Below are 461,373 nucleotides of genomic sequence, written 5' to 3' on the forward strand. Positions count from 1 at the left end.
TTCTCTACCTGTTCGCGGTGTCCTCGCTCGGTGTTTACGGCATTATCATGGGCGGCTGGGCGTCGAATTCGAAATATCCGTTCCTGGGATCGTTGCGCTCTGCCGCGCAGATGGTGTCCTATGAGGTCTCCATCGGCTTCATCATCATTACGGTGATCCTGCTGGTCGGGTCGATGAACCTGTCTGAAATCGTCGACAATCAGTCCGGCGGTTTCTGGACCTGGCATGTGTTCAGCTTCAACCACATCCTGCTCTTCCCGGTCATGGTGGTGATGTTTGTGATGTTCTTCGTATCGGCGCTCGCCGAAACGAACCGTCCGCCTTTCGATCTTCCGGAAGCAGAATCCGAGCTCGTGGCCGGTTATCAGGTCGAATATTCCTCGACGCCATATCTGCTCTTCATGATCGGTGAGTACCTCAACATCGTGCTGATGTGTTCGATGATGGTGATCCTGTTCATGGGCGGCTGGCATGGACCGATCGCGTTTGGAGAGGATTTTATTGCGAACTTCCCGCAATGGTTGGTCAATCTTGGTCATCTCGCCTGGTTCATGGCAAAAGTCGTCTTCTGCTTCTTCCTGTTTGCGCTCGTGAAGGCCGTTGTGCCGCGCTATCGCTATGACCAGCTGATGCGCCTTGGCTGGAAGATTTTCCTGCCGACCTCGCTCGTCGCTGTCTTCATCGTCGCCGGATATGTCGTTTACATGGGAGTTCAGTCATGAGCCTCGTCCAGACCCTACGCGGCGCCCTGCTAACTGACTTCTTCAGTGCATTCGGCCTCGGCTTGCGCGAATTCTTCCGTCGCAAGGCGACGAATAATTATCCATTCGAGAAGAACCCGCTCAGCCCGCGTTTTCGCGGCGAGCATGCGCTTCGCAGATACCCAAACGGTGAAGAGCGCTGCATCGCCTGTAAGCTGTGCGAAGCGATCTGCCCGGCGCAGGCCATCACGATCGAGGCAGAGCCTCGCGAGGACGGTTCACGTCGCACCACGCGCTATGACATTGATATGGTGAAGTGCATCTATTGCGGCTTCTGCCAGGAGGCTTGCCCGGTGGACGCCATTGTCGAAGGACCGAACTTCGAATTCGCGACGGAAACCCGCGAGGAACTGTATTACGACAAGGAGAGACTGCTTGCGAACGGAGATCGCTGGGAACGGCTGATCGCACGCAATCTCGAACTCGACGCGCCGTACCGCTAGGGCGGCGTTGGATTTAGGAATTGGCGGCGAGGGCCGTCGCAAGAATTGGGGCTGACCCGGTGGAACTGATTGCCTTTTACATATTGGCGGCCATCGTCACGATTTCCGCCGTGTCGGTGATTGCGGCCAAGAACCCGGTGCACTCTGTGCTGTGGCTGATCCTGGCGTTCTTTACGTCGGCAGGACTGCTCGTGCTGATCGGCGCGGAATTTCTCGCCATGCTTCTGGTCGTGGTCTATGTCGGCGCGGTCGCAGTGCTCTTCCTTTTCGTCGTCATGATGCTGGACGTCGATTTCGTTGAGTTGAAGCAAGGGTTTCTCAGCTATTTGCCCTTCGGCGCGCTCATGGGCATCGCCTTTATTGCCGAGATTGCGCTCGCGACGTTTGCCCGCGGTGACACGGCCGACAATTTCAACCCCTATCCGGGCGCTGAAACCAATGCCGAGGCGATCGGTCAGGTCATGTACACTGACTATCTTCTGCTGTTCCAGCTTTCGGGCCTGATCCTACTGGTCGCCATGATCGGCGCGATCGTGCTGACGCTTCGTCATCGCCCGCATGTCAAACGCCAGAACATCGCGAAGCAGACGGCTCGCCGCCGCAAGGATGCGACCCGTCAGCTCGACGTCAAATCAGGTGAGGGGCTGTAGCCATGGACATTACCGTCAATCACTTCCTGGCCGTTTCGGCCGTGCTGTTTACGACAGGTGTCGTGGGCATTTTCGTGAACCGCAAGAATATCATCGTCATCCTGATGGCGATCGAACTGATCCTGCTGTCGGTCAATCTGAACCTTGTCGCGTTTTCGGTCTTTTCCGGAACAATCACGGGGCAGATCTTCGCCATGCTGGTTCTGACCGTTGCCGCTGCTGAAGCGGCGGTAGGGCTTGCGATCCTGGTGGTCTACTTCCGCAATCGCGGCGATATCGCCGTCGAGAGCGTGGATCTGATGAAGGGCTGACCCAGACATGCTTTCCGATTCCCTTCTTCTCTTTATCGTCCTCGGACCGGGCCTTGCGGCGATCATCGCGGGCCTGTTCCAGAAGCTCGTCACGGATCGTGGCGCGATGATCATCACGACAGGCACGGTCGGCCTCGCCGGCATCCTGTCGATCATCCAGCTTTTCATGTTCGCTTTCGGAGGTCATGGCGCGGTCGAGGCGGTGCACACGGCAGCCCCTGCAGATGGTGGTCATGGCGCAGTTGCTGTTGAAGCCTTCCAGCATGTCATCAAGCTGATGACCTGGATGGATGTGGGCCTGTTCGAAGCCGACTGGGCCATCCGGGTTGATGCGCTCTCCATCGTGATGATGGCTGTGATTACGGGCGTCTCCGGCCTCGTGCATCTCTATTCATGGGGATACATGGCTGAAGACCCGCACCGCGCGCGCTTTTTCTCTTACCTGTCGCTCTTTACCTTCATGATGTTGATGCTGGTGACGGCAGACAATTTCATCCAGCTCTTCTTTGGCTGGGAAGGCGTTGGTCTCGCTTCCTATCTGCTGATCGGCTTCTGGTACCAGAACAAGGCGCCGAACGATGCTGCCATCAAGGCCTTCGTGACCAACCGGGTTGGTGACTTCGGTCTCGCGCTTGGCATCATGGCCGTCTTCCTTGTTTTTGGATCTGTCGAATTCGGGCCGGTGCTTGAGGCTATCAAGTCCAATGCGACGGTGACGCCGCTTGCGCTCGCGTCCGCTGCGCCGGTTCAGGAGCTCGTCATTCCATTCCTCAACTGGGACCTGCCAGCCCTGGAAGTAATTGGTGTCCTGCTGTTCATCGGCGCGATGGGCAAGTCGGCCCAATTCTTCCTTCATGTCTGGCTGCCGGACGCGATGGAAGGCCCGACGCCAGTGTCCGCACTGATTCATGCGGCGACCATGGTGACCGCGGGTGTCTATCTCGTCTGTCTTGTGTCCCCGATCTACGAATACGCACCTGTCGCCGCCGGAATGGTGACAATTATCGGTGCTGTCACCGCACTCTATGCGGCGACGGTCGGCCTTGCGCAGAACGACATCAAGCGTGTCATTGCGTATTCGACCTGTTCGCAGCTCGGCTACATGTTCTTTGCGGCAGGTATTGGTGCCTATCAGGCTGCCATGTTCCACCTGTTCACACACGCCTTCTTCAAGGCACTCCTTTTCCTTGGTGCGGGGTCCGTCATTCACGGCATGCACCATGAGCAGGACATGCGCCGGATGGGCGGGGTCGCGAAGTATATGCCACTGACCTATGCGGCGATGATGATCGGCACCATCGCGATCATCGGCCTCGGCCTTCCGCATTCGCAGTTCGGTTTTGCCGGCTTCTTTTCGAAGGATGCCATTCTTGAAACAGCTTTTGCGGCGAGCGAGAATGGTGTCACCTTCGCGCAGGTCGCTTTCTGGTTCGGTATCCTGGCGGCGCTTCTGACCAGCTTCTATTCATGGCGACTCATCTACATGACGTTTCATGGGCCGCGTGAGGATTCGATGCCTGCGGATGCGCATGAAGCCGACAGCCATGCCGACGACCATCTCGCAACGGATGACCACGCCCATGATGATCACGCTCACGGGCATCACGGTGATCCGCACGAATCGCCAATGGTCATGCTCATACCGCTCGGACTGCTCTCGCTGGGGGCGATCTTTGCTGGTCTGATCTTCTACGGATCGTTTGTCGGCCACCATCAGGCCGACTTCTGGGCCGGAGCAATCTACACGACCCCGTCAAACCATCTGCTGGAAGAGAAGTATGAGGTTCCGGAGTGGGTGTTCTGGGCACCGCTCATCGTGACGGTGACGGGCTTCCTGATTGCGACCTTCACCTATCTGTTCAATCGTGGCTTCGGTGCGAAGATCGCAGCATCCGGCGGTCCCCTGCACAGCCTGTTTGCGAACAAATGGTATTTTGACGAGATCTATAATGCGACGCTCATTCGCGGCTCGCGCATTCTCGGAAACTTCTTCTGGAAAACGGGCGACAAGCAGATCATCGACGGCTTCGGCCCAGATGGTGTGACGTCACTGGTCCGCTGGGGCTCGCGCAGACTGTCTGCGATGCACACCGGCTATCTCTATCACTATGCATTCGTGATCATCGGCGCAGCGCTCGTCTTTGGCGCGGTGATCTTCTGGCGCGTCGGAGGCGCGGGCTGATGGGCAATTTCCCGATTCTGACCGCGGTAACGTTCCTGCCGCTTGCTGGCGCTGTGCTGATCATGCTCGTGCGGGCAATGACGGGTGGGCAGGACAGCGATGCGACGGGCGGCGAAAAATCGCTTGTGGCTGGACTGATCTTCTCGCTCGCGACCTTCCTGGCATCGCTCGTCATGCTGATGAGCTTCGACATGTCCGCACCGGGTTATCAGCTCGTTGAGGAAGTCAGCTGGTTTGCAAACATCCAGTACAAGATGGGCGTCGATGGGATGTCGCTGCTGCTCATCCTGCTCACGACATTCCTGACGCCCATTAGCCTGATTGCGTCCATGGGGTCGGTGAAGGAGCGCCTGACCGAATACACGATCGCATTCCTCGTGCTCGAGACGTTCATGATCGGCGTGTTCTGCGCGCTCGACCTCGTTGTCTTCTACGTTTTCTTTGAAGCTGGCCTGATCCCGATGTTCATCATTATCGGTGTCTGGGGCGGCGTTGACCGCATCTACGCATCGTTCAAATTCTTCCTGTACACGCTTCTTGGCTCTCTTTTCATGCTGGCCGCTGTTGTGTTCATGTATCTGCAGGCCGGAACATCTGACATTGCAGTCCTTGAGACGTTCGCATTCGCGCCCGAAGTCCAGACCTGGCTATGGCTTGCCTTCTTCGCTTCCTTTGCGGTGAAGCTGCCGATGTGGCCGGTTCATACCTGGTTGCCGGACGCGCACGTGCAGGCGCCGACGGCCGGTTCCGTCATCCTGGCGGGGATCCTGCTGAAGATGGGTGGTTATGGCTTCATCCGGTTCTCCCTGCCGATGTTTCCGGATGCGAGTGAACTCTTCCAGCCGATGATGTTTGCTCTGTCGGTCATCGCGATTGTGTACGCTTCGCTCGTCGCGTGGCGCCAGACGGATATGAAAAAGCTGATTGCCTATTCGTCCGTCGCACATATGGGTTTTGTCACGCTTGGCATCTTCTCTTTTACCGAAGTCGGCATGCAGGGTGCGATCTTCCAGATGATCTCCCACGGCCTGATATCAGGTGCACTCTTCCTCATCGTTGGCGTGGTCTATGACCGGATGCACACGCGCGAGATCGCGGCGTATGGCGGGCTGGTCCACAAGATGCCGGTCTATGCGACCATTTTCATGCTGTTCTCCATGGCCAATGTCGGCCTGCCAGGGACAAGCGGGTTCGTCGGTGAAATCCTGACCATGGCAGGCGCCTTCCAGGCGTCGACCTGGGCGGCTGCCGGGGCAGCGCTCGGCGTGATCTTCTCGGCTGTCTACATGCTGACGCTCTATCGTCGAACGGTGTTCGGGCAGATCACTAATCCGGCCCTTGAATCCATCAAGGACGTCAACACCAAGGAGCTGATCTGCCTCGTGCCGCTCGTGATTGGCACGATCCTGCTGGGTGTGGCTCCAAATCTCATTTTCACGATCACGCGCGAGACGAGCCTTCGCGCGCTGCAGATGATCACCGGAGGTTAGTCGCCCATGTTTGATTTCGAGGCGATGATAGCGGCAATCGGGCCGGAATTCTTTCTCGCAGCCGCGGGCCTGACAGGCGTCCTGCTAGGGGCTGTCATGGGGGACCGCTTCAACAGCGTGTCCTTCAAGTTCGGCGCGCTTTCCCTTCTGGTGGCTGCAGCCTTTGTGCTGATGAGCTGGGAAGGCGGAGAAGCGTTTGGCGGCCTCGTTACGACGGGCCCGTTCGTGAATTTCGCAAAGCTGGTCAGCTTTGGCGCCGGCGCCGCGACCTTGCTCATGGGCGAGAACTTCCTGAAGCGGCACGGGACGATCCGTTATGAATATGCGTTGCTGATCATCTTCGCATCGCTTGGCATGGGCATCATCCTGTCCGCGTCGAACCTGATGACACTCTACATGGGCATTGAGACGCTCAGCCTGTCCTCCTACGTGCTGGCATCCTTCCATCGTGATTCGATGCGTTCGGCGGAAGCGGGCCTCAAGTATTTCGTGCTGGGTGCGCTGGCGTCCGGCCTGCTGCTCTACGGCATCTCTCTGGTCTATGGCTTTGCCGGAACAACGAGCTATGAGGGCATTGCAGAAGCCGAGGGCGGCATTGGCCTTCTCTTCGGCATGGTGCTGATGATTTCCGGCCTGGCGTTCAAGGTGTCGGCCGCGCCGATGCATGTGTGGACGCCGGACGTCTATGAGGGGGCTCCGAGCCCGGTTGTCGCCTTCTTCGCGACGGCACCGAAAATGGCCAGCATGGTCGTCTTCGCGAACCTGATGTTCACGGCGTTCCCGACCGTCTTTGAAGACTGGCAGATGATCATCGCCATCATCGCGGCACTGTCCATGCTGATCGGGGCCTTTGGTGCGCTCATCCAGACCAACCTCAAACGCCTGTTGGGCTATTCTTCGATTGCAAACATGGGATATGCGCTGGTCGCGATCGCTGCAGGTGCCCAGTATGGCGCGGCGGCGCTCCTCGTCTTCATGACGAGCTATGTCATCGCTTCGATTGGTCTTTTCGGCGGCGTGCTGGCCATGCGCCGCGAAGGCGGCATGGTAGAAAGCATCGATGAGCTTGCGGGCCTTGTCCGGCGACGTGCCGGTCTTGCCATTGCGCTGACGGTGCTGGTGATCTCGGTGGCGGGTTTCCCGCTGGCCGTCGGCTTTCTTGGCAAGCTGTTGATCTTTGAAGCCGGCTGGAATGCAGGGCTTCTGCCGCTGCTGATCATCCTGGTGATCAGCTCGGTCATTGCATTCGGTTATTATCTCCGGATCATTCTGATCATGTGGGTGAGAGAACCTGCCGAGAAGTTCCAGCCCATCGACACCACGGTCACTCTGTCGATCTATGCTGCAGCGGCGGCGTGTATCGCGCTCTTCATCTTCATCGCGCCCTTTACCGACTGGGCGACTGCGGTGACAGCCGGGTTCGCTCAGTGAGGCCAGATACGCCGGTTCAGTGGCACGCTTCTATCGACAGCACCAATGAAGAGGCGCGCCGTCTTGCGCAGGCTGGCCATTACGGACCGCTGTGGATCGCAGCGCGGGAACAGACAGCCGGTCGTGGCCGTCTGGGGCGTCAGTGGGCCTCGCCAACAGGAAACCTTTATTGTACCGCGCTTTTCCTGGAGCCAGGCGGCATAGGCGTCGCGACGCGGCTTCCGTTTGCCGCAGGGCTGGCTATCGCAGACGTCTGTGCGGTTGTTGCGCCGAAAGCGCCGGTAAGGTTGAAATGGCCGAATGACGTTCGCGTCGATGGCGCGAAGCTTTGCGGAATCCTCATTGAGGCTGGTGCCGGCCCGGGCGGTACATCCTGGATAGCTGCGGGAATGGGCACGAATGTCCAGACGGCTCCTGAAAGCGTCGGCCAGCTCGCAACCTGTCTTCAAAACCTCGCACCCGGAACACCTGTCGATGCCGACATGGTGATGGAAGCTATTCGCCCGGCCTTTGCGAAACGCGTTGCGCAAGCGCGCGACGATTTTCCAGGATTGCTGAGGCAGTGGGAAGCGCGGGCAGAAGGACTAGGCGAGACCGTCCGCATCGGGAAGGAAGAGCCTGCGCTCACCGGACGATTTGTTGGCCTGGAGCCAGATGGTGGATTGCGACTGGAATTGCCCAATGGTTCTGTTCGGATAATCAGGGCAGGCGATGTGGAACTCGTCAGAGAGGTGAGCTGAGATGCTGTTGGCAATCGATATCGGCAATACCAATACGGTGTTTGCCCTCCATGATGGCAAGGAATGGGTCGCCATGTGGCGCAGCGCAACCGACCCTCGCAAGACGGCGGACGACTATGTGGTGTGGCTCGGCCCCCTCATGGATATGCGCAAGGTGTCCCTCTACGACATTGATGCGTGCGTGATTTCGTGCGTGGTGCCGCAAGCCCTGTTCAACTTCCGAAACCTCGCTCGCCGGTATTTTGGTGTGGAGCCGCTGGTCGTTGGCGAGGCGGGTGTGGAATTGGGTGTTCCGATCCGCATTGCGCGGCCTGAACAGGTCGGAGCCGACCGCCTGGTCGCAGCAATCGGAGCCCATGTCGCCTATCCTGGCGCCTTGATCGTGATCGATAGCGGAACGGCGACAACGCTGGACATTGTCGGGCCTGATGGCGGGTTTGAGGGGGGGATCATCAGCCCGGGCATCAACCTTTCAATGCGTGCATTGCATGACGCCGCGGCCCAGCTGCCGCGGATTGCGATCCAGCGACCTGAGAAAGTCATTGGCGATTCCACCGTAGCTGCGATGCAGTCTGGTGTCTTCTGGGGGTATATTGATCTCATTGACGGGCTTGTGCGCCGGGTCAAGGACGAGTACGGCCAGCCGATGACGGTGATCGCAACGGGCGGCGTCGCGTCCCTGTTCGAGGGGGCGAGCGCCACGATTGACCACTATGACCAGACGCTGATGGAATCGGGGCTTCTGGAAATCTTCAGACGCAACCAAAAAGGCTGACATGCCCAATCTCGACACGCCCGAACTCGTTTTCCTGCCGCTTGGCGGTTGCGGCGAGATCGGGATGAATTTGAACGCATATGGCTACGGGCCTGCTGACGACCGGAGATGGATACTCGTCGATCTGGGAGTGACCTTTGGTGACGATACGACGCCGGGTATTGATCTCATCTGCGCCGATCCTGAATTCATTACAGAATATGCAGACCAGATCGAAGCTATCTTCCTGACGCATGCGCATGAGGACCATATCGGAGCAGTGGGCCTGCTTTGGCCACGACTGCGCGCGCCGCTGTATGCGACGCCTTTCACTGCCCACCTCGTTGCCGGAAGGCTGGCGGAGCGCGGTCTGTCGCACGTCGATGTGAATGTCGTTCCGCTTGAAGGCAGTGTCGAGGCTGGTCCGTTTGAAGTGACCTATGTGACGCTGACGCACTCGATACCCGAGCCGAATGCGCTGGCTATCAAGACGCCGGCGGGCACCATACTTCATACAGGCGACTGGAAGATCGACCCTGACCCGCTGATTGGCGAAGGGGTCGACGTCGATGCGCTCAAGCGCCTTGGGGATGAAGGCGTCCTCGCAATGGTGTGCGACAGCACCAACGTTTTCGTTGAAGGTGAAAGTGGGTCTGAAGCGACGGTCCGTCGTAATCTCATCAAGTTGATAGGCTCCCTTTCGGGGCGCGTTGCCGTGGCGACGTTTGCGTCGAATGTAGCGCGTGTGGCGACCGTTATCGAGGCGGCTCGCCTCTCAGGCCGCAGCGTATGCCTTGCTGGCAGAAGCATGCACAAGATCGTGGACGCGGCCGTGTCGACACGCGTCCTCACCGAATTGCCAGACCTTGTAGATGAGGCTGATGCCGGAAGCTTTCCGCCGGACAAGATTCTCTATCTTTGCACGGGCAGCCAGGGCGAAGAACGCGCGGCGCTCGGCAGGATTGCCAGTGACACGCACCGCCACATCAGCCTTGGTGCGGGCGATACCGTGATATTTTCGTCGCGCGTCATACCTGGCAATGAGAAGGGGATCTTCGAGCTTCAGAACACGCTGGCGGAAAAGGGCGTGCGGATCATCACTGACAAGATGAGCAAGGAGCCGATCCATGTGTCCGGTCACCCTGCACGTGACGAGCTGGAGCGCATGTATCAGTGGGTCAGGCCGCGCGTGTCCGTTCCGGTTCATGGCGAGCGACGTCACATCATGGAGCACGCGACCTTTGCGAAATCATTGCAGGTTGCGGATGCGGTGACCCCGCGCAATGGCGATCTGATCCGCCTGGCACCGGGCAAGGTTGAAGTGATTGATGTCGTTCCAAACGGGCGGCTGCATCTCGATGGCAACAGGCTTGTTCCAGCCGGGTCCGAAGGATTGAGAGAACGCGTCGCCATCTCTAAATATGGATATGTCACGGCCAGCGTATCGATTGACGAAGATGGCAGTATTGCAGATGGCCCCTACGTGTCCGCACGCGGTCTGTCTGAGGAAGATGGCAGCCTTGCTGACGAGTCGCTCGATGCGGTGGAAGCGGCTTGCGACGAGGCGCTGGACGGTTTGTCACGTCGCAAACGCCTTGACGACGAGGTGGTTGAGACCCTTCTGGTAAGGGCAATTCGTCGGACCTGTGAACGCGTGTTCGGAAGAAAGCCGCTGGTCGACGTCACGATAATGAGAGTGTGAGGAACCCCATGTCGAAACCATTTACAATTGGCCCGCTGAACCATGTCGGTGTGGCTGTGCCGTCACTGCCGGATGCGATCGAGACCTATCGCGCGCTCTATGGCGCAACAGACATCACCGAGCCGTTCGACATGCCGGCGCAGGGGGTGAAAGTCTGCTTCGTCAATCTTCCGAACAGCCAGATCGAATTGATCGAGCCGCTCAGCGAAGAGAGCCCGATCTGGAACTTTGTGCAGAAGAACCCGAAAGGTGGCCAGCACCATGTCTGTTTCGAGGTCGACGATATCCATGACGCGGTGTCGGTCATGAAGGAACGGGGTGCAACGGTGCTAGGTGAGCCGCGCATCGGTGCCCATGGCACGCCTATCATTTTTGTGCATCCGAAGAATTCGAACGGTGTCCTGATCGAGCTTATGGAAACGCCCAAAGGGGATCACTGATGAACCTTGTCGGCGGCGTCGTCATTTTCATCATCTCCTGGTGGATGTGCTTGTTTGCCGTCCTGCCGATCGGCGTGAGGGGACAGTTTGAGGATGGCGAAGTTGTCGAGGGGACCGAAGAAGGCGCTCCAACGCATCACATGATGCCGAAGAAGCTCGTCTGGGCGACAATTGGGGCTGCCATCTGTACGGTGGTTGCGGGACTGATCATCACCCCGCTCCTGCAGGCTTATGGTGGCTAAAAGGGAGGGCGGAGAGACGCCTATTTGCATCAAGCCACTAGCCAATAAGTTCACACCCAAATAACAAGGCCGCGTAACGAAATCTGATTGATTGCGACCATTATGCGCCTGTCCCGCTACTTCCTTCCCGTATCCAAAGATGTTCCCGCTGATGCAGCGATTGTTTCCCACCAGCTGATGCTGCGGACCGGCATGGTTCGTCAGAATGGTGCGGGCATCTACACTTGGCTGCCGCTGGGGTTCAAAGTCCTGCAGAAGATTGAGCAGATTGTTCGCGAGGAAATGGACCGTGCCGGTGCCATCGAATTGCTGATGCCGACCATCCAGCAGGCTGAACTCTGGGAGGAGAGTGGGCGCTATGACGATTATGGCAAAGAGATGCTGCGCATCACCGACCGCCATGATCGTGAAATGTTGTTCGGGCCGACGAATGAAGAACTGATCACCGACGTATTCCGGGCTTATGTGAAAAGTTACAAGGCATTGCCGCTGAACCTCTACCACACGCAATGGAAGTTCCGTGACGAGATCCGTCCACGTTTTGGCGTGATGCGGGGCCGCGAGTTCCTGATGAAGGATGCGTATTCGTTTGACCTGACCGAAGAAGCGGCGCGGGCGAGCTATAACCGCATGTTCTGCGCCTATCTCAACGCGTTTGACCGGATGGGGCTGAAAGCGGTTCCGATGCAGGCCGATACCGGGCCGATTGGAGGTGACCTCAGCCACGAATTCATCGTGCTTGCCGATACGGGTGAGAGCGCTGTTTTCTGCGACCGGGACCTGCTCGACATGGGTGCGCCGGGTCTTGATCTGGATTTCGAAGCTGACCTCACTGGCGAAGTGGAAAAGCGGACCAGCCTCTACGCAGCGACGGAAGAAATGCATGACGAAGCCGCATTTGCTGCCGTGCCGAGTGACCGCCAGGTTTCCGCGAGAGGCATCGAAGTTGGTCATATTTTCTTCTTCGGCACCAAGTATTCCAAGCCTATGAACGCAATGGTGCAGACGGCTGATGGTACCAATGTGCCTGTCCAGATGGGCAGCTATGGCATCGGCGTGTCACGTCTTGTTGGCGGAATTATCGAGGCCTGCCATGACGAAAATGGCATTGTCTGGCCGAAAGCGGTTTCGCCGTTCGATGTTGGCCTGATTTCCATGCGCCCGAAAGACGAGGCGGTGTCGACGGCAGCTGATGACGCCTATGCGGCGCTCACCCATGCCGGCCTGGACGTGCTTTACGATGAAACAGATGAGCGCCCAGGGTCCAAATTTAACCGCATGGACCTGATCGGTCTGCCCTGGCAGATTGTTATCGGGCCCCGCGGTGTTGAAGCCGGTCAGGTCGAGCTCAAGCATCGCAAGAGCGGTGAAAAATTCGATGTGACGCTGGAAGATGCCATTGCGAAAGTGAAGGCCGACTAATGGCGAAGTCAGCCCCATTTGGCGAGGTTGAGCGCGCGCTTGCCTGGCGCTACTTGCGCGCCAAACGCCAGAATGGCGGCGTTTCGCTGATCTCGATCATCTCCTTCTTCGGAATCATGCTGGCGGTGACGGCGCTGATCGTGATCATGTCCGTCATGGCCGGGTTTCGTTCGACGCTGCTGAACGCCTTGCTGGGCGGGCAGGGGCACGTGTTCGTGACGGTCGATGGCTACCCGGAAGACAATGTGCTGGACCTGACGCAGCAGGTCCTGGAAGTGCCCGGCATCAAGAGTGCATCGCCCATTATCGAGCAGCAGGTACTTGCGACGAGTGAGTATGCCCGCACGGGCGCTGTCGTGCGCGGCGTCCGCTCTGAGGATCTCGACAATCTGCCATATCTGAAAGCTGGTCGCTCCACGGCAGATGCGGCTGGTTTCGGGGAAGGGCGCAATGGCGGCGATATTGTGCTGATCGGCGCATTCCTCGCATCGGACCTTGGTATTCGGCCGGGTGACCAGATCAAGCTGATTGCGCCTGAAGGCGTGTCCGGACCATTCGGCGTCACCCCGCGCAGCAAGTCCTATACCGTTGGCGACGTTTTCACGACGGGGAGTGTCGAACTCGACAAGCTCTACGTATTGATGCCGATGCAGCAGGCGCAGCTCTTCTTTAACAAGCGCGGCGAGTATCAGCTTCTTGATGTCCGTCTCGATGATCCGATGAAGGCGGATCAGGCAAAGCGGGACATCACGGCTAAAATCGGCCAGAACTTCTATTTGCAGGACTGGAAACAGCAGCGGGCCGGTTATCTCAATGCCCTGAATGTCGAGCGTGGCATGATGCGGATGATCATGCTCATCCTGATCACCATTACGGCGCTCAATATCGTGACCGGCGTTGTCATGCTCGTGAAGAACAAGACCGGTGACATTGCCATCCTGCGGACGATTGGCGCGACGCGCGGCGCGATCATGCGGACTTTCATCATGATCGGCGCGATCCTTGGCCTCACAGGCGCGCTGATTGGCCTGATCCTTGGCATTACCATTGTCCTCAATATCGGGGCGGTCGAAGCACTGCTTAACTTCCTCATTCCAGGGCAAGGCGAGATCTTCGATGCCGAAACCTATGGCCTGCAGGGATTGCCGGCAGAACTTGATTGGGGGGAAGCATTGTTCACAACCCTCTGGGCGATGAGCATGTCTGTCCTGGTGACCATCTGGCCCGCCTGGTCGGCTGCACGCCTCGACCCTGTAGAAGCGCTGAGGTTCGAATAGTGGAAACGCCTGTTCTGGAACTTCGGGGGATCGTGCGGGAGTACAAGAGCGGCCCCACCGTTCTGAAAGTGCTCGACGGCACGGATCTGACGCTAAACCGGGGCGAGCTGGTGGGGCTCGTCGGGCCGTCCGGCTCCGGCAAGTCGACGCTGTTGCATACGGCAGGCCTGCTCGAACGGGCCGAAGGCGGCGAGGTTCTACTCGATGGCGAAGAAGTGCTGAAGCTTTCGGATTCGGTGCGCACGCGTCTTCGCCGCGAGAAGCTTGGCTTCGTGTACCAGTTCCATCACCTGCTGCCGGAGTTCAATGCGCTCGATAATGTGGCGATGCCGCTGATGGTAAACGGGGTAAAGCGCAAAGCGGCGAGAGAGAAAGCGCGCTCCATGCTGGCCGAAATGGGGCTCGCGGAACGCGCCACTCATCAGCCCGGACAACTGTCTGGAGGCGAACAGCAGCGCGTTGCGATTTCGCGGGCGCTTGCGAATGATCCGAAGCTTGTCATTGCTGATGAGCCGACAGGTAATCTCGACCCGGCGACGACGGACCGGGTGTTCGCCAGCCTGATCAAGATTGCGCGGAGCGAAGGCGCAGCTGTTCTTGTCGCGACGCACAATATGGCGCTGACACGCCATATGGACAGGGTGCTGACACTGCAGGACGGGAAACTCACAACCTTTACCGGCTGACGCCTTCGGTTCTGGTGCGAGACGCGTCATGATAGATTGAGCGTCTGGAGCTGCCCCTTGTCTGATTCGTTGTTTATCCATCTTGCCGTTCGCACGAGCTATTCCCTGCTCGAAAGCATGCTGACGCCGAAAGCGCTTCAGAAATGGGCGGAAGAAAATTTTATTCCGGCCGTGGCGGTGACGGACAGGAACAATTTGTTCGGCGCGCTGGAGATTTCCGAAACCCTGTCTGGCGCAGGCGTGCAGCCCATCATGGCGTGCTGTTTCGATGTGACGGACGGCGCGCACCAGGAGTGGATCACGCAGGTCTCGCTCTACGCGCAGAATGAGGCGGGCTTCCAGCGGCTGATGGAGCTGTCTTCGCTGGCATACCTCGAAGCCGAAGATGGTGTTGCGCGCCTGAAACGCGAGCACCTGTTTGAAAAGACCGATGGCCTTATCCTGCTGACGGGTGGATCGAAAGGTGAGGCAGCGCAGTACATCCTCAAGGGCAAGCAAAGCGAGGCGGAAGCGACTCTGGCGGACTTTGCAAAGGCCTATCCGGGGCGTTGCTATGTCGAGCTGACCCGCCATGGCGAAGCGGATGAGGCGAATAGCGAGCCCGGCCTTATTGAGGCAGCTTACAAGCTGGGCCTGCCGCTCGTGGCAACGCATGATGTGCGTTTCATGAAGCCGGGCGATGCCAAGGCGCACGATGCGCTGATGTGTATCTCAAATGGCGAGTATCTGGGACAGGATGATCGAAAGCGCGTCTCGCCTGAGCAGTACCTCAAGACCTCTGCGCAGATGGTCGAACTGTTCAGCGACCTGCCGGAGGCGATTGCCTCAACTGTCGAGATCGCCCAGCGCTGTGGTGTACGCGCGACGAAGCGTAGCCCGATCCTGCCGAATTTCGGCGATGGCACGCGCTCCGAGATTGATGAACTTAAATTGCAGGCGCGTGAAGGTCTCGACAAACGCCTGTCCGAAGCACCCAAATTGTATGCTGAGCGCAGTGTGTACGAAGAACGGCTCGAATATGAGCTGGGCATTATCGAGAAGATGGGCTTTCCCGGCTACTTCCTGATCGTTGCCGACTTTATCAAATGGGCGAAGGACAATGACATCCCGGTCGGGCCGGGCCGTGGTTCCGGTGCGGGTTCGGTTGTTGCCTGGGTTCTGACGATTACGGACCTTGATCCGCTTCGGTTTGACCTTCTCTTTGAGCGCTTCCTGAACCCGGAACGGGTCTCGATGCCCGACTTCGATATCGACTTCTGTCAGGAGCGGCGCGGCGAGGTCATCCGCTATGTGCGCGACAAGTACGGCGCCGATAGTGTGGCTGCGATCATTACCTTCGGTACATTGCAGGCAAAGGCTGTGGTGCGGGATGTGGGCCGCGTCATGCAGATGCCGTATGGCCAGGTCGACCGTCTGGCAAAGCTCATCCCTTTCAATCCGGCCAATCCGCCGAAACTGCAGGAAGCGATCGACGAGGAACCGAAGTTCCAGGACGAGATCGCACAGGACCCGCGGGTGGGCGAATTGCTGGAAACAGCGTTGGCGCTTGAGGGGCTCTATCGGAACGCGGGTACGCACGCGGCGGGTGTCGTGATTGGTGACCGGCCCCTGACAGAGCTCGTGCCGCTTTACAATGACCCGCGGTCCGACCTTCCGGCGACGCAGTTCAACATGAAATGGGCCGAGTCTGCAGGTCTCGTGAAGTTCGACTTCCTGGGGCTGAAGACGCTGACCGTCATTGATCGCGCGCTGAAATTCATTCGCCGCGATGGGCGTGATGTCGGCCCGGAATGGGACTCGCTCGATGATCAGGCCACTTATGACCTGATGGCCAGCGGCGATACGCTGGGTGTCTTCCAGCTGGAAGGCCAGGGTATGCGCGACACGCTGCGCAAGGTGCGTCCGGGCAATCTTGAAGACGTGATTGCGATTATCTCGCTCTACCGGCCGGGTCCAATGGATAACATTCCGACCTATGTCGCCGGTAAGGAGGATCCCAAGAACGTTCGCTACCAGCACCCGGACCTGGAACCTATTCTGGAAGCCACGTACGGCGTGCCGGTCTATCAGGAGCAAGTGATGCGGATGGCGCAGGAGATCGCCGGCTATTCGCTGGGCGAGGCTGACCTTCTGCGGCGGGCCATGGGCAAGAAAAAGGTCGAGGAAATGGTCGCGCAGCGGGCGCGGTTCCTTAAAGGTGCGAAAGAGCTGAAAGGCATAGAGGCACCGCTTGCCAATGAAATCTTCGATACGATGGAGAAGTTTGCGGGCTATGGTTTCAACAAGTCCCACGCTGCAGCGTATGCGCTGATTGGCTACCAGACCGCCTATCTCAAATGCCACTTTCCCGTCGAGTTTCTTGCCGCATCCATGAGCCTTGACCTGCACAATACCGACAAGCTCGCGGCCTTCGTGCAGGAGGCGCGCCGCCTGAACGTTCCGGTCATCCAGCCGGACGTCAACCGGTCCACCGCTGACTTCGATGTCGAGGAGGGGGCTCTGGTTTATGCGCTCGGTGCGTTGAAAGGGGTGGGTCTTGAGGCGATGCGTCATGTCGAGGCTGAACGGGAAGCATCCGGTCCATTCAGGTCGCTCCACGATTTTGCCGAACGCGTCGATCCGAAATCTGTGAACAAGAAGTGTTTCGAACAGCTTTCGCGGGCTGGCGGGTTTGATTCACTGGAGCCGAACCGGGCAAGTGCGCTGGCCGCTGCGCCGTTGCTGGCTGCAACCGCTGTTTCAGCCGCTGAAGACCGCGCAGGCGGGCAGGGGGGGCTGTTTGGTGATGCTGAACCCGCCATTCGAGCGACACTGCCACAGACCCCTGCCTGGAACGGCCAGCAAAAGCTCGATGAGGAATTTGCCGCCGTCGGATTTTATCTCAGCGGGCACCCGCTCGACGATGTGCTTGAGAGCCTTGAGGAGGGGCGGATCACACTGTCCGCCAATATCGCCGACGTGGCGATGGACGGACGCCCGCTGGAACTGATTGGTGTCGTCCGGCGGCGGGTCGAGAAACTGTCCCGCTCGGGCGGCAAGTTTGCCTTCCTGACGCTCTCCGACCCGACTGGCGAAGTCGAACTCATGGTGATGCCGGAAGTTCTGGAGACTTACCGGGATATGCTGTCGCCCGGAAGCAGTGTGTGCATGACCGTCAATGTGAGGCGACAGGAGGAAGAAATTCGCCTGTCTGCCAAGACCGTCAAGCCAATTGAGAAAGCGCGCATCGGCAAGAAAGCCAAGGCGCTGCTTGTGCGCCTGTCGCGCGGGGCGAACTATCATGAGCTTGCCGCGGTGGCCAAAAGGCTCGAGACGGCGCCCGGTGCAGACCGCGGTGACATCTTCTTCGAAATCCCGCTGGAAGACGGCAGGCTTGTGATGATGAAACTGCCGGAAACCTATGCGACGGGCCTGGAGGCGCTTCGGGCGCTCAAGATGGCGTCGGGCGTCACGAGAGTGGACACCAGAGCAGCCTGAACAAGCACGGTTGCCAAGTGTGCTGAACTTTGTATAAGCCAGCCGCACAACCCCCGATGCGCGGACTATCCGGTGTTGGTCTCTATGGTTTGAGACCGATAGTGTCCGTGCCGGTCAACCGGAAAAGGAAAATTAGACATGGCTCTTCCCGAGTTCACGATGCGTCAGCTGCTTGAGGCTGGCGTCCACTTCGGTCACCAAACCCACCGCTGGAACCCGAAGATGAAGCAATTCATCTATGGCGACCGTGCCGGCATCCACATCATGGACCTGTCCAAGACGGTCCCGCTGCTGCACCAGGCACTCGTCCAGGTTCGCGACACGGTTGCAAAGGGTGGCCGCGTTCTCTTCGTTGGCACCAAGCGTCAGGCTGCACAGCCGATCGCCGAGGCTTCCCAGCGTTGCGCACAATATTACATGAACCATCGCTGGCTTGGCGGCACGCTGACCAACTGGGCGACGGTTTCCAAGTCGATCAAGCGCCTGCGCGAACTCGATGAACTTCTCTCTGACCGTGATGCATCCGGCCTCACCAAGAAAGAGCTGCTCAATATCGAGCGCGAGCGCGACAAGCTTCAACGTGCCCTCGGTGGTATCGCCAATATGGGCGGCCTTCCGAGCCTCATGTTCGTCATCGACACCAACAAGGAGTCGATCGCGATCAAGGAAGCCAAGAAGCTTGGTATCCCTGTCGTCGCCGTTATCGACACCAATTGCGACCCCGACGATGTCGACTTCCCGTTCCCGGGCAATGATGATGCTGCGCGTTCGATCGCGCTTTACTGTAACCTCGTTGCTGATGCCGTGATCGATGGCCTGGCCGAATCTTCTGCTGGCCTCGGCATTGACCTGGGCGAATCCGAAGATGTCGACCTGCTCGCTGAAGCTGACGTGGCCGTCGCAGACGAAGCTGCGGCAGACGCCGGTGAAGAAGAAGCCAAAGCTGAAAGCTAAACTCAAACACTTCTAGAAGGAATCTTCGAGATGGCACAGATTACCGCCGCTCTGGTCAAGGACCTGCGCGACCGCACAGGCGCGGGCATGATGGACGCAAAGAAGGCGCTCGTCGAAAATGATGGCGACATGGAAGCGGCTGTCGACTGGCTCCGCGCCAAAGGCCTCTCCAAAGCTGCCAAGAAATCGGGCCGGGCTGCGGCTGACGGTCTCGTCGCGGCTGTCGTTTCCGATGACGGAAAGTCCGGTGTTCTGGTCGAGCTGAACGCTGAAACGGACTTCGTTGCCCGCAACGAGAAGTTCCAGACCGCGCTGAAGCAGATTGCCGGCGTCGCGATGTCGACCGACGGTTCGGTGGAAGCGGTTGCGAACGCGCCTTCACCAGCCGGTGACGGCACGGTTGGCGACATGATTACCGCCCTGGTCGCGACCATTGGCGAGAACATGACGTTGCGCCGTACCGCCAAGATCGACGCGCCGAATGGCCAGGTTGCTGCTTATGTGCACAGCGCTGAAGCTGAAAACATGGGCAAGATTGGCGTGCTCGTCGCTCTTGAAGGCGCCGATGCTGCCAAGACCGCCGAAGCAGGCCGCAAGGTTGCGATGCACGTCGCAGCGACCAGCCCGGCATCTGCTACGGTTGCAGACCTCGATCCGGAACTCGTCGAACGCGAGCGTCAGGTTCTCACGGACCAGGCCCGTGAAAGCGGCAAGCCGGACAATGTCATCGAGAAGATGATCGAAGGCCGTCTGCAAAAGTTCTACAAGGAAGTTGTTCTGGTGGAGCAGCCCTTCGTGATGAACCCTGACCAGACCGTTGGCAAATATATCGAGGAGCAAGGCTCGAAACTGATTGGGTTTGTTATCTTCAAGCTCGGCGAAGGTGTCGAAAAGGCTGAAGACAACTTCGCTGCAGAAGTGGCCTCCATGACATCGGGCTCCTAAGCCTCCGAATTTGCACCCAAAAAGAGCCCGGCTGCCCATGACAGGCAGCCGGGAATCCTTTACCAGCAAACCGGCTCAGGAGAATGAAATGGCCTCTAATAGTGAACCCGCAGACGATCTCGTTTATAAACGCGTTCTCCTGAAACTGTCGGGTGAGGCTTTGATGGGGCCGTCCGAGTTCGGTATCGACATGCCGACCTGCCTTGGTTTCGCTGAAGAAATAGCCACAGCGCTCCAAGCGACGGGCGTCGAGCTCTGTCTCGTCATCGGTGGCGGAAACATCTTTCGCGGGTTGGCGGGCGCTGCGAACGGCATGGAGCGCGCCCAGGCTGATTCGATGGGAATGCTGGCGACGGTCATGAATGCGCTCGCCATGCAAAGCGCCCTCGAACAGATCGGCGTCCCGACCCGGGTTCAGTCAGCCATCCCTATGAACACTGTGTGTGAACCCTATATTCGCAGACGCGCCATTCGCCATATGGAAAAGGGCAGGGTCGTTATTTTTGCGGCAGGCACTGGCAACCCATATTTCACGACCGACACCGGCGCAGCGCTGCGAGCCGCCGAGATGAATTGCGACGCGATGTTCAAGGGCACGCAGGTCGATGGCGTCTATTCGGCAGACCCGAAGAAGGATGCCAATGCAGAACGTTACGACCAGCTTGGCTATCAGGAAGTGCTGGCGAGGGACCTGCGCGTCATGGATGCGTCGGCCGTGAGCCTCATGCGTGACACAAATATTCCGATTGTTGTGTTTTCGCTCCATAATAAGGGCGCGCTTCAGGATGTGTTGACCGGCAAAGGAACATCGACGGTCATTTCGTAACATGCGAGAGTAAAGACATGAGTTTGAACAAAAAAGATCTGGAGCGCCGCATGGACGGCGCCATTACATCGCTTCAATCTGACCTTGCGGGCCTTCGAACCGGTCGTGCATCGGTCAATCTCCTCGATTCTGTCACTGTATCGGCCTACGGCTCGGAAGTGCCGCTGAACCAGGTTGGCTCAGTCTCGGTATTGGATGCGCGGACCATAGCAGTGAATATCTGGGATAAATCGGTCGTGGGTGCGGCGGACAAGGCGATCCGTGAATCCGGTCTTGGTCTGAACCCGGTCACCGATGGCACGAATCTGAGAATTCCAATTCCGGTTCTGAATGAAGAGCGCCGGATTGAATTGACCAAGGTCGCCGGCAAGTATGCCGAGCAGGCCCGTGTTGCGATCCGGAATGTGCGCCGGGATGGCATGGATGAGATCAAGAAGTCCGAAAAGGACGGTGAAATCAGTGAAGATGCTGCGCGCGGTCTGTCTGAGGACGTTCAGAAGCTCACCGATGCCCATATCGCGCGCGTCGATGAGGTGTTGAAAAACAAAGAAGCGGAGATCATGCAGGTTTGACGACAGGTTCGGCCTCATCTCACGGGCTTGCAAGCCAGCCATCAGGACCGTCGGACCTGCCCCGTCATATCGGTATTATCATGGATGGGAACGGTCGCTGGGCGACCGGCCATGGTATGCCGCGCGCGATCGGTCATGAGCGCGGCGTCGAAGCCCTTCGGCGCACTGTCAAAGCCGCGCAGAAGCTCGGGCTGGAATTCCTGACCGTCTATTCCTTTTCGACTGAGAACTGGCGTCGGCCTGTATCTGAGGTGAGTGCGCTCTTTGCGCTCTTGAAAACGTTCGTAAAGCAGGACCTTGAACGTCTGAAACGTGAAGGTGTGCGCATATCGGTTTTCGGGACGCGCGAGGGATTGCCGGAGGATATTCTCGCGCTGCTGGACAAGGCCGTGAGCGAAACAGCTCACAACTCAGCGTTCAACCTCGGCATTGCTTTCAATTATGGTGGCCGCGAAGAGATTGCTCGTGCTGCGCGACGGTTGGCATTGGATGTTGCCGACGGCAAGCTGCAGGCAGACGACATTGACGAAGCGACCATCGGGCGCGCGCTCGATACACACGCGTTTCCCGATCCGGATGTAATCATCCGCACGGGCGAGGAACACAGGCTGAGCAATTTCCTGATCTGGCAGGCCGCCTATTCGGAACTTATCTTCCTGAATGTGCTGTGGCCGGATTTCGGTGAGCTCGACCTCATCCGTGCGATACAAACGTTCGCTTCTCGCGAGCGACGGTTTGGTGGTCTTAAATCAGGAGCAGCTTGACATGGTTGCGTCCGCGCCAGCGAGCCATAAGAGCCGGGAGCTGGTCCTTCGGCTGATATCAGCGGCTGTGCTCATTCCGTTCGCCTTGCTTGTCGTTTCCCAGGGCGGGCCGATTCTGGGCTGGGCGTGCGCGGTGTTTGCTGCGGTTATGGGGTATGAATGGGCCCGCATGACGGCTTCGCCGATCATGCCGCTGCATGCCGTGTTTTCCGCGCTTCCACTCATTGCCGCAATCTTTTTCAAGATTGAGGTCGCGCTGCTGACTTTGGGGCTGTGCGCGGTTATTGTCGGCGCCTTCCATCCATCAGGGCCTCGAGAAAAACTCATCAGCGGATTTGGGCTGATCTACGCGTCCGGCCTGCCGCTCGGCCTGTTTCTGTTGCGTTCCGGTGACTGGGACGGACAGGCCGCCGCGCTCATCCTTATGGGCACGGTGTGGGCTTCTGACTCGGGCGCGTATTTCGCTGGTCGAGGGTTTGGGGGCCCACCGCTCTCGCCGAAGGATTCGCCTTCCAAAACATGGAGCGGAGCGTTTGGCGCCCTGTTGTGCAGTGCGCTGTGTGGCCTTATTGCCGCAGGCCTTCTCGACGCATCCCGTCTTCCCTGGCTGTTCGCCGGCATCGCGATCTCAATTGCGGCGCAGTGGGGCGACCTTTTTGAATCCTCTCTGAAGCGCCGATTTGGCGTAAAGGACACAAGCGGCTTCGTACCCGGTCATGGCGGCGTCATGGACCGGGTGGACGGTCTTGGAATGGCCTGCATCGCCGCCGTCCTCGTATTGACGTTTGCTTCCGGCGCGCCGGAACTTCTTGGACTGAAGGCCTGATATGGCCAAGCGGTTGACCATCATGGGGGCGACAGGTTCGGTCGGGCGTTCTGCTCTTTCCGTCGTCGCGCACGCAAATGCCAGCGAAGATGAGCCGGCATTCGTAGTCGAGGCGTTGAGCGCGAACACTGATGCAGACGGTCTGGCGAATCTTGCCATCAAGCACGGCGCGCGCTGCGCTGCGATTGCCGACCCCGCAAAATATGCTGAGCTGAAAGAACGGCTGGCTGGAACGGGCATTGCAGCAATGGCAGGGTCCGATGCTCTGATTGAGTTAGCGCAGACGCCGGTTGATCGCGTGGTCGCTGCCATCGTCGGCATTGCCGGCCTGCAGTCGACTTATTCTGCCGTTGCTGCTGGAAATAGCGTGGCGCTTGCGAACAAGGAGAGCATGGTTTGCGCCGGTCCGCTTCTGAAACAGCTCTCGCGGAAGACGGGAGCAGCCATCGTCCCGACCGATTCTGAGCACAATGCGATGTTCCAGGTTCTGGAGCGCCCTGAAGATGTCGAGCGCCTGATCCTGACGGCGTCCGGTGGCCCGTTTCTCGATACGCCGCTTTCCAAGCTCGCCCATGTCACGCCGGACGAAGCCTGCGCGCATCCAAACTGGTCAATGGGGCGCAAGATATCGGTCGACAGCGCGACCTTCATGAACAAGGCGCTGGAACTGATCGAAGCGGCCTACCTTTTTGAGTTTCCGGAAGACCGCATCGATGTGCTGGTGCATCCACAGTCCATCATTCATTCGCTTGTCGCATATCGAGACGGCTCAACGCTGGCCCAGCTAGGGACGCCGGATATGCAAACGCCGATTGCGCATGCATTGAGCTGGCCGGACCGCCGCACGCAAACCAGTGTCAAACGCCTGAACCTGCTGGATTTCCAGCAGCTAAGCTTCCTTCCGGTTGACCATGAGCGCTTCCCGGCCATTGGGCTTGCCCGCCAGGCCCTGGCGGAGGGACCTTCCGCCAGCGTCATCATGAACTGTGCGAATGAAGTAGCGGTTGCTGCTTTTCTTGCGGGCCAATGCCGGTTCAGCGACATAAGCTTGATCGTCGAAAAGGCACTTGGTCTGGATATTGCGCAGGCCTCGCGAGCAGGCGAAGAGCTCAGCCTGTCCGATGTCATTGCGCTGGACCAGGAAGGCCGGCATCGGTGTGTTGAATTGATCGCGGGACTGGGCGCCCGTTCAAGGAGCGAAGCGCAATGATGGAAGTGTTAAGTCAGGGCCCGATTTTCCTGATCAGCCTGATTTTCATGATGGGCATTGTTGTTGTCGTTCATGAATACGGGCACTATCTGGCCGGCCGTTTCTATGGCGCTGCAGCAGAATCCTTTTCGGTCGGCTTCGGCAAGCCGATCTTCGAGCGCAAGGACAAGCGCGGGACGCGCTGGCGCATAAACTGGATCCCGCTTGGCGGATTTGTGAAATTTGTGGGCGAGAGCCAGCTGCCCGGTGATGTCGGCAAGCTCGAGCAGGGCCCGGTTGGGAAACCGTTTCACGAAGTCGGCGTCTGGGGCCGTACGGTCATTGCCGCTGCCGGGCCTGTTGCGAACTTTCTTCTGGCATCGCTGATCTTTGCGCTCTTCTTCTGGTTCAACGGTACCTATGAGACACGCGTTGGTGTGGGAAACGTCGTTGAGGGCGGGGCCGCCTCTGAGGCCGGAATCGAGGCTGGCGATATCTTTGTGTCTCTCGACGGCAAGGAGATCACCGGTCCCGGGCAGTTGCAGATGATTGTGTCGATGTCGAGCGGCACCGCGCTTGACGCCATTGTGGAGCGAGGGGGCGAGACGGTGGAACTTACTGTGACGCCTCAGCGCCAGTTGCGTGAGAACAGTGTCGGCCAGATGCAGCAGCTCGGTACAATCGGAGTCTCCCTGCATCAGGTCTCCGACGAAGCCCACCATATTACCTACAATCCTGTCGAAGCGATTGGCAAAGGCGGCGAGCAGACCTGGTCGACGCTGGTGATGACCACCGACATGATTGGCAGGATGATCACGGGCAAGGAGGCGCTGAGCTCCTTGAGCGGTCCGGTCGCCATCGGCGATGTCAGCCGCAGGATCGTCAACCAGACCATGGCAAATGAGAGAATCCCCTTCTGGCAACGGGTGGAGTCGCTGTTCTGGAGCATGATGACGATCTGCGCGGCGGTCTCTGTAGGAATCGGTTTCTTTAATTTACTTCCATTTCCTGTTCTCGATGGTGGCCACATCGTTTTCAATTGCTATGAAGCCATAGTCGGAAAACCTCTTCCGGCGCGTATCCAGGAGGGTGCTCTGATGGCAGGAATGGTCTTATTGCTGGGAATGTTCGTGTTTATCACGTGGGGCGATGTACTGGAAACAGGACTGTTCAACCCCGCCCAAGGCTGATAGCCGATCTTCAAAGTAAATCGAGAGTTCCCCAATGCGATCAGTTTTCGCCGTGTCCATGATGAGTCTCGCTGCTGCCCTTGGTACGACCATGGCACCGGGCTCAGCACCAACCGCAAACGCACAGGATGTACAGCCCGGCGAAACCATTCGGTCCATCCTGGTCGAGGGTAATCAGCGTATCGAGGACCGCACGGTTCAGTCCTACCTCCTCGTCGAGCCGGGCGATCCGTTTGATTCCGAGCGCATTGATCTGTCGCTCAAAACTCTGTTTGCGACGGGACTGTTTGCCGATGCGTCCTTCGAAAAGTCCGGGCCGGACCTGATCGTCCGCGTTGTGGAAAACCCGATCATCAACCGGGTGATCTTCGAAGGAAACAGGGCGCTGGACGACGACAAGCTGCGCGAGGAAATCCAGGTCGCGCCGCGCGGGATCTTTACCGCAGCGCGCGTGCAGGCGGACGTTCAGCGCATTCTGGAGCTTTATCGTCAGTCTGGCCGGTTCGCCGTGACGGTCGAGCCACAATACAAGCCGCTTGAACAGAACCGTGTTGACCTCGTTTTCGTCATGAATGAGGGGCCGGTCACCGGCGTGCGGGCCATTAACTTCATCGGCAATGAAGAGTATTCGGATCGCCGTCTGCGCAGCGAGATCGTCACCCGCCAGTCACGCTGGTGGCGTTTCTTCAGCTCAAACGACAATTATGATCCGGGCCGTCTGGAATATGACCGCGAATTGTTGCGCCAGTTTTACCAGAACAACGGTTATTACGACTTTCGTGTTGTTTCGGCCGTAGCTGACCTGACGCCGGACCAGGAAGATTTCTACATCACCTATACGGTTGAAGAAGGCGATCAGTACAATCTCGGTGAGATCAAGGTCGAGACGGAACTCGACAAGCTAAACGCCGATGCCCTGCGCGGGGCGCTGTCGATGCAGACGGGCGACCTTTTTCGTGGTGACCGGATTGAGAACGCGATTGATACGCTGACCTACGCCGCAGGTATTGCAGGTTACGCGTTTGTCGACATTACACCGGACCTGCGACCCGATCCCGAAACCAACACCGTCGATGTGACGTTCGCCATTGATGAAGGGCCGCGGGTCTATATCGAACGGATCAATATTGTCGGCAATACCCGCACGCTAGACCGGGTTATCCGCCGAGAGCTGCGTGTCTCTGAGGGCGACGCCTTCAACCGGGTCCTTCTCGATCGCTCGCGTAACCGCGTGCGTGCGCTTGGCTACTTCAAGAACGTAGAGATCACAGAGAATCCGGGGTCTAAGTCGGACCGGACGGTCGTGGACATTGCTGTCGAGGAGCAGCCGACAGGTGAGCTGTCATTTGCGGCCGGCTATTCTTCGGTCGACGCCTTCCTTTTCGATGTCAGCGTTTCGGAACGTAACCTGCGTGGGCGTGGCCAGTCGGTCGTGGCGCGCGTATCGGCGTCACAACGCCAGCAATATGTCGACCTGCGCTTCCGCGAACCGCGCTTCCTTGACCGGAACCTTGCAGCCGGCATCGACCTTTTCTCATCGCGCTCGGACTTTGGCGATATCGGTCTCGGCGGCTTTACGTCGGACACGATCGGTGCCGGCGTGAACCTTGGCTTCCCCCTGACCGAAAACACAAATCTCGGCCTGCGTTACCGCCTGCAGTCTGACAAGCTTGACCTTAATCTGGGAGAGGTCGTGATCAATCCGGATGGCACTCGGACGTTGGTTACGATCACGGATGATAACAACACACCAGATGACCCGACTGACGACTTCACCTATCAGCGCGTCGCCTTTCCAAGCGATACTGATCTTCCTGCCGACGCTATGGTTGTCGAGTCCTGTTCGCCGCTCTACGTGGGCCGTGACTTCGCAGCGTGTCGCCAGGAACGGTCTGAAATTTCTTCAATTCTCGGCTACACATTCAACTGGGATCGCCGAAACGACCCGATCGAGCCAACAGGTGGGTTTGACATGTCGTTTAGCCAGGACGTGGCGGGCCTCGGCGGGGACGTCCAGTATCTTCGTACAGAGGCGTCAGCTGCGACCTATAAGGGCATCTTCAAGGGCGTGCGCGCCAGTGTCCGCTTGTCAGGTGGATACATCATGCCTTTTGAAGAAGAGGATGGCATCCGCATCAACAATCGCTTCTTCCGCGGCGGCAGCTCGTTCAGGGGCTTTGACGTTGCTGGTCTCGGGCCGCGCGAAATTTACAGGACCGTCGATTCCGAAGGCAATACGGTGCGCCTCAGAAGGGGCAGGTCGCTGGGGGGCAAGGCCTATTACCAAGGTACAGCGGAACTGACTTTGCCGAATTTCCTGCCCGAGGAATATGGTATTGATACCGCACTGTTTGTGGAGGCAGGTTCAGTCGGCATGCTTGATGATATTGACGTCAGAACACCGACAGCGACGTACAACCCCAGCGATGGAACCGCTACCTCGCAATTGTACAAATATGGCATGGGGCTTCGTGCCTCAGCAGGTCTTTCAGTGGGCTGGGACTCACCGTTCGGACCCATCCGGTTCGACTTCTCTCACATTCTCCGCAAGGAGGAATACGACAGAACTGAAACCTTCCGGTTCAGCACGTCGACACGATTCTAAAGTTCTCAGGAGGAACGAATGAAACTCTTCAAAGCCGCTCTGGCTTCACTAGCGATGCTCATTTCGGGTGCCACGGTGGCAGCGCCGCTTGCAGCCGCACAAGGCTCGACCGTGGTCGTCATCGATCAGGCACGCATCATGCGGGACAGTGCCGGTGGCAAGGATATCATCACAAAGGTCAATGGTATCGAAACCACCATGCAGAATGAACTGAAGCCAACCGCTGACAGCCTCGCAACCGAAGGCCAGGCTCTTGAAGCCAAGACGGCGAACATGACCATGGAAGCGATCAGCGCCGATGCCGCGCTGCGTGCAGAGGTCGAGGCCTATGCCCGCAAGGCACAGGACTTCAACCGCAAGCGCCAGATTGCCTCTGCGGAACTCCAGGCAACCGAGCGTAAGGCATGGAGTGATTTCTTCACGGCCATGCAGCCAGTCCTGCAGGAAGTGGTTGCTGAGAAAGGTGCTGACATCATGCTTGACCGTTCCGACGCCGTCTGGGCCGGTAGCGCTGTCGATGCGACTGATCTCGTCATCTCGAAAATGAATGCGAAGCTGCCGACTGTAAACGTTGTTCGCCAGAAGCTGCCGACCCAACCGCAACAGCAGTAGTCGGAAATGGCGGTTGATAGCCGGTTTTACGAGCATCTCGGTCCGGTCTCGCTCAGCGAGATCGTTACACTTACCGGCGCAAGCTATTCAGGAAACGGCGTTGTCCAGATCATGGATGTCGCCGCTTCTCGTTCGGCGGGCCGAGGCGAAGTCTGCTATTATGAGGGCACAAAGCCGCCAGCACCGGGGGATATAAACCCGGAGGCGTCGGCTTGTTTCGTCACACAGAAATTTGCTGATGCGTTGCCAGAGAGCGTCGCGGCCCTCATCGTCGCGTTGCCAAGGTATGCGCACTATATCGCGTCGAGAAGCCTCGTGCGGTATCGCAACTGGTCAGAGCAGGCCGGACAGACGGAACCGACCAATGTCCACGAGTCAGCGAAGGTTTCGCCGGGCGCTGTGATTGGCGCAGGGGCGGCGATTGGTGACCGGACTATCATTGGTCCGAACGCTGTGATTGGCCCCGGTGTCCAGATTGGCCGCGACTGCGAGATTGGAGCGAATGCCAGTATCCAGAGTGCACTGATCGGGAATTATGTGAAGGTCTATTCGGGTGCCCGGATTGGCGAGAGCGGCTTTGGCGTGATGCCCGGACCGGATGGCGCGACCGACGCGCCGCAATTTGGCCGCGTCATTCTTCAGGACCATGTGACGGTAGGGTCCAATTCCTGTGTCGACAGGGGAGCATTTGACGACACCATCATTGGTGAGCACACCAAGATCGATAATCTGTGCCAGATTGCGCACAATGTCGTTGTTGGGCGCAATGTTCTCATGGCTTCGTTTGCGGGCATTTCCGGGACCGTCACCATTGGTGATGGCGTCATGCTCGGTGGCCGGGTGGGTATCGCCGATCATGTCCAAGTTGGCGACGGCGCACAGATTGCGGCCTCAGCGGGCGTATTTCGCGAGATTCCAGCAGGTGAAACCTGGGGCGGTACGCCTGCCAAGCCGTTGCGCCAGTGGATGAAGGAAATTGCCTGGATCAACAGGCAGGTAGAGTCAGGTAAGAAGAAGTGACGAGTGTAAACATTCATCCGACCGCTATCGTTGAGGACGGCGCCGAGCTGGGCGAAGGCGTCAGCATTGGCGCGTTTGCATATGTCGGAAGCGAGGTGAAGCTTGGTGATGGAAGCAAGATCCATCAGCGGGCCACTGTCATTGGCCGGTCGGAACTGGGAGCGAAGGTCGAAGTGTATCCGGGCGCCTCTATCGGGTGTGCGCCGCAGATACTCGGCTTCAAGGATGATGGAACGTCCAGGCTAACCATCGGATCGGGGACCATCTTGCGAGAAAACGTCACCATTCACGGCGGCTCTCCGACGCATGGTGGCCTGACTTCCGTCGGCGACGACTGCCTGCTCATGGTGGGCGCGCATGTGGCGCATGATTGCCATGTCGGCAATAAATGCGTCTTCGCCAATGGGGTTCAGATCGGTGGCCATATTATCGTTGGTGACCAGGTCTGGATGGGCGGGCTCGCCGCAGTGCATCAGTTCTGCCGGATCGGTCGCCACGCATTTGTTGGCGGTGGTGCCATCGTTGTTGCAGATATCATTCCCTACGGCTCTGTAATCGGGAACCACGCTCATCTGGCCGGGCTCAACATTGTCGGCATGAAACGCCGGGGGTTCAGCCGCAAGTCCATTCACGACCTGCGGGCGGCCTATCGCATGCTGTTCGCGAAGGAAGGCACCTTCAGCGAACGTGTGGCGGATGCTGAGGAAACCTATGGGGACTGTCCGGAGCTGGTCGAGATCATCGAGTTCATAAAAGCCGGCAAGAGCCGGGCGCTGTGTCTGCCGGAGTAGTCTGAAGCATGCCCAAACTTGGTATTATTGCCGGGCTGGGAGACTTGCCGGTCAGCATTGCTGAAGCGCGGACGGCCGGTGGTGATGAGGTCTATGTCGCTAGACTGGCAGGTTTTGAAGAGAAGCAGCTCGAATCCTATGCCGGAACAACTGTCGGGATTGGTCAGATCGGCAGGCTTATCAAGACATTCAAGGCGGAACGCTGCGAAGAAGTGGTGTTCGCCGGGATCGTCAAACGCCCGAACTTTTCGGATATCAAGCTGGACCTTCGCGGCGCAAAATTGTTGCCTCGTGTGCTCAAGGCTGCGCGCAATGGTGATGATGCTTTGCTGCGTGTCATCGTTGAAGAACTGGAGTCCGAAGGGTTCAAAGTTATCGCTGCCGAAGACGCCGCTTCCGACCTCAAGGCCGGCGCGGGTGTTCTGTTCGGTCCGGCGCCGTCCGAAGAGGCGATAGCGGACATGAAGAAGGCGGCGAAGATTGCAGGTGAGATCGGCCGCCTGGACATCGGGCAGGGCGCTGTCGTGTGCGATGGCCTCATCCTGGCCGTCGAGGCTCAGGAAGGTACCGACAGGATGCTGGAGCGGGTTGCCGGTCTTGAGCCAGAAATTAGGGGTAGGAGAGGCAAGGCCAAGGGTGTTCTGGTCAAACGTCCAAAACCAATCCAGGAGCGGCGCATAGATCTGCCGACAATCGGTCCGGACACTGTTCGCCGCGCCGCTGATGCGGGTCTTTCAGGCATCGGAGTCGAAGCCGGAGGGGCGCTGCTTCTAAATCGTACTGACATCGGGAAACTTTGTCAGGAGACCGGCATCTTCGTGTACGGCTTCCCGGTCGAGTGGGAATGATCGCGCGATGACGAAGGTTTTCATCGTAGCGGCAGAAGCGTCCGGTGATCTCCTCGCTGGCGAAATCATCGATGCCGTCCGGAGCGCGGAACCGAATTGCGAGATTGCCGGCGTCGGGAAAGAAGAGATGGCCGCCCGCGGTGTACGCTCAGATATTGATGTTTCTGAATTGTCGGTGATCGGCCTGATCGAAGGCTTGAAGGTCTACAAGCGGGTCGTCGAGATTGCCGACGCGGCCGCCGATGAAATCATTGCTTTCGCGCCTGATGTTGTAGCGTTGGTTGATTCATGGGGCTTCACGCTGCGGGTCGCCCAGCGCATTCGCGAGCGTGCACCGCAGATCAGGCTGGTGAAAGTGGTCGGGCCGCAGGTCTGGGCCACTCGCCCGGGGCGAGCCAAGACCCTGGCTACCACAGTCGATCACCTGGTTTGCATTCACGCCATGGAAGTACCGTTTTATGAGCCGTTTGGCCTGCCTGTTACCGTAATGGGAAATCCTGCATTATCGAGAGGCTACAAGGGCTCTCGGGAGCGGGGCAGGGCGCAGGTTGGCGTATCCGAACAGTCCGACATGTTGCTGGTCCTGCCGGGAAGCCGACCGAGCGAAATCAGAAATGTGGCACCTGTCCTTGTCGAAGCGGCATATCGGGTGAAGACTGCCCGCCCCGAAACGCAAATTGTCTTCCAGCCTGCAGCGTCCGTCCGAGCGAACTTCGTTGATGCTTTTCGCAGTCTATCGGACTGGGCGACGCTGACACGCCCGGATGCAGACCGTTTCGACGTTATGGCTAGCGCCGATTATGCGCTGGCTTGTTCAGGCACGGTGACCAGCGAGCTTGCAATGCAGTCGGTGCCGTTTCTCGTGGGTTATAAGACGGGCTGGATCACCTGGGGACTGGCCCGCGGTTTTCTCTTCAAGCCACAACATATCACGCTGCTGAACGTCGCTGCCGATGACACCGAAGTTGTGCCTGAATTCGTTCAAACGAAATTCAGCGCGCAGCGCATGGCGTTGAAGGCGATTGAGATGCTCGATAGTCCTGCCGCACGCTCAGAGCAGGTTTCTGCGCAAAACAAAGCCCTCTCCCGAATGGGAGAGGGCCAGGAAAATTCAGCCGAGATTGCTGCGGCTGCAATACTTTCAATGGTCTGATCAGCTGCGTTGCGACACCGGAACGAAATCACGCATCGCTTCGCCGGTGTAGATCTGGCGTGGACGGCCAATACGCTGCGTTGGGTCGTCGAGCATCTCGTTCAGCTGTGACACCCAGCCAACGGTACGGGCCAGGGCAAACAGGACGGTGAACATTTCGGTCGGGAAGCCCATCGCATCAAGGATGATGCCAGAATAGAAGTCGACATTCGGGTAGAGCTTCTTCTCGATGAAGTACTCGTCATTAAGCGCGATCTTTTCAAGCTCCATCGCCACTTTGAGGATTGGCGTGTCGCGAACGCCGAGTTCGTCGAGAACTTCATGAGCGGTCTGCTGCATGACCTTGGCGCGGGGGTCGTAATTCTTGTAGACGCGGTGTCCGAAGCCCATGAGGCGGAACGGGTCACTCTTGTCTTTCGCCCGTGCAATGAATTCGGGAATCCGGTCAACCGATCCGATTTCACGCAGCATGTTGAGGCAGGCTTCATTCGCGCCGCCATGGCTCGGCCCCCACAGGCAGGCAACACCTGCGGCAACGGCCGCATATGGGTGAGCGCCTGACGATCCGGCAAGGCGGACGGTGGAGGTCGACGCATTCTGCTCGTGATCGGCATGGAGGATGAAGAAGCGGTCCATCGCCTTGGAGAGTGTCGGACTGATCTTGTAGTCCTCTGCAGGCACCGAGAAGCACATACGCAGGAAGTTCTCTGCATAAGAGAGCTCATTGCGCGGGTTCACGAAGGGCTGACCAATGGAATACTTGTAGATGCGAGCAGCCAGTGTTGGCATCTTGGCAATCAGTCTGATGGAGGCGAGGCGCCGTTCTTCGGGATCAGCACTGTCCATTGAGCTGGGATAGAATGCGGAAAGAGCGCCTACATTGCCGGTGAGCATCGCCATCGGGTGGCTGTCGCGCCGGAAGCCATCAAAGAAGCGGTCCATCTGCGTGTGAAGCATTGTGTGCTGCGTGATTTCCCGGGCGAAGGTCTTGAATTCGGTCTGGTTGGGGAGTTTGCCATTGAGCAGCAGGTAGCAGACCTCGAGATATCCAGACTGGTCAGCAAGTTGATCAATTGGATAACCGCGATGAAGAAGAATGCCTTCATCGCCATCGATGAATGTAATCTGTGACTCGCAGCTAGCGGTTGAGGTGAAGCCCGGATCGAGCGTGAAGACACCTGCCTGCTTGTACAGGGCAGCGACATCAATAACGTTCGGGCCGTGAGTGCCGCTCAGTACCGGTAGTTCGTATCCTTTGCCATTCAGCTCAAGCTTGGCCGTGCCAGCTGGTTTCGTCTTGTTTTCCATATCAGCCCTCTATTCTTGCTTTACTTGTCCTGCGCTTCGGTGGAAGCGAGGTGAAAATCCAGTCGCCTGAGCGTCTCGTCCTTGCCCAGCCATGCCATGACGGGAGCGAGGTCTGGCGCAGGCAAACCCCCTGTCAGCGCCGCGCGGATGGGGGGGCCGATCTGTCCAAATGACAGTTCGTTCTGCTCGCAATAAGACGTCAGCAATTGCTGCAATGCGGTATCGCTCCATTCCGTAACATTGGCAATGGCTAGCCGCAATTTCGACAGACGAGCGAGCCCGTCTCCTGACAAGGCCTTCCTGGCCTTTTTGTTCAGGTTATCAGTGTTGGCGGTCCAGAAGAATCTGAACGCCTCAGCCAGCTCAGGCAGGGTCGCGCCTCTGTCGCTCATCGAGGGAAGTGCGGTCTCGATCTTCGCGAGTATGTCAGATGACAGGGGAGCTTCCGCCGCTTTCTCGAGCCATGGCTTGAGCAGGGTCATCAAGCGCTCAGGATCGCAAGTGCGGATGAAATGGGCGTTCACGTCATTCAGTTTCGCGAGGTCCAGGCGCGCAGGAGATTTGTTGATGGCTTCCAGGGAAAATACTTCGGAGGCCTCGTCCAGAGTAAAGAGTTCCTGGTCCCCATGGCTCCAGCCGAGGCGGAGCAGGTAGGCATTCAATGCCTCTGGCAGATAGCCCATGTCGCGATAGGCTGTCGTGCTGAGAGCACCGTGGCGCTTGGACAGTTTGGCACCGTCGTCGCCATGGATCATCGGGACGTGCGCAAAGACCGGAATGTCCCAACCCATGGCCTCGTAAATCGGTACCTGACGGAATGTATTGCGAAGGTGGTCATCGCCGCGGATCACGTGGGTAACGCCCATATCATGATCATCCACGACTACGGCGAGCATGTAGGTCGGCGAACCATCCGCACGCAGCAGGATCAGATCGTCAATCTCGTCTGCCTTGATGCGGATATCGCCCTGTACCTTGTCGGCAACGGATATCTCTCCGGAATCAGGCGCGCGAAGTCGTACCGTGTAGGGCGCATCAGTATCAGCTGGCGTGCGGCCATCGCGATATGGAGAACGGAATGGAGCCAGTAATTCGCTCGCTTGCGCAAGGAGCGCCTTTTTTTCGGTTTCGCTGATGCCGTCCTGCTTCGCGCTCGCTCTTGCTGCTTCGCCTCTTTCGCGTCGATCCTGCAGCTCTTCCGGGGTCACATAGCAACGAAAGGCTTTGCCGGAGGCAATCATTTGCTCAGCGCACTCGACGTGGCGGTCCGCGCGCGCAGCCTGGAAAATCGGCACTTCGCCTGACTCAAGTCCAAGCCAGCTCATTCCGTCCAGAATGGCATCCACGGCTTCCTGAGTTGATCGCGCCTTGTCAGTGTCTTCAATGCGAAGCAGGAACTTTCCCTGATTGCGGCGAGCAAACAAGTAGTTGAAAAGGGCAGTCCGGGCACCGCCAATGTGCAACATACCGGTCGGGGAGGGGGCAAAACGGGTAATCGTCGTCATACGTCAGACATTGGGTCGAAAGTTCACGGTTCCAATCAGTTTGATCGCCATGAACACGCTCACACGGCTTCAGGCAAGAGGTGGGCTGAATTCAGCAGCGATACCAGCCCGGAAAGGGCTGTCTCGCGCCGGATTCTGAAAGCGCCGGTTTATTTCGCGCTTGGAATGTGTGCCGGTGCAGCGACCTACTTTTCACTTCCCTTCGAACCCGCGGTCGTGCAAGTCGCCATGGTCTGCGTTTTCGTTTTCGCCGCCGTGAGAGCTGTGCGGCATATAGATCTTCCTGTTTTGCTGCGGCTTATCTGCATTGTGGCCGCCGGCACAACGGCAGGTGCGCTGGCCGGAAAGGCCCATACGGAATTGCGGGCGTCTCCCATGCTCACTCGTACGTTGGGCCCAACCATGATTGAGGGCTGGATCACAAATATCGAACCAGGGGAGAAAGGGCCGCGCCTTCGCATTGACGTCACTGCGATTGGCGGGGAGCCGAGCACGGCGCTGCCGCCTGAAGTCCGGATGACGCATACCTTGTCCCTGAATGTGGAGCCAGGCCGCTTTGTGCGGTGCTGGGGCGTTCTGCGACCTCCGCCTCAGCCTGCAGTCGCAGGCGACTATAACTTCAGCAGGCAAGCCTATTTCGACGGTCTTGGCGCTGTCGGATATGTACAGGGGCGATGCAGGGGAGGTGCGCTTAGCGGAGAACGGCCGGGCCTGGACGGCGTCAAAACGAGAATTGCGCAGTGGAGGCGCGCGCTGGCCATACATGTAGCAGACAAGGCTGGACCAGAGGCTGGAGGATTTGCGGCGGCCCTGACCTCGGGCGACCGAAGTTTCATGAACCAAGACAATGTGGAGGCGCTGCGAAACTCCGGTCTGGCGCATCTTCTCGCCATATCCGGCCTTCATCTCGGACTTGTAGGCGGGCTGGTCTACTTTGCTGTTCGACGAGGACTGGCGCTCTGGGAATGGCTGGCGCTTCGCTATCCAGTGCAAAAGGTCGCTGCACTCGCCGCAATTGTAGCCACTGCTGCATATATGACCCTGTCGGGAGCGAGTATATCGACGCAGCGGGCTTTCATAATGGCAGCGGTGTTCTTCGGGGCCATCGTTCTCGACAGGTCGCCGTTGAGCCTCCGGTCTTTCGCGATCGCAATGATCCTTGTCGTCATCCTTGAGCCTCAAAGCGTCATGTCGCCCGGCTTCCAGATGTCATTTGCAGCGACCGGTGGCCTGATTGCGAGTTTTGAGGCCTGGACGCGGCATCGCAGGCTCCGGGGCATCTATGGCGGGGGTATCGGCATGGTGTTGAAGTCATTGGTTCTGACGTCGGTCGTCGGGGCCGCAGCTACGGCACCTTTTGCGCTCTATCATTTCGACCGTCTCGCACCTTGGGGGCTCGCAGCGAATCTTCTCGCCATGCCCATCTTCACCTTTATCAGTGCGCCGTGCGCTGGGCTCGCCCTGGTGACCTGGCCACTGGGCCTGTCCAACGTGTTCCTTGGCATTTTTGGCATGTCTCTGGAGCGTATTCAGGACATAGCCGCATGGGCTTCGAACGGAGGCGGTGAGGGGTTTCGACTTGGCCGCGCCATGCCGGATCTCACTTTCGTGTGCCTGATTGTAGCCCTTGCCGTCGCCTGTCTCGTCGACGGTATCTGGAAAAGAGCCAGCCTTGTGGGTGCGATTGCAGGTTCTGCCGCTGGGGCCTTCGTTCTGTCACCCGTGCAGGTCGTTCACGTATCGGCGTCGGGAGACGCATTCATCACCGTTCCGGAAGGTTTGGTCGAGCGTTATGTCTATGGCGACGGCGACGGTCTTTCGCCCTTGCGGTTCTCGGATATCAGCACTGCGAGAGACTGTCGTGAGGTTGTGTGCCGTGTCCCTACTAGGAATGGAATCGTAGTCATCGGAGCGTCAGGAGGCGAAACCACGTCTTGTGGTGACACTCTAGCGCTCATATCGAGCCGTGAGCCCGCAACTGAATGCGCAGACGCGCCTGTCTGGTCCTTCACCGCGGCAGATGCTCCTGTCTCCCTCTATGCGACCGTGACAGGCAGCGTGAAGGTATCGCGGCCGCGATGCGGGCACCGGCCATGGACGCCCTGCCAAGAAGGCGAGGGCTCACCCTAGTCGTAGCGGCGAACCAGTGCGACAAGCTTACCCTGAATGCGCACGCGATCCGGTCCGAAGATCCGGGTTTCATAAGCGGCATTGGCAGCCTCGAGCGCAATGGACGCGCCCTTCTTGCGCAGACGCTTCAGTGTCGCTTCTTCCTCATCGATGAGCGCCACGACGATATCGCCGCTATGAGCGTCATCCGTGCGTTTCAGTATCACCAGGTCACCATCATGAATGCCGGCATCGATCATTGAATCGCCCTTTACCTCGAGTGCGAAATGATCGTCGCCCTCCGGCAGATCGTCTGGCGGACGGATACGGGCGGTCTCATGCTGTATCGCCTCAATAGGCACGCCTGCGGCAATACGGCCGAGGACAGGAATGGTGTGATCGGAGAGGCGTGGAGGGGCACTGCCGACAACACTGGGCCGGAAGACCTGTCGCCCACGGGGCGGCGCGGATGGCGTCGCCGAGTCCGGCAACTTCAACACTTCCAGAGCGCGCGCGCGGTTTGCGAGCCGTTTGATGAAGCCACGCTCCTCAAGCGCTGTAATGAGACGATGAATGCCGGATTTCGATGCGAGGTTCAGGGCCTCCTTCATCTCGTCGAATGAGGGCGACACTCCATCCTGCTTGATTCTCTCATGAATGAAGAGAAGCAGCTCTTTCTGTTTACTTGTCAGCACGATGGCTCTCCGAATCAACTAGATTTGTTCACACATGTTCTACATGCGTTCTCGTTTCAGGTCAATATCAGGTCGCGTTGCACAAAGCTTTGCACGCCTGGATGCGATCGGTGGACTTCATTAGGCTCTCGCCGATGAGAAATCTGCGAGCACCAGCCTTGCGGAGCCGCTGGATGTGTTCGGGGGTAGATATCCCACTTTCGGAAATCAGTGTCTTGCCTGCTGCCAGTTGTGGCGCCAGTCGTTCAGTCGCGGAAAGGTCCGTGACCATCCGCTTCAGGTCGCGATTGTTTACGCCAATGAGTGTGGTTGGTAGGCGATTGGCCCGTTCAAGTTCGGCCTCATCATGGACCTCGACGATGACATCCATGTCAAGATCATTTGCGGTGGAAATGAGATCGCTAGCAAGGGCATCGTCGACCGCCGACAGGATGACGAGGATGGCATCCGCTGAATGGGCGCGGGCTTCCATGACCTGCAGCGTGTCGATCATGAATTCCTTGCGCAGGATGGGGAGCGAAACCGAATTGTGTACCGCAGCAAGGTCGTCCAGTGAGCCTCCGAAACTTGGCATGTCAGTTAGGACGGACAGACAGGCCGCGCCGCCCTGTTCGTACTGCTGAGCCACGCTAATAGGGTCTGCTCCGGCTTCGATCATGCCGGCGGAGGGGGATTTGCGTTTCAGTTCGCAGATGAGTGCGTTCGCGCCTTCGCTCACTGTTTGCGACAAGGCGGCCTCGAAACCGCGAGGGGGCGCGGCAGTCCTGGCGGTGCGCAGAAGATCGCTTGCCGAGTGCCGTCGCTTCAGGGCTGCAACTTCATCTCGCTTGTACTCAATGATGCGGTCGAGCGCCGTGATCATGCTGACGTGGCTCCATGACTGATGGCTGCGAGCGTCGCGAGCGTGTGCAGGGCTGCTCCGCCGTCGATAGCGCGGGCCGCAAGGTCGGCTCCCGCGCGCAAATCATCCGCAAGTCCTAGAATGTGAAGGCCGGCAGCCGCATTCAGGACCACCATGTCGCGGAACGGTCCATGGCGGCCTTCGAGGAGATCACGTATGGCGGCTGAGTTCTGCTCGGCTGTGCCACCTTCGAGTGCGGAGAGCGGACTGGTGTCCAGCCCGGCATCGGCCGGTGAGATGGAAAACGACTTCAGGCCTTCCGATGTCACTTCGACGATGTCCGAATTTCCGGAGATCGACAATTCGTCCACCCCGTCGACACCGTGCACGACCCAGGCCTTCTGTACGCCGAGCTTCTGCAGTGTCTCGGCCATCGGCATGAGCCAGCGAGGCTCGTACACGCCAAGGATCTGGTGCGTGGCCCTGGCCGGGTTCGAGAGTGGACCGAGCAGGTTGAAAATTGTGCGGATGCCGAGCGTAGATCTGATCGGTGCGACATGGCGCATCGCCGAGTGATGGCTGCGCGCATACAGAAAACCGACGCCTGCTTGCTCAATTGAGCGAACAAAGCGGGAGGCTGGTATATCGAGCTCGACACCGAGCGCTTCAAGCACGTCTGCCGATCCGGTCTTCGGCGGTACTGAGCGATTGCCATGTTTTGCGACCCTGCCGCCAGCAGCGGCAATAACGAGGGCACTCGCTGTCGACGTGTTGAGCGAGGTCCAGGGAAGTCCGCCAGTGCCGCACGTATCCAGAAGCGGACCAGCAATATCCACTGTGCGAGCGTGCTGCCGCATGACTCGGGCACCCGCATAAAGTTCAGTGGACGTTTCGCCGCGGACTGCGAGGCCCATAAGGAACGCTCCGACCTGTTCTGGCTGGGCGCCACCTGAAAGTAGTGTGTCAAACGCGGCCTCGAGTGTCTCGGTGGCGAGTTCTTCACAGCGCGCGAGCGCCTTGATGGAGTCAGAGAGGGCAGAATTTGGCATTTGAACAATCGGTCAGGTGGCAAGCAAGTGAGATATTCTGGACAGTATTCCAAGGTCCAATGCAAGGTCGCGGTGACCGAGGTCATCATCTTCAATCAACTGTGTATTTGGAAGCGCGCTGGCGAGGTCCCGTATGGGCGGGAGCGGGCAATCTTCGTCCGTTTCTGATCCAACCAGAATGATGCGTCCGTTGAATGCCTCGAGCGTGCCGCGGAAATTCTGTCCTTCAATGTCGGCACCGCTATGGGCCCTGAAAAGGTCCTGAGCCTTGTGAATGACTGCCTCCTCGATTCCCTCACTGCGCATTCGGCGCGCCCAGCCGCGATCCGGGGTGCGAAGCGGAGGGGCAATGAGTACGAGATTTTGTACCTCGGCGTCGGTTTCGACTGCGCGGACAGCGGCTTCGCATCCGAAGGAATGGGCAATGATCGTTTCGATCGGTCCTTCTGCGTCGCACACACTACGAACGGCCGCGCCAGCATAGGGCCATAAACAATGTTCGGCTTTCGACGCTCCGTGCCCCGGAAGGTCCATAAGCAGGACGGGACGCCCCGTTTGCAGATACCTCATCGCAAAGCTTCGCCATACGCGATGACTATCGTCCCAGCCATGAACGAACAGGGTTGTGTCGGGACCGTTACCAGCGCGCCAGACAGGGGTGGATGCAAAGTCTCCGTCAATGTCGCGGCGCGTTTCTGGGGGCAGGAGATTCTGACCCGGCGCGGCGCTGGGTGCGAACGGACGCATTTCGTTCAGTAATTTCCGGGCCCTGACCGTAATGTCATCCGTCATGTCAGCTTCAGGAAGTTCTGGATAAGTTCGTGGCCGTATTGGGTCTTGATGGATTCCGGATGGAATTGGACGCCGAAAACGGGCCGGGTCTTGTGGTGCACGGCCATGATCTCCCCATCCGCAGTCCAGGCGTCAGCGACCAAGGTCTCCGGAAGCCTGGCCGCCGGAATGGCAAGCGAATGGTAGCGAACGACATCGTATTCATTCGGCAGGCCTTCGAACAGGCCGGTGCCGTCATGTCTGATGCGGGAAATCTTGCCGTGCAGAATGGCCTGAGCATGGACAACAGGCTCGCCCATCGCGTGACCAATCGACTGGTGACCGAGACAGACACCGAGGATTGGCAGATCGTCGGGGGCCGAATTCACGAGATCGACGCAGATGCCGGCCTCCAGTGGGGTGCAGGGTCCTGGTGAAAGCACCACTCCGGCAGGCGCGAGCGCCAGAGCTTCGTTCGCCGACATTTCATCATTGCGGATAACTCTGGTTCGTCCTCCGGCCTGTTCGACATAATGGACCAGGTTCCAGGTGAAGCTGTCATAATTGTCGACGACGAGGATCATTGATCGAACTCGTAAATGGCTGAGAGCTCAGCAGCTCGCTTCAGGGCGCCAGCTTTATGGACCGTTTCGTCGTACTCGTATTGCGGCTTGCTATCCAGCACGACGCCGCCGCCAGCCTGAACATGGATCTGGCCGTCCTTTAGAACTGCTGTGCGCAAGGCGATGCAGGTATCCATGTCTCCATTCCAGCCAAAATATCCGACGGCGCCGCCATAAATGCCACGCCGCGATGTTTCGAGTTCGTCGATGATCTGCATGGCGCGGATTTTCGGTGCTCCGGAAACGGTGCCCGCCGGAAGGCCCGCCAGTAGCGCATCGACACTGTCGAGGCCTTCGCGCAAGTCGCCTTCCACATGGCTGACAATATGCATGACGTGGCTGTAGCGCTCCACGATAAACTGTTCGCTGACTTCCACACTGCCGTAGGCGGCGACACGCCCGACATCATTGCGTCCGAGATCGAGCAGCATAAGATGTTCGGCGCATTCCTTTTCATCGGCGAGCAGGTCAGCAGCGCGCTTCGCATCCTCCACCGGGTCGCCTGAACGCGGGCGGGTGCCTGCAATCGGGCGGATTGCAACGCGGCCATCCCTGACGCGGACCAGGATTTCAGGGCTGGACCCCACAAGCCGGACCCTATCCAGGTTCATATGAAACATGAATGCGGAAGGGTTTAGCCTGCGTAGCGCCCGATACAGGCTGATCGACCGGCGGCTGAACGGCGCAGAGAAACGCTGGCTGGGCACAATCTGGAACGTGTCGCCGGCCCTTGCATAATCGATCGCGGCCTCGACCATCTCGAAATAGCGCTCTTTGCTCGTATTCGATTTGAAATCGAGGGCATCCGCCGTGTTTTCGCGGGGTGAGAGCGGAGGCACTTTCTCAAGCGCGTCCTCGATCTCATCCAGCAATCGTTGGGCTGAGGATTCGTCGCCGGCATTGTGCCGGGCCACGAGGATGAGTTCCTGATAAAGGTGATCAAAGACAAGGACCGCTCCGGGTATGACCAGCAGAGCATCTGGCACCTGCAAGTGGTCCGGGGCTGAAATTGTCACCGGTTCGACATACTGGATCATGTCATAGCCGATATAGCCGAATGTGCCTGATGCCATCGGCGGCAGGTCCGCCTCGCCAGTTTCGGCACGACCGGCTTCGGCAAAGTGACGCAGGGCCTCCACCGGCGTCATGTCGAGACGTTCCGCATGGGCAAATTCCGGATTGTCGGCCACTTCAGAAATGCCGTCATGGATGCGAAACCACTTTATCGGCTGAACTCCGAGGAAGGAGTATCGCCCGAGCCGCTCGCCGCCGTGGATCGATTCAAAAAGGAAAGATCCAGCCCGTTCGGGATCCAGCTTGAGCATGGCAGATACCGGCGTCTCGATATCCCCGATCCGCCGTCTCACAATCAGGTGGTCGCGGGTCATGAGTCTGGATTCACGCGTGCTTTGTAGCTTTCGAGCGAGCTCTGATTGATTTCCAGTTGCACATCCTTCTGGATTTCGGTTGCAAAGGCCTCGAACAGGTCATTCGTAAGCTGCTGCTGGATCTGCTGTCCGGATATTGCAGACAGTGCGTCCAGTTCGTCTGGGGAAGCGCGATCGATCGATACGAGTTGAACGATGGCGACTTCATCGCGGTTCTGGGTCGGTGCAATATAGACATCACCCTCAGCCTGCATCGCAAAAGCGGCAGCGACATATTGGGCTGGCACGACCGTAGAGTTCGAGGACCGTCGTGTGAAGGCGATGTCGGGGGATATGATCTCGCTTTCAAACTCTGCGGCTGCAGCCTCAAAGGTCGTGGCGCCAGACTCAATGTCGGACTTGACCTTCTGTGCACTGCTGCCAAGTAGTTCATTGTTTCGCTGGGCTTGCAGCATGGCGCGAAGATCATCGCGGATCTCTGCAAACTCCGGCGTGCGGGCTTCGGTCACGGAATCGACGCGGAGCATGTAGGCCGTCTCGTCCTGTCCAAACCTGGCGGTCTTTGCCCCCTCAGTCAGGTCAAAGGCCCGCGTGAGAATTTCAGGGTCGGCGCGAAGCACGCTCGGGGCAAGACCAAGCTCCGTCACGCCAGTTCGGTCGACAGCAATGAAGCTCAGAACCGGTGTGCCCATTTCGCTGGCGATTTCTTCGAGTCCGGCACCGGTGCCAATCAGATTGTCTAACAGGCTGAGTGAGTCGTAATATAGGCCAATGGCTTGCTCTCGTGACAATGCATCGAAGATGTCTTCGCGGACGGCTTCAAACGGTTCGACTTCACCCGCTTCGATCGCTTCAAGCCGGGCGACGGTATAGTAATTGCCGGTCTGCACCGGTCCGAAGATGCCACCCTGTTGAGCCGACGGGCCGAAGACACGCTCGGCAAGTGCAGCGCTTGCCATTGTCGATTGGGGACCGCGACGCTGCGTAGAATTGGCTAGTCCGGCAATGGAGTCAGCATTGGCACCGCCCGCGATCCGCCCGAGTGCCTGACGGGCTTCGGCTTCGCTGTTGAACATGAATTCAGTCCAGGTGCGCGTGTCGGGCCCGGCATAACGCTGGAATTTCACCGCTTCATAATATGCGCGAAGGTCTTCTTCAGTCAGGTTGGCCTGATTGAGGAAATCGTCCAGCTTGAGCTGTATGAGGCTGATAGAGCGACGCTGGGGCTGGGCGAAAGCCTGCTTCTGCTGATCATAATATGTCTGCAGGTCCTCATCCGTCACATCTTCGGCTGGTGGCAATGCGGAACGTGGCAGGATGAACCATGCCGCCTTGCGAAGCTCTCCATTGTAGGAAGCCTGCAACGCCGTAATGGGACGCGGTGGTCGCAGGGCCGTCTGGGACACCCCCGTAAGACGCGAGATCGTCATGTCACGCTTCAGAAACGTCTCAAAGAGCGGTACGGAAAATCCGTTGGCCTGCAGCAGTTGCTGAAACCGAACCGCGTCGAACGTGCCTGTATCGCTAGCGAAGGATGGATCCTCGCGAATGACGTTGAGGACAGCATTGTCCGTTGCGACCGCGCCCAGGCGATCCGCATATGCCATCATGGTGGTCCGGAAGAGTTCCTGCTGGTAAATCTGGTCGATGAGGCCCTGTTCGACAGCCTGCGCCTTGCTGATGGCGCGACCGCGATCATCCGTTGCCGTTCGCAATCTTCGCTCGACCTCCTGGTCAAGCTGGGCTTCGGTGAGCTTTGTATTGCCTGCGACGGCAAGGTTGCTGCCGATCCCGCCGGAAAAGACGTCGGTTACACCCCATGCGCCCATGGCAATAATCAAAAGAAGGAAAAGAAGGCCCGCAAGCTTTGTGCGGAGCATATTCCTGAACAGGGTCAGCATACGCGGATGACCTCACCGTTTGTCTTGTCTCGTACAGATGAGCTTGCTAGGCGAGGCCGCTGGTAGTTGCAAGATGGGGAACGCCGTATGGTCAGGCCACTAATCGCCGGGAACTGGAAGATGAACGGTCTTCTTGGGTCGATTGAAGTCACTCAAAAGATAGAGAAGGGACTGGCGGCGTTCGAAGACAAAGCCGATTGCCTGATTTGCCCGCCGGCTACGCTTCTCGCATCAATGACATCCTCGGCTGCGACAGAAAGGCTGAAGTTCGGCGCTCAGGATTGTCACGCCGTTCAGTCTGGCGCCCACACGGGTGATGTATCAGCGGAAATGATCGCAGATGCCGGCGGCACATACGTGATCCTCGGGCATTCAGAGCGCCGCGCCGACCATCGCGAATCCAATGACGGTATCGCGGAAAAAGTGAAGGCTGCCTTTCGCGGCGGCCTCGTTCCGATCATTTGTGTCGGGGAGACGTTGCAGGAGCGGGAGGCAGGCCGCACCCTTGATGTCGTGGGTAATCAACTGGTCGGGTCAATCCCCGATAAAGCTGCCGGTGCCGATTTTGTCGTGGCTTACGAACCCGTTTGGGCCATCGGCACCGGCAAAGTCGCGACGGTCGAGCAGGTCGCGGAAGTGCACGATGCCATTCGCTCGGCCCTTGAAAGCCGTTTCGGCGCGCAAGGCACTGAAACACCCATTCTATATGGCGGCTCCATGAAGCCAGGCAATGCCGGCGACCTCCTGGCCGTATCCAATGTCAATGGTGGCCTGATTGGTGGCGCCAGCTTGAAAGCCGATGATTTCCTCGCCATTTACGCCGCGTGTATAAGCCAATTGTGAGATAGGGGGCTTGGCGCGGCGGGCTTAACGGCTTATCCGGCGCCTCAAGCGTTCCAAAGAGACTTCAATGACTGTCATCCTCGTCGTCCATATTCTAGTGAGCCTTGTGCTTGTCGTCGTTGTGCTGATGCAGCGCTCCGAGGGCGGTGCGCTTGGAATTGGTGGGGGCGGTGGCGGCGGCGGACTGATGTCCGGGCGCGGCGCTGCGGGCGCGCTTGTGCGCACCACTATTATTTTTGGCGGCATCTTCTTCGTTACCAGTCTGGTGCTAACGACGATTGCGACCCGTCATATGGGCGATACCCGCACAGCGATTGAGCGGCAGCTGGATGAGGAATCGGGCGGCGGCCTCGGCACTGATCCACTCGACGTGCTGAACGATCCAACCGCACCGCTCCTGGATGATGGACCGTCTGAACCTCTTTCGACGCAGCCGGAAGCGACTGATCCTCTTGCAACGGATACCCAGGTCGATGATCCACTGGCGACTGACGTTCCCGAAAGTGACGTTGCACCCAATACCGACGAAGAAGCTGTGGAAGAAGAGCAGCCTCAGTAACAACTAGTGCTCGTCTTGATGGCGGCGCGCAGCGAATCGGGCAAACTGATATCCCATGATCCGCTATATTTTCATTACGGGCGGCGTGGTTTCCTCGCTGGGAAAAGGCATTGCATCTGCCGCGATGGGGGCTCTCCTCCAAGCGCGCGGCTACAAGGTGCGCCTGCGCAAGCTTGATCCGTATCTCAATGTCGACCCCGGTACGATGTCGCCGCGCCAGCATGGCGAGGTCTTCGTCACGGACGATGGCGCCGAGACGGACCTCGATCTTGGCCACTATGAGCGTTTTACCGGCGTTTCGGCCCGACAGTCCGACAACATCACCACCGGTCGCATTTATCAGTCGATCATCGAGAAGGAGCGACGCGGCGATTTCCTCGGTGCGACAATCCAGGTGATTCCGCACGTCACCGATGCGATCAAGGAGTTCGTCCTGTCCGATCCGGGCGAAGGCGTCGACTTTGTGCTCTGCGAAATCGGCGGCACGGTGGGAGACATTGAAGGCCTGCCTTTCTTCGAAGCGATCCGTCAGCTTGGCCAGGAGCTCGGGCCGGAGCGTGCCTGCTTTATCCACCTGACGCTATTGCCATACATTCCGGCAGCCGGTGAGATGAAGACCAAGCCGACACAGCACTCCGTCAAGGAGCTTCGTTCGATTGGCATTCAGCCGCAGATCCTCCTGTGCCGCTGCGACCGTCCGATCCCGGAAACCGAAAAGGGCAAGATTGCCAGTTTTTGTAATGTCCGCCCGTCGAGCGTGATTGAAGCGCGCGATGTCGGCCACATTTACGACGTTCCGGCTGCCTATCATGCTGAGGGACTGGACACGGAGGTGCTGTGGCATTTCCGGATGTCGGATGCGCCGAAGCCAGACCTGACACGCTGGAACGAAATCGCCAGGACGATCCACAACCCTGATGGCGAGGTGTGTATTGGGCTTGTGGGAAAATACACCGATGTGCCGGATGCCTATAAGTCCGTGTCAGAAGCGCTGGTGCATGGCGGACTTGCGAACAAGGTGCGGGTGAAGGTCCGCATGATTGATTCTGAGCAGTTCGATGATGAGCATCATCCGCTCGACATTCTGGAAGGCGTTCATGGAGTCCTTCTACCGGGCGGCTTTGGCGAACGCGGCGCTCACGGCAAGATGCGGGCGGCAAGGTTCGCCCGTGAGCGCAATATTCCATGTTTCGGTATCTGCTATGGTATGCAGCTGTCCGTTATTGAAGCGGCGCGCCATATGGCCGGCTTTGAAAAAGCATCGACAACGGAATTTGGCGCGACCGATGAGCCTGTAGTTGGCCTCATTGAGGAGTGGACCAAAGGCAATGAGAAAATCCAGCGCGATGAGAACACCGACAAGGGGGGCACCATGCGCCTCGGCGCCTATCCTGCCTTGCTCAAGAAAGGCAGCAAGATCGCCGAGATCTACGGAACGACCGAAATTTCGGAGCGCCATCGCCACCGTTATGAAGTGAACCGCGGCTATGTCGACGCAATGGAAAAGGCCGGCGTTAGCTTTGCAGGTATGTCGCCGGACGGCTTGCTACCGGAAACGATCGAACTCAAGGATCATCCGTGGTTTATCGGCGTGCAGTTTCACCCGGAACTCAAATCTCGTCCTTTCGAACCGCACCCTCTGTTCGCCAGTTTCATCGAAGCTGCGAAAGTGCAGTCCCGCCTCGTCTGACGGGTTGCATTCGGCGGGACGCGCAAGTATACGCGCGGTTTGAATTCACGCGAGCCATCGGCTTGCAAACTTCTGGAACACGACCATGGCAGTCCCAAAGCGAAAAACAACGCCGTCCAAGCGTGGCATGCGCCGTGCGCACGACAAGCTGAACAACAACACCTACATCGAAGACGCAGATTCCGGTGAGCTGCGTCGTCCGCACCATATCGACCTCAAAACGGGCGTATACCGCGGTCGCCAGGTCCTGGAGCCAAAAGAAGACTACTAAGTCCGGCTTGAAGGCTTGCGCCTTCCAGCAACACGAATTACCGACAAGGCGCCCTCGGATGAAGTCCGGGGGCGTACTTACATTTGCCGAACTATACAGGAATGCGCCATGAGCGAGATCGTCGATATTTTTGCCCGTCAGATTCTGGATAGCCGGGGCAACCCGACTGTCGAAGTTGACGTGACACTCGAGGATGGCTCGACGGGGCGGGCCGCTGTTCCTTCCGGTGCCTCGACCGGTGCCTATGAAGCGCATGAGGTTCGCGACGGCGAAGACGCTTATGGCGGCAAGGGCGTTCACAAGGCGGTCGATGCGGTGAATGGCGAGATCAATGACGAACTTGTCGGCATCGATGCCACCGAACAGCGCCTGATTGACGGTCTCATGATTGAACTCGACGGCACAGACAACAAGAAGCGTCTGGGAGCGAATGCGATTCTCGGTGTTTCGATGGCGGTTGCCAAGGCGGCAGCTGAGAGCTGCGGCATGCCGCTCTACCGCTATGTCGGTGGTACAAATGCCCGTATCCTGCCGACGCCAATGATGAACATCATCAATGGCGGCGCGCACGCAGACAATCCGATCGACATTCAGGAATTCATGATCATGCCGGTGGCAGCCGAGAGCTGCGCCGACAGTGTCCGGATTGGCGCAGAAGTGTTTCATTCTCTGAAAAAGCTCCTGCACGATGCCAACCACAACACAGCCGTTGGTGATGAGGGTGGTTTTGCGCCCAACCTCGCATCGACTGACGAGGCGGTCGGCTTCATCATGAAAGCAATCGAAAAGGCTGGGTATGCTCCGGGGGACGAAGTTGCGCTGGCGCTCGATGCCGCTTCGACGGAATTCTACAAGGATGGCAAATACGTCCTTGCGGGCGAGAACAAGACGCTCGACGCCGAAGGCATGGCAAAGTACCTTGAAGACTTGGTCAGCCGCTATCCGATCATCTCTATCGAAGATGGCATGGCGGAAGATGACTGGGATGGGTGGAATGTGCTCACCGAACTCGTTGGCGACCGCTGCCAGCTTGTTGGCGATGACCTGTTCGTGACCAATCCCGAGCGCCTTGCCATGGGTCTTGAGCGCGGGGCAGCGAATTCCATCCTGATCAAGGTCAACCAGATCGGCACGCTGTCGGAAACGCTTGATGCTGTCGAACTGGCTCACCGTCATGCCTACACCTCTGTCATGTCTCACCGTTCGGGCGAAACCGAAGACGCAACGATTGCCGACCTGGCTGTCGCTGTGAATTGCGGGCAAATCAAAACTGGGTCGCTGTCGCGCTCTGACCGTCTGGCCAAGTACAACCAGCTGATTCGTATTGAAGAAGAGCTTGGCGCTGCAGCACTCTATGCTGGCCGCGCCCTGATCAATGCCTAGCGTAAGGTTTTATTAACCCCGATCGATTCCACTGCCGATTCGTTTTCGGCATGGGGTAGATCATGGCGCCTAAATACGTTGCCGCTTCGCTAAGCGCACTGGCGGCTTACTTTGCCTATCACGCCTTTGCGGGAGAGCAGGGGCTTGGTCACTGGAGCGACATGCAGGCCAGCCTGGAAGAAAAGCAGGCTGAGCTTGGTGCAATTCAAAAGGCCAACGACGCGCTGCGCGCGGACATTGCGCGCCTGACACCCGGGACGGTGGATGCCGATCTTGTGGAACTTCTGGCGCGCGAGGACCTTGGGTTTGTATATCCAGATGAATTCGTCCTCATGACTGATACGAAGTCACCTGCATTTTGACATAGGTGCTAAAACTGGACGAACCCCACCTTCTGGATACATAAGCGAAGTATCAAATCAGGAGGTCACATGGCGAAGGCGCCTAGCAAGAGCAAGAGCTCGACCAGGAAGAACAAGCTGAACCGGGAAGAAGCGCTAAAATTCTATCGTGACATGTTGCTGATCAGGCGTTTTGAGGAGCGCGCTGGGCAGCTTTATGGAATGGGGAAGATCGCAGGCTTCTGTCACCTTTATATCGGTCAGGAAGCCGTCGTGACAGGCATGCAGGCCTGCCTCAAGGAAGGCGATCAGGTCATTACCGGATATCGCGATCATGGACACATGCTTGCATGCGACATGGACCCCAAGGGTGTCATGGCGGAACTGACCGGGCGGGCCGATGGTTATTCCAAAGGCAAGGGCGGATCGATGCACATGTTCTCGAAAGAGAAGAACTTCTATGGCGGTCATGGCATTGTCGGTGCGCAGGTGCCAATCGGCACCGGGCTCGCGTTTTCGAATAAGTATCGCGGCACGGACAATGTTTGTCTCGCTTACTTTGGTGATGGCGCAGCGAACCAGGGCCAGGTGTATGAATCGTTCAATATGGCGTCACTCTGGGATCTTCCCGTCGTATACGTCATCGAGAACAATCAGTATGCGATGGGCACCAGCGTGGCGCGCGCCTCTGCGGAAATCGAGCTCTTCAAGCGCGGCATCTCTTTTGAGATCGAAGGAGAAGAAGTGGACGGCATGGATGTCTACGCGGTGAAAGAGGCCGGTGAGAAGGCCGTAAAATATGCGCGGTCAGGCAAGGGCCCATACATCCTGGAAATGAAGACATATCGCTATCGCGGACACTCCATGTCCGACCCGGCGAAGTATCGCAAGCGTGAAGAGGTCGACGATATCCGCACCCACCATGATCCGATTGATGGCCTGAAGGCGCGGCTGCTCAAGGAAGAGCTGGCAACTGAAGACGATCTCAAGGCGCTCGACAAGGAGATCAAGGATATCGTGAAGGCGGCGGCCGACTTTTCTCTCGACAGCCCGGAACCCGACCCGAGCGAGCTCTGGACAGATGTATTGCGTGAGGTGGAGTCGGTATAATGGCTATTGATATTCTCATGCCCGCTCTTTCTCCGACCATGGAAGAAGGTACGCTTTCCAAATGGCTCAAGAAAGAAGGCGACACGATATCCTCAGGCGATGTCATTGCCGAGATTGAGACAGACAAGGCGACCATGGAGGTCGAGGCTGTCGACGAAGGCGTCCTCGCCAAGATCCTCGTGGATGAAGGCACTGAAGGCGTAAAGGTCAATTCAGTCATCGCGCGTCTCGCCGAGGACGGCGAGTCGGCCTCAGATGTCGAAGCAGCAGCGCCCGGTGCAGCAGAGGAAAAGGCTGATGCTGTGCCAGCGGAGCAGAGCAGCGACCAGTCCGACAAGGACGCGCAGGTCTCAGACAAAGCCGGTCCGCCGACCCCTGCTGTTTCCACGCTCAAGGACCCTACCGTTCCGGAAGGGACGAGCTTTGTGGACACGACTGTTCGCGACGCGCTTCGAGACGCCATGGCAGAAGAGATGCGCCGGGACGACGCCGTGTTTGTCATGGGTGAAGAGGTCGCGGAATATCAGGGTGCGTATAAAGTAACCCGAGAGTTGCTTCAGGAATTTGGAGCAAAGCGCGTCGTAGATACTCCGATCACGGAGCATGGCTTTGCTGGTCTTGGTGTGGGTGCGGCCTTCGGTGGGCTGAAGCCGATCGTAGAGTTCATGACGTTCAATTTCGCCATGCAGGCGATTGACCAGATTATCAATTCAGCTGCCAAAACGCTCTACATGTCAGGCGGCCAGATGGGGTGCCCGATCGTGTTCCGCGGTCCAAATGGAGCAGCATCCCGCGTTGGCGCTCAGCACAGCCATGACTATAGCGCCTGGTACTCAAATGTGCCTGGTCTGAAAGTCGTTGCGCCTTATGACGCCGCCGACGCCAAGGGCTTGCTAAAGGCGGCAATCCGTGACCCGAACCCGGTTGTCTTTCTTGAGCACGAACTCCTGTATGGTGAGAGCTTTCCAGTTCCTGAGGTCGAAGATTACGTTCTACCGATTGGCAAGGCGCGGGTGCGCCGGTCAGGCACCGATGTGACGCTAGTTGCCCATTCTCGCATGGTTGGTTTCGCCCTTCAGGCTGCCGAGAAGCTCGCCGAAGACGGCATAGATGCGGAAGTGATCGACCTGAGAACGCTTCGCCCCCTCGACACCGACACCGTTATCGAGAGCGTCAAGAAGACGAACCGGATTGTGACCTGCGAAGAAGGGTGGCGTTATATGGGGGTTGGCGCAGAGATCTGCGCGACTGTGGTGAATGAGGCCTTCGACTATCTCGATGCACCACCGACGCGGGTCCACCAGAAGGACGTGCCGTTGCCATATGCGGCAAACCTGGAGGCGATGAGCCTGCCAGGGACCGCGGATATCATCGAAGCGGCAAAGAAGGTGTGTCATGTCTGATAAACACAAGGCGCTCTCAAAACCTGATTCCATTCGCGATGAAGCAGACGCGCAGGAATTTGTTCGCTTCTGGGTGTCAGAGAACAATGATCATGTGAGCCTGCTTGTCGGTCAGGCGGGCGATCCGAAAGCAGAGCCAGCCATGTGGGGATTCATCCTCGCGGATATCGCCAAACATGTGATAAAAATCATGCGCGAGGCGAACCCGGACGGTCCGTCACCGAACGAAATCATGCAACAGATCCTCGGTGGCATTTCCGAGCGGTTGCGTCATGCGCCAATTCTTTCTGGAACGACAACGAAGGTCGAGACCTGATGGCCATCAATATTACAATGCCGGCACTGAGCCCGACCATGGAAGAGGGCACACTTGCCAAGTGGCTGGTGAAGCCGGGCGACACTGTGTCTTCAGGTGATGTCATCGCCGAGATCGAAACCGACAAGGCGACGATGGAAGTCGAAGCCGTTGACGAAGGCACAGTTGCGAAAATCCTCGTCGAGGCAGGCACTGAAGGCGTAAAGGTCAACTCCGTCATCGCGCTGCTCGCTGAAGAGGGTGAGGACGCCGATAATCTGGAGGCGCCAGCGTCTGCACCTCCGGCTGAAAGCAAGTCCGCCGAGCCTGAGGCTGAAGAAGCCGATACTGCTCCCGAAAAGGCAACGGACGTCAAAGACACGAAGGGAGCTCCTCCGCCCGAGCCTGATGCAAAGAACGGCACCGGAGGCAGCTTTGGTGGAAGCCACGTGGCGACCGAACTCGCGTCGACGCCAATGAAACTGGCACCTGTCGGTTCCGGTAGCGATCGGATCAAGGCGAGTCCGCTGGCACGCCGGATTGCTGCGATACGTGGAATTGAACTCTCGACGATCAAAGGCTCGGGGCCGCACGGACGGATCGTCAGGAAGGACGTCGAGGGTGCAAAGCCCGGCCAGGCGAAAGCGGCCACAGGCGCGCCAGTGGCGCCAGACGGCCTCATCCTGCCGCAGGTGTTGGACGACCGAGTTTACGCCCCGGACAGCTATGAGCTGAAGCCCCTGGATGGCATGCGCAAGACGGTCGCCAAGCGCCTCACGACGAGCTTCATGCAGGTGCCGCACTTCCCGCTGAACGTGGATATCAAGCTGGACAAGCTACTCGCTGCACGTTCCGGAATAAATGAGGCGGCGCCGGAAGGTGTGAAGATTTCCGTCAATGATATGCTCATCAAGGCGTCAGCCATGGCGTTGATGGCGGAACCGGAGTGCAATGCGAGTTATACCGACAACGGCATTGCCTATCACAAGTCGGCGCATGTCTCGGTGGCGGTCGCCATCGAAGGTGGGCTGATCACGCCCGTCATCTTTGACGCCCAGTCAAAGGGTCTCGCCACAATCTCCGAGGAAATGAAGGATCTCGCGACCCGCGCCCGGGACCGCAAACTCAAGCCGCAGGAATACACTGGCGGCACCTTCTCGATCTCAAACCTCGGCATGTTTGGCATCAAATCATTTGCGTCGATCATCAACCAGCCAGAGGGCATGATCTTGTCTGTCGGCGCAGGTGAGAAGAGGGCGGTCGTGAACGCAAAGGGCGACATCGTTGCGGCCACGGTCATGACGGTAACATTGACCTGCGATCACCGGGTGATCGGTGGAGCAGAAGGCGCGCGCTGGCTGCAGGCCTTCAAGCGCTACGTCGAGAGCCCAGAGAGCATGCTGCTTTAGAACTGGAGGCCAAGATGGCTGACTATGACCTGATCGTTATTGGCTCAGGCCCCGGCGGATACGTCGCTGCTATTCGTGCGGCGCAGCTCGGCATGAAGACTGCGATTGTCGAACGCGACAGTCTTGGCGGTATATGCCTGAACTGGGGGTGTATCCCGACAAAGGCGCTCCTGCGGTCTGCGGAGGTCCTTCACCTCGCAAAAAATGCCAAGGATTTCGGTCTGAAGATCGACAAGATTGACTTTGATCTGGACGCGGTAGTGAAGCGGTCGCGTAATGTCGCGAAACAGCTTTCCACGGGCGTGACCCATCTGATGAAGAAGAACAAGATCGACGTCATCATGGGCGAAGCGAGCCTGAAGAAGGGCAAGCCAGCGCCGACTGTTGTCGTGAAAGACAAGGATGGCAAGTCAAAGGACTATCAGGCGAAACACGTCATGCTGGCCACCGGCGCTCGTGCACGCTCGATCCCGCAGGCGGGTCTCGAGCCGGACGGCAAGCTGATCTGGACTTATCGGGAGGCGATGGTGCCAGACGTGACGCCCAAGAAGCTGCTCGTCATCGGTTCCGGCGCGATCGGGATCGAGTTTGCCAGTTTCTATAATGAGCTTGGAAGCGATGTGACGGTCGTTGAGGCGCTCGACCGCATCCTGCCTGTGGAAGACGAAGAAATTTCCACGATGGCTCGCAAGCAATTCGAGAAACAGGGCCTGAAATTCCATACGGGAGCGCAAGTCAAGTCTCTCAAGAAGGCCAAGGATAGCGTCACGGCCGAAGTGTCTGTCGGCGGCAAAACAGAGTCGATCGAAGCTGATCGCGTAATCCTTGCGATTGGCATTGTTGGCAATGTGGAGAACCTCGGCCTGGAAGAGCTCGGTGTGAAAATTGAGAAGACCCATGTCGTCGTCGACGGATTTGGCCGCACGGGTGTCCCGGGCCTCTATGCCATCGGTGACCTGACTGGTCCGCCCTGGCTGGCGCACAAGGCGAGTCACGAGGGCGTGATCTGCGTTGAGGGCATCGCAGGGGCTAATACGGCTCATCCATTCGATGCGTCTAACGTGCCCGGCTGCACCTACTCTCATCCGCAGGTGGCGAGTGTCGGATTGACCGAGGCTAAGGCCAAGCAAGCCGGACATAAGGTCAAGGTCGGCAAGTTTCCGTTCATCGGCAATGGCAAGGCCATCGCGCTCGGTGCTGGAGATGGGATGATCAAGACCATTTTCGACGAGAAAACCGGTGAGCTTCTTGGGGCGCACATGATCGGCGCCGAAGTAACGGAGCTGATCCAGGGGTACGTCATCGCCCGCGAGGGTGAACTGACGGAAGCTGAACTCATGCACACCATATTCCCGCATCCAACCCTGTCGGAGATGATGCATGAGTCGGTCCTGGCGGCGTATGGCAAGGTTCTGCACATGTAGCGTTTGCGCGGCTTGACCGGATGGGCGATGGCATTCACCTTCCGGCCATGTCGCAAGCTGTCTCTCGACTTCAGGAAGAAACGTTCATCTGGATTGCAGGTGAAATGTTTGTCCCGACTTGCGAGGGCGCGCTGTGGTGGCCTGCGCAGAAGACGCTGATCGTGTCTGATCTGCATTTGGAAAAGGGGTCTAGCTACGCGCAGGGGGGGCAGCTTCTGCCGCCTTACGATACAGCCTCGACCCTGCAGATGGTCGAGGCACTTGCGGCGAGATTCGTCCCCGTCCGGATCATTTCGTTGGGTGACAGCTTCCACGACCGTGCTTCTGAAGAGCGTTTGTCCAATAAGGATTGTGTGCGCATTCGTGCGCTGACGGCCAAGTATGACTGGCATTGGGTGGAGGGCAATCATGACCCGGATCCCCCGGCACATCTAGGCGGCAGGGGCACGCATGCCCTGAGTATCGGATCGTGTGTCTTCAGACACGAACCGACGGGCGCTGTCGGAGAAATAGCGGGTCACCTGCACCCTGTTGTGAAAATAGGTGGAAGAGGGCGGTCGGTCCGTCGCAAATGCTTTGTCACGGACGGTGATAGCCTGGTTATGCCGTCTCTGGGAACACTGACGGGTGGGCTTAATGCCCTTGATCCTGTCGTCGCCGCTTGCTTTTCCAGTCGCCCGATGCATTTCGCTTCGAGTGGCCCGGGAGTCCGGTTTGTCGATCGCGCGACCTTGCTTCCGGACAGGCGCGGGTATGCCGGCGGATCAGGCTGGCGCTTGTAGCGCCGAGAGACCAAACACGAACACGTAGTAGGACTTCACTTTATGGAACAGCTTGAAAACATAGATTACGCCGCCCTCTGGGCAGAATACTGGCCGGTCGTCATGTCCGGCGCCCTCAAGGTTTTCGGCGCGCTCTTTGTTCTGATCGTTGGGCTTCGCATCGCCGGCTGGCTCGCCAATTCGGTGCGCAAGCACACAACCAGGCGGCCAGGCGTGGATGCTACGCTCGGCAACTTCTTCGGTTCTGTGGTCCGCTGGTTCGCGACAGCTGCCGTCTTCATCGCATCGCTGCAGGTCTTTGGCGTCCAGGCCACGAGTTTTGTGGCCATTCTGGGTGCGCTAACACTGGCCATCGGTCTTTCGCTCCAGGGCGCGCTCGGCAACATTGCTTCGGGCGTGATGATCATGCTGTTCCGGCCCTACAAGATGGGGGACTTCGTCGAAATCTCCGGTCAGTCAGGCACGGTGAAGGATATCAATCTCTTCCAGACCATCCTGTCGACGGTTGACAATGTGAAGATTATCATTCCGAACACGGAAGCCATTGACGGCATCATCAAGAATTATTCCGGCTTTGATACCCGTCGTTGCGACATCACGTTCGGCATCGATTATGATGACGATATGGACAAGGCGATCGGCATTATTCGCTCACTGGCTGAGGCGGACGAACGTGTATTGAGGGATCCGGAGCCGTTCGTCAAAGTGGTCAATCTGGGCGACAGTTCTGTGGATATCCAGGCACGCCTATGGTGCAAGGCCACCGATCTGTGGGACCTTAAATTTGCAATGACGAAGGATGTTAAAGCAGAATTCGATCGTCAGGGCATTTCTATCCCGTTCCCACATCGTACAATTGTCCAGAAGCAGGTTAGCTAAGGACCAAACGACCGTCGAAGGAGCATCAGGGTGAACCGATCAACCGCAGAAGACCCGGTTGTGACGCCCGTCGATGCGCCTTCGGCACAGTCTGCAAAGCCTGCGCGACCGAAAAAGCGACCGGTGCTGCTGCGCTTGTTCGGCATTTCGGTCTGGGGAGGCACCAAGCTCGCCGTGGTTTGCATCTTGGTTGGTTTCTTTCTGCTCGCCCTGGAGTTTGATCCGGCAGCCAAGGATGTAAACGTCCTCGGAGCGCTTACCGATCTTGTAAAGAACCTCGCAGGTGCGGCTGTCTGGGCTATCAAGAACTTCTGGAAGCCGCTGCTTGCCGGCGCCAGCATCGTGTTGCCACTATGGGTCTTGTGGCGTCTGGCAAGTCTTCCCTTTCGAAAATAGGGGCACACGCGTACGGTGGCCCAAAAGGGAGGCAACATTGGATACTTCAAAACTCATGTTCAAACCCGGTTTGCTGGATGGAGAGCGCATTCTAGTGACAGGCGGGGGTACAGGCCTCGGGAAGGAAATGGCCGAGGGTTTTCTGAAGCTTGGCGCCGAGGTTCATATTTGCGGACGTCGAGGCAAGGTCTGTGAGGACACTGCAAGCGAACTGATGGAGCGGCACGGCGGGACAGTTGTCCCGCATACATGCGATATCCGTGCGGCCGAAGCGATCACCGACATGAATGACACGATCTGGTCTGCCCATGGCCCCCTGACGGGTCTGATCAACAACGCCGCCGGCAATTTCATATCAAGGACCGAAGACCTCTCCATTCGCGGTTTTGATGCGATCTCCAACATTGTGTTTCGTGGCAGCTTTTATATGACCCACGACATCGGAAAGCGCTGGATTGCGGAGAAGCGCAAAGGCAGCGTGACCTCCATCCTTACAACGTGGGTGTGGAATGGCGGGCCTTTCGTGGTGCCGTCAGCCATGTCGAAGGCGGCGGTGAATACGATGACGCAAAGTCTCGCCGTGGAGTGGGGCCGTTACGGCTTGCGGTTCAATGCGATTGCACCCGGTCCGTTCCCGACTGAAGGCATGTCAAAGCGGCTGGCGCCGGATGCAGAAGGTGCGAAGCGTATGGATTCAGGGGCATCGAATCCTATGGGGCGCGTCGGCGAAATGCACGAGCTGGTCAATCTGGCCGTGTTCCTGATGGGACCAGGTGCTGAATATGTGAATGGTCAGACCATCGCGATCGATGGCGCTGCTTACAATGCGACCGGAGGCAATTTCGCCGCTCTTACAGCATGGGGAGACGCTGAATGGAAAGCGGCGCGCGACGCTATCGAGGCGACGAATGCCAAGGATAAGGCGCAGCGCACAGTCTAAACTTCGTCGCCCGGTGCTATAAAGCGGTCCAGCGGCTCGCCGCGCCAGTTCGCCTTGCAGATTTCTATGCGTTCATGCACGTCTTCCGGAACAGAAGGCAGCTTGTGTACGGGCATCAGAAGGGGACGTAGGCCGCGCAGGTTCGCCGTCTGGATCGCAATGCCTGGCCGCGCATTGAGCTCGAGCAGCGTCGGGCCCTTGTGTTCGCATATGACGATGTCCACGCCCACATATCCAAGACCAATATGGTGGCCGAGGCGGGACGCCAGTTCCAAGATTTCGGGCCAGGCAGGAACCTGGAAATCACGTACGGGCGTTTCGAAATCTGGATGCAGATCGACCGAATCATTGTGCTGGACGCCGCGCGTCGTGATTCCGGTGACCAGATCAATGCCAGCGCCCACGCCCCCCTGGTGCAGGTTCGCCTTGCCATCGGACTCAGCCGTTGGCAGGCGCAGCATTGCCATGACGGGGATGCCTCGGAAAACGATCACGCGTACATCCGGAACGCCGCCAAACGCGAGCTTTGAGAAAGCAGAATGAGGCACGAGCCTCTCTTCGATCAGAACTGAGTCCGAGCCATCTCCCATCGAAAACATGCCCGATAGCATGTTGCTTATATGGTATTTGACGTCGGCCCAGGGTGTGATCTGGCCGTTCATGCGTCGAAGGCCGGTTTTCGCAAGACCATTAAACACCATGATGCCGCCGCCGCCGGAGCCGCGAGATGGCTTCACGACGAAGCTGGCGCGTTTCTTGGCAATCCGCTCGATGATGTTGATCTCGCCGCCATACCGGATCACGCCAAATTGCTCGGGCACTGTCACGCCGGCCTCTATGGCCAGCTTCTTTGTGATGATCTTGTCGTCGACGAGCGGGTAATAACGCCGTGGATTGTAAGCCGCTATGAAATCGAGATTGCGGCTGTTCATGCCCAGGACACCGGCTTTTGCGAGACGCGTAAACGGCTTCATCACCGATCTCCGACTTTTTCGGCCTCGTTGGCCAATACCTTGAAGCGGAAGAATTCCGTGACCTTGTAGCCGGTGTAGCGACCGAGCATCAGCACGATTGCGAGAACGATGAGCAGCAGTTCCGGGAATACGATCGCGACGTGCTCAATGTACTCATTGGTCAGGACGTAATAGCCCGCCACGGCACCAGCGAGTGATCCTGCAGCCTTCTTCAGAGCGTCCTTCGCGCCGTCTTCTTCCCAGGTCAACGACATCCGTTCGATGGTCATTGTGATGATCACGAGCGGGAAGAGTGAGATGGAGAGGCCGGTCTGAATGCCGGTGGCCTCACCAATTAGAGCAATCGTCATCATCAGGAATGTCACGATGATCAGGACAGCAGCAAGGCGCGGCACGAGCAGGAGTTGCAGCTGGTTGAAATAAGCGCGCAATAACAAGCCAATAGCGACAATTCCAACAAACAGGATCATGCCTGTCAGAAGAGACGTTTCCCGGAAGGCAAGCGCAATCAGGATGGGCATGAAGGTGCCGAATGCTGGCATGCCGATGATCTGTTTTAATAGCACAATGATGAGCGCGCCCAGCGGGATCAGAAGCAGTACGCGAAAGACGAGCTGCAGGTCGATCGGGAGGGTGAGGAGGGACGTCGCATTGACCCACGGGGCATACTCTTCGCCGCGTTCCATGGCGCGAACGAGCTGGCTTTCGAAGTTCCGGGCAACCGACCAGGATACGCCGAGGCGGCGGAATCCATCGCCGTCAACGATGGGTGCTCGGTCGTAGACGATCGGAAGGGCGCGAGTGTGGTCGAGCGGCTCAGCTGTGCGGCCACTGGCGCTGACCCATTGCTCATTGAGCCAGTACTCTACCCAACTTTCGAGTGGCGCCTGCCGCGTATCGGTATTCAGCATGATGCCCTGGACAAGACGGGCGGGCGTGCCGGCCGCGTTCAGCAGAAAGACGAGCCGGTCGGAGGCATTGCGAATTTCCGGCGGGCCACCTTCAATGATGGTGGTGATCCGGTCATCGTCCTCATCGGCGCTCAGGCGCGCGAGCTGGGCGATAAAGCTGCGTTCGCCAGCGGACTTTTCAAGCGCCTCCGACAGCACGGAATCGAGCGCCACGAGAAGCGGCGTTGCGTTCTCCTGGATTGCGCGGCGCCGTTCGGAGCGACGATAGTCGGAAATCGCCTCGGGCGTCGGCTGAGTGCTGCTGTTGCCGAGGCGGCGGTCCACGGAGATGAGTTTAGCACGGTAAAACAGAACGGCATTTCCGTCCTGGGCCCTTCGTTCAAAGACGGCGCGGCGTCCGGTCTCATCGGTTGTCGTCTCAATTCCGAAACCTGACGCGATGAACGCTTCATCCACGACGGAAAACTGTCCTTCGGACTCGGGCAGAGCCAGTCTCAATGTGACGGGCTCGCCTTCACCACGGAATGAAACTTTTGCTTCGAGTGTCCAAGTGTCGGAATCAAGGTCCGGGATAACGGGAAAGCCGAGCTGAGTGACCTTGTAGGAAAAAATGCCAAGCGCCGACGCGATCAGAACGCCAACAATTATCAGCAGTTGAGTGCGTTTCACGCGACGACCCCTTCAGACCTCAAAGACGCGTGCAGCTGGAATCAGCTGCAGCGTGCCTTTTTGGTATAAATCTCACTTGAGTCGACAATTATACCTGCTTTTTTCAACATGTTTCTGCCAATGAGGGTTTCGTAGTTGAAGTGTGCCCGATCTGCGAGAGTCACTTCGTCTTCAATCAGTCTCCCCCCGAGGCAGAATTCAAGATCGACAACGGGACGATAGATTACGCCTGCCTTTTTCGTCTTGATTGCGGCCCATCGGATGACTTTGGTTTCGATGATGCGTTCGTCGCCATCTTCATTGATTACCTTGAATACGATGTCCCGACTGATGGTTTCGTCTTCGAAATCCTTCCTCTTGGGCTTTGACATGATTTCGGCGTGGATGGATGAGGTTGTGGCACCGGTATCGAGTTTCGCGTCGAGTTCGATGTCGAGATCTGCAATGCGAACGTGTTCCAGCCAGCCAAGTACATGCTTGTCGTCGCTATCGGAATCGGCGATGGCAGGTGAGGCAGCGATACACATCGCGAGGATCGCGGCGACATGGCTCTTGAGTATCATGAGTGATTCCTTTGGGGTCTTTCTTGCGGGCGTCCTTCAACACTCAAATTGTGATCAAGAGATGGCAGATGCTGCGATCATAGTGTTGCTCAGACTTCCGCGTAGTCGAGGACCATCCTGTTCACCGCACCGTAGTCGATCTTTCCGGTTCCCAGAACGGGTATCTCGTCAACGTGATAGACTTTCTTCGGAACAGAAAGTTCCGACACGCCATGCGATTGTGACCAGGCAAGAATCGCGCTGCGGTCTGCATCCGCAGCCGTGGTGAAAAGGATGATCTGTTCTCCCTTGCGAGCGTCCGGGATTGCCGCCGCCGCATGCATGTCGTCAGGCCAGATGGCGCTGGCGCAATTCTCAACGACCGACAGCGACACCATTTCGCCGCCGATTTTCGCGAACCTTTTGACCCTGCCGCGAATCCAGATGCAGCCATCTTCATCGATTGCAACAATGTCACCGGTATCGTGCCAGCCATTGTCGGTTGGCTCGATCACTCCGGGATTGTCAGGACGCATGTAGCCGAGCATGATATTTGGTCCGCGAATTCGAAGCTTTCCGCCTTCCTCAATTCCTTCGACGGGAACGAGTTCGCATTCCATGCCTGACATGAGTTGTCCGACAGTGCCTGCCTTGTTCATCTCAGGCCTGTTGGCAGCAACCACTGGAGAGGCTTCGGTGGCGCCATATCCTTCCAGTATCTCGATATCGAACTTTCGACGGACAAGTTGACGAGTCTCATCCTTTACACGCTCTGCGCCGCATACTGCCAGGCGCACGGAGGTCATGTCGCCGTCGTCGCCAGCGCGTGTGTATTGGGAAATAAACGTATCGGTTGCCAGCAGGATGGTTGCCCCGGTCTGGCGGATACGTTTGGCGATCTCCCGGGGCTGTAGAGGTGTCGGATGGAATATGGCCTTTACACCTGCAATCAGTGGCAGGAGGGCGCCAACAGTCAGGCCGAAACAATGGAAGGTTGGCAGCGGGTTGAAGACCGAGTCGGTGTCGGGATTCAGGCCAATATGAGCGCGCACCTGCTCGACGTTCGAAACAACGTTCTCGTGGCTGAGCACAACGCCCTTCGGTTCGCCTTCAGTGCCCGACGTGAACAGAATGACTCCGGTCTTTTTCGCAGACTGCCCGGGATGAAAAAGCCGGGGAATGACTGGACCAAGCGCACCGGCAATCTTGTTTCCCAGGCCTAGATTTTCTCGTACGTCCTCCAGATAAATGATGTCCGCGTGTTCCTGCAGAGCTTCGATGAGGGGCTCAAGCCCTCCGAGCTCCACGAACTTTCTTGCGGTTACGATTCTGAAGACCCGGGCTGCTCTCATGGACGAGATGAGGTTCGCGGACCCTGCGGTAAAATTCAGCATTGCTGGCGTCCGGCCGGCCGCGAGTACGCTTAGAAACGCAATGACGGCACCCGCGCCGGTCGGCAGCATGATGCCGAGTGACTCATTCTTGCGGCTCAATCCCTTAATGGCTGAGCCGAGTGCGAAGGAGGCGCGCACGATTTCGGTGTAGGTGAGTTCGCGTTCATCACCATCGACGATTGCGACCTTGGAACCGCCGAATTCCTTCTTTGCTCTGAGAACGGCCGAAAATATATCAATCCGGGTTCGTTTCGGCTGAAAAGGTATCGGTTGCGGTATGTTGGGCATATGCGGCCTCACCTTTGGAAATTATCGTTATTTGGTGAAAGAGATTGTCATATTCCGGCACCAAATCAAACGGATAGTAACACCCGTAGAAGGCCAGCCATGTGGATATGCAGCTTGATGCTTTCGCCGCGCCGGTCCATTTAGGGGCCATGGTTACTCTCATCGACGGCAAGCCCAAGTTCCGGCACCCAGAAAAGCGCAACCGGCCCGATACGCCGGTCCTGCGCAAGCCGGACTGGATTCGCGTCAAGGCGCCGACCAGTAAAGGGTTTGCTGAAACGCAGGAAATCGTTCGGTCCAAGGGGCTCGTGACGGTGTGTCAGGAAGCTGGCTGTCCGAATATCGGCGAGTGTTGGACCAAGAAACACGCAACCATGATGATCCTGGGTGAAGTTTGTACTCGCGCCTGTTCATTCTGCAACGTGTCCACTGGGAAACCGTCGCCCGTCGACCATGACGAGCCCCGCCGTGTGGCTGAGGCGGTGGCTGAGATGGGGCTTGAACACGTTGTTATCACCTCGGTCGACCGCGACGACCTTGAAGATGGCGGGGCGCTGCATTTCGTAACGGTGATTGAAGCGATACGTCAGGCCTCTCCAGGCACGACTATCGAAATCCTGACGCCGGACTTTCTGCGCAAGGATGGGTGGGAGAACCGCGTCATTGATGCGAAGCCGGACGTCTTCAATCACAATCTGGAAACAGTGCCGCGTCTTTACCTGTCGATCCGGCCTGGCGCACGCTATTACCATTCGCTGCGCCTGCTGGAACGCGTAAAGCTGCGGGATCCGAACCAGTTCACGAAATCTGGCATCATGGTCGGCTTGGGCGAAACGAAGGAAGAGGTCATGCAGGTCATGGATGACATGCGATCGGCCGGCATCGATTTCCTGACGATCGGGCAGTACCTTCAGCCCACCAGAAAGCACGCCGCCGTGGATCGCTTTGTTGATCCGGATGAGTTCAGAGCGTACGAAGAAATTGCGCGGTCCAAAGGGTTCCTAATGGTCTCTGCTTCGCCCCTGACACGGTCCAGTTATCACGCCGGTGAGGATTTCGAGCAGATGAGAGCCGCCCGGCTGAAGGCCAACGCGTAGCTTTTTTGTGCCGTCCCTTTCGAAGCAAATATCGATCCCATATGCGCCCGAGCAGATTTTCGATCTGGTGTCGGATGTTGCGCGCTATCCGGAGTTCATAAAGTGGATACGGGACATGAAAGTCTCAGGTCTTCGTGAAGAGCAGGGCATCCGATATTTTCGCGGTGAAGCGAGTGTCGGTTTCAAGGGTTTTTCCGAGCGGTTCTCCACCGACGTCGCCGCCGACCCGGAGAAGCATACAATTGACGTAAGTCTCGTGCGAGGGCCCTTTCGTCGCCTCAAGAACCGATGGGCGCTTGGGAAGGCATCAGATGGAACGACGCTGGTCGATTTCTTTATCGACTATGAGTTCCGCAATCCTGTGCTTTCGCTGCTGGCGCGCGCCAACACGGATCTTGCAGTCTCGAAGATCATGACGGCTTTCAGGCAGGAAGCTGACCGGCGATACGGCTGAAACGATCAGGGAATCTGTTTGCGGATCATTTCGAGGGCCGTTTCAATCGAGGCGAGGCGGATCTCGGCGCGTCCGATGTCTCCGAAATAGCAGACTTCGTGCATCACGGCCTTGTTTTCGCGGGCGCAGGCGATGTGGACCGTGCCGACGGGCTTCATGGGAGTGCCGCCGCCAGGGCCCGCAATCCCGGTGATTGAGAGCGAAAGGTTTGCTCGGCTGTTCTCCAGCGCGCCTTCGGCCATCAAACGTGCAACAGCCTCTGAAACGGCACCATAATCGGCGATCATATCTCCCGGCACGCCGAGCATTTCTTCCTTGGACCGATTGGAATACGTGACAAAGCCACGTTCGAAGACGTCGGACGAGCCGGAAAATTCGGTAAAGAGAGCGGCGAGCATTCCGCCGGTGCAGGACTCCGCCGTCACGATTTTTACTCTACGCTCTCTCGCCTCGTCGGAGACGAGTAGACAGAGATTTCTCAGCCGGTCTGGAAACATTTATAGTCCTCTCAGGGCCGCTTCTGACATAGCGTGGCAATTGCTTGAGCCGCAATGCCTTCTTTGCGTCCTGCGAAGCCAAGTCCCTCTGTTGTTGTCGCCTTGATACTTATCTGGTCAATCGATAGCCCGGTCAGCTCCGCTGTTCTCTTCCGCATGGCATCGCGGTGAGGTTTGACCTTGGGCGCTTCGCAGATAATCGTGATATCACAGCTGTCGAGGGCCCATCCTTTGTCGCTGGCGAGTTGGAGAGAGTGGGTCAGGAAGATGCCCGAATCGGCGCCTTTCCATTTCGGATCGCTCGGAGGAAAATGGTCGCCGAGGTCACCCAGCGCGAGCGCACCAAAAATTGCGTCAGTCAGAGCGTGCCATCCAACATCCGCGTCTGAATGGCCCTGCAGTGACTGGTCATGCGGAATCTTCAGCCCGCAAATTGTCACATGATCTCCTGGAGCAAAGCGATGAACGTCATATCCGCTTCCTACCCTGACTGGAGCCGAAACAAGATCGAGTAGCTGTGCCATCGATTTGAAATCCTTTTCGTAGGTGATCTTGTCGAGGCGGATATCCCCATCAATGAGCTTGACTGTGACGCCCAGTTCTTCAACAGCGGCGAGGTCATCGACATAGTCGGCATCCGGACGATTGAGTGCAGCAATAATGAAAGACGCCCGAAAGGCTTGCGGCGTCTGCATCCTGTAAAGTCCATTTCGTTCGACGGTTTCCAGGAGAGTGCCTGTCTGACGCTTGAGCGCGTCGGAAACTGGAAGGGCAGGGGCGGCCGCGTCAGCCTGATCCAAAGCTGCGAGCAAATCGTCAATGTGAGATGCCGCGAGGCCGGGGCGGGCTGCGTCGTGAATCAGGATGATATCATCGTCTCGAGCGCCGATCGCGGCCAGTCCATTGCGAACCGACTGGGAGCGGTTCTCCCCGCCTGATGTGGCAATAAGTTTGGAATCGGTGATTGCAGGCCGCACGGACGCAGGCTTCGGCAGGACAAGACACACAGAGTCAATCGCGTCGTGGCGTAGAAATGTCTTCAGCGACCACTCATAGACCTTCCGGCCTCCAAGCATTCGAAACTGTTTGGGAATGTCTCCCGCGACCCGCGTTCCAAGGCCGGCTGCAACGATAATGGCGTGCACTTTCATCACCCTAGCCAATAGTCGGGTTGATGCAGGATGGCCACAGGGACGACGCTAAATGCTGTGCGGGATAGTGCTTCCCTATTGTGCAATGCAGCAAGATGAGTGAGAAAACGGTAATGGGTACAGTGCACAATAATTTGGCAGAGGTCGTGTGGCTTGCTCCAATGTCGGGCTCGACGGATGCGGCGTTTCGTCGTCAGGCCGTCCGGTTCGGCGCTGACGCTGTTGTATCTGAAATGGTGGCCGGAGAAACGCTCGCAGCAGCTCGGCCGGATATGGTTCGGCGCACGTGCCGACATGAGGGAAAAGGCCGCTGGATCGTTCAACTCGCGGCCCGCAAGCCGGAAGACATGCGTGCCGGCGCCGCTCTCGTGGCGAAAGCCGGTGTCGACCAGGTCGATATCAATATGGGCTGTCCGGCAAGACAGGTGACGGGCGGGCAGTCAGGGTCAGCCCTGATGCGAGAACCAGATCTTGCGCGGTCGATCATTGACGCGGCGCTTGAGGGGGCGGCTGGTCGCCCGGTGTCGCTAAAGATGCGACTGGGGTGGGACGATGGATTGCTTAATGCGCCCGAAATCGCGCGCTATGCAGAGAGTGTCGGCTTGCGAATGATTACGGTGCACGGTCGCACGAGATGTCAGTTTTACAAGGGAACTGCAAACTGGGCAGCGATCCGTGATACGGTGGATGCAGTTACGGTTCCTGTCGTCGCGAACGGGGACATCGATGGACCGGATAGCGCTCGTGCAGCGCTGCGATTGTCCGGGGCAGATGGCGTGATGGTCGGCCGTGCGGCGATGGGGCGGCCCTGGGTGCTTGGCGAAATTGCAGCGGACCTGCGTGGCCAGAGCTTCATGGAGCCCAATAGAGAGACGAAGCTCGATAGTCTCGTCGAACAGATTGAGGACAGCTTATCGCTTTATGGCGTTCAACTGGGAGCGAAGATCGTGCGAAAACACATTTCGGCTTCGATTGACCACCTCGACACAAGCTGGAGCGAAAAGGAGCGCCGCGAGACGCGGTCTACCGTATGCCAAATAGAAGATCCGGTGACGCTGATCGGCGCGCTACGTGACATATATCTGGAAGAGCGGAGCCTTGCCGCATGATGGCCACACTGAACCTCTCGGACCTTGCCCCATTTGCGCTGCTGCAACTGGATGCCCGCCGACGTATCGAGGCCGCAAATACTGAAGCGCAGATGGTGCTGGGCCATTCGGAATCGACCCTCAGAGGCAAAGCCCTCAGCGAATTCGTGTTTCACGATTCTCCGCTCTTTGAATTACTCGACCGCGTGTACGACCAGGAAGGCGATGTCAGTGCCCACGGCGTTGCCGTGTCTGGGCCGGCGATCGCGGGCAATCGGCTGTACGATGTGAAACTACGGCCTATTTCTCCGAATGGAGCAATCCTTGTCATATCGGAATCCCCCGCAAGAGATCCTGCCGGCGGAGCGGTCGGTATTTCCGGGTTTGGCCGCATACTTGGGCATGAGGTCAAAAACCCGCTCGCTGGTATTTCGGGTGCTGCGCAACTCTTGCTGCGAAGTGCAAATGAAGAGCAGGCGCCACTCCTCGATATCATTCGCAGCGAAGCCCACCGCATCGAGCGGCTCGTCAGTCGTCTCTCAGCGTTCGAGCTCTTCTCGTCTCCCCGTCGGGACCGGTTCAATATCCATGAATTGCTGGACAAGGTGCTGATTGCGGAAGAAGCTGCCCACGGCGGTGCCATCCGGCTCAGGCGGGCCTATGACCCATCCTTGCCGGAAATACTGGGAGATGAAGATCATCTTCATGAGGCCTTCCAGAACATCGTCCGGAATGCGGCGGAGGCCGCCTCGGAAAGTGATGGTGGCGGTCAGGTCACACTGCAGACGGCCTTCGAAACTGGTTTCGCGTTTTCCAAGACACGGAACGCAAAGCGTCTGCAGCGCGCCATCCGCGTGACAATCGAAGACAATGGCAAAGGCATTCCACCGCGCCAGAGAGAACAGATGTTCGACATGTTTTCATCGACAAAAGCCGGGGGCAGGGGGCTTGGTCTCAGCGTCGTCTCCGAGGTCGTCGCGGCCCATGAGGGCCGTATAAAAGTTGAGAGCCGGCCAGGACAGACACGCTTTTCGGTCTTCCTGCCCATGAAACAGGATCAACGCCCATGAGCCAGAAAACCATCCTGCTTGCCGAAGACGATGCCAGCATCCGGCTTGTCGTCAACCAGACGCTCGTCACTGAAGGATACCAGGTAAGAGCCACCAGTTCGGCCGACGCGCTAGAACGCTGGATACGCAATGGGGAGGGCGATGTCGTCGTCACGGACGTGTATCTCGGTGACACAGCGATCTTCGAATTGCTTCCATCAATCAAGCTGGCGCGCCCAGAGCTCCCCGTCATCGTAATGAGCGGTCAGAATACCATCCTGACCGCGGCATCCGCTGCGCGTCATGGCGTGTTTGATTACCTGCCGAAACCATTCGACATTGACCAGTTGTCGAGCCTGGTTGGCCGGGCGCTGAAGGGGCCGGTGAAGAAGGATGCAGCATCGGCATCGTCGGACGTCGAAGGTAATCTTCCGCTCATCGGTCGGTCTGATCCCATGCAGGAGGTCTATCGGATCATTTCGAGGGTGATGAACACTGACCTGACTGTGCTTATCGAAGGCGAGTCAGGAACCGGCAAGGAGCTTGCCGCACAGGCGATACACCAGCTTGGCAGTGGCAAGAATGGAAAGTTCAAGGCTCTCGATCTGGCTGCCATGCCGACCGATCAGATCAGCCGCGACCTGTTTGGTACCGAAACCGAGCCGGGCCTTGCCTTCGACAAGGAAGCGACGCTGTATCTTGATGAAATTGGTGACCTGCCAGCCGAAGCCCAGACACAGCTTGTGAAACTCATGCGAGAAGCCGGGGGCGCGCGCATCATTGCCTCCACCCGTCAGCCGCTCGCAAAGCTGGTCGATGAAGGGCGCTTTCGTGAAGACCTTTTCTACCGGATCAATGTGGTTCGGATCTTCATGCCGCCCCTGCGCCAGAGGAAGGAAGACATTCCGGAACTTGTGCGCGCCTTCCTGATGAGGGCCCACCGCAAAGGCCTGTCGTCCAAGCAGATTGAGCCGGCCGCAATGGACCTGATGATGGCCTATGACTGGCCGGGCAATGTGCGTGAACTCGAAAACCTCATCATGCGTCTGGCTGCGCTCAGCCCTGACGCCGTCATTTCGCAGAGGGAGATCGAGAGGGAATTGCGTGCCGAGGCGCTCAAGGACATTTCATCGAATTCCAGCTTTGAAAAGGAAGTGGAAGCCTTGTTGCACCGCTTCGTGATGGCCGACCTTCTGCAAGCCTCACCTGATGAAAGCAAAATCCACCAGGAGGTCATGGAGCAGGTGGAGCGTCCGCTGATAAAGCTCGCTCTTTCAGTCACTTCGGGCAACAAGCTCCGGACCGCCGCCCTGCTCGGCGTCAATCGTAACACACTTCGAGCGCGGATTAACTCTCTTGGGATCGCAGACGAATAATTGACCTTTCGGCGTTCTGTTGCTCTAAATCCTCAGTGTTGCGGATTGAGCACAGCCGCACGTGTGAGGTTCGAGTTTGGTCGGGTTCCTGAAGTCCAACAATTCGCAATCAGGCTGGACGCTCTTCCAGTGGCTTTTTCTGGTTGCAGCATTCCTGGCGGCAACTGTCACCTTTGTGGCGGTTTCGGACATGGATCCCATCGATCCGGTCAACCGCGATGTTCAGGTATTGCTTGTCGCAAACGCCCTGATCATCGGAATTCTGGCGCTGATCATTGTCCAGCGCTACGTGGCGACCCGAACCGCGAAACGCGGTGAAGAAGGCGAACGGCTTGCGCGCCGTTTTCTTCTCCTTTTCGGGCTGTCGGCCGCCATTCCGGCGCTTGTTGTCTCCGTCTTTCTCTGGGCCGCCATTTCTCGTGGTTTCGACACCTGGTTTGGCGAACGGATCGTCACGCTTGTCGAGGAAACGGCAACCGTCGCACGTCAGAATGTCGAAGAGTACAGCGATGTCCTGGAAGAAGACACGCGTCTAATGGCAACGGACGTGAACAACGCGCTTGAGGGGCTGACCGAAGACCCTGAACGTTTTGCATCCTATCTAGGGATCCAGGCCTATGTCCGGAACATGCCGGCGGCGTACATTATTGACGATGGTGGACTGCCACTGGCCATCGGCGAAAATACTAGCGGTAGCGGATATTTCAGACGGCCCACCGCCTCCGCATACGAAGAAGCCGAGCGCGGGGAAGTGGTGTTGTCCCTTCAGGAGGCGGATGGCTTCGCGACGTCATTGATCGCGCTAGATGGCATGGAGAACACATATCTGTATCTCGCCAAGCCGCTGGATCGGGAAGCATTTGCCCGCTTAAGGCGCGCCGAGCAGGCGCTGGAGGACTACCGCGCCGCAGGAGAAGTCAGTGCGCGGTCGCAAGCGCTCTTCGTGATTGCATATGGACAAATTGTGGTGCTCGTCCTGCTGTTGGCTGTTCGGCTCGCGCTGGAAGCCGCTGGACGCATTACCGGGCCGATCGGACGTCTTGCCATTGCTGCCCAGTCGGTGCGGGACGGGAACCTCGATATTCGGGTGCCGTTGCCAGGCAGCAAGGATGAGGTGCGCGCGCTGACACGGTCATTCAACGTCATGACGGAGCAACTTGGCGCACAACGTTCTGCGTTGGTGACGGCAAGAGAAGAGGCGGAAGATCGCCGACTGTTTCTTGAAACATTGCTAGCCGAAGTCAGTGCTGGCGTGATCCGGGTGGACGACCTGCTCTGCATCACGCTTGCAAACCCTTCAGCGGCACAGCTGCTCGGTACGGAAACGGAACTTGAAGGGGCGAATCTCATCGACATTGCCCCCGCTTTCAAGCGCTATTCCGAGGAAGTGCTCGCCAACGGTCAACCAATTGACGCCTCGCTGGATGTCTCTGACCCCAATGGCAACCGGCATTTCAGACTTAAGGTGACAAAGGATACGTCAGGTGGATTGGTACTGACTTTCGATGATGCTACCAGGCTGGTGAATGCCCAGCGTCAACTCGCATGGCGCGATGTTGCCCGCAGGATTGCGCATGAAATACGAAATCCGCTGACGCCAATCCAGCTATCGGCAGAGCGGCTTCGGCGACGTTACACGAAATACATCCCTGAAGATGACTTCGTCTTTGAAAAGTGCACGGACACTATCATGCGGCAAGTATCGGACATTGGGCGCATGGTTGAGGAGTTTTCCGGCTTTGCGCGGATGCCAAAGCCGACCCTTGAGAGCTTCGACCTAGCGAGTTTGATTGAAGAGACGGGGTTTGCCCAGAATGTGGTCAGTCCTGACATTCAAGTGGAGATCAACCATGGCTCCCGGCCCCTCGTCATTACAGGCGACGAGCGCCTGCTGAGCCAAGCCATTGGCAATATCGTGAAGAACGCTGCGGAAGCGATCGACCGCCTTCCTGAGGAAGTGGAAATTGCGGGTCTCATCGAGGTCAAAACGATTGATCATGACGACACGATCGAAGTGGTCATCGAAGACAATGGTCCGGGATTTCCTGAAGCGGCAAGGGAGCGGCTGCTGGAACCGTATGTGACAACGCGGGAGAAGGGGACCGGCCTTGGGCTTGCCATTGTGAACCGGATTATCATGGACCATGGCGGGTCTATCTCACTGCAGGAGCGGGCTGAGGGAAAACGCGGAGCGCTGGTCAGGATAATCCTGCCCAAAAATGCAGATAATATCGCAAGCGCCGAACCAGAATTTGCGGAGGCAAACAAATGAGTACCGACATCCTGATCGTGGACGATGAGCCGGATATCCGAGAGCTCATCGCCGGCGTCCTGGAGGACGAGAACTATGCGGTGCGCAGTGCAGCAACCGCCGAAAAGGCTTTGGAAGAAGTTCGAATGCGGGCACCGGGCCTGGTCATCCTGGACGTGTGGTTGCAGGGTAGCGACATGGACGGGCTATCACTGCTCAAGTTCCTGAAATCGATTGACCCGCTGATCCCCGTCATCGTCATTTCCGGACATGGCAATATCGAGACGGCCGTGGCGGCGATCCGGCGAGGCGCTTATGACTTCATTGAGAAGCCGTTCAAGGCCGACAGACTGCTTCACCTGGTCGCCCGCGCCCTGGAATCGACCGCGCTGAAGCGTGAGAATGCTTCACTGCGCAACATGGTCGGCAGCAGCGATGACTGGATTGGCGACAGCCATGCGGCAACCAATTTGCGATCGTCGATCGGAAAGGTAGGCCCGACAAATTCCAGGGTCATGATTGTTGGCCCCGCTGGCGCTGGCAAGGAGCTCGCCGCCCGGCTCATCCACCTGCATTCCAACCGAAGGGAAGGACCGTTCGTTGTAGTGAATGCCGCTAATATCGCGCCGGACCGGATGGAACAGGAACTGTTTGGCGAAGAAGATAGCGAAGGGCGCCCGACTCGCATTGGCCTGTTCGAAAAAGCGCATGATGGCACGCTGCTTCTCGATGAAGTCGCTGACATGCCTCTGGGGACACAGAATAAAATTCTGCGGGTCCTGACGGAGCAGCGTTTCCAGCGGGTTGGCGGAAAGTCGGATGTGAGGGTGGATGTGCGCGTTATGTCCGCCTCCACAAAGGACCTCAAAGAAGAGATAGAGGCGAAGCGGTTCCGCGAAGACCTGTTCTACCGTTTAAGTGTGGTGCCGATCAAAGTTCCTCCCTTGTCGGAGAGGCGGGACGATATTCCTGACCTCATTGCGCATTTTGCCGCGCGGATCGCCGACAGCACAGGACTTAATCCGCGGAGTTTCTCTCCTGAGGCGATTGCTGTCCTGCAGTCCATGGACTGGCCTGGCAATGTGCGCCAGCTGCGAAACCTCGTGGAGCGTATTCTGATCCTGTCGCCCAATGACGCGAAGCGCCCGGTTTCTGTAGATGAGCTGCCACAGGAACGCCCAGTGGCCGATGGCCGGTCTGGACCTTCGGCGTCGGCTGAACTGGTTGGTCTTTCGCTACGAGATGCTCGAGAACAGTTCGAACGCGAATACCTCACGCTTCAGATCACCCGGTTCGATGGCAATATTTCCCGTACGGCCGAATTCATCGGCATGGAGCGTTCAGCCCTTCATAGAAAATTGAAAGCTCTTGGTGTAAACGCGTCTGCGAACCGTACGGAAGCTTGAACTATGCGGGTTATAATTTGTGGCGCTGGCCGTGTCGGCCAGGGCATTGCCCGTCGTCTCGCAAGAGAAGGCCACGAGATTGTTATGATCGATCAGGATGCTCGCCTGGTCGATCAAGTGCAGGCCGAGATAGATGTTCGCGGAATTCAGGGACATGCCGGACATCCAGACGTGCTGCGGAATGCTGGTGCCGAAGGGTGCGAGATGATCATCGCGGTCACCTATTTTGATGAGATCAATATGGTGATCTGCCAGGTTGCAGATACGCTCTTTTCCATCCCCACAAAGATCGCTCGCGTCAGGGCTCAACAATACCTTGAGCCGGCATGGCGTTCGCTCTTCTCAAGAGAGGGGTTGGGGATTGACCTGGTTATCTCACCAGAAATCGAGGTGGGCGATGCGATCCTGCAACGCTTCAAAACCCCCGGTGCCCTGATGAGCGTGAATTTCGGGCGAGGTGATGTTCAGTTGATCGGTATTGAAGTGCTGCCGGACAGCCCTGTACTGGATACGGCTCTGGATCAGATACAGGGACTGTTCCCTAGTCTAAACGCACGCATCGTTGGTATCAGCCGGGCGGGACACGCATTCGCGCCCCGCGGCAATGACCATCTGAAGGTCGGTGACACCGCCTATGTTGCTGTGCTGAAATCCCAGTCAAACCGCTTGAACAGCATTTTCAATCGCCCGGATACTGACATGCGAAAGGTTGTGGTGGTCGGTGGAGGAAATGTTGGCCTGTACGTGGCGCGAGGGCTCGAAAAGCAGTCGGATGTGCGTGTGAGGGTCATCGAAGCCGACATGCAGCAGGCTGAAAGGGCAGTATCGGAGCTGAATCGGACAATTGTGATTCATGGAGATGGGCTGACCCGCAATATCCTTGAAGAGTCCGACGCAACGACAGCTGATCTTGTGATCGCGACCACCCATGACGACAAGACGAATATCCTGATCGCGAAACTCGCAAAGCAGATGGGTGCGAAGCGAACGCTTGCGCTTGTGAACGCGCCCGAACTGGCGCAACTCGCCCGGGAAATGAAGGTCGATGCTGTGCTTGACCCGAAAGCCCTCACCGTGTCGCGAATTCTTATGAAAATGCGCCGGGGACGAATTCTCGCCCTGCAGTCGCTCGAAGATGGCGCGGTAGAAATTGCAGAAGGTGTAACCCTCGAAACCTCTCCGCTTATCGGGAAGTCTCTCGGATATGACGATATGCCCAAGGGCATTACGGCCGCTGCGGTTCTTCGTGATGGTGAAGTCGTTTTCGCCGGCTCAGACGTTACGCCCCGGGCCAATGACCACGTGCTGTTGTTCTATGAGCAGGCCATGACGAGCAAAGTCGAACAATTCTTCCGCGTCAGCGCGGATTTCTTCTGATCGCCCGCATCATGGTAGATTTTGGCTGTGCCTCATGAACTATGCCGCAATCTTTCGAATGCTTGCTTTCAGTGGGCTGGTCTATTCCAGTGCCATGATCCTCTGCGCGGTGGTCGCGCTCATTTCCGGTGAGACGCCGCAGGTCAAATCTTTTCTGGCGACGTCTGTCATCATGTCGACCGTGTCGGTATCCACCCTGGTGCTGACCGGTTCACCCAGGCGTCGGGCTCTGCCCTCTGACGGCCTCGCTTTCATGGTTGCGTTCTGGTTCGTTTCAGCTGCGGTCTGTGCGCCTCCATTTCTTGTTGGCTTGCCTAATCAGAGCATCGTCACTGCACTTCATGAATCGGTGTCATGTCTGACGACGACGGGTCACAGTGCCTTCGAATTTGGTACGCTACCGTCTTCGATACTGTTGTGGCGGGCCATCCTTCATCTTGCGGGAGCCATTGCAACGATTACCTTCGCTGCAACGGTCCTGGCCGCGTTGAACCTCGACGGGCCGGGGATTCACCGTAATCACCTGTTCAGCCTGTCGGATTTGAGCTTCTTTGACTCGATCCCGCGCGTGTTGCGGACTGTCGTCGTCGTCGCGATTGTGTGCGTGATTCTCGTATTCTCGATCGAAGTTATCGGCGGCATTCCAGCTGGAACGGCGTTTTTCGACGCGGTCAGTGCTTTTACTACAGGCCTTGTGGACCCGAGCGGAAGTTCATCTGACGTGACGAGGGAAGCGCGTGCCATTGGTCTCAGCATTGGACTGCTGCTCGGAACGCTCGGACTCTTCATAATTGTTCAGGCGACGTCCGGACATTTTCGCAGGATGCTGGTTGATGCTGAAGTGCTGACATTTCTTGCAGCATTGACGGTCTTTGCCGCATTGGCATTCACTCAGGGCCTGAAGCTCTTTAACGCATTTGGCTGGTCATTATCAGCGATTTCCACCAGCGGGATCGCATTGGTTTCCCCGGTCTCGACACAATCGCTCCCGCTCGCCCTGCAATTGGCGCCGCCCATGATCGGTGGCGCAGCGCTTTCGGCCGCCGGCGGGATCAAGCTTGCAAGACTCTATGTCCTGAGCCGGCGAGTAGGGCAGGAATTCCTGCGCATGGGATTTCGCCAATCTCTCATGAAATTCAGTTTTCGAAGACGGGTTCAGTCTGATCGCACCATCATGGGAATCTGGGTGTATCTTGTTGCCTACATCATGGCGTCGGTTTGTGGACTGCTGCTTTTCTCGTTCACAGGCTCCGGTTTTGAGGAATCCATTGCTGATACGATTGGCAGTCTCACCAATGCCGGTAACCTGATCGCACTGGAGGGGCTCGGCTCCAACGAACTGAGGCAACTTTGGCTCATGCTCGGCATGATATTGGGCAGACTGGAGGTTCTTGCCTTCGTACCGCTCCTAACTGCTTCATTTTGGAGACGTTGAACAAGGCAGGCCTTGCCAATATCATGCAATGCAGTTAGCGCCTGCAAAAAAGCATAACGAACAGGCTCAAGATCATGTCGTCAGATAAAAAACAGAACTTGCAAGATACCTTCCTTAACGCAGTCCGGAAATCACGCACACCGCTCACTATCTTCCTCGTCAATGGTGTGAAATTGCAGGGCGTAGTGACCTGGTTTGACAATTTCTGCGTCTTGCTGAGGGGCGATGGTCGCCCACCACAGCTTGTCTACAAGCATGCCATCTCGACAATTGCACCTGGTGCTCCAGTCCAGTTGTTCGATGAGGAAACTGCATCGGACGACGGTTGAGCTCAGAACTAATTGACCGCACACCGGCTGAAGACCGGGCCGGGGTCGTCATCCCATGGACGCAACTTAACGATCGCCCGGACAGGGAACGGCTCAACGAAACGGCTGGTCTTGTTGAAGCTCTGGGTTGCAACCTTGCTTTCCTGCGGGCCGAGCACGTCCGCAGACCCAGCGCGTCTCACCTGCTATCGGGCGGTATCCTGGAGCGACTGAAAAGCGACATTACTGACGTCGGCTGTACGCTCTGCGTCGTGGATGCCTCCCTGTCACCCGTTCAGCAACGCAATCTCGAGACGGTCCTCAATACGAAGGTCATCGACCGCACAGGTCTCATTCTGGAGATTTTCGGTCTGCGCGCCCGCACCAATGAAGGCAAGCTGCAGGTTGAACTGGCGCGCCTTTCCTATGAGCGTTCACGTCTTGTCAGGACTTGGACACACCTGGAGCGCCAGAGGGGTGGCGGCGGCTTTCTCAGTGGCCCGGGTGAAACGCAGCTTGAAGCTGACCGCCGCATGCTTGACCGGCAACTCGCCTCTCTAAAAGCCGAGTTGGAGGACGTGAAGCGGACCCGGTCCCTGCAACGCGACGGACGCCGCCAGGCCGGTTTTCCCGTCATTGCGCTCGTTGGGTATACCAATGCTGGGAAATCCACTCTTTTCAATCGGATGACCGGCGCAAATGTCTTTGCCCGCGACATGCCGTTTGCGACATTGGATCCGACAATTCGTCGGATCGAACTGCCCCAGATGGGGGATGGCGCCCTGGTCGACACGGTTGGGTTTATTACCGATCTTCCTACGCATCTGATCGACAGTTTTGGGGCAACGCTTGAGGAAACGCTTGATGCGGACCTTCTGATCCATGTTCGCGACCGGTCCAGCCCGTTCGATGAAGAGCGAAAGCAGGACGTTCTGAAGGTGCTCGAGCGGCTGCAGGACGAGTCCGGCAAGGACTTGCCGCCGATGATTGAGGCTTGGAACAAGGTTGACCTGCTGCCGCAGGACATTCAGGAATCGATAATGCTGTCGGCACGTTCAGATCTTCATGAACCGCCGGCCGTCGTAACATCTGCGCTTACCGGCCAGGGCGTTGACGCTCTCATCGCTCTTATTGTCCAATCCATCCAGGAAGACCTGCAGGCCTTCGAGATTACCTTGCATCCTGAGCATGGTGCCGCGCGTGCCTGGCTCTACGAACATGGCTCGGTAAATGAAGAACGCGTGCAGCCCGATGGCCGCGTGCTCATTGACGTTGCACTCAGCGAGAAACACCGGGGCCGGTTTGCGACCGAATTTCCTGCCCTCAAGGCAGCCTTGCAGAAGGTCTGATCAGACTGGCTTGATGAGGGCGTGTCGTTTTTTGCCCGCTGACAGCTTGATGACGCCATCATTCGAAATGTCCGCCCCTGTAAGCACAGCATTCTGGTCCGAAACAGTCGCGTCATTCACTTTGGCCGCCCCTTGTTTGATCAGTCTGCGGGCGTCACCGTTCGATTGCGTCAAGCCAGCCGCCGTAAACGCCGCTGCCGTCAGCAGCCCTGCCTGAATATCAGCCAGGGGGACGTCAGTTGTCGGCAGTGCCTCGTCCACGCTGCCGCCGCCGAAGACGGCAGATGCAGCGCGTTCGGCTTCCTTCGCCGCCCGCTCACCATGCAGCAGGGTGGTCGTGGCGTTGGCCAAGGCGATCTTTGCAGTGTTGATCTCAGCACCTTCCAACGCTTCAAGTGCTTCGATCTCTGATAGCGACAGGTCGGTGAAGAGACGCAGGAAGCGGCCGACATCGGCATCTTCGGTGTTGCGCCAGAACTGCCAGTATTCGTACGGGCTTTTCCGGTCTGCGTTGAGCCAGACGGCGCCGTCCATCGTCTTGCCCATCTTGGCACCGGATGCGGTGGTGATCAGGTGCGCCGTCAGGCCGAATGCCTCGCCCCCCTCGGCCTTGTGGATCAGGTCCACTCCGCCAACGATATTGCCCCACTGGTCAGATCCTCCAAGCTGCAGTCGGCAGCCTTCGCGCCGGAAAAGCTCAAGAAAATCATACGACTGCATGATGAGATAGTTGAATTCGAGAAAGGTGTAGGGCTGCTCGTTCGTCAGCCGCCGCGCCACTGTTTCCTGTTTCACCATGGTGTTGACGGTAAAGTGGACTCCGATCTCCCGGAGAAGGTTGAGATAGCCAACCTGGCCGAGCCAGTCGTCATTGTTACGCATGATTGCATCGTTCGGCCCGTCACCGAACGTCAGGAAAGGCTCGAAGGCTTTCTTGATTCCAGCCATGTTCGCCGCAATCTGTGCGTCAGTCAGGACCGGACGCTGTTTCTCCTTGTCGGTCGGGTCTCCGACCTTGGTCGTTCCGCCGCCGATCAGGACGATCGGCTTGCCGCCCGCTTTTTGCAGGTGTCGCAGCATCATGATCTGCACGAGATGGCCGACATGGAGGCTGTCGGCGGTTGCGTCATAGCCGATATAGCCGACCGGCACGGACGTTTTGCAGTACTCGTCCAATGCGCCCGGGTGTGTAATCTGCTTGATGAAACCACGTTCCTCGAGCGTGCGGAGAAACTCAGATTTGTACTGGCTCATACGGCGAACTCCATTATCGAGAGCGCTGCTAGCACGGGTAAGGTGAAAAGTGGAACAGCAGACTGATGAATTTGAGCCTGTGTGGGCTGCAGGTTTCATGTCGGGCACATCGATCGATGCCGTCGATGGCGCTCTTATTTTGACCGATGGTGAACAGATCTTTGAATTCGGCCCCGTCGCCGAACGAAAATATACTGCTGAGGAGCGTCGGGTCTTGCAGAAGGCAACGGATGCGGCCCGAGCATGGAACTGGGCCGGAGCGCGCCCTGAAACTGAGTTCAGCGCTGCACGCTCGGTTGTTACTCGCACGCATGGAGAAGCGTGGGATTCGCTGATCAGTGAGGCGATGTACCGACCGGCCATTGCAGGTGTGCATGGCCAGACCGTGCTCCATCGCCCGCCCATGCGCGGGCGGACAGGAGATACACTTCAGCTCATCAATGCGGAGGCTGTACGCGCGCGTCTGGGCGTGCCACTCGCATACGACTTTCGAAGCGCAGATGTCGCGTCAGGCGGGCAGGGCGCTCCGCTGGCGCCAGCTTACCATGCGGCTCTCTTGCGCATGGGAGGCGCTGGTCGGAGCGCTGCCGTGCTTAATCTGGGAGGCGTGGCCAACATTACCTGCATGAGGCCCGACGGAGAGCTGCTCGCTTTCGACACCGGTCCGGCAAACGGCCCGATAGACGAGTGGGTCGAGAGCCATAATGCTGGAACCCACGATGCAGGCGGCACCTTTGCTGCCTCAGGCACGGTGCACGAAGACCTCGTGAACCAATGGGTGTCTCACCCATGGTTCGCAATTTCGCCGCCGAAAAGCCTCGACCGGTTTGACTTCAATGCAGGCCTCGCCAGCGGTCTTTCGCTAGAGGACGGTGCAGCCACGTTGACGGCGTTCTCAGCGCAAGCAGTGACTGAGGCCGTAAAGCGCCTGGAGTCGCCTCCTCAACGGCTGATCGTCTGCGGCGGTGGGCGGCATAATCCGATTATGATGGCAGAGCTGCAAAGGCGTATTCCATGCCCTGTGGAGACTGCCGAACAGGCAGGATGGCTCGGTGATTCCATCGAAGCGCAGGCATTTGCGTTTCTGGCTGTCAGGGCGCTGCGCGGGCTACCGATCAGCTGGCCGGGTACGACGGGCGTCGCTCACCCCATGACAGGCGGCAAGGTTTTGCCCTAGTCCTCGTCGTCGATGTCGCCATCGTCGCCGTCGAGTTCGCCATCGTCCTCATCGGCCTTGTTGGTGATTGCGGCCTGTCCACGTATTTTTTTCGTGTCCACTTCAGCGCGCATCTTCTGCTCGTCTTCGATCAGGCGGCGGTCGACATAGGTTTCGCAAAGGGCCAGAAGCTCGTCCTGCTTGCCCTGGAAGAAATGATTCGCACCAGCAACAGAGTCGCGTTCAATGACCTCACCCTTCTGGACGCGAACCTTGGTGAGGGCGCGCTCGACGTCTTTGGGGCCGGAGATCTTGTCGCTTTCGCCTGAGATAATGAGACCGGAGGCCGGACAAGGAGCGAGAAATGAGAGGTCATAATGGTTACACGGCGGCGCGATGGCTAGAAAGCCGTCGATTTCCGGGCGACGCATCAGAAGCTGAAGCGTGATCCAGGCTCCGAAGGAATAACCGGCGCACCAGACGAAGCGCGGGCTTTCGGTGAGGTTTTCCATGTAGTCGAGAACATAGGCGGCATCTTCGAGCTCGCCGACGCCTTGATCATAAACGCCCTGCGAGCGACCGACACCGCGCGTGTTGAAGCGCAGCACGCCGAAGCCGCGCTTCTCGAACATCTGATACAGGCGGATCGTGATCGGGTCCTGCATGGTGCCACCAGCGCGCGGGTGCGGATGCAGGATGAGTGCGATCGGCGCGCCTTCCTGCGGCGGCTCGGTGTAACGAGCTTCAATTCGACCTGCGGGACCGGGAATGATGAGTTCTGCCATGTACGGCGCCTCTCTGACTAGCGCTTAGAAGATCTGGAAGGAGGCGCTTTACGTGAAACGCGCAAGGAAATGCAAGTTTTTGTGTAAGCCGTGCGCGTGTTATCATATGGGTGAGCCATGATTTACGCAGACTACAACGCCACTGCTCCGCTGCGGCCTGAAGCGCACACTGCAATGATGGCTGCGCTGGACATCGGTGCCAACCCTTCGAGCGTCCACGGCCCGGGGCGAGCGGCACGCAAGGTATTGGAAACCGCCCGGTCCCAGGTGGCAGCAGCCATTGGCGGAATTGCGCAGGACGTGATTTTCACCTCTGGCGGAACAGAAGCGATTGCCCTTGCCATCCACGGTTCTGTGAGGAAGCTGGACGGTGATTGTACCTTGCTGGTCTCGGCGATCGAACATGAAGCTTCCGCAAAGAATGCCGGCTTCGCGAATGCGCCAGTCGAGACCGCCTATGTCAACACGAACGGTCAACTTGATCTTGATCAGCTTCAGCAAAGGCTAAGAAATTGGGACCTCACAGCTTCGGGTACGCCCATCCTCGTATTGATGATGGCGAACAATGAGACCGGCGTGATCCAGCCCGTTGCGGAAGCTGCGGCCATAGTTCATGAAGCGGGCGGCCTGGTGATTTGCGACGCTGTTCAGGCGCTCGGAAAAATCCAGGTGAACGTTTCTCTATTAGGCGCTGATTACGTTGCTTTATCTGCGCATAAAACTGGCGGGCCGCAGGGGGCAGGGGCTCTTTGGCTGCGCGCCGGGGCGCCGCTTATGGCCGGCCTATTGGGAGGCGGGCAGGAACGGTCGCTTCGTTCAGGGACAGAAAACCTGTCAGGCATTGCTGGCTTTGGAGCTGCTGCAGAGGCCGCTAACCGTAACTATATGTTTATGGACAAACTTGCGGAATGGCGTGACGCGATGGAAGCTGAACTCAAGTCAGTGGCAGGCGTGACGATCTTTGGTGAATCCGTTGCACGCTTGCCCAACACGTCAAATTTCGCCGCGGAAGGTTTCCGCGCTGAAACACAAGTCATGGCCATGGACCTGGCTGGCGTAGCAGTTTCATCAGGGTCGGCCTGCTCGAGTGGAAAGGTCAAACGGTCTCTGGTGCTGGCTGCAATGGGAGTACCAGACTCACTTGCGGAGTGTGCAATCCGCACCAGTTATGGTTGGAAGAGTTCTGAAGAAGATTTTCGCAGAACCGCGGCAGCCTGGTTGGAGGTCGCTGACCGGCGCAGAATGAAGGAGACAGCCTGACATGGCTGACGATATCAGGGTTAAGGATGGCATCGATGCCGATACCGTTGCAGCCGCAAAAGCGCTGCAATCGGAGAATTATTCGGCCGGGTTTGCCACGGACATCGAGACTGAATACGCGCCGAAAGGGCTCAACAGGGATGTTATTCGGTTCATCTCTGAAAAGAAAGGCGAGCCAGCATGGATGCTGGAGTGGCGCCTGAAAGCCTATGAGCGCTGGCTGACCATGGAAGAGCCGAACTGGGCAATGGTCGAGTATGAGAAGATCGACTACCAGGACATTTATTACTACGCAGCGCCCAAGACTGGCGCGAAATACGAGTCCATCGACGATGTTCCAAAGGAAATCCTCGAGACTTACGAAAAGCTTGGTATCCCTCTGCGGGAAGCGGAAGTCCTGCTTGGGGTTGAAGGTTCCGCTGATACGGCTGCGGATGCCCGCGGCACGACGCAGCCCGCCGGAACGCGAGTTGCTGTGGATGCCGTGTTCGATTCGGTTTCGGTGGCGACAACGTTCCGGAAGGAGCTTCAGAAGGCCGGCGTCATCTTCATGTCGATTTCCGAGGCGCTTCGCGAACATCCGGAATTGGTCCGTAAGTATCTCGGCACGGTGGTGCCGCAGTCGGACAACTTCTTTGCGACGCTGAACAGTGCGGTCTTTTCCGATGGCACATTTGTTTATGTGCCAGAAGGCGTGCGTTGCCCTATGGAGCTCAGCACCTATTTCCGGATGAATGCTGAGAATACAGGACAATTCGAGCGCACACTCATCATCGCCGACAAGGGCGCCTATGTTTCCTACCTGGAAGGGTGTACGGCCCCAATGCGGGACGAAAACCAGCTACATGCCGCAGTTGTTGAACTCGTTGCGCTCGAGGATGCCGAGATCAAGTATTCAACGGTCCAGAACTGGTGGCCCGGCGACGAGAATGGCAAAGGCGGAATTTACAATTTCGTAACCAAGCGCGGCGATTGCAGAGGTCCCCGCTCCAAGATCAGCTGGACGCAGGTTGAGACTGGCTCTGCGGTGACCTGGAAATATCCGTCCTGTATCCTGCGCGGAGACGACAGCGTCGGAGAGTTTTACTCGATTGCAGTGACGAACGGACGTCAGATGGCGGACACCGGCACAAAGATGATCCATCTCGGAAAGAACACTCGATCCCGAATCATCTCGAAGGGGATTTCCGCCGGACGGTCCGACAACACTTATCGCGGGCTTGTTTCTGTGCATCAAAAGGCTTCCAAGGCACGGAATTTCACGCAATGCGATTCCTTGCTGATCGGCGGAGACTGCGGCGCCCACACGGTTCCATATGTCGAGAATCGATGCGCCAATGCGCAGCTGGAGCATGAGGCGACGACGACCAAGCTGTCTGAAGACCAGCTATTCTATGCACGTCAGAGAGGTCTCGGCGAAGAGCAGGCGGTTGCGCTTCTGGTCAATGGGTTTGTGCGTGACGTGATGCAGCACTTGCCAATGGAGTTTGCGGTCGAAGCCCAGAAGCTGCTCGAAGTCAGTCTCGAAGGTAGTGTTGGCTGATGGAAGCAGCTGCATTCGCGTCCTGGCTCGACAAGCTGAAAACAGCGCTTGATGAGATGGATGGGCTCGCCTTCGCAGCGCTTTTCTCAAACAATGCGGTTTTTTATGAAGCGCCCTTCAATGCTCCACGAAAGGGGCGCGCCGCCATTCGTTCCGCGATTGATGAAATGGCGAACCTGCGACGAGAGAGCCGATTTTCAGCGCAAGTCATCGGTATCGAACCGAATGTTGGATGGGCGATTTGGGAAAATGCGTTCACCAGGGCCGGGACTGATGACCCTGTACGGCTTGAAGGAATATTGAAGGCCCGCTTCAATGCCAAAGGGCTTTGCACGGAATTCCAGCAGTGGTGGCACAAGCTGGAACCCGGACAAGACGATCTCATGCGAGATTTCGACGCTTAAGGTCTGGCGGCACATTCATTGCTGATTACACTGGGCAATTAGTTTTTATCGAATTGAATGGAGCACCATGACGCGTTGGTGTCTCATATTGGGAGTGTTTCTGGGAGCCTGTTCGACGCAGGCTAAACCGGAGCCATACTGGATCCCCTACAATGGATACGGCCAGACATTGCCGATTGGCGCTCAAGCCACTGTCTCGGTGTTTGGAGCTACTGCGGGCCAAACGGTTGCTTCCTCATCGGATGTCGCCGTGTCTGATATCGGTCCATCCCTCGACGCATTTCTTGCACCTTCAGGAGACGAGCTAATTCTCCTACCGAACCGGCTCGACAAGCGTCACCTAGACTTCTCTCTTGAGAGCCTGAAAATCATGGACCGATGGCTGAATGACATTCATACCATCAATAAACTGCAGGCCGATCAGGGGCGTGCGGGTGAGTCGTTGGTCAGCGATGGGCGCGGCGATAATTCGGTGATGTTCGCCGGCCTGTACCTTGGCGAAGTCATCCGGGCAAATTCCTCGCTCAATTGGAACTGGCAGCGCTTTGACAGTTTTCTGAGCGCCAATCCGTACTTTGTCGAACACTATGGCGTCGAGCCTGGTCTCGACAGTTTCGTCCTCGTCGGCCCCCAAGGTGTAGCGACGCCGATCAATACGGCGCTGAAGCGTGTGCTTATGGGTAAGGAGGAGAGCCTGCATTTCATCGGCACCTTGCTGGTAGAACCCGTTGATCTTGAGACTGCCGTTTCTGGCCAGAACTTCTATGGTCTCAGCAATATTCGCTGAAGGTCGTGCCGATTCGCCGCATAAACAGGCTTTGAATTCGGCACGTATGTCTCTACATGCGCAGCATGTTGAATCTTCAGAATCTGCACGCAACCGTAGGCGAGGGCGACGAGGCAAAGCCGATCATCAATGGCCTGTCTCTCGAGGTACCTGCAGGTGAAATACATGCCATCATGGGGCCCAACGGTGCCGGCAAGTCCACACTCTCATATGTTCTGACCGGTCGGGAAGGCTATGAGGTTACCGAAGGCTCCGCGACGCTCGAGGGAGAGGATCTTTTGTCCATGGAGCCAGAAGAACGCGCCGCTAAAGGCCTGTTCTTGTCGTTCCAGTACCCGATCGAGATTCCCGGTGTTCCCGTCATGACGTTCGTGAGAACAGCTATGAACGCGCAGCGAAAGCTCCGGGGGGAAGATGAGATTTCCGCGCCGGAGTTCATCAAAAAGGCGAGGGAAGTCGGCGCCGCGTTGAACATCGATGCAGAGATGCTGAAGCGGCCGCTTAATGTCGGATTTTCCGGCGGTGAGAAGAAGCGGCTTGAGATTTTCCAGATGATGATGCTCGAGCCTCGTTTCGCTATCCTGGATGAGACAGACTCAGGCCTGGACATCGATGCATTGAAAACAGTAGCGGACGGGGTAAATGTCCTTCGGCGTTCTGACCGGGGCATGCTTGTCATTACCCACTATCAACGTCTTCTCGACTACATCAGACCAGATCGTGTCCACGTGCTCGCAAAAGGCCGGATCGTGGCCTCAGGTGGGCCAGACCTGGCTCTTCGCCTTGAAAAGGAAGGCTATGACGGAGTTCTGGGAGAGCCAGCTTGACCATAGCCGACGCCTCCAATCCGCTCTCAAACCCGACTATTGCTGAGAAGAAGCTTTTTGATCGCTGTCGCGCGATGAGAGCTACTAATAGCCGGACATCTGCTTTTGGTCTTTTTGCCGAAACAGGTCTTCCGCACCGCCGGATGGAGCAGTGGAAGTGGACGGATATTCGTGCCGCTCTGACGAATCTGGAGACGCCGTCCATCGACCTTGCAAAGCAGACTGTGGAGGTGCCTGAGGGCGCGTGTGTCCTGATATTTGATGGAGTGGCATGGAAACTTCCAGAGACCCTGCCCGAAGGTGTCTCAGCGCATCGACAGTCGGACGCTACACCTTTGAAGACCATCGAAGGCCTGCCACTTGGACAGCTCACTGCATCAATGACAGGACAGGATTCCTCATCCGATTTTGTTTCGATCGAAATTTCAGGGAAGGTGGACCAACCCATCTTCCTCGACTTTGCGAGCGCTCCGGCGGAAACGGCTTTCGCGCGCCTGGCATTTAATATCCTGCCTGACTGTTCGGTGAGATTGATCGAGGCGCACTCGGGCAATGCCGCGTTTTCGTCGACACTGATTGAGTTTCGGCTCCAGAGTGGCGCGTCTGTCGACCGCACCTTTGTCCAGCGTGCGTCGACGGCGCAATCTGTGGGTATTACCGCGACGGCTGTGCTTGGGGAGAAGGCGTCGTTTGTTCAGACTGCGCTTGGTTTTGGCGCGAAAGTGTGCCGTGTTGAGACCCATGTTAGATTTGAGGGCGCTGAAGCCCATGCGGAGCTGAATTCGGCATATCTGGCGGGTGATGACCATCACATAGATTTTACCAGTCATGTGACGCATGCGGCCCCCTCGTGCACGACGCGGCAACTGACCAAGGGCGCAGTGAGCAAAGGCGGGCGCGGCGTGTTTCAGGGCAAGTTTCTGGTCCCGCGCAGCATCGGACAGTTCACCGATGCCGATATGCAGCATCAGGCATTGCTGCTTGAGGACGGTGCAGAAGTGTTCGCGAAACCGGAACTTGAAATATATGCAGACGATGTCGAATGCGCCCACGGAAACACGTCCGGCCAGCTTGATGAGGCTGCTCTCTTTTACATGCGGCAGCGAGGCATACCGGCAGTCGAGGCACGGGCCTTGCTGACCGAAGCGTTTATTGTGGAAGCTTTGCAGACGGCGCATGAAGCCGTACGCGACCAGATGATCGATGAGGCCCGCAATTTCTTGCGTGCAGAGGGATAAGGCGGCGTCATGCCTCTAGATATCGAAGCGATCCGTTCCCAGTTTCCAATCCTTCGGCGCGAAGTGAATGGACGCCCTCTGGCCTATCTGGACAACGCCGCAAGTGCGCAGAAACCCGACCGCGTTCTGGACAAGATGAGCGAGCAGGCCCGGACAGCATACGCGAATGTGCATCGCGGTCTTCATACATTGGCGAATGAGACCACCGAGGCCTATGAGGGGGCGCGCTCGAAAGTCCAGCACTTCATCAATGCACCATCGCCCGAAACGATTATATTCACCAAAGGTGGCACGGAAGCCATCAATCTGGTGGCGGCTGGTCTTGCTGCGGACATATCGCCCGGCGATGAAATTATCCTGTCCGTATATGAGCACCATTCGAATATTGTTCCCTGGCACTTCCTGCGAGAACGTCACGGCGCCGTTCTAAAATGGGCGCCGCTGCTGGAGGATGGCAGCATCGATATGGATGCTTTCCGCGAAATGCTGGGCCCCCGCACACGCATGGTTGCGATCGGACATATGTCGAATGTACTCGGCACTGTTTCAGACGCAAAAGAGATTACAGCTCTTGCCCATGAAGCCGGTGCACAGGTGCTGTTCGATGGGTGCCAGGCAGGCGTCCATCTCGACATTGATGTGCAGGACATTGATTGCGATTTCTATGTACTGACGGCTCACAAGATATATGGCCCGACCGGTATCGGTGCGCTCTACGGCAAGCCCGAAGCCCTGAAGCGTCTTCGCCCGTATCAGGGTGGTGGGGAAATGATCGAAATCGTCGAAACAGACCGCGTCACCTACAATGAAGCGCCTCACAAATTCGAAGCTGGTACGCCGCCAATTCTTCAGGCCATTGGGTTTGGGGAAGCCATTGACTGGCTTTCCCAGTTCGACAAGCAGGCCATACGCGACCATGAGCATGCGCTATACGCGCGTGCATCCAGCGAATTGGCAAAAGTGAACGGCCTGACCGAATTTGGTCATGCGCCGGGCAAGGGTCCGATATTGTCCTTCAGCATTGAGGGCATTCATCCCCATGACATAGCACAGCTTCTGGACCGATATGGCGTCGCTGTACGTGCAGGACACCATTGCGCTCAGCCTCTCATGACCCATCTAGGTACTACAGCGACCGCACGCGCAAGTTTCGCCGTCTACAACAACGATGCCGATGTGGACGCTTTCATCGAAGCTCTCCACAAGGCGCGTGGAATGCTGCTATAAGGTGCCCACATGGCAGATGATATGAGAATGAGCGAAACTGCAAAGGCCGCTGCAGAAGCGAGCGCCGCAGAAGATGTGTCTGCGATTCCGCAGGATGAGTTGAACCGTATGACTGACGCTCTCATTGCAGCCTTCAAGACGGTCTTCGATCCTGAAATTCCGGTCGACATCTACGAACTTGGGCTCATCTACAAGGTCGATATCGATGACAATCGTAAGGTCGATATCGACATGACACTGACGGCGCCGGGCTGCCCCGTGGCGGGCGACATGCCTGGCTGGGTTGAAAACGCCGCCCGCACAGTCGAAGGCGTTGAAGATGTTGAAGTGCGCCTCACCTTCGATCCACCATGGGACCCCTCCCGGATGTCGGACGAAGCGCGACTTGCCCTGAACATGCTCTGATTGAAATTTTCCAAGCCGGACCTCATCTAACGCTCATGGCCAGAAGACCTCGACCACAACTCGTTACACTTTCCGATGCCGCCGCTGATCGCGTGAAGCAGATCATGTCGGAAAAAGGCGCCGGCTATCTGCGTGTTGGCGTAAAAAATGGTGGGTGCGCCGGCATGGAATACGTCATGGACTATGTCAGTGCCCCGGACGCTATGGATGAAATCGTCGAAGATAAAGGCGTGCAGATCGTCGTTGATGCGAAAGCGGTCCTGTTCCTGCTGGGATCGGTCGTCGATTTCGAGACGACGGCTCTGCATGAGAAATTTGTGTTCTCGAACCCTAACCAGACAGATGCCTGCGGCTGCGGTGAAAGCGTGACAATTGTTCCTGCAGTGGCAGGCTAAAATGCGGGCAACGCTCAATTAGGATCGGGCAGCAGGACTGATGTGCTGGCCTCGCCGCGGCTGGCCTCAGCAAACAGCTCGGACACGCGGGTTTCGATCCTGTCTGTGAGAGTTTCCAGAAACTCGGCTTTTTGAAGGCCCGGCATGATAGGTGGCAGGAATTCCACCACAGCCCGACCCGGACGTTTTTTCAGTTTCTGCTGCTGCCAGTACTGGCCCAGATTGGTTGCGACCGGAATCACGGGCACGTTCATCGCCTTCTGCATATGCCACACACCGGCCTTGTATCGATAATGTGTGCCAGGAGCCGCAAGATGGCCTTCCGGATATACCAGAATACGAATGCCTTGCTCCCGGGCTTTTTCCATGCCTTCAGCAAGCGATCTGGCTTTCCGGTCACCTCCACCACAAGTGTCGATGATGATGGCGCCCAGCTTCCTCAGGATTCGGCCTACCAGGGGAAATCGCTCCAGATGGTCACCCGTCACAAAGGACAGATTGGCCACCTCAGGATAAATGAGAAATCCATCGCCCCAGCTCTGATGTTTCGCTGCCAGGATGAAAGGCCCCTCCGGCAAGTGCTGCTTTCCGCGGACATCGGTGGAAATGCCGGCCGTCAGGCAGAGAGCGATCCGGACCGCGCGCGTATAGGAGCGGATGACGAATTGCGTTGCCTTGCGACCGGGCAGCGCAAGCGTCGCCATTGCCACAAGAATGTAGATGACGGACAGAATATAGTACACGCCTGTGAAAAGGATGCCGCGAATCATGTCGGTCTATTTCTGCATCAGCACAGCAAGGACGCCTTTTGACAGGATGTCGACATGGTCGGACATCGGTCCGCTGATCCTGTTGTAGATCTTCGAGAGTCCTGTCTGCATTACCACGCCAAGACACATTGAAACCACGACTGCAGGGTCGCTCTTTGGCACATCACCTGCTTCCATCATGGCTGCGACAATCTTTTCGAGGATGCTGACTGGGTCGTCATCTCGTCGCGTATCGTTCGGCAGGTATCGGTTCAGAGATACGAGGTGAAAGGAGAAAAGTAGCCAGTCTTCATCTGCTAGCTGGCAATAGGCCTCAACAGCGCGATAAATCCTTTGCTCAATCGTGCCTTCTGATGCGAGCGCATCTCTCAGCATTACGCCGAGACGGTTGTGGATTGTCATGAAGAGCGACAGGGCAAGCTCGTCCTTGCCCTTGTAGTGACGATAGAGGGCACCCTCAGATACCCCAGCTTCATTTGCAATTTCCCGCGTTGTCGCAGCGTCGAATCCGTCGTGCACGAAAAGTTTGAGCGCGGCCCGTTCGATTCTTGGCTTGGCCGATCGTCGACGTTTATTGGGGAGAGTGGAATCGGGCATGTCGTATTCCTCTATTCGCTGGGTATCTATGCCCGCTTGAGGAAAAACGCAAGTAAGCGCTTACTAATTTTTCCCGGAATGATGCTTCCGAGCGGCCATAGGCGGAGGCATCCGACGAGTTGACGGCCGCATAGCTGCGGGCAGCGAAGCAAATTTCCCGAGGAACTGCGCTGATTGCTTGAACGGACTTGTTTGCAAAGTATGCCCTTCACAGATATAGGCACGAGCCTGAATTTCCGGGGAGAGATACCATGATCAAGAGATTGGCCGCGATGGGCCTGATGTCGCTCACTTTTGCGCCTGTTGCGCTTGCGCAGGAGCAGGGAGCCGGCGGCGGTGGCCTTCTGGCGCAGCTCATCTTCTTTGTGCCGCTAATCCTGATCTTCTACTTTCTGCTGATCCGGCCGGCCAATCAGCGCCAGAAGAAACACCGCGCGATGATCGAAGCGGTCGTGAAAGGCGATACAGTGATCACGTCCGGCGGCCTTATTGGTAAAGTTGCCAAGGTAACGGACCAGGAAGTCAGCGTTGATATCGCAGAGGGCGTTCGCGTGCGTATCGTCAAGGGAATGATTGCTGACGTTCGTGGCAAGAATGAACCGGTTGCTGCCAACGATTCCAAAGCTTCCTAGTCCACCAGACGAGGGATACCGAATATGCTGAATTTTCCGGCCTGGAAAGTCGCTCTCATTTGTCTGGTCCTGCTCTGGGGTGGACTGCTGGCGCTGCCAAATGCGTTTACGGACGGATTTCTCGGTATTGAACCGCGCGATACGGGCGCTACTGACCCTCAGTCGATTGCGGAGTATCAGCAGCAGATGGAAGAGGCGGAAGCCTCTTGGTGGCCGGGCGTGCTGCCAACCAGCAAGGTCAATCTCGGGCTCGATTTGCAGGGCGGTGTGTATCTCCTGACCGAGATCGATCCTGACGAAGTCGCAGCCAACCGACTTGAAACCCTGCAGGCCGATATTCGTGACGTCCTGAACAGTGCCCCCCTCATCACACGCGATGTGCCCGAGCAGCAAGGCAGCACCCTGCCGATCCGCCTGCGCAATCCGGAGCAGATGGACGATGCGCTGAGACGCCTTCGGCGCATCAATCCAACCATTGGTGCCACAGGCGGCGAAAAGATCATGAGCATCGAGGCCCAGGGCAACGACCTCATCATGATTTCGGTGTCCCAGGCGGCCCGGCAGGCGCTGGCCGCTGATGCTCAGGACAAGATGATCGAGATCATCCGCCGCAGGCTCGATCCTGATGGCGTGAGTGAAGTTTCCATTACGCCGCAAGGTGACACGCGTATCGTTATTGAAGCACCGGGTGAGGCTGATCCTCGCCGCATCAAGGACATTCTCAGCCGCGCGGGCCGCATGACGTTCAACATGGCAGATAGCAGCCCGTCTTCCATTGCAGCGGCCGAGTCGGGTCTGCCGCGCCCAGGTTGGGAATTGGTGCAGGACGAGAACGGCATTTCCTATCTGATCAATCGTACGCCGGTTGTGTCCGGCAGCGACATCGCGACTGCCAACCAGGGCTATGACCCGGACGATAACTCGCCGGCCGTTGATTTCCGGCTTACGGGCAGCGGTGCTGAACGATTTGGTCGCACGACAGCGAATAATCGTGGTGAGCTATTTGCCATTGTTCTGGACGGCAAGGTGATGTCTGCGCCCCGCATCAACGAACCGATCTGGGGTGGCAACGTCCAGATCACCGGCAATTTTACGATGCAGGAGGCTCAGGACCTCGCAGCCATCATTGAAGCGGGCGAGTTACCAGGCAAGCTTGGCTTTATCGAGGAGCGGACAGTTGGCCCCGGTCTCGGCGCGGACTCCATTCGCGCCGGAACGCGCGCCAGCCTGATCGGTCTCGTGCTCGTCGCAATCTTCATGATCATTGCCTACGGCCTGATCGGCAGTTTCGCCGTTGGGTCGCTGCTTGCCAACATCATTCTCATACTTGGTGCGCTTTCGGGACTTGGCGCGACGCTTACGCTGCCCGGTATTGCCGGTATCATTCTGACAATCGGTATGGCCGTGGACGCTAATGTGATCGTGTTTGAGCGGATCCGGGAGGAGCAGAGGGCAGGGCGATCTCCGAACACAGCCGTCATCGCCGGTTATGAACGCGCGCTGTCGACCATTCTCGACGCCAACATCACAACCTTCATCGCGGCCGCTATTCTGTACATGCTGGGTTCTGGTCCGGTGAAGGGTTTTGCCGTCACGCTGGCGATTGGCATCGTGACCTCGGTCTTTACCGCCTTTGTAGTGACGCGATGGTTCACGGCCATGTGGCTGCGCCTCGCCAAACCGCGCAAATTGTCGATTTAAGGGGAGGCTGACCGAATGCTTCTGCAATACTGGCCCCAGAAAACAGATGTGAGATTCATGACGCTGCGTCTGCCAGCGCTCCTGTTCTCAGTGATCCTTATTGCGGCCTCATTCGGCCTGATCTTCACCAAGGGGCTCAATTTCGGGATCGACTTTGCGGGCGGTTCAGTGATCGAGATCGAAAAGCCTGCAAACGTGAATGAAGAGGATGTTCGCGGCATTTTGGGCGGTCTTGGCCTGGGTGAAGTGCAGGTCAATGCAGCCCGCGGCACTGGCGTGGAAGGCATTGAGGTCATCGTCATCCGCTTCGCAACCCAGGACGCGGATGGGGGCGACCAGGAAGCGGCGCAGCAGACAGCCAATAATAGTGTTCGAGCGGCGCTCGAAGACGCCTTTCCAGGGGTGAATATCCGTAGCAGCGCGGCCGTCGGTCCGAAAGTGTCTGGGGAACTGCTACGCAGCGGTCTTATTGCGCTCGGCGTCGCTCTCGCACTGATGATGCTCTACATCTCAGTCCGGTTTCAGTGGCAATATGCACTCGGTGCAGTGGCCGCGCTTTTCCATGACGTCATCATCACGATGGGAATGTTCGCGCTCACACAGTTTGAGTTTAATCTTTCGACCATTGCCGCGCTCCTGACGATTGTCGGTTACTCGATGAATGACACCGTGATTGTGTTTGACCGCGTCCGCGAGGAGGCGCGCAAATACAAGAAGCTGGAACTCGGCAAGGTGATCGATCTTGCCATCAATCAGACCCTGTCGCGCACCTTGCTGACCTCAGGCACCACGCTGCTGGCCTTGTTCAGCATCTACATTTTCGGTGGCACCGTATTGAGCGGCATGAGCTTCGCACTCATTTTCGGTGTGATTATCGGGACGTATTCGTCAATCTTCGTGGCATCTGCGCTGGTTCTGCAGCTGGGCATTGATCGCGGAGACAAGCCGAAACGCGAGGTCGTCGGCTTCCAGGGCGTCTGATTAGAACGAGAATTGTTCGCGCAGAATGCGCTCATCTAGCGCATGCCCAGGATCGAACAGCATGGTCAAAGGCTTGCTGCGGTCTTCGGTCACTGTGATGTGAGCAATGTCGCGCACTTCCTGATTGTCAGCCCCGGCAGCAACTGGTCGTCGATCCGGTTCGACAATGTCGAAGTCAACTTTTGCGTCGTGTCTCAGCAGGGCGCCCCGCCAGCGGCGCGGTCGAAACGCGCTGACAGGGGTGAGGGCGAGCAGATTGGCACCAATCGGCAAGATCGGGCCATGTGCAGACAGGTTGTATGCTGTTGAACCTGCTGGCGTCGCAACCATGATGCCGTCGCAGGTCAGCTCACTCATCCGTTCGCGTCCATCGACGCGGATGCGGAGCTTTGCGCTTTGTGCTGTCTGGCGAAAGAGTGACACCTCGTTGATCGCAAGGCGTTCGTGCGGCTCGCCATGAATATCGGTGGCGACCATTCTCAGCGGCATCACAGTGGCTTTCTCGGCCTTGTTGATGCGCTGATAAAGATCATCCTCTTCGAAATCGTTCATCAGGAAGCCGACCGTGCCGCGATTCATGCCGTAAACCGGTTTGCGGTCTCCAAAACGTCGACGCATGGCATCCAGCATGGCGCCGTCGCCTCCGAGTGCGACGATTACTTCAGCGTCCTCTTCTGCGACCTGTCCGTATTTGTGTGTGAGGCGTTGCAAGGCTTCCTGGGCCTCAGGCCGGCGTGACGCGCTGAATGAAATACTGATTTTCATGGCGACCATGTCGGACGGCATTCGCCTTTGGTCAAGCGCCATCCGTAACGGCACCTAGTGTTGACGGCGCATTTTGCTATATGATCGAGAAAACGAACGGAGGAAGACATGCCAGACGATATGAAGCCGATCAGTGTGAAAGGATCTGTCAGCGCCGAAGAATGGAAGGCGCGCGTAGACCTGGCCATGCTCTACCGGCTGACAGCGCTGCACGGGTGGGACGACATGATCTTCACCCACATCTCTCATCGTGTGCCGGGACCCGATCATCACTTCCTCATCAATCCATACGGAATGTTGTTCGATGAGATCACTGCGTCCTCGCTCGTCAAGGTCGATCTCGATGGCAACGTCGTGATGGAATCACCTTATTTTATCAACCCGGCGGGTTTCACCATCCATTCAGCGGTGCATATGAACCGTGAGGACGCAAACGTCGTCATGCACCTTCACACTGATCAGGGCGTTGCCGTGTCGTCCCAGAAGGAAGGGCTTTTACCCATATCCCAGACAGCGATGGCCATTCGTGCCGACATTGCCTATCACGATTATGAGGGCATTGCGCTGGACTTGGATGAGCGCGAGCGCATCGTCGCTGACCTCGGTCCAGACAAGCATTCCATGCTGCTTCGAAATCACGGAACGCTGACCTGTGGTGCAACCGCCTCGATGGCGTTCACCCGGATGTTCTTCCTGGAGCGTGCATGCAAGATGCAGATCATGGCTCTTTCGGCGGGTCGAGATGGCGTGCTGGAATGCGATGAAGGACTGCAGCAGAAGGTGGCCGGGCAGGGCGGGATGACCGGTGAGCGATCCGGTATGCACACGCTGACAGAGCAACTCATCTGGCCCGCCATGAAGCGGAAGCTCGACCGCGAATCGCCGGGTTACGACGCCTGAGTCGGGGTGTGACAAATACACATAGGTAGAATTACGGTCTGGAATGACCGTGGCTGCTTTGCCATATAGACCGCTGATGACATGCCCCGAGGGGGACAAGGTATTATGAGACACCTGAAAGCATTTGAAGATGCGCTGAATTCTATTCGCGATGAGGGGCGGTATCGCGTATTCGTTGATTTGCAGCGGCATCGCGGCGCTTTCCCGAAGGCCACAGCGCGTTTTGAAGATGGTGAACGCGAGATCACTGTGTGGTGTTCAAACGATTATCTGGGCATGGGGCAGGATGATGACGTCCTTGAAGCCATGCACAGCGCAATCGACAACTTCGGTGCTGGTTCGGGTGGCACGCGCAATATTTCTGGGACGACCCGGTATCATGTCGATCTCGAACGCGAGCTCGCTGACCTTCACGGCAAGACCGGGGCGCTTCTGTTTACGTCAGGCTATGTCGCAAATGATGCGACGCTGTCGACGCTCGGCAAGATCCTGCCAGGTCTCATCATCTATTCCGATGCACTGAACCATGCATCCATGATCGAGGGCATTCGGCGTTCAGGTGTGGACCGCCGTATCTTCCGCCACAATGATATCGGCCACTTGCGGGCGCTGCTCGAGAATGACGATCCTGACCGTCCCAAGCTGATTGCGTTCGAAAGCGTCTATTCGATGGATGGCGATGTCGGCCCGATCAAGGAAATCTGCGACCTGGCGGATGAATTCGACGCGCTCACCTATCTTGATGAAGTGCATGCTGTCGGCATGTATGGCGCCGAGGGGGCCGGCGTTGCCCAGCGCGAAGGCATCATGGACCGCGTCGACATCATTGAAGGCACGCTCGGCAAGGCCTATGGCGTGATGGGTGGCTATATCGCTGCCCACGCGACCATCGTGGACGCGATCCGCTCAATGGCTTCCGGATTCATCTTCACGACATCGACATGTCCCGTCATGGCGGCAGGCGCCTTGCGCAGCGTGAGCAAGCTTCGCTCCGAGGAAGGCGTAAAACTTCGCGAAAAGCATCAGGCAAGCGCGCAGCTGTTGAAGGACAAGTTCCGCGATGCCGGGCTGCCCGTCATGGACAGTGTGACGCATATTGTGCCCCTATTGGTTGGCGATCCTGAAAAGTGCAAGGCTCTGTCCGATACATTGCTGTTTGATTTCGGCATCTACGTGCAGCCGATCAACTATCCGACGGTTCCTAGAGGCACCGAACGCCTGCGCTTCACGCCGGGCCCTGTGCACGATGAAGCGATGATGGATGAGCTTGTCGCGGCGATTCTCGCCGTATGGAAGCAGCTTGGTCTCGAGGAAGCTGCTTAAGCATTCCTCACGACGCCGCTGACATTCCCTGTCTTGCTGACCGGGGCGATGACGCTTAAACGAAAGCGAATTCAGCCAAAGGAGTCAGCCGATGCCCGATTCAGCCCCGTCGACCAATTTCGATGCGTCTCGTTTTTTTACGGCTGGCGTTGCAGATACCGACCCAGCGCTCGCCGAAGCCATTGCCAAGGAACAGTATCGCCAACAGCATGAAATTGAGCTGATCGCGTCGGAAAACATCGTCTCGCGGGCCGTTCTTGAGGCGCAGGGCTCTGTCCTGACGAACAAGTACGCAGAAGGCTACCCTGGCAAGCGCTATTATGGCGGGTGCCAGTATGTAGATATTGCGGAAAACCTTGCCATCGACCGTGCCAAGGCGCTTTTTGATTGCGACTTCGCCAACGTCCAGCCGAATTCTGGTAGCCAAGCGAACCAGGCGGTCTTCCAGGCACTGATCAAGCCCGGCGATACCATTCTCGGAATGAGTCTCGACGCAGGCGGGCACCTTACCCATGGCGCAAAACCCAATCAGTCTGGCAAATGGTTCAACGCCATCCAGTATGGCGTTCGTGAAAACAACCATCTTGTCGATTTCGACCAGGTCCGTGATCTTGCCCGCGAACATCAACCCAAACTGATCATTGCGGGCGGCTCGGCCTATCCGCGGCAGATCGATTTTGCGACGTTCCGGTCAATAGCGGATGAAGTCGGCGCCTATTTCATGGTGGACATGGCGCATTTCGCAGGGCTCGTGGCTGGCGACGCCCATCCAAACCCGCTCGACTATTGCGATGTCGCGACGACGACGACCCACAAGACGCTGCGAGGCCCCCGCGGGGGCATGGTTCTCACGAATGATGAGGCGATTGCCAAGAAAGTGAATTCCGCGGTGTTCCCGGGTATCCAGGGCGGCCCGCTCATGCATGTTATCGCAGCAAAGGCTGTAGCCTTCGGCGAAGCGTTGACGCCGGCCTTCAAGAAGTATGCACATGACGTTGTCGCGAATGCGCGGGCGATGGCCGAGGCGGCCAAGGCGTCCGGGCTTGATCTCGTCTCTAACGGCACCGATACCCATGTGGCGCTGGTCGACCTTCGCCCGAAGAATGTTACCGGCAGGGATGCTGAAGAGGCGCTCGGCCGGGCGTTCATCACCTGCAACAAGAATGGCGTTCCATTTGATCCTCAGAAGCCGATGATTACGAGCGGCATTCGCGTAGGATCTCCAGCCGGAACGACACGAGGCTTCGGCGAGGCAGAGTTCCGTCAGATCGGTGAATGGATTGGTCAAGTGGTCGATGCGGTCGCGCAAGGCCAGTCGGAAGGCGTCGAACAGCGGGTGCGTGAGGAAGTGAAGGAGCTGACCGCGCGCTATCCCATCTACAACGGCCTGGGAGTCTGACTTGAAGTGTCCGTTCTGCACAGCCGAGAACACGGCGGTCAAGGATTCCCGTCCGGCTGAAGACAACACGGCAGTCCGGCGCAGGCGTGCATGTGAAGTCTGTGGAGGGCGCTTTACAACTTTCGAACGGGTGCAACTGCGCGACATTATTGTCGTCAAACGTGATGGCAAGCGCGCGATCTTTGATCGTGAAAAGGTCGCAAAATCGGTAACGATAGCACTTCGGAAGCGAGCCGTTGGGGACGAGAGTGTTGAGCAGCTCGTTTCCGGCATTGTTCGAAAACTTGAAAGCAGTGGTGAAACTGAAGTGAGCTCCGAAGATATTGGAGAGCTCGTCATGGATGCCCTGAAGACTGTCGATCCTGTCGGCTATGTGCGCTATGCCAGTGTCTACAAGAACTTCAAGGATCCGAGCGACTTTGCGAGGTTCATTGAGTCGTCAGCACTGGAAGATGGCGGCGAAGACACGTGAGCGCGCGCGCATCGGTCACTCTCAAGATTGCAACTTCGCTTGATTCCAGGATCGCGCTGTCAAACGGGACGAGTCAGTGGATCACAAACAGCAAATCCAGGGCACGAACCCATCAGATGCGGGCCGAGCATGATGCCGTGCTCGTCGGTATTGGTACTGTGCTCGCCGATGACCCACTGCTGACGGCGCGCACTGTTCCGCTTCCAAGTCGACAACCGGTTCGCATTGTTGCGGACAGTCGACTGCGGACACCCGCCGATTCAAGGCTCATTCAGACAGCGTCTGCCGGCCGGGTGGTACTGGCCCATGCGCGTACAGATGAACCTGCGCATCTTAATCGGGATGAAATCGATCTCTGGCATGTTGGCAATGAGGAAGGAAAGGTCTCACCTCCTGAACTCTGCCGCCGCGCTCGCGCTGAAGGGGTTGATGCGATCTTTCTCGAGGGCGGCGGCACGCTGGCCGCCTCCTTCATTCAACACGGGCTCGTGGACCGAATATTCTGGTTTCGAGCGCCGATCATTATTGGGGGTGATGGTGTTCCCGCGATTGGGTCTCTTGGCATGGAAATGATGGAGCAGACGTCGCGCTGGACGCTTGTCGATCGCGAGTTGATAGACGGCGACAGTCTTGAAATCTGGGAACCTTTCGAAGATTGACCTGACGTGAGTGATTGGCCCCGTGCCAGTCGCCTCATATATGGGCACCGAGGAGAGCTGTAATGTTTACCGGACTGGTTACCGACACCGGCACGATTGAGCGTGTAGAAGACCGAAATGGCCTTCGGCGACTGCGCGTCCAATCTTCCTATCCGGTAGAGCAAATCAGTATGGGCGCATCGATCATGCACTCAGGCGTGTGCCTCACCGTGGTCGCGCTTGGCGAACGAGGCGAGGGAAGCTGGTTCGACGTCGAAGCCGTTCCAGAAACACTCGCCAAGACAAATTTGGGCCGTGTTGATGTTGGCGGGAAACTCAATCTGGAACTGTCGCTGAAACTCGGAGATGAGCTGGGAGGCCATTTTGTCTTCGGGCATGTAGATGGAGTTGGAGAGGTCACTGCCATTCAGCCGGAAGGACAAAGCCAGCGCGTGACAGTACGTCCACCCGTTGACCTGATGAAGTATTTTGCGACCAAAGGGTCGGTCGCCATTGATGGAGTTTCACTGACGGTCGCACGTGCGAATGAGGATGGAACTTTCGAAGTCGCTATCATTCCCCACACATGGCAGGTCACAACGCTCGGAAATTTACAGGTTGGCAACATGGTCAATCTTGAGATCGACATGCTGGCACGTTACGTGGCGCGAATGATCGGGGCTGATGCTCCGGAAAATGGGTAAACTATGAGCGACGAATTTCACGCAGCGATCTCTTCAATCGACGAAATCATTGAGGATGCCCGCAATGGGCGCATGTTCATTCTCGTTGACGCCGAAGACCGCGAAAATGAGGGTGACCTTGTCATCCCGGCAAGTTTCGCCACGCCAGAAGCCATCAATTTCATGGCCCGCTTCGGACGTGGCCTGATTTGTCTCTCCATGACATTGGAGCGCGCCAAGACGCTGAACCTCGACATGATGGCCCGCGATAACCGCGAAAGCATGCAGACAGCCTTCACGGTCTCGATCGAGGCGAAGGAAGGTGTGACGACTGGCATCTCTGCAGCCGACCGCGCCCGGACCATCGCTGTCGCCATCGATCCAACAAAGGATCATCACGACATCGTATCTCCCGGCCACGTCTTTCCCCTGATTGCCCGTGAAGGTGGCACGCTGGTGCGTGCAGGACATACGGAAGCTGCGGTCGACATCTCGCGTATGGCCGGCCTGTTCCCAGCGGGCGTCATCTGCGAAATCATGAATGATGATGGTACAATGGCGCGGCTGCCGGAGCTTGTCTCATTTGCACAGCTTCACGGACTCAAGATTGGCACGATTGCAGACCTCATCGCGTGGCGCCGGAAAAATGACCGCTACCTTGAACGCCGTGTCGAAGCGCCATTGCACAGCGAGTATGGCGAAGGCTTCAAGACCGTCGTGTTCCGAAATGCGATTGACAATATTGAACACATCGCGGTGGTGCATGGCGAGATCAGAGCCGACGAGGAAGTTCTGGTGCGCGTTCACCGCACGGACGTTCTCACGGATATTCTGGGCCAAAAGGGACCGAGGTCAAATCTTGTGGAGCGGGCCATGAAGATTATCGCCCAATCTGAAAAGGCAGGCGTGGTTGTGTTCGTCAACACGATGCGTCCCAATTCAATTGCTGCTCGCCTCGGTCTTAAAGCGGGCGACAGCGATGACAAGACCTTGCCGTTAAGAGAATATGGTGTCGGCGCTCAGATTCTCCGCGAGCTCGGCGTCCGGAAAATGGTATTCCTTTCCGATACCAAGCCGACGCGCGTTGCCGCTCTGGAAGGCTATGGCCTCAGCATTGCAGGCTGGCAAACCCTGAACGAAAGCAAGGACTGATATGCCCCACCGCATTCTGATCGCGACATCGCGCTATTACGAACACATCACCCGCGAGCTGGAGGCTGGAGTAGCCGAAACGCTTGAAGGCGAAGATGTGACCGCAGAAATCATCGAAGTCCCGGGCGCATTTGAAGTGCCTGGGATTATTGCCATGGCTGCAGATAGTGGGCGCTATGATGGCTATATCGCTTTGGGTTGCGTTATTCGCGGTGAGACAAGCCATTACGACTATGTGTGTGGAGAGAGCGCCCGCGGCCTTATGCATCTCGCTGTCGAACGCCGCCTCGCGATCGGATATGGCATTCTGACCGTGGAAAATGAGCAGCAGGCGCTTGTGCGCGCAGATCGCAAGCAGAAGAATAAGGGGCGTGATGCTGCGATTGCCTGCCTTGAGATGATCAAGCTTAGAAAGAAATTTGTCGGATGATCGACACAAGCAAAGTTCCATTTGAAGTAATCCGCGCAAGGCGGGCTGGCGCGAGGCTTGCCGCTGTACAGGCGCTTTACCAGATGGAGCAGACGAGTGAGGGGTCCAGGGCTGTCATTCGTGAATTTATGGAAGATCGATTGGGGTTCGGACCAGACGAGGAACCCGTCGAAGAAGCAGACCCCGACCTGTTCAAGTCCATCGTCAACGGTGTGATCGAACTACAGGGAAAAATCGATCCAGCAATCTTGGCCAGACTGAACAAGGGATGGAAGCTTTCGCGTCTGGACGCAACGAGCCGCGCCATTTTGCGGGCGGCCACGGCTGAACTGTTGAAGCACGGCGAACTCTCCAAGGCGGTGATTCTCGATGAATATGTGTCTCTTGCGCACGATTTTTTTGACAAGACCGAGGCGAACTTCGTGAACGCAGTTCTGGACAATATCGCCCGGGACCTTCGACCAGAAGAATAGCGACCGTATCCAGCATGGACGAATTCGACTGGATTGCACGTTACCTGAAACCCATCGCCCCTTCGCCCGAAGCTATGGGGCTGTCGAATGATGTCGGAAAGCTGCTGAGCCACAGTGGTTCGGTCAGGATCGCGACGATGGATACGCTGGCGGCGGGCACTCACTTCCTAAAGACTGACCCGCTGGACCTGGTTGGGCGCAAGCTCGTCCGGGTGAACGTGTCGGATATTATTTCCAAAGGCGGACTACCCGAGCAGGTTTTGTTGTCCATCGCTTTGCCTGATGGCTTTTCGGAGCAGGAATTTGAAACGCTCTGCCATGGTATAGGAGGCGAACTCCAGCAGCGCGGAATATCGCTCATCGGCGGCGACACAATCAGATTTTCGGGTCCCCTGACGCTGACCATGATGATGACAGGCCGCTGCGAACTGAAGGGGCCGACGCACCGCAATGGAGCAAAGCCTGGCGATGTGTTAATCGTCACCGGAGTAGTAGGGGCAGGGTATCTGGGCCTTCAGGTCGCGAGAACCGGTAACACTGGCGTATACCTAGATCACTATCGTTGTCCTGAAATCACCGAGGAGCAGTGGGCTGGAGTCATTTCGGACTTCGCAACGTCATCCCTCGATATTTCGGATGGATTGCTTGCTGATGCGTCTCATCTGGCCGACGCGAGCCGACTGGCCTTTTCCATTGACCTAGATCAGGTGCCCTGGGCGGCGGAGCCGAGTGACCTGGAAGAAATGCTCGCACTTGCCACCGGGGGCGATGACTATCAGGCCCTGTTCACAGTTTCGGCGGATCGATTCGAGAAATTCGAAACCTTAGCTTCTGAGAGGGGGCTGTTCTTCCAACAGGTCGGGTCTGTGTCGGAAGGTTCTGGGGTGAAAATCCATCGTTCCGGCGTCGCCATACCTTTACCATCTGTAAAAGGTTACACCCACTAGCTCTTGCGTAGTGAAATCACCGATTGTGCGAAGAAGCTTGCTTAACTGAATGCACTTTGGCAGTGACGAGTCACTAACAATAAGGCCAAATGGTCGCAGTCTCTGGCTGGGCCAAAGGCAAAAAGGGAGGAAGGGCAAAAATGACCCTATGGTTTTACGTGGCACTCGCCGCCGGTCTGGCTGCTGTGCTTTATGGCTGGTTGCAGTCACGATCGATCATGGCTGCGGATGCTGGCACAGATCGAATGAAGGAAATCGCATCGGCGATCCAGGAAGGCGCGAATGCCTATCTGAAGCGCCAGTACACCACCATTGCCATGGTTGGCGTTGTCGTTGTGGTGCTCCTGGTGATTGCGTTTCGCAATTGGGAAGTTCCCCTTGGCTTCGTCATTGGTGCTGTACTGTCCGGTGCAGCCGGCTTCATCGGCATGAAAGTGTCCGTGCAGGCAAACGTCCGCACGACGCAGGCAGCAAGCAAGAGTCTTGCTGGCGGTCTCGCCATGGCATTCAAGTCCGGGGCTGTTACAGGCTTGCTTGTTGTCGGTCTCGCCCTGATTGGCGTCGTTGTCTATTACGGCTTGCTGACGGGTGCCGTCGGATATGAGCCGAGCGACCGCGCGGTTGTTGATGGTCTCGTTGCACTCGGCTTCGGTGCGTCACTGATTTCGATCTTTGCACGTCTCGGCGGCGGTATCTTTACCAAAGGTGCTGATGTTGGCGGCGATATGGTCGGCAAGGTCGAAGCCGGTATCCCGGAAGATGATCCGCGCAACGCCGCGACAATCGCGGACAATGTGGGTGACAATGTCGGCGATTGTGCCGGCATGGCAGCTGACCTGTTCGAGACTTATGCTGTGACAATTGTCGCGACCATGGTTCTTGGCGCGATCTATTTCAGTGGCCTTGGCTATCTGGGTTCCATCATGCTCCTGCCGCTCGCGATCTGCGCGGTGTGTATCCTCGCCTCGATTGCAGGGACCTGGTTCGTGAAGCTCGGCAAGGGCTCCACGAACATTATGGGCGCTCTTTACAAGGGCCTTATCGCAACGGGCATATTCTCGTTGATCGGTCTCGCTGTTGCTATCAACTGGGGCCTTCCGAACGGTTTTGGTGTCCTTGATGGCGCAGGTGCCGCACTCGGTCTTGCAACGACAGTGACAGGTATGGACCTGTTTCTCTGCGGCGTCGCAGGACTCGGCGTGACAGCACTGATCGTGGTGATCACGGAATACTATACCGGCACCGGATATCGTCCGGTTAAATCCGTGGCTAAATCGTCAGAGTCCGGTCACGGCACGAATGTGATTCAGGGGCTCGCCGTGTCGCTGGAATCCACCGCTCTGCCAGCAATTACCATCATTGCAGGCATCATCCTGACCTTCAATCTGGCTGGACTTTACGGCATCGCCATCGCAACGACGACGATGCTTGCTCTTGCCGGCATGATCGTGGCGTTGGACGCATTTGGCCCGGTGACGGACAATGCTGGCGGCATCGCTGAAATGTCCGACCTTCCAGGCTCGGTACGCGACACAACGGATGCGCTCGACGCGGTTGGCAACACCACCAAGGCCGTGACGAAAGGTTACGCAATCGGATCTGCCGGTCTTGGTGCGCTCGTGCTGTTTGCGGCCTATTCGGAGGATTTGAAGTATTTTGCGGTCAATGCCGCAGAGGGCAGCGTTCTTCAGGGTGTTGCAGTCAATTTCTCCATCGCGAACCCATACGTGGTTGTCGGCCTTCTATTCGGCGGTCTTCTGCCATTCCTGTTCGGCGGCATGTCCATGATGGCTGTCGGCCGTGCGGCGCAGTCAGTCGTGGAAGAAGTTCGTCGGCAATTCCGCGAGATGCCAGGTATCATGAAGGGAGAGGTAAAGCCGGACTATAGTCGTGCGGTCGACATCCTCACCCGTGCAGCCATCAAGGAAATGGTCGTTCCATCCATGCTGCCTGTACTCTCGCCAATTGTGCTCCTTCTGGTTATCTGGTGGATCGCTGGAATTTCCTCAGCGCTCGCCGCTGTCGGCGCCATGCTGCTCGGTGTGATCGTGACCGGTCTTTTCGTGGCCATCTCGATGACGTCCGGCGGCGGTGCGTGGGACAATGCCAAGAAGTACATTGAGGACGGCAATCACGGCGGCAAGGGGTCAGAAGCCCACAAGGCTGCTGTGACAGGTGACACGGTTGGTGACCCTTATAAGGACACCGCAGGACCAGCTGTGAACCCGATGATCAAGATTACGAACATCGTAGCGCTTCTGATGCTCGCAGTGCTGGCGCATTGATTGTTGAGTGCCAGTAAAACAAGAAGCCCCGGCCAGATCGGCCGGGGCTTTTTTTATCATGCTTGCTGTCTGACTCGACTAGTTGCGTCGTCCGGTGGGGTTCCCAGGCGTCGCTTCGTTTGTGGCGGGTAGCACAGCGCGGCCGACATTGCCGAAGATCTGTTCCCAAAGCCCCAACTCGCGGCCGAGTGTTGGTGTTTCACGCGAGGCGTAGTTGATGACGCGTCCATCGTCCTGGTCGTATTCCAGCACTTCCTCCACAACATCTTCATCACTGAAGCGGATGGCGGTTACCGTCCGGGTCGAAATCTGGGGGCGATAAAATGCGAAACGCTCCTGGATCGTGCTAATGTACACCCAGGTGTTGTCGTCAAAGATGCTCTCGGTTGAAGGTGAGCCAAGTTGGGCGAGCACGCTTGAGCGTGTGTCAATTCCTGGAGTAATCGCATTCGGTGCTACTTCGTCGGGCGCATAGCCGTGATAGGCTTTTACGGGTGAGATGCAGCCGGTTGCGAGGCAGGCGACGGCCAGGCTGGCGATGAATGAGCGTTTGACCATTCGGGTTTCCTTCTACTTCCTTACCGATTACAGGGCCGGGGAGCCTATTGGCAAGTTACGGAGCGCACAATTGAGCTGGTTGATGGACAGATTGTTTCCGAAAAAGGCGGCGATAGAAGGCGCTGCGGATCGCCTGTACGAAGGCCTGGTTCATGCCGCTCGTTCGACGTGGCTGTTCACGGAGGGCGGATTCGAGGACAGCTTTAGTGGGCGCTTCAATGCCATAGCGTTGCATGGCGGATTGCTTTTGCCGGAACTTGAGCGAAGGGGAGGGCGAGGTCCGGTCTTGTCGCGCGCTGTGTACACGCGCATCTTTGATGGACTCGACGCAGGTTTACGCGAAACCGGGGTCGGTGATGCGTCAATCGCCAGAAAAGTTCGAAAGTTCGGAGAATCATTCTTCGGCTTGGGCAATGCCATTAGAGACGCCCTGGCTGCATCAGACAGCAGGACTGGTATTGCTGCTGTGCTGGAACGCAATGAAGTGGCCGCCGCAGATGAAGCGGACAAGCTTGCCGACTATGTCATTGACTTTGCACAACATCTTTCGAGCCTGTCGGATGAAACGCTCTTCGACGGAGATGCAGGACTAGTCTTCATGGGAAAAAGGGCAGACTGAGCGGTAGCCGTCGCTTGCTTCGGAAAAGCAGGGTGCTAGTGTCCGCGCGAGTCACGGGCCCATCAGATAATTATGAAACCGATTTCTCTTTCTGTTGATGCCATGGGCGGCGACGCCGCACCGGACGTGGTAATCGATGGTCTCGACCTTTTTTTCGCGACCCGCTCGGACGCACATGTCATCCTTCACGGAAATGCCGATCTGTTGACGACTTCGGTTCAATCGCGGTCATGGTCCGACGCCTGTACAATTGTGGACCAACCCGATGTGGTCGCCATGGATGCCAAGCCGTCATCGGCATTGCGCAGAGCGAAGGGCACCAGCATGTGGGGCATGATCGAAACTGTGAAGCAGGGCGAAGCCCATGCTGGTGTGTCAGCCGGCAATACGGGTGCCCTGATGGCGATGTCGATGCTTGCGCTCCGCAAGATGCCTGGTGTGCACCGGCCTGGAATGACTGCGGTCTGGCCGACGCTCAAAGGGCGGTCCGTCGTTCTGGATGTCGGTGCCAATCTGGATGCCGACGCCGAACAGCTTGTTGAGTTTGCGGTCATGGGTGAATCCTATGCCCGCGCAGTGTTCGGCAAGGAAAAGCCAACGGTTGGTCTGCTGAATATCGGCTCGGAAGAAGAGAAGGGTCGCGACGCCATCAAGCTTGCCGCTGAGCTCCTTCGAAACCGTGACCTGGGTATCGACTTCAGGGGGTTCATCGAGGGCAATGATATATCGACCGGTTTGGTCGATGTCGTGGTGACGGACGGATTCACCGGCAACGTGGCACTGAAGACGGCGGAAGGCACGGCCCGGCTTGTCTCGACCTATGTGCGCGCGGCCCTGTCCTCAAGCCTGCTGTCCAAGGCAGGCGCAGCGCTGGCCGCTTCCGGCCTCCGCGAACTGAAATCAAAGCTCAATCCTTCAAGCGTCAATGGTGGGGTCTTGCTCGGATTGAACGGGGTCATCGTCAAGAGCCATGGCGGTACCGACGCGGAAGGGTTCTCCACCGCTGTAAAATTGGCTGCGGACCTCGCCCAGAGCAGCTATATGGATGAGGTGGCTGCAGGTCTGAACCGGGTGTCGAGGCTCGGGACTTCTCCGGAAACAGTTGAATAATGACACAAAGAACAAGCTTTATCCGAGGCTCTGGTGCCTATCTTCCATCCCGCATTCTCACAAATGACGACCTGTCCCGCATGGTCGACACGTCGGATGAATGGATCCGGGAACGAACCGGTATCCATCAGAGGCACATTGCGGCAGACGATGAGGTCACGTCGGATCTTGCAACCGCCTCCGCGCGCGATGCATTGGACAATGCCGGGATTGATACAGGTGACGTGGACCTGATCGTTGTTGCGACAACGACTCCGGATCAGACTTTTCCCGCGACAGCAACCTCTGTCCAGGCAAAGCTCGGCATTCATGGCGGCGCAGCATTCGACGTTCAGGCGGTTTGCTCAGGGTTCCTTTTTGCGCTGGCCACTGCCGATTCCATGCTTCGCCAGGGACTGTTCAATACGGCGCTGGTTATTGGCGCCGAAACTTTCACGCGCATCCTGGACTGGTCCGACCGAGGCACCTGTGTCCTGTTTGGAGATGGAAGCGGCGCGGTCGTCCTGCAGGCCGCGCAGGGCAACAGCGATGAAGGGATCATTGCTCATCACATCCGCACTGACGGCACCAAGAAGGACCTTCTTTACGTTGACGGCGGCGTGTCATCGACCGGAACGATCGGTCACGTCCGCATGCAGGGCAACCAGGTGTTCAAGCATGCGGTAACCAATATCTCGAGTGCAATTCAGCAGGTCCTCGACGATACAGATCACTCCGTTGAAGATATCGACTGGTTCGTTCCGCATCAGGCCAATCAGCGTATCCTGAATGGCGTTGCCCGCAAAATGGGGCTCGACGAAGAAAAAGTCGTCTCGACAGTTGCCAAGCACGGAAATACATCAGCTGCATCCATTCCCCTCGCCTTGCACACAGCGATTAGCGACGGCAGGATCAAATCTGGAGATCTTGTGCTAAGTGAAGCCATGGGTGGCGGCTTTTCATGGGGTGCCTCTCTCTTCAGGCTGTAATTCTTTCATTAAGAAATCAGCCTTATCTGTTAACCAGAGGAGCTGATCAGTGAGCAGTAAGACCGTTACACGAGTAGAACTGGCCGACGCGATTGTTCGCGAGGTAGGGCTGACGCGTCAGGAGTCGGGAGACTTGCTGGACCGTATGCTCGAAATGATTGGCAAAAGCCTCGAGCATGAGAACGAAGTGAAGCTTTCACGCTTCGGGAATTTCGTTGTCCGGAAGAAAGCTGCCCGGTCCGGGCGGAATCCGAAGACGGGCGTAGAAGCCAAGATCTCCGCCCGCCGTGTTGTGACGTTCAAACCTTCTCCCATGCTCAAGTCCAAGGTCGAAGAAGCAAATTGAGAGAGATAGCACATGCCTGCAGCCGCCAAACGTGTAGAGAAATCAGCCGATGCCTATCGTTCGATTGGAGAAGCTGCTGACGAGCTTGGGCTGCAACCCCATGTGCTGCGCTATTGGGAAGGAAAATTTACGCGCCATCTGAAGCCTCTCAAGCGGCCCGACGGCCGACGCATGTTTCGGCCCGAAGACATGACGGCTCTGAAGGCGATTCAGCTGCTGGTACACGATCGTGGACTCACTCTCAAAGGCGCAGAACAACTCCTCAACGAGCAAGGCGTCGAAAAGGTGTTGGCAGGGCAGGCGATCCTGACCGTTGCGGGCGACGACGCCTCCATGGACAGTCCAGCGAGAAAACTGCAGGAAACCGTGCAGGCAGCGTTCGCAGCAAGTCAGAATACGGCAGAGACGTCGGTTGCCGCCCCGGCCGGGGCGGCGCGCGATCGTCTCGAAGCCATGCTCTCCGATCTTGAAGACATCAAGCAACGGCTTGATTCGGTCAGGCTGGCTCGCGCGGCTTGACGCAGCATGAGTGATTGCATTCCAAAATGACCGCGATTAAGCAGGCGCTAGTCGGAGCGTAGCGCAGCCCGGTAGCGCACTTGTCTGGGGGACAAGGGGTCGTGGGTTCGAATCCCGCCGCTCCGACCATTTTTCCTCACCGGTCCAGGCTGGCGCGGTACAATGTTGATTTTACCGCCTTGTCCCAGCCGGAAATATACTGATTACGGATCCTGCTGTTCATCGTCGGCGTGAAACTGCGTTCTGCCTGCCAGAGGTCTTCGAGTTTTTCGACACTGCTGAATACGCCCGCATTGAGACCGGCGAGAAAAGCTGCACCGCGTGCGGTGCTTTCGATTATTTCTGGGCGATCGACATCAACGTCGAGAATGTCTGAAAGAAACTGCACGAACCAGTTATTTCCAACCATACCACCATCGACGCGAAGCCGGTTTAGTTTCACACCATCTGCCTCAAGGGCTTTTGCAAGGTCGAGCGTTTGGTAGGCGACCGATTCCAACGCAGCCCGGACCAATTCGGCCTGACTGGTAGACCTCGTCAGTCCATAAATAGCCCCCCGGGCATCCGCGTCCCAGTGGGGCGCTCCCAGACCCGTGAACGCCGGAACCATGTAAAGCCCCGCATTGGATTCGACGGAACTCGCAAGAGCCTCTGTGTCGGAAGCAGACTTTATGAGCTGCATTTCATCGCGCAGCCATTGGCTGACGGCACCGGCGATGAAGATTGAGCCCTCAATCGCATATTGCGGTTCGGTACCGGTTCGGCATGCCACGGTCGACAGCAAGCGGTTGGACGACTGAACCAGTTCGCCTCCTGTGTTTGCCAGCAGAAAGCAACCTGTCCCGTAGGTGCTCTTGACCATTCCAGGATGCCAGCATGCCTGTCCGAACGCCGCAGCCTGCTGATCGCCGGCGACACCCATAATTGGAATGGAGCGACCAAAGAGATCGGGCTTCGTGTCACCGAACCAAGCTGAGCTGGGCCTTACTTCCGGGAGTTGAATTTCCCCGATGCCCAGCCATCCCATAATTTCACGATCCCAGCCCCCATTCTGAATGTTGTAGATGAGCGTGCGGCTGGCATTCGTTTCATCTGTGAGGTGCATCTGCCCACCCGTTAGACGATGGATCAGAAAGCTGTCGACCGTACCGAAGGCGAGTCGGCCGTCCGAAGACAGGCGGGCTGCCCGATCCCAATTGCGCAGCATCCAGGCAAGCTTGGTGCCTGAAAAATATGGATCAATCGTGAGACCGGTGCGCTCACTGATTGCAGCCTCGCGTCCGTCTGCTCTCAACTGTGTGCAAATGTCCGCAGTTCTTCGGTCCTGCCAGACGATAGCGCGGCCAATAACGTCGCCGGAAACGGCATCCCATGTGACGGTGGTTTCGCGCTGGTTGGTGATGCCAATGGACACAATCTCGGCGTCGCCACCGCGTTCCGCCTCTGCCATGGCGCTCTGCGCCGTTCGGAGCGTCGATAGCCAGATATCTTCGGCATCATGCTCCACCCAGCCGGATCGTGGAAAGTGCTGAGGGAACTCTTCCTGTGCAAGCGCAACGATGCGTCCATGCGTGTTAAATACGAGCGCACGGCTGGAGGTGGTGCCCTGATCGAGACATAGAATGAGTGGACGTTTAATCATTTTCGAACCGTAAACTGAGACGTCGATTTCGGCCAGATAGATCAAATTTGACGGATTAGCCTACTCTGATCTTCACGCTTTATCGGTAACTTTCACGCTGCCGAGCAAATGCAAGCAGGAGTCGGGGATGAAGGACCAGCAGCCGCAGGCGGACGCTGAAAATGGCTTGATGGCAAGCCTCATCAAATCAGTCGAAATCCCTGAAGATCAGCAACCGGTGATCCGCGCGAAGCAGCTGGAAACCGTTGGCCGCCTTACACCGACAATCGCCCTCGCCAATCTGGTGAACGCGTCAGTCGTGGTCATGTCTTTCTGGAACACTCCGGGCAACCGGCTGATCGGCATTTGGTGCTCTACATTCGTCATTGCGACCGCAATCATGGTCATTGGCCATCTTCGGTCAAAGGCCCGGAAAGGCCAAGAAGACACCGACCGCTATTCTGTGGAGGGTACACAGGCTGGCATTGAACGATATGCGCGATTCGCGTCTTTTCTTGGTCTGCTGTGGGGCATTCTCCCGCTGCTTATCATGCCATTTACGGACCCGACCAGCCAGCTGGCCGTCAGTGTGATTATTGCCGGGATCATGTTCGGCGGTGTGCTCCTGGTAGGCCGAATTCCGGAAGCGGCCGTATCATTCCTGCTTCCGACAACGATCGGCTATATTGTCGGGCTTCAGCTGGGGCAGGATCCGCGCAACGGCTTTCTATCCGTTCTTGCCGTGTTTTATGCCGCCGTGCTGTGGACTTCGACCCGCTGGTCTTATCGTCAGTTCGTTGAACAGCATCTCAGTGCTCTTGCAGTGCAACAACAGGCGCAGCTGATTGGATTGCTGTTGCGTGACTTCGAAGAGAGCACGTCCGATTGGCTCTGGCAAACAAACGAATTCGCTGAGATCATCGAAATTCCGATGCCGACTCTCGGTGATACAACAAAATTCGACGCGATGGCGCCCGGTCAGGACCTCCACGCCCTCTTCAAGAAATCGGACGCTCAACGCGTGCTCCAGAAATCGCTGGAACGTCGGCAAGGTTTCCGCGACCTCATGCTTGAGGTCGAGGGTGAAGAGGGGGGCTGGTGGTCGCTGACCGGCAAGCCGATATTTGACAGCAACAACAAGTTTATCGGCTTTCGGGGCGTCGCGAGTGATATCACCCAGTCTAAAGCCATCGAGGATCGCATCGCTTACATGGCTCATTATGATCCGCTGACGGGTCTGCCTAACCGGGCCTGCCTTCATGAACGTCTCGAAAAGGCTGCGTTGCGGCCAATCGAAAACGGTCGCATGCGGGCACTTCTGTGGCTCGACCTCGATAACTTCAAATGGGTCAACGATACGATGGGGCACCCGGCCGGCGACGAACTGCTGTGTCAGGTCGCCAAACGGTTGAATAGCGCTGCTCAGGATGCGGATGTTGTCGCGCGACTCGGTGGTGATGAGTTTGCAGTGTTACTGGAAGTGGAAGACCAGGATGCACTTGAAGATCTAGTGCGATCAATGAGTGAATCGCTCAATGCACCCTATGAAATTTGGGGTTCGATCGTGCATTGCGGCGCCAGTATCGGCGTGCGTCCGGTCGAGCAGCACAATATGGATATCCAGACGCTGCTCAAGCATGCAGACCTGGCACTATATCAGGCGAAAGAATCGGGCAAACGGACCTGGTGTGTCTTCTCGTCAGAACTTGCAGATCGCGCTGAAGCACGTCGTTCAGTCGAGATGGACTTGCACCGTGCGGTCGAGAATTCCGAGCTTCAGCTCTATTTCCAGCCGCAGGTCTCTACAAAGACGGGTGAAATAGTAGGCTGCGAAACGCTGATCCGCTGGAATCACCCAACACGCGGTCTCATCGGGCCGGGAAGCTTCATTCAGCATGCTGAGGATAGTGGAATTATTACGCGGCTCGGCAATTGGGCACTTCGTGAAGCCTTGTCACAAGCGCGACGTCTGCCAAAGCATATGCACATTGCCGTGAACATTTCGCCGCTTCAGATCCACAGCGCGAGCCTGGTTTCGACGATTATAAATGCTCTGGCCACAAATGGTATTGATCCGGGTCGCCTTGAGCTGGAGATAACAGAATCAGTCCTTATGACGGATACTGAGTTTACGCTCGACAGGCTGAATCAGCTCAAGCAGATCGGCCTGAAAATATCCCTGGATGACTTTGGTACCGGCTTTTCGTCACTCAGCTATCTGCGTCGCTTCCCGTTCGACCGGCTGAAGATCGACAAGAGCTTTGTGGAAGATATTGATCATGATGAAGACAGCCGTGCGATTACGAAGGCGACGCTGACCCTCGCCAAGGCGCTTAACATGAAGTGTACGGCCGAGGGTGTGGAAACGGAGTGCCAGAAGCAGTTTCTCACCGATATTGGTTGTGATGAACTGCAGGGCTATCTGATCAGCCGTCCGCAGCCCCTCGAAAAGCTGAAACACCTGATCAATCTTGCGCCTGAGCCAGAGAGTATGCCTCAAAACGAGGCCACGATTGTTGGCGAAGATTATTTCACCGCGTCCAAAGAAGGCTCCGACAACCCCGTTCGGCTTGAAAAGAAGGCAGCAGTGTAGGGCTCAGTTCGGTCCGAAGATGCTGCCCAGAGCGTTCTGGATGATCCGTTCGCGGGGGTCTTCGTTTGCAGGTACTTTTTCTTCGCCTTCATCTTCTTCGTCCGGAATGGTTTCATCTGGTGCACCACCGGCATCCACGGGGCTTGATTGGGCCGTAGGCGGCTCTCCGAGTGCTCCAGCGATGATGTTTCCCAACTCGCCATTCAACTGGCCGGCTATGGCGCCCGCTGCGCGGTCTCGAACGGTTTGCTGCAAGGCCGTCTGAACACCCGAAAAGTCTGGTGAAAACTTTGGCGCAACCCAGCTTCCAGATACGCGAATGGGAATCGGTATGCCGTTCAGTTGTACAGCGGATGCGTTTCCGCGGCCCGTCCGGTCGACGGCCGGGGTCAGCTTCACATCCATGGACCGACCGCCGAGATTGATCTGGCCAGTGCCCGACACATTCAGCACATTGTTCGTGAGCTGCAGGGAGCGAATGTCCGCTACCCCTTCAGAGATCGTCAGCTGCGTTGTGAAGTTGGTGAAATCTGTCTCTGCTTTCGGAGACACGACCTGACCAAGGCTAGCAAGGGTGAGATTCCCGCTGGTCAACTGCTCCTGCAGCGACCCGGCACTACGTACAAGCTGGCCAAGATTGATCCCTTTCAGCGCTCCATCGGCAATATTGAGCGAGGCCGTACCGTTCATCTTGCTGACGACCTGATCGAGGGTCGATCCGCTGGTCGTGACATTGATCGCAAAACCGCCATCACCGCTGAGGCGGTCAAATCCGGTGAGTGTGCCTAGCAGGCTTTGAGCCGAAACGCTATTTGCATCCAGATCAAAACCAAACTGGGGAACCGAAGGCGAAGCATCAACTCGCACAAGCCCAGTCCAAGCGCCCCCGAAAACAGAAAATTGCTCAAACCTTGTTGAAAGGGCACCATTGGTCAGCGTCGATTTCAAGACATTGTCGGTCAGGCTGATTGGGCCAATCCTGATCGTTTCGGCTTGCAGGTTGATGTCCGCATTGAGCAGTTTGAGAGCCTGAAGGTCCAGAGGTGCGTCGCTCCAGCCAGAGTTTTGTTGTGTCGAGCTCGTCTTTGAGTCGCCCAGAAATGGGTCAAGAGATAGATCATTGGTCTTCAGGTTTGCCCGAATTACGGGAATAGCGCCGCCCAGATCAGCGCCGAGCGAGCCGGTGGTTCGGATGTCGTCCAGCTGGTAAACACCCTTGTCTAAGTTCAGGTTCTGGAAAGTACCCTCGGCGCGGCTATTCACCTTCAACACTTTCATCGTCCGGCCTTCGGGCACTGCGACGCCAAATTGCGCCAACACTGTCCGGAGCTGAGACGTCTCGATCTTCAGGTCTCCATCGATCCGACCTGCACCTGCAAATGCGAGATCACCTGAAAAGGACGACTGAAGATTGGGACTGGTCGTGCGAATGTCTGCGCCGGTCAGGGAGGGGGTCAAAGCGCGACCGCTTAGATTAGACGAGAACGTAACCTGTTGGATCGAGGCCATTTGCGGAAGGTCGAACCCCAGCCTTGCGGCCAGATTGGCCGCATCTCGGATCGTTATGGAAGATTTTCCGTCCAGGAGGATGTCGTCGTCGAGATTGATCAAGCCGCTATAGTCTGCATTGAATCCGTCTCCGGCCAATGAAAGCTTGCTGAAATTGAATTGCAGGCCACTTACTGGTCCGGTGACGCGACCGTCTACTTTCAGCGTCCCCAACGGAGCAGGGTTTATGGGAAGGTCTAAGTCCAGAAACCCAGCCACGTCGTTCAATCGGGGCAGGGAGGCAGAAAAGGTTCCATCCAGCGCCATATCATCGCCCGCCTGCACGTTGCCGACATAGCTTACGAAACCAAGGTCAGAACTGAACTCGAAGGCCACGCTCGCCTGTGATGTTTCCTGAAACGTTTGCGGAGTGGACAGTGTGAGATCGGTCGTGAATACCTGGGACTGAAACTTTCCTTTGGCCTTCAGCACGAGAGGATCGGACGGAGAGGTGAAGGCAGTGCCGGCGTCGAGTTCTGTGAGCTCATAACGCGTGCCCGCCGACAAGTCTTCATAGAGAAGCGATGCATTCTGCAAGCTGATCCTGTCGATTCGCGCCGACACATCAGTCCCCTCATCGGGCGCGGAGTTGGCCTCTTTGTCAGTATTGCCAGCACCCAACACCCAGTTAACGCGGCCATCTTCGAGCCGGGTCAGCTGCACAGCCGCATCGACGAATTCAATCTTGCGAATTTCCACGCGTTTTGAGAATAGCGGCATCAGGCGGACAGAGCCACGCAGGGCGCCAGCGGTGACCATGTTGCGCTGAGGGAAGCCCTCTGGGTTGGCGACAGAGACGTCCTCAACAGAAGCAGTAATCCCCGGAAAAACGGAAATCGAAACGTCGCCTGCGACAGTCACATCCCGCCCGAATGCCGACGACGCCGCCTTTTCGATTTGCGACTTGTACACGGAGCTTGGGATCAGGAAGGGCAAGATCAGCAGAGCGACAATGAGGGCACCAATCACTCCACCGCCGATGATGAGAATTCGCTTCATGAGATCTGACCATTACTGTTCGTGCCAATTTGGGGACGCTAGCTGCAAGTCATGGCAAACTGATGGCAGTTGGTGCTTGACCAGTGCAACGCGCTTGTCTAATCAGGCGCCTCACCGCCAAGTGTGGTGTCCGATCTGGGCGGGTGTAGCTCAGTTGGTTAGAGTGCCGGCCTGTCACGCCGGAGGTCGCGGGTTCGAGCCCCGTCACTCGCGCCATTTCTCCGGAAATGGCACCGCCAGATCGCTAACAATCGCAATACAACTCCAATGGATCTTAGCAGGTGCCCTCTCGAGGCAGCTGGAGGGTTCCTGCAAACGACCTTTTCGGGAGTTTAGCTCAGTTGGTCTGCATGCTGTGCAAAATCAGCGATAACAGAGGTCAGTGCACGGAGTTGGTCTGGTTTGATCACAAAGGCTGGCGTCAGGTAAACAACGCGGCCAAGCGGGCGAATGAATGCGCCGCGGTCGATAAACCAGCGGCGAGCTTTCTCGACATTAAAATCTGTTGAGAGTTCAACCGCGGCAACAGCACCACAGACCTGCACGCGGTTGACGAGAGGCAGCTCCTTTACTGGCATCAGCTCCTTACTCAGTTGTTGCTCGATTGACCGGACCTGCGACAGGCGAGGTTCCCTCTCAAAAAGGTCAAGGCCGGCGTTGGCGACCGCGCAGCCAACTGCATGCCCAGTAAATGTTGGGCCGTGCATGAGCGCATTTTCGGAGGAGTCGGTATGAAATGCCTCATATACCTTCCTGCTGGCGATAGTCGCTGCGAGCGGCGTTATGCCGCCCGTTAAAGCCTTGCCAACGCACATGATGTCGGGCGGAACCGTTGCCCTTGTTGCGGCGAACATTTCACCGGTTCGGCCGAATCCTGTGAAGATCTCGTCGAATATCAGGAGAACGCCATGGCGGTCGCACGCCGCGCGCATGAACCGTAATGTATCCTCCGAATGCATTCGCATCCCGCCGGCGCCTTGAATGAGCGGCTCAACAAGCACAGCCGCAATATCCTTCTGCTGGGATAAGAGGCGATCAAAAGCTTCCTGCTGCTCGGGATTGATTGGGAGGTCAGTGACATATTGTTCCGGAACGACTCCTGCGAAGAGGCTATGCATGCCTTCGTCAGGATCGCAGACGGACATGGTTGCGAACGTGTCTCCGTGGTAGCCGCCCTTGAAGCTGAGGAACCGTGTGCGTCGCTCACCGGTCAGGTTCATGTAATACTGGACGGCGATTTTCATGGCGACTTCCACGGCGACTGAGCCAGATTCCGTGAAGAACGTCTTGTCAAGGTCGCCCGGCGTGATGTCGGATAAGCGCGTCGCAAGTTTGTAGGCCTGTTCGTGCGCGAGTCCGCCCAGCATAACATGCGGCATGGTCTCCAATTGTGCGCGTGCTGCATCCAGAAGAGTCGGGTGATTGTAACCATGCACACTTGTCCACCAGCTCCCGACGCCGTCTATCAGCTGACGTCCGTCAGCCAATTCGAGAAGGGCACCCTGCGTCCGACTGACCGGAGCGGGATCGGGAATTGTCTTCATCTGCGCATAGGGCAGCCAGATGTGGTGAAGCCCGCTCCTGAACCAGTTATTCGGATTTGCCATGTTTAGTCCTTCTGATCAGATGGGTCAGTTGCGGGTCAATTTGAGCTCAGTAGGACATGGCCTCGACGAGTTCGAGAAAGCCTGACTGCATGAGTTCATTAGAGCGACTGAAACGACACGCAGATGCCCGTCTGCAACGTATACACGCCGCTGGGCAACACCGCGTGGTGAAGCCCACTCATCGCAAATCGGATGCGCAAGCCGAGAGAGATGGGCAGCAACTCATTTCGTTTTGCGACAATGACTATCTTTCGCTTGCATGTGAACCACGAGTGATCCGTGCTGCGTGTGACGCCGCAGAGCAGTATGGCGTTGGTGCGGGTGCGTCACGGCTCATTACCGGTGATTGCCCATTGAATTCCGTTCTTGAGCGCCGCCTGGCCGCCATGAAGGGGACTGAAGCGTGCCTCGTCTTCGGGTCTGGTTACCTCGCAAATGTCGGAACGATCCCGGCGCTTGTTGGACAGGCTGACACTATTCTGCTGGACGAACTTTCTCATGCGTGCATGTATGCAGGTGCGCGTTTGTCCGGTGCAGAAATTCATATCTTCCGTCACAATGACGTGGAGCATGCCAGAGAACTGATCGAGCGCGCTCAGGGACAAGTGCTTGTGCTGACCGAAACGGTCTTTTCAATGGATGGTGACCGGGCGCCGCTTTTGGAACTCAATGCACTTTGCGAACACTCCGGTGCATGGCTGATGACCGATGACGCGCACGGTCTTGGTATTCTGGATGCACCGAACCCGGCCCCTATTCAGATGGGGACTCTGTCCAAGGCTGCGGGCGCTTATGGCGGTTATGTTTGTGGTCCCGCTGAAGTCATCGACATGTTGGTCAGTCGGGCAAGAAGTTTCGTCTACACGACAGGATTACCCGCTCCTGTTCTGGCAGCTGCAATTCGGGCCCTCGACATTATGTGCGAAGAACCATATCGGGCGGATCGGGCGAAAGACCACGCAGCATTGTTTTGCGACCTGATGAGGCTGCCGGCACCAGAAAGCGTCATCGTGCCGGTCATTGTCGGGGAAGAAGCACGCACGATGAATATATCGGCAGCGCTGGAGCGAGATGGCTATCTCGTAACAGCCATCCGCCCACCTACGGTGCCCAAAGGCACATCCCGGCTTCGTATCACCTTTGCGACGGGCCATACGGAAGCGGATGTAAGGCGTCTCAGCGAAACCCTGAACAGGCTTCTTCAATCATGAGAAGTTTCTACGTCACAGCCATTGGTACAGAAATCGGCAAGACCTATGTCAGCTCGTTGCTTTTGAAGAGATGGCGCGCGGCCGGAAAGTCTGTGCATGCACTGAAGCCGGTTATGAGTGGCTTCGGAGAGGTCGATCTTGCAGAGTCAGATGCCGGACAATTGCTTGCGGCATCTGGCTGTCAGGTAACACCACAAGCAGTCTCCGAGATTTGCTTTCAGCGGTTCGAAGCACCGTTGGCTCCGAACGTCGCGATGCGCCAGACCGGCGTTTCCCAGGACTATGACGCGATCCTGGAGTTTACCCGACAGAGGCTTTGCGCGTCGACCGCAGATGTCGCGTTGGTTGAAGGGGCAGGCGGGGTGATGTCGCCGCTAACGGACGAAAAACTGCAGATCGATTTTATGGTTGACCTGGCTCTCCCCGTTATTCTGGTCGCTGCGCCCTATCTTGGCGCCGTGTCGCACAGCTTAACCGCAATCGATATGCTGGCGAAATATGGCCTGGAGCTTCACAGCTTGATCATTAGCCAGCCGAACGCTGAGGATGGCACGCCGGAGTCATTGGGTTCAGAAATCGCTCTATTTCGAAAGGTAAACTGGAGTTCGGTGCCTTACGGATCGAATGAAATACTGGTTTACCAAATCTAATCGCAAAGCGTGTCCGCGCGGTGCGACGTGTTGCTGCTGCGCACGCTCAAACGTTCACCGACCATCCGTAAACACAGGTGTGCGTTTCCCTAGCTCCGATTTGACTGCTTCGATCTGGTTCGGCGAACCGATAATCTCGTCCTGCAGCACCGACTCCAGCAGAAGGGCTTCCGCATCCGTCATATCCTGAAGCTGGTTGAAGATCTTCTTGTCAGCCCGAATTGCATCCGGATTCTTTCCAGCTATCGTCTCTGCAAGGGCGAGCGCATCAGCGTGCGGGTTGTCCGACAGTTCTGTCACAAACCCATAATCGACGGCCTGGGCGCCGGAAAAAATGCGCCCGGTGTAAGTTAGCTCCCGCAGCCTGTCGTCCCGGCAGAGAGCCTTCATGATGGGTGTGCCCGCCATATCTGGCACCAGACCCCATTTAATCTCCATGATCGACATCTTCGTATCAGGGTGTGCAATCCGGATATCGGACCCCAGTAGAAGCTGGAAGCCTCCGCCGAGCGCAACACCGTGCGCCGCTGCAATCACCGGTACCGGCAGGGTACGCCAGCCCCACACAGCCTGCTGTGCGCGATTTGCGATACCATGAGTGCGTTCAGCGAGCGGTTGACGTCCGCTGGGGGTTCCACCGCTGCCACCACCATCTGCCATTTTGCCAAAGTTACCCATGTCCAGGCCTGCGCAAAAGGCGCGGCCTTCACCAGACAGTATAACGCAGCGCACTTCAGGGTCCTTTGCCAGGGCCTCACTGGTCTCGATGAGCGCCGAGAACATAGTATCGTCGAGCGCATTCATCTTGTCCGACCGGACGAGCTTTACGTCTGCGACACCGTTGGCTTTTGTCACGCTAATGCGTTCTGACATTGATTATCCTCCCAATCTGGATCTTCGCCAAATCTGTTCAAACAAAAACGCCGGGACAATCCCTGTCCCGGCGTCACGCTCAATTGCTGTCTTTTCTAGAGGAACAGTTTTGCAAACTCACGCGGCTTACGGTTCTTCCATTTGCCTTCGTGCCATGCGGCCGAGGCGAGGAGTGGAACCACAGAACTGGCTTCGGCAAAAACCATCTGCTCATACACGGTCTGGACCTTGCCCCAGCTTGCCGCTTCCTTGAGCGTTGAGGATGAACACGCGCCATCTCGTGTGTCGGCAACGGTGATCTGCACGGCATATTTATGCATCTCGCATTCCTTGCCGAGGATCTCGGCACAGACGACTGTGTCCTGAACGAAATTCTTGGGCACGCCGCCACCCACCATAAGGAGGCCGGTTGAGCCGGCTGCGATCTTCACATCGGTCAGTTCGCGGAAATCAGCGACGCTATCGATCGAGAGATAGTTGCCCGGATTCTCGACCTGATGTTTTACAAGGCCGAAGCCTGCCGAACAATCAGAGAAAGCCGGCACGAAGATCGGAACATTGTGATCGTAGCAGGTCTCTATCAGCGAGCCTTTTTTCTTGGCGTTGTCCTTCAACCACTTGCCCATCTCCCAGATAAATTCGCGAGAGGAGTAGGGACGCCGCTCGAGGCTATCGGCAATGTCCTTGATGATGTGGTCGCAGGCCTGGAGCTCTTCTTCGTCGATGAAGGTGTCGTAGATGCGGTCGATATAAAGGTCGCGCAGGATATTGTCGTCGACAGACTCTGGGGCCTGATAGTGCTTGTATCCAAGCGCTTCGAAGAAATCCATGTCGACGATCGACGCGCCAGTGGCGACGACGGCATCAACGAGGCCATATTTCACGAGGTCGCGATAAATGTGCATGCAGCCGCCTGCCGAGGTCGAGCCGGCGAGGGTCAAAATGATTGAGCAGTCCTGATCGGCGAGCGCCATGTTAAAGATTTCCGTTGCGCGAGCGAGGTCACGCGACGAGAAGGACATCTTGCCCATTGCATCGATGATTGGGCGCGCATCGAACGATGTCATGTCGACATGCTCGACGACTTTGCTTAGCAGTTCTGCCTTGCGGTTGGATTGATCAGCCATGAGGGACTCCATTTGCCTGGAGGCGTTGTAACGAGGGGTGAATAGGGGGTCCAGACAGGAAGAATGCCCGATACCAGGATCGGGCATTCCATGAGCGTCTGGTTTTCGGCTTACGCCATGACGGCGACAGTGGTTTCGCTGTAGAAGCCGTTGAAACGGGAGGCCAGTGCCTGACCGTACGCACCAAGGTGACAGACTTCGATCCAGTCGCCTTCCTGTACGTCCGCCGGAAGGTCAAAAGGGCCTTCCATGACATCGAGACTGTCGCAGGTTGGGCCAAAGAAACGGAAGTCTGCTTTGCCAGCGTCTGGACGCGGCGCAGAACGGTAAAGTTTCACTGGAAACTTCCACGCGCACTGCGCGGCGTCGAAAAGTGAGCCATAGCTGCCATCGTTGAGGTACAGGTCGCGGCCCTTGCGAGCTTCAACGCGCGCCAGCGTGGAGCCACCTTGAGCGCACAGCGCGCGGCCAGGTTCACCGAGGACCTGGAGGCCGGCAAATCCGTTCGCGTCCAGCGCTTTACGAATTGCAGAGAAATAGTCACCCATTGGTGCTGGCTTCATGTCAGGATAAGCCACCGGGAAACCACCTCCACAATCAACCGAATCAATAGCCACATCTGCATCACCCAGAACCGAGCGGACATAGCGCAGGGCACGGTCATAATCTTCAACATCGAGACACTGTGAGCCGACATGGAAGGTCACGCCTAGCTGCATCGAATGCGGGCGGGCGGCCTGCAGGAGATCAACAGCGGCCTCCCGATCAGCGCCGAACTTGCCGGACAGAGGCATCGCCGCGTTCCCTTTTGGAAGGGCGACCCGCAGGTGAAGGCAGAGATCATTCGCATAACCGGTTTCTTCGAGCATCTTCTGGAGCTCTTCAGCACTGTCGAACGAGAAGTCGCGGACGCCCGCCGCATAGGCGTGACGGATCGCTGCGCGCGACTTCACAGGGTGCATGAAGAACAGCTTTGCCGATGGTGCGATGGACTGCACCAGTTCAACTTCACGGGTCGAAGCAACGTCGAAATTGCGCACGCCGGTGGTCCAGAGCGTCTTGATCACGGCTGGGTGTGGGTTCGCTTTAACCGCATACAGGACTTTGCCCGGAAAGCCGTTGAGGAATGTGCGTGCAGCCGCTGCAATTTTCTTCGGGTAGAGCACGAAGATCGCGTCGTCACCTTCATAGGCGCGCAGAACGTCACCAACGCTGGCGAAGGCCGGAAGGCCCGAGCGGTTGTCGGAATCTGGAAGAATGGCAGGGCGCGCCAAAGGCGCATAGTCGGTCTTGAACATGGTGGGGATTCGGAATTTAGGCCGGCATCAAGCCGGTGAACTTTGAAACTGCTTCACACGCTAACAACGTGCGAGGCGCGGCAAGGTTCGGCGGGCACTCAGGTGGCCCGCTACGGCCTTATAAGTTCAGCGACAGCAGCCGCATAATCTCCGAATTTCTTGTCCACATAGTTATAAAGGCCCGTGTCAAAGGCCACAGCCAACAAAGAATGGGAGGTCGCAGAAGCGAACTGTTCCGGTGTCATCCAAGTATCCTCGTCAAGCATGACCGGCCTCTCGACCGATGATGAAGTGAAGACAGTTGGGCTCACCCGTACTGACGCCCTTACGGGACCGTCGTAGCTCGCTTGCTTGTCAGGAGCGGGAGATAGAGAAATCGCATATCGATTTCAAGTGATTTTTTCGCCTGTCATAGTCTCGAATGCACCTTGGAGGTCCGCGACGAGATCACTGGCATCCTCAAGCCCTGCATGTACCCGAATCAAATAGCCTTTTTTCGATGTGGTCCAGTCTGATTTCATGCGCTTTAGCTGGTCATCACAGGGAATGAGGAGACTTTCAAAACCGCCCCAGGAAAAACCGAGTTGAAAGAGCTTCAGACCGGAAATGAATGTATCCAGCTCGGCAATAGATTCTGCATCAAGCAGAAAGGAAAACAGGCCGTTACTTCCGGAAAAGTCCCGCTTCCAGATTTCATGGTCCGGGTGAGATGGCAGGGCAGGGTGGATGACCTCGGCGACTTTTGGGTGGGCTTCCAGCCACTCTGCGAGAATGAGGGCCGTCGTTTCATGTTCGCGAAGACGTGTAACGAGCGTTCGAGTGCCACGGAGAGCTGCATAGGCATCGTCTGGCGACAGCGACACGCCCCAATCCTCGGTGATCTCTTCCAACTCGGTGGCGAGTGCCCGGTCATTGGTCATGATTGCGCCGCCGAAAGCATCAGCATGGCCCACGACATATTTCGTGAGCGCCTGCACAACGAGATCTGCCCCCAACGCCAATGGCTGGCAGAATACGCCCGCAGCCCACGTATTATCCATGACGACGCGGGCACCGCACTCGCGTGCATGTTTTGTAATGGCAGTAATATCCGATATTTCGAAAGTCAGAGAACCCGGGCATTCGAGGAAGATTGCCGCCACACCCGCGTTGAGTTGTTGACGGATGCCGTCCAGGTCCCTCGGGGCAAAACGCGCGCACTTCACTCCCATCCGTTTCAGCCTGCGCTCGCAGAAACGGCGCGTTGGGCCATAGATTGAGTCTGATATCAAAACCGTGTCGCCAGCCTTTACCAGCGAGGAGATTGCTATTGCGCATGCAGAAAGGCCGTTCGGTGTCAGTCGCGAGAACTGTGCGCCTTCAAGCGTGCACATTGCCGATTCAAGTTCGCGCTGAACGGCGAGCCCCATACGCCCATAACCCGGCGACGCGGAATACAGGGTCTTGCGGTCCGGTAGAATTACAGTTGATGCGCGTTCGATCGGAGGATTAACGGTCCTGCGGGATCCCGTTCCGGCGTGGTTGTGAATCAGCTTTGTGGGCTTCTTCATGCATCTGCCTTCTGCACGGGATTGTCCGCATGGCTTGCCCACTCCGTCCAGGAGCCGTCATACACAGCGACGTCGTAATTGCCGAGCTCGGCCAGAGCCAGGGCAATCACCGCAGCTGAGACACCCGAGCCACACGTTGCAACCGCGGGCGATGATCGACACTTACCGAGAAGGACCTCAAGGTGAGCTTTGTCGACCAGCTTTCCATCGCTGCCAATGAGTGCGCTGGATGGTATATTCACGCTACCGGGTATGTGACCTGACGAAAGGCCGGCCCGCGGCTCTGCCTCGACGCCGTTGAACCGGCCAGAAGGCCTCGCATCAAGGATTGGCGCGGCTGACGTCGCCGCAAGGGTCTGCATCTGTTCCATCGTCTTAATCAGGTCAGACCGAACACGTGGCGTAAAATGGCGGCCACCGGTCACGACGGGCGGCAAGTCTTCCAGTTCACCGCCTGCACCCTGCCAGGCGCGCAGCCCACCGTCGAGGACATAAACGTCCTTGTGCCCCATGTGGCGGAACATCCACCAGACCCTCGCCGAAGCGAAGAAGTCATTGGCGTCGTAGACCACGATCCGGTTGCCATCGCCGACCCCCAGCTTCCGGATGCGGGAAGAAAATTTTACCGAATCCGGCATCATATGTGGCAGGTCGCTTGTCGTGTCGGCGATCTCGTCGATATCGAAATATACGGCGCCCGGAATGTGGCCCCTCGCATAGGTGTCGCGGCCAGCATTCGAAGGGGAAGCCCAGGACGGATACCAGCTGGCATCGATCACCCGAAGGTCCGGAGCATCGATGTTTTCCATCAGCCATTCGGCAGATACGAGAGGCGAGTCGGTCATTAGATCAGTCTTTCATCCAGGGCGGGACAGGAAGATCCTTGGTCCTGAGGAATTCGGGGTTGAAGAGCTTGGATTGATAACGATTACCGTAGTCGCACAACATGGTCACGATTGTGTGGCCGGGTCCAAGCTCCTTTGCAAGCCGGACCGCGCCGGCGATATTGATGCCCGCTGACCCTCCAAGACACAGACCTTCTTCAAGTATGAGGTCATACAGGATGTTCAGGGCTTCAGTGTCGCTGCAGCGATACGGGAAATCGACATTGAGCCCTTCCAGATTCTTGGTAATGCGGCCCTGACCGATCCCTTCGGTAATGGATGTGCCTTCAGATTTCAGCTCACCCGTCTTGTAGTACTGATAGAGCGCCGCCCCACCGGGATCAGCAAGGCCGATCTTGATGTCCTTGCGCTTGTCACGAAGCGCCTGAGCGACGCCTGCTAGCGTGCCGCCAGAACCGACGGCGCAGATAAAACCATCGACCTTGCCGTCCAGATCATTCCAGATTTCAGGCCCTGTGGTCTCATAGTGAGCTTCGCGATTGGCCACATTGTCGAACTGGTTCGCCCAGATTGCGCCATTTGGTTCCGTCTTGGCGAGGTCTTCTGCCAGTCGCCCCGAGTAGCGCGCATAATTGTTCGGGTTGGCGTAAGGGACGGCATCTACCTCAATGAGTTCAGCGCCAAGCAGCCGCACGGCATTCTTCTTTTCCTGACTTTGAGTACGAGGCATCACAATCGTGACCTTGTAGCCAAGGGCGGAGCCAACGAGCGCCAGCCCGATACCGGTATTGCCCGCAGTGCCTTCCACGATTCGACCACCGGGCTTCAGCAAGCCCCTGCGCTCGGCATCTCTGACAATGCCGAGAGCTGCCCGATCCTTGACGGACTGGCCCGGGTTCAGGAACTCGGCTTTGCCGAGAATTGTGCATCCCGTCTCCTCGGATACGCGCTTCAGTTTTATCAGGGGCGTATTCCCTATGGCGTCCAGGACGGAATTCTTCACCATTTCGACTTCTCCACTACAGGTCTCGTGTAACTTCGACACATCTGCCTGACAACATGGCGCCCGGTGATCCGATCTCAAGCTGCGTTCGTAACAATAAGGATTAGAATTTCTGGACGCGAATGCACATGATTGAACAGGAAACCTATCAAAGTTTCATGCTGGACTATGTGGCCGGGCGGCTTTCGCCCGCGTTCCATACGGCAGCGACGATTCATCGGCTGATGACATCAGAAGGCGATGAGTCTGCCACGCTTTGGGAAATCGCGCGGAGCGAAATCCTGCAACGGGAAAATTTAGAAGCTGAACTCTCAGCTGCAGAGGCGGACGTAGATGCCGCCTTGTCGGTCATCCACACAGATTTCGACAAGGTCACTTGGCGGCGTGGCATATCGGGTGTCCGGTACTCACCACAATCGGGAACGGGTGGGCAGTTGATGCACCTCAAACCGGGACAGAGTGTCTTTAGTCACGGTCACTCGGCGCTCGAGGCGACGGTCGTGCTTGAAGGGGTCTTCGACGACGGTGTCGGACGTTATCGCCCCGGTGAGATTGTCCTCGCGACACCCGGTGTCAGGCACCGCCCGTCGGCGGCAGACAACAAGGCCTGCACCTGTTTCGTCGCAAAGCAGATTACCAAATTCTGGAGACTGACATGACTAAAATGATTGCTTTGGTAACACTGGCCACCGCGCTCTCTGTACCGACATTCGCGGATGCAGCTCCAGCAGGGGCGCCTGTGGCAGCGAATGCGCCAACAGCCTGGCAACCGGAGGACGGTGACAGGATCAGCTTTACGGTCTTGCGCAAGGGCAAAGCGTTCGGGACTCATACGGTCGATTTCGACGTGGATAAGGATGGTTCGTATGAGGTCGAAACCAATGTCAGTCTGAAGGCAGGCCTCGGACCGATCACCATGTTCAAATATGATCTGTCAGCCACGGAACAATGGGAAGATGGCCAGCTCGTCGCCGTTAACAGTCGGACAAATGACGACGGCAAAACAAAACGGGTGTCGGCTGAACTGATTGGTGGCGAACTCGAAATACAAGGCAGCGCTTACATTGGCACAGCGCCTGCCGGAATTATTCCGTCCAGCCACTGGAACATTCAACAGGCCTTCAGCTCTGAGATACTGTCCACGGAAACCGGAGCTATCCTGGATACGAAGGTCACGCCACTAGGCAAGGAAACCCTGACAATTAATGGCCAGCCTGTCGAAGCGATGCAGTATCGACTTGTATCTGACCTCACCGTTGACCTTTGGTATGACGAGCGAAATCGTTGGGTAAAGCTAAGCTTTGAAGCACGCGGACAGCAAATCGACTATGTGCTGGACGCGCTTTACTGATCAGGTACGCGATACCTGAAATTGGCCTACATTGATCCGTCCGTTACGGAAGCCAGCTTCACAGTAGCTGAGATAATATCGCCACATTCTGCGGAAACGTTCATCAAATCCCATGGATTGGATTCTCGACCAGGCATCCTCGAAACGGTCGGTCCACATCTTCAGAGTGCGCGCATAATCCTGGCCGAAGTAGTGCACGCCGTCATATCTGAGGCATGCATCGTCGAAACTCGTTTTCAGGACGGCTTCGCTTGGCAGCATGCCGCCTGGAAAGATATAGCGCTGGATGAAATCGGCCCGGTTGCGATATCGTGAAAACAAATCGTCCCTGATTGTAATGATCTGCAGGGCTGCTTTCGCGTCTTCCTTCAGGCAATCGCGAACCTTCGCAAAGAAGCTTGGCCAGTAGGATTCGCCAACCGCCTCGAACATCTCGATGGAGGCTATTCCATCATACTTGCCTTCATGATCCCGGTAGTCCTGAAGGCGGATCTCCACTCGGTCGCTGAGCCCCTCGCGATTCATACGTTCGATGGCAAATTCATGCTGCGCTTCCGATATTGTGAGGCATGTCACGCGGCTGCCATGGACCTTGGCGACGTGTTCAGCAAAGCCGCCCCAGCCGCAGCCTATTTCGAGAATGTGGCTGCTTGGTCCCGCACCAATCAGTTTCGCGATATGGTCGTATTTTGCCGCCTGGGCCTGCTCGAGGCTCATATTTGGCCGGTCGAAAATGCCGGATGAATAGGTCATGGAGCGGTCGAGCCATGACGAATAAAAATCATTGCCCAAATCATAGTGCGCCATGATGTTGCGGCGTGCACCGGACCGGCTGTTGCGGTTAAAGAGGTGCCGAATCTTGTTGAGGGCTTTGACGACAGTACCGCCTACAGCCAGCCTGCCAGCCGCTTCGAAATTTGCGGAGAAGTATTCGAGCAGCGCAGTCAGATCCGACGTTGACCAATCCTGATCCATATAGCTTTCGGCAAAGCCGATATCGCCCCCCGCCAGGGCTTTCTTTGCAAAGCTGAAGTCATGCACTTTGACCACAGCATGAGGACCGGGCTCACTGCCTTCAAAAACGACTGCTCGCCCGTCTGGCAGGTCGAATCGGATCGATCCTTTCTCGGTTCGCAGCAGCATCATGCCTGTCAGGCGAAAGCTCGCCGGAACACCCCTGAGGTTGCGAAGGGCTGCGCCCGATGCCTTGATAATTTCGCCTGCACTCATGCCGCGCGTTTTCTCCCTTCTGGGCCGTCTTTCGAAGCGACGGTCGTTTTCTGCTTGGAAAGCTGCGGCTTCGGGTGATACTTTGCCCCTTTAAGCCAGAGCTTCAGAGCTTCCCAATGAATAGCAAGATTTACGCCCAACGTCGAAAAAGGGCGGATTATGGCGGCGGTCAGCAGCTTGCTGTCGGTTGCGCTTTGCGCCCGTGTTGCAAGCGATGCCATGTGCTGAGGCTTACCGTCTTTTGTCGTGGTTACACCGAGGCGGATGCCGCGCTCTGTAACCTGCAGTGAGAACTCATATGTTCCCGAAACATCGAAGAAGGGCGACACGTGAAATGATTTCGGCGCAGCGTGTCGACTCCAGGAACCGTTGAGAGCTGCAGTATAGCAATGCCTTTCTCCAAACGTGTTCCGCACTTCGTAGATGATGCCAACTGGTGTGTTTCCATCGGACGCCACCCAGAGCGATATCGGTGCAAACTTGTATCCAGTGTGACGGGGAAACGTGACCAGCTTGATATTAAGCCTGTCGGCAACCACACCGGCTTTGAGCAGTTCGTTCTCGGCCCAGTCGCGAAGCGGTACGGCACCGCAAGCACCATGGTCCCTTTGACGGAAGGCGAACAGATTCGCCTTGTCGACACTAAACAATGAGCATTGTTTATGAACCTCATCCAAGCGGTCGATGTCGATTTCGATCATGAAGACCTTGTAGATGAAGCTGGACTGAAAGGGGGCAAAGCGCCGGTGCCGGGTCTTCCCATAGTGAAGCTTAAGAGGATAATCTAATCTCACGAACGAACCCTCGTGACTGCGCGCTCGGATGGAACGAAGCGAGGCTGAAGATCGACCGTTTCGACACCCTCTGCAGCCCATTCAACCGCGCCGCCGAGCGACAGCGCAGCCCGCAACCCACTCTTCAGGCCGTCTTCATGAAAGCCGGAGCCCAGCCACGCGCCAGCATACCAGATGCCGCGCTCTCCCTGAAGGCGTTCAAGCGAGCGTTTGGCGGCATCGGCGGCAGCGTCGAACTGCGGGTGGTCAAACTCGACCTGCAGAAAAGTGTCCGCTGTGGCTGGCTGTTGTTTGGGGTTAAGCGTCACAAAGAGTGGCTTGTCCTGCGGTAGGTTCTGCAACCGATTCATCCAGTAAGTCAGGCAGATTGATTGATCGCTGGACTGGGTTCCAAGAACGTTCCAGCTCGCCCAGGCGGCACGCCGCGCTGGCATGAAGTCGGGGTCGCGGTGCAGGATAATCTCGTTCGGACGGTAGCGAATGGAGCCCAGCAGGAATCGGGGCATTTCGAATTGCTCTGAAAGGAGGCTGCGTGCCTGGTCGGAATGAACCGCCAGGATGACATCGTCGAATATCTGGTCGGGGGCGCCGTTAATACTCACGCGCACCTTGGTCCCGAAGGGCGTCACTTGTTTTACAGGGCTACCGAGTTTGAGGCGCGCTCCCAGTGCGTTCTGAACTTTGCGGACATAGGATTGAGACCCGCCAGACACGGTCCGCCACTTTGGGCGTTCCTTGTGCATCAGCCGGTGGTTTTCGAAGAACCGGAAAAAGCTAAGTGCCGGATATTCAAGAATCTCTCCGGGAGGCGTCGACCAAATAGCACCGCCCATCGGCAGGATGTAATTTACCTGAAAATCTCTAGAGAATCGGTGACGGTCCAGCCAATAGCCCAGGCTTTCCGATTGAACATCACCATTCGCCAGCGCTGCACGCGCGGTATCGTTGAATCTCAGAATCGTTCGCCAGAACCGATGAAACCGTGGCCGGAAAAGATTCCGTTTCCGAGCAAACATGCCGGTTATGGTCGATGCCCATTCAAACCCGTCTGGATTAGATACGGCAAAGCTCATATCGCTTTGCTCGGTAGCCACATTTAGCGCGTCGAAGAAGCCTGTCAGGTTCGGATAGTTCAAACCGTTATAAACGATAAAGCCCACATCGACATCGATCTGCGCGCCATCATAATCGACAGAGACAGTATGGGCATGACCGCCCGCCCGGTCTCTTGCTTCGAACACAGTAATATCAGCTGTGTTTCGAAGGGCGTAGGCTGCGCCCAGTCCGCTTATTCCGGATCCAATGATAGCGATCTTCTTCATGCCGGTTCCTGCTTCTTTAGTGTATCCCAGGCCTCGAGCGCACGCTGGCGTCCTTCGGAATGGTCTATGATCGGTTTTGGATAGGTTTCACCCAGAGTGACGCCTGCTTTCTCAAGCGTCTCCTGATCGGCTTCCCACGGAGCGTGGAGGTGTTTGTCGGGCAGGCCCGCGAGTTCCGGACACCATTTGCGGACATACTCACCCGTTTCATCGAATTTCTGGCCCTGCGTGATCGGATTGAACACGCGGAAATAAGGCGAAGCATCTGCGCCAGAGCCTGCTGTCCATTGCCAACCACAGGCATTGGACGCCGGATCTGCATCTACGAGCGTATCCCAGAACCAGGCTTCCCCGTCCTGCCAAGGGGTGAGGAGATGTTTGGTGAGCAGGGATGCGACAATCATCCTGACCCGATTGTGCATCCACCCTGTCGTCCACAGCTGGCGCATGCCGGCGTCTACGATCGGATAACCGGTCTGACCTTTCTGCCAGCGTTCCAGACGGGACGCATTCGGCCGCCACGGCATACTGTCGAACCGGTCATTGTAATTTTTCCGGGTCATTTCCGGATTGTGGTAGAGAAGAACATAGGAGAATTCGCGCCACACGACTTCCGAGAGGAACGTCCAGGCGCTGTCATCCTGCTTGAAGCCATGGTTTATCTTTGACGTCACCGAACGCCAGATCTGAGCCGGGCTGATTTCGCCAAACGCCAGGTGCGGAGAGAGGCCTGAAGTTCCGTCTTCAAGGTCAGGCCGATTTCGGGCCGATTTGTATTCGCGAAGACCATTGTCGAGGAACCGTTGAAGCCGGGCTACAGCCCCATCCTCGCCTGGTGTCCACTTGTCGTCAAAACCAGACGACCAGTCAGGGTCCGTGGGGTGAAGTCCCCAATCCTCGATGCGATCGCCGTCAATACCTTGGCCTCCAAGCTTTTCTGGAGCAGGGAAGGGCGCCGGAGCCTCGTAGCACGTCTTGACGGCGCGCCAGTACGGCGTGAACACCTTGTAGTACCCGCCAGATGAGGTCTTGATGGTCCATGGCTCTGTCAGCAGTGCGGTGGTGAAGCTTTCGGCGCAGAGCCCGTCATTTGCTAGCGTTTCCTTCAGATGACCGTCGATATCGCGTTCAGCTCGTCCATATCGACGCCCCCAATACACGCCTGCCGCATCGATTTCCTTGACGAGGTCCATGACGACCGCACCGGGGTCTCCTTTTCGGCAGATGAGTTTCCCGCCACGGCTGGAAACATCCGAGCGAAGTGATTTCAAAGATTTATCCAGCCACCAGAGCGAGGCTCCCCCCAGTCCTCGCAGTTTGGCGTGCTCTTCCAGGACGTAGAGGCAGATAATCTCAGCGCCCGTCTCGACCGCTGCTGCAATTGCTGCATTGTCGCGAAGGCGCAAATCACGTCTCAGCCAGACGATCAGTTTTTTACCTTTGAGGTCTGGCAGTATCGCCTCCAATGTGTGCGTTCTGGTTTGTGTACGTGTGGAGACAGGATTTGGATGAGTCTGAAGTGAATTACACCGCGAGCTGGCGCTACGAAGCGTCCTTCTCTAGAAGACGGCGCATGACGAATGCGACGCGGCGGGCGACAGGAGACAGTGCATGAGGCAAGAACTCGTCCGCCTGCTTGATGAGGCCCGCGGCAAGACAGTGCTCTGTGTCGGCGACATCATGCTGGACCGTTTTGTATATGGCTCGGTGACCCGGATTTCGCCTGAATCGCCTGTGCCGGTGCTGCATAAGTCGCGCGTGTCCGAAATGCCGGGTGGTGCCGGAAACGTTGCACGAAATCTCGCAGCCATGGGCCTCAACGTTATCCTCGTTGGCTGTGTCGGAGACGATGAAGACGGTCAGCGTCTCTCGGCGCTCATGAATGAGCAGCCCGGTATTGAGGCGCGTCTGGCACGATCGTCATCCTGTCAGACAATCGTGAAAACGCGATTCATTGCGAGCAATCAGCAGCTGTTGCGCGTCGACACAGAAGCGCATCAGCCGGACATAGGCGCCGCAGGCGCGGTGGTTTCCTCAGCCATTTCCGCCGCGCTATCGCGCGATGATTGCAGCGCCGTCGTCATTTCCGATTACGCCAAAGGGAGCGTGACGCCAGCGATTGTTCAGTCATGTGTCGATGCAGCGAGGAGCAAGAGCTTGCCGGTCCTGGTTGACCCCAAAGCGAAAGACCTCAGCATTTACCGGGGTGCGCGTCTGATCAAACCGAACGCTCATGAACTTGCGGCGGCTGTGGGGCGAGCATGTGTTGACGATGCCCAAATCGAGCGCGCTTTAACAGAATTGAAGACTCAACTGCCTGAAACGGTTCTTGTTGTTACGCGTGCGGAGAAGGGGATGTCCTGGTTGTCCGACGGAGCTGTGAAGCACCGAAGAGGCGAAGCGCGCGAAGTTTATGACGTCTCTGGCGCTGGCGACACGAGCATGGCGGCTATCGCTCTCGGATACGCCGCAGGTGCCCCACTGGAACTCTCGGTCGCGCTTGCTGTGACGGCGTCCGGTATTGCCGTCGCCAAGGCCGGGACAGCGACCGTGTCCGCCGATGAAATCCGCCGCGTCCTCGAACCCCAGCATCACGGACTGCAGGCGCCAATAGTCGACCATGACAATCTGGCCAAGCGGAGGGCTGAGTGGAAAAAGGCCGGGCTGCGTGTCGGCTTTACGAATGGGTGTTTCGACATTCTGCACCCCGGCCACCTCAAGCTGCTACAGGAAGCGCGCTCGCGATGCGACCGGTTGATCGTGGCGATCAACTCAGATGCATCGGTGAAGCGCTTGAAGGGTGAAACCCGCCCGATCAATGACGGCGCAGCCAGGACGGCGATCATGGCTGGTATCAGCGCGGTCGATGCCGTCACTATGTTCGAAGAAGACACGCCAGAAGCGCTCATTAGGCTCCTGGTTCCCGACATCCTCATCAAGGGTGGAGACTATACCGTCGAAACCATTGTTGGTGCTGACACCGTGCTTGCCGCAGGCGGCGAAGTGCACATCGTGCCCCTCGAGCCGGGTCAATCCACAACGCAGATTATCGAGCGGTCCCGGTCCTAATTGCCCCGGTCACCCGATATGTCCTCGTCCTGATTGGGGCGACGTATCGGCGCCACGTCGACGACTTCGTCAGCCGCCCAGGAATCAAACGGCTCTGCCGGCTTGACGGCATTTGCATCGAGCCACTCCGAAAGGACCGCAGCTCGGCTTTCCAGCGCAGGGATAAAGGAGTCGCCTGCAATGAAGGTCCGCTTGGGATGGGGAAGACTAGGCAATATCCACCTCTTTCTTGAGGGTTCTGAACCAAGTTCGACCTTTAGAACGCAGGCCTCGAATGCATTGCTGCACGCACCGACGCTTTCGTCCAGGCTTTCAATGGCGCTGGACGCCGGGACAATGATCCCGCCAAAGCGCTCCCGGAAGATATCGTCTGAAGGCAGCGCTGCCACGACTGCGGGTACGAACTCTTCCGCGCCTGGCGCGATCAGAATAACAACGCCGCGATCGCGATTGTCTACGGTCAGGTAACGCGTGAAGCCATCCTGAATATCGGTCTTCGAAGTGTTGATCGCTTCAATGCGTGGCTTTCCGGTCAGAGCAGGCGAAGGAGATCGGAAAGATGGCGCGTACAGGCTCAAATCACTGTGCTGCAGACCTGTCTCGGACAGGAAGGACTTGAATGAATCGTGGATATCAGGCGCGTCCGCCGCAACAAGGCCTGCAGGCGCGGGGTGAAAAGAGGGCGGGGCAACCACAAAAAGATCCACTCCCCAGGGTGTCACCCAGCCGCCATCTGTGTCTTCAGATGGTCTTTCCAGCCACACATCGTCGTAAAAGAAGTCAGGGGCCGGCGGAATTGTATCTGACCGACCGATAAATGAGGTATAAATCAGGTCCTTGAAAACGAACCAGCCTACGAGAACAACAAGGATAGCGATCAAGCCGCGGCGCATTAGACTTCCTTCAGTGCCTGCAACAGTCCCGAATATGACGGTTGATCCACCTTTACCTGCGCAATTGCGGTCTTTTTTAGATGACTCATCAGCTTTGCTGAATTTGCCGAGATTTCTCTTGCTCTCAGGCGCCGGCTCAACTCGTCATTGAGCACGCTCAGTTCCTCTTCGTCTGGCAGGTCCAATAGTAACTGGAGTCGAGCGCGCTCTTCCGCATCATTCGTCTCGCGGGCCCGAATGTCGCGGCTGATGGTGCCGAGAACATTTGACGCGACTCTCGCATGGAATGCGGAGCGGCCGGTAAGTTCCGGCATAGCCGTTTCGTCCACGAATGTCTTCACCGCCTCTACAAGCTCGGCAACGCTCGGCTGGTTATACATTTACTGCTTCTCCAACAGATTCATGAGGTCGATTTCTGTTTCCGACACGCGGCGTCCGATGGCGGCTCGTTCAACATTTGGTGCAGCGCCAGACCGATAGGACTCGTACATCATCATGCACATGATGCCCCACTTAAGACTTCCCAGGATTTCCCACCAGTCGATATCGGCAGGCGTGAAGCTTGCTCCGCCGGCTTCAGCATAAGCACTCAGCAGCGCTTCGACATCGCCAAAGCCACCCAACCGGTTCTCAGACTGGCCGAACCGCCAGGAATTTACACACATCCATGCAATGTCTTCTCTGGGGTCACCAAGATGGGCGAGTTCCCAGTCAAGAACTGATGCAAGGCCGGTTTCGTCAACCATGATATTGCCCAACCGGAAGTCGCCGTGAACCAGTACGGGCGGTAGCGGCTTGGGCGCATTGTCCTGAAGCCAGACAACGGCAAGGTCAAAGACCGGGCGACGAATACCGGTGGTCTGATAGGTTTCATCGTAGCGCTTAAGTTGATCGAGGCCTCCGCTGACTTTCAAGGCTTCTATGCCGGTCGGCGAGATGGAGTGAATGCCCGCGAGTGCCGTGCCGCATTGACCAGGCAATGCTGCACGGGCCTGCCCGAATCGCTCATCGCGCAATATACGCCTTGCGATCGTCTCCCCAGATACACGGCTCATGAAAAAGCCTTCTCCCAGGCCGTCGCATTCTTCGAGGACGTAAAGAACCTTAGGAACCGGCACGCCGACTTCGGCGGCCTTGGCGATCAACTGGGCTTCGTTCGAAAGACCAATTGCATTCGACTCCGGCGTGGTTGCAGTCGCGGCTGGAGAGCGGCGCAGAATAATGTCGGGTGGGGAATCTGTCCCTGTGAGGGACAATAGCCATGTTTCCTGGCTGGCGCCTCCCGACAGGCGATCGGCGGCCGCCAGCTTCGCCGATCCGTTGTAAATCCGTTCAATGACAGCAGATAGCCTGCGTTCGAAATCTTGTAGCTCACTCATCTTCGCCACAATTAACGGAAAGAAGATCACTTCCAAGCCATACTCGACGTAAACCCTTTGGACCCAGGAGCGCCTTGATGCCCAAAAGACGCAAGAAAGACAGTGGTTTGATGGACATAGAGCCTAAACCCCAGCGTCTCAGCGTCTGGGCCTGGCTGCGCGGCCGCTTCCTCGCCGGCATGGTGATCGCTGCACCCATCGCAATCACGATCTTCGTCCTGCAATTCCTGATCAACTTCATCGACAACCGGGTGAAGCCGCTTCTGCCGCCGTTAATCCAGCCAGAAACCTATACAAATTATGCTATTCCGGGCTTCGGCGTCCTGGTGATGATTGTTGCGCTGACCATCCTTGGTGCGATTGCTACGAACCTCATTGGTCGATCGGTCATCAGCGCAACCGACCGGATCCTGTCCCGCATTCCGCTTGTCCGGAACGTCTATGCGGCCTTCAAACAGCTCACGGAGGTGTTAGCGAACAATCAGCAAGCGTCCTATGACCGCGTCGTGATGGTAGAGTATCCCAAGCGAGGGTCATGGTGCATCGGCTTTGTTGCATCTGAGGCGAAAGGTGAGATCCGGCACCATCTGGGGCCGGAGTTCATCGGTGTCTTCGTTCCGACCACCCCCAATCCGACGTCCGGCTTTCTCATGTACGTGAATAAGTCCGAATGCATAGATCTCGAAATGTCCATTGAAGAGGGCGCGAAGATGATCCTTTCGGCGGGACTCATCGTGCCGGAAAAGGTCCAGCCAGAAACCGATCACGCTGCTTCAGCTGGCATTCCGACTGAGCGGACTGAGCAACTCCCGCAATAATGCCAGGGCTTCCAGCCGCTTCGGGTTCGCGCCTCCACTCAGTTCGACGAGGAAACGTGCATCCTGCCTCGCAATTGGAATGAGGTCGGCGTCTCGCTTCAGATCGATCACGCGGTAATCCACGGCGCCCGATTGACGCACGCCGAGCAGGTCTCCTGGACCTCGGAGCCGGAAATCTGCTTCAGCGATCTCAAAGCCATCTTCTGTGGCACGCAATGTATCGAGGCGTTCGCGGGCCAATTCGCCCAGGGGCGGACGATACAAAAGGAGGCAAAAGGATTTTCTATTCCCGCGGCCGACCCGGCCGCGAAGCTGATGCAGTTGAGCGAGACCAAACCCTTCGGCCCGCTCGATAACCATGATTGTTGCATCTGGCACGTCGACGCCAACCTCTATCACCGTCGTGGCGACCAGAATGCGGCTGTCGCCTGTACGGAAGGCTTCGAGCGCTGCATCCTTTTCCTCTGCCTTCAATCGGCCGTGCACGAGCCCGACGGGCACATTGAGCGCCTTGCGTAGCGCTTCAGCCCGAAAGACCGCCGAGCTATCATCTTCGTCGGCATCGACGCGCGGGCAGACCCAGAAGACGCGTTCACCGCGGTCGATGGCGCGGCCGACGCCCTCAATGACCTCGTCTATGCGGGTATCGGGAACTGCCCGCGTCTCTATGGGTTGGCGACCGGCTGGTTTTTCGTCGAGAACTGAAATGTCGAGATCACCATGAACGGCCTGCGCCAGCGTTCTAGGGATGGGCGTTGCGCTCATTACCAGCATATGTGGGCCTTCAGCTTTCCCGGCGAGTTTCATTCGATCTGCGACCCCAAAGCGGTGCTGCTCGTCAACAATGACAAGCCCGAGCTTATGAAAGCGTACCGCGTCCTGAAACAGCGCCTGCGTACCAACGATGATCTGGATGGAGCCGTCTGCCAGCCCCATCAGTGTTCCCTCGCGGGCAGGCCCTCGGTCACGCCCGGTCAGGGCTGCTACCTCATAGCCCATCGGTGCCAGCAAGCTGGAAACCGTCTCGAACTGTTGGCGGGCCAGAACTTCTGTGGGAGCCATGAAGGCAGCCTGATGTCCGCTCGTCACGGCTTTCACGGCAGCCATGATCGCGACAAGCGTTTTACCCGCACCCACATCGCCCTGCAGCATCCTTCGCATGGGGTGTGGTTCGGCAAGGTCCGCCGATATTTCCTTGATCGCCCTGATTTGTGCACGTGTGAGTTTATACGGCAGCGCCGCAGCAACCGCATTCATGTCGTCATTCGTAGATTTCAGGTTCGGCGCGGATTTCTGACTGCGAGCGGTTCGTGCCATGGCGAAGACCATCTCGCGCGCCAACGCCTCGTCATAGGCGAGACGCTGCCGGCAAATTTCAAACGCCGCTTCGTCAAAAACGGCTGGTTCGTGTAGACCGGACAGGGCCTGTTTGAAGCTCGGCCAACCGCGCTTTTCAAGCAGATCCGCCGAAATCCACTCTGGCAGGTCACTTTCCACGCTTGCGAGTGCGGCGACTGCAGCGCTGTGGACTTTCTTGTTGGTGAGGCCGGCGGTCAACGAATAAATCGGCTCGACTTGAGGCGGCATCTCCCCGCGTGCCGGATCAATGATATAATCAGGATGCGTCATCTGTCGTTCGCCCTGGAACTCGCCGACGACCCCGGAAACAATTCGTTCCTTGCCGACCGGGAATTGCCCCTGCAGCCATCTTGGATCTGCCCGAAAGAATATGAGCGTCAGGAAACCGGTTCCGTCGAATAGCTGGATCCTATGTGGCGCTCGATCATTGTATGGAGCCTTATAGGCATGGACCTCTCCTTTGACGGTCGCCACTTCTCCGGGCAGGAGTTCATCGAACGACGCCTTGACACGCCGGTCCAGCCACTTGTCGGGCAGGTGCAAAAGTAGATCCCAGACATGTGCACCATCCACGAGCCGCTCGAACACCGGCTTCAGCTTGGGGCCGATGCCGGGAAGGCTGTCGATGGGCTGGAAGAGGGGATAGAGTCGTTTGTCTCGCATGGTTGCAGTTGACAATAGTCGAAGGTAACGCACCTGCAATTGAACTTATTGGCCGCCGCGGTACAGGAAAATCCGTCATGGACGAAAAACGACGCAAACTGAAGTTCCGTGCATCACGACGTGGATTCCGCGAAATGGACCTCATCATGGGTCAGTTCGCCGAGCGCCACATTGGTTCGATGGACGATGAAGAACTCGCTGAGTTCGAGCGCCTCCTGGCCACGCCCGACTGGGAAGTTTACGCGTGGATCATTGGTAATAAATCGGTCCCGGCGAATTATGCAGGACCGGTCATGGACCGACTGCTCGCATTCGAGTACGACCCACGCGCCTAGCGCTGAGCGCTTTGCGATTCTGACCGCCGAGTTTCGAGACCAAGTATGCCCAATGCCCCCTCACTGGCGCAGCTCTCGGCGCCCACAAATATTGCCGGCGCACCATTCGGCCTGGACCTTCTTGCCATGCAGGATGCCCTGCAGGGGACGTCGCGGATCGGCCTTTATGTTGCGCGCGATGACAAGACGGCTGCCGCAGCCCTGAAACTTGCCGAGTTCAACCATCCTGCCATGGAGGTCGTCCATCTACCGGGCTGGGATATTCTGCCATATGACCGCATGAGCCCGAGCCCGGCAGTGGCCTCGCAGCGCTGTGCGGCACTGGCGCAACTTGCTCAACACGCAGGCGCTTCGGGGCCGCTGCTTGTCGTCACGACCGGCTCGTCTCTTGTGCAGCGTGTGCCACCTCGAGCGACGATGCAGACGGCGAGTTTCTCGCTCGCCGTCGGGCAAGAGGTCGATGAGGCCGCGTTGACGGACTATCTTGCCGTGAATGGTTATGTTCGGTCCAGCACGGTCAGTGAACGCGGTGAGTATTCGGTTCGTGGTGGTATCATCGACATTTATCCACCCACGAGCGTCGAGCCCATCCGGCTCGATCTGTTTGGCTCGACGCTGGACCAGCTGAAATCCTTCGACCCGGAAACCCAGGTATCGACCCGGTCGCTGAAATCAGCGGTACTGTCGCCGGTTTCGGAAATTCTATTCTCACCCGACACGCTTAGCCTTTTTCGGGAGCAATATCTTTCCGAGCTTGGAGCCCCGGCGGGCGACAACATGTATGAAGCGGCACGCGCCCAGATCAGACGCCAGGGTCTCGAAAACTGGCTCCCGCTGTTCCATCCGCACCTTGATACACTCTTTGACTATATCGGCCCCGACGCCCTTGTCGGCTTCAGTTACCTAGCCGGAGAAGCGATAGCAGAGCGACAAACGCAGGTCCGAGACTATCATGAGGCGCGACACGAGGCTGCAACTTCGGATCGGCCTGCGCGGGTGCTGAAACCAGAACGTCTGTACCTCGAACCCGAAGAGCTGGATGCTGCACTGGCCAGTCGGACAGTGGCGCGCTTCTCTCCCTCGCCAGATCCAGCGGCTATCGATCTTGGAGGCGCTCCGGGCCGCGACTTCGCGCCAGAGCGGACGCGTCCTGACCTCAATGTCTTCGAAGAAGCCGCCGCTCACGCCAAGGAGCTTCGCGCCAAGGGTTTGACTGTCGTCCTCGGGGCCTGGACGGCCGGCTCTGCCGAGCGTCTCGTTGGAGTGATGGAGGACCATGGCCTTGGCGCCTTGCCACGGGTCTATTCGTTGGAAGCGGCGCGGAAAGCTGAACTCAGCATTGCGGAACTTCCGCTGGAAAAAGGCTATGTCGCCTCCGACATCGCGATCATTTCCGAGCCCGACGTCCTGGGTGACCGTCTCGCAGCCCCTCGCAGAAAGCGCAAGTCTGCCAATTTTATCTCAGAGGCCGCATCGCTCAACACTGGCGACCTTGTTGTGCATGTCGACCATGGAGTCGGACGGTATGAAGGCCTGAAGACGCTTGAGCTGACCGGCGCTCCTCATGACTGCCTGGAGCTCTCTTATGCGGGAGGCGACCGGATTTACCTGCCGGTCGAGAATGTCGACCTCATCAGTCGTTACGGCAGCGAGGACGCGGACAGCGCCATTGACCGCCTTGGTGGTGTCGGCTGGCAAACCCGGAAGGCCCGCGCGAAGAAGCGGATCCTCGAAATGGCCGCTGAACTGCTCGATATCGCTGCAGCAAGAGCGCTGAGGCAGGCTGAGCCCACGACGGCAGGGCATGGGCTCTATGAAGAGTTCGCCGCTCGATTCCCTTACGAGGAAACCGATGACCAGCTGAATGCAATTGAAGACACGCTGACGGACCTGGCCAGCGGAAAGCCGATGGACAGGCTTGTATGCGGCGATGTCGGCTTCGGGAAAACCGAGGTCGCCCTGCGTGCGGCCTTCGTCGCCGCCATGAGCGGAATGCAGGTCGCGGTTGTCGCTCCGACAACTCTGCTCGCGCGCCAGCACTATAATTCGTTTCTCGAGCGCTTTGCGAACTGGCCGGTTCAGGTACGGCACCTGTCGCGGATGGTCAGCCAGAAGGACGCCACATCAACGAAAGAAGGCCTCAAGGCTGGCACGGTCGATATCGTCGTGGGCACACACGCCTTGCTGTCAAGCAGCGTCGAATTCAAGCGTCTCGGACTCGTCATCGTCGATGAAGAGCAGCGCTTTGGCGTCAAACACAAGGAACGGCTGAAGGAGCTGAAAGCAGACGTCCACGTACTGACCCTTTCAGCGACGCCGATTCCGAGAACCCTCCAGATGGCACTCACGGGCATTCGCGATCTGTCGATTATTGCCACGCCGCCGGTCGACCGGCTTTCGGTGCGGACTTACGTCACCGAATTTGACACTGTCACGATACGCGAAGCACTCCTGAGAGAGAAATATCGCGGCGGACAGGCATTCTTCGTGGCCCCGCGCATCCAGGATCTCGATGGCCTCGAGACGTTCCTTCGGGACAATATTCCGGAGATCAGCTTCGTGGTTGCCCACGGCCAGATGCCGCCAACCGAACTCGAAGACATCATGACGGCGTTCTATGAGGGGCAATACGATGTGCTCCTTTCCACTACCATCGTGGAAAGCGGACTTGATATTCCGCGCGCCAATACACTTGTCATCTATCGGGCCGACCGGTTTGGCCTGGCGCAGCTTTACCAGCTTCGCGGACGGGTCGGGCGATCCAAGATACGCGCCTATGCCTACTTCACAACGCCCAGCGATCACGTCATGACCCCGGGTGCGGAACGGCGCCTCCGCGTCCTTCAGTCTCTCGATTCGCTCGGCGCAGGCTTTCAACTCGCCAGTCATGACCTGGACATGCGGGGCTCTGGAAATCTGCTCGGAGACCAGCAGTCAGGTCATGTGCGAGAGGTTGGCGTGGAGCTCTACCAGTCGATGCTTGAAGACGCCGTCAACGCGCTGAAGGCGGGCGTTTCGGACTTCGAGGAAGAAATTGCCGACGACTGGTCGCCACAAATAAATCTCGGCGTTGCCGTTCTCATCCCGGACACTTACGTCGAAGACCTCAGTGTGCGCCTGGGTCTCTACCGGCGGCTGGCAGAGATCGACACCGAAGAAGGACGCGAAGGGTTTGCGGCCGAACTGATCGACCGGTTCGGCCCATTGCCCGACGAAACGCGACAGCTTCTGGATGTGACGGCCATCAAGGCTGCCTGTAAATCAATCGGCATCGCTAAACTTGATGCTGGCCCCAAAGGGGTGGTTATGGCCTTCAGGGATGATACGCCGCTTGAACCAACCAAGCTGATGTCGCTCGTGCGCTCGCGCCCCAACCAGCTCAAGCTTCGTCCTGATTCCAAGCTGGTCATAACGCGAGTGCCTGACGAGAAGGACAAGCGAATCCTGATGATCCGCGGCTTGCTCCGTGAGCTCTCAGCTCTTGCTCTGGCTCAGCCTCGCTGAATTTTGTTGCCAGCCATCCGTTGCGGCACCGCTTGGCACTCCCATCGTACCTTCTATGCTCTGAACCTGCATAAATCTTCAGGGAGACACCGATATGGCAAGCGGTCCGCTTACAGGCGTAAAGATAGTTGAATTCCAGGGAATTGGCCCGGGCCCCTTCTGCGGGATGCTCCTTTCCGATCTGGGCGCAGACGTTGTCCGGATTGATCGGTCCGGTGGGGGCGGTCGGGCAGCAACGCCCGCCAATGTCGAGTCCCGAGGACGCCGGTCGATTGCATTGAACCTCAAGGATCCAGCTGATGTCGAGACGGCGCTTAAACTCATTGAGAAGGCCGATGGTCTGATCGAGGGTTTTCGCCCCGGCGTCATGGAGCGTCTCGGTCTTGGGCCCGATGTCGCCCTCGATCGCAACCCGAAACTCGCTTATGGTCGCATGACAGGCTGGGGGCAGACGGGTCCGCTCTCGCACGCCGCAGGGCACGACCTCAATTACATCGCGCTGACAGGCGCGCTCGGTGCCATGGGGCGCAAGGGAGAACGTCCGTATCCACCATTGAACCTGATCGGCGACTACGGCGGCGGCGCACTTTACCTTGCGTTCGGACTGCTTGCCGCCATTCTTCACGCTCGCAGTTCGGGGGAAGGGCAGGTCGTTGATGTCGCCATGACTGACGGTGCCGCTTCGCTGACCTCAATGTTCTACGGTATGAAAGCCATGGGCGTCTGGAGCGATGAGCGCGAGGCCAATCTCCTCGACGGCGGTGCTCACTTCTATGATTGCTATGAAACGAGTGATGGAAAGTATGTTTCGATTGGATCAATCGAACCGCAATTTTACGCACTGCTCCTGGAAAAGGCCGGCTTGTCTGACCCTGGCTTCAAGGAACAGATGAATCGCAAGGCATGGCCGCAGCTGTCGGCGAAAATTGCTGAAGCAATTAAAACCAAGACCCGCGATGAGTGGTGCGACATAATGGAAGGCACCGATGTGTGTTTTGCGCCGGTGCTTTCGCTCGCCGAAGCTCCCAAACACCCTCACAATGTTGCCCGAGAGACCTTCATAGAGATCGAAGGCGTGGTGCAACCCGCACCCGCCCCTCGTTTCTCGAAGACACCCGGCAAAGTCCAGCGTGCGCCAGCCAGCCCGGGCGCGCATACCGACGAAATCCTGCAGGACTGGAAAATCGCATAATCCCGTCACTATTGGCTATTTGGCAGCATACTAGACACTCATTTGCCTTGATGAACCCTGCACAACGGGTCTGAGCGAAGGTGTTCATATATCATCTGCTAGAAAGGATTCATCAGCGAAGAGCCGAACCAAATTTGGTTGGGTCTCATTCCTGATGTCCTTCTTGCTAAACTTTGGCCGCCAATCGGGTGGCCAATTTTTTTTGCCCTGACTGCTCGCGCACCGGATCAGCTATGTTGCAGAAATGTTGCAACTCTGCCCCTTGCTGTAACGTGATCTTAGGTGGAAATCAGCTCATGCAATCAGGCACATAGTGATAGTATATCTGGGAATTGGTTATGGGAACAGTGATGTCGGCATCGCCGCGAAAAGTCAGTGATGCAGATCGTGGTATCGGTCAGCTGGTGCGTCAGGCACGGCGTCGGATTGGTATGACACTCGACGACCTCGCAAAGAAACTGGGGTTGTCCTATCAGCAGGTTCACAAATACGAGAATGGGACCAACCGCATCAGCGCTGGCACGCTCGCTGCCATTGCAAACATTCTGGCTGTTCCCGTCGAACACCTGTTTCCCGAAGACGTGCTTCTCGGCGAAAACGATAATGAAGACAGCGAAGTCGACAAGTACCGGGGAGAAGTCAGCCGGATTGTTCGAACCATCGATGACCCCAAGAAGCTGGAGGCCATTATCACCATTCTCAAAACGGTGTAGAATCCGAACAGTAGAACTACCCCGCCTTTAAATCGGAACGCGGCGGCGCATCAGACTTCCAGTGTTTGGGATGAACGAAGGTCTCAGCGAACCATGGGTTGGATTCCGTTTCGAATTGACTTCGGATCCAGTCAATGAATTTGCGGCCGCGTGAAAGACCTTGGACGCGCTGAGTATAGGAAAGCCAGAACTCAAGGGGGACGAGTTCCGGCAAGTCCAGCGGGATCAGACGATCGTCCAGTTCGGCCACGTAAGACGGCATCAGCGTTATGCCTCCGCCATTTGCGCAAACTTCCTTCAATACGGTGCCAGAATTGGTCACAAGGCTGAAGCGAAGTAACTTCTTCAGCTCAGATGCTTTCGGCGACCAGCGGTCGATCTGATTCACATAGGCGTCGTGCAGAAGACAGCGATGTCCCTGCAGGTCGAACAGGCTGTCAGGGCGACCATAAGTCTCTAGATAAGACGCTGACGCGAAGAACATATAATGCAGCACACCCATTCTCAAAGAATGGAGGTCGCGATGCTGCGGCTTGCTGAAGACGAAGCTCATATCTGCCTCACCATTCAGCAGATCCGCTTCCCGTTCCAAGATGTTTATATGCAGTTCCAACTGGTTATTCTTGGCCAGGTATTGCGGCAGGCTCTGCGTCAGCCAATGCGATAGCACGCCATCCGTTGACGCAATACGAAGGTCACCGGCCGCGGCCTGATCGACGTCCGACATTTCCGCCAGCAAGGCATTGGTCTCTTCGGACATTGCGATGGCGCGCTTTAGAACGAGCTTGCCCGCCTCCGTCAACTCGATTCCCCGCGTACTTCGAACGACAAGACGACAATTCAGGCTGTCTTCGAGATCATCGATCTTGCGGCTGATAGTGGGCGTCGATTCGCCCACCTGTTTTGCTGCAGCTGTCATGCTGCCTAATTCGGCCACAGCGGAAAAGATTCTCAGCTTGTCCCAGTCCAGCTTGTTCGAGATCATTCTACCACCACTGGTGTGAGTCTTTCAGTTCTGAAATTTTTCCTGCCGCGAAAATGCTAGATTGTAAAATACATAGTTGACAACTGCTACGTGTATTCTTCAATTTCTCCACCAAGGAGATATGTTGTATGTCGATTCACCATCTGGTTGTATCCAATTCATCCCGCCCATATTGCTATGTCAGCCCCGTTGAAATGATTCGAGACATGGGGCAGTTCGGGCTTCGCCCTTGTGCGGGGTCCGACATACGCGAAGCCCTGCGGATCGGCGAACAACTGCTGGGCGGTAAACTGGCGCGAAAAGAGGTGATCACAACGCTTGATGCCATCACCCAGATGACGATGTGGATCATCGGCGACCCGATTGATGGGCTATACATTACCGTGCCGCTGACCGAAGAGGGAAGGGTGGCTGTTGAAAACGGTGAGTTTAATCCGGCAGATCCGGCCTTGCGTCACGTAGCGCCCCGAAACACGCCGATCTTCGGTCTCTATGTCGGTGTCTATGCAGCAGCTTCCAAGCAGGCCCGCAGGAATATCATGGCCGCATCAGCCTCGGTGAGAGTGTCGCTCTTTGCCCCAGTCCCCTGTTACGCGCGAGGTGCCACGGAAGACGGGCAGCGCTCAATGCTCCGGCTAGGCTTTCGCCGACTGTCCGGTGGCCTGCCCGACCTCTTTGTCTTTGATCCAATCGAATAGAGTATGAGTACTGGACTTCCTTACCCTGAAGTTGGTCTGCAGGCCTTGCGGCGAAAACCGTCGTTTGCCGCGCTTGAAAGAGCGTCGGTCCGACTGGTGAGAACGGTCGACGAATTGCTGCAGGCCTTTGCGATCCGTTCCGCCGTCTTCATGGCCGAACAGGTATGTCCATATCACGAAGAGTTCGATGGCAATGACCTTGCCGGATGCCATCTGGTTGCATCCGTCGAGAACGAACCGGTTGCGACCTTGCGGCTCAGATGGTTCGCAAGCTTTGGCAAAGTGGAGCGCGTCTGCATTCTTCCTGCGGCACGTGGCAAGCACTTGGAAAGGGTTCTCCTTGCGCATGCGTTTGAGCTGGCTTCCCGGAAGGGCTTCAGACTGATGACCGGGCAGATACAGGCCAGGCTTTGGCCCATGTGGCAAAAAACCATTCACTGCACATTGAGAGACAACCGACCAAGCTTCGCATTTTCGGATTTCGAGTATCTTGAGATCGACATTCCCATACCATCGCACCCCAAATCCATCTCTCCATTGTCCGACCCGTATCTTCTCATCCGTCCCGAAGGCAGCTGGGACGCTACCGGCATCCTGGAAGAGTCGGTGGAACGGTCTGAAGAGAGACGCGCCGCCGCTTGAAGCGAAGGTCGGCGCTGACAGTCATGACCGAGGCGTTCCAGCCGGGTTTAAACTGCGCTGCGGCCAACATAGCCCGGATTTGTTGCAACCCTTACCGCGTGCGCGCGCCCGACGACCCCCATCTTGTGGCCGGAGTTCGTAAGGTGAAAACGCACGGTCGGAACGGAAATCCCGACGATTTCCGCGATCTCGCTATCAGTCTTGCCCAGCGCGGCCCACTTTGGGCACTGGATCTCCCGTCGCGTCAGCTCAACGATTTCAGGAAGTTTAGCGTGGGCCGCATTTTCCCGATAACGCGAAAGAAAATGCAGGCTCAATGGATGCATCTCCCCTGCGTGTGTTGAGAAGACAGCATCAATGTCGGCGACAGTTTCATTGGTTGCCCAGACGAGCGTGCCAATCACCCCGAAAGGTATGTAGCACGGGCGTATAATCGCGCTTGCTACGCCGAACGCATCGTAATCCGCATTCGCATTGAACGCGTCCAGCGCCTGGTTCGGGCGCCACGATTTGAGCTTCGTGCCGTCAAACAGGAACGGCTCGGCACAGATGCGGGACGCCTGGATAAAACCAGACCGGGGGGGGGCAAACGTCCGGTCATTCCAGTAGTGCAGCTTCGGATCGAACCATTTGAACAGCGTTTTGGCATATGGCTTTCCAACATGGTCGAGGATTGGAGCAGGGTGGAGCGAGATGCAGCGATACATCTTTGCATCGGAATGTGCACGGGTGGGCGCACCTCCGTCGGCACCTATGGGGCTTGAAATGGTCGGCCCCTGCATCATTGGCTACGGAACGCCAGAACAGAAAGAGTATTATCTGCCGCGGTTTCTGACGGGCCAAGACTATTGGGGGCCAGAATATCACCGATGAATATGAATGGTACAGATTACTTCGAATGCGAACGTTGTCCTGCGCTTTGCCGGTCGGCCCCGCACTTAGGGCGTGTCGCTGAGCTACGACTTCCAGCTTCCTTCCTGAGCAGGGCGCATCCATCCAAGCCGGAAGGGTGCGGTCTTTCATTTTTGGCGTCAGGTTCCCACAGGCGGTCGTCGGTCATTGACAAAGCGAGCGGACGACGAACCGCTCCAGGTGCGCCGCCATGTGCTGAATTCTTTTATCCTATACGCAGGCCACGTGGCGGAGGAGGAGGGATTCGAACCCCCGGAACGTTCGCACGCTCAACGGTTTTCAAGACCGCCGCATTCAACCACTCTGCCACTCCTCCGTGGCCGGGCGTCTGTTTCGGGCAAACCGGCACGAATTGCAATAGGGCGGCTGAACCTCATTTTTGCCTCAATTGGACGAATTATTAACGGGGCGTTTCAGGCCGGACGGAAACTTTCCTCGCATGTTCACCCTGCATCCATTTCACTATGGTAAATGCAACCATCAACAGAAGTTGTGTCGTGCGCTTGGCAGAAGTTGAGGCACGTTGAAAGCCGACCACAGAACGAGGTTCGAATGTCCAGTCTGAAGCTCCTCAACTATCCGTTTCTCTTGGCCGCAGCTGTCGCTGTGTCTGCGACGCCGCACGCGGCAGCGGACCGTAAGGCTGGCGCACCAATTGAATATGTAGGGCAGGGTAGTGTGCCCAGGGCCAACACGGCAGCGACGCAGGACCCCTGGCGAGGACCAGTCATCAGATCAAATCCATCAGCGCCACCGCAACAGCGCGTTCAACTCAATTTTTCTTATCCGGGCTCGACCGGGCCAGTCAGCACTCGCCCGCAAGCTCAGATGGCAAGCATCGAATCAACGCCTCGCGCGAGCGGTATCCAGCGCTCTGCTTCCCCAGCCTGGCCTCAAACGCAATCGATTGGCACGCCCACCGCGCAACCCGTCAGCGCGCCGCGCTCACTGGTTCTGGGAGCCGGAGCGCGTAATTCCCTGACTGACCAGCGCCCGAAATCCGTCACCCCGGATTTCCTCAATGCATATGCTGAAGAAACCGGGATTGCGTCTTGGTATGGCGAGGCGTTCCACGGCAACACCACAGCAAATGGCGAAACATTCGACATGTACGCGATGACTGCAGCACATCGCACCTTGCCGTTGCCAAGCCTGGCACAGGTGATCAATGAAGCAAACGGCAAGGAAATCGTCGTTCGCGTCAATGATCGCGGTCCCTTTGTGGATGACAGGATCATTGACCTTTCAATGAAGGCTGCGTCTGCGCTCGACATCGTCGATCAAGGAGAGGCCAAGGTGACTGTTCGCTATCTTGGACCGGCCCCTGAAGTGGCAAGTAAACCTGTCCAGCTTGCCCAACTGGAGACAACGGCTGATCCTGTTCGCGACGATCCGAAGCCGCGAACGGACCTTTATGGCGACATCCTTATGGGTGGCGTGGAGCCGTCGCTGGGTGTGCCTGACCCCGGCCAGACTGTTGCAACGCCGGCAAGAATTTCGATTGCGACACCGCCCGCCCCCAAGCCCGATTTCGATCTATCGCCTGCGCCTGTCCGCGAAGCGTCGCTGGACAGCGCTCTGACAACGACGGGGCCGGCTCCCCGTCCGCTTCAAGCCGCCGCAACGCCTTCGGCATCACACTCGGTCCCCAAATTCCAGCCAAAGATTTTTGTCCAGGTCGGCTCGTTCGCGGATATAAGCAATGCACAAGGCATGAATGCTCAGGTGGGTGGAACCTATCCTGTCGACATAGAGTCGGTTCGTGTGCACGGTGCTGATTATTTCAGGGTTCTGGTCGGGCCTTTTCCGACCCGCAGCGCCGCTGATATGGCGAAATACCAGCTCAGCCAGCGGGGCATTACAGATGGGTTCGTTGTCCTGAGATAATTGCGCAGCAGGCATTGACGCCTGTCTCAAAGCGGCCCTTTTTCTAGGTCATGGATACGAGTGGAAACCACCCCGCTCCTGACCTGGAGAAAGCAGAATGAATTTCACCAGACTTTGCGCCTCAATCGCCTGCGCACTTGCCGTCACATTGCCAGCATCCGCGCAGCTTATCGACACTCAGGCCGACTACGCTGTCATCATGGATTATGAGACACAGGATATCCTGTTCTCAAAGAATGGCGACGAGCCGATGATCCCGGCCTCAATGACCAAGATCATGACGGCCCATGTCGTCTATGAGGCGATCGATAATGGTGAGATTTCCCTGGACGACACGCTGCCTGTCAGCGAACGCGCGTGGAGAGAAGGCGGTTGGGCGACGGGCGGCTCCACCATGGGTCTGCGAATCGGCGAGACGCCAACAGTGGAAGACCTCCTTCGGGGCGTGATCATCCTGTCGGGAAATGATGCGTGCATTGTTCTGGCTGAGGGGCTTGCCGGCACGGAAGAGGCATTTGCAGCTCGAATGACAGATCTTGCGCAGGAAATGGGCCTCACATCGGCGAGCTTCAAAAATGCAAGCGGTCTGAATGCCGAGGGCCATGTCATTTCGGCTGCAGACCTCGCTCGTCTGGCGCGCATGGAAATCGACAAATTTCCTCAATATTACAAATACTACTCCGAAAAAGAGATGACGTGGAACGGCATCACCCAGGGCAACCGGAACCCTCTGTTATATTCAATGGATGGAGCCGATGGCCTGAAGACCGGCCATCTTGAGATTTCTGGATATGGACTGACGGCGTCCGCCGTTCGCGATGGGAAACGACGTATTCTGGTAATCAATGGCCTCGACAGTTCACGCGCCCGTGCTGATGAAGCCGAACGTCTTATGCGCCTCGCCTTCACGGCTTTTGATACGCGTACCATTGAACCGAGTGACAAACCGCTCACGAGCCTTCCTGTCTGGAACGGCGAGACCCGGACCGTTGCGGTGAAACTGCAAGAGCCGGTTCGTGTCGCCGCGCACAAGCGCGCTTTCGATGACGCCAGGATGGAAGTCGTCTATGACGGCCCAATCACGGCGCCCGTTTCTGCCGGAGATGTCATTGGAAAACTTGTCATCACAGTGGAAGGCAAGGATGAGCCGATAATCGCGCCTCTCGTCGCCACTGAAAACGTAGCAAAGCTGGGCTTCATCGGCCGCGCGGTCGAAGGACTCAGCCTCAAACTGTCAGGAGATGACGCGGCCGCATCATGAGTCGTGGGCGCTTCATAACGATAGAAGGTGGTGAAGGCGCCGGGAAATCCACACTCATCCGGAGTCTGGAGCAGGTGCTCGAAGCGCGTGGCCTTGACGTGGTTACCACCCGGGAACCGGGCGGAACCGTTCTTGCTGAAGAAATCAGAAACCTCGTGCTTCATCCACCTGGCGAGACGCAGTGGAGCGCGCTCGCCGAAGCGCTGCTGATGAATGCGGCACGTGCGGACCATGTCGAAAAGAAGATTGCGCCCGCACTTGCAGCCGGCAAATGGGTGATCTGTGACCGCTTTGCCGATTCGACGCGGGTCTACCAAGGCATTGGGGGTGTGAATGACACCATGCTTCAGGCCATGCAGGCCGAAGTCACCAAAGACGCCGCGCCTGATATCACATTCATCCTGGACGGACCGGTTGATGAGCTGCTTCAGCGACGCACCGCACGGGGGACGAGCGACATCTTCGAGCGGCGACCGATCGGGTTTCACACGGCTGTTCGCGAACGTTTTCTCGAAATTGCGAAGGCAGCTCCGGACCGGTGTAAAGTTGTCGACGCCTCGCGGGACCCGAGCCGCGTACTGGAAGACGTCCTGAGCGTCATTGATGAACGGGTCAGCGCCTCATGAGCACGTCGGCACTTCCGCTTTACGGTCATCGGGCCGTACAGGCTGAGTTCCTGTCCGCTGTGGAGAGCCAGCGGTTGCACCATGCCTGGATCATTGAAGGGCCTTCCGGCATTGGCAAGGCCCGGTTTGCGACGCGTCTTGCCTCAATCCTGCTCGGAGCAGTTGCGACACCGGACGACCCAGCCGGAGCGACAGCGGATGATCCGGTCATGCAGAAAGTCCTGTCGGCTGGCCATCCCGACCTGAAACACGTCGAACGTCAGCTGAACGACAAGGGAAACCTGAAACAGGACATCGCCGTGGAACAGATCCGCGAGCTCAACGCCTTCTTCTCGTTGAAGCCCGCCATGGGTGGCTGGCGTATTGGAATTCTGGACTCGCTGGACGAAATGAACGTCAGCGGCCTCAATGCCGTCCTGAAAACCCTCGAAGAGCCGCCGGCAAAAGCCCTAATCTTCCTGATTTCGCATATGACCACGCCAATCCTGCCCACCATTCGGTCCAGGTGTCAGACCTTGCGCCTGAAGGCCTTGAGCGAAGACGACACCAGGCAAGTACTGGCAGACATGAACATCGACAATGCGGAGGGCGCACTCTCGCTGGTCAGGGGCCGTCCCGGACGAGCCGAAGAAGTGACAGGCGCAAAGGTCCTTGCCGCTGCCAGCGCCGCCCAAAGCCTGCTGAAGGCCATGCCACGCCCCAATGAGGCGATCCTGTCCCAGGCCATTTCGTCGGCCGCCGAGGATGATGCGGCGTTCCGGGTCTTCGCAGGCGAAATACTGGGCTGGCTGGAGACCCAGACCAATCGTGACCCCAGTTGGTCCGGAGCGTGGTTCGAAAGCCAGCAGATTGTCGCTTCGCAGCGGAACCTTCACATGCCGCCGGTTCAGGCTGCGTCCAAGCTGATTGGATGCCTTCAATCTGGTTTCGGGAACGTTTAGACACCGTCCGTATGTTCGACACGCATGTAAATCTCCACGCTGAAGCGTTCAGCGAAGATCTGGACGAGGTTCTGGCGCGAGCAAGAACAGCCGGTGTGACGCGGTTTCTCGCCATCTGTGATCGCTATGACAATTATGACCGTGTGAAATCCATCGCGAATGAGCATCCAGATATCTGGAACACGGTCGGTGTGCACCCGCATCACGCCAAGGATTTCACTGACCTCACCAGCGACTTGCTGGTGGCCGCAGCCAACGATGAAAAGACCGTTGCCATAGGCGAAACAGGCCTCGACTTTCATTATGGCTATTCGAACGAAGCCGATCAGGTCGCAAATTTCCGGCGGCACATATCTGCGGCTCGTGACACTGGGCTGCCGCTAGTGGTCCACACCCGCGAAGCGGATGAACTGACCGCCGATATTCTCGAGGACGAGTATGCGCGCGGCGCCTTCGGCATCTTGCTGCATTGCTATACGGGCGGTCAGGACCTGGCAGACAGAGGGCTTGCGCTTGGAGCTTACGTTTCAGTTTCAGGCATCCTGTCATTCAAGAGCGCCAGGGATGTCAGGAGCGTCATCGAGACGGTGCCGCTCGACAGGATCATTCTCGAGACGGATTGCCCATATCTCGCACCGGTGCCGTACAGGGGCCGCCGGAATGAACCGTCATATCTGCCATATGTTGCCGACGCGCTTGCCAGTCTGACAGGCCGTGAACGAGCAGAAATAACATCAATTTGCGAGGCCAATGCGCTAAATTTGTTCAAAAAACTAACCGCTTCATGACCACAACTGCGCGCTTCACCTTTCTTGGAACAGGGTCTTCAGGCGGCGTGCCGCGCGTCGGGAATGACTGGGGCGACTGCGATCCCAATGAGCCCAAAAACCGGCGCCGGCGATGCGGAGCCCTTATTGATCTTGGTGATCCAATAAATCCTGAATCCTGCACACGCGTCTTGATTGACTCACCGCCAGACCTGCGTGAACAGCTTCTCGAGGCGGACGTCTCACACCTTGATGGTCTGGTCTACACACATGACCACGCCGACCAAAGCCATGGTATCGACGATGTAAGGGCGCTTGCGATGCGGATGCGAAGGCAAGTGCCGACCTTCCTAGACGCACCAACCGCACAGACCCTGACCACGCGGTTCGAATACTGCTTCACAGGGAAGGGGGGCTATCCACCCATCCTCGATCTACAACCGCTCATCCAAATCGGCCGTCCGTTTTCAGTCGATGGTCCAGGCGGGCCCCTGGAGCTTGAACCGATCAAGCAGTTTCATGGCCGGATAATAAGCCTTGGCTTCAGGATCGGGTCGCTTGCCTATTGTAATGATCTTCATGACTTCCCTGAAGAGAGCCTGGAAAGGCTGAAGGGAACAGAGGTCCTTGTGCTTGACGCTTTGCGCTACACGCCGCACCCAAGCCATGCGCACCTGGAACGTGCTCTTGGCTGGATTGAAGAGATAAGGCCAGAACGGGCATACCTGACGAATCTTCATATCGACATGGATTACAGGACATTGTGCGAGGAACTGCCGCCGCATGTGCGGCCTGCCCATGATGGCTTATGCATTGAATTTGCGCACTAAAGAGAATTCCGTATTTCTCATAATATAGATTATGCAATCCGTTTTTGGATCGAGATCAGCGGCAATCACATCGCGTCTGAGCACCGCATCGCCAGCCAACGGTCCGGTCCTTCTTCACGCACTTTCCAGCTCAATGCACCCGGCGCAGTTGGCCGACACTGAATCAGTCATTAACGTTTTCATTGCTCCCACCCCTATCGCGACTGGAAGGATTGCTCTGCCATGTCCCCTCCTCCCCCATCATCCGAATTTGACCGCTTGCGCGGCATTATGGCGAAACTTCGGGATCCGGAAACGGGCTGCCCATGGGATGTTGAGCAGTCTTTTTCATCCATTTCCCCTTATACGATCGAAGAGGCCTATGAAGTCGCCGACGCCATTGAGCGCGAAGATTACGAGGACCTGCGAGACGAGCTGGGAGATCTGCTGCTCCAGGTGGTCTTTCACAGCCAGATGGCTTCAGAGGCCGGCCTCTTCACGGTCGACGATGTCGCCCGCGCCATTAATGACAAGATGGTGCGACGCCATCCTCATGTTTTCAGGAATGGTGACGATCGCACGGCAGAGGAGCAAACGCGAGCCTGGGAAGACATAAAGGCGAGCGAACGCTCAATCAAAGACGAGGACAGCTCGGCCCTTGCAGGCGTTGCCAAGGCGCTTCCGGCCCTGATGCGTGCTGAAAAACTCCAGAAGCGCGCGGCGCGTACCGGCTTTGACTGGACCAATCCGGAAGACATTCTCGAGAAGCTCGCCGAGGAGACAGATGAGGTCCAAGACGCAATTGAGAATGGCAATCTGGCTGAGATTGAAGATGAGATCGGCGATCTGCTATTCGTCACCGCCAATCTCGCCCGCCGCTTCAAGCTCGACCCAGAAATCGCTTTGCGGAAAGCTAATGACAAGTTCGAGCGACGGTTTCGTGCCATGGAGGCGCTGGCCGCAACAGAAAATAAAGAGTTCTCTTCTCTCGGCCTATCCGAACAGGATGCGCTATGGACCCGCGTCAAGATGAAGGAATAGCCTGATCATGCTTTCCCGGCTTACAGGCTCACGGGTTTGAGCCTGGCGCGGAGGGTATGAATTCAGCATCCGGCATGGGCGGGGCCGGTGGGGTCAGGTTCGGATCGGTCGGCAGACTGTCGGGAATGGACGTGTCGGCAGGATTCTCGAAAATCCGGCGCAGGATACCGGGCGTCACCGCTGACAACGGATTGATGGCCACCTGAGCCTTGTCGAGTGAACCACGCACTGAATACGTCAACGAGAAGATGCCTTCCCCGTCACGGCCGACAAACAGGTCGCCAATGATCGGCACGCCCCCTAGCATCGAATTCACGCCGAAGCTGGGCACCAACACGCCGCTGATCCGGATGTCATTTGTCGACTGCTCGAACCATCCATTCATGGTGAGCCCCAGTGCCGGCCCGTTCGCCCTCGCACCCTCCACAATGAACCGGTCCCCCGCGATCGTGACCGGCACATCAATATTGGTAAAAAGCACCCCTTCCCCGCTCAGCGTGTCCGCGAGGCCGCGCAGCGATGCCAGCGACAGCACCTGGGTGAGGAATGGAGCCTCCTGCATGCGCACATTGCTGAGCGCAATCTTCAGACGCGCCGGCTCGTTTCCTCGGGACAAGGTTCCTGACAGTTTCAGCGACCCGCCGGAGAGGAAGTCCTGACCGAGCATGCCGCGCATGAAGAAACCGGCATCATCGCTATCGAGCCGCACTGCGGCGGCTTTCTCTGCGGTGGGGCCCGAATAAACCGCCTGTATCGTGCCAGTCCCACCGCCGATCCTGCCGCTCGCGGACACCTCACGCACGCCGGTCCGGTTGCTCACGAAATCCAGATTGGCGCCATTGAGATCGAGGCCCTTACGCAAGCGGAGCGTCTCAAGATTTGCCGTTAGCTTGAGAGGAAATGAGAAACTTCCCGCCTGGCCGCCGCTGCCAAAATCTCCGAAGAAAGCACTCGCGTCCAGAAAAGCCCCTTCAAGTGTACTCTCAAATGAATCGTCCGCGGCTCGCATGATGTTACCGCTGACATCAAGAAAATCCTTGAGATAGGCGCGACGCACATCGAGCGCCTGGAGTTGCCCCCCGTCCGAAAGCCTGATGTCCCCATCAAACTTTGCCTGGTCGCTATTGAACATGAAGGTCGAGGCGGAGCTTTCGCGCTGACTGTCATAGGACAAGGTTGCCTGCGCCGGTTCTCCGGCCGGCTTGATCCATCCTACTTCGGACACATCAATGCGGCTTTGCTGCAATTCAAACCCGATCTCGACGCTGTCGACACCTTCCGCCGAAACAAGTGCCTGCAGTTCAACCGGAATATCCCCGCTTACATAGGCTCGCCCGATAAAGCCGAACCGGTTCAGGAAATCGGGAGATACGAACGCGCTCGCCGACAAATTGGCCGGCAGGCCATCATCGCTGAAATTATCCCGCCATGTGAACTGTACTGGAGCCGGCCCAACATCGCCAAACCCCGTCAGGATCAGGATATTGTCGGAAAATTGCAGCTCGACTTCACCGTCTGCAAGATCGAGCCCGGGAAGCACAGCGGTAAGCCCCGCATTCCGAATGACCCCGGTAACATCGATATCTATTTCTTCGATCGGCACATCATCAAGGGCTGGACGGAACATCTCGAACGTCATCTCGGCATCGCCGGACACGCGTTCCGGGTCAAAGCCGGATCTGGCCTCTATCTGCAGTCTCGATTCAGAGAGGTGGCGCATTCCGTCGACGGCGGGCCCGTGCCCCCTTGCAAACACTCGGAACAGCTCACCCTTTGGATTGAACTTGGAAAACTGGACAGCGCCTTCGGTCAGCTGCCAGCCGCCATATTCACCACTCGTGAGCTGAACGGAAAACCCGTTGCCTGTCAGCTTGCCAGAACCGACGCCTTCGGTAACTGGTGGCAGGTCGTCCAGGAACTTCACCTGCGCGCCTTCCACAAAGAAGCTGACTTCAAGGTCTTCATCTCGCAGGAAGCCTTCTTCAAAGCTGTCGGGCTTTAGATTGAGCCTTACATCCGCAGCCGTTGCTCTGCCTTGGCTAATGTTCCTGACAGCGAAGCGTCGCGCACCCGCTCCCAGTGTTTCTGGCCAGAAGTCCAGCACTTGCTGGACGGTCAACTCGCCGTCAATTTCGGCTGTTACATCCAGAAAGGCCGGAAATTTGCCTGGGACAGCCCCCTCGTCTGGCCGACGCGCATTCAGCTCACCGCTGAATTTCGTACCCGACGTCGTAAATGAGAATGAGTCCAGTGTGAGCCTCGAGTAATCAGCATTGAAAGAGCCATCCAGAGCGATATCGCTGAACGACCAGGCCGTTGGGAAATAAGGCATCAGGTCCAGCGACACATCGTTCGAAACAAGGTCAAACTCTGTTGGTACACCGCTGGAAATAGCGTTCTCGATCAGACCCGATACCGTTGCCGACAGACGCGGCGACACAAGGGAAGCTGAATTTACCTGAAGCTCGTCAGCGGCCGGGTCATAGGCAACGTCAAAATCCAGCTCATTCACTGAAAACGTATCCGAGCCGAGCTTCAGATTGCCGTCTTTTGCTTCTGCCTGGAGCCCAAATTGCGTGAAACCTTGTCCCGGTTCGAATACGAAGACGAAAACGATGTCAGCCGGAAAGCCCGACACTCTGCCTTCGGGCGCTCCGAGGCGCGCGGCAAGCTCGCCGAGACTCCAGTCGACAATACCCACATCAAGGCCTAGTCGGTCATAGGCTGCGGGGATCCGCATCACAGCGTCAAGGTCACCTGGCAGGCCAATTCCGCTGCCGCTTCCCTTCAGGCTGATCTGCAGGCCACCATCATTGCGGACCATCGCCCCGGATGCTTGCGCCATGGTTCCGAAAGCGGTTCCATCCATCTGGACGAACCGCAATTCGAAGTCCTGAAAGGATGCCTGTTCGAGCGAGCCTGTCTGCCGTGTCACTTTCAGCCCCCCCAGTATGTCGCCAAGCACGCGGTCGCTGAGGGCGAGCCATTGCTCGGGCGTTTCAGGCAAACCACGGGCTTCAAACTCTGGCAATGGCTCACCGGCAAAAGTCCACTGGGTCGGCGACACCTGCTGGACCTCTGCCCATCCACCTTCGAGTTCGGTCTGTAAAATCTCAGTCTTGCCGAATATGAGAGACCCGGCATCAAGCGTCAGGACGGCACGCTCAGCCTGCCCGGCCGTCTCTCCGCTTTCGTCCGCAAGCTTCAGATTGTCCGCTGCAACGATCATCTGGCGGTCCGATGGAGACCACTGCAAGGTGAGCCGCTCGATCGACACACCCCTACCGTCACGGGCTTCCTTGATGGCGCGCTCCACATCAGCCTTGAAGATGTTGAGTTCAACAGGACCGCTGGCCAGCATGAACGCCAGGATTACAACAGCGGCGACAGCCAGCAGCAGAATGCCGCCTATCAATTCCAGCGTTACGACCGTGGCAGTTTGCCTGACCAATTCAGACTTTCCTCTCGAAATTCAGTTCACTAATGCGATAGGACCTTATTGAAGCAGAAATAGGACGAATCCAATCATGACTGCAGCTCTCGCTGTGGGCGACAAGGCCCCTGAACTCGAGCTCGCCGCAACCGGTGGCTCCAACGTCAAGATACCCTCTGGCAAAGGCATGGTAGTCTTCTTCTATCCCAAGGACAGCACGCCCGGCTGCACAAATGAAGCAAAGGACTTTTCCGCCCTGAAAGCTGATTTTGCGGCGAAGGGTTACGATATCGTCGGTATATCGCGTGATTCCCTGGCCTCGCATGACAAATTCATTGCCAGGCAGGAGCTCACAATCCAGCTGGCGAGCGACGAGGACGGACAGGCTTGTGAAGCCTTTGGAGTCTGGGTCGAAAAGAACATGTATGGCCGCAAATATATGGGCATAGAGCGCTCGACCTTTGTCATCTCGCCTGATGGCACGATTGAAGCGGTTTGGCGAAAGGTGAAAGTCAAGGAACATGCAAAAACAGTTCTGACCGCTCTTTAGGCAACGCGCTTGTAGGGATTCAGCTTTTTCGAGCTTCTTAAGCGCAATTTTACCAAGCTGTGAAAAAAGTCGGAAGAAATGTGGCATCGAACCCTTTTCGCAGGTGGGCGAATTGAGTTACTAGTATTGCAGCTGGGGAGCGGTCGTAGCGACTACGACAGATTAGAGTACACGAAGGGCAGGCGCGTAGATGAAAAAGAAGACGATGAAGGTTCGCGAACTTTTCAGTCGCCTCTTTCCCGAACGTCAGATCTATCACCGCAGCGGCGGTACCGTTCGCTATTTTACGATCTCTCCTTCCCAACAAGCCATTCTCGCTGCTGCTGTAGCCGCGGCCGTCGGCTGGTCCCTTTATGCCACTGCGAACCTCGTCTTCATGCCAAAACAGGGCGTCGTCGCCAGCGGCCAGTATGAAATCGACAAATATGAAAGATGGGTACAGGAACTCCGTGCCCGTGATGCCCTTTCGCGCTCCCAGCTGGTCGAACGCACCGAGGCGTTCCAGAATGCCACTGTCAATTTCGAGCGCCGCCACCAGACGCTCGAAACCCTGCTGAACACGCTGAAGAATGGCGGCGAACTTGAAGCCGCAGCGCTTCGCGGCAATGACGCTCCCCTTCTCGTCAATGCGTCCATCGACGAAGCTGATCGCCGCCAGTCGCGCCCCTCTTCCAGCTATGAGGAAACCGATGCGACAAATGTCGGCCTCCGCGGCCAGATTGGTGAAATCCAGCGCGAACAACAGGCCTTCCTCGATGAAGTCGAAGAGATTGCTGTTGAGCGCGCCGAGGAAGCGCGCGGCGTCCTTCGGCTGACCGCTGTTGGCAGCAACCGTATTGGAAACAACCAGGAAATGGGCGGGCCCATTGTCGAGTTTGCCAGCCTTGCCAAAGGCGAATTCGACACCCCTGAGGAAGCGGCATTTGCAGAGCGTGTCGCCCAGGTTGCCGCTCGTATGGAAGAAGCTCGCTATTACGAAGAAGTCGTATCCAATCTCCCGCTTGCAGATCCGGTCGGCGTCAACTGGCGTTTGACCTCAAATTACGGACTGCGCGTCGATCCGTTCAACAAGCGTCCCGGCTGGCACAATGGTGTCGATATCGGCGCCTATTGGAACGCACCCATCACAGCGACCGGCCCAGGCAAGGTCAGCTTCGCAGGCACACGCTCCGGTTACGGGCGCCTCGTCGAAGTCGATCATGGCCACGGATTCAAGTCGCGTTACGCTCACCTTAAACGCATCAATGTGAAAAAGGGTGACACGATTGCAATTGGCGATGTCGTAGGCGCCATGGGGTCGACAGGCCGAAGCACTGGGCCACACCTTCATTATGAGGTATGGTTCAATGATAAACCCTACGATCCAGTAGAATTTCTGAAGGCGGGTAAACATGTTCACGAAAACTAACAAAGACAGCGACACTCCCACTCCCAGCGTTAATCCAGCGCAGGATGCAATCCGGGGAGCTGCGTCCAAACCTACGGCTCGATCGGCTGCGTCGATCATCTGTGGTGACATGGAGATCAACGGATCGATCACATCTGAAGGTGCTCTCCAGATCGACGGTGTCGTCGATGGTGACGTGAATGCCGCCGACATTACGATCGGCGCAAGTGGCCGTGTTGTAGGCGAAGTTCGCGCCGAAGCAGTAAAGGTCAAAGGCGAAGTACGCGGCTCAATCCGCGCCCGCAAGGTTGAGCTTGAGACCGGAGCAAAGGTCCATGGCGACATCATACACTCGTCGCTCAGCATTCAGCCAAACGCAATGTTCGAAGGCCAAGTCAAGCATGACCAGGACCCGCTGCAAAGCTCTGCTCCAAAGGCTGCCAATTCCGACAAATCGTCAACGAGTGCTTCTTCCTCGAGCAGCTCATCATCATCGACCGTTCGCCCATTTGGCGGATCGTCATCCACGGCTGTTTCCTAAGCGGACAGATGGAAGATTTCAGGAACGCCCTTCGCAGTTTGCGGAGGGCGTTTTTTATTGGTCGCCGTCAGCGCTGACGCCAACTGAGTGAGCAAGCGCAGCGCTCAGGAACGCATCCAGATCTCCGTCCAGAACACCACCCGTATCTGACGTTTCATGGCTGGTGCGGAGGTCCTTCACCAGCTGATATGGCTGGAGAACATAGGACCGGATCTGGTGGCCCCAGCCAATATCCGATTTGGAATCGTGACTGTCCTGGACGGCTTCGCGCCGTTTCTGCAGTTCCAGCTCATAAAGCTTTGAACGCAGCATTTCCCACGCCTTCGCCCTGTTCTGGTGCTGCGAGCGGCCGGCCTGGCAAGCAACGACAATGCCTGTAGGTTCGTGTGTCAGCCGCACAGCCGAATCTGTCTTGTTGACGTGCTGTCCCCCTGCCCCGGATGACCGATATGTGTCGGTACGAACATCTGACGGGTCAATGTCGATCTCGATGGAATCGTCGATCACCGGAGAAACCGTTACCGATGCAAAGGATGTGTGCCGCCGCGCAGACGAATCGTATGGCGATATACGCACGAGACGGTGCACGCCCGTCTCGGACTTCAGCCAGCCATAGGCATTGTGGCCGGAAATCAGCAAGGTCGCGGACTTGATTCCAGCCTCCTCGCCCTCATGCGCATCTTCCTCTTCCACCTTGTAACCGCTCTTTTCGGCCCAGCGCACATACATGCGCCGCAACATGGACGCCCAATCCTGACTTTCAGTGCCACCCGCACCCGCATTGATCTGCATGTAACAGTCATTGGCATCGACTTCGCCAGACAGGAGCGCCTGAAGCTCTGCCTTCGCTGCCTTTTCGCGTGTCGCAGTGAGAGAGGCGGCAACCTCGCCGATCATCGCTTCATCGCCATCGGCGAGTTCAAGCAGTTCGGCACCGTCATCGGCTTCGCGTTCGAGACTCAGGACCAGCTTGATGCCGTCTTCCAGTCTCTGGCGTTCAGCCATCAGCTTGCGCGCCTCTTCCGGGTCGTTCCAGAAATCGGCCTGTTCTGAGAGCGCATTCAGCTCATCGAGACGTTTTTCAGCGACGTCCCAGTCAAAGACGCCTCCTCAGCAGCGCGGCGGACTGCTTGATTTCTTCCAGGAGGGAGTTGATTTCTGTCGACATGATTGACCTTGAATCAAATTGATTTTTCGAATGTCAGGCGATGCACAATTCCAGGCGCAACGTCAATAAATGTCACTCAGGCTCTCGTCCGCAACATCATCCGGCGTGTCCGTCGGATCAAATGGCAGCCCTTCTGCGAACGGGTCGATTGTATCGCCATTGCCATTCTCTGACGCCCCGCGATTGCCTGAAATGGAGAAACCTCCGCGGTCGTCAAAGACAGCGCCAGGTTCGGTACCGGGCCGAAACGCTTCGACAATGATCTCGCCTGAGCCACCGGTCGGTATGCCGCCTGTGGCGTGGTCAACGGAGACCAGGCGCACACCGGGCGGTATCCGGAACGGCAGTGCAGGCTCGTCTTCAAGTGCGGCTTCCATGAAATCTGTAAAGATGACGCCGGCGACCGATCCGCCTGCCTCCCCTTCCCCGAGGCTCTTTGGGGTATCGAAACCGACCCATATACCGACCACGAGGTCCGGCGAAAATCCAAACGTCAGCGCATCGACATAATCGTTCGTCGTGCCGGTCTTCGCGGCAAGCGGCTTTCCAATACGGCTGGCACGGCGCGCCGTGCCGCGTTCGACCACGCCTTCGAGCATGTGCACGATCTGGTAGGCGATGATCGGATCGACGAGCTGTTCACGATTGTCTTCAAGTTGCGGTGGTTCTTCACCATCCCACGCTTCGGCCGAGCACCCTTCACAGGCGCGGGTGTCATGCTTGTACATGGTTGCGCCGTGGCGGTCCTGCACGCGGTCGAGCAGGGTTGGCGTAACTTCCTTACCGCCGTTCACGAAGGCCGCGTAGCCCTTTGCGAGCCGCCACGGTGTGGTTTCGCCTGAACCAAGCGACATGGCGGGGTACGGCGGCAGATCATCGTACAGACCGAACCTTTCGGCAAACTCTGAAACCGCCGGCATGCCGATATCGACGGCTACCCGCGCGGTGACCTGGTTGAACGATCGCTCAAGCGCGGCTCGCATGGTTACTTCGCCATAGGAGCGCCCCGCCGAATAGTTCTCGGGCTTCCAAGTTTCTTGCGTGAATTCGTCATAATAGACGAATGGGGCATCGAGTATCCGTGTCGATGGCGTATAGCCGTTCTCTAGCGCCGCGCCATAGACGAAAGGCTTGAAGGACGAACCTGGCTGCCTCAGCGCCTGCGTCACCCGGTTGAACGGGCTTTTGAAGAAGGAATAGCCCCCCACCATAGCGAGAACACGACCAGTATGAGGGTCGAGCGCGACAATGGCGCCCTCAACGTCGGGCACCTGGCGCAGCGTTGCCGACTTCGCCGGAACATAGATCCAGTCTTCTTCCTCGGCATCTTCGTCAGAATCCGAGCCCGGACGTTTCTGCTCAGTCCGCTCCACTTCGACCAGAACCACATCGCCTTTCGAAAGACCGGCCTTACCCGTCTCTTCGTTTTTGTAGCGTTTAGCCCATTCCACGTCTTCTTTTGAGATCGACGTCATGCGCGCGTCGTTCAGGGTGATCGTCGCGCCATCGGCAGAGACCTGCGTCACCATCCCGGCTTCCCAGGTTCCATACCCTGGTGGAAGCGTCAGGTCGCGGAGCTGTTCGGCAACATTCCCATTGGGGTCAATAGTGGCAAACGGCCCCCGGTAGCCGTGACGGCGATCATAGGCCTCAAGGCCGTTCTGAAGGGCTTCCTGCGCCGCCAGTTGCAGTTTGGTGTCTATCGTCGTGCGAATTGAAAGACCGCCCCGCTGCAAGGCTTCTTCGCCATACTGCTCGATGAGCTGTTTGCGCAGCTCCTGGACGAAATAGGTCGCGGCCGCATATTCGGGCCCGCGAAGGCGCTCGGTTACCTGCAATGGCTTGGCCTTGGCGACCTCTGCTTCTTCCTTGGAAATGTAGCCGTCCTCGACCATGCGCGAGAGCACATAGTTCCGGCGTGCAAGCAGGCGTTCCGGTCGCCGGTACGGATTGACCGCAGATGGGGCTTTTGCGAGCGATGCGAGAATCGCAGCCTCGGACAGATCGAGCTCCGGCAATGACTTGTTGAAATAGAGAAGCGCGGCTGAACCCACGCCATAAGAGCGGGCACCGAGATAGATCTCGTTCAGGTACAGCTCGATGATTTCATCCTTGGTGAACGCCTCTTCCATGCGCCTGGCAATGATCGCTTCCTTGACCTTCCGCTGGATTGTCTGGTCGCGCGTCAGCAACATGTTCTTCGCAACCTGCTGGGTGATGGTCGAACCACCTTGCAGATTGCCGCCACCGGTCAGCTTGATCTTTGCTGAATTGATCGCGCCTCTGAGAATGCCAATATAGTCGAGCCCCTTGTGGCTGAAGAACTTCTTGTCTTCCGCGGCCACGAAGGCCTGGACCACGTGATCGGGGATCGACTCGATGGGCACGAAGACGCGATGTTCTTCGGCAAATTCTGCGATTAGCGTTCCGTCACCGGCATGAACACGCGAGGTGATGGGCGGCTCGTAAGAGGCTAGCCGCTCGTGCGATGGAAGATCCCTTGCAAGCGATGCAACCCACAAGAAAACTGCAATGAAACAAAGCGCTACCAAGATGAAGAGTCCGATAGCTACACGCCTTGCGAGCTTCCATGTCAGAAACCGCTTATTGGCTGTTTCGTCTGTCATTCTGATTCCAGTCTGAGCTTATACCCTGCAGATTGCGCTGTTTCGCAGCACAGTCTGGCCAGAGTAAGGCGCTCGCCTGTCAGGTGAAAGTCAAAATGGCCTAATTTGCTGCATACAGCAGATCGCGCTGCTCAAAATACTGATCGATTGCATTGGCAATCGCGTCAGCGGCCTTTCGCTGTCCCGAATCAGAACTGAGGCGCGCGACATCGCTTCTATTGGTGAGAAATCCGATCTCCACCAGCACAGCCGGTACGTCAGGGGCGAGCAGGACGAAGAAGTTTTCCTGCCGGTGACTGTTCCGGACGATCGGGCCGGCCTTGGCAAGTTCAGGAATGAGCATCTCCGCGAAGATCGACGAGTTCGATTTGGTTTCGCGTTTGATCAGGTCTGCCAGGATACCGGAAACTTCAACAGGCGTGCCGTCTTCGATCGGAAGATCCCAACCATTTGTCCTCGCCGTCCCGTCTACTCGCCGCTCCCCGCGCGATGATAACGTATAGACCGTCGCGCCGGATACGCCGGGATTCCCAGCTGCATCCGCATGAACCGAGATAAACAGGTCTGCGCCCCAATTGCGGGCCATGGACACGCGATCTTCGTGTTCCACATAGACGTCGTTTTCGCGCGTCAGATGAACTTTGTAGCGGGGATTCTGCTCGAGAATGGCTTTTAATTTGAGGGATGTAGACAGCACGATCGCTTTCTCGCGACGCTGGTTGTGGCTTGATGCGCCAGGGTCCTTTCCACCATGCCCCGGATCAATGACGATCACGTATTGATCCGGTCTTGCCGCTTCGGGGGGCACGCCATTGTGCTGGGCCAGTGCTCTCGCCATCTTCGCGCGATAGGCGGCCTTGTTATCGGCTTGCGCTGCAGCAGCCCGCTGGAAGCGGACAGGCGCAACTCTCACAAGATCAATTACGAGGCGGTGATTCGGCTCGACCGTCGTCGGCGACAGATCCAGTGTGCGGGACACCATCATGGGCGTCATCAAGTTGAAGATGATTTCATCGTCCCGGATCTCATAGGAGTTCACAGCCCCGCCCGGCGGCGGTGTTGCAGCATTCGGAAGGACCAGCGATCCGGGGGTCATCACTTCGATCTGGGCCAGACCACCGGCTTGAGCCAGAAAGGATCCATGCTCCACGGGTTCAGATGCGATGAGCGTTATTCGGGTATGTTCAGTGTCACCCGTGACTTCAATCGCGCTGATCTGCGCGGCATGGCAGCACGCGGCAGCCAAGATTGCTGCCCAGACCGCAATGAAAAATCGAAGCGCTGGAATCACCTGCACACCATAACTCATTAATCCCGCCTGCTAAGGTGTTTGCATATTGATGATTAATCCAACATTTACCGGTCCGACCGTGGCTGTGTTTTTTCCGGTTTACGACATTTTCTCCTTTTCATCTTATCCGGCTTTGGGCATGTTCATGATATCCCAGGCATCTGGGCGAAACAAATCCCCGACAGGCGCGTGACCGGGTTTGACACCCCGCAGGCAGCCAGGTTGGAAACGGATATCAAACAATGTCTTTCGGGCTCTTACAAACCGCATTCGATACCGCGCCTTCAGGCGCGCGATGCTTTCTGCCCGATGACTCCCTGAACAACATTCCTGGCGTTTGCCGCAGACCCAACCTCAACAGCAGGTTGACAGCGCCGCCAGTTCACAAGGCGAATACATATGAGCAAATTGATGCTGATCGATGCCGTTCACCCGGAAGAGACCCGGGTGGCGCTCGTTTCGGATGGCCGGGTTGACGATTTCGATTTTGAGACAACCGGCAAGGAACAGCTCCGCGGTAATATCTACCTCGCAAAGGTCACCCGCGTAGAACCATCCCTACAGGCCTGTTTCGTCGAATATGGCGGCAACCGTCACGGCTTCCTCGCCTTCAGCGAAATCCATCCTGACTATTACCAGCTTCCACAGGAAGACCGCGAAGCGCTGCTGGCTGATGCCGCTCGTGCAGCGGCGGAAGCTGCCGATGACGACCTTGAGGCCGATGATCCCGATGATGAGGATGAGGACAAGAAGTCCCTCATGGACGCTGACGATGACGAGTCGGACGCATCAGACGATGGTGATGATGAGAGCGAAGATGCCGCTCCAAAACGAAGGCCCCGCTCAAACCTGAAGCGCTACAAGATTCAGGAAGTGATCCGCCGCCGGCAGGTCATGCTGGTCCAGGTTGTCAAGGAAGAACGCGGCAACAAGGGCGCGGCACTCACCACTTTCCTGTCGCTTGCAGGTCGCTACAGCGTCCTCATGCCAAACACCCCACGTGGTGGCGGCATCTCCCGCAAGATCTCCAATGGTGCAGATCGCAAGCGCCTGAAGGACATCATGTCGAGTCTCGATGTTCCAAACGGGATGGGTTTGATCGTTCGCACGGCCGGCGCCAAACGGACAAAAACCGACATTCGCCGCGATTATGAATACCTGCAGAAGCTCTGGGACAATATTCGCTCCAAGACGCTCGAATCGATCGCGCCCTGCCTCATTCATGAAGAAGGAGGCCTGGTCCACCGCGCCATGCGCGACATGTTCGACAAGGACATCGAGGAAGTCGTGATCCACGGCCGGACCGCCTATCGCGAGGCCAAGGATCTCTCCAAGATGATCATGCCGACCCAGGCCCGGAAGGTGAAACAGTGGAAGTCCAGCGCCCCGCTCTTCGTCTCCGAAGGCGTGGAAGAGCAGCTTGATTCCATCTTCTCCCCGACTGTGCAGATGAAGTCAGGCGGCTATCTCGTCATCAACCAGACAGAAGCCCTCGTCGCCATCGACGTGAACTCCGGCAAATCCACCCGCGAACGCAACATCGAGCAGACGGCGTTGCGCACCAACCTCGAAGCAGCCGAAGAAGCCTGTCGTCAGATGCGGCTGCGCGACCTTGCCGGTCTCATCGTGATCGATTTCATCGACATGGAGGAGAACAAGAACAATCGCGCCGTCGAAAAGAAGCTGAAGGAATGCCTCAAGATTGACCGTGCGCGCGTTCAGATGGGCAAGATTTCCCAGTTTGGCCTGATGGAAATCTCTCGCCAGCGTCGCCGTGCAGGTGTGCTGCAGGCAACGTCAGACCCTTGCGATGCCTGCAAGGGTACGGGTCGTCGGCGGTCTGTCCCGTCTGCCGCGCTTCAGCTTCTGCGTGCGCTCGAGGCCCGGGCCGCGAGCGGCGGACTTGCTTCCATCACGGTACATGCTCCGACTGAAGTCGCGCTCTACCTGCTGAACAGCAAGCGCGAGGCCGTCACCGAAATCGAAGAAACGGCGGGCTTTGCGATCTCCGTTCGCTCGTCTGATGAACTGCTCCCCGGCGATTTCAAGATCGACGCGGAAAAGGATCCGAACCAGAAATCGCGTCGGCGTTCGAAGGGGCCGGATCGTGCCAAACTCATCCAGGGTGATGTGGACGATGACCAGCTGCCTGATGAATCTGACGATGAGGAAGAGGATATCCTTGAAACCTCGTCTGAAGCGGCAGAATCCGAAGAGCGCTCCGCGGCTTCAGAAGATGGCGGTTCATCGAAAAAGCGCCGCCGCAGGGGGCGCCGCGGTGGACGCCGGCGGCGCCGCGAGTCGAAACCGATCGTGCCCGCTGATGGGGGCGCTTTGCTGGACGGCATTGCAATCAGTGCGCCCGCCCTGCTCGATGAGGAGCCGCCTGCCCTGCCCAATCCGGATGAGATGAACCAGGCGACAGCTTCGCAGCCTCAGCTGGCCAAAACCGTGGCCTTGGAAGCTGAGAAGTCCGAGGAAACATCTGCCGAGGAGGTCGGTGACAACAGTTCGGAAACAACGTCTGACGCTCCCAGAAAACGCCGTTCGCGGCGCCGTCGCTCAGGAAAGAAAGCCGATAACAGAGCAGCGGAGCAAACAGCCGAATCTGGTGAAACGCAAGAGGCGCCCGCCCCTGTTGCGACGGATGCAGACAATGGCACCTCCGACGAAATGCCAACGCCAGAAGTCGTCGCCAAGGCCCCGGAGCCAGAGGCTGTGACCGCGGTGACCAGTACCGAAGAAGAGCCTGCGCCTGCTGCACCGGAGGAAAAATCCTCCCCTTCGAAAACTGCGGCAGTCTTTGAGGCGGACAAACCACTTGCGAGCGAACCTGTTCTCACCACGGATGAGACGTCTCAAGCAGAAAGTCAGCCAAAGAAACGCGGCTGGTGGTCGCGCGGTCGCTAATAGCGGTCTTGCTGAAAGGATCAGGCGGGCCTGGAAGAAGCAATCCTGGCCCGCGCCATCCGGTCTGCGACCAGATGCGTCGGCTCATTGGCTGACAGGGCTTCGTCAAGCACATGTCCCAACGTATCTACGAGCGTGTCGAGCTTCGTCATCACCCAATCGCGGGAGTATTCACCCGATATCTCGGCCGCGACATTGATGATTCCGCCGCCATTGATGACATAGTCCGGGGCATAAAGAATGCCCCTCTCCTGCACCGCGAACCCCATTTCCGGTGATGCCAGCTGATTGTTTGCACCGCCTGCGATGACCTTTGCCTTGAGCCGCGGCAAGGTCTGAGGGTTGATGATCGCGCCAAGAGCATTCGGCGAGAAAATCTCGGCATCGGTGTCATAAATAGACTCAGGCGCGATGATTTCAGCGCCTGTTCGTGAGCGGACGGCCTCCAGCTCCACCTTGTCTATATCGGCGATGAAGAGCTTCGCCCCTTCATTCGCAAGGTGATCGCACAAATAACCTCCAACCGAACCGACGCCCTGCACCGCGATCACCCGTCCGGAAAGGTCTCCCGTCCCAAACGCGCGCTCCGCGCATGCCTTGATACCCCGATACACACCCAGAGCGGTTGTCGGTGACGGATCCCCACTTGCAGCGGCGCCCGTATCGAGACCAGCCACATACTTCGTCTGTGTTGAAACTATGGCGATATCGTCGGTATCGATGCCAACGTCTTCAGCCGTGTAATAGGAACCGTTTAGCGACTCGATCGCCCGCCCGAAGGCCTCAAACAGCTCTTTCGATTTGCCGGTCCTGGAGTTGCCCCAGATAACGGCTTTGCCGCCGCCCAGCGGCAAATCCGCCATGGCGTTCTTGAAGCTCATCCCCTGCGACAGGCGAAGCGCATCGCGAAGCGCGTCTTCTCCGGTGTCATAGTCCCACATGCGACAGCCGCCAGCTGCAGGTCCGCGCGCGGTCGAATGCACCGCGATGATCGCCTTGAGGCCGGACCGCTCATCTTCAAAGAAGTGAACGCCTTCATGGTGATCATAGGAAGGATGGTCAAACATGGAGATCTCCGCTTGGTCGTGGCTGCGCCATAACGCCCCTGTGGGTACGGTCAACCCGCATCTTCACTGCAGCGGAACGGAATCCACTCCGGACGGCAATTGCGCGGCAGGATCATTCAGGAATGCAAGAATATCGGCAAACACGATCTCAGATTGGAGGTCCCGCAGCAACATGTGGTAGCCGTCGGGATAATATGCCGTGCGAACATGAGCCGGGAGCCGCCTGGCGGTGCGCTTCATGGCGGACTTCGGAATGACGATATCCCTAGCGCCATATGTCATCAGTGTCGGGACTGACGAGGTTAGCTGCCCCGCTGCCTTGTGCGCTGTCTCCATGAGAGAAACAACTCCGTAGACCTGATCGATGCGGTTATCCTTCAGCGTAAGTGGATCAAACCAGAGTTCTCTCAGCATTTCGACATTGTCGGACGGTTCAATTTTCACGCCCCTGGGTGGCCGGACAACCCAGCCAGGCCTTACATGTGTGGAGACCCACAAACTGCTCGAATAGAGCCAGTTTAACGCGCCCCAACCTCGTAGTCCCGGGCCGGACAGAATAAGTCGGTCGACTCCGTCAGGCGGGTCATCAGCCCCAAACACTGTCATGGCGATCGCGCCTCCCATCGAGATACCAATAACTCCGATCGGCGTTTCCGGATGCTGGTGCTGTGCCGCTGCGATGGCTGCGCGCAGATCGCCCTGCAGCAGCGCCTGATCCGGCCACAGTCCCCGGTTCACCGAACGCCCAAACCCGCGCTGGTCATAAGCGTAGGTCGTAACGCCATTCCGTGCGAGCCAGGGCGCTATCTTGTGAAAGGCGTTGGCATAGTCATTCATGCCATGCAGCCCGATAATGACGAAGTCCGGAGAGCTCTCCTTGGCCGGCCACACTGAAAGCCCTAACTCGGCCCCGTCAAAACTGATGAAGCGCTGCGTACCGATGTCAAATTCTGGCGTGACTGGTGTCGACACGGCGAGCGGTTCCTGGATTTTTGGCGTTGCGCAAGAGACCAAGGCAAGCAGTGCCATAGCGAGCAGAACTCTCATCATAATAGAGTTCTGATCCTGCGTCGAAGTTCCGGCAAGACTTCTGTTTCAAACCATGGATTACGTTTCAGCCATCCATTGTTCCGCCAGCTCGGATGCGGCGTGGGCAGAATACCGCCCTCCAGATGCGTTCGCCATCCTTTCACCGTCTCGGTCAACGTCTTCGAACATGCCGGCCCCAGATGCCAACGCTGAGCATAACCACCAATTGCCAGAATGAGCTGGATGTTCGGCAGCTGCTCCAGAATCTGCGACCGCCAGGCAGGCGCGCAGGCTTTCATCGGTGGGAGGTCACCGCCCTTCGCGTCATAACCCGGAAAGCAGAAACCCATCGGAACGATTGCAATGCGGGTTTCGTCATAGAATTCCTCATCGCTGACACCCATCCAGTCTCGCAACCGCACACCGGACGGATCGGCAAATGGCTTTGACTGGACATCCGCGAGGTTTCCGGGTGCCTGGCTTGCGATCAGGATACGCGCGCCTTCCTGCGCTCTCAGCACCGGGTTTGGCGCGCGCTGCATGTCATCTTTGCAGAGCGTGCAGGCCCGCACCTTGTCTAGCAGTGGCTGGAGTTCACATCTCACACATGCAAGGTGAGGACATCCAGTTCCAAATCAAGGAAGACGAACATGACGAGTGATGCAATCGATCTGATCATTGAAGGCCGCGAAAAGGATCTGGGTGACGGGTTCAAGGTCCGCCGTATCCTGCCCTTTCACAAGCAGCGCATGGTTGGCCCAATCATCTTCTTCGACCATTTCGGTCCCGCAGAATTCAAGCCCGGAGATGGCATGGATGTTCGCCCCCATCCACACATCGGTCTCGCGACTGTGACATACCTCTTCGAGGGTGCGATAGCGCACAAGGACACGGTAGGCTCGGACATCGTCATCCGGCCCGGTGCAGTAAACTGGATGGTCGCCGGCAATGGCATCGTTCATTCGGAGCGCACACCCCCTGAAGAGCGCGATGCCGGAATGACGATCCACGGCATTCAGACCTGGGTTGCCCTTCCAAAGGACTTCGAAACCTGCGCCCCCTCCTTCACGCACCATCCTCAGGACTCACTACCAGTATTCCAGCTTGGTGGTGCACACGCGCGGCTACTGGCAGGCGAAGCGTGGGGTCATAAATCACCCGTCGAATTCCCGTGGGGTATCTGGTACGTCGCCGTGGATGCGCCAGAAGACGCGGGTTTCGACGTGCCAGCGGACGCTGCTCAAGAGCGTGCAGTCTATGTCGCAGCGGGCCCTGTAGACATAGCGGGAAGTATTGTGCCTCAAGGCAGCATGGCGGTCCTCAGGCAAGGTGCACCGGCACGCATAGCCATGCCCTCCGGAAGCAAGATTCTTCTCGCTGGTGGTCAAGCCATGGACGGTCCGAGAAAGATCGACTGGAACCTCGTCGCCTCTGACGCTTCACTTATCGAAAAGGCACGTGAAGACTGGCGCGCTTCCGCCCGGAAAAACTGGACAGGTACGCGCTTCTCCCTGCCCGACGACGAGCATGAATACATTCCGCTACCGGAAGACCAGTAACCTCTTCATTCTCCGCGCAGCACATTGCTTGTGAGCAATGATTGCCTATGCAACAAAGTGCGCAACTGAAGACCTATGGAGATCCATCATGAAGCGTTTTCTCTGGCCCGCTATCTCTCTCTTGGCCCTGGCTGCCTGTTCTGGTGAATCCGTCGATTCAACCGAGACAGTCGAACCCGAAACAGGCGAAACGCCCAGCCAAGAACTCGCACCGTCAAGCGATAGTGCAGGCCTGCTTCTTCCCCTTCCCGAAGCAACCAGTGCAGACATTACCGCATCCGATCTTGCGATCCGGATCAAGACTTTGGCCGACGATGCTTTCGAAGGACGCGGGCCCGGCAGTGAGGCCGGTGAAAAGGCGCCAGAGTGGATCGCCGCTGAGATGGAGCGGATCGGGCTTGAACCGGGCGGTGATAACGGAACTTGGTTCCAGACGGTCGGCATGGTTGAGCAAACCCTCGATACAACCGCATCCGGTCTGGAGTTCAACGGCGGCCGCTCCGGCGAGTCCTACGTCATGTCGCTGCCGGACGATGCCGTCCTGTGGACAAAACGCCAGAACGCACAGGAGCTTGAATTCACTGATTCCGAACTGGTCTTCGTCGGCTACGGCATCGTTGCGCCGGAGTATGGCTGGAACGACTATGAAGGTGTTGATGCGGCCGGAAAAACGGTCGTCATGCTGGTGAACGATCCAGGCTTTGCGCACGGCACTGACGACCTCTTCAATGGCAAGGCCATGACCTATTACGGCCGGTGGACCTACAAATACGAAGAAGCTGCCCGTCAGGGCGCCACAGGCGCTATCGTCATTCACCAGACGGCTCCAGCCTCCTATGGCTGGGATGTTGTCTCCAACTCCTGGTCCGGTGCACAAGCTGACCTTGTTCGTCAGAATGGTGGCGAAGATCGAACAGTCTACGAATCGTGGATTACCGAGGACGTTGCCCGCAAGCTCTTCGCCGAAGCCAATCTCGACTTTGACGAACTTCAGTCAGCCGCGAAAGAGCCGGGCTTCACCGCGGTGGACATGGGCAACCTGACAGCAACTGGCAAGGTTGTCCAGAGCGTGACGACTACCGAGTCCAGGAACGTCGTTGGCATCCTGCCCGGCACCGAAACGCCGGATGAATACATGCTGTTCACGTCACACTGGGATCATCTTGGCAAGAAGTCCGGCGAGAAATCCGGCGCGCCGACCGAAGATTTCTACCGCGACGACATCTTTAATGGCGCCGTCGACAATGCGACAGGCTCGGCCGCCATGCTGGAAATCGCAGAAGCACTGGCCGCCGAACCGCACGCGCGATCAGGTCTCTTCGTATCGGTCACACTGGAAGAGTCCGGCCTGCTTGGATCGGCCTATTATGCCGAGAACCCGACAGTACCACTGAACAAGGTGGTCGCTGGCATCAACATGGATGGGATGCTACCGGTGGGGCGCACCAGGGATATGGTCGTCGTGGGTTATGGAGCATCCGAGCTTGAAGACCTCCTCACCGATAAGCTCACGGCGCAGGACCGCGTCGTAAAGCCTGATCCAAAACCGGAAGCCGGCTACTTCTACCGCTCGGACCATATTTCCCTCGCCAAGAAGGGCGTCCCGATGCTCTATGCAGATGGCGGCTCCGACAAACGGGATGGCGGCGAAGCCGCAGGCATGGCTGCTGCCGAGGCGTACACAGCGCAACGCTACCACAAGCCCATGGACGAATATTCGGACAGCTGGGACCTTGCTGGCATGGTCGAAGACGTCACGGCGCTCTATCAGGTCGGTCTGGACATCATGGATTCAGACGAATGGCCGACCTGGTATGAGGGCAACGAATTCGAAGCCATCCGCAAGGCCTCCCTTGCTGGCGACAGCGAGTAAGCTTTGCTTTCTTACCAACATGGATTTCATGCCGGAAACAGGGCCGATGTGTTCAAGCACGCGGTCCTGTTTTCTGTCCTGCAGACCGCCGCACGTTCCGATGAGAAGTGGCTGTACATGGAAACGCATGCCGCAACGGGCACCTATGACCTGACAGGCAAGCAGGCCCTGAAAACCAGGGAAGCAGAGACGGGCGTCATTCCGATGCTGAACCGGAATGCCCCCTGCCCCGCCATGGCTGATTGGCTTGATTTCGTGAAATCCAGAGGGCCTGAAGCCTATCCAGGTTCGCCGGTGATTGCGCAGCACTGCCTTCGGCCGCAGGACAGGATGGTGTTCTTTGAGCGTCACCCCGCTGAATACCAGAAACTCCAAGCCGCTCTTTCAGGAGACGACCGCACAAGAGCCGTCAAGGATGACGGTTACCAGGGGGCGCTCACCCTTCAGCCCCGCCGGGGTGAGCGAATGCTGGTTTTTCTTGACCCAAGCTACGAAACTGAACGGGACATGGACGCGCTTGCCAACTGGCTTCCCCGCGCAATGAAGCGCTGGCCACGGGCGACATTCCTTGTCTGGTTGCCCCTGTTCCGGGATGAGCGAGAGCTCGAATTCGGGCAGTATGTTGCCAGCCTGGATTATGGATTTGTAGCCGGTACACGCTGGACGGAATTCTCAACGAAGGATTCTGCCCTCGAAGGATCCGCCATGATCGGCCTTCGCACCAGCCCGCCAATGGCGCGACCGGCTTACGCGATCGCCGAGGCCCTGGAAGCGCTCTGGCGATAGTCAGGCAACGCTACGTGCGCCGCGGACGTCGCTGACCGATGGAACAACTTCATCGTTTCCATTGTCCAGAAGAACCGATTTTGGCAATGCAAGAATGGCGGTTGTTCCAACACCAACACGAGATTTCAGGATCACATCCCCAGACATCAAGCGCGCCAGATGACGACACAGTGTGAGGCCAAGGCCCGTGCCGCCATGACTGCGGTCAAGCTCGTTGTCGCCCTGATAGAACGCTTCGAACACCCGCTCCATCTTGTTTTCCGGAATGCCGTGACCGAAATCCCGCACTGCAATGAACGGATTTCCGGCTGAATCGAGACCGGCTCGAACCACGACCTTCTTGTCATTGCGGTTAAAGCGGATGGCATTGGTCATCAAATTGATGAGCACCCGCTTTATCGCCGTTTCATCCACCATCAGATGGGCCATCTTCGATGAGACAGCGACATCGAAGGAATCGAGCGTCGACTTGTTTTCGAATCCCGCAGCCAGCGTAATCGCCTCGGACAGGAGTGTCTTGGTTTCCGTGCGGACCGGATTGATCGCGATCCGGTCCAGGCCAACCTTTGAATAATCGATGATATCGTTGATCAGGCGCAGCAGGTGCGTGCCACTCGCATGAATATTGTCGGCATACTCGCGGATTTCTTCATTCGACAGGCGTAGTTTGGAGTCGCCGGTCATTAGCTTCGAGAAGCCGAGGATGATGTTCATCGGCGTACGCAGTTCATGGCTCATTGTCGACAGGAATCGGCTCTTGGACGCGTCGGCTTCCACGGCCTCCCTTTGCGCCTCAATCAACTCGCGCTCTCGTGTCTTCAGCGTAGTGATGTCGGTGTGGACGACGACGGCGCCGCCCTCTCCAGTCTCGCGGCTGGATCGCATCAGCCAGCGCCCGCTCTTCAGCAGGACAGGCACAGACTCTTCACCCATGGAAAACTCAGGACGATCTACACCGAACCAGTCCTTGTGTCGTTTGTTGGCGAGAAGCAGCTGGTTCTCGTCGTCATAAAAGGCAAAGGCGTCATTCGACGAATTGATCGCATCGGCGAGTTTCTCGCGTGCTTCACGGCTTGCATGAACCGTTGCGATCATCGATTTCAGCTGACCATAGCTCTTGACGCTGCCATGAATGAGCGCCGCGAGAAAAACAAGGCCGAGAGTCGCAATCGTCAGCGCATAGTCTCCGCCTCGGGCAAAGTTGATCATGGTGACCGGCATCAGACAGGCAAACGCAAAGCGAGAGGCTACGCGCGGAACAGGAGCGAGGATACTTGTGCTGCCGGCAGCCATGCCTGCCTGCATCATCCAGATAAACATTGCATGAGCTGCATCAGCTTCCGCAGCCAGGAATACGGAAGCAGAACCCCAGATTACGCCGAGGACGATCGCCCCGAATTCGGCCTTCCTGAGATAGCTTCCCGAGACTCTGTCAGGCGGTGGCAGATTCCGCAGCTTGAACCAGGACAGGACCTGCATGGCGCCGATGAGAAAGATTGGCAGAAACCAAATTGCGGCGTGCAGGGGCGGAACCTTTGCCGCGGCGCCTACCGCTACAAGCATACCATTGAAGATGTTCATCCCACCCATCATCAACTGATGCTTGACAAGGATTAGCTGCTGCTCGCGATATACGTCCTGCTGTAAAGAGCTTGCCGGCTTCGGCAAGCGCCCGACAAGCGCACGGAGGCTTGCTGAAGGATCGCGATCGAACATCATCAACACCGGCAATAGCCGAAATTAGTTAACCCTCACCAAAACGGGACAACGAATTTCATCGATTGCAGCTACAGCTTGGTATCAAATCTGCAGAGCGTGCCTTGCTCAGGATGTGAAATGATTGTTCCGGTAGCGCGACAACGAGACTTATTGGATTGGATGACGTGAACAGACCCAAAACTATCGGGATCATAGGCGGCGGACCAGCCGGACTCAGCATCGCAAAACTGCTCAACGACACTGGGACATATAAGCCGGTTGTGTTTGAAGCTTTGGGCGAAGTTGGCGGGAAGTCCTATTCCTACCGGCATGGCAGCAATATTGTTGAGATGGGGACTTGCTATGCAACCTTCTCACACAAGATCACCAACCGATGGATGAAGAGTATGCGCATGCCGATGGGCTTCCTCGGCGAGCAGCGCTTCGATGGTGCAGACTTCATGGATTTCGTGAAGTCCGGTTACGGCCCCTCCCTGCCAAAGCAAGTCATGACTTATTGGACCGCAAAGCGCCGCCTTGAAAAGGCGCTCGCCCGTACCCGCCCGGAACAATCCGCACTCGACGAAGCCGCCCTACCGATCCAGACATGGCTCAAGGAACGCAATCTCGGCAAGATCGAGAAGTTCATGCTCCGTTCGACCACTAACATCGCTTACGGCTTCATCGACGAAACTCCGACCGTTCAGGCCCTGCGGTGGAATGACATGAAGCTGATCATTACGGGCATTTTGAAACAACTAAAAATGCCCCTCGAAGGCTGGACGGAGTTCTGGCGCCGGGTTTCCCTTGAGTTTGACATCAGGCTGAACCAGCGCATTGCACATGTTGACCGAACGGCAAACGGCGTAACTCTAACGACGGCGAACGGCCTGACAGAGACCTTTGATGAAATTGTGTGTGCGATTCCACTTGATGAATTCGCAAAAATTACCGAGCCGACCGAAGACGAAAAATATGTCGCGTCATCAGTCATCTGGAATGGTTATACAACAACGCTTGTCGCCGTGGACAACTGGTTCAACGATGTACACGTCGAAGCTTATCTCGACTCGGTCTTGCCTGGCGCTGCCCGGGGCCAGCTCCTTTCGGCGCGCTACGAAGGAGGAGGCGACGACTTTGGCGGCGACCTCTACTTAACAGGGCAACTCAGCGGAGATTATACCGGCCCCGAACTCCAGGAATTACTGCGCACGGACATCACCAAATATGGCGGCACAGTGAAGAACATCATCCTTCAGAAGCTCTGGAAGTATAACGCCCAGTACAAGCCGGAAGCGATTCGGGATGGCCTGATGACCCGTCTTGAAACGATGCAGGGAGCGCAGCGAACATGGTACACGGGTGCCATCTACTCTCACGAAGCGGTCTCTCACATTGTGAATTTCAATGCTGAACTGGTGCGAAAGATGCATTCTCCAGGCTGAAATTTGCGGAATGCCTGAATGAACCTTTTCTTTCGCCTCCTCATCGTATTTTTTCGTGCGCATTTCTCCAAAAGAGATGCGGACTTCCTCGATGAGACGGAAATTCGCTCACGTGTCATGCTGACGGACCAGGACATGTTCGCGCACATGACGAACAGTCGCTATTTCTCCTTCAGCGATCTGGCCACCATCAACTATATGATCCGGACAGACGCCTGGCCGCACCTTCGCAAGCGGGGCTGGATGCCGGTCGTGGCCGGCGAAGCAGTCGTGTTTCGCAAGATGCTTCGCGCTCACCAGGCGTTTCGAGTGGTAACGCGTCTTGCCGGCTGGGATGACACCTATCTTTGCCTGGAGCACCGCTTCCTGAGGGACGGGGTGGAAACAGCATGTGTGCGCGTAGTCGCCCGTTTCGTGAGCAGGGACAAGACAGAACGCGTTTCGATATCCGACGTCATGCGCCTGCTGGGCATCACGTCTTCTTCTCCCGCGCTCCCAGATGCCTTTCGAAACATGATCGAGGACATTCGCGGCGCTCGCGCCGAAGCTTCATTGCAGAAAGAGGAAACTGGTGGGCGGTAACGGGCTCGAACCGCTGACCCTCTCGGTGTAAACGAGATGCTCTACCAACTGAGCTAACCGCCCTTCCTGAAAAGCCTTTTGCGCATGCTCGGCGCGAAAAGCAAGACGGCCTTCTGCGAATGTTGCAGAAGGCCGCCCTTGATCTGAAATTCAGACCTGACTAGTGGCGCAGCGACTCGGCTGCATCTGGGTCTGCCGGCTTTCCGGACAGCGATGCCTGAAGCGCCGCTTCATCCTCGTCCGACCATTCGATCGGCGTCAGAGGCCGCGTCAGCGCCCGCGCGAAGACTTCATTGATGTCTGTCACCGGAACAATCCTGAGGCCTTCCTTCACATTGTCCGGGATCTCAGCGAGATCCTTTTCATTCTCTTCCGGAATAAGCACTGTCTTGATGCCGCCGCGGAGCGCCGCAAGCAGCTTCTCCTTGAGGCCCCCAATCGGCAAGACGCGTCCGCGTAGCGACACTTCGCCGGTCATCGCGACATCGCGGCGAACCGGATTGCCGGTCAGCAGTGACACGATGGCCGTCGTCATGGCGATGCCCGCAGAAGGGCCATCCTTTGGCGTCGCACCATCCGGCACGTGGACGTGAATGTCCGTCGTGTTGAACTGGCTCGGCTTGATGCCCAGCATCACGGCGCGCGACCGGACAAGTGAACTCGCCGCCTGGATAGACTCCTTCATCACATCACGAAGGTTACCGGTGACTTTCATCATGCCGCGGCCTGGCATCTGGACAGCCTCGATCGTGAGCAGGTCACCGCCGGTTTCTGTCCAGGCAAGGCCTGTGACGGCTCCAATCTGGTCCTCTTCATCAGCGAGGCCGAAACGGAATTTCCGGACACCCGCAAAATCGCCGAGATTGTCAGACGTGATCTCGATCACCGTTTCATCCGACTGCGTAATCTTCCGGACCGCCTTGCGGGCAAGTTTGGCAAGTTCGCGCTCGAGGCTACGCACACCGCCTTCGCGAGTGTAATAGCGGATGAGGTCGCGGACCGCCTCTTCCTGCACAAGCCACTCGCTGTCGGCCAGCCCGTGATCCTTGCGGATTTTCGGGATGAGGTGACGCACCGCGATCTGAAGTTTCTCGTCTTCGGTGTAGCCTGCAATGCGGATGATCTCCATCCGGTCGAGAAGCGGCTGCGGCATGTTCAGTGAGTTCGCCGTCGTCACGAACATCACATCCGAAAGGTCGTAGTCGACTTCCAGATAATGGTCGTTGAACGTCGAATTCTGCGCCGGATCGAGCACTTCGAGAAGCGCCGAGGCCGGATCGCCGCGATGGTCCATACCCATCTTGTCGATCTCATCGAGCAGGAAGAGCGGATTGCCGGACTTGGCCTTTTTCATCGACTGGATGATCCGCCCCGGCATCGAACCGATATAGGTCCGACGGTGGCCACGGATTTCGCTTTCATCGCGGACACCGCCAAGCGACACACGAACGAAGTCGCGGCCGGTGGCTTCTGCAATCGACTTGCCAAGCGACGTCTTACCGACGCCAGGAGGTCCGACGAGGCAGAGGATCGGTCCCTTCATCTTCTTGGTCCGCTTCTGGACGGCAAGATATTCGAGGATGCGTTCCTTGACCTTCTCTAGACCGTAATGGTCTTCGTCGAGCTGTTCCTCAGCCCTGTTGAGATCGGTCGAGATGTTCTTGTGATCACCCCATGGCAACGCCAGGAGCCAGTCGAGATAGTTCCGCACCACTGTCGATTCGGCCGACATCGGGCTCATCTGGCGAAGCTTTTTGACTTCCTGATCAGCCTTGACGCGGGCCTCCTCGCTGAGAGGCGTCTCTCGGATCTTCTCTTCGAGCTCTGAAACCTCATCACGCTCTTCACCGGCATCTCCGAGTTCGCGCTGGATCGCTTTCATCTGCTCATTGAGATAATACTCGCGCTGGGTCTTCTCCATCTGACGCTTGACGCGGTTCTTGATCTTCCGCTCCATCTGCATCATGCCCATTTCGCCCTCCATCAGGGCAAACACCTTCTCAAGGCGTTCACGGGCATTGGAGACTTCCAGCAATTCCTGCTTGTCGCCGAGCTTGACCTGCAATTGCGATGCTACGGCATCCGCAAGTTTGCCAGCGTCGGTAATCTGGGAGACTGTCGCGACGGATTCCGGCGGAATCTTGCGATTCAGTTTCGCATAGTTTTCGAACTGGTCGATCACCGCCCGTGCGAGTGCCTGCACCTCACCCGTATCGCCAGCTTCCGGCTCCACGAGGTCGACCTCAGCGTCGAAATAGGTGTCGCGATCATTGAACTCGACAATCCGCGCGCGGCTCGAACCCTCGACGAGCACTTTGACCGTGCCATCAGGAAGCTTCAGCAGCTGCAGAATCGTCGCAACCGTGCCGAGCTGATGGACGTCATCAGCGGTCGGGTCATCAGTGGACGGGTCCTTCTGGGCGACGAGCATGATCTCGTTCTCGCCCTCATCGACCATTTCAAGCGCCCTTACGGACTTGTCGCGACCTACAAACAGCGGCGCCACCATGTCCGGAAAGACAACAATATCCCTCAAAGGAAGGACAGGGAGGGTTTTTCTGGGCATTCTATGCCTCCTCTATTCTGGATCCTGCTCAGCAGCGATCCGCCGCTCGCCCAAGGGTGGACGATTCCGGCTTCTGATGAAAGATGTGGAGGTAAACTCAGACCATTCAAGCCAGTCAGAGCATCAAGAATTGCACAGAATTAGGATGCTTCGCTTGGCTTGGCTGTTTTGGCATGGACATGCAGTGGAGCCGCCTTGCCTTCCACCACTTCACCGTTGACGACAACCTCTTCGACACCGCGCAGATTCGGCAGCTCGAACATGGTGTCCAGCAGAATGCCTTCCATGATCGAGCGCAGGCCACGCGCGCCCGTCTTGCGGGCGATCGCCTTGCGAGCCACCGCTGTCAGCGCCTCTTCAGTAAAGGTCAGCTTGACGTCTTCCATGTCGAAAAGACGCTGGTACTGCTTCAGCAGTGCGTTCTTCGGCTGGCTGAGAATCTCGATCAGGGCGTCCTCATCAAGGTCCTCCAGCGTTGCGATGACGGGCAGACGACCGATGAATTCAGGAATAAGCCCGTAGCGCTGAAGGTCTTCAGGCTCCGTATCGCGCAGGACTTCGCCAACGCCGCGATCGTCAGGGTCCTTCACATCCGCGCCGAAGCCCATGCGGGTCCCTTCGCCGCGCGAGGAAATGATCTTGTCGAGACCAGCGAAAGCACCACCACAGATGAACAGGATGTTGGTCGTATCGACCTGCAGGAATTCCTGCTGAGGATGCTTGCGCCCCCCTTGCGGCGGCACGGATGCAACTGTGCCTTCCATGATCTTGAGAAGCGCCTGCTGAACGCCCTCGCCCGAAACATCTCGCGTGATGGATGGATTGTCCGACTTGCGGGAAATCTTGTCGATTTCGTCGATATAGACAATGCCACGCTGGGCACGTTCGACATTATAGTCGGCCGCCTGAAGCAGTTTGAGCACGATATTCTCAACATCCTCACCGACATAGCCGGCTTCGGTCAGCGTCGTGGCGTCCGCCATCGTGAATGGCACATCAAGGATGCGCGCCAGCGTCTGTGCCAGCAGCGTCTTGCCGCAACCGGTCGGACCGACGAGAAGAATGTTCGACTTGGCCAGTTCAACACCGTCTGATGTCGAAGCATGGGACAGTCGCTTGTAGTGATTGTGTACAGCCACGGACAGGATCCGCTTGGCGTACTCCTGCCCGATGACATAATCATCCAGGACGTCGCAAATCTCACGCGGGCTCGGAACGCCCTCTTTCGACTTGAAACCAGAAGCCTTGCTCTCTTCACGGATGATATCCATGCAAAGCTCGACGCATTCGTCGCAGATGAACACGGTTGGACCCGCAATCAGCTTCTTTACTTCGTGCTGGCTCTTTCCACAGAAAGAGCAGTAGAGCGTATTCTTGGAATCGCCGGTGCCGTTTTGTTTGGTCATGGCTACCTCAATGCTTGCGATCAATTAACGCACGATTTATGCCGCGCGGGTTTCTCGCACGAAAATGATCTTATTTTTTAAGCCGAAACGCGCAAGTGCAGCAGCGCATCAGCCCTGATTATTATTCGTCGTCGCCTTTGCGACGCTCAAATACCTGGTCAATCAGACCAAATTCCTTGGCCTCCTCAGCGGTCATGAACGTGTCGCGGTCCAGTTTACGCTCAATCGTGTCATAATCCTGACCGGTGTGTTTGACGTAAATATTGTTCAGACGCCGTTTCAGTTCGAGAATTTCTTCCGCATGGCGCTCAATGTCCGAAGCGACGCCGCGATAGCCCCCTGACGGCTGGTGAACCATGACGCGCGCATTCGGCAGGGCAATCCGCAAATCCTTCTTTCCGGCCGCGAGAAGAAGCGAGCCCATGGATGCGGCCTGTCCAATGCAGACCGTAGAGATCGGGCAACGGATATATTGCATCGTGTCATAAATCGCGAGACCGGAGGAGACGTATCCGCCCGGACTGTTGATGTACATGGCGATCTCTTTTTTCGGGCTTTCGGATTCCAGGAAGAGAAGCTGGGACGTGATCAGTGCGGCCATGCCGTCATCAATTCCGCCCGTGACAAAAATGATCCGCTCTTTCAGGAGGCGGGAGAAGATGTCGAAGGCCCGCTCACCCCGGCTCGTCTGCTCGACGACCATTGGGACCAGGTTCAGCGCGGTGGTGTAGGGATCGGACATTCTAGAGTTTCCAGCGTAGTCTGTTGTTCTCGTCACGACTGTGGTCGCAGACGTTGGCATATTTGTCTACCAGCCATCGCACGCAAGAGGTGATCTGATGTGGCCGGTGGATAAAGTCTTAATCTGAATCGAAAGCGCCGGGGCAAGACCCCGGCGCAATCTTTGTATCAGTCGGCCTGCACTTACACCTTATAGTACATGTCGAATTCGACCGGGTGAGGATGGAGCTGGAGGCGCTCGACCTCTTCCATCTTCAGCTCGATATAGGCATCGATCTGGTCATCATCGAAAACATTGCCCTTCTTGAGGAACTCGCGGTCACCATCCAGATTTTCAAGGGCCTCACGAAGCGATCCGCAGACTTGCGGGATCGACTTCGCTTCCTCTGGCGGAAGGTCGTAAAGGTCCTTGTCCATGGCGTCGCCCGGATGGATCTTGTTTTCGATACCGTCGAGGCCCGCCATGAGCAGGGCTGCGAAGGCGAGGTACGGGTTGGCCGTCGGGTCCGGGAAGCGGGTCTCGATACGCTTTGCCTTCGGGTTCGAGCCGAAAGGAATGCGGATCGACGCCGAACGGTTGCGAGCCGAATAGGCCAGCATGACCGGGGCTTCATAGCCTGGCACGAGACGCTTGTAGGAATTGGTCGACGCGTTAGTGATCGCGTTCAGCGCCTTGGCATGCTTGATGATGCCGCCAATGTAGAACAGGCAGGTCTCGGAGAGGCCGGCATAGAGGTCGCCTGCAAAGGTCGGTGAGGACCCGTTCCAGATCGACTGGTGGACGTGCATGCCCGAGCCATTGTCCTGGAACATCGGCTTCGGCATGAAGGTCGCGGTCTTGCCGTACTGCGCGGCCACATTGTGGATCACATATTTATAGTACTGAAGGTTGTCGGCCATCTTGGTGAGGGTCGAGAACTTCATGCCAAGTTCGTGTTGGGCCGGCGCCACTTCGTGGTGGTGCTTTTCAGGGTTGAGACCGATCTCGCCCATGATGGCGAGCATTTCAGAACGCATGTCCTGCTCGGAATCAATCGGCGGAACCGGGAAGTAACCGCCCTTGGCATGTGGGCGGTGACCCATATTGCCCATTTCATATTCCTTGTCCGTGTTCGAAGGAAGCTCCGTCGAATCAAAGGAATAACCCGTCTTGTGTGAGTCGGTGGACCAGCGAACATCATCAAAGACGAAGAATTCGGCTTCCGGACCGAAATAAGCGGTCGTGCCGATACCGGTCTGCTTCAGATAAGCTTCCGCCTTTTTCGCAGTTGTGCGCGGGTCGCGGCCATAGGCTTCGCCAGTGATCGGGTCGAGAATATCGCAGATGACGGCCAGCGTGGTCTGCTGGAAGAATGGATCGATGAGCGCTGCGCTCGTATCAGGCATGAGCAGCATGTCGGACTCGTTGATCGCTTTCCAGCCAGCAACGGACGAGCCGTCGAACATCTGGCCTTCAGTGAAGAAGTCGTCGTCGATCATGCCCTTGTCGAACGTCACATGCTGCAGCTTGCCGCGCGGATCTGTAAAGCGCAGGTCGACAAACTCGACATCCTTTTCCTTCATGAGTTTTAGTAGATTTTCGGCCATTTAGCCCTCCTGTTTGAATTCTTGTCTCTTGGCCCGCGACCAACGCGGATAACTGGCTAGAGCGCGCCCTCGCCAGTCTCACCCGTCCTGATCCGGACAGCCTCGGTCACTTCTGACACAAAGATTTTTCCGTCGCCAATCTTTCCGGTGTGCGCTGCTTTGGAAATCGCTTCAATCGCGCCAGGAATGCTGCCATCGGCAACGACCAGCTCAACTTTCAGCTTCGGCAGGAAGTCGACGACATATTCTGCGCCGCGGTAGAGCTCGGTATGGCCACGCTGACGCCCAAAGCCTTTTGCTTCCGTCACGGTCATGCCCTGCATACCAACGGCGTGAAGCGCTTCTTTTACATCATCCAGTTTGAACGGCTTGATGATCGCTTCGATCTTTTTCATTGGCTCTAGACCCTTCTTCCTACGTTTGATTTTGCTGTGAATTAGCAGGCCTACGCTTGGCCCGGTAATTCCATTATCGAAATGCGAGATCGCTATGTGCTTCTGCACAGTTTTTCAGCGCCATTGACTGAGTTTTGGGCATCTTGGCCACACTCAAAAATGACGCCTGCGTCATTGTTCTGTTAACTGGCCCATGGTAAAAGGCTCCCTAATCCTTATTTCAAATCGGAAACCACCATGAGCGCAACTGTCGTCGCGAACATTGACCCCAATCGCCGTCAGCCAAAATTTCGTCCGTTGAAGGCGTGGAGCCACATGCAGAAGCTGATAGCGAACAAGGAAGATACCGAACAGGTATTCCTGATCATTGAGTCGCTGAATGGCAACAACCTTCAGAAGGATTTTGAGCGATTTTTGGCCTCCGACCGTGGCGTTGAGGAGCTGCAGAAGCGCACATACCTGCCGCCGATTCTTGACCAGCACGGCCCCCTCCACAACATGCCGGAGGGCAGCGTCGGACGAACCTATGCCGAGTTCATGGAACGGGAGGGCCTGACAGCCGCAGGGCTCGTCACCGAGAGCGAAACGCGCGAGTCGGACTGGCGCGATTACGACGATGATCTGCTTTGGTATGCCAACCGCCTTCGGGACACGCACGACATGTTCCATATCCTGACCGGCTATGGTCGCGACGCGCTGGGCGAAGCAACGCTTCTCGGTTTCACCCACAGCCAGAATGGCGGACTGGGAATTCGCTTCATCAATTTCATGGGCGGCCGGGAAATCTCGAAAGTCGCGCCAAAATCAGCAAACATTCGGGCTGTGTTGCGCGAGGGCCGCGAGCATGGGAAGGTCGCGAAACGCATTATCGAACAGGACATTTTGGCGCTTCTTCCGCGCCAGCTCGAAGATGTGCGGGCCGAACTCAACATCAACGAGCCCGCTCTCTACAAACGCGCCAAGTCAATGCTTGAAGACGCAGGTATCCAGCCGCTTGCGGCGGCCGCATGATCTGGCTCATCCGGCATGGTGAGGCAGCGGCCGGCTGGGGCGATGCCGACGATCCCGGTCTGTCCGGGCTTGGGCGGAAACAGGCATTCCACGCGGCTGACATCCTTAGGTCTGCCCCCGTCACTCGTGCTATTTCAAGTCCCATGAAGCGTTGCCAGCAAACAGCAGACGCATTCACGTCCAGGTCGGGAATGTCGTTTGACACAGTGAATGCAGTGACCGAGATTCCGACACCCGCCGGCCTGGATGATCGCCGCGCGTGGCTGTCCGGTTTCATGTCCGGTGACTGGTCGGCGGCCCCTGCCCTCCTCAAGGACTGGCGCGATGGCCTCATCGCGGCGGTCGAAGGACTTCCAGACAATACAGCCGTGTTCACCCACTTCGTTGCCATCAACGCCATTGTCGGCCACCTCAATAATGTCCCGGGCGTAACTGTCTTTCGTCCTGCCAATTGCTCGATCACGACGTTGACCAGATCCGGGTCGGCGCTCAGCGTCGACAAGCTCGGAAGCGAGGCAGCAACTCGGATCCTGTAGCAATAGACGGGATTTGGACGGTTACTGGACGGTTGCCTCGCACCTCACGGGCCGTCTTTTCAATCTGAATTTGCTATGGAAACATGGCCAAGCTGAACCGGCCGGAGATGTCTGATTGCCAAAGATCAATCCTGAGAAAAATTCACCTGAGCTGTGGCTTGAGCATTGGCCCTGGCCGGATGCTGAGGGGCACAAATACCGGCGTGGTCACCTGGGCTGCGTAACGGGCCCTCCCTCTGCGACCGGGGCCGCACGCCTGGCCGCGCGCGCGGGTCTTCGCATTGGGGCCGGTCTGGTCAGCCTGCTCTCGCCGCCGGCCTCGGTTCTGGTCAACGCCGTTCACTCGACAGCTGTAATGGTAAAGGCCTTTCACGATAGCGACAGCCTGTCATCTCTGGCGAGCGAGACGAATTGCACCGTCATTGGCCCAGCAGCTGGCGTCACCGAAGCCACGGCCCGCAACGTCATATCTGTTCTGGCGACTGCAGAAAGCGCCGTGCTGGACGCCGATGCGCTGACGGTGTTCAAGGATGCGCCGAAAGATCTGTTCAAGCACCTCCGTCCGACGACCGTGCTGACACCACATGAAGGCGAATTCGAAAGAGTCTTTCCTGGCCTGCTGGATCAGCTTGGTCGCATTGAAGCTGCGAAGAGCGCATCCTCCGTGTCGGGTGCCGTCATGATTCTCAAGGGCGCCGAAACTGTAATCGCTAATCCAGATGGCCGGGTCGTGATCAACCGCCATGCATCACCCTTTCTGGCGACCGCCGGCAGCGGTGACGTCCTGGCTGGCATCACGGGCGGGCTGATGGCGCAGGGCATGTCGGCCTATCACGCGGCCTGCGCGGCCGTCTGGGTACATGGCGATGCCAGTCTCCGGTTTGGCCCCGGCATGATCGCGGAAGACCTGCCCGAAATGTTGCCTGGCATCCTCGCAAGCTTTTATGCATCGCGGTCTTGAACCGTTCGGCGGAGCTGAGTACGAGAGCCCTCCACACATAGCGGATGTGGCGAAATTGGTAGACGCACCAGATTTAGGTTCTGGCGCCGCGAGGCGTGGGGGTTCAAGTCCCTCCATCCGCACCATGTGAGATTGGTCATGTCCCACGCGTAGACAGTCGCGCCACGCTGTGACATACACCGCCGCTTCTAGGATAATCGATGCCAGAACGTCCGGTCGCAAAGGCCGACCCGGCACAAGGAATGACAGACATGGAATGCACCGAAACCACCGATGGCCTGAGCCGCATGTACAAGGTCAAGGTGCCTGCAAGCGAGCTGAAAACCCGCTTCGACGCAAAGATTGAAGAAATCCGCCCGCAGATGCGCCTGAAAGGCTTCCGCCCAGGCAAGGTTCCTGCCGCTCACGTCAAGAAGATGTTCGGCAAATCCATCATGGGTGAAGTTGTCGAAGCTGCCATGAAGGAATCCAGCGAAAAGGCCATCGCCGACGCGGATATCCGTCCGGCTTCACAGCCAGACATGCACATGGAAAGCGACATGGAAGCCGTGCTCGATGGCAAGGAAGACCTCGCCTATCACATGCACGTAGATGTCATGCCGGACTTCGAACCGGCCGATACTTCCAAGATCAAGATCACGCGTCCGGTATCGGAAGTGGATGACGCCGCGCTGGACGAAGCGCTTGGCCGCGTCGCTGAAAACAATCAGAAATTTGAAGCCCGCGGCAAGACCGCAAAAGCTCGCGATGGCGACGCCGTGCTGATTGATTTCGTCGGAAAGGTTGACGGAGAAGCCTTTGAAGGCGGCGCTGCAGAAGGTCACTCGCTCGTTCTGGGATCGGGCAGCTTTATCCCCGGCTTTGAAGAGCAGCTGGTTGGAACGAAGGCCGGCGACAAGAAGGATGTCGAGGTCACTTTCCCCGAGCAGTACCAGGCCGAACACCTCGCCGGCAAAGCGGCTGTGTTCGAAGTGACCGTTCATGAGGTTCGCGCACCAAAGACGCCGGAAATCGACGAGGAATTCGCAAAGGGCCTCGGGATCGATTCCCTGGAAGAGCTGAAAAAGCTTGTCAGCGACCAGCTTCAGGCCGAGCTCGACAACGCATCACGCGCCAAAGCCAAGCGCGCCTTGCTCGACGAGCTCGACAAGGCCCACGACTTCGAGCTTCCGCCGAAAATGGTCGACATGGAGTTCGACCAGATCTGGCAACAGCTGCAGTCAGAAATGGATGCCGGTCGCGCAAGCGATGAAGACAAGGACAAGCCGGAAGAAAAGCTGAAGGAAGAATACCGCGCAATTGCTGAGCGCCGCGTTCGCCTTGGTCTGGTCCTGGCGGAAATTGGCCGTCTTCAGGACATCAAGATCTCCGAGCAGGAAGTCCAGCAGGCCCTGATCCGCGAAGCGCAACGCTATCCAGGGCAGGAGCGTCAGGTCATTGAGTTCTTCCAGCAGAACCCGAACGCAATGGCGCAGCTGCGCGCCCCGATCTACGAGGACAAGGTTGTCGACTACCTGCTCGAGAACGTGAAGGTCTCCGACAAGAAGGTCTCCAGGGAAGACCTCCTCAAGGAAGACGAAGAATAGTTTTTCGCCGAATTGAAAATCCTGGGCCCGGCAGTTTTCGCTGCCGGGCTTTTTTCATGCTGCTTCCGCGGCTTCGACGGTAGGCTCGCTCGCTGGCGTGGTGTCTGCACCAACCAGGTCGGGCGGAATGGCTATGGGCACGACCTGCAGCAAATTATCGTCCGTCAAAACAGCCGTGACGACAAATTCCTGCCAGCCGATCATCACACGCAACTTGTATTCACCTGCAGCGAGGTTCTCGAATGCATATTGCCCGAAAGATGCGGACGCTGCTTCGGTGGTGTTGGATGTTTGCGTCTCGATCAGCTGGATCGTCTGCCCTTCCAGGCGCTGATCGCCCGGAGAGGCCTTGCCGTCACCATCCATGTCGATAAAGACGGCGCCGCGCAGCTGCCCAGACATGATGACCGGGATCTCGACATTCGTCCTGCGTCCACTAGAGATCGTCGCCTTCGACATCTGACCTTCCGCGACCATGCAGCCGAGCGGAAGGCTCTGCCGACTGATCGAAAGGCCGAACAGGCCCTCTTTCATGTTCTGGATCGTGAAATTCCCGTCCCTGTCTGCAGCGAAGGACAGACGCGTGCCTTTCACACTGACCCGAGCACCTGGCAGCCCCGGCTCGTTCTCCTGCCGAACGCCGTCTCGATTGAGGTCGACAAACACCCTGCCCGTCAGCACACCGCGATCTTCAAGCGGGATCGTGTGCTTTCGCGGCTCGTTGAATGTGATGGTTCCACGAATGGCTACGGACAGGTCGTTCTGTCCTTGCAGGTCGTCGAAATACGTCGCGACAAACTCCGTCTTGGCGTTGATGAGGTAGCGCGCCTGCAAATTGGCAAAATAGCGGGTTGCATTATCGTCCGGCTTCACGCTTGTTAGCGCGGCGAACTGGCCATCTACAGTGACTCTGTCTCCGAGTTTCGCACCCGTCGAGAACGCCGCCGAAGCGCCGGCCCGCAGGGACGCACGACCATCGATCCAGGCAAGAGTTGTAGACGGCGCTACCGATGCGAATGCTCCATCACCGAAGCTCTTGCGCAGAGGGTTGGTCTGCACGGTAACGACAGCCTGCTGGGTCGTGCCCGCCTCACCCTCTTGTGACGTGAAACTTGCCTGACCATTGCCCCAGTCAAATCGCTGGAAAGCGCGCGCGCGGACCGAAACGGCATCTGAACCCGCTCCAGCGGTCTCCGCCCGCGTCTGATCGACGTCGATAGACAGATCCGGTCCTTCCCGCCCGATGCGCGTACTCACCGAGGCAGCCAGCGACCGCGTCGTGATTTCATTGCTGCCCGACACATGGTTGTAACTTACCCGCGCGCCGACCGCGACGTATTGCAGGACGCCCCATGAGTCAGCGCTCCGCCAGTCCGTCGAGGCATAACCGCCGGTGCGCGCGCCAATCCGGTTGTCAAACACACCCTCAAAAGCGGACTCGCTTGCAGCAGCAGCGAACTTTTCGCCATCCCGGTAAGCAGTAATGGCGGCATTGATCTGGTCAGTCAGCTTATATCGGGTCTCAACGCGGGCACGCATTTCCAGACCTGAACCAATGGAAGTGTCGAAATGGCCCGCATCAGCTGAGAGATACACAGATTGAAGCGGGCCTTCCTGGTCGCCTGTGTCGAACACTTTCTGGCCGGACAATACGAATGCCGACGTGTTGCCATCATCGGAGGTCTTCATCGATACGCCGAGTTCCTGCGCACCATCCAGCTGCATCAGCCGCACGCCTGCAGCAAAGTCGGCGAATTCCGGCTTTGACGCGGTCTCGCTAAGCCGTTCAGACCCAGTCAGCGTGACGCCGGCAGCCACCGCAACGATCGACCCGTCATCCGTCTGTTCTCGATAAGACAGACCGCGAATACGAGAGACATCTACCCCGGACAATTCGCGGAACCGGTCGCTATAATCACCTACGCTACCAACCCAGCCATCCAGGCTCTGCACGTCGAGAGACAACCAGCGTGGTTGCAGCTCTTTCGAACGCTGAAGGCCGCCAGCACTCTCATAGGTCAGGCGCGAGTTGAAACGGGCGACGCGGCTACTGAATTCGGCGCGAACCGGACCGCGATCGCTCAGCTGGTAGCTGAGGGCTTCGGGCGTAAACGGCGTATTGCCGATTTCTGAAGCCACCATTTCGCCTGGTAGCGCCGCACCGTCCAGCCTGTCACCGAGTTGCACATTGATACGGTTGGAGCCGGACTGCACGGTGATATGCGTACCCGTAAGCGTTTCAATTGCGGAGAATGGCAGAAGCAGTTGATCGCGATCGGCGAACGACATGTTCGCTGCCACACCGCGCGGCGTCCCGTTGATCGAGATAAGCCCCGATGCAAGGTCTAGCCGGATTACCGCAGAATCCTGAGCGCGAACAATTGTGACGAAGCCTGACTCAGACCTCACCTCATGCCCAAGAGCCGCAGCCACCGGGCGCAATGGCACCAGCAGAACAGGCCCAATCGTTCGCGCCTCACTGCCACGCGCATCGATTGGTCGCCCGTTGACCCACAGATCGAAATCGAATCTCGACCGAAGCCGCTGGTCAAGAACGAAAACCAATTCGCCATCGGCGGCGTGGCTGAGAACGGTGCCAGTAAGGACGGCGACAGCATTCGGGTCGAGCCAAAGACTGGCTTGCTCTGCCGGCTCAAAGTTTGGCAATTTGCCAAGAACAACGCCGTTCGAGCGAACCTTGCCGTCGGCAAAGTCGAGCGTCATTACCGCTCCATCCTGCATGCGGAAGTAACTCAGGATTGTGCCTTTACGCTCGAACCGGCCGTGCAGGATTTCGGCAATCGGTTCCGCCTGCAGCAGGTAAGCTTCGCTGTGAGGCGTCACTCGGCGCGTCCGCACGGATGTCACGACACCGTCCACGGTGATGTCCCGGTACTCGATTGGCGTTCCGTCGGTGATCAATGCCCCCGCTTGTACTGTCTGGCCGTCGCCGGAAACGACATATGCCTCTGGCTGCGTGACCGTCAGCGAATCATTGCGCGCACCGTCCTGCGCTGCTGTGACCGGAGTCGCAGCCAGCACAATCAATGTCACAAGGACAGATATGTCGAACCGGAGAGCCATTCTCATGCGCCGAACGCCGGCGCAGCCTCAATAATCAGCAGGCAGGAGCACTGGTCAGCGCACGGCATTCCGGCGATGACGGGCCGTCTTCGGCAAGCTGGGCAGGAAAGCTCTGGCGACCGACTCTACCCGACGAGTGGACAACGATTTGCGGATGGGATGACAAGCTGCTTAATTCGAACGTCTGATCCAGCGTGGTCACGCTCCGTCCGTCAGTTACCTGCTCCACTGTCCTGGACAACCACACATCGGCACTGCGAGAATCCGCAAGAGCACTGCCCGCAAAGGCCAGCGCTCCAGCCAGCAGGCCAGATCGCAATGAAAACATTTTAACACCCAATAATTATTCTTCTTGGGGAAATCGTAGCTGCAGGCGGTTAATATCCACCTTAAAGGGCTGCATCTGCAGCAAGGGAAAGGCTCAGGCAGAGCGACATCTGGCCCCACGACACGTCGACCTGTTTGTGCAATCGATGAAGCAAGCTCACCACGCTCAAACGAATTTCGCGGAATTCCCATCAAAGGCGCGTCATAATGCCTGAATTTAAAACAATATTTTCTATTTTTTCAGCTCTTGCAGTGCTGGCTGCTTGTGGTGGTGTCGAAAATCAGTCCCCCGATGCGCCTCAACAGCCTGAGATCACCTCGACGGGGAGTGGAGGCGATACTTCCTCTGCCAGGAGCCCCGAGGGCTCAGGCGATTTCTCAGCACTGCCCGCGCCCTATTCTGAGGCAAGCTATTCTCTGGGGCGGCGGACCTTCAAACTTTGCGCAGCCTGCCACACAGTGACCGAAGGCGGTCAGAATCTGGTCGGCCCTAACCTTCACGGCATCTTTGGGCGCAAAGCCGGTTCACTGGAGCGTTTTAATTATTCGAGCGCGCTGAAAGAAGCGGATTTCGTTTGGACGCCGAAGCATGTTGATGAATGGCTTGCCAATCCGAAATCCTACCTGCCGGGAAACAATATGAGCTTTCTCGGCGTACGGAAGCCAACCGACCGCACTGCTGTCATCGCCTATCTGATGCTGGAAAGTGGATACACGCCGCCTGCGGCGCCTCCGTCAGAAGATCCGTGAAATTGCCAGGAATACGGCGCTTTCTTCAAATTCGCCGCCAAATTCGGTGAGCGATCCGATAGAAAGCTCAAACGTCTCTGCCTTCCAGAGATACTCGAACTGGTACTTGCTGGAACCGGCATTATGGGTGCCATCGTCGAACCAGGCTTGCGAGATCGCCCAGACGTTCGAAAAAACCTCCTGACCGTAGCCGACCTCGAAGCGTTTGCGGTTGCAGCCGTCTTCGTGAATACGATAGGCAGCCTCTGCAAACCAGAACGCCGGCACGGACTTCTTTTTGAGCTTGTAGGTCAGCGATTGCCCAAGCCCGGCCCTGGCCTCAGCGCCTAACGCTTCGCAAGCGGCTGCACCACCAATCGCAGCGCCCCTCAGCACGCCGCCCTCCAAGGACACGACGATGCTGGGAGAGAACCGAAAACCGCGCCTTGCTGTCGCGCGCCAGCCATCTGAGCTGAATTCCGGGTAGCGGTCGAAATCCAGCCGTTCATACTTGAAAGTGGCGGTCCACTGATCGGTTACACCATATTCGGAGTAAGTATCGTAGCGCACCGCATTCAGCGACTGAACGGATGATCGTGATATCGCAAGACGGGTATAGAATTCGTCGTCATGGCGGGTCCAGGGACCGGCATTCGCAGCCGGAGCCCAGCACGCGATCGCAACGAGACAGCCCCACCTCAGCATAGACGGAAGGCGTTATAGGCCCTCCGTCATACGTTGAAAAGTGTGCGCCCAGATTAAAGGCGGAAGCGGATCTGGTCAGACCAGAAGCGCTCAAGTCGCGAGACAGTCTTGTTGAGCTGCGTCAGATCGTTCGGGCGGACGCTGGCCGTCGGCTCCAGTGCGGTCGCCTGCTTGGCAAAGAGGCCTTCCACTCGCTCGCGTACCTTGTGACCGCGATCTGTCAGTCGAAGGTGAACCGTTCGTTTGTCTGCTTCGGAGCGCGACTGGAGCAAATATCCGCCCTCTTGCAGCTTCTTGATGTTATAGGACAGGCTCGTTCCAGCAAAAGCGCCTCGGGCACGAAGCGTGGAAGCCGGCGTTTCGCCCTCGCCAATTTCATAGAGCAGCAGGGCCTGGACACCTGTGAGGTGGCGCTCGCCGCCCCGCTCTAGATCATCCTTGACGACATCGTGCAGACGGCGATGAGCCTGCTCGAGCAGCGAAAGGGATTTCAGGAAAGATTCAGCAACCGTGTCTTCACCGGTCACTGCTTGCGCAGCGTTGTTCATATTTACCACCATCATCACTCAACTTTTGTTGTAGTTTGAATAGAGTTACGCCGATCTTCCTGATATTTCGTTAAACATGGCCGTTCCGGACGCCCGATTCGTTAATGTTTCGCCCCGATTCTATTCATTTTCGCTGTTTTGAGGATCGGCTTCACGTCAATTATTCTACACCCAACATAGAATTGCGCATGCGCTGATGCGGTGTTGCTCACTGGATTACTTATTGCAGATTGAACTGCAGCCGGTTGCTTGCGTCGTACTGCTGGTACCGTGATGGCATTATGATAAGTTAAAGCCAGCGCAACCAAATCAGGATACCCGGCGCCCATGGAAGAATATCGCGAGCACGTACGGTTTCAGATCAACACAACCGGAACGCTGATCCTGGAATCGGGCTTCAAGGTTACGTTTGTGGTGAAGGACATTTCTCAACGCGGGGCGAAGCTTTTATTGTCAAATACCTTCGTTGTCCCCGAGAAGTTCATTATCGAAATCGTGAGCCCGGATCATCAGAAAATAAAGAAATGCAAGGCGGCCAAGCAGTGGCAACGGGGGCCCTTGCTCGGCGTTCGCCTGATCTCATCTGAAACCATCACGCTATAATCTCAGGAGCGAGCCAATTCCGGATATTACGATTGGACCTGCCGGCCCCTCTGATATCCCCCGCCTGATTGAAGTTGATCTGGCCGCCGGACAGCTGTTCGCCCCCACCGGCCTTCTTAGCGGCGAGGCCCTTAAAGATCACGTACCCAAGCATATCATGCAGGAGGCGATACGATCCCATCGTCTCGACGTCGCAAGAGTCCCCGATGGACGAGCCGTCGGATTCACCCTCGTAACCTTGAAACCGACCGCCCTCTATCTTGATCAGATCAGCGTCCACCCGGAATATGGTCGATCCGGCATCGGACGGTCATTGATGCGCCAGCTGGTGACGAAGGCCAGGGAGCTGGGCCAGACCAGAATCGTGCTTTCGACCTTTCGCGATGTTGAATGGAACGGCCCCTTCTATGCGAGCCTGGGCTACAAACCGGTGAAACGCACAGATTACGAACCGTTCATGGTCGATATTGAAAAAGCGCAAGCCCCGTTCATGGACGTTTCAAAGCGCATCTTTATGAGAAAGCGTATTCGCAAGCGGTTCATTCGCGCTAAGAAGCCCGTATGACTTCTCCATTTCCACAGCAGTTCCCGACCACACGGCTCAGGCGCCTTCGCCAGAATGGCTGGATCAGGTCTCTCACCTCTGAAAACGTGCTCACTCCATCGGACCTGATATGGTCGATGGTCGTGCACGATGGCGATGAGGCGCGCATACCCGTCGGTTCGATGCCCGACCTCTATCGTCTGAATGTTTCTGAGGCCGTCAAGGCTGCCCGAAAGGCCAGCAGCCTGAATATTCCAGCGATCGCAATTTTCCCGCACATCAATCCGTCGCGAAAAGACGAAACAGGCCGAGAAGCCCTGAATCCGGACGGGCTTATTCCTGATGTCATCAAGGCAATGAAAGACGCAGCGCCAGATGTTGGCATTATCTGCGATGTCGCTCTGGATCCCTACACATCGCATGGACATGACGGGCTGATCGATTCCGAAGGCTACGTCTTGAATGACGAGACCAGCGAAATGCTGGTGCAGCAAGCGATTGTCCAGGCGGAAGCCGGCGCAGATGTGGTCGCGCCATCGGACATGATGGATGGCCGGATTGGAGCCATCCGCAAAGCCCTGGAGGCGGCGGGGCACACCAATACGATGATCCTCTCCTACGCAGCGAAATATGCCAGCGGCTTCTATGGTCCTTATCGCGATGCCATTGGCTCGGCGACTGCCCTGAAGGGCGACAAGAAAACCTATCAGCAAAACCCAGCGAATAGCGATGAAGCCTTGCGTGAAGTGGCCATGGACATTGCTGAGGGCGCCGACATGGTGATGGTCAAGCCCGGCCTGCCCTATCTCGACATTGTCCGCAGGGTTTCCGAAACCTTCGCCATCCCGACGATCGCCTTTCAGGTCTCAGGTGAATATGCTCAGATAAAGGCGGCTAGCGCGCGCGGCTGGATCGATGGAGACCGGGTCATGATGGAAACCCTGCTTTCCTTCAAGAGGGCCGGCGCCGCTGGAATTATCACCTACTTTGCCGAATACGCAGGCGAACTCCTGAACGACTGATGCGGACCTGGCATTTTTCTCGACGTTTGATCATTCGGCTCATTGCAGCCGCGATTGTCGGCTCTACCGGAATGATGACGGCGAACGCCCAGTCAACGGGTGCATATCTAGACTCGCTGGACCTCAAGGGCGGAAATATCGGTCTTTCGGTGATGCGTCTGGACGGCACTCCAGTCGTCGAGCGCAATGCCAGACAACGCTTCCTGCCAGCCTCCAGCCAGAAACTGCTCACCACTATTGCCGCCTTTCACTATCTCGGCGACTTCGATAATTCGGGATGGCCGAAAGGGACGGTCCTCTCGGTTGAGGTACGCGAAGATGCAGAAAGCCTTCCGGATGTGCGCCTCATTGGTACCGGTGATGTGACGCTGTCTGTCGCACAGGATTGCCAGAACAACTGTCTATCCTCGCTCGCTGACGCGCTGGCTAGCTCCGGTATCAGACAGGTGGATTCGGTTATCGTGGATGACACGCTATTTCGCTCTCCCTACCGCCCCGATGGCTGGAGCCATGATGATCTAAAATTCGCTTATGGGGCCGCAATCTCAGCGCTCAGCGCAGACCGGGGAGAAGCGGCAGCCCAGATATCGGCCCCGAGAAACGCAACGGCGTCTGCTCCAGTCTTCGCCTGGTCCTCCTTCCCGGCCTTCGATGTCGAAACGTCCGCGGTGACCATGCATCCGGGCAGCCAGGAATTAGAGCTGGACCTCCAGGTTGGCACCAATCGCGCTGTGTTCAGCGGAAATCTGCCTCCCGGCACCAGCCTGCCCCTGCGCTTCGGTCTCAGCGACCCATCCTATTATGTCGGGCAGGTGCTGCGCTCAATGTTGGTGCAGCGCGACGTCTCCGTAGCAGGCAATGTCGTACGCGCTCCATTACCGGCAGGATCCGGCCACAACAGCCGGGTCGAAATCGCCCGCTACGCCTTGCCGACGCCCGATCCAATTTCGACCATTCAAGCCATCCTGCACGATAGCAGTAACGTGGACAGCGAAACCCTGCTTCACCACATTTCGCTAACCTTGTCGGACCGCACGCCGGAATCCGGCATCTGGCTAGTAGAACATATTCTCGCAGAAGCAGGTGCAAACGAGTTTGAATACAACATCGCCGACGGGTCGGGGCTTTCAGTTTATAACCGCATCTCTCCGGGTGCGATGGCGAGCGTCTTGGCCTGGGCGAGCGAGCAATCCTGGTACGAGGAGTGGTATCCGCTCATCGCCAGCAGCGGTGAAGACGGAACACTGTCCCGGCGCTTTGTCTCCTCTTTCATGCCAGGCGTGATCCGCGCCAAGACTGGAAGCGTGTTCGGCACGGATGCGCTGGCGGGCTACTTTACGGGCGTCAGTGGCGAAAATTATGCCTTTGCTATCTTTGTCAATGATAGCGGCCTGACCCACAGGGAAGCTCGACGTCTGATCGACGACGCTCTCCTGAACCTGATATCCAACCTCTGATTCAGTCGTCCCACGTTTCGTATTTGGCGCGCATATATTGCACCCCAAAGTCTATGACTTCGCGAAGGACACCTTCATCAACATCCGCGAGCTTGTTTATGTACAGGCAGGACTTGCCGAGCTTGTGTTTACCCAAGCGTTCCAGCTTGTCCGAGAGATCGAGATAACCCGGCAGGATATAGATGACGAGATTGGCCTTTCGTGGCGAGAATCCAGTCATCAAGAAATCGCCTTCCCGGCCACTCTCGTATTTGTAGTGATAGCGGCCGAACCCGATTATGCTCGGACCCCACATCCTTGGTTCGAGATTTGTGACTTCGCTGAATATCTCCAGAAGTCTCTCCGCATCGGCGCGCCTTGTCTTATGATCAATCGACGCAATAAAGGCTTCAGGCGACTGCTCGGTCTGTTTTGTTTTGTTGTCTGATTTCGCCATGCCCCTCTCCCGCACCGGACCAGCGCTGAACGCCCATTGTCATCCAAGGTCCACGGCCTCGCCGAGGTCCAGTACGACAATCAATACCATAAGAAGGACAAGCAGGCTGATTGACAGGCCGACATTTATCCAGAAAGCGCGATCAGCATTCTGCTGATCGATCCAGCCACGTGGCTTGATCTGTTTCAGCCTGAACACCGCCAGCGCCGATACCAGAAGACATACAATATTGAGGAACAGCAACATTGCGGAGCGCGATGCGAGCCCGAACTCACCCGCTCCCAGAAAGAGGCCGAGGGCCGCTCCTGGCGGCAGTAATGCCGCCGCCACCATAACGCCGACAAGTACGGCCGATTTGCCTTGCGCCATCGACAAGGCAGCTGCGCCGCCCGCCGCCAATGCCAGCGCCACGCTATCGAGGCGAACCTGGGTGCGCGACATCAGCTGCTGGCTTTCAAAGTTAATCGGCAGGATGAAGGAGAGCGCGAAAGCAACAATCAAGGCAATCGTCAAACCTGCAACCAGCGTCTTGCCGGACTCCTTGAGCAAGACCATGTTGCCAAGCCCACTGCCCAGGGCAAACCCCAGGATCGGACCGAGAAGCGGCGCAATCACCATGGCACCGATAACTGCTGCCACGCCGTTGGAATTCATGCCGATAGCCGCCACGATGGTTGAAAGCCCGGAAAGAATGAGAAAGTCGCTCGTCAGCGCGGCATCCCGCGTCACATCGTCGAGCAGTTCTTCCCGCAGCACTTTCAGCTGAGCTTTCTTGTCTTCCTCCTCCAGAGGTTCCGGGGCCGGAATGACCGCTTCGATCGGAATGAGGGTTACGCGCCAATCCTTGCAGGTATCAAGTGCCCTGTAGATGGCGTCAGACAGCGCCTGAGACCGACCATCGTGCATGACGACTTTCAGATAGACCCGGTCTTCCTGATGGACCTTGAACTGAACCCAGTCGACGGGCTCAAACGCCTTGATCGCCCGAATGACCGTTTCGCTATCTCGCGCCTTCAGATGAATTTCGAGTTGGCGCACATCAGTTCTCGATCGTCTTCAAGCGGGAAATCAGGCTGGATGTATCCCAACGACGCCCGCCTGCTGCCTGGACGTCAGCGTAGAACTGGTCGACAAGAGCCGTGAGCGGCAACGATGCACCGGCCGCATTTCCGGCTGCTAGTGCAATTCGCAAATCCTTTCGCATCCAGTCAACCGCAAATCCATGTTCAAATTCGCGTTCCGACATGGTCTTCCAGCGGTTTTCCATCTGCCAGCTCTGCGCAGCGCCGCCCGAAATCGCTTCAATAACCTTGGCGACGTCGAGTCCATTCGCCTCTGCAAAGTGGAGCCCTTCAGAAAGCCCCTGGACGATACCCGCAATGCAGATCTGGTTGACGGACTTGGCCAACTGCCCTGCACCGCTTTCCCCGATGTGCGTGATCCTGTGCCCGTACGCCTTCATCACGGGTTCGGCCTTCGCCATCGCGGCGTCTTTACCGCCACACATGATAGTGAGCTTGCCGTTCTCCGCTCCGGCCTGACCACCGGATATCGGAGCGTCGATGAAACTGGCCCCCCGCTTCTGGCAGCGTTCATTCAGCCTGCGGGCCAGTCCCGCACTGGCCGTGGTATGGTCAACGACGATCATGCCGGCGGCCAGGTTGGGCTCGATCTCGTCAAAGACGGCTTCTACGTCAGGATCATCTCCCAGGCACAAAAGAACAAACTCCTTTCCGAAAACTGCAGATGCCGCATCCTTGGCAACGCTTCCCTTAAATTTGCTGCTCCAGTCCGCGCCTTTCCTTGCAGTGCGGTTCCATACACTGACATCATGTCCGCTTCTCGAAAGATGACCTGCCATGGGAAAACCCATGACGCCCAGTCCCAGAAATGCGCACTTGCTCATAATTGCCTCACCGATTGGAATTCTCGAACCTGACCAACCTAGATCGGGCAGCCAGCTTTATCGACCGCGTGGATGGAGAATTGCGGGAATTTTCAAACCAGATTGATTTGCATCAAATTCAACAGTTTTGCGAGACGAGACTTCAAGACAGAGCTGTTAACCACGTTTCCAGATCAGAATGATCGGAACACTATGGCTGATTACAGCGCTTCATATCGCCGGGCTGGCAGAATGCCCCTCGCGCCCATTCGCCGCCAGGGCGCATGGAAACTTGCCTATGCTGATTTCCTGACGGCACTGTGCGCTTTCTTTCTCGTCATGTGGCTAATTCACGGGGCATCGAAGGATCAGCGCGCAGAGATCGCCGGTCAGTTCGGCTCTCACCCGGCCTCGACCACCAGTCTCTCGGCTCTGCCAATCGATCCGATTGCGCCGGTCATGGAGACGCTGGAAGAATCGGAGCTGCTGCGCGACCATGCGACGAACGTCATCGTGCACGCAGATGGAAAGCTGATCCGACTGGAACTTGTTGACCTTGATCGTTCTCCCCTCTTCGACAAGGGAAATGCGTCGCTTAACCCGCGTGGTCAGGAAGTAATTGCTCTGGCAGCAAAGGCCGTTTCAGCCTTGAGCCTGCCGGTGTCCATCGAAGGTCACACTGATAGCGACCCAATAAGCCGGGACAATTATTCGAACTGGGAATTGTCTGCTGACCGGGCGAATGCTGCCCGCCGGGGCCTGCTCGAAGGCGGTGTAGATGGATCGCTCATTCAGAGCGTCGCCGGCCTCGCCGAAACGCGGCCCTTGCAGGATGGGCCGTCTGACTTGCCTCAAAACCGGCGCTTGAGCATAGTGGTTCACATTAAATAGATCCGGTGATCCGCTGGGATCCAGATCGCAGGCGAGGAGGCCGAATGGCCGCAGAACTCATATCGAATTGGCCCATGTGGGTCAGCCTGATTGCAGTCCTGATCACAATTGTCCTGTACATGCTAGACCGTTGGTCAATGGAGATTGTTTCCATTGGCGTGGTAACGGCGCTCATGATCATCTTTTCCCTGCCGGGCGCAAACGGCAAGGATGGTAGCCCTATCGGGGCCGACGATCTGCTTCAGGGCTTCGGCAATCCGGCGCTCATAACGATCATGGCGCTCCTTGTCGTTGGCCAGGGTATCTTTCAGACCGGCGCAATAGACGGACCGACAAAGGCGCTTGTGTCTTCCTATGGCAAGCGGCCTTTCCTGACATTGCTGACAACATTCCTGGCCGTTTTCGCGATCAGCGCCCTGACGAACAACACGCCTGTCGTCATCATGTTTCTCCCGATCATGAGTGCCATCGCGGCGCGCATGAAGACGTCGCCCTCAAAGCTCATGATGCCCCTTAGCTTCGTCTCGATCCTCGCTGGCATGACAACGCTCATCGGCACGTCCACCAACCTTCTGGCAGCCGATGCTTATGTCCGTATCGAAGGTACGGAACTCGGCTTTTTCACGCAGACGCCCATGGGCCTGATGCTTGCGGTTGTCGGAATGATCTACATTCTCCTCTTTTCGAAATTCATGCTGCCCAACCGCGATACTTTCGCAGAGGAAATCGTGCCGACCGGCAAACAGTTTGTCGCGCAGATCGAAGTGACGGAGGACCATTTCCTGATCGGGAAGTCGCCCGTAGCTGGAATGTTTCCGGATCTCAAGAATATGACAGTGCGAATGATCCAGCGCGGTGAGCGGGCCATCCTTCCGCCGTTTGATGACCTTCAATTGCGTCCTGGTGATCTGGTGATTGTGGCGGCCACACGCAAATCGTTGACTGAACTGCTCGCCTCCCGCCCGGGTATGCTGCAACAGATCTGGCAGGGCGCGGACGATGATGAGGCTGTTGACACAAGTGCGCCCCAACTCAGCCTTGTCGAGGCGGTAATCGCACCTGGCTCTCGAATGGCCGGCCGGACCGTTGAGATGCTCGGCTTCCGACGCCTGACGTCGTCTGTTGTGCTCGGCATTCAACGCCGGTCCAGAATGATCCGCGCAAAGCTTGGACAGATAAGGCTCGAGGCAGGCGACACACTTCTCCTGTGCGGGCCGACTTCCGCATTCCAGGGGCTACGCACCAGTCGCGACATCATACTTCTGGAATGGTCCCAAAGCGAAATACCTATCACCGCCAAAGGACAGGCAGCACGCCTCATTGCTCTCATCATGGTTGCACTGGCAGCCCTCAATATCACGTCCATTCTCATCGCATCGGTTTCGGCCGCCGTCGCCATGATCCTGTTCCAGTGCGTAAATACGCGGCAGGCAAGCCGGGCACTCGACCTGAGAATCTTCCTCGTCATTGCAGCTGCGCTTGCAATGGGAACCGCACTTGAGATGACGGGCGCTGCTTCCCTGATAGCGCAGCTCGTTGTGTCTACGGCTGCGCCCTATGGCGAACTGGCCATCATCTCCGCGATTTTCCTCAGCGTCGCAGTCCTCACAAACGTGTTGAGCAATGCAGCGACTGCCGTCCTGTTCGCTCCGGTGGCCCTGGAAGCGGCACACGCGTCAAACGCAGATCCGCTTCCATACATCCTGGCCGTCATATATGCCGCCAATTGCAGTTTCGCTTCGCCAATCGCTTATCAGACGAACATGCTTGTCATGGCGCCTGGTCATTACAGGTTCTTCGACTTTATTAAGTTTGGTGGCCCATTGATTGTGGTGATATGGTTGGCGTTTACGCTGTTGGCCCCTTGGCGATTTGGACTTTGAGTGCGTTAATTGATGACGATGAAACTTGATGAGTCGTTGTTTTCTGTTCCCGGCTTGCGCCGAGGGTTGCGGTTTTACGTCACCGCGCCAACCCCTTGCCCGTACCTGGAAGACCAGTTCGAGCGCAAGGCCTTCACCCATCTCGCTCAAGCATCCCCGGACGCCCTGCATCATCAGCTGAGCGAAGCAGGTTTCCGTCGCAGCCAGGCTGTTGCCTATCGCCCTGCCTGCCCAAGCTGCAATGCATGCCGCAGTGTTCGCGTTGATGCCAATAATTTCAAACTGAGCCGTAACCAGTCACGCATCGTCAACCGGAACAGGGATCTCGTTCGCACGCCCGTCGAACCCAAAGCAACGCGCGAACAGTTCCGCTTGCTCAAGAATTACCTTCTCGCGCGTCACAAGGGCGGCGGCATGTCCGACATGGGCTATCGCGAATATGTCGGCATGATAAACGAGTCGCCGGTGCAGACACTCCTGTTCGAGTACCGCGAAGGGTCAGAGCCCGACTCACCGCTGGTGGCCGTATCTCTGACGGACGTCCTGCGGGACGGCTTCTCAATGGTCTATACATTCTTTGATCCGCGGCAGTCGCAGCGCAGTCTGGGCACATATATGGTGCTCGACCATATTTTGAGCGCTGAAGACTACGCCCTGCCACACGTCTATCTTGGCTACTGGATCAAGGGCAGCCAGAAAATGGACTATAAGCGCCGCTTTCAGCCGCTGGAAGTGCTTGACGGACCCGTCTGGCGTCGGCTTGAAGACGACGAGTAGTGCTTTTGCCCGCCCGAAAGAGGCGGGAAAAGTCAGAAGGGTCGGGAGGGCCGATTGATCCGAAGACGCAACCTGCTTGGCGCTGGGCTGCTTGGTATTGGCGGAGCAGCCGCTTCCTTTGGCAACCCACAGAAGGCAGCCGATCTTGCTGCGCCCGCCATAAGCCGGAACCGTCGGCGCCTGAACATGGTGACGACATGGCCTAAGGGCCTGCCGGGCCTCGGTCGTGCCGCGGAACGGGTATCTGAATCGATCCTGGCAATGTCCGAAGGCCTGATCGAGGTTAAGGTGTACGCGGCTGGCGAACTCGTTCCTCCATTTGAGTGTTTCGACGCCGTCGCCAACGGTTCAGCGGACATGTACCATGGCGCCGAATATTACTGGACCGCGAAATCCACCGCCTACCCATTCTTTACCGCCGTGCCTTTTGGAATGACGGCACAGGAAATCATGGGCTGGATCGACTTTGGCGGCGGGCAGGAACTGTGGGACGAGCTCTCGGCACAATTCGGCATCAAGGCTATTCAGGGCGCGAATACGGGCCACCAGATGGGCGGCTGGTTTCGCAAGGAGATCAACAGCCTGGACGATCTGATCGGGCTGCAAATGCGCATTCCAGGTCAGGGCGGAGATGTGCTTCGCGCGCTTGGCGGCTCGGCCAAGGCGCTTCCGGGCGGTGAAATCTATCAGGCGCTACAGACGGGCAATATCGATGCGACCGAATGGGTCGGCCCGTGGAATGACTATTCGCTCGGCTTCTACCGTGAAGCGCCCTACTATTACGGGCCAGGCTTCCATGAGCCGGGCGCCAGTCTAGCCGTAGGAGTGAACCTCAAGGTCTGGGAAAGCATGACGCCCGGCGAACAGGCGCTGATCAAGGCGGCCTGCCAGTCCGTGAACCACCTTTCGCTTGGCGAATTCACCTATCAGAACGCGGTCTACCTCAATATTCTGAAAGATGATCACGGTGTCCAGCTGCGCTCGTTCCCGGACGATGTCGTAAAAGCCATGGCCGAAGCCGCTGCTGATGTCCGCGCCGCTTCCGGGCGGGACGGAATTGAGAAGCGCATTTACGCAAGCTTTGAGGCAGGCCTCAAGACAATGCGCGAATGGGCCGCGGTCTCGGACGGACCTTATTACGCCGCACGCGAACTCGGATCGTCGGAGTAATTCAGGTATTATGGGGGCGGACTTTTTTCTTGCACTCGGTGGCGTCCTGAAATGGATTGGGCTGTGCCTGCTTCCCCTGTTTCTGCTGCCATTGATCACGCTCGTTCTGCCCGAGATTTCTAAAGCGGCATCAACCTTCCTCTCACGCCAGCTTGACCGTTTGACGCGGCTCGCCCTGTCGGTCGCTATCGTGGCAGCGGTCCTCTTGTTCCTGCTGCAGCTGACTGTGGTTATCGCGAGCTATGCATTTGCGCTCTCATGGACCTGGCTTTCGGAGACGGTGATCTATGCATTCGCAACAATTTTCATGTTGGGCGCCGCTTCTGCGCTGATGGATGACGCTCATGTGCGTGTGGACATCCTGCGTCCGCGATTTGGCGAAAGAGGACGCAACTGGATCGAGCTCGCCGGCACCTATTTCTTTCTGTTCCCGATCTGCATCCGAATTCTGATGACTGGAGAGCAGGGCCTCGCTCGCTCCTGGTCCCTGTTCGAAGGGTCGCGTGAAACCGATGGCCTGCCACTCCTCTTCCTGTTCAAGACGCTCGTGCCCGCATTCGCTGTGCTCCTTCTTGCGCAGGGGCTCTCAATCGCATTGAAAGCGGCCCTTCGCCTCACGGGCACCTCTCCGGGCAAAGGCGGCCATACCGAACCAGAGAGCAAACACTATGGAGCTTGAAGTTCTCCTCGCTCTCCTGATGTTCGCAACCGCGATCGGCGCCCTGCTCGCAGGATATTCCGTCGCGCTCACCCTTGGCGGCGTTGCCTTGCTATTTGCCCTTCTCGGTATCGCTCTAGGAGTGTTTCCCGAACCGCTCCTGCTCTCCTTGCCAAGCCGCATACAAGGCGGCTCAATAATGCAGAACGAAACGCTGGTTGCGGTACCGCTGTTCGTCATCATGGGCGTAATCCTTGAGCGTTCACGGGTCGCAGAGGATCTGCTGCACATTGCTAGCCGCCTGCTTGGACGCATCAGAGGCGGCCTCGGTTATGCCGTCGTGCTCGTAGGCGCGCTGCTCGCAGCGTCAACCGGCATTGTGGGCGCCACCGTCATCACTATGACGCTCATTGCACTGCCGTCCATGCTTCAGAAGAATTATGATCCCAGACTCGCTACCGGAACGATCGCTGCCTCTGGTACGCTCGGACAGATCATTCCTCCGAGCATCGTGCTCATTCTGCTGGCCGACGCCGTATCCAATGCCGCGAGTCAGGCCGCATCGCAGATCGGATCGGCGAGTTTCGTGGTATCCGTAGGCGATCTTTTCGCAGGCGCGCTCATTCCCGGCCTGATCCTGGTCGGTCTTTATCTCAGCTATATTGCGTTCATGGCCTTCGCCCGGCCAAGAGCATGCCCGGCCACCATCAATGAGGACGGCCCGCCGCTCACCCGCAAGGAAATCCTCTTCGGACTTGGAGCGCCTCTTGTACTCATTATCGCGGTTCTAGGGGCGATTCTCGGCGGAGTCGCTACGCCAACAGAAGCGGCCGCGATTGGTGTCGCGGGCGCGCTCCTGCTCTCAGGGCTTCGCCTCAGTACTGAGAAGGAAATTCTTCTCCAGCGGCTCGTAATTGCCGCTTTCGCAGCGACGCTTGTTATTTTGACCGTGCGCAATCTGACCGATCTGCGTCTTGGCGTAGACACTCTGTCCACAGAGGCCATTGTCGGTGCAATGATCACGATGCTGGCCGCGGTACTCCTGTTGATCGGCATTGTTGCGAGCATGTTTATCTTGCATCGCCAGAAGCAGCTTCAACCGGCCTTCAAGAGCGCCGTCCACATTACATCCATGGTGTTCCTGATCCTGATCGGCGCGTCCCTGTTCTCTCTCGTTTTTCGAGGGTTTGGCGGGGATGAAGCGGTTGCTGACATTCTCGCCTCCATTCCCGGCGGACGCTGGGGCGCCTTGATAGGTGCCATGCTGGTCATGTTCCTGTTAGGCTTCTTCCTCGACTTTATCGAGATCGTATTCGTCGTCGTGCCACTGGTAACACCGCCGCTGATTGTTATGGGTTTCGACCCAGTCTGGCTCGCCATCCTGATGGCGCTCAACCTGCAGACTAGCTTCCTGACGCCGCCGTTCGGGTTCGCCCTGTTCTATCTTCGTGGCGCGGCCCCGGATACTGTCAGAACTGGCGACATCTGGCAGGGCGCGCTGCCGTTCATCGGGCTACAGATCCTTATGATCCTGCTCGTGGCCTTCCTGCCCGGCCTTGCGACTTGGCTTCCGTCGCTTGTCGCAAAATAGAAAAGCCCGCCTGGGACACATCCGGCGGGCTCTTCTGAACGATTTTACCGTATCGATCGCAGCTTAGAACTTTACTTCCGGTACCGTGGAAAGCGCCGTGCGGTCGCCACCGAGATCGAAGAATTCGCGTTCTGGAAAATTGAACATGCCGGCGACGATGGAGTTCGGGAACTGCTCGCGCGACGTGTTGTAGTCCTGAACAGCAGCGTTATAGAAGCGGCGCGCGGCGGCAAGCTTGTCTTCAATGACGGATAGTTCATCCTGCAAGTCCTTGAAGTTCTCGTTCGCCTTGAGGTCCGGATATGCCTCAGCCAGCGCGAACAATTTTCCAAGCGCACTGGTCAGCATGCCTTCAGCCTGCGCCATCTCGCCAGGAGAGTTGGCGGCTACCGCCGAATTTCTGGCCGTTATGACTGCGTCCAGCGTCTCCCGCTCGTGCGTCGCATAGCCTTTTACCGTCTCCACGAGGTTCGGGATCAGGTTCTGGCGTTGCTTTAGCTGAACGTCGATGTCGGCAAAGGCCTGATTCACGCGCTGTTTCTTGGAAACCAGCGAGTTATAGATACCGATCAGGAACACTGCGATAATCGCAAGCGCCCCCAAGAGTACGTAAAGAACAGTCATTGAAGACCTCCACCCTCTAAATCAATCAATGCAGTAGCCGCGCCAGCGGATCGTGGCAAGTTAGCCCGCAAACCGGCCCGACTTCGGAAACCCTTTTGGCGCAACCTTGCCAGCTTGTGCCCGTTTGCCGAGCCACTCTTCCCATTCCGGGAAGCCACGGGACCGTCCGGCTGCATCCTTCACGAAGAGACCGTCTTCGCGGAAGAAAGTCATCGCATCGGCAAGTGTCTCCTTGCCACGGTAATTCTGCAGCTTCACGCCCTTGCCGCGCGGCATTTCAGGCAACTCATCCAGCGGGAAGACCAGGAGCTTCTTGTTCGTACCGATAACGGCAATCCGGTCACCTTCGATCGGTTCGCACAGCACCAGCCTGCCGCCACCCGTATTCACCGATGACTTGCCCGCTTTACGGTTCGACTCCAGCTCATTCTCGGGCACGATGAAACCGTACCCGATGTCGGACGCGACGAGTCGCTTGCGAGCCGGCTCCAGCTTGAACATGGAAACGATGTCGACATTGTCTTCAAGGTCGATGGACAGTCGGATTGGCTCACCATGTCCTCGCCCGCCAGGAAGCTTGTCACAGGGTAGTGTGAAGGCACGACCATCGCTTGCCATCAGGATGATCTTGTCTGTCGTGTAGACTTCCTCGCTGAGGTACAGCGAGTCGCCATCCTTGAACTTGGTCGTTTCCAAATCGACACCATGGCCTTTCAAGCCACGTATCCAGCCCATGGACGACAGGACAACAGTCAGCGGCTCTTTCGGCGTCGACGCCTCGAGCGCAGCGGTCAGATCAATCTCCGGCGCGTCCTCAAAAGCAGCCCGGCGGCGGCCAAGTTCGCTTTCCGGATCAAAGGACTTGCGCGCTTCCTTGAGCTCCTTGCCGACCTTCGTCCATTGGCGGCGGGTCGACCCAAGCAGTGCTTCGATTTCAGCGCGCTCCTCCATGAGCGATTCATGCTCGCGCTTGATTTCCATTTCTTCCAGCTTGCGCAAGGCGCGCAGGCGGAGATTGAGAATCGCTTCGGCCTGGACGTCGGTAATTCCGAAGCGGTCCATCATGACCTGTTTCGGCTCATCCTCCTCACGAATGATGCGGATGACCTCATCAATATTGAGATAGGCGATCAGATAGCCATCGAGCAGGTGCAGACGTTTCTCGATCTTGTCCAGACGGAACGCAGCCCGGCGCACCACCACTTCACGGCGGTGGTCGAGATAGGCCTGAAGCACTTCGCGCAGACCCATGACGCGCGGCGCGTCCTTGTGCAGCACGTTCATGTTCATCGAGAAGCGCGATTCGAAATCACAGAGCTTGAACAGACTCTCCATCAGGACGTCCGGCTCGACGGTCTTTGCACGGGGCTCGAGCACGATGCGGATGTCTTCTGCGCTCTCGTCCCGCACATCGCTCAGGAGTGGTGCCTTCTTGCTCTCGATGAGTTCGGCCAGTTTCTCGATCAGTCGGGATTTCTGAACCTGATAGGGAATCTCGGTGACAATGACCTGCCATGTCCCGCGTCCCAGGTCTTCGACGTGCCAGCGCGCTCGGATGCGGAAGCCGCCACGACCTGTTTCATAGGCTTCGCGAATGGCGCTGCGCGGTTCGACGATGACGCCGCCTGTCGGGAAATCCGGCCCAGGCATGACATTCATCAGCTCGGTTATGGACGTGTCCTTGTTGTCGATCAGCAGCAGCGCCGCATCGATCACCTCGGCCACATTATGTGGTGGGATCGAGGTCGCCATGCCGACCGCAATACCCGTCGCGCCGTTCGCAAGCAGGTTCGGGTATCCTGCCGGCAGGACGACAGGCTCTGTGTCTGTTTCGGAATAATTGTCCTTGAAGTCTACCGCGTCCTCATTGAGGCCTTCAAGAAGCAGCTTGGCTGCTTCGGTCATTCGCGCTTCGGTATAACGATAGGCGGCCGCATTATCACCATCGATGTTGCCGAAATTGCCCTGACCATCGACGAGTGGATAGCGAACCGAAAAGTCCTGCGCCAGACGCACCAGGGTGTCATAAATTGCGCTGTCGCCGTGCGGGTGGAAATTACCCATCACGTCACCGACAATCTTGGCGCACTTGCGGAACCCTGCATCGGGATCAAGCTTTAGTTCTCGCATGCCGTACAGGATGCGGCGCTGGACAGGTTTCAGGCCGTCCCGGACATCTGGCAGCGCCCGCGACGTAATCGTCGACAGCGCATATGCGAGATAGCGCTTCGTCAGTGCCTCACTGAGCGGCTCGTTGATAATCTTGCCATCTTCATGGTCCAGAAGGTCGGACATGTCGGCTCCCTATTCTTGTTCCCTGTCGGGAATCAGCCAGCAGACGTAACGTTAACAGATTGCCGCGATTGGTTAAGGAATGAACAACACGCTCCAACGAACCATAAAACAGGTCGGCATCATCGCCATTGTTGTGTTCACGATCTTCATTGCCAATCGCTACCTGCCAGCCCAGCATAATCCGCTTCGACCCATAAGCCTGAATGACCCGATTGGTGTGGCGACCCATTTCAAGCTGCAACGCATCAAGGCCGATACTGACCTCTGCTATGATTTACTACTCAAGGCCGGCGTGGAATACACGCTGCTCTCCAATGAAGATGCAAGCACAGAGCGATGCCCGCTCTCGCGAACAGCCGTTCTGAACAACTCAACTCTGCCCTATTCCGTCGCGCCGCTAAAGATGACCTGCCACCAGATGGCCTCGCTTTACGTCTGGGAACGGGAAATCGTCGGACCGGCAGCGGAAGATATCCTGGGCTCGCCGGTGGAGGAAGTGCTGACCTATGGCAGCTTCTCCTGCCGCACCATAGCAGGCTCAAATCGCCTCAGCGAACATGGACGCGCAAATGCGATCGATATTCGTGGTTTCAGACTTGCCGATGGTCGGACCGTTAATGTGCGGCGGCACTGGCGCGAAGACAGCGATCTCGGCGCGTTTCTGGACGCAGTCCATGATGGCGGGTGCCGCTTGTTCTCTGTCGTACTGGGCCCGGACTATAATGCAGCGCATGCAGACCATTTCCACTTCGACATGGGCAACGCCAGCATCTGCCGCTAAGTACGCTTTTGCAGCCTCGCATAAAGCCGCCGTCGTGGCTCAGGCATGTCCCTGTTGTTTGTGTGAAAAAGACGGCGTTCGATGAACACGCCCGTCAATTCGAGACCGGCCGCGACATCTGCGGCGCTAGCCGGCTGTTTTGGATCGATCAGGAATGCAGGCAGAGCTAGCAGCCGATCAACATACTCTTCCGCCTCAGACCCCCGTACAGCTCGGCCCGTTTTCGGAGAGACATGGGTCAGGCCATCATTCTCACCGCTGATTGCGCACGCATCGAGGTCCAGCCCGAAGCCGAGCGCTGAAAGCAATCCTAGCTCCCAGCGAACATAGAGCGCGGGCCAGACTTCGCCATCTTCAAGGCTGTCGAGCAGCATCTCGGTCGCTTCAAAAAGATAGGAGCCCGCCTGATCGCCCTCATTCAAGGTGCCACGGAGCAAGGCTGCAATGGATGCTACGGCCAGCAAGGCTTCGGGTAAGTCAATCAGGCGGGCTGTTCGTGAACGCGTGGCTTCGGCCACATCAAATCGACCGAGCTGCTCCTCCAGCCGTCCCGACCAGGACAGGTCGACTGAGTTTCCAGGTTCAAACTGGGGCCGCTTCTTTCGCGATGCCCCACCGTAGACAAGCCCCGAACGACGCCCGCGTGTCCGAGTGAGCACGTCGAGGATCAGGCCGCTTTCACCAAATTTGCGACCGCCGAGGATCAGACCCTCATCGCGCCACTGCATCAGAGATCAAAGTCCAGCCCGACGCTGGAATAGGACTCACGACGCTCCTGCCACTTCTCATCGACCTTGACGAAAAGAAACAGATGAACCTTTCGTTCAAGCAGGTCGCTAAGCTCCTGGCGCGCCGCGCGGCTGACAGCCTTGATCGTCTGGCCGCTCTTTCCCAGTACGATGGATTTGTGTGTGTCACGGCCGACGATAACGGCTTGCTGGATCTTCACATCGCCATTGCGGAAATCTTCCCATGACTCGGTTTCGACCATGAGCTGGTATGGAAGCTCTTCGTGCAGGCGAAGCATCAACTTCTCACGCGTGATCTCAGCTGCCAGGAGCCGCATTGGGATGTCGGCAGACTGGTCTGGCGGGAACATCGCGCTGCCCTCAGGCATGCGGTTCGCGAGTTCCGCCATCAGAGCGTCAACACCGTCACCGTTCTCCGCAGAAATCATGAAGATGTCGCTATAAACACCAGCTTCGTTGAATTTCTGCATGAAGGGCAGGATCTCGTCATGTGGGAAGAGATCAATCTTGTTGAGGGCCAGGATGACTTTCTTGCCGGTCTTGCGCAGCGTTTCGATCACCCGCTCATCATCTTCAACCGAGCGCTTCTGGGCGGGCGCAGCCTTGCCTTTGCTGTCGGCAATCCATGAGGCCGCATCGATCAGGTGTACCACTGCGTCTGCATCATCTGCGCCAGCCCAGGCGGCCTTGACCATGGCCCGGTCGAGACGCCGCTTTGCAGAAAAGATGCCGGGCGTATCAACAATCACAATTTGAGCGTCGCCATGATGCGCCACCCCGCGGACGGGAAAGCGGGTCGTCTGGACCTTGTGGGTCACAATCGCCACTTTGGCACCGACCATGGCATTGGTCAGCGTGGACTTGCCAGCATTCGGTGCGCCGATCACGGCCACAAAACCCGCTTTCCTGATGTCGCTTTCTTCAACCACGTAACAAATCCCTCAAAAGCCGGTCTGCGGCTGCCATTTCGGCTTCCTGACGCGATCGACCAGTTTCCGTTGCAGCCCCTTTGCCCTCCACGCTTGCCTGGACGGTGAAGACAGGTTCGTGATCGGGACCGGACTGTTCGATGATCTTGTACACCGCATATGGCGCGCGATTGGCACCGCACCAGTCACTCAGCCTGGTTTTTGGATTTTGCTGTGACACCTCGCGCTCGACGATTTCCATCACCCAGTGGCGTTTGATGAAATCCCGGGCCGCATCCATCCCACTATCACGGTAGATACCCGCAATGATCGCTTCTACAGCGTCCGCGACGCTCTTGTCGTAGCTGCCCTTCTTGTTCTTGAGCATGGACGCATCAACGAACATGTAGTCTCCCAGCCCCATGGCCTCGCCGACTTCGGCGCAGGTTTCACCACTTACAAGCTGATGGAAGATCTTGGTAAGATAGCCTTCGCGCTCTGCAGGAAACTTGGCAATCAACAGTTCCGCCATGACGAGACCCAGAACCCGGTCCCCCAGGAATTCCAGTCGCTGATTGGAGAACTGGGCGTCGCCATCATAATTGTCGATCAGGCTTGGGTGTGTCAGTGCGCGGTGCAGCCATTCCACATTCTTGAAGGTGTACCCCAGTCGCTTCTCCAGCGCCTCGCGTCTTTCTGCCTCAAGCTCAGGGCGTTTACGCGGCAGGGATCGCCCTGCGGCGCGGAGGCGTTTTCGTTTTGGGCGCGGTTTGCTCATGACGAGGCTATTTGCGGCACAGCTTCTATGATGACAACCGCTGAGGCCCATGGGTGATCATCCGTGATGGTCAGGTGAATCAGCGCTTCGTGCCCGGGCGGCATAATCTCTGCCAGCCGCTTTTCAGCACCGCCGATCAGCTTCATGGTCGGCTTGCCGGTTGGCAAATTGACAACGCCCATATGCTTCCAGTGCACCCCACGACGCGGAACACCTGTCCCAAGCGCCTTGGCGCAAGCTTCCTTGGCCGCGAACCGCTTGGCGTAGGTTTCGGCCGACCGCCTGCGTCGTTCAGCAAGCGCAATTTCTGTTTCGGTGAAGCAGCGTTGTTTGAAACGGTCCCCGAAACGCGCAATTGACCGCTCGATCCGCTCGATGTTGCAGAGGTCGTTTCCCATACCGATGATCATGGCGCACACTAACCCGCTCAGGCGAGCCCCCGGCTCCCTGGCTTGATGGCAGGGAGCTTTTCTAGCTCTGGAGGCAGTTCATCGGCGGCGTAATCAGGAAAGTCGACACTGGCGAGCGCCACAAGTTCGCATCCGACATCAGCCTTTCCATTGGATCTGTCGATGATGCAGGATCCGCCAACCAGCTCACCGGGCAGCCTGTCGAGCGCGATGACGGTCTCGCGAAATGAAAGTCCCGTGGTGACAATGTCTTCTGCAATCAGGATGCGCTCACCCTCTGCGATGGAAAAGCCACGGCGAAACTGCAGCTGGCCGTCAACGCGCTCGGCGAAAATCGAACGGCAGCCGAGTTGACGCGCAAGCTCATATCCAGGCACGATCCCGCCGACAGCCGGGCCGGCGACAACATCAATCCGGCCAAATTTCTCGGTAATCAGATCGGCGAGTGCACTGCACAGCCTGGCGGCGAGTTCTGGCTGCGAAAATACCAGCGCTTTTTGAAGGAAGACAGGGCTCCGTCGGCCCGAGGAAAGTATGAAATGACCTTCGAGAAGAGCGCCTGCCTCACGAAACACATTCAGCACATCTTCATTGGTCAAGTCTGAACCTCCTCCAGCCGTTCCACGCTCTCGACAACCGCAAGCGCCCGCAATGCGGCTTTTATCTGCTCCAGATGGCGCAGGTCCTCAACCTCAATGTCGAAGATCAGCTGAAGAAAGTCCGACGTGCGTTCGCCTGTCTCGACGCGCGTGATGTTTCCGCCCGCCTGCGCAACCGCTGAACATTGGCTTGCCATCACACCGCGCTTGTTCACCGCGCGGACGCTGATACGACCGATTGCGACCACGCCCTGTTTCGACAGCTCGTTCCAGCGTAGATCGACCCAGAGGTCCGGGCGGTCCTCAAAATCCGCCACACGGTTACAGAAGATCGTATGAATGACGAGCCCCTTTTCCGGCTCGCGCAGCCCAATGATGCGATCCCCCGGAATTGGGTGGCAGCATTCGCCGAGATGAAGCGTAATGCCAGGAGTCAGATCCTCACCAGCGACAATCTGGCTTGCATACTCATCATCCAGAACAGTCCGGTCTTTCGCCCCGGCAGCCGGCGGCTCATGGCCTGGAAACGCCGTGCGGATGAAATCGCTCGTATCGTAACGGCCCCTGCCTATCGCTTCGGCAAGCGCTTCTGCGCTGTCAAAGTCCGCGCGCGTGGCTATGCGCGGAAGATCGATTTCAAATGGGTCGAGCCCAGCCCGGCGAAGATCCCTGTCCATCAACGTCCGACCGAGCCGGATGAATTCGGCCTGTTCCCGGCCCCGGATCAGCCTCCGGATGGCCGATCTCGCACGCCCGGTGACAGTCAGGGCTTCCCAGCCTATGACCGGCCGGGACTCGTCGCGGCGCAGGATTTCCACAACGTCACCATTATTGAGCGGCGTCCGCAGTGTTCGCACCACTCCATTAATCTTGACCCCATCACACGTATCGCCAACCGCCGTGTGAACCGCATAGGCAAAATCAAGCGGCATCGCGCCGCCTGGCAGGATGATCAGTCGCCCCTTCGGCGTGAAAACAAAGACGTGCTCGCGGAACATTTCGAGCTTGGCATGCTCCAGGAATTCATCTGGCTCCGCACCGTCTGCCAGCAGTTCGCCGAACGCCCTGAGGTTGGCGCCAGGGTCGAGACCGGCAGCTTTCGACGACTCAAGGTCGAATCCATACTCGCTATTCTTGTAGGTCCAGTGCGCCGCAACGCCGTGCTCCGCCGTATCATCCATTGCTTCGGTACGGATCTGAAGCTCAACCAGACGATTTCCGGAGGCGCGAACAGTCGTGTGCAGTGAGGCGTATCCGTTTGGCTTTGGCACGGAAATGAAGTCGCGGAACCGGTCTGGCAGACATGCCCATACGGTGTGGAAAGCGCCGAGCAGCTGGTAGCACTCGTCGACCCGCTCAACGATGATGCGGAAGGCAAAGATGTCAGCAACGTCGCGGAAGGAGATCGACTTCTTCTCGAGCTTGCGCCAGATCGAATATGGCTGTTTTCGACGCCCCTTGATTCGGGCCTCAATCCCCTGCTCCGCCACAACCTGCTTGATGGCAAAGCGTATCCGTTCGAGATCGTCGGCATTCTCCGATGTCAGCTCTTCCAGCTTCTGGATGATGCTGTCGCGTGCGGGAGCATTCACATGAAAGAAGGCAAGGTCTTCGAGCTCTGATGCGACCTGGTAAAGACCAACCCGGCGCGCTAGCGGCGCATAGATTTCCATCGTCTCACGGGCGATGCGCAGCCGGCTTTCTTCCTTCGGGATGAAATGAAGCGTGCGCATGTTGTGTAGCCGGTCCGCGAGCTTCACAAGCAGCACGCGAATGTCGTGAACCGTGGCCAGAATGAATTTCTGGAAGTTTTCGGCCTGCTTCGATTTTTCGGATTTGTAGTCAAGCTTTCCCAGCTTTGTTACGCCGTCAACCAGTTCAGCAACATCGTTGCCGAACAGAGATTCGATTTCATCCAGCGAAACATCGCAATCCTCGACCGTGTCGTGGAGGAGTCCAGCCATGATCGTGCACTCATCGAGCTTGATGTGTGCAAGCAGCATCGCGACTTTTACAGGATGGGAGTAATAAGGATCACCCGATTTACGCAACTGTTCGCCATGGTGCTTCTTGGCAAAGTCATAGGCGATGCCAAGGCGCTTGGCGTCTGCGTTCGGGTGATATGACCTGACCGCTTCGATCAGGTCTTCCCTGGATGGAATTACGGCGCGTACTCCTTCGACGCGCCGCTCCATATTGGGGGGCGACCGATCAGGGATCGTTACGGTCGCACTGGTCATGCTGGTCTAGAACCTATCGTCGCGTCCTGATTCGAGCTCAGCCTGATATGCGCGCATCACGTCTTCCTCGCTGGCAGCCGGTGCCGCCTCGAGTGCAACGCGGTCAGCCTCACGCTCTTCTTCTTCACCCGGACGTACTTCCTGAAGGTTTGCGATGAGGCCTTCCTTGACGACGTCGAGGCTCACAGAGCGCTCAGCGATCTCGCGAAGGGCAACAACTGGATCCTTGTCATTGTCGCGGTCAACCGTAAGCGGCGAGCCTTCGCGGATCATGCGAGCGCGCTGTGCGGCCACCAGAATCAGGTCGAAACGATTTGGAATCTGCTCAATGCAGTCTTCAACAGTTACGCGTGCCATGGGAAATCTCCTGTAGCCGCACTTTATATGCGCCGCAGCACGCCAGCACAACCCACGACTTGCGTTGAATGCAGTGCGCCGGTAGCCTCCGGCCAGCATTGCACATTCAATAAAAATGGCGGGCATCTCGGGCTGGCTGTAGCAAGCCCGATCAACCTCCCCCCATCATAATTCGTGTGTATCGCTTGATCCGGCCGGCAATACGCCGATGCCTCGCGATACAGGCCGCGAACTGGAGAACCGTATGACAAAAAACATGAACTTGCCGGCTGAGGCTCCGGCAGACTGCGACTTGTGTCCCAGGCTGGTCGCATACCGCTCGAAGAACCGCCTCGAACATCCCGGCTGGTTCAATGGCGCTGTGCCTTCATTTGGTGACGAGAAAGCGAGGCTGCTGATCGTCGGCCTCGCACCGGGCGTTTCGGGGGCCAACAAGACGGGGCGCCCGTTTACTGGCGACTGGGCTGGTGATCTCCTTTACGACACCATTGGAAAGCTCGGCTTTTCAAATGACCAATACGGTGCGCACCCGAATGACGGGCTGGAGCTGAAGGATGCCATGATCACCAATGCCGTGAGGTGCGTTCCGCCAGCGAACAAGCCGGTTGGCGCAGAAGTGAACAATTGCCGCGACTATCTGGCCGCCCGGATTGCGGCACTTCCAAATCTGCGGATCATCCTGTGTCTGGGCAAGATCTCTCACGACTCCACGTGTCGGGCGCTTGGCATGAAGGTGAAAGACCATCCCTTCGGACATGGATCAGAATACAACGCGCCGAACGGTCTTATCGTTGTTTCCAGCTATCACTGCTCGCGGTACAACACGAACACTGGACGCCTGACCACCGAAATGTTCGAAAATGTGTTCAGCCGCGCCAAGGAACTGATGGAAGCGGTTTCCGCATGATCCACAGACTTTGCCCACAACAGAACGAAGGTTAACGCGGCATTAACACTGTCCTCCTGACATTAGGCCTCGTATCGTTCCGATGAGTCGGTTTAGACGGGGATTCCCAATGGCAGCTTCCAACCAGGCGCAGCTTTTCGACAGTATGACTCCAGATGAATCCGGATACTCCGCCAAGGACATCGAAGTCCTTGAAGGCCTCGAACCCGTTCGCAAACGCCCCGGCATGTATATCGGCGGGACCGACGAGCGAGCCTACCATCACCTTTTTGCTGAAATTCTCGACAATGCGATGGACGAAGCTGTCGCAGGCCATGCGAGCCGGATCGAAGTGCACCTCAACGCCGAAGGCTATTTGACAGTCGTTGACAATGGCCGCGGCATCCCGGTCGATCCGCATCCGAAGTTCCCGAACAAGTCTGCGCTGGAAGTGATCATGACGACGCTTCACTCCGGCGGAAAATTCTCCGACAAGGCCTACGCGACCGCAGGCGGCCTTCACGGGGTCGGAATATCCGTCGTGAATGCCCTTTCCGAACGCGTCGATGTCGAAGTGGCGCGCGACAAGAAACTCTATGTGCAATCCTTTGAGCGCGGCCATGTACTCGGCCCGGTGGAACTTAAAGGCGCAGCACCGAACCGGCGCGGCACCACTGTCCGTTTCAAACCAGACCATGAAATCTTCGGAGAGAAGCTTCGCTTCAAGCCACCCCGTCTGTTCCAGATGGCTCGGTCGAAAGCATATCTCTATCGCGGTGTTGAAGTGCGCTGGTCGTGTGACCCGTCCTTGCTGCCGGAAGACTCCAAGATCCCGAGCGAAGCCATCCTGACCTATCCGAACGGTCTGGCCGACCAACTGGGCGAGGTCTTCAAGGGCAAGGAAACGATCACATCTGAAGCGTTCTCAGGCCTGGTTGAAACAGAAGAAGGCAAGGTCGAATGGGCGATCGCGTGGACTGCCGCTGGCTTTGGCGAGGCGGACGGTTTTTCGCGCTCTTATTGCAACACCATTCCCACGCCGGATGGAGGCACGCATGAGGCGGGCCTGCGCTCAGCCATCACAAAAGGCCTTCGCAATTACGGCGAGCTGACCGGCCAGAAAAAAGCCTCTACGATAACTGCCGACGACATCATGTCTTATGCTGGCATCCTGCTGTCGGTCTTTATTCGCGGGCCGGAATTCGTTGGCCAGACCAAGGACAAACTTTCGACCACAGCGGCGTTCCGCCTCGTCGAGAATGCTGTGCGTGACCGCTTCGACCACTGGCTGGCCGGTAGTCCGAAAGAATCAGACAAACTTCTCAACTGGGCAATGGAGCGCGCCGACGAACGCGCCAAGCGCCGCAAAGCCAAGGATGTCGCGCGCAAGTCGGCAACCAAGCGTCTGCGCCTGCCTGGCAAGCTCGCCGATTGCTCGGCGAGCGGCGGAGAAAACACTGAGCTCTTCATCGTGGAGGGTGACTCGGCTGGCGGCTCTGCCAAGCAGGCGCGCGATCGAAAGACCCAGGCGATCCTTCCATTGCGCGGCAAGATCCTGAACGTCGCATCGGCATCTGACGACAAGCTGGAAAAGAACCAGGAACTGTCCGATCTGATGCTGGCGCTCGGCACAGGCCTGAAGACGCGCTTCAATATCGATGATCTTCGCTATGAGCGTGTCATCATCATGACCGATGCCGATGTTGACGGCGCACACATCGCGTCACTGCTCATCACATTCTTCTATCAGATGACACCCGGCCTCATCGAGAGTGGCCGCCTCTACATGGCCATGCCGCCGCTCTATCGCCTGAGCTACAAGGGCAAGTCTGTTTATGCCATGGATGACGAACAGAAAGCCGACCTCCTGGAAGCTGAGTTCAAGCCCAATCAGAAGGTCGAAGTCGGACGCTTCAAGGGTCTCGGTGAGATGAACCCGGCTCAGTTGAAGGAAACAACCATGGATCCTTCCACCCGCACCCTTGCGCGCATCACATTGCCCGACTCGCTCGACGAGTTGACGGAGATGAAACCGGCAGAACTCATCGATACGCTCATGGGCAAGAAAGCAGAGCATCGCTTCCGCTTCATTCAGGAAAATGCGCAGTTCGCGGATGAGCTCGACGTCTGATCTGGCTGCCGCCTGAAGACCCACATTCAAACATCGGCCCGCATCTTGCTCTCCTGACAGGCGAGTAGGGCTAAAGCGATGTTTTCTAATGCGCGAATGCCCGTTATGTATCAGGACGGGACGAGACCCATGGTAGACTGGCCACAGGCAGCGCGCGCAGAATTCGGCAAATCCATCATCGAAGCGCGCCACTCAATTCACAATTCACCGCTTTTCTGTGACGGATCGCTGGCCGCCCTGCTCGATCTCTACCCCCGCGATCAGCTGGGCATCTGGACATTCGCGGACCATGGCGAGGGCGAAGAAGCACCTGTGAAGGGCGAAGCGCCAGACATGTCGGGCGAGGAGTTGCTCGAAGCAGTCAAGAACGGGCGCATCTGGCTGAACCTTCGGGCAACCAACAGCCATGTCGCAGACTATGCCCCAATCGCCGACCAGGTCTTCAATAGTATCCAACATATGAGCGGCCAACGCGTCTTGAAGCGCGATATGGGCGTGCTGATCTCGTCACCCAACGTACACGTCCACTACCATCTGGACATCCCGATGGTCGCATTGTTCCAGGTGCGCGGGGAAAAAACGGTCTGGTTCTATCCACCGACTGAACGCTTCGCGCCTGCTGCCCATGTCGAAGCCATTGCGCTGCGAGAGAAGGAAGAAGGCTTGCCCTACAGCGCGTCTTTCGACCTGATGGCGCAGGAGTTTCCGCTTCGGCCAGGCATGGGTGTTACCTGGCCCCAGACGGCGCCGCACCGCGTGCAGAATGGGAACATGCTGAACGTTTCTTTGTCCTGCGAATTCATGACGCTGCCGGCACTCATCAAGGCAAACGCAACTTACGCCAATGGGCGGCTGCGGCGCGACTTTGGCGCAAGGCCGTCGCGGGCTCATTCTGTCTCTGCAGGCACGGTGTCCAAGGCGCTGCTCGCACGAGCCTTCAAACGCGTCGGCAAGCCGCAAAATTCCGCTGCAGTCACACCCGCGACATTTGCTGTTGACCTGGCCGCTCCAAATTGCACCCGAGCACTGATCTAGCCTTCCGCGCCGTTTATGCATTTTTGATTCTGACACCTGGCGCTGATCTGAATTCAGTCGCGCCGCCAATCTTGCTGACTGCTGCCGTCTGATGAGGGGGCATAGGCATGTAATCGCTTGAGCAACCCCACAAAACTGACTGAAAGGCATTGAAACTCGATACCAGAGTCTCACTATGGCAACCTGGAAGTGGTTGTAGGGGTGATCATGAAAAGAACTATCGGATTTGCGACAGCCTTGTTACTCGCAGCCGGGCTTGCCGCCTGCGGCGACAATGATCGATCTAGCGACAAAAAGGGGAGCCCGGCAAATGCCGACGCAGGCGAGATCAACAAGAATCCTTACCCCTCTACCTACACACCCTATCCTTCATCACCTGTCCTGCTGAAGGATGCCACTGTCTATGATGGAATAGGCGGCGCATTTGACGGCTATGACGTTCTCCTATCCGGCGGTAACATTGCAGAAATCGCCGAAACGATCGAGGCTACCGACGATGTGGAGGTCATTGATGCAACCGGCAAGTTCGTCACCCCGGGCATCATCGACAATCACTCCCATCTCGGCGTCTACCCTTCCCCAGGCGTCAGCGCGCATGGCGATGGCAATGAAGTGTCAGGACCGGTTACTGCGGAAGTCTGGGCCGAGCACAGCATCTGGCCACAGGACCCGGGCTTCACCCGCTCCCTCGCTGGCGGTGTCACTTCCATGCAGATCCTTCCTGGCTCCGCCAACCTGTTCGGCGGCCGGGGCGTGATTGTGAAGAATGTCCTCTCCCGGACAGCGCAGGGCATGAAGTTTCCTGATGCGCCCTACACGCTGAAGATGGCCTGCGGCGAGAACCCGAAACGCGTCTATGGATACGGTGGCGGCGGCTTCCCCGGCGGCGCACCATTCTCTCGCATGGGCAATCTGGCGGGCTATCGCACCTCCTGGATCAAGGCGGCGGAATACAAGGAAAAGTGGGACAAGTGGGAAGAAGAAGGCGGCGACATGCCTGCAAGGGATCTCGAACTTGATACGCTGAAGGGCGTTCTAGATGGAGAAATCCTCGTCCACATGCACTGCTATCGCGCCGACGAAATGGCGCAGATCATCGATATGTCGAAGGAGTTCGGCTACAAGGTCACCGCCTTCCACCATGCTGTCGAAAGTTACAAGATCGCAGACAAGCTTGCAGAGGAAGGCATCTGTTCGTCGATGTGGGCAGACTGGTGGGGCTTCAAGATGGAAGCGTATGACGGCATCCCGGAAAACATTCCGATGGTGCACAATGCCGGTGCCTGCGCGGTTGTCCACTCTGACAGCGATATTGGTATTCAACGACTGAATCAGGAAGCAGCGAAAGCGCTCTCTGACGGGCGCCGCGCGGGTATCGAGATATCCGACGCCGAAGCCTGGGCATGGTTGAGTGCGAACCCGGCCAAATCCCTTGGCATTTTTGATCAGACTGGTTCGCTGGAATCTGGAAAGGATGCCGATGTGGTGCTGTGGACTGCAGACCCGTTCAGCGTCTACGCGAAAGCCGAGAAAGTCTTCATCGACGGCGCGCTGATGTACGACCTCAACGATCCGGACGGCAACCCTGTTACAGATTTCGAACTTGGCCAGCCTGGCGAAGGAGACACCAAATGATCCGCACTACTCTCGCCTTGCTGGCAGCCTCTTCCATTGGTGCGCTCGGCACGAGCGCTCAGGACATTGCGGTTCAGAATGCGAAGCTCTGGACAGGCGATCGCATGATAGAGAACGCCACCGTTGTCATAGAAGATGGCGAAGTCACCGCCGTGGGCACCGGCGCAGCAATTCCTGTCGGCATGGAGACCATTGATGTCGAAGGTGCCTGGGTGACGCCGGGTATCTTTGCGCCCTATTCACGCGCCGGAATCGTTGAAGTCGGTTCTGAGGTCTCGACGAATGATACGGCTGCAGGCGCTTCGGTGTACACCGCAGCCCTCGACATGAGCGATGGCTTCAATCCGCTGGAGACGAACGTCGCGGTCACGCGTATTCAGGGCGTCACGCGGATTGCAGTGGCCCCGGGATTTGGAGCTTCACTCTTCGGCGGACAGGGCTTCATCGCCAATACGTCGGGAGCGGCGAACTCAGTCGACAAGCAAAAGGCTTTCATGTTCATCAATCTCGGTGAAGCAGGCTCTGGCCTTTCCGGCGGATCGCGGCCAGCTGCCTGGGCTAAGCTTCGCGCAGCTCTGGTCGACGCGCGTACCTATCCAGCGAGATACTTCGCGCACAATGAAGGTGATGCGCTCAGCCGTGTTGATGCCCTCGCATTCGGCCCGGCGAGCCGCGGATCCCAGCTGATCCTTATTCGCGTGAGCCGCGCCAGCGATATCCGTAAGGTGATCGAGCTGAAGGCCGAGAGCAGCAGTCTGAACATCGCGCTGGTCGGCGCCGAGGAAGGCTGGATGGTCGCTGATGAGCTCGCTAAGGCAGGCATTCCGGTCATTATTGACCCGTTTGCGAACCTTCCCAGCCGTTTTGAGTCGCTCGGCGCCACCCAATACAATGCTGCGCGTCTGATCGATGCCGGCGTGCCTACCGCCTTCTCCTATTTCACCGATGACAGCCACCAGACGCGCCTGATCCTGCAGGTCGCCGGCAACGCCGTCGCAAATGGCGTTGATCACGAAGATGCCCTGCGGGCAATTACCACCGTTCCCGCACAAATCTACGGAATGGCTGGCTATGGCAGCCTCCAGAGTGGCAGCGTCGGGGATGTCGTCATCTGGGACGGCGACCCACTGGAAGTCACAAGCGCGCCGACAAAGATCTTCATTGACGGCGTGGAACAGAGCCTTGAGAGCCGTCAGACAAGGCTGCGCGACCGGTATCTCTCACTCGATGAGAGTGAGAAGCCACTCGCCTACAAGCACTAGCGCTTGGCGACATTCGCTATGTTTTCGAGCGGTTCGGTCGTCTGGATGTAGCCGGCCTCGGCTGGAATGTGCAGGCAGGGGTTTCCAAGCTCATCCTGACCGACCACTGGCAGGACGGTCACCACGGCTTCCTTGCCGAACCGTTCGATGGCTGATTGCACATTGGGCGTTTCTGCCAGCTTACCGAGGTTCATTCGTGTCGGAAAAATGATGGTGGCTTCGTTATTGTCTGCCATGCCAAGGGCGCGTGATGGTTCGAGCCACACCGAATCAGTTGTTTCCCGTCCGTCATGTCTTGCCAGTTGTTGCGGCGGTGTCGGGGCAAGATAGAAATGCGTGTCGAACCGCTTCGGCATCATTGTGGGCGTAATCCAGTGTCCGAAGTGAACCAGCGTATCGAGCGCGAGAACAATCTCATGCTCGCGCACCAGCTCAACGAAACTCCGCTCTCTGCGATCAACCGCACTCCTGAAAGGTTCCAGCGATTTTGCGATGTCAGCACCTACCAGGGCTTTACCGACCCCGCGCGAGCCTGCGTGCCTCGCCAGGATCAGCCCACTTTCCTCATAGGCTTCGCGAACCGCTGCAATACGGGCCACACGCTCGGCACCGGCATAGCCGCCATCGGTAAAGTCGCTCCAATCCTCTGACGCGTCCTCTTCATTGGCCTTGCCCCCTGGAAAGACGAGTGCGCCCGCCGCAAAGTCGATCTGGTAATGGCGCTTGACCATGAGGACCTGCAGGTCTGGCTCGTCGCGCAGCAGCAGGATCGTCGATGACAGGAGTGGATCCGGGGCAGTCTTGCTCAATTCTTCTTCCTCCGCATTTCCAGCAAATTTGAAAGAAATCAAATCACCGGTGTGCGCGTGATCTCAATTCAGTTGCCGTATCTGGTTTTTATCAGACGATCACAGAACGGGTGACCTATGCAACAGCTAAGAACGCGCACGCCAGCAAAAGTCCACACGCCAGGCCTGATGCCAGCACTGCGGTTCGAGCCTGTCATTCACCTGGTTCAGGGTGACATCGTCAACCTGATTGCCGAAACGCCCAAGCGCTATGAAGAGCGTGCGTCTTTCGGCGCGTCAGGGCTGATTGCAGAACGCATCAGTCCTGCCCTCTGGCTTGCTCACCAGGTTGAGCAGACAGCCATATTGGCGCGCGAAGAAGATGCCATGGCTCGTCCAATCCTGATTGAAGCCCCCAGTGCGGCCATGATGCACCCAGATACGCCGATGGCGTGCGAAGCGGCTGCGGCACGTGGCCGACTCTGCCCGCAGGAAATCTGCATCGAAGTGGAAGACGCCTGTTTCGCTCAGTCTCGAACGGACGTGTCGAACAGCATTCAGGCCCTGCGCAAACGCGGCTTCCGGGTGGGTATCAACGCCACACGTTCCTGGTGCACGCCGCTTGATACCGGGCTTAGATTGATGCTGGATTCCGTTCGCATTGATGCCCACCAGCTCTGGTCATCCAATGACCTAGTAGGCCGCGTGGAGGCTGCTGTCGCCTGCGGCATGGCTGTCGTCGCGGAGAATGTGCACTATCGCGATGGCGCAGAACTCGCCGAAATGGGCATCGAACTCGGCGTGCGCCCGCGCGCAGACGCCTAGCCGGTCCGAACGACCTTGCCTGACGTCTCGTCGTCAGCCGAGGCCTGCGCCTGACCAGAATAAGCGTCCAGCTTCTCAAGCAGATAGTCGAGATCATCCTTGGGAATGGCCTGGAACTGGGTAAGGACCCGCTCGATCATTCGTGACCTGAAACGGGCCTTGTCGTCCGTGCCGCCATCGAGCTCAGTTTCATGATACACGCTCACAGCCGCCTTGAAGGCCGGCAATAGTTTGCGAGGCAAGCCTGAGCGATCAAAGATCGCAGCAAGGCCCCTCGGTCCGGCATCATGGATCATCAGCCAGACACGGCTGTGCGGCACGCCCGACAGCTCAGCCAGGGCATGTTCGACAAAGCTCATATGTCCGACACACAGCGCCCGCATGATCAGCGATTGCGTGAGCCGCCCATTGAGGTCCAGCTGGTGCACGAAGCGCTGCATGTCCTGGCTTCGGTCTGCCTGTTCAACGAGGTCGATGGTAGCGCGTTCCCGCGCCCCGGAAGCAAGATCAATCGCCACCTGCGCTGGTAACTCGTGACGGTTTACCAGCACATCGAAAACCTGCCCCGAGACGAGCGACACAAGTTTTTCGGCGATGTGAACCGGGATGAATTCACGGTTCACAATCGCGGCTTTTACCTCATCATTGTCAGAGAAGCGCCCAATCGAGTTCTCGAAGGCCTTCTCCGTCCAACTGGCCCCCTTGTTGCGGGCCAGAGTGACAACAGCTTCAGACGCAGCAAATTCGCTTATTATCTCGCACAGCTCACTGTTCACCCCCGAGCGGGCGGCGATGGCTGCCTGCTTCGACGCCGTGACGGCAAGCACGAGTTCGATAAGGTCCTCATCAGTAAACGACGGTGAGAATTCCAGAACAGGAAGCGCAACGGACTCGATGTCCTGCGCCAATTTCAACGCAACCTCGCGTGGCAATCTTGGGGAATTGCGCAAGGCGACGGCCAGCGTGCGGCGAACAAGGTCTGCCGTATCTTCGGCGAGAATCCTGATGATATCCTCGGCATGCTGACGCTCTTTGTCGGTCAGGGCATCTGTGGCGATGCGCCGACACAGCCGATGCGCAATATTGGCCCGCTCTTCGGACGTCTCCCCTTTCATCAGCCTTTCGATGTCATCCTGCGACAAATGCGGACGCATGCTTGCAATACCCATTTGGACGCGCCTTCCTCTGTGCCTCAAACTCTAGTGCTGACAATTGAGTCGGGCCGGTTAATTTCCGGTTTACCAATCGGGATTTGCCGCATCAAACAAGTGAGGAAACATCAATGCTCGAAGGAATACGCGTCATTGAATACGCAACTTATATGGCTGCACCTGGGGCAGGCAGCATATTGAGCGACTGGGGCGCCGAAGTGATCAAGGTTGAGCCTCCGGGCGGCGACCCGATTCGCAAGTTCTTTCGTACTCTCGGCACAGACATCCAGGACAATCCCGTCTTCGACTTCGACAATCGCGGCAAGAAGTCGATCGGCATCGACACGCGGACCGATGAGGGTAATGCACTCCTGCGTGAGCTTGCAGCCACCGCGGATGTGTTTCTGACCAATGTCCGACCGGGCGGCCTTGCGAGATCCGGCCTCGACTATGACGGCCTCAAAGAAGTGAATCCGAAACTCGTTTATTGCAGCCTCACCGGGTACGGCCTTGATGGCCCGGACGCAGACAAGCCGGGCTTCGACGTTGCCAGCTTCTGGGCACGTGCCGGAGTGGCGCGCTCCACCATCCCAAAGGGCGGCGAACCTTTTCCTTGCCGTACAGCCTATGGCGACCATACGACGAGCATCGCGGCGGCTGCGGGCATCTGCGCCGCCCTTGTTGAGGCTGGCCGGACGGGCAAGGGTCGCCTTGTCGAAGCATCACTCCTGCGCACCGCCCTGTTCACCATGGGATCGGATTTTGCCATCCAGCTGTTCTTCGGCCGTCTCGGTTCGACAAAGGCCCGCCATGAGCAGACCGTGCCAATCATGAATTTCTTCAAGACAGCGGACGACCATTGGCTTTGCATAGTCGCCCGACAGGGTGAAACGGACTGGGCACCAATCTGCCGCGTGATCGGCCGCGAAGACCTGATCGATGACGAACGGTTCAACAACGCGAAGGGGCGCAGGGCCAACAACCGCGAATGCGTAGATATCCTGGACGCGGGTTTCGGTGCAATGACCCGTGAAGAGGCGGCGAGGAAGCTGGACGAGCACTCCATCGCCTGGTCACCGGTTCAGACCATGGCGGAGGCCGCACAGGACCCCCAGGTTCATGCCGCTGGCGGCGTGGTGCAGGTGCCGTCGTCGGCAGGCGACGGCTCGACTTTCTCCTCGCCGGCTTCGCCTGTTCGTTTCCCCGGCGCCGATGACGGTCCGAAAGGCCCTGCCCCGAATTTTGGGCAACATTCCAAGGCCGTACTCAGCTCGCTTGGAAAATCCGAGAGCGAGATCCGTCAGTTGATTTCGTCAGGTGTTGTTTCTTCAGCCGCCTGATTCTCAACCGGCTCCGCCTCGACCGGCACAAGCAGGGAGAAATAACGCTGAACTTCATCTGACTTTTCGGCCCGGAGTGCGACGCAAAGCTGAATCTTCTCTTTCGCTTCAGCAAGCGCGCGCTCATGGCCGGGCGCCAACTCGCCATAGCGTTCGAACAGGCGTTGGAGTTCACCTATGGCTTCTGGGCGGCAAAGCCCAGATGCCATTCGCGGCGTTGACCTCGGACGCTGACCCGGGATGACTTTCACAAATGCCGGATAGTTCCTGCGCAGCCAATCCCAGGTCTGGGCACGAGTTTCGTCTCGTCCCATCTGACCCGACACCAGCGTGTAGGCTTCTCGTGTCCCGACCTCGCCCGAAATGGCAAGGGCGAGTATCTCGGGATTCAGGTCCGCATCCGTATTCTGCCCGATCGCATAGGCCGCAGCCTGTTCAAACATGGGATCGTCAATCCTGTCGACCGCAGACAGGAGGGCGTCATAGACCGGTCTGCCACCGTCCTGCATGGCGATGGCGAGTGCAGTCGAAAAGTCATCGCTGGTGAGTTCACGCACAGACGCCTCGGGGCGCAATCCAATATATGCACGGGCAGCATTGGAAAACTCGCTACGTAGTGCGGTGTCATTGCCATAGCGGGCCACGAAGGACTCAAGCTTGGACACGAGAATCCGGTTGTTTTCATCATCCCCCCCTGCGAGCATCTCGATCTGCGGCTTGAACAGCCGCTGGATTTCCGTCTCATATCCGATGCGGGCTTCGCTATCCTTCGGAACGAACTGGAGCAGTTTGGCATAGGCTGAAACGGCCTCGCTCACGACCTGCCGTTCGGGACGCCTTGCGCCGGCATTCACCACTGCCATAACAGACGCAAGCGACGCGTCACCTGCTTCAAAAGCGGCGATTGCACTGTCGACAGCGACGAGCGCTTCTCCGCCCGAAAGCTCTGCAAAATGGACGGCAAGCGTCGCCCATTGCGGGCTGTCGAGATTGAAACGCCAATAGCCCTTGCCGTCGGCATTCGGCATGATCCAGTCCGGGCAAGACTCCAGCTCATCGAAGGCGATGACGGCGGCTTCGCTATCAAGCATTTCGCACTGGCGGACCTTCTCACCTTCGGCCCCAGCAATCAGGCAGAAAGGAATTGTCCAGCGCCGGTCCTGCTCGATCGGGCTGCCGAGAGGCGTGTAGCGGCTTTGCTGGATCCTGACGCGTGGCGGCTGATTTTCCGAGCATTGCAACCTTGCGTCGATGCGCGGTAGTCCCGACTGCTCAACGAAGCTTCGAAAGGCTTTTGTCAGATCCGGCTCATTCGTCTCCTGGCCTATGACCCTGAAGAAATCTGCACTGTCGGCGACGCCGTCTTCAAAGCGCGCAATGTAGCGTCCAAGGGCAGGCCTGAAGGTCTCCGCACCAAAATACCCGTCCACCATAGCAATTACGGCCAGGCCTTTATCATACGTGATGGAGTCGTAGGCGTTCCGGATGTCGTCGTTCAGGGTGATCGGTTCACGTACCGCACGCGCGCTTTGCAAGCTGTCCAGCGACATGGCGCTGATACTTTCCGAGATTGCGTCAAGCTCAAAGCCGCCGTCCGGCTCAAGTTCCGACAAGACGATTCCCGTGGCCCAGCTGGCGAAACCTTCCTTCAGCCAGAGATCGTCCCACCACGGCGGCGTGACGAGGTCGCCAAACCACATATGGGCTATCTCGTGGCTGTGGATGTTGAGCAGGGCTCGGCGAGCGGCCGGGCCACTCGACGGCCCAAACAGGATACGACTCTCGCGATAGGTGATCGCACCCGCAAGTTCCGTAGCGCCGCTCGGCCATTGCGGCGCAGCGATGATGTCCAGCTTGTCATAGGGGTACGGAATTTCGAGCGCCGTCTCGAAAAATTCCACCATGGCGGCGGTGGTCGAGAGCGCATAGGCGATTTCATCACCCTTGTCCCGTCTCGTATAGCCTTTCACCGGAACAGCTACGCTCCGCACGGCATTTGGCGCGAGCGATGGGGCATCAACCCTGTCGAATGGCCCAACAGCGAGCGACAGGAGGTAGGTTGGCAATGGCCGGGTACGCTTGAAACGGATGCGCTGCATTCCCGTTTGAGTAGGTTCGCGGCTGATTTCCACCGAATTGCTAATGGCTTCGTAGCCTTCAGGCACTGTCAGGGAAATGCTGAAGGGTGCCTTGAAGCGCGGCTCGTCGAAACCAGGCATGAAACGGCGGGCCTGGATGCTTTCGGACTTGGCAAGCGCGTAGGAATCGCCCTGCTCCTGCACGCGAAAGAGGCCGGCCAGATTTGCGTCGAACGGCGCTGAATAGTCAATGCGAACGGTCACAAAGCCCGGTCCGGCGCGCCGCGGGAAACCGACCCATGCCACCCCCGATCTGAGCACGTCGCGCCAATATCCGCTCGCTGGCCCAGACGCCCCGTCAGTGATGGTGACGGCCTTGATTTCAAGGCCCTGCCCATGCAACCAGAAGCCGGTTGCAGGTTGATCGAAGGCCACATCCATGGTCACGCTGCCGCCAAAGCGCTGGCGCCTTGGATCGATTACAAGATCAATCTCATAACCCGTCGGCCCGACGCCGCTCGGCAGCGGACCTCGAGGCGCTTTCTGGTACAATTCGGAAAGGTCTGGTTCAGCTGGGTGCGGCGTTGGACCGCAACCGGCCAGTATGGCCAGAGCAAAGAGCCCCATGATCAGGTTTCGAGCGAGCACAATGCCCTCCTGGCTTCGTAATTCTTACGATCAGGCTTCCCAGCCATCCTTTCGATTACAGCTAGACTTAAAGCGATTTGTCAGAATTTCGAAGCCGCAAGATAGCCGTGGCTGATAATGGTGCTTATACGGGTGACATGAGAGTCGCGACCTGGAATGTGAATTCGATCAAGGCACGCCTGCCCACCGTGCTGGACGTGCTGAAGGAGATCGACTGCGATGTCATCTGCCTTCAAGAAATCAAGTGCGAGACGGACGCGTTTCCCTATCTCGAAATCGAAGATTTGGGCTATAACTGCGCGGTGCACGGCCAGAAGAGCTACAATGGCGTCGCGCTTCTCTCGCGTCACCCGCTTGAGGACATTCGCAAAGGCCTGCCCGGCGATGATGGTGACGACCAGGCGCGCTACATTGAGGCGCTTGTGCTGGCCGAAACGCCGGTTCGCGTCGGCGGGATCTACCTGCCGAACGGGAACCCGGCCCCGGGGGACAAGTTCGACTACAAGATTTCCTGGATGAACCGGCTCGAAGCGCATGCAAGAGAGCTCCTGGCGCTCGAAGAGCCTTTCGCACTCGCCGGTGACTACAACACGATCCCGCGGGACGTGGATTGCTGGGACATTGCCGTCTGGCGCGATGACGCGCTCGCCTTGCCGGAAACCCGTCAGGCCTTTCAGCGACTGAAATGGCTCGGCCTGACAGAGGCATTCGAGGCCGCGGATGGCCGGGCCCACGAATATTCGTTCTGGGACTATCAGGCCGGCGCCTGGCAGAAAGGCCACGGAATCCGCATCGATCACCTGCTCCTGTCACCGCAGGCTGCGGACCGTCTGGAAAGTGTCGAGATTTTCAAGAAAGCACGCGGCCTAGACAAACCGTCGGACCATGTCCCCGTCATCGCCGTCCTCGGCGACGCGTGAACCTAATTCTTCTTGACGCAGGAGCGATTATAGGCGGCGACGCCTTCATTGAGCGTGGAGACCTTTGACTGAAGGTCGGCTTCGAGCGTGTGAAGCTCTGCCTTGAGCGTATCATAGCGCGTTTTCGCCGCGTCAGCAGCGGCCGCATTTTCGGCGCTGAAGTTTCTCAAGGCTTCAATGTCTTCCCAGTTATCACCGGCGTCCTCAACAGTAACAACGAGTTCGTCGCGCTCCGCCTTGAGTTCAACAGCCTCGGCCTGCTGTGCCTTCAGTGCCTTGCCCTGACTATAGCAGCTCGCAGCGGCCTGAGCAGGCATGGATGCTGTTGCCGCGACGACCGAGAGCGCAACGATGGTTCCGGAACGCAAGATAAGAACGTGTTTCATGGGAGACACTCCTAATTCCTGTTTCGTGAAGCCTCGCTGAACAGATTGACCATTTCTGGGCCGCAATTGGGCATGTGCAATGACGACTACAGGTCGGCGTAGACGTGGCGCTCGCCGTCATAGCCTTCATGCGTGACTGCACCAAGATGCGCCGGCCCGACGAGCCTTGCGAATTTTGCGAGCGCGCCTGAGCCATATTGCGTCTGTCTGGGCACCCATTTGCGCTTGCGCTCTGCCAGTTCAGCCGGGGTGAGGCGCACATCAATCGTGCCTTTCTCAGCATCGATAGTGATGAGGTCACCGGTTTCGATCAGTGCGATGGGACCGCCCTCCTGAGCCTCCGGGCCGACATGGCCGATGCAGAAGCCGCGTGTTGCGCCCGAAAAACGGCCATCGGTAATCAGCGCAACCTTGTCGCCCATGCCCTGCCCGTATAGTGCTGCCGTCGTGGACAGCATTTCGCGCATGCCGGGGCCGCCCTTGGCCCCCTCATAGCGGATGACAAGCACGTCGCCCTCTTCATATTCCTTGTTCTCGACCGCCTTGAAGCAGGCTTCCTCGCCATCGAAGACGCGCGCCGGGCCCTGGAATTTTAGGTTCTGCAAACCGGCAACTTTCACAATGGCGCCGTCGGGTGCGAGCGACCCCCAGAGACCGACAACGCCGCCAGTCTTGGTGATCGGCTTGCTGGCCGGGTAGATGACTTTCTGTTCCGGGTTCCAGGTCACCTCTTCGAGATTTTCAGCCCAGGTCTTGCCGGTGACAGTGATGCAGTCGGCATTGATCAGGCCCTCTTCGTGCAGTGTCTTCATCAGCATGGGCACGCCGCCGGCAGCCCCGAAATCCTTGGCCACATATTCACCGCCGGGCTTCAGCGACGCGATGTAGGGCGTCTTCTGGAAGATCTCAGCAACGTCTTTCAACTCGAACTTTACGCCGCACTCATTCGCCATGGCCGGCAGGTGGAGCGCTGCATTGGTCGAGCCGCCCGTGGCTGCCACAACGATTGCGGCATTCTCAAAGGCTTCGCGCGTGCAGATATCGCGAGGGCGCAGGCCGGTCTCGATGAGTCGCATCACGGCCTTGCCGGACTCAACCGCATATTCGTCGCGATTGGCATATGGCGCAGGGAGAGCGGAAGAGAGTGGAAGCGCGAGACCGATCGCTTCGGAGACGCAAGCCATTGTATTTGCGGTAAATTGACCGCCACAGGCGCCATCGCCAGGACAAGCCAGCTTCTCGAGCGCGTGCAGCTTTTCCTCGGTCATGTCATTGCTGCCGGCCGCATGCGCGCCGACGGCTTCGAACACGTCCATGACTGTGACGTCCTTGCCCTCGAAGCGCCCCGGCAGGATCGAGCCACCATAGAGGAAGACAGACGGCACGTTGAGGCGCAGCATGGCCATCATCATGCCCGGCAGAGACTTGTCGCACCCGGCAATGCCAACCAGGGCATCATAGCCATGACCGCGCATGGTCAGCTCGACGGAATCTGCAATGACTTCGCGTGATACGAGCGAGGAGCGCATGCCTTCATGACCCATGGCGATACCGTCCGTGACGGTGATCGTGCAGAACTCGCGCGGCGTGCCATCAGCTTCCTTGACGCCATCGGAAACTGCATGGGCCTGGCGCATCAGCGCGGTGTTGCAGGGGGCCGCTTCATTCCAGCACGAGGCGACGCCTACGAAGGGCTTCTGAATGTCCTTGGTCGACAGGCCCATTGCGTAATAATAGCTGCGCTGAGGCGCGCGTGCGGGGCCTTCGGTGACGTGTCGGGAGGGAAGGCGTGACTTGTCCCAGGTCTTGCTCATGAAGGGGCCTCCAGGGCGGTAATTGAACTCGCCGCCTGAATAGGACGCCAAGCGCGCTGGCGCTAGTCATTTGACGAAATTTCCGCCTGATGAACTGTGAAATATCCTGCCCTTTGAGCCTCAGATCACCGTCCGGAAACAGTCCAAAACCAGGCCAATGCCGGATTTCGTCGCCTATTTGAGCAAGATCATGCCCTTGTCCAACACATCAGATACTCAAGATCCCTGTGCTGGCCGACCGGGAACCAGAATTCATCCACCTTCCTGAAACCCATGCGATCATAAAGCCGTTGTGCCCCTTCATTCCCGGAGAAGACGGAAAGGTAGAGTTCGGGCGCATGACTCGCTTCGGCCCAGTCAAACGCTTCCTGCGTGAGGCGAGAGCCCAGCCCCTGCCCTTGCAGCGAGGCATCGACATAAAGACGCTTCAGCTCGACAGAGCCCGGTGCCGGGTTTTTCGCCGGCAGACTGAGCGGAGAGCAGAGGAGATACGCACCGAGCGACCCTGCTTCGGTTTGGACAACGCGGATCAGGAGATCCTTGCGGCCAAGGAGCGGGCGATAAAACGCTTCACTATGCGACTCTTCCAGAAAGGCGTTGAGATCTTCGCTCCGGTAGAGATGGCCAAACTTGTCGCAAAAGGTCTTGCGCGAGAGCGCCGCGATGGCTTGCAAGTCCTGTGGCGTCGCGTCACGCACGACCAGTTGGGAAGTGTCGGTATCAGGCATGGTCCGGTTTTTGAGTATCGTAGAGTGTTGATTTGAGAACGAGAATGGGTCGGCCCATCACATGCGGCAATGGGTGCCTATTCGTCCGGCTCGAAAATCGCGGTTTCCAGCGTGCCGCTCGCGTCCATCATGCCGCGATACATTCCGGCGGAGTTGAAGACATAGGCATATTCGCCCGCTCCGCCCATGACGATGACCCCGCCATCGCCGCCGAGTGCTTCGACCTGGCCGAGGGCATTCTCGGCAGCGACCGTGATCGTTTCTCCTGCGAGTTCGACGCGCGAGCAGATCGTCTTCGCCACACCAACGCGGATGAAGTATTCGCCGTGTCCTGTCGCGGAGACAGCGCAGACGCCGTTCTGGGCATAGGTCGCCGCGCCGATAATCGGCGAGTCCCCGATACGGCCAGCGGCCTTGGCGGTCATCCCGCCTGTTGTCGTGGCAGCGGCGATATTGCCATCCTTGTCGATGGCAACCGCGCCGACCGTGCCATGACGATCTGCGTCGGTGCGGGTCTGTTCTTCGAGGACGCGCTCGAGTGACTGGACGCGGCGCTCGGTAGTGAAATAGGCATTCTCGACAAGCTCGAGGCCGACGCTCTCGGCAAATTCATCCGCGCCCGGCCCCGCAAACATAACGTGTTCGGACTGGTCCATGACAGCGCGGGCCGCGAGGATCGGATTTCTCACGCGCGTCACACCCGCGACTGCCCCGGCATTTCGGTCCCGCCCATCCATAATGGAGGCGTCGAGCTCATGGATGCGCGCAGCAGTCATAACTGCGCCCCGTCCCGCATTGAACAGAGGGTCATCTTCCATGGTGAGGACGGCGGCCTGAACAGCATCGACGGCGCTGCCACCATTTGCGAGGACATCGCCGCCGGCCTTGAGCGAGGTTTCGAGGGCGGCGGTATAGGCGGCTTCCTGTTCGGATGAGAGGTTCTCGCGCAGGATGACCCCTGCCCCGCCATGAATGACAATGCGCCATTCAGGCGCTTCGGTTTCAGGTTCCGGACCGGTCTGGGAACCACAGGCAACAATCATCAGTGCACCTACCAGTCCAATGAGAAATCGAGTCATGAATCATCCCTGCCAGTCTTGTTTATCTGACGCTTAAACAGCCAGAACAACACAGCCATGTCGAGTATGACAAAGGCCATGATGGCGATGACGACCGGAATGTTCATGACATCGCTTCGCCCCTAGCTGATCGCCGCCAATTGTTCGCGCGCGGACCGGAGCTTTGCAAGCGTGGCCTTCCATTCGACGACGCGCTCACGATTCTCCTCGACGATTTCCGGAGGCGCCTTGGAGACGAAATTCTCATTCTGGAGCTTGCGCTCTGTGCCCACAATATCCTTTTCGAGTTTGGCCATTTCCTTGTCGAGGCGGCCAATTTCGTCAGCAGGTGTGATGAACACCTCAACCTGCAGCGCGATGGTTTCGTCGCCCGAAGCAATGGTCACGGAACGAGCGGGCTTGTCGGCGGCGACAACGAATTCAGAAAGCCGCGCCATCTGCCTGATGGCAGTTTCATTCGCGTCCGCCCAGCCTTTTACCTTGTCCGCAGCGCCGATCAGCGAAGCGGAAATCTGCGCGCCGGCAGGAACATTGAGCACAGAACGCGTCGAGCGGATTTCGGAAATGGTGTCGAGCACCCATTGAAGTTCGGCTTCGGCGTCGGCATCGGCCCAGGCGCCTTTGAAATTCGGCCAGGATTGCATCATCAGGAAGCCGGGACGTTTACGTGCCTCGTCTTCTGTCTGTTCCCAGAGCGCTTCTGTGACGAAGGGTGTAAACGGGTGGAGCAGCTTCAGCGTCTGGTCGATGACCCAGCCGCAGGCCTTGCGCGTCTCGGCCTTTGCGGCCTCGTCCTCACCATTCATGACTGGCTTGATCAGCTCGATATACCAGTCGCAGAGGACGTTCCAGATGAACTGGTAGAGCGCATCTGCGGCCTCGTTGAACTTGTAGGCTTCGAGTGCAGCAGTGACGGCTTCGGCGGCTTTGGCAAGCTCGGCAGCAATCCAGCGGTTGAGCGGAAGTTTTAGATCACCCGGCTGCAGGTTGTGGCCGAATTCGCACTGGTTCATTTCCGCAAAGCGGGTCGCGTTCCAGAGCTTGGTGGTGAAGTTGCGATAGCCTTCGACGGCCTGCGTCGAGAGGCGGATATTGCGCCCCTGCGCGGCCTGCCGGGCAAAGGTGAAGCGCAGGGCATCGGCGCCGTACTGATCAACGATCTCGAGCGGGTCCATGGCATTGCCCTTGGACTTGCTCATCTTCTGGCCCTTCTCGTCCAGCACGAGCGCGTGGATGTAGACGTCATGGAACGGAATCTCGTCCATGAATTTGAGGCCCATCATCATCATCCGGGCGACCCAGAAGAAGATGATGTCATGCGCGGTGACGAGCACGCTGGTCGGATAGTACTGTTTCAGCGCCTCGGTTTCATCCGGCCAGCCCTGCGTGGAGAACGGCCAGAGGGCGGAGGAGAACCATGTATCGAGGACGTCTTCGTCCTGTTTCAGAGCGGTTGGTTCACCGTAATATTTCTGGGCCTGAGCGTTCGCGCCTACCTCGTCTTCAGCGACGAAGATCTGGCCATCCGGTCCGAACCAGGCCGGAATCCGGTGGCCCCACCACAATTGCCGAGACACGCACCAGGGCTGAATATTGTCCATCCAGTTATAATAGGTCTTGGTCCAGTTCTCGGGCACGAATTTGGTCTTGCCGGAGCGCACGGCCTCGATGGCGGGCCTGGCCAGTTCCTCGGCATTCACGAACCACTGGTCCGTCAGCATTGGCTCGATGACGACGCCCGACCGATCACCGAAAGGCTGGGTGATCAGCTTGTCCTCAATCTCGATCAGCAGGCCGTCGGCGTCGATGTCCGCAACGACCCGTTTGCGGGCCTCGTAGCGATCAAGACCGCGATAGGCTTCCGGCACAAGATTGAGGGCATCGATCTCCGACGCCGTCGCGGACTTGCCGCCTGCGATCTCTTTTGCGGCCGCAGCGCTCTCTTCATAGGACGGGCCATCGGTCCTCATGCGGGCCTGGACATCCATCAGCCGGTACATCGGAATGTTGTTACGCTGGGCAACGCCATAATCGTTCTCGTCATGCGCGCCGGTGATCTTCACCGCACCAGAGCCGAAATCGGGGTCCGGATACTCATCGGTGATGATGGGAATCAGGCGGCGATGTTCTTTCGGGCCAACCGGGATCTCGCAAAGCTTGCCAATGATCGGCTTGTAGCGCTCATCATCCGGGTGCACGGCCACGGCGCCGTCACCGAGCATGGTTTCGGGGCGGGTGGTCGCGATGGAGATATAGTCGCGCTCTTCCTCGAGCGTGATGTTCCCGTCCTCATCCTTCTCGACATAGGTGTAGGTTTCGCCGTCCTGAAGCGGGTATTTGAAGTGCCACATATGGCCCTTTACATCGCGGCTCTCGACTTCGAGGTCCGAAATCGCGGTCTGGAAATGCGGGTCCCAGTTCACCAGACGCTTGTCGCGGTAGATGAGGCCGTCTTCGTAGAGCTTCACGAAGACCTTCTTCACGGCTTCGGAGAGGCCATCATCCATCGTGAAGCGCTCATTTTCCCAGTCGCATGAGGCGCCGAGACGTTTCAGCTGATTGATGATCTGGCCGCCCGATTTCTCTTTCCACTCCCAGACGCGTTCAACGAACTTCTCACGGCCAAGGCTGGCGCGGCTTTCATTGCCGCCGCTTTCGGCGAGCTGGCGTTCGACCACCATCTGCGTCGCGATGCCGGCATGGTCTGTGCCCGGCTGCCAGCGGACATTCTTGCCGCGCATGCGTTCAAAGCGGACGAGTGTATCCTGCAGCGTATTGTTCAGCGCGTGGCCCATGTGCAGCACGCCGGTCACATTTGGTGGCGGGATGACGATGGCGTACGCCTCGGCGCTGGTGTCACCGGTCGGGCGGAAGCATCCAGCTTCCTCCCAGCGCTTGTAGATGCGCTGTTCGGCACTCGCAGGGTCAAAGCGTTGGTCGAGCATATTCAATTTCCATCAGGACAATAAACAAAAGGCGCGCCGGTTATGGCGCGCCTCGTCTCTATATCAAAGAGTGTGAGCTGTTCTAGCCTGCCATGCGCGCAATGCGGCGGACTTCCTCTTCCACCTTGCGCTCGACGATGGCTGGCAGGTTGGCATCGAGCCATTCCTTCAGCATCGGACGGAGCATTTCCATCATCAGGCCTTCCAGCGTGTTCGGATTGCCCGCATCCTTGGACTGTTTGACCATCAGCTTGCCGAGTGCGCTTGCAGCAGCGCCTGCAATGCGTTCATCGGTGATGCCGGCATTCGACGCGGGTGCCGGATCAGCCGGCGCAGCTGGCGCTTCCGTCTTGCCACGCAGCGGCGATGGTTCACGCACCGGCGGAGCGGCCGGGTCGGATTCTGGCTCTATGTATTCAGGTGCAGACACGGTTTCTTCCTCAAACTCTGGGGCTGAGAGCGCATCTTCAAATTGTGGTTCGTCGACGTCGAGATCAACCGCATCGAAATCAAATTCTTCCAGTTCGTCGACGGTGGCAGCGGTTTCGGCTGGTGCGCTGTCGTCAACGGCGGTCAACTCGTCAAACATCTCCTCATCGACATCCGTGAGAAGCCCTTCGTCGGATGAAAGTGATTCGAAGCTCTCTTCAGGGATTGCAGAGAGCGACTCACCGCCCCCTTCAGCCTCTTCCAGCACATCATCGAGCGACAAATCGTCGAAATCGCTTTCGTCGGAAACCGACACAGCGACCTTCGGCTCTGATTCTGGGTGAGACTTGGCCGCGCCGTGCCCTGTATCGCCGTCATCGGCTATGATCTTGCGAATGGAGGCAAGGATTTCCTCCATGGTAGGTTCAGCTTGCGCTTTGTCGGCCATTCCCAGCTCCCGAATGGTAAAGTTTGTGTTGCCACTCTGGGCTACACCGCGTCGGTTAATAGGGTGTTATGACGGATTCGCTGAAAGATTGCACGTCAACGAACAGTTAGCGAATACCGATGCCGAGGACTTCCGGCGACAATTCGCCCATAGCCGCGAGCAGCTGGTGAGCGGCGACATACCGGTCACGCTCGGCACTGACGACGGCGAGACGCGCTTCGAGAAGCTGCTGTTCCTGATCAAGCACATCAAGCGTGGTGCGGAAACCAACCTTGAGCTCTTCCTGCGCACCTTCATAGGCGATTTCGGCGGCCTCCACCTGTCTTTCGGACGCGGCGACGGCCCGCTGCGCCGCCTCCAGGCCATACCAGGCACGCGCAATCTGCGCACGAACGAACCGCTCGTTCAGCGCTATCTGACTCTGCGCCTGACTGCGCTGCAACCTGGCTTCTCGAAGACGGGATGAATTGAGGCCGCCGGTGAACAGCGGAATACTGGCCTGGGCACCAGCTGTGAAACTCGTGTCATTGTAACCGTCCGAATGGTATTCCTGAATACCAGCCTGCGCGATGGCAGACACTTCGGGCCGAAACGCCCCTTTTGCGACTTCGATCGACTCCTTTGCTGCGCGTTCAGCAAAGCGAGCGCCCTCGATTGCGGGGTTGGAGTGAAGGGCAATCGCCAGGGCCTCGTCAAAGGTTTCTGGCATTGGCGGCGCTGGCGGCACCGGCGCAAGATCTCCTGCGTCGAGCCCGGTCAGGAAGGCGTAATAGGCGAGGCTCCCTTCAAGCTGGGCTTCGGCCGCCGCGAGTTGGGCCCGGCCGCCTTCGAGGCGCGCTTCGGACAGGGCGACATCCGTGCGCGTGATATCACCCACATCGAACCGGTCCTGCGACGCCGTGAGTTGGCCTTCCAGGAGGTCGATACTGCTATTGCGGATGTCGATCACGGCGCGGTCGCGGATGATATCGACATAGGCGGTTATCGTTTCCAGCAGAAGCGTCTGGGTGGCCGAATCAAGTTCGGCTTCAGCCGCAAACGCCCCAGCCTCGGCCTGGCGCACGACCGCTCCGAGGCGACCTCCCGCATAGATCGGGAAGCGGGCCTCAAGTTGGGCCGATGCAACGGGCCTGTCACCATTGTTGAACGCGAAGGGAGCGCCAGAATCGAGGGACTGGTAGACATAACTGCCAAAGAGGTTGACCTTCGGCCTGCCCCGGGAGCGCGCCTGATCGATCTGCTCTTCGGCGATATCGGCGGCCATGCGCTGAGCCCGGATGTCGGGATTGTTGAGGTAGGCGGCGCTGAGCGCGTCCTGCAGGTTTTCGCCGCTGGCCTGCGGCACGCCGGCGAGCAATAGTGACGATGCGCTTGCGAGTAGATATGTCAGCCTCATCCCGCTTCCTCCAGTCTCCCTGCGAGTAGACTAGGCGGGAATTTCAAAAAAGTGAACAGTGTTCACTCTTTCCTTGGCGGCAAGTCCGGCACGGGAATTCGTGCTAGAATGCGAAGCTCTTCTTCTTGCGGAAGCCGGGTAGCTCTGGCGGGCAGCCATCGAAAACGTCCCGGTAGGATGTCGTATTGCCAGCGCGCGTATAGACGCGGCCGCGAGCGAGGTCGCGGCCGACTGGAACGGGCACGCCGAGACGGCCGCCTTCGGCGAGCTGACTGAACCAGGCTTCGGACGCTTCTTCGACCGTTCCCGTGACGAGGATAACGTCGAACGGGCCCTGATCGGGGAGACCATCCTTGAGATTGCCCTGCACAGCAACAGCACGGTCAATGGCGAGCTTGCCGAACCGGTCCGACATTTCGTCGACCAGCGTCTCATCATCTTCAAGCGCGATGGCTGTTTCAACGATACGGGCCAGCAGCGCTGTCTCGTATCCGGCGCCAGCGGCGATGACGAGCGCGATATCATTTGGCTGCGGGTCCAGCGCTTTCAGCATCTTTCCAAGGTCGCGCGGCGTCCAGAGCGCGCGGCCATCGCTGGTCTGGATCTCATACTCGGCATAGGCGATGGCCTGATCGGCCTTCGGCACAAAAGCTTCGCGCGGCGTATGCAGAAAAGCAGAAACGATTTCCGGGTCCGTCACATCATTCGGGCGGATTTGCGTATCGACCATGGTCTGGCGCAGTTTTGCGAAGTTCATGGGGCGGCATCCTCTAATGGTTCGGACTCGTTTCCGCCCGCAATATATGAGCCCGCCCCGACTGGCAATGTGGCCATATGTGCGAAACGCCGTTTTCAGTGATTGCATGCGCGAGGGCACGCTGCTATCAGATCGCCCTGCTCTGAACGGCCCTGTGGCGGAGTGGTGACGCAGCGGATTGCAAATCCGTGTACCCCGGTTCGATTCCGGGCGGGGCCTCCAGACGCAAGCGCACCGCTTTCCCCGACCTGAAATCTTTCAAAATTCGCCTGCCCTATGGGCTGCAATGCCAGCAGAGTTCGTCGCTGGAATATGAACCAATCGGGCCACCGGGCGGCGTATCAGGCGCTTTTGGTGGTGTCGGTGTCTCACCCTCAAGATGCTGGCGAATCCTCGAAGACAGGCGCGCAAAATGCTGCTTCTCCCTGTCGGACCTGGCCACGCGGCGACCCGACAGCCGGTCCTCGATCCTCCGCAATTCGCCATCAACGGCGCTGGCAACCTCGCTCGACAGGCCCGGCTCTACGGCCAGACCGATCAGCGCCTCGACGTAACGGCTCTGCACGATGCGGGCGAGCGCCTGATGGCGCGCGGCGTCCGGACGCTCGAAGACTGAGTTTTCAATTTGCGTCAACATGTCGGACAGGCCGAGCGAGATGCCCCTCTGTTCATAGGCGGCGACCCGTTCGAGGCGGGCGGGCGCCAGCAAGGCATCCAGGGTCAGGTCGGCGGCGATAGTGGCCGCTGATGGCAAATCGAATACCGGCCCGGTCCGCGATGGGAACACTTCAAGCGTTTGTCCACCCCCTGCGTAGCCGACATCACCCGGCGTCAGCAGGTTGAGCACCCTGTCAGGCAGGTCCAGCACAACCGGGTCGAGCGTGGCGAGAAGTGCGTCCAGCGCCCGCTGCTGATCGGCAACCGGAACGGGCGTCGCCGGCGATGGGTTCGCGCCCGTGACGCCGTATCCGAAGTCCAGCCCGCCGATATATTTTGCGGCCGCAGCCACCTGATAGCGGTGGTAGAGATAGATCGGCACGATGACAGCATTGAGGTCGGACGTCGGTCGCCCTGCTGCGAGACGGTCGAGACCGAAGTCTCGCAGCGCGATCTGCCGGACCTGCATGGTTTCGTGCAGCGTCTTGATCGCGTCGGCACCATTGTCCCAGACGGAAGCGTAGGGATGCGCGGTGTCGACAGATCGGGCATGCTCGTCCGACGTGAACCGCAAGCCAGAGCCATAAGCCTCCGCTACCATGGCATCGAGCGCGGCGTCCTCGGTCGCGGCGTCGGGAAACTCGGTATAGAGCCACTTAACCGTGAAAATATCCCAGTCACCGAGGCCCACAGCATAGGCCTGGGAGAAATCGAGGCCGCCACTGACCGGGCGCACATAAGGTGCGGGATAGTCCATGACGGAGGCGCGGTCGTTTGAGCTCGCCGCGAAATTGTGGGCGAAGCCAAGCGTATGGCCAACTTCATGCGCGGCGAGCTGCCGGATCCGAGCAAGGGAAATCTCGACCGGATCATTGGCGCTGCCCGTCCCTGTTTCGGAGACGCCGGCCAGCCCTTCGAAGATCATCCGGTCCTGCCGGACGCGCTGCGAGCCGAGAATGACGTTCGCCTTGAGGATTTCGCCGGTTCGCGGATCGGAGATCTGGCCACCATAGGACCAGCCGCGCGTCTCGCGGTGCACCCAGTTGATGATATTGTAGCGAACATCGAGCGGGTGGGCGTCGGCGGGGAGGACTTCGACCCGATAGGCATCCTCGAATCCGGCCGCTTCAAAGCCTTCGGCCCACCAGGACGCGCCGTCAATCAGGGCCTCGCGAACCTGCTTCGGGGCGCCCGGGTCGACATAGAAGACGATGGGCTTTCGTGCGGGGCTGGTGGCGGCTACCGGATCCGTCCGCTCCAGCCGGAAGCGGCGGGACAGGCGCTGCACTACGGGCTGCGAAAGCTCGCTCGAATAGTCATAGAATCCGAAGCCGATATTTGCGGTGCGCTGGTCAAACTTGCGGGGCCGATAACCATCATCCGGCAAGCGAACAAAGGAATGATGCTGAATCAGCGTCACCGACCGCGCATCCGGCGCTGTGGCATAGGTCTGCGCATTGGGCTTTGACGTTGAAAAGGTAAGAAACGAGTCGAGTTCGATATTATCCGGGAACGCCAGTGCACTCGCCACGTCGGCGAATGAGCGCTTGTCATCCAGCGAATAGTCGCCAGCGTCCGGCCCATGCTTCAGCTGGGCGGCGATGCCGAACTGATCACGCGTGAGAAAGTCAGAAATGTCGACGAGCAAGCGGCCGTCATCATGCTCAGCCTTGATTGCCCCTGACCAGAGGAATGAGCTTGCAAAGGATTGGGCCACGGCAAGCCGCTCACGCGGATCGTCCGCACTGGCACGAAATCGCCAATTTTCCTGCTCCGCGACAATCTGCTCACCAATCTTGCGGAAGCCGAGGATGACGCCAGCGCTTGCATTGCCGCGGTCAAGGCCGATCGGATTGGAGCCGAGACCGCCCGTCAGCCCGGTCGTATAAATAAAGCGTACCGTGCGCCCGGTCTTGTCTGGCGCAGGCAGCGCCGCGTAAACGGCATTGGCGTCCGGATCGAGATAGAGATCGATGAAGCCCGGTCGATGCTCCAGCGGATCGACGACATCAGCCCATGTCACCTCATCCTCAGCGCTTGCCGCAGGTTGCCACGCGACCAGAATGAATAAGATTGCCCACAAAACCCGCATGGCTCACCCCGTCATCAGAAACAGCACGACTTAGAACGGACACCGCACAATCACGCAAGTCAGGCAACGCCCTGCAATGGATCGGCCTTGCCGGGCAAAACGGGCAAAGGTGTGCCGAAACACGACGGCGGTCGCACAAATAACCGTGTCAGACCACGGATTTCAACCAGACCGAACAATTTAACTCTCGCTTAGGTTTTGTATTGCGACCACTACGATAAATCATTTCTCGATATTTTTCAAAACTTTAGAAATTGAAGCTTTTCTGTCAGGCGGTTGTCAACCAGCGCCCGATTCCCTTCTGGCACGAATGCTGCGCTCCAGCGCCGTGCAACGTAGAAAACGTTCAAGGGGATAAAAATGTGGAATAACGTGCAGCTGAATGCGCAGGTAAACCTTATGAATTGTCCGGTCTTACCGGATGCGCCGCCCAAACCCGTCGCCGATGTCATCGCTTTGAAAGCCAATCCAGGCAAAGTCCTCGCCGACGCCATCAATGACTATCTATACCGACACGAAGACCCGGCGAGGCGCGGCGACGCCGTCGTCGAAATGAGCTTCCTGCTGCGCCAGGCGTTGTCGGTCGATCCGGACAGAATGAATACGCTTCCTGTCCAGCTTGGTCACGATTACAAGACCGCGCGCAGCTATCTCATTTCCGAGACTATCCGCTGGGTCCAGAGCGACCGCCTCGAAGCGCTGTTCTCAGCCGTCGGACTATCTCGCGCCGACGCCCAGACCGTCCGGGAAATCCTGCCGACGGCCATCAACCTCGAATGTCTCGCCGTCTGGCTGTGCGAGGAATTCGGTCACCTTCGCGCCATTCGCCATGCCACGCACGCTCGCCGATATGTGGCAACACGCATGACAACCGATATCCATGGCGGCCCGAGACCCAATACGACAGGAGAACGCTCGTGCGGCGAACGCCTGCAATCGGTGTTCGACCACTGGGCCAACCCACTCTGCGAGGTCGAAACCTCCCTGCACTATCAGAAGGTAATCGCCCCGCTCACAGACCAGCTGATCGCCCTGGGCGGGGCGCAGAACGACACTGACGGCGATCCCGTCGCGGCCAACTCCAATGAGGTCTGACGCCATGAAAAAGACGATCAAGGTTTTCCCCAATAGCGGTCACCAGCTGCTGTTCTTCCCGCAGAGCGACCAGAATGCCGACCTGAAGGATCAGGGCGAATGGCGCACCCCGATGGACAAGACCTGGCTGAAGGGCCGGATCGGCTCCAAACCGATTGTTGTCGACGGCGGTGATCCGGCTGAAGTCCAGGGTTTCTGGGTTGCGGTGGATGTAAATGTCGGCGGTCCAGACCGAGGCTATGAGGTCCCGCGCTCGGAGGCAGACACACTGCAAAAGTCCAGGACTGCCGGACGGATTATCGATGATAAGGACGGGCCAGCAATAAAGGCGGGTTGTCACAATCCATACATTTCATCGACCGCTGATGACCTGCCGCGCGAAATCAAATTGAATCTGAACAAGGAATTCGCCCTTCCGCCGTCTTTTGATGAAATGGAGCTGGAAATCTCCTTTGCGGAGGAAGCCGGCGCACCAATACCGGTGAACCTGATCGTCGATTTCGGCAATTCGAGAACGGTTGTCCTCGGTCTCGAGCAGACCGACGCAGGCGGCAGCCTCTCCTCCGTCTGCAAGCCAATCCTTTTCCCGAAAGCCGGGTTTGAGGCTTCGGCCGCCAATGATGAAGACACAAAGATCCAGCAAGCTGTACCGGAGAGTTGGTTCGTGCTGATGGAGAATCTGTTCAGGTCCGAACCAACCCATCGGCTGAGCGCTGGATTCAAGCCGAGCTTCCGGAAACCGACCCTGCTCGACCGAATCCTGAATCGCGGGCGCCGACTTCGTACCGATACCGTCACCATCGCGCCGCATATCTTCACGCAGGTCTCCCCGGCCGTCATGGGACTGGCCGCCCAAGAGGCCCTAGCCGATCTTGACACTGAGGCCGGCGGCCTGTCCTTCCTGTCGTCACCCAAACGCTATGTCTGGGATGACGCACCGCTCGGCGAAAAGGGACACACCCACTGGACGATGCAACGCCAGCCCTGGCGCGACAGCAGTCATGACGCCCAGAAGCTGGTTCCGCTGAAAGGCGACATCTTCCGGTTCATGCCGAACGCCGATGCGGACTGGTCACTCGAGAACTGGAGCGAATTCACGCAGTCTGATCAGGTCATGCGCCCGGATCAGTCACGGGCTGACAGCATGATCTGGGTCGCGCTCTCGATTCTCGAACAGGCGGACCGCCAGATCCAGTCGGAAGCCTGGCGCAAAGGCAACAAGCCGTATCTGCGGCGCGTGCTTGGAGACGTTATCCTGACCTATCCGGCCGGCTGGACGCAGGACGAGGTCAATCGATATCGCACCAAATGGGAGCGCGCGCGCGACATCTTCATTCTCAGCCGCCGCGCCGTGAGCGATGGCCCCATTCCGGAAGTTCGCCTGCCGATTGATGAAGCCGTCGCTTCGCAGCTCGCCATTGTCTACGCCGAGATCCATCATATGCGCGACTATGGTGAGAACTGGATCGAGCTTTATGGGCGTGGAAGAGGCGAAGATGCCCGCATTCGCGTGATGACGATTGATATCGGTGGCGGCACGACTGACACGTCTGTCGTGGAATACCAGGACTCGTTGCCGGGCGCCGGCATGGACATAATGAGCCGGCTGGTCTTCAAGGATTCCTCAACCCATGCAGGTGACCGCCTGGTCAAGGACGTCATCGAGCAGGCCCTGCTTCCGCTCATTGGCGCAGACTTTCATAAGACCGTCGAAACGCGCGAAATTTTCGAGGAAGTCTTTTTCAAAAGCGCCAGGATCGACAGCGAGCGGGCACAGTGGTCCGTGATCACGCGCACGGTGTTTGTTCCCATCGCACAGCGCTGGCTGAAAGAAATGGCGACCAGCACCGATGCAGACCTTGTGATTACACCTGCATCCGCGGGTGCATCGCCTGCGCAGATTGAACGGATGAATGCGATCCTGCGGGCTGCGGGTCTGGTAGGCGAGTTTCTGGCACCGGATACCGCACTGAAGCTGGAGCGCAGCGGTCTCGATGCGATCATCCAGAAATGGTTCAGCGAACTTGCAAAAGTCCACGGCGAGATTGCCGGCCTGTTTGACTGTGACGTCGTGATCCTGACGGGCAAGCCTTCGGAGCTGCCAGCTGTTCGCCGCCTGCTTGAGCGGCATGTGCCGGTCACCACGGACCGAATCATTTCCGCGAAGGACTATTTTGCCGGTGACTGGCTGCCCATGTCGAAGACGGGCTATATTGATGACGCCAAGCTGGTTACGGCGCTCGGCTCTGCCGCGCTCAACAGTATGCAGAGCGGTGTGCTGTCGGGCTGGAATATCCGTACCGAAGCCGATCCCGACTATCGCCGCGAGAACCATTGGGGGCGCATTGCAGGTTCTCTCAAGCCATTTGCCGAGAGCGACATCCTTCTGCCTGCAGGTGAGATGACAGCGAGCGCAAGCCTCCTGACGGGAAGTGTGATCGGACGGGCACGATTCCTGAATCACGTGCTGCCGGAGCAGGTATACAAACTCCAGCATGTCAGCGGCCGACAAATGCTCGTCGACGTCAAGCTTCGCCGCGTGGTCGCAAAGCCCGGCAAGGAAGACACGCACAGCATGACGGGCGAAAGCCTCGTGCTCGTGAAAGCCCGCGATGCACATACCAGGAAAGCCATTCCCCTGTCTGAATTGCGCCTGCAACTTTGCACCCTTCCGCAGTCGGAAGACTATTGGCAGGAATCCGGACGATTCGAGGTACGCTGGGCAAGCTAGGGCGCTCTTTCACGTCTGCAGCTGCGCAGCCAAATGTTGACGGGTGCTATCAAGCTTCGCGGCATCCGTTTACGCCGCATTAACCAATCCGCGAGATACCTACACTCGTCTTCTTTGGAGACACCCACCATCACCCAACGCCTCGGCGGGAGCATGTCTCCCGCCGTTTTTTTTAGACTTGCTGCAAGAGGGCGTTTGACACGCGGCGCTGCTTTGGTATTGGAGCCGTCTCGCAAGTGATCCGCGATAGCTCAGTTGGTAGAGCAGGCGACTGTTAATCGCCCGGTCGTAGGTTCGAGTCCTACTCGCGGAGCCACTTTCCCTTCCCTGGAAATGAAGATGCCTAAGGCTGGCAGGCCCGCACGCCGAGGACCGGTATGACGGTGGTCCAGCGCTCGCCTGTGGTGATGGTCAGCCGGCCCGACTGGACGCGCTGTCCGCCATTGAGCTCGTCGCCCGGAACGATGCTGACCAGGACTTGCTCACCTGCCGGACCGACGAATCCCTGGTCGGTAAGAAACTGGCCGAAAATTTCCCCGGTATTGCGGGTCTGGCTCACGGTTACAGTCTGCGCCCCGATCTTCATGGTTGCGGATCCTGACTGGGCCTTCTGGAAGAAGATGAGCTGACTCGCGTCCGTCTTGTTCCAGAGGAAGAGCCCGCATTCCTTAGAAAGCAATTGCTGCGGTCCAAGCCCGCCTGTCGGCACAACATTCCTGGCCGGGAGCAGTGTGGATGGATCGACCTGAACCGGAGCGGCCTCGCCTGGCTTCTCACCGCCGGACGAACAGGCACCAAGCGCGACAACGCCAGCGATCAATACACTCTGCGCGAACTTCATTGCTCGCCCCCTCCGCCTGGTTCAGTCACTTGCTGATAGGTCCATTCATCAGCGGATCGCGTAAACCCACCGCGCGCAAGCAGCGCTTCGATATCGTCACTGGTCGTGCGGGCCCGGACATCGATCCGCGAGCCACCAGAAAGATCTGCGACGGCCTTGAAGTCGAGTATGTCGCCTTCTTCGCTCTCACCGGCCATTTCGATGTTGAAGGCGCCGTCGCTGCAGGTAACTGTGCCTGTCAGATCTGAGAAATCCCGCCCGAACTGCTGCGCCGCTCGGCTGAGCGTATCCGTCCTGATATTGCCCGATGCGTCAAGACAGGCCCCGTCGACGATCTCCACGCTGCCACCGTTGAGCCGGAGGATACCGCCCAAGGAGCGGATGTCGGGGGTTAGGGTTTCCAGCGCTGCAATATTCTGTTCGACCCGAAGGTCGCTTGCCGAGATGTCGTTTGATCCTCTGACGGTCACGACACCAGCACCGCGTCCCCCTGCCCCGCCCCACTGGACTTCGAGGGTCGGCGAAAGGTTCAGGAGCGATGCTGGTCGCAAGGACAGGTCGACGTCACCGACCGGTTGTCCGTTGAGATAGACGCCGGACATCCGGCCCTTCCAGATCGTGCCTTCTGACTGGGTCCATTCAATACCCATATCATTCAGCGGCAGGCGGGTCAGAACCATACCGAGAGGAATACGGCTGGCCGCGAACCAGACAAGCGCCACGATCAGCGTCAGGACAAGCAGGAAACGGATCAAGAGCCAGCACCTCCACTGAGTTCAACCGTCGCTCTAACGCGCCCATTGCCAGCCTGATCCACACTCATCTTTTCAATGCGCCCCCCGAGCTGCATTTCCACCGTGCTCATCCAGTAGAAAAGCTGGCGCGGGTCCGCCTGTTCGAAAACCAGGGAGAAGCGCCCCGAATCACCGCCCTGCAGGCGAGCGATGGCGAGACCTGCAGATTGTGCCTGACGTGTGACTTCGGTCTTGAAGGCGTCAGCGCTCAACACCGCGCCTGTTGAAACAGCGACCGCTGCATTGGCATTCGGACGGGCGCGAATGGACGCCGTGAGCCGTTCAATCCGCGACAGCTCTTCAGCAGCGGCCTGGCGGTCGAGGCGAGCCGCGTCGCGAGCAGACGAGACCGGCGAGACAAGCCCGTACCAGCCAATCAGCAAGACGGTCAGCAGGCCAGCGGCGCTGATCAGGGCTTTTTCGCGGACCGAAAGGCTTTCCCACCAGCTCGTCATGATGCGGCCTCTATGTTGAATTCGCCGAGCACACGAGAGCCCGACTGACGCGCGGCGCCGAGTGTCACCGACAGCCCCATGCTTTCCAGACGGCCGCCGATCACATCGGCTTGCGAGTAATTGTCGAACACGACCATGGCCGTCAGACGGCCCGTATTGGCATCATATCGGAGCGACCGGACTTCGGCGCTCTCATCCGTGGCGACAGCCTCATATAGCGCAGCGGTCGCTGCGGTCGGTCGCAGAGAGACAGCGGCGTTCCGCTGGTTCTGCTGGAGGGTCTGGATCGCCGCGCCGGCATCGCCCATCGCATCTGGCGCGAAAGCCCGCGCGATCATGCTTGTTCGCGAGCGAAGGTCTGCGGTCTGCCTGTCGAGCGCCTGTAGCTCTATCCAGGCTGTTCCAAGCCACATTACACCGGCTATGCCCGCCAGAGCGCCAGCCAGCCGCCAGCGGTCAAATCCTTTCAGCTCCAGCGATCGCCGCAAGGCGAAATCGCCCTGGCGCAATGAGATGTGCGCCGATGGCGTCTTGTCGTTATACCATCCCGCCAGCAGCGCGATCAGATCCTCGCGTGTGGCGACATCCACAATCTCAGCATTCGCCTGAAGGCGCCGCGCCAGACCTGTCCCGTAAACGATGTCCAGCCGCTCGGCCGCGAGGGTACGGACCAGATCGTCTGGCGCTTCACTGTCGCAGGCAAAGGTCAGGTCGCCGTCCCGGAAGAGGATCTCCTCGCCGGTATCAAACGCGACGTTTCCATCCGGCAGAAGCCCGTGCAGGCAGACAAGGTCGGCTTCCGGAATGTCGAGCGCGTTCAGGTATCCCTGCCAGCGCCTCATATCCTCGTGGGATGCGACATGCAGGGCGCGCTGGCTGCCTTCTCCCGCTGGTCCGAGTGCGGCGTGCAGCGCCTCGACCGGTTGGGCGACATCATCCTCTATGGCAAAGAGGGCTGTCCGGCGCGCTTCTGACGGTTTTCGCGCCACGATGTCGACCCGATGCGCTGTCACGGCTGTCCCCGGAACAAGTGCGACCGCGCCAACTCCGTTGCCGAAACGACCGGATGGCTTTTCCTCGCTGCACATCCATTCGCCCGATGCGCGCCAGGCAAAGAGCGGTCGGCCGGATGGCAACTTGGGCAGAAGGATGAAGAGATCGGTCAAGACTATCCTTTTCGCTCGCGCCGCACCACTTTTGCCGGACCATCACCGACAGAGAAAAGCAGGCTGAATACCCTACGCGTCCCGCGATACTCGATTGCGGCTGTCACGTCGACATAACGCGATGTGGTTCCCAGCATGTCATTGCGGATGAGTTCGGGCGCAATTTCACTGATTTCCGGCAGGCCGACGAAATCTTCCACGGATGGCCACCCCCCGGACGGACGCTGGAAGATAAGATCGCGGGCTTTGTCTGCGGTCAGCGCGCCTGAGGCTGCAAGCGACAGTAGAGGCGCCTGGCGCTCACTGATCGTGTTGATGTTCAGCGCTGGCTGGAGCTGTTCTGGGAGGACACAGAGGAATGGCTCCATAGCGTCCAGCAAATCTGCCGACACATGACGCACCGACAGAAGTTCGGACTCATCGGCTAGCATCTGGCCTGACGTACGATAATTCATGGCGGGGTTGGAATAAAAACTGTCTTCAGCGCCGTTCAGGCCCGGCGATTGATCGGCGTCGATCCAGTCGGAGATGCTGGACACCAGTCCTTCAGCATTAACGGTATCCAGATCCGCAAGGTCGATAAGACTGGCAAGGTCTGCTGCGGCGGTGTCTGACTGACCACTGCCCTCCCCGCCTGACCTTGGTGCGGCGAGGCTATTCAGGTTGAAGCAATTGCTGGCATCGCGGGCCAGAATGGTGATCAGGCCGCCTTCCGCCTCAAAGGTGAGCGGCTGGTTCATGACCTCGACACTGGAGGACAATGCCCCCTCGGTGGCGCTCATGATGTCATCAATGGCAAGGCGGGCATATTCTTCGGCGGCATAGGCCAGCCAGTCAGCCTGCGCGCTCGCATCGAGGGACTTGGCGCGACTGGTACTTGCGAGGACGGCATTGGTGAGTGTCACGGCTACGACGGACATGGCCGCCACGATCATCAGCGTCGTGACGAGCGCGACGCCGCGCTCATTGCTGTGTGCCCCCACAGTCATGATGGAAGCCCTCCCACAAGACTGCTGATCGTGAAGACGCGGCCATCCTGAAGCGCAATGCGCATGTCGATCAGGTCCGGCAGGACGTTTGCCGGAGGCACAGTGCGCCCTTCCCAATAGGTGGACGGCTCACCATTGCGCCAGAAGGTGAGGTCTACGCTTTCGACGTGCTGAAGCAGGACCCGGCGGGCGACAGGCGTATTGGCGGTCGGGTCTGGGCGCAGATAAGCTGCGCGGACGAGGTCACCCTCACCGGTGAGTTCATAGCGTACAGTCTGCAGCCCGCTGCGCGGGACAACTCGGTCCGGATTGATCCAGCCATTCCGGACGAACCGCATCACCGCATCAGTCTGGTTCGTCTGGCCACCAACCAGGGTCAGCGGTTCGCCAAAGCCATCTTCGGGCACCGAGCCACGATGCACCATTGCTTCGAGATCATCGCGGATGAAGGCCTGTGCAATATCGAAGGTCCGGATGGTGGCTTCGCGGTCGCGGACCTGTTTGCCAGCTTCAGTAGCGCGCAGCAGCAAACTCCCGCCTGCAACCGCGAGGATCGACAGGATGAACAGCGCAACGAGTGTCTCGGCGAGCGTGAAGCCGGATTCCGAAGCCCTGGAAGTCTTGCGATCTGCGGTCATGGCTTCGCAGCCTTCAGGGTAACCAGCCGCGCCAACACCTGGTCGCGCCCGGCTTCTTTCACCTGCACTTCGAGGCGGAGCAGGTCCTCCCGGTCAGTCGGAATGATGATGAGGGTCCAGTCATAGTCCCGGCCGAGCTGTTCTTCGCGGCCATTCTGCTGTCCGACGGTGATCTGCGCCCGCTCCGCCATGGTGCGCGCGAGCACATTTTCGGCCGTGGTCCGCGCGAGCAGCCTCGATTCCAGTCGGCCGGTATTGGTGAGCGCATCGGATGCGAGCTGCATCAGCGGCACCGCAGCGAGCGAAAGGACGCCCAGTGCCGCCACGGTCTCCACGAGGCTGAAGCCATCTTCTTTCTTCGAGGTGCGCTCAGCCTTCATGGGCGTCCACCAGTTCACCATTCTCATTGAGGCGCAGTGCGAAGGTCATCGGGCCGGCATGCAGGTCCAGTCGAACCGGCTCTGTTACGCCGAGCGGGTTGAAGATGATCACCGAGGGCACATCCGCGCCGCCCGTATCTGCGCGCTCCCGGACAATTTCAAGCTCGGCATGGGCCGGCAGATTGAAGGCGGCGCGGCCGGTGGGCTGCCACTCGGTTCCGGTCCAGCTGACGACGGCGATGCGATTGTCGTCGATGGAAAGGCCGAGCACTTCGCCGGTCATGATCGAACGATCGCGAATGGCGTCGATGGTGTCCTGCACATCAGCGAGCGCCTTCTTATAGGGGTCCTGACGTTCCGGCAGTGTCATCACTGCCACGCCGGTGACCAGCCCGATGATGAAGACCACCATCAGCACTTCGACAAGCGTCAGGCCAGCCTCGCGGCGATATGCCGGTGCAGTCTGCAAGCCTAGTTCCAGTTCCCGATGTCTGCGTTCTCGTCTTCCCCGCCTTCCTGGCCGTCAGCACCGAGGGAATAGAGATCGTAAGCCTTGTCGGATTTTTCAGCCGGGCGTTTGTAGACAAAGGGTCGCCCCCACGGATCAAGCGGTAGCTTCTGAATGTATCCACCGCGGCGGTAGGAACCGGCCGAATTCGCACCGGCCGGCTCCGTCACGAGCGCTTCAAGGCCCTGCTGCTCGGTTGGGTAATCATACATGTCGAGGCTGTATTGCTCGAGTGCATTGGTGAGCGCGGCCACATTCGTCCGGGCCGTTTTCACCTGAGCGTCCGTGCGGGCCCCGAGGACGTTGAACAGGACGACTGTCGACAGAAGGCCGATGATGAAGATCACCACCATGATCTCTGTCAGGGTGAAGCCGGCTTGCTTTGATGGTTTGCGTTTTGGTTTCAGGGTCATTCGACACCTCCTCTCCTAGCCAATGGCCAGCGTGTTGATCTGTAGAATGGGGAGCATGATGGATAGCACGATCAGCGCGACGATGCCCGCAAGGAACACGATCATGATGGGTTCGAGCAGGCCGAGCGCGACGGTTGTGGCATTGTCGAACTCGTCTTCGAGATAGTCTGCGGCGCGGCCCATCATGCCGGCGAGGTCGCCGCCCCGCTCACCGCTCGCCACCATGTGGATCAGCATGGGCGGGAAAACCTGTTCGGTCCGCATGGCGCGGGCAAGAGAAGAGCCCTCCTCCACCTTGCGGCGGACATTTGCGACTGCCTTGCGAAAGACCGCATTCGACATGGAATTGCGCGCAGCCCCGAGACACTCAGGTACCGGCGCGCCACTGGCCGACAGGGTCGCGAACGTCCGCGCGAAGGTGGCCGATGAAACGCCTCGAGAGAGTTTGCCGATGACGGGCAGTGAGAGGACAAACCGGTCGCGCATTTCTGCGATGGCTGGCGTCTGGAACAGCCGCCTCAGCCCCCAGCCTGCTGCGATGACCACGAGCAGCAGGACAACGCCCCATTGCCTCAGCAAGACTGAAATGGCGATTACGGCATCGGTCAGCCACGGCAGGTCCTGCCCGAGCGTGTCGAACTGTTCGACAATGGCCGGAACCACAAAGACCATGAGCAGGGTCACGACGATGAGGGCAATCACGCTCAGCACGATCGGGTAGATTAGCGCCGAGAGAATCTTGTTCTTCATCTTGCGTGATTTCTCGAGGTGGGTCGCGAGACGTTCGAGCACTTCGTCCAGCTTGCTGGACGCCTGACCGGACGAGACCACAGCGCGGTAGAAGGCCGGGAAAGCCCTGGGGGCTCCATTCAAAGCCTCCGACACCGAATAGCCATCCGTGATGGAGGAACGCACGCCCATGAACACCTTGCGGGTCGCTGGCTTTTCCGCCTCGGCGGCGACCGATCCAATGGCTTCCTCAACCGGTGTTCCGGCCTTCACCAGAAGCGCAAGCTGGCGCGTTGCAACAACCAGGTCACCGCCTGACAGACGCTGGTCATGACCTGTCACGCCGTCTTGCGCCCTGCCCTTGCGGCTTTCACTGACATCGAGCGGCGACAGCTGTCTCAGCCTCAGCTCCTTGCGCGCAGCGCGGGCCGAATCTGCAGTAATGACACCGGAGGTGCGCTTACCGTCAGCGCCTATGGCCTGATAGTCATAGACCGCCACTGCGCTCTTCCTCCTTGCGGCAGACGCGCAATACTTCCTCGACGCTTGTTTCCCCGGCGGTCACATATCGACGGGCATTGCGGAAGAGGCTGTCCTGGTCGGCAAAGGCGTGGCGTTCGAGCGCGTCTTCCGACGCGTCTTCGCGGATCAACTGGCGCAGGGCCTGGTCGACGAGCAGCAATTCATAGACACCGAGACGGCCTTCATAGCCTGTCTGGGCGCAGCTCATACACCCCACGGGGCGATAGAAGGTGTGGGCTTCATGCGCAGCAATGCCGAACATTGCCTTCTCGTCCGCCGTTGCTTCATGCGGCGCACGGCAATGATGGCAGAGGCGGCGCACAAGGCGCTGGGCCAGCACGGCGCGCATGGTCGCGGCAAGGACGTATGGCTCAATCCCCATATCGCGCAGGCGCTGGATCGCACCGGCGGCGCTATTGGTGTGGACGGTTGAGAGTACAGGCCGGCCCGTCGAAGCAAATTCGAACGCGACCTTGGCCGTCTCCAGGTCACGGATTTCGCCAACCATGACCACGTCCGGATCATGGCGCAGGATGGCGCGCAGCGTCGCAGCAAACGTCAGGCCGACCTTGTGATGCATCTGGGTCTGGCTGATGCCTTCAAGACCATATTCGATGGGGTCTTCCAGCGTCATGACATTGCGCTGGCCATTGTTCAGGACGGACAGGGCGGAATAGAGCGTTGTCGTCTTGCCGGACCCGGTCGGCCCGGTGACGAGCGTGATGCCATTCGGCTGGGCCAGCACGGACCGGAAGCGCTCAAGCGTGTCGGCATCCATGCCAAGCTCATCCAGGCCGAGCAGCGCATTGCGCGTATCGAGCAGACGCATCGTCACCCGCTCGCCATAACGGGAGGGCAGTGTCGACACACGCACATCGATGGACCGGCCACCAATCGAGAGCGATATCCGGCCATCCTGCGGCACGCGCTTTTCTGCAATATCAAGGCGCGCCATGACCTTCACCCGGCTGGTCAGCGGCGCAGCCAGGCGGCGCGTGGGCGTCAGCACTTCCTGCAGCACACCATCGATCCGGTACCGGACCGAAAGCGTGTCCTCATGCGGCTCGATATGGATATCGGAGGCCCGCCGCTTCACCGCTTCATAGATGAGGCCGTTGATCAGTCGAACAACAGGCGCATCATCATCGCCGTCCAGCAAGTCAGCTGTCTGCGGAATGTCGTCTATCAGGGAGTGAAGATCCCCCTGCCCGTCCATCGCCGCTTCGGTTTCGCCGCCGTCGACCGCGCTGCGCGCATAGTGTTCGGAAAGTTCACGCTCGAATGTCGGGGCATCGAGGTGCGTGAATCGCAGCGGACGGCCGAGTGCCCGGCGGGCTTCGATAATGGATTGCGGCGCAACGCCTGCCCGCACGCCAAGCTCGACCGCATCGCCCGCCTCGGACAGGACGACAAGACCCTTGTCGCGCGCAAAGGCGTAGGTCAGTGTTCGGCGGCTGGCGATGTCACTCATACACTTCGGCCTGCATTCAGCGGCTGCTTATTCAAGGGGTGGGCCGACCGGGCCCGGCTCACCGAGAACTTCACCCAGAAACTGGTCGATGCCAACGCCTACCGTATCGTCTCTCAGCAATTCCTGCGCACGCAGATAATTGTAGCTGCGCGCGGTCACACGGGAGGCCTGTTCGCGGTCGCGAATGATGGTCGGTTTGATAAAGACCATGAGATTGGTCCGGGTGCCGCCGACGCCTTCAGACTTGAAAAGGTTTCCAGCGACCGGAATATCGCCGAGCAATGGCACCTTGGAGTTCTGCTTCGCCTCGGTCTGCTCGATCAGACCGCCAATCACGATGATCTCACCATTGTCGGCCAGCACGCTGGTCGAGATATTGCGGGTGTTCAGGATAAGGTCCGGTGACACGGTGCCGACCTGACCGAACACGCTCGATACTTCCTGATAAATATCGAGGCGGATTGTATCGTCAGAGGAGATACGCGGCGTGACTTCCAGTTTCACGCCGACCTGCTCGCGCTGGACCGTGCGGAACGGGTTTGAATTGGCATCGCCCAGCACCTCGCCGGAGGTGAGCGGTACATCCTGTCCGACGAGCAGAGACGAGGTTCCATTGTCCAGCGTCATGTTGAACGGCTTGGAGAGCACACGAGAATTGGTGTCCTGCTCCACGGCATTGATGATTGCACCGAACAGCGTGTCGCCGCTCTGACCACCAATGCCGAGAAGTGAACCGTTCACACCGAGCAGCGAACTGATCGCTGCTTCCGTAAAGGGACTGCCATTCGAGCCTCCCGGCAAATCGTCATCGGTGAGGATCGCGCCTGCCAAGGCCAGCAGGTTTGGTGCGGACCGCGTGAAATTTGTTGTCGCGAAGGGTGTCGCAGAGTCGCCGGTACCTGACAGGAGGAACTGGACGCCAAGCTCACGCGCCGTGTCATCCGACATCTCGACGATGATCGCCTCGACGAGCACCTGCGCCCGGCGCTTGTCGAGCGCTTCCACAACCCGCTCCATGGCCAGAAGCGTATCCGGCGTGGCGCTGATGATCAGGGAGTTGGATTCTGGGTGATGCGCGATTGTCGCCATCGGAACCGCGTTTTCAGAGGGTCGGCGCTGCTCAGCCATGGTCGCGGCGAGCTTCTCAAGGATCGGGACGATCTCTTCGGCCTTGGAATTGTTGAGCTCAATGACGCGGAGATTGTCGCGCGTCGGTTCGGCCTGGTCGAGCTGCTGGGCGATATTGATTGAGCGAGCCACCATCGAAGCGTCGCCGCGCACAATGATGGAATTGCTGGTCGGCGAGGATGAGACTTCGAAATTGTGGACGGTTTCGCCATCCCTGGAGCCGAGAAGACTCTTCAGGATTTCCGCCATTTCCTTTGAAGGCACGCTTTTCAGCGCCAGCGTCTGGACTTCAGTGCGGTCATCCTGGTCGAGCTGTTCAACAATATTGCGGATACGGGGCATGTTGGAGGCATAGTCGACCACCACCACCGAATTGGACCGCGTATTCGCAACGACCTGGCCCTGCGCATCGACGAGCGGCTTGATCATCTGGGCTGCTTCCACCGCACCAAAGGAATCAAAGCTGAAAATTTCAGTGATGAAGGTATTCGGACCAGCATTGGCGATCCCGGCCTCACCAACCGCCAGCTGTTCAGGCACGACGCGGTAGACGCCTTTTCCTGCCGGGATGGCGGCAAATCCATGCACGCGCAGTGTCGACAGGAAGACCTGGAACACTTCGTCCGTCGTCATCGGTGCCTGCGAGAGCACTGTCACGCGCGTTCGGGAGACGTCCGGGTGGAGAATGAAGGTGTACCCAGTGATAATCGATACGTCATCGATCAGGGCGGTGATCTCGACATCGTCAAGGCTGAGGACGTGGCGGGCAGCCTGAGGCGATTGCATCTCGGCAGTGGCAAACGGAGCGGCGAGAGCGGCGACGGCGCAGGCGGTTAGAAGCGTCTTCATGAGTGTCTCAGTCCATGTCAAAATTTATGTCTAGCGACTGGCGTTCGCCGTTGCGAATGATGGTTACGTTGACAAGTGGTGCGGCCGCGAAACGTGCCGCCAGGGCGGCCGGATCAAGCGTGCCCAGATCCTCGCCATTGACTTCGACCAGCCGGTCACCCGGCTGAAGACCCGCTGACCGCATCAGCTGCGCATCCCCCCTGGGCCGAAGGATGAAGGCCGAAAGCGCGCCGCCAGACGAGGTCTCGGGCACCGCTTCAAGACCGGCCATCAGCGTGGCGGCCGTTACGCCCGGCGAAAAGCGCGGCGTGGCTGGCGTGCTGACGCGGCTGGCTTCATTCCGCGTGGTCGACATATCGCCGATGACGGAAAGTCCGGCATCGCGTCCGCCGCGCATCAGCGTCTCCTCGGCGCCATTGCGGGAAATGATCACGCGGTCGGAGAGAATGCGTTCGAGTATCACGCCCGGCAGGATCTCATTTCCGAGTTCATAGCGTGTCGTCTCGCCATTCGGCGTCACGATCGTGGCCGACCCGCCGGAGTCCCCCGTCGACATGAAGAGCGCGACAAGCTTGAGATTCAGCTGCGTTTCCGGCGCGTCGGGTGCAGTTTCCACCTCGCTAGAATTGGCCTCGAATGGATTGGTCGTCACAAGGAGGCTGAGGTCGGAACGGACGGCACTGTCCGATGACTGGCTGATCGGGGACGGGAGGGGGCGCGGCTGGAGCGGGGAAACAGCAGGTCCGGGGGCGAGGATGAGCCAGGAGAGCTTGGCGAGCAGGAAGGCTATGGCAATGATGAGAGCAAATTCCACAGCCGTGCGCACGCCATCAACAAGGCGCGGCGTCCAGTGCGGAAACGTGAATTTGCCCTCTGTCACCATCATCACTCTCGCCGGACTGGACGGACGCACTCTCTTGCGGCCATTTGGTCCGGCATCTTACGCCCCGGCGAGCGATCCCAGCGTACCTTCCAACGTCCCCGGATGGTCTGCATAGCACTTTTTATCGCAAGCCCGGAGCATCAAATCCCATAAGCGGCCTCTTTAGGCTATGTAGATGACGTTTTTCTGACAGAAGCTGCAGACAAGCAGGGGAAGCTGGGCTGCCGGTGGCCGGGTATGACCCCCGTCCTGGTGAGGTGGTATCAGGTCGACAGTCCGGACGTGTCTTGAACAAGCGATTGTATGGTTCGCTACGCCCAATGAGGCGCTTGAGGGCCAGTGTCATCAATGACCCCGCAGGCGCGACAATGATAAGCTGACTTAATTTTTCTATCTTGGCTAGATTAAAAGTTGTGGTAGCGTAATTCCATCTGGAGTGACAGATCATGGCTGAGCTTACGATCCAGGTGACTCGCGCAGTCACATTCCGAAACCACTTCGGAGACGACATCTGCTCGACCAAGCCCTTTTACAATTTCGGGGCGGGCAACTGGTACCACCCGGACTTCCAGAACATTGACCTCCCGCCTGAACGGTACGCCGGGAACCGCCCGGATATCGAATATGACGCCGCCTCGTTAAAGCCGCTGCCCATCGAGGAAAATTCAGCGCTGGTCTTCTATTTCAGCCATGTCAATGAACACTTGCCGGATGACATCAACATGCACCTTTTCAATGAGGTGTATCGCTGCCTGAAACCCGGTGGCACTGTCCGCTTTGTCTATCCTGACTTCGATACGGCTTGGCAAGCCGCACAGGATGAAGACATCGACTTCTTCATGCACTGGCAGCCCCACAAGTGGCGCGAGACACAGACAGGCTACACCTTCCTGCAACACTTCGTGAAATCCTTTGCCAGCCGCGCACTGGATGATTCACCCAAGGACGGTAACAAGAAGTATTCTGCTGACGATCTTACCCGCCTGCTGGCTGAATGTGGATCAGTCGAGGAATTCGCCACCCGCATCACCTCAGGCCTCTGCATGAAGGCGCAGGCCGCGTCACCGGGCTGTCATTGCAACTGGTGGAACCATGGCAAGTTCGAGCGGATGCTGACCAAGGCCGGGTTTTCCAGCGTCCGCAAGAGCGCCTATCTGAAAAGCCGCCTTGCGCCGCTGCGCGATATCAAGTTCTTCGACACCAAGCATCCCACAATGTCGGGGTATACCGAAGCGGTGAAGTAGTTGCTTCGCTATCAGTGCCGCCCTAAGGCCAAAGGAATGGTGTGGTGCCGGCAGAGGGACTCGAACCCCCGACCCTCTGATTACAAATCAGATGCTCTACCAGCTGAGCTATACCGGCCGACGACTGCCCCTTTAGTCCGACACGCGGCGCGGGGCAAGATTCCTTTGTAAGATCACCTGTTCGCCACATTTGGAAAGTTTTTCGGCACCTTTTCGCCCTGACAGCGTTGTTTATCCAGTGTTGCAAGAAGGAGAGCCGAAATGAAAAAGACGATTTTTGCTGCCACGACCTCACTGGCCATCATGGTCGCCCCTGCCTTTGCAGACGAAGCGCTGCCGGCACCGCCGACAGAACCGTACTATGCGCCTGAGGTCACGACCTGCGACGCTGTCGACCTTCAGATCTATTTCGAACCTGGCACCGCCGAACTGACGAGTTTCGCCCGCGATGCCATCCGTGAAACGCGCGAGCAGCTCTCCGGCTGCGCGGTGCTGAACATTGATGCCACGTCGAAAGCTGGCGATGCCGATACGGAAGCCGCGAAGCTGTCGCTTGCAGAAGCGCGCCGCGCCACAGTGATGCAGGAATTGCGCGCGCACGGCATCCAGTCGGCCAAGACCAATCTCAAGACCGATGTCTCCGCTGATTCCGCCAAAGTGATCATGGCGCGCGGCGTCGATGTCAAAATGAAAGCTGAGCCAGCCATTATCGGCTAGAGGCGTCTTGCAACACGCCACATAGCGGCCCCGGACTGCCCTCGCAGTCCGGGGTATTTTTTTTCTGAGCGTTAATCGAAGAAGGACAGGGCCACGCAACCGACCACGAATGTGACGATTGTGTGCGAGGCGTCCACCAGGAAAGCCGGGACCGAGTGCCACGGAGAATAGACCAGCCCGTAGGCCATGAGCGGGACACCTATCAGCAGGGCCAGCCAGAAGCCGAACAAGGCAGCAGTCTGCGGTGACTTGATGCTACGCTGCTTCATGTGCCAGCCGAGACCGAAGGCCAGTACGAGGGGGATCGCAAACCCCGCTACCATCCAGCCCATCGCCATCGGCATCTGCGTCTCTGTCCGTGCGCCGTCCGGCGTCATCCAGGTGACGGTTTCCATCCCCTCGCTGAAATAGACGCCGATGCCGCCCATATAGGCTTCAGAAAACAGCAGCCCGTACCAGATGAAGCCGACCAGATAGATTGCGATCGCCGCGATCAGAATGCCGAGAATGTTCACTCCTGCTAGTCGTGGCATGGTTTCCTCCCCTTGCCCGTTTCATTTTTCATTCGCCGCGCTATGAGTGGCCCCCAGCAAGGCGGGGTCGATAATGCCCGCAAAAGTTGATTCACGGAAGTTATGATGACTGACACTGGCAAACGCCGCATCCTCGTCACCTCGGCCCTGCCCTATATCAATGGGGTCAAACACCTCGGAAACCTCGCCGGTTCGATGCTTCCAGCGGACGTATATGCCCGGTTCCAGCGGCTGCGTGGCCACGATGTCCTCTACATCTGCGCCACCGACGAACATGGAACGCCGGCAGAGCTTGCGGCGCAGGCAGCCGGCGTTTCGGTCCGCGCCTATTGCGACGAACAGCACGAAATCCAGAAAAAGGCCGGCGAAGGCTTTGCGCTTTCCTATGATCATTTCGGCCGGTCCTCGGGCGAGGAAAACGCCCGGCTGACACAGCACTTTGCGCACGTCCTGGAAGCCAATGGCCTGATTGAAGAACGCGCCATGAAGCAGGTCTATTCCATTGATGATGGCCGCTTCCTGCCAGACCGCTATGTCGAGGGCACCTGCCCGCATTGCGAGTTCGAGAAAGCGCGCGGCGACCAGTGTGACAATTGCGGGCGCCTGCTCGACCCGGTCGACCTGATCGATCCGTATTCGGCGGTGTCCGGCTCGAAGAATGTCGAAGTGCGCGAGACGCGTCACCTGTTCCTGCGCCAGTCGCAGATGCAGGACACGATCCGCGCCTGGGTCGAAGCCTCCGAAGACTGGCCACAGCTTGCCCGCTCCATCGCTCTCAAATGGCTGGATGAGGGCCTGCGCGACCGCGCGATCACGCGTGACCTCTCATGGGGCGTGCCGGTTACAAGCCCCGACGGATCGCCGAGAGAAGGTTTCGAAAACAAGGTCTTCTATGTCTGGTTTGACGCGCCGGTGGAATATATCGGCGCGACGGAGGAATGGTCCAAGAAGATCGGCAAGCCGGATGAGTGGCGCAAATGGTGGCGCACTGATGAAGGCGCCGACGATGTCGAATACATCCAGTTCATGGGCAAGGACAATGTGGCGTTCCACACCGTTTCCTTCCCGGTAACGATTATCGGCTCCAAGGAGCCATGGAAGCTCGTCGACCAGTTGAAGGCCTTCAACTGGGTTACATGGTATGGCGGCAAGTTCTCCACCTCGAACAAGCGCGGCGTCTTCATGGACCAGGCGCTGGACCTGCTGCCCGCTGACTACTGGCGCTGGTATCTGATCGCGAATGCGCCGGAAGGCTCTGACGCCGCCTTCACCTGGGAAGGTTTCCAGGCGTCGATCAATTCCGACCTCGCCAATGTGCTCGGCAATTTCGTGAACCGGATCACCAAGTATTGCGCTTCGAAATTCGACGGTAAGGTGCCCGATGCTGGCCAGCCTGACGATGCGGAAGCGTGGATCATCACCGAACTGGAAACGCGGCTGCCGCAACTCGTCCAGCATTATGAGAACATGGACTTCCGCAAGGTCGCGGCTGAAACACGCGCGATCTGGGCTGCAGGCAATGAATATCTGACCAAGGCCGAGCCGTGGGTAAAATACAAGTCGAGCGTCGATGACGCGGCCGTTGGCGTGCGCACGGGGCTCAACCTCGCAGCCCTGTTCGGCATCGTCGCACAGCCGATCATTCCGGAAGCTGCGAAGATGATCCTGGATGCCATCGGCATTCCGGAAAAGAACCGCACAATGAACGCCGAAGGACTCGGCGATGTCGCCGGTCTGATCGATGCCCTGCCGCACGGTCACGCAATTTCGCCGCCCGACGTCCTTTTCAGGAAGATCGAGGATGACCAAGTTGCTGAGTGGTCAGAGGCATTTGGCGGAGAAGGCTGAACGCGCACGGGCAATGTCGTATTGCCGACACTAAAAAGGGGTAATTGAACGGGGCATCGCTGTTGAGGAGGCCCTGCCATGACCTTGCAGAACCGCGTCGATCCCTTTGGAAAAATACATGCTGCGCCCTCAAGGGGCCTGTTCATGGGCAATCGCGGCGGATGTTTTCACCGCGACGACCAGACCCTGAAGCCCACGCATTGGTCGAGCCGACAGTGGATTATCTGTGTCCTGGAATTCAAGGGCCGCCGCCGCAAGCTGATGCAGCCGGGTCTCTACACCGAACTCTTCTTCATGGATGAGGCGACGGCGCTGGCGGCGGGCCATCGCCCCTGCTTCGAATGCCGGCGCGCTGAAGCGCTTGCGTTCCGGGCGGCGCTGATGACCCGAAAGGTGTTCGAGGATGAACCCTCAGCAAGTGAAATCGACAGCCTCATTGCCGGGGAGATGCAGGCGCGCATCCGGCACAATCTACCCCTCGCATTTATCGATGCCCTCACCCTGCCCGATGCAGCCATGTTCGAGCATCAGGGCAAGGCCTGGCTGAAATGGCAGGACACGGCCTTTGCCTGGAGTTTTAGTGGCTATGAGGGCGCGATGGCGCTGCCGCGAGGGCCGGTGAAGTGCCTGACGCCATCGGCCACGCTGGAAGCGCTGCGCGGCGGCTACCTGCCGACCCTGCATCCGAGCTTCAATCGACTGGCCGCGTAACAATCAGCTCATTGATCTTGCGGGTGCGTTGCTTGGCGAAGAGCACATTGTGCATGTGCCAGACCTCGCCATCGCCGAGCGTGACCTCGATGTCGCCGGTGACCACAAGGCCGAGGATGCGGTGCCGCAGGAAATCGTCTGAACGATACCGGCAGCGGGCATTTGCCCCGCTTTCGGCCCGGTCGCCGCTGCCCCAGAAGACGCGCTCATGCAGCTGCCCCGGCACGACTTCCCAGTAGCGCACCTTGTCGAAGGCAAAAATCATCAGTGCCCACTGCAGGAAGATCAGGACCGCCGTGACGAGGTAGAACATGTCGCTCATGCGGATATCCAGCTGCGCAAGGAAATCGGCAATCGGTCCGGACAGGTTCGCGAAGGTCAGGAGAATGAAGCCAATGAGCAGGATGAGACCGAAAATGACCGAATTGGCGCCGCGTAGCCTGACGGTTGTCGAGAATATGACGAAGGCCAGCGTGAATACGAAAATCAGGCCGAGAACCTTCTGATTGACAAGTTCTCCGACGATCCCGGTCGCCTGCAGGAAATAGAAGACAAACCCCAGCAGCCAGATTGGCCACCAGTAGAGGATGGGCGAATGCGTATAGATCTTCATGGGCTGGAGGACATTCCTGTCCAGTACATCGCCCTTTCGCGGCTCCGGGGATTTTGCCGGTGACGCACTGACCGCAGCGGTCGGCGGAGGAGGCGAAGACCCTTCGGGTGGAGGCGTTGGCCCACCAGGTGGCGGTGCGGGTGGTGTCGTATCGCTCATTTCGTCTCCCCCTATCAGAGCCGGAATGCTGTCATCTTATCCAAGCGACACAGCCTGACAAACGATTCCTGCCCGCGAGCGGTTTCGGATTCGCCCACTAGGCGAGCGGTGTCTATTTGATAGTGTGGCCGCTAGAGCGTTCATCCGGAAGGACATTGTCATGAAGCTTTCGCACCTTTTCGCCGCCTCCGCCATGGCCATCACCACCGGCGCAGGCCTCGCCAGCGCGCAGGACACAGCCCCCGCGCCGGGGACGGGGCTTCTCGATCTCTACACCTACTTCCACTCCCATCCGGAGCTTTCCTTCAAGGAGCAGAACTCGTCTGCCATCCTCGCAGAGGAGCTGCGTTCACTGGGCTTCAGCGTGACGACCGGAATTGGTGATGAGTGGGTTCGCGCAAAATCAATGCGCGATGAGGGCACAGTTCGCGATGGCGTTGGCGGCTATGGCGTGGTGGGCGTCTTCGAGAATGGCGACGGCCCGACCGTCCTCATCCGCGCCGACATGGACGCGTTGCCCGTGCCTGAACAGACCGGCGTTTCTTATGCATCAGAGGTCACCAGCACGACGTGGACAGGCGTTGAGAGCCCGGTCATGCATGCCTGCGGCCATGATGTACACATGACAAGCTGGGTCGGCACCGCGCGGGAGCTGATCGCGAAGAAAGACAGCTGGTCCGGCACTCTGGTGATGATCGCGCAACCGGCCGAAGAGATCGGCCTTGGCGCCAAGGCAATGATCGAGGATGGGCTTTATTCCGACTTTCCGGTGCCCGATTACAATCTCGCGCTCCACGTCTCGGCCTCTGCACCTGCTGGTACGATTGCGTACTCCTCTGGCTTCGCGCTCGCCAATGTCGACAGCGTCGATATTCTGGTGAAGGGCGTTGGCGGCCACGGCGCGTATCCGCACACCACGAAGGACCCCGTCCTGATCGGCGCATCCATTGTGACCGCGCTCCAGTCGCTCGTCGCACGCAATATCGATCCGCAAAAGCCCGCCGTTGTCACGGTCGGATCGTTCAAGGCTGGCGCGAAGCACAACATTATCTCGGACCAGGCCGAATTGCTGCTGACCGTCCGGTCTTATGATGATGCCACACGCCAGACACTATTGGAGGGCATCGAACGCATTGCGAAAGGCCAGGCCGCCGCATTCGGCGCACCAGAGCCGGAAGTCCGCATCGACAACGACTACACCCCATCCACTTTCAATGATCCCGAGCTTACGGAAAAGGCGGTTGCGGCAATGTCCGCTGTGCTGGGTGAAGAGAATGTTGTCCCCGTGACCCCAGTCATGGGCGGAGAGGATTTCTCGCAGTTCGGACGGACGGCCCACGACGTTCCGGGCCTGATCTTCTGGCTGGGCGCCGTCGAGAAGGAAAAGTACGAAAAGTCGCTGGGCGCACCACTGCCCTTGCCGTCCCTGCACTCACCCTTCTTCGCGCCGGATCCTGAACCCACCATCGAAACGGGCGTGAAGGCAATGACCGCAGCGGCGCTTTCGCTATTCTCAGCGGACTAGGTCAGAGCCGGGCCAACCAGTCCAGGAGGAGCGCGTTGACCTCGTCGGGGCGCTCCTGCTGCGTCCAGTGCCCACAGCCTTCGATCAAGTGCGCGGCCATCAGGTTCGGCACATGCGGCTTCATGGCGGCGACCATGTCGCCAGGGAACATTTTCAGGACGAGATCGCGCGTGCCTCCGATGAACAAGGCAGGCTGGCGAATGATCTGGTCACTGGCCGAGCGTAGATAGGCATTGTCACGATGGGAATTGCGGTAGCGGTTCAGCGGGCCCCGGAAACCTGACGCGCCAAATTCCGCTGCGTAGTAGGCGACATCTTCGTCAGATAACCAAGGCAACGGAATATCAGGCTCTGGAAGGCGAAGGAGCAAGGAATCGCCGTGCCGCTTGTCTGTCGGCCATGTCCCATCAGGCGCATCACCGGAAATTGCATAGTAGAACCGCCGGATCGTTGCCGCGGGATCGGCTTCCAGCTCCGCTTCGGCCACGCCCTCATCCTGGAAATATATCTGATAGAAGAAAAGCCCGCGCGCCGTGAAGAACTGCCGCGCTGCTTCGATCTGGACGATTTCTCCCTGCGGGATGTGGGGCACGGACAGGCCAGCAACTGCCCTGAACTGGTCCGGGTAGAGCAGCGCCGAATTCCACGCGATGGGGGCGCCCCAGTCATGTCCTACCACCACTGCGGGTGCGTCCGGCTGCAGCGCTTGTGCGACGCCCGCGACGTCTGCCGTAATCGACTGCATGTCATAGGCTTCGACAGGATGCGGCTTGTCGGATCCGCCATAGCCGCGAACATCCATGGCCGCCGCCGTAAACCCAGCAGCGGCCAGCGCCTTCAGCTGGTGACGCCAAGAGTACCAGCTTTCGGGAAACCCATGAACGAAGAGGACAAGCGGCCCTTCTCCTTCAACAGCGACGCGAATACTGGTGCCATCGACGTCGATGTTGCGGAATTCATGGGCCATATGTGTCCTTATCCACCACCCGAGCGGGCAGCTTCTGCCTTTGCTTCGATCATTGCGACTGTTTCGGGATGGGTGAATACCCTGTAATGTGAATTGCTGTGCACGGTAGAAATCTGACGCAAGACGTCAGCGAGTTCGATCGGGACAATCTCGATCGTATCCTCGTCAATGCCCTGCGCCGCCAGCTTGTCGACCATCTGCGTCGCATTCCGGTAGCTTGGCAGGATAGGCGTCACGTCGCCGGTCGGCGTCTTCATCATCGTTTCCTTGCCCTCGGTCGTGACGAAGAAAACGGGCGCGAGATATTCTGCACCTTCCGGCCCAAGTTCCTTGGCCTTTTCAATCTCGTCTGCGCCGGTCTCGAATACGACCGGACCGGCCCAGCTGTTCATGATCGCGGCAAGCGGCACGACATCGACGAGCATTGCTTCGCTGTCGAGCGATGCCTGCGCCTTCTTGGCGGCCTCTGGCTCGAGAAAGCTGACAACAGCTGCCTGGCCCGACCCGTTGCCGACAGAGGCGATACCGCCCTCATCGTCCCGCAGGATCGCGACGTGGAAGCCAGCCAGCGCTTCTGCCATCGCTGCAGGCGCAACAGGTTTCTCGCTAGCGCTTTTCGGAGCTGCCGCGCCATTCTGGGCGACCGCAACCGGGGCCATCGCGACAAGAGCCGCGACCGCCAGAGTTGAAACGGACAGTTTCATGGGAGGTATCCTTCTGGGTAACACCGGTTTGAGGCTAGGAAGCCCCTCCCGGTATTACAAGGAATCCGCCTCAGCCCTGCTTTAAATCTTCGAAAGGTACATCCTTGTCGACGCGCACGTCCTGAGGCAGGCCGAGAACGCGTTCAGCAATGATGTTCTTGAGGATTTCGTCCGTACCACCCGCAATGCGCAGTCCCGGCGCCCACATGAAGCTTTGCTGGAACAGGGCATTTGCAGGCATGGAATCACTGTCATTCATGATGCCGTAATGATCCTGCATCTCGATGGCAGTGTTACAGATGTCCTGCAACTGGTTGGCAGTGATGATCTTGCCGATGGAATTCTCCGGTCCTGGCGTTTCACCGCGCGACAGAGCTGTCTGGGTGCGAAACTTGGTAAGGCTGTAGCCTTGGGCGGCGACATACCAGTCAGCCAGGTGTTCGCGGAAGGCTTGATCCGACAGGGAGCCAGTATCACGGGCATAGTCCATGATTTCCTTCCAGTCCGGGCCGGGTGAGCCACCGACAGCGAGCCGTTCATTCATCAGGGTGACGATGGCGACCTTCCAGCCCTCGCCAACCTCGCCGAGGCGGTCGGAGTCAGGGATACGCACATCTGTGAAATAGACTTCATTGAATTCGCGGCCGCCGGAGGCCTGGTGGATCGGTTTGGCTTCGACACCCTTCTGCTTCATGTCCACAATGAACATGGTCATGCCCTTGTGTTTGGGCACTTTTGGGTCAGTCCGGGTGAGGACGATGCCATAGTCCGAGAAGTGCGCGCCCGTCGTCCAGACCTTCTGGCCGTTGATGACCCACTCGTCGCCATCCTTCACGGCACGCGTCTTCACGCCTGCAACGTCTGAACCGCCAGCCGGCTCCGAGAAGAGCTGGCACCAGATCTCCTCACCCATCAGCGCAGGCTTCACATAGCGTTTCTTGTGCTCATCAGAACCGAAGGCGATCACCGTGGGAACACACATGCCGAGGCCGATTGCAAAAGGGCCTGTTGGCGCTTCGAACTTGCTCTCTTCCTGGTTCCAGATGACTTGCTGCATGGCTGTACCGCCGCGCCCGCCCCATTCCTTTGGCCAGGTGATCTGCGCAAAGCCACCTTCAGCCTTGGTTTTCTGCCAGGCCTTGGCGCGCTTCAGGAAGTCTTCGCCGGACGGGCGGCGCGGGCTGTTGGCATCCTTCAGCTTGAGGTGCTTTTCGAGGAAGGACCGCGCTTCCTTGCGGAATTCTGCTTCTTCGGGGGTATCGTTGAAATCCATGATTTCTTCTCCTTCAAATTTTCCTAGGCGGCAGCCGCAATTCCGCCGAACTCATGCGAGCATTCTTTACCTGCGGGCCGAGCGCACCGCGTCCGTCCGGATGACCGGCGGGCTTCCTCAAAAGGACTACGAAAATGACGGCCAGGTTCGTCACTCACCGCATATCCGCTATAGCCGCCGCCATTGCCATTCTCGGCATTCCGGCGTTTGCCCAGCCAGTGATCGGTTTCAACACCGGCACCGGCGCAAAATCCGCTTCTGTCACGGGGGTGAATTTCAGCATCAATCGAATGTATGATTTTGACCCCGCAACCGGCGCCCAGCTGACTGCAGTTCCGCCTCGTGTCGAGCTTGGCTCTGTCTTCATTACACGCACGGCCGACGCGGTCTCCGCAAGCTTCATCGACGCCGTCGCGAACAGCGCATCTCTCGGTGACGTTACTGTGACTTTCGACAATGGCGATACGTGGGTCCTGAAGAACGCCACGATCATGAACTACAGCTCCTTCAGCGAGGAGACCGGACATCAGACCGAAAACTTCGACCTGAACTTTGATTCCGCCGAAATGAGGATTGCCGGACAGACGATCCGTCTGAACAAGGTTGCCGGATAGCGAAGCGACAGCCCAGGGGCAGGCCGCGACTTGCCCCTGATCTGACGCCAATGTGGAATGATCAGGCTGCATTCTTCCGCTCCAGGGCGGAGACGAGCTTTTCCTTCCAGATCTTGGGGGCGCCTGCCTGAACGGCGAGCAGTTTGGCGCGGCGGTAGAAGAGGTGGCAGTCCACCTCCCAGGTAAAGCCCATACCGCCATGCGTCTGGATGTTTTCCTTTGACGCGAACCAGTAAGCCTCTGATGCGGCAAGGCGCGAGGCAGCCGCCGCTTCCGGCAGTTCTGCGGCGTCAGTCGAAAGGGCCCAGGCGCCGTAATAGCAATTGGACCGGGCGACCTGATTCTTCACATACATTTCAGCGAGCTTGTGCTTGATCGCCTGATTGCCGCCAATGGGTCGTCCGAAGGCATAGCGTTCCTTGGCATAGGCGGTTGCCATTTCGAGGCAGCGGTCAGCGCCGCCCAACTGCTCAAATGCGATGAGCACCGCAACCCGGTTCATCAAGGCATCATTATGGGCTTCGCCGTCGCCAGCTGCACCAATGCGTTCGCCGGGCGCACCATTGAACACGATTTCGGCATGGCTGCGGGTTGGCTCAAGCGTGCTGACAGGCTTGCGAGTGACGCCCGGACCGTTGAGGTCGACCAGGACGAGGCTTGCCCCGGAGCCTTCCTTGGCAAGGACGATTGCGTGGGTAGCGACGTCGCCGTCGGTCACAGGGATTTTGGTGCCGGACACCTTGGAGCCATCAAAGACTGTCTTGAGCTTCGATACGTCAGGATTGCCAGGCCCTTCGCTGGCCGCATAGCAGCCGACAATATCGCCGCTCACCACCTGGGGCAGCAATTGCTTCTTCTGCTCCTCGGAACCAGCTGTTTTCAGTGCTTCAGAGAAGAAATAGACAGTTGAAGCGAAGGGGACCGGCGCAAGGGCACGCCCCATCTCCTCAGCGATCACGCAGAGTTCAAGCATGCCGAGGCCGAGACCACCATATTCTTCGGGAATGGCGGTTCCGAGCCACCCCATTTCAACAACCTGTTTCCAGACGCCGTCATGATGACTCTTCGACTCATCATTCAGCACTTCGCGTACATGCGCTGTTGTGCACTGCGCCCCGAGAAACTTCCGCGCCTCATTGGCAAGAAATTTCTGATCTTCCGAAAAGTCGAAATTCATTAGAGGTGTGCTCCCTTGGATATATTGTCTGAACCGACAATAGCGCGCGGGCGCACAGGGAAAAGCCGTCCCGCAAGGTAAGGGAGCAAGATTGCCCGATTGGTGAAATTTGACAGTCCCGTTTCACCAGAATTCAAGTTCGCTTTGCCAGAAAGACATCAACTCTGGAGATAACGAAATGGCAAAAGCACTTTTTCACAAGTCGCAGCGCGTCTTTGTAAAGCCGGTCGGCACCTGGGCTCTGGTCGAGAAAGTCATCCCGCATTGGGTGAAGGATGTCGAAGAGCCACTTCGGGTCACCTATTGCGTAGGCCTTGGACGCGACTTCACCGGCGCTGAGCTAGTCTCGGAAGACGTGATGCATGGACGCGACAAGATGAAGACCGATCATGAAAATGCTGCGGACGACTGGCGAATCCAGCGCGTGAAGAATCGTTGGCAAGAAGGCGACGATACATCTGGCCATCCTTATCCCGGCACCTTTCCGGTTGTGATGACAGATGAAAATGACTGGGGCGGCTGGCGCGTCCCCGGGTCCGAGTATGACCGGGACCCGCACAAGATCGAGCATCAGGCCCGTTTGATCGTCAATTCGCCGAAAATGCTCAAGGTCTGCCGAGCCATCGCTGAACTGGCTGCCCAGTCGCCCGATTCAGTGCCGCAGGAGCTGAAGCCCGCCGTGTCCCATTGCAAGCTCATCCTGCGTCACGTCTACGACATTGCGGACGCGCCGAGACAAGCTGCAGAATAACTGGACTCTCCCCAAAACGGTGATTGTGGCGTTGCGCCTCGCATCCTATCTATCGTGCAAATACGATTGAAGGACACGGCAGGATGCGCACGGACACACCGGTTTCGGTAAAGCTCGAAAACTATACTCCCTACCCCTTCGCAATCGACAACGTGTCGCTCGACTTCTCGCTTGAGCCCGAAGCCACGCGCGTGCGCACGAGGATGCAGGTCCGGCGTCTGGGGCCGGGCGAATTCGTGCTTGACGGTGTCGGGCTGCTTCTCAATTCAATCAAGTTGAATGGTGACGAACTTTCGCTCGAGGATTATGAGCGCGACGACGAGACCCTGCGTCTGAGATCTGTTCCGGACGCCTTCACCTTTGAAACCGAAGTGGTGATCAATCCGGCTGCAAATACGGCGCTGTCGGGTCTCTACATTTCTGGTGGCCGTTTCTGTAGCCAGTGCGAAGCGACCGGTTTCCGTCACATCACCTTCTGGCCTGACCGTCCCGATGTGATGAGCCGCTTTCATGTCCGGATGGATGCCGACAAGGCAAGGTATCCCATCCTGCTGTCAAACGGCACACCCGGCGATAGCGGCGACCTTCCGGATGGCCGTCATTACGCCGAATGGGACGACCCGCATCCAAAGCCATCCTATCTCTTCGCCCTTTGCGCTGGCGATTATGATGTCTGGCGCGACAGCTTCACAACAATGAACGGAGACCATGTCGATCTCGGCGTGTATGTCGACAAGGGTCAGGCAGACCGCGCTCAATGGGCCATGGAGAGCCTCAAGGCTTCGATGAAATGGGATGAGGAGCGTTTCGGGCGCGCCTACGATCTTGGTGTGTTCAACATCGTTGCCGTACGCGACTTCAATTTCGGCGCGATGGAGAACAAGGGCCTCAATATCTTCAACTCGGCCTATGTGCTCGCCAATCCTGAAAGCGCCACCGATGCCGACTTTGAAGCCATTGAGAGCATTGTCGGCCACGAATATTTTCATAACTGGACCGGCAATCGCATCACCTGCCGTGACTGGTTCCAACTTTGTCTGAAGGAAGGCCTCACCGTCTTCCGCGACCAGGAATTTTCGTCCGACTTGCGTTCGCGCCCTGTGCAGCGGATCAAGGACGTCATGCGCCTTCGCGGCCGTCAGTTTGCCGAAGATGCAGGGCCGCTTGCCCACCCCGTGCGTCCGCAAAGCTATGGCTCGATCGACAATCTCTACACCGCGACAGTCTACGAAAAAGGCGCCGAACTCATTCGCGCCCTTACCGTTCTGATCGGGGATGAGGCCTTTAACAGAGGAATGCAGATCTATTTCGATGAATTCGATGGTACTGCTTCTACCATTGAGGATTTCTATTCGTGCTTCGAGAAAGCGTCTGGACGCGATCTCAGCCAGTTCCGGATCTGGTACGCTCAGGCCGGCACACCTGAAGTCACGGTCGACGAGTCCTGGGACGAGAAAAAATCGACTCTGACCATAAAGCTCACCCAGAAAACTCCTGCGACGCCGAAACAATCGGAAAAGAAGCCCGTTCCGATCCCCCTTCGCGCCGCTCTGCTTGACGGCAGAGGCGGGCATTGCACCGCCGACGGCTGGGAGAATGGAGAAACCGTCATCATTCTGGACGAGGCGAAAAAGAAGGTGGAGGTGAAACTGCCGGAAGGGGCGGCTCGCCCACTTCTGTCCATAAATCGCGAATTCAGCGCGCCGGTTCGTATCAAACGGGACCTTGGCACTGCGCAATTGCTGGAGCTTGCTTCAGCCGAAACCGATCCGTTCAACATCTGGGACAATTTCCAGACGCTCTCGAAGACTGAAATTTTCCGGCTTCTGGACGACCCTCAGTCACCGCCAGACGCGGAATTGGTGAGAGCAATTGCGGACGCTGTCCGGCACAATGAGTCGGACCCGGCTTTCGCCGCGCTGCTGACAGCACTTCCGGAAATTGGGGAACTCTTCCAGGAACGCGAGCCGGTTGACCCAACCGGTCTGAATGAGGCCCGCAAACGCCTGCGTCATGCGCTGGCTGAAACGCTAATGGTCGATGCGTCCCGCATCCTCAGCGAGCCGACCCCGACTCCATTTGCACCAAACGCCGAACAGGCGGGTATTCGCGCCCTACGGACAGCCATGATCGGCCTCACCGGCGCGCTCGGCACACAGGACGCCGCACGCCAGCTGAAATCGTTGTTCGATCAGGCAGCCAACATGACCGAGAAGCTCGCCTGCCTGCGCAGCCTCATCCCCATCGAAAGCATGGAACGCGATGAGGCTATTGAGGCCTTCTACGCTGACTGGAAAGACAATCCGCTCGTCATTGACAAATGGTTTGCCGTGCAGGCCGGACAGGGCAAGGCGGCTGACGCCGAACGTCTATCCCAACATCCGGATTTCGACCTTTCGAACCCGAACCGTGTGCGTTCGGTCGCAGCGGCATTCGCCATGACCAATCTGGCCGAGTTCCACGCACCGGACGGGTCGGGTCACAAGGTGATCGGAGACATCATCGAAGAAGCAGACAAGCGTAACCCGGCGCTCGCTGCCCGTCTGCTGACAAGTTTTGAGCAGTGGAAGAAACTGGAGCCGGTCGCGAAGGCGAGTGCAAAAGCAACGCTTGAGCGCTTGCGCGACGGTGGATTGTCGAAGAATGCCATGGATATCGTCGCCCGCGCTTTGGACTAGGCCCGACTCAGCGTCATTAACCTAAGTTCAAGCATTGCAGCCCCTTAATACTGGACTGCTTACTCACCATGCCGGAGGCGGAGGCGTTGGCGCGCAAAGTCGATATATCTGCCAATCCTGGAAAGCCGCAGACGCAGACCGAGCAGAACGGCACCTTGAAATTCGTTCTCGCCGGCACGCTGGTCACTGTTGCTGTCGCGCTCGGCCTCATGGGCTGGAACACACACATCAAGGAAGACCAGCAACTCCTGCAGCTTGTTCAGCGGGATGCCCTGTTGGCAGGCGAGCGGCTTAACCGCAACGTCGAACGGGTCATTGACCGGCTGGACCGCGAGCTTCGGGACGGAACGCGTCTCGCCAGAATTGATCGGGCCTATGTCGGCGTCGATGCACTGATGGACCTCTCGCAAGCAAAGGCCTCCAATGATGCCGGAGTGGCAGCGCTTGCAGACACGGCATCGACACTGATCGCGCAGGATCGACGGCTGAGACTACTCAATGATGGTCGCATGATGCTGGTCCACGTGCCCGCAAATGGGAACGCGATCATTGCGACGGTCGCTGCGGAGCGCTGGATTCCGGCACCTGCCAGCGGTGACCGCCTCGGCATTTACGGATCATCGACGGCCAGCCTTGGCGACCGCAGCGTCCTGGCGCCGTCGTCCGAAAATCTGCGGACCGGTTCCGGCTTTCGGTATGACGGAATCACAAAGCGGTCTGCGACCGCTTGTGTGGGAATTGGCAAAGCTGAATTCTCGCTCTGCGTTTCACGCGCCAGCCCGCTCCTGACGACCGAGACCGGGATCGATCTCCTTTTATACTTCCTCCTTCTCGCCGCACCGACCCTTGCCATTACTGGCCTCTACTCGACGATCGGACGCAACCAAACAGAGCTTCCAAAGCGCGCAAGCGCATCGGAGACAGGGGCTGACAAAAAGTCCGTCGGTGCCGCGACCGTCCATGCCGGCATCGGTACATGGAGCCTGCAACCGGACACCGGGCAGGTCGTTGTCGACAGTCAGGGTGCGCGCGTACTCGGCATGAATTCACATGGCGAGATGATGTCGTCCGACATGATGAGCCATGTCTATGCGGCTCATCGCGACGCATTCGAGGCAGCCCTGGCCTCGGCGCGATCAGGCGTGCCTTTCTCAAGCGTGTTTGCAACGTCCATGTCAGGCGGCGAGAACTGGGTCGAAGCCCGTGGCAGCCTCGTCTATGGCCAGGACACCGCCATGCCTGCCATCATGGGCGTGTTCTTCGACGTCACCGGCACAATTCGAGCACAGGAGCGGCAGAAGACGGCCGAAGCGCGTCTCAGAAACGCCATTGAAGGTTTCCCCTGCCCCTTCGCGCTATGGGACCGCAACCGCCGCCTCGCCTACTGGAACAAGTCCTTTGAGGCGACTTTTGGGCTTGGCGAAATCCTGCGCCCAGGCACGAGCCACGAAACGGTCATGGTGGCGCGCAGCGGAAATATCATAAGTGAGAAAGCCAACGCCGACGATTCCGGCATTTCGCTTCTCGGCATGCGCAATGGTGACTGGATCAAGCTGATCGAACGCCCGATCCCTTCTGGCGGCATGATCAGTTTCGGCCTTGACGTCACCAGTGACGTCAAGGCCGAGGAGGAACTGAACCGGCAGCGGAAGAAGCTCAAGACGCTGGTGCAGGAGCTCGAAGTCTCCGAGGGCCGCAATGCTGAACTGGCACGCAAGTACAATGAAGAAAAGGCGAAAGCCGAGCGCTCCGCCGATTCCAAGAGCGCCTTCCTTGCCAATATGAGCCATGAGTTGCGCACGCCGCTCAATGCCATCAATGGTTTCTCGGAAATCCTCGTGAACGAAATGTATGGACCGCTGGGCCACAAGCGGTATCGCGAATATGTCCGCGATATCCTGACATCGGGCCAGCACCTGCTCGACATGATCAATGACATCCTCGACATCGCAAAGATCGAGGCCGGCAAGATGACGATCGACCCCAAGCCGATCGACCTCGTCGACCCGGTCGATGCGGCCGTACGCATGATCCGCCGGAAAGCCGAGGACAAAGGCGTCACGATGAGCCTGCAGGCGGAGAATGGACTGCCGGAAGTCGATGCCGACCACCGCGCCGTTCGTCAGATGGTCCTCAATCTCCTGTCGAATGCAATCAAGTTCACCGACGATGGCGGCCGGATCATGGTGGCGGTCCAGCGCCGCGATGATTTCGTGCGTGTTGCCGTTCGCGATACAGGTGTTGGCATTCCCAAGGAGCACCTGCCGCGGCTTGCCCAGCCTTTCGAACAGGTGAGTGAGACGCGTGATCGCAATTATGAAGGCACTGGTCTTGGCCTGGCGCTCACCAAATCCTTTGCCGAAATGCATGGCGGGCGGTTCGCGATTGCCAGTGAAGTCGGCAAGGGGACGATGGTCAGCTTCTTCCTGCCGATCAGCAAAGATGCGGCCCGCTCGGACCGCAACGTCGCCTGATCAGTCGGTTCGTGTAAGGCCTTCAGATTCGGCCGCCACAAAAGCAGCCGCCTTGTCCACGCAGGCCTGCCCAGCATCCGCCAGCGCTTTCGCCCGGGCCTGCACCTTGTCGCTGGTAGAGGCAGCCCGTGCATTCACCTTGGTCTGCGCAAGCGGCTGACGCGTTCGCCCATCAAGCAGGGTGAGCTGCAGCTCGCAGACGCCTTCATTTCCCTCAAGCGTGAAATCAGCAACGCGCCAGTAAAGCTCGGCGGCGCCGCTTACACCCGTGGCATCGTCAACAGCCAGCCCTGCCCCATCGGAAGAGAAGGCATCGACCATCGCAACCTGTAACAGACGGGTCATGCGGTCGGCCCAGGCAATGCCTTCCACGACGCGCAACCCGTCCTGTGGGCCTTTGGCGGCAATATTCCGGCTCGCAAACAGGCGCGGCGCATCCGGCTCCCGGATCACGATATGCGAACTCAGCGCAATCTTGGTTGCTGGACCGGCAATCTGGTAGAGCGCTTTCGGTTTCGGTTGCTCCGGCAAGACCGACACGCATGCTGACAGTCCGAGGACCATGGCGAGGAAACCGATTCTATGGGGCGTCGAACGCATGACTAGCGGTCTCCTTCATAAGGAACGGGATCGCTTCTCAGCAGGCCCTGTGGATTCTGTTCAAGTTCGCGGGTCAACCGGTCGAGGCGGCGGATCAGGACCCGCAAGTCCTGTGCGATAAGCCGGAAGTCCACAACAGCATCGGTTGCAGGCCCTTCAATCACGGTTGCCGCCGCATCAACAGCGCGCTTGCCGCTCTCAATCCCTTCGCGGGCGGTCGCCGTGATGTCCTCGAGCTCGCCGAGAAGTGCGGATACCTCCGCACCGATACGAGCCACCTCCGCGTCGGCAGTGCTGCCAAACTGGCCGAGCGACCTGGACGCCTGATCGAAGCTTTCGGCGGCATCATTGATGTTGGCAAGGACGTCAGCAAAATCGGCAGTGAATGTGCCCTCACCGCTCAATGCTGCCGAGATGGTTTCAATGTTTGCGATAGTGCGAGAAACAGATTCGATGTTCTCTTCGCTAAGCAACTTGTCGAAGCGTTCCAGCGCCAGCGTCGCGCGGCCCATGACTTCGGTTCCGCTTGAAAAGAGTTCAGATACCGGGCTCTGGATCGCCTTGATCACAGGAACGTCCTGACCGGCCTCTCGGCGCAGAGAGCCAGCATTGGGCGAGCCCGCATTGATCTGAACGAATGTTACGCCTGTGATGCCGGCGAACTCGATGCTTGCGGTTGAATCGGTTTTCACCGGCGTCTCTGCATCGACGCGAATGCGCGCGCGGACCTTGGAATCATCTTCCCGATCGATCCCGATGCGCGTCACTTCACCGACCTTGATGCCGATATAGCGAACGGATGCGCCGTCTTCGAGGCTGACAGGCCCCTCGAAGACGATGTCGTAATTCTCGTATTCGTGATTGAATTGCGACTGACCAAGCCACAGCACGAAGCCCAGCCCCATCAAGGCTGCAAGCAGCACAAACGCGCCGATCATTGCGTAATTGGCTCTGGTTTCCATCACTCAACCCCGGCCGCTGCAGCGCGGCCTCTTGGCCCACCAAAATAGTCCCTGATCCAAGGATGCTCTTCCTTGCGTAATTCGTCCATGGTCCCGACAGCCAGCACCTTCCTGTCCCCAAGCACGGCAATGCGGTCACAAGTGGCTGCAAGTGTGTCGACATCGTGCGTCACAAGAAACACCGTCAAATGCAGGGAACGCTGCAAGTCCCGCACCAGCTTGTCAAAGCCGGCGGCCGTAATCGGGTCGAGGCCGGCCGTTGGCTCATCAAGGAACAGGATCGGCGGATCGAGCGCCATCGCACGGGCCAGCGCGGCGCGCTTGCGCATCCCGCCTGACAGGTCTGACGGGTACTTGTCACCTGCAGATGTTTCGAGGCCGGACATGCGGATCTTCATATCGGCAAGCTGGCGCATGAAAGGCCGCGACAGGTTCGCGTGCTCTTTCAGGGGCGCTATCACATTCTCACGGACGGTAAGGTTTGAGAAAAGCGCGCCGTCCTGAAACATGATGCCCCAGAACTGCTGGACACGGCTGAGTTCGTCGCCCTCGACACCCGTCACATCCTCACCAAAGACCTCAACCTCTCCTGCCGCAGGCGTCTTCAGGCCGACAATCGCTCTCAGGAGCACGGACTTGCCGCAGCCCGATGGGCCGATAATGCCCATGATCTCACCTTCGCACACATCGAGGTCGAGGTTTTCATGCACGACATGGCTGCCATAGGCAGTCTTGAGGCCGCGCACGCGGATCGCAACGCGCTCGCTCATATGCCCAGCTCCATGTAGAATACGGCAAACAGCGCATCGACAACGATGATCGAGAACAGCGCCTGGACGACCGAACGTGTGGTGGACTGGCCGAGCGATTGTACGCTCCCCCCCACCAGCAGGCCCTGACGACATCCGATCAGCGCAACAATCATGCCGAAGACGGGCGCCTTGGACATGCCGACCCAGAAATTCTCGATAGGCACGAAATCGCGAAGCCGCCCGAAGAAGACGGTCGGGTTGATCTCCAGCGCCAGCCAGCTAACGAATGCACCGCCGCCAATGCCGAAGAGCACGGCGACGAGCGTCAGAACGGGCGTCATGATCAGCATGGCATAGGCGCGCGGCACGACCAGGACATCCATCGGGTCGAGGCCGAGCGTCGTCATCGCATCGACTTCCTGACGCATCCGCATTGCGCCGATCTGCGCGGTGAACGCCGAATTGGTCCGGCCGGCAAGGATTACGGCCGTCAGGACGACGCCAAACTCCCTGAGGACAGCAATGCCGACAAGTTCGACGGTAAAGATGGTCGCCCCGAAGGCTTCCAGGGTCGTGGCACCAATAAAAGCGATAACCATGCCGACAAAGAAGGACAGAAACGCAACGATGGGCACGGCGTCGAGGCCGGATTCCTCCATAACAGAGACGAAGGCCGTCCAGCGCATCCTGGTCGGACGGACAAACATCTTCAGCATGGAAACAATCGTCTCACCGAGGAAGGCAAGCGTGTCGATGGTCTCATTCGCAAGGTTCATCACCGTGCGGCCGGTCCGCTCCAGCAGGTCAACAAAACCATGAGGTTCAGAGCGCGATCCATGTTGTTCGGGAGGTGGGCGCAGGGAGCGCGCCTGCTCGAGCAACGACGTCGCCTGCTGGCTCGCGCCTTTTGTTTGCGAACTTTCAAGACCTGACTGACTTGCAGTCCGGTCAATCAGGAAAGCTCCTGCCGTGTCCAGCTGTCCAATATTGGTGAGATCCGTTTCGAGAGAGGAAACGCCGCCGAGGTCGAGCGAGGCCAGCGCCTGCTCGACGCGGCCGAGCGTGTGCACGTTCCAGTCGCCTTTCAGCGTCAGGACACCGCGTTCACCTTCAATCTCGTATGTGTACTCTGGGTCGTCTGACATTATTCGCTTGAGGTCTGCTGGATATTTACCTTAACAGGCGAGTTTTAATTATGCCGCATGGCATCGTGTGAAATTCAATAGAAATCAGGTACCTTTAAGGCGATGACGACGCTTTCTCTCCAGAAAATCTCCTCGCCTCTGGGTCGCAGCTTCTCGATTTCGCGCGGATCCAAACTGTCCGCCGAAACGATTGTGGTGACGCTCGAACAAGACGGAAAGCGAGGACGCGGCGAATGCGTTCCATACGGACGATATGGAGAATCAGTCGCCTCCGTCGCTGCCGAGATCGAGGCGCTTCAGGTTAAGATCAAATCCGGTCTCGACCGCGTTGCACTTCAGGAAGAAATGAGTCCCGGCGCGGCCCGATGCGCGGTTGATTGTGCGTTCTGGGACCTCGAAGCCAAGCTTAGCGGACAACCCGTCTGGCAGCTTGCCGGCCTTCCAGAGCCACAGCCGCTGCAGACGGCCGTCACCATTGTGCTCGACAGCGCCGAGGAAATGGCGCGTGCGGCCAAAATGACTGATGGCCGGCTTCTGAAGCTGAAACTCGGCGGGCGCGAGGATATGAGCCGCGTCGAAGCGGTTCATGCCGCACGTCCTGATGCGAGGCTCATCCTTGATGCGAATGAGGCGCTCGACGGCGGCGTGTTTCCGGACATCGTGATGCGTTCGGCAAAACTTGGTGTCGTCCTGATCGAGCAACCGTTTCCAGCCGGTGATGATGCGCTTCTGATGCGCCGTCCGCCCGAAGTGGCGATCTGCGCCGACGAGAGCGCGCATACGAGCCGGGATGTGCAGGACCTCGCGCGCCGCTATGACGTCGTCAACGTCAAGCTCGACAAGACGGGCGGGCTGACTGAAGGCCTCGCCATGGTGCGTGAGGCGAAAACGGCTGGCATGGGCGTCATGGTTGGCTGCATGGTTGCGGGTTCAATCAGCATGGCGCCGGCCGTGTTGCTGGGCGGCCTGGCCGATGCGGTAGATCTCGATGGTCCGCTCTGGCTTGCCAAGGACGTGCCACACGGCCTCAAATATCTCGATGGACATGTCTATCCGCCCAAACCCGAGCTCTGGGGCTAGACAGCCGCCTTCAGGGCGAAGACCTGCCGCGCGCGTGCCGCTAGACGCGCATGCTGATAGAGGATGCGCTCTGTCTCGGCAGGATCGGGTTCCAGCGACCATACGTCCCGTCGGCGCGTTCCGCCGAGTACGATGCTCGTCTCCCGTGGAAACATGTAAAGCTGCCCGTCTTCGGCGTGCGCGGTGTAGGAATAATCGATTTCCGGCTGCGGATGCAGGCGCACAAGCTGTCCCCAGACAGGGTGCACGGCTGTGTCACCAAACAATGCCCCTGCCCCAAGTCCAGTGCAGTTCACAATCACCGGCTGAGCAAGCGTCAGGGTATGCTGCGGTGACTGAAACCGTTCTGTGTAGAATACGACCCCCATATCCCGCGCCTCCTGCATGAGATATGGCAGATAAAGGCTCATATCGATCATGGTTGGGCGGCTCATCGCATTGAAGGGACAGCCGAAAAGCGTTTTCTCGCCCGGCTCAGCCGCATCCTGTCGGCGACGCTGGAGAAAGTGGTGGCGAACGCGCGTGACGCCCGTGCCGGGCTTGTCCTCATAGGCATCGAAACCTGTCCGGGCGAGCGCATTGACGCGCGAGACGATTTCCGGATCGACGTCGCCATAGGCATCCGCTGTCAGGATGAGCGCACCGGCGACATTCGACGTCACATAGGGATGAAACTTCTCCGCATAAACGGTTACGCGCTTTCCCTGCCGCGCAAGAATAAGCGCCGTCGTCAGCCCCTGAGCGCCGGCACCGATCACGGCAACATCGTTCGCTTCGGTTTCTGCCACGAGGCCGGTCGCAAGTGTGGCACATCCCCAGGACAGCGTGACGCCGTCGCCTTCGTGACCGTAATTGTGCACGATGATCTTGTCACCGAAGGGTTCAGCCGCCAGCCGGAAGCCGCCATCACGTCCCGGCCGCAGGCCGACAACTATCTCCTTGATGCGTTCGGCACGTACACCCACAGGGTAGAATGGCGCGGACCTGGCTTCATATTCAGAAAGACGCAGGCGTTCAGTCGTGGCGCAGGCGGCGATCAGACCGCCCGTGAGCCCCAGAAGAACGCCGCGCCGGTCAAGCATCCAGCACGTCTTTCCAGCCCGACGGTGCATGCGGCCCGATATAGAGCTGCTCCAACGCCCCGATGCCTTCCGATGAGAGGCCGTCCGGTCCTTCGTGGCGAACCTTGCTGATAGCCTGAATATGAAGATTGTCCGGTTGGTTCCAGGGCATGACGTCCGGTTTGAAATCTTCCCGTTCGATAGCGTATTCGCCTTTGTACACACCGTGACCCCAGCCTGGGTGGCCGTAACCGAGGCCTTTCATCTGGAAGACAGCCATCGGCTCATAATGGACCTTGTGCTCGCGGCCCTGTCCATCGGTCACGGTAAGGACGCCCTTTCGAACGCGGCGCGTGCCTGCATCGTATTCAGCTGCAAACGTCGGCGCTTCAAGATGTAGCAATTCATCTGTGCCGGCGCCGTCCATTGCAAGGACCGACCGGGTGTTCCAGCTGTTGCCTTTCTCATCCTCATTGACGTGAAAATAGAGTGACAGATTGGGAAAGTTGAGCGGCGTCCAGACCCAGTAGAACTGGAAGGGCTTTTCCGGGATGACTGGTTGAGGGTCCTGCGCACCGATCGGGCGTATGCCCCAGCTACGGTCCCGTGTGCCGAAATAACTGTCGACTTCGATGCGCTCGCCATCGATCTCAATCCACCCTGTCCATCGACCATTCTGGGTCATGCGCGTGACATCCATGACGGTCCGCGAACCATTCCTGCGCTGGAAGCGCGGTTCCTCAATCGGAAAATGCCGCCCTTCAAATGTGAGTTCTGCGGAGATGCCTTCAGCATCATCCAGTGTGATCTTCACCGAATGGAGCGGCTGCAAGACGTCAATCTTCATCGGGCCGACACGCACATCCATACGCTCATGGTTCATGATGCGCGACAGATGGATCGACTTCTGCACCCCGTCTTTCAGCACTGAAAATGCGCCATCCATGATGTTGAGATGCGGGTAGACGCCAAAGGCCGCTCCGAAGAAGACCGAGCCATCCCTGGAATACCCGTTGAAGAAGTAGCGGTCATAGAAGTTACGGTCAGATCCGGCGACCCAGACAGGCTCCGGTGTCTGGTGAATTGGGTATTCATCGCCCCAGGTGAGCATGTGCGTTTCCTCTCTTTGCGTGACCTCTTGGCGGGTCGAGCCTCGTATCTAAAGTGTCTGCTCAAAGAAACTGGATCAATCTCTGACGCCGGGGAAAAGGATTAAGTCAATGACATCAAAGGTCAGCGTGGAAGATGCCAACAGGTTTCTGGACCAGGCATTTCCGGGAAATGGCAATCGCAACCGTATCATTGCCATGGAGGATGGGCGGGCCGTCTGTCGCATGAGCGCCGATGAACAGAACCTGCGGCCTGGTGGCTATATTTCCGGACCGACGCAGATGAGCATGGCCGACAGCGCCGCCTATTTCGTCGTGTTCACGAAACTCGGCATTGTGCCCATGGCAGTGACGAGTAACCTCACCATCAACTTCCTGAGACCTTGCATCGGCGAAGCGATCATCGCAGATGGCCGCCTGATGAAACTGGGTCGCACACTCGCGGTCATTGAGGTGGATCTGAAAGCAGAAGGCTCCGACAAGGTATCAAGCCACGCCGTTGTCACTTATTCTATTCCGCAGGAGGCTTGAGCCATGCTGACAATTTCAGGTGCCGTACTTGGCTTTATTGGTGTCGCGCTTGGCGCATTCGGGGCACATGGCCTGTCGGGGCGTCTGACGACGGAAGCGAAAGGCTGGTGGGAGACGGCGACGCTTTATCTCCTCGTTCACGCCGTCACGATTTTCGCGGTGGGCCTGTCTGGCAAGACAGGGCTGTTCTCTTCGGGTGGATGGGCCATGACCATCGGCGCTGTGATCTTCTCTGGATCGCTCTACGCCATGGCGCTCGGCGCGCCGCGCTGGTTCGGCGCCATCACGCCGATTGGCGGCCTCGGTCTGCTTGCGGGCTGGGCGCTGTTTGCTGTCGCTGCGCTGAAATCAGCCTGATGAGCCGTTCCGCCATCATCGTCGAAACTCTGGAGACAGTGGCCGAGCGTATCGGCGACCCGAAAGACCAGATCTATGCCCGCCTGTTTGCGGCCCACCCTCATTTCGAGGACCTGTTCGTGATGGACACCGATGGCGGGGTTCGCGCGAACATGCTGGCGACGGTTTTTGACTGCATTCTGGGCGTCGCGGATGGCAGTGAGTCGCCTCGACTGCACCTTGAGGCCGCTCGCGTGCAACATGACGGCTATGGGCTGAGCGCTGCGGATGTTCACACCATTTTTGAGACTGTCCGTGACGTCTGCCGGGACGTGCTCAATGAAGACTGGTCGGCAGAGATGGATGCGGCGTGGGACGCGATGCTGAATGAGCTTCGCACGATTGGAACCGATTTCGGCGCGTAGGGGGATTGGCAAGACGCACGCATTGAATATGGTGCGCGCCGATCTTACACATGTGAAATAAAACGGAGGAAATCATGGCCAGTCTCTTTGATCTGAGCGGCAAGGTCGCTGTCATCACCGGCTCATCGCGCGGCATCGGCAAATCGATCGCCGAGGAAATGGCCGAACAGGGCGCGAAGGTCGTCATATCATCGCGCAAGCCCGGCCCCTGCCAGGAAGTCGCAGCCGAAATCAACGCGAAACATGGCGATGGAACGGCGATCTCCGTTCCGGCGAATATCTCTTCCAAGGACGAGCTGCAGACCCTGGTGGACGAGACCCGCAAGGCCTTTGGCAAGATCGACATCCTTGTTTGCAACGCCGCCTCAAACCCGTATTATGGGCCGATGGAGGAGATCAGCGACGATGCATTCGAGAAGATCCTGTCCAACAACATCATCTCCAATCACTGGCTAATCCAGATGGTCGCGCCGGAAATGAAGGAGCGCAAGGACGGCGCAATCGTGATCATTTCGTCGATTGGTGGCCTGAAAGGCTCGCCCGTTATTGGCGCCTACAACATCTCGAAGGCGGCAGACTTCCAGCTTGCCCGCAACTACGCCATCGAGCTTGGCCCGCACAATATCCGCGTCAATTGCGTCGCGCCCGGCTTGATCAAGACTGACTTTGCCCGCGCCCTCTGGGAGAACCCGGACAATGTGAAGCGCATCGAAGGCGGCACGCCCATGCGCCGCATTGGTGACCCCGTCGACATTGCCGGCGCCGCCATCTTCCTTGCCTCGGATGCAGGACGCTACATGGCCGGGCAAATGATCGTCGTCGATGGCGGCTCAGTCATCGTCTGATCCATGCACAAGGTAGACCTGCCCGGCCAGCCGCCCGAAGCTGAAACCGATTTCGAGACATTTCGGAAGATCGACATCCGTGTCGGAACCGTGGTTGAGGCTGCGCCACTAGAGGGTGCGCGTAAGCCTTCAATCCGGCTCCTCATCGATTTTGGGCCCGGTGTCGGCCGAAAGAAATCCTCGGCGCAGATTACCGAACATTATTCGCCGGAAGCGCTGATGGGGCGGCAGGTCATGGCCGTCGTCAATTTCCCACCCCGGCAGATCGGCAAGTTCATGTCCGAAGTCCTCACGCTCGGCTTTCCCGATGATACGGGCGCGATCGTACTCGGAGCGCCAGATTCGCCAGTCCCCGATGGAGCCCGTCTCGTATGACGCTACAGTACAAACCAGAAGATTTTTCACCAATGTTTCAGGGATTCCTTGAAGGCATCAGTACTGGTGACTGGCCAACAAAGCCGAAGGGTATCGCCAAGCTCGGCATCATGCCGGAAGAGTGGCTGAAGGAAATCACACCCGGTCACGTTCATTATGTCTGGCCGAATGACGGCTCACACGACGTCCAGCCGGGCCGAACATTCGGCGGCTGGGTCGGCGCACTGTCGGACCATGTCGTTTCGATCTGCATGTTCTCAGCTCTGACGGAGGGGGAGGCCTTCACCACACAGGACCTGCAGATAAAGCTCTTCCGGCCGGTCTCCCCCGGCGACGTGACAATAACCGCCAATGTCGTGAACCGGTCCCGCTCGACCGGCTATGTCGAGGCTGAATGGCGCAATGCCGACGGCAAGCTGGCGGTCAAGGTGCTGGCCTGGAAAGCGATCCGCTCTATCGAAGCGATTCACGGGCCTCGCTAGGCCGGGGTCAGACGGGCTTCGCGTAGCGCCTTGCGCCTCGACTTTCCAGCATCGTCGCGCAATGGCTCCGTCACCACTTCAATCGATTTCGGTATTTTGTAGCGCACGAGGCGCTCAGCGAGATGGGCCTTGAGTGCATCTTCGTCGAGAGAGCCTTTCGGCACGTCGATGATCGCATGCAGGTGCGCCCCCATGTCTTCGTCCGGAAGACCGATGACCGCCGAGCTACGCACACCCGGAAACGCGTCCAGCGCAGCCTCGACTTCGGCGGGGTAGATGTTGGCACCTCCGACGACGATCATGTCCGACAAGCGGTCGGAGAGATAGAGGAAACCGTCCTCATCCATCCAGCCCATATCACCCAGGCTTTCCCAGCCCCCTTCGATCGCCTTGGCTTCGGCACCGAGATAATAATAGGTGGTGCCCTGCCCTGTCAGCGGTCGCAGGAACACCTCGCCAACTTCGCCGGGCGGCAATGTCTCGCCATCTTCGCCAACGATCTTGATTTCGCAGCCTTCGACCGGCTGGCCGACCGATCCCTTGTGATTGAGCCAGTCCGTGCCCTGGATGATTGTTGTGCCCTGCCCTTCCGTTCCGCCGTAGAGCTCCCAGATGACTTCGGGTCCGAGCCAGTCGATATAGGCCTGCTTGAGCCAGGCCGGGCATGGCGCTGCAAGGTGCCAGAGCGTTTTAAGGCTGGAGACATCATAGCGGGTGCGGACATCCTCCGGCAGCGCCCAGATACGCCGCATCATGGTCGGCACCATGTACACAATATCGATGTTCAGCGCTTCGATCAGCGACAGCGTGCGTTCGGCATCAAAGCGTGTTGTCACCGCCACCGTACAGCCCCTGAAGAGTGCTACCATGGCCCATGAAAACGGCCCATTGTGATAGAGAGGCCCCGGCACAAGCATCGCTCCCTGGAGCGGAATCTGGAGGTACTCCAGTTCAGTATCCCACTGGGCGGGTGTGCGCGACACGATGAGCTTGGGACGCCCTGTCGACCCGCCTGACGTCATGGCCTTGAAGGAGAGCGCAGTCTTTTCCGGCAGCGCATGATCGGAGAGCCCCGCGTCCGGTTGATAACCCTCGACCAGCGATGGTGTCGGGGCGTATTCGTCCGCGCCCACGCCAACCACGAGCGACGGCTTGCCAAGCTCGATGATCTGGTCCCGCTCGAACTTTGGTAGCCGCGACGACACGGGTTGCGGGGTTGCGCCCAGCTTCCATGTCGCGATGCAGGCCTCAAAGAACTCGATCCCATTCGGCAGTGCGATCGTGACGAAATCGTTCTCCTTGACGCCGAGTTCTGCATAGGCGCGGGCAAGCCGATTGGTTCGCAATTCCAGCTCATGCCAGCTCACCTGGTCGCCCTCATGATCAAGCGCAACTCGGTCCGGTTGCCGATCAGCCCAATAGGCAATGATGCGGGATAGCGACACAATGGGCATGCGCGGGCTCCTCCAGAAGCTTTGTTTTGGTGCAACCCTTAGGTGGGGCACATGCACAATGCCACCCCTTCCCCGCCGGAAGCTTTTCAGGCTGTGGTTTCGCCGCCTAGTGCGGTTTGCCGATCGTCAATTCGTCATCGACCCAGCGAACCTGCGCGGGTTGAAGCAAGTCCGAATGGGCAATGCTGATGGAATGAATAACGGCCTCTATCTCGCGGCGCCAGTGATCGAGAAATTGCGCCAGACGCGGAAAGCGTGGTGCCAGGTCAATGGTCTGCCAGACAAAGCTTTGCAGAAGTTTCGGAAAGTCCGGACGATAATAGATTATCTCGGCCGTCAGCAGTCCACCGCCAGCCAGTCTGTCTCTAAAATCGCTGTCACTCATATCATTTGCCTCCATTGCCATGATTCTATAGGAGGCAGTCTGACACGGAGATGAACGGCGTCAATTCCCACATAAAAAACAATGTTTTAGCAGCACTTCTGATAATGTGCTAGCAGCCCTCGCGGCGACCTTTTCAAGACCCGCTGCAGCGACAGAAAAATTTCCGCTGAAAACCTGTTGACGACCCGCCCCTGCTTTCCTAACTCACCGAGCGTTAGCACTCTCCTGATCCGAGTGCTAACGCATGCGAACATATTGCCCATCCGGGCAAACGAAAAGGTAAGAGAGAAAATGAAATTCCGTCCTCTGCATGACCGCGTTCTTGTGAAACGCGTTGAAGAAGAAGCAAAAACCTCCGGCGGTATCATCATCCCCGACACCGCCAAGGAAAAGCCGCAGGAAGGCGAAGTTGTCGCTGTCGGCTCAGGCGCTCGCGGTGACGACAACGAAATCGTTCCAATGGACGTCAAGGCAGGCGATCGGATCCTGTTCGGCAAGTGGTCGGGCACGGAAGTGAAGGTCGACGGCCAGGACCTTCTGATCATGAAGGAGAACGACATTCTCGGCGTGATCGAGAAGTAAGTCTTTCAATCCTCAAAACCCTGAAACCGAATTTTAGAAGGAAGACAGCAACATGGCTGCAAAACACGTAAAATTCAGCGCTGACGCTCGTGAGCGCATGCTCAAAGGCGTCGATACGCTCGCAAACGCTGTAAAAGTGACGCTCGGCCCGAAAGGCCGCAACGTCGTCATCGAGAAATCCTTCGGCGCCCCGCGCACCACGAAAGATGGTGTCACCGTCGCAAAAGAGATCGAGCTTGAGGACAAGTTCGAGAATATGGGCGCCCAGATGCTGCGCGAAGTCGCCTCCAAGGCGAACGACGTTGCCGGCGACGGCACCACGACCGCTACGGTTCTCGCCCAGTCCATCGTTCGCGAAGGCATGAAGCGCGTTGCCGCCGGCATGAACCCGATGGACCTGAAGCGCGGTATCGACAAGGCCGTCCTCGAAGTGACCTCTGACCTCGCGCATCATTCGCGCAAGGTGAAAGAGAACTCCGAGATTTCGCAAGTCGGTTCGATCTCCGCCAATGGCGACAAGGAAATCGGCGACATGATTGCCAAGGCCATGGAAAAGGTCGGCAATGAAGGCGTCATCACAGTCGAGGAAGCAAAATCCCTCGAAACCGAACTCGATGTCGTCGAAGGCATGCAGTTCGACCGCGGCTATCTCTCGCCGTACTTCGTCACCAATCCGGACAAGATGGCTGTCGAGCTGGAAGACCCGTTCATCCTGCTGCACGAGAAGAAGCTTTCTTCGCTTCAGCCAATGCTGCCGATCCTCGAAGCCGTTGTTCAGTCCCAGCGTCCGCTGCTGATCATTGCTGAAGACGTCGATGGCGAAGCCCTCGCCACCCTCGTCGTCAACAAGCTGCGCGGTGGCCTGAAAGTTGCTGCTGTGAAGGCCCCTGGCTTCGGCGACCGCCGCAAGGCCATGCTGCAGGACATCGCAGTCCTCACCGGCGGCCAGGTCATCTCCGAAGACCTCGGCATCAAGCTCGAGAACGTCTCCCTCGACATGCTCGGCACGGCCAAGAAGGTCGAGATCGACAAGGACAACACGACCATCGTCGACGGTGCCGGCACCAAGGACGAGATCGAAGCCCGCGTCGGCCAGATCAAGAAACAGATCGAAGACACCTCGTCCGACTATGACCGCGAGAAGCTCCAGGAGCGTCTTGCCAAGCTCGCTGGCGGCGTTGCCGTGATCAAGGTTGGCGGCGCGACGGAAGTCGAAGTGAAAGAGCGCAAGGACCGCGTCGATGATGCACTGAACGCAACGCGTGCAGCCGTCGAAGAAGGCGTGATCCCGGGCGGCGGCGTTGCCCTGCTCCGCGCAGCTCAGCATATCGACGTCAAAGGTGAGAATGCTGACGAGCAAGCCGGTGTGGACATTGTCCGCCGAGCCCTCGAAGCACCGATCCGCCAGATCGTGAACAATGCCGGCCTCGAAGGCTCGGTCGTTGTTGCGAACATCCTGGCACAGAAGGATCGCGGCTACGGCTTCAACGCCCAGACCGAAGAGTATGGCGACATGTACAAGATGGGCATCATCGACCCGGCCAAGGTCGTTCGCTCTGCCCTTCAGAACGCAGCCTCTGTCGCAGGCCTTCTCATCACGACGGAAGCTGGCATTGCCGAAGCTCCGAAGAAAGAAGGCGACAGCCCTGCAATGCCTGACATGGGCGGCATGGGCGGCATGGGCGGAATGGGCTTCTAGGCTAGAGAAGCCTGGAGGGCCGCGTCAGCGGCAATCCCTCCCATCACAGTACGAGAAAGGGCGGCACATGGCGTGCCGCCCTTTTTATTGACCCCAAACAGGCATCACTTGTTCTTGAGCACAGGCTTTGCACTGTCGGTTTTCTTGCCGGTCCATTCTCCGCGCCAGGTTTTCTCACCCTTCCACTTCCACTTTCCGGTGAATTCAGATCCGTTGAGCTCAAACCTGAACTCTCCGGTTCGATTCCCATTCGCAAACTCGCCCGCAAGAGTGTTGGTACCTGGCTGGATGGTGCCCGTCATGCGTCCACGATCAGCATAGTCACCGACAACAGAATCGCCGGTCTGCTGAAAGCGCAATGGCCCGAAATTCGAGGACCAGCTGCCCTGCCATAAGGCGATGGAGAGATTGCCCACCTGTCCCAACCGGCCATTGCTGATCGTGCCCAGGTTTTCCTTGTCAATCACCGTGTTCGAACCAATGGTGCCTTTTGGAAGGCCTGGTGTCTTCTTGATGGTATCCGGATCGAGAACGGGCGGCTGCGTCCCCGGATTGACGGGCAGTTGCAGCTCGCCAGGGTTCCTGGCAATCCTGTCCCGGATATTCCCATCGACCAGAAGCGGGTTGGTGTTCACGAACCAGGTCGTCACATCCTTCATCGAGGTGTTGCTCGGCAGGACATCATAGGTCGCGCCTGTTGGAAGCGTGAAGGACTTGCGTTCCTTGCCCTCAATCCACCCGATATTTGTGAATGTCTTCGACGGAGCCATCTGTGGCACGGCAGCACGCTTGAAGGGCGTGACCTCCATCTCGACCACCTTCCAGTCTTCGGCGACCGCGCGGCCGACTGAGTCCAGGAAGCGGCCATTGCCACGGCGCGTCTCCTCGTCCACCCCGGTCTTAAAGGTGGTGTAAAGCTGATTGCGATCGCCGCTGTTCTCGTTATCGCTTTCAAACAATTGCATGGCCAGCGCCATTCCGCCGTGCGGCGGCACCTTGACGGCCATCACCCGGTCAGCGCCGGTGAGGTTTCGACGTTCGCCATCATCGACATCACTGAACGGACCTGCGCGATAGGTTTTCACCTGCTCGCCAGGAACGCCGTTGAGCGGCGCAACAGAGAAGAAGAAGAAAGGTTCATCGGAATTGGACCCCCGATCCCAAGTGGACTCTTCCAAGCAGCGAAGTTCCGCCAGCGTGAACTTGAAGACTTTCCAGCCATCAGCCCGTTCATCAGAGGTCAGTCCCGCCGTCGACATCTCGTACAGGACCTTTACGCGGTAGCGACCCTCATCACCGCCGTCGACTTCCATGGAGAATCCTTGGCGACCTCCCTCGATGATCGCCTTCAATTCTGCGTGGGAGTAATATTGCTCTGCGTCACCCACCAGGTCCGCATTGCCGCCAATGATTGAGATGAGCAACCTTCGTGTGTCGGTCAGCTTGTTCCTGATGCCCCGCTTGAAATCATCCCAGAGCGCGCCAGCGACCTCGCCGGCATTGGCAGACTCATTGATCAGCGTGACCCGCGTCGGACGGGCTGGAAACGGCCCGATTGTGTAGACGTCATTATCGCCCTGCTCGAAGTCATTGTAGACGAGGAACCGATTGTCGACATGGCCTTCAGCGTCGCTGGTCGGCAGATAGTCGAGCAGTTCGGCACGCCTGTATCCCGGACCTTCCACTTCGAGCTTGATGTCCGCATCAGTACCTGACAGTCGGTCATCCGACGTCTTGATCCGGACCCTGAGGAACCAGCCGTCAGAGCTCGCAACATAGGGGGCATGAGACGTCGCCGCATTGCGGACCGGATAGCTGCCCGCTGACATGAACTGGAAAGGTAGCTGGGCAAAGTTCTCAAACTGGCGGGTGCGCTGCGACATGCTCGACGGCCGCGTCTTCAGCTGGTGCCAATAGGTTTCATATTTGTCGGAGCAATTCGCCCTGCGCAATTCGTCGTCGGTGCAACTCCTGCGCGGATCCATAAATCGCATCGAGCGCTCGACCAGTTTCATGTATTGGGTGGTCGAACGGGTCGCGAGCATCTTGGCGTCCGCAAAAAGAAAATCGACGTCGCGCTCGCATGTGCGGGTGTTTGCAGGCTTCGTGCAGATTTCGCCGCGCGTATCATGATCGCAAGTGACCCCAAAATTAACCACGGCATTACACTGCGCGAGCGTCATGTTCGGCTCGCCCTTTCCCGGCAGGAAAGCGCCCGCACTGTTGACCAAACCGCGCTCTCCTGCCCCGACAATGGCGATACGCGTCGTATCGACCGCAATCCCGGTCGGTTGAAGGTAGACGACGCCATCCAGATTTATGTCGGATCCTGACATGCTGACTTCGGTTGCGCCGCGGCAATCGCGATAGGTCGTACAGAGCGAGGTATTCTGCATGGGCGAATATCCACCGCACAAGGTCTCCAGCGAGTCCTTCAGGTTCACGTGCTCGATCACTGAGCAGGAAAGCGAATAGGCCCCGTGATGATGGGGTGCCTGCGATTGCGGGTGTTCGTACGCACCCGAATAGAGGCTGTAACCAGTCCGCGTTGAAGGCGCTTTCTCCAGCCAGGTAGACTGGCGTCGCTGCGGGTCGTCGATCCAGTTCGTGTGCGAATAGAAATCCTGCACGGCATGAGACGCGATGCCGAGCAGATTGTGCCCGGCCGCCACGTCATTCCTGTCGGCAGCCCATCGCAGGCCGATGAGCAAGCCGGCTGTGTAGCGCTTCCAATTGTCCGCAAGTCCTTCGTTCGTGAAGGTGTCGTCATGGTGCATCGCTGCCAGGTGATCAAACTGCGAGATCGAGGCCTTGAACCGGCGCGAGCCCGGCGCGCCCTGCAGCCACCAGATCGGATTATAGAGATAGGAGTCGATATAGTCGGCGTGCCAGGCAACGCTCATTGCAGCCTGCCGATCGAAGCCAGCCCCATCAAACACATCCTCCGGTACGCCCGCCTCTGCTTCCTCATCACCGGCCAACGCCCTGAGCGTCATATCAAGATGGTGCCATGGCCGACCATAACGGATATCCTCGCCGCCAAAGGCGAGCGCACCTGGCGCCAAGGTCGTCGCCATGGCGGCCAAGGCAAGACCGACGAGGCCCGAACGAATTGAAACGATCTGCATGATGGTGTCCCTCCACTCTGCTGACCCGGGACATGATCCGCAGCTCACCCTTCCTGTGTCAACAGGGCCACGCGAATGTTTCGGTCGGCTTGCTCCTGACAGACAAATTGTGATGAAGCGCTAAACCATATGCTTGTCGGGCTCCCTAGCCGTGTCTGTGCGCGACAATGCGTCGGATGCCGTCCGTCTCGCAAGCTGAGCGAAAGTGTTCAGCAACAGTGTCGTGAAGTGTCACTTGCACCGGTCCGCTACGATGCATTATCAGGCCTCATGAGCAAGATTTACAAAGATGCAGCCGCCGCACTCGACGGCGTCCTGTTCGATGGCATGACAATCGCCGCTGGCGGCTTTGGCCTTTGCGGCATTCCTGAACTGTCCATCGCCGCGATCCGCGAGGCAGGGACGAAGGATCTGACTATTTACTCAAACAATGCCGGCGTCGATGGTTTCGGCCTCGGCGTGCTTCTGGAAAGCAAGCAAGTGAAAAAGATGGGCTCGTCCTATGTCGGCGAGAACAAGGAATTCATGCGCCAGTATCTCGGCGGCGAGTTGGAGCTGGAATTCAATCCACAGGGCACACTGGCTGAACGCATGCGTGCAGGTGGCGCAGGGATTGCCGGCTTCTACACCAAGACCGGCTACGGCACTGTGATCGCCGAAGGCAAGGACGTTAAGGAGTTCAACGGCGAGAAGTACATTCTTGAAGAAGGAATCTTCGCCGACCTTGCCATCGTGAAAGCCTGGAAAGCCGATACCACCGGCAATGCGATCTTCAGAAAGACGGCGCGCAACTTCAATGAGCCGGCAGCAATGTGCGGCAAGATCTGCGTCATGGAAGTCGAGGAAATTGTCGAACCGGGCGAGCTTGACCCGAACCATATCCACCTGCCCGGCGTCTTCGTGCACCGGCTGGTACAGGGCCAGCACGAAAAACGTATTGAACAGCGCACGGTCCGCAAGAAGGAGACTGCCTGATGCCCTGGACACGTGATGACATGGCCAAGCGGGCCGCGCAGGAGCTCGAAGACGGGATGTATGTCAATCTCGGCATCGGCATTCCGACGCTGGTTGCGAACTATATCCCCGACGGCGTCGAGGTTACGCTGCAGTCTGAGAACGGCATGCTCGGCATGGGCCCCTTCCCTTATGAGGGCGAAGAAGACGCTGACCTGATCAATGCCGGCAAGCAGACGATCACCGAACTGCCCCACACGGCCTTCTTCGACAGCTCGATGAGCTTCGCGATGATCCGCGGCGGCAAGATCAACATGGCGATCCTGGGCGCTATGGAGGTGGCCGAGAATGGCGATATCGCCAACTGGATGATCCCCGGCAAGCTGGTCAAGGGCATGGGCGGCGCGATGGACCTTGTGGCCGGCGTGAAGCGGATTGTTGTCATTACCGACCACACGTCCAAGGCGGGCGAACCGAAGCTGATCAAGGAATGCACCCTGCCGCTCACAGGCAAAGGCGTCGTGAACCGGATCATCACCGATCTCGGCGTGTTCGACGTCGTCGAAGGCGGTCTCGAGATCAAGGAAATTGCGCCGGATGTGACGCGTGACGAGATCTACGAGAAAACCGCTGCGAAGATCATCAATTGAGCGCGCTACCACCATGCCCGCAGTGCGCGTCGGCTTTCGTCTATGAAGACGGCGCGCTACTCATCTGCCCTGAATGCGCCCACGAATGGTCGCCGTCGGCAGATGCAGAAAATGCAAAAGTCTGGCGCGATGCGAATGGCAATGCGCTTCAGGATGGCGACACGGTGACCGTTATCAAGGATTTGAAAATCAAAGGTAGCTCATCGGTCGTAAAAGTGGGCACGCGCGTAAAGAATATCCGTCTCGTCGAAGGCGACCACGACATTGACTGCAAGATAGACGGCATCGGTCAGATGGGGCTGAAGACTGAGTTCGTGAAAAAAGCCTGAGCACTTCTTGAGGTGACCTGAAATGACTGCCACCTGTCTCTGCGGCGCCGTTAGCGTCACAGTCGATACAAAGCCGGACTTCATCCATGACTGCAATTGCAGCCTGTGCCGCAAAACCGGTGCCGCCTGGGGCTATTACAGCTCTGCGGCCGTAATCACCTCGGGAGCGACCGCCGCCTATATGCGCGGCGACAAGCCGAACGCGGGTGTCGAAGTCCACACCTGCCCAACCTGCGGTTCGACCACCCATTTCGAACTTGCCCCGACCTTCAAGGCACAGCATCCAGACGCGGACGTGTTCGGCGTGAACATGCGCCTTTTCGGGTCCGAAGAACTGGACGGCGTCGAAGTGCGCTATCCGGACGGCAGAAACTGGGATGGCCAAGGGCCGTTCGGCTTTCGAAAGACTCCGATAACGATCAGCGAAGCGACCCCGCTGTAGCGCGCTCAGTCGCTGGCCTTCAGGACAGCAAAGAGCCGTCTTTCATCTTTCAGAAGCCGGACGGGGCCGTCTTCCATGTCGGGTTGGCGGCCATCCCGCGCCATTTCGATGATCCGTGGGTGAATGTAGGAATTTCGGGCGATGCTCGGTGTGTTCCCAAGCCGATCAGCTGCCGCCTCCGACACGGCCTTGATGCTGTCGGCCCCCTTACGAAGCGCTCTTGTCGCGGCAACCGAGCCGCCCCAGGTACGAAAATCCTTGGCGGTGAAGGCCCCGTCTGACGTCTCCTGGATGAAATGGTTGACCTGCGAGGAGCAAACCTTTCCGTCCGGTGTGTCGAACAGGCTCTGCCCCGGAAGGCTCTGCAGGGCTGCCACGGCGCGGCTCAACCCGTCATCGCAGATGGATATGTCCTGCTGCTTGCCACCTTTGCCCTTGAACTTCAGGCGGATCGTATCGGCATCCGTCTGGCGGACATGGCGCTTGTAAAGCGTCGTGGCCCCGAACGCTCCGCCCTCACGGCTGCGCTCGGACCCGATACGGATGGCCCCCTTGTCCAGCAGGCGAATGATAGCGGCGATTGCAAGGTCAACATGGTCCTTCGGCTGATTGAGTGTGTCGCGCACTCGCCTGCGCAGTCTGGGTAGCGCCTCGCCGAAGTACATCATGTCGGCGAACTTTGCCTGTTCGCAATGAGCCCGCCAATCGGGATGGTAGCGGTACTGGGTCCGGCCCGCTTCATCGACACCGGTCGCCTGCAGGTGGCCTCTCGGGTCCGGGCAGATCCAGACGTCTTTCCAGGCCGGCGGCAGGACCAGCGCTTCTGCCCGCGCGCGTTGCTCGCCCTCCAGCGTGTCGCCGCGCTCATTGAGATAGGTGAAACCCTTGCCGCACGGTCTGCGCGTCCAGCCGGTCGAGCCGGTATCGACATAGGTGAGCCCCGCATCGGAAGGGTCAATTTCAGTGCGGGCGAGTGAGAAAGCCATGATCGAGAAACCGCAGCTTCATCGCAAAGGTTCCCACCGGCCGCCTTGGCGTTGCGTCACCGATTGATGGCGCCCGCTGGGCCGCTATGCAGGAGGGCAGGAAACGAATGGGAGATGAGGAATGGCCAAAGGATCAATGCCTGTTCTGGTCGGCGTCGGGCAATCTATGAGCCAATGGGATGGAAGCACAGGCGCTGACGGCGCACCATCGCCGCTCAGCCTCGCGGCCGACGCCTCGAAAGCCGCTCTCAAAGATGCAGGCATCAGCGCTGGCGAGATCGACGCGATCACATTCGTGCGGATCTTCGAGGACTCCGTTCCGAGTGCGCCGCACCCGCACGGCCACAATACGAATCTGCCCGGAACGCTCGCACGCGAGCTCGGTGCCAGGCCATCCAAGCTTATTTATTCCGATGTGGGCGGCCAAAGCCCACAGGCGCTCGCCAACGAAATGGCCAGCCGTATCCATGCAGGCGAATTTGACGTTGCCCTCGTGGCCGGGTCGGAGGCTAACCGCGCTTCGAAAGGCGCGCGCAAGCATGGCGTGACGATCGACTGGGCCGATGATAGCCCGCTTGAATATGAAGACCGCGGTCTCGGCGGCCAGATGATCAACCGGCCCGAGATCAAGCATGGCATTGTCGCGCCAGCCTATTTCTACGCGCTCTTCGAGAACGCAATCGCCGGCCGGGAAGGCCGAACACGCAGCGAACAAAGGCAGGCTATGTCGCGCCTGTTCCAGCCCTTCACCAAGGTCGCCGCCAGCAACCCGTATGCGCAGTTTCCGCAGGAACGGAGCGTCGACTTCCTGGCGACACCATCACCGAAGAACTACGAATTCGCAGACCCCTTCCTGAAATGGCATATCGCTCAGGATGCCGTGAACCAGGGCGGCGCCATCCTTCTGATGTCGGAAGAGAAAGCTGACGCTCTTGGCGTGCCGACGAGCCAACGGGTCTACCTGCACGGTGCCGGCGAAGCCGGCGATGATTTCATTTCCGAGCGGCCGCGTCTTGATGGCTCCTGGGCGATGAAGCAGGCCATTGGCCGGGCACTTGACCAGGCGGGCAAGACCGCTGGCGACATGGCTACTTTCGATCTGTACTCGTGCTTTCCGTGTGCTGTATTTTCCTCGACTCAGGAGCTTGGCATTGATCCCTTTACTGATGATCGCCCCCTGACACTGACGGGCGGTCTTCCCTTCTTTGGCGGCGCGGGAAACAATTATTCCATGCACGGTATCGCCAGTATGGCCGAGTGGCTGCGTGACAATTCGGGAGCGTTCGGCCTCGTCCTTGCGAATGGCGGCTGGATGACGAAGGAGGCCGTCGGCGTCTGGTCCACAGCCCGGTCAGAGGCATTCACACCGGTGGAAAAGATGGCGAAGCCGATCGACAAGGTGGTGCTCGACGCGGCGCCGCAATCGGGGGCGGTGGAGACATACACCGTCATTCACGGACGCAATGGCCCTGCCCAGGGTGTCATCTTCGGCCGCACTGAAAGCGACGCACGCTTCCTGGCCAAGGCTTCACCCGAAGCCCTGCAGATCCTTCGCGAAGAAGAAAGCCCCATAGGCCGGAAAGTCAGCGTCCAACAGGATGGCGAGGTCAACACATTCCACTTCGTCTGAGCGGCAAGTCACGTTAGGGTCTGGCGCGACTCGAAAGTGATGCACGATGAAGAATTCATTCTCCGCTGTGAAGCTCGCCCTGGCTGGTGGCCTCGCAGCCGTGTCCGTTTCGGCCTGCGTGACCCCTCAGCCCTGCACGCCTGAATGGGTGGAATGGCGCACCGATAAGGTTCTGACACGGTTTGCCCGAGCAAATTACAGCACGATTGGGGAGTTGCGGAGCCTGTCAGGAAAGGTGGACAACCCGTCTGCGCTGACCGCGCTGCGGATTGCCTCGCTCATTGATGATTTTGACGACCTTGCGCGTGATTTTGACCGCATGGTGATGCCTGAATTGAATGAAGCGATTGCGCAATGCTCTGAGCCGCAGCACTTCGTGCCAGCCTTTACCGGTTTCCTGCGCAAGGAAGGCGTTGGCGAGGACGTCATCGATTGGGTCGAAGTCATCGGATACATCGCGATGGAACAGTACCGCTCATGACGGTGGAGACAGACAGTCCGCTCGTCTTCGCCTTCGAGTTTGATGCTGATGGGAATGCCCGTCGGCTGGGCTGGGACGAGATCGCGTCCGGCCCCGCCGAGAAGGCTGGTGTCCGGCGCTGGCTGCATCTCAACCGTCTGTCACCCCAGGTACGCGAATGGCTGGACCAGAAAAGCGGCGTCGATGCCGTTATCGACAGTGCTCTCCTCCAGGAGGATACGCGGCCTCGATGCGTCAAGCACGGCCCCGGCCTGCTGATCAATCTGCGCGGCGTCAACATGAATGACGGCTCAGAACCTGAAGACATGGTTGCCATCCGGATCTGGACAACGCCCGGCGTCGTCGTGTCTCTTCGGGCCTTTCACATCATGGCTACGCAGGATTTGCGCGACCGCATCATGCAGGGCGACGTACCGGAATCATCTGGTGCTATCGTCACCTATATCGCAGGACGTCTCACCGACAAGATTGAGCCCGTTATATCCAGCCTCGAAGACCAGGCTGACGAGTTCGAGGACCAGGTGATCGAGGAAGCCGCCAAGCTTTCCAAGTCTGCGCTCGGAAGCTTTCGGCGCAAGGTCCTGCAACTGCGCCGCTATATTATCCCTCAGCGTGATGCACTATCGCAGATGACCCGCGAAGGGCTTGAAATCTTCTCGCCTACTGAAGCCCTGCATCTGCGTGAAATTGCTGACCGCGTTACCCGCATTGGCGAAGAGCTGGACAATATCCGTGACCGATCCAGCATGCTGCAGGAGCAGATTATCGAAGAACGCGGAGAACGGATGAACCAGCGGCTGTTTGTCTTGTCGATCATCTCTGCCATCTTCCTGCCGCTGGGTTTCGTCACCGGCCTGTTCGGCGTCAATGTTGGCGGCATGCCTGGTACGGCCAGCCACACCGCCTTCGCGTTGCTGTGTTTAGGCATGGTTGCGCTCACCACCGTCATGATCTTTGTGTTCCGGCGCATGCGCTGGCTCTGACAGACCTCGCTTCATTCCAATTCACTTGCTGCGCCTGACATCCTGTGAATGAATGAGGGAAAAAGCGGAGGAACGAATGGCCTATATTGAAGGAAGGCTCGTGCACGATGCGGACAGCCATCTCATGGAGATGGTGGACTGCCTTGACCCATACCTCGAACACCGGCTTCGACAGCGATATCACGAATTACCTGTGTTCCGGGCCCGGATGGAACGCCATGAGCATTTCAGGATGGCCCGCGAGAAACATGCCGACGCGGCGTTTCGCGCGGGCGCGGACGAAAACCTGATGCTCCGAAAGAATTATGAAGCGAAAGGCGCCTTCATTAGAGAAGACCGGCCCTCCGTCGTCGATCTTCTTGGGGTTGCGAGCCAGCTGGTCTTTACCACGCACGCCCTCGGAAATTTTGGGCTCGACCGTAGTGACGACATGGAACTTTGCTACGCCGTCGCTGATGCCCATAACCAGATGATGGTGGACTTCTGCTCGGTCGACAGCCGCCTGCTGCCAACGGCATATGTGCCACTTGAGACCTTTGAGGGCGCAGTCGCAACGGCTCGAAAGGCCATCGATATCGGTGCCAGGGGTCTCATCATGCCGTCATGGTGCCCCCGGAACCATGCGCCAAGCCATGTGTCCCTCGACCCTCTCTGGGCAATGGCAGAGGAAGCCGGCGTGCCGATGCTGTTCCATGTTGGCTATGAGGACAAGATGAACCCGGTCTACAAGGAAAACGGCCTGCCGCCCGTGCCGGACTTTCATGGCGGCGACGATAATTTCACTTCGATCAGCTACATGCCAATCCCGAATTCAGCGATGCAGACTCTCGCGACGCTGATCTTCGATGGCGTGTTCGACCGGTTCCGGAACCTCAAATTCGGAGCAATTGAACTTGGCGCGTCATGGCTTCCCGGCTGGATGCGCAGCATGGATTCAGCGGCCCACGCCTTCATGCGCAATGAGGAGCGTCTCCAGAAGCTGTCGTCGAAGCCATCAGAGATCGTCCAGAGACAGCTGCGCGTAACGCCCTACCCGCACGAGGATGTCGGCTGGGTTATCAGGAATGCCGGTGAGCAGGTCTGCCTTTTCTCTTCCGATTATCCTCATGTCGAAGGTGGTCGGAACCCGGTAAAGCGGTTCGACTCCTGCCTCGAGGGCCTGCCACAGTCAGCGATAGATTGTTTCTATGCGGATAATTTCATAGACCTGATGGGCGATGCCCTACCCGTAGAGCTTCGCAGGCCTGCGCATCTGGTCGCGGCAGAATAGCGATGCTCAAGTCTTCTGGAATACCGCTATGAGGTTGTTAGCCGGCATTGAGATGATGTCGGTCTGTTCCAGTCCGCTACTGGTTGCAAGCGGCGCGATATCCCGGTCAAGATCGCGGACACCCCAGGACGGGTCTCTGCGCTTCAGGTCTTCACTGAACCGCGCATTGGAGTCGGCGATCTCTCCATTGCGCGCAAACGGTCCGTAGACGATGAGCATGCCGCCTGGGCGCAGCAACCTGCCTGCCCCGGCAATCAGACCTTCAGCCGTCTCGAACGGTGCGATATGGATCATGTTCGCGCAGAAGATCGCATCCCATTCGCCTCTGGCTTCGGCATCTCCCCATTCAGGAAAGGCTGCGTCCACCTCGACCGGGCCGGTCAATCGACCACCAAAATTGTGGTGTGCCACCCAAGCTGACTGGCTGGCACGGCTGATCGCATCGACATCTGAATACGTCCAGTGAATTTGCGGCATGACAGACACAAAATGGGCGCCGTGTTCACCCGTTCCAGATGCGATCTCGAGGATCCGAGCCTCCGCTTTCAGAATACGCGACAGCACATCGGCGATAACAGCCTTGTTCCGTCCCGCGGAGGGCGAGAATCGTCGCCCATCCTGCGCCGTGTCTCGTTTTTCAAGGGCGACCGCCTTGCCGGAACTGCCAAGATCGTCGTTTTCAGCCAATTCAGGCACCAGCCTTTTCGAATTCATATTGCTCAGTATCGACACTGGCTTGGCCGGGAGGGCTATAGCGCGGGCCAACCGCCTTTTCCGGCGAAAAGTGCGCATCAAGACGGGCAACCATATCCGGCGTCAGAGAGACTGCGCCCGCCCGATGGTTTTCCTCAAGGTGCGCCAGACTTGTGGTCCCCGGAATGGGAATGACGTGCTCCCCTTTGGCCAGCGTCCAGGCGAGCGCCAGCTGGGCGACGCTGCACCCCGCTTCTTTCGCGCAGGCGCGTGCCTCATCAAGGAGGGAAAGATTGCCGGGATAGTTCTCGGCAGAGAACCGCGGAAAGGCCATGCCCCGCATGTCGCTCTCGTGAAACCTTGCAGGATCGGCAGGCGGATCCGCCAGGAAGCCGCGCCCAACCGGCGAAAATGCGACCAGCGTTGTGCCGAGTTCCCGGCACGCATCCATGACAGCAATTTCCGGATTACGCACCCAGAGCGAGTACTCTGACTGCATGGCCGCAATCGGGTGGACGGCATGCGCGCGGCGCAGCAGCCCCGCGCCCATTTCAGACAGGCCAATCATCCGAATCTTGCCGGCATCGACGAGCTCTGACAGGGCGCCGACCGACTCCTCAATCGGCACGTTCGGGTCCGGCCTGTGCATGTAATAAAGGTCAATCATGTCGACACCGAGCCGCTTCAGGCTCGCATCACAGGCCTTCTTTATCGACTCCGGCCGCGCATCGAGGATCCGCTTGCCATCCTTGAAGGACAGGACGCACTTGCTGGCGAGGAATACATCGCCGCGACGCTCAGATATGGCCTTGCCGACCAGCTCCTCGCTGCGGCCCGCGCCATAGATGGTTGCCGTATCAAGGAAATTGCAACCGAGGTCGAGTGCGCGGCCGAGCAGCTTCAACGCATTGCCTTCATCCATGGGCGGGCCGTAGGCATGGGTAATGTTCATGCAACCCAGCCCGATAGGATAAACCGGGTCACCGCCAATTGTTCGTGGCGTCACACTCATCTCGCACTCCGTATACTGATTTTATCCACGCGGCTGGAATCGCTCGCGAAGCTCTGGCTTCAGGATCTTGCCGTTGGCATTGCGCGGAAGCGGGTCTGTCTGAAACTGGATTTCAACCGGCACCTTGAAGGCGGCCAGCTGCTGGGCGACGTGTGCGCGAAGTTCGTCCTCGCCGACTGTCTTTCCAGGCTTCAGCTGGACAACGGCGCCAACCTCTTCGCCCAGCACCTTGTGCGGGATGCCTACGACGGAGGCGTCCATCACCGCTGGATGGTCGTAAAGCGCGCTCTCGACCTCGATGCAGTAGATATTTTCACCGCCCCGGATCAGCATGTCCTTGGCGCGGTCTACGAGATAGAGAAAGCCTTCCTCATCGAGACGGGCAAGGTCACCCGTGACGACCCAGCCATCCTTGAACGTCTCGGCTGTGGCATCTGGACGGTTCCAGTAAGACCGGCAATTGGAGGGGCTCTTGCACCAGAGTTCTCCGACTTCCCCAGGTGGAAGCGCCGCGCCATCCGGGCCGACAATCTTGAGCTCGACCGCCAGGGGGGGGGCGCCGGCACTATCGGGCCGGTGCTCATAGTCTTCACCGATATTGAGCGTCGCCGTCGCGCAGGTTTCAGTCATGCCCCATCCATTGCCGGGTGCCGCGTCCGGAAACCGCTTCTTGATGGTTGAGACGAGTTCCGGAGCAGATGGTGCCCCGCCATATGAGACGACTGAAATGGAGGACAGATCATATTTGTCCCGATCCGGGTGCTCGAGCACTTGCCAGGCAATCGCGGGAACGCCGCCAATCGTCGTGATCTTCTCATTCTCGATTATTGGTAGCGCCTTGCTGGCATCCCATTTGTACATGGAGACGATCTTGTCGCCGCGCAGCAATGTCGGAATGAGGACAGCAAAGGCTCCGGTCGCGTGGAAAAATGGAATGGCAAGCAATGTCGCGCGCTGCTCGCTGAGGTCCGGCTCCGGCGGTGCCTCGCCCCGACGCAGAAACATCCGCGCCTGACACGTCATCGCGTTCAGGAAATTCGAGATTACGGCGCGATTGGTGGCCACCGCGCCCTTTGGCCGCCCCGTGGTACCGGACGTGTACATCAATGTTGCGTCATCATCCGGCATAATCGAAACGTCCGGAAGCGGAACATCTCTCAGCTTCACCCAGTCATTGGTCTCGCCGACAAAGTCCTCGAAATTATGAACGCGCGGATTGTTGCGTTCTTCTTCAGTCTCGCGAGCGATGATGACGGACTCCAGGTCGGGCAGTCTGTCCAGATGTTCGCGAATGCGCTCGAAGATCTGTGGATCGATAACGGCGACTTTCACGCCGGCATTCTGTAAGCCGTACTCAAGCTCATCCGCCGTCCACCATGAATTCATTGGTGTCGCGATCGCGCCTATGCTGAGCGCAGCAAAAAACGCAACAGGCCATTGTGGATAGTTGCGCATGATGATCGCCACGCGGTCGCCTGGTTTGACATTGAAATTGTCTTTCAGGACGTGGGCAAAATGACTGACCGCTTTATAGTGTGCCAGATAGGAGGCGCTCTCATCCTCATAGACAAGCAGCGGTCGGTCTCCGAACGCCTTCGAAGCTTCCACGAGCGCGCGAATAGTCGGCGGCGCCTCAGAATAATACTTCATGGTGACGCCGTTGATCACGCCCTCGCTGACCGCGAGCGGTGTTCCTGGCTCCGCCAGTTTTGCATTGGCTTCCGCGATTGAAATTGCCGGCCATGCCGGACTGCCATCTGCTGCCATATTTTCCTCCAATATCTTTTTCCCGCGCAATCAATCATGAGCGCTGCAGCAAAGGAAGAGGCTGACACGTAATCTGTTGTCGCGCCCGCAGTTGCAGAGGCAGGCAAAGGACAGTCAGTTGCGCTCGTCACCAAGCTCGAGCGTGATGGCAAGCTCATAGGCTGCTATTTCATCCGGCGCGAGCGGCTCCGTATAAGGTTCCGGCCAGAACACCAGCACGCCGACGAGCGCCAGACCCGCCAGCAGGACCACCAGGAAATCCTTGAAATCTTGCATCGCGTCCCCTCCCCGAAAATTTGCAGGGAGAGGAGCAATCAGCGTGCCAGACGCGCTATGGGAAGTCTGCTACTTGCCCAGTTCGCAGAACTGCACCGACCGGCGGGTGCCATCCGGCTCAACCAGTTCAAAGACGGGACCGGCGAGTTCATCACCATCGCAGAGATAGCCGATCTGATACATGTCGAGGATGTAGGCATTTTCAGGTTCAAGTGCGCCTGCCAGCATGAGGTCTGCAGCTTCCTGATGCTGACCGAGCCGGAACAGGATCTCGAACCGTTCCATCGCCGTCGGCTCACCGGAGGTCAGCATGTCATTCAGCATCGCAAACTCAGCTTCTGCCTCGAGCTGCAGGGCAGCAGCATCGTCGGCGATCGAACTCGTCGCATAATCGCTGGCGATTTCCTTCAGGTCCGCAATCGAACCCGTTAGATCATTCCCGCCGCCATGGCGCAGCTTGGCACGGGCATACAGCGCCTTGGCCATCTGTTCATCGTTCATGCCCGGGTCACCGAGAAGCTGGGTGAGGCGATCAATAGCGATCTGCTCATTGCCAGCCTCAACCAGCGAGTTCACCGTCCCCATGGCAAGTTCAAATTCGGTTGGCTCTGCAGATGCCGCCGTTTCTACCGGCTCAACGGGCGCATCGGTGGATGACGCGCAGGCGCTGGCGAGCAGGACGAGGCTTGCACCTGCGAGGATGGATCTGAGCATTTGACTTCTCCCTGATATACAGTTGACGCCTGAGGAGATGACACATCGTCCGCGGCAATAATATGACTGGTTTCAGGATTCTGCGGGCGTCTCGCACCAATTGACGCCATCAAGATGGCTGACATCTTCACCAAGTGTGAAGTCCTTGCTTGGCGCGTCTTCCACGCCGCGGCAGATATATCCCGCCGCTTCAAGAAAGCGGGCCTGTTCAACAGATGGTGAAAGGCCTGATGCCCGAATTCGCTCGGCCACCGCCTCATAGTCTCCAATAGCGACCGTATCGACGAACCAGTCCGACAGAGTCTGCAGGCCGCTGAGGCGCGCGCGCACCTGCTCAAGGTCGCTGACCGCAAACGCCAACTCAGCCTCCAGGCTGGAGCGAAGCTCCGTGTCTGTCACAAGGAGCTTTGCAGCTTCGAAGTCTTCGATTGCGCCTGGAATGTTGATGCGTTCAAGTCGGCGTATCTTGCCGCGTTCGAACAAGAGCCGGGCGCGCTGCTCGTCGGTCAGCGTCGCCGTGTCCAGCGCCGCGGAATATTCTTCTATCGTGATATATGGATGCCATTCTGCCTTGGCGGAAGTCACAAGTTCGGCGAACTCTGCGTCTGTCAGATGGACAGGAACGGGGGTGGTTTGACAGGCAGCGATTGCTATCATCGCCACGGCGCTACACAGCGTCAGACGCATACTCGACTCACACTCTTTACTGAACGTTTCAGCAGTCTAATCGCCCGGCATTTTCCGCGATAGGCGGTAACTGAAATGTTAGGTTCAAGCGCGCGCGAGGCGTTCAAGTTCCTGCACATTGCCACGGCCGAGCGCTTCGATCGCGCGGGCTGCAATGCTGCGGGCATCAAGCCCGGCTTCAGCATACATGAGCTCTGGCTTGTCCTGGTCCTGGAAGATGTCCGGCAGGTGAAGCGTGCGGATTTTGAGGCCGCTGTCGAGCGCGCCAGTCTCGGCGAGATGCTCCAGCGTAAAGGCACCGAACCCGCCGCGCGCCCCCTCCTCAATCGTCAGAAGCACTTCATGCTCCTTGGCGAGGCGGTTGATCAGCTCCTTGTCGAGCGGCTTTGCAAAGCGCGCATCGGCAACCGTGCAGGACAGGCCCTGGGCTGCGAGCATCTCAGCCGCCTTCAGCGCCTCCTGTAGACGGGCACCATAAGACAGGATCGCGATGCTCGTTCCCTCGCGAACAATGCGTCCCTTGCCAATCTCGAGCGCTTGCGGATTGAGCGGCAATTCCACGCCGACACCATTGCCGCGTGGATAGCGGAAAGCGCTTGGCCCGTCATCGATCTCCACAGCCGTGCGGACCATGCGCACCAGCTCGGTCTCGTCGGCGGCGGCCATGCAGACCATGCCCGGCAAGGCACCGAGGAAACCGATATCGAAGCTGCCCGCATGGGTCGGACCATCGGCCCCGACAAGCCCTGCCCGGTCGATTGCAAATCGAACGGGAAGGTTCTGGATCGCGACATCGTGGACGACCTGGTCATAGCCGCGTTGCAGGAAGGTCGAGTAGATCGCCGCAAACGGCTTCATGCCGTCGGCCGCCATGCCTGCGGCGAAGGTCACCGCATGCTGCTCGGCGATGCCGACATCGAACATCCGGTCCGGGAATTCCTTCTCGAACAGGTCGAGGCCGGTGCCGCCCGGCATTGCTGCGGTAATCCCGACGATCCGGTCATCCTTGCGTGCTTCCTCAATGAGGCTCTGCGCGAAGACCTTGGTGTAACTTGGCGGCCCGGACTTCGACTTCTGCTGCTCACCGGTGACGACGTTGAACTTGGCGACACCGTGATACTTGTCTGCCGAATTCTCGGCGGGTTCATAGCCCTTGCCCTTCTGTGTCACGACATGCAGCAGGACGGGGCCGGTCTGCATCGCCTTGCAGTTTTCAAGGACAGGAAGGAGGACGTCGAGATCATGCCCGTCAATCGGGCCGACATAATAGAAGCCAAGTTCTTCGAACATGGTGCCGCCCATGGCGAAACCGCGAAGGTATTCCTCGGCCTTGCGGGCCGGATTGGCGAGACCGATCGGCTTGACAATGGTCTTGGCGAACTTGCGCAGGCCGCGATAGGAGCGCGAGGAAACGAGCTTGGACAGATAGTGGCTCATCGCCCCGACAGGCGGCGCGATGGACATGTCATTGTCGTTGAGGATGACCAGCATGCGACTGGCGTCGGAGCCAGCATTGTTCATCGCCTCATAAGCCATGCCAGCAGACATCGCGCCATCGCCAATCACGCAGACAACCTTGTTGTCACGTTCGGCGAGGTCACGTGCCTTGGCAAAGCCGAGCCCTGCCGAGATCGACGTCGATGCATGGGCCGCACCGAACGGGTCATATTCACTTTCAGCGCGCTTGGTGAAGCCCGAGAGACCGCCCCCCTGTCGGAGTGTACGGATACGGTCCTTGCGACCGGTCAGGATCTTGTGCGGATAGCACTGGTGGCCAACATCGAAGATCAGCTTGTCATCCGGCGTGTTGAACACTGAATGTATCGCGACGGTCAGCTCGACCACGCCCAGGCCTGCACCGAGGTGCCCTCCGGTCACCGACACTGCCTCGATGACTTCCGCGCGGACTTCATCTGCGATCTGCTTGAGGTCATCGCGTGAACGCCCTTTAAGGTCGTCCGGCGAATTCACGCTGTCGAGCAGGCGGGTCTTGGCTGGGACGGTCATAAGCAGGCGGTCCTTTCAGAAGGATCTGTTTTCGGTTGGTTACGAACGGTCTTAGCGCGTTCGATCGAGGACATAATCAACCGATTGCAGCAAGATATGGGCTCGTTCGTGGAAAAATGCGAGGTGTTGCTTGGCTTGCGCGGCAAGGAGACGCACACGCTCGCGGGCGCCATTTATTCCCAGAATGGTAACAAAATTCGCCTTTCCGGCCGCCGCATCGCTGCGAAGCGTCTTTCCGACAACGGCCTGGTCACCGGTTGCATCCAGCAGGTCATCAGCGATCTGATAGGCGAGCCCGAGATCCTGAGCGAACCCTGCGAGGGCCTGGCGGGCATTTTCGCTCGCGCCGCCAATAATCCCCGCCGCTTCGACAGAATACGAGATCAGCGCACCGGTCTTCATGCGCTGCATCCGGGTGATCGTGTTGAGATCGCGCGGGCTGTCATCCTCGAGCATATCGATCATCTGACCCCCGACCATCCCACGCGCGCCGGAAGCATCCGCCAGACGTTCAATCAGGCGCAGGCGCACATTCGGGTCCGGGTGGGTCTCGTCACTCGCCAGAATCTTGAAAGCGAGTGTCAGCAAGGCATCTCCGGCAAGCACGGCAGTCGCTTCGCCAAACGCCTTATGAACCGTTGGTTGCCCGCGCCGCAGATCGTCATCGTCCATGCATGGCAGGTCATCATGGACCAGGGAATAGGTGTGTACGCATTCGAGCGCAGCCGCAGTACGAAGCAGCGTCTTGTCGTCGGCCTCGAAAAGCGCGCCGGTTTCAATGACGTAGAATGGCCGCATCCGCTTGCCATTGGCCAGCGCCGCATGCCGCATGGCACGCAGAAGATCCGCTTCCGGCCCTTGAGCGGGTGGGATAAGCTGGTCAAGCGCAACCGTCACCCTGTCGGCAATTTCGGTCAGCCGCTTCTCAAACTCCATGCCTAGGCCCTCAGTCGAAGCTCGCGCTCTCGGTTTTCGGCTTGCCGTCAGCGCCCTGCACAATCTGTTCGATCTTCAACTCGGCGGCTTTCAAGCGGGCTTCGCAATGGGCCTTGAGCCTGGCACCGCGCTCATAGATCTCGATGGATTTCTCGAGTTCAACATCCCCGCCCTCCAGCCGGCGGACAATGTCCTCCAATTCCTTGAGAGCGTCTTCAAAACTCATCTTGTCGATCGCCTGATCTGCCTTGCCGGCCATTCGATCACTCCTGCACATTACGCGATTGCCGCGCACCCTAAGCAGGAGGCGCAGCCTTCACAATGGTCACGTCTCAAGATTTTCCGCGATACTCGTAGACGCGATAGCTCCAGTATTTATCGCCGCCATCGCGCACACAGACCCAGCCAAGTTTCGCCATGGCTGGCCGTAGCATGCGATTGAACCAGCCATGCGCCGCAAGGTAGACTTTGCCGCCAGCAGCGGCTTCATGGAGATGCTGAGCCGCCCGGCTGGCGCGCGCCCTGGCCTCGCGATTGCTCTCTCCATCAAGGCTATGGCCATAGAGCCAGGCCGTCCGCGCAAGCACATTCCACGTCTTGGGCAGATATTTACGGTTCTTGAAGCGCGGCGGCGGCAGCGGCGCCTCACAGAACACCTCATACTGTTCTGGCTCACGGCCACTGGCCAGAATCGCCGTTTCGACGGCTCTGGGCGCGGTCGAGCTCAGGACAATATCAGCGTCGGCAACAGCGTCCTTGAGATTATCCGGAACCGGCTGACCGGGGGCCAGGCTCCCGATTTCGTAACGGTTCCACCAGTCGCGATATTGCCGCCAGTCCAGCCGGGGGCCAGCGCTGCGGTCCAGAGCCGGGCGGCCATGGCGCGACACGATGATCGGACCACGCCGCGAAGTCTTCTGATCGGAAGTTGAAGAACCCATCACACTCTCAGCCTAGCGCCACAGGCTGCAGGTTCAAACCACCGCCTCAAGCTCACTTTCCCGAAATTGCGATTAGATGGGTTAGTCCGACTCGGCAAGCTGCAGAGCTGCACCCGTCCGGCTCACGGCACGGCTTAGACCGCTCATGCGACTGAGAAGATGAGTCTCGGCAAGGCAGATCTGGTCAAGCCGGCGCCGCGATTGCGTCATCACGCCGGATAGTTTGCCTGACAGGTGCTTCTCACCACTGCGCCAGGCCTGCCCCAGCAGCCGGTCGGGACGCATGGCGAAGGCTTTCGCGCGCACGACTCCGGAACCGATCGGCGTCTGATAATTGGAATAATGGCGCTTGTAATGGTCGAGTCCGGGACCAGCATCATAGATCGCCGGACCCCCTTGTGCCATGCGCTCCAGCATGTTGTGGACAACCCTGTTGCCGGGCGAGTACTGCGCGAAGTCCTGTTCGTAAGCCGTGATCCAGCCATGCATCACCTTGTCCGACTGGAGGACAAGCTCGCTTGCGGCGTGTCGGCCGTCGAAATAAAGGCTGACCAGTCGCAAACGGAAGCGCGGACCACTGGTCGTCCGAAGGCGGTCAAACAGGCGGCGCGACCAGAGTGGCGCAAGCACATCGTGACGGCCTGTGCGGGCAAATTGCTCACGTTTCAGCTCAAGGAGGCGCTCAAATGTCTTTCCGCACTCATTATCGAAGCGGAACTCCACATCGGAGAAATCGCGCTCAATGTTGCGGCCGAGACGACGCATCTTCTTGAAGTGCTTTGGCCAGCGCTGGTTCTGGTTCTCGATGAAAGCGTCCCACCCGCCGCTGACATCGCTCATGTTCGCGCCGCAGAAACTCAGGCGCTGCTCGCTGTCAGCATCCTGTGGCAGCCAGCCATAGGTCGACATCCCCAGCAGTCCTGCACCGCGAAGGAATTCGAATGGCTTGAGCCTGGTTTGCGCCGACAGTACGGGACCATGCCAATCTGAGAAACAGCCGCCAATGGGCCGGGCCCAGGCGCCGGGTCTGCGATGAAGCGGCCAGAATCCTACAGGTACGCCCTGTTCGAATGCGACGGCAACCCGCACATCAGGACGCACACTGGCGACAACCCTCGCGAAAAGCGGGTCAAAGAACGGGTCGTCATAGATCGTGCGCGCATCTCGCAGGCGCTCAAATGCCTGCCAGAGGTCGTCGGTCATATCCGATGGGTGAAGCAGCCTGAACTTCATGTGTGCCATCCCTGATCACAGAAACAAATACTGCAAACAGTACTGCAAGGCGCGCGCCAGTTTCCCCCAAAAAGGGAATCTGGACTAAAGTCCTCGCCACAGACGCTTTTTCATACAGGGTTCGGCATCCGCCTTCGAACATGAATATGTGGAGAAGAGCACAGTGTCAGCGCGCCCAATCAGGTTCTCAGCCGGCACAAAACCGACCGAAGCGTCTTCCGCGGAAATACCTCGCGGCAGAGAGCAACCGGCACGGTCCACCACACCTTGCGCGTTTTCCGGACAATGCCCCGTCAGCGACCGCCCATCTTCGGAATTGTCGCGATTGTCCCCCATGAAGAGGTAATAGCCTTCAGGCACGACAAACTCAGGCGTGGAATCGAGCCGGTTGAACTCATCCGGCCCTTGCTGCCAGTCATGCGTGAGCCAGGACGTGTCGCCAACCGTCTCACGATACTCGCGGGCCACCGTACGGCGGCGCCCCTTCGGATTGTATGTGATGCGGCGGACGAATTCCCGGTCGATCGGTTCCCCATCGAGATAGAGCTGCTCGTCAATCATCTGCACGCGGTCACCTGGAAGGCCGATGATCCGCTTGATCATGACACGGTCCGTGTGCGGGTGCATGAAGACAGCCACATCACCGCGCTCTGGCTTGCCGCCCAGCACCCGTCCTTCGCCAGAGGGGATCAGCCGCCAGGCGCCCCATGGCAGGCTGTAACGGCTATAGCCGTAAGCGAATTTATTGACGGCGACCCGGTCACCAACCTGCAGGTTCGGCACCATGCTCTCGGATGGAATGACGCGCTGCTCATAGATCAGGAAGGAGAAGATGTAGAAAGCCGGAATGAAGATGGCGAGCGTGAAGAACCACTCGCGCGCTTCATGCAACAGCTTGTCTTTCAACGACCGCTCTTCTGCAGGCGTTCTCGAAGTCTGGGAGGATTCTGTCATTTCAGTCTGACGGCCGTTCCATATGCGAGCAGTTCCGCAGATCCGCCCATGATCATTGATGTGGTGATACGCATCGAGACGATCGCATCGGCGCCAAGGCTTTGGGCGTCCGCACGCATCCGGTCAAGGGCCTGCTCACGCGCTTCTGCCATTAGTTTTGTATATTCGGGGACCTCACCGCCGACCAGATTACGCAGGCCGGCCATGATATCGCGGCCGAAGAAACGGGTGCGCACCACATTCCCGCGAGCGATTCCGATCACTTCCCCAACCTCCCGGCCAGGAACGGTTTCTGCCATGGTTACGATCATATGCCCCGCCTATTTCTCGACTGTCTTTGAATAGTGGTCATCTTCCTTGCTCGCCAACCTGTCCGCGACCACCTTGATGAAGAGCAGAAGAAGTCCGAGCACGACAATACCCGGAACAAGAAGGATGAGGTAAACAGGCGTACCCGTCTCTTGTGAGGCTTCTCCTACCGCGAAACCGATCCCGAGAAGCACGAACAGGCCATAAATGGCCGCCCCCAGAATGACGAGGCCGATTCCAGCAACAAAAAGAAGGTTCGTTCCGCCGCGCTCGTTCATGCCTCTCCTCCTGCCTGATCGGGCTAGAGTAGAGACATGGCGAAAGCTTGGCGATGAAAAATCTTGCCTGAGCCATTGTGGAGCAGGCTGGCAGCGTATTTGCGGTCAGGTCGCTGCGTACCAGTCGACGCCATCCTTATCGCGCGTTTTGCTCGCCTTGCCGCTGGCGACCAGATAATTGAGATGCGCGACCGCCTCACCGGTCGCCATCGAGACGAGATCATCGCCAATCTTGCGGCCAAACACGGATGGAAACACGTCCACGACCCGCCGCGGAGCTTCCTCCAGCCTCTGATGAAGCCGCTTCAGCGCGGTTTCATGACCGCTGATCAGATGGTGGAGTCGCTTGTGAGCCCCTGTAAATGGCTCATTATGCGCGGGAAGGACGAGAACATCATCGGCAAATTCGCGCCGAAGCTTTGCGCAACTGTCGAGCCAGTCCTTGAGCGGATCCGCATCGGGCTCGGTCGGATGCACCGAGACATTCGAAGAAATGCGCGGCAGTAGCTGGTCCCCGGAAATCACCACGTTGAGTTCATCGCAGTACAGGCATGAATGTTCAGGCGAATGTCCGCTACCGGACACGACGCGCCAGGTCTTGCCAGCCATTTCAAACTGGTCGCCATCGCTCAGCCTGCGATAGGAGTCCGGGAGCTGACTGACGGCACGTCCAAACCCGCCGAAGCGCGCCCGGTAATCTTCAAGCTGCGGTTCGGTCCACCCAGCCGCCCTGTAGAAGGTTATGCCTGCTTCGGGTGCTTCGCGGCCGGTGTCCGCGACAAGCATCCGGCAACTCACATATTCGAGGCGACTGATCCATAGTTCAGCGCCGGGAAACTTTCGTGTCAGCCAACCAGCATTGCCAATATGGTCAGGATGCATGTGGGTGACGATCACGCGCCAGACGGGCCGCCCCTCCAGCTTCTCATCGAATATCTTGCGCCAGGCCGACTTGGTTTCCGGCATGGGCATGCCCGTATCGACGATCGTCCAACCCTTATCACCGTCATCGATGAGCCAGAGATTGATCCACTTCAGCGCGAAGGGCAGCGGCATGCGCACCCAGTGCACGCCGGGTACAATCTCTATCGTTTCCCCGACATTCGGCGTCGTTTCACCCAGCGGGTAGTCCAGCCCAGGCCGGCTCGGTGTCTTGCTTTGAAAGCCATCCATACGCCTGAGTCTGACACGCACCGATTGCGCTGGGAAGGCTGACGGCGGGTCAAGCCGCTAGCAGGCGATCACATTCACCGCGAGGCCGCCTGTACTTGTTTCCTTGTACTTCGACGACATGTCGATGCCGGTCTGGCGCATTGTCTCGATCACCTGATCGAGACTGACCTTGTGGTGCCCGGTTCCCTGCATGGCAAGGCGGGCCGCATTCACCGCCTTTACCGCCCCAAAGGCATTGCGTTCGATGCACGGTATCTGGACCAGACCGCCGACAGGGTCGCAAGTGAGGCCGAGATTGTGCTCCATGCCGATCTCGGCAGCCACGCAACACATTTCAGCATCAGCGCCCCACACCGCTGCCAGTCCGCCCGCCGCCATCGAGCAGGCCACGCCGACTTCTCCCTGACAGCCCATTTCGGCGCCCGAGATTGAGGCCCGCTGCTTGTAGAGCAGTCCTATGCCGCCCGCGACGAGCAGGAAACGGCGTGCGTTCTCGCGGTTCAGCTTGCCGTCCTCGCTGCAATAGTGGCGCATGACCGATGGCAGGATCCCGGCGGCTCCATTGGTGGGCGCGGTCACCACGCGTCCGCCTGCCGCATTCTCCTCATTCACGGCCATGGCATACACGTTCAGCCAATCGAAAAGCTGCTCGCGTTCGTTCGAACCGGGATTGTTGCGCAGGGTCTCATAGAGGCCGCTGGCCCGGCGTGAAACTTCCAGCCCGCCCGGCAGCGTACCTGTGCTCGACAGGCCGCGATCAATACAGGCCATCATTGTATCGGCAATCGTGTCCAGCCGCTTCAACGTTTTTTCACGCGAGCGGCGCGCATCTTCATTGCGCAGGATAAGCTCATCGATCCGCCATCCCTGCCTTGCGCAGATATCCAGCATTTCCTTTGCAGAGTTGAACGGGTGCGGCGCCCCCCTGGCACTATCGACGAGGTCCTTGCGAACCGGCTTTTCGAGCTGGCGTCTGGAGGCGATGAAGCCGCCGCCCGTCGAGAAATAGGTCCGCGAGAAATCGGGCTCGGCATCACCACTGAACAGGCACAGCACCATTCCGTTCGGATGAAGGTCCGGAACGGACTTTGTGTCGAATACGATGTCCCTGACAGCATTGAACGCGACTGACGGGCCATCCATCAGCCTGATCTCTTTGCCTTGAACCGTCCGGCGGAATGCTGCTTCGGCTTCTGCAGGATCCGCTGTCTCCGGCTGCATGCCGATCAGCCCCAGAATCACTGCCTTGTCGGTGCCATGACCCACTCCCGTGAGTGCCAGGGAGCCCTGCAGCACGATTTCAATGCGTATGGCTCCGGCCAGTTTGCCGGATTTTGCCGCTTCCTGAAGAAAACGGCGCGCAATCCGCATAGGGCCCACAGTGTGCGAACTTGATGGCCCAAGGCCGATACGAAAAAGGTCCAGAACGGAAAGCATTCGGCAATAACCCGACGGATTAGTATTTTTGGAATCGTTGCCTAACGCGCAGGTACCCTACCGACAAGGGATAGGCAGAATCACCCGGATTGGCCCTTTTCGCAAGCGCAATATAGCGTGCGTTAGTGCACTAAAACTCAAATTCAAGTGATGCGTGAATGCCTCACTAGAAGGCACATTTCATCATGATGTGCACGCCAACCTTTGCGTGAAACGCATAGACTGAAATAAGCCAAAGACGTTCGAACCTGCAGCCAGTCCACCGATTCAGGAGGATGACGCAGACTGAACGACATAATGATAAAACCTCAATCTGGGAGCATTTTATGCAGCGCAATATATTCTTCCTGTCCACGGCCGCCATGGCCACCGCTCTGACCTTCGGGTCAGCACATGCACAGGAAGTTGAGCAGGAACGCGAATCCGCAGTTGACCGTGTCCTGCAGACCGTCACGGTCTCGGCAACCAAGAAGAAGGACGTGGAAGACGTCCAGTCCGTTCCGGTCTCAGTCACCGCATTCAATTCAGGCACGCTTGACGCCCTGAACGTCAGCACCCTCGAAGACCTCAGCTATTCTGCGCCGAATGTGTCGCTCGATGACGTGGGCACCTCACGCGGCACGGCAAACTTCGCCATCCGCGGCCTGGGCGTGAACTCGTCCATCCCGTCGATCGATCCTGCCGTTGGCGTGTTCATTGATGGTGTCTATCTCGGTGTGAACAGCGGCGTCGTGGTTGACCTGTTCGACCTCGACAGCGTCGAAGTCCTGCGCGGCCCGCAAGGCCTTCTCTTCGGCCGTAACACCACCGGCGGCGCTCTGGTCCTGAACACCGGTAACCCGACCGACGAATTCACCTACAAGGCACGTGCCCGTTTCGACGGCCCGGTTGATAGTGATCGTGGTGGTCTCAATTCGACGGTTCAGGGAATTGTCTCCGGCCCGCTGGTGGAAGGCGTCCTGAACGGCAAGTTCGGTGCGTATTACAACTCGGACGCCGGTTACTTCAAAAACCTCGCTGACGGCGACAATCACGGTGAAGCACAGACGGCAATCTACCGCGGCGCTCTTGAGTGGTTTGCATCTGACCGCCTGACCTTCCTTCTCAAGGGTCAATACAATGATGCCCGCAATGACGGCCCGACCGGCCAGAACCGCGCCATCTATGAACGCGACAGCTTCGACTTTGCGATCGACAATCCGGGCTCAGGCGAATCCGAAACGACTTTCGTTTCGCTGCGTACAGACTATGACGTCGACTTCGGCAATGGCCAGATCACGAACATCGTTGGCTACCGGAAATACGAATCGTTGACTGACAGCGACATCGACGCTTCACCAGCAAACCTGTTCCACTCCGGCGCGGAGTTCAATCAGGAGCAGATTTCCAACGAGCTTCGCTATGCAGGAACGTTTGGCAACGTGGATCTGACCACGGGTCTCTACTACTTTGAGCAAGACCTCGAATACACGGAAATCCGCGATCTTCTGAGCGATTTGAGCAATCCGCCACTCTTTTACGGCGGCGGCTCGCAGGACCACACCGTCTACGGCGCGTTTGCAAACGTCGACTATTCGATCACACCTGACCTGATCGCAACGGTTGGCCTTCGCTATTCCAAGGAAGAGAAGGATGTCGGCGTTACCTACATCCGTCCGCGTCCGGAATGCTACATCTCGGAAGGCACCTGCCCGACTGACGGCATCAACCCGTTCACCGGCGAGCCTAACGGCTTCACCGATGGCGATGACTGGTCCAACTGGACGCCGAAGCTCGGCCTTCAGTATTTCTGGAGCGACAACTTCCAGACCTACGGTTCGTACACCAAGGGCTTCCGCTCGGGTGGTTACAACTTCCGTATTACCAACGTTCCGACCTTCCTGGACCTCGTCAACACGACCGGCAACTTCGGCTTCGACGAAGAAGAAGTTGACGCGTACGAGATCGGCTTCAAGTCGGGCAGCGAAGATGGCCGCGTTCAGCTGAACGGTGCTGCCTTCCTGACCAAGATTGGCGACATGCAGCGTGAGGTGAACACCTCCGGTCCTGAGGCCGCTGTTGTTCAGAACATCACGAACACTGCTGACGCGACAATCATGGGTGTTGAAGTTGAAGGTCGCTGGGCGGCCACTGACAATTTCCTGTTGAGTTTCAACGTTGGCATGATCGACGCCGAATATGACGACGCCCAGTTCGACATCTCGACCGACGGCGTAGTCGACGATAAGGACCTCAGGCTCGACCTGCCTCGCGTTCCGCAGCTGACCTACGGTGTCGGCGCGATCTATGACCTCGACCTTGGTGATTCCGGAGCGCTCGTGACCACGGCCAACTACCAGTTCCGTGATCGCATTGCCTATACCGACAGTAACTTCGGTTGGGTCCAGGCATCGAACCAGCTCAGCGCTGACCTGACCTGGGAAACGCCATATGACGGCTTCTCGGTTTCCTTCTTCGGCGACAACCTGCTTGACGAAGTGCAGGTCGGCAACGACACCCAGCTCCCATTCCCTGGGCCGCTGTCGAACGGTGTTCAGACGCCTTACCAGTCCTATCCGGGCGGCGGCACCTTCTCACCTTTGAAGAAAGGCCGCGTGGTCGGCATCGAGTTCACCGTCCAGCGTTAAGCTGATCGGAAGAAGCACTTTCAAGGGCGGCAGAGCAATCTGCCGCCCTTTTCGTTTGTCCCACGTCATTGTTGAGTGAAGACTTGCCTTCCCGCGCAACCCAGCACACGGTGCAAAGCGAATAAGACCGGAAGGACAAAATGACCGAATTTACAAGGCGCAACTTTTTGCGCACCGGCACATCCATCGCCGCGCTGCTACCATTCACAACTGCTTGCGCCCCGGCACAGATCCTAAGCGCTTCGACCACACCCTCCGACTCATTGGACGGCGTCCGCATGGCGCAACTCATCGCGGCTGGAGATATCTCCTCTCTTGAATTTACGGAGGCTGCCATCGCCCGCGCAGAACGCGTCAATCCTCAGATCAACGCGATCGCGACGCCCCTGTTCGATGAGGCGCGCGCACAGGCTGCATCGGCGCCTCAAGGGGTCTTCGGAGGGGTGCCGACGTTCATCAAGGACCTCACACAATGGAATGGCGCGCCGACAAAATACGGGAGCCGCACGTACAAGGACTTCATGTCGACGCGCGACAGCGCGTTTGCAGCACAGTGGCGGAAAAACGGAGTTGTGGTTCTGGGCAAGTCCACAACTCCTGAAGCTGGGCTGATTTCATCCACTGAACCCGTGCTGACCGGCGCTACACGAAACCCATGGGACCTTGGGCGAATTCCGGGCGGATCGTCTGGCGGCGCTGCCGCACTGACGGCATCCCGTGTCGTCCCATTTGCGCAGGCCAGCGACGGAGGCGGATCAATTCGCATTCCAGCGGCGTGTTGCGGCGTCTTCGGTCTGAAGCCGTCGCGTGGCGCCTTGATTCAAGCGCGGCCTGAATCCGGCATTGATCTTAGCATCAAGCATGCGGTGACGCTTACCGTCCGTGACAGTGCAGCCCTGTTTGCGGCCTGCGAAGACCCGAATGGCGGGCTAACGCCGACAGGTCAGATTCTCGGTCCATCAACGAAACGCCTCAAAATTGCGTTCGCACCGGATCCAATCAATGGGGCATCCCTTGATGCCGAAACTAGAGACGGCATTGAACGAACGGCCGAACTCTGCCGGTCTCTCGGTCATGAGGTTATCGACTGGTCGATGCCGGTCGATGGCAATGAGTTTACCGAAAACTTTCTCCTTCTCTGGGCCTCCGGCGCAGCTGGACTGGTTGACCAGGCAAAGGCGCAATTTCCGGACACCGATATCACAAGCCTTGTAGAGCCGTGGACACTTGGTCTGGCAGCGGAATTTCTGGCGAGACAGGACCAGTTCGACGCGGCGCAGGCCTATCTCACGGCCTTCGAGCCGGTCTACCATTCATTCTTCGACGACATTGATGTGATCCTCACACCAACCGTATCGAAGCTCCCGCCCGCGATCGGTGTGCAGGCCCCAACCCGGCCATTTGAAGAGCTTCGCAAGGAAGTGGTCGATTTCGCAGCGTTCACAGCGCCGATGAATGTGGCGGGTTCAGCCTCCATGAGCGTCCCGATCCAGTGGACGGATGCAGGTCTCCCGGTCGGATCAATGTTCTCGGCCCGCAGGGGCGATGACGGCGTGCTGCTATCGCTCGCATATGAGCTTGAAGCCGCACAGCCATGGATCGGAAGGACACCCGCGATGCTAGGCTAGCCCTTTCGAAACCGTGATTTCTCCTTGGCTGTCGCAGCGGTATCGATGTTTTGGTGTGGTCAACAACACAACATCAGGGGAGATCACGAATATGAAAGTAGCAGCGGTCAAGAAGCCGGGCGGACTGGAAAACCTGAAAATCGAAGACCGCCCGGAGCCAAAGGCTGGCCCAGGCCAGATCCTCGTGCGCGTCAAGGCAAGCTCGCTCAACTATCACGACCTTGCCGTTGTCATGGGCATGATCCCGACGCCCGACGGGCGCATCCCGATGTCGGATGGTGCAGGCGAAGTCGTCGCGGTCGGCGACGGCGTGTCCCGCTTCAAGACTGGTGACAAGGTCCTCTCCACATTTTTCCCCGACTGGCACTCCGGTGGGCCTCAACTGACGGGCTTCCAGAGCGTTCCCGGCGACGGGGCTGACGGATTTGGCGCCGAACTGGTCGCAGCATCCGAGCACGCCTTCACACGCATGCCGGAGGGGTATTCCTTCGTTGAAGCCGCGACCCTCACCTGCGCCGCACTCACGGCGTGGCGCGGAATGTTCGTGGAGAATACTGTAAAGCCGGGTGACTGGGTGCTGACGCAGGGAACAGGTGGTGTCTCTGTCTTCGCGCTTCAATTTGCCAAAGCGGCCGGCGCGAGGGTCATCGCAACGTCGTCCTCTGACGAAAAGCTTAGCAAACTCAAGGAACTTGGCGCCGACCATCTGATCAATTACAAGGAAACTCCCGCCTGGGGAAAGAAAGCCTATGAGCTGACCGGCGGGCGCGGCGTCGATGAAGTCGTCGAGATCGGCGGACCGGGCACGATGGCCCAGTCCATCTCGGCGATCCGCGTGGGCGGTCACATCTCGTTGATTGGCGTGCTGACCGGCGTGTCTGGAGAGGTGCCAACGGCAGCGCTCTTCGGCAAGAACGGCACGGTGTCAGGCATCACCGTCGGCTCGCGCAAGCATCAGGAAGACATGATCGACGCGATTGAGGCCAATGGCATCAAGCCTGTCATCAGCGATCATTTCGCGCTGGATGACATTGCCGGTGCCTTTGCACACCAGGTTGCGCAGAAGCATTTCGGCAAGATCGTGCTGGATATCTGACAGGTGCAGAAAAGCCCCCATCCTGAGCGAAGTCGAAGGACGAGGGCTTCAAAAATGACCGTCATCCTCGTGGGTTCGACTTCACTCACCATGAGGATGACGGAATACTCTAATTGACTGAACTGAACTGTGCGCCCGTCTGGGCGAAGTAGTCGTTCCAGAAGGCTTTGACGTCGCTCATGGGCAGGTCGTATTCCTGACGCGGCACGACGCGGGCAACGATCTCGACGCCGCTCATCTGCGGCATCTGCCCGGCGATCCGTGTTCTGGAGAAGGCCTCCTTGTTGGTGCCCGACCGGTACATCGAAAACTCTTCCGAATGCTGCATCAGGTCAGAGATGAGTATAATCCGCCGGTCGCCGCGCGAGGACTGGAAATCAGCCCTGTCTGCTACAGAGTACACAGCCTCGAACAGCGGTGAACTTGGCTGGCGCTTGTCCATCAGCGCCGTTTCAATCTCTTTCGCCATCGGCTCATAGAATGTGTCGCGCCAGGTATCCTCAATCATTCGAGGGTTCTGCAGGAAGGCATTGGCATGATCTGCACTGCCCGGCGAACAATGGCTGTAGATGATTTTCGCGTCATACGGGTCTGCAGAGTTCGGAGTGACGACGGTGAGGCGTCCGAAGCGTGGCAAGGTACGCGCTTCATTGTCGACGAACTCATTGACCCAGCCTAGATCGTTCGGATTGAACGGGTCCGACTGGTCGATGAGTAGCACAGTGTGCGCCGGGTCCTTGCGATCCATGCGGCAACCGGTTTCTGCAACCGTTGCAGGGGCCGCGGTGAAAGCTGCGAGCGCGAACAGGCCGAACACACTCGCCAGCATGGCACCGATCATGCCGCGCCAGAACCAGGGCCCTTTTTCTCGAGATCTAGCCATAGTCTATCTCTCCTTGCCGTTACGCGCTGCGCGCATGGTCTTGGGCTTCCCGCTTTTCACGGATCGCCTGAATGTGGTCTCCGACGCGCTTCTCGATAGAGGAAAGGCCTTTCTGGACCTGCTGGATATGCTGCTCCATCCATTCGCGGGTGATGTTGAGCGCTGTGATGTTCTGCTCGATCCGCTTGATTGCCGCCATCGCCTGTTCGCGTTCCTTGGAATAGTCGAAGGCCGGCAGGTTCGGCGTCACGATCTCGTCGAAATAGGCCGGCACCGGTGCCTGTTCGCCAAGGCGCTCGCGGTTGGCATTGCGCTCACGGCGGTGTGCCTGGCGGTAGGCAACCTTGAGAGAACGCTCCTGGTCCCCTGCCCGCGCAGCGATCTCAACGGCGATATCGCGACGGGTCTCAAGCAGGTTGATCGCCTTTTCGATCTCGCGCTTGGCGGCAATGTGCCGGTTCTGCTGGGTCTCGAAGAACATACGGGACCGCGAAAAGAAATCAGACAGGTCATCGCGCACGCCATTGCGGACTTGCTGGCGTTTTTCATACGCGGCGCGTTCCTTGCGCCAGACCCGTCCATAGCCCGGGAACTTGTCCGAGATCCGGTCATAGCCTTCATACACAGCGATTGCGAAGACGGTCAGGCCGATCAGAAGAAGGCCGATTGCGACCAGGCTATCGAGGCCAAAAATGTTCGGGAACATGTCGCCAATCACGGCCGATGGGGCGATGGAGAACATGGAGAAACCGGCTAGCGAGCCATCGGCCAGCGCCTGATGCAGTGCGATCTCCACTGCATCCCTGAAGTGGGCGACGAAGAAGTTTACGAACAGGCCGCACATGATGCAGATGCCGGCAACAATGCCGCCCAGCACCTTCATGTGCATGTCCGGATGGTTGAGATTCCTCAGCCCGACAAAGCCTGCTGTCACCCCGAACAGCACGTTGACCGCCGAGATACCGAAGGCGACCATCATGCCACCCAGAAGGCCGGATGACTGAGCGTCCTTGAACAGAAGTGCGTTGAAGCAGCCTTCAACGATCAGGATGAAAATCAGGATCGCAATTGTCTGCTCGACATTCTTCTTGATGTCAGGCGTGCGCTTGTTCAGCTGGTTGCCATAACGCTCCTTGAAGCTCTCAAGCTCAATGACGGTGGCTTCGTGATGCGCCTTGGCGTCAGTCGAGTCGTCGACTTCGTGGTGGCGATACTCGTTTTCTTCAGCCTTGATGGCCTCCTGCAGGTGATCGGGATGGATATCGGCCGGCGTCAGGTCTGAAATGAAATTGCGGACGGCCGCCGATGTGGCGCTCATCCAGGTCTTCAGGCTGCGGCGAACCTGTTCGGATTTTTCCGCGATCTGCTGCTCACGCTCTGACCACTGGTCTTCGGTGATCGCTTCAGACGTCGGAATTCCATCGCGGGCATCCTTTCTGGCAATCTTGCGGGTTATGATCCGGCTGAAACCAAGCTCGCCTTCCTTCAGCGACCCCTTCAGCCCATGCTCACGTTCGACGACCTTGGCATCCAGTGGTTTGACCGGCTTGGCGTATCCAATGTCCGCGCCCCAGCGCACTTGACGTTTCATCATGCTCAACCCTCTTAACAATACCAGCTCTGGCATTAACCAACATGCTGAAAATTGACCGAGAGGTTTAACAAGTTGCTAAGCAGCACGGCGCGCTGAACGCCGTGCTGAATCAAGCCTTTGAAGGCAAAGCGTTTTTAGATTGGAGGCCGCGCCTACCTTACAGAATTCTAATCTTAGGATGCTTTATCGACAGCAACACGCGGTGAAAACGCACCTGTTTCAATCGGCTTCGGCTTGCTGATCAGGAAGCCTTGAAATTCCCGGCATTTGCGCAGCAGAAGCTCGCGCGCCTGGTCTTCGGTTTCGACGCCTTCGGCCACGACGGGAATCTCAAGGCTGCTGCCTAGATTCAGGATTGCATCGACAATTGCCTGGGACTTGCGGTCCGTCCCCATCGTAGAAATGAATGACCGGTCGATTTTGATACTATCGAACTGGAATTTCTGGATAAAGCTCAGAGACGAGTAGCCTGTTCCGAAATCGTCTAGCGCCACCTTCACGCCGAGCTTCTTGATCTTTTCCAGGATGCGCGAGGCAACCATGATGTTCTGGATGAGAGCCGTTTCGGTGATTTCCAGCTCCAGCCGTTCCGGCTCAAGGCCGCTACGACGAAGCGCGTCGCGGATGGTTGAATTGAGGTTCGGGTCCATGAACTGGCGTGCCGACAAATTGACGGACACAGACAGGCCGCTTTCCCATTGGGCAGCTTCGCGGCAGGCTTCATAGATGCACCAGCGGCCTATATCCTGAATGATCAGGCTGCGCTCGGCAAATTCGATGAACTCGCCCGGCATGACCAGGCCCACACCCGGACGGTTCCAGCGTATCAGCGCCTCATACCCCAGGATCGCGCGCGTATCGGTGCATACCTTTGGCTGGTAATGCAGCACAAATTCCTTGCGCTCGACCGCTCGGACGAGGTCCGCTTCGAGTACACGCTTCTGTTCGGACAATTCGTGCAGCGCCTCATCGTACAGCCGCGACGTGCGACGACCAGCACCCTTCGCCGCATATAGCGCGCGGTCCGCTGCGGTCAGCAGTCCTGCCGGGTCGATAATCCCTTCATGGGTGTTGGAGATAGCAATGCCAACACTCGCGCCGGTTCGGACGGTCACCTCTCCGTGGCGGATCGGACGCGACAGGCTCAACACGAGCTCTTCAGCGAGCGTGACCAGCTTGGCGTCATCATCTTCATCCGGCAGAAGCGCAGCAAACTCATCGCCGCCAAGACGCGAAACAATGGCCTCTGCGCCGAAGGTTAGACGAAGCCGGGTGGCGGCTTCCATGAGCACGGTGTCGCCTGCATCGTGCCCAAACTGATCGTTTACATCCTTGAATTCATCAAGGTCGATGAGAAACACGCTGAACTTCTGGCCGGATTCGTCGGCGCTGCGCCAAAGTTCGCCAAGCGCTTTCTGGAAAGCCGCACGGTTGGGAAGACCGGTAAGCTGGTCGCTATAGGCGAGCTTGCGGATATGTTCTTCATTTCGACGTCGCTCGCGAAGATCGTAGAAAGATATGGCGGCGAGGCCTGCGCCGCTGTCATCGAGATCGCGAGCGGAGACGGCAACGGGCACCTCGGTCTTGCCGACACGCACAAAAACGTCATCGGAATCCTTCGTGCACCGCTCGTCCCGGTCGAGCCCGGTCAGTGAGGCGACCGTCTGGCCGATCAGGCTCGCTTCGCTCTGCTCGAACAGCGTCTGCGCGGCCTCGTTCACCTCTACGATCACGTCATTGCCGTCGGCAATCAGAATGGCTTCCGTTGCAGCGTTGACCAGCAGCGAAAACTTGCGTTGCTCTCGAAAGCGAAGCCCTGCAATGGCGGAGTCAAGACCAGCAGCCAGCGCGCCAGCGATAATGATGACAATGACACCTCCGGCTACCACAGCCCCGAGGAGCGCCGGATCAACCGCCCATGCCGCTGCATGAAAGCCGTTCATCGGAATCACGTTCATCGCCGTCATACCAATAAAGTGAACGCTCGCGACTGCGAGAAGAAGGCAAGCCGTCGACACTGCAACCCGCAACCGGCTCGCGGTTCCGAAGCCAACATAAAAGGCGACACAAAACAGCGTAGAGCTGACCGCCACTGCCGCGCCGACATACGTCATGTCGAATTCAATGAATGCCGCCGCCTTCAGGGCCGTCGCGCCATAGAAGTGCATGATGCCAATGGTCGCGGCACTTGCCAGTCCGGCAACCAGACGGCGCAGCCGGGATGTACCGCCGATCAAAAGCTGGCTGACGCCGACGAGGCCACCCATAGCCACCAGGACTGAAGCGACCGTCGTTACACCATCAAAATCGAAGGCGAAGCCAGGGCGGTAGCCAAGCATCGCAATGAAATGCGTCGCCCAGATCCCCGTCGCCAGAACCAGTCCGGACACTGCCGCCCATATTCTTTGCTGGATTAGGGTGCGCCCTGCCTGCGCGCGTCGAAAGACGAGAACTGAACAGCAGGCTCCAATGGCACACACCAACACCGCAGCCAGCACGTAAACGATGTTATGTTCGTCGCGAACGCAGGAGAGAATATTATACATCCTTGAGCCACTACGGTCTCGCGATGTATTTTTTATTAAGCTTAGTATATAAAAAACAGTGGGTTAACAGGATCCGGCGCGCAATTAACCAAGACGATCGCCCCGCGCATCTGCCGATCCAGATTGTGGTCTTCCATAAATCGATGACGAGGCTGCGCACCCGCCGGCACTGTAATTGATATTTTTCCGATATCCGACTGTCGCTAACTGGTCTGCGTCGCGCCGACGCGAATTCGATGAGCAAATCAACGCCTTGATCGTCGCCCTCACGGGAGATACCGGCGAACTCGTCGGTCATACCGCACGGTCTATCACGATATCTGGGACTATGACGTTCCGGCGCAGCCGACGCTTGTATATGCAGACCCGTGCCGAACGCGCGGCCGAAACCGGCCGGCCCGCTCCTCCGCCAACGGACAACGTAGCAACCGGGCAAGGCGCGCGGGACCCGGACGCGCTATGGCATCACATCGCGCTTCATGTCGAAATGGAACATTCCTTTCACGGACATCGCGTCAGACATGTCGTACTTCGAGCCGCCCTATGGGCCGCTTGCCCTGATTGACCTCAATACGAATCGACTTCTATGGAGCCGGCCAATCGGCAATATGCGCGAGCTTGGTCCTTTCGGGATCAGACCCAGCATGCCCTGTTTTGAAGTCGGCATACCGGTCTATGGAGGCACCACAACGACGCGCAGCGGCCTCATCCTGCAGGTTGAAACACTGGACTCGACATTTCGCGCCATCGATATCCGAAACGGCAAGACGCTCTGATCGACCAAGCTTCCGGCCACGACAAATAGCGCCCCGATCACCTACACCCGTAGTGGCCGGCAGTTCAACGTGATCGCGGTGCCCGATGACCCAGCCGATGGAGAACCAGCACGCGGCGGCCAGTTGATCGCCTACGCGCTAGCTGAAACGCGGTCGAGCGGTATCACCCTCGGTGCCTGTGCGTTCGCTTCGGTCTGGAAATACTTGCCGCACCGCTCTGGTCCACCCCTGCCGGCTTCCTCGGCCGCAATGACGAGAACTTGAAACTGATCGCCTGAAGGTCCCTGGTGGAATTCAACAGCGCCATTTTCTCTTTCGGTTTGAGCATGGTCGCAAATTCATAGGCGGACGTCGCGCGCTCGGCCCGTGCACGGGCCATGGCTAGCGGCTCATGCACATCGTACTGGCGCAGGGGCCAGTACGGATCGACAAGCCCATCCCGGTCCAGCTGACGATCTCTGTCGAGGATAAGGTATTGCAGCCGGTCTGGTTTCAGAGCGGCGAAGCTCGACTGAGCCGCTGTTGCACCGGCAAAACTGGTCGGCGTCACAATGTCGGCAGGCGTTACCAGTCCGCCGACGGTGGCCGCCAACGTCCCGGCGCTCCGCTTTGACGTGACATGTGTGATGGGCGCACTCAGGATCAGGCCAATTGTCGCCGGCGCGAGCCAAGCGGCATAGATCGGCGAAATTGCGATTGATGAAACCGTCAGGACGACGCCAAGCAATGTCGGAAAGAGACTGTGTCGAAGGATGGTTTGCAAGCGGTAGCCGCCCTCGCTCCTTGCCTGCGGAGACCAGCCTGAATCGCGGCCAAGGAACACGCTGATCACGGCGCCTGTCTGCGTGGCCATCAGGATTGGCGCACTGAGGACTGACACGACAAGCTCGGTGAAAACCCCTGCAGCTGTTCTAAACACACCGGTGGTACTTATCCATTCCCGGCTGAGCAGGCCGTAGAGCAAGCCGTATACCTTCGGCGCGAAGAGGAGCGCCATGGTCGCAAGAAACAGGCTGAGCGCGCGCTCGGAGTCGATCACTGGCCATGTTGGAAACAGCACGGCTCCGTCAGCGAAATAGGTCGGCAGCATGAACGTGTTCTGCAGCGAGAGCGCCATGCCGACCGTAATGAAAATCAGCCACAGAGGCGAGGCCAGATAAGAGAATATGCCCGTGATGAGGTGGAACCGGCTGGTCCAGGTGAGCCCCCGTGTCCGCAACAGGACGGCCATGTGCTGCATGTTGCCCTGACACCACCGGCGATCACGTACCACCAGGTCAATCATGGTGGGCGGCCCTTCTTCATAAGAGCCTGCAAGGTCCGCCCGGATTTCAACATTCCAGCCCGCCCTGCGAAGCAGGGCAGCCTCAACGAAGTCATGGCTGAGAATGGAGCCGCCAAGAGGTGCCCGACCCGGCATGATGGGCAGACCTGCCGCTTCTGCCAGCGACTGAATGCGGATGATCGCATTGTGCCCCCAGAAATTACCTTCCTTCTGGGCCCACCAGGCGATGCCGTGACCAAGGACAGGACCGTAGAGCGCGGACGCAAACTGCTGGGCACGCGCAAACAGCGTCTTTGCACCGACCAGCTGAGGAATAGTCTGGATTAGCCCGTTTCGCGGCGCTGCTTCCATGCCCGCCACCAGGTTCAGGATCGTCTCACGCTCCATATAGCTGTCAGCATCGTAGACGATCATATAGTCGTAGCGGCCACCCCAGCGTGTCACGAAGTCCCGGATATTTCCGGTCTTGCGATCAGTATTGATCGTGCGGCGGCGATAGCGGATGGTAACGTCGCCCGGCGCGCTCTTCTGAAGCTCTCGATAGCCCGCTTCCTCCGTCAGGGCCACGTCGGGATCAGTTGTGTCGCTGAGGATGAAACATTCGAACCGGCCGGGCGCGCCGGACATCAGCCGGGCGGTTGCCAGCACCGTCGCGAACACATGTTCGACAGTCTCGTTATAGATTGGGAACGCAATGACGGTCCGCGCCTTGGTGAGGTCAATGTCGGCATGGTCCTGTCTAGGCCGGTACAGAGAGATCAGTGCGGCGAAGAATCCGACCGTCGCATTGACGAAAGCAAAACAGACCCAGCTGATATTCAGCACAAAGATGACGAGCAGCGTCCATTCAAGAAGAGTAAGGCTCGACACCGCAAGGACGCCATACATCTCCCGGGCTGCCCAGCCGGTCAGCAGCAAGGACGCCACCAGAACCATCAGTTTGCGCCACATCTTCGATTCCGGGCGATGACGCACTCTTGCCCGCTTGGACCGGAAAGCCTGGTCCGGCATGGTCAGCGGAAACTCCGTCGGGCGCGCGCGATAGCCGCTCATGGCAGGCTCCAGCGATAGATCCATGTTTCCGTAAGCGGTCGCCCACCGCGCATGATCAGGGCCCTGAGCTCAGCGGATTGTGCGTTTTCAGCGTCCAGTTCGAAACTGAGGCGCGTCAGTCCCGCTTCCGGTTCACGCCGGATGATGACATTCGAGACCGTCCCGGCGGAGGTCGAGACCGAGGCTTCCATGTCAGACATGAGCGCCGGGTCGGCGGATTCGAAATCAATCACGAAAAGGTGTCGCTTCATGCCGGGCGTGCGCCCTGCCCGGCTCTGCTTGACGGGCACGACATCGGCAATGGCCGGCGTCTGCAGCCCCCAGTGCAGCGTATAGGAAAGCGAGTGACCTTCACCAGCCTTCCAAGGCGTACCGGGTCGCCAGAAGACGACGATATTGTCGTTATACTCATTCGTCGTCGGGATTTCGACCAGCGTCAGCTGCCCTCGCTCCCAGCCCTTACCCGGCTCAACCCAGACGCTTGGGCGCAGATGATAGTCAGCCTCGATATCCGCATAGGCATCAAAACTTCGCAGCCGCTGCATGAGCCCGAACCCACGAGGCACATCCTGCGCAAGCACCGACACTTGAAGCTCGGTCGGGTTCGTCAAAGGCCGCCACACCCACTCGCCATTGCTGAGCCGGAAGGAAAGTCCCTGCGAGTCATGCACCGCCGGACGATAGTCGCTGCTGACCTTGGTGACGTCATGAGGCGAGAAATAATACATGCTGGTCAGCGGCACGACGCCAACGTTTTCGAGGCGTCTCCTCGGAAAGATGGTGGCCGACACATATACACGCGTGGTTGGCCCTGGCGAAACTTCGAACATGAAAGCGCCCGTGACGCTCTTGCCATCAAGCAAAGCATAGATGGGAACGGTCCTGTCGCCGGGCTTTGCCTTTTCGATCCAGTATTCGCGGAAAAAGGGAAACTCCTCGCCATCGGGCGAAGCCGTTCCAACAGAGATGCCGCGCGCAGACGCGCCATAGACAGAACCGGCACCGAGCGCGCGGAAGAAACTCGCGCCGCGAAAACTGATGACCTCATCGAACTTGCCGCCAGTATTGAACGGTGCCTGAAGTCTGAAGCCCGAAAAGCCAAGCGTTCTTCGCGTCTCGTCATCAAGAGGCAGGTCTTCAAATGAAAACTGCCCGGCATCATAGTTGAAGGCGCGGATCCCATCTTCATCAATCAGGTTGATCCTCACCTCGTCGGCGAACAAGTATCCTCGTGGATCGAGCGCGACGCGGTAATCTGACGGCGCGTCTGACCAGAGAACCGAGCTGGGCTGGTTCTGAATCCTCCGAAACTGATCATAATTGAGATCGGCTGCGGCCTTCGGCAGTGGAATCGATGGAATAAATTCTCTGGACGCCAGGTCTCTCGCGATCGCTTCCAGATCCGTCATGCCGAATGACGGACCGGGCGCGTCTGTAGAGGATGCAGCGTCCTGGGCCGGTATCACCGGCCCGCTCTCACTACTCTGCGGTTTGGGCGGGTCACCGGGCTGAACCGCACCAACTGGGTCCTCGACACTCAAGTCGGGGCGACGTGGCGCCTTGTCATCCTTGGTGGTCGGGCCTGATCCGCCCGCTTGCCTGGCAGCGGAGTCGACAGACGATGCGGTTTCCGGTGCGGATGTGATCGGCCCTTCCCGTTCGGATGAACAGGCGGCGATGACCAGTGACGCAAGAAAAGCAACAGGAAGGACGCTTCGGAAAAGCTGGACCCGTTTCACCCGTCACCTCCCAATCAGCACTGCTCGCAATTGCAGCACACAATTGCTGCATCGCAACAGAGAATGGAAATGACGAAATGAGTGGCAATGCAATTGGTTGCATTGGAACGTCCAAAAGGCAGCTTTGCCTATGATTCAGCCGAAATCTGTGTTGTGCATTCGCGTGCCAGCCCCGCAAATCGAGAGCATATAGAGGACACATGTCACTCTAGAACAGAAACGCCGACCTTGGTTCCGTGAGGATGGCCGGCGTTTCCTACTGCGAAGTGAATCCGATGACTGGCAAAAGTCGAATGCATCACCTCGCAGCGTTGCCCGACCGACACATTTGCCGGCCGGGTCCCCTGGCTTAGAAGGTTGCCTTCACACCAATTTCAAAGGTGCGGCCGAGCGGATCGGCGAGACGTGGATCATATCCAAGCTCGTTGCGCACATAAGGCGGGTCTTCATCGGCGATGTTCTCGACGGTCGCCGAGAGACGAAGGTTCTCGGTTAATTCAAAGACATAGCTAAGGTCGAACCGCTACGACGAATCGATCTTCACGCCCTTGGTGATCTCACCGAATAGCGTGAGCGTCCCAGGCATCACACCGTCCGGCGTGACCGGTCCACGCTCGTCCGTGAGCGCAGAAACATAGCGTCCGGTCAGGCGAAGATTATGCTTGTCGCGATTGTAGTTCACGAAGGCATTGATGCGCCATTCCGGAGCCGCAAAGCCCACCGACGAGAAATTGAGCTGACCAAGCCGGTCGCGGCCAGCATTGACCACAACCCCGTCAAGGATTTCATCCTCGGTCTCGAGTTCGAGAACGCGAGTACCCGTCGTGCTGAAGGTTACGTCGGCAGCGCCAACCGGCACGTTATATGTGAGCGAGAAATCCACGCCCGACGTCAGTTGCCCGGCGCCGTTGCCGACATCGGTCACGATCGTGTTGAAATCGGAGAATGTCGTCGCACCCTGCACACATGCGCCGCCCGGAGCCGTGACAGGGTTGGGGTTGAACGTCACCCGCCCGATCAGCGGGTTGGAACAGTCGGCAACGCCTGTCGCGGCAAAGATAAAGTTCGCCAGGTCATTATGCGAGACAAGCTGGCCGATCTCTCCTTCGGTCTCAATGCTGAAATAATCGAGGATCAGGCTGAAATCATGGTCCGGCGCGAAGCCCTGACTCTGCCAGATGGTGCCGATGTTCCATGCCGTCGCCTCTGCTGCCTCGATGCTTCCCAAAGTCTGGAAGTCAGCACCAAGCCATGCACCGCTTGCACGAGTATAGGACCGCACATCGGTGGTGAACCGGCCAGGCTGTAGCGTGGTGGGCGGTGCCTGGAAGTTGGTGCCGTACGAAGCGCGGATCGCCAATGGGTCGGCGACCTGCCACTTGCCGGACACCTTGAACACGGTTGATGCGATATCGCCCGAAAATTCCTCGCGGCGCACAGCCCCCTGCACAAACAGGTCATCGGTCACCGGCAGGCCAACTTCGGCGAAGACCGATTTCACGTCCTGGCTGGCATCGTCCGGGAAGTTGATCGCAAAGAAGCCGAAAGGGCCGACGCCAAACGGGTCGGCACCGCAGTCTGTCTGCCCCGGATAGGAGCACGGCACGCTGCCATTATTGTAGAAGCTCGGAACGTCTTCCTTGAAGCTGATGTCGCGGTACTGGGCACCGAGCGCCCAGCCGATTTCGCCGCCGGGAAGGTGGATTCCAGTCATGCCATTGATGACCGCACCAAAGGTCACGCTCTCGACCTCAGAACGCACCAGCTTGGGATCGAACAGCCAGCGGATCAGCTGGTCCGAGTTTTCCGAACCGGGAATATAGTTCGGATTGGCCAGGCCAAGTTCGGGTTGCCCGGCATATGCGCTGGTGAACGGGTTGAACCATTCACATCCATTCTGTCCGGCCGCGCCGGGATTCTGGATGCCGGGCGTCGACGGATCGAGATCGGTCGCATTACACAGCGGCCCGCCAAAACCGTTTAACGCATCCTGCAGGCGGAAGCCCAGATAGTCCGGGTTCGTATTCTCCGATTCCTGGCGGTTGAAGGTAAGCGCGAAGTCATAGCCGATGTTCGAAGCTTCGCCGAAATCGCCATTGAGCGATGCCGATGCCCGGAACACCTCATTCTGCACGCTGGCGGCGTTGCCAAATCCTTCACCGCGGCCGCCGACCGGATTACCATTGTGCGCGAACGGACGCAGCAGCGAGATCGAATAGCCCTGCGTCAGGAAGCCAAGCGGGAAGGCGGCAGCGCCGCTGCGCGCTTCCCATTCGGCCACATGCGGGTTGGAGCGCGGGACAAGATACTGGAATGTCGCGCCAATCCCCGGAGCCGGACCACGCGTCGTCGGCAGCGACGGCGATCCGAACACTTCCGGCACATCAGTCATCGACCATGCGACATCCGCATGGAAGTTCGCATTGCCGCCAATCGGCGTTTCAAGCTGGGCGTAGGCGCGATAGATGTCCTGCGTCTCGACGAGGTTGTAGTAAGACACATAGCCATAGGCACAGCGCGGCCCGAGAATCTGGGTCGGCTGCCAGATGCCACCTTGCGTTTCGCAGACATTCTGCGTGGCGTCCTGATAATATCCGGTCACCGGGCTGGCGAGGAAAGCGCGCGGGTTTGACGTGCTGGAGACCGGCGTATAGTTCGCAATATTGGTCAGGTTAGACCATGGCGACGGGTTCACCCAGTAAGGCAGGCTGGAGAAGCTGCGCTCCTCTGACTCCAGGCGCGAACGATGCTGCACCTCGGCAGACCACATCACACTGATGTCTCCGATCATCGCCCCCGCGAGGATGCCGAGATCATAGTCACCATCCGAGCCGTCGATAAACTTGTAATCGGCTGTTGCCTCGAGCCCCTCAAAGCCAGTCCGAGTGATAAAATTGACCACGCCGCCAACGGCGTCTGCACCGTAAATCACGGCCGCGCCATCTTTCAGCACTTCAGTTCGCGCCACCGCGATGCCCGGAATATTGGACAGGTTTTCACTCACTCGGCGGCCGTTTAGCAGTGTCAGTGTCTTGTCGGCGCCAATGCCACGAAGGTTGAAACTCGGTGAGCCAGTCAGTTCAGCGCCGCCAAAATAGTTGGCTTCGCCATTCGTCGGTCCCGATTGCGGCAGGTCCTTTGCAAACTCCAGCGCCGTCGGAGACCCTTCGAGCTCCAGATCCTGCGCCGAGTAAACGTTGACTGGCAGAGCCGCGTCTTCAGGCGTGCCCCGCAGCGCCGAACCGGTGACGACCACGGTCGCCTGTCTTGCTTCTTCGTCATTCGGGCTTTCTGCGTCGAGCCGTTCGACCGAATCGTCCTGCGCCATGGCCAGTAATGGCGCAGCCATCAGTATCGCCGCCAGCGAAGCGGTCGCTTTGAGTGTGTTCAATTTTTCCTCCCTTGAATCAGCCCCTTAAGGGGTCTTGATTGAGGAGAATACAAATACAGTCACGACTGTATGTAAATTATTTATTGTTGTGCGACGCAACTCTCAGAGTGACGTCACGGAAGGTCGGTACTCGAAATGCGTAATGATTGTAGCGCATTACAATGAATATGCGTGATCGCAATTTTCTTGTTCATTTTGTCGCCAAGGGGCGCAAGCCGGCGCATTTGATACAGGATCAGCTTCCGGACTCGATACATTCAGCACGCGTCCTGCTCTTGCTTTCGGTAACAACGCGCCCCCTGCGGCACCGATCCGCGTTTTGACGCAGCCCCGATTACGCAATATTCGCATCACGGAAACGATGCTCGCAACCCAACAAAGAAAGAAGATCAACATGCCAGCAATCTCTATGACACCGGAGGAAGTCTCAGCCTATATCGCTCAGGCCGGACGGGACGCGTGGAAAGTTCCCGACATTTCGCACGACACACCCCGCCGCACGATCAGCAAGGTTGGTATCATCGGCGCTGGCACCATGGGCGGCGGCATCTCCATGAATTTTGCGACCGCTGGCATCCCCGTCACCATTCTCGAGCAGAAACAGGAAGCGCTGGACCGCGGTCTGGGCGTCGTGCGCGGCCACTATCAGCGTAGCGCCGACAAGGGCCGCTTTCCGCAGGACGAAGTCGATGCGCGCATGGGGCGGCTGACTGGAACGCTGGATATGAACGATTTTGCGGACTGCGACCTCATCATTGAAGCCGTCTTCGAGGATATGGACCTCAAGAAAAAGATCTTCACCGACCTCGATGCCATCGCAAAGCCCGGCGCCATTCTCGCGACCAACACCTCGGCGCTGGATATCGACGAGATTGCAAGCGTCACCAAGCGGCCGGCAGATGTGATTGGCCTGCACTTCTTCTCCCCGGCCAATGTCATGAAACTGCTCGAAATCGTGCGCGCAGACCATACGGCAGACGACGTCATCATGACCTGCATGGACCTTGCGAAAGCGATCAACAAGATCGCCGTCCTTGTCGGTGTCTGCCCGGGTTTCGTTGGCAACCGCATTCTGTATGCCCGCCAGGCACAAGCGCAGAAACTCGTCTTCAAGGGGGCAATGCCGTGGGACGTGGACGCCGCGCTCAATGCCTTCGGCTTCCGCATGGGCCCCTACCAGATGTCAGACCTTGCCGGCCTCGACATTGGCTGGAAAAAGGGCGCGACGACGGCCAATCCGATCCGCGATGCGCTCTGTGAGCTGGACCGCCGCGGCCAGAAAACCGGAGCGGGCTATTATGACTATGATGAGAACCGCCGTCCGATCCCATCCGACGTGACCGCAAGGATCATCGCCGAGGTCACCGGCATTGAAGCTGGCAAGGCCCCCGGCCAGGATGAAATTATCGCAGCCTGTATCCACCCGATGATCAATGAAGGCCTGAAGATTCTTGAGGAGAAGAAGGCCCAGCGCGCTTCCGACATCGATATCGTCTGGCTGAACGGCTATGGATGGCCGGCCGACAAGGGCGGGCCGATGCTCTATGGCGACATGGTGGGCGCCGAAACCGTTCTAGCCACCATGGAACGCCTTGGCGCAGACGATGAACGGTTCGCTCCGGCTGAAACGCTGAAGCGTCTCGCCCGCGATGGTGGCCGCTTCATTGACGTCCAGCCCGGCTGATGGGCACTGCCACCCGCCCCCTGCCCGGCGACTATGATTATATCATTGTCGGCGCAGGGTCGGCGGGCTGCGTGGTTGCAAACCGGCTCTCAGCCGACCCGAAAAAACGCGTGCTGCTACTTGAGGCAGGCGGCAAGGATGACTGGATCTGGTTTCACATTCCGGTCGGCTATCTCTTCGCCATCGGCAATCCGCGCTCCGACTGGATGTTTCAGACAACGCCGCAGCGAGGCCTGAACGGGCGGGCGCTGGCTTATCCGCGAGGCAAGGTGATTGGCGGGTCGTCAGCCATCAATGCAATGATCACCATGCGCGGCCAGGCCGCCGATTATGATGGCTGGCGGGACCTGGGGCTACCCGGATGGGGATGGGACGATGTGCTGCCAGTCTTCCGCGAGATCGAAGACCATTTCCTGGGTGAGACCGACATGCACGGCGCAGGCGGCGAATGGCGGGTTGAGCCGCCACGGGTGAAGTGGGACATTCTCGACGCTGTGCGGGACGCGGCCGAAGAGATGGGCATTCCGAAAACAGCCGATTTCAACACCGGCGACAATGAAGGCTCCAGCTATTTTCAGGTAAACCAGAAATCGGGCCGCAGATGGTCGGCAGCCCGCGGTTTCCTCAAACCGGCGCTGCGCCGTCCAAATCTTCGGGTGGAAACCGGCGTCCTCGTTGACAGGCTGATACTGGAAGATGGCTGCGCCACGCAGGTTGAGTTCAGGCAGAAAGGGCAGCGTTTTTCAGCCAGGGCAAACGCAGAGATCATCCTCTGCGCAGGCGCGATCGGAAGCCCCCAGATCCTGCAACGCTCCGGCATCGGCCCCGCCGCACTGCTGAAGGGTGCTGGCATCGAATGCCAGATCGACCTGCCGGGGGTCGGTGCCAATCTTCAAGACCACCTCCAGCAGCGCGCAATATACCGGGTGACCGGCACGCGAACGCTCAACCAGGTCTACTATTCAGCTTTCGGGAAAGTCTCGATGGCTCTCGACTACGCCTTTCGCCGTCGCGGTCCTCTCACCATGGCACCATCGCAGCTCGGCATCTTCACCCGATCCAGTCCCGACGAGACGCGCGCCAACATCCAGTTCCATGTGCAACCGCTCTCGCTCGACAAGTTCGGAGACCCGCTTCACCGCTTCCCGGCCATAACCGTCGCCGCCTGCAATCTGCGCCCGACGTCTCGCGGCACTATCCGCGTTGCGAGCGCCGATGCTATGGCGCCCCCTGTCATAGATCCGAACTATCTCGATACGGACGACGACCGACGCGTCGCCGCAGACGCCATCCGGGTCACGCGTCGCCTGATGTCCCAGCCGGCGTTGCGACGCTTCCATCCCGTCGAAAGTGTTCCCGGCGAAAGCGTTGGTGACGACCTTTCGAAACTGGCCGGCGATATCGGCACCACAATATTCCATCCTGTCGGCACAGCCCGAATGGGGCCGCCTGGGGATCGGATGGCGGTTCTGGATGAGACGCTCAGGGTTCGCGGCATTGGCGGTCTGCGTGTCATTGACGCTTCCGTCATGCCCACCATCACATCCGGCAACACCAACACGCCGACCATCATGATCGCGGCGAAGGCAGCCGCGCTGATCAAATAAGACCGCGACACCGGCTTGCACAGCGACCAGATTGCGGCCCAGCCCGCAGTTGCTATTCGACTATTCGCACCCCGGACCTCGCTGGAGTCAGGCGAACCTCAACAAACAAATCTGTGCCTGCATCGCGGGCAAGTGTGTCCAAACCCCGTGCAATTCGCACAAGTTTCGGCACCGATGCGGACTGATCGAGTTTCCGGCGTTGCATCCAGGCGACCATCATGGTGTTGCGGACTTATGACGACGTAGTCATGGGTCTCAGACGTCCGCCGAAGGACTTTTGAAGTGGCCGGCGCGCTCTCTGGTGAGCGAAGCGCCTCCTCAAAATCAAAAGTTCAACGCAGCCCCGACAGGGTCTGCCCCAATCGGCAGGATGTTTCCATGTTCAACATTTACGTTCGCACCAACAGCACCTCACGCAGCGTCCTCGGCGCGGTCGCAGCCTCCTCTTTCCTCTTCATGGCCGCTTGCGGCGGCTCTGATACGACCGCACCGACCACGACCGCCACGCCATCGGCAACCCCATCAGACGCGCCCATCGTCATTCCGATGGAAGGGCTGGAGAAGACCGAACTCACCTTCGGCTTCATCAAGCTTACAGACATGGCACCACTCGCCATCGCCTATGAAAAAGGCTTTTTCGAAGACGAGGGTCTCTTCGTCACGCTCGAACCGCAGGCCAACTGGAAAGTGCTGCTCGACCGCGTGATCGATGGCGAGCTTGACGGCGCACACATGCTGGCAGGCCAGCCGCTGGCCGCAACCATCGGCTACGGCACCGAAGCACACATCGTGACGCCATTCTCCATGGATCTGAACGGCAACGGCATCACCGTTTCCAATGATGTCTGGGCTGCGATGAAGCCGAACATTCCAACCATGGAAGACGGTCGCCCGGTACACCCGATCGGCGCAGAATACCTGAAGCCTGTCGTCGACAGCTACAAGGCGGAGGGCAAGCCCTTCAACATGGGCATGGTATTCCCGGTCTCCACTCACAATTACGAACTTCGCTACTGGCTCGCTGCGGGTGGTATCCACCCCGGCTATTATTCGCCGGATGACGTTTCCGGTCAGATCCAGGCCGATGCGCTGCTCTCGGTAACGCCGCCGCCACAGATGCCTGCAACGCTCGAAGCCGGCACGATCTATGGCTACTGCGTGGGCGAACCCTGGAACCAGCAAGCCGTCTTCAAGGGCATCGGCGTCCCGGTGATCACTGACTACGAAATCTGGAAAGACAATCCGGAAAAGGTCTTCGGCATCAACGCCGCCTTCGCAGAGGAAAACCCTGTCACGACGATGGCGATCACACGGGCGCTGATCCGCGCGGCCATCTGGCTCGACGAGAATGACAATGCCAATCGTCAGGAGGCGGTCGATATCCTGTCGCGGTCCGAATATGTCGGCGCGGACCGTGAAGTCATTGCGAATTCGATGACTGGCACGTTCGAATACGAAAAGGGCGACAAGCGCTACGTCCCCGACTTCAACGTCTTCTTCCGCTACAACGCGACCTACCCGTTCTACTCCGACGCAGTCTGGTACCTCACCCAGATGCGCCGCTGGGGCCAGATCCCGGAGGGCAAGAGCGACGCCTGGTATGACGAGACGGCCAGGTCCGTCTACCGCCCCGACATCTACCTCAAAGCGGCCCGTTCCCTGGTGGATGAAGGCCTCGCCGATGAGGCGGACTTTCCGTGGGACAGTGACGGCTACAAGGCCCCGCAGAGCGAATTCATTGACGGCATCACCTTCGATGGGCGCGCTCCGAATGCGTATCTGAGCAGCCTGCCGATCGGCCTCAAGGACGACCAGACCGTCTCGAACGGTGCCGTCTCAAACTAACAGGTCAGCAAGGTGCCCGCCCCGCTGGGCCGGGCACCGGCGACCTCCAGACCTTACTGCAGGAGCATCCAAATGTCCGCTGTACTCGCAACTGAAACAACCACAGAGCCCGACGTCGTCGAGCCGAAACCAGAGCCGGAGGCCGAAGTCACCAAAACCGACCGCAAGGAAAAATGGTTCGCCGCCATCAACAAGGCGTCCAAATTCCTTGATGTCTTCGCCCTGTCCTGGGTGACACCGTTGCTCATGATGGCCGCCGGTGATGGCGTGAAACGCAATCTCGGCCTGCTCTGGCAGCGCCTCGGTATTCCAATTGTCGCGATCCTCGTCTTTCTGGTGGCTTGGGCGCAACTGGCCCCGCAGGTGAAGACCTCCCTCGGCGCGATCCCGGGCCCGGTCGAAGTGTGGGAACAGTATGGCGTCCTGCATCAGGACCATTTGCAGGAACAGGCCAAGGCTGATGCTTTCTATCAGAGACAGGAACAGCGAAATGCCGCCCTCATCGCGGCAGGCCGTCCAGACGATGTCAGCGATGTCGGCTACACAGGCAAGAAGACCTATTATCAGCAGATCTGGACCAGCCTCCAGACCGTCTTCTTCGGCTTTTTCCTCGCCACGATCATAGCCGCCCCGCTGGGCATCATCATGGGCATGTCGCCCTCGATGAATGCGGCGTTCAACCCCCTTATCCAGATCTTCAAACCGGTCTCACCGCTTGCATGGCTACCAATTGTAACCATGGTCGTTTCTGCAACAGTGGCAACGGATTCAGGCTGGTCGAAATCCTTCCTGACCTCGGCAATCACCGTCACGCTCTGTTCACTCTGGCCGACACTGATCAACACCGCCCTCGGCGTTGCGACCGTCGACAAGGACCTCGTCAATGTCGGCAAGGTGCTGAAGCTCACGCCCTATACAAAGGTAACGAAGCTCGTCCTGCCATCCGCCCTTCCGCTGATCTTCACCGGTATGCGGCTGTCACTTGGTGTCGGCTGGATGGTGCTGATTGCCGCTGAAATGCTGGCGCAGAACCCGGGCCTCGGAAAATTCGTCTGGGATGAATTCCAGAACGGGTCATCCCAGTCGCTCGCCAAGATCATCGTCGCTGTTCTCACCATTGGTATCATCGGCTTCCTGCTCGACCGCGTCATGGTCGCGCTGCAGACGATGTTCACCTTCTCATCAACCCGCTGATCCGGAGACGAAGAGATGGCTATCCTAGAACTGAAAAACGTCACCAAGGGTTTCGGCGAAGGCACAGACCGGATGGAGGTCCTCCAGGACATCTCCCTCTCGGTCGAGGAAGGTGAATTCGTCGCGATCGTCGGCTTTTCAGGGTCTGGCAAATCGACCCTGATCAACCTGATCGCTGGCCTTGAATTTCCTGACGAGGGCGAAGTCCTGATCAAGGGCACGCCTGTCGAGGGTCCGGGGCCGGAACGCGCAGTCTGCTTCCAGAGCTATTCGCTCATGCCCTGGATGTCTGTCGCGCAGAATGTCCAGCTTGCGGTCGATGCTGTCTTCACCAAAGAAGACAAGGCGAGCCGCAAGGCGCGCGCCGAGCGCTACATCGAAATGGTCGGGCTCGACCATGCCGCTGACCGTCGGCCGTCCGAACTGTCGGGCGGAATGCGTCAGCGTGTGGCCGTCGCCCGCTCGCTCGCCATGGACCCTGAGGTCCTGTTGCTCGATGAGCCGCTGTCCGCGCTCGACGCCCTTACACGCGCCAATCTGCAGGATGAGATCACCGAAATCTGGGCGAAAGACCAGAAGACCGTCATCCTGATCACCAATGATGTGGATGAGGCGATCCTCCTTGCGGACCGGATCATCCCGCTCAATCCCGGCCCGAACGCCACGCTTGGACCGTCCTTCAAGGTTGACCTTCCGCGTCCGCGCGAGCGCACGGCGATGAATCATGACGAAGGGTTCAAGACGCTGCGCCGCGACGTCACCGCCTATCTGATGGATGTCGGCATTGCAAAGAAGCGCGCCCAGGTCGAGCCGCCCCTACCAGATGTCACGCCGATCACGCTTGGCCGGCCAAAGGCCTATGCCGAAGCAGCCGAAACCACCGGCATCGCTGAACACCGCTATCTGGAATATTCCCAGGTCGACAAGGTGTATCCGACACCGAAAGGCCCACTCACCGTTGTCGATGATTTCGACATCAAGATTGCCAAGGGCGAATTCGTCTCAGTGATCGGGCATTCCGGCTGTGGCAAGTCAACCGTTCTGACCATGACCGCCGGCCTGAATGACGTATCCCGCGGCGGCATCATCCTTGACAACAAGGAAGTCTCAAGCGCTGGCCCGGACCGGGCTGTCGTCTTCCAGGCGCCGTCGCTCTTTCCATGGCTGACGGCAAAGCAGAATGTCGCTGTCGGTGTGGACCGGGTCTATCCAAAAGCAACGCAGGAAGAGCGCGAGCAGGTCGTCGAATACTATCTGCACAAGGTCGGGCTGGGCGACGCCATCGACAAGCGCGCCTCTGATCTCTCCAATGGCATGAAGCAACGCGTCGGCATCGCCCGCGCCTTTGCGCTCTCGCCAAAGCTGCTGCTGCTCGACGAGCCATTCGGTATGCTGGACAGCCTCACGCGCTGGGAACTCCAGGAAGTGCTGATGGAAGTCTGGCAGCGCACGCAGGTGACCGCCATGTGCGTCACCCACGATGTCGACGAAGCCATCCTGCTGGCCGACCGCATCATCATGATGACGAATGGGCCCAATGCCCGGATCGGCAAGGTGCTCAAGATCGACATCCCCCGCCCGCGCACCCGCAAGGCGCTGCTCGAACACCCGGACTATTACATGTACCGCGAGCAGGTTCTCGACTTCCTGGAAGATTATGAGACTGGCGCACACGGCAAGCAGAAGGCGCCAGCTCCCGACAAAAAAGTCGAGGAGGTCGCGTGATGGAAACGATTGTCGAAACACCGGTACGGACCTTCGTCTCCGCATCCGAAGTCTGGGTCCCGGAGGATGGAAAGCTCGTCTTTTCCGTCGGAAGCTATGGCGAGCTTTCTGACTTCGAACAGGCCTCCTCCGAGGAAAGTTTCGCGAAGGCGGAAGGCCTGCCCGGCAAAGCCTGGGACCTTGCGCGACCCGTCGTCCTGAAAGACCTGAGCGACCCGCTCTTCAAGCGCGCAGCGGCCGCCCGTCAGGCTGGCCTCACAAGCGCAGCCGCGATCCCCGTCTTTGCCGGGGACACGCTCAAGGCCGTGCTGGTCGTGCTGTGTAGCGACGACGCCGAGCGCATGGGTGCGATCGAGCTCTGGGCCGAAAAGAACGGGCTCATGGTGCTTGAAGATGGCTATTACGGAGCTGCCAAGCATTTTGAATGGGTATCGCAGCACACGCACTTCCCGAAAGGCCAGGGCCTGCCCGGCGGCGTCTGGGCCTCATCAACCCCGATGCTGTTTCGCGACCTTGGCGCCGGATACCGCTTTGTCCGCGCCGACAGTGCCGGGCGGGCGGGTCTTACCACGGGTCTCGGCCTGCCGGTTGAAACACCATCGGGCGATGCAATCGTCCTCACGCTCCTGTCGGCGCGCGGTACGCCCATCGCGCGGCGTTTCGAGATCTGGGACGCGCGCCCGGCCGTCGTCGGGTCCGCCGGCAAAGCCGTTCTCGCCGACGGGGTCTGCGAACGCGACGGACCGCTCTGGGACGAAGACAAGCCACGCGAAGTCTTTGCCTATCGCGGTCTCATAGGCCGCGCCATCGGCGAGGGCCTGCCTGCCGTCTCCAGCGCACCGGCCGACACGGCCGGATACGCATCCGCCGTCTGTTTTCCAATCTACCGGGGCGGCGAGCTTTCGCACGTCGTCGCCTGGTATTGCTGAGGAGCCGTCGCAATGCCCAAACAGAAACTGGTCATCATCGGCGCTGGCATGGCAGCCGGCCGGCTGCTCGAACACCTGTTCGAAACTGCGCCCGATGCCTTCGACGTCACACTGTTCAATGCTGAGCCACGCGGAACCTATAACCGCATCATGCTGTCGCCCGTCCTGTCCGGCGAGAAGAGTTATGAGGAGATCGTCACTCATGATGACGACTGGTATACCGAACATGGCGTAACCTGCCGGTTCGGTGAGCGTGTTGTCGCGATTGATCGCGAAAAGAAGATTGTGAGCGGCGAGAATGGCGATGTCCCATACGACAGGCTCGTCATCGCCACCGGTTCCAACCCGTTCATCATTCCCCTGCCCGGCCACGACCTGCCCGGCGTTCTCGCCTATCGCGATGCCGACGATACGGACCGGATGATCGAAGCCTGCAAACCTGGCGCGAAAGCTGTGGTGATTGGCGGAGGCCTTCTCGGCCTTGAGGCGGCGGCGGGGCTTCGCCTTCGCGGCATGGACGTCACCGTCCTGCACCTGATGCCGACGCTGATGGAACGACAGCTCGACCCGTCCGCCGGTTACCTTCTGGAAAAGGAGCTTTCGGGCCGCGGCATCACCATTCGTACCGGCGCGAATTCCAAGGAAATCTACGGCAAGGACCGTGTCGAAGGCATCCGTCTCGACGATGGCACCGATCTGCCCGCGAGCCTCATCGTGATGGCCGTCGGCATTCGACCAAATGTCGCTGTCGCAAAGAATGCCGGCCTCGATGTCGGGCGGGGCATTCTGGTCGACGCAAGGATGCAAACCTCCGACCCCTCCATCTATTCGCTCGGCGAATGCGTGGAGTTCGAGGGCAACTGTTACGGCCTCGTCGCACCGCTCTACGAGCAGGCCAAGGTCTGTGCCGCTGCTTTGGCGGGATCGGCAGACCAGGCCTTTGTGCACACTGAGACAGCCACCAAACTCAAGGTCACCGGCGTCGACCTCTATTCGGCCGGTGACTTCACCGATGGCGACGACCGCGACGAGATTGTTTTCCGTGACCCGGCCCGGCGCATCTACAAGCGCCTTGTCCTGAAGCAGAACCGCCTGATCGGCGCGGTCCTCTACGGCGAAACCTCCGATGGGGCGTGGTTCTTCGACAAGATCAGGAAAGCCGAGGAAATCTTGCCCGAGGCTCGCGCGACCCTGATTTTCGGGCAGTCATTTGCCGGGGGCGCCCCCCTGGACCCTATGGCGGCCGTTGCAGCCTTGCCGGATGAGGCAGAGATCTGCGGTTGTAACGGCGTATCGAAGGGTCAGATCATCGGAGCCATCGACAAGAATGGCCTCTGCGACCTCGACGGGGTTCGTGCCTGTACCAAGGCATCCTCATCCTGTGGAACCTGTACGGGCCTGGTCGAAAGCCTGCTCGCCTTCCGCCTGGGTGATGCATTTGCAGCGCCCGCGAAGAAGACCGTCTGCGGATGTACAGACCTCGGCCACGACGACGTCCGCCGTCTGATCGTTTCACAACAGCTGAAATCGATCCCGGCGGTGATGCAGGAGCTCGGCTGGAAGACATCCTGCGGCTGCGCCAAATGCCGCCCGGCGCTTAACTATTACCTGATCGCCAGCTGGCCGAACGAATATGTTGATGACGGCCAGTCCCGCTTCATCAATGAACGCGTTCACGCCAATATCCAGAAGAACGGCACATATTCCGTGGTCCCTCGCGCCTGGGGCGGGATGACCACTGCGGCAGAGCTGCGGGCCGTCGCAGATGTTGTCGACAAATTCAACATCCCGGCCGTGAAATATACCGGCGGACAGCGGATCGACATGCTCGGCGTCCGTAAGGAAGATCTTCCCGCCGTCTGGGCCGATCTCAATGCGGCTGGCATGGTCTCCGGCCATGCCTACGGCAAATCCCTTCGCACCGTGAAAACTTGCGTCGGCTCGGACTGGTGCCGGTTCGGCACGCAGGATTCGACCGGCCTCGGCATCAAGCTTGAAAAGATGATGTGGGGGTCCTGGACGCCGCACAAGGTGAAACTCGCCGTGTCCGGTTGCCCGCGCAACTGTGCTGAGGCGACGTGCAAGGATATTGGCGTGGTCTGCGTCGACAGCGGCTATGAAATCCACTTCGCCGGCGCGGCAGGTATGGAAGTCCGGGGCACTGACCTGCTCACCAAGGTGACGACGGAGGCGGACGCGCTCGAAATGTGCGCAGCCCTGCTGCAGCTCTACCGCGAACAGGGCTTCTACCTCGAACGCATCTACAAATGGTCAGCACGCGTCGGAATCGAAAAAATCCAGGCACAGATCGTCGACGACGCTGAAAACCGCGCCGCGCTTTACGCCCGCTTCCTCGACTCCCAGCGCAATGCGCAGACCGACCCATGGGCGGAGCGCGCGAGCGGCCAGAAGGATGCGCACGAATTCAGTGAACTGGTCCTGGCGGAGTGAAGGCATGGATGGAGGATTTCCAATGGAACGCTGGATAGACGTCTGCGTGGTCGATGACATTCCGGTCCGCGGGTCGCGTCGCACGCGCTTCAACGGTGTCGAGATCGCGCTGTTTCGCACGTCCGAAGATGCAGTCTACGCGATCGAAAACCGTTGCGCTCACAAGGGAGGACCTCTCAGCGAAGGCATCGTGCATGATTGTGCCGTGACCTGCCCGCTCCATAGCTGGGTGTTCGACCTTGCCACCGGAAAGGCGAGAGGCGCTGACGAAGGCCAGATACAGACCTATCCGGTTGAAGTGCGCGACGGGCGCGCCGTGCATGTCCGCTTCCCGGCCCGCTGACGAGACGCGGCTGAATGTTAGACGAGCATCCCTTCCCTGAAACCGCAACCACCTGCCCTTATTGCGGGGTCGGATGCGGTGTACTGGCAAGGCCGTCGGCCGATGGACAGCGGGCTGAAGTCAGAGGCGACGCCGGCCACCCATCAAACTACGGACGCCTCTGCTCCAAGGGGTCAGCCCTCGGCGAGACCCTGACGCATGAGGAACGTCTGCTCCACCCGCAAATCGACGGAAAACGCGCGAGCTGGGACGGTGCCCTGGACCTGATCGCCGATCGCTTTCGCGACGCTATAGACACTCAGGGTCCTGACAGTGTGGCCATGTATGTGTCGGGCCAGTTCCTCACCGAGGACTATTACGTCGCCAACAAGCTGATGAAAGGCTTCGTCGGCACGGCCAATATCGATACCAATTCGCGTCTGTGCATGGCGTCCACCGTCGTCGGTCACAAGCGCGCCTTTGGCACTGACACTGTGCCGGGCTGTTATGACGACCTCGAAGAGGCCGACCTCATCGTTCTGGTTGGCAGCAATCTCGCCTGGTGCCACCCGGTGCTCTATCAGCGCATCCTCGCGGCCCGCGAGAAACGCGGCACCCGGCTGGTCGTGATCGATCCGCGCCGCACATCGACCGCCGAAGACGCAGACCTCCATCTGCCCATCCGTCCCGGTTTCGATGTGCGCCTGTTCAACGCGCTCTTCCACGCGCTGGCAACGTCACAGGCGAGGGATGACCGGTTTGTCGCGCTACACACCTCCGGTCTTGAGGCGGCGCTGGAAGCCATCGACACGGTTTCCCCCTCCGACCTCGCCGCCATGACGGGCATATCCGACAAGGACCTCGCTACATTTTTCGGTTGGTTCATTGCCATAGATCGCACCGTCACAGTGTTCTCGCAGGGCGTGAACCAGTCTTCAGCCGGGTCGGACAAGGTCAACGCGATCATCAATTGCCACCTGGTGACCGGCCGTATCGGGAAGCCGGGCATGGGGCCGTTCTCGATCACCGGGCAGCCGAATGCGATGGGTGGCCGCGAAGTGGGCGGCCTCGCAAACCAGCTGGCCAGCCATATGGATTTCGAGCCGGACAATGTCAGCCGCATCGGCCGCTTCTGGAACGCACCAAATATGGCGACCCGTCCGGGCCTCAAGGCAGTTGACCTCTTCAATGCCGTTGCTGACGGGAAGATCAAGGCCCTGTGGATCATGGCGACCAATCCGGTCGTCTCGCTGCCCAATGCAGACAAGGTCCGCCGCGCCCTGGACGTCTGCCCCTTCGTCGTGGTTTCCGATGTGGTGTCGAGTGCGGACACGGTGGCCTATGCCCATGTGGCACTGCCGGCGACCGGATGGGGCGAGAAGACGGGCACCGTGACAAATTCGGAGAGACGCATTTCCCGGCAGCGCAGCTTTCTGAAGCCACCCGGCGAATGCCGTCATGACTGGCAGGCCATCTGCGCCGTAGCGCAACGCCTTGGCTATTCCGGATTTGATTTTGCCTCGCCGGCAGACATCTACCGGGAATATGCCGCGCTGTCGGGCTTCGAGAACAACGATCAGCGCGATTTCGACATTGGCACGCATGGCAACATTTCAGACCGCGACTATGACGCCCTCTCCCCTTTCCAGTGGCCTCTACCCGCTGCCACTTCACCTGCGGGCAAGCTTGAGGGACGCTCGCACCGCTTCTTCGCGGATGGCAAGTTCTACACGCCGGACAGGAAGGCGCATTTCATCGCGACACCTTTTCGTCCGGCCCAGTCCCAGCCTTCAGATGACCTGCCTTTCATCCTGAATACCGGGCGTATCCGCGACCACTGGCACACAATGACACGCACGGGAAAGTCCGCGCGCCTGTCGGCCCACATCGCAGAGCCCTTCCTCGAAGTTCACCCCGACGACGCAAAGGCAATCGGCGTTGAGCCGGCCTGCCTTGTTGAGGCACGAAATGCCTATGGCATTGCTCGCCTGCGGGCACTGGTGACAGACCGCGTATCGAAAGGAACCGTCTTCGCCCCCATGCACTGGACGAACCGGTTCAGCGCCAAGGCCTGCATTGACGCGCTGGTCGCGCCGAACACCGATCCTGCATCCGGCCAGCCGGAATCGAAGCATTCCACCGTTGCGTTGCGTCCGCTCAAGATCGACTGGCAGGCCTTTGCCGTCCTGACCGAGGAACCGGATGCGGAAACCTTGAAACCATTTGCGTACTGGGCACTTGCCCGCACAGACAAGGGCTGGCGTCTCGAAGTCGCTGGTATCGGAGACATGATCACAGCCCTGCGCACCATTGTCAGGGAGCCGGACGCGCTGGCACTCTCGACCGGGGCGGGCCGCGAAGCGATCGCAAGTTTCGCCGGCAAGACGCTGACAGGCTTTGTCATCGGCACTGAAGGCGCGCCTGTCGAAGCGGACAGAAGCTGGCTCGCGGGCCTGATTGGCACTGACCTCCAATCCGACGTCCGCATCGGACTTCTGGCGGGCCGGCCACCCATTGGCGCCTCATGTGGCAGGATCGTCTGCTCCTGCATGGGCGTAGGCAGCCAGACCATCCTCGACGCAATCGAAGACGGCGCGGCAAGCGTCAGCGCCGTCGGAGCAGCAACAGGCGCGGGCACCAATTGCGGGTCCTGCAAGAGCGAAATTGCGAGCCTTCTGAAGGTGTCCCTCGAAACAGTGAATATCAGCGAACACGTAGCGGCGGAGTGAAGACCATGTCAGCGAAACTTTCCCTGATCGGTTGCGGCCCCGGAGCGGCAGACCTTCTTACCATCCGCGCGAGCCGAAGGATCGGCGAGGCTGACCTCGTCCTCTTCGACCGGCTGGTCGAACCGGATGTTCTCGAGCTTGCCTCACCTCTTGCCGAAAAGCGGTACGTCGGAAAAGGCTGCGGCGATGGCGGACGCCAGCAGGCCGACATCAATTGTATCCTCAAAGAGGCACTCAGGGACGGTCGTCATGTGGTCCGCCTCAAATCAGGCGACCCAATGGTGTTCGGGCGCGCGGCAGAGGAAGTCGCCATTGCTGTCGAGCTGGAAGCCGAGATCGAAATCGTGCCCGGCGTCACCGCTGCACTTGCTGCGGCAGCCGAAAACGCCATCACCGTCACAGAACGCATGGAACTTCAGAGCTTTGTCGTGACGACGGGCAAATCAGCGGACCCGAACAAGGACCCGGACTGGTCTAATCTCGTGAAGCCCGGCGTGTGCGTCGCCTTCTATATGAGCGTGGCGCAGGCCTGGCGGATCCAGACAGCCCTTATGGCGAAAGGCGTTCCGGGGCACATCGCAACGGACTGGATCGAGAATTCCGGACGTCCCAACGCCCGACGTGTTACGAGCCGACTGGACAGGCTGGCCCTCGATGCCCGCAAACAGGGCGTGAGCAACCCTGCCATCCTGTTTATCCGCTATCCGCTGAGTGCAGCGGCGGGTCAGCTTTCCGCGCAGCAGGCCGAGCAGGCCTGATCCGCCCTATTTCCCAAGGTCTGCGACCTGGCTGCGGTCGCTTTCACCCAGCCTGTCCTCGCCGCGGCGAATGTCGAACCCCGAAACATAGTCGCTGAACCGTGCCGGATCGAACGGCTTGCCATCGAGAAACCGGTCGGCTGAGCAGGCAATGGGCTGCGATTGCGTCTCCATCAGCCAGGCATGCTGATGGGCGCCTTCGACCTTCTGGTCCGAGACGGGGCATGCCACATCAAGTGCTTTGACAGCCTCGCAGTAAATGTCCGGTCGGAATGCGTTTTCCGCGACCGACTCCACGTCGACAGTCTCCGGCACTTCGCCCCATCGCACCATCTGCGACAGGATCCATTTGGCATGTGAGCGCCACGGAAAATTCGCGGCATAGCGGTGGAAGACGTTGAAGTCCGGCATCTTGAGGCGAAGGTGACCGCCCGTCTGGACGCCGACACCGGTCAGGGAACTGACAATCTCATCATAGGCCGTATTCACATATTCAGGCGCTGCGATCATCCGCGCCGCAGTCTGCCGGTTAGCCACGTCATCCAGCCATTTCGATGCCTCCGACAGGCTTGCGATGAGAGCGAGATGCGTATCGTGATGGTCAGACGCCCATGATTTGCGAACTGCCAGCACCTTTTCCGGACCGTTCGACCAGATTTCGCCCGATGTGATCAGTGTACGGCCCAATCCCCCAACCACGGCCGCGCTGTTCCACGGCTCACCCACGCAATAGCCATCGATGTGTCCCGTCGACAGCGCATCCACCGTCAGCGATGGCGGGACAACGACCAGGTTCAGGTCACGGTCGGGATCGATACCGGCCTCCGCCAGCCAGAAGCGCAACTCATAGCTGTGCATGGACTGGGGATAGACATGTGCCAGGGTCAGAGGTGCGCCGCCCTCGGCCTGTCGCTGTTGGATGACCCGCTTCAACGCGCGCGCTGTCAGCGGAAGCTCCTCCATCAGGTCCGGCGCGCGCTGCCGCATTTCCTCGTGAAGCGCATTCGAGACGGTAATGGCATTGCCGTTCAGGTTCATGGTGAAGGCGGTCGTGAAGTCTCCCGGAAACGGGCCCAGCCTCGCAGCGGACGCCACGACCATCGGCGACAGCATATGCGCCGCATCGATCACCCCACTTCCCAGTGCATCCCGCATCGCCGCCCACGACACAAACCGCCGCAAAGAGACATCCAGTCCATTCTGCGCAAAGATACCCCTCTCGCGCGCCACCACCAGCGAAGCGCAGTCCGTCAACGGAGCAAATCCGATATTCAATGTCTGCGCCGTCATTCCGGAAGCTCTCCCGCCTTGTTTGCCAGCATCTCCAGGATCGTGATCACATTGGAGGCCACGTCCTTGATTGGCTTTCCCTGTTGCTGGGACATCTTGCGCATGGAGGAGAATGCCTGGTCCTCCGTCATGCCGTGATGCTGCATGAGCAGCCCCTTGGCCCGCTCGATCACTTTGCGGGCGGCGAGATCGTCCTTGGTTTTCTGCAACTCGGATCGAAGCCCGTCCATGTGCCGGAAACGGGCAATCGCCGTGTCGATGAGCGGCCGCACGCGCCGCGGCATGAGTCCATCGATCACATAGGCGCTCACGCCCGCATCAATCGCATCCTGCATGCGGTCGCCCCCTTCTTCCTCGACAAACATGACAATGGGCTTGGGGTTCGACCGCGCGACAAGGCGCAGGCTCTCGATTGTATCCCGGTCGGGTGAATTACAGTCCATGATGATTACGTCCGGTCCAATGCGGGAAATCATGTCGAGGAGGAGCCGGCCATGCGTGCGAGATGCCGTGTGTACAACAGCATTCGCAGCCAGCCCTTCCTCGACAAGCTTGATGCGTTCGGGGTCGTCATCGATGATGAGCACGCGCAGAGGAACGTCTGACGAATTCACGTTAACTTGCGCACCCCGATTTGCGCCGGCTCCAGATGCCAGCGACGTTGCCATTCCCGTCAGAGAGCGAAATCCAGCTGCAGCCAGATCTTCTGCGTGTCACTCGCAAACCCGTCCGACTGATAATCTGCGAACTTGAGGGTCAGCTTGACCTTGTCCCAGGTTCCAGACGCCGAAAGGTCGAGTTCGCTACCGTAATCGGATCCGCCCTCATCTGCCGAAAAATCATGGTAGATTGCCGCAATCGAGACGCCACTGAGCGGGCCGACATCGCCGACCTTGTAGCCGGCTTTTGCATAGATATCCTCCACACCGCCCACGGGCGTGACCAAAAACTTGTCAGCCCAGCCCTGGAACTTGTGAAGCGTTGCGAGGGGAGTCTGAAACCCGCGCTGGTCGTCCCCGCCGAGAACCTCATACCCTGCACCGAGGGAGACGGCCCCGAAACTGTAATCGCCCTCGATGAGGTAATAGTCCGCCGAATAGTCGAACGGGCTTGATCCGTAATCCTTCTGATTGGCATAGGACGCGGCATAGCTGAGCTTGCCTTCGCCGAGCTCACGCGCGCCCGCCAGGCGAACGCCATAGGTCTCGGAGGACATGGTTCCGCCCGCGTCATCAATGTCGAGGAGATAGCCAAACCCGGTCAGGGACCCGAAAGGGGTTGGATAGGAGGCATTGGCGAGCCACACATCGCCCTCCCAGCGCCCCATCGCCGATTCGTCGCCGAAGATGCGATTCACTTGGTTGAGATAGGTGAAGTCGAGCTTCAGCTTGCCGATGGAGTCGTTCTGGACGCGTAGGCCATCGAAGGTCTGCTCATTCTGGCGCCAGCCTACATTTCCGACAAAGCGGGAGTCGTCGAGAATGACGCGCTGTCGGCCGAGCGTGATTGCGGTATCCGGAAAAGACTTGTTGGTCAGCTGCAGCCGGTTGAGTTCGGTCGCTTCCGGATCCGGCACGACAGGATACATCGTCTTGCCATTGGTCGTCGAATTGAAGTCATCGACAATGTCGCCAATATGGTCGAACTCCACGAGGAAGCTCGTGCCAAGGAATTCGCCAGTCTGAAGGCCTGCGCGAAGCCGGTAGGTGAGCGCGTCCGCATTATCGGCAAACCCGTCCTGGTCGACGCCTTCATAGCGCAGGCGCAGGTCCAGGATTGGCTTGGTCTGGGACAGCGCCGCGTGGAGGCCGCTGTCGGCTACATCAGCAAAAGCGGTTGAGAAAGTGGTGCAGGCGCAGAGTGCAGCCAGGCTGCAAGCGGTCAATTTGGAAAAAGACATGGTTCGTCCTCGGTATGGTGCCGGATGCTCGACGTGTGCTGAGGAATCCGGCGCAAATGATCCTGATCGCCCGGTCAGGCGACGCTCATTTCTTCTTCACCGAAGATGTGCACCCTGCTTCGGGTGCCGTGTCTTTGATCATTCAAAGCTGTACTCTGATTGTACCGAGAGCCCCGCCAGTGCAATTGCGCGCGCCAGGAGACACGCCAAAGGCTTATTTTCTGCACGGGTTTGCGTTTTTTTTGACCCCGACTGCCGGTTTCTCGTGCAGGCTCGCCGGATGGCGAGGCTCAATCCGGCATAGTGCGCACGAGGCTTTCGGCCCTATCGAGGTCTTCCGGCGTATTGATGTTGAGGAAGCGGTCGCTGCCCGCTTCAATCGAAACTCGCCGCGCACCGAGCCGGTCGGCAATCTTGTGCAGCGCAAGCTCGCCTTCATCGACGCAGGCGCGGAAATCTTCCAGCGCCGCGCATGTCCAGAGACCGAAGGTCGGGTGCAGCCGCCCATCGGCTTCAACAATTGCCGCCTTCGCCTGACCGATGGATTCCTTCAACAGTTCCGGCAGCTCGTCCGGAAAGAAAGGCGCATCGACCGGCGCTGTCAGGACAGCGGATTCTCCTCCGTGGCGGTAATGTGCAAAGCCAAGCGCCGCAAGCAGCCCACCCGCAGGCCCGATGGACTCCTGGCCGGGCACCTGGTCGGCGATGAACGCAATGCTGGAGTCCCGCTCCAGCCATGCCGGACGCTCCGGCGCCAGCACGGCGAGCGCGTCGACCTTTCCCGTCAGCTTCGCGGCGACGAGTGACCAGAGCGGGCCACCAGCGAGTTCCACAACCGCCTTGTCGCGTCCACCGAGCCGTAGACCCCGGCCACCGGCCAGAATGCATCCAATTATTTTCATGGGCATGATGATCTGCGGAAGACCCGCTGCCACGTCAAGACAGCAGACTAGCTGCGCATCGACCCTGAGAAGTGGTGCGCCCACGAGGATTCGAACCTCGGACCCGCTGATTAAGAGTCAGCTGCTCTACCAACTGAGCTATAGGCGCATTCTGTTTTGAGAGCTGGCCATGTAGTCGCGAAGTGCAGAAAAGGCAAATGCTCTTTCAGAGCTTGTAATCGGGCAGTGAGCCAAAGGCGAACTTCAGCGCCTCACCCCAATTGGCTGAAATCAGGTTGTAATAGGGGTCATCCTCCTCGATCCGCCGCTGCGCCATGATATCGAGACTGTCCTTTTCATAAAGCAGGAGGTCGAGCGGCAGCCCGACGGACAAGTTCGCCTTCATGGTGGAATCGAAGGACACCATCATCAGCTTCACCGCAGCCTCAAACGTCATGTCCGGCTCGTAGGCCCGCACGAGGATCGGGCGACCATATTTGGTCTCACCGATCTGGAAGAAAGGCGTCTCCTTTGAGGCTTCGACAAAATTGCCCTCCGGATAGATGAGGAACAGGCGCGGCTCGGCACCGGCGATCTGTCCGCCAAGGATGATGGTCGCCTTGAACGGCGATTCCGCATCCGGCCCCTCATCCGGCGCGCTCTCGCGGATAACGTTCCGCAGCGTCTTGCCGACAAGGCGCGCTGCCTGGAACATGGACGGCACTTCGAGGATGGAGGGATTGCGCTCTTCCGGTGCCTTGGTGCGCTCGTCCAGCATGCTGACCACGGCTTGCGTTGTCGCAAGATTCCCCGCCGTCATCATGACGAGGGTCCGCTCGCCCGGTTTGCTCCAGGTGAACATCTTCCGATACGTGGAGATATTGTCGACACCGGCATTGGTCCGCGTGTCGGACATGAAAACGAGGCCTCTGTCGAGGCGGAGACCTACGCAGTACGTCATGCCGATTTAAGGGGAAAACCCATCTTATTGCTGAACCTGAACCGTCACGTCTAAAGTCTCGGCGCCCGGCCCGAAGGACAGACCCGAAATCGGGGCTGCATCATTATAATCAAGCCCCGTTGCAACCGCGACATAACGTGAGTCTGGCGAGATTGCATTGGAGGCATCGAATCCGACCCAGCCCAGAGCGTCAACATATACTTCCGCCCAGGCATGGGAAGCGTCCTGCTGCACTCGGTCATTCATCATCAGATAGCCGCTCACATACCGCGCCGGAAAGCCCAGATAGCGGGCGGCTGAAACGAAGATGTGAGTATGGTCCTGGCACACGCCATGGCCAGCGCTCGCGGCCTCTTCGGCAGTGGTCGTGACATTTGTCTTGCCAGACTCGTATGTCACGCTCGCCCCGATGGCGTGCATCAGTGTATGCATCCGGTCGACATCATTATCGTAGTCGCTTCCCAGCGAATTCGCGAACCTACGTATGGTCGGACCCGGCCGGGTGAGCTCGGACGTTCGCTCATAGAACCAGATTGGCGTGGAACCGCGATGCTTTCCGACGATGCCGGCTGTGTCATCTGTCTCGGCCTCGCCATGCGCCCTGACGATCAGGCTCGTTGCACCCGCACCGGCACTGACCAGCAGGGTCTCATTGTTGAACTGATCAACAAAACGCGCTTCCTCTGTTCCGCCCTCGACCTCAACGTCCCAGCTCAGTACTTTCTGACCGGCCCGCGCCTTCGGCGTCAGGCGCAACTGATACAACGCGTACGCCACCGGCTGAGGAAATTCATAGCGCGTCTCATGCGCAATTTTCAGCTGCATCTGATATCCTTAGTATGCAAAACGGTAGTCTTCCTCGATCTGCGTGCCCAACCCGTTATTGTCATTGATCAGCCTTGTCAGGAATTCGTGCAGGCCCTCCTCCATGATCGCGTCGATATCCGTCGTGGTCAGACGCTGGAGAATGTTCGCACAGATCGCCTGGCACGGTTTCGTCTCGCCATATTCGGCTTCGAGATTGGCAAGGTTGCGCGCCAGGTTGATATAGCAGAATGCGAGCGACCGCGGCAGGCGCTGGTCAAGGATGAGAAATTCCGAGATGGCCCGCGGCCCCGATTCCTTGTTCAGCCACGCAAAGCTTCGCTCCGCCGCCGCTGATCGCAGGATGGTCTCCCACTGGAAATTGTCAATGGAGCTGCCCACCATCGAGACCGATGGCAGAAGGACGTAATACTTCACATCGAGGATCCGGGCGACATTATCCGTCCGCTCAAGGAACGTCCCTATACGGCAGAAATTGAAGATATCGTTGCGAAGCATGGTACCATGCAAAGCGCCGCGCACCTGCGCACTCTGCTGGCGGATCAGCTCCAGCACATTCGGCAGGTCCTTCTCGCTGACCTGCCGTGCCAGCGCATCCTTCAGCCGCATCCACGTATCATTGACCGCTTCCCATACCTCGCGCGTCAGCGCCACGCGGACCATGCGAGCATTGTTCCGGGCCGCGTCCACGACGGACATGACGGAGGACGGGTTGGTCCGGTCACGCAGCATATAGTCGATGGCATGCGTGCGATTGATCTCGTCATGGCGTTCATTATAGCCGTCGAGCGCATTGGCGGTGGACAGGACCGAGATCCATTCGGCATCGGACGCGTCCGCCCGCGTCATTGCCATGCGTGAGCCGGCCTCGATCAGCCGGGCATTGTTCGCGCTTCGCTCAAGGTAACGGCACATCCAGAACAGACCGCCAGCTGTCTTGCCAAGCATCATGATTCGAGCACCCACGTATCCTTGGTGCCGCCGCCCTGGCTCGAATTGACCACAAGTGACCCCTTCTTCAAGGCGACGCGCGTCAGCCCGCCCGGCGTGATGTCTACGCCGTTCGGCGAGACCAGCACAAAGGGCCGCAAATCCACATGGCGCGGCGCAAGGCCCTGGTTCGTGAAGATCGGCACCGTTGAAAGCGCGAGCGTCGGCTGCGCGATATAGCCGTCGGGCTTTGCCTGCAGCTTGGCGCGGAAAGCGGCGACCTCCTTGCGGCTTGCGGCGGGCCCGACCAGCATGCCATAGCCGCCAGACCCATGAACTTCCTTGACGACGAGATCTTCCAGATTGTCGAGCACATAGGCGAGCGAGTCCGGGTCCGAGCATCGCCATGTCGGCACGTTCGGCAGCTTCGCCTTCTCGCCGGTATAGAATTCAACGATGTCCGGCATGTAGGAATAGATTGCCTTGTCATCGGCGATCCCCGTGCCCGGCGCATTCGCAATCGTAATGCCGCCGGCACGGTAGATGTCCATGATCCCGGGCACGCCCAGCACCGAATCCGGATTGAAGTTGAGCGGGTCGAGATAGGCGTCATCGACCCGCCTGTAGAGAACATCGACCGGCATATAGCCTTGCGTCGTCCGCATCGCGACACGGCCGTTGACGACACGAAGGTCATGGCCTTCGACCAGCTCCGCGCCCATTTCGTCGGCGAGGAAGGAATGCTCGAAATAGGCTGAGTTGTGGATACCGGGCGTCAGGACCGCCACGACAGGCTTGTCCGTGCAGGCCGATGGCGCACAGGCCGCCAGAGACCGCCTCAGTCGCTTTGGATAGGTCGAAACCGGGCAGACCTTGTGCCGGATGAATAGGTCCGGAAACATCTCGAACATCGTTTCCCGGTTTTCCAGCATATAGGAAACGCCGGATGGCGTGCGGGCATTGTCCTCAAGCACATAGAACTCATCCTCGCCGGTGCGCACGATATCCGTACCGACAATATGCGTATAAATGCCACCGGGTGGATCGACACCGATCATCTTCGGCTCAAACGCTGCATTCTGACTGATCATCTCACGCGGGATACGCCCGGCCTTCAGGATTTCCTGGCGGTGATAGATGTCGTGCAGGAAAGCATTCAGCGCGAGGACACGCTGCTCAATCCCTTCCGACAGTTTCTGCCATTCGCGATTGGACAGGATGTGAGGAACGATATCGAACGGGATCAGCCGCTCATTGGCTTCCTCACGTCCATAAACATTGAAAGTGATGCCTGTTCGGCGAAACGCGCGTTCGGCCTCCTTCGCCTTCTTTCGCAGGCTTCTGGAGTTCTCTGACTGGAACCAGTCACTATAGGTTTGATAGGGTTGGCGCGGATGTTCTCCGTGTCCGAACATTTCGTCAAAGGGCATCTTGTTGTCCGGCATGGCTGGCTGGTGCGCCGTCTCCTTCCTTGCAATCACCCGAATGATACATCTGGGCAGGTCAGTGGCAAAAACTTTCGCGAATACCGTGACATGCGGGCTGAACCTGCCCAATATTCGAGCGCCCGTTTCGGATGACTGGCCCGATGGCCCGCTACACGCCCCGCCACCATTGCGCTTATGGGCAATGTGACAAATTGGTCACACAGCTTAACCGGGAGTGATGCTGCCCGTGCAACCGGAATGCATGTGCTGCGTTTGAGCTGCCATGACCCAAGAGCATTCCCCCGTGCAGAGCGCGCCGGCTGATGGGCCGGATGTCAGCCCTGCTCTCGAAGTGGCGCTCCTGACCTGGGAGTACCCACCGATTCCCACCGCCAAGGGCCGCGTTGCCTGCGAGACGGCGCATGCGCTTGCCGCACACGGCGTGAATGTGCGCGTCTTCACAATGGACCGGGATGACGTGGTTCGTACCGACCATGACCGGATTGAAGTCATAGGCTGCGCGGGCCGCATTACAGGCTTGCGGCGCCTGATGAAGACCATTCCCGGTCTCGAGCACATCGCCGCCGCCGCTGCATTCCGTGAATGCGTGCAGGACGAGCATGAGCGCCGCCCCTTTGACCTCATCGAAGCGACGAATTGCGGGGCACCAGCCGCCATGCTGATGGATTGCGGCCTTCCGGTCGTCATCCGGAACACCGCTCCACACGCGCTGGATGCCGCTGATGACGACAGCTTCGGCTCCCGCCTGTCGCGCTTTGTTGCGCGAGGTCTGGAAGCCAGATGCGCCAACACGGCTGCTGCAGTCATTTCCAATACGCGCACCCACGCGCGCTTTATCAAGGACTGGTACGGCTTCCAGCCGGGTAATATCCATATGGTGACGCCTGTCTCGGTTGATCCTCAGATCGTCCGGACCGGGGCATCCTTGCCCTACCCGCCGCTGCATGCCCGCCTGCGCCTTGCCTATATCGGCGATGGAGCGCCGCGAAAGGGGCTGGACGAACTTCTGATCGCGTTCGACATCGTCGTGCATTCTGCACAGGCAAAGGACGACCCCCTGCCCGAGCTGCATGTGATCGGCCTCGCGCCCCATGACATGGAAGCCCGGATGGATCGGCTCTCCCTGTCACAGATCGCGCGCGAACAGATCCTCGATTTCGGACGCCTCACCGACGATTCGATGAGCCATGTCCTCGCCCGCTGCCATGGCATTATCGCGCCATCCCGCTATCAGTCGACCGGCTCAGTCTACCGGGAAGCGGCCGCATTCGGCCGCCCGCTCATCGCCTGCGCCGAAGACCCGACAGCGGTGGAGTTCGTCGAAAAGTACGGCTGCGGGCGCCTGGCACAAGAGTGCACGCCCGGCAGCCTCTCCCGCACGATCATGTCGACATTTGCGAATCGGGCTGACCTCGTCCAGATGCGCCATCGCGGCCTCGACGCGGCGAAAACCTGGAACCGCGACGAATTTGGGGCACGCACGCTGCAGGTCTACCGCCGCGCCATGAACCTCGCCCCGATCAGCCTCCCGGCCTTCCAGGACGCCCGCGCAAGGCTAGCACAGCCGCACAGCTGAATTCACGGCGGTGGCAGCAGTGTCAGACTGGATTGTCTGGAGTTTTGGTACGCCCAACAGGATTCGAACCTGTGACCTACTGATTAAAAGTCAGTTGCTCTACCGACTGAGCTATGGGCGCGCCGAAGCGGTTTCCTAGTCGAGTGCGCCGGGAAGGTCAACGCACGGCAACCTGCTAATTGCAGGTCAGCTGGTGCCATCATTTCGCCGTCAATTTCGCTTGCAATTGCAGGGCTATGAAACACGCGCTCATCCTACCGGCAGCCGGCCTTCTCATCCTCGCCGCCTGCGCCTCGCCATCGCCCGACTCCACGACCGGCCAGGTCGTGTCGCAGACGCGTTCTGGAATGGCCGACGCGGCGATGACCCCACTCGAAGACCTCAATCTCAAACGCGACGAAATTCCGCATATCCTGCAGGAGATCAACAACCCGTACGAAGTCTCGACCGACATCACCTGTGACGAGATCGTCGCACAGGTCTCCGCGCTCGACGCCGTACTCGGGCCGGACTTTGATGCACCGAAGGAAGAAGACGACGAGTCGCTCTCCGACAAGGCCGCCGGCGCGACCTCCGAGGGCATACTTGGCGCGGTTGCCTCGGAAGCCGGCGGACTTATCCCCTATCGCGGCTGGGTACGCCAGCTATCGGGCGCCAAGCGCCACGAGGCGAAAGTGAAGCGCGCCATCAACAAGGGCTCACACCGGCGCACCTATCTGAAGGCGCTCGGTCAGATGAAGAAATGCGATGGCATCGCCGCGCCAAACCTTGCCGCCCTCCGCCAGAACCAGAGCGTCGTCTATCGCGGTGATGCTCCTGATGGCTACATGCCGGAACCGCAAAAGGTCGAGACGCCGCCAGAGCCGCCCGCGAAGGATTGGGACCTCGTCCCCTCCGACATTGACAGCTATGCGCTGGATGATGTTGACGGCCACACCAAGGCAGACCGCAAGGCTAAGTCGGCTTCGGAGCCGACTTCGTATCCGCCCATCGAAGACTGAGCTCAGTTCGCCGCGCCTCAAACGTCCCCGCAGCGATGTGCGCGCGCATATCGGCCATCAGCGCCTGGAAAAAGGCGGTGTTGTGCCAGGAAAGGATCATCGCGCCGAGATATTCACCGGCTTTCATCAGATGGTGCAGATAGGCCTTTGAATAGTCATTGCTCGCCGGAGAGTTCACCGCCTCATCGAGCGGGGAAAGATCCTCGGCAAATTTTGCGTTCTTGAGATTGATCGGCCCGTCCCACGTCCAGGCCTGACCGTGCCGCCCGGCCCGCGTCGGCAGCACACAGTCGAACATGTCGATGCCGCGCGCGACGCTTTCGACAAGGTCGATCGGCTTGCCCACACCCATCACATAGCGCGGCTTCTCATCCGGCAGGTGCGGCACCGTCATGTCGATGGTCCGGCACATCTGCTCATGGCCCTCTCCGACAGCGAGGCCGCCAAGCGCAATTCCGCCAAACCCCTGGCTCACAACACCCTTCGCTGAACGCTCGCGCAGGTCTTCAAAGTTCGATCCCTGGATAATGCCGAACAGGGTCTGCGTCTCCCGCACCCCGAACGCATCAAGGCTCTTCTGCCCCCAGTCGAGTGACAGTTCCAGGCTGCGCAGCGCCTCTTCATGACTGCATGGAAAGTCGGTGCACTCATCAAGCTGCATGGAAATATCCGCGCCGAGAAGGTCCGCCTGGATTTCGATGCTGCGCGCCGGCGTCAGCCGGTGCTCAGAACCGTCAATGTGGCTGCGAAACGTCACGCCGTCCTTGTCCATCTTGCGAAGCTGCGACAGCGACCAGACCTGGAAGCCACCACTATCGGTCAACATCGGGCCTTTCCAGCCAGAGAATTTATGCAGCCCGCCAAGCCGCTTCACGCGCTCCGCGCCAGGGCGCAGCATGAGGTGATAGGTATTGCCAAGGATAATGTCGGCCCCGGCCTGCTCGACCTGGTCCATATACATCGCCTTTACGGTGCCAGCCGTGCCGACAGGCATGAAGGCGGGTGTGCGAATGTCGCCGCGCGATGTCTTCAGCACACCGGTCCGCGCCGCACCGTCACGCGCTTGGATCTCGAAAGGAAAGGTCGTCATGGCGCGCGTTTGGCGCATCGACCCGGCACTGACAAGTCCTCAAAATCGGCTAAGACAGGCCCAATGTCTCTGAGCGAAGCCGAATTCCTGCACCATGTCCGATCCGTGCCGACAAATGTCGAACTGCTGGCACGCCTGCCTGAGCTTGGCCTGTCGCAGTGCTATCTGACTGCTGGATGCTTGTTCCAGCCTGTCTGGAACCATCGCTCCGGCAATGATCCAGCCTGGGGCATCAGCGATTTCGACGTGTTCTATTTCGATGACAGCGACACGTCTTACGAGGCTGAAGACGCGGTGATACAGCGCGCCGCCAGTGCCTTTGCAGACCTCGATGCGGTGATCGAAATCCGCAACCAGGCCCGCGTCCATCTCTGGTACGAACAGAAATTCGGCCGCCCCATCGCACCGATCACATCCTCAGAAGACGGTATTGGCGGCTTCCTCGTCGCCTGTACCTGCGTCGGCATAAATGTCGACACCGGCGACCTCCACGCGCCCTACGGACTGGGCGACCTCTGGAACGGCATCCTCCGGCCAAATCCCGGAAACATCGACGACCCGCTCTTCACGAGGAAAGCCGAAAGCTACAGGACACGTTGGCCCTGGCTGACCATTCGGCATGGCGATTGATCAAGGCAGCAGCAGGCACGCATCGCCATAGGAATAGAAGCGGTATTTCTGCGCGATGGCGTGCGCATAGGCGGCCTGCATGATGTCTGTGCCCATCAGCGCGCAGACCAGCATGAACAGCGAGCTTTCCGACAGGTGGAAATTGGTGACTAGCGCGTCCGTCACCTGCAGCCTGTCGCCCGGTTTGAGAAAAATGTCAGTCGGCCCTGTCGCCGGGACAAGCCGGCCATTCTCGACAGCGCTTTCCAGCGTCCGCAACGCCGTCGTCCCAACGGGCACGCAGCGATGCCCGGATGCACGCACATCATTCAGCCGCGCCGCGACTTCAGGGCTGATCCGCCGCCACTCCTCATGCAGCCTGCCGCTCTCGATCTGACTTTGCTTCAGCGGTGAAAACGTGCCCAGCCCGACATGAAGGCGAACCGTTTCACTGCCGATCCCGGCCGCGGCCAGCGCTTCGCGCAGCTCCGGCGTGAAGTGCAGCCCTGCCGTCGGCGCGGCGACCGATTGCGCATCCTCACCCGCAAAACTCGTCTGATAGGTCTGGCGGTCCTTCGCATCCGCCGCACGCCGCCGGGCGATATAGGGCGGCAGCGGCATGGCGCCATGTGCGTCGAGTGCCTCGTCAAGCTCCCGCCCCGCCAGATTGAAGACAAGCGTGACTTCACCCGTCTCGGCCTTGCCTGTCAGCTCCGCCTCAAAGCCCTGCCCGAAAGATATCCGGTCTCCAGGTTTCAGGCGCTTACCCGGCCGGGCCAGCGCCCGCCAGGTCGCACCATCGACGCGCTCGACCAGATTGGCATCGACGGACACGTCCGCGCCGGCGTCATCGCGTGCCGGCCGCACGCCTTTCAGCGCGGCGGGAATGACCCTCGTATCATTGAAGACCAGCGTGTCCCCGGCCTCGAGATAGTGCGGCAGGTCGCGGACATGCGCATCCTCCAGTCGGCCATCGCCATACACGACAAGCAGCCGCGCGGCATCCTGCGGCTCGACCGGCCGCAATGCGATCAGCTCTTCAGGGAGATCGAAGGAAAACGCTGAAAGATCCAAGGCTTACGCCCTAGCCTTCGACGACCGCCGGCACCCTTGGCAGGTCGCAAATGTCGTTCTTGAGCTGGGCAGCGGCGGCCAGCCTGTCGGTCCATTCCTGCGTATCCGTCCGCTGGACATACACCTTGGGGCGCTCACCTTCAGGAAGGTCGGACGCCATGACGGCCTTGTTGAGCACGTCGGGATTCTCGATCGGCGTTCCGTTCGGCTCCGGGCCCTTCTTGATGGCGCGGACGACATCAAATCCTTCCAGCACCCGGCCCCAGGCCGTGTACTGCTTGTCGAGATGGCTTGCCTGATGGCGCATCAGGAAAAACTGGCTGTTGGCCGAATTCGGGTCATTGGTACGCGCCGTGGAGACAATGCCCGGACAGTGCGGGATCCAGCTGTCGAGCAAATTGTCGGCTGTCATCTCGGCCACGAACTGCGCCTGCGATGCCATCGGAAAGCCCTTGTAGAGCCCCTGTTTGGCATCCTGCGCCGGTCCGATCGGGTTCATCACCATGTCATTCGGATTGCGTCGGAAGGTGAACTCTCCCTCAATATTCGGCAGGCCGGATTCGCGGCCCTTCAGCGCAAAAATATCGCCGCCTTGTGCCATGAAATCATCAATCACGCGGTGGAAGACCGTACCGTCAAAATCGCCGGATCTGGTGATCGCGCGGAACTGTTCGACATGTGCTGGCGCGACTTCAGGCAGCATTTCCACCACGATCCGGCCTTTGGTCGTATCGAGGACCCAGAGGTTCTCTGCCTCGACCTCTCGCCACTCATCCGGTGCCGCCTCGACGTCGTTTATCGTGAATTGAGGCGCAGCCGGCGCGGCGGCTTCCGTTTCTGCACTAGCAGGCGCTTCCTGCGCACAGGCAGCAGCCACGATCATGCTGGCACAGCCGAGCGCCATCGAAACAGTCCGGGTGATGTTCACTTGTATTTCTCCAGAAGCTTTTCCCTGACACGAGGCGTGACAAAGGAACTGATATCGCCCCCAAATTTCGCGATTTCCTTCACGAGCCGCGAAGCAACCGCCTGATGCTGAACATCTGCCATCAGGAAAACAGTTTCAATCTCGCGGTTCAGTTGCTCATTCATCGCCGTCATCTGGAATTCGTACTCGAAATCGGAGACAGCGCGCAGGCCGCGAATAATCACGTGCGCATTACACGCTTCGGCAAAATGCATGAGAAGATTATCGAAAGGGCGCGCCTCGATCGGGACGTTGCGCGGATTGGGCAGGTCGGCACATTCTGCCTCGACAATGGCAACGCGCTCCTCCAGCGAGAAAAGCGGCTTCTTGGCCTCGTTCACCGCGACACCGATGATCATCCGGTCGACGAGCTTCAGCCCGCGCCCGATAATGTCGAGATGCCCCATGGTGATCGGATCAAAGGTTCCAGGATAAAGCCCGACACGTTCCATCAGCACCTCCACTTAGGCAGCTAACTGCAACGATTGCAGCAGTCTCGCCTTATTCTTCGCTATCTTCGTCCTCTTCTTCCACAAGGCGGGCCACGGACACAACCCGTTCGCCCTCATTCGTGCGAAGAACCCAGACGCCTGATGTGGCGCGACCGGCAATGCGGATCTGATCGACATGGGTACGGATCAGCTGGCCTCCATTGGTGACAAGCATGATCTGGTCATTATCATCGACGGTGAAAGATTGCGCGATCTGCTTGACCGGCCCCTTCTTCTTGTCGCGGCCCCAGATATTGTGGGCGACGAGGCCCTTCCCGCCGCGCCCGGTGACCCGGTAATCGAAGGAAGATGAGCGCTTGCCCATGCCATCATCGGCAATGGTCAGGATATACTGATCGCGGGCACCAAGTTCTGCGATGCGTTCCGGGCTGAGCGCGGCCTCTTCGACGCCATCCTCTGCCTCGTCATCGGCCATCACGTCACCAGCATCATCCTCGTCCTCGCCCGTTGCCGCACGGCGCATCGCCGCGGCATGCTTGAGATAGGCGCGCGCTTCCGCAGAGGTGACCTCGACATGATGCAGAACACCCATGGAGATGACTTCATCGCCCTTGTCGAGACGGATACCACGTACGCCGGTCGAGTTGCGGCCGGCAAACACCCGCACATCCGTCACCTGGAAGCGGATACATTTGCCGAGCGCGGTGGTCAGCATGATGTCATTGTCTTCATTGCAGATCTTGACCGAGACAATGCCATCGCCCTCATCGAGCTTCATCGCGATCTTGCCGTTGCGATTGACGCGAATGAAATCGCTGAGCTTGTTGCGGCGAACCGTGCCAGAGCGGGTCGCGAACATCACGTCGAGCGAGTTGCGGCTCTCCTCATCATCCGGCAGCGGCATGACGCTCTCTATCCGCTCATCCTTGGAGAGCGGGAAGATATTGACCAACGCCTTGCCGCGAGATTGCGGCGAACCGACCGGCAGGCGCCACACCTTCTCCTTGTAGACCATGCCCTCGGAGCTGAAGAACAGGATCTCCGTATGCGTATTGGCCGTGAAGAGACGGGTGACGAAGTCCTCATCCTTCATCGCCACACCGGACCTGCCCTTGCCGCCGCGATGCTGGGCGCGATAGGTCGAAAGCGGAACGCGCTTCACATAGCCGCCATGCGTGACGGTCACGACCATGTCCTCGCGCTCGATCAGGTCCTCATCGTCCATGTCGGCATCGGCGAAAGTGAATTCGGAGCGCCGCGGCACGGCGAATTTCTCTTTCACCTCATTCAGCTCACCCCGGATGATATCAAGGATGCGCGAACGTGAACGCAGAATGTCGAGATAGTCTGCAATCTTCTCCGACAAGCCCTTGGCTTCATTGCCGATTTCATCACGGCCGAGGCCGGTGAGGCGGGACAGCTGCAGCGCAAGAATGGCGCGGGCCTGCTCATCGGAAAGATAGATCGTGTCGCCCTCGGCGCGGCGCGTCCGGCGGTCGGCAACGAGGTCGATCAGCGGCCCCATATCCAGTATCGGCCACGCCTTGGCGAGCAATTGCTCGCGCGCCGAATTCGGGTCCGGCGCATGCCGGATGATACGGATGACCTCGTCAATATTCGCAACGGCGAGCGCAAGGCCCACCAAGACGTGTGCGCGGTCGCGCGCCTTGTTGAGTTCAAATTTCGTCCGCCGGGCGACCACTTCCTCACGGAACTGGATGAAGGCCTGCAGCACCTGGCGCAGATTCAGCTGCTCCGGCCGCCCGCCATTCAGGGCGAGCATGTTCACCGGGAAGGATGTCTGTAGCTGCGAATAGCGGAACAGCTGATTCAGCACGACGTCCGCGCTCGCATCCTTCTTGATCTCGATCACGACGCGGATGCCGTGGCGGTCGGATTCGTCGCGCAGATCCGCAATGCCTTCAATCCGCTTCTCGCGAACGAGTTCGGCGATCTTCTGCACCATGGAGGCCTTGTTCACCTGATACGGAATCTCGGTGACAATAATCGCCTGACGGCCGGACTTGACCTCTTCAATCTCGGTGCGCGCCCGCATCAGCACAGACCCGCGACCTTCCAGCAACGCCTTGCGCGATCCGGCATAGCCGAGGATCAGCCCGCCAGTCGGAAAGTCCGGTCCCGGCACGATCTCGAGCAACTGCTCGTCATCAATCGCCGGATCATCGATCATGGCGAGGGTCGCGTCGACCACTTCACCAAGATTGTGCGGCGGAATGTTCGTCGCCATGCCGACCGCGATGCCGCCGCCGCCATTGACCAGCAGGTTCGGGAACTGCGCCGGCAGGACCATCGGCTCCTGCTGGGAGCCGTCATAGGTGTCCTGGAACTGGACCGTATCCTTGTCGATGTCGGCGAGCAGGTATTGCGCCGCCTTGGTCATCCGGGATTCGGTGTAGCGCATCGCCGCCGGCGGATCATTGTCGATCGAGCCAAAATTGCCCTGGCCATCGACAAGCGTCAGCCCCATCGAGAATGGCTGCGCCATCCGCACCAGGGCATCATAGATCGCGCTGTCGCCGTGCGGGTGGTAGTTACCCATCACGGCACCGACAATGTTCGCAGACTTCTTGTAAGGCTTGTCCGGCGTGTTGCCATTGACCTGCATGGCATAGAGAATCCGGCGGTGAACCGGCTTCAGGCCATCGCGCACATCGGGCAGCGCACGGCTGACAATGACGCTCATCGCATAGTCGAGATAGGAGCGTTTCAGCTCGTCCTCGATATCAACAGGATCAATCCCGTCCTCGTAATGCGGTTCGTCGTTTTCCGGCTCTTCTGGCGGTGTATTTTCGTCGCTCACGGAAGCCCTGCCTCTGGTCTCTCTGCGCGGGCCCGAATCGCCCGCCGAATCTGGGTTTCAGCCTAGCAGGCGGGGGCAGCAGACACAAACTCTGATGGCGGTTCAGCCCGGTGTTTGCACAGCGCCGTATATTCTGTTTTTCAAGCCCCCAGACCGTCATCCCGGAATTTGCGCCAGCAAATATCCCGGCCCCAGTCAATTGAAGAGCAGGGCCCGCCCAAACCGGGTCCCGGCTCTCCCGTTGGTCGGCCGGGATGACAGGAATGGGCTGGCAAGATCAGAGCAGATCCCCGCCGGCCGCCGCAGCCGTCGTGCCATCCTTCTTGAAGGCCCGGATGACATTCTTGCCGGTGATCCACTTGTGGACCTCATCCGGCCCGTCGACCAGCCGCTGCGACCGGATATGCGTGTACCAGGCCGCCAGCGGCGTATCGAGCGAATAGCCAAGCGCACCGTGCAGCTGGATCGCCGTATCGACCACCTTGTGAACCATATTGGCGAGGAACACCTTGGCGATGCCATTCTCCTGGCGAAGGTCCAGGCCATTTTCCGCCTTGTAGGCGATGTGCATCAGCATCAGCCGCGCGATATAGAGCTGGCTCGCGCACTCGGCCAGCATGAACTGGACGCCCTGCCGCTCTTCCAGCCCCTTGCCGAAGGTCGAGCGCTTGGTGACATGTTCCGTCGCAAGATCGAGCGCGCGTTGCGCCATGGCGACATTGTGCATCCCGTGGCGCAGGCGCCCATAAGCGAGACGGTGCTGTCCCATGGAAAAGCCGCCGCCCTCGCCGCCAAGGAGGCTCTCTGCCGGCACGCGCAGATCCTTGATCTCGATCTCGGCATGCCCACCGCCCATGATGTTGTAGAGCGGGCCATGCACCGCCATCGTCTCAATGTCGCGCTTGATCTTGTAACCGGGGTTCGGCAGCTCGACGATGAAGGTCGAGAACTGCTCATGGCGCGGCGCGTCCGGATTGGTCTTCGCCATGACAACGGCAATGTCCGCCACCGACGCGGCCGATGAGAACCACTTCTCACCATTCAGCACATAGTGACTGTTACCGTCCTTCTCCGCGCGGGTCTGCATGCCCGTCGCATCGGCCCCTGCTGCCTTCTCCGTCATCGAATAACAGACCCGCTTTTCGCCGTTGAGGATCGGCTTCAGGAACTTCTCTTTCTGATAGTCCGTGCCATGCGCGAGCAGGGTCAGCATGGTCGCATCATCCGGTCCCTGCGAGTTCATCGACAGCGCGCCGAGATGGCTCTGGCCGAGCTCCATCTGCACCAGCGCATTGGCCAGCGGGCCGAGCCCCATGCCACCATGCTCCTTCGGAATGAAGGGCAGCCACAGGCCCTGTTTCCTCGCCTTGGCCCGCAGCTCATTGAGGACGGTCTTGTAATCCTCGCCATCGGTGAGGCGCTTCTCGGCCGGAATACACTCATCCTGCACCCATTGGCGAACGCGTTCGCGAACCTGCTTGGCCTCATCCGGAATGGTAAAATCGATCGACATTGCTTTCTCCCTTAAGTCTCTTGGCGCCACGCTAATCTGCCCCGCCAGGCCTGCACAGCCCCAAACAGGACGCCTGACGCGGCGTGATCCTCTGTCAGCGCGAACCGCCATCCGGCATTGATGCAGACGGGTCAGGCGCTAGTCTCGCCCGGTCGAGTCCGGAGAATCGCCCATGGCCCCCAAACCCCTGAGCCGCCGTTCAACCCTCCTGATGACCGCTGCAGGCCTGGCCGCGGGATGGGTGCCAGCCGCCGGAGCTGACAGCGCACGCCGCCAGAAAGGCTGGCGCAATGGCCAGTCGCTGCCTTTCCCGGTTCAGGAAATCTATCCGGCGCTGCATGCAGGACGCATCCATCTTGCCGGCGGCTTCATCGCCGAGGATGGCCGCATTACAGGGCCGACAGCGATGCATCACGCCTACGACCCGGCATCCGGCAACTGGACCGTAAAGGCACCCCTGCCCGCGGCACGCCATCACCCCCAGCTCATCTCCTATCGCGGCCGGCTCTACTGCATTGGCGGATATGAAGCCGGCGAACAGGGCGGCTGGCAGATGCGCGGCGGCGTCTGGCGCTATGATGATGCTGAAGATGCATGGAGCGCCGCACCGGCAATGCCTGTGCCTAATGGCGAGAGCATTTCCGAAGTCGCTGACGGCCTGCTCTTCGTGATTGGCGGGCGCCACCCCAGGGCAGACCGCAATCTTGACTGGAATGACCAGACAGACGTCGCCACCGCCTGGGCCTTCGACGGCAGCAAGTGGTTCGATACCGCGCCGATGCCGACCGCTCGCAACAGCGCCGCCAGCGGCGTCATCAATGGCTACATCCACGTCATCGGCGGGCGCACAGTCGGCGGCGGCAATCTCGCAAGGCACGAAGTCTACGATCCTGCTTCAGACCGCTGGGAGCACCGCGCGCCCATGCCGAAGGCGCAGGGCGGTCTGGCCGCTGCAGCCATCGGCCACAGACTGTACGCCTTTGGCGGTGAGTATTTCTCCGGCAATGGCGGGGGCGTCTATCCCGATGCCTGGGTCTATGACGCCAATCGAGACAGGTGGAGCGCCATTCCCGACATGCCGAGGCCGCGCCATGGTCTCGGCGCCGTCGCCCTTGGCGGCGACATCCATGTGATCGGCGGTGCGCTTCGCGCGAGCGGCAAGGATACGAGTGCAGCAGTGGAGATCTACACGCCATGAGCCGCGACCATGACTGACGCCCAGGAGCCCCCACTCGAACAGCACAAATGGTATGAGGACGTTCAGGCCCTGCTCCTCGGCACCCTGCTGCTATCCTTTGGCGTAACCCTCTACAGCACCGCCATGCTGATCACGGGCGGACTGGCTGGCACCAGCCTTCTCGTCGAGTTTGCGAGCCCCCTGTCCTTCGGCCTCGTCTTCTTCGTGCTAAATCTGCCCTTCTACATCCTGTCCGTCCTGCGCATGGGATGGGGCTTCACCATCCGGACCTTCATTGCCATCGCGCTCATCTCCGCCATGACGCGCCTTATTCCGATGTGGATGGACTTTTCTGCCCTCGACCCTGTCTTCGCATCGGTCGCTGGCGCGGCGATGATGGGCGTTGGCCTTGTCATGCTGCTGCGCCACCGCGCCGGCATTGGCGGCATCACCATCCTGTCGCAATTCCTGCAGGACAAGGGCGTGATCCGCGCTGGCATCTTCCAGCTCATTGTCGACCTCGCCATCCTCGTCGTGGCGCTGTTCATGCTGCCGCTGAAGTTGGTCGCGCTGTCCATTGTCGGCGCATTCGTGCTGAACCTGACTGTCGCTATCAACCACAAGCCCGGCCGCTATCGCGGCATGAGCTAGACCACAGAACACATTCCCCGCGAACCGCATCGCCAGGCGTGCCACAACCCTTTATGGTGCATATACATTTTATATCGCCACACTTGAACTAAGCTCATCGAAAACCTCTTCGTCGTCCGTTGCAACTTATATAGTGCATATACATCTACTTGAGTATGGGGACTGGCAGGACGCCATCCTCCCAGCTTGGCCGAATGCACTGCACGATAGGTCCAGATCGCATCGCGTCGGCCGGAAAATCAGGAAGGACTTACACATGAACCTGTATATGCATTTAGCGAAATCGCTTCACCGTTCGGCTTTATCCTCAGTCATCGTCGGCCTGACATTCGGCCTCGGCGCGGCGGCGCAGGTCGACAAGTTCTACGTTGGCGACGCGCCCGCTGCCGCCTGCGCAGAAGCAGCCGCCAGTGGCGGCATTCCAGACTATGGCGCCATGGGAGCCTGCAGGGACGCAGTGCGTGATACCGCCCTTTTGCGGTCGGACCGGGCGGCTTCTCTCGTCAATTACGGTATCCTGCAAATGCGCAGGGGCGACAGCGCGGGGGCGCTCGACCTCTTCGACCAGGCCAAGCGACTGTCTCCGCGACTGCCCGACATTCGCGTGAACGTCTCCGCAGCGCTCATCCGCGCGGGCGAGGCTGAAGCCGCCATCGACCTGCTGGACGACATTGCATCGATCGACCCGGATCTGCGCCCGGTCGCGCATTTTAATCGCGGGCTTGCCTACTGGGATCTGGAGCGGTTCCAGAACGCCTATGAGGATTTCAGCGCGGCCGTCAGCTTGCAGCCGAACTATACCCCCGCTGCCAACATGCTCCAAAACTTCGAAATCCGGACCCCTGCCGGACCGGCCCGCCAACTGGCCAGCACACCCGGCTGAGTTGCCCGCTCCCGATGGGCGAACTCCCGGCGGAGAGGCGGCTGACCGTTCCCCTACGCCTTTCCGCCGGGCTTTTTATTCCTCGATCATGACGGGGCGCAGGTCGCTCGTTTCAATGTGCCATTGCAGGTCTTCTGTGGATGCGCCGGGAACGTCATTCACCCGGCTGAGCAGGACCGGACCTTCCATACGGTAGGCATCTCCATTCTGCAGCTCACCCGACATGCTCACCTGTGCTTCGTAATAGACGGTGCCTGCCGCGCCTTCCTCGCGCCCCTGCTCGAGCGATATCTTGATCGTGCGGTATTTTTCATAGGCCTGTTCGAACTCCTCCAGCGTCATGCCGCTCGCTTCGCCACTTTCGCCCCAGACAGACCGGGCCGTTTCCCAGTCACGCGCCTCGAGCGCATCCGCCCACACCTGAAGTGTGTCTTCCGGCTCTCCGACCGCGACATCATTCGTGTCCATGGTTTCATCCACGGCTGCAGGGTCTGCCTGCTCGGGCACGACAGAGCGGTCGCTCGTGTCATCGGCCCCGCAAGCGGCAATCGCCATGGCAAGGGCCGGCACAAGAATACGATAGCTCATCGAGACACTCCTCTTTCGAATGAGGAGAAACGAGCCGTGGGCGCCTGCGTTCCCGGCGGACCACACGTCGCTCAGGCCTGAAGCGTTCGGTCCGACACCACGGTGAGCTGATGCCTGGCATCCTTTTTCAGCACGATATCCGCATGCTCGCGAAGCGGCTCGATATGCTGGGTCAGATTGGGCAGGTTGATCTTGCGCCAGACCGACATGGCAAAGGCCTCCGCCTGCGGAACTGTCATATTGCGGAACTGCGCATAAAAGGAGGTCGGGTCATGCTCGGCCGCGTTCCAGAAACGCATGAATCGGGCAAGGAACCAGGTCTCGATATCGCGCTGATCGGCATCGAGATAGACGAGGATGTCGGGCCGGTCGGTTTTCTTCACCGGCCCTCCCGGCGGCTCAAAGCCCAGCCCCTCGAGGATGAGGATGTCAGGGCGCGACAGGGTACGGGCGCCCGCCGGGTTCACATCATAGGTTTCGTGATCATAGGCCGGGATGCGCGCCTGACCAAGACGGATGGAGCGGATCGCCGCCGCCATTGCCTCGCGGTCATAGGTCTCTGGAAAGCCCTTGCGCATCATCAGCTCGCGCTTCTCCAGAATGGCATTGGGCAGCAGGAACCCGTCTGTTCCGACAATCTCGGCGCCGGGATCGGGCAACAGCGCCTCGCCTAACGCTCTGGCGAGCGTCGACTTGCCGACCGCGACCGAGCCGGTCAACCCGACAATGAGATAGTCCCGTTCAGCAAGGATGGCGCGCAGGCGTGAGACGAGTTGATCCAGCCCCGTCATGTCCTGCATCGCCCTCTCCCGATCCGCTCCAGACAGATCCTAGAACGGAATTTCGTCTTCGAAATCCTGGTTCCCGAAGTCCTGGGGCGGGCCGTCAAGCTGGCGCGGACCACCGCCGCCACCACCGCCATAGCCGCCACCCGAACGGCCACCACCACCGCCGCCCTGGCCACCGCCGGCACTGTCGAGCATGGTCAGCGTGCCGTCAAAGCCCTGCAGGACGACTTCAGTCGAATAGCGGTCATTGCCATTCTGGTCCTGCCATTTGCGGGTCTGCAGCTTGCCTTCGATGTAAACTTTCGAACCCTTCTTGAGGTAATTCTGACAGATACGGATGAGCCCCTCAGAGAAGATGGCAATCTGGTGCCATTCGGTCTTCTCGCGCCGTTCGCCGGTATTCTTGTCCTTCCAGGTTTCAGACGTCGCGATCCGCAGATTGCAGACCTGACCACCATTCTGAAACTGCCGCACTTCCGGATCAGCGCCCAGATTTCCGATAAGGATCACCTTGTTTACAGAACCTGCCATGTCGCGCTCCAATCATTTCGTCTTCGAATCGTCCGCTCCCGTTTAATACGAGACAGGACGCCTGTCGCCCTTCGGTCCCATATTTCCACAAGTCGCACCCTCAACACCAGCCACGCCCATAATGTTCTCTTTATGTTCCCGCCGTCAAGACCGCTGGTACAGGGTGTCGGAAATCAATCAGGCATCCGCGAGAGCGGACGCTTCTGCCGCCTCGGACGATCCGCCCGCACCGAGGATTTCCGGCAGCGGTTCGCCCGCCTTGCGCAGGGCCAATACCTCATCCTCAACCGGCTCAAGCAACAGCCGGCGATAATCGACGAAATAGTTCTGCGGATTGTCCCAGGGCTTTTCCTCGCCCTGGCGCGGAATCCATTTCGAGCCGCGTTTCACATAGCCCGCTGTCAGGTCGAGCAGCATTTTCTTCTGTCCGTAATCCTCAACGCCAATCGGCAAGAAGACCTGCTTGCCCTTCCGGTCCATCAGGCTGAACAGGCGGCAGAGATACCGCACGCCAAGCTCAAGCTTCAGCGTCCAGCTCGCGCCCGCATAGCCGAAAATCACGGCCGCATTGGGCAGGCCGGCAAACAGGATGGAGCGATAGCTGACCAGGTCGGACGGATCGAGAGACACCCCATCAAGGCGCACGTCGGCCCCGCCAAACGAGACCATCTCCAGCCCTGTCGCCGTCACAATAACGTCCACCTCGATCTCGCGCCCGCTTTGAAGCTTGAGGCCAGTCGGCGTGATCCGATCCACCGCATCGGTAACCATTTCCACCTTGCCCTGCCGGATCGCCTCGAAGAAGTCGCCATCCTTGGACACGCAGATCCGCTCATCCCACGGATTGTAGCGCGGCGTGAAATGCGTCTCGTAATCATAGTCGGGGCCGAGCTCCTTGCGGATCCACTTGTCGATCAGGGCTTTCACGCGCTCCGGCTTGCGGCGCGACATGCCATAGACGAGCTGCTGCATGGTCAGCGCCTTCCAGCGCGTCAGCTTGTGGTTCACCTTCTTTGGCAGGAAGCGCAGCCGTTTCGACAGCGGGTCCACACTTGGCCGCGCCACGACATAGGCCGGCGAGCGCTGCACCATGTATGTGTGGGACGCCTTCTCCGCCATTGTCGGGACCAGGGTAATGGCCGTCGCACCAGAGCCGATCACCGCGACCCGCTTGCCCTCATAATCAAGGTCTTCCGGCCAGAATTGCGGATGGGCAATCACGCCTTCAAAGTCTTCCTTGCCGGGAAAGTCCGGGTCGTTTCCGCGTTCATAACGGTAATAGCCGCTGCAGAAGACGACCATCGAGCCTGTCAGCGTCACGCGCTCGTTCGTGCCTGTCTTCTCCGAAATCAGCGTCCAGCGCGCATCCTCGGTCGACCAGTCGGCCGTCAGCAATTTGTGGCCGAAGCGGATCAGCGGCAGAATCTCATTCTCGCGGGCGGCCTCCTCGATATAGTCGCGGATCTTGTCGCCGTCGGCGATGGCTTCCTTGCCGGCCCAGGGTTTGAACCGGTAGCCCAGCGTATACATGTCGCTATCGCAGCGCACGCCGGGATAGCGGAAGAGGTCCCAGGTGCCGCCCACACGTTCGCGCTGCTCGAGGATGGCCAGACGCTTATTGGGGAATTTCCGTCTCAGCGTCACCGCCGCGCCCACGCCGGACAGGCCCGCGCCGACGATCAGGATATCGAAATGTTCCGCTGCCTCAGCCATGCTTGCCCTCGCTACGCACTACCCCTGAAGCGTTGAGCGTCCCCACTCTGCAAACCCAAGTCAACCGGAAGAGGGAGAACGTGCTGAACATTTCCGCGATCGGCACCAGAAACAGCAGGCCAGGCGCTGTGCGAGGCACGTCTTGTGTGCTCGCGGCCTTGATGCGCTACCGCATCATGCCAAATTCAGCTGTCAACGGGCCCGCGCACGCAGCAAACTCACGCCTGGACACCTTGTTCATTATTTGTTCTTGTCGCGACGCTGGACTCCGGGCACACATGTGCTTGAACACTTAGAGACCTGATCAAGGGCGAAAGCTGATGACCTCCCCGGACCTTCGCATGATCCGCGTGCGCGGCGCGAAAGAACACAATCTGAAGAATGTCGACGTCGACATTCCACGAGACAAGCTTGTCGTGATGACTGGCCTGTCTGGGTCCGGCAAGTCATCGCTCGCCTTCGATACGATCTATGCCGAAGGCCAACGCCGCTATGTCGAGAGCCTCTCGGCCTATGCACGCCAGTTCCTTGAGCTGATGCAGAAGCCCGATGTGGAAAGCATTGAGGGCCTCTCGCCCGCCATCTCCATCGAGCAGAAGACGACCAGCCGCAATCCGCGCTCCACCGTCGGCACGGTCACTGAGATCTACGACTATATGCGCCTGCTCTGGGCGCGTGTCGGCATCCCCTATTCGCCCGCCACCGGCCTTCCCATCCAGTCCCAGACCGTGTCGGAAATGGTCGACCGCACGATGGAGCTGCCGGAAAAGACCCGGCTTTACCTGCTCGCTCCGATGATCCGGGGCCGCAAGGGCGAGTACAAAAAAGAGTTCGCCGAGCTGCTTAAGAACGGCTTCCAGCGCGTCAAGGTCGATGGCGAGTTCCATGACCTCGAAAACCCGCCTACGCTCGACAAGAAGTTCAAGCACGACATTGACGTTGTGGTGGACCGGATCGTCATTCGTGAAGGCATGGAGCAGCGCCTCGCTGAAAGCTTCGAGACAGCGCTCGGTCTCGCCAATGGCATCGCCGTTCTCGAATATGCCGACATTGAGGACGGCGAGACCGAGCCGAAGCGGATCACTTACTCTGCCAATTTCGCCTGCCCCGTCTCCGGCTTCACCATTCCGGAGATCGAACCGCGCCTCTTTTCGTTCAACAATCCGTTTGGTGCCTGCCCGACCTGTGACGGTCTCGGCGAACAGTCCAAAGTCGACCCGCAACTGGTCGTCCCCGACAAGGACCTTACCCTCGCCAAGGGCGCCATCGCTCCATGGGCGCGTTCCTCCTCGCCCTATCAGACGCAGACCCTGCAGGCCCTTGCCGATCACTATGATTTTGACCTCGACACGCCCTGGAACAAACTCCCCGAAGACGTCCGGGATGTGATCCTGAACGGAACAGGCGATGAAGAGATCGACTTTGTCTATGATGACGGCCTGCGCCGCTATGAAGTGAAGAAGACGTTCGAAGGCGTCATTCCCAACCTCAACCGCCGCTACCGCGAGACCGAGAGCCAGTGGTCGCGCGACGAGATCGCAAAATTCCAGTCCGCCGCGCCCTGCCCGGCCTGTAATGGCAAACGCCTCAAGGCCGAAGCCCTCGCGGTCAAGATTGCCGGCCTCGATATATCCGACAGCGCCGAGTTCTCGATCAAGGAAGCTGGCGACTGGTTCGGCAAGGTCGAGGACACGTTGTCTGACCAGCACAAGGAGATCGCAAGCCGCATCCTGAAAGAGATCAATGACCGGCTGATCTTCCTCAACGCGGTCGGCCTCGAATACCTCTCCCTGTCGCGCTCCTCCGGCACGCTGTCTGGCGGCGAGAGCCAGCGCATCCGCCTTGCCAGCCAGATCGGCTCCGGCCTGCAGGGCGTTCTCTATGTCCTCGACGAGCCCAGCATCGGCCTCCACCAGCGCGACAATGAACGCCTGCTCGAAACCCTCAAACGCCTCCGCGATCTTGGCAATTCCGTCCTCGTCGTCGAGCATGATGAAGACGCGATCCTGACCGCTGACCATGTCATCGACATGGGGCCACGCGCCGGCGTCCATGGCGGCGAAATCATCGCCCAGGGCACGCCCGAAGACGTCATCGCCAATCCCGACAGCCTGACCGGCGCCTTCCTGTCCGGCAAGGAAGAGATCGCCATCCCGGCAAAGCGCCGCCTGTCGAAGAAATCCCGCTCCCTCACCATCAAGGGCGCGAGCGGAAACAATCTCAAGAATGTCGACGCTACCATACCGCTCGGCACGTTCACGGCGATTACCGGCGTCTCCGGCGGCGGCAAGTCCACGCTGATCATCGAGACGCTTTACAAGGCGCTCGCCCGCAAGCTGAACGGCGCTTCGGCGGCCCCCTCGCCCTATGAGAGCATTGAGGGCCTCAATCATCTCGACAAGGTCATCGATATCGACCAGTCGCCCATCGGACGCACGCCGCGCTCCAATCCGGCCACCTATACCGGCGCTTTCGGCCCGATCCGCGACTGGTTCGCCGGCCTGCCTGAATCAAAGGCGCGCGGTTATGCGCCCGGCCGCTTTTCCTTCAATGTGAAGGGCGGACGCTGCGAAGCCTGTCAGGGCGACGGCGTGATCAAGATCGAGATGCACTTCCTGCCGGATGTCTACGTCACCTGCGAGACCTGTGACGGCAAGCGCTATAATCGCGAGACGCTGGAAGTCCTCTACAAGGGCAAATCCATCGCTGATGTGCTCGACATGACGGTCGAGGAAGCCGAGAAATTCTTTTCCGCCGTCCCGGCCATCCAGTCAAAGATGGAAACGCTGAACCGCGTCGGCCTCTCCTATGTGAAGGTCGGCCAGCAGGCGACGACGCTTTCCGGCGGCGAGGCCCAGCGCGTAAAACTCGCCAAGGAGCTTTCCAAACGCGCCACCGGCAAGACGCTCTACATCCTCGATGAGCCGACAACCGGCCTGCATTTCGAGGATGTCCGCAAGCTGCTGGAAGTGCTGCATGAGCTGGTCGATACCGGCAACACCGTCGTCGTCATCGAGCACAATCTAGATGTCATCAAGACCGCCGACCACATCATCGATATCGGCCCCGAAGGCGGCGATGGCGGCGGCCGGATCGTCGCCACCGGAACCCCGGAAGACGTCGCCGCCGTCGAAGACAGCTGGACCGGAAAATTCCTCGCCGAGACCTTCCGCCGCCAGGACGAACGCCGCGCTGCCCGCAACAAGATCAAGCGCAGCGCGTCAAAGGCAAAGGCGAAACAGGCGGCGGAATGATCCCCACCCCGTGCCTCCCCAGAGGGGAGGAGGATGACAGCGTGCCAAGGTGCTCGTGTGACGCCTGGCGGCCTGATGGCTCGACTTCGCTCACCGTGTCGGCCTGCGTTACGTCAGAAATAGCCCGACAGGGTGAGCGAAGTCGAACCACTGGCGGGCGGTTGGTCGAAACGATTGCGATCATTGCCCTCCCCTCTGGAGAGGGCCCGTGGTGGGGCCTCAGGCAAACACATCGGGCGCCTGCGCCACACCGCCGCCGCGCGGATCGGTCTTGGCCGCGAGCGCTGCCGGCCCCGCCCACATATAGATGAAGAAGCCCTGTGACAGCAGGCCCGTCAGGAAAGCCATGCTGATCGGGCCAAGCACGTCAAAGCTCATGATGATGGTAAACATCTTCAGCGGATTGTTCTCACTGGCGGCCTGTTCGAGCGCGAGCACCTGGTTTGTCAGTGCAGCGATCATCGCCGCGCCGATACCGGTCCAGACAAAATAGGCCGCGATCCAGATCATGACGGTTAGCACGACATATGCGCCAGACATCGCCCAGAACCGGCCTTTCGTTGCGCCCCACGCCCCGAAGAAGGTGATCTTGCCATCGCGGATCGTCATGGCGGAGGCTGGCGCGAGCCGCACAGCCATCCACAGCCAGACCATGCCAAAAGCGATCATGCAGCCAAAACCGACCAAAGCGCCTATGGCCGCATCATCCACCGCATTGATGATCGGGCTAGCGACAGCGAGGGTCAGGACACCGGTCGATATCTGTCCCACCACCATGAAGGCGATCCAGATGAAGCCGACTGCAATCAGTCTGAATTCGTCCGCGCCAAGCCGGATGCGGAACCCCTCCTCGCGCACATACCGCCTCTGTATCGCCGCCTCGAACACCGCCCAGAACAGGACGCCCAGCACAATCATCGCGATATAGGAAAAGACCAGCCAGCCAATAATCTGCGTGATCTGGCGCACGAAGCGGCGCTCCATGTCCGCCTCGCTCGTGCCGGAGGCGACATTGATGAAGACGTCGAACCAGATATTGAAGAAGGGCCTGAACAGCATGTAGCCGATCGCGACGAGCAGGACCGCGCCAATCGCATAGGCCAGCAGGTATTTCCAGATAAATCCGCGCGGGCCATTCGCCCTGGCAAAGTGCAGGACGGCATTGTTGAAACTGAATTGATTGAGCATGGCGCGAACGTCCCGGGTTTCTATGGCGCCACGAACAGATCAGCCGAATGTGCTCTCGGCGTCAACTCTGTTGGGGGCGAGCCGCTGATAAAGCGCTACGGCGAGGCCATGGCCCAGCCAGTAGAACGGTGCCGTCACCAGCATGGCAACACCGGTCGAAACGCCGCGAAGGATGGCACGGCTGGCATCGGCGTCCGGGGGTGCGCCGGTATAGAAGGAGAAGACACCCTCGAACCCCATCGCATACATCACGCCGGTGGCAGCCAGGGTCAGGATCAGCCAGGGAATGAGCTGCAGGAAAATCCAGAGCAGCGCGATACGCGACACATGTTTCGACGTCCACGGCCAGCTGCGGAAGATGGTGAGGTCGCGTTCCGCAACCGTTGCGACACCGAACAGAAACAGCCGCAGGCCGAGCCAGACCAGCCCTGCGGCCGCAATGAGGAGGAGAAGGTACAACACCACAGCGCCGCCCGAGGAAGACAGGGCGCGGATCGACTCCCATACAGCCTCGGTGGAATCGAGGGTCTCGGACGGGTCATACCCCGTGCTGCCGATGAGCACGCCAGCAAGGATCGAAAAGAAAAGTGTCAGCAGGAACAGCAGGACGAAATACAGCCCGTAAACCGCCAGATTGGCGAGGAATAGCCGGATCGCGTCCGAGATGACACTGCGCGTGCCCGCCTCCGGCAGGAGCTTCCGATACATGTCAGCTGACCAGAAACAGCCGACAAAGACGGTGATCAGCCCCGTCAGCATCCACAGGAAGATCAGCTGTCCGCCATGGCTCGCAATCGTATTGAAATAGCTCTGCATGCCCACCGCCACTACAAACAGGATCAGCGCAGGCAGCGTACTTAGCGACACCTTTCGGGCATGGCCGAGCGTGTCACGTGTGAGAGAGGACGTTGAAAGGGAAGCGGCTGTCATGATCAGCCGTGTTCTGGCGTCGTTTCGCCAGTTTCGCAACAGGCCTGGCTGCCAAAGAGATGCCGGGACGAGCCTGCGCCCGCCCCGGCTTCAGAATGTGTCAGCGCTGACAATCAGTCGTCGCGCCGGGCGTCCGGAAGGCGATCATTGATGTCGTCGCGAATGTCGAGCAGCGTCACGATCAGGCCGCAGACAAGGCTGGCAGCGATCCAGCCGACCAGTGCACCTATGGCGATCTCCACGGCACGGGCCGGTGTACCTTCGAGACCAAGCAGGTCGCCTGCAAACGCACCCTGCTGGTACACGCCCATCAGGATACCGGCGACAATGATCGCGATATAAGCGACGTAGACCATCGACCGGAAACTGTTGATGATAAAGAACTTCATGGGTGTCCCCTTTCAACCAATATGGGAAGGCAGGTCGTCAGTGCGGCCGACCTTCCCGAAGTAACTTAGCTCAGCTTGCGCCGCACGTCATCGCGGCTTGCATCGCGAACGACATGAACTGCCCCTGCTCTTCAGGCGTGAGGTCTTCCATCATCGATTCTGCGGCTTCTTCGCCCTCTTTGGCGGCCTTGGCGAGTTTGCCATAGAGGTCGTTGCTGAGGTTCTTTTCTGCAGAGTCCGCCATGCATTCGCAGGTTGCCTGTTCGGTCGAGCCATCTTCCATGCAGGCATCGACCAGCGCGGCGCGATTGCCGCCTCCGCCGCCACCACAGGCCGCGAGACCAAACAAGGTCGCTGAGACAAAAACGATATTTTTCATTGGGCGAACCCCTTCCTCATTCGATTACAGAGGCGAGGTTTTCACGATTTTCGCAGGCTGGCCAGAAAAAAACGGCTCACTCACGCCTGAGCAGGCGATCCAGCTGGAACCTGTTGCCGAATGTCTTCAGGAAAGCGGCCTTCACTTCAGCAGGATCATAATCCTCATTGACCCAGTCCAGAAACGGCTTCGGCGTGTCTTTCGTGTCGGTCAGATAGGCGTCGAAAAAGGCGTCCAGCATACCGGTCTTGCCGGATTTCACATGCAGGTACCTGCCCGACAATTGCTGCATGGCCTTGGCCACCGGCATGCCTTGCCGGAAGATCATGTAGAGGGCGCTCATCAGGCCCGCCCGGTCCGCGCCGGACTTGCAGTGCATCAGCGCCGGATAATCGATCGTGTCGAACAGCTCCCGCGCGGCATTGATCGTCTCGACCTTGGGCGTATCGCGCGAGAACACCTGGAAATCGACAAGCGTGACCCCTTCCGCCTCACAGGCCTCCTTCTCCAGCAGGTAGTAGCCCTTGGTGCTCTCGCCGCGCAGATTGATGATGGTTCTGATGCCGCGCAGCCTTGCATGTTCACGGACCTGACGCGGATTGGGCTGGTTGGCCCGCCACATTTCCGGGCTGATCTGGTGCAGGTTCTGGAAGCTCTCGCGCAGGAAGCCATGATCGCCGAGCACCAGTTCCCGCTCTGCGCGCTCGCGCCCCTTCGGATCGCTGAGATCAGCCGCGATGTGCGGCGCCTTTTTCTTCTTGCGCTTTTTTGGGCCAGGGGTCTGATCGTTTTGCGTCATGCACAGCGCCTATCGAAGCCTTCCAGACAAGGCAAGCGAGCCCCGCAGGCAGTCCAGTCTGCCACGCCAGCCTAAACAAAGCGGTAACCTCGGTTCGCTAGCTTTCAGGTTCGAGTTTTCGGCCAAGAGCGCCCTGGATCCGACAGATGACTTTCCTTTCTGCGTCTCGCGCCTGTATTGCATCGCTCATTGCTGCCTTCATGGCAGTGCCCGTCGCGCATGGCTTCGGTGTCGGCCTGCAACCGACCACCATCGAAATGGCAGCAGAACCCGGCACCCGCCAGCGCCAGGTCATCAACATTGCTAACGTCGATCAGGGAAAGACGGTCTCGCTCACTCTCGGCCTCGCCGACTGGACCCTCGACCGCAACGGACAGATCGAGCTCGCCCCGCCCGGAGAGCGCGCGGAGTCCGCATCCGACTGGGCCCGTTTCAGCCCCGCCTTCGTGACGCTTGAGCCCGGCGAAAGCCAGCAGGTCATTGTCGATATTATTGTGCCGGCCCAGCTTGAACGCCCAGGCGACCACCGGTTTGCCCTGCTCGCTTCGACACTCCTGCCGGACAGCCGGGCCGGACAGTCCGGCCTCTGGCGCAAGTTCCAGATTGCGAGCCTGTTCTATCTGACCGCCGCCCCGGCGGTGAGCAGCCCAGCCGTCCGCGATGCCCGTTTTTCGCTGACGTCCCAGGGAAATCAGGTCATCAACCTGATGATCGAGAACACAGGCAACGCCCATGCGCGTCTTGAAGGCAATGTCCTCATTGAAGGCAAAGGCAAGCGTGTCAGCATCCCGATTTCGAACCTTGTGGTTCTCGATGGCACCGTGCGCGAATTCGAAGCGCCCGTGACAGCCCCCCTTCCCGCCAATCCGCAAGTGACCGTATCTTTCGAGAACATCTTTGCGCCTCAGTCGGCGGAAGGCGCGATGCCGGTCAAGACGTATTCGGCGCCCCTTACAGTCACCAATGCCAGGCTTGCCCTGCAGGACGCAGCGCCTGTGCTAGAACAGGAATAAAACCGGGGAGCAGGCTCTAACGCGCAGCGTCGCGCCGATAGCCAAGCCCCTCCAGCATCGACACGGCCTCATAGAGCGGCAGACCGACAATCGCCGTATAGGAGCCGTTGATGCTCTTGATGAGCGCTGCCGCCGGCCCCTGGATGGCGTAACCGCCCGCCTTGCCGATTCCGTCCCTGCACGCGACATAGCGAGCAACATCCTCATCCGTAAGCCGCTTCAGCACGACCCGCGCCGTCACGACCCGCACCGACTGCCTGCCATCGGGCGCAATCACGCTGATGCCGGTGAGGACCTGATGAGCCCGGCCGGAGAGGAGACGAAGACAGTCTGCGACCTCCTCATCACTTTCCGCCTTGGGCAGCATGCGCCGGCCAAGCGCCACAACCGTGTCACCGCCCAGCGTGAACTGGCCGGGCGCATGGACCGCACGCGCCTTCTCGCGAGCCAGCCTGTCGGCCAGCTCTCTTGGCGATTCATTTTTGAGAGGGGTCTCGTCAATGTCGGCGGGAGCGACGCTGTCTGGCCGGATTCCGGCCAATTCGAGCAGTTGTCGTCGCCGCGGGCTCGCGCTCGCCAGCACCAGAGGCGCGCGCGTCTCGGCCATCCTACTTGAAACGGTAGGTGATCCGGCCCTTGGTCAGATCATAGGGGGTCATCTCGACGAGCACCTTGTCGCCCGTCAGGATACGGATGCGGTTCTTGCGCATCTTGCCGGCCGTATAGCCGATAATCTCGTGATCATTTTCGAGCTTCACACGAAACGTCGCGTTTGGAAGCAGCTCCATGATCGTTCCGTTGAACTCGATTAGTTCTTCTTTTGCCATTGGCACTCCTGTATCGGCCGCGGAATCGGTTCCGCGGCGCATATATAGGGGCGGTTCGTAACTTTCGTCACCTCGAAGAGCAAGTCGTTATCATCACAACGGGAGCAATACGTAGCGTCGATAACCGCTTGGATACCATTTGTGATTACTTCTGGTTGTGAAGCTGCGAGAACGGATACGAATGCTTGAGATGGTTTTGACCCACAAAGGCCTGCCACCAGAGGCCGTCTACCTCAACTTTCGCAAGCTGCTCGACAACATCCCGTCCGCTTACATGGTGATGGATCGCAACCTGCACATCGTGTATGCCAACCCCGCTTACATGCAGACAGTCGAACGCAACCTGTCGGAAATCTTAGGCAAGCATATCTTTGCCAGTTTTCCGGATACGGAAGAGCGCATGCAGACGGTTGAAGCTAAATTTCTGGAAACGCTCAAGGGTGAGATCACCCGTCTCGAGCGCCAGTATTTCCTCCTCACCCGATCTGATGGATCAACCAGCGAGAAATGCTGGCAATGCGTCCAGACGCCCTATTACGGGGCCGATGGAGAAGTCGCCTATATCATCCAGAACGCCGAAGACATCACCGACGCCGAAGCGCTGCGCAAGAAAAACCTGATGATCGCCGCAGAGCTCGATCACCGGGTGAAGAACCTTTTCTCCGTCGTTCAGGCCGTTGCGTCCCTGGCCGGCCAGGGATCGCGCGACATTGACGAATTCCGCGAACAGTTCAGCTCCCGCCTCAACGCCATGAGCCGGACCTATTCGGCGCTGTCGAACACCAATTGGGATGGCCTCCTGCTCAGCGACATCTTCGAACACGAACTCGAGCAATATGGCGGCGTCGGATCCGACCGCATCAAGATGACGGGTCCCGAGGTCCTGCTCGGACCGAAGTCGAGCCAGGATGGCTCCATGATCATCCACGAACTTGCCACCAATGCCGCCAAATATGGATGTTTCAGCGACCCGAACGGTCGGCTGCACGTTTCCTGGCAGGTGGACCTGTCAGCTCAGACGCTTGCCGTGGAATGGTCCGAAACCGGACTGAGCGGAATTACAGAACCGACGCAGACGGGCTTTGGCACTCAACTCACGGACTTCATGCCCAATATCAAGGTGGAGCGCGTCTACCGCGATGAAGGCCTGCTCGTTCGCACCGTTGTGCCGCTGCCGATTGCCGCCCGGTCCGCTCTTCGGAACATCTAGCCTTAAGGTGCCCGCGTCTGTCCCGCATGCAGGGCGCAGATCAGCGTGAACAGCCGCCGCGCCGTGTCGAAATCCACCTCGATCTTGCCTTCAAGCCGCTCGGCGAGCAGCTCTGAGCCCTCATTGTGAATGCCGCGCCGCGCCATGTCGATCGCTTCGATCTGGTGCGGAGACTGAGTCTTGATGGCGCTGTAATAACTCTCGCAGATGAGGAAATAGTCGCGGATAATTCCCCTGAAAGGCGAAATGGACAGGATGAATGTGTGCACATCCTCGCCCTCTTCCGACCGGACCTGAAACACCAGCTTGCGCTCCATCATCGACAGGCGCAGCAGATACGGCCCGCCATCATGGTCGATGACGCCGAAACTGTTATCCTCGATCAGGTCGAATATGGCGACGCGGCGCTCATGCTCAGCGTCCGGGCCACTGCTGCTCAGCGTCTCCTCATCGATTTCGACGGAGATGAGACGGTTGTCAGCCATGACCTCCGCCTTCATTCGTTCGAATGGACACCGACCGGGCATGCGCCGGAAGGCCCTCTGCTTCGGCCAGGCGTAGCGCAGCAGGTGCCAGCGCCCCGAACCCTTCCCTGCCGGCGCGCTGGACGCTCATCCGCTTCAGGAAGTCATAAAGCCCGAGACCGGAGCTGAACCGCGCGGCCCGGCTGGTCGGCAGCACATGGTTTGAGCCCGTTACATAATCCCCCAATGCCTCAGGTGTGTGATGACCTAAAAACACAGCCCCCGCATGGCGGATGGATGGCAGCAGGCTGTCGGGGTCTGCAATTGCGAGCTCCAGATGCTCGGCTGCAATTTCATTAGCAATTTCAGCAGCTTGCTCGAGAGACCGTGCTAAAATTATCGCACCGTGCGCATTCCATGCTTCGCGTGCGCGCAATTCTGTGGACAAAGATTTCAACTGCTTTTCCACAGACTTATCCACAGACGTGCCCACAGCCTTGTTCACAGTTATCAGAATCGACTGTGAAGATGCGTCATGTTCAGACTGGCTGAGCAGGTCCGCAGCAATCCAGTCGGGGTTTGCCGTCTCGTCAGCGATGACCAGGATTTCTGAGGGACCGGCGATCGTGTCGATGCCCACCACGCCAAAAACCTGGCGCTTTGCTTCGGCGACATAGGCATTTCCGGGCCCGACAATCTTGTCGACCGGCTTCAGGTGCCCGGCCCCGAAGGCCAGCGCGGCAACCGCCTGCGCTCCGCCGATCGGGTAAAACTCATCAACCCCTGCCTTGAGCGCAGCATAGGCCACAGCTGGAGATAGCTGTCCGCCCGGCGCGGGTGCCGTCATCACAACCCGTTTTACCCCGGCAATCTTGGCCGGAACCGTATTCATAAGGACGGAGCTCGGATACGAGGCCAGTCCGCCAGGCACGTAAACGCCGACGCTGTCCAGCGCCGTCCAGCGCCAGCCAAGCTCAACCCCCGCATCGTCAGTGAACTGGTGGTCGTCCGGACGCTGTTTCTCGTGATAGGCCGCAATACGTGCGGCCGCGAAATCGATCGCCTCTTTCAAATCCGCCGGGCAGCCAGCCGCAAGCGCATGAAGATCGACATTGTCCGACTGCAGTGTTGTCGGGTCGAGAACCAGCCGGTCGAATTGCGAGGTGTAGCGCGCAACGGCCTCGCCGCCATTCTCGCGTACATCCCTGATAACCTCCCGCACGGTCTCGGCGACATTCTCGACAGCGCCGCGCGGCTCTTTCAGGAAGGCCTGAAAGACATCATCGAAATCGCGGGCCGTGGCGTCGATCCAGCGCGCCATCAGCGGCGCCTCCGCTCATGGCTGGGCGTGTGGCGTGTGGTCCATTCATAATCACTGTCGAGCAGCGTCACATCCAGCGCCTCGACCTTCAGCACCAGTTCGCCGTCACCGGCAAACATCAGCGTCAGCGTGCCGCCGGGCGGCTCGTCATCGGGCGTGAAGCTGAGGCTGAGCAGCGAATACACCATGTCGGGATCAGCCGTCCGGCTGATCCCGCGCGCTTTCACTGACAGCACGCCGTCAATCGCCAGTAGCGAGCGTATCCGCGTCTTTGGGCCGAGCGCCCTTATGCCGGTCGCCTCTTCCCACCGGAAGCGATTGAGCTCGATGGCAAATCGCCTGCGGCGAGCCTCGAACTTCAGGTTTTCGGCCTTTGTGACAGAATCCTGCAGACTCGCCGAGATCACGGTGAGATCGTCTGCATCTTCTGCAATCAGCCTGAGCGGCTTTGACTCTGCCATTGGCTCATCAGCCCCTATTCTTCCTCGGCGCTCACGCGGCGCACATCTGCGCCAACCGCGGTAAGCTTCTGTTCCAGCCTCTCAAAGCCGCGATCGAGATGGTAGATGCGGCTGACTTCAGTTTCACCTTGGGCAGCGAGCGCGGCAATGACAAGAGAGACAGACGCGCGCAGGTCAGTCGCCATGACAGGTGCGCCCTTCAGCGCATCAACACCCTTCACGATTGCCTCATGACCGCGCACCGAAATATTGGCCCCCAGCCGTGACAGTTCCGGCGCATGCATGAAGCGGTTCTCGAAGATATTCTCGCGAATGATCGATGTGCCATCGGCCAGCGACATCAGCGCCATGAACTGTGCCTGCATATCCGTCGGAAAGCCGGGATGCGGCGCGGTGTCGATATTCACTGCGTTGAGCTTTGAACCGTTGCGCTGGATGCGGAGCGTCCTTGCATCCTTGTCGGCGTCCACAATGATACCGGCATTGCGCAGCGCATGGTTGACCGCGCTCAGCGCCGCCACCGGCGCATTGGTCAGCGTCACGTCTCCGCCCGCTGCCGCAACCACCATGGCATAGGTGCCAGCTTCAATCCGGTCGGCCATCACATCATGCGTCGTGCCGTGCAGTTTCTCCACGCCTTCGATCGTTATCGTCGCCGTTCCCGCACCGGACACTTTCGCTCCCATGGAATTCAGGCAGTCGGCAAGATCGGCAATCTCCGGCTCGCGCGCAGCGTTTTCCAGCACGGTCTCGCCATTGGCGAGCGTCGCTGCCAGCATGGCGTGCTCGGTCGCGCCGACCGAGACAAACGGGAAGACGATATGCGCGCCCTTGAGCCCGTGAATGGCCGCCGCTTTGACATAGCCCTGCTCGACCAGCAGGTCAGCGCCCATCGCCTCGAATGCCTTCAGATGAAGATCCACCGGCCGCGCCCCGATCGCACATCCGCCGGGCAGCGAGACCGTCGCATGACCATAGCGCGCCAGCAGTGGACCCAGCACATTGAAGCTCGCCCGCATCTTCCGCACCTGTTCATAAGGCGCGATGGTCGATGTCAGCTCCGCCGCGTTCAGGTGACAGGTCGCATCTCCCTTCGGCCAGTAGACCTCGACCCCGAGTGTCGAGAGCAGCTGAGAGAGAAAGCGCGTATCGGCCAGGTTCGGCATATTGGTCAGCGTGACCGGCTCCGGCGTCAGCAAGGCAGCCGCCATGAGCTTCAGCGCTGAGTTCTTCGCGCCGGAAATCGGGATCGTCCCGGAAAGCGGTTTCCCGCCAGAGATTTTGAGTCTGTCCATGGCGAGCCGTTATAGTGTTGTTGTCGGCGCGGAAAAGGCAGGAATGCGGCTGAGGCGTCACAAGTCTTACTGAAAACGCAATGGCAGGCTTTTCAGCCCTCGAATTCCGGCGCGCGGGATCCATTTCAGCGCATTCGGGTCGCCATCTATTGCAAGGCCCGGAAAGCGGTCGAACAGACAGTCGAACGCAGCCTGCGCCTCTGCCCGGGCGAGATGCAGGCCAAGGCAGATGTGCGGTCCGCCGCCCCACCCCAGATGCCTGTTTGGCCGCCGCTTGAGGTCGAGTTCGGCGGGATTATCGAAAACACGCGGGTCAACATTGGCTGAAGCCAGCAGGGCGAGCACCCTCTCTCCGCGCTGCAGCGCCTGACCATGAAGCATGAGGGGCGCCCGCGGGTGACGCGGCTTGGTCATCTGGACGGGGGTGCAATAGCGCATCAGCTCATCGACGGCGACGCCGCGAGCGTCTTCGTCACCGGCGCGGTACTCGTCGGCCTTGCCGGGCTGCGTCAGCAGCGTCCACACCGCCGACGAAATGAAGTGGGATGTCGTCTCCTGCCCCGCTGCAAAAAGAACGAACACCATGGCCAGCAGCTCGTCATCGCTCATCTTCTCACCGTCTTCGCCGGCATGGACAAGTTCTGACACCAGCCCCGGTCTCGGCTCAGCGCGCACGCGTTCAAATTCCTCGCGCATCGCTGCCTGCGCCGGTTTCAGCTTCATGACGGCCCGAATCATCGCGAAGGCAGATGTGCTGCCGGCGATCCCCGCCATGACATTCTGCAATCGGGTGCGTGCGTCCCGGCTGAAGCCAAGCAGGTCGAAAATCACACGCTGCGGCAGTTCGCGGCATAGCCCCGTCACAAGGTCCCGCGCGCCCGTGCGCAGCATCGTCTCGACAATCTCCTCACACGTCTCGCGGATGACCGGCCTCTGGACATCGATCGCCACGCGGTGGAACGGCTCGTCAACAAGCCCCCGCAGCCGCCGGTGGTCAGGATCATCCATGGTAAGAAGATTGCTCGCCATGATCTTCAGCGATCTGGGCAGGAAGCGCAGCCCGAAGGCACTCTTGTGCCCCGCATTGCGCGCATCGACAGCAAATTTGTCCTGATCCTTCAGAAGCGCCTGGCATTCGGCATGACCAAGCAGGAGTTTGAGGCGCCCGATAAAGGGCAGTTTCGTCTGCGCCCAAGGGCCCTCTTCCATCGCGGCGAGCAGCTGCTCATGCGGTGCCCGCAGATAGTCCTGGCTCGTGAGGTCAAGGAACCGCATCAGCCGTGATCGCCGGACCCCCGGTCCGGCGGCGGTGCCTCCTTGGCCTTCCGGGCGGCCTGCTTGCGTCGTCTCAGATTATCGCGAAGGGCCGATTTCAGCCGCTCTTCACGCGCTTTCTCACTGTCTTTTGCAGCCATTTGTTCAGTGATCCTCCCGAAACGGTCTTTTCATCATTCCCGGCTTGAGCTAAGGGCACCCCACCAGCTTATACGCCGCGGTAGCTCAGTGGTAGAGCGCATCATTGGTAATGATGAGGTCGACAGTTCAATTCTGTCTCGCGGCACCAGCTTTTTCCTCAGACACAGCAGCGCTTTGCCCCACCTGTTGGCGTGAGACCACTACAATTTTTGCAGGCAAGCCTGTCTCCTCAAACCGGCACAAACGAAAACAAGTCTTGCGCCAAAACCGGTAGCGAGAGGCATATGTGTCCCTCATGCCACAGTTTCGCCCCTTTCTCACCCGGACATAACAAATTGGTCATATTCAGGTTGACGCAATCTTTGGCGCGCGAATAGCGTGCCAGACAGAGCTGCTCGGGCGTCGATCAGTCTCATAAATTTGTCAGGGAAGGCCGCAGCGTCTGGCAGCAATGCCAGTCGCTGCGGCGCTTAAGGAGGAGGTCAATTTGACCCAAGATATCTGGAAGAAAAAGCTGTTTGCGACCACGCTTCTGGCGGGCGTTGCAGGCGGCATCTGGGCCGGCGCCGCCGTCGCCCAGGATGCAGAGACGGATGAAGACGAAATCGTCGTCATCGAGGAAGTTGAAGCAGACGACGAAGCCCGTCAGGAACGCGTTGTCGTAACCGGCTCGCGTTTGCGCCGCGACAGCTTCACCAGCGTTGCACCTCTGCAGGTCCTTACCGGCGAAACCGCAATCGAAGCCGGTCTCATCGATTCGTCTGAAATCCTGAAATCGGGTACGTCGGTTCAGGGTGTCCAGCTCGACACGAACGTCAACTCCGCATTCGTCACCAATGGTGGCCCAGGCGCGTCCAACGTCAGCCTTCGCGGCCTCGGCTCGGACCGAACACTGGTCCTCGTTAACGGTCGGCGCTTTGCACCAGCCGGTGTGGAGGGCGCTCCACAGCTTCCAGACATCAATCTCATCCCGTCTTCGATGATCGCCCGCGTGGAAACCCTCCTCGACGGCGCGTCCTCGATCTATGGTTCCGATGCTGTTGCCGGCGTGCAGAACGTCATCCTGCGGGATGAATTCGATGGCATCGCGTTCCAGAGCTTCAATCGTGAACCGCTGGAAGACGGCGGCAAGACCGAGCGTTACAGCGTCATCATGGGCGCCACCGGTGACGAGGGTAAATTCGTCCTCTCCGCCGAGTACCGCGCTCAGGAAGCCCTCTACCTCAAGGACCGCGACTGGCAATACGACGACAATGGCGTCGCCTGTTCTTTCGACTATGAGCGTGCCGATGACGGCTCGACCTACAAGCTGTGTGGTGGTGCCGTTGGAGCCGCTGAATTCATCACGCTGACCACGCCATTTGGCACAGGTCCGGAAATCATCCCGGGCTGGTTCCGTCCAAATCCGGCTCAGACGTCCAATACCTACCTGACGCGCGCAAGCCTCATGGAAGCCAACGACAACCTGATCCCGGAACAGACGATTTTCAACGTGTATGGTCTTGGCGACCGTGATGTCGAAATCTTCGGCCACGACACCAATGCTTATATGGAAATGTCCTACGCGAACAGCCAGACTTTCGTCCGCAATGGTTTCCACGGCCAGCTCTTCCCGACTGTGTCAGCCGACAATCCAACAAACCCGTTCGGTGCGTTCGGCATCAACGCGACGCCGGTTATCTTTTCGCCGATCAAGCGTTCAAATATTGATGTCGACATCACTCAGACCCGTTTCACCGGCGGTCTGCGCGGTGCGCTCGACTTCGTGCCATTCCTGAACAACTGGGAATATGACATCTTCGGTCAGTATTCACGGTCGGTGGGCGACTCGGTTCGCCCGGCCGTTCTTGAGGAGCGCCTTTACCTCTCGCTCGCAACGACCCGTGACGACGGCACCGGAACACTGGTCTGCGGCAATCCGAACCCGGACAATTTCGGTTTCGACTCGCAGCAGACTTGTGTGCCAATCGACCTGTTCGCCCCATCATTGTACTCGAACACCAACCCGCAATTCGCTACCCAGCGCGAAGCTGACTACATCACGGGTGAGCGTTCGGTCACAACCAAGGTTGACCAGATGCTGTTTGGCGGCTTTGCCACGGGTCCACTGTTCAACCTGCCAGGCGGTGAAGCCGGCGGCGTGATCGGTTTCGAATACCGTGAGGACGGTCTCGACTCCGGTACGGACACCATTGCTGCAACCGGCGGTGCTGCAGGCTTCTTCGCTGACCGCCGTTCGACCGGCCAGGTCGGCATCTGGGAAGCATACGGCGAAGTCGAGCTTCCGCTTCTGGCTGATCGGCCGGGTGTCGAAGACCTCACCGTCAACCTGTCCGGCCGTTTCGTAAACCACGAGTTCTTCGACAACGAGTTCGTTTACTCCGGCAAGATCGGCTATAGCCCGGTCGAGTACTTCACGATCCGCGGCACCTATGGTACGTCGTTCCGTGCACCCGGCCTGCGTGAACTCTTCCTCGGTGGCCAGTCCGGATTCACCAGCGGCAACAATGACCCTTGTGTGGTTCCAATTGCTGCCCGCGTGGACCACGACAACGACCCAGGCACGCCGCCAATCTACGATCCGACCAATGACACCCGTCAGGCCATCGTGATCTCGAACTGTCAGGCTGAGGGCGTTGATCCATTCAGCCGTGGCCTAGCTGGCGTCTCCTCCATCGAGACGTTCCGCGCAGGTAATGTTGGCCTCGACCCTGAGACCTCGACCGCCTGGACTGCTGGTTTCGTGTTCGAACAGCCGTTCACTGACGCGTTCGACGTCTCTCTGGGCGTGACCTACTACGACATCGAAGTTGAAGACGCACCGGTCATTCCAAGCACATCCTTCATTCTTGGTCAGTGCTATACGTCGACTTCGTTCCCGAACGACCCATTCTGTCAGCAGCGTGTTCGCGACCCGAACACAGGCGCTCTGGCAGAGGTCAACATCACGCCGTTCAACCTCTCTGGCTTCGGCACGTCAGGTATAGACATCAACCTCCGCACGGATGTTGACTTCTCCCTTGCGGGTCGTGACTGGACGTTTACGACAGATACGGTTGCCACCTACTCCGACAAGGTCGAGAATCAGGTCTTCTCTGACTCGCCGGTTCAGAACTTCGTTGGTGACACTGGCTTCCCGGAATGGCGCGCCAACCTGAACGCACGTCTCGAAACCGGACCGATCTCGTTCTTCTACGGCCTGCAGTATATCGGTGCCGTCGATGCGGATCGCTACGCAGAAGATGGCGAACTGTTCGGCACCGCACCAGACGCTCGCGACTACACGCTGCCAAACGGTGCGCGCGTTCCGACGACATCTATCGTTTCGGCGATCGACGATTACTTCCTGAGCACCTTCTCGGTGGAGTACACGGGCGATACGTTCAACGCGACGATCGGTGTGCGTAACCTCTTCGATGAGGATCCACCACTGGTCGACCAGAATGCCTGGAACCCAACCCTGATCGGCAACGTGCCGGCAGGTGCAGGTTACGACATCCTTGGCCGCAGCGTCTTCCTGCAGCTCACCAAGGAATTCTAAGGCTCAGCCTGGAACTGTAGAAAACCGGAAAAGGCGGGCCTTTGGGTCCGCCTTTTTCTTTGGGCGGTCGGCTTATGGGCCAGTCGCCCCACCCTGCTTGGGCCCGCGGTCGCCGAACCACCAGAGGGTTGCCGCCGTCGCCGCGAAGGTTGCGGTGTCGGTGATCGCGCTCCGCCCTGCCTCGTCGGCGCCGAGCCAGATACCGCCAGCGATCAGCCACAGCAGCAGCGTCAGCAGCGGCCGCGTCAGCCCGCGCACGGCATCGACCCACCGATAGCTCGAGGCAATTGCCGCCTCCGCCTCGATCGAGGCGGCCAGCCCGGTCCAACTGCCGCTGGTTTCGGCGAGCGCCATCTCCGCCTCGGTCTCTGCCGCATGCGCCCTGTGTTGCAGCTCCAGCAGCGCCGTCTCATGGCGCCACCTTGCCCGCTCATGCGCCTGTCTCTGGCGCGCCTCGAAAAAGCCCGCGAACCGGCCAAGCACCGTGCCGACCAGACCAAAGAGTCCGCCGCCCGCCGCGCTCGCCGCGAGGCCTGCTACCTCTTCCATACCGCCTTGCTCCCTGGATAGTACCAGCGCGTCGGCCGCGCCCGCCTGTCGACATGAAGGAAGGTGCGCGCCAGTCCGAGGCCGGTGAACCCGGCCTGCCCAGCCGCTCTCAGCAAGGCAAACCGGTCATGCCCCGCAAGGGCAATATCGGCCGCGATGCGCTTGTGCTGCGACAGGGGTGCGCCGCCGACGGCGGCATTCCAGCCAGCACAGCGATGCCCGGAAGTGATGATCAGCGGACTGCCGCGCATCGCCGCCCGCAACGTCTCCAGCGCGTCGAGAAATTGCGCATCGTGCCAGTATTCACCGCCGCAGAACCGCCCACCACACCGACAGGAAAGTTCGGCGATGGAGAAGTTCGCCCAGCTCCAGTCTGTACCAAGGGCCGTCTGCGCGGCTGCACCCGTTCCGAAAAGCATCCTTCCTCCTTTGACGGAGGTCAGGATAAGGCGTGCCCTGGCCCGGTCGGACGCGACCAGCCCGATCGCAGGACTGACGGGCGATGGCGCGGGGAAATCGCCGCCCCGGCCCTACAGTCCGGTCGCCGAGCCCGCTGAACCCATCACCACAAAAGTCTGCACGGCGGCAAAGACCATGGCAAGCAGGAAGGCCACGCCAATCGAAGCGAGCGTATAGACCGTCGCCTTGTCCGCAGGCGGCTTCATCAGGCGCGGAACGCCGAGAAACAGCAGGTAGAAGGAATAGAGCCCGAGCAGCGTCAGGAAGCCGAGAAATGGCAGGAGCATGAAGATCCCCGCGAGCCAGCTTGCCGTCGGCGTATAGGCAGACACCTTGAACGCCCGGTCAAAATCGGCCTCGGCGCCAAAATAGGGCGCGAGCTTTGTCAGGATGAAGGCGAACACGAAGACGCCCGCAATCGAGGCGGCAAAGCTGTAAAGGATCCCTCCAATCACCAGGTCGAGCGGAAGCCGGCCAATCCCGGGCACACCGATCAGCGTCTGGCCGATCAGCGCAGCGACAAGCGGGATCGCCGCCAGAGGCAGCACATAACCGATCAGGACAGCCTGCTTGTCCAGCGGCTCGGCCTCGATCACGGCCCATTCCTCGGCCGGTTTGAGAATCAGATTCCTGGCGCGATCAATCAGTGTCGTCATAGCCCCCTCCTCGCCTGCAGACCCGACCGCAGGCTCAATAGAGGAAACGGATACCGAAATTGCACTTTACGCAACAGGAATTTTTGGTCAGCCCGCCGGAGCGAAGGCACGCCCTCTGGAAAGGGCAGCGACGGCGTCATCATATTCCCGCGTCAGGCGCGCGACAAAGTCGGCTGTCGGCATGCGTTCGGTGACCGCGCCGATGCCTTGTCCGCAGCCCCAGATATCCTTCCACGCCTTGGATTTCTGGTTGCCGCCCGAGCCGAAATTCATCTTGCTCGGATCGCTTTCCGGCAGATTGTCAGGGTCCATGCCGGCCGCGATGATGGATGGCTTCAGATAATTGCCATGCACGCCGGTGAAGAGGTTCGAATAGACGATGTCGTCGGCGCCATACTGCACAATCGCATCCTTGTAGCCGTCGACCGCATTGGCTTCGTCGCACGCAATGAAGGCAGAGCCGATATAGGCAAAGTCGGCGCCCATGGCCTGCGCCGCCGCGATCGCCCCGCCATTCGCGATGGAGCCTGAGAGCGCGAGCGGCCCGTCAAAGAACTTCCGGATCTCCTGGATCAGCGCAAATGGCGACAGCCGCCCGGCATGGCCGCCAGCACCGGCACACACGGCGATCAGGCCATCTGCGCCCTTTTCCAGCGCCTTCCTGGCAAACCAGGTATCGATCACATCATGCATGACGATGCCGCCATAAGAGTGGATCGCATCATTCACCTCGACCCGCGCGCCGAGCGAGGTAATGATCAGTGGCACCTTGTATTTGACGCAGAGCTCGAGGTCTTCCTCAAGGCGATTATTGGTCTTGTGGACGATCTGGTTCACCGCAAAGGGTGCAGCCGGCTTGTCCGGATTGGCCTTGTTATATGCGGCGAGCTCAGACGTGATCCGGTCCAGCCACTCATCGAGCTGCGAGATCGGCCGCGCATTGAGCGACGGGAAAGAGCCGACAACACCCGCCTTGCACTGGGCGATCACGAGATCCGGATTGGAGATGATGAAAAGCGGCGAGCCGATCACCGGCAGGCGCATGTTCTGGAGCACTTGTGGCAGGGCCATGGGCAGGATTTCCCTCTAGACTGTTTCCTCTTAGCCAGAAATAGCCCCGTCACCCTGCCCGGCAAGATGTGACGTTGGGAGACGGTGTGCGCAACGGCGAACCCGCAGGCGCGCTGATAGCGGCGGGAAAACACACGCTGCGGCCTGTCGTCAGTCAGAGCTGGAATGGGCCTAACGGATCGCAAAACTGTGATCGCAGGGTGTACTCTAGGCCGAGAGGTCCAGCGCCCCGCCGCCGAGATAGCGCAGCACCGCCTGCGTGCGGCTGTTCACGTCGAGCTTCCCGAAACATCGGCGCACATAGGTGCCGACTGTATGTTCCGACACGCCCAGCATCGCGGCGATCTCGCTATTCGTCTTGTTTGCCACCATGGCGACCAGGACTTGCCGTTCGCGATCTGAAAGCGCGGCCCCCTCAATCCGCGCAATTTCGAGGTATCGGACATAGTATTCCGTGAACATAAGCTTTATCCGCCGCATCTCCGCCACCGTCATGTCATGACGCTCCTCGCGGAAGGCAGCCACAAAATAGGCAAATGCGCCTGGCTTGGCATAGACCGGTGTGGTCACGGCGTCTCGGAATCCGGCCGCCCGCATGACGTCCAGGACGCGCTCTCCCTTTCCGTCAATGCTGAGCGAGGGATAGATTTCAAGGAAATGCACGGGCACACCAAGCGTCATCGACGCATACATGATCGGATCTTCACCGGCCATGTCGGAGCGATAGGCGTTGCGGACCTCTGGCGGCCAGGACGTGATGATCGGTTTCTGGATGGTGGTGACGTCACCTCCGAACGGAAAGGCATAACCTGACACGGCCGCGACGCCGCGATCATCCATCATCTTTAGCAATATGGCGTCTAACGCCTCGGGGTTCGTGGCTTCGCACACCGCGTTGACATAGTCCGACAAGTCCATTTTTCAGGCTTTCCTGGCGCCTCTCCCATCCTTAACCATTGCCGTAGCAAGGCCCCGCGTCAACGTAAAAGTGAACAGCACAGACCGTCCACAAGGGCTGCGGGCCCCATGGTCAAGCGGATAGTTTCAAGATAGCTGGCATCCGGTGCTAATCACCCCTCAACATCATAAGTTCACGCAGGAGATCACACCATGGCGCCTGTCAGCCGGATCGACACCATCTTCGTACCCGCAACCGATACCCGGCTGGCGGCGGACTGGTATATGCGGCTGTTCGAGATGAAGGAGATTTTCGAATCTGCAGGCTATATCGGCCTGCGCTTTGACGGGGATGGCCGCGGCGAGACCGCCATCACCCTTTATCCAGCCTGCAAGATTGACCGGGATGCCCACTACGCCTTCAATTTCGCGACAGGCGATGCCGACGCCCTTCACGCCCTCCTCACATCGGAAGGTCTCGAAGTGACGCCAATACAGAGCGCCGGAGCGATCCGCTATTTCGACTTCCGTGACGTTTTGGGCAATTGGGTGAATGTGTGCGAGGCTTGAGGCACGCCAACGCCCAGGATCGCGAGCCTTCCCGGTCAGGCGCTTGCACGCTGCGCTTCCAGCCATTATCAGAACCACTGAAGCAACCACACCTGAAGGAGCCCGACAATGGATTTCGCACGCACCCTTATCGCGCTGCCCATCCATTCTTTCCGGACTCCTTTCCATGACCGCCTGTCTCACCCTCGACAATCTCGCCCTCGCCACGCCTGACGGCAAACCGCTTTTCGACAATCTGACCGTCTCTATTGGCCGCGAATGCGTCGGCCTTGTCGGCCGCAATGGCTCTGGCAAATCCACCCTGCTCAGAGCGATCGAGCAGGACACCGCTCCCCTGCGCGGGACCATTCATCTCAACGCCCGCACCGGACGCCTGCGCCAGCGCTTCGATGAAAGCCTGACTGTCGCCGAAACCATTGGCGTCGCAGGCGAGCTTGCGCGCCTCGCCCGCATTACGGCCGGACACGGCACGCCGGAAGATCTTGATCATGCCGACTGGACGCTGGAGCCCCGCCTTGAGCAGGCCTTCGCGCAGATGGGCCTTCCGGGTCTCGACACAGGCCGCAGGATCGCATCGCTCAGCGGCGGCGAACGCACGCGCCTTGCCATGGCCGGCCTGCTTCTGGATGAGGTGGACCTCCTCCTGCTCGATGAGCCGACCAACAATCTCGACGCCGCCGGCCGCGCGGCCATTGATGACCTCATCCGGGCCTGGCCCGGCGGCCTGCTGATTGCGAGCCACGACCGCGCCCTGCTCGAACAGGCAGACCGGATCGTCGAACTCTCGCCCATCGGCTGCACCGTGTTCGGCGGAGGATGGAGCGAGTTTGCCGAAGCGCGCTCAGCGGCTCGTGCCCGCGCCGCTGCGGAAGCGGAGCGCGCCGCCAACACGCTGAAGGCCACCGAACGCAAACTGCAGCAGGCCCGCGAGAAGCAGGAAAAATCCGACTCGCGTGGCCGCGCCGTCCGCACCCGCGGCGACCAGCCGAAAATGCTGCTCGACAAGCGCCAGGAACGCGCCGAACAGACCGCCGGACGCGGCAGTGACCTCGCCCACCGCCAGCTCGGCGCAGCGAGTGACGCGGTTGCCGCAGCCAGTGCCCGGCTGGAAATCGTGACGCCGCTCAGCATCGACCTGCCGTCACCCGACCTGCCATCCAGCCGCCAGCTTCTGAAACTGGAAGATGTCTGCGCAGGCTTTGGCGGCCGAACCCTCTTTGGGCCACTATCGCTGGAGGTTCGCGGGCCGCAGCGCATTGCCATCAAGGGGGCGAATGGCTCTGGCAAGTCTACCCTGCTCAATCTTATCCGTGGACGGATCGCCCCGGCCTCCGGCACTGTCACCCGTCTCACCAGGCGCATCGCCATCCTCGACCAGCATGTCGCCGTGTTCGACCCGAACACCTCCCTCCTGGAGAATGTCCGCGCCCTTCTGCCAGCGCTGAACGAGAATGACATCCGCGCCCGCCTTGCCCGCTTCGCGTTCCGGGGCGAAGCCGCCCTCCAGCCGGTGGGCACATTGTCAGGCGGAGAGCGCCTGCGCGCCGGCCTCGCCGTTGCCTTTGCAGGCGGCGAGCCGCCAGAGCTTTTCCTCCTCGATGAGCCAACCAACCATCTCGACATTGAAAGCGTCGAACTGCTCGAAGCCGCCCTGAAAGCATGGACCGGCGCGATTATCGTGATCAGTCACGACACAGCCTTCCTCAACGCAATTGGCGTGCAAAATGTCATCACCCTGTAACGCCGCGAATTCGCGGGCTATAGCAGTTAAGTACCGCACGGTTTATCCGTGGGGTCCATCATCGGTCACTTCGTAATTGCGGACAGGAGGAGATGGGCACCACGGACAAGCCGTGGTGAACGCCATGCTGAAAATTCAGCTCTAACGGATCAGCGCCTTCGCCTGTCGCTTCTGCTTGCCCGCGTGACGGTTATATGCGCTGAGAAGGCCGATATTCCGCGGCGGTTCGCGTCCTTCCGACATGGCTTCGATGGCGATGTAGTTCCAGGCCATCTGGCCGAGCGCATTGATCATCTTCACCATGCCAATGCCGCTATTGGGCCCAAGGAAGCCCGGGCCGAGCCGCATCGATTTGGCGTAATTCTCCAGCCGGTCCACCTCACCTGCGAGCAGCTTCTTCACACCGTGCGGATCGCTGCAAAGCGGTGACCCGATCGCGATCATGTCCGCCATACCGGCAGAGACGGTCTCCTCCATTGCCGCGAGCGTGCGAAACCCGCCCGTCGCCATGATCGGCATCTTCGCGCGCTCCCGCACCATCGCCGCATAGTCCACGAAATACGCTTCGCGAGCCTTGGAGCTTTCGCGCACGGCCTGCTCTTCCGGCGCCTGCAGCCCGTCAATGCCGAGCAGTTTCGGCTGCTCATAATTGCCGCCTGAGATTTCGAGCAGGTCGATGGATTTCCCGTTCAGCCATTCAACAACCTGAATGCAATCCTCGAATGAGAACCCGCCCTTCTGGAAGTCCGCTGAATTGAGCTTCACGCCCACTGCAAAGTCCGGCCCGACCGCCGCGCGCACCGCGTCGACCGTTTCCAGCAGCAGCCGCGCCCGGTTCTCCAGAGGCCCGCCCCATTCATCATTTCTGAGGTTGGAACGCGGCGAGAGAAACTGGCTGATCAGATAGCCATGCGCGCCATGCACCTGCACGCCGTCAAAGCCGGTCTCCTTTGCCACTTTCGCGCAATTGGCAAACGCCGCAATCGTCTCGCGAATCTCCTCGCCTGTCATCGGCCGGGGCTTGCCGAACTGCCCGCCCGGCAGCGCCAGCTTGACGTCGGAGGCCGATACCGGCTGCGGGTTCACGATCTTCGGCGTCTGGCGCCCGGCATGACTGATCTGCATCCACACCTTCGCCCCGTCAGACTTCGCCGCAGCGCTATACGCCTTCAGCGCCGCCAGATGCTCCGCGCTCTGCTCACCGACAATCGCGACATTGCCCGGGCTCTCCAGGCACATCCTGTCGACCAGCACATTTCCCGTGAGCAACAGCCCGCAACCGCTCCCCGCCCAGGTCCGGTACAGCGTCGCATGACGCTCATCCGCCTCATTCTTCGGCCCGGCAATCTGCTCCGTCATCGCCGCCTTGCAGAGCCGGTTCGGCAAGACCTGCCCACATGGCAATTCCAGTGACTGTTCAAGTACGCTGCTCATCATGCCCTCTCCGGCTTTTGGGAAAAGCATGGCGCGCAAAGTGGCCAGCGTCCACTGATTGCGCAGTTGTCGCGACGACAACAAATGCGTGCTACCAGTCACCATGACCCGCATCGCCGCCATTATCCTGCTCCTGACCGGCATCGCCCTGCCAACCGCCATCGGGCTGATCCAGCCTGACTACTCCGCCTCGGCAAGCTATCTCAGCGAACTCGGCGCGGACGGCGCCGCCTATAACCAGCTCGTCACCTATGGCGCCTTCCTGCCGGTCGCGTTTGCCTCGGCCTTCATCCTCGCTATCCGCCTCGCCGCACCCGATGAGGCAATCACGGCGCGCATCGGTCTCGGCCTGCTTTTCGCCATCCCCATCGGCTATCTCGGCGCGGTGGTCTTTCCCTGCCTTCCGGGCTGCCCCGTCCCCGGCACAGGCCGGCAGGCCTTGCACAACACCGCCGGCATCATCGAATACCTCGGCGGCATGACAGGCTTCGCGATGCTGGCTTCCATCGCCCTCAGACGCGGCACGCGGCTGATGCGCTGGCTCACGCCGCCCGCCACACTTGCCTTCATCGTCGGCACCGTACTGGCGGCAGACCCGGCCTGGGACGGGCACAAAGGCGCATTCCAGCGCCTCGCCGACTATTCCGCCTCCATCTGGATCGCCATTGCGGGCTGGACGGGTCGGATTACGCAGGCTCCCGCCTAACCCACCCGCGCCGCCTGCCCGCCATCGACGGGGAGCAGCACGCCGGTGATGAAACGCGCCTCTTCGCTTGCCAGGAACAGCGCGGCATGCGCCGTGTCCCAGCCCGTTCCCATATGCCCCATCGGCACACGCGCGGCCCGCTCGGCCCGCAAATCATCAGGGCTGATGCCGCGTCGCTCCGAAATGCCGACAATCGCCATCGGCGTATCCATCAGGCCCGGCAGGATCGCATTGCACCGCACCCCATGCCTGGCGCCCGACAGCGCAACCGATTGCGTCATCCGGTTCATCGCCGCCTTGCTGGTCTCATAGGCGAGCATCTGCGCCCCGGCGAGCGATGCCAGCGACGAGATATTGATGATCGACCCGCCCGTCTTTTCCATGATCGGCAGGCACGCCCGGATGACCAGCCATGCCGCCTTGAAATTCACGCTCAGTATACGGTCGAATGCCTCTTCGGTGAGATGCTTGGCCGGCCCGTCACCCGCCCCGCCAATGCCGACATTGTTCGCCAGCACATTGATCCGGCCGAACGTCTCAAGCGCCGTGCGCGCGATGCCCGCCGCTTCATCCGGGTCCGATACATCCGCTGCAAGGGCGAGCCCATCGCCGCCTTCTTCGCGGATGGTCGCGACCGTTGCATCGGCCCGCTCCAGGCTCCGGTCGACGCAGACGACACTCGCCCCGGCCCGCGCAAACAGCAGCGCCATCGCCTTGCCATTGCCGACCGTTGGCCCCGGCGTCTGGCCTGCGCCGGTGACAATCGCGACCTTGCCGGTCAGTCGGCCCGAGACGTCTATATCGCTCACTTCTTAAGGTCCGGATCGAGCGTCAGGTCATCATCGAGCTGGATACCGAACGTGTTCAGCATCATGGAAACCTGTGTATACTGACCAACCGTCATGACGAGATCCATCTTCTGCTTGTCGGACAGGAAGCTGAGCCGCGCCCAGGTCTCCTCCGTGATGAAGGCGTCGGTGGTCAGCTCATCCGTCGCCTGCAGCAGCGCGGCGTCTTCCAGGCTCCAGTCGGGCGAGGAAGGCCCAAGCTTGATGCGCGCAATCTCGGTCTCGGTGAGGCCAGAGCGCAGCCCGATCCGCTCATGCTGGGCCCATTCATAGCCGGACTTCCAGTTGAAGCCGGCCCGCAGGATGACCAGTTCGCGCTCACGCTCCGGCAGGTCATTGGCATCCGACAGGATATAGCCGCCCCACAGCATGAAGCGCTTGTACGCCTTGGGCGAGCGCGACAGCGTGCGGAAGATGTTGAACACCTTCCCTGTCCGGAAACGCTCCCCGAGCAGCTGCTTCTGCTCTTCGCCCATCTCCTCATCGGAAAGTGGCGGGATGCGCGGCGTCGATAGTCGCATATACGGTGTCCTCCTGTAGCATCAGTCACCCTCTGACGGGGCGCTAGTCCACTACACTAAAGGACGGAGTCGCACGGGGGGCAAGTGGGATTTCTATGGCGGAAGCTTCATTAGTCCCGAAGCAATTAAGTTCGCCGCCGCCAAGGCGCGTTCCCGAGCTGGCTGAGCGCGATCACCTTTCACTCCAAACATTTCGTCAGATTCTTGTCCCATCCATCTAAGTAAGTCGACGATTCTGTCGCGCGGCTCCCCTGAACGCGAAATAAGACCGTGTGTTTCGATTGCGGAATAAACATCAACTCTCATTGGGGCGAGGCCCATGAAGAGGTTGGAGTGCTCTCCAAACTCCTCCTTGATCGCGGCCTGCAGTAGCTCACCCGCTTTTGAGGCTCGGTGGTCGTCTTCCATGATAAAATTGCAAAGCGCTAAGAGTGACTTCCTTGAAAGCTCACGCTCAAACAAAGTGATCGACGTCTTTTCAGCCGACGTGAACTCCGGAAGATCTTTCACCACAATCAGAATTTGAACGAGTTCGTCGACCTGTTTATCGCGGAACAAGTCTGGCCTCTGCTCTAGTTCCAACAAAACCCTTTCGAGTTCACCCTTCTGCGCTCGTACATAGTATTCATCGTCTGGTTCGGACGATGTCGCTGCAACCGCAAATCTCGGTGCGTTAAAGCGCCGACTAAGACGGCTCAACTGCTCAGCGGGCGATCCCGCCAATACATCGTACTTCTCGATCATCCACAGGGCACCGGCTTTCACATCCGGATTGGTTGAGTGGATCAATTCGCTCAATCGCCGTGGACTGTATGGAGTTTCAGCCATCCCCAAGGCTTTGCGCGCCTCGACGTGACGATCGATTCTTTCTTCGAACTGGCGCTTGGCACGACGCTTCTTCGTTTGTGGGTCCTTGATCATGCCACGCTCGAAAAAGTTCGCTTCTTCAAAGGGTTCAAATGAATCTACTTGGCCTCCCTTGTACAGGCTGTGCTGGATCCTGGAGCGCTGCCAGAGGCCAATGGCCTGAAACAGTGCCGCCATGATGACAAGGTCGACCATGGCGCGCGCAGCAAATGTAAGATGCATGGCCAATTGGCCGTTTCCACCTTCGGCGCTGTAGGGCGCTTCGATATCAACGCTGTATATTTCCCACCAATCCACAAAAGGTACGGCTTTGGCGAGCTCGGCCCCGAAGAAGCGTAGCCAGTCTATGAACGCATTGTTGCTCGAAAATTCCTCCTTGTAGCCGAATGTTCCGGTCCACCCCTGGAGCTGCGACAGAGCAAGCGGCACCAAGACGAACAGTGATGCATAGCCCAGCAGAGCCTCGTCCTTCAGGTCGTTCTGGAAGCCGATCGCAATCTTGCGGCCACGCGTCGAGCGAAGCCTTGACGCTGTCTCCCGGTCTTCTTCCACCCACGCCCAGCGCCGTCCGAGCGACAAAGCGATCAACATCGCGATACCAATCGGAATGAGACCCCAGGGTGCCGCCAACACATAGCCGAGCGCACTCAGCGGCAGAATGACCATCACGACCAGCAGGTGTGGGACGAAAGGTCCGTTCTGCGTTGCGCCCGACAGCGGTGCCACAAACCTCACTAGAATCGAATCTGCATAGCTGATCCAGCGGCCCGGGCTGGCGATTGATATGCCGGCAGACAGCACGCGCCCCCGAGCGATGATCTTTTCTTCCTGCCGCTCTCGATAGTCATTCCGGAAACGCATCACATGCGGCGCAAGGATAATCACAAAGAAGACGACCAAAACAAGAAATGTGATGAAGACGCCGAAATCCTCCTTCATCGAAAACTTTTCGCCTGCCGCTCCCCAGGCGAGCGCGACGATCAGGCCGATGAGCACCAGCGTTGTGACAAAGCTCGCATTGCTGACCACATCGTCTCGAAGAATTTCCGGTCCCTGGCCTTCGCGCCTTCGTGCCTCAGCCTCAAGCCGTGCATGACGCGTGATGATAACAATCAGTGGCAAGAACGCCGCAATGAAGAAAGCGAGAAACGTCGCCATGTGCACTGGCTTCAGCTGATCGCCCGAAATCGCGACGTCGATGGCGCCAATCCGCCCATTTGCCGCCGCAAGATAGGCAACAAGTCCGAGTCCCGACAGGCTGAGTGCCGGATACAGAAAGAACTCCCTGAACCCGCTATCGGCTCGCTTCTTCTGGGGTTTGTCGCGGTCTGCCGAAACAGTCTCATAGGCCTCGCAATAGGTTTTCCAAACCGCGACGTGGCGCAACAGCTGCGCGCCCAGCCAGAGCACGCCAAACGCTGCGATGAGCACCGGCCACCATACATCATCAGGCAGATGACCTGGCTCGCGAGCATCCTTAATGAGCGTGATCAGAATAATGCCAGCCCAAAGCGCGCTCAGTCCTGCGAAGCCAGTGAGCATCGTTTCATCACGAAACGGATTCCACTTCTTGTCTGCCTCCGCCACGTCCTGACCCCACTCATTACGCCTGCGAAACGAAACCTATCTCGCCTGCCTGAGGTTGAAAAGAAAAAATCGGGGCGCGGCGTAATGGGCCGGCCCCGACAAGCGCTGCGCGGGAGTGCGGGCGGGCCTCAGCCCTGCCTGGACCCGAGCCTAGACCTGGCTCACCAGCCAGGCCGTATAGCCGCCATAGCCGGCGAGCATGAAGACACCCTCGGCCCGGGTCACGCGAAAGCCGGTCCGCGCCACGACCAGCAGCACGATGGTCGCCGCCAGCATCACCCAGATGTCCACCGCGATGATCTCGTCCGGCACCGGAATGGGCTGCACGAGAGCCGTCACACCAAGAATACCGAGCACATTGTAGATGTTCGAGCCGACAATATTGCCGAAGGCGACATCGCTCTGCCCGCGAATGGCCGCGACGACAGAGGTGACAAGCTCCGGCAGGGATGTGCCGACCGCCACGATGGAGAGGCCGATAATCGTCTCCGATACGCCAAAGCGGGTCGCGATGCCGACCGCGCCGTCAATCAGGAGCGAAGCGCCCCAGATCGTCAGGGCAAGACCGCCCACCGTCTGCGCAATGGCCAGCCAGGCTGGTCCGGCCGGGGCCTCGTCTTCAACCGGCAGGCCCGCGGCACCTGCCGTGCCAAGATTGCGCCGCTCCTGCCAGATGGCAAAGCCGAGATAGAGCAGAAGGCCTGCGACAAAGACCAGGCCAGAAAGCCGGTCGAGCACACCGCTCAGCACCACGCCGAGACACAGAAGGCCTGAAATCGCGAGCACCAGTCCGTCGCGCTTCAGCGCCGCGCCATCAATCAGCAGTGGCCGGATCAAGGCCGCCACACCGAGGATGAGAAGGATATTGGCGATGTTCGAGCCAATCACATTGCCGGTCGCCACGCCCGGCGAGCCGGCCAGCGCCGCCTGAAGGCTGGTCACGAGTTCTGGCGTCGAGGTTCCAAAGCCGACCAGCGTCAGGCCGATGAGAAGCGGTGACACGCCAAGCCGCCGCGCAAGGGATACAGCGCCGCGAACAAAGACGTCGCCGCCAATGAGAAGCAGGACAAAGCCTGCGATAAGGGAAAGGATAAGCATTCTGGAGGGGTAGCACATCAACCGGGCCGCCGTCGCGCGGGGGTTCGTCGTTTCTGACACGGGCCCGGATTGCAGTTGGCGATATGCGCCTGCTCCTTCAGCAAATCAAGCAGCGACAATCCTCCCCACACAGATTAAATTTTGGATAGCGCCCTCCGCGCCCTCTTTCGCCGGAACTCGACTCTCACCATATAGCGCTCGCGGAACATGAGACCCGCGGACTGCGCTATGGGCGCAGCCCAACTCTTTTTCAAGAATGGAGAGTGCGCAGATGAGCGCACGCAATTACATCATCGCGGCCGCCATAGCGGGCGTCGTGCTTGTTGGCGGCGGTGTCGCCTATTACTACACCACCGCTCAGGACAGGACGGCCGAGCCGGTGACGGAGTTCACTGAAGTGCCGGTGACCGACATCGCCGAAGCACAGCCGGACACTGAAACGGTCATCACGGCCGAAACCGACACCACCGTGGAAGCACCGGCCCTGATCGTTGACGGCGCACCGGGCGATTCGGCAGAGACGGTGATCGTCGCAGAAGGCGAAACCGACACGACGCTCGATGCCATTGACGCTGAAACGAGCGCCGAAGCCACCGTCATTCCGGGCGAAAACCAGCCCGAATAGGCTTTCATACCAAGACTCTATGGCCATCGCCGCCCGGGCATCCTACATGACGGCGTGAACACCACGCACCATCAGGGGCCCTGGCGGCGATGACCGATCTTTCTGTAAACCTCAACGCCGTTGCCTTGCTGCGCAACCGCCGCGACCTTCCTTGGCCGAGCGTCACCGGGCTTGGCCGTATCGCCCTTGAGGCCGGGGCGTCCGGCCTGACCGTGCACCCCCGCCCGGATGAGCGCCATACACGCCGTTCCGACCTGCCAGAGCTGAAGGCCCTCATCCGCTCCGAATTCCCGGACCGCGAATTCAATATTGAGGGCTACCCGTCCGGCGACTTTCTCGATCTTGTCGAAGAGATCGCGCCCCATCAGGTCACGCTGGTCCCGGATGAGCCCGGCCAGGCCACCTCTGACCATGGCTGGGATTTCGTGGCCCATGCGGACCGGCTAACCAGTATTGTCACGCGCCTCAAGGAAGCCGGCGCCCGCGTCTCGCTCTTCTCAGATCCCGAGCCGGCCGGCATCGAGGCCGCGCACGCCACCGGCACAGACCGGATCGAACTTTACACCGGCCCGTATGGCGCGGCCTGGGATGATGCGGGCGCCGCGGCCCGAGAAGTCGAAAAGCTTGGCGAGACGGCGGACGCCGCCTTTGCGCTCGGACTCGGCGTCAATGCCGGCCATGACCTGACCGTCGCCAATCTGCCCGCCCTTGTCGCCCGGATTCCCGAACTCGCTGAAGTCTCGATCGGGCACGGCCTGACCGCCGATGCGCTGACCTATGGCATGGCCGAAACCGTGCGCCGCTTCCGCCGCGCCTGTGGGCAGAGGGTCTGAGATCAGAGCAGGCGGATCGCACCGCCGACCTCCTCCTCCCAGCCTTTCTCGTCAAAGACGGACCATGGCGCTTCGGGCAACCAGTCCGGCACATCCACACCATCCGGCATGCCGTCCGGCCAGGTGGCCTTCCCGTCCGGCGCGAGCTCCGCACCGAGCGCGCGCAGCCCGGCGAAATAGGCCATCACCGTCTCCCATGACGTCCACGGGTCCGGGCCGACCCGCGCAAGAAAGACACCGACACGGCTCGCCGCATCGTCACCCGGCCTCGCATCCGCCTCCAGCGCGGCCAGCCGATCGAGCATACGGCCCACCCGACGCGCCTCGGCTTCGCACGCTGCCGCCTCTTCCAGCCGACCTAACCCGTTCAAGGCCAGCGACCAGCCATTCAGCCGCTCGATCCGCATCTGCGGCGTCTCGGCGGCAAGGTCGCTCCTCTGAAACCGCAGGCGCTCAGCCCAGAGCTTGCCCGTACTCTCGGCGATCCTTGCCTTCTTCGCGGCCTTTGCAAATGAGAGCCCGCTCGACAGGGCTGCATGGAATGCCAGCAAGGTCAGGACACGGCCCGGCGGCATGTCTGTAATGTCGGCGCGCCTCTTCATGAGCCTTGATCATAGCGGCGCAGGTGCCCGGTCTGGGCGAAATGGGCTAGGCTCAATAGTCGCCCGCGATTATCGCGGGATGGCGTCCGGATTGTCCGCCATCTTCGTCGCCCGGCTCTACTCTGGCTCGCCACCGGACCTTTATCGGCCTGTGATCGGCCCACAATCGGCCCGGAATCGGCCTGTCAGAATCGCCGGATGGACGCGGACATTTCCGCCGGAGATTTCAGTGTCTGTCCAGCCTTTCGCGGACCAGCTGCAGCCACGCCGCCTGACGGTGAATGAGGCTCACCATGTCGTCAGGGTCGCCTGCCGCAATGAGCCTGTCGAGCCAGACCTGCGTGACGCTGCACTGGCTCTCGATCCAGCCCAGAAGCTGGGCCTTGTCGGCGCTCAGCCCATCGCCGCCAGCTGGCGTGGTCCTGCAACGGTGACGGCCCATGACATTATTCCGCACCCCAGCGGAGGCCGGACTGCCGGCTGCCATGTCTGGCGCGCCCGATGACCTCATCGCCCACTCATTGCCAGGATACGCCATATCGAACTCCTTGATCCATTGATGCGAATGCCTCTCATTTGCACACTATAGCATGCGAGTCGTCAACCCCCGGTCCCGACGGGCCAGGACGTGCAACAAATCGCCTCACTCATTTCGCCACGGCAAGGCTTGACGTTCACGTCAAGTCGAACCCTATACGCTACAAGAATGACGAGGTACGGATAGGTAGATGGCAGACAGTTTTCTTTCCCTGAGCGCCGGTTTCGAAGACGCCACGGAGGCCCAGTGGCTGGCCGAAGTTGAGAAGGCGCTGAAAGGCGGCGGCATTGAGAGAATTACCCGTCAGAGCGATGATGGCATCTCCATTCGCCCGCTCTATCGCGAAAGCGACTTCCCAAGCTCGACCGACCCACTCGGCGCGCCGGGAACAGCCCCTTACTTGCGCGGAGCAAGCGCGGAACCGGACGCCTTCCTGCCCTGGGACATCCGCCAGACCTTCACCCATCCCGACCCTTCCGAGACCAATGCCGAGATCCTGAGAGATCTTGAGCGCGGCGTCGCTTCTGTTGAGATTGCTGTTGATTGCACCGGCAAGGATGGCGTCGCAATCCATGACGGCGCCACGCTCGCCGCGGCTCTCAACGGCGTTCAAGCCGACATCGCGACTATCGCGCTTGATCATCGTGGCAAGGGTTCGGGCACGTCCATTGCCGGACTGCTCGCGCTCTGGGGTGAGGAGAATGGCGCGTCCGAAAAGCTCAAATTCGCCTTCAACATAGACCCGATCGGCCTCCTCATGCGAACCGGCCATGTCGAGGGTGGCATCGATGCCGCCTTCGTGCGCACCGCCGAACTCTCTCGCCTTCTCTGCCTGCGTTATCCCAAGTCGACCACGCTCCGCGTCGATGCCCGCGCCGTCCATGAAGCGGGCGGATCGGAAGCCCAGGAACTGGGCGTGCTGATCGCCCATGCTGTCGATACGATGCGCCGCCTCGACAAGGCCAGCTATGACGTCAACGCCTTCCCGGCGCAGACCGTTTTTACCGTCGCCACCGGCGCCAATTACGGGCTGGAGATCGCTAAGCTCCGCGCCGCGCGCCGCCTCTGGGCCCGTGTGCTGGACGCCATGGATCTCGACGTGGAGCCGATGAAACTTCAGGCCGTCAGCTCGGCCCGTATGCTGACGCGCTACGACGCCTGGACCAACATGCTCCGCAACACCGCCGCCTGCTTTGCAGGCTCCGTCGGCGGCGCCGACATCGTGACCGTCCGCGCTTTCAATGAAGCGCTCGGCATTCCCGAAGAGCTTGGCCGCCGCACAGCGCGCAACACACAGATCATCGCCATGGAAGAGTCCCGCCTCGGCCGCATTGCCGACCCGGCTGGCGGCTCATGGTTCGAGGAGACGCTGGCGGATGATCTTGCCAGCGCTGCGTGGAAGGAATTCCAGGCCATCGAAGCCGAGGGCGGCCTCGTCCAGAGCCTCATCGACGGCAAGCTGCAGGGCCGCATCGCCGACATGCGCGAAGCCCGCTTCACATCCATAGCAAAGCGCAAGGTGCCCATAACCGGCGTCAGCGAATTCCCGCTCCTCGACGCGGATGATGCGCCCGTGGCCGAAACTGGCTTTGAAAGCTCGGCGACATCGGTCTCGAGCGAGGGCCTGCACAGCTTCCTGAAAGACCTGCCCGAGAAAGACGGCGCAGACACAACCGCCGAACCGCTCGAGCCCATTCATCTTGCCCGCGACTTCGAAGCCTTGCGTGACCGCGCCAATGCCCACGAAACGGCAAAAGGCATACGCCCCGCCGTCTTCATCGCAACGCTTGGGCCCCTCGCTGAGCACAATGCCCGCGTCGACTTTGCCCGCAACCTGTTCGCCGCCGGCGGCATCGAGGGCAAGGAAGCCCCGTCGCTTCCGGAAACCGCAGACGACATCGCCGCCGGGTTCAAGGCCTCTGGCTGCCACATCGCCGTCATCTGCGGCAGCGACAAGCGCTATGAAACCAAAGCCGCCGACGCGGCTCGCGCGCTGAAGAAGGCCGGCGCCCAACGCGTCTTCATCGCCGGCAAGTTCGAAGCTGCCTACAGTGACACCAACATCTTCATGGGCTGCGACGCGGTCGAGGTCCTTGAGCTGGCACAGGCCGAACTGGGAGTTGCCAAATGACCACCTTGCCCGATTTTACGAAACTCGACCTCGGAACGCCGCATGCGAAGGCGCTATCCGGATCCCGCAAGCGCACGCTGGACACGCCCGAAGGCATCGATCTCGCTACCGCGTACTCTGCTGCCGACACAGCCGGTCTCGATTTCCTCGATGACTTCCCCGGCCTCGCGCCGTTTGGCCGTGGCCCCTATCCGACCATGTACACCCAGCGGCCCTGGACCATCCGGCAATATGCCGGTTTCTCGACCGCCGAGGACTCCAACGCCTTCTACCGCCGCAACCTCGCAGCCGGTCAGAAAGGCCTCTCCGTCGCATTCGATCTTGCAACCCACAGGGGATATGACAGCGACCATGTTCGCGTGACAGGCGATGTCGGCATGGCGGGCGTTGCCATCGACTCGATCTACGACATGCGCACGCTGTTCTCGGGCATCCCGCTCGACCAGATGTCAGTGTCGATGACGATGAATGGCGCCGTCCTGCCAATCCTCGCGCTCTATATTGCGGCGGCCGAGGAACAGGGCGTGTCGCCAGACAAGCTCGCCGGGACCATCCAGAACGACATCCTCAAGGAGTTCATGGTCCGGAACACCTATATCTATCCGCCCAAGCCGAGCATGCGGATCATTTCAGACATCTTCGCCTACACGTCTGAAAACATGCCGAAATATAATTCGATCTCGATCTCCGGCTATCACATGCAGGAGGCTGGCGCGACGGCGGACCTCGAGCTTGCCTACACGCTCGCCGACGGCATTGAATACATTCGCGCCGGCGTTGCTGCGGGTCTCGATGTCGACAAGTTTGCGCCGCGCCTTTCCTTCTTCTGGGCGATCGGCATGAATACCTTCATGGAAGTCGCCAAGATGCGCGCCGCGCGCCTTCTCTGGGCGAAACTGGTGGAGAAAGAGTTCTCGCCGAAGAACCCGAAATCGCTCTCCCTGCGAACGCACTCGCAAACCTCCGGCTGGTCACTCACCGCGCAGGACGTCTACAATAACGTTATCCGCACCTGCCTCGAAGGCATCGCGGCCGTCGGCGGCCAGACCCAGTCGCTGCACACCAACAGCTTCGACGAAGCGCTCGCCCTGCCGACCGACTTCTCCGCCCGCATCTCGCGCAACACGCAGCTTTTCCTGCAGCAGGAAGGCGGCGCGTGCCAGACCATCGACCCATGGGGTGGCTCCTACTATGTCGAGCGCCTGACCCACGATCTTGCTGCCAAGGCCCTGGAGCATATCGAGGAAGTCGAGAAACTCGGCGGCATGCGCAAGGCCATCGAGGAAGGCGTGCCGAAGCTGCGTATCGAGGAAGCCGCTGCCCGCACGCAGGCCCGCATCGACAGCGGCGAACAGACCGTCGTCGGCGTCAACAAGTTCCTGCTCGACCAGGATGAGGACGTGCCGGTCCTGAAGGTCGACAATGCCACCGTCCGCCGCATGCAGCTCGACAAGCTCGCCCGCCTCAAGGCCGACCGGGACCAGTCCGAAGTCGATGCCAGGCTCGACGCGATTGCTGCTGCTGCAGAGAGCGGAAAAGGCAACCTCCTCGCCCTCGCCGTTGATGCCGCGCGCGCCAAGGCGACCGTCGGCGAAATCTCCGAAGCGGTTGAACGCAGCCAGGGCCGCCACCAGGCCGTTATCCGCTCCATCAAGGGCGTTTATGGCGGCTCCATCGGCAAGGACGACAAGGCTGCCGAAGCCCGCGACCTCGCTCAGACCTTCGAGACGCGTCACGGCCGCAAGCCCCGGATCTATATCGCAAAAATGGGTCAGGACGGGCATGACCGCGGCCAGAAAGTCGTCGCCTCTGCCCTGATGGACCTCGGCTGGGATGTTGAAATCGGCCCTCTCTTCCAGACACCGGAAGAAGCTGCCAGGAGCGCCCGTGAAGCCAATGTCGATATTGTCGCCGCGTCCTCGCTCGCGGCAGGCCATCTCACCCTCGTGCCTGAACTGAAACGCGCCCTCGGCAATGAAGGCGCCGTGAATACGCGCATCATGGTCGGCGGCGTGATCCCGCCGGGCGATTTCGACGCGCTGCGCACCGCCGGTGCTTCTGCCATCTTCCCACCGGGCACGGTGATCGCCGATGCGGCCCGCTCCATGCTGGAAGCGCTGCAGGACGATCCGGTCAATTCGGCGGCCGAATAAATCTATGGGGCGTGTTCGGGGGGGACTGGCTCTGGCCACGGATGGCCTGGTGATCTGTTCGATCATGGCGGTGCTGGGTGCGCTGTTCTCCCGCCAGCACTGGTTTCTCGACGTGCTGTCACAATTCCTGCTGCCATCGATCTGGTTGCTGGTCGCAGCGCCAATCATCCTGATCATTCTGATCATTGCCGGGGCCAGCGCGCGTCACGGCATCTTCGGCGTCGCTGCCCTGTGTGGCCTCGTCGCCGGCGCCCCCCTCATCCAGGATCCTCCAGTGCATGGTGCCGCCGATGCGCCACAGCTGAAAGTGTACCAGCACAATATCTACGTCGAAAACATTGTCATCGACCGCATCGTGGCAACCGTCGAGCGCGAACAGCCGGATATCATCGCCCTCGTCGAGGTCCGCGACGACATGATCGGGCCGCATGAAGCGCGCCTGCGCCAGACCTGGCCGCACGTCGCCGTGGCCCGCGACCGGGATGATAGCTGGGCCCGCCTGCGCCTGTTCTCGAAATACCCGATCACCAATTATCAGGTCCGCAAGCGCGAATTCGAACCGGCGACGCTACGCGCGCAGCTCGAAACGCCGATGGGACAGGTCACCGTAATCGTCGCACACTTCACGCGGCCCTGGCCCTTCCGTCCGCCCAATGCGCAGATGCTGCACTATGAAGCGCTGGAAAGGATGCTCGCGAAGGAGACCGGGCCGCTGCTGGTCCTCGGCGATTTCAATTCAGCGCCGTGGGGACGGATCGGAAAACGCATGCAGGACGATCTCGGCTTCCAGCTCGCCAATCACCGCGCGGTGGGCACATGGCCGGGGCGCGTGAACATCGATGATGTCATGGACACGCCCGGTATTCCCCGCTTCCTGACCATTCCCATAGACCTCGCCTTCTGCCGGGGCGGGCTCGTCTGCTCGGATCACACGGTCGGCATGAATCTCGGCTCTGATCATCGCTATGCCACATTCATGATGTCTCTGACGCCTGAACACTGAACAGGTGTGCGGCGGTCATGCTGCATTCACCAGCAACAGTTAAAGCAGAGATTCGCTTGAACAGATTCGGGGATCGAAACATGAAAACAGCATTCCTTCTCGCTGCCACAACCATCATCGGACTGGCCGCCGCCGCGAAACCCATCACGCCAAGCCAGGCTGAAGACCTCCTCGCCGACTATGGCGCAAACCTTTCAGCGTCCACGGCAGTCGGCGAAGATGCCCATACGATTGACGCACAGATCGGCGATATCAACATGACGGTGCGGCTCGGCGGCTGCGATGAAAACGGTTTCTGCAACTACGCGATGATGTTTGCGACCTTTGACCTCGGCAGTGCGGCCGATGAAGCAACGCTGATGAAGACGAACGGCTACAATGACAGTTTCCCATTCGGGCGCGCCTTTGTCGTGCCGGGCGATGATGGCAATGATATTGTCGGCATTGATTACGTCGTCGACATTTCCAGTGAGGCCAGTCTCGACGCGACCGATTTTGCACGCTTCGAGGAAATCCTGTCCAGCTACATCAATCACTGGACGGCAGACGCACAATAGTGGCTGCAGGGGCGTCGCGTGAACCGGACCTGGAGCAGTTCCAGGAGATGGCCGAAGCGGCCTATCAGGGCCTGCCGGAAGGGTTCAGGCGAGCCGCAGGTCGCATTGTCATTCACGCCCAGGATTATGCCGACCGCGAAGTGCTCGACCATTTCGGCATCACCGATCCGCTCGAGCTGACGGGCCTCTATCAGGGCATTCCGCTTATCCATGACAGCGTGACTTTTCCGGTCCCCGACAGCCCGCGCATCTTTCTCTATCGCCTGCCACTGCTGGCAGAGCTCGAAACCCGGCCGGACGTCACGCTGACCGAACTGATCGAGCATGTCGTCATCCACGAACTTGGCCACCATTTCGGCTGGTCGGATGAAGAGATGCACGCACTGCTGGACGCAGATTGACGCAGGAAGCGCCTTGCGCCCGTGCGGAGGCAGCGGAATAACATCTCCAGACAAAATGATTGGGAGGTGACGGTGAAGGGCTTTGGAGAATACGACGCGATGGGACTGGCCGAGCTGGTGGCGAAGCGCGAGGTCTCTGCCGAGGAATTGCTCGACGCAGCGCTGGAAGCCGGCGCGGCCGCGCAGGACAAGGTCAATTGCTTTACCCGCTTCTTCGAAGGCCCTGCCCGCGAGCAACTGAAGAACGGCCTCGCAGATGGGCCCTTCAAGGGCGTACCGTTTGCAACCAAGGACCTTGGCGTGAAGCTGAAGGGCCAGCCAATGACCAACGGCTCGCGCGCCTTCAGGGACAATGTAGCGACCGAAGATGCAACGCTGACCGAGCGCTATCGCAAGGCGGGCCTTGTGATCTTTGCCCAGACGACCAGCCCCGAATTCGGCCTGACCACGTCCACCGAGAGCGCGCTCTACGGAAAGACGCGGAATCCATGGAATACCGACCACACATCGGGCGGCTCGTCCGGCGGCGCGTCGGCCTGTGTTTCCGCAGGTGTCATTCCCATGGCCCATGCAAGCGATGGTGGCGGTTCGATCCGCATCCCGGCAGCGTGCACCGGGCTGGTCGGACTGAAGCCGTCGCGCGGGCGGGTCCCCATGGGTCCACCGCTCAGCGAAAACTGGTTCGGTCTCTCGACCAATCACTGCGTCTCCCACAGCGTGCGCGACAGTGCGGCGCTCCTCGACGCCACACACGGCCAGGAGCCGGGCGCCCGCTACATCGCCCCGCCGCCGCCGACCACCTTCCTTCAAGCCGCACAGACAGATCCGAAGCCGCTGAAGATCGCCCTGTGGACCACCGCGCCAAATGGGGTGCGCCCCGATGAAGAGGCGCAGGCCGGTCTTGAGCGCACGACGACACTGCTACGCGAGCTCGGTCATACAGTCGAAGAAGCGTCGCCCCAGCTCGATGGAGAAGCTCTCGGCAAGGGCATGATGATGATCGTCTCGTCAGCCATGGCTGCCATTGCCGACGAACGCGAAGCCACGCTCGGCCGAAAGATCGGCCCCGACGATTTCGAACCGGTCAGCCAGCGCTTCATCGAACTTGGACGCACAGTCCCCATGGGCGAACTGGTCAAGACCAACTCAGCTTTCACCGAGGCGGCATGGGCGCTCGAGGCCTTCATGGATGCGGGCCAATATGACCTGCTGCTCGCTCCGACGCTTTCTCGCCCGCCCGTTGAGCTCGGCGTCCTCAGCCTCGACCCGTCAGATTTTGATGCGTATGGCGAGGCCGTCACCAGCTTCGCGCCCTGGTGTCCCGTCTTCAATCAAGCGGGATGGCCGGCGATTTCCTTGCCGCTGCACATGACCCGGGCCGGACTGCCCCTCGGCATGATGTTCGGCGCCCGCCTTGGCCGTGAAGACCTTCTCTATGCGATTGCAGGTCAGCTTGAGCGTGCAGCGCCATGGGCCGGCCGGCACGCACCAATCTGGTTCGGATAATGTGATGCCTGACGCACTTTCGACCTATCAGGGCGGCTGTCACTGCGGCGCCGTGCGCTTCGAGACGGACCTTCCCGATCATGTCGAGGTTGAGGATTGCAACTGCTCGATCTGCGCGATGAGCGGCAATGACCATATCATCGTCCCTGCTAGTCGGTTCAGGCTGCTGAATGGCGGGGACTTGCTGACCGAGTATCGCTTCAATTCGCGCAAAGCCCGCCACCTCTTCTGCAAGGTGTGCGGCATCAAGAGCTTCTACGTTCCCCGCTCCAATCCCGACGGATTTGCCGTAACCTGGCGCTGCCTCGACGACTGGCAGTCGCTCTCAGCCCGGATTGAAGAATTTGATGGTCAGAACTGGGAAGCCAATGCCGGCGCACTGGCGCACAAGTCCAGAGACTAGTCTTCTGGCGGCGGAGGTGGCGGCCCTCGCCGTCCGTCCCGGTCGCGATCTTTGCGAGACCGACGCCTCTCGAAGCGCTTTTCCATGTCTTCCAGCCAGACGCCGAGCGCTTCGCGCTCGCTCTCGTCGAGATCTGCGAGCGCATCGGACAATGAAGCCTGGAAGCGTTCATTGAGTGCTATGTCAGCCGTGCGAATGTCGGCAAAGGCCTGGTCGACGGCCTCGCGATCAAACGGCGTTGCGACCATGGCCTGACGAAGACGCCGCTGCGCGTCGCGTTTTGCATCGATCAGCTCTTTCGATTCGGCAATGGCTTCCCGGAAGGCCTGACGGACCTGCTGGCGTTCGGTTTCCGGAACCACGCTCTTAATGCCGCGTGCGATCATGAAATCCGGATCGCCCCGGCCCGGGCCGCGGTCGTCATGTTTCGGCTTGCCGAGCATGGAGCCCGCGAACAGTCCGATCAGGAGCGCATTGGCGATCAGCGAAACGATCAGCGCGATGGTGAGAGCGGAAAACTTCTTCATGCGCCTAACCGTCTACCTCTTCCAGGAAATTGGAGAGACCGTCATAACCCAGCGCCGCATAGACGACCGTTTCTTCGGTTGAAGGGTAAAGGTCACTCGATGTGGCCGCAGTCGCGTAGCCACCGACAAGTCCCATGGCGAGGCTCGCAAGGGCCGCCCCTGCCGGCCATCTGGCACCGTTCGGCATGATGATCGACCGCAGCCGGGCACCAATGCCGCGGCGGCTGGCGCCAGCCTGCGGCGCTACTGCGAGGATCCGCTCAGCCAGTCCTGATGGAACGTCCGGCATCTCGTCGATCGCGAGAATACCATCAATCAGCCGCGCATCCCGCAAGGCGGGCTCGAACTGGACACGATTGGCCGAAAGATGTGCCAGGGCAGCGTCGCGTTCCGCCTCCGGCCAGCCCATCGGCTCGGCGCCATAGGTTTCGATCAGATCCAGAAGGCGCTCATCAGTCATTGTCATATTCTTCATGCCTCCTGTACCTCTGCAAGTTGGTCTCTCAGCTTCCTGCGGGCCCGTGAAAGCAGGCTCTCAAGAGCTTCAACGCTTATCCCCATCGATTCCGCCGCCTCAATATTGCCCATTCCTTCAAAGGCGCAAAGCGTGAGCGCCTCTTTCTGTCGGTCGGGCAGCGCATCGATCAGGGCTGAAATCCTTTCACCGGCCTGTTTCTGGGACAGGGCCTGGTCCGGTTTCAGCCCGCTATCCTCGTGTTCCGGCAGCTCATCCATCAGGACTGGCGCACGCTTTTTGAGCTTGTCGCGGCACAGATTGATGGCGACGGTGCAGGCCCAAGTGGAGAATTTTGCCCGGTCCTGCCAGTCCGGAAGCATTTTCCAGGCTCTCAGAAAGGTCTCCTGCGTCACGTCTTCTGCCTCTTCCCTGTCCTTCAGCATACGATAGGCCACACGCCAGACGACCGGCATGTGGCGATTGACAAGCGCGGCCTGTGCCATCCGGTCTCCGGCAGCGGCGCGCGCGATCTGGTCGGTTTCACTGATGACAGACACGCGGTCACTTTAGCGAAGCCGGAGCAGGATGCGAGAGTGGAAAACTGCATGTCCTGCTCCGGCCTTACGCGTCAGTCCGGATCAGTTCTCGGAGCCACCACCGCGATGATGACGCCATCCGCGTTTTCCGCGATGTCCCTTCATCGCTTCCAGTTCGTCAGCTGTGATCAGGCCATCCTCATTCGCGTCGAGGCGGGTGAACATGTCACCCTCGCCGCCGCCGCGTCGACCATGATGGCTGCGTGCCATTTCAAATTCGGCAAGCGAAATCATGCCATTATCATCAGCGTCCGCACGCTCGAACATGCGTTGCTTGCGCTGCTCCATGCGGCGTTCGCGTTCGACTTTCCGGAACGCTTCCAGCTCAGCCATTGTCAGGCCGCCATCGCCATTTGTGTCGGCCTCGGCAAACTTTTCGGCTTTCCGGGTCTCGCGCTCGGCCTTCATGGCATCGACTTCCGCTTTGGAAATGGCGCCGTCGCCATTGGTGTCGAACCGTTCGATCATCCGGGACTTGCGGTCCTGATCGGGTTCGCCCTGCGCCATTGCGAGTCCGGTTACGCCAAGGGTTGCGGTGCTGGCGATGATCGCTGCAAGTGTGACTATTTTCATTTTCAGTACCTCTTTGGTTGCCCCACTAAGTGGAACGAGGAGGTGTCAGCTTTCCGTCGCCAGCGGTCCGATCTTTTTGCACCTGATAGACGAAACTGCTTTGGTTACAGCGACATATCGCGATTCCAGCTGTGAGAAATTTTCACAACTCGTTGCCATGGCAAGCCGTCTCTTGAGGCCGCGGGAGAAGTTCTCCGCCGTCAGTTCCGCCCCAACAGCAAGTCGCTGGATCTGTTGCAGGCATTGCATGAACTGGAAGGCCGAGGTCAGCGTCCCGGCATCCTCTTCGCTCAGCGCACCTGTTTCAGCGAGCCGGTCTATCGCGTCGCGCACAGTGGGAATAACGCTCGCTTCATTGCCGGAGAGGAGCATTTCCTGCTGCAGAATGAACTCCAGATCGACCAGCCCGCCATCCGCCAGCTTGATGTCCCAGTCCCCGCGCGGCGGACGCTCCCGCCAGAGCCGCTGGCGCATGTCCAGGATGTCGAACCGGCAGGCGGCTTCATCTGGACGGTTCACGATCGCATGCCGCGCAATCTCCAAAACCTGCTCGCCAAGCGCGACCTCGCCGGCGACGATGCGCAAGCGCGTCAGGGCCATCAGCTCCCACGTCCAGGCTTCGTCATGCTGGTAGCGGTCAAAGGCGGATACTGACACCGCCACAGGGCCTGCGCGCCCCGATGGCCGCAACCGCATGTCGACTTCGTATAGACGCCCCTCCGCCGTTTCGGCAGAGAGGGCCGTGATCAGCCGCTGGGCAAACTTGGCGAACCAGAAAGGCGCGTTTTCAGCGCCATCTTCAGAGGGTTCATAAACAATGATGAGGTCGAGGTCGGAGCCAGCCGTCAGTTCCTTGCCGCCGAGCTTTCCGAGGGCGCCCACCACCCAATGGCCGGGCTGCGGCCCATACTTGCGCGCGGTCTCGATCGCAGCGGCGTCCGCCATGAGCGAGATACAGGCGTCGGCGAGATCGCTCCATGCCAGGGCGGCCTGCGGCGCTGGAAGTCGCGAATGCAGCAGCCGGTGGCCGATAAGGAACGCCCGCTCATTCTGCCATTGGCGCACTTCGTCCATCTGCGTCTCGAAATCGGCATCCCGGCTCAGCGCTGGCGGATATTCCTGCCCGGCCTGCGAGATCAGCGCCTCCAGCAGTCCCGGCCGGCGTGCTAGCGTGTCCGAAAGGCGCGGTGCAATGGCAAGCGTTGTCACAAGGTCTTCGAGCAGTGTGGTCTCGGCCAGCAGCATGGAGAGAGTCTGCACGCCCGACCGTAACCCTTCGAAGAAACGGCTGAAGCGGTTGAAGGCCATGTCGGGCTCACCCGTCCGGCTCATTGCATTGAGGAGATCAGGTAGAAGCGCGGTGAGCAGCCCCCGGCCGCGCTCCGTACGTGTGGCCGGCGTCTTGCCGCGGTGCCAGTTACCGATCGCCGAAATGACCCGCGAGGGTTCGGAAAAGCCGAGCGAAGCGAGCGTTTCAACCGTTCCCGGATCATCATCGACACCGGTAAAGACGAGATTGCCCTTGGCTGCCCATTCGGCCTTGCGTTCTTCTTCGGCAAAGAGATCGCGATAATGCTGGCTGACAACGCGGCGTGTCTCGGCAATCCCCTTGTCAAACGCTTTGAGATCGTCCACGCCGCACAGCCGCGCGACTTTCAGGCGTGTGGCCTCGTCCTGCGGAAGGCTATGGGTCTGCTCGTCCTCAAGCATCTGGATACGATGCTCTACCCCGCGCAGCTGGATGTAAGCCTGCTCAAGATCTGTGCCCACCTGCCCGTCCACGGCACCGAGCGCGACCAGCGCATGAAGGCCGTTCAGCGTCTTGCGGCTGCGCAGGGCGTCATTTCGCCCGCCCATGATGATCTGCTGGGTCTGAACGAAGAATTCTACCTCGCGAATGCCGCCCGGCCCGAGTTTCAGGTCAGCGGCCGCATCGTCCATGTCCGAACTGCCAGCCTTGGCGTTGATCATCCTCTTGATCGCCTGGACGTCCGCAATGGCCCAATAGTCCATGTGCCGGCGCCAGACGAAAGGCTCGAGCACTTCGAGAAACTTCTCCGCTGCACCCCGGTCACCGGCGCAGATGCGCGCCTTTATCCAGACCATGCGCTCCCAGTTCTGGCCGACGCTCTCATAATAGATCGAGGCCATTTGCGTAGAGACGGCAAGCGGAGTGGAGCTGGGGTCCGGGCGCAGGCGCAGATCGGTGCGGAACACATAGCCGTCACCGGTATTCTCCTGCAGGATCTTCATCGCGTCACGCACGACGCGCGAGGCGGCTTCCGATGCAGCGAGCTTTCCCCCATCGAATACGTCCGGATCGTAAAAAGCGGCCATATCTATGTCAGAGGAATAATTGAGTTCGAACGCCCCCATCTTGCCGAGCGCAATCAGGAAGATGCCATCCCCGGACAGGCCACGCGCTTTCAGCGCGGCCTGAAGAGCCGATTCGACGGCAACATCAGCGAACTCTGTCAGATGGCCGGTAATCTCGATCAGCGCCGCACGCTGGGCGAGGTCGAGCGCCGCCACGGCAATATGATTGGCAAGCTTGGCCTGGCGGAGAGCTGTCATCACTTCATCGATGGTTTCGAGCCCGGCAGCGGCACGGGCTTGATCCAGGGACCAGGCGTGCAATGCGGCGGCACCATCGGTGTTCAGGATTTCAATGGCGCGCGGGGCCCGGCGAGCAGCCCTCGCGAGATATGGGGCAATTTCAGAACCAGTTTGAAAGGCTTCCGCCTCGCTGGTCGCGAGTGAGGTGATTTCGATCATCGACCCGTCTTAGCGGTCCCGAGGCAGGGTGAGAACCGCTTTCAGGCCACGCGCATTCGGAGGCGGTTCTGTCCACAGCAAATCGAGGTGTCCCTTGTGGAGTTCAGCCACCGCATCGGCGAGCGCGAGTCCCAGGCCAGACCCTGGCTGTGTGCGGGCACTGTCGAGGCGGAAGAAACGCTCCTTGGCGTGTTCGCGCTGATGTTCGGGAATGCCCGGACCATCATCCGCGACGGTAATGGCAATACCGTTCGGGCCACGGCGCACCGAAAACCGGATCGTACCGCCCTGCGGCGTGTATTTCACAGCGTTATCGAGCAGGTTCGAGACCGCCTGCGCGATAAGTTCCCGGTCGCCCAGAACTGCAAGGCCAGTCCCGACATCGCTGACAAAGTTCAACCCCGCGAACTCGCAGGCCGGTTCGTAAAGGTCCGCCATTTCCGACATCAGGTCATGGATATCGAACTTGATCATCCGGCCTTCCGCGCCGGCATCGAGACGCGAGAGACGGAGAATGGCGTTGAAGGTTTGCAGCACATTGTCGACCTCCACCACAGTACTCTCCAGCGTCTCACGGGCCGATTCTTCAGTCATCGGAGAAATGAGCGCGCCCTCGAGCCGGTTACGCAGGCGTGAAAGAGGAGATCGTAGGTCGTGCGCAATGGCGTCGCCGGCATGGCGCGTACTCGCCATCAGCCGTTCCAGACGCTCCAGCATGGTATTGAGGTGCTGGGCGAGCCGGTCAAACTCGTCGCCCGATCCGGCAACAGGCGCGCGCACGGAGAGATCGCCCGCGACGATGGCCTCTGTCGTGCGTGTAAGCTGTTCAGCGCGCCGGGCCGCGTATCGCGAGATGAAGACGCCGCCAATGAGGGCCAGCAGAATGCCGATGGGCGCTGCGGTCGTCACAGCCTGGGTGATCCGTCGTACAATCCGCCCGCGCTCACCGGTTTCAATCGCGACTAAAAGCACGTTGCCATTGGCCAGCCGGACGATCCGTCCTTCTGCCTCGGTGACGCTGGACGTGCCCTCGCCGCGCGGCATTTCAATGGAAAGGCTGACCATGCTGACTTCGCCGACCGTATCAGGCGGTGAGACCGGAAGGTATGGAAAGTCGCCAATGATCCGCTCACCCTCTGGGGTTTCCAGCTGGTAACGAAAAGGGGCGCCCGAAACGAGCGCCCTCTCGATCACTGACTGTTCGAGCCGTTCCATGCCGCCGGCATTGTAGGCCAGGCCCAGCGCCCGCATTTCCGCATCAAGCCGCTGGTCGGCCTCTGCACGCAGAGAGCCGACCGTCGCCTGAAAGAGATAGGCGAGCAGCAGGAATGAAAACAGTCCGAAGAGGACTGAGTAGACGAGCGCAAGTCGGAACGTTGTCGTTCGAACAAACGCAAAGGGGCCAGACTTCATGCCTGTAGGCAGTAACCCGCGCCGCGCACCGTTTGAAGTAGTGGTTCGTCGAAATCCTTGTCTATTTTCGCGCGAAGTCGTGAAACGTGCACGTCAATGACATTGGTCTGGGGGTCGAAATGATAGTCCCAGACCTTCTCAAGCAACATGGTGCGGGTCACGACCTGACCGGCATGGCGCATGAGGAATTCAAGCAGCCGGAATTCACGCGGCTGCAGGTCGATCTTCTGACCGGCTCGCCAGACCTTGCGGGCAAGCAGGTCCATTTCAAGGTCGCCGACCTTCAGCTTGGTGACCGGCGGCTCATCCTTGACCTGGCGACGACCGAGCGCTTCCACGCGCGCCGCCAGTTCAGCCGGGGCAAACGGCTTGGCCAGATAGTCATCGGCGCCAACCTTCAGGCCCTCGACGCGGTTTTCCACATCGGACAGCGCTGACAGGAACAGGGCCGGCGTCTGTCCGCCGCCGGTGCGATACTCCTCGACGAGCTTCAGCCCGTCCTTTTCAGGCAGCATCCGGTCAACGACCATCGCATCGAATTCACCGTCTCGCGCAAGCGCAAGGCCGTTGGCGCCGTCATAGGCGGTCTCAACATCGTGACCGGCCTCCGACAGGACCTTGTTGATGAATGTCGCATGCTCGCGATCGTCTTCAATTACCAGGACCCGCATCATGGGATCTCCTCTCTACTCTCAGTCTTCGGTAGACTCTTCTATCGAGACGGTAACGAACAATGTCTGTTGTCCGTTCCGCACCGCCAGAAGCAAGTTGCCACGCCCCTTTGACTTCGCATCTTCGATCGCTGCCGACAGGTCAGCGACAGATTTCAACGGAGCCCCGCCCGCAGAAAGTATGACCGATCCCGGCCGCACGATTGTCTCGCGCAGTGGGCTGTCATTTTCGATCTTGCCGACCAGGAGGCCGGCTTCATCGGCATCAAGGCCCATGGCGGACCTTGTTGCATTGTCGAGAGGCAGCAGGCTCACGCCAAGCGGCCCTTCTTCAGCTTCGGAACTGTCCGAACCCGGTGTGGTCGAGCCGGTTGCCACCAGCGCGTTCGGATTGGCCGGCCGTTCACCGACGGTCACGCTGATGCGCTGCCGCTTGCCATCACGCAAGACCATGAAATCATTGCTGGATCCGGCCATAAGGCTTCCGACCATCCGGGTTACGGAGGTCGCATCAGTTGCGTCCTTGCCGTTGACAGACAGGATGACATCGCCGCGGCGCAGGCCGGCCTTCTTGGCTGGGCTCTGCTCGTTCACATCGGCGATGATGGCACCGCGCGCCTCATCGAGGCCCTGGGCTTCGGCCATGTCCTTGGTCACGTCCTGAATGGTCACACCGAGCCAGCCGCGCGAAACCTTGCCGTCCTTGATGAGCGCGTTGGTCACGTCGATGGCAAGCTCTGCCGGAATGGCGAAACCGATACCGACCGACCCGCCGGTCGGCGAGAAGATCGCGGTGTTCACGCCGACAACACGGCCCTGCAGGTCAAAGGTCGGACCACCCGAATTTCCGCGGTTGATGGCAGCATCGATCTGGAGGAAGTCGGTATAGGGGCTGTCGCCACCAAGCTCCCGGCCATCCGCCGAGAGAATGCCTGCTGTCGCGGTGCCGCCAAGACCAAACGGGTTGCCGAGCGCCACCACCCAGTCGCCGCGGCGAAGCTCGGTGTCGCTCTCGAATTCGACATAGGGATAGGAACCTGGCTGCACGACCTTGATCACGGCAAGATCGGTCTGCGGATCCGTGCCGACCAGTTCGGCCTCAAGTTCACGGCCATCTTCCAGAACGACCTCGATCTCGGTCGCGCCATCAATGACGTGATTGTTGGTGACGATGTAGCCTTCGTCCGAGATGAAGAAACCGGAACCGAGCGAACGAGCCTCACGGGTGCGGGGCGTGTCCTGCTCGCCCTGCCCGCCTTCCTGCTCGCGTTCACGCATATAATCGTCAAAGCCCGGCAGGCCGCGGAAACGTTCGAAGAACTCCTCCATGTCGTTCATCCCGCTAACTTCGCGTTCTGAAACGACGTTTACGCTGACCACGGCGGGGCTGACCTCCTCGATCAAGTCGGCAAAGCTCATGGGCGCGCCCATCGGGGGTTCAATGGTGATCGGCTGTTTGGCGTCGGCCTGCTGGAAAGTCTGAGGCGCGTACACAATCGCCCCGGTCACGCCTGCTCCTGCCAGAGCTGCAATCAGGGCCTGTTTTGAAAAACCAAACGCTTTCATCTCGATCTACTCTCCTCCAATAACTGTGTTGGCAGATAGATAGTGTGGTCGAAGCTAGGATACTGCCAGCAAATTCATGCATTAAACATCATTTAGACATGAGTGAGGCAGACCACCGAATTTATTGAACTTTCTGACGCTACTGGCCTTCAAGCGCCGTTTTCACGATCACGCCATGCTCAAGTGTGCGGTGCACCGGGCACCGGTCCGCAATCTCGACAAGCCGCTCAACCTGCTCTGCATCGAGCTCGCCTTCAATTTCCAGCACACGCGAAAATTCATCGATCCGGTCGGATTTATCGCAAGTTTCACAATCGTCTGCGTGCACCTTGCGATGCCCCAACCGGACCGTCACGCGGTCCAGCGGCCACTTCTTCCGGTCGGCATACATGCGCAGCGTCATTGATGTGCATCCGCCCAAGGCAGCAGCCAGCAGGTCATACGGTGTCGGACCAGTGTTCGAACCCCCAACACTTTGGGGCTCGTCAATCAGGTACCGGCGCCCATCGACAAAAACCTCATTCTGGAACCGGCTCGCCTCGCCGGTCTCGCGAACAATCACTTCGTGCATCCGGGCTACGCCTTCGACGGGGGCAGGCTGGGATGAGTCCGACATGTAATGGCCAGCCCATGCGGCAATCATTGATGCTGCGAAAGCGCTATCTTCCGGGCGACGGAGAAAATGGTCGGCACCGTCCAGGCTGATAAAGTTCTTGGGATGGCGCGCCGACGTAAACAATGCCGACGCGTTCTCAATGCCGACGACTTCATCGCGGGGGCCATGCAGGACGAGCAGCGGAAGATCGAGGTCACGAACCGCTGCCGCTACCCGCGCGTCGCGAACATCGTCGACAAATTCCTTCGTGATCCTGAAAGGGCGCCCGGCAAGATGAATCTCCGCAGTCCCCTCCGATTCGATCGTTTCAAGATCATCGGAGAACTGATGAATTACATGGCCGGCGTCAGACGGCGCATTGATCGTGGCAACCGCTTTGAGGCCCTCAATTTCACGGGCAGCGACAATGACGGCGGCTCCGCCAAGAGAGTGTCCTGCCAGAAGTGACGGCGATCTGCCGGTCTCCTGCATCCATTTTGCGGCCGCGACAAGATCGGCGACATTGCCGGAGAAATCGGTTGTCTCGAAATCGCCATCGGACTCGCCAAGTCCAGTGAAGTCGAACCGCAGCACACCAATGCCCCTTTCCGCGAGCCCCTTCGAAACGCGCAGAGCGGCCCTGGACTGTTTGGAACAGGTAAAACAGTGCGCAAACAGCGCCCATCCCAGTGGGGGACCAACGGGAATGTCGAGGCGCCCAGCAAGCTGATACCCATGAGCGCCGGCAAATTTCACAGTGGAGGACTTCACCATCGTACGACCTCGGTTGCGTGCCGTTCCCAGATAGGTCTTGTGTCCCTGGATTTCCACGCCGCGCCATTGCGCCGGGCGTGCTTACACGTCCTCAGGCGGAACCGGTTTGATGGCGTTGGCGTCAGAGGCCTTGCGGCTTCGAACGGCGAGAATGAGAGCCGCGCCACCGACCAGGAGAATGAATGGCAATCCCCAGAGCAGCAGACCGTCAAATCCCTTCGACGATGGCCGAAACAGGACGAACTCGCCATAGCGTTCAGAGAACCAGTCGCGGACTTCATCGTCGCTTGCACCGTCCGCAATCATCGTGCGCACGCGCTCGCGCATGTCGGCGGCGATGTCAGAACCGGAATTGGATATGGGCTCATTCTCGCAGGCCACACAGCGGATTTCGCGCATCAGATCCTGCGCCCGCGCTTCCTGGTCCGGGTCGGCCAGTTGGCCTTCTGCCGCAAAGAGGAAGAGCAAGGACGCGAGGATGAGCTTCATGACACTTTCCCGGACCCGCGCCTGTCAAACATTGCGAGCGCGCCGCCAAGTCCGATCAGGATAACGCCGACATAAATGAAGTCGATCAGCGGATTGACGAAGACTTCAAATGTCCAGCGCGTCGGCCCGCCGGCTGCGCGTCGGCCATCGCCAAGCGCCACATAGAGATCGGCGGTGCCGGTCTTGTGGATCGCCGTTTCGGTGGTCGGCATGCGGGCAGCAGGATAATAGCGCTTCTGCGGATTGAGTTCGGCCTTCGTGCCGGGTTTCGTGGCGATGAGATGGGCGCGGTCGGCATACCAGTTCGGGCCCTCGATGCTTCGCACGTCTTCCAGCGTGACGGTCCATCCAGCGATATTGGCGCTCTCGCCCGCTTCCAGCGCCAGCGTGGTCTGCGTGCGTCCCGAGGTCTGCAGCACAGCCCCGATGACGAAGAGGCCGAGACCGGCATGCGCAAGCGTCATGCCCCAGACGCGGAGCGGCATCTTTGGCAGGCGCCCCAAGGACTTTGCGCGCCGCCACATCTCCTGCCCGGCGCCGACGATCAGCCAGACGCCGAGCGCAAGACCGATCCCCGCCATGAGCGGAATATCGAACGGGCCGATCCCGGCCAGCCAGAACAGCGCAACAAGTCCGGCGAAACCGCCCGCCCATTTCCAGAGCGAGGAAAGGTCCGCCTTGCCCCAGGCCCAGGCCTGAACGACTGGCAGGGCCAGCAAGGCGAGCGCCATGATCGGCGTAAAAGTGAGATTGAAGTAGGGCTCACCGACCGAGATCGTCTGACCGGCCGCTTCGGCGATGAGCGGAAAGAGCGTGCCGAGCAGGACGGTTGCGGTGGCGACAGTGAGGATGAGATTATTGCCCATCAACGCTCCTTCCCGGCTCGTCGCCAGCCAGTCGGGACCGCCTTTCAGCTTCGGCGCTCGCAAAGCAAACAGCAGCAGTGCACTCCCTCCAAGCACAAGCAGGCCGCCGAGCAGAAACGACCCACGCAGCGGATCGACGGCGAAGGCGTGAACCGAGGTCAGGACACCGGAACGCACCAGGAAAGCCCCCAGCAGCGAGAAACAGAATGCCAGCACGGCCAGCAGCGACGTCCAGGCCGCGAAACTCCCGCGCTTTTCGGTGACAATAATGGAGTGCATCAGCGCCGCGCCGATCAGCCAAGGCATCAGGCTCGCATTCTCGACCGGGTCCCAGAACCACCAGCCGCCCCAGCCAAGTTCGTAATAGGCCCAGTAACTGCCGAGCGCGATGCCGAGGCTAAGCGGCACAAAGGCCGCGAGCGCCCATGGCCGGGCCGTTTTCGCCCATTGACGGTCAACGCGCTTCTCGATCAGGCCTGCAGCTGCCAGCGCGAAGACGAAGGAATAGCCGACATAGCCGAGATAGAGCATGGGCGGATGGATCGCGAGCGCCGGGTCCTGCAGGAGCGGGTTCAGCCCCTGCCCCTGAAGCGGCGCCGGATCAAGCCGCGTGAAGGGTGACGAGGCCAGCAGCAGGTACAGCAGAGAGCTGAGGCTCAATATGCCTTGTACGCCGAGCGCACGGGCTTCGAATACCGGGCGGTCTGATTTCAGTAGCCACGCGCCCGCCGCACCAAAACCGAGCCCGACAACGCACCAGAGCGCCATTGACCCTTCATGGTTTCCCCATGTGCCAGCGAGCTTGTAGACGAAAGGCTTCAACGTGTGGGAATTGGCTGCCACCAGCTGGACCGAGAAATCTGACCGCGCGAAGGCCCAGAGCAATGTGAAAAAGGCGAACACCATGGCGGCGAATGCCAGCTGGGCGAAGAGGCCCGACTGGCCCCGGTTGCCGCGCAGCCCGGTGAAGGCCTGCACCGCGCTGAAGACCAGGGCGAGAATTGCCGCAAAATGACCGGCTTCAATCATGAAGATGCCTGGCCTGCCTTCTTGAGTTCGCGGGGTTCGTAATTCTCATCATGCTTGGCAAGTATGGATTCGGCGGTGAAGTTACCCGCTTCGTCGAACCGGCCGGTCGCAACAACACCTTCGCCTTCGCGGAACAGGTCCGGTGCGATTCCGGTATAGCTGACCGCGACGGTTTCGCCGCTATTGTCCTCGATCAGGAAAGCCATGTCGGCCGCTTCGCCATACTCAAGAGAGCCGGTCTGGACCCAGCCGCCGACGCGCACGCGCTTTCCGGCGTCGGGATGGCCTTTCTCGGCAATCAGACCCGGCGTGTAGAACAGGTCCGCATGCTGGCGCAGCGCGACCGATGCCAGCGCAACCGCTCCAATCAGCAGAGCGGCAACGACGCCCACGCCCCAAAGTCTTTTCGTTCTGGCTCTCATCGCTAGCCTCTATATCCGGTCCGCTGGCAAATGACACTGCGACCGAAACATCCCTGCGGTCGGTGCGTTGAGCGGGCTCAGCAACACGCATGAGGCCAGCTATGCCAGACAATGCAACTCTCTGGAACATCGAGCGCTCACTATGGCTGGGCGGAGTCGACGCCTATCGCGAGTGGATGTCAGACGGCTGCATCATGGTTTTCCCGCGGCCCGTCGGCATCATGGACCGAGGTGCCATCCTCGAAGCTGTCGCAGGCGCGCCGCGCTGGGATGATGTCGAGTTTGACGAGACAAGGGAAATGGCCACCGATAATGAGACCGTCACGCTCGCTTATACCGGTCGCGGACAGCGCGGGACAGACATGTATGAAGCGCTCTGCAGCTCCACCTATCGCAGGCTGAACGGAAACTGGCGCATCATCCAGCACCAGCAGACGCCGGTCGGAGGCTAGTTGCCCGCCTCCGCATTCGCTTCGTCGATCTGGGTCTTGAAAGCCTCCAGCATGCCAAGAAGCGGATCGCCGGGCTCCATGCCCTTTCGGATCTCGGCCCAGTGTGCTTCGGCCGCTTCGACATCGCCCGCCGCATAGGCCGGCAAGGCTGACAGGAGACCAGCGCGCGTCTCGCGCGGGTCAAGGCGCCAGGCGCGATCATACAGACGGGCCGACGCTGGCGTTACCACACCGCCATCGCGCAGCATGATCTGGTCGGCAAGCGCCACAAGGGACGGCACATGACTGTCGTCCCGGCGCAGCGCAGACTGGAAAGCGCGGATCGCGTCGTCCGTGCGGCCCTCGGCACGCATGATGACTCCAATGAAATGGTGCGGCTCCGGCGCGTCCGGGTCCTGCCGCGCCGCCATTTGCAGGCGGGCCAGCATTTCAGGAGGGGTGAGCGCGGCAGGATTGCGCGATGCGATCTCTGCTTCCCGGTCCGCATAGGGCTGCTCAGCAAGCAGCGGCCGTCCCAGGACGAGGTACAGCCCGGCTGCAACAATGACAGCTCCGACAAGGAGGTAGAGCGTCTGGCGTGTCACGAGCGGCGCAGTCCGATTGTTGCCCGAAGGCCTCCCATCGGACTCTCCGACAGGGTGAACTGCCCGCCATTCATCTCGGCAATGTCGGTGACGATGGACAGGCCTAGCCCGGTGCCCGGTGCTTTCTCGTCCAGGCGAACGCCGCGTTTGACCACGGCAGCCATTTCCGCATCCGTAAGGCCGTCGCCATTATCGTCGACATGGATCATCATCAGCGCGTTTTCGCCCGCTTCCATGGAGACTTCAACGCGTGATTTCGTCCACTTGCAGGCATTTTCCATGATGTTGCCCAGCATCTCCTCAAGGTCCTGCTGCTCGATGCGCAGGAAAATGCCATCCGGCACGGTTGACGACACTTCAATCCGGCTCGCCTCGAACAATCGGTTGAGCAGCCGGACAAGACCGTCGACAACCGGTTTGACTTCGGTGCGAACACCCAGGGCTTCGGCGCGAGCGGCTGCTTGGGCGCGTCTTAGATAATGATCGACATTGGAGCGCATCGACTCCGTCTGCCGCCTGACGACGTCGTCCAGCGGCGTGTTCCCGGTCGCCTCATTGCGCAGGACGGCCAGCGGCGTCTTCAGCGCATGAGCAAGGTTGCCGACATGGGTCTGGGCGCGCTCGACGACTGACCGGTTATTGTCGAGCAGCTTGTTCAGCTCATCGGTGAGCGGGATCACCTCGACGGGATAGTCACCGTCCAGCTTCGCGCGATGACCGCTACGGATCTGCGAGATGTGAAGTTGCACGCGGCGGAACGGCAGCAGTGCCAATCGAAGGCCGACCCAGAGCGCAATCAGCGTGCCACCCGCCAGAAAAGTCATACTGATCAGCAGCAGCAGACGCAGCTGGTTTGCACCTTCGTCCGTCGCCTCCCGGTCGGCGGCAGCAAATAGCAGGATCGGCGTATCGCGATTGGGTATGGTAATCGATCTTGCAGCAATCCTCAGGCGCTCATCGGCGGGCCCGATCGCATTTCCGTATTTGGTTGTGCCTGGGTCGGTGAGAGCTTCCGTCGCAAGCTCGGCATCGAGCGGTAGTGGACCATCCCACAAGCTCTGGGACCGGATATCGGAGCGGAACGTCCCGTCCGCATCCACCGCGATCATGGCCCAGTAACGGCCCGACAGGGGAAGATCGTATCGAACGTCGCTCGGAAGCTTGTCCTCCTGATCCACCACGCGGCCATCCGGCAGGATTTCCAGTGCGCGCGGAAGCGTGATCAACGTCGAATCGAGTTCCTGCTCCAGCAGGCGGATGGTCTGCGCACGGTAGGACACCGTCATGGCAATAATCCCGCCGACGACGGCGATTATGCTCCATATGATCGCACCGATGAGCAGCCGCCGGGACAGCGAAAGTTTCGGTCTCTGGGATGTCCTTTTGTCGTCGCTCATCCGGTCAGTCGGGGGCCGGGGCCCGCCTTAACCGGCAAGCCCGGCCGTCTCACCCTCCGGCACGACAAGCCGGTAGCCGAGACCGCGCTCGGTCTGGATGCGGTCTGTGCCGATCTTCTTGCGAAGCCGTCCGATGAAGACTTCGATTGTGTTGGAGTCGCGGTCGAAATCCTGATCGTAAATATGCTCGACAAGTTCGGTCCGCGGCACGACCCGGCCCTGATGGTGCATCAGATAGGACAGGACACGATATTCATGCGCGGTGAGCTTGATCGGACGTCCGTTGACGGTCGCCCGCGCCGCCCGCGTGTCGACACGCAGGCTGCCCGCTTCGAGAGCGGCCGCAGAATGTCCGGTTGCCCGGCGCAGGAGGGCGCGCAGGCGGGCCAGCAATTCTTCGGTATAGAATGGCTTGGTCAGGTAATCGTCGGCGCCGGCATCAAAGCCCGCCACCTTTTCACTCCAGCGATCGCGGGCGGTCAGGATCATGACGGGAAAGTCCTTTCCGTCTTCGCGCCAGCGCTCGAGAATCGTCACACCGTCCATCTTGGGCAGGCCGAGATCGAGCACGACGGCGTCATAGGGCTCAGTGTCACCCAGGAAGTGGCCGTCTTCGCCATCCGCCGCAAGATCGACGGCATACCCCGACTGCGTCAGCGCGTCGGCCAGTTGCCGGCGCAGGTCCGCATCGTCTTCAACAACAAGAATTCTCATGAGACTCACCTAGTTAGGAGACTAGCCTAGCTAACCTTGATCACGCGTCCAGTCTTGGCGTCTATCGTAAATTGCACGAGTTCGCCACGCCGCGTCACCCAGTCAATTATATAGACCTTGCGGCCGCCCTGATCAAAGAGGCCTACAAAATGGCGCATGTTTCCGCCATACTGATTCTGGATGGGACGAAGAATCTGGCTGAGCGGCTTGATCTCGCCGCGCTCTCGGGCATCGCGTGCATCATCGGCCGTGAACGAATTGCCCCATCCGCCCTGCGCAGTGGCCGCAGGAAGCGTAGCGAGAGGCATGGCGCTAAGCGCAAGAGCAATCACGATCCGTTTCATGCAGCCCCTTATGCCGGACAAGCCCTGAACAGTCCCTGAATGAAACGCGCTGGATTTAGTCACGTGCTGCGCCCGCTTCAGCGCTTTGACGCCCATTCCTTCAGGCCCGCATCCTTCGGATCCTTCAGCGAAATTTCCAGCCGCACGTAAAGATGCCCCGGCTTGTCCTTGAACTGGACGCCCTTGCCGCGCAAACGAAGCACGGTTCCTGTGTTTGACCCTTCCGGCACTTTCAGCGTCACCGGACCGCCCGGAGTCGAGACATCCACACTGCCACCAAGCACGGCGGTTTCCAGCGGCACAGGCACAGTCATGCGCAGGTCCGAGCCGTCTCGCGCCCACACCTTGCTTGGACGGACATAGACTTCCAGCAAGGCATCGCCGGGAGGCCCGCCACTGGTCGATTGCTGTCCCTGGCTTTTCAGGCGCAGGACCTGTCCGGTCTCGATGCCCGGCGGGATGGAAACGTTGAGCGCCTTGCCATCTCCCATGGTCATCTGGCGCTTGGCCCCCTGGACGGCATCCTCGAAGGAAATATCGACACGGTAACGAAGGTCGGCCCCCTTGCGCGGGCCGGGTCGGCGGCGCTGTCCGCCAAACATGCCAGCGAGAATGTCTTCGAACGGATCGCCCTGGAAGCTGCCGCCGCCATGCGCATGGCCGCCAAATCCGCCGCCGAAGCCGCCCGCCCCAGCACCGGCATATCCTGTCGGATTACCGTCCGCATCGATCAGGCCCTGATCATATTTGCTGCGCTTTTCAGAGTCGCTCAGGATTTCGAAGGCTGCTGATGCTTCCTTGAATGCATTTGCCTTGGCCTCGTCATCCGGGTGCAAATCGGGATGAAGCTCTTTGGCCTTCTTGCGATAGGCCTTTCGGATTTCATCGGCGCTCGCCGTCTTTGAAATACCGAGGATGGAATAAAGGTCGCGGCTCAACTCTGTCAGGTCACTTTCTGCAATGATGGTGGTCAGGCCACTAATTAGGAACCTCCTAGCGCGATTGAAACCCATGCGCCACGCCGTCCGTCATCACCGATCTGCGAAACGCGCACAAGATCATGTTCGCCGGTCAGAAAATAGCCCGCCTCAGAGACCTCCGTTTCCAGCGTGACAAGTCCGGCCAGCTCGGCTTCGACGGCATATCGTCGGCTTTTCAACGGATCCGGCAGATCGAGATTGTCAGGAATGTCTGCACCGCGCGGGATCCAGCTGACATCCCACCCCTCCCCAGAAGCGGTTGCACGCAGGTGCGCAACTGGCCATGACAGGCCGGCGCGGTCTTCATGCGTGAACATCTGGACCTCGCCATCCGACGCCTGCCAGCTCATTTCAAGCCCGACTTCACCAGCTGACAGGGTCGATGCAGCCAAAGCGCTATCCACGATGATGCAGGTCGCCCCTGCTGCCGCCCCACTCGCAACCGAACCATTCAGACCGCGCAGCAGATCGGACAACCGCCACTCTGTCTCTGATAGCATCTCGGCCGATGCGAAACCCACAAGTTCCCATCCAGCACTGCTTTCAATCAGGAGGAGATTCGCACCGGCCAGAGCTGACAATGCTTCGACGCTCGACAGATCGGCCTCATGCATGTCCAGATGAATGATCGCGGACCGGTCCCAGAGCCCGAGCGGTCCAGCCGGAAGATCCCCGAACAGCCTGCCGATCCGCGCGGGCAACGACAGGGTTGCCCGCTCGACAAGGGATGAGCCACCAAGTCCAGCCATCACCTGCACACGTCCACGCCAGGGATCTGCTGCAGTGGCCACGATAGGACCGCGATGCTCGATTCCTGGCAGGGCTGGGCCATCGATCAGAACCAGTTCCGGCGCGGGGAAGACCGCAGCAGCCTCCCCCGATGCTGGAACCAAAAGCTGACGATATGGCAAGATTTCAACCGGCCGCGACAGGCTGAGGCGCCGCATCAGCCCGTCTTCCACCACGTCGCTGACCAGCCATTGCCCGTCAAGACCACCTCCAGACACCAGATCCCCGGGCTCCAGCGCGATGTATTCTGGCGGCAGGCTTATCGCGGCACTGTCGGCATCCAGCGCACCATCCAGCAATTGCCCGGCAATCAGCTCGGCCTCGGTGTCGGAGAGGAGGAGCGGCACGGCAGCATCGAGCGAATAGGATGCATCGCCTTCGTCAGATCGCGCATCGACGGTCGCGGGCTCGAACGCGCCGTCAGCGCGCACAAAGCTGAGCGATAAACGGCCCGGTTGCTTGTCGAGCAGGTTGCGTGTGACCGACACGCCCGGTTCGCCAAGCCGTTCGGGGTCCACACCCAGCGGACTAGCGTCGCCCTCAGCCCTGAAGACCAGCCCATCTTCCCGCTCGAGAGCGGCAATGCCATAGACAGACCGCAGCGGTTCGAGCGCTCGCCGCAAAGGCATCGCCCCCTCAAGCGTGTACCCGTTCAGCACCCCGGAAAGCCCCGATGCATCCGCAATCACACCAGCGCGGTTGCAGGCATTCTGAACCGTTTCGGCCAGCGAAATCAGACCCACACGGCCATTGAGCCAGTGACCATAAGCCCAGTTCGGCCCGTCCGACCACACATCGGTGCGGGCCGGAAAGTCCGGCCAGGGACGCCCGTCCCAGGCCCAGACAAATGCCGCGTCGACGAAGGATTGATCCTGCCAATAGCCAAGGGCTGCTTCGAGGGCACGCTGCTGGAACACATCGTCTCGAGCGCCAGAGGAATATGGCGGCAGCGCGCTTTCCGAACTTTTCGGGTCGAAGAAGAGGTTCGGCGAATTGCCGCCCTTGTCGACTGCCGGAAAGCCGATCTCCATCAGCCGGATTGGCTTCAACCCTCCTGTCCAGGTTGTGGGTGTCGCGCTTCGCACGCCATCCGGCCGCTCATAATGGGCCTCGCTCCACCAGTTCGAGATGTCCTTCTGGCGAAACACCCAATGCTCACCATGCGCACTATCGATGATTGGTGTCCGGGTCTGGGCGTCCCGATCAGCCTCACTCGCATAATACCAGTCATAGGCCTCGCCCCCCGCCATCTGGCCCTGAAGATAGTCGGTGTCATCGGGGCCAGCATATCCGGCCAGTGCGTCAAGATGGGTTTCGCCGTCGCGCCAGTCTCCGGCCGGCGGATACCAGTCGATACCGACGAAATCCATGCCCGGACACGCCCATAAGGGGTCGAGCGGGAACAGAACGTCTCCGGAGCCGTCATCCGGAACATATGCGCCATATTCAGTCCAGTCCGCTGCGTAGGAAACCGCCGTATCCGGCCCGACAATGTCTTTTACATCGCTCGCCAGCTGGGTCAGGCCTTCGACGAATGGAAACGCGCCCGTCTCGTCCCTGACTCGCGTCAGGGCGACCATTTCGCTCCCGATGAGGATTGCATCAACGCCGCCAGCTTCGGCAGCCAGCCGCGCATGGTGCAAGATGAAATGGCGAAAGCCGAAATCATTGTCGGTGCCGAGAAAGGCTTCAATTTCGGATCGCGCCGCGCTCGTACCGTCCGCGCTCACTGTAATGCGCCCTCGCCATGGAAAAGCGCCCTGCTCATCCCCTCCATAAGGGTCCGGCAGTCCATTGCCGGGTGGCACATCCATGAACAGAAAGGGCGACAGCGTTACCGCGTGGCCTTCGGACTTCAGCGCCTCAATGCCCTCGACAACACACCTGTCGGCCGGTGTGCCGCCATAGTTTGCACTGCCCGCACTCTGGCTGACGAGATAGGCGGTGCTGCGGGTCTCGCCGGCAACCTCCCACGCATACGGCACGGTTGACCTGCCGCGTGTTTCCACACCGGGTCTCACCTTGCATGTGCCTGCCCGCAGATCATCACCGAACCAGCCGACCGCCAGCGCGATATGCTCCACCTCTGGCAGGTCGAGGCCGAGCTGTTCGAGCGACAGGGCAAAGTCGGCACTGCCCTGCGCATTGTTCATGTTGAGGGGCGATTCGATGCCGGGAAAGCGGCGCTCACGGACGATCCCGGTGCCATAGACGAATTCACCAGACGCTGGAATGATATTTACGCCCCGCACTTGAGCGCTAATCCCGGACGCAGCCGTCCCGGCGCGAATGACTTCGAAGCTGAGCTGTGGAAGGCGATTGCCGAACGCGTCGAGCGGCAAGTCTTCAAACACGATGTAGGCCGTGCCGCGGAAAGCTGGAACCTGTCCCGCCCCTTCAATGGCCTCGATCAGCGGATCAGGCAGCTGATTAGCGTCACCCTTGTAGAAGCGATAGTTGAGGCCCGCGAGCGCCAGCGGTTCGCCATTGGCCCAGACACGGTCAATGCGGGTGATCGGCCCTTCTGCAATGGCGACAGCGAGGCTCACCGAATAGGTATAGTCTGCGACTTTCGGTCCGCCTTTTCCGACGCTCCGCTCGCGGCGCTTTTCCCTGAAACGGGACGCCCAGATGAGCTGTCCACCGACCCGCATGCGTCCATAGACGCAGGGCATTGGCGCCCCTTCCCGGCTTTCCATGACATGCAGCGCTTTGACACGCGGCCCTTCAATGGCGGGCATCAGGGCAGCATCAATGGCACGACCAGCCAGACCGCCGAGCGTTCGCCCGATCAGCGCCCCGGAAAGCTGTGCACCGGCCAGACCGACGCCGTTTGGGAGCAGCGCGCTACCTGCCGAGCTGCCGACTTGCGAGAGAATGATTTCCCCCATTCTTCAGTCCTCCAGTCCCGGAAATGAAAAGGCGGCAACCACGCGGCGCGTCCACCACGGCACCAGCCGCGTCTCACAGACGCTGCGGCCCCAGTAAGCGTGGATGATGCGCGCCTCGCCGGAGACGATGGCGCAATGTTTGGCTGGACACCCAAGCCCCATGCGGAAAAGCATCACGTCACCAGCCGCGGCATTGCCGGGCGCGATCTCGACCAGGTGGCGTCGGGCGGCTTCAAGCAGCTCATCCCGTCCCGAAAGCTCCGCCCAGTCAGGCGTATACGGCGGCATGCCTTCCGGCTCCTCTCCGCAAAGCTCCCGCCACACACCGCGCAGCAGGCCGAGGCAGTCTGTCCCGACGCCCTTGCGGCTCGCCTGATGCTGGTATGGCGTGCCGAGCCAGCTGCGCGCCTCGGTCACGATATCCGCGCGCTTCATCGCTTGCCGCCATCATTGCCGATCGCAGCAGGCCCAGCGAGCACAGCGTCCGGCCCTGGCATGTGCGGAAACCCTTGAAAGTTCGCCGCATTATTGAACGTCTCGCAGCAGGTCGAAAACCGCTTGTCACACGTCGCACCCTCGACGCCCGTCAGCCCGCATCGGGCATCGCCGAGCTTCGCATCACACCGCCGCGAATAGGTTCGCCCCACCGGTCGCTCAAGATCGGATTTGAGAGAGATGAGTTCGGCCTCAAAACCGCTTTCGGTCTGTACCACCTCGCTGAGATACCCTGTCCAGACCAAGGCGTAATGCTGCGGCGCCTCCCAGTCTGTCCGATACACATGCACGCGGGCACCATTCCAGAGCCCTGCCGCAAGATCCGCATCAGTGATGGCATCCGCCGACAATGCGCCCGCCGCCGCTGCCCGCCCAGGACGCAGCCCGCCAGCCGTCTCGAAGCGCCCCGCTTCAAGCGCCGCGCCCGGCTGGTGAATGATGCCATCACGCAGGACGGCGCGGTCATGGTCGGTCACACCCAGCGTGAAACCATCCTCACGTATCAGCGTCCAGCACAGGCATGTCGTCAGTGACCCACTCGCAAGGCGCTCTCTGAACGTATTGTCTATCAGTCGCATGGCCCCCCTCAGACAATTTCGACCAAGGGAACACTGACGGCGCGGCCCGCTCCGATGGTCTCCACCGTGATGTCGAGAAAATCAGTGTCGAAACGAACGGCGCAGTCGAATTCAAATCCTGCTGTCACCTCAACGCCCGACTCGGGCGGTTCCTCGAAAGTCACGAGACCGGTCGTGGTGTCGACGCTCCAGCCATCCGGTTGAGCAACGCCATCCAGCGCCACGATAACAGTGCCCTCAACCGGCTTGGTTATGGTGCGGCTTACCGCGCCATAGGACTTTATGAGTTGAAACGAGACCTGCTCGCCGTCTCCCGTGCCGAGGACCTGATCGGTCGGCTCAATCCCTGCCCCATACCCGGATGATGCGTGATCGAGCATGTCGTGAAAGCGGAACCCATGCAGCCGGCCGCGCCTCGCAGAGAAAAAGTCAGCGAGCAATGACAGGTCCGACACCGAACTGACAGCGCTTGCCACATCCCATCGCCGGCGGGCAGCCTGCCAACGGGCATTGCGCACTTCGCCGCCACTCGACAGGGCGACAATCTCGGTTGACCAGCCCGGGCCACCCGAAGCGCCGCGCCCAAGTGCGAGCGGGAAGCGTACTTCGTGAAAGGTCTCAAGGCTCACAGGTAACGCCCTCCCAATGCCGCCGCTTTCGCCAGCGCCTTGCTGAGTTCGCCATGTGAACCGACCGCTTTGGATGAAGCATGTCGGGGCATGTGGATGTTGACGGTGGACGCCTGCGTCGCCTGTCCCACACCCGCCCTCGCCAGGGCGGCCTCAGCCGCAATCCGTGCGAGGTCGGCGAGCACCGACTGCGCCATGCGGGAAAAGTCGAGCTCGCCAGAACGGGCGGCACGTGCCAACGTCTGCTCGATGGACCGCCCCGCATCCGCAAAGGCGTCTTCCAGAAGTTTCGCAGCTGTGGTTCCGGGCCCGTCGGACAGCGCAGACAGCGCATCGCCTGCCCGCGTCAAATTCGATTCAAACTCGTCCATGATCCCCCTCCTTCCGGTCGGGATAGGTATTTTGAAGCCTGTCAAAGTCGGGGCGCGGGAGACCGATCTGCCGGTCGCTGGTCAGCCAGTGCCATTCGCGGATCGACAGCGCCCAGAACGTATGGGGGCTAAGACCGATCATGGCCGCCCCGCGCATCATTTCAGCCCAGGGCAGCATGAAATGCCTCCGCCACCGCGCTCGCGGCGACGCCGGCCGGGACATTTCGACACAATGCGTCCAGGCCTTCACCGGACTGGCCGCCACCTCGCAGAAGCGCGGCGAGCACGCCGGCAATCTCCCGAGCTGTGAGTGCCTTCATTCTTAGCTGCAGCTCAGTGATCGAGCGGCACCCGAGCGATGTCTCTATCTCAGCGAGCGCGCCCAGCGTCAGGCACAGCACGTATCGCTTGCCGCCGAACTGCATCTCGATCTCTCCCCGGGCGCCGTTCACGAGGCGGCTCCGAAAGAAAGTTCTCCGGCGCTTTGCAGGTCGACCGCAAACATCGCCTCGCCATCATGAGTGCCTGAATAGCTGAGCTGCGCGATCTGGAACGCACCGGTAAATTGACCAAGACCCGGCACGATGAGCTCCCAGCGTTCGATAGCGCCGGCAAAGAAAATCGCCTGCATGCGCGCATCGCTCGCGCTGTCCTTGAAGAGGCCCCGCCCGCGCACCCGCATCGACTTCACGCCTGCGCCGGCGAGCAGTTCTCGCCAGCCTTGCGGACTGTCAGCGCTGGTGGCATCAACGGCACGCTGGTTGAGCTCGAACTCACTGGTGCGAATTCCGGCCAGTGTTTCAAAGGTCTCTGGTTCCTGTCCGTCAGACAGCTTGATCAGGACGTCACGCCCTCTCTGCCCCGCCATTACGCAGCCTCCTCTGTTATGACACTGATACGGAGCAAGCCGCGAAACTCGCGCATGTCGGGCGTGCGCATGGCATCGCCATAAAGCGGCTGGATCAGCACGACGCGCTGGCCCGTGAGCGAGAGCGTCATCTGCTCACAGCCTGCCCGCAAGGCGCCGATGATGTTCTTGATTGCCGCGCGCCCACCATCTCGCGAGCGGATGGCAAGGGTCAGCGTGTGCGACTGACCCGCAGCCAGTGACGTACCCCTGTCTTCCCATTCGTGGCCTTCCAGCACGACGTATGGGAAAGCTGGCGCGTCTGTTTCATCATCAAAGATGCGGGCCGGGTTCCCGAGCAGTGATTGCACATCATTGTCGGAGCGGAGCGCCTCAAGAAACGCCCCCTGCAAGGCCGCCTCGGAAGACCAGATCATGCCGTCGGCGCTCATAGCAGCACCTCCCGGCGCGCCGCGATGACCGCCTGAGCGGCCTCCGGAATCGATGCGTCAGACCTTCGCCGATACATCTCCAGCAGGATGGCCTTCAGCGCCTGGACGAGATCCTCCGGCACATCGACGGCATCTCCAAACCCCGCCTCGAAGTCGACCTCGACGATCGCGCCAAAAGGCAATGGCGGACACCAGCTCGTCTGCCTTACAAGGAGCTTTCCGCGCATGACCTCGAAGTGGGAGGTCACGTCAGCAGGCACATCATCTGTATCGATAAGAGTGACACTGACGAGTGAGGCCACGGGCGTCGGGCGCAACCGCAGACCGTTAGCCTGGAAACCGGCCTGCCAGCATTGCAACGTCCTTCGCAGCGTCCGTGTGACGAGCGCGAGTCCCGCCGCCTCCTCCAGTCTCGACCGCGCACTGGCAATCAGGTCGCTGACCAGCTGGTCCTCGCCATCATGGCCGATGCGCAGCCAGGTTTTCGCCTCAGCGAGAGACAAAGCCTCCTCGCCCGGCGGTGAAATCACCGTCAGTGTCATGATTATCTTTCGGATTTTAAATGAGTTTGCGGTTGCGCCCGGCGTTTAGACCAGCGTCTGAAGCTTCTCGATGACTGCCCCGCCAATCGGCAGCGCGATCGAACGAAGCAGTTCGTCATCAATCTGGGTTTCAGTCGAGTTGATGAGCGTCGCCACCGCTTCGGCTATCTTCGTGGTGAACTCGTCCTGCTGAGGCTTGGTCAGGAGAGCGGCCTGACGGACCAGGGTCGTGAAAATGGATTCAAACATGGATATTTCCTTTGATGAAAGTCTGGGAGGACGTCCGGGCGCGGATTCCTCGCCGCGCCCGAATGATCAGCATCAGAAGACCATTGCCTTGATGGCATCGAAGTTCTGGACGCCGCCGCCGACGCGCTTCGTCGTGTAGAAGAGCACGTAGGGCTTGGCGGAATATGGATCGCGCAGCACGCGCGCACCCTGACGGTCAGCGATGAGATAGCCGCGGCGGAAGTCGCCAAACGCAATCGCTGCATTGCCCGTCCCGATATCCGGCATGTCTTCCAGCTCGGTTACCGGATAGCCGAAGATCGTCTGCGCCTCGCCATTCATGCCGGGCCGCCAGAGATAGCGCCCATCGCCATCCTTCAGCTTACGAACCGCTGCCACGGTGCGCCGGTTCATCACGAAGCGTCCATTCACGCGGAACTGACTCTTCGGCGTCTGGATAAGGTCGATGAGCTGGTCGCCCGCATCATCGAGCGCAAAATCGCCCGCGACCGAGCCTATCTGGCCCCAGGCATGCGAGGCTTCAGCGACAATCGTATAGTCGAGGAAGCCGCGCGGCTTGCCTGAGCCATCTCCCGTGACGAAGGCTGCGCTTTCCTGGATGGAGAACGCTGCCTCGACTTCGTCGGCGAGCCACTCATCAACATCGGCATAGGAATCATTGAGCAGAGTCTGTGTCGCCGCCGGCATGGCGTAGAGTTCACCAGCGGGAAATTCGAGCAGGCTGAGGCCGGCTGTCGTCGTCTCGGGCCGCGCATCGGTCTCGCCCGCCCAGGCCGCCCCTATGCCAAGGCTGACAGGCTTGCGATAGACGCCAGCAGACGTCTGCCGCACGCTCGCAATCTGGCGCATGGGCGAGGCCTGCATCAGGCGGGCTTCGATCATCCGGTCGAGTTCGGGCGGCGCCGTGTATCCGCCCTGCTCGTCGATCCCGGCCGACAGCGACTTCACATCAAGCCGGGCAAGCCCGCTCTCATCACCAGAGCGCAGATATCGCGACCAGGCCTGCGAGCGCTCCTCATGGCTATCGTCCGGCAGGGCGCCGTCAGTCGGACGCGCTGCCTTGAGGCTCAGCTGGTCAAGTCTGCGGTCAAGCTTCTTCAGCTTGTCGTCGAGCAGCGCGTCGGACGTGCCTTTAGCCTCTATCTCTGACAGGCGCGCATCATTCGCCTGCTTGTAGGCCTCGAAGGCGGCCATCATGTCGGCGGCGACGGACTTCATGTCTGTTCCCGCCATCTTGGTTTCCTTGGTCACTTGTTTCTCCTGCTCAATCGCGTCTCTTCGCTTCGCTCAGGCGACTTGCGCCTTCGCCTTGCTCGTGTGGCACCCTCATGGTGAGCGAAGTCGAACCACAAGGACGCTTCTCCTCATTCACGCCGCCCGTGCGACGTCTCCAACAATTGAAAATCTGGCAGCGGGCTGCATCGGCTCGGCGACGAGTGAGATCTCGACAAGTTCGACATCGCTAAGCTCGCGACCGCCCTCGACGCGCGGCGTCCAGAGCCGGGCCCGAAAGCCGATCGAAAGCCCATCAAGCCCGAGCGAAGCGAGCTTCAGAGAGCCTTTGCTCTCAATCAGCCCACGGACGAACAGCCCACGCCCATCCTCAACAAGCCGTGTCCAACGTCCGGCAATTGCGCCGCTTCTGTGCTGCAGCAGCATTGGAACGCCTCCAGCGCGCAGGCTTCGCGCAAACGCGCCAGCGCGGATCACGTCTCCGGAAAGGTCCGGCACACCGAATAGCGCGGCATAGCCCTCGATCAGTACCGACCTATTCATCGATCCGCTCCAGTCTGCTCTCGATACGATCAAGCTGGGCCCGCACGGCGCCAAGTTGCGCCTCTACGCGAGCGAGGCGTTCGGCAATGGGGTGGGCGAGATCGACGCGATCCTCCAGCGTGGATATCCGCTGCGCCGCCGCACCTGCCCAGACAAGCGCCCCGCCTGTCTGCACAGCGATGGCAAAGACAAGCGCCGCCGTTATCTTGCGCTCAATCATGCCTCGACCCCAGCAAGCCTGCGTTTCTCTTCAGCGGTCAGGAAACTCGCTGCCTCGAGGCGCGACCAGAGCGCTTCGCGTTCGGCGGCAAAGGCCGGAACCTCATCTAGGTCGGGTTTGATCGTGATGTCCTCGAACCGGCCGGAGAGCCACATCTGAAGCGCATCGGCGACCTTGCAGACGAGCGGCAGGACCGTCAGCCGCCAGAAGGCGAGATTGGCTTCCTTGTAGGTCGCGTAAGTATTGTCGCCCGGAATGCCGAGCAGCATCGGCGGGACACCGAAGGCCAGCGCGATCTCACGCGAGGCAGCATGACGGGTCTCCGCAAAATCCATCTCCGCTGGCGACAGTGACATCGGCTTCCAGTCGAGGCCGCCATCCAGCAGGAGCGGACGCCCCGCATTGTGCTTGCCGGCATGCGCTGTCTCGATTTCTTCCTTCAGGCGGTCGAACTGGTCTGGCGTCAGGCTTGAGCCGTTCTTGCCGTAGACCAGAGCGCCGGAGGGACGCGCTGCATTGTCGATCAGCGATTTCGCCCAGGCCGCTGCGCCATTGTGAATGTCCAGCGCCTTGCGGGCTGCGGCGAGTGGCGAGAACCCGTAAATGCCGTCGGAGGGATGATAGAGTTTGAGGTGCAGGACCGGGCTCCAGCCATCGGCTTCCCGGTGAAGGGTCCGCTCACCCCGGCGTTGGCGCACAGCCCAGCCGATCAGCCCGCCCTGCGCGTTCGTTTCGGCTCTCACCGTGTCAGCCCGCAAGGCAAAGATGCCCTTCGGTTCGCTATCGCCTGACAGCGTCACGGCTTCGGCCCAGGCATTTCCTGTGATCTGAAGGTCGCCATAGAGGCGTTCCAGCAGGACGCGTCCGGCCTCGTCCGGGGATGGGTTCGAGAGAAGGTGCGCAGCATCCTCATCATTGCTGACGCTCAGGGGAATGGAAGCTGCTGCCTCGGCAATCATGCGTACGCAGCGGTAGACGACGGCATTGCCGGAATAGCCCTCACGCATCAGCGTGCCAGCATCCAGGCGCCCCCAATGGCTGGCAGGCAGGCTGGCGAGAGCCACGAACGACGAAGCTGCACGCGTTTCCGTTTTCTGCCAGGGCCACCGCATCCATCGCTCCTTCTTGCGTCGATGGGTGAACTCTATGCGGGCACCGTCTGCCGTCTGGTCGAATGTCGGGCTTCAGCGGCCCGGCAACAGCACCGGACGGGAAACTCCGTCAAAAAGCCCGCACAGACGGCTCGGCACCGGCAGGAATGGTGATGGCCGTGATCGCCCAGACGAGTGCGTCGAGCCGATCCGGAGAGCCCCGAAAGCCCCGCGTGCCGAAGCTCAGCATCTCTTCCTCGAGCGCGGCGAACACGCCAACATGCTTCACCAGCCCCTGTTGGTAGAGCGCAGCCACGGGGCCGGCCCGCATCAGTTTCGGCAGATTCGCATGCGTCAGTACGACGGGCACGTCCGCACCTGCTGCAGACAGCACCGCGCGCACCATCTCTCCACCCTGATTGGATTCAGCGACGATACGGCGAGCGCCCACCGACTTTGCGGTCGCGACGCACCGGCTCGCCCAGCCGGATGGCGTGAGGCCCTGCACGCTCGCATCATCGAGCACATAGCATTCCTCCCGCAAACCGGGCGCACGCACGGTACCGACAGCAACAATCCCGCAGGCATCAGCTTCGGCACCGAAACTGGCTGGCGGATCAACCGCCACGATAATGTCGCTGAACCGTTCCGGCGCTGACGACACATGCGCACGATCCAGGTCGCACTGCTGCCACAACGCTTCGTCAGCATTGTCCAGCAACTCTCCATTCAGTTCCTGAAGGCCGATCTGCGTTCCGGCATATCTGGACGTGACATGCTCCAGGAAGACGGGCGACAAGTGCTCGATATTGTCGGCAGTCGGCGACCGCGAGATTGCGACCGAGCTGTCCTTCACCAGGTGCCGGATCAGCGGTATCGGGCGGGGCGTGGTTGTCGCAATCGTGCGCGGATTGGCGCCGATCCGCAGCGTCATCTGCAGCATGTCCCAGACGTCGAGGCCATAGTGCCAGGCGGCCAGCTCATCGCACCAGGCTGCATCGAATTGCGGTCCTCTGAGGCTGTCTGGATCTTCGGCCGAGAACACATGGGCCTCGGCGCCATTCGGCCAGACAAGACGACGGCGCGATACCTCATAGGCTGGGGCCATTTCGCCCTCTCGCGCAATGGCGCGCAGGCCCGATACGCCTTCGATCATCACTTCACGCGCGTCTCCGAGCGTCGGAGCAATCAGCGCGATCCGGCCATAGCCGCCATGGAGGGCCGCAAAGCGAACCCATTCAGCGCCCGTCCGCGTCTTTCCAGCGCCCCGCCCGCCCAGCATCAGCCAGGTGCGCCAGTCTCCCTGCGGCGGCATCTGGACGGGACGCGCCGTCAGAACCCAGGACTTCGCTGTCATCAGCCAGCCCCTGTTGATTGGTCATTTCCCGCCATCGGTCGCTTATAGCCGGTGGCTTTCGCCTGTCGGACCAATTGCGCTGAGCGACGTATCGGGTAGCATCGCTGCAAACGGAGGATGCAAACATGTTCCTTTTCCCGCTCTGGTGGTGCGTCGATGATCATCTGGCCGCGGCGCTGGAAACACCGGGTCTGGGCACGCTGCCAATCTGGGTGCCGCTTATCCTGTCACTGGCCTTCAGCTTCACCTTGCAGGGCGCGGTCAAGCGCAAGGGCTGACGGCAATCTTTTCACCGCCCGGATGAATTGCAGCACTTTTCCCGTCAGGATTGCTAGTGCGGCCGGACGGTTCAGCGCACATTGCGCGCATGGCGGCAGCAAATCCTTTATCCCGGTCGCGGCCGAAGCCGTCGAGCCGGACCGGCGTTTTCGCTTCCCTGATGCGAAACGTGTCAGCGCTCTTCCTCGCGGTCTCAGGATGGAAGGTTGAAGGCGACTGGCCCGGCGATGCCGACAAGGCTGTCCTCGTCGCCGCGCCGCACACCTCGAACTGGGATGGCTGGTGGATGATCCTCGCCGCTGCATTTTACCGCGTGAAACTTCGGTGGATGGGCAAGAAGTCGCTGGTCGACAATCCGTTCGGCTGGCTCATTCGCTGGCTCGGCTGCGTGCCAGTCGACCGGAAGGCTGCGTCGGATATTGTCGAGCAGACAGCTGCCGCCTTCGCCCAGAGCGATCGTCTGACTCTTGCCGTTGCCCCCGAAGGCACGCGTTCTGCTGCCGAGGAATGGAAGAGCGGCTTCTACCGGATTGCGGTCAAGGCCCGCGTCCCACTGATCATCAGCGTGCTCGACTATGGCACGAGGACCATCCGCATTGCCGGCGTGTTTCAGCCGACGGGAGACTATGATGCGGACCTGCCACTCATAAGGGCCTATTACGCCGACGCACGTGGCCGGCATGAAAGCCAGTTCAGCATGGACGCGCCGCCGGACTGATTCCTCAGTCCGGGTCTGACACCTTCACGACCAGCTTTCCAAGATTCTTGCCGCTGAAGAGACGCTCCAGTGACGCTGGCGCGTTCTCGAGCCCATCCACAATGTCCGTCTCGAACTTGATCTTGCCTTCCAGCAACCAGCCTGCCATGGCCTGCATGCCTTCCGCAAAGCGCTCCATATAGTCCGTCACGATAAAGCCCTTCAGCGTCACGTGCCGCATCAGGAGCATCGAGAAATTGTAAGGCCCCGGCACCGGCTCGGTGGCATTGTATGACGAGATGAGACCGCAAAGCGGCATGCGCGCAAAATCGTTGAGCCGCGTCAGGATCGTATCCATGATCTCGCCGCCGACATTCTCAAAATTGATGTCGATGCCATCCGGGCAGTGCCTGTCGAGCGCGGCACCGACGTCTTCCTTCTTGTAATTGATCGCGGCATCGAAACCGGCGGTCTGCGTCAGCCATCTGCATTTGTCGTCCGACCCGGCAATCCCGACAACGCGGCAGCCCTGGATCTTGCCGATCTGCCCGACCATCGACCCGACAGCGCCAGCCGCTGCAGACACGACCAGCGTCTCACCCGGCTTCGGCTTGCCAATATCCATCAGCCCGAAATAAGCCGTCATGCCCGTCATGCCGAGCGGTCCCATGAAGGCCGTAAGGGGCACCCCAGGCAGTGCGGGAAGCTTGGTGACTTCACTGCCCTTCTTCACATGGTAGAGCGACCATGTGCCAAGGCCCGTATTGACGATGTCACCAGGCTGAAGCCCGTCAAACCGGCTTTCCTCGACAATGGAAATGCCGCCGCCGCGCATCGGGTCCCCAACTTCGACCGGTGGCATGTACTGGTCGCGGTCGGACATCCAGATCCGGTTGGTCGGATCAAGCGACAGAAAGAGCGTCCGGATGCGGACTTCGCCCTCGCCAACGGCCGGAACTGGAGCTTCTTCGAGTTCCAGGTCCCCATCGCTGACATCGCCGACCGGTCTCTTGCGCAACGTCCAGACCTTGTTCGTGACCATGTTTTTGCCTCCCATGCATTTTCAGCGAAGTGTAGGAGATGGCTTCCGGCCCGACCAGCCATGACGCAGGGGAGCCGACTCACCATTCGGAACGAGCGCAAAAATACCATGTGCAGTTCATTTGGAACCAACTGGGTGATTGGCGCATAGGTCCTGTGCAAGCCTGAGAACAGGTGACGCCCCACACTGCTGAATAGGTACCGCAGAACGCGGCGCTATTCGCTAGAACTTCAAGTCCCCAGCGGCGCGCTCTCCTGTCCCCGAGAACGCGCCGCTTCTAGTTCAGGGACCCTGTCACTGCATCAATTGGAATGTCGTAGTGGCGGGCGCAGAACTGACAGTCCATCTTCAGCGTACCATCCGGCTCGACAAGTTCGCGCAGCGACTCGTCCGGCATGCTCGCCAGCGTATTGCGCAGCCTTTCCTCATTACAGGTGCAGCTGTCGATGAGGGATTTTGGCGCTTCCATCCTGACACCACCCTCGTGGAACAGGCGGTACAGCAGATCGGAAGCCGACACGTCTTCAGCCATCAATTCATCCAGCGTCAGCGTGGAGAACAAGGCCTTGGCTTCACGCCAGCCCTCTTCGGTCTCACCGCGCGCGAGATCTCCGGCAATACGCTGCATCATGATACCCGAACCATGCCACTCGCCCGCTACATCCTTGCGCGCCGCCATGAGAAGGCAGGTCTCTACCTGTTCCGACTGTCGGAAATAATCCTCGGCGCATTCGGCCAGCGAGCCTTTGGCGAGCGGCACAACGCCCTGATAGGGCTGAACATTCGGCTTGTTCTGCACGATTATGAGCGCGAGGGCTCCCATGGCGCCGAAAAGCTGGGGCATGTGGGGCCTGTCGCCCTTGTTGACCTTTTCGAGATAGGCCCAGCGCTCATGCTCGAACCTGGAATAGGCCCGCACAGCGCCGTCGCTACTGTATTCCCCCACCAGCATGGAAACCGGACCATCGCCTTCCGCCTGCGTCAGCACGCGGCCATCGAGCTTCATGCCCGAGCCGACAAGCGTTGCAAGGATCAGCGCCTCGCCAAGAACCTCGCCCAGCTGGTCGGGATAGGCATGACGATGCAGGATCGGTGAAATCGAAGCCGGTCCCATACGCACGATACGTCCGGCAATCGGAAGGGTCTCCGACGCGAAAGAGGCGACAAAATCCTGCGGTTGGGATGAAATATAACTCAATGGTCTGGTCCAATCGGTTGACTGATCGCCCATTTGGTCGCCTCGTAACCGATCCACAAGAGCGGGTCTGTAACCGGCACAGACGGGGCGCACCCGAGCAGTGTATCAATTCGATAGATAAAATCTCATCTATCTGAAAAAGCTCAGTTTAAACAGGATGTAATATGCCGACTCTCCTTGCAGAAGCAAAAGAGGGCCAGAATTTGCCTCCAAACTTGCGCTCCATATTCGTCGTCAGACGCGATGAACCCGAACTCAACCGCGCACGCTACCGCGCCCTGAGCCGTCAATTGCCGCTCATGTATGGCATCCTCGCCATCAACATGCTGGCCTTGGCCACGACACATCGCGACGTCGCACCAGTCTTCATGACAGTGGTGATACCGGCATTGTTCATTGCCTTCATGCTGGTGCGAACCATCCATTTCGTCATGAGCTGGCACCGCGTCATAGAGGATGCTGCCATCATCAGAAGGCTGAACAATACGGTCTGGGTCACTGGCATGACGGCGACCTGCTTTACAGCGTGGGGACTGACCTTCTTTGAATTCGGCAGCGCCGAACATCATGCCCAGCTGATCTTCTTCATCGGCCTGACCACGGCGACCTGTGCATTCTGTCTTATGCACCTTCCACAGGCCGCTTTGCTGATGTTCGCCGTCGTGACCGGCTCCACCTGCATCTACCTTGTCCAGATGCAGTCGAGCGTCTACCTGGCCATCGCTTTCAACATGGCCCTGGTCGCTTTCGTTTTCGGTACACTGCTGCTCAGTAGTGAGCGCGACTTTACCCGCATGATTCTCCAGAAGCAGGCGCAGCGCCGTCAGCATCTGCGCCTTCAGGCCCTCAACGAGGAGAACAGGAAACTCGCCAATACCGATAGTCTGACCGGACTGTCCAACCGCCGACAATTCCTCCACGAGATTGATGAACTGGTGCAGCGACACGAGCTCTATGCTTCGGAATTCGTTGTCGCCCTTCTGGATCTCGACGGTTTCAAGCCGATCAACGACGTCTTTGGTCACCCAGCTGGCGATCAGGTGCTGGTGCAGACAGCTGAGCGGCTGAAGGTAGCCTTTGAAGATGAGCCCGTCACTGTCGCCCGGCTCGGTGGTGATGAGTTTGGCCTCCTGTTCCGCAAGCCAGGCACCGATGAGCAGGTGCTTGAAACGGTCCGACGCGCCTGTAGGGAACTGAAAAAGCCGTTCAATTTCGACGAAGGCTCAGCCAACCTTACAGCCACAATCGGCATGGCCCGCTTCCCGACAGCTGCAGACACACGCAGCCATCTGTTTGATCGCGCAGAATATGCGCTCTACTATGCCAAGCAGCACTCCAAGGCCGAACCTGTCTTCTTCTCTCATGAGCATGAGCGTCTGATCTTTGCCAACAGCGCCATGGAGCAGGCGCTGCGGCATGCGGATCTTGAAAAGGAAATGACCGTCGAGTTCCAGCCGGTCCTTGACCTCTCTGCCGGTCATTCACGCGGAGTGGAAGCACTGGCGCGCTGGTACTCGCCGCAGCTCGGCCGCGTCCGCCCGGACCTGTTTATCAAGGCCGCCGAGAATATCGGCATGATTGGGCATCTTACCGAAGTCCTGTTTCGCAAGGCCGTCGCCGAAGCCGTCCACTGGCCGGCTGATCTCATCCTCAGCTTCAATCTTTCTGCGATCAGCCTCACTTCAGCTGGCCCAGTCCAGCGTCTGCTCTCCATAGCTGACCGGGCCGGCATGCCATCGCACAGGCTGATGTTCGAAATCACCGAATCAGCCGTGATGAAGGACTTTGATAGCGCCCAGGAAGTGCTGGCGGTCATTCGCAACGCTGGATGCCGCATTGCCATCGACGATTTCGGCACAGGCTTCTCCAGCCTTGCCTATGTCCATCGTCTCCCCATCGACACCCTCAAGGTCGACCGCAGCTTCATTCGTGACCTGACCCGGAATGAGAAGAGCGCGAACGTCCTGCGCTCAATTCTCGGCCTGTGCGAAAATCTGGAAATGGACTGCATCATCGAGGGCGTGGAGACCCAGGAGCAGTTTGACCTCGTGACCGATCTCGGCGGCGTCTACATTCAGGGCTATTATTACAGCAAACCGCTCTCGGCCGGCGACACGCACATGGTGCTGCAGATCGAGTTTGAGAATGATGTTCGGGACGTTCCTCCAGCTCGCCTCGCTGTCGTCTAGCTAGCGCACCCAAGCACCCGGCGCATTGGACGTGTAGCCAAGCGCCCGGTAAGCCGCGTCGATAAGGGACTGGCCGCGCTCATTCATCAGGAGGCTCTTGCCCATCTGGCTCATCGTATAGCTGAAGGCGAGACCGCATTCGGGGTCGGCAAAACCGATATGTCCGCCTGCGCCAACATGGCCGAACGCCTTCTCGCCGATAATGGCGGACTGGTCCTGACCCTCAGGAAGGCCGCGATTATCCATCGATTTCATGAAGCCTGATGCAAAGCGTGTCGGCACCAGCAATGTTGCATCCCGCTGCGTTGCTGTGGACACCATCGTCATGGCGTGTAGGCGCTCATGCGAAACCAGTGAGCCGTCATCGCAGGCGAGCGGTGTGTACATGGCCACCTGGCCGCGCGCATTCGAGATGCCGCCTGCCCCGCCAATCTCGGCCCTGTGGGCGTCCGCGTCATTCGCACCCCAGCCGCCATTATTGATGAAGGACAGGGCCTGGATGGACGCCGGGTCGGAAATCAGTTGCTTGGTGAAATCAGACAGCGTGTCGGTTGGTTGCGGCACATAAGGCAGGATGTCGGCTATATGCAGGTCGAGCCCATCCGGCAGTCCGATCCAGAATGTTGCACCGGTCGGCCCTGCCACTTCATCGGCAAAGAACTGGCCAAGCGACTTGCCGGATACGCGGCGAACGAGTTCTCCAACCGTCCAGCCGAAATTGACCATGTGATAGCCATTCCGGGTGCCAGGCTCCCACCAGGCTTCCTCATCTTCCATCCGCCTGATCATATAGTCCCAGTCGAGAAAGCCCTTCTCCTTCACTGGCTCACGAAGCGCCGGAATCGCGCTCTCATGGTTCAGCATCATCTGGACCGTCGTGTTTTCCTTCCCGTTCTTGGCGAACTCAGGCCAGTATTTCGATACGGGCGCCTTCAGCTCCAGCTGGCCCCGGTCAATGAGGATATGCGCGCAGAGCGCGGTGGCCGCCTTGGTGCAGGAAAAGACAACCGACACTGTATCCTCGCGCCAGCGCTCGCCGCTGTCGACATCAGCAACACCGCCCCACAGATCGACAAGGGTCTCCCCATTCACGCTCAGGCAGACCGAAGCCCCCTTTTCCCCACGCTCGGCAAAGTTGCGTTCGAATTCGTCCTTTAACTCACTGAACTTTGGGTCGCAGCTTCCCTGAACGGTACTCGCCATAGCCTTCCTCCTGTCCTTTTCCGCGACTGTTTTGGAAGTGACCAGCACTTTCAAGAGCGCCCTTGCGGCAACTGATCAGAAAAAGAAGAAATAGCCGACAAAGAAGGCAAACAGGATGATGCCGACAATGGTGAGTTCCAGTTCATGCTGTTCGAGCACTTCCTCCGCACGCTGCCCAACCAGAACAACCAGCCCGGCCAGGGCGAAATAGCGAATGGAGCGCGAGATCGTCACCGCCACAATGAACATGATGATAGAGTAGCCAGCGGCCCCCGCCGCCGCCGTACCGACCTGGAATGGAAACGGCGTCACGCCGATCATGAAGAGCGTCATGAAGCCATCTGACTCCAGTTTTGACATCACCTCATGATACGAACGCTCCGCATCCAGCATGGAGACGATGGGGCGTATGGCCTCTTCTGCGAACACTGCACCCAGCCAGTACATCACAAGCCCCCCGAGTACATTGCCGAGTAGAAGGGCAGCCGCGACCAGAAAGGCCTTTTTGCGTTTCAATGCCATCAACGGCACGAAGATCGGCTCCATCGGCACAACAATTATCGTGTTTTCGATAAAACCGATCAGCGTTGCGAGCGGCAGCGACCATGGGCCTTCCCCCCAGTCTGATACGACGCGTCGCAATGAGCGCTTGTTCGCTTGGCCTGTTTCGGACATGTGAACTCAACGACGCGGGCGCGTCTGCGTTCCGACCGAATTACCAGTTCCTAGAAGGCGCGCGAGATCCAGAAACGGACATCATTGTCAGGTGTCGCTTCGTTCAGGCCGAACAGGTTTCCGGCCGTCCAGCTCCAGCCGCCATCCAGCTTTCCTGAGACCGTGGCACCGAGCTGCTGGCTACGACCTTCAAGCCCGAAATCCTCTGAAGAGCCGAGGGAGTTGAAGCTCATCAGCGCAACACTCATGCCCTCGCCAAGGTCATAGGCCAGCTGTGCGCGCGCCGCGAATTTTACACCGTCGTCTGCCCTGTCGCCGAACTCCACTGCGCTGAGCCCCATCAGACGCGCACTCAAACGGTCAGACAGTTTGAACTCATTCGTCCAGTTCACCCCGATCTGCTCAGGGCCGTCACCATTCCCAAGCCGCGCATCAACACGGATGCCGGTAGACCAGAATGCCGCATCTTCCTCGCTGAGCTGCAGGGCCAGCTCCGCTTGCACGTATTCATATTCAAGTCCATCCGGTCCACCGCGATCCCTTCCCAGCACAAAAACCGTTAGGCGTTTTCGGCCATCAATCGCATGGTTATAGCCAAGGCGGTGGCCAAAGCGGTCATCTGCCCCATCTTCTGCCGGCACCCATGCCGACCGGTATTCCAGGCTCCGTTCGCCCTCCTTCACGTTGGGGCCGGAAACGCTACTGGTATTCTGCGCTTCTGCCGGCTGGATGAACACGCCGCCTGCCGCGAGGGTTCCCATGGCGCACGAAGCAAGAGTGGAGACCTTGAACATGAACTGTACATCCTTCATCCGCATACGCCCGATAACACGACTCGCGCCCAATTGTCACAAAAATGACATGCGACGGATACGGCGATTTGTCGCCGCGCTCAGCCGCACTAAGTGCATCACGGATTAACGACATTTGCGCGGATACAGACCTTGAGCAATTCCACTCTCGATACGGTGTACCGGATGTTGACTTCGGAGGACGAAGGTCGCGTATGCCTCGACATTCCGGAAAGCGCCTGCAATCACCAGCCCCGCAACTTCTTCACCCACATCGTCTCTCTCGGCGCGACGAAGACGGCCGATGGCCTGATTGACCCGAAGCTCGTCCTGTCGTGGTTACTGACACAACTGGGCGCGCCAGCAGTCTTCATTGGCCTGCTCGTTCCGGTTCGGGAGTCCGGTGCCCTGCTGCCACAGCTGTTCACCGCAGCGAGCCTTCGCCGATTGCCGCTCCGCAAATATGCCTGGACCGCCGGCAGCATCGTGCAGGGTCTGTGCGCCATTGCAATCGGTATTTCCGCATTGATGCTGGAAGGGGTGGCCGCCGGCATCGCCATCATTTCGGCACTGGCGGTTCTCGCGCTTGCGCGCAGCGTATGCTCCGTCACCTACAAGGATGTACTCGGAAAAACCGTATCCAAGTCGAGACGTGGTACAGCCACTGGAACCGCCACTTCGGCGTCGGCTTTTTTCGTGATCATCTTTGGCGCCGTCCTGGCGAGCGGGTTTCTTGAGCGAATGGATGTGGTGGTTGCAGCCCTGTTTCTGGCAGGTGCACTCTGGGCCTTTGCCGCCATCCTGTTTTCCACGCTGCAGGAAGAAAGCGGTGCGACGGAAGGCGGACGCAATCCACTCAAGGCCGCCCTGCAGAACTTCACACTGCTGCGTGACGACGTCCAGCTCAGACGCTTTATCGCAACCCGCGGCCTGCTTATCTCGACGGCGCTCGCGCCGCCCTTCATGGTTGCACTTGGCTCGAAGCAGGCCGCTGATGACATGTTCGGCGGCCTCGGCCTGCTCGTCCTTGCCTCCTCGGGTGCTGCCCTTCTGAGCTCATATGTGTGGGGACGCCTGGCTGACCGATCCAGCCGCAAGGTCCTGATCCTCTCGGCCGCTGCCGCTTCGATCGCGCTCATCGGAACGCTCATCCTGAATGCTCTGGGCTGGCTGACACAAGTCTGGGCGTTGCCGCTCACAATCTTTGCCCTGATGATCGCCTATCAGGGCGTTCGCCTCGGCCGTTCCACCCATCTCGTCGACATGGCAAATGCAGACACACGTGCTGCTTACACGGCGCTTTCCAATACGATCATCGGCCTGCTCCTGCTCCTCGGCAGCGCATTCAGCCTTCTTGCTCAGCTCGCTGGCCTCGAGACGGTGCTGATGGTGCTGGCGGCGATGAGTGCACTGGCTGTACTGGCGGCGCTGGGGCTTGAAGAGGTTCAGGAGAACGAGCCCACATCTGCCGGATGATCAGGTCAGCGCTGGCGCGGGCCTGTCGCCTTCAAGGACCATTTCATCAGGCGCGCCGTCTTTCGATTCGGCCGCCCCGGTCTCGTCATTCTGTGAACATGCATCGCTTTGCGGGTCCATGACGCTACTCATGACAGACAGGTCATCGGTTTCGCAGGGCTTACGGCCTTCGAGGAACGTGTTCAGCCAGGCAAGCTGCGGCGTGCGCTCGGAAAACGCCTTGAGCGCGATCAGCATGGGCGTCGACAGGAACATGCCGACAAACGACCAGAGCCAGGCCCAGAACGCGAGCGAGATGAAGACTGCAACCGCATTCAGCCGCAGGCGGCGTCCTACCGCAACGGGTGTGACGAACTGGCCTTCAATCGTATTGATCAGCCAATAGGCAAATGGCGGGGCAAGCGACATCCAGATATTCTCATAGGTCACGATACCCATCACGAATGCGAGGATGATCCCGAAGATCGAGCCGATATAGGGGATGAAATTCAGGGCGAAAGCGGCCACCCCGAAGAAGACCGGGTCCGGCATGCCCAGCAGCCACATGGCGAGGCCAATCAGCACTCCCAGCACCATATTGATTGCGGTGATCGTCAGGAAATAGGTCGACAGCTGGTTTTCCATCTCCCGCGCGATTTTCAGGGATTTCTCCTTGGCAGAGGTCGTCGGCATGACCTGAACGAGCTTTTCGTAGAACATGTCGCCCGAGGCGATGAGAAAGGTTGCGAGCACAATGGCCAGCATGATCTGGCCAAGGACATAGGGCGTCGTTTCCGCCCAGAGACTGAACACCCCCTCTTCGCGAACAACGACACGCTCAGGTGCATTGGCAGCACCATTCTGCTGCATCGCTTCCAGCTGTTCGCCGGCCTGGCGCACCGGTTCAAGCACGCCCGTCAGATGGTCTATCCGCTCCCTCACCTTGTTCATCAGCTGCGGTTCATCGCTGAGCAGGGTCGCAAGGGAGTTCGAGATAAGGAAAAGCGTCACCACCCCTGCTGTGCACAGCAGCGTCATGATCAGCGCCGCGGCAAATGGCGGAGAAATACCGACACCGCCAAGTGCCCTGCGGATCGGACTGAGGATAAGAGCAATCAGAATCGCGAACACGACGGGAATGAAGAAGGCCTGCGCATAGGCGAGCGCAACAATCGCCGCGAGGACAAAGAGCCCGATAATCGACCAGTGTGTGTAAGCGGTGCCCGGTTGGGCTGATAGAAATCCCCGTTTCAAATCTGTTGTGTCCCGACTTTCAATGATGCCCCGCCGGATCGCAAGCATGACGGACTAACGACGAGATCGCACGATCAGTTCCGCTTACATGTCCGGGCTTTCTCTTGAGGATATCGTCGCCTGGCGGAATACTGCTCCCCTCGGGATCGGGACGGGGCGCATGGCCAAACCTTTTCGCTGGAACTTTGCAAAGCGCGAACAGCTTGGCACCTGGCTGGACCGAGCTGACCGCTTCCACCCGCCGCACCGCGATGACCTGTCAGCCCTGCGCAACGCCGCAGCCCGAATTCTCGCTTTCAGCAATGGGGCAGACCTCGCCTTTGTCGGTCGCTCGCCAGAGAACTTCTACGATTACCTGTCTGGCTGTTTTGAAGGCATATCAGATACGCCCGACCTGTCTCTCATCCCATTCTCGATGCGCTGGGTCGGCGAAGGGGGTGTCGACGCGATAGCCGCGCACAAATTCTCCGGTCTTGCCGAAGCCCTCGCAGCGAACGGGTTGTCCCCACAGGCGCTGGCCGCATCTCAGAGACCCGTCGCGCTTGTCGATTTCATCGCCTATGGCGGGACGATGGAGGCTCTGGTGAGCGTGCTTAACCGCATGGCGCGCGAGACTGCAACCGACTGGAATGCGGTGCAGCGGCGTTTGCGGATTATTGGACTCACGCATCGCACCAAGAACAGCCCGAACACCTGGCGGTGGCAGCAGAACCAGGACTGGCTGGGCCTTATCCCCGACGCTCGGATCAAGAATGTATCGGCCCCGTCCGGCTTTCTGTTCCTGATCGCGAATGCCGACGACAAGGTCACATATTCCTTCCATGCCGGCCGATGGGACAGCGACGTAACCGGCGCACCGGAGCCGTCAGCGGATCAGCTTCGCGGCATGGCAAAAGCCGCCTGGCTCTACGATCTCG

425 protein-coding genes and 11 tRNA genes (2 of these 436 cut by a window edge) are annotated in these 461,373 nt (G+C 58.9%); 217 read left to right on the forward strand and 219 right to left on the reverse strand.

The features are described from left to right. From nuoH to B8746_RS11025, 30 genes are all read left to right on the forward strand, one after another. Positions 1–722, forward strand: partial view of an NADH-quinone oxidoreductase subunit NuoH gene (gene nuoH, locus B8746_RS10880; protein WP_084393704.1) — the 3' portion only. The gene continues 355 nt to the left of window position 1, outside the view; 722 of the gene's 1,077 nt are visible here — the last part of the coding sequence; the start codon falls outside the window, past its left edge; it ends in the stop codon at positions 720–722. Next, on the forward strand, positions 719–1,204 hold the full coding sequence (gene nuoI, locus B8746_RS10885; RefSeq protein WP_084393705.1) for an NADH-quinone oxidoreductase subunit NuoI: 486 nt from the start codon (positions 719–721) through the stop codon (positions 1,202–1,204). The genes nuoH and nuoI overlap by 4 nt, the downstream gene beginning before the upstream one ends. Positions 1,205–1,263: 59 nt before the next feature. Next, a complete protein-coding gene (locus B8746_RS10890; protein ID WP_084393706.1) occupies positions 1,264–1,854 on the forward strand; it encodes an NADH-quinone oxidoreductase subunit J in 591 nt (196 codons plus the stop codon). Between the two features lie 2 nt (positions 1,855–1,856). After that, a complete protein-coding gene (nuoK, locus tag B8746_RS10895) occupies positions 1,857–2,165 on the forward strand; it encodes an NADH-quinone oxidoreductase subunit NuoK (protein ID WP_084393707.1) in 309 nt (102 codons plus the stop codon). Between the two features lie 7 nt (positions 2,166–2,172). After that, on the forward strand, positions 2,173–4,347 hold the full coding sequence (nuoL, locus tag B8746_RS10900) for an NADH-quinone oxidoreductase subunit L (RefSeq protein WP_084393708.1): 2,175 nt from the start codon (positions 2,173–2,175) through the stop codon (positions 4,345–4,347). Further along, the gene (locus B8746_RS10905) at positions 4,347–5,837 is read left to right on the forward strand and encodes an NADH-quinone oxidoreductase subunit M (RefSeq protein ID WP_084393709.1); all 1,491 of its coding nucleotides are present in this window, start codon (positions 4,347–4,349) and stop codon (positions 5,835–5,837) included. The genes nuoL and B8746_RS10905 overlap by 1 nt, the downstream gene beginning before the upstream one ends. Before the next feature lie 6 nt (positions 5,838–5,843). Then, complete coding sequence (locus B8746_RS10910) at positions 5,844–7,268, forward strand: NADH-quinone oxidoreductase subunit N (protein WP_084393710.1); 1,425 nt, start codon at positions 5,844–5,846, stop codon at positions 7,266–7,268. Continuing rightward, on the forward strand, positions 7,265–8,008 hold the full coding sequence (locus tag B8746_RS10915; protein ID WP_158084604.1) for a biotin--[acetyl-CoA-carboxylase] ligase: 744 nt from the start codon (positions 7,265–7,267) through the stop codon (positions 8,006–8,008). The genes B8746_RS10910 and B8746_RS10915 overlap by 4 nt, the downstream gene beginning before the upstream one ends. A 1-nt stretch (position 8,009) precedes the next feature. Continuing rightward, entirely contained in the window at positions 8,010–8,783 is a 774-nt protein-coding gene (locus tag B8746_RS10920) for a type III pantothenate kinase (RefSeq protein ID WP_084393712.1), read from the forward strand. Position 8,784: 1 nt separating this feature from the next. Further along, the gene (locus B8746_RS10925; RefSeq protein ID WP_084393713.1) at positions 8,785–10,464 is read left to right on the forward strand and encodes a ribonuclease J; all 1,680 of its coding nucleotides are present in this window, start codon (positions 8,785–8,787) and stop codon (positions 10,462–10,464) included. An 8-nt stretch (positions 10,465–10,472) separates the two neighbouring features. Further along, complete coding sequence (mce, locus tag B8746_RS10930; protein WP_084393714.1) at positions 10,473–10,904, forward strand: methylmalonyl-CoA epimerase; 432 nt, start codon at positions 10,473–10,475, stop codon at positions 10,902–10,904. After that, positions 10,904–11,146, forward strand: a complete 243-nt coding sequence (locus B8746_RS10935; protein ID WP_084393715.1) for a DUF1467 family protein — start codon at positions 10,904–10,906, stop codon at positions 11,144–11,146. Before mce ends, B8746_RS10935 begins: the two co-directional genes overlap by 1 nt. Before the next feature lie 102 nt (positions 11,147–11,248). Beyond that, positions 11,249–12,568 carry a proline--tRNA ligase gene (proS, locus tag B8746_RS10940; RefSeq protein WP_084393716.1) on the forward strand — a complete coding sequence of 440 codons (1,320 nt, stop codon included), beginning with the start codon at positions 11,249–11,251 and terminating at the stop codon, positions 12,566–12,568. Then, the gene (locus tag B8746_RS10945; RefSeq protein ID WP_084393717.1) at positions 12,568–13,845 is read left to right on the forward strand and encodes a lipoprotein-releasing ABC transporter permease subunit; all 1,278 of its coding nucleotides are present in this window, start codon (positions 12,568–12,570) and stop codon (positions 13,843–13,845) included. The genes proS and B8746_RS10945 overlap by 1 nt, the downstream gene beginning before the upstream one ends. Further along, positions 13,842–14,531, forward strand: coding sequence for an ABC transporter ATP-binding protein (locus tag B8746_RS10950; RefSeq protein ID WP_084394213.1), 690 nt, complete (start codon positions 13,842–13,844; stop codon positions 14,529–14,531). Before B8746_RS10945 ends, B8746_RS10950 begins: the two co-directional genes overlap by 4 nt. Before the next feature lie 57 nt (positions 14,532–14,588). Continuing rightward, entirely contained in the window at positions 14,589–18,008 is a 3,420-nt protein-coding gene (gene dnaE, locus B8746_RS10955) for a DNA polymerase III subunit alpha (RefSeq protein ID WP_084393718.1), read from the forward strand. Between the two features lie 138 nt (positions 18,009–18,146). Beyond that, the gene (rpsB, locus tag B8746_RS10960; protein ID WP_084393719.1) at positions 18,147–18,962 is read left to right on the forward strand and encodes a 30S ribosomal protein S2; all 816 of its coding nucleotides are present in this window, start codon (positions 18,147–18,149) and stop codon (positions 18,960–18,962) included. 30 nt (positions 18,963–18,992) lie between these two features. Then, a complete protein-coding gene (gene tsf / locus B8746_RS10965; protein ID WP_084393720.1) occupies positions 18,993–19,907 on the forward strand; it encodes a translation elongation factor Ts in 915 nt (304 codons plus the stop codon). Positions 19,908–19,995: 88 nt separating this feature from the next. Then, the gene (pyrH, locus tag B8746_RS10970; RefSeq protein ID WP_084394214.1) at positions 19,996–20,733 is read left to right on the forward strand and encodes a UMP kinase; all 738 of its coding nucleotides are present in this window, start codon (positions 19,996–19,998) and stop codon (positions 20,731–20,733) included. Between the two features lie 17 nt (positions 20,734–20,750). Beyond that, on the forward strand, positions 20,751–21,305 hold the full coding sequence (gene frr, locus B8746_RS10975; RefSeq protein ID WP_084393721.1) for a ribosome recycling factor: 555 nt from the start codon (positions 20,751–20,753) through the stop codon (positions 21,303–21,305). Further along, complete coding sequence (locus B8746_RS10980) at positions 21,302–22,069, forward strand: isoprenyl transferase (protein ID WP_084393722.1); 768 nt, start codon at positions 21,302–21,304, stop codon at positions 22,067–22,069. Before frr ends, B8746_RS10980 begins: the two co-directional genes overlap by 4 nt. 1 nt (position 22,070) lies before the next feature. Further along, positions 22,071–22,895: a phosphatidate cytidylyltransferase gene (locus tag B8746_RS10985; protein WP_158084605.1), complete on the forward strand. Its 825-nt coding sequence runs from the start codon at positions 22,071–22,073 to the stop codon at positions 22,893–22,895. A gap of 1 nt (position 22,896) precedes the next feature. After that, on the forward strand, positions 22,897–24,105 hold the full coding sequence (gene dxr / locus B8746_RS10990) for a 1-deoxy-D-xylulose-5-phosphate reductoisomerase (RefSeq protein WP_084393724.1): 1,209 nt from the start codon (positions 22,897–22,899) through the stop codon (positions 24,103–24,105). Next, positions 24,102–25,274: a M50 family metallopeptidase gene (locus B8746_RS10995; protein WP_084393725.1), complete on the forward strand. Its 1,173-nt coding sequence runs from the start codon at positions 24,102–24,104 to the stop codon at positions 25,272–25,274. The genes dxr and B8746_RS10995 overlap by 4 nt, the downstream gene beginning before the upstream one ends. Before the next feature lie 34 nt (positions 25,275–25,308). After that, positions 25,309–27,879, forward strand: coding sequence for an outer membrane protein assembly factor BamA (gene bamA / locus B8746_RS11000; RefSeq protein ID WP_084393726.1), 2,571 nt, complete (start codon positions 25,309–25,311; stop codon positions 27,877–27,879). 18 nt (positions 27,880–27,897) lie between these two features. Next, on the forward strand, positions 27,898–28,491 hold the full coding sequence (locus B8746_RS11005; RefSeq protein ID WP_084393727.1) for an OmpH/Skp family outer membrane protein: 594 nt from the start codon (positions 27,898–27,900) through the stop codon (positions 28,489–28,491). A 6-nt stretch (positions 28,492–28,497) separates the two neighbouring features. Next, entirely contained in the window at positions 28,498–29,511 is a 1,014-nt protein-coding gene (gene lpxD, locus B8746_RS11010) for a UDP-3-O-(3-hydroxymyristoyl)glucosamine N-acyltransferase (protein WP_084393728.1), read from the forward strand. Further along, positions 29,508–30,302: an acyl-ACP--UDP-N-acetylglucosamine O-acyltransferase gene (lpxA, locus tag B8746_RS11015; protein ID WP_188657366.1), complete on the forward strand. Its 795-nt coding sequence runs from the start codon at positions 29,508–29,510 to the stop codon at positions 30,300–30,302. Before lpxD ends, lpxA begins: the two co-directional genes overlap by 4 nt. 8 nt (positions 30,303–30,310) lie before the next feature. Next, positions 30,311–31,150, forward strand: a complete 840-nt coding sequence (locus B8746_RS11020) for an LpxI family protein (protein ID WP_084393729.1) — start codon at positions 30,311–30,313, stop codon at positions 31,148–31,150. A 7-nt stretch (positions 31,151–31,157) separates the two neighbouring features. Next, positions 31,158–32,303 carry a lipid-A-disaccharide synthase gene (locus tag B8746_RS11025; protein ID WP_084393730.1) on the forward strand — a complete coding sequence of 382 codons (1,146 nt, stop codon included), beginning with the start codon at positions 31,158–31,160 and terminating at the stop codon, positions 32,301–32,303. Here B8746_RS11025 and gltA read toward each other — a convergent pair whose 3' ends face one another. Together gltA and gltX are read right to left on the reverse strand one after the other, a co-directional pair. Continuing rightward, positions 32,304–33,611: a citrate synthase gene (gltA, locus tag B8746_RS11030; protein ID WP_084393731.1), complete on the reverse strand. Its 1,308-nt coding sequence runs from the start codon at positions 33,609–33,611 to the stop codon at positions 32,304–32,306. It abuts the gene before it with no gap. A 20-nt stretch (positions 33,612–33,631) separates the two neighbouring features. Beyond that, positions 33,632–35,116 (reverse strand): glutamate--tRNA ligase, encoded by a 1,485-nt coding sequence (gene gltX / locus B8746_RS11035; RefSeq protein WP_084393732.1) that lies wholly within the window; start codon positions 35,114–35,116, stop codon positions 33,632–33,634. A 516-nt stretch (positions 35,117–35,632) separates the two neighbouring features. Here gltX and B8746_RS11040 point away from each other — a divergent pair. Then, a complete protein-coding gene (locus tag B8746_RS11040; RefSeq protein ID WP_267905921.1) occupies positions 35,633–37,246 on the forward strand; it encodes a ComEC/Rec2 family competence protein in 1,614 nt (537 codons plus the stop codon). Here B8746_RS11040 and lexA read toward each other — a convergent pair. The 7 genes from lexA to B8746_RS11075 all read right to left on the reverse strand — a co-directional run bounded on the left by lexA (position 37,243) and on the right by B8746_RS11075 (position 44,493). Continuing rightward, entirely contained in the window at positions 37,243–37,920 is a 678-nt protein-coding gene (lexA, locus tag B8746_RS11045) for a transcriptional repressor LexA (RefSeq protein WP_084393734.1), read from the reverse strand. The two genes, B8746_RS11040 and lexA, sit on opposite strands and share 4 nt — an antisense overlap. A 67-nt stretch (positions 37,921–37,987) precedes the next feature. Beyond that, the gene (trpC, locus tag B8746_RS11050; protein ID WP_084393735.1) at positions 37,988–38,782 is read right to left on the reverse strand and encodes an indole-3-glycerol phosphate synthase TrpC; all 795 of its coding nucleotides are present in this window, start codon (positions 38,780–38,782) and stop codon (positions 37,988–37,990) included. Continuing rightward, positions 38,779–39,810: an anthranilate phosphoribosyltransferase gene (gene trpD / locus B8746_RS11055; protein ID WP_084393736.1), complete on the reverse strand. Its 1,032-nt coding sequence runs from the start codon at positions 39,808–39,810 to the stop codon at positions 38,779–38,781. Before trpD ends, trpC begins: the two co-directional genes overlap by 4 nt. Before the next feature lie 12 nt (positions 39,811–39,822). Continuing rightward, positions 39,823–40,602 (reverse strand): alpha/beta fold hydrolase, encoded by a 780-nt coding sequence (locus tag B8746_RS11060; RefSeq protein ID WP_084393737.1) that lies wholly within the window; start codon positions 40,600–40,602, stop codon positions 39,823–39,825. After that, positions 40,599–41,165 (reverse strand): anthranilate synthase component II, encoded by a 567-nt coding sequence (locus B8746_RS11065; protein WP_084393738.1) that lies wholly within the window; start codon positions 41,163–41,165, stop codon positions 40,599–40,601. Before B8746_RS11065 ends, B8746_RS11060 begins: the two co-directional genes overlap by 4 nt. Beyond that, positions 41,162–42,592, reverse strand: coding sequence for an anthranilate synthase component I (trpE, locus tag B8746_RS11070; RefSeq protein WP_084393739.1), 1,431 nt, complete (start codon positions 42,590–42,592; stop codon positions 41,162–41,164). The genes B8746_RS11065 and trpE overlap by 4 nt, the downstream gene beginning before the upstream one ends. Beyond that, positions 42,589–44,493, reverse strand: coding sequence for a SurA N-terminal domain-containing protein (locus tag B8746_RS11075; protein WP_084393740.1), 1,905 nt, complete (start codon positions 44,491–44,493; stop codon positions 42,589–42,591). The genes trpE and B8746_RS11075 overlap by 4 nt, the downstream gene beginning before the upstream one ends. 87 nt (positions 44,494–44,580) lie before the next feature. Here B8746_RS11075 and tpiA point away from each other — a divergent pair, with 87 nt between their 5' ends. The 15 genes from tpiA (at position 44,581) to B8746_RS11150 (ending at position 58,218) form a co-directional block, all read left to right on the forward strand. Next, complete coding sequence (tpiA, locus tag B8746_RS11080; RefSeq protein ID WP_084393741.1) at positions 44,581–45,336, forward strand: triose-phosphate isomerase; 756 nt, start codon at positions 44,581–44,583, stop codon at positions 45,334–45,336. A gap of 67 nt (positions 45,337–45,403) precedes the next feature. Next, positions 45,404–45,895 (forward strand): preprotein translocase subunit SecG, encoded by a 492-nt coding sequence (gene secG / locus B8746_RS11085; protein WP_084393742.1) that lies wholly within the window; start codon positions 45,404–45,406, stop codon positions 45,893–45,895. Positions 45,896–45,950: 55 nt separating this feature from the next. Further along, positions 45,951–47,585 (forward strand): CTP synthase, encoded by a 1,635-nt coding sequence (locus B8746_RS11090; protein ID WP_084393743.1) that lies wholly within the window; start codon positions 45,951–45,953, stop codon positions 47,583–47,585. An 85-nt stretch (positions 47,586–47,670) separates the two neighbouring features. Continuing rightward, positions 47,671–47,856 (forward strand): 50S ribosomal protein L32, encoded by a 186-nt coding sequence (gene rpmF, locus B8746_RS11095; protein ID WP_084393744.1) that lies wholly within the window; start codon positions 47,671–47,673, stop codon positions 47,854–47,856. Positions 47,857–47,964: 108 nt separating this feature from the next. Beyond that, positions 47,965–49,239 (forward strand): phosphopyruvate hydratase, encoded by a 1,275-nt coding sequence (gene eno, locus B8746_RS11100; RefSeq protein ID WP_084393745.1) that lies wholly within the window; start codon positions 47,965–47,967, stop codon positions 49,237–49,239. A gap of 62 nt (positions 49,240–49,301) precedes the next feature. Further along, a complete protein-coding gene (locus B8746_RS11105; protein ID WP_084393746.1) occupies positions 49,302–49,601 on the forward strand; it encodes an FtsB family cell division protein in 300 nt (99 codons plus the stop codon). A gap of 69 nt (positions 49,602–49,670) precedes the next feature. Continuing rightward, entirely contained in the window at positions 49,671–50,690 is a 1,020-nt protein-coding gene (pdhA, locus tag B8746_RS11110; RefSeq protein ID WP_084393747.1) for a pyruvate dehydrogenase (acetyl-transferring) E1 component subunit alpha, read from the forward strand. Next, on the forward strand, positions 50,690–52,093 hold the full coding sequence (locus B8746_RS11115; RefSeq protein ID WP_084393748.1) for a pyruvate dehydrogenase complex E1 component subunit beta: 1,404 nt from the start codon (positions 50,690–50,692) through the stop codon (positions 52,091–52,093). The genes pdhA and B8746_RS11115 overlap by 1 nt, the downstream gene beginning before the upstream one ends. Continuing rightward, positions 52,086–52,409 carry a DUF5076 domain-containing protein gene (locus B8746_RS11120; RefSeq protein ID WP_084393749.1) on the forward strand — a complete coding sequence of 108 codons (324 nt, stop codon included), beginning with the start codon at positions 52,086–52,088 and terminating at the stop codon, positions 52,407–52,409. The genes B8746_RS11115 and B8746_RS11120 overlap by 8 nt, the downstream gene beginning before the upstream one ends. Further along, a complete protein-coding gene (locus tag B8746_RS11125; protein ID WP_084393750.1) occupies positions 52,409–53,797 on the forward strand; it encodes a pyruvate dehydrogenase complex dihydrolipoamide acetyltransferase in 1,389 nt (462 codons plus the stop codon). The genes B8746_RS11120 and B8746_RS11125 overlap by 1 nt, the downstream gene beginning before the upstream one ends. A gap of 14 nt (positions 53,798–53,811) precedes the next feature. After that, entirely contained in the window at positions 53,812–55,221 is a 1,410-nt protein-coding gene (lpdA, locus tag B8746_RS11130) for a dihydrolipoyl dehydrogenase (RefSeq protein ID WP_084393751.1), read from the forward strand. Between the two features lie 104 nt (positions 55,222–55,325). After that, complete coding sequence (gene pdeM / locus B8746_RS11135; protein WP_233124292.1) at positions 55,326–56,003, forward strand: ligase-associated DNA damage response endonuclease PdeM; 678 nt, start codon at positions 55,326–55,328, stop codon at positions 56,001–56,003. 42 nt (positions 56,004–56,045) lie between these two features. Next, positions 56,046–56,882, forward strand: a complete 837-nt coding sequence (locus B8746_RS11140; protein ID WP_084393752.1) for a mechanosensitive ion channel family protein — start codon at positions 56,046–56,048, stop codon at positions 56,880–56,882. A 30-nt stretch (positions 56,883–56,912) separates the two neighbouring features. Then, positions 56,913–57,278 carry a hypothetical protein gene (locus tag B8746_RS11145; RefSeq protein WP_084393753.1) on the forward strand — a complete coding sequence of 122 codons (366 nt, stop codon included), beginning with the start codon at positions 56,913–56,915 and terminating at the stop codon, positions 57,276–57,278. 37 nt (positions 57,279–57,315) lie between these two features. Then, positions 57,316–58,218: an SDR family oxidoreductase gene (locus tag B8746_RS11150; RefSeq protein WP_233124179.1), complete on the forward strand. Its 903-nt coding sequence runs from the start codon at positions 57,316–57,318 to the stop codon at positions 58,216–58,218. Here the strand turns inward: B8746_RS11150 and B8746_RS11155 are convergent. The 4 genes from B8746_RS11155 to B8746_RS11170 all read right to left on the reverse strand — a co-directional run bounded on the left by B8746_RS11155 (position 58,215) and on the right by B8746_RS11170 (position 62,996). Beyond that, entirely contained in the window at positions 58,215–59,192 is a 978-nt protein-coding gene (locus B8746_RS11155) for an alpha-L-glutamate ligase-like protein (protein ID WP_084393755.1), read from the reverse strand. The genes B8746_RS11150 and B8746_RS11155 overlap by 4 nt on opposite strands. After that, a complete protein-coding gene (locus tag B8746_RS11160; protein ID WP_084393756.1) occupies positions 59,192–60,772 on the reverse strand; it encodes a UUP1 family membrane protein in 1,581 nt (526 codons plus the stop codon). Before B8746_RS11160 ends, B8746_RS11155 begins: the two co-directional genes overlap by 1 nt. Positions 60,773–60,813: 41 nt before the next feature. Beyond that, positions 60,814–61,335, reverse strand: a complete 522-nt coding sequence (locus B8746_RS11165) for an ATP-dependent zinc protease family protein (protein WP_084393757.1) — start codon at positions 61,333–61,335, stop codon at positions 60,814–60,816. An 89-nt stretch (positions 61,336–61,424) separates the two neighbouring features. After that, entirely contained in the window at positions 61,425–62,996 is a 1,572-nt protein-coding gene (locus B8746_RS11170; RefSeq protein WP_084393758.1) for an AMP-binding protein, read from the reverse strand. A gap of 149 nt (positions 62,997–63,145) precedes the next feature. Between B8746_RS11170 and lipA the strand changes: the two genes are divergently transcribed. After that, a complete protein-coding gene (gene lipA / locus B8746_RS11175; RefSeq protein WP_084394217.1) occupies positions 63,146–64,093 on the forward strand; it encodes a lipoyl synthase in 948 nt (315 codons plus the stop codon). Between the two features lie 7 nt (positions 64,094–64,100). Then, positions 64,101–64,547, forward strand: coding sequence for a type II toxin-antitoxin system RatA family toxin (locus B8746_RS11180; protein WP_084393759.1), 447 nt, complete (start codon positions 64,101–64,103; stop codon positions 64,545–64,547). Between the two features lie 5 nt (positions 64,548–64,552). Here the strand turns inward: B8746_RS11180 and B8746_RS11185 are convergent, their stop codons facing one another. Continuing rightward, entirely contained in the window at positions 64,553–65,044 is a 492-nt protein-coding gene (locus B8746_RS11185; protein ID WP_084393760.1) for a CinA family protein, read from the reverse strand. 11 nt (positions 65,045–65,055) lie between these two features. Then, complete coding sequence (locus B8746_RS11190) at positions 65,056–66,195, reverse strand: bifunctional 2-C-methyl-D-erythritol 4-phosphate cytidylyltransferase/2-C-methyl-D-erythritol 2,4-cyclodiphosphate synthase (protein WP_084393761.1); 1,140 nt, start codon at positions 66,193–66,195, stop codon at positions 65,056–65,058. A gap of 113 nt (positions 66,196–66,308) precedes the next feature. Between B8746_RS11190 and B8746_RS11195 the strand changes: the two genes are divergently transcribed. The 9 genes from B8746_RS11195 to hflX all read left to right on the forward strand — a co-directional run bounded on the left by B8746_RS11195 (position 66,309) and on the right by hflX (position 77,834). After that, a complete protein-coding gene (locus tag B8746_RS11195) occupies positions 66,309–67,304 on the forward strand; it encodes a tRNA dihydrouridine synthase (RefSeq protein ID WP_084393762.1) in 996 nt (331 codons plus the stop codon). Continuing rightward, positions 67,301–68,353 (forward strand): two-component system sensor histidine kinase NtrB, encoded by a 1,053-nt coding sequence (locus tag B8746_RS11200; protein ID WP_084393763.1) that lies wholly within the window; start codon positions 67,301–67,303, stop codon positions 68,351–68,353. The genes B8746_RS11195 and B8746_RS11200 overlap by 4 nt, the downstream gene beginning before the upstream one ends. Beyond that, positions 68,350–69,708 carry a sigma 54-interacting transcriptional regulator gene (locus tag B8746_RS11205; RefSeq protein WP_084393764.1) on the forward strand — a complete coding sequence of 453 codons (1,359 nt, stop codon included), beginning with the start codon at positions 68,350–68,352 and terminating at the stop codon, positions 69,706–69,708. The genes B8746_RS11200 and B8746_RS11205 overlap by 4 nt, the downstream gene beginning before the upstream one ends. 76 nt (positions 69,709–69,784) lie before the next feature. Then, positions 69,785–71,980, forward strand: a complete 2,196-nt coding sequence (locus B8746_RS11210; protein ID WP_084393765.1) for a sensor histidine kinase NtrY-like — start codon at positions 69,785–69,787, stop codon at positions 71,978–71,980. Further along, on the forward strand, positions 71,977–73,365 hold the full coding sequence (gene ntrX / locus B8746_RS11215; protein ID WP_084393766.1) for a nitrogen assimilation response regulator NtrX: 1,389 nt from the start codon (positions 71,977–71,979) through the stop codon (positions 73,363–73,365). The genes B8746_RS11210 and ntrX overlap by 4 nt, the downstream gene beginning before the upstream one ends. Positions 73,366–73,368: 3 nt before the next feature. After that, a complete protein-coding gene (gene trkA / locus B8746_RS11220; RefSeq protein WP_084393767.1) occupies positions 73,369–74,742 on the forward strand; it encodes a Trk system potassium transporter TrkA in 1,374 nt (457 codons plus the stop codon). Positions 74,743–74,776: 34 nt separating this feature from the next. After that, positions 74,777–76,177, forward strand: coding sequence for a TrkH family potassium uptake protein (locus B8746_RS11225; protein ID WP_084393768.1), 1,401 nt, complete (start codon positions 74,777–74,779; stop codon positions 76,175–76,177). A gap of 74 nt (positions 76,178–76,251) precedes the next feature. Further along, complete coding sequence (hfq, locus tag B8746_RS11230) at positions 76,252–76,506, forward strand: RNA chaperone Hfq (protein WP_084393769.1); 255 nt, start codon at positions 76,252–76,254, stop codon at positions 76,504–76,506. Next, the gene (gene hflX / locus B8746_RS11235) at positions 76,503–77,834 is read left to right on the forward strand and encodes a GTPase HflX (RefSeq protein ID WP_084393770.1); all 1,332 of its coding nucleotides are present in this window, start codon (positions 76,503–76,505) and stop codon (positions 77,832–77,834) included. The genes hfq and hflX overlap by 4 nt, the downstream gene beginning before the upstream one ends. Here hflX and tyrS read toward each other — a convergent pair whose 3' ends face one another. Then, a complete protein-coding gene (gene tyrS, locus B8746_RS11240; protein WP_084393771.1) occupies positions 77,835–79,088 on the reverse strand; it encodes a tyrosine--tRNA ligase in 1,254 nt (417 codons plus the stop codon). A gap of 49 nt (positions 79,089–79,137) precedes the next feature. Between tyrS and B8746_RS11245 the strand changes: the two genes are divergently transcribed. Then, positions 79,138–80,265 carry an anhydro-N-acetylmuramic acid kinase gene (locus B8746_RS11245; RefSeq protein WP_233124184.1) on the forward strand — a complete coding sequence of 376 codons (1,128 nt, stop codon included), beginning with the start codon at positions 79,138–79,140 and terminating at the stop codon, positions 80,263–80,265. Here the strand turns inward: B8746_RS11245 and B8746_RS11250 are convergent. After that, complete coding sequence (locus B8746_RS11250) at positions 80,262–81,029, reverse strand: alpha/beta hydrolase (protein ID WP_084393772.1); 768 nt, start codon at positions 81,027–81,029, stop codon at positions 80,262–80,264. The two genes, B8746_RS11245 and B8746_RS11250, sit on opposite strands and share 4 nt — an antisense overlap. Before the next feature lie 117 nt (positions 81,030–81,146). Between B8746_RS11250 and B8746_RS11255 the strand changes: the two genes are divergently transcribed. The 9 genes from B8746_RS11255 (at position 81,147) to B8746_RS11295 (ending at position 89,115) form a co-directional block, all read left to right on the forward strand. After that, complete coding sequence (locus B8746_RS11255; RefSeq protein ID WP_084393773.1) at positions 81,147–82,289, forward strand: cysteine desulfurase family protein; 1,143 nt, start codon at positions 81,147–81,149, stop codon at positions 82,287–82,289. Position 82,290: 1 nt separating this feature from the next. Beyond that, on the forward strand, positions 82,291–83,832 hold the full coding sequence (sufB, locus tag B8746_RS11260) for a Fe-S cluster assembly protein SufB (RefSeq protein WP_084393774.1): 1,542 nt from the start codon (positions 82,291–82,293) through the stop codon (positions 83,830–83,832). Next, entirely contained in the window at positions 83,832–84,236 is a 405-nt protein-coding gene (locus B8746_RS11265; RefSeq protein WP_084393775.1) for a nuclear transport factor 2 family protein, read from the forward strand. Before sufB ends, B8746_RS11265 begins: the two co-directional genes overlap by 1 nt. A 250-nt stretch (positions 84,237–84,486) precedes the next feature. Beyond that, positions 84,487–85,023, forward strand: a complete 537-nt coding sequence (locus B8746_RS11270) for a hypothetical protein (protein WP_143434583.1) — start codon at positions 84,487–84,489, stop codon at positions 85,021–85,023. A gap of 65 nt (positions 85,024–85,088) precedes the next feature. Next, the gene (sufC, locus tag B8746_RS11275; protein ID WP_084394219.1) at positions 85,089–85,850 is read left to right on the forward strand and encodes a Fe-S cluster assembly ATPase SufC; all 762 of its coding nucleotides are present in this window, start codon (positions 85,089–85,091) and stop codon (positions 85,848–85,850) included. Next, a complete protein-coding gene (locus tag B8746_RS11280) occupies positions 85,847–87,088 on the forward strand; it encodes a SufB/SufD family protein (protein WP_084393777.1) in 1,242 nt (413 codons plus the stop codon). The genes sufC and B8746_RS11280 overlap by 4 nt, the downstream gene beginning before the upstream one ends. A 9-nt stretch (positions 87,089–87,097) precedes the next feature. Beyond that, positions 87,098–88,315 carry an aminotransferase class V-fold PLP-dependent enzyme gene (locus B8746_RS11285; RefSeq protein WP_084393778.1) on the forward strand — a complete coding sequence of 406 codons (1,218 nt, stop codon included), beginning with the start codon at positions 87,098–87,100 and terminating at the stop codon, positions 88,313–88,315. 27 nt (positions 88,316–88,342) lie between these two features. Next, positions 88,343–88,720, forward strand: a complete 378-nt coding sequence (locus B8746_RS11290) for an SUF system Fe-S cluster assembly protein (protein WP_233124188.1) — start codon at positions 88,343–88,345, stop codon at positions 88,718–88,720. A 35-nt stretch (positions 88,721–88,755) separates the two neighbouring features. Beyond that, positions 88,756–89,115, forward strand: coding sequence for a HesB/IscA family protein (locus B8746_RS11295; RefSeq protein ID WP_084393780.1), 360 nt, complete (start codon positions 88,756–88,758; stop codon positions 89,113–89,115). A gap of 14 nt (positions 89,116–89,129) precedes the next feature. Here the strand turns inward: B8746_RS11295 and B8746_RS11300 are convergent, their stop codons facing one another. Together B8746_RS11300 and B8746_RS11305 are read right to left on the reverse strand one after the other, a co-directional pair. Continuing rightward, positions 89,130–89,885 carry a lysophospholipid acyltransferase family protein gene (locus tag B8746_RS11300; RefSeq protein WP_084393781.1) on the reverse strand — a complete coding sequence of 252 codons (756 nt, stop codon included), beginning with the start codon at positions 89,883–89,885 and terminating at the stop codon, positions 89,130–89,132. 6 nt (positions 89,886–89,891) lie between these two features. Beyond that, positions 89,892–90,482 carry a TetR/AcrR family transcriptional regulator gene (locus tag B8746_RS11305; RefSeq protein ID WP_084393782.1) on the reverse strand — a complete coding sequence of 197 codons (591 nt, stop codon included), beginning with the start codon at positions 90,480–90,482 and terminating at the stop codon, positions 89,892–89,894. Between the two features lie 251 nt (positions 90,483–90,733). On the opposite strand from B8746_RS11305, the gene yajC reads away from it, so the two are divergent. The 3 genes from yajC to secF are packed head-to-tail and all read left to right on the forward strand — an operon-like array spanning position 90,734 to position 93,796. Continuing rightward, on the forward strand, positions 90,734–91,114 hold the full coding sequence (yajC, locus tag B8746_RS11310) for a preprotein translocase subunit YajC (RefSeq protein WP_084393783.1): 381 nt from the start codon (positions 90,734–90,736) through the stop codon (positions 91,112–91,114). Positions 91,115–91,138: 24 nt separating this feature from the next. After that, positions 91,139–92,815, forward strand: coding sequence for a protein translocase subunit SecD (gene secD / locus B8746_RS11315; RefSeq protein WP_084393784.1), 1,677 nt, complete (start codon positions 91,139–91,141; stop codon positions 92,813–92,815). Positions 92,816–92,872: 57 nt separating this feature from the next. Continuing rightward, positions 92,873–93,796, forward strand: a complete 924-nt coding sequence (secF, locus tag B8746_RS11320) for a protein translocase subunit SecF (RefSeq protein WP_233124190.1) — start codon at positions 92,873–92,875, stop codon at positions 93,794–93,796. Here the strand turns inward: secF and B8746_RS11325 are convergent, their stop codons facing one another. Continuing rightward, the gene (locus B8746_RS11325) at positions 93,797–94,561 is read right to left on the reverse strand and encodes an NAD kinase (protein WP_084394220.1); all 765 of its coding nucleotides are present in this window, start codon (positions 94,559–94,561) and stop codon (positions 93,797–93,799) included. A 108-nt stretch (positions 94,562–94,669) separates the two neighbouring features. Here B8746_RS11325 and B8746_RS11330 point away from each other — a divergent pair, with 108 nt between their 5' ends. From B8746_RS11330 to B8746_RS11380, 11 genes are all read left to right on the forward strand, one after another. After that, the gene (locus B8746_RS11330; protein WP_084393786.1) at positions 94,670–95,461 is read left to right on the forward strand and encodes a class II aldolase/adducin family protein; all 792 of its coding nucleotides are present in this window, start codon (positions 94,670–94,672) and stop codon (positions 95,459–95,461) included. Between the two features lie 105 nt (positions 95,462–95,566). Next, a complete protein-coding gene (gene hemA / locus B8746_RS11335) occupies positions 95,567–96,784 on the forward strand; it encodes a 5-aminolevulinate synthase (RefSeq protein ID WP_084393787.1) in 1,218 nt (405 codons plus the stop codon). A 91-nt stretch (positions 96,785–96,875) separates the two neighbouring features. Beyond that, on the forward strand, positions 96,876–98,183 hold the full coding sequence (glyA, locus tag B8746_RS11340; RefSeq protein WP_084393788.1) for a serine hydroxymethyltransferase: 1,308 nt from the start codon (positions 96,876–96,878) through the stop codon (positions 98,181–98,183). A 1-nt stretch (position 98,184) separates the two neighbouring features. After that, entirely contained in the window at positions 98,185–98,655 is a 471-nt protein-coding gene (gene nrdR, locus B8746_RS11345) for a transcriptional regulator NrdR (protein ID WP_084393789.1), read from the forward strand. Next, positions 98,652–99,314: a RibD family protein gene (locus tag B8746_RS11350; protein ID WP_084393790.1), complete on the forward strand. Its 663-nt coding sequence runs from the start codon at positions 98,652–98,654 to the stop codon at positions 99,312–99,314. The genes nrdR and B8746_RS11350 overlap by 4 nt, the downstream gene beginning before the upstream one ends. Before the next feature lie 62 nt (positions 99,315–99,376). Continuing rightward, entirely contained in the window at positions 99,377–99,997 is a 621-nt protein-coding gene (locus B8746_RS11355; protein ID WP_084393791.1) for a riboflavin synthase, read from the forward strand. Positions 99,998–100,000: 3 nt separating this feature from the next. Next, on the forward strand, positions 100,001–101,128 hold the full coding sequence (gene ribB, locus B8746_RS11360) for a 3,4-dihydroxy-2-butanone-4-phosphate synthase (RefSeq protein WP_084393792.1): 1,128 nt from the start codon (positions 100,001–100,003) through the stop codon (positions 101,126–101,128). A gap of 1 nt (position 101,129) precedes the next feature. Next, positions 101,130–101,558, forward strand: a complete 429-nt coding sequence (locus B8746_RS11365) for a 6,7-dimethyl-8-ribityllumazine synthase (RefSeq protein ID WP_084393793.1) — start codon at positions 101,130–101,132, stop codon at positions 101,556–101,558. Beyond that, positions 101,555–102,031, forward strand: a complete 477-nt coding sequence (nusB, locus tag B8746_RS11370) for a transcription antitermination factor NusB (protein ID WP_084393794.1) — start codon at positions 101,555–101,557, stop codon at positions 102,029–102,031. The genes B8746_RS11365 and nusB overlap by 4 nt, the downstream gene beginning before the upstream one ends. 14 nt (positions 102,032–102,045) lie before the next feature. Further along, entirely contained in the window at positions 102,046–102,978 is a 933-nt protein-coding gene (gene thiL, locus B8746_RS11375) for a thiamine-phosphate kinase (protein WP_084393795.1), read from the forward strand. 140 nt (positions 102,979–103,118) lie between these two features. Next, positions 103,119–105,263: a sodium-translocating pyrophosphatase gene (locus tag B8746_RS11380; protein ID WP_084393796.1), complete on the forward strand. Its 2,145-nt coding sequence runs from the start codon at positions 103,119–103,121 to the stop codon at positions 105,261–105,263. A 78-nt stretch (positions 105,264–105,341) separates the two neighbouring features. Here the strand turns inward: B8746_RS11380 and B8746_RS11385 are convergent, their stop codons facing one another. Next, the gene (locus tag B8746_RS11385; protein ID WP_084393797.1) at positions 105,342–105,821 is read right to left on the reverse strand and encodes an outer membrane protein assembly factor BamE; all 480 of its coding nucleotides are present in this window, start codon (positions 105,819–105,821) and stop codon (positions 105,342–105,344) included. Between the two features lie 70 nt (positions 105,822–105,891). Between B8746_RS11385 and B8746_RS11390 the strand changes: the two genes are divergently transcribed. The 6 genes from B8746_RS11390 (at position 105,892) to B8746_RS11415 (ending at position 109,512) form a co-directional block, all read left to right on the forward strand. After that, entirely contained in the window at positions 105,892–106,440 is a 549-nt protein-coding gene (locus B8746_RS11390; RefSeq protein WP_158084608.1) for a ubiquinol-cytochrome C chaperone family protein, read from the forward strand. A gap of 69 nt (positions 106,441–106,509) precedes the next feature. Beyond that, entirely contained in the window at positions 106,510–107,550 is a 1,041-nt protein-coding gene (plsX, locus tag B8746_RS11395; RefSeq protein ID WP_370237649.1) for a phosphate acyltransferase PlsX, read from the forward strand. Continuing rightward, positions 107,550–108,518, forward strand: a complete 969-nt coding sequence (locus B8746_RS11400) for a beta-ketoacyl-ACP synthase III (RefSeq protein WP_084393799.1) — start codon at positions 107,550–107,552, stop codon at positions 108,516–108,518. Before plsX ends, B8746_RS11400 begins: the two co-directional genes overlap by 1 nt. Before the next feature lie 49 nt (positions 108,519–108,567). Continuing rightward, positions 108,568–108,864, forward strand: a complete 297-nt coding sequence (locus B8746_RS11405; RefSeq protein ID WP_084393800.1) for an integration host factor subunit alpha — start codon at positions 108,568–108,570, stop codon at positions 108,862–108,864. A 12-nt stretch (positions 108,865–108,876) separates the two neighbouring features. Next, complete coding sequence (locus B8746_RS11410; RefSeq protein ID WP_084393801.1) at positions 108,877–109,383, forward strand: MerR family transcriptional regulator; 507 nt, start codon at positions 108,877–108,879, stop codon at positions 109,381–109,383. Between the two features lie 52 nt (positions 109,384–109,435). After that, positions 109,436–109,512: transfer RNA gene (locus tag B8746_RS11415), tRNA-Pro, on the forward strand. Between the two features lie 7 nt (positions 109,513–109,519). Here the strand turns inward: B8746_RS11415 and glpK are convergent. Further along, positions 109,520–111,025 (reverse strand): glycerol kinase GlpK, encoded by a 1,506-nt coding sequence (gene glpK / locus B8746_RS11420; RefSeq protein WP_084394222.1) that lies wholly within the window; start codon positions 111,023–111,025, stop codon positions 109,520–109,522. Between the two features lie 127 nt (positions 111,026–111,152). On the opposite strand from glpK, the gene B8746_RS11425 reads away from it, so the two are divergent. Next, a complete protein-coding gene (locus B8746_RS11425) occupies positions 111,153–113,597 on the forward strand; it encodes a putative bifunctional diguanylate cyclase/phosphodiesterase (protein WP_084393802.1) in 2,445 nt (814 codons plus the stop codon). Between the two features lie 3 nt (positions 113,598–113,600). On the opposite strand, the gene B8746_RS11430 is transcribed toward B8746_RS11425, so the two are convergent. Continuing rightward, on the reverse strand, positions 113,601–116,144 hold the full coding sequence (locus B8746_RS11430; RefSeq protein ID WP_084393803.1) for an AsmA family protein: 2,544 nt from the start codon (positions 116,142–116,144) through the stop codon (positions 113,601–113,603). A gap of 139 nt (positions 116,145–116,283) precedes the next feature. Here B8746_RS11430 and B8746_RS11435 point away from each other — a divergent pair. Further along, positions 116,284–116,360: transfer RNA gene (locus B8746_RS11435), tRNA-Asp, on the forward strand. Between the two features lie 116 nt (positions 116,361–116,476). On the opposite strand, the gene B8746_RS11440 is transcribed toward B8746_RS11435, so the two are convergent. Further along, on the reverse strand, positions 116,477–117,751 hold the full coding sequence (locus B8746_RS11440; RefSeq protein WP_084393804.1) for an adenosylmethionine--8-amino-7-oxononanoate transaminase: 1,275 nt from the start codon (positions 117,749–117,751) through the stop codon (positions 116,477–116,479). A gap of 56 nt (positions 117,752–117,807) precedes the next feature. Here B8746_RS11440 and B8746_RS11445 point away from each other — a divergent pair, with 56 nt between their 5' ends. Further along, the gene (locus B8746_RS11445; protein ID WP_233124195.1) at positions 117,808–118,962 is read left to right on the forward strand and encodes an aminotransferase class I/II-fold pyridoxal phosphate-dependent enzyme; all 1,155 of its coding nucleotides are present in this window, start codon (positions 117,808–117,810) and stop codon (positions 118,960–118,962) included. Continuing rightward, a complete protein-coding gene (gene bioD / locus B8746_RS11450; RefSeq protein WP_084393806.1) occupies positions 118,959–119,612 on the forward strand; it encodes a dethiobiotin synthase in 654 nt (217 codons plus the stop codon). Before B8746_RS11445 ends, bioD begins: the two co-directional genes overlap by 4 nt. Positions 119,613–119,666: 54 nt before the next feature. Here the strand turns inward: bioD and B8746_RS11455 are convergent, their stop codons facing one another. The 7 genes from B8746_RS11455 to B8746_RS11480 form a co-directional block, all read right to left on the reverse strand. Further along, complete coding sequence (locus B8746_RS11455) at positions 119,667–120,485, reverse strand: crotonase/enoyl-CoA hydratase family protein (RefSeq protein ID WP_084393807.1); 819 nt, start codon at positions 120,483–120,485, stop codon at positions 119,667–119,669. 95 nt (positions 120,486–120,580) lie between these two features. Next, positions 120,581–121,612 (reverse strand): 1,9-bis(guanidino)-5-aza-nonane synthase, encoded by a 1,032-nt coding sequence (locus B8746_RS11460; protein WP_084394223.1) that lies wholly within the window; start codon positions 121,610–121,612, stop codon positions 120,581–120,583. A gap of 110 nt (positions 121,613–121,722) precedes the next feature. After that, complete coding sequence (locus B8746_RS11465) at positions 121,723–122,910, reverse strand: type III PLP-dependent enzyme (RefSeq protein ID WP_084393808.1); 1,188 nt, start codon at positions 122,908–122,910, stop codon at positions 121,723–121,725. Between the two features lie 110 nt (positions 122,911–123,020). Continuing rightward, the gene (locus B8746_RS17150; RefSeq protein ID WP_158084609.1) at positions 123,021–123,176 is read right to left on the reverse strand and encodes a hypothetical protein; all 156 of its coding nucleotides are present in this window, start codon (positions 123,174–123,176) and stop codon (positions 123,021–123,023) included. A 123-nt stretch (positions 123,177–123,299) separates the two neighbouring features. Continuing rightward, positions 123,300–124,460, reverse strand: a complete 1,161-nt coding sequence (metC, locus tag B8746_RS11470) for a cystathionine beta-lyase (protein WP_084393809.1) — start codon at positions 124,458–124,460, stop codon at positions 123,300–123,302. Further along, positions 124,457–125,305, reverse strand: a complete 849-nt coding sequence (locus B8746_RS11475) for a sulfurtransferase (protein WP_084393810.1) — start codon at positions 125,303–125,305, stop codon at positions 124,457–124,459. The genes metC and B8746_RS11475 overlap by 4 nt, the downstream gene beginning before the upstream one ends. A 4-nt stretch (positions 125,306–125,309) precedes the next feature. Then, complete coding sequence (locus B8746_RS11480; RefSeq protein WP_084393811.1) at positions 125,310–126,311, reverse strand: cysteine synthase A; 1,002 nt, start codon at positions 126,309–126,311, stop codon at positions 125,310–125,312. A 125-nt stretch (positions 126,312–126,436) separates the two neighbouring features. Between B8746_RS11480 and B8746_RS11485 the strand changes: the two genes are divergently transcribed. Continuing rightward, entirely contained in the window at positions 126,437–126,967 is a 531-nt protein-coding gene (locus tag B8746_RS11485) for a cupin domain-containing protein (RefSeq protein WP_158084610.1), read from the forward strand. Continuing rightward, complete coding sequence (locus tag B8746_RS11490; RefSeq protein WP_084393813.1) at positions 126,964–127,659, forward strand: DUF6134 family protein; 696 nt, start codon at positions 126,964–126,966, stop codon at positions 127,657–127,659. The genes B8746_RS11485 and B8746_RS11490 overlap by 4 nt, the downstream gene beginning before the upstream one ends. On the opposite strand, the gene B8746_RS11495 is transcribed toward B8746_RS11490, so the two are convergent. Genes B8746_RS11495 through B8746_RS11510 form a run of 4 tightly spaced genes read right to left on the reverse strand, consistent with a single transcriptional unit; the run spans position 127,660 to position 132,471 of the window. Further along, positions 127,660–128,889, reverse strand: a complete 1,230-nt coding sequence (locus B8746_RS11495; RefSeq protein ID WP_084393814.1) for an SAM-dependent methyltransferase — start codon at positions 128,887–128,889, stop codon at positions 127,660–127,662. Next, complete coding sequence (locus tag B8746_RS11500) at positions 128,886–129,764, reverse strand: DUF1365 domain-containing protein (RefSeq protein ID WP_084393815.1); 879 nt, start codon at positions 129,762–129,764, stop codon at positions 128,886–128,888. Before B8746_RS11500 ends, B8746_RS11495 begins: the two co-directional genes overlap by 4 nt. After that, the gene (locus B8746_RS11505; RefSeq protein WP_084393816.1) at positions 129,680–131,005 is read right to left on the reverse strand and encodes an NAD(P)/FAD-dependent oxidoreductase; all 1,326 of its coding nucleotides are present in this window, start codon (positions 131,003–131,005) and stop codon (positions 129,680–129,682) included. The genes B8746_RS11500 and B8746_RS11505 overlap by 85 nt, the downstream gene beginning before the upstream one ends. Beyond that, positions 131,002–132,471 (reverse strand): cryptochrome/photolyase family protein, encoded by a 1,470-nt coding sequence (locus B8746_RS11510; protein WP_233124197.1) that lies wholly within the window; start codon positions 132,469–132,471, stop codon positions 131,002–131,004. The genes B8746_RS11505 and B8746_RS11510 overlap by 4 nt, the downstream gene beginning before the upstream one ends. Before the next feature lie 145 nt (positions 132,472–132,616). On the opposite strand from B8746_RS11510, the gene rfaE2 reads away from it, so the two are divergent. Continuing rightward, the gene (gene rfaE2 / locus B8746_RS11515) at positions 132,617–134,074 is read left to right on the forward strand and encodes a D-glycero-beta-D-manno-heptose 1-phosphate adenylyltransferase (protein ID WP_084393817.1); all 1,458 of its coding nucleotides are present in this window, start codon (positions 132,617–132,619) and stop codon (positions 134,072–134,074) included. Here rfaE2 and B8746_RS11520 read toward each other — a convergent pair. Genes B8746_RS11520 through B8746_RS11530 form a run of 3 tightly spaced genes read right to left on the reverse strand, consistent with a single transcriptional unit; the run spans position 134,071 to position 136,346 of the window. Further along, positions 134,071–134,967, reverse strand: a complete 897-nt coding sequence (locus B8746_RS11520) for a hypothetical protein (RefSeq protein WP_084393818.1) — start codon at positions 134,965–134,967, stop codon at positions 134,071–134,073. The genes rfaE2 and B8746_RS11520 overlap by 4 nt on opposite strands. Continuing rightward, positions 134,967–135,347 carry a DUF6285 domain-containing protein gene (locus B8746_RS11525; protein ID WP_084393819.1) on the reverse strand — a complete coding sequence of 127 codons (381 nt, stop codon included), beginning with the start codon at positions 135,345–135,347 and terminating at the stop codon, positions 134,967–134,969. The genes B8746_RS11520 and B8746_RS11525 overlap by 1 nt, the downstream gene beginning before the upstream one ends. Then, the gene (locus tag B8746_RS11530; RefSeq protein ID WP_084394225.1) at positions 135,348–136,346 is read right to left on the reverse strand and encodes a phosphotransferase family protein; all 999 of its coding nucleotides are present in this window, start codon (positions 136,344–136,346) and stop codon (positions 135,348–135,350) included. Between the two features lie 77 nt (positions 136,347–136,423). Between B8746_RS11530 and B8746_RS11535 the strand changes: the two genes are divergently transcribed. Then, positions 136,424–137,164: a DUF502 domain-containing protein gene (locus tag B8746_RS11535; RefSeq protein ID WP_084393820.1), complete on the forward strand. Its 741-nt coding sequence runs from the start codon at positions 136,424–136,426 to the stop codon at positions 137,162–137,164. Here B8746_RS11535 and recG read toward each other — a convergent pair. Next, on the reverse strand, positions 137,120–139,186 hold the full coding sequence (gene recG / locus B8746_RS11540) for an ATP-dependent DNA helicase RecG (RefSeq protein WP_084393821.1): 2,067 nt from the start codon (positions 139,184–139,186) through the stop codon (positions 137,120–137,122). The two genes, B8746_RS11535 and recG, sit on opposite strands and share 45 nt — an antisense overlap. Positions 139,187–139,263: 77 nt before the next feature. On the opposite strand from recG, the gene B8746_RS11545 reads away from it, so the two are divergent. The 4 genes from B8746_RS11545 to B8746_RS11560 all read left to right on the forward strand — a co-directional run bounded on the left by B8746_RS11545 (position 139,264) and on the right by B8746_RS11560 (position 144,930). Then, positions 139,264–139,521, forward strand: coding sequence for a succinate dehydrogenase assembly factor 2 (locus B8746_RS11545; protein ID WP_084393822.1), 258 nt, complete (start codon positions 139,264–139,266; stop codon positions 139,519–139,521). Positions 139,522–139,566: 45 nt separating this feature from the next. After that, on the forward strand, positions 139,567–143,025 hold the full coding sequence (mfd, locus tag B8746_RS11550) for a transcription-repair coupling factor (RefSeq protein WP_084393823.1): 3,459 nt from the start codon (positions 139,567–139,569) through the stop codon (positions 143,023–143,025). Between the two features lie 94 nt (positions 143,026–143,119). After that, positions 143,120–144,217, forward strand: a complete 1,098-nt coding sequence (locus B8746_RS11555) for a CaiB/BaiF CoA transferase family protein (protein ID WP_084393824.1) — start codon at positions 143,120–143,122, stop codon at positions 144,215–144,217. Between the two features lie 338 nt (positions 144,218–144,555). Beyond that, positions 144,556–144,930: a helix-turn-helix domain-containing protein gene (locus B8746_RS11560; RefSeq protein ID WP_084393825.1), complete on the forward strand. Its 375-nt coding sequence runs from the start codon at positions 144,556–144,558 to the stop codon at positions 144,928–144,930. 16 nt (positions 144,931–144,946) lie between these two features. Here B8746_RS11560 and B8746_RS11565 read toward each other — a convergent pair whose 3' ends face one another. After that, positions 144,947–145,915, reverse strand: coding sequence for a LysR family transcriptional regulator (locus B8746_RS11565; RefSeq protein WP_084393826.1), 969 nt, complete (start codon positions 145,913–145,915; stop codon positions 144,947–144,949). A 128-nt stretch (positions 145,916–146,043) separates the two neighbouring features. Between B8746_RS11565 and B8746_RS11570 the strand changes: the two genes are divergently transcribed. Both B8746_RS11570 and B8746_RS11575 read left to right on the forward strand, forming a co-directional pair. Then, positions 146,044–146,613 carry a hypothetical protein gene (locus tag B8746_RS11570; protein WP_143434584.1) on the forward strand — a complete coding sequence of 190 codons (570 nt, stop codon included), beginning with the start codon at positions 146,044–146,046 and terminating at the stop codon, positions 146,611–146,613. Positions 146,614–146,616: 3 nt separating this feature from the next. Continuing rightward, positions 146,617–147,255, forward strand: a complete 639-nt coding sequence (locus B8746_RS11575) for a GNAT family N-acetyltransferase (RefSeq protein WP_084393828.1) — start codon at positions 146,617–146,619, stop codon at positions 147,253–147,255. Between the two features lie 47 nt (positions 147,256–147,302). On the opposite strand, the gene B8746_RS17400 is transcribed toward B8746_RS11575, so the two are convergent. Then, positions 147,303–147,962, reverse strand: coding sequence for a helix-turn-helix transcriptional regulator (locus tag B8746_RS17400; RefSeq protein WP_084393829.1), 660 nt, complete (start codon positions 147,960–147,962; stop codon positions 147,303–147,305). On the opposite strand from B8746_RS17400, the gene B8746_RS11585 reads away from it, so the two are divergent. Next, entirely contained in the window at positions 147,949–148,128 is a 180-nt protein-coding gene (locus B8746_RS11585; protein WP_233124201.1) for an acyl-CoA dehydrogenase family protein, read from the forward strand. The two genes, B8746_RS17400 and B8746_RS11585, sit on opposite strands and share 14 nt — an antisense overlap. 265 nt (positions 148,129–148,393) lie before the next feature. Here B8746_RS11585 and B8746_RS11590 read toward each other — a convergent pair. After that, positions 148,394–148,483: transfer RNA gene (locus B8746_RS11590), tRNA-Ser, on the reverse strand. A gap of 512 nt (positions 148,484–148,995) precedes the next feature. Between B8746_RS11590 and B8746_RS17530 the strand changes: the two genes are divergently transcribed. The 7 genes from B8746_RS17530 (at position 148,996) to mazG (ending at position 155,499) form a co-directional block, all read left to right on the forward strand. Next, positions 148,996–150,054, forward strand: coding sequence for a septal ring lytic transglycosylase RlpA family protein (locus tag B8746_RS17530; protein WP_158084613.1), 1,059 nt, complete (start codon positions 148,996–148,998; stop codon positions 150,052–150,054). 97 nt (positions 150,055–150,151) lie between these two features. Continuing rightward, complete coding sequence (locus tag B8746_RS11600) at positions 150,152–151,315, forward strand: D-alanyl-D-alanine carboxypeptidase family protein (RefSeq protein WP_084393830.1); 1,164 nt, start codon at positions 150,152–150,154, stop codon at positions 151,313–151,315. After that, positions 151,312–151,941: a dTMP kinase gene (gene tmk, locus B8746_RS11605; protein WP_084393831.1), complete on the forward strand. Its 630-nt coding sequence runs from the start codon at positions 151,312–151,314 to the stop codon at positions 151,939–151,941. The genes B8746_RS11600 and tmk overlap by 4 nt, the downstream gene beginning before the upstream one ends. Beyond that, the gene (locus B8746_RS11610) at positions 151,938–152,882 is read left to right on the forward strand and encodes a hypothetical protein (RefSeq protein ID WP_084393832.1); all 945 of its coding nucleotides are present in this window, start codon (positions 151,938–151,940) and stop codon (positions 152,880–152,882) included. Before tmk ends, B8746_RS11610 begins: the two co-directional genes overlap by 4 nt. A gap of 11 nt (positions 152,883–152,893) precedes the next feature. Next, on the forward strand, positions 152,894–153,670 hold the full coding sequence (locus B8746_RS11615; RefSeq protein ID WP_084393833.1) for a TatD family hydrolase: 777 nt from the start codon (positions 152,894–152,896) through the stop codon (positions 153,668–153,670). A gap of 170 nt (positions 153,671–153,840) precedes the next feature. Beyond that, a complete protein-coding gene (locus B8746_RS11620) occupies positions 153,841–154,479 on the forward strand; it encodes an MBL fold metallo-hydrolase (protein ID WP_233124204.1) in 639 nt (212 codons plus the stop codon). A 222-nt stretch (positions 154,480–154,701) separates the two neighbouring features. Continuing rightward, positions 154,702–155,499, forward strand: a complete 798-nt coding sequence (gene mazG / locus B8746_RS11625) for a nucleoside triphosphate pyrophosphohydrolase (protein ID WP_084393835.1) — start codon at positions 154,702–154,704, stop codon at positions 155,497–155,499. A 28-nt stretch (positions 155,500–155,527) separates the two neighbouring features. Here mazG and B8746_RS11630 read toward each other — a convergent pair whose 3' ends face one another. Continuing rightward, on the reverse strand, positions 155,528–158,950 hold the full coding sequence (locus B8746_RS11630; RefSeq protein ID WP_084393836.1) for a YhdP family protein: 3,423 nt from the start codon (positions 158,948–158,950) through the stop codon (positions 155,528–155,530). A 76-nt stretch (positions 158,951–159,026) separates the two neighbouring features. Between B8746_RS11630 and B8746_RS11635 the strand changes: the two genes are divergently transcribed. From B8746_RS11635 to B8746_RS11645, 3 genes are all read left to right on the forward strand, one after another. Next, positions 159,027–159,482: a peroxiredoxin gene (locus B8746_RS11635; RefSeq protein ID WP_084393837.1), complete on the forward strand. Its 456-nt coding sequence runs from the start codon at positions 159,027–159,029 to the stop codon at positions 159,480–159,482. Positions 159,483–159,672: 190 nt separating this feature from the next. Further along, positions 159,673–160,890 carry a M23 family metallopeptidase gene (locus B8746_RS11640; RefSeq protein WP_084393838.1) on the forward strand — a complete coding sequence of 406 codons (1,218 nt, stop codon included), beginning with the start codon at positions 159,673–159,675 and terminating at the stop codon, positions 160,888–160,890. After that, positions 160,874–161,410, forward strand: coding sequence for a bactofilin family protein (locus tag B8746_RS11645; protein ID WP_084393839.1), 537 nt, complete (start codon positions 160,874–160,876; stop codon positions 161,408–161,410). The genes B8746_RS11640 and B8746_RS11645 overlap by 17 nt, the downstream gene beginning before the upstream one ends. A gap of 54 nt (positions 161,411–161,464) precedes the next feature. On the opposite strand, the gene prfB is transcribed toward B8746_RS11645, so the two are convergent. From prfB to B8746_RS11660, 3 genes are all read right to left on the reverse strand, one after another. Further along, a protein-coding gene (gene prfB, locus B8746_RS11650) for a peptide chain release factor 2 (RefSeq protein ID WP_143434585.1) occupies positions 161,465–162,578 on the reverse strand; the annotation gives its coding sequence in 2 pieces (ribosomal slippage) (positions 161,465–162,508 and positions 162,510–162,578; 1,113 coding nt in all). A 62-nt stretch (positions 162,579–162,640) separates the two neighbouring features. Then, positions 162,641–165,205: a penicillin-binding protein 1A gene (locus B8746_RS11655; protein ID WP_084393840.1), complete on the reverse strand. Its 2,565-nt coding sequence runs from the start codon at positions 165,203–165,205 to the stop codon at positions 162,641–162,643. 100 nt (positions 165,206–165,305) lie between these two features. After that, positions 165,306–166,514, reverse strand: coding sequence for an N-acetylmuramoyl-L-alanine amidase family protein (locus B8746_RS11660; RefSeq protein WP_084393841.1), 1,209 nt, complete (start codon positions 166,512–166,514; stop codon positions 165,306–165,308). Positions 166,515–166,895: 381 nt separating this feature from the next. Between B8746_RS11660 and B8746_RS11665 the strand changes: the two genes are divergently transcribed. After that, positions 166,896–169,406, forward strand: a complete 2,511-nt coding sequence (locus B8746_RS11665) for a ribonuclease E/G (protein ID WP_084393842.1) — start codon at positions 166,896–166,898, stop codon at positions 169,404–169,406. Between the two features lie 20 nt (positions 169,407–169,426). Here the strand turns inward: B8746_RS11665 and B8746_RS11670 are convergent, their stop codons facing one another. The 3 genes from B8746_RS11670 to B8746_RS11680 all read right to left on the reverse strand — a co-directional run bounded on the left by B8746_RS11670 (position 169,427) and on the right by B8746_RS11680 (position 172,044). Further along, the gene (locus B8746_RS11670) at positions 169,427–170,473 is read right to left on the reverse strand and encodes a Leu/Phe/Val dehydrogenase (protein WP_095380872.1); all 1,047 of its coding nucleotides are present in this window, start codon (positions 170,471–170,473) and stop codon (positions 169,427–169,429) included. Between the two features lie 63 nt (positions 170,474–170,536). Further along, positions 170,537–171,445: an alpha/beta fold hydrolase gene (locus B8746_RS11675; RefSeq protein ID WP_233124210.1), complete on the reverse strand. Its 909-nt coding sequence runs from the start codon at positions 171,443–171,445 to the stop codon at positions 170,537–170,539. 74 nt (positions 171,446–171,519) lie between these two features. Further along, complete coding sequence (locus B8746_RS11680; RefSeq protein ID WP_084393843.1) at positions 171,520–172,044, reverse strand: uracil-DNA glycosylase family protein; 525 nt, start codon at positions 172,042–172,044, stop codon at positions 171,520–171,522. A gap of 108 nt (positions 172,045–172,152) precedes the next feature. On the opposite strand from B8746_RS11680, the gene B8746_RS11685 reads away from it, so the two are divergent. From B8746_RS11685 to rlmJ, 3 genes are all read left to right on the forward strand, one after another. Then, entirely contained in the window at positions 172,153–173,061 is a 909-nt protein-coding gene (locus B8746_RS11685; RefSeq protein WP_084393844.1) for a pirin family protein, read from the forward strand. Between the two features lie 88 nt (positions 173,062–173,149). Further along, positions 173,150–174,934 (forward strand): M28 family metallopeptidase, encoded by a 1,785-nt coding sequence (locus tag B8746_RS11690; RefSeq protein WP_084394228.1) that lies wholly within the window; start codon positions 173,150–173,152, stop codon positions 174,932–174,934. Between the two features lie 48 nt (positions 174,935–174,982). Continuing rightward, positions 174,983–175,720 (forward strand): 23S rRNA (adenine(2030)-N(6))-methyltransferase RlmJ, encoded by a 738-nt coding sequence (rlmJ, locus tag B8746_RS11695; protein ID WP_084393845.1) that lies wholly within the window; start codon positions 174,983–174,985, stop codon positions 175,718–175,720. Here rlmJ and B8746_RS11700 read toward each other — a convergent pair whose 3' ends face one another. Further along, positions 175,721–177,301, reverse strand: a complete 1,581-nt coding sequence (locus B8746_RS11700; RefSeq protein WP_158084614.1) for a sensor histidine kinase — start codon at positions 177,299–177,301, stop codon at positions 175,721–175,723. It lies immediately after the preceding gene. Positions 177,302–177,603: 302 nt separating this feature from the next. Between B8746_RS11700 and B8746_RS11705 the strand changes: the two genes are divergently transcribed. Together B8746_RS11705 and B8746_RS11710 are read left to right on the forward strand one after the other, a co-directional pair. Beyond that, positions 177,604–178,863: an FAD-dependent oxidoreductase gene (locus B8746_RS11705; RefSeq protein ID WP_233124296.1), complete on the forward strand. Its 1,260-nt coding sequence runs from the start codon at positions 177,604–177,606 to the stop codon at positions 178,861–178,863. Positions 178,864–178,881: 18 nt separating this feature from the next. Beyond that, entirely contained in the window at positions 178,882–179,445 is a 564-nt protein-coding gene (locus B8746_RS11710; protein ID WP_084393848.1) for a thioesterase family protein, read from the forward strand. On the opposite strand, the gene B8746_RS11715 is transcribed toward B8746_RS11710, so the two are convergent. The 6 genes from B8746_RS11715 to B8746_RS11740 all read right to left on the reverse strand — a co-directional run bounded on the left by B8746_RS11715 (position 179,433) and on the right by B8746_RS11740 (position 186,140). Continuing rightward, positions 179,433–179,508, reverse strand: a tRNA-Val gene (locus B8746_RS11715). The genes B8746_RS11710 and B8746_RS11715 overlap by 13 nt on opposite strands. Before the next feature lie 97 nt (positions 179,509–179,605). Then, positions 179,606–182,011 (reverse strand): endopeptidase La, encoded by a 2,406-nt coding sequence (lon, locus tag B8746_RS11720; protein WP_084393849.1) that lies wholly within the window; start codon positions 182,009–182,011, stop codon positions 179,606–179,608. A gap of 140 nt (positions 182,012–182,151) precedes the next feature. Continuing rightward, entirely contained in the window at positions 182,152–183,417 is a 1,266-nt protein-coding gene (gene clpX, locus B8746_RS11725) for an ATP-dependent Clp protease ATP-binding subunit ClpX (RefSeq protein WP_084393850.1), read from the reverse strand. Positions 183,418–183,538: 121 nt separating this feature from the next. Beyond that, positions 183,539–184,159, reverse strand: coding sequence for an ATP-dependent Clp protease proteolytic subunit (locus B8746_RS11730; RefSeq protein WP_084393851.1), 621 nt, complete (start codon positions 184,157–184,159; stop codon positions 183,539–183,541). Between the two features lie 182 nt (positions 184,160–184,341). Then, positions 184,342–185,745 carry a type I glutamate--ammonia ligase gene (glnA, locus tag B8746_RS11735; RefSeq protein ID WP_084393852.1) on the reverse strand — a complete coding sequence of 468 codons (1,404 nt, stop codon included), beginning with the start codon at positions 185,743–185,745 and terminating at the stop codon, positions 184,342–184,344. A gap of 56 nt (positions 185,746–185,801) precedes the next feature. Continuing rightward, positions 185,802–186,140: a P-II family nitrogen regulator gene (locus B8746_RS11740; RefSeq protein WP_084393853.1), complete on the reverse strand. Its 339-nt coding sequence runs from the start codon at positions 186,138–186,140 to the stop codon at positions 185,802–185,804. A 237-nt stretch (positions 186,141–186,377) separates the two neighbouring features. On the opposite strand from B8746_RS11740, the gene B8746_RS11745 reads away from it, so the two are divergent. The 5 genes from B8746_RS11745 (at position 186,378) to tig (ending at position 190,234) form a co-directional block, all read left to right on the forward strand. Next, complete coding sequence (locus B8746_RS11745) at positions 186,378–187,151, forward strand: Coq4 family protein (RefSeq protein WP_233124213.1); 774 nt, start codon at positions 186,378–186,380, stop codon at positions 187,149–187,151. Then, a complete protein-coding gene (locus B8746_RS17535; protein WP_084393854.1) occupies positions 187,148–187,687 on the forward strand; it encodes a histidine phosphatase family protein in 540 nt (179 codons plus the stop codon). The genes B8746_RS11745 and B8746_RS17535 overlap by 4 nt, the downstream gene beginning before the upstream one ends. Positions 187,688–187,802: 115 nt before the next feature. After that, positions 187,803–188,648, forward strand: coding sequence for an NAD(P)H-hydrate dehydratase (locus tag B8746_RS11755; RefSeq protein WP_084393855.1), 846 nt, complete (start codon positions 187,803–187,805; stop codon positions 188,646–188,648). Between the two features lie 40 nt (positions 188,649–188,688). Next, positions 188,689–188,773 (forward strand) — tRNA-Leu (locus tag B8746_RS11760). A gap of 126 nt (positions 188,774–188,899) precedes the next feature. Next, positions 188,900–190,234: a trigger factor gene (tig, locus tag B8746_RS11765; RefSeq protein WP_084394230.1), complete on the forward strand. Its 1,335-nt coding sequence runs from the start codon at positions 188,900–188,902 to the stop codon at positions 190,232–190,234. Between the two features lie 54 nt (positions 190,235–190,288). Here the strand turns inward: tig and B8746_RS11770 are convergent, their stop codons facing one another. Beyond that, positions 190,289–193,318, reverse strand: coding sequence for an SdrD B-like domain-containing protein (locus B8746_RS11770; RefSeq protein ID WP_158084615.1), 3,030 nt, complete (start codon positions 193,316–193,318; stop codon positions 190,289–190,291). 534 nt (positions 193,319–193,852) lie between these two features. Between B8746_RS11770 and B8746_RS11775 the strand changes: the two genes are divergently transcribed. Further along, positions 193,853–194,395 (forward strand): c-type cytochrome, encoded by a 543-nt coding sequence (locus B8746_RS11775; RefSeq protein ID WP_084393857.1) that lies wholly within the window; start codon positions 193,853–193,855, stop codon positions 194,393–194,395. On the opposite strand, the gene B8746_RS11780 is transcribed toward B8746_RS11775, so the two are convergent. After that, on the reverse strand, positions 194,381–195,079 hold the full coding sequence (locus B8746_RS11780) for a hypothetical protein (RefSeq protein ID WP_084393858.1): 699 nt from the start codon (positions 195,077–195,079) through the stop codon (positions 194,381–194,383). The genes B8746_RS11775 and B8746_RS11780 overlap by 15 nt on opposite strands. A gap of 53 nt (positions 195,080–195,132) precedes the next feature. Further along, entirely contained in the window at positions 195,133–195,627 is a 495-nt protein-coding gene (locus B8746_RS11785) for a MarR family winged helix-turn-helix transcriptional regulator (RefSeq protein WP_233124218.1), read from the reverse strand. Positions 195,628–195,954: 327 nt separating this feature from the next. Here B8746_RS11785 and B8746_RS11790 point away from each other — a divergent pair, with 327 nt between their 5' ends. From B8746_RS11790 to dacB, 4 genes are all read left to right on the forward strand, one after another. After that, complete coding sequence (locus B8746_RS11790) at positions 195,955–196,230, forward strand: PilZ domain-containing protein (protein WP_084393859.1); 276 nt, start codon at positions 195,955–195,957, stop codon at positions 196,228–196,230. 157 nt (positions 196,231–196,387) lie between these two features. Beyond that, positions 196,388–196,795, forward strand: a complete 408-nt coding sequence (locus B8746_RS11795) for a GNAT family N-acetyltransferase (RefSeq protein ID WP_084393860.1) — start codon at positions 196,388–196,390, stop codon at positions 196,793–196,795. Further along, positions 196,792–197,796 (forward strand): porphobilinogen synthase, encoded by a 1,005-nt coding sequence (gene hemB, locus B8746_RS11800; protein WP_084393861.1) that lies wholly within the window; start codon positions 196,792–196,794, stop codon positions 197,794–197,796. The genes B8746_RS11795 and hemB overlap by 4 nt, the downstream gene beginning before the upstream one ends. A 26-nt stretch (positions 197,797–197,822) precedes the next feature. Then, entirely contained in the window at positions 197,823–199,253 is a 1,431-nt protein-coding gene (gene dacB / locus B8746_RS11805) for a D-alanyl-D-alanine carboxypeptidase/D-alanyl-D-alanine endopeptidase (RefSeq protein WP_158084616.1), read from the forward strand. Between the two features lies 1 nt (position 199,254). Here dacB and B8746_RS11810 read toward each other — a convergent pair whose 3' ends face one another. The 3 genes from B8746_RS11810 to B8746_RS11820 are packed head-to-tail and all read right to left on the reverse strand — an operon-like array spanning position 199,255 to position 201,595. Further along, positions 199,255–199,689, reverse strand: coding sequence for a DUF1801 domain-containing protein (locus B8746_RS11810; RefSeq protein WP_084393863.1), 435 nt, complete (start codon positions 199,687–199,689; stop codon positions 199,255–199,257). Positions 199,690–199,728: 39 nt separating this feature from the next. Next, positions 199,729–200,727 (reverse strand): TIGR00341 family protein, encoded by a 999-nt coding sequence (locus B8746_RS11815; RefSeq protein ID WP_084393864.1) that lies wholly within the window; start codon positions 200,725–200,727, stop codon positions 199,729–199,731. A 1-nt stretch (position 200,728) separates the two neighbouring features. After that, positions 200,729–201,595, reverse strand: a complete 867-nt coding sequence (locus tag B8746_RS11820; protein ID WP_084393865.1) for an NAD(P)-dependent oxidoreductase — start codon at positions 201,593–201,595, stop codon at positions 200,729–200,731. A gap of 231 nt (positions 201,596–201,826) precedes the next feature. Here B8746_RS11820 and B8746_RS11825 point away from each other — a divergent pair, with 231 nt between their 5' ends. Genes B8746_RS11825 through B8746_RS11850 form a run of 6 tightly spaced genes read left to right on the forward strand, consistent with a single transcriptional unit; the run spans position 201,827 to position 208,544 of the window. Further along, entirely contained in the window at positions 201,827–202,465 is a 639-nt protein-coding gene (locus B8746_RS11825; RefSeq protein ID WP_158084617.1) for an OmpA family protein, read from the forward strand. 44 nt (positions 202,466–202,509) lie between these two features. Beyond that, on the forward strand, positions 202,510–204,348 hold the full coding sequence (locus tag B8746_RS11830) for an SLC13 family permease (protein WP_084393867.1): 1,839 nt from the start codon (positions 202,510–202,512) through the stop codon (positions 204,346–204,348). A 12-nt stretch (positions 204,349–204,360) separates the two neighbouring features. Further along, positions 204,361–205,125: an arginyltransferase gene (locus B8746_RS11835; protein WP_084393868.1), complete on the forward strand. Its 765-nt coding sequence runs from the start codon at positions 204,361–204,363 to the stop codon at positions 205,123–205,125. Positions 205,126–205,179: 54 nt separating this feature from the next. Further along, positions 205,180–206,295: a TRAP transporter substrate-binding protein gene (locus tag B8746_RS11840; RefSeq protein ID WP_084393869.1), complete on the forward strand. Its 1,116-nt coding sequence runs from the start codon at positions 205,180–205,182 to the stop codon at positions 206,293–206,295. A 10-nt stretch (positions 206,296–206,305) separates the two neighbouring features. Continuing rightward, on the forward strand, positions 206,306–206,974 hold the full coding sequence (locus B8746_RS11845; RefSeq protein ID WP_084393870.1) for a TRAP transporter small permease subunit: 669 nt from the start codon (positions 206,306–206,308) through the stop codon (positions 206,972–206,974). Beyond that, positions 206,964–208,544 carry a TRAP transporter large permease gene (locus B8746_RS11850; protein WP_084393871.1) on the forward strand — a complete coding sequence of 527 codons (1,581 nt, stop codon included), beginning with the start codon at positions 206,964–206,966 and terminating at the stop codon, positions 208,542–208,544. The genes B8746_RS11845 and B8746_RS11850 overlap by 11 nt, the downstream gene beginning before the upstream one ends. 63 nt (positions 208,545–208,607) lie before the next feature. Here the strand turns inward: B8746_RS11850 and B8746_RS11855 are convergent, their stop codons facing one another. Then, on the reverse strand, positions 208,608–209,168 hold the full coding sequence (locus tag B8746_RS11855; RefSeq protein WP_084393872.1) for a LemA family protein: 561 nt from the start codon (positions 209,166–209,168) through the stop codon (positions 208,608–208,610). Between the two features lie 60 nt (positions 209,169–209,228). Next, entirely contained in the window at positions 209,229–211,463 is a 2,235-nt protein-coding gene (parC, locus tag B8746_RS11860) for a DNA topoisomerase IV subunit A (protein WP_084393873.1), read from the reverse strand. Positions 211,464–211,542: 79 nt separating this feature from the next. Here parC and B8746_RS11865 point away from each other — a divergent pair, with 79 nt between their 5' ends. After that, positions 211,543–212,244, forward strand: a complete 702-nt coding sequence (locus B8746_RS11865) for an extensin-like domain-containing protein (RefSeq protein ID WP_084393874.1) — start codon at positions 211,543–211,545, stop codon at positions 212,242–212,244. On the opposite strand, the gene recO is transcribed toward B8746_RS11865, so the two are convergent. The 7 genes from recO to rpoZ are packed head-to-tail and all read right to left on the reverse strand — an operon-like array spanning position 212,241 to position 218,285. Continuing rightward, a complete protein-coding gene (gene recO / locus B8746_RS11870) occupies positions 212,241–212,972 on the reverse strand; it encodes a DNA repair protein RecO (protein ID WP_084393875.1) in 732 nt (243 codons plus the stop codon). The two genes, B8746_RS11865 and recO, sit on opposite strands and share 4 nt — an antisense overlap. Continuing rightward, on the reverse strand, positions 212,972–213,922 hold the full coding sequence (gene era / locus B8746_RS11875; RefSeq protein ID WP_084393876.1) for a GTPase Era: 951 nt from the start codon (positions 213,920–213,922) through the stop codon (positions 212,972–212,974). Before era ends, recO begins: the two co-directional genes overlap by 1 nt. Continuing rightward, positions 213,915–214,679 (reverse strand): ribonuclease III, encoded by a 765-nt coding sequence (gene rnc, locus B8746_RS11880; RefSeq protein ID WP_158084618.1) that lies wholly within the window; start codon positions 214,677–214,679, stop codon positions 213,915–213,917. The genes era and rnc overlap by 8 nt, the downstream gene beginning before the upstream one ends. Beyond that, complete coding sequence (gene acpS / locus B8746_RS11885) at positions 214,676–215,089, reverse strand: holo-ACP synthase (RefSeq protein WP_084393878.1); 414 nt, start codon at positions 215,087–215,089, stop codon at positions 214,676–214,678. The genes rnc and acpS overlap by 4 nt, the downstream gene beginning before the upstream one ends. A 17-nt stretch (positions 215,090–215,106) precedes the next feature. Next, positions 215,107–215,688, reverse strand: coding sequence for an orotate phosphoribosyltransferase (pyrE, locus tag B8746_RS11890; RefSeq protein WP_084393879.1), 582 nt, complete (start codon positions 215,686–215,688; stop codon positions 215,107–215,109). Further along, positions 215,685–217,928 (reverse strand): RelA/SpoT family protein, encoded by a 2,244-nt coding sequence (locus B8746_RS11895; RefSeq protein ID WP_233124221.1) that lies wholly within the window; start codon positions 217,926–217,928, stop codon positions 215,685–215,687. The genes pyrE and B8746_RS11895 overlap by 4 nt, the downstream gene beginning before the upstream one ends. Positions 217,929–217,934: 6 nt before the next feature. After that, positions 217,935–218,285, reverse strand: coding sequence for a DNA-directed RNA polymerase subunit omega (rpoZ, locus tag B8746_RS11900; RefSeq protein WP_084393881.1), 351 nt, complete (start codon positions 218,283–218,285; stop codon positions 217,935–217,937). Between the two features lie 244 nt (positions 218,286–218,529). Here rpoZ and B8746_RS11905 point away from each other — a divergent pair, with 244 nt between their 5' ends. The 5 genes from B8746_RS11905 to B8746_RS11925 all read left to right on the forward strand — a co-directional run bounded on the left by B8746_RS11905 (position 218,530) and on the right by B8746_RS11925 (position 225,234). Then, the gene (locus B8746_RS11905; protein WP_084393882.1) at positions 218,530–219,192 is read left to right on the forward strand and encodes a uracil-DNA glycosylase; all 663 of its coding nucleotides are present in this window, start codon (positions 218,530–218,532) and stop codon (positions 219,190–219,192) included. Positions 219,193–219,301: 109 nt separating this feature from the next. Beyond that, positions 219,302–221,302, forward strand: a complete 2,001-nt coding sequence (parE, locus tag B8746_RS11910) for a DNA topoisomerase IV subunit B (protein WP_084393883.1) — start codon at positions 219,302–219,304, stop codon at positions 221,300–221,302. 129 nt (positions 221,303–221,431) lie between these two features. Then, the gene (locus B8746_RS11915) at positions 221,432–222,337 is read left to right on the forward strand and encodes a hypothetical protein (RefSeq protein ID WP_084393884.1); all 906 of its coding nucleotides are present in this window, start codon (positions 221,432–221,434) and stop codon (positions 222,335–222,337) included. 207 nt (positions 222,338–222,544) lie between these two features. Next, the gene (locus tag B8746_RS11920; protein WP_084394232.1) at positions 222,545–223,972 is read left to right on the forward strand and encodes an amidohydrolase; all 1,428 of its coding nucleotides are present in this window, start codon (positions 222,545–222,547) and stop codon (positions 223,970–223,972) included. Then, positions 223,969–225,234: an amidohydrolase family protein gene (locus B8746_RS11925; RefSeq protein ID WP_084393885.1), complete on the forward strand. Its 1,266-nt coding sequence runs from the start codon at positions 223,969–223,971 to the stop codon at positions 225,232–225,234. Before B8746_RS11920 ends, B8746_RS11925 begins: the two co-directional genes overlap by 4 nt. Here the strand turns inward: B8746_RS11925 and B8746_RS11930 are convergent. Then, positions 225,231–226,043: an NUDIX hydrolase gene (locus B8746_RS11930; protein ID WP_084394233.1), complete on the reverse strand. Its 813-nt coding sequence runs from the start codon at positions 226,041–226,043 to the stop codon at positions 225,231–225,233. The two genes, B8746_RS11925 and B8746_RS11930, sit on opposite strands and share 4 nt — an antisense overlap. A gap of 117 nt (positions 226,044–226,160) precedes the next feature. On the opposite strand from B8746_RS11930, the gene B8746_RS11935 reads away from it, so the two are divergent. Beyond that, positions 226,161–226,847 carry an EAL domain-containing protein gene (locus B8746_RS11935; protein WP_084393886.1) on the forward strand — a complete coding sequence of 229 codons (687 nt, stop codon included), beginning with the start codon at positions 226,161–226,163 and terminating at the stop codon, positions 226,845–226,847. Here B8746_RS11935 and spbR read toward each other — a convergent pair. After that, complete coding sequence (spbR, locus tag B8746_RS11940; protein WP_084393887.1) at positions 226,844–228,016, reverse strand: SpbR family protein; 1,173 nt, start codon at positions 228,014–228,016, stop codon at positions 226,844–226,846. The two genes, B8746_RS11935 and spbR, sit on opposite strands and share 4 nt — an antisense overlap. Before the next feature lie 113 nt (positions 228,017–228,129). On the opposite strand from spbR, the gene B8746_RS11945 reads away from it, so the two are divergent. Further along, a complete protein-coding gene (locus B8746_RS11945; RefSeq protein WP_084393888.1) occupies positions 228,130–229,338 on the forward strand; it encodes a CaiB/BaiF CoA transferase family protein in 1,209 nt (402 codons plus the stop codon). Here B8746_RS11945 and B8746_RS11950 read toward each other — a convergent pair. After that, on the reverse strand, positions 229,299–232,064 hold the full coding sequence (locus B8746_RS11950; protein ID WP_143434587.1) for a M1 family metallopeptidase: 2,766 nt from the start codon (positions 232,062–232,064) through the stop codon (positions 229,299–229,301). The genes B8746_RS11945 and B8746_RS11950 overlap by 40 nt on opposite strands. A gap of 137 nt (positions 232,065–232,201) precedes the next feature. Between B8746_RS11950 and xth the strand changes: the two genes are divergently transcribed. Next, a complete protein-coding gene (gene xth / locus B8746_RS11955) occupies positions 232,202–232,984 on the forward strand; it encodes an exodeoxyribonuclease III (protein ID WP_084394234.1) in 783 nt (260 codons plus the stop codon). A gap of 2 nt (positions 232,985–232,986) precedes the next feature. Here the strand turns inward: xth and B8746_RS11960 are convergent, their stop codons facing one another. From B8746_RS11960 to B8746_RS11995, 8 genes are all read right to left on the reverse strand, one after another. Further along, positions 232,987–233,370 carry a hypothetical protein gene (locus tag B8746_RS11960; protein WP_143434588.1) on the reverse strand — a complete coding sequence of 128 codons (384 nt, stop codon included), beginning with the start codon at positions 233,368–233,370 and terminating at the stop codon, positions 232,987–232,989. Positions 233,371–233,456: 86 nt separating this feature from the next. Beyond that, complete coding sequence (ilvD, locus tag B8746_RS11965; protein WP_084393891.1) at positions 233,457–235,184, reverse strand: dihydroxy-acid dehydratase; 1,728 nt, start codon at positions 235,182–235,184, stop codon at positions 233,457–233,459. Between the two features lie 188 nt (positions 235,185–235,372). Continuing rightward, positions 235,373–235,912 carry a GNAT family N-acetyltransferase gene (locus B8746_RS11970; protein WP_084393892.1) on the reverse strand — a complete coding sequence of 180 codons (540 nt, stop codon included), beginning with the start codon at positions 235,910–235,912 and terminating at the stop codon, positions 235,373–235,375. Between the two features lie 77 nt (positions 235,913–235,989). Then, positions 235,990–236,991, reverse strand: a complete 1,002-nt coding sequence (locus B8746_RS11975; RefSeq protein ID WP_084393893.1) for an isoaspartyl peptidase/L-asparaginase family protein — start codon at positions 236,989–236,991, stop codon at positions 235,990–235,992. A gap of 122 nt (positions 236,992–237,113) precedes the next feature. Next, positions 237,114–239,936, reverse strand: coding sequence for a valine--tRNA ligase (locus tag B8746_RS11980; RefSeq protein WP_084393894.1), 2,823 nt, complete (start codon positions 239,934–239,936; stop codon positions 237,114–237,116). 82 nt (positions 239,937–240,018) lie between these two features. Continuing rightward, positions 240,019–240,813: a DUF2497 domain-containing protein gene (locus tag B8746_RS17540; RefSeq protein ID WP_084393895.1), complete on the reverse strand. Its 795-nt coding sequence runs from the start codon at positions 240,811–240,813 to the stop codon at positions 240,019–240,021. A gap of 106 nt (positions 240,814–240,919) precedes the next feature. After that, on the reverse strand, positions 240,920–242,209 hold the full coding sequence (locus B8746_RS11990) for a TolC family outer membrane protein (RefSeq protein ID WP_084393896.1): 1,290 nt from the start codon (positions 242,207–242,209) through the stop codon (positions 240,920–240,922). A 103-nt stretch (positions 242,210–242,312) separates the two neighbouring features. Further along, positions 242,313–242,966, reverse strand: coding sequence for a protein-L-isoaspartate O-methyltransferase family protein (locus tag B8746_RS11995; RefSeq protein ID WP_084393897.1), 654 nt, complete (start codon positions 242,964–242,966; stop codon positions 242,313–242,315). 148 nt (positions 242,967–243,114) lie between these two features. Between B8746_RS11995 and B8746_RS12000 the strand changes: the two genes are divergently transcribed. Next, positions 243,115–243,188, forward strand: a tRNA-Cys gene (locus B8746_RS12000). 52 nt (positions 243,189–243,240) lie between these two features. On the opposite strand, the gene B8746_RS12005 is transcribed toward B8746_RS12000, so the two are convergent. Further along, a complete protein-coding gene (locus tag B8746_RS12005; RefSeq protein WP_158084619.1) occupies positions 243,241–245,646 on the reverse strand; it encodes a zinc-dependent metalloprotease in 2,406 nt (801 codons plus the stop codon). A 429-nt stretch (positions 245,647–246,075) separates the two neighbouring features. Here B8746_RS12005 and B8746_RS12010 point away from each other — a divergent pair, with 429 nt between their 5' ends. The 3 genes from B8746_RS12010 (at position 246,076) to B8746_RS12020 (ending at position 249,857) form a co-directional block, all read left to right on the forward strand. After that, complete coding sequence (locus B8746_RS12010; RefSeq protein WP_084393899.1) at positions 246,076–246,810, forward strand: hypothetical protein; 735 nt, start codon at positions 246,076–246,078, stop codon at positions 246,808–246,810. 4 nt (positions 246,811–246,814) lie between these two features. Next, on the forward strand, positions 246,815–249,541 hold the full coding sequence (locus B8746_RS12015) for a virulence factor SrfB (RefSeq protein WP_158084620.1): 2,727 nt from the start codon (positions 246,815–246,817) through the stop codon (positions 249,539–249,541). 240 nt (positions 249,542–249,781) lie between these two features. Continuing rightward, positions 249,782–249,857 (forward strand) — tRNA-Asn (locus B8746_RS12020). A gap of 27 nt (positions 249,858–249,884) precedes the next feature. Here the strand turns inward: B8746_RS12020 and B8746_RS12025 are convergent. From B8746_RS12025 to B8746_RS12085, 13 genes are read right to left on the reverse strand one after another with little or no spacing between them, the layout of a single operon-like run. Then, positions 249,885–250,382, reverse strand: a complete 498-nt coding sequence (locus B8746_RS12025; RefSeq protein WP_084393901.1) for a hypothetical protein — start codon at positions 250,380–250,382, stop codon at positions 249,885–249,887. Next, positions 250,379–251,137 carry a type II secretion system protein N gene (gene gspN, locus B8746_RS12030; RefSeq protein WP_084393902.1) on the reverse strand — a complete coding sequence of 253 codons (759 nt, stop codon included), beginning with the start codon at positions 251,135–251,137 and terminating at the stop codon, positions 250,379–250,381. Before gspN ends, B8746_RS12025 begins: the two co-directional genes overlap by 4 nt. Continuing rightward, positions 251,134–251,631 carry a type II secretion system protein GspM gene (gene gspM / locus B8746_RS12035; protein ID WP_084393903.1) on the reverse strand — a complete coding sequence of 166 codons (498 nt, stop codon included), beginning with the start codon at positions 251,629–251,631 and terminating at the stop codon, positions 251,134–251,136. The genes gspN and gspM overlap by 4 nt, the downstream gene beginning before the upstream one ends. Next, positions 251,628–252,797, reverse strand: a complete 1,170-nt coding sequence (gspL, locus tag B8746_RS12040; protein WP_084393904.1) for a type II secretion system protein GspL — start codon at positions 252,795–252,797, stop codon at positions 251,628–251,630. Before gspL ends, gspM begins: the two co-directional genes overlap by 4 nt. 2 nt (positions 252,798–252,799) lie before the next feature. After that, positions 252,800–253,786, reverse strand: coding sequence for a type II secretion system minor pseudopilin GspK (gene gspK, locus B8746_RS12045; protein WP_084393905.1), 987 nt, complete (start codon positions 253,784–253,786; stop codon positions 252,800–252,802). Further along, entirely contained in the window at positions 253,783–254,424 is a 642-nt protein-coding gene (gene gspJ, locus B8746_RS12050) for a type II secretion system minor pseudopilin GspJ (protein WP_084393906.1), read from the reverse strand. The genes gspK and gspJ overlap by 4 nt, the downstream gene beginning before the upstream one ends. Beyond that, a complete protein-coding gene (gspI, locus tag B8746_RS12055; protein ID WP_158084621.1) occupies positions 254,421–254,804 on the reverse strand; it encodes a type II secretion system minor pseudopilin GspI in 384 nt (127 codons plus the stop codon). The genes gspJ and gspI overlap by 4 nt, the downstream gene beginning before the upstream one ends. Next, the gene (locus tag B8746_RS12060; RefSeq protein ID WP_084393908.1) at positions 254,794–255,273 is read right to left on the reverse strand and encodes a prepilin-type N-terminal cleavage/methylation domain-containing protein; all 480 of its coding nucleotides are present in this window, start codon (positions 255,271–255,273) and stop codon (positions 254,794–254,796) included. The genes gspI and B8746_RS12060 overlap by 11 nt, the downstream gene beginning before the upstream one ends. 2 nt (positions 255,274–255,275) lie before the next feature. After that, on the reverse strand, positions 255,276–255,725 hold the full coding sequence (gene gspG / locus B8746_RS12065) for a type II secretion system major pseudopilin GspG (RefSeq protein ID WP_084393909.1): 450 nt from the start codon (positions 255,723–255,725) through the stop codon (positions 255,276–255,278). A 15-nt stretch (positions 255,726–255,740) separates the two neighbouring features. Further along, entirely contained in the window at positions 255,741–256,955 is a 1,215-nt protein-coding gene (gene gspF / locus B8746_RS12070; protein WP_084393910.1) for a type II secretion system inner membrane protein GspF, read from the reverse strand. Further along, positions 256,942–258,447, reverse strand: a complete 1,506-nt coding sequence (gspE, locus tag B8746_RS12075) for a type II secretion system ATPase GspE (RefSeq protein WP_084393911.1) — start codon at positions 258,445–258,447, stop codon at positions 256,942–256,944. Before gspE ends, gspF begins: the two co-directional genes overlap by 14 nt. A gap of 27 nt (positions 258,448–258,474) precedes the next feature. Then, the gene (gspD, locus tag B8746_RS12080) at positions 258,475–260,424 is read right to left on the reverse strand and encodes a type II secretion system secretin GspD (protein ID WP_084393912.1); all 1,950 of its coding nucleotides are present in this window, start codon (positions 260,422–260,424) and stop codon (positions 258,475–258,477) included. A gap of 7 nt (positions 260,425–260,431) precedes the next feature. After that, positions 260,432–261,310, reverse strand: a complete 879-nt coding sequence (locus tag B8746_RS12085; protein ID WP_084393913.1) for a type II secretion system protein N — start codon at positions 261,308–261,310, stop codon at positions 260,432–260,434. A gap of 443 nt (positions 261,311–261,753) precedes the next feature. Between B8746_RS12085 and B8746_RS12090 the strand changes: the two genes are divergently transcribed. After that, positions 261,754–262,551, forward strand: coding sequence for a methyltransferase domain-containing protein (locus tag B8746_RS12090; RefSeq protein WP_084393914.1), 798 nt, complete (start codon positions 261,754–261,756; stop codon positions 262,549–262,551). A 42-nt stretch (positions 262,552–262,593) separates the two neighbouring features. On the opposite strand, the gene B8746_RS12095 is transcribed toward B8746_RS12090, so the two are convergent. After that, a tRNA-Thr gene (locus B8746_RS12095) sits at positions 262,594–262,669 on the reverse strand. A gap of 143 nt (positions 262,670–262,812) precedes the next feature. Between B8746_RS12095 and B8746_RS12100 the strand changes: the two genes are divergently transcribed. Next, on the forward strand, positions 262,813–263,268 hold the full coding sequence (locus B8746_RS12100; RefSeq protein WP_084393915.1) for an OmpA family protein: 456 nt from the start codon (positions 262,813–262,815) through the stop codon (positions 263,266–263,268). Positions 263,269–263,339: 71 nt separating this feature from the next. On the opposite strand, the gene B8746_RS12105 is transcribed toward B8746_RS12100, so the two are convergent. After that, positions 263,340–263,801 (reverse strand): DUF1761 domain-containing protein, encoded by a 462-nt coding sequence (locus B8746_RS12105; protein WP_084393916.1) that lies wholly within the window; start codon positions 263,799–263,801, stop codon positions 263,340–263,342. A gap of 105 nt (positions 263,802–263,906) precedes the next feature. On the opposite strand from B8746_RS12105, the gene metG reads away from it, so the two are divergent. Both metG and B8746_RS12115 read left to right on the forward strand, forming a co-directional pair. Further along, a complete protein-coding gene (gene metG / locus B8746_RS12110; RefSeq protein ID WP_084394235.1) occupies positions 263,907–265,649 on the forward strand; it encodes a methionine--tRNA ligase in 1,743 nt (580 codons plus the stop codon). A gap of 78 nt (positions 265,650–265,727) precedes the next feature. Further along, entirely contained in the window at positions 265,728–266,360 is a 633-nt protein-coding gene (locus tag B8746_RS12115; RefSeq protein WP_084393917.1) for a hypothetical protein, read from the forward strand. On the opposite strand, the gene B8746_RS12120 is transcribed toward B8746_RS12115, so the two are convergent. Further along, entirely contained in the window at positions 266,341–267,132 is a 792-nt protein-coding gene (locus B8746_RS12120) for a hypothetical protein (protein ID WP_143434589.1), read from the reverse strand. The two genes, B8746_RS12115 and B8746_RS12120, sit on opposite strands and share 20 nt — an antisense overlap. A gap of 160 nt (positions 267,133–267,292) precedes the next feature. On the opposite strand from B8746_RS12120, the gene B8746_RS12125 reads away from it, so the two are divergent. Then, positions 267,293–268,657: an amidohydrolase gene (locus tag B8746_RS12125; protein WP_084393919.1), complete on the forward strand. Its 1,365-nt coding sequence runs from the start codon at positions 267,293–267,295 to the stop codon at positions 268,655–268,657. A gap of 1 nt (position 268,658) precedes the next feature. Here B8746_RS12125 and B8746_RS12130 read toward each other — a convergent pair whose 3' ends face one another. The 3 genes from B8746_RS12130 to B8746_RS12140 form a co-directional block, all read right to left on the reverse strand. Continuing rightward, positions 268,659–269,624 (reverse strand): alpha/beta fold hydrolase, encoded by a 966-nt coding sequence (locus B8746_RS12130; protein WP_084393920.1) that lies wholly within the window; start codon positions 269,622–269,624, stop codon positions 268,659–268,661. Positions 269,625–269,632: 8 nt separating this feature from the next. Then, on the reverse strand, positions 269,633–270,328 hold the full coding sequence (locus B8746_RS12135) for a hypothetical protein (protein WP_084393921.1): 696 nt from the start codon (positions 270,326–270,328) through the stop codon (positions 269,633–269,635). 70 nt (positions 270,329–270,398) lie between these two features. After that, positions 270,399–271,601, reverse strand: coding sequence for an acyl-CoA dehydrogenase family protein (locus B8746_RS12140; RefSeq protein ID WP_084393922.1), 1,203 nt, complete (start codon positions 271,599–271,601; stop codon positions 270,399–270,401). 134 nt (positions 271,602–271,735) lie between these two features. Here B8746_RS12140 and B8746_RS12145 point away from each other — a divergent pair, with 134 nt between their 5' ends. After that, positions 271,736–272,215, forward strand: a complete 480-nt coding sequence (locus B8746_RS12145) for a hypothetical protein (protein ID WP_084393923.1) — start codon at positions 271,736–271,738, stop codon at positions 272,213–272,215. 61 nt (positions 272,216–272,276) lie between these two features. Here B8746_RS12145 and B8746_RS12150 read toward each other — a convergent pair whose 3' ends face one another. After that, the gene (locus tag B8746_RS12150) at positions 272,277–273,392 is read right to left on the reverse strand and encodes an acyl-CoA dehydrogenase family protein (RefSeq protein WP_084393924.1); all 1,116 of its coding nucleotides are present in this window, start codon (positions 273,390–273,392) and stop codon (positions 272,277–272,279) included. 178 nt (positions 273,393–273,570) lie between these two features. Between B8746_RS12150 and B8746_RS12155 the strand changes: the two genes are divergently transcribed. The 3 genes from B8746_RS12155 to B8746_RS12165 all read left to right on the forward strand — a co-directional run bounded on the left by B8746_RS12155 (position 273,571) and on the right by B8746_RS12165 (position 279,295). Beyond that, positions 273,571–274,143 (forward strand): hypothetical protein, encoded by a 573-nt coding sequence (locus tag B8746_RS12155; RefSeq protein WP_084393925.1) that lies wholly within the window; start codon positions 273,571–273,573, stop codon positions 274,141–274,143. An 83-nt stretch (positions 274,144–274,226) separates the two neighbouring features. Next, entirely contained in the window at positions 274,227–276,821 is a 2,595-nt protein-coding gene (gene pepN, locus B8746_RS12160; protein WP_084393926.1) for an aminopeptidase N, read from the forward strand. Between the two features lie 86 nt (positions 276,822–276,907). Next, positions 276,908–279,295, forward strand: coding sequence for a PAS domain-containing sensor histidine kinase (locus B8746_RS12165; RefSeq protein ID WP_158084622.1), 2,388 nt, complete (start codon positions 276,908–276,910; stop codon positions 279,293–279,295). On the opposite strand, the gene B8746_RS12170 is transcribed toward B8746_RS12165, so the two are convergent. From B8746_RS12170 to B8746_RS12185, 4 genes are read right to left on the reverse strand one after another with little or no spacing between them, the layout of a single operon-like run. Continuing rightward, positions 279,296–279,895 carry an ABC-type transport auxiliary lipoprotein family protein gene (locus tag B8746_RS12170; RefSeq protein WP_084393928.1) on the reverse strand — a complete coding sequence of 200 codons (600 nt, stop codon included), beginning with the start codon at positions 279,893–279,895 and terminating at the stop codon, positions 279,296–279,298. A gap of 2 nt (positions 279,896–279,897) precedes the next feature. After that, entirely contained in the window at positions 279,898–280,857 is a 960-nt protein-coding gene (locus B8746_RS12175) for an MlaD family protein (protein ID WP_084393929.1), read from the reverse strand. Next, a complete protein-coding gene (locus B8746_RS12180) occupies positions 280,857–281,627 on the reverse strand; it encodes an ABC transporter ATP-binding protein (RefSeq protein WP_084393930.1) in 771 nt (256 codons plus the stop codon). Before B8746_RS12180 ends, B8746_RS12175 begins: the two co-directional genes overlap by 1 nt. Further along, positions 281,624–282,754, reverse strand: a complete 1,131-nt coding sequence (locus tag B8746_RS12185; RefSeq protein WP_084393931.1) for an ABC transporter permease — start codon at positions 282,752–282,754, stop codon at positions 281,624–281,626. Before B8746_RS12185 ends, B8746_RS12180 begins: the two co-directional genes overlap by 4 nt. A gap of 102 nt (positions 282,755–282,856) precedes the next feature. Here B8746_RS12185 and dgcA point away from each other — a divergent pair, with 102 nt between their 5' ends. Then, positions 282,857–283,834 (forward strand): N-acetyl-D-Glu racemase DgcA, encoded by a 978-nt coding sequence (dgcA, locus tag B8746_RS12190; RefSeq protein WP_084393932.1) that lies wholly within the window; start codon positions 282,857–282,859, stop codon positions 283,832–283,834. Here dgcA and B8746_RS12195 read toward each other — a convergent pair. Both B8746_RS12195 and B8746_RS12200 read right to left on the reverse strand, forming a co-directional pair. Continuing rightward, positions 283,831–284,916 (reverse strand): FAD-dependent oxidoreductase, encoded by a 1,086-nt coding sequence (locus tag B8746_RS12195; RefSeq protein ID WP_158084623.1) that lies wholly within the window; start codon positions 284,914–284,916, stop codon positions 283,831–283,833. The two genes, dgcA and B8746_RS12195, sit on opposite strands and share 4 nt — an antisense overlap. Continuing rightward, the gene (locus B8746_RS12200) at positions 284,909–286,006 is read right to left on the reverse strand and encodes an Rv3169 family protein (protein WP_084393934.1); all 1,098 of its coding nucleotides are present in this window, start codon (positions 286,004–286,006) and stop codon (positions 284,909–284,911) included. Before B8746_RS12200 ends, B8746_RS12195 begins: the two co-directional genes overlap by 8 nt. A 109-nt stretch (positions 286,007–286,115) precedes the next feature. Between B8746_RS12200 and B8746_RS12205 the strand changes: the two genes are divergently transcribed. The 6 genes from B8746_RS12205 to B8746_RS12230 all read left to right on the forward strand — a co-directional run bounded on the left by B8746_RS12205 (position 286,116) and on the right by B8746_RS12230 (position 288,998). Continuing rightward, positions 286,116–286,535, forward strand: a complete 420-nt coding sequence (locus B8746_RS12205; RefSeq protein ID WP_084393935.1) for a PaaI family thioesterase — start codon at positions 286,116–286,118, stop codon at positions 286,533–286,535. A gap of 3 nt (positions 286,536–286,538) precedes the next feature. Further along, positions 286,539–286,892, forward strand: coding sequence for a DUF423 domain-containing protein (locus B8746_RS12210; protein WP_084393936.1), 354 nt, complete (start codon positions 286,539–286,541; stop codon positions 286,890–286,892). Beyond that, on the forward strand, positions 286,892–287,296 hold the full coding sequence (locus tag B8746_RS12215; RefSeq protein WP_084393937.1) for a globin: 405 nt from the start codon (positions 286,892–286,894) through the stop codon (positions 287,294–287,296). The genes B8746_RS12210 and B8746_RS12215 overlap by 1 nt, the downstream gene beginning before the upstream one ends. A gap of 74 nt (positions 287,297–287,370) precedes the next feature. Further along, positions 287,371–288,141 carry an SDR family NAD(P)-dependent oxidoreductase gene (locus tag B8746_RS12220; RefSeq protein WP_084393938.1) on the forward strand — a complete coding sequence of 257 codons (771 nt, stop codon included), beginning with the start codon at positions 287,371–287,373 and terminating at the stop codon, positions 288,139–288,141. A gap of 3 nt (positions 288,142–288,144) precedes the next feature. After that, on the forward strand, positions 288,145–288,516 hold the full coding sequence (locus B8746_RS12225) for a tRNA-binding protein (RefSeq protein WP_084393939.1): 372 nt from the start codon (positions 288,145–288,147) through the stop codon (positions 288,514–288,516). 32 nt (positions 288,517–288,548) lie between these two features. Further along, entirely contained in the window at positions 288,549–288,998 is a 450-nt protein-coding gene (locus B8746_RS12230) for a PaaI family thioesterase (protein WP_233124227.1), read from the forward strand. Here B8746_RS12230 and B8746_RS12235 read toward each other — a convergent pair. Then, on the reverse strand, positions 288,995–290,452 hold the full coding sequence (locus B8746_RS12235; protein ID WP_084393941.1) for an AMP-binding protein: 1,458 nt from the start codon (positions 290,450–290,452) through the stop codon (positions 288,995–288,997). The genes B8746_RS12230 and B8746_RS12235 overlap by 4 nt on opposite strands. Positions 290,453–290,558: 106 nt before the next feature. Then, positions 290,559–290,837 carry a hypothetical protein gene (locus B8746_RS12240; protein WP_084394236.1) on the reverse strand — a complete coding sequence of 93 codons (279 nt, stop codon included), beginning with the start codon at positions 290,835–290,837 and terminating at the stop codon, positions 290,559–290,561. Positions 290,838–291,128: 291 nt separating this feature from the next. Here B8746_RS12240 and groES point away from each other — a divergent pair, with 291 nt between their 5' ends. Together groES and groL are read left to right on the forward strand one after the other, a co-directional pair. Next, entirely contained in the window at positions 291,129–291,419 is a 291-nt protein-coding gene (gene groES, locus B8746_RS12245) for a co-chaperone GroES (protein ID WP_084393942.1), read from the forward strand. A 52-nt stretch (positions 291,420–291,471) separates the two neighbouring features. Next, a complete protein-coding gene (gene groL, locus B8746_RS12250) occupies positions 291,472–293,118 on the forward strand; it encodes a chaperonin GroEL (RefSeq protein ID WP_084393943.1) in 1,647 nt (548 codons plus the stop codon). 104 nt (positions 293,119–293,222) lie between these two features. On the opposite strand, the gene B8746_RS12255 is transcribed toward groL, so the two are convergent. Beyond that, complete coding sequence (locus B8746_RS12255; RefSeq protein WP_084393944.1) at positions 293,223–296,246, reverse strand: hypothetical protein; 3,024 nt, start codon at positions 296,244–296,246, stop codon at positions 293,223–293,225. Positions 296,247–296,516: 270 nt separating this feature from the next. On the opposite strand from B8746_RS12255, the gene B8746_RS12260 reads away from it, so the two are divergent. The 4 genes from B8746_RS12260 to B8746_RS12275 are packed head-to-tail and all read left to right on the forward strand — an operon-like array spanning position 296,517 to position 298,621. After that, the gene (locus B8746_RS12260; RefSeq protein ID WP_084393945.1) at positions 296,517–297,221 is read left to right on the forward strand and encodes a CoA transferase subunit A; all 705 of its coding nucleotides are present in this window, start codon (positions 296,517–296,519) and stop codon (positions 297,219–297,221) included. After that, a complete protein-coding gene (locus tag B8746_RS12265) occupies positions 297,221–297,850 on the forward strand; it encodes a CoA transferase subunit B (protein ID WP_084393946.1) in 630 nt (209 codons plus the stop codon). Before B8746_RS12260 ends, B8746_RS12265 begins: the two co-directional genes overlap by 1 nt. After that, positions 297,847–298,179 carry a zinc ribbon domain-containing protein YjdM gene (locus tag B8746_RS12270; RefSeq protein WP_084393947.1) on the forward strand — a complete coding sequence of 111 codons (333 nt, stop codon included), beginning with the start codon at positions 297,847–297,849 and terminating at the stop codon, positions 298,177–298,179. Before B8746_RS12265 ends, B8746_RS12270 begins: the two co-directional genes overlap by 4 nt. Before the next feature lie 22 nt (positions 298,180–298,201). Further along, a complete protein-coding gene (locus B8746_RS12275; RefSeq protein ID WP_084393948.1) occupies positions 298,202–298,621 on the forward strand; it encodes a GFA family protein in 420 nt (139 codons plus the stop codon). 5 nt (positions 298,622–298,626) lie between these two features. On the opposite strand, the gene B8746_RS12280 is transcribed toward B8746_RS12275, so the two are convergent. Beyond that, complete coding sequence (locus tag B8746_RS12280; protein ID WP_084393949.1) at positions 298,627–299,607, reverse strand: DNA topoisomerase IB; 981 nt, start codon at positions 299,605–299,607, stop codon at positions 298,627–298,629. A gap of 121 nt (positions 299,608–299,728) precedes the next feature. Here B8746_RS12280 and B8746_RS12285 point away from each other — a divergent pair, with 121 nt between their 5' ends. The 4 genes from B8746_RS12285 to B8746_RS12300 all read left to right on the forward strand — a co-directional run bounded on the left by B8746_RS12285 (position 299,729) and on the right by B8746_RS12300 (position 303,971). Further along, positions 299,729–301,237, forward strand: a complete 1,509-nt coding sequence (locus B8746_RS12285; protein ID WP_233124229.1) for an acetyl-CoA acetyltransferase — start codon at positions 299,729–299,731, stop codon at positions 301,235–301,237. A gap of 46 nt (positions 301,238–301,283) precedes the next feature. Continuing rightward, entirely contained in the window at positions 301,284–301,718 is a 435-nt protein-coding gene (locus tag B8746_RS12290) for a hypothetical protein (RefSeq protein WP_084393950.1), read from the forward strand. Next, positions 301,715–302,701 carry a zinc transporter ZntB gene (locus B8746_RS12295; protein WP_084393951.1) on the forward strand — a complete coding sequence of 329 codons (987 nt, stop codon included), beginning with the start codon at positions 301,715–301,717 and terminating at the stop codon, positions 302,699–302,701. Before B8746_RS12290 ends, B8746_RS12295 begins: the two co-directional genes overlap by 4 nt. 76 nt (positions 302,702–302,777) lie before the next feature. Next, the gene (locus B8746_RS12300; protein ID WP_084393952.1) at positions 302,778–303,971 is read left to right on the forward strand and encodes an amidohydrolase family protein; all 1,194 of its coding nucleotides are present in this window, start codon (positions 302,778–302,780) and stop codon (positions 303,969–303,971) included. A 6-nt stretch (positions 303,972–303,977) separates the two neighbouring features. Here the strand turns inward: B8746_RS12300 and B8746_RS12305 are convergent, their stop codons facing one another. From B8746_RS12305 to B8746_RS12375, 16 genes are all read right to left on the reverse strand, one after another. Continuing rightward, a complete protein-coding gene (locus B8746_RS12305) occupies positions 303,978–304,658 on the reverse strand; it encodes a DUF938 domain-containing protein (protein ID WP_084394238.1) in 681 nt (226 codons plus the stop codon). A gap of 1 nt (position 304,659) precedes the next feature. Then, positions 304,660–305,676, reverse strand: coding sequence for an aldo/keto reductase (locus tag B8746_RS12310; RefSeq protein ID WP_084393953.1), 1,017 nt, complete (start codon positions 305,674–305,676; stop codon positions 304,660–304,662). A gap of 21 nt (positions 305,677–305,697) precedes the next feature. Continuing rightward, positions 305,698–307,443, reverse strand: a complete 1,746-nt coding sequence (locus B8746_RS12315) for a class I adenylate-forming enzyme family protein (protein WP_084393954.1) — start codon at positions 307,441–307,443, stop codon at positions 305,698–305,700. Between the two features lie 114 nt (positions 307,444–307,557). Continuing rightward, on the reverse strand, positions 307,558–307,719 hold the full coding sequence (locus tag B8746_RS17165; RefSeq protein ID WP_158084624.1) for a hypothetical protein: 162 nt from the start codon (positions 307,717–307,719) through the stop codon (positions 307,558–307,560). Between the two features lie 69 nt (positions 307,720–307,788). Beyond that, complete coding sequence (locus B8746_RS12320; RefSeq protein WP_084393955.1) at positions 307,789–308,433, reverse strand: hypothetical protein; 645 nt, start codon at positions 308,431–308,433, stop codon at positions 307,789–307,791. A 72-nt stretch (positions 308,434–308,505) separates the two neighbouring features. Further along, complete coding sequence (locus B8746_RS12325; RefSeq protein WP_084393956.1) at positions 308,506–309,120, reverse strand: hypothetical protein; 615 nt, start codon at positions 309,118–309,120, stop codon at positions 308,506–308,508. An 84-nt stretch (positions 309,121–309,204) separates the two neighbouring features. Next, positions 309,205–311,127 carry a 1-deoxy-D-xylulose-5-phosphate synthase gene (gene dxs, locus B8746_RS12330; protein WP_084393957.1) on the reverse strand — a complete coding sequence of 641 codons (1,923 nt, stop codon included), beginning with the start codon at positions 311,125–311,127 and terminating at the stop codon, positions 309,205–309,207. A 51-nt stretch (positions 311,128–311,178) separates the two neighbouring features. After that, positions 311,179–312,063, reverse strand: coding sequence for a polyprenyl synthetase family protein (locus tag B8746_RS12335; protein WP_084393958.1), 885 nt, complete (start codon positions 312,061–312,063; stop codon positions 311,179–311,181). A 10-nt stretch (positions 312,064–312,073) separates the two neighbouring features. Continuing rightward, a complete protein-coding gene (locus B8746_RS12340; RefSeq protein ID WP_084393959.1) occupies positions 312,074–312,322 on the reverse strand; it encodes an exodeoxyribonuclease VII small subunit in 249 nt (82 codons plus the stop codon). 73 nt (positions 312,323–312,395) lie between these two features. Then, positions 312,396–313,004: a histidine phosphatase family protein gene (locus tag B8746_RS12345; RefSeq protein ID WP_084393960.1), complete on the reverse strand. Its 609-nt coding sequence runs from the start codon at positions 313,002–313,004 to the stop codon at positions 312,396–312,398. Between the two features lie 81 nt (positions 313,005–313,085). Continuing rightward, positions 313,086–314,237: a GNAT family N-acetyltransferase gene (locus B8746_RS12350; protein WP_158084625.1), complete on the reverse strand. Its 1,152-nt coding sequence runs from the start codon at positions 314,235–314,237 to the stop codon at positions 313,086–313,088. 84 nt (positions 314,238–314,321) lie between these two features. Continuing rightward, positions 314,322–315,143: a signal peptidase I gene (gene lepB / locus B8746_RS12355; RefSeq protein WP_233124231.1), complete on the reverse strand. Its 822-nt coding sequence runs from the start codon at positions 315,141–315,143 to the stop codon at positions 314,322–314,324. Between the two features lie 44 nt (positions 315,144–315,187). Further along, a complete protein-coding gene (locus tag B8746_RS12360; RefSeq protein ID WP_084393963.1) occupies positions 315,188–315,502 on the reverse strand; it encodes a YbjQ family protein in 315 nt (104 codons plus the stop codon). A 9-nt stretch (positions 315,503–315,511) separates the two neighbouring features. After that, positions 315,512–315,778 carry a hypothetical protein gene (locus B8746_RS12365; RefSeq protein ID WP_084393964.1) on the reverse strand — a complete coding sequence of 89 codons (267 nt, stop codon included), beginning with the start codon at positions 315,776–315,778 and terminating at the stop codon, positions 315,512–315,514. Between the two features lie 105 nt (positions 315,779–315,883). Further along, entirely contained in the window at positions 315,884–316,951 is a 1,068-nt protein-coding gene (locus tag B8746_RS12370) for an MBL fold metallo-hydrolase (protein ID WP_084393965.1), read from the reverse strand. Between the two features lie 57 nt (positions 316,952–317,008). Beyond that, complete coding sequence (locus tag B8746_RS12375) at positions 317,009–318,388, reverse strand: L-serine ammonia-lyase (RefSeq protein ID WP_084393966.1); 1,380 nt, start codon at positions 318,386–318,388, stop codon at positions 317,009–317,011. Positions 318,389–318,714: 326 nt separating this feature from the next. Between B8746_RS12375 and B8746_RS12380 the strand changes: the two genes are divergently transcribed. The 3 genes from B8746_RS12380 to B8746_RS12390 all read left to right on the forward strand — a co-directional run bounded on the left by B8746_RS12380 (position 318,715) and on the right by B8746_RS12390 (position 323,739). After that, positions 318,715–321,015, forward strand: coding sequence for a TonB-dependent receptor (locus B8746_RS12380; RefSeq protein WP_084393967.1), 2,301 nt, complete (start codon positions 318,715–318,717; stop codon positions 321,013–321,015). Between the two features lie 140 nt (positions 321,016–321,155). Then, positions 321,156–322,643, forward strand: a complete 1,488-nt coding sequence (locus B8746_RS12385) for an amidase (protein WP_084393968.1) — start codon at positions 321,156–321,158, stop codon at positions 322,641–322,643. A 91-nt stretch (positions 322,644–322,734) separates the two neighbouring features. Further along, positions 322,735–323,739 carry a zinc-dependent alcohol dehydrogenase family protein gene (locus B8746_RS12390; RefSeq protein WP_084393969.1) on the forward strand — a complete coding sequence of 335 codons (1,005 nt, stop codon included), beginning with the start codon at positions 322,735–322,737 and terminating at the stop codon, positions 323,737–323,739. A gap of 109 nt (positions 323,740–323,848) precedes the next feature. Here the strand turns inward: B8746_RS12390 and B8746_RS12395 are convergent, their stop codons facing one another. From B8746_RS12395 to B8746_RS12405, 3 genes are all read right to left on the reverse strand, one after another. Continuing rightward, on the reverse strand, positions 323,849–324,622 hold the full coding sequence (locus tag B8746_RS12395) for a hypothetical protein (protein ID WP_143434590.1): 774 nt from the start codon (positions 324,620–324,622) through the stop codon (positions 323,849–323,851). Between the two features lie 19 nt (positions 324,623–324,641). After that, on the reverse strand, positions 324,642–326,216 hold the full coding sequence (locus tag B8746_RS12400; protein ID WP_143434591.1) for an MFS transporter: 1,575 nt from the start codon (positions 326,214–326,216) through the stop codon (positions 324,642–324,644). 173 nt (positions 326,217–326,389) lie between these two features. Next, positions 326,390–328,606 carry a bifunctional diguanylate cyclase/phosphodiesterase gene (locus tag B8746_RS12405; RefSeq protein ID WP_158084626.1) on the reverse strand — a complete coding sequence of 739 codons (2,217 nt, stop codon included), beginning with the start codon at positions 328,604–328,606 and terminating at the stop codon, positions 326,390–326,392. Positions 328,607–329,080: 474 nt separating this feature from the next. Between B8746_RS12405 and B8746_RS17670 the strand changes: the two genes are divergently transcribed. Together B8746_RS17670 and B8746_RS12410 are read left to right on the forward strand one after the other, a co-directional pair. Next, on the forward strand, positions 329,081–329,323 hold the full coding sequence (locus B8746_RS17670; protein WP_440309315.1) for a hypothetical protein: 243 nt from the start codon (positions 329,081–329,083) through the stop codon (positions 329,321–329,323). Then, positions 329,284–329,538 (forward strand): hypothetical protein, encoded by a 255-nt coding sequence (locus tag B8746_RS12410; protein WP_143434592.1) that lies wholly within the window; start codon positions 329,284–329,286, stop codon positions 329,536–329,538. The genes B8746_RS17670 and B8746_RS12410 overlap by 40 nt, the downstream gene beginning before the upstream one ends. Positions 329,539–329,701: 163 nt before the next feature. Here B8746_RS12410 and mdoH read toward each other — a convergent pair whose 3' ends face one another. The 3 genes from mdoH to B8746_RS12425 all read right to left on the reverse strand — a co-directional run bounded on the left by mdoH (position 329,702) and on the right by B8746_RS12425 (position 337,006). After that, positions 329,702–331,876, reverse strand: coding sequence for a glucans biosynthesis glucosyltransferase MdoH (mdoH, locus tag B8746_RS12415; RefSeq protein WP_084393974.1), 2,175 nt, complete (start codon positions 331,874–331,876; stop codon positions 329,702–329,704). Then, positions 331,873–333,615 (reverse strand): OpgD/OpgG family glucan biosynthesis protein, encoded by a 1,743-nt coding sequence (locus B8746_RS12420; RefSeq protein WP_084393975.1) that lies wholly within the window; start codon positions 333,613–333,615, stop codon positions 331,873–331,875. Before B8746_RS12420 ends, mdoH begins: the two co-directional genes overlap by 4 nt. A gap of 523 nt (positions 333,616–334,138) precedes the next feature. Next, positions 334,139–337,006 (reverse strand): TonB-dependent receptor domain-containing protein, encoded by a 2,868-nt coding sequence (locus B8746_RS12425; protein WP_084393976.1) that lies wholly within the window; start codon positions 337,004–337,006, stop codon positions 334,139–334,141. 394 nt (positions 337,007–337,400) lie between these two features. On the opposite strand from B8746_RS12425, the gene B8746_RS12430 reads away from it, so the two are divergent. From B8746_RS12430 to cobA, 10 genes are all read left to right on the forward strand, one after another. Next, the gene (locus B8746_RS12430) at positions 337,401–338,690 is read left to right on the forward strand and encodes a 3-hydroxyacyl-CoA dehydrogenase (protein ID WP_233124245.1); all 1,290 of its coding nucleotides are present in this window, start codon (positions 337,401–337,403) and stop codon (positions 338,688–338,690) included. Further along, entirely contained in the window at positions 338,690–340,297 is a 1,608-nt protein-coding gene (locus B8746_RS12435) for a GMC family oxidoreductase (protein WP_084393977.1), read from the forward strand. Before B8746_RS12430 ends, B8746_RS12435 begins: the two co-directional genes overlap by 1 nt. Before the next feature lie 546 nt (positions 340,298–340,843). Beyond that, on the forward strand, positions 340,844–342,142 hold the full coding sequence (locus tag B8746_RS12440; RefSeq protein ID WP_370372410.1) for a CmpA/NrtA family ABC transporter substrate-binding protein: 1,299 nt from the start codon (positions 340,844–340,846) through the stop codon (positions 342,140–342,142). 72 nt (positions 342,143–342,214) lie between these two features. Further along, positions 342,215–343,336 carry an ABC transporter permease gene (locus tag B8746_RS12445; RefSeq protein WP_084393978.1) on the forward strand — a complete coding sequence of 374 codons (1,122 nt, stop codon included), beginning with the start codon at positions 342,215–342,217 and terminating at the stop codon, positions 343,334–343,336. 15 nt (positions 343,337–343,351) lie between these two features. Then, positions 343,352–345,061, forward strand: a complete 1,710-nt coding sequence (locus B8746_RS12450; protein WP_084393979.1) for an ABC transporter ATP-binding protein — start codon at positions 343,352–343,354, stop codon at positions 345,059–345,061. Continuing rightward, a complete protein-coding gene (locus B8746_RS12455) occupies positions 345,061–345,990 on the forward strand; it encodes a GAF domain-containing protein (RefSeq protein WP_084393980.1) in 930 nt (309 codons plus the stop codon). The genes B8746_RS12450 and B8746_RS12455 overlap by 1 nt, the downstream gene beginning before the upstream one ends. Positions 345,991–346,002: 12 nt before the next feature. After that, positions 346,003–348,441, forward strand: coding sequence for a nitrite reductase large subunit NirB (nirB, locus tag B8746_RS12460; RefSeq protein WP_084393981.1), 2,439 nt, complete (start codon positions 346,003–346,005; stop codon positions 348,439–348,441). 22 nt (positions 348,442–348,463) lie between these two features. Then, the gene (gene nirD, locus B8746_RS12465) at positions 348,464–348,784 is read left to right on the forward strand and encodes a nitrite reductase small subunit NirD (RefSeq protein WP_084393982.1); all 321 of its coding nucleotides are present in this window, start codon (positions 348,464–348,466) and stop codon (positions 348,782–348,784) included. Between the two features lie 14 nt (positions 348,785–348,798). Further along, positions 348,799–351,492: a nitrate reductase gene (locus B8746_RS12470; RefSeq protein WP_084393983.1), complete on the forward strand. Its 2,694-nt coding sequence runs from the start codon at positions 348,799–348,801 to the stop codon at positions 351,490–351,492. Positions 351,493–351,497: 5 nt separating this feature from the next. Further along, positions 351,498–352,250: a uroporphyrinogen-III C-methyltransferase gene (gene cobA, locus B8746_RS12475; RefSeq protein WP_084393984.1), complete on the forward strand. Its 753-nt coding sequence runs from the start codon at positions 351,498–351,500 to the stop codon at positions 352,248–352,250. A 6-nt stretch (positions 352,251–352,256) separates the two neighbouring features. Here the strand turns inward: cobA and B8746_RS12480 are convergent, their stop codons facing one another. The 9 genes from B8746_RS12480 to B8746_RS12520 form a co-directional block, all read right to left on the reverse strand. Next, positions 352,257–353,540 (reverse strand): CmpA/NrtA family ABC transporter substrate-binding protein, encoded by a 1,284-nt coding sequence (locus B8746_RS12480; RefSeq protein ID WP_084393985.1) that lies wholly within the window; start codon positions 353,538–353,540, stop codon positions 352,257–352,259. Beyond that, positions 353,537–354,154 (reverse strand): ANTAR domain-containing response regulator, encoded by a 618-nt coding sequence (locus B8746_RS12485; protein WP_233124250.1) that lies wholly within the window; start codon positions 354,152–354,154, stop codon positions 353,537–353,539. Before B8746_RS12485 ends, B8746_RS12480 begins: the two co-directional genes overlap by 4 nt. A gap of 59 nt (positions 354,155–354,213) precedes the next feature. Next, positions 354,214–355,440: an alginate export family protein gene (locus B8746_RS12490; RefSeq protein ID WP_084393986.1), complete on the reverse strand. Its 1,227-nt coding sequence runs from the start codon at positions 355,438–355,440 to the stop codon at positions 354,214–354,216. Between the two features lie 290 nt (positions 355,441–355,730). Next, positions 355,731–356,348 carry a molybdenum cofactor guanylyltransferase gene (gene mobA / locus B8746_RS12495; protein WP_084394242.1) on the reverse strand — a complete coding sequence of 206 codons (618 nt, stop codon included), beginning with the start codon at positions 356,346–356,348 and terminating at the stop codon, positions 355,731–355,733. Between the two features lie 66 nt (positions 356,349–356,414). Further along, positions 356,415–356,490, reverse strand: a tRNA-Lys gene (locus B8746_RS12500). A gap of 57 nt (positions 356,491–356,547) precedes the next feature. Further along, the gene (locus tag B8746_RS12505; protein ID WP_084393987.1) at positions 356,548–357,282 is read right to left on the reverse strand and encodes a proteasome-type protease; all 735 of its coding nucleotides are present in this window, start codon (positions 357,280–357,282) and stop codon (positions 356,548–356,550) included. Between the two features lie 24 nt (positions 357,283–357,306). Then, on the reverse strand, positions 357,307–358,107 hold the full coding sequence (locus tag B8746_RS12510; protein ID WP_084393988.1) for a transglutaminase family protein: 801 nt from the start codon (positions 358,105–358,107) through the stop codon (positions 357,307–357,309). Positions 358,108–358,116: 9 nt separating this feature from the next. Then, positions 358,117–359,055, reverse strand: coding sequence for an alpha-E domain-containing protein (locus B8746_RS12515; RefSeq protein ID WP_188657401.1), 939 nt, complete (start codon positions 359,053–359,055; stop codon positions 358,117–358,119). Next, positions 359,055–360,482, reverse strand: coding sequence for a circularly permuted type 2 ATP-grasp protein (locus B8746_RS12520; protein ID WP_084393990.1), 1,428 nt, complete (start codon positions 360,480–360,482; stop codon positions 359,055–359,057). The genes B8746_RS12515 and B8746_RS12520 overlap by 1 nt, the downstream gene beginning before the upstream one ends. A 265-nt stretch (positions 360,483–360,747) precedes the next feature. Here B8746_RS12520 and B8746_RS12525 point away from each other — a divergent pair, with 265 nt between their 5' ends. Further along, the gene (locus B8746_RS12525) at positions 360,748–362,061 is read left to right on the forward strand and encodes a glycosyltransferase family 4 protein (RefSeq protein ID WP_084393991.1); all 1,314 of its coding nucleotides are present in this window, start codon (positions 360,748–360,750) and stop codon (positions 362,059–362,061) included. Between the two features lie 45 nt (positions 362,062–362,106). On the opposite strand, the gene B8746_RS12530 is transcribed toward B8746_RS12525, so the two are convergent. After that, positions 362,107–362,182, reverse strand: a tRNA-Lys gene (locus B8746_RS12530). A 115-nt stretch (positions 362,183–362,297) separates the two neighbouring features. Here B8746_RS12530 and B8746_RS12535 point away from each other — a divergent pair. Further along, the gene (locus B8746_RS12535) at positions 362,298–363,062 is read left to right on the forward strand and encodes a hypothetical protein (RefSeq protein WP_084393992.1); all 765 of its coding nucleotides are present in this window, start codon (positions 362,298–362,300) and stop codon (positions 363,060–363,062) included. Here the strand turns inward: B8746_RS12535 and tgt are convergent. Continuing rightward, positions 363,016–364,152, reverse strand: coding sequence for a tRNA guanosine(34) transglycosylase Tgt (gene tgt, locus B8746_RS12540; protein WP_084394243.1), 1,137 nt, complete (start codon positions 364,150–364,152; stop codon positions 363,016–363,018). The two genes, B8746_RS12535 and tgt, sit on opposite strands and share 47 nt — an antisense overlap. Before the next feature lie 63 nt (positions 364,153–364,215). Here tgt and B8746_RS12545 point away from each other — a divergent pair, with 63 nt between their 5' ends. Beyond that, positions 364,216–364,782: a nucleotidyltransferase family protein gene (locus B8746_RS12545; RefSeq protein ID WP_084393993.1), complete on the forward strand. Its 567-nt coding sequence runs from the start codon at positions 364,216–364,218 to the stop codon at positions 364,780–364,782. On the opposite strand, the gene queA is transcribed toward B8746_RS12545, so the two are convergent. The 5 genes from queA to B8746_RS12570 all read right to left on the reverse strand — a co-directional run bounded on the left by queA (position 364,783) and on the right by B8746_RS12570 (position 371,588). Continuing rightward, on the reverse strand, positions 364,783–365,835 hold the full coding sequence (gene queA, locus B8746_RS12550) for a tRNA preQ1(34) S-adenosylmethionine ribosyltransferase-isomerase QueA (protein WP_084393994.1): 1,053 nt from the start codon (positions 365,833–365,835) through the stop codon (positions 364,783–364,785). Between the two features lie 10 nt (positions 365,836–365,845). Then, complete coding sequence (locus B8746_RS12555; protein ID WP_084393995.1) at positions 365,846–366,763, reverse strand: peptidylprolyl isomerase; 918 nt, start codon at positions 366,761–366,763, stop codon at positions 365,846–365,848. After that, a complete protein-coding gene (gene coaD / locus B8746_RS12560) occupies positions 366,760–367,254 on the reverse strand; it encodes a pantetheine-phosphate adenylyltransferase (RefSeq protein ID WP_084393996.1) in 495 nt (164 codons plus the stop codon). The genes B8746_RS12555 and coaD overlap by 4 nt, the downstream gene beginning before the upstream one ends. Before the next feature lie 49 nt (positions 367,255–367,303). Next, positions 367,304–370,075, reverse strand: coding sequence for a DNA gyrase subunit A (gene gyrA, locus B8746_RS12565; protein ID WP_084393997.1), 2,772 nt, complete (start codon positions 370,073–370,075; stop codon positions 367,304–367,306). Between the two features lie 277 nt (positions 370,076–370,352). Then, on the reverse strand, positions 370,353–371,588 hold the full coding sequence (locus B8746_RS12570; RefSeq protein ID WP_084393998.1) for an acyl-CoA dehydrogenase family protein: 1,236 nt from the start codon (positions 371,586–371,588) through the stop codon (positions 370,353–370,355). Between the two features lie 172 nt (positions 371,589–371,760). Between B8746_RS12570 and B8746_RS12575 the strand changes: the two genes are divergently transcribed. From B8746_RS12575 to B8746_RS12585, 3 genes are all read left to right on the forward strand, one after another. Continuing rightward, positions 371,761–372,786 (forward strand): Kelch repeat-containing protein, encoded by a 1,026-nt coding sequence (locus B8746_RS12575; protein WP_233124254.1) that lies wholly within the window; start codon positions 371,761–371,763, stop codon positions 372,784–372,786. Between the two features lie 9 nt (positions 372,787–372,795). After that, the gene (locus tag B8746_RS12580) at positions 372,796–373,416 is read left to right on the forward strand and encodes a YitT family protein (protein ID WP_084393999.1); all 621 of its coding nucleotides are present in this window, start codon (positions 372,796–372,798) and stop codon (positions 373,414–373,416) included. A gap of 256 nt (positions 373,417–373,672) precedes the next feature. Then, positions 373,673–374,299, forward strand: coding sequence for a tetratricopeptide repeat protein (locus B8746_RS12585; RefSeq protein ID WP_084394000.1), 627 nt, complete (start codon positions 373,673–373,675; stop codon positions 374,297–374,299). A gap of 75 nt (positions 374,300–374,374) precedes the next feature. On the opposite strand, the gene B8746_RS12590 is transcribed toward B8746_RS12585, so the two are convergent. From B8746_RS12590 to B8746_RS12605, 4 genes are all read right to left on the reverse strand, one after another. Next, positions 374,375–374,887 (reverse strand): hypothetical protein, encoded by a 513-nt coding sequence (locus tag B8746_RS12590; RefSeq protein ID WP_084394001.1) that lies wholly within the window; start codon positions 374,885–374,887, stop codon positions 374,375–374,377. A 71-nt stretch (positions 374,888–374,958) separates the two neighbouring features. After that, positions 374,959–375,687, reverse strand: a complete 729-nt coding sequence (locus B8746_RS12595) for a nucleoside/nucleotide kinase family protein (RefSeq protein WP_084394002.1) — start codon at positions 375,685–375,687, stop codon at positions 374,959–374,961. A gap of 30 nt (positions 375,688–375,717) precedes the next feature. Beyond that, the gene (gene ssb, locus B8746_RS12600) at positions 375,718–376,206 is read right to left on the reverse strand and encodes a single-stranded DNA-binding protein (protein ID WP_084394003.1); all 489 of its coding nucleotides are present in this window, start codon (positions 376,204–376,206) and stop codon (positions 375,718–375,720) included. 177 nt (positions 376,207–376,383) lie between these two features. Further along, positions 376,384–377,919, reverse strand: coding sequence for a flavin-containing monooxygenase (locus tag B8746_RS12605; protein WP_084394004.1), 1,536 nt, complete (start codon positions 377,917–377,919; stop codon positions 376,384–376,386). A gap of 320 nt (positions 377,920–378,239) precedes the next feature. Between B8746_RS12605 and uvrA the strand changes: the two genes are divergently transcribed. After that, on the forward strand, positions 378,240–381,173 hold the full coding sequence (gene uvrA, locus B8746_RS12610) for an excinuclease ABC subunit UvrA (protein ID WP_084394005.1): 2,934 nt from the start codon (positions 378,240–378,242) through the stop codon (positions 381,171–381,173). Between the two features lie 219 nt (positions 381,174–381,392). On the opposite strand, the gene B8746_RS12615 is transcribed toward uvrA, so the two are convergent. The 5 genes from B8746_RS12615 to B8746_RS12635 all read right to left on the reverse strand — a co-directional run bounded on the left by B8746_RS12615 (position 381,393) and on the right by B8746_RS12635 (position 384,858). Then, positions 381,393–382,361, reverse strand: a complete 969-nt coding sequence (locus B8746_RS12615) for a hypothetical protein (protein ID WP_084394006.1) — start codon at positions 382,359–382,361, stop codon at positions 381,393–381,395. 39 nt (positions 382,362–382,400) lie between these two features. Next, entirely contained in the window at positions 382,401–383,291 is an 891-nt protein-coding gene (locus B8746_RS12620) for a hypothetical protein (protein ID WP_084394007.1), read from the reverse strand. 113 nt (positions 383,292–383,404) lie between these two features. Further along, complete coding sequence (locus tag B8746_RS12625) at positions 383,405–383,680, reverse strand: hypothetical protein (protein ID WP_084394008.1); 276 nt, start codon at positions 383,678–383,680, stop codon at positions 383,405–383,407. Positions 383,681–383,750: 70 nt separating this feature from the next. Further along, positions 383,751–384,059 carry a hypothetical protein gene (locus B8746_RS12630; RefSeq protein WP_084394009.1) on the reverse strand — a complete coding sequence of 103 codons (309 nt, stop codon included), beginning with the start codon at positions 384,057–384,059 and terminating at the stop codon, positions 383,751–383,753. A gap of 76 nt (positions 384,060–384,135) precedes the next feature. Beyond that, positions 384,136–384,858, reverse strand: coding sequence for a protein tyrosine phosphatase family protein (locus B8746_RS12635; RefSeq protein ID WP_084394010.1), 723 nt, complete (start codon positions 384,856–384,858; stop codon positions 384,136–384,138). Between the two features lie 146 nt (positions 384,859–385,004). On the opposite strand from B8746_RS12635, the gene B8746_RS12640 reads away from it, so the two are divergent. After that, positions 385,005–385,871 carry a fimbrial biogenesis chaperone gene (locus B8746_RS12640; protein WP_084394011.1) on the forward strand — a complete coding sequence of 289 codons (867 nt, stop codon included), beginning with the start codon at positions 385,005–385,007 and terminating at the stop codon, positions 385,869–385,871. A gap of 16 nt (positions 385,872–385,887) precedes the next feature. Here B8746_RS12640 and B8746_RS12645 read toward each other — a convergent pair whose 3' ends face one another. Both B8746_RS12645 and infA read right to left on the reverse strand, forming a co-directional pair. Beyond that, positions 385,888–386,478 carry a Maf family protein gene (locus tag B8746_RS12645; protein WP_084394012.1) on the reverse strand — a complete coding sequence of 197 codons (591 nt, stop codon included), beginning with the start codon at positions 386,476–386,478 and terminating at the stop codon, positions 385,888–385,890. Position 386,479: 1 nt separating this feature from the next. After that, positions 386,480–386,698 carry a translation initiation factor IF-1 gene (gene infA / locus B8746_RS12650; protein ID WP_084394245.1) on the reverse strand — a complete coding sequence of 73 codons (219 nt, stop codon included), beginning with the start codon at positions 386,696–386,698 and terminating at the stop codon, positions 386,480–386,482. Positions 386,699–386,894: 196 nt separating this feature from the next. Here infA and B8746_RS12655 point away from each other — a divergent pair, with 196 nt between their 5' ends. Then, positions 386,895–387,908, forward strand: coding sequence for an HWE histidine kinase domain-containing protein (locus B8746_RS12655; RefSeq protein ID WP_158084627.1), 1,014 nt, complete (start codon positions 386,895–386,897; stop codon positions 387,906–387,908). Between the two features lie 2 nt (positions 387,909–387,910). Here B8746_RS12655 and B8746_RS12660 read toward each other — a convergent pair whose 3' ends face one another. The 6 genes from B8746_RS12660 to B8746_RS17260 form a co-directional block, all read right to left on the reverse strand. After that, the gene (locus B8746_RS12660; protein ID WP_084394014.1) at positions 387,911–388,393 is read right to left on the reverse strand and encodes a UPF0262 family protein; all 483 of its coding nucleotides are present in this window, start codon (positions 388,391–388,393) and stop codon (positions 387,911–387,913) included. Continuing rightward, a complete protein-coding gene (hisD, locus tag B8746_RS12665; RefSeq protein WP_084394015.1) occupies positions 388,386–389,693 on the reverse strand; it encodes a histidinol dehydrogenase in 1,308 nt (435 codons plus the stop codon). The genes B8746_RS12660 and hisD overlap by 8 nt, the downstream gene beginning before the upstream one ends. Next, on the reverse strand, positions 389,693–390,154 hold the full coding sequence (locus B8746_RS12670; protein ID WP_084394016.1) for a DUF2948 family protein: 462 nt from the start codon (positions 390,152–390,154) through the stop codon (positions 389,693–389,695). Before B8746_RS12670 ends, hisD begins: the two co-directional genes overlap by 1 nt. A gap of 14 nt (positions 390,155–390,168) precedes the next feature. After that, entirely contained in the window at positions 390,169–391,449 is a 1,281-nt protein-coding gene (murA, locus tag B8746_RS12675; protein WP_084394017.1) for a UDP-N-acetylglucosamine 1-carboxyvinyltransferase, read from the reverse strand. A 66-nt stretch (positions 391,450–391,515) separates the two neighbouring features. Next, positions 391,516–392,724: a cytochrome P450 gene (locus B8746_RS12680; RefSeq protein WP_084394018.1), complete on the reverse strand. Its 1,209-nt coding sequence runs from the start codon at positions 392,722–392,724 to the stop codon at positions 391,516–391,518. Then, the gene (locus B8746_RS17260) at positions 392,724–392,864 is read right to left on the reverse strand and encodes a hypothetical protein (protein ID WP_188657360.1); all 141 of its coding nucleotides are present in this window, start codon (positions 392,862–392,864) and stop codon (positions 392,724–392,726) included. Before B8746_RS17260 ends, B8746_RS12680 begins: the two co-directional genes overlap by 1 nt. A gap of 74 nt (positions 392,865–392,938) precedes the next feature. Between B8746_RS17260 and B8746_RS12685 the strand changes: the two genes are divergently transcribed. Together B8746_RS12685 and B8746_RS12690 are read left to right on the forward strand one after the other, a co-directional pair. After that, positions 392,939–393,013: transfer RNA gene (locus B8746_RS12685), tRNA-Thr, on the forward strand. Between the two features lie 339 nt (positions 393,014–393,352). Next, positions 393,353–396,406 carry a TonB-dependent receptor plug domain-containing protein gene (locus tag B8746_RS12690; protein WP_158084628.1) on the forward strand — a complete coding sequence of 1,018 codons (3,054 nt, stop codon included), beginning with the start codon at positions 393,353–393,355 and terminating at the stop codon, positions 396,404–396,406. 72 nt (positions 396,407–396,478) lie between these two features. On the opposite strand, the gene B8746_RS12695 is transcribed toward B8746_RS12690, so the two are convergent. The 5 genes from B8746_RS12695 to B8746_RS12715 all read right to left on the reverse strand — a co-directional run bounded on the left by B8746_RS12695 (position 396,479) and on the right by B8746_RS12715 (position 400,059). Further along, positions 396,479–396,955 carry a hypothetical protein gene (locus B8746_RS12695; RefSeq protein ID WP_084394020.1) on the reverse strand — a complete coding sequence of 159 codons (477 nt, stop codon included), beginning with the start codon at positions 396,953–396,955 and terminating at the stop codon, positions 396,479–396,481. Continuing rightward, positions 396,943–397,374 carry a D-Ala-D-Ala carboxypeptidase family metallohydrolase gene (locus tag B8746_RS12700; RefSeq protein ID WP_084394021.1) on the reverse strand — a complete coding sequence of 144 codons (432 nt, stop codon included), beginning with the start codon at positions 397,372–397,374 and terminating at the stop codon, positions 396,943–396,945. Before B8746_RS12700 ends, B8746_RS12695 begins: the two co-directional genes overlap by 13 nt. A gap of 111 nt (positions 397,375–397,485) precedes the next feature. Beyond that, the gene (locus B8746_RS12705; protein ID WP_084394022.1) at positions 397,486–398,070 is read right to left on the reverse strand and encodes a Yip1 family protein; all 585 of its coding nucleotides are present in this window, start codon (positions 398,068–398,070) and stop codon (positions 397,486–397,488) included. An 87-nt stretch (positions 398,071–398,157) separates the two neighbouring features. Beyond that, positions 398,158–399,141, reverse strand: a complete 984-nt coding sequence (locus B8746_RS12710) for an NAD(P)H-dependent flavin oxidoreductase (protein WP_084394023.1) — start codon at positions 399,139–399,141, stop codon at positions 398,158–398,160. A gap of 207 nt (positions 399,142–399,348) precedes the next feature. Further along, entirely contained in the window at positions 399,349–400,059 is a 711-nt protein-coding gene (locus tag B8746_RS12715) for a helix-turn-helix transcriptional regulator (RefSeq protein WP_084394024.1), read from the reverse strand. 192 nt (positions 400,060–400,251) lie between these two features. Between B8746_RS12715 and B8746_RS12720 the strand changes: the two genes are divergently transcribed. Beyond that, entirely contained in the window at positions 400,252–400,608 is a 357-nt protein-coding gene (locus B8746_RS12720; RefSeq protein ID WP_084394025.1) for a VOC family protein, read from the forward strand. A gap of 166 nt (positions 400,609–400,774) precedes the next feature. Continuing rightward, positions 400,775–402,349: an ABC-F family ATP-binding cassette domain-containing protein gene (locus B8746_RS12725; RefSeq protein ID WP_084394026.1), complete on the forward strand. Its 1,575-nt coding sequence runs from the start codon at positions 400,775–400,777 to the stop codon at positions 402,347–402,349. A gap of 141 nt (positions 402,350–402,490) precedes the next feature. Here the strand turns inward: B8746_RS12725 and B8746_RS12730 are convergent, their stop codons facing one another. Then, on the reverse strand, positions 402,491–403,786 hold the full coding sequence (locus B8746_RS12730) for an NADH:flavin oxidoreductase/NADH oxidase family protein (RefSeq protein ID WP_084394027.1): 1,296 nt from the start codon (positions 403,784–403,786) through the stop codon (positions 402,491–402,493). Positions 403,787–403,886: 100 nt separating this feature from the next. On the opposite strand from B8746_RS12730, the gene B8746_RS12735 reads away from it, so the two are divergent. After that, positions 403,887–404,489, forward strand: coding sequence for a DUF998 domain-containing protein (locus B8746_RS12735; protein WP_084394028.1), 603 nt, complete (start codon positions 403,887–403,889; stop codon positions 404,487–404,489). On the opposite strand, the gene B8746_RS12740 is transcribed toward B8746_RS12735, so the two are convergent. From B8746_RS12740 to B8746_RS12755, 4 genes are all read right to left on the reverse strand, one after another. After that, the gene (locus B8746_RS12740; RefSeq protein ID WP_198943728.1) at positions 404,486–405,298 is read right to left on the reverse strand and encodes an SDR family NAD(P)-dependent oxidoreductase; all 813 of its coding nucleotides are present in this window, start codon (positions 405,296–405,298) and stop codon (positions 404,486–404,488) included. The genes B8746_RS12735 and B8746_RS12740 overlap by 4 nt on opposite strands. Beyond that, positions 405,295–405,858 carry a carboxymuconolactone decarboxylase family protein gene (locus tag B8746_RS12745; protein ID WP_084394029.1) on the reverse strand — a complete coding sequence of 188 codons (564 nt, stop codon included), beginning with the start codon at positions 405,856–405,858 and terminating at the stop codon, positions 405,295–405,297. The genes B8746_RS12740 and B8746_RS12745 overlap by 4 nt, the downstream gene beginning before the upstream one ends. A 93-nt stretch (positions 405,859–405,951) precedes the next feature. Further along, positions 405,952–408,312 (reverse strand): hypothetical protein, encoded by a 2,361-nt coding sequence (locus B8746_RS12750; RefSeq protein WP_084394030.1) that lies wholly within the window; start codon positions 408,310–408,312, stop codon positions 405,952–405,954. A 150-nt stretch (positions 408,313–408,462) separates the two neighbouring features. Further along, positions 408,463–409,410 (reverse strand): calcium/sodium antiporter, encoded by a 948-nt coding sequence (locus tag B8746_RS12755; protein WP_084394031.1) that lies wholly within the window; start codon positions 409,408–409,410, stop codon positions 408,463–408,465. 271 nt (positions 409,411–409,681) lie between these two features. On the opposite strand from B8746_RS12755, the gene B8746_RS12760 reads away from it, so the two are divergent. Further along, complete coding sequence (locus B8746_RS12760) at positions 409,682–410,035, forward strand: hypothetical protein (protein ID WP_084394032.1); 354 nt, start codon at positions 409,682–409,684, stop codon at positions 410,033–410,035. Positions 410,036–410,124: 89 nt separating this feature from the next. Beyond that, entirely contained in the window at positions 410,125–410,868 is a 744-nt protein-coding gene (locus B8746_RS12765) for a pyridoxine 5'-phosphate synthase (RefSeq protein ID WP_084394033.1), read from the forward strand. A gap of 2 nt (positions 410,869–410,870) precedes the next feature. Here the strand turns inward: B8746_RS12765 and B8746_RS12770 are convergent, their stop codons facing one another. Both B8746_RS12770 and B8746_RS17000 read right to left on the reverse strand, forming a co-directional pair. Beyond that, positions 410,871–411,470 carry a hypothetical protein gene (locus B8746_RS12770; RefSeq protein WP_084394034.1) on the reverse strand — a complete coding sequence of 200 codons (600 nt, stop codon included), beginning with the start codon at positions 411,468–411,470 and terminating at the stop codon, positions 410,871–410,873. A 226-nt stretch (positions 411,471–411,696) separates the two neighbouring features. Beyond that, positions 411,697–412,008: a hypothetical protein gene (locus B8746_RS17000; protein WP_143434593.1), complete on the reverse strand. Its 312-nt coding sequence runs from the start codon at positions 412,006–412,008 to the stop codon at positions 411,697–411,699. A 190-nt stretch (positions 412,009–412,198) separates the two neighbouring features. On the opposite strand from B8746_RS17000, the gene B8746_RS12780 reads away from it, so the two are divergent. The 7 genes from B8746_RS12780 (at position 412,199) to B8746_RS12810 (ending at position 420,162) form a co-directional block, all read left to right on the forward strand. After that, positions 412,199–414,139, forward strand: coding sequence for a methylmalonyl-CoA mutase family protein (locus B8746_RS12780; RefSeq protein WP_084394036.1), 1,941 nt, complete (start codon positions 412,199–412,201; stop codon positions 414,137–414,139). Then, positions 414,136–416,292, forward strand: coding sequence for a methylmalonyl-CoA mutase (gene scpA, locus B8746_RS12785; RefSeq protein WP_084394037.1), 2,157 nt, complete (start codon positions 414,136–414,138; stop codon positions 416,290–416,292). Before B8746_RS12780 ends, scpA begins: the two co-directional genes overlap by 4 nt. Positions 416,293–416,341: 49 nt before the next feature. Continuing rightward, entirely contained in the window at positions 416,342–417,295 is a 954-nt protein-coding gene (locus B8746_RS12790; RefSeq protein WP_158084629.1) for an endonuclease/exonuclease/phosphatase family protein, read from the forward strand. 80 nt (positions 417,296–417,375) lie between these two features. Beyond that, positions 417,376–417,852 (forward strand): YbjN domain-containing protein, encoded by a 477-nt coding sequence (locus B8746_RS12795; protein ID WP_158084630.1) that lies wholly within the window; start codon positions 417,376–417,378, stop codon positions 417,850–417,852. Next, entirely contained in the window at positions 417,852–418,253 is a 402-nt protein-coding gene (locus tag B8746_RS12800; RefSeq protein ID WP_233124257.1) for a metallopeptidase family protein, read from the forward strand. Before B8746_RS12795 ends, B8746_RS12800 begins: the two co-directional genes overlap by 1 nt. 72 nt (positions 418,254–418,325) lie before the next feature. Continuing rightward, entirely contained in the window at positions 418,326–419,759 is a 1,434-nt protein-coding gene (locus B8746_RS12805) for an amidase (protein ID WP_084394040.1), read from the forward strand. Between the two features lie 4 nt (positions 419,760–419,763). Beyond that, positions 419,764–420,162: a GFA family protein gene (locus tag B8746_RS12810; protein WP_084394041.1), complete on the forward strand. Its 399-nt coding sequence runs from the start codon at positions 419,764–419,766 to the stop codon at positions 420,160–420,162. Here B8746_RS12810 and B8746_RS12815 read toward each other — a convergent pair. The 12 genes from B8746_RS12815 to B8746_RS12870 form a co-directional block, all read right to left on the reverse strand. After that, positions 420,159–420,689 (reverse strand): periplasmic heavy metal sensor, encoded by a 531-nt coding sequence (locus B8746_RS12815; RefSeq protein WP_084394042.1) that lies wholly within the window; start codon positions 420,687–420,689, stop codon positions 420,159–420,161. The genes B8746_RS12810 and B8746_RS12815 overlap by 4 nt on opposite strands. Positions 420,690–420,693: 4 nt before the next feature. Then, a complete protein-coding gene (locus tag B8746_RS12820; protein ID WP_084394043.1) occupies positions 420,694–421,164 on the reverse strand; it encodes a hypothetical protein in 471 nt (156 codons plus the stop codon). Beyond that, positions 421,161–421,703, reverse strand: a complete 543-nt coding sequence (locus B8746_RS12825) for a sigma-70 family RNA polymerase sigma factor (protein WP_084394044.1) — start codon at positions 421,701–421,703, stop codon at positions 421,161–421,163. The genes B8746_RS12820 and B8746_RS12825 overlap by 4 nt, the downstream gene beginning before the upstream one ends. Before the next feature lie 81 nt (positions 421,704–421,784). After that, positions 421,785–422,315 (reverse strand): EF-hand domain-containing protein, encoded by a 531-nt coding sequence (locus tag B8746_RS12830; RefSeq protein ID WP_084394045.1) that lies wholly within the window; start codon positions 422,313–422,315, stop codon positions 421,785–421,787. A 45-nt stretch (positions 422,316–422,360) separates the two neighbouring features. Then, positions 422,361–425,090 (reverse strand): bifunctional [glutamine synthetase] adenylyltransferase/[glutamine synthetase]-adenylyl-L-tyrosine phosphorylase, encoded by a 2,730-nt coding sequence (locus tag B8746_RS12835; RefSeq protein ID WP_084394046.1) that lies wholly within the window; start codon positions 425,088–425,090, stop codon positions 422,361–422,363. Positions 425,091–425,099: 9 nt separating this feature from the next. Then, a complete protein-coding gene (locus B8746_RS12840) occupies positions 425,100–426,503 on the reverse strand; it encodes a sensor histidine kinase (protein WP_084394047.1) in 1,404 nt (467 codons plus the stop codon). Continuing rightward, positions 426,500–427,174, reverse strand: a complete 675-nt coding sequence (locus tag B8746_RS12845; RefSeq protein ID WP_084394248.1) for a response regulator transcription factor — start codon at positions 427,172–427,174, stop codon at positions 426,500–426,502. The genes B8746_RS12840 and B8746_RS12845 overlap by 4 nt, the downstream gene beginning before the upstream one ends. Before the next feature lie 21 nt (positions 427,175–427,195). Next, positions 427,196–428,740, reverse strand: coding sequence for a Do family serine endopeptidase (locus B8746_RS12850; protein ID WP_084394048.1), 1,545 nt, complete (start codon positions 428,738–428,740; stop codon positions 427,196–427,198). A gap of 139 nt (positions 428,741–428,879) precedes the next feature. Further along, a complete protein-coding gene (locus tag B8746_RS12855; RefSeq protein ID WP_084394049.1) occupies positions 428,880–430,109 on the reverse strand; it encodes a bifunctional alpha/beta hydrolase/OsmC family protein in 1,230 nt (409 codons plus the stop codon). An 81-nt stretch (positions 430,110–430,190) separates the two neighbouring features. Beyond that, complete coding sequence (locus tag B8746_RS12860) at positions 430,191–430,598, reverse strand: cytochrome c-type biogenesis protein (protein WP_084394050.1); 408 nt, start codon at positions 430,596–430,598, stop codon at positions 430,191–430,193. Continuing rightward, complete coding sequence (locus B8746_RS12865; protein WP_084394051.1) at positions 430,595–432,493, reverse strand: heme lyase CcmF/NrfE family subunit; 1,899 nt, start codon at positions 432,491–432,493, stop codon at positions 430,595–430,597. Before B8746_RS12865 ends, B8746_RS12860 begins: the two co-directional genes overlap by 4 nt. Then, on the reverse strand, positions 432,490–432,915 hold the full coding sequence (locus tag B8746_RS12870) for a cytochrome c maturation protein CcmE (RefSeq protein WP_084394052.1): 426 nt from the start codon (positions 432,913–432,915) through the stop codon (positions 432,490–432,492). Before B8746_RS12870 ends, B8746_RS12865 begins: the two co-directional genes overlap by 4 nt. Before the next feature lie 101 nt (positions 432,916–433,016). Between B8746_RS12870 and B8746_RS12875 the strand changes: the two genes are divergently transcribed. Then, a complete protein-coding gene (locus B8746_RS12875; RefSeq protein ID WP_158084631.1) occupies positions 433,017–433,367 on the forward strand; it encodes a nuclear transport factor 2 family protein in 351 nt (116 codons plus the stop codon). On the opposite strand, the gene B8746_RS12880 is transcribed toward B8746_RS12875, so the two are convergent. From B8746_RS12880 to B8746_RS12980, 21 genes are all read right to left on the reverse strand, one after another. Beyond that, positions 433,364–433,951, reverse strand: a complete 588-nt coding sequence (locus tag B8746_RS12880; RefSeq protein WP_084394054.1) for a tetratricopeptide repeat protein — start codon at positions 433,949–433,951, stop codon at positions 433,364–433,366. The genes B8746_RS12875 and B8746_RS12880 overlap by 4 nt on opposite strands. After that, on the reverse strand, positions 433,948–435,348 hold the full coding sequence (locus B8746_RS12885) for a sensor histidine kinase (protein ID WP_084394055.1): 1,401 nt from the start codon (positions 435,346–435,348) through the stop codon (positions 433,948–433,950). The genes B8746_RS12880 and B8746_RS12885 overlap by 4 nt, the downstream gene beginning before the upstream one ends. 27 nt (positions 435,349–435,375) lie before the next feature. After that, positions 435,376–436,062, reverse strand: a complete 687-nt coding sequence (locus B8746_RS12890) for a response regulator transcription factor (RefSeq protein ID WP_084394056.1) — start codon at positions 436,060–436,062, stop codon at positions 435,376–435,378. 26 nt (positions 436,063–436,088) lie between these two features. Then, entirely contained in the window at positions 436,089–436,406 is a 318-nt protein-coding gene (locus tag B8746_RS12895) for a PepSY domain-containing protein (protein WP_084394057.1), read from the reverse strand. Positions 436,407–436,483: 77 nt separating this feature from the next. After that, positions 436,484–437,419, reverse strand: a complete 936-nt coding sequence (locus B8746_RS12900; protein ID WP_095380875.1) for a DnaJ C-terminal domain-containing protein — start codon at positions 437,417–437,419, stop codon at positions 436,484–436,486. Beyond that, positions 437,389–441,066: a baseplate multidomain protein megatron gene (locus B8746_RS12905; RefSeq protein WP_084394059.1), complete on the reverse strand. Its 3,678-nt coding sequence runs from the start codon at positions 441,064–441,066 to the stop codon at positions 437,389–437,391. Before B8746_RS12905 ends, B8746_RS12900 begins: the two co-directional genes overlap by 31 nt. Positions 441,067–441,069: 3 nt before the next feature. Further along, a complete protein-coding gene (locus B8746_RS12910) occupies positions 441,070–441,501 on the reverse strand; it encodes an NlpC/P60 family protein (protein ID WP_084394060.1) in 432 nt (143 codons plus the stop codon). Further along, a complete protein-coding gene (locus B8746_RS12915) occupies positions 441,498–442,139 on the reverse strand; it encodes a DUF2163 domain-containing protein (protein WP_084394061.1) in 642 nt (213 codons plus the stop codon). Before B8746_RS12915 ends, B8746_RS12910 begins: the two co-directional genes overlap by 4 nt. Positions 442,140–442,147: 8 nt before the next feature. Then, positions 442,148–442,768 (reverse strand): DUF2460 domain-containing protein, encoded by a 621-nt coding sequence (locus B8746_RS12920; RefSeq protein ID WP_084394062.1) that lies wholly within the window; start codon positions 442,766–442,768, stop codon positions 442,148–442,150. Next, a complete protein-coding gene (locus tag B8746_RS12925; RefSeq protein ID WP_084394063.1) occupies positions 442,765–443,139 on the reverse strand; it encodes a phage tail tape measure C-terminal domain-containing protein in 375 nt (124 codons plus the stop codon). The genes B8746_RS12920 and B8746_RS12925 overlap by 4 nt, the downstream gene beginning before the upstream one ends. After that, entirely contained in the window at positions 443,126–443,317 is a 192-nt protein-coding gene (locus B8746_RS12930; protein ID WP_158084632.1) for a phage tail assembly chaperone, read from the reverse strand. The genes B8746_RS12925 and B8746_RS12930 overlap by 14 nt, the downstream gene beginning before the upstream one ends. After that, positions 443,301–443,591, reverse strand: coding sequence for a GTA-gp10 family protein (locus B8746_RS12935; RefSeq protein ID WP_084394065.1), 291 nt, complete (start codon positions 443,589–443,591; stop codon positions 443,301–443,303). The genes B8746_RS12930 and B8746_RS12935 overlap by 17 nt, the downstream gene beginning before the upstream one ends. Then, a complete protein-coding gene (locus B8746_RS12940; RefSeq protein ID WP_084394066.1) occupies positions 443,588–444,007 on the reverse strand; it encodes a phage major tail protein, TP901-1 family in 420 nt (139 codons plus the stop codon). The genes B8746_RS12935 and B8746_RS12940 overlap by 4 nt, the downstream gene beginning before the upstream one ends. Next, the gene (locus B8746_RS12945; RefSeq protein WP_084394067.1) at positions 444,007–444,438 is read right to left on the reverse strand and encodes a DUF3168 domain-containing protein; all 432 of its coding nucleotides are present in this window, start codon (positions 444,436–444,438) and stop codon (positions 444,007–444,009) included. The genes B8746_RS12940 and B8746_RS12945 overlap by 1 nt, the downstream gene beginning before the upstream one ends. Then, positions 444,435–444,980 (reverse strand): head-tail connector protein, encoded by a 546-nt coding sequence (locus tag B8746_RS12950; protein ID WP_084394068.1) that lies wholly within the window; start codon positions 444,978–444,980, stop codon positions 444,435–444,437. Before B8746_RS12950 ends, B8746_RS12945 begins: the two co-directional genes overlap by 4 nt. A gap of 45 nt (positions 444,981–445,025) precedes the next feature. After that, the gene (locus tag B8746_RS12955) at positions 445,026–445,229 is read right to left on the reverse strand and encodes a hypothetical protein (RefSeq protein WP_084394069.1); all 204 of its coding nucleotides are present in this window, start codon (positions 445,227–445,229) and stop codon (positions 445,026–445,028) included. A 72-nt stretch (positions 445,230–445,301) separates the two neighbouring features. After that, complete coding sequence (locus tag B8746_RS12960; RefSeq protein WP_084394070.1) at positions 445,302–446,480, reverse strand: phage major capsid protein; 1,179 nt, start codon at positions 446,478–446,480, stop codon at positions 445,302–445,304. Between the two features lie 117 nt (positions 446,481–446,597). Next, the gene (locus B8746_RS12965) at positions 446,598–447,005 is read right to left on the reverse strand and encodes an HK97 family phage prohead protease (RefSeq protein ID WP_084394071.1); all 408 of its coding nucleotides are present in this window, start codon (positions 447,003–447,005) and stop codon (positions 446,598–446,600) included. Continuing rightward, positions 446,998–447,225, reverse strand: coding sequence for a hypothetical protein (locus B8746_RS12970; RefSeq protein ID WP_084394072.1), 228 nt, complete (start codon positions 447,223–447,225; stop codon positions 446,998–447,000). The genes B8746_RS12965 and B8746_RS12970 overlap by 8 nt, the downstream gene beginning before the upstream one ends. Then, on the reverse strand, positions 447,222–448,337 hold the full coding sequence (locus B8746_RS12975) for a phage portal protein (protein ID WP_084394073.1): 1,116 nt from the start codon (positions 448,335–448,337) through the stop codon (positions 447,222–447,224). Before B8746_RS12975 ends, B8746_RS12970 begins: the two co-directional genes overlap by 4 nt. Positions 448,338–448,446: 109 nt before the next feature. Continuing rightward, positions 448,447–449,673: a DNA-packaging protein gene (locus tag B8746_RS12980; protein ID WP_084394074.1), complete on the reverse strand. Its 1,227-nt coding sequence runs from the start codon at positions 449,671–449,673 to the stop codon at positions 448,447–448,449. A gap of 125 nt (positions 449,674–449,798) precedes the next feature. Here B8746_RS12980 and B8746_RS17265 point away from each other — a divergent pair, with 125 nt between their 5' ends. Together B8746_RS17265 and B8746_RS12985 are read left to right on the forward strand one after the other, a co-directional pair. Continuing rightward, the gene (locus B8746_RS17265; protein ID WP_188657359.1) at positions 449,799–449,951 is read left to right on the forward strand and encodes a hypothetical protein; all 153 of its coding nucleotides are present in this window, start codon (positions 449,799–449,801) and stop codon (positions 449,949–449,951) included. 170 nt (positions 449,952–450,121) lie between these two features. Beyond that, on the forward strand, positions 450,122–450,670 hold the full coding sequence (locus B8746_RS12985; protein WP_158084633.1) for a 1-acyl-sn-glycerol-3-phosphate acyltransferase: 549 nt from the start codon (positions 450,122–450,124) through the stop codon (positions 450,668–450,670). 4 nt (positions 450,671–450,674) lie between these two features. Here the strand turns inward: B8746_RS12985 and B8746_RS12990 are convergent, their stop codons facing one another. Then, complete coding sequence (locus B8746_RS12990; RefSeq protein WP_084394249.1) at positions 450,675–451,691, reverse strand: NADP-dependent oxidoreductase; 1,017 nt, start codon at positions 451,689–451,691, stop codon at positions 450,675–450,677. Positions 451,692–451,968: 277 nt separating this feature from the next. Next, the gene (locus B8746_RS12995; RefSeq protein WP_233124259.1) at positions 451,969–452,889 is read right to left on the reverse strand and encodes an Hsp33 family molecular chaperone HslO; all 921 of its coding nucleotides are present in this window, start codon (positions 452,887–452,889) and stop codon (positions 451,969–451,971) included. A gap of 164 nt (positions 452,890–453,053) precedes the next feature. Between B8746_RS12995 and B8746_RS13000 the strand changes: the two genes are divergently transcribed. Continuing rightward, positions 453,054–455,078 carry a putative bifunctional diguanylate cyclase/phosphodiesterase gene (locus B8746_RS13000; protein WP_084394077.1) on the forward strand — a complete coding sequence of 675 codons (2,025 nt, stop codon included), beginning with the start codon at positions 453,054–453,056 and terminating at the stop codon, positions 455,076–455,078. Here the strand turns inward: B8746_RS13000 and B8746_RS13005 are convergent, their stop codons facing one another. The 3 genes from B8746_RS13005 to B8746_RS13015 form a co-directional block, all read right to left on the reverse strand. After that, positions 455,079–456,281 (reverse strand): serine hydrolase domain-containing protein, encoded by a 1,203-nt coding sequence (locus B8746_RS13005; protein ID WP_084394078.1) that lies wholly within the window; start codon positions 456,279–456,281, stop codon positions 455,079–455,081. A 75-nt stretch (positions 456,282–456,356) separates the two neighbouring features. Then, positions 456,357–456,956 carry a YqaA family protein gene (locus tag B8746_RS13010; RefSeq protein ID WP_084394079.1) on the reverse strand — a complete coding sequence of 200 codons (600 nt, stop codon included), beginning with the start codon at positions 456,954–456,956 and terminating at the stop codon, positions 456,357–456,359. A 50-nt stretch (positions 456,957–457,006) separates the two neighbouring features. Continuing rightward, a complete protein-coding gene (locus B8746_RS13015; protein ID WP_143434596.1) occupies positions 457,007–457,768 on the reverse strand; it encodes a hypothetical protein in 762 nt (253 codons plus the stop codon). Between the two features lie 132 nt (positions 457,769–457,900). On the opposite strand from B8746_RS13015, the gene B8746_RS13020 reads away from it, so the two are divergent. After that, the gene (locus B8746_RS13020) at positions 457,901–459,223 is read left to right on the forward strand and encodes an MFS transporter (protein ID WP_084394081.1); all 1,323 of its coding nucleotides are present in this window, start codon (positions 457,901–457,903) and stop codon (positions 459,221–459,223) included. Here the strand turns inward: B8746_RS13020 and B8746_RS13025 are convergent, their stop codons facing one another. Next, positions 459,224–460,456 (reverse strand): AI-2E family transporter, encoded by a 1,233-nt coding sequence (locus tag B8746_RS13025; protein ID WP_158084634.1) that lies wholly within the window; start codon positions 460,454–460,456, stop codon positions 459,224–459,226. It lies immediately after the preceding gene. A 160-nt stretch (positions 460,457–460,616) separates the two neighbouring features. On the opposite strand from B8746_RS13025, the gene B8746_RS13030 reads away from it, so the two are divergent. Further along, positions 460,617–461,373, forward strand: partial view of a hypothetical protein gene (locus B8746_RS13030; protein WP_084394083.1) — the 5' portion only. It continues 107 nt past the right edge of the window; 757 of the gene's 864 nt are visible here — the first part of the coding sequence; the start codon lies at positions 460,617–460,619; the stop codon falls past the right edge of the window.

Origin of the sequence: Henriciella pelagia, from assembly GCF_002088945.1 — a bacterium.
Taxonomy (GTDB): Bacteria; Pseudomonadota; Alphaproteobacteria; order Caulobacterales; family Hyphomonadaceae; genus Henriciella; species Henriciella pelagia.

Excerpts from the sequence above, each read along its gene's own strand:
- tgt (WP_084394243.1), bottom strand. The coding sequence starts at position 364,152 with ATGACGACCTTTCCTTTCGAGATCCAAGCGCGTGACGGTGCGGCGCGG.
- rpmF (WP_084393744.1), top strand. The coding sequence starts at position 47,671 with ATGGCAGTCCCAAAGCGAAAAACAACGCCGTCCAAGCGTGGCATGCGC.
- B8746_RS11665 (WP_084393842.1), top strand. The coding sequence starts at position 166,896 with ATGAGCAAATTGATGCTGATCGATGCCGTTCACCCGGAAGAGACCCGG.
- B8746_RS12395 (WP_143434590.1), bottom strand. The coding sequence starts at position 324,622 with ATGGCTAGATCTCGAGAAAAAGGGCCCTGGTTCTGGCGCGGCATGATC.
- B8746_RS12360 (WP_084393963.1), bottom strand. The coding sequence starts at position 315,502 with ATGATCGTAACCATGGCAGAAACCGTTCCTGGCCGGGAGGTTGGGGAA.
- B8746_RS12830 (WP_084394045.1), bottom strand. The coding sequence starts at position 422,315 with ATGAAAATAGTCACACTTGCAGCGATCATCGCCAGCACCGCAACCCTT.
- B8746_RS12510 (WP_084393988.1), bottom strand. The coding sequence starts at position 358,107 with ATGCAGCTGAAAATTGCGCATGAGACGCGCTATGAATTTCCTCAGCCG.
- B8746_RS12130 (WP_084393920.1), bottom strand. The coding sequence starts at position 269,624 with ATGGCCCATGAATTCCGCAACATCGACGTCGATGGCACCAGTATTCGC.
- B8746_RS11285 (WP_084393778.1), top strand. The coding sequence starts at position 87,098 with ATGCCTCTAGATATCGAAGCGATCCGTTCCCAGTTTCCAATCCTTCGG.
- hfq (WP_084393769.1), top strand. The coding sequence starts at position 76,252 with ATGTCGTCAGATAAAAAACAGAACTTGCAAGATACCTTCCTTAACGCA.
- B8746_RS12705 (WP_084394022.1), bottom strand. The coding sequence starts at position 398,070 with ATGACGACACTGATTGATCGCGCCAGGAATCTGATTCTCAAACCGGCC.
- infA (WP_084394245.1), bottom strand. The coding sequence starts at position 386,698 with ATGGCAAAAGAAGAACTAATCGAGTTCAACGGAACGATCATGGAGCTG.
- B8746_RS12100 (WP_084393915.1), top strand. The coding sequence starts at position 262,813 with ATGAAAAAGACGATTTTTGCTGCCACGACCTCACTGGCCATCATGGTC.
- B8746_RS12505 (WP_084393987.1), bottom strand. The coding sequence starts at position 357,282 with ATGACGTACTGCGTAGGTCTCCGCCTCGACAGAGGCCTCGTTTTCATG.
- B8746_RS17165 (WP_158084624.1), bottom strand. The coding sequence starts at position 307,719 with ATGCAAGATTTCAAGGATTTCCTGGTGGTCCTGCTGGCGGGTCTGGCG.
- glyA (WP_084393788.1), top strand. The coding sequence starts at position 96,876 with ATGCCCGATTCAGCCCCGTCGACCAATTTCGATGCGTCTCGTTTTTTT.
- B8746_RS12635 (WP_084394010.1), bottom strand. The coding sequence starts at position 384,858 with ATGACGCAAAACGATCAGACCCCTGGCCCAAAAAAGCGCAAGAAGAAA.
- B8746_RS12260 (WP_084393945.1), top strand. The coding sequence starts at position 296,517 with ATGAGCAAGATTTACAAAGATGCAGCCGCCGCACTCGACGGCGTCCTG.
- B8746_RS11690 (WP_084394228.1), top strand. The coding sequence starts at position 173,150 with ATGAAGCGTTTTCTCTGGCCCGCTATCTCTCTCTTGGCCCTGGCTGCC.
- B8746_RS12125 (WP_084393919.1), top strand. The coding sequence starts at position 267,293 with ATGAAGCTTTCGCACCTTTTCGCCGCCTCCGCCATGGCCATCACCACC.
- B8746_RS11265 (WP_084393775.1), top strand. The coding sequence starts at position 83,832 with ATGGAAGCAGCTGCATTCGCGTCCTGGCTCGACAAGCTGAAAACAGCG.
- B8746_RS11005 (WP_084393727.1), top strand. The coding sequence starts at position 27,898 with ATGAAACTCTTCAAAGCCGCTCTGGCTTCACTAGCGATGCTCATTTCG.
- B8746_RS12180 (WP_084393930.1), bottom strand. The coding sequence starts at position 281,627 with ATGAGCGAGCGCGTTGCGATCCGCGTGCGCGGCCTCAAGACTGCCTAT.
- gspG (WP_084393909.1), bottom strand. The coding sequence starts at position 255,725 with ATGACCCTGAAACCAAAACGCAAACCATCAAAGCAAGCCGGCTTCACC.
- B8746_RS10935 (WP_084393715.1), top strand. The coding sequence starts at position 10,904 with ATGAACCTTGTCGGCGGCGTCGTCATTTTCATCATCTCCTGGTGGATG.
- B8746_RS11740 (WP_084393853.1), bottom strand. The coding sequence starts at position 186,140 with ATGAAAAAGATCGAAGCGATCATCAAGCCGTTCAAACTGGATGATGTA.
- B8746_RS12640 (WP_084394011.1), top strand. The coding sequence starts at position 385,005 with ATGACTTTCCTTTCTGCGTCTCGCGCCTGTATTGCATCGCTCATTGCT.
- B8746_RS11655 (WP_084393840.1), bottom strand. The coding sequence starts at position 165,205 with ATGACAGACGAAACAGCCAATAAGCGGTTTCTGACATGGAAGCTCGCA.
- pyrH (WP_084394214.1), top strand. The coding sequence starts at position 19,996 with ATGGCCTCTAATAGTGAACCCGCAGACGATCTCGTTTATAAACGCGTT.
- spbR (WP_084393887.1), bottom strand. The coding sequence starts at position 228,016 with ATGGGTATTGCAAGCATGCGTCCGCATTTGTCGCAGGATGACATCGAA.
- B8746_RS11810 (WP_084393863.1), bottom strand. The coding sequence starts at position 199,689 with ATGGCGAAATCAGACAACAAAACAAAACAGACCGAGCAGTCGCCTGAA.
- B8746_RS11040 (WP_267905921.1), top strand. The coding sequence starts at position 35,633 with ATGACGCATACCTTGTCCCTGAATGTGGAGCCAGGCCGCTTTGTGCGG.
- cobA (WP_084393984.1), top strand. The coding sequence starts at position 351,498 with ATGTCAGCGAAACTTTCCCTGATCGGTTGCGGCCCCGGAGCGGCAGAC.
- B8746_RS12715 (WP_084394024.1), bottom strand. The coding sequence starts at position 400,059 with ATGGACTTGTCGGACTATGTCAACGCGGTGTGCGAAGCCACGAACCCC.
- B8746_RS11825 (WP_158084617.1), top strand. The coding sequence starts at position 201,827 with ATGCCCCTCGCGCCCATTCGCCGCCAGGGCGCATGGAAACTTGCCTAT.
- B8746_RS12410 (WP_143434592.1), top strand. The coding sequence starts at position 329,284 with ATGTCGTACTTCGAGCCGCCCTATGGGCCGCTTGCCCTGATTGACCTC.
- B8746_RS11480 (WP_084393811.1), bottom strand. The coding sequence starts at position 126,311 with ATGGTGAAGAATTCCGTCCTGGACGCCATAGGGAATACGCCCCTGATA.
- sufC (WP_084394219.1), top strand. The coding sequence starts at position 85,089 with ATGTTGAATCTTCAGAATCTGCACGCAACCGTAGGCGAGGGCGACGAG.
- B8746_RS12535 (WP_084393992.1), top strand. The coding sequence starts at position 362,298 with ATGAAACACGCGCTCATCCTACCGGCAGCCGGCCTTCTCATCCTCGCC.
- B8746_RS11090 (WP_084393743.1), top strand. The coding sequence starts at position 45,951 with ATGATCCGCTATATTTTCATTACGGGCGGCGTGGTTTCCTCGCTGGGA.
- B8746_RS12215 (WP_084393937.1), top strand. The coding sequence starts at position 286,892 with ATGAGCCGTTCCGCCATCATCGTCGAAACTCTGGAGACAGTGGCCGAG.
- B8746_RS10905 (WP_084393709.1), top strand. The coding sequence starts at position 4,347 with ATGGGCAATTTCCCGATTCTGACCGCGGTAACGTTCCTGCCGCTTGCT.
- B8746_RS12810 (WP_084394041.1), top strand. The coding sequence starts at position 419,764 with ATGCCTGACGCACTTTCGACCTATCAGGGCGGCTGTCACTGCGGCGCC.
- B8746_RS12710 (WP_084394023.1), bottom strand. The coding sequence starts at position 399,141 with ATGGCCCTGCCACAAGTGCTCCAGAACATGCGCCTGCCGGTGATCGGC.
- B8746_RS12455 (WP_084393980.1), top strand. The coding sequence starts at position 345,061 with ATGGAAACGATTGTCGAAACACCGGTACGGACCTTCGTCTCCGCATCC.
- B8746_RS11530 (WP_084394225.1), bottom strand. The coding sequence starts at position 136,346 with ATGAGTGAGCTACAAGATTTCGAACGCAGGCTATCTGCTGTCATTGAA.
- gltX (WP_084393732.1), bottom strand. The coding sequence starts at position 35,116 with ATGACGACGATTACCCGTTTTGCCCCCTCCCCGACCGGTATGTTGCAC.
- yajC (WP_084393783.1), top strand. The coding sequence starts at position 90,734 with ATGATCAAGAGATTGGCCGCGATGGGCCTGATGTCGCTCACTTTTGCG.
- groES (WP_084393942.1), top strand. The coding sequence starts at position 291,129 with ATGAAATTCCGTCCTCTGCATGACCGCGTTCTTGTGAAACGCGTTGAA.
- B8746_RS17400 (WP_084393829.1), bottom strand. The coding sequence starts at position 147,962 with ATGTATCGCTGCATCTCGCTCCACCCTGCTCCAATCCTCGACCATGTT.
- B8746_RS17540 (WP_084393895.1), bottom strand. The coding sequence starts at position 240,813 with ATGGCCGACAAAGCGCAAGCTGAACCTACCATGGAGGAAATCCTTGCC.
- B8746_RS11500 (WP_084393815.1), bottom strand. The coding sequence starts at position 129,764 with ATGGGCTGCAGAGGGTGTCGAAACGGTCGATCTTCAGCCTCGCTTCGT.
- mobA (WP_084394242.1), bottom strand. The coding sequence starts at position 356,348 with ATGCCCATGAAAATAATTGGATGCATTCTGGCCGGTGGCCGGGGTCTA.
- mdoH (WP_084393974.1), bottom strand. The coding sequence starts at position 331,876 with ATGAGCGGCTATCGCGCGCGCCCGACGGAGTTTCCGCTGACCATGCCG.
- B8746_RS11465 (WP_084393808.1), bottom strand. The coding sequence starts at position 122,910 with ATGTTCAAGACCGACTATGCGCCTTTGGCGCGCCCTGCCATTCTTCCA.
- mce (WP_084393714.1), top strand. The coding sequence starts at position 10,473 with ATGTCGAAACCATTTACAATTGGCCCGCTGAACCATGTCGGTGTGGCT.
- gspE (WP_084393911.1), bottom strand. The coding sequence starts at position 258,447 with ATGAGTGACATCGCCAGCCGCCGAACACTGACCTACGCCTTTGCGCGC.
- B8746_RS11915 (WP_084393884.1), top strand. The coding sequence starts at position 221,432 with ATGGTAGACTGGCCACAGGCAGCGCGCGCAGAATTCGGCAAATCCATC.
- B8746_RS12845 (WP_084394248.1), bottom strand. The coding sequence starts at position 427,174 with ATGCGGGTCCTGGTAATTGAAGACGATCGCGAGCATGCGACATTCATC.
- B8746_RS11400 (WP_084393799.1), top strand. The coding sequence starts at position 107,550 with ATGACACAAAGAACAAGCTTTATCCGAGGCTCTGGTGCCTATCTTCCA.
- B8746_RS11195 (WP_084393762.1), top strand. The coding sequence starts at position 66,309 with ATGGGTACAGTGCACAATAATTTGGCAGAGGTCGTGTGGCTTGCTCCA.
- groL (WP_084393943.1), top strand. The coding sequence starts at position 291,472 with ATGGCTGCAAAACACGTAAAATTCAGCGCTGACGCTCGTGAGCGCATG.
- B8746_RS11250 (WP_084393772.1), bottom strand. The coding sequence starts at position 81,029 with ATGGCAGAACTCATCATTCCCGGTCCCGCAGGTCGAATTGAAGCTCGT.
- B8746_RS12345 (WP_084393960.1), bottom strand. The coding sequence starts at position 313,004 with ATGGGTTCTTCAACTTCCGATCAGAAGACTTCGCGGCGTGGTCCGATC.
- B8746_RS12695 (WP_084394020.1), bottom strand. The coding sequence starts at position 396,955 with ATGGAAGAGGTAGCAGGCCTCGCGGCGAGCGCGGCGGGCGGCGGACTC.
- B8746_RS12220 (WP_084393938.1), top strand. The coding sequence starts at position 287,371 with ATGGCCAGTCTCTTTGATCTGAGCGGCAAGGTCGCTGTCATCACCGGC.
- B8746_RS11990 (WP_084393896.1), bottom strand. The coding sequence starts at position 242,209 with ATGAGGCTGACATATCTACTCGCAAGCGCATCGTCACTATTGCTCGCC.
- metC (WP_084393809.1), bottom strand. The coding sequence starts at position 124,460 with ATGAAGAAGCCCACAAAGCTGATTCACAACCACGCCGGAACGGGATCC.
- nirD (WP_084393982.1), top strand. The coding sequence starts at position 348,464 with ATGGAACGCTGGATAGACGTCTGCGTGGTCGATGACATTCCGGTCCGC.
- B8746_RS12300 (WP_084393952.1), top strand. The coding sequence starts at position 302,778 with ATGGCCTATATTGAAGGAAGGCTCGTGCACGATGCGGACAGCCATCTC.
- B8746_RS11570 (WP_143434584.1), top strand. The coding sequence starts at position 146,044 with ATGTCGATTCACCATCTGGTTGTATCCAATTCATCCCGCCCATATTGC.
- eno (WP_084393745.1), top strand. The coding sequence starts at position 47,965 with ATGAGCGAGATCGTCGATATTTTTGCCCGTCAGATTCTGGATAGCCGG.
- B8746_RS12765 (WP_084394033.1), top strand. The coding sequence starts at position 410,125 with ATGACCGATCTTTCTGTAAACCTCAACGCCGTTGCCTTGCTGCGCAAC.
- B8746_RS12780 (WP_084394036.1), top strand. The coding sequence starts at position 412,199 with ATGGCAGACAGTTTTCTTTCCCTGAGCGCCGGTTTCGAAGACGCCACG.
- B8746_RS11780 (WP_084393858.1), bottom strand. The coding sequence starts at position 195,079 with ATGCTGAGGTGGGGCTGTCTCGTTGCGATCGCGTGCTGGGCTCCGGCT.
- B8746_RS11525 (WP_084393819.1), bottom strand. The coding sequence starts at position 135,347 with ATGTATAACCAGCCGAGCGTTGCCGAGCTTGTAGAGGCGGTGAAGACA.
- B8746_RS12320 (WP_084393955.1), bottom strand. The coding sequence starts at position 308,433 with ATGCTCAGATCCATCCTCGCAGGTGCAAGCCTCGTCCTGCTCGCCAGC.
- B8746_RS11905 (WP_084393882.1), top strand. The coding sequence starts at position 218,530 with ATGACAAAAAACATGAACTTGCCGGCTGAGGCTCCGGCAGACTGCGAC.
- lon (WP_084393849.1), bottom strand. The coding sequence starts at position 182,011 with ATGCCCAGAAAAACCCTCCCTGTCCTTCCTTTGAGGGATATTGTTGTC.
- B8746_RS11820 (WP_084393865.1), bottom strand. The coding sequence starts at position 201,595 with ATGAGCAAGTGCGCATTTCTGGGACTGGGCGTCATGGGTTTTCCCATG.
- B8746_RS12580 (WP_084393999.1), top strand. The coding sequence starts at position 372,796 with ATGACTGACGCCCAGGAGCCCCCACTCGAACAGCACAAATGGTATGAG.
- B8746_RS11485 (WP_158084610.1), top strand. The coding sequence starts at position 126,437 with ATGATTGAACAGGAAACCTATCAAAGTTTCATGCTGGACTATGTGGCC.
- B8746_RS12200 (WP_084393934.1), bottom strand. The coding sequence starts at position 286,006 with ATGCTCACCTGGGGCGATGAATACCCAATTCACCAGACACCGGAGCCT.
- B8746_RS12090 (WP_084393914.1), top strand. The coding sequence starts at position 261,754 with ATGGCTGAGCTTACGATCCAGGTGACTCGCGCAGTCACATTCCGAAAC.
- gspM (WP_084393903.1), bottom strand. The coding sequence starts at position 251,631 with ATGACGAGCTGGTGGGAAAGCCTTTCGGTCCGCGAAAAAGCCCTGATC.
- B8746_RS12745 (WP_084394029.1), bottom strand. The coding sequence starts at position 405,858 with ATGCGACTATCGACGCCGCGCATCCCGCCACTTTCCGATGAGGAGATG.
- B8746_RS11170 (WP_084393758.1), bottom strand. The coding sequence starts at position 62,996 with ATGCCCAACATACCGCAACCGATACCTTTTCAGCCGAAACGAACCCGG.
- B8746_RS10995 (WP_084393725.1), top strand. The coding sequence starts at position 24,102 with ATGATGGAAGTGTTAAGTCAGGGCCCGATTTTCCTGATCAGCCTGATT.
- B8746_RS12315 (WP_084393954.1), bottom strand. The coding sequence starts at position 307,443 with ATGGCAGCAGATGGCAGTCCGGCATGGCCGGCAATTTCAATCGCGGAA.
- proS (WP_084393716.1), top strand. The coding sequence starts at position 11,249 with ATGCGCCTGTCCCGCTACTTCCTTCCCGTATCCAAAGATGTTCCCGCT.
- B8746_RS11190 (WP_084393761.1), bottom strand. The coding sequence starts at position 66,195 with ATGAAAGTGCACGCCATTATCGTTGCAGCCGGCCTTGGAACGCGGGTC.
- B8746_RS12170 (WP_084393928.1), bottom strand. The coding sequence starts at position 279,895 with ATGCGTTCGACGCCCCATAGAATCGGTTTCCTCGCCATGGTCCTCGGA.
- parE (WP_084393883.1), top strand. The coding sequence starts at position 219,302 with ATGGCAGCTTCCAACCAGGCGCAGCTTTTCGACAGTATGACTCCAGAT.
- B8746_RS12235 (WP_084393941.1), bottom strand. The coding sequence starts at position 290,452 with ATGCCCATTGTGTCGCTATCCCGCATCATTGCCTATTGGGCTGATCGG.
- glpK (WP_084394222.1), bottom strand. The coding sequence starts at position 111,025 with ATGATTAAACGTCCACTCATTCTATGTCTCGATCAGGGCACCACCTCC.
- B8746_RS11105 (WP_084393746.1), top strand. The coding sequence starts at position 49,302 with ATGGCGCCTAAATACGTTGCCGCTTCGCTAAGCGCACTGGCGGCTTAC.
- B8746_RS12380 (WP_084393967.1), top strand. The coding sequence starts at position 318,715 with ATGCAGCGCAATATATTCTTCCTGTCCACGGCCGCCATGGCCACCGCT.
- B8746_RS11600 (WP_084393830.1), top strand. The coding sequence starts at position 150,152 with ATGAATTTCACCAGACTTTGCGCCTCAATCGCCTGCGCACTTGCCGTC.
- B8746_RS12205 (WP_084393935.1), top strand. The coding sequence starts at position 286,116 with ATGACATCAAAGGTCAGCGTGGAAGATGCCAACAGGTTTCTGGACCAG.
- B8746_RS11295 (WP_084393780.1), top strand. The coding sequence starts at position 88,756 with ATGGCCAGAAGACCTCGACCACAACTCGTTACACTTTCCGATGCCGCC.
- parC (WP_084393873.1), bottom strand. The coding sequence starts at position 211,463 with ATGTCCGACCTTCTGGACCATGAAGATGGCAAGATTATCAACGAGCCG.
- B8746_RS12630 (WP_084394009.1), bottom strand. The coding sequence starts at position 384,059 with ATGAAAAATATCGTTTTTGTCTCAGCGACCTTGTTTGGTCTCGCGGCC.
- rpoZ (WP_084393881.1), bottom strand. The coding sequence starts at position 218,285 with ATGGCACGCGTAACTGTTGAAGACTGCATTGAGCAGATTCCAAATCGT.
- B8746_RS12275 (WP_084393948.1), top strand. The coding sequence starts at position 298,202 with ATGACTGCCACCTGTCTCTGCGGCGCCGTTAGCGTCACAGTCGATACA.
- B8746_RS11835 (WP_084393868.1), top strand. The coding sequence starts at position 204,361 with ATGACGATGAAACTTGATGAGTCGTTGTTTTCTGTTCCCGGCTTGCGC.
- B8746_RS11365 (WP_084393793.1), top strand. The coding sequence starts at position 101,130 with ATGCCCCACCGCATTCTGATCGCGACATCGCGCTATTACGAACACATC.
- B8746_RS11795 (WP_084393860.1), top strand. The coding sequence starts at position 196,388 with ATGCAGGAGGCGATACGATCCCATCGTCTCGACGTCGCAAGAGTCCCC.
- B8746_RS12890 (WP_084394056.1), bottom strand. The coding sequence starts at position 436,062 with ATGAGAATTCTTGTTGTTGAAGACGATGCGGACCTGCGCCGGCAACTG.
- B8746_RS12900 (WP_095380875.1), bottom strand. The coding sequence starts at position 437,419 with ATGGGTTTCAATCGCGCTAGGAGGTTCCTAATTAGTGGCCTGACCACC.
- B8746_RS12855 (WP_084394049.1), bottom strand. The coding sequence starts at position 430,109 with ATGGTGAAGTCCTCCACTGTGAAATTTGCCGGCGCTCATGGGTATCAG.
- B8746_RS11635 (WP_084393837.1), top strand. The coding sequence starts at position 159,027 with ATGACTGCAGCTCTCGCTGTGGGCGACAAGGCCCCTGAACTCGAGCTC.
- B8746_RS12720 (WP_084394025.1), top strand. The coding sequence starts at position 400,252 with ATGGCGCCTGTCAGCCGGATCGACACCATCTTCGTACCCGCAACCGAT.
- B8746_RS11670 (WP_095380872.1), bottom strand. The coding sequence starts at position 170,473 with ATGTTTGACCATCCTTCCTATGATCACCATGAAGGCGTTCACTTCTTT.
- metG (WP_084394235.1), top strand. The coding sequence starts at position 263,907 with ATGACTGACACTGGCAAACGCCGCATCCTCGTCACCTCGGCCCTGCCC.
- B8746_RS11645 (WP_084393839.1), top strand. The coding sequence starts at position 160,874 with ATGTTCACGAAAACTAACAAAGACAGCGACACTCCCACTCCCAGCGTT.
- B8746_RS12950 (WP_084394068.1), bottom strand. The coding sequence starts at position 444,980 with ATGACACTGACGGTGATTTCACCGCCGGGCGAGGAGGCTTTGTCTCTC.
- B8746_RS11060 (WP_084393737.1), bottom strand. The coding sequence starts at position 40,602 with ATGACGGATGACATTACGGTCAGGGCCCGGAAATTACTGAACGAAATG.
- B8746_RS11855 (WP_084393872.1), bottom strand. The coding sequence starts at position 209,168 with ATGACTGTTCTTTACGTACTCTTGGGGGCGCTTGCGATTATCGCAGTG.
- B8746_RS12875 (WP_158084631.1), top strand. The coding sequence starts at position 433,017 with ATGCCAGACAATGCAACTCTCTGGAACATCGAGCGCTCACTATGGCTG.
- B8746_RS12195 (WP_158084623.1), bottom strand. The coding sequence starts at position 284,916 with ATGCTTGACCGGCGCGGCGTTCTTCTGGGGCTCACGGGCGGTCTGATC.
- B8746_RS12980 (WP_084394074.1), bottom strand. The coding sequence starts at position 449,673 with ATGACAGCGAAGTCCTGGGTTCTGACGGCGCGTCCCGTCCAGATGCCG.
- B8746_RS11790 (WP_084393859.1), top strand. The coding sequence starts at position 195,955 with ATGGAAGAATATCGCGAGCACGTACGGTTTCAGATCAACACAACCGGA.
- B8746_RS12945 (WP_084394067.1), bottom strand. The coding sequence starts at position 444,438 with ATGAGCGCCGACGGCATGATCTGGTCTTCCGAGGCGGCCTTGCAGGGG.
- B8746_RS12115 (WP_084393917.1), top strand. The coding sequence starts at position 265,728 with ATGACCTTGCAGAACCGCGTCGATCCCTTTGGAAAAATACATGCTGCG.
- B8746_RS11640 (WP_084393838.1), top strand. The coding sequence starts at position 159,673 with ATGAAAAAGAAGACGATGAAGGTTCGCGAACTTTTCAGTCGCCTCTTT.
- B8746_RS11535 (WP_084393820.1), top strand. The coding sequence starts at position 136,424 with ATGCCCAAAAGACGCAAGAAAGACAGTGGTTTGATGGACATAGAGCCT.
- B8746_RS10985 (WP_158084605.1), top strand. The coding sequence starts at position 22,071 with ATGGTTGCGTCCGCGCCAGCGAGCCATAAGAGCCGGGAGCTGGTCCTT.
- B8746_RS12120 (WP_143434589.1), bottom strand. The coding sequence starts at position 267,132 with ATGAGCGATACGACACCACCCGCACCGCCACCTGGTGGGCCAACGCCT.
- gltA (WP_084393731.1), bottom strand. The coding sequence starts at position 33,611 with ATGGAAAACAAGACGAAACCAGCTGGCACGGCCAAGCTTGAGCTGAAT.
- B8746_RS12310 (WP_084393953.1), bottom strand. The coding sequence starts at position 305,676 with ATGAGTGTGACGCCACGAACAATTGGCGGTGACCCGGTTTATCCTATC.
- B8746_RS11255 (WP_084393773.1), top strand. The coding sequence starts at position 81,147 with ATGATTTACGCAGACTACAACGCCACTGCTCCGCTGCGGCCTGAAGCG.
- B8746_RS11615 (WP_084393833.1), top strand. The coding sequence starts at position 152,894 with ATGTTCGACACGCATGTAAATCTCCACGCTGAAGCGTTCAGCGAAGAT.
- nirB (WP_084393981.1), top strand. The coding sequence starts at position 346,003 with ATGCCCAAACAGAAACTGGTCATCATCGGCGCTGGCATGGCAGCCGGC.
- B8746_RS13015 (WP_143434596.1), bottom strand. The coding sequence starts at position 457,768 with ATGAAGGATGTACAGTTCATGTTCAAGGTCTCCACTCTTGCTTCGTGC.
- B8746_RS11025 (WP_084393730.1), top strand. The coding sequence starts at position 31,158 with ATGACGAAGGTTTTCATCGTAGCGGCAGAAGCGTCCGGTGATCTCCTC.
- B8746_RS11995 (WP_084393897.1), bottom strand. The coding sequence starts at position 242,966 with ATGAACTTCGCAAAACTGCGCCAGACCATGGTCGATACGCAAATCCGC.
- B8746_RS11980 (WP_084393894.1), bottom strand. The coding sequence starts at position 239,936 with ATGCTCGACCAACGCTTTGACCCTGCGAGTGCCGAACAGCGCATCTAC.
- B8746_RS11410 (WP_084393801.1), top strand. The coding sequence starts at position 108,877 with ATGCCTGCAGCCGCCAAACGTGTAGAGAAATCAGCCGATGCCTATCGT.
- pepN (WP_084393926.1), top strand. The coding sequence starts at position 274,227 with ATGCGCACGGACACACCGGTTTCGGTAAAGCTCGAAAACTATACTCCC.
- xth (WP_084394234.1), top strand. The coding sequence starts at position 232,202 with ATGAGAGTCGCGACCTGGAATGTGAATTCGATCAAGGCACGCCTGCCC.
- B8746_RS12400 (WP_143434591.1), bottom strand. The coding sequence starts at position 326,216 with ATGATGAAACGTCAAGTGCGCTGGGGCGCGGACATTGGATACGCCAAG.
- B8746_RS12335 (WP_084393958.1), bottom strand. The coding sequence starts at position 312,063 with ATGGAGTTTGAGAAGCGGCTGACCGAAATTGCCGACAGGGTGACGGTT.
- B8746_RS12470 (WP_084393983.1), top strand. The coding sequence starts at position 348,799 with ATGTTAGACGAGCATCCCTTCCCTGAAACCGCAACCACCTGCCCTTAT.
- B8746_RS11865 (WP_084393874.1), top strand. The coding sequence starts at position 211,543 with ATGAACAACACGCTCCAACGAACCATAAAACAGGTCGGCATCATCGCC.
- hisD (WP_084394015.1), bottom strand. The coding sequence starts at position 389,693 with ATGGCGCGCTGGATCGACGCCACGGCCCGCGATTTCGATGATGTCTTT.
- B8746_RS12860 (WP_084394050.1), bottom strand. The coding sequence starts at position 430,598 with ATGAAGCTCATCCTCGCGTCCTTGCTCTTCCTCTTTGCGGCAGAAGGC.
- B8746_RS12240 (WP_084394236.1), bottom strand. The coding sequence starts at position 290,837 with ATGAGTGACAGCGATTTTAGAGACAGACTGGCTGGCGGTGGACTGCTG.
- B8746_RS12595 (WP_084394002.1), bottom strand. The coding sequence starts at position 375,687 with ATGCAGGACATGACGGGGCTGGATCAACTCGTCTCACGCCTGCGCGCC.
- B8746_RS12450 (WP_084393979.1), top strand. The coding sequence starts at position 343,352 with ATGGCTATCCTAGAACTGAAAAACGTCACCAAGGGTTTCGGCGAAGGC.
- B8746_RS12865 (WP_084394051.1), bottom strand. The coding sequence starts at position 432,493 with ATGATTGAAGCCGGTCATTTTGCGGCAATTCTCGCCCTGGTCTTCAGC.
- B8746_RS11710 (WP_084393848.1), top strand. The coding sequence starts at position 178,882 with ATGAACCTTTTCTTTCGCCTCCTCATCGTATTTTTTCGTGCGCATTTC.
- ilvD (WP_084393891.1), bottom strand. The coding sequence starts at position 235,184 with ATGAGCAAGACCTGGGACAAGTCACGCCTTCCCTCCCGACACGTCACC.
- B8746_RS11745 (WP_233124213.1), top strand. The coding sequence starts at position 186,378 with ATGAGCGCAACTGTCGTCGCGAACATTGACCCCAATCGCCGTCAGCCA.
- rfaE2 (WP_084393817.1), top strand. The coding sequence starts at position 132,617 with ATGAGGCAAGAACTCGTCCGCCTGCTTGATGAGGCCCGCGGCAAGACA.
- B8746_RS11920 (WP_084394232.1), top strand. The coding sequence starts at position 222,545 with ATGAAAAGAACTATCGGATTTGCGACAGCCTTGTTACTCGCAGCCGGG.
- B8746_RS13000 (WP_084394077.1), top strand. The coding sequence starts at position 453,054 with ATGCCGACTCTCCTTGCAGAAGCAAAAGAGGGCCAGAATTTGCCTCCA.
- B8746_RS17150 (WP_158084609.1), bottom strand. The coding sequence starts at position 123,176 with ATGCTTGACGAGGATACTTGGATGACACCGGAACAGTTCGCTTCTGCG.
- B8746_RS12850 (WP_084394048.1), bottom strand. The coding sequence starts at position 428,740 with ATGAAAGCGTTTGGTTTTTCAAAACAGGCCCTGATTGCAGCTCTGGCA.
- B8746_RS12965 (WP_084394071.1), bottom strand. The coding sequence starts at position 447,005 with ATGAATAGGTCGGTACTGATCGAGGGCTATGCCGCGCTATTCGGTGTG.
- B8746_RS13010 (WP_084394079.1), bottom strand. The coding sequence starts at position 456,956 with ATGTCCGAAACAGGCCAAGCGAACAAGCGCTCATTGCGACGCGTCGTA.
- B8746_RS12735 (WP_084394028.1), top strand. The coding sequence starts at position 403,887 with ATGACCCGCATCGCCGCCATTATCCTGCTCCTGACCGGCATCGCCCTG.
- B8746_RS11935 (WP_084393886.1), top strand. The coding sequence starts at position 226,161 with ATGCAACAGCTAAGAACGCGCACGCCAGCAAAAGTCCACACGCCAGGC.
- B8746_RS12835 (WP_084394046.1), bottom strand. The coding sequence starts at position 425,090 with ATGATCGAAATCACCTCACTCGCGACCAGCGAGGCGGAAGCCTTTCAA.
- B8746_RS11355 (WP_084393791.1), top strand. The coding sequence starts at position 99,377 with ATGTTTACCGGACTGGTTACCGACACCGGCACGATTGAGCGTGTAGAA.
- B8746_RS11140 (WP_084393752.1), top strand. The coding sequence starts at position 56,046 with ATGGAACAGCTTGAAAACATAGATTACGCCGCCCTCTGGGCAGAATAC.
- B8746_RS11020 (WP_084393729.1), top strand. The coding sequence starts at position 30,311 with ATGCCCAAACTTGGTATTATTGCCGGGCTGGGAGACTTGCCGGTCAGC.
- B8746_RS11850 (WP_084393871.1), top strand. The coding sequence starts at position 206,964 with ATGGAGCTTGAAGTTCTCCTCGCTCTCCTGATGTTCGCAACCGCGATC.
- B8746_RS12585 (WP_084394000.1), top strand. The coding sequence starts at position 373,673 with ATGAACCTGTATATGCATTTAGCGAAATCGCTTCACCGTTCGGCTTTA.
- B8746_RS11545 (WP_084393822.1), top strand. The coding sequence starts at position 139,264 with ATGGACGAAAAACGACGCAAACTGAAGTTCCGTGCATCACGACGTGGA.
- B8746_RS12290 (WP_084393950.1), top strand. The coding sequence starts at position 301,284 with ATGAAGAATTCATTCTCCGCTGTGAAGCTCGCCCTGGCTGGTGGCCTC.
- B8746_RS12670 (WP_084394016.1), bottom strand. The coding sequence starts at position 390,154 with ATGGCAGAGTCAAAGCCGCTCAGGCTGATTGCAGAAGATGCAGACGAT.
- B8746_RS12435 (WP_084393977.1), top strand. The coding sequence starts at position 338,690 with ATGGGCACTGCCACCCGCCCCCTGCCCGGCGACTATGATTATATCATT.
- B8746_RS11115 (WP_084393748.1), top strand. The coding sequence starts at position 50,690 with ATGGCTATTGATATTCTCATGCCCGCTCTTTCTCCGACCATGGAAGAA.
- coaD (WP_084393996.1), bottom strand. The coding sequence starts at position 367,254 with ATGGAACGTGTCGGGCTTTATCCTGGAACCTTTGATCCGATCACCATG.
- B8746_RS12265 (WP_084393946.1), top strand. The coding sequence starts at position 297,221 with ATGCCCTGGACACGTGATGACATGGCCAAGCGGGCCGCGCAGGAGCTC.
- B8746_RS12295 (WP_084393951.1), top strand. The coding sequence starts at position 301,715 with ATGACGGTGGAGACAGACAGTCCGCTCGTCTTCGCCTTCGAGTTTGAT.
- B8746_RS12930 (WP_158084632.1), bottom strand. The coding sequence starts at position 443,317 with ATGCTGCCCTGGGCTGAAATGATGCGCGGGGCGGCCATGATCGGTCTT.
- B8746_RS13005 (WP_084394078.1), bottom strand. The coding sequence starts at position 456,281 with ATGGCGAGTACCGTTCAGGGAAGCTGCGACCCAAAGTTCAGTGAGTTA.
- B8746_RS11555 (WP_084393824.1), top strand. The coding sequence starts at position 143,120 with ATGGCAAGCGGTCCGCTTACAGGCGTAAAGATAGTTGAATTCCAGGGA.
- B8746_RS12730 (WP_084394027.1), bottom strand. The coding sequence starts at position 403,786 with ATGATGAGCAGCGTACTTGAACAGTCACTGGAATTGCCATGTGGGCAG.
- B8746_RS11290 (WP_233124188.1), top strand. The coding sequence starts at position 88,343 with ATGAGCGAAACTGCAAAGGCCGCTGCAGAAGCGAGCGCCGCAGAAGAT.
- B8746_RS11075 (WP_084393740.1), bottom strand. The coding sequence starts at position 44,493 with ATGCTGACCCTGTTCAGGAATATGCTCCGCACAAAGCTTGCGGGCCTT.
- B8746_RS11945 (WP_084393888.1), top strand. The coding sequence starts at position 228,130 with ATGCTCGAAGGAATACGCGTCATTGAATACGCAACTTATATGGCTGCA.
- B8746_RS11460 (WP_084394223.1), bottom strand. The coding sequence starts at position 121,612 with ATGGCTGATCAATCCAACCGCAAGGCAGAACTGCTAAGCAAAGTCGTC.
- B8746_RS12135 (WP_084393921.1), bottom strand. The coding sequence starts at position 270,328 with ATGAAACTGTCCGTTTCAACTCTGGCGGTCGCGGCTCTTGTCGCGATG.
- clpX (WP_084393850.1), bottom strand. The coding sequence starts at position 183,417 with ATGACCAAACAAAACGGCACCGGCGATTCCAAGAATACGCTCTACTGC.
- B8746_RS12385 (WP_084393968.1), top strand. The coding sequence starts at position 321,156 with ATGACCGAATTTACAAGGCGCAACTTTTTGCGCACCGGCACATCCATC.
- nuoI (WP_084393705.1), top strand. The coding sequence starts at position 719 with ATGAGCCTCGTCCAGACCCTACGCGGCGCCCTGCTAACTGACTTCTTC.
- B8746_RS12225 (WP_084393939.1), top strand. The coding sequence starts at position 288,145 with ATGCACAAGGTAGACCTGCCCGGCCAGCCGCCCGAAGCTGAAACCGAT.
- gspJ (WP_084393906.1), bottom strand. The coding sequence starts at position 254,424 with ATGACCGCAGATCGCAAGACTTCCAGGGCTTCGGAATCCGGCTTCACG.
- B8746_RS11455 (WP_084393807.1), bottom strand. The coding sequence starts at position 120,485 with ATGTCAGAACGCATTAGCGTGACAAAAGCCAACGGTGTCGCAGACGTA.
- frr (WP_084393721.1), top strand. The coding sequence starts at position 20,751 with ATGAGTTTGAACAAAAAAGATCTGGAGCGCCGCATGGACGGCGCCATT.
- ssb (WP_084394003.1), bottom strand. The coding sequence starts at position 376,206 with ATGGCAGGTTCTGTAAACAAGGTGATCCTTATCGGAAATCTGGGCGCT.
- rpsB (WP_084393719.1), top strand. The coding sequence starts at position 18,147 with ATGGCTCTTCCCGAGTTCACGATGCGTCAGCTGCTTGAGGCTGGCGTC.
- nuoL (WP_084393708.1), top strand. The coding sequence starts at position 2,173 with ATGCTTTCCGATTCCCTTCTTCTCTTTATCGTCCTCGGACCGGGCCTT.
- pdeM (WP_233124292.1), top strand. The coding sequence starts at position 55,326 with ATGTTTGTCCCGACTTGCGAGGGCGCGCTGTGGTGGCCTGCGCAGAAG.
- B8746_RS12970 (WP_084394072.1), bottom strand. The coding sequence starts at position 447,225 with ATGATTGAGCGCAAGATAACGGCGGCGCTTGTCTTTGCCATCGCTGTG.
- gspD (WP_084393912.1), bottom strand. The coding sequence starts at position 260,424 with ATGAAGACGCTTCTAACCGCCTGCGCCGTCGCCGCTCTCGCCGCTCCG.
- lpxD (WP_084393728.1), top strand. The coding sequence starts at position 28,498 with ATGGCGGTTGATAGCCGGTTTTACGAGCATCTCGGTCCGGTCTCGCTC.
- B8746_RS11300 (WP_084393781.1), bottom strand. The coding sequence starts at position 89,885 with ATGATTCGCGGCATCCTTTTCACAGGCGTGTACTATATTCTGTCCGTC.
- bioD (WP_084393806.1), top strand. The coding sequence starts at position 118,959 with ATGAGAAGTTTCTACGTCACAGCCATTGGTACAGAAATCGGCAAGACC.
- B8746_RS12390 (WP_084393969.1), top strand. The coding sequence starts at position 322,735 with ATGAAAGTAGCAGCGGTCAAGAAGCCGGGCGGACTGGAAAACCTGAAA.
- B8746_RS12815 (WP_084394042.1), bottom strand. The coding sequence starts at position 420,689 with ATGAAGAAGTTTTCCGCTCTCACCATCGCGCTGATCGTTTCGCTGATC.
- mfd (WP_084393823.1), top strand. The coding sequence starts at position 139,567 with ATGCCCAATGCCCCCTCACTGGCGCAGCTCTCGGCGCCCACAAATATT.
- B8746_RS11120 (WP_084393749.1), top strand. The coding sequence starts at position 52,086 with ATGTCTGATAAACACAAGGCGCTCTCAAAACCTGATTCCATTCGCGAT.
- B8746_RS12480 (WP_084393985.1), bottom strand. The coding sequence starts at position 353,540 with ATGACGGCGCAGACATTGAATATCGGATTTGCTCCGTTGACGGACTGC.
- glnA (WP_084393852.1), bottom strand. The coding sequence starts at position 185,745 with ATGGCCGAAAATCTACTAAAACTCATGAAGGAAAAGGATGTCGAGTTT.
- ribB (WP_084393792.1), top strand. The coding sequence starts at position 100,001 with ATGAGCGACGAATTTCACGCAGCGATCTCTTCAATCGACGAAATCATT.
- B8746_RS12840 (WP_084394047.1), bottom strand. The coding sequence starts at position 426,503 with ATGAAGTCTGGCCCCTTTGCGTTTGTTCGAACGACAACGTTCCGACTT.
- B8746_RS12620 (WP_084394007.1), bottom strand. The coding sequence starts at position 383,291 with ATGACAGCCGCTTCCCTTTCAACGTCCTCTCTCACACGTGACACGCTC.
- B8746_RS11925 (WP_084393885.1), top strand. The coding sequence starts at position 223,969 with ATGATCCGCACTACTCTCGCCTTGCTGGCAGCCTCTTCCATTGGTGCG.
- B8746_RS12285 (WP_233124229.1), top strand. The coding sequence starts at position 299,729 with ATGGCCAAAGGATCAATGCCTGTTCTGGTCGGCGTCGGGCAATCTATG.
- B8746_RS17260 (WP_188657360.1), bottom strand. The coding sequence starts at position 392,864 with ATGGCTGCAAAAGACAGTGAGAAAGCGCGTGAAGAGCGGCTGAAATCG.
- tig (WP_084394230.1), top strand. The coding sequence starts at position 188,900 with ATGGAATGCACCGAAACCACCGATGGCCTGAGCCGCATGTACAAGGTC.
- B8746_RS12375 (WP_084393966.1), bottom strand. The coding sequence starts at position 318,388 with ATGCTTTCCGTTCTGGACCTTTTTCGTATCGGCCTTGGGCCATCAAGT.
- trpD (WP_084393736.1), bottom strand. The coding sequence starts at position 39,810 with ATGCCAAATTCTGCCCTCTCTGACTCCATCAAGGCGCTCGCGCGCTGT.
- B8746_RS11205 (WP_084393764.1), top strand. The coding sequence starts at position 68,350 with ATGAGCCAGAAAACCATCCTGCTTGCCGAAGACGATGCCAGCATCCGG.
- B8746_RS17530 (WP_158084613.1), top strand. The coding sequence starts at position 148,996 with ATGGCAAGCATCGAATCAACGCCTCGCGCGAGCGGTATCCAGCGCTCT.
- B8746_RS12570 (WP_084393998.1), bottom strand. The coding sequence starts at position 371,588 with ATGTCGATCGATTTTACCATTCCGGATGAGGCCAAGCAGGTTCGCGAA.
- B8746_RS12210 (WP_084393936.1), top strand. The coding sequence starts at position 286,539 with ATGCTGACAATTTCAGGTGCCGTACTTGGCTTTATTGGTGTCGCGCTT.
- B8746_RS12755 (WP_084394031.1), bottom strand. The coding sequence starts at position 409,410 with ATGCTTATCCTTTCCCTTATCGCAGGCTTTGTCCTGCTTCTCATTGGC.
- tmk (WP_084393831.1), top strand. The coding sequence starts at position 151,312 with ATGAGTCGTGGGCGCTTCATAACGATAGAAGGTGGTGAAGGCGCCGGG.
- B8746_RS12660 (WP_084394014.1), bottom strand. The coding sequence starts at position 388,393 with ATGGCTGACAACCGTCTCATCTCCGTCGAAATCGATGAGGAGACGCTG.
- B8746_RS12515 (WP_188657401.1), bottom strand. The coding sequence starts at position 359,055 with ATGCTTGGCAAGACAGCTGGCGGTCTGTTCTGGATGTGCCGTTACCTT.
- B8746_RS11185 (WP_084393760.1), bottom strand. The coding sequence starts at position 65,044 with ATGTTTCCAGACCGGCTGAGAAATCTCTGTCTACTCGTCTCCGACGAG.
- B8746_RS11610 (WP_084393832.1), top strand. The coding sequence starts at position 151,938 with ATGAGCACGTCGGCACTTCCGCTTTACGGTCATCGGGCCGTACAGGCT.
- B8746_RS12365 (WP_084393964.1), bottom strand. The coding sequence starts at position 315,778 with ATGAACGAGCGCGGCGGAACGAACCTTCTTTTTGTTGCTGGAATCGGC.
- B8746_RS12680 (WP_084394018.1), bottom strand. The coding sequence starts at position 392,724 with ATGCGGTTCCTTGACCTCACGAGCCAGGACTATCTGCGGGCACCGCAT.
- scpA (WP_084394037.1), top strand. The coding sequence starts at position 414,136 with ATGACCACCTTGCCCGATTTTACGAAACTCGACCTCGGAACGCCGCAT.
- B8746_RS12615 (WP_084394006.1), bottom strand. The coding sequence starts at position 382,361 with ATGCTCAATCAATTCAGTTTCAACAATGCCGTCCTGCACTTTGCCAGG.
- B8746_RS12145 (WP_084393923.1), top strand. The coding sequence starts at position 271,736 with ATGACGGCCAGGTTCGTCACTCACCGCATATCCGCTATAGCCGCCGCC.
- B8746_RS11565 (WP_084393826.1), bottom strand. The coding sequence starts at position 145,915 with ATGATCTCGAACAAGCTGGACTGGGACAAGCTGAGAATCTTTTCCGCT.
- B8746_RS11770 (WP_158084615.1), bottom strand. The coding sequence starts at position 193,318 with ATGGCTCTCCGGTTCGACATATCTGTCCTTGTGACATTGATTGTGCTG.
- B8746_RS11960 (WP_143434588.1), bottom strand. The coding sequence starts at position 233,370 with ATGAAACACGTTCTTATCTTGCGTTCCGGAACCATCGTTGCGCTCTCG.
- dxr (WP_084393724.1), top strand. The coding sequence starts at position 22,897 with ATGGCCAAGCGGTTGACCATCATGGGGGCGACAGGTTCGGTCGGGCGT.
- B8746_RS11685 (WP_084393844.1), top strand. The coding sequence starts at position 172,153 with ATGACGAGTGATGCAATCGATCTGATCATTGAAGGCCGCGAAAAGGAT.
- B8746_RS11155 (WP_084393755.1), bottom strand. The coding sequence starts at position 59,192 with ATGAAGCCGTTTACGCGTCTCGCAAAAGCCGGTGTCCTGGGCATGAAC.
- B8746_RS12175 (WP_084393929.1), bottom strand. The coding sequence starts at position 280,857 with ATGGAAACCAGAGCCAATTACGCAATGATCGGCGCGTTTGTGCTGCTT.
- B8746_RS12905 (WP_084394059.1), bottom strand. The coding sequence starts at position 441,066 with ATGGGGGAAATCATTCTCTCGCAAGTCGGCAGCTCGGCAGGTAGCGCG.
- B8746_RS11845 (WP_084393870.1), top strand. The coding sequence starts at position 206,306 with ATGGGGGCGGACTTTTTTCTTGCACTCGGTGGCGTCCTGAAATGGATT.
- B8746_RS11895 (WP_233124221.1), bottom strand. The coding sequence starts at position 217,928 with ATGACCAGTGCGACCGTAACGATCCCTGATCGGTCGCCCCCCAATATG.
- B8746_RS12230 (WP_233124227.1), top strand. The coding sequence starts at position 288,549 with ATGTTTCAGGGATTCCTTGAAGGCATCAGTACTGGTGACTGGCCAACA.
- B8746_RS11970 (WP_084393892.1), bottom strand. The coding sequence starts at position 235,912 with ATGCCTGATACCGACACTTCCCAACTGGTCGTGCGTGACGCGACGCCA.
- B8746_RS11065 (WP_084393738.1), bottom strand. The coding sequence starts at position 41,165 with ATGATCCTCGTCGTCGACAATTATGACAGCTTCACCTGGAACCTGGTC.
- tpiA (WP_084393741.1), top strand. The coding sequence starts at position 44,581 with ATGGTCAGGCCACTAATCGCCGGGAACTGGAAGATGAACGGTCTTCTT.
- B8746_RS10910 (WP_084393710.1), top strand. The coding sequence starts at position 5,844 with ATGTTTGATTTCGAGGCGATGATAGCGGCAATCGGGCCGGAATTCTTT.
- B8746_RS11495 (WP_084393814.1), bottom strand. The coding sequence starts at position 128,889 with ATGAGTGCAGGCGAAATTATCAAGGCATCGGGCGCAGCCCTTCGCAAC.
- B8746_RS12155 (WP_084393925.1), top strand. The coding sequence starts at position 273,571 with ATGGCAAAAGCACTTTTTCACAAGTCGCAGCGCGTCTTTGTAAAGCCG.
- B8746_RS12820 (WP_084394043.1), bottom strand. The coding sequence starts at position 421,164 with ATGAAGAATATGACAATGACTGATGAGCGCCTTCTGGATCTGATCGAA.
- B8746_RS12870 (WP_084394052.1), bottom strand. The coding sequence starts at position 432,915 with ATGAGAGCCAGAACGAAAAGACTTTGGGGCGTGGGCGTCGTTGCCGCT.
- B8746_RS11330 (WP_084393786.1), top strand. The coding sequence starts at position 94,670 with ATGCCAGACGATATGAAGCCGATCAGTGTGAAAGGATCTGTCAGCGCC.
- B8746_RS12280 (WP_084393949.1), bottom strand. The coding sequence starts at position 299,607 with ATGGCTTTCTCACTCGCCCGCACTGAAATTGACCCTTCCGATGCGGGG.
- acpS (WP_084393878.1), bottom strand. The coding sequence starts at position 215,089 with ATGATCATCGGTATGGGAAACGACCTCTGCAACATCGAGCGGATCGAG.
- nuoK (WP_084393707.1), top strand. The coding sequence starts at position 1,857 with ATGGACATTACCGTCAATCACTTCCTGGCCGTTTCGGCCGTGCTGTTT.
- B8746_RS11305 (WP_084393782.1), bottom strand. The coding sequence starts at position 90,482 with ATGCCCGATTCCACTCTCCCCAATAAACGTCGACGATCGGCCAAGCCA.
- B8746_RS12760 (WP_084394032.1), top strand. The coding sequence starts at position 409,682 with ATGAGCGCACGCAATTACATCATCGCGGCCGCCATAGCGGGCGTCGTG.
- B8746_RS12370 (WP_084393965.1), bottom strand. The coding sequence starts at position 316,951 with ATGGATGGCTTTCAAAGCAAGACACCGAGCCGGCCTGGGCTGGACTAC.
- dgcA (WP_084393932.1), top strand. The coding sequence starts at position 282,857 with ATGACGACGCTTTCTCTCCAGAAAATCTCCTCGCCTCTGGGTCGCAGC.
- B8746_RS12325 (WP_084393956.1), bottom strand. The coding sequence starts at position 309,120 with ATGCGTCTGACGCTGTGTAGCGCCGTGGCGATGATAGCAATCGCTGCC.
- B8746_RS11520 (WP_084393818.1), bottom strand. The coding sequence starts at position 134,967 with ATGCGCCGCGGCTTGATCGCTATCCTTGTTGTTCTCGTAGGCTGGTTC.
- B8746_RS12445 (WP_084393978.1), top strand. The coding sequence starts at position 342,215 with ATGTCCGCTGTACTCGCAACTGAAACAACCACAGAGCCCGACGTCGTC.
- B8746_RS12525 (WP_084393991.1), top strand. The coding sequence starts at position 360,748 with ATGACCCAAGAGCATTCCCCCGTGCAGAGCGCGCCGGCTGATGGGCCG.
- murA (WP_084394017.1), bottom strand. The coding sequence starts at position 391,449 with ATGGACAGACTCAAAATCTCTGGCGGGAAACCGCTTTCCGGGACGATC.
- B8746_RS12795 (WP_158084630.1), top strand. The coding sequence starts at position 417,376 with ATGAAAACAGCATTCCTTCTCGCTGCCACAACCATCATCGGACTGGCC.
- B8746_RS11585 (WP_233124201.1), top strand. The coding sequence starts at position 147,949 with ATGCAGCGATACATCTTTGCATCGGAATGTGCACGGGTGGGCGCACCT.
- lpdA (WP_084393751.1), top strand. The coding sequence starts at position 53,812 with ATGGCTGACTATGACCTGATCGTTATTGGCTCAGGCCCCGGCGGATAC.
- pdhA (WP_084393747.1), top strand. The coding sequence starts at position 49,671 with ATGGCGAAGGCGCCTAGCAAGAGCAAGAGCTCGACCAGGAAGAACAAG.
- B8746_RS12140 (WP_084393922.1), bottom strand. The coding sequence starts at position 271,601 with ATGGATTTCAACGATACCCCCGAAGAAGCAGAATTCCGCAAGGAAGCG.
- B8746_RS11475 (WP_084393810.1), bottom strand. The coding sequence starts at position 125,305 with ATGACCGACTCGCCTCTCGTATCTGCCGAATGGCTGATGGAAAACATC.
- B8746_RS12440 (WP_370372410.1), top strand. The coding sequence starts at position 340,844 with ATGGAAGGGCTGGAGAAGACCGAACTCACCTTCGGCTTCATCAAGCTT.
- B8746_RS10945 (WP_084393717.1), top strand. The coding sequence starts at position 12,568 with ATGGCGAAGTCAGCCCCATTTGGCGAGGTTGAGCGCGCGCTTGCCTGG.
- B8746_RS11700 (WP_158084614.1), bottom strand. The coding sequence starts at position 177,301 with ATGAACATCTTCAATGGTATGCTTGTAGCGGTAGGCGCCGCGGCAAAG.
- B8746_RS12010 (WP_084393899.1), top strand. The coding sequence starts at position 246,076 with ATGTGGAATAACGTGCAGCTGAATGCGCAGGTAAACCTTATGAATTGT.
- sufB (WP_084393774.1), top strand. The coding sequence starts at position 82,291 with ATGGCTGACGATATCAGGGTTAAGGATGGCATCGATGCCGATACCGTT.
- B8746_RS12340 (WP_084393959.1), bottom strand. The coding sequence starts at position 312,322 with ATGGCCGGCAAGGCAGATCAGGCGATCGACAAGATGAGTTTTGAAGAC.
- B8746_RS12150 (WP_084393924.1), bottom strand. The coding sequence starts at position 273,392 with ATGAATTTCGACTTTTCGGAAGATCAGAAATTTCTTGCCAATGAGGCG.
- B8746_RS12625 (WP_084394008.1), bottom strand. The coding sequence starts at position 383,680 with ATGAAGTTCTTTATCATCAACAGTTTCCGGTCGATGGTCTACGTCGCT.
- B8746_RS12085 (WP_084393913.1), bottom strand. The coding sequence starts at position 261,310 with ATGATGGTGACAGAGGGCAAATTCACGTTTCCGCACTGGACGCCGCGC.
- lipA (WP_084394217.1), top strand. The coding sequence starts at position 63,146 with ATGGTTACTCTCATCGACGGCAAGCCCAAGTTCCGGCACCCAGAAAAG.
- secF (WP_233124190.1), top strand. The coding sequence starts at position 92,873 with ATGACGCTGCGTCTGCCAGCGCTCCTGTTCTCAGTGATCCTTATTGCG.
- secG (WP_084393742.1), top strand. The coding sequence starts at position 45,404 with ATGACTGTCATCCTCGTCGTCCATATTCTAGTGAGCCTTGTGCTTGTC.
- B8746_RS11385 (WP_084393797.1), bottom strand. The coding sequence starts at position 105,821 with ATGGTCAAACGCTCATTCATCGCCAGCCTGGCCGTCGCCTGCCTCGCA.
- B8746_RS11380 (WP_084393796.1), top strand. The coding sequence starts at position 103,119 with ATGACCCTATGGTTTTACGTGGCACTCGCCGCCGGTCTGGCTGCTGTG.
- B8746_RS11660 (WP_084393841.1), bottom strand. The coding sequence starts at position 166,514 with ATGAGTTATGGTGTGCAGGTGATTCCAGCGCTTCGATTTTTCATTGCG.
- B8746_RS11445 (WP_233124195.1), top strand. The coding sequence starts at position 117,808 with ATGGCCTCGACGAGTTCGAGAAAGCCTGACTGCATGAGTTCATTAGAG.
- B8746_RS11830 (WP_084393867.1), top strand. The coding sequence starts at position 202,510 with ATGGCCGCAGAACTCATATCGAATTGGCCCATGTGGGTCAGCCTGATT.
- B8746_RS11490 (WP_084393813.1), top strand. The coding sequence starts at position 126,964 with ATGACTAAAATGATTGCTTTGGTAACACTGGCCACCGCGCTCTCTGTA.
- uvrA (WP_084394005.1), top strand. The coding sequence starts at position 378,240 with ATGACCTCCCCGGACCTTCGCATGATCCGCGTGCGCGGCGCGAAAGAA.
- nusB (WP_084393794.1), top strand. The coding sequence starts at position 101,555 with ATGATCGACACAAGCAAAGTTCCATTTGAAGTAATCCGCGCAAGGCGG.
- tsf (WP_084393720.1), top strand. The coding sequence starts at position 18,993 with ATGGCACAGATTACCGCCGCTCTGGTCAAGGACCTGCGCGACCGCACA.
- dxs (WP_084393957.1), bottom strand. The coding sequence starts at position 311,127 with ATGACCGTCCCAGCCAAGACCCGCCTGCTCGACAGCGTGAATTCGCCG.
- B8746_RS11425 (WP_084393802.1), top strand. The coding sequence starts at position 111,153 with ATGAAGGACCAGCAGCCGCAGGCGGACGCTGAAAATGGCTTGATGGCA.
- B8746_RS11775 (WP_084393857.1), top strand. The coding sequence starts at position 193,853 with ATGCCTGAATTTAAAACAATATTTTCTATTTTTTCAGCTCTTGCAGTG.
- B8746_RS17535 (WP_084393854.1), top strand. The coding sequence starts at position 187,148 with ATGATCTGGCTCATCCGGCATGGTGAGGCAGCGGCCGGCTGGGGCGAT.
- B8746_RS11430 (WP_084393803.1), bottom strand. The coding sequence starts at position 116,144 with ATGAAGCGAATTCTCATCATCGGCGGTGGAGTGATTGGTGCCCTCATT.
- B8746_RS12185 (WP_084393931.1), bottom strand. The coding sequence starts at position 282,754 with ATGTCAGACGACCCAGAGTACACATACGAGATTGAAGGTGAACGCGGT.
- B8746_RS12910 (WP_084394060.1), bottom strand. The coding sequence starts at position 441,501 with ATGAAGCGCGCGGATATCGTGACCGAGGCGCGCAGCTGGCTCGGCACG.
- recG (WP_084393821.1), bottom strand. The coding sequence starts at position 139,186 with ATGCGAGACAAACGACTCTATCCCCTCTTCCAGCCCATCGACAGCCTT.
- hemA (WP_084393787.1), top strand. The coding sequence starts at position 95,567 with ATGAGACACCTGAAAGCATTTGAAGATGCGCTGAATTCTATTCGCGAT.
- B8746_RS12430 (WP_233124245.1), top strand. The coding sequence starts at position 337,401 with ATGCCAGCAATCTCTATGACACCGGAGGAAGTCTCAGCCTATATCGCT.
- B8746_RS12605 (WP_084394004.1), bottom strand. The coding sequence starts at position 377,919 with ATGGCTGAGGCAGCGGAACATTTCGATATCCTGATCGTCGGCGCGGGC.
- B8746_RS11975 (WP_084393893.1), bottom strand. The coding sequence starts at position 236,991 with ATGACTCGATTTCTCATTGGACTGGTAGGTGCACTGATGATTGTTGCC.
- B8746_RS12590 (WP_084394001.1), bottom strand. The coding sequence starts at position 374,887 with ATGAGCTATCGTATTCTTGTGCCGGCCCTTGCCATGGCGATTGCCGCT.
- B8746_RS12725 (WP_084394026.1), top strand. The coding sequence starts at position 400,775 with ATGACCGCCTGTCTCACCCTCGACAATCTCGCCCTCGCCACGCCTGAC.
- B8746_RS11575 (WP_084393828.1), top strand. The coding sequence starts at position 146,617 with ATGAGTACTGGACTTCCTTACCCTGAAGTTGGTCTGCAGGCCTTGCGG.
- gspI (WP_158084621.1), bottom strand. The coding sequence starts at position 254,804 with ATGAAGGCTGAGCGCACCTCGAAGAAAGAAGATGGCTTCAGCCTCGTG.
- B8746_RS12350 (WP_158084625.1), bottom strand. The coding sequence starts at position 314,237 with ATGAAGTTCAGGCTGCTTCACCCATCGGATATGACCGACGACCTCTGG.
- rnc (WP_158084618.1), bottom strand. The coding sequence starts at position 214,679 with ATGAGCAAACCGCGCCCAAAACGAAAACGCCTCCGCGCCGCAGGGCGA.
- gspK (WP_084393905.1), bottom strand. The coding sequence starts at position 253,786 with ATGACTGTGGGGGCACACAGCAATGAGCGCGGCGTCGCGCTCGTCACG.
- hemB (WP_084393861.1), top strand. The coding sequence starts at position 196,792 with ATGACTTCTCCATTTCCACAGCAGTTCCCGACCACACGGCTCAGGCGC.
- B8746_RS12255 (WP_084393944.1), bottom strand. The coding sequence starts at position 296,246 with ATGCAGATCGTTTCAATTCGTTCGGGCCTCGTCGGTCTTGCCTTGGCC.
- B8746_RS11125 (WP_084393750.1), top strand. The coding sequence starts at position 52,409 with ATGGCCATCAATATTACAATGCCGGCACTGAGCCCGACCATGGAAGAG.
- B8746_RS10925 (WP_084393713.1), top strand. The coding sequence starts at position 8,785 with ATGCCCAATCTCGACACGCCCGAACTCGTTTTCCTGCCGCTTGGCGGT.
- B8746_RS11680 (WP_084393843.1), bottom strand. The coding sequence starts at position 172,044 with ATGCAGCGCGCGCCAAACCCGGTGCTGAGAGCGCAGGAAGGCGCGCGT.
- B8746_RS11165 (WP_084393757.1), bottom strand. The coding sequence starts at position 61,335 with ATGATACTCAAGAGCCATGTCGCCGCGATCCTCGCGATGTGTATCGCT.
- B8746_RS17000 (WP_143434593.1), bottom strand. The coding sequence starts at position 412,008 with ATGGCGTATCCTGGCAATGAGTGGGCGATGAGGTCATCGGGCGCGCCA.
- trkA (WP_084393767.1), top strand. The coding sequence starts at position 73,369 with ATGCGGGTTATAATTTGTGGCGCTGGCCGTGTCGGCCAGGGCATTGCC.
- B8746_RS12105 (WP_084393916.1), bottom strand. The coding sequence starts at position 263,801 with ATGCCACGACTAGCAGGAGTGAACATTCTCGGCATTCTGATCGCGGCG.
- B8746_RS12975 (WP_084394073.1), bottom strand. The coding sequence starts at position 448,337 with ATGCGGTGGCCCTGGCAGAAAACGGAAACGCGTGCAGCTTCGTCGTTC.
- B8746_RS12990 (WP_084394249.1), bottom strand. The coding sequence starts at position 451,691 with ATGGTCACGAACAAGGTCTGGACGTTGCGCAAGAGACCGGTCGGCGAT.
- B8746_RS11505 (WP_084393816.1), bottom strand. The coding sequence starts at position 131,005 with ATGAAGAAGATCGCTATCATTGGATCCGGAATAAGCGGACTGGGCGCA.
- B8746_RS12490 (WP_084393986.1), bottom strand. The coding sequence starts at position 355,440 with ATGTCTTTTTCCAAATTGACCGCTTGCAGCCTGGCTGCACTCTGCGCC.
- thiL (WP_084393795.1), top strand. The coding sequence starts at position 102,046 with ATGGACGAATTCGACTGGATTGCACGTTACCTGAAACCCATCGCCCCT.
- B8746_RS12915 (WP_084394061.1), bottom strand. The coding sequence starts at position 442,139 with ATGCGACTGATAGACAATACGTTCAGAGAGCGCCTTGCGAGTGGGTCA.
- bamA (WP_084393726.1), top strand. The coding sequence starts at position 25,309 with ATGCGATCAGTTTTCGCCGTGTCCATGATGAGTCTCGCTGCTGCCCTT.
- tyrS (WP_084393771.1), bottom strand. The coding sequence starts at position 79,088 with ATGAGCCAGTACAAATCTGAGTTTCTCCGCACGCTCGAGGAACGTGGT.
- B8746_RS12015 (WP_158084620.1), top strand. The coding sequence starts at position 246,815 with ATGAAAAAGACGATCAAGGTTTTCCCCAATAGCGGTCACCAGCTGCTG.
- B8746_RS12545 (WP_084393993.1), top strand. The coding sequence starts at position 364,216 with ATGTCTCTGAGCGAAGCCGAATTCCTGCACCATGTCCGATCCGTGCCG.
- B8746_RS12925 (WP_084394063.1), bottom strand. The coding sequence starts at position 443,139 with ATGGACGAGTTTGAATCGAATTTGACGCGGGCAGGCGATGCGCTGTCT.
- B8746_RS12955 (WP_084394069.1), bottom strand. The coding sequence starts at position 445,229 with ATGTTTGAATCCATTTTCACGACCCTGGTCCGTCAGGCCGCTCTCCTG.
- B8746_RS11440 (WP_084393804.1), bottom strand. The coding sequence starts at position 117,751 with ATGGCAAATCCGAATAACTGGTTCAGGAGCGGGCTTCACCACATCTGG.
- trpE (WP_084393739.1), bottom strand. The coding sequence starts at position 42,592 with ATGACCCGCGACCACCTGATTGTGAGACGGCGGATCGGGGATATCGAG.
- recO (WP_084393875.1), bottom strand. The coding sequence starts at position 212,972 with ATGCAGTGGCGCGATGAGGGTCTGATCCTCGGCGGTCGCAAATTTGGT.
- B8746_RS12575 (WP_233124254.1), top strand. The coding sequence starts at position 371,761 with ATGGCCCCCAAACCCCTGAGCCGCCGTTCAACCCTCCTGATGACCGCT.
- B8746_RS11730 (WP_084393851.1), bottom strand. The coding sequence starts at position 184,159 with ATGTCCGATCCCTACACCACCGCGCTGAACCTGGTCCCAATGGTCGTC.
- mazG (WP_084393835.1), top strand. The coding sequence starts at position 154,702 with ATGTCCCCTCCTCCCCCATCATCCGAATTTGACCGCTTGCGCGGCATT.
- B8746_RS12895 (WP_084394057.1), bottom strand. The coding sequence starts at position 436,406 with ATGAAACGGATCGTGATTGCTCTTGCGCTTAGCGCCATGCCTCTCGCT.
- B8746_RS11225 (WP_084393768.1), top strand. The coding sequence starts at position 74,777 with ATGAACTATGCCGCAATCTTTCGAATGCTTGCTTTCAGTGGGCTGGTC.
- B8746_RS12770 (WP_084394034.1), bottom strand. The coding sequence starts at position 411,470 with ATGAAGAGGCGCGCCGACATTACAGACATGCCGCCGGGCCGTGTCCTG.
- B8746_RS12645 (WP_084394012.1), bottom strand. The coding sequence starts at position 386,478 with ATGGCCGAGACGCGCGCGCCTCTGGTGCTGGCGAGCGCGAGCCCGCGG.
- B8746_RS12520 (WP_084393990.1), bottom strand. The coding sequence starts at position 360,482 with ATGCCGGACAACAAGATGCCCTTTGACGAAATGTTCGGACACGGAGAA.
- trpC (WP_084393735.1), bottom strand. The coding sequence starts at position 38,782 with ATGATCACGGCGCTCGACCGCATCATTGAGTACAAGCGAGATGAAGTT.
- secD (WP_084393784.1), top strand. The coding sequence starts at position 91,139 with ATGCTGAATTTTCCGGCCTGGAAAGTCGCTCTCATTTGTCTGGTCCTG.
- B8746_RS11200 (WP_084393763.1), top strand. The coding sequence starts at position 67,301 with ATGATGGCCACACTGAACCTCTCGGACCTTGCCCCATTTGCGCTGCTG.
- B8746_RS11560 (WP_084393825.1), top strand. The coding sequence starts at position 144,556 with ATGGGAACAGTGATGTCGGCATCGCCGCGAAAAGTCAGTGATGCAGAT.
- B8746_RS12885 (WP_084394055.1), bottom strand. The coding sequence starts at position 435,348 with ATGAGCGACGACAAAAGGACATCCCAGAGACCGAAACTTTCGCTGTCC.
- B8746_RS12025 (WP_084393901.1), bottom strand. The coding sequence starts at position 250,382 with ATGAAGTTCGCGCAGAGTGTATTGATCGCTGGCGTTGTCGCGCTTGGT.
- B8746_RS10920 (WP_084393712.1), top strand. The coding sequence starts at position 8,010 with ATGCTGTTGGCAATCGATATCGGCAATACCAATACGGTGTTTGCCCTC.
- B8746_RS17265 (WP_188657359.1), top strand. The coding sequence starts at position 449,799 with ATGTTCCTTTTCCCGCTCTGGTGGTGCGTCGATGATCATCTGGCCGCG.
- B8746_RS12700 (WP_084394021.1), bottom strand. The coding sequence starts at position 397,374 with ATGCTTTTCGGAACGGGTGCAGCCGCGCAGACGGCCCTTGGTACAGAC.
- B8746_RS11785 (WP_233124218.1), bottom strand. The coding sequence starts at position 195,627 with ATGAACAACGCTGCGCAAGCAGTGACCGGTGAAGACACGGTTGCTGAA.
- B8746_RS12940 (WP_084394066.1), bottom strand. The coding sequence starts at position 444,007 with ATGGCGGGGCAGAGAGGGCGTGACGTCCTGATCAAGCTGTCTGACGGA.
- ntrX (WP_084393766.1), top strand. The coding sequence starts at position 71,977 with ATGAGTACCGACATCCTGATCGTGGACGATGAGCCGGATATCCGAGAG.
- B8746_RS11325 (WP_084394220.1), bottom strand. The coding sequence starts at position 94,561 with ATGAAAATCAGTATTTCATTCAGCGCGTCACGCCGGCCTGAGGCCCAG.